Origin of the sequence: Streptomyces sp. TLI_053, assembly GCF_900105395.1 — a bacterium.
Lineage (GTDB): Bacteria > Actinomycetota > Actinomycetes > Streptomycetales > Streptomycetaceae > Kitasatospora.
The window spans coordinates 2288562-2745574 of record NZ_LT629775.1 but is presented as its reverse complement, the minus strand read 5'-3'; the positions used below and the strand labels follow the sequence as shown (position 1 = coordinate 2745574).

At 74.7% G+C, this 457013-nt stretch carries 388 protein-coding genes, 7 pseudogenes and 1 riboswitch (2 of these 396 cut by a window edge); of the genes and pseudogenes, 220 read left to right on the top strand and 175 right to left on the bottom strand.

Features of this window, described 5'->3' with window-relative positions; genetic code table 11:
• From BLU95_RS10920 to BLU95_RS10900, 5 genes are all read left to right on the top strand, one after another.
• Positions 1 to 2495 carry the 3' portion of an FtsX-like permease family protein gene (locus BLU95_RS10920; protein ID WP_093859845.1) on the top strand. It extends 139 nt beyond the left edge of the window, so 2495 of the gene's 2634 nt are visible here — the last part of the coding sequence; the start codon falls outside the window, past its left edge; the stop codon is at positions 2493 to 2495.
• A gap of 510 nt (positions 2496 to 3005) precedes the next feature.
• Positions 3006 to 3662 (top strand): hypothetical protein, encoded by a 657-nt coding sequence (locus BLU95_RS10915; RefSeq protein ID WP_159424853.1) that lies wholly within the window; start codon positions 3006 to 3008, stop codon positions 3660 to 3662.
• Entirely contained in the window at positions 3659 to 5272 is a 1614-nt protein-coding gene (locus tag BLU95_RS10910) for a multicopper oxidase family protein (protein WP_197698745.1), read from the top strand. The genes BLU95_RS10915 and BLU95_RS10910 overlap by 4 nt, the downstream gene beginning before the upstream one ends.
• A gap of 392 nt (positions 5273 to 5664) precedes the next feature.
• On the top strand, positions 5665 to 7026 hold the full coding sequence (locus BLU95_RS10905) for a DUF2252 domain-containing protein (RefSeq protein WP_093859843.1): 1362 nt from the start codon (positions 5665 to 5667) through the stop codon (positions 7024 to 7026).
• A 416-nt stretch (positions 7027 to 7442) separates the two neighbouring features.
• Positions 7443 to 8222, top strand: a complete 780-nt coding sequence (locus tag BLU95_RS10900) for a helix-turn-helix domain-containing protein (RefSeq protein WP_093859842.1) — start codon at positions 7443 to 7445, stop codon at positions 8220 to 8222.
• Here BLU95_RS10900 and BLU95_RS10895 read toward each other — a convergent pair.
• Entirely contained in the window at positions 8201 to 8677 is a 477-nt protein-coding gene (locus tag BLU95_RS10895; protein WP_231978515.1) for a hypothetical protein, read from the bottom strand. The two genes, BLU95_RS10900 and BLU95_RS10895, sit on opposite strands and share 22 nt — an antisense overlap.
• Before the next feature lie 423 nt (positions 8678 to 9100).
• On the opposite strand from BLU95_RS10895, the gene BLU95_RS10885 reads away from it, so the two are divergent.
• Together BLU95_RS10885 and BLU95_RS10880 are read left to right on the top strand one after the other, a co-directional pair.
• The gene (locus BLU95_RS10885) at positions 9101 to 10753 is read left to right on the top strand and encodes a hypothetical protein (RefSeq protein WP_159424852.1); all 1653 of its coding nucleotides are present in this window, start codon (positions 9101 to 9103) and stop codon (positions 10751 to 10753) included.
• Between the two features lie 229 nt (positions 10754 to 10982).
• Positions 10983 to 11312, top strand: a complete 330-nt coding sequence (locus BLU95_RS10880) for a hypothetical protein (RefSeq protein WP_159424851.1) — start codon at positions 10983 to 10985, stop codon at positions 11310 to 11312.
• 47 nt (positions 11313 to 11359) lie between these two features.
• On the opposite strand, the gene BLU95_RS10875 is transcribed toward BLU95_RS10880, so the two are convergent.
• The 6 genes from BLU95_RS10875 to BLU95_RS10850 all read right to left on the bottom strand — a co-directional run bounded on the left by BLU95_RS10875 (position 11360) and on the right by BLU95_RS10850 (position 17938).
• The gene (locus tag BLU95_RS10875; protein WP_093859839.1) at positions 11360 to 11797 is read right to left on the bottom strand and encodes a hypothetical protein; all 438 of its coding nucleotides are present in this window, start codon (positions 11795 to 11797) and stop codon (positions 11360 to 11362) included.
• A gap of 370 nt (positions 11798 to 12167) precedes the next feature.
• Positions 12168 to 13607 (bottom strand): Clp protease N-terminal domain-containing protein, encoded by a 1440-nt coding sequence (locus BLU95_RS10870; protein WP_159424850.1) that lies wholly within the window; start codon positions 13605 to 13607, stop codon positions 12168 to 12170.
• A complete protein-coding gene (locus BLU95_RS10865; RefSeq protein ID WP_093859837.1) occupies positions 13597 to 14916 on the bottom strand; it encodes a caspase, EACC1-associated type in 1320 nt (439 codons plus the stop codon). The genes BLU95_RS10870 and BLU95_RS10865 overlap by 11 nt, the downstream gene beginning before the upstream one ends.
• A 1-nt stretch (position 14917) precedes the next feature.
• A complete protein-coding gene (locus tag BLU95_RS10860; RefSeq protein ID WP_159424849.1) occupies positions 14918 to 15343 on the bottom strand; it encodes an effector-associated constant component EACC1 in 426 nt (141 codons plus the stop codon).
• A 100-nt stretch (positions 15344 to 15443) separates the two neighbouring features.
• A complete protein-coding gene (locus BLU95_RS10855; RefSeq protein WP_093859835.1) occupies positions 15444 to 16373 on the bottom strand; it encodes a diacylglycerol kinase in 930 nt (309 codons plus the stop codon).
• On the bottom strand, positions 16370 to 17938 hold the full coding sequence (locus BLU95_RS10850; RefSeq protein ID WP_093864787.1) for an FAD-binding oxidoreductase: 1569 nt from the start codon (positions 17936 to 17938) through the stop codon (positions 16370 to 16372). Before BLU95_RS10850 ends, BLU95_RS10855 begins: the two co-directional genes overlap by 4 nt.
• Positions 17939 to 18024: 86 nt before the next feature.
• On the opposite strand from BLU95_RS10850, the gene BLU95_RS10845 reads away from it, so the two are divergent.
• On the top strand, positions 18025 to 18726 hold the full coding sequence (locus tag BLU95_RS10845) for a TetR/AcrR family transcriptional regulator (protein ID WP_093859834.1): 702 nt from the start codon (positions 18025 to 18027) through the stop codon (positions 18724 to 18726).
• 116 nt (positions 18727 to 18842) lie between these two features.
• Positions 18843 to 20417 (top strand): glycerol-3-phosphate dehydrogenase/oxidase, encoded by a 1575-nt coding sequence (locus BLU95_RS10840; RefSeq protein WP_093859833.1) that lies wholly within the window; start codon positions 18843 to 18845, stop codon positions 20415 to 20417.
• 54 nt (positions 20418 to 20471) lie between these two features.
• On the opposite strand, the gene BLU95_RS10835 is transcribed toward BLU95_RS10840, so the two are convergent.
• Complete coding sequence (locus tag BLU95_RS10835; RefSeq protein ID WP_093859832.1) at positions 20472 to 20765, bottom strand: hypothetical protein; 294 nt, start codon at positions 20763 to 20765, stop codon at positions 20472 to 20474.
• Between the two features lie 188 nt (positions 20766 to 20953).
• Here BLU95_RS10835 and BLU95_RS10830 point away from each other — a divergent pair, with 188 nt between their 5' ends.
• Positions 20954 to 21430: a hypothetical protein gene (locus BLU95_RS10830; RefSeq protein ID WP_093859831.1), complete on the top strand. Its 477-nt coding sequence runs from the start codon at positions 20954 to 20956 to the stop codon at positions 21428 to 21430.
• A gap of 102 nt (positions 21431 to 21532) precedes the next feature.
• Here the strand turns inward: BLU95_RS10830 and BLU95_RS10825 are convergent, their stop codons facing one another.
• The gene (locus tag BLU95_RS10825; protein WP_093859830.1) at positions 21533 to 22273 is read right to left on the bottom strand and encodes an SDR family oxidoreductase; all 741 of its coding nucleotides are present in this window, start codon (positions 22271 to 22273) and stop codon (positions 21533 to 21535) included.
• Positions 22274 to 22344: 71 nt separating this feature from the next.
• On the opposite strand from BLU95_RS10825, the gene BLU95_RS10820 reads away from it, so the two are divergent.
• Both BLU95_RS10820 and BLU95_RS10815 read left to right on the top strand, forming a co-directional pair.
• Positions 22345 to 23340, top strand: a complete 996-nt coding sequence (locus BLU95_RS10820; RefSeq protein WP_093859829.1) for a LysR family transcriptional regulator — start codon at positions 22345 to 22347, stop codon at positions 23338 to 23340.
• Positions 23341 to 23394: 54 nt separating this feature from the next.
• Complete coding sequence (locus BLU95_RS10815) at positions 23395 to 23970, top strand: TerD family protein (RefSeq protein ID WP_093859828.1); 576 nt, start codon at positions 23395 to 23397, stop codon at positions 23968 to 23970.
• A 166-nt stretch (positions 23971 to 24136) separates the two neighbouring features.
• Here the strand turns inward: BLU95_RS10815 and BLU95_RS10810 are convergent, their stop codons facing one another.
• On the bottom strand, positions 24137 to 25402 hold the full coding sequence (locus BLU95_RS10810; protein ID WP_093859827.1) for an FAD binding domain-containing protein: 1266 nt from the start codon (positions 25400 to 25402) through the stop codon (positions 24137 to 24139).
• A gap of 262 nt (positions 25403 to 25664) precedes the next feature.
• Between BLU95_RS10810 and BLU95_RS10805 the strand changes: the two genes are divergently transcribed.
• The 3 genes from BLU95_RS10805 (at position 25665) to BLU95_RS10795 (ending at position 29309) form a co-directional block, all read left to right on the top strand.
• Entirely contained in the window at positions 25665 to 27719 is a 2055-nt protein-coding gene (locus BLU95_RS10805; RefSeq protein ID WP_093859826.1) for an NADPH-dependent 2,4-dienoyl-CoA reductase, read from the top strand.
• Between the two features lie 136 nt (positions 27720 to 27855).
• On the top strand, positions 27856 to 28452 hold the full coding sequence (locus BLU95_RS10800; protein WP_093859825.1) for a PadR family transcriptional regulator: 597 nt from the start codon (positions 27856 to 27858) through the stop codon (positions 28450 to 28452).
• Positions 28453 to 28544: 92 nt separating this feature from the next.
• Positions 28545 to 29309, top strand: a complete 765-nt coding sequence (locus BLU95_RS10795) for a hypothetical protein (protein ID WP_093859824.1) — start codon at positions 28545 to 28547, stop codon at positions 29307 to 29309.
• 72 nt (positions 29310 to 29381) lie between these two features.
• Here the strand turns inward: BLU95_RS10795 and BLU95_RS10790 are convergent, their stop codons facing one another.
• Positions 29382 to 29903, bottom strand: coding sequence for an RICIN domain-containing protein (locus BLU95_RS10790; protein WP_093859823.1), 522 nt, complete (start codon positions 29901 to 29903; stop codon positions 29382 to 29384).
• A gap of 295 nt (positions 29904 to 30198) precedes the next feature.
• Here BLU95_RS10790 and BLU95_RS10785 point away from each other — a divergent pair, with 295 nt between their 5' ends.
• Positions 30199 to 31227, top strand: coding sequence for an ArsR/SmtB family transcription factor (locus BLU95_RS10785; protein WP_093859822.1), 1029 nt, complete (start codon positions 30199 to 30201; stop codon positions 31225 to 31227).
• 219 nt (positions 31228 to 31446) lie between these two features.
• Positions 31447 to 31902, top strand: coding sequence for a hypothetical protein (locus tag BLU95_RS10780; protein WP_093859821.1), 456 nt, complete (start codon positions 31447 to 31449; stop codon positions 31900 to 31902).
• Between the two features lie 95 nt (positions 31903 to 31997).
• Here the strand turns inward: BLU95_RS10780 and BLU95_RS10775 are convergent, their stop codons facing one another.
• The gene (locus BLU95_RS10775; RefSeq protein WP_093859820.1) at positions 31998 to 32786 is read right to left on the bottom strand and encodes an NAD(P)H-dependent oxidoreductase; all 789 of its coding nucleotides are present in this window, start codon (positions 32784 to 32786) and stop codon (positions 31998 to 32000) included.
• 97 nt (positions 32787 to 32883) lie between these two features.
• On the opposite strand from BLU95_RS10775, the gene BLU95_RS10770 reads away from it, so the two are divergent.
• On the top strand, positions 32884 to 33750 hold the full coding sequence (locus BLU95_RS10770; protein WP_093859819.1) for a helix-turn-helix transcriptional regulator: 867 nt from the start codon (positions 32884 to 32886) through the stop codon (positions 33748 to 33750).
• Between the two features lie 951 nt (positions 33751 to 34701).
• A complete protein-coding gene (locus BLU95_RS10765) occupies positions 34702 to 35391 on the top strand; it encodes a hypothetical protein (protein ID WP_093859818.1) in 690 nt (229 codons plus the stop codon).
• Here BLU95_RS10765 and BLU95_RS10760 read toward each other — a convergent pair.
• Positions 35336 to 36202: a helix-turn-helix domain-containing protein gene (locus BLU95_RS10760; protein ID WP_093859817.1), complete on the bottom strand. Its 867-nt coding sequence runs from the start codon at positions 36200 to 36202 to the stop codon at positions 35336 to 35338. The two genes, BLU95_RS10765 and BLU95_RS10760, sit on opposite strands and share 56 nt — an antisense overlap.
• Before the next feature lie 596 nt (positions 36203 to 36798).
• Between BLU95_RS10760 and BLU95_RS10755 the strand changes: the two genes are divergently transcribed.
• From BLU95_RS10755 to BLU95_RS10720, 8 genes are all read left to right on the top strand, one after another.
• The gene (locus BLU95_RS10755) at positions 36799 to 37578 is read left to right on the top strand and encodes an alpha/beta fold hydrolase (protein ID WP_159424848.1); all 780 of its coding nucleotides are present in this window, start codon (positions 36799 to 36801) and stop codon (positions 37576 to 37578) included.
• Between the two features lie 119 nt (positions 37579 to 37697).
• A complete protein-coding gene (locus BLU95_RS10750; RefSeq protein ID WP_093859815.1) occupies positions 37698 to 38390 on the top strand; it encodes a type 1 glutamine amidotransferase domain-containing protein in 693 nt (230 codons plus the stop codon).
• A 236-nt stretch (positions 38391 to 38626) separates the two neighbouring features.
• Positions 38627 to 39328, top strand: coding sequence for a phosphoribosylanthranilate isomerase (locus BLU95_RS10745; protein ID WP_093859814.1), 702 nt, complete (start codon positions 38627 to 38629; stop codon positions 39326 to 39328).
• Positions 39328 to 40008, top strand: a complete 681-nt coding sequence (upp, locus tag BLU95_RS10740; RefSeq protein WP_093859813.1) for a uracil phosphoribosyltransferase — start codon at positions 39328 to 39330, stop codon at positions 40006 to 40008. The genes BLU95_RS10745 and upp overlap by 1 nt, the downstream gene beginning before the upstream one ends.
• A 155-nt stretch (positions 40009 to 40163) precedes the next feature.
• A complete protein-coding gene (locus tag BLU95_RS10735; protein ID WP_093859812.1) occupies positions 40164 to 40844 on the top strand; it encodes an NAD(P)H-dependent oxidoreductase in 681 nt (226 codons plus the stop codon).
• Between the two features lie 105 nt (positions 40845 to 40949).
• Positions 40950 to 45203 carry an amino acid adenylation domain-containing protein gene (locus tag BLU95_RS10730; RefSeq protein ID WP_093859811.1) on the top strand — a complete coding sequence of 1418 codons (4254 nt, stop codon included), beginning with the start codon at positions 40950 to 40952 and terminating at the stop codon, positions 45201 to 45203.
• An 86-nt stretch (positions 45204 to 45289) separates the two neighbouring features.
• Positions 45290 to 46240 (top strand): pseudouridine-5'-phosphate glycosidase, encoded by a 951-nt coding sequence (locus BLU95_RS10725; protein ID WP_231978514.1) that lies wholly within the window; start codon positions 45290 to 45292, stop codon positions 46238 to 46240.
• Positions 46241 to 46296: 56 nt separating this feature from the next.
• Positions 46297 to 47013, top strand: coding sequence for a methyltransferase (locus BLU95_RS10720; RefSeq protein ID WP_093859809.1), 717 nt, complete (start codon positions 46297 to 46299; stop codon positions 47011 to 47013).
• 170 nt (positions 47014 to 47183) lie between these two features.
• On the opposite strand, the gene BLU95_RS10710 is transcribed toward BLU95_RS10720, so the two are convergent.
• Positions 47184 to 48059, bottom strand: a complete 876-nt coding sequence (locus BLU95_RS10710; RefSeq protein WP_093859807.1) for a LysR family transcriptional regulator — start codon at positions 48057 to 48059, stop codon at positions 47184 to 47186.
• Between the two features lie 274 nt (positions 48060 to 48333).
• On the opposite strand from BLU95_RS10710, the gene BLU95_RS10705 reads away from it, so the two are divergent.
• The 8 genes and pseudogenes from BLU95_RS10705 to BLU95_RS10675 all read left to right on the top strand — a co-directional run bounded on the left by BLU95_RS10705 (position 48334) and on the right by BLU95_RS10675 (position 53468).
• Positions 48334 to 48975 (top strand): mycothiol-dependent nitroreductase Rv2466c family protein, encoded by a 642-nt coding sequence (locus BLU95_RS10705; RefSeq protein ID WP_093859806.1) that lies wholly within the window; start codon positions 48334 to 48336, stop codon positions 48973 to 48975.
• A gap of 54 nt (positions 48976 to 49029) precedes the next feature.
• Positions 49030 to 49971 carry an EamA family transporter gene (locus tag BLU95_RS10700; protein ID WP_093859805.1) on the top strand — a complete coding sequence of 314 codons (942 nt, stop codon included), beginning with the start codon at positions 49030 to 49032 and terminating at the stop codon, positions 49969 to 49971.
• A 91-nt stretch (positions 49972 to 50062) separates the two neighbouring features.
• Positions 50063 to 51280, top strand: a complete 1218-nt coding sequence (locus tag BLU95_RS10695; RefSeq protein ID WP_093859804.1) for an MFS transporter — start codon at positions 50063 to 50065, stop codon at positions 51278 to 51280.
• A 355-nt stretch (positions 51281 to 51635) separates the two neighbouring features.
• Positions 51636 to 51806 (top strand): annotated as a pseudogene (locus tag BLU95_RS43990) (Rid family hydrolase); the annotation flags it as partial.
• A 117-nt stretch (positions 51807 to 51923) separates the two neighbouring features.
• Positions 51924 to 52379 (top strand): hypothetical protein, encoded by a 456-nt coding sequence (locus BLU95_RS10685; RefSeq protein WP_159424847.1) that lies wholly within the window; start codon positions 51924 to 51926, stop codon positions 52377 to 52379.
• 105 nt (positions 52380 to 52484) lie between these two features.
• A complete protein-coding gene (locus BLU95_RS43245) occupies positions 52485 to 52700 on the top strand; it encodes a hypothetical protein (RefSeq protein WP_093859802.1) in 216 nt (71 codons plus the stop codon).
• Between the two features lie 55 nt (positions 52701 to 52755).
• The gene (locus BLU95_RS42225; protein ID WP_231978513.1) at positions 52756 to 52893 is read left to right on the top strand and encodes a RidA family protein; all 138 of its coding nucleotides are present in this window, start codon (positions 52756 to 52758) and stop codon (positions 52891 to 52893) included.
• A 74-nt stretch (positions 52894 to 52967) separates the two neighbouring features.
• Positions 52968 to 53468 carry a hypothetical protein gene (locus BLU95_RS10675; protein ID WP_093859801.1) on the top strand — a complete coding sequence of 167 codons (501 nt, stop codon included), beginning with the start codon at positions 52968 to 52970 and terminating at the stop codon, positions 53466 to 53468.
• 7 nt (positions 53469 to 53475) lie between these two features.
• Here BLU95_RS10675 and BLU95_RS10670 read toward each other — a convergent pair whose 3' ends face one another.
• Positions 53476 to 54144, bottom strand: a complete 669-nt coding sequence (locus BLU95_RS10670) for a hypothetical protein (RefSeq protein WP_159424846.1) — start codon at positions 54142 to 54144, stop codon at positions 53476 to 53478.
• A 114-nt stretch (positions 54145 to 54258) separates the two neighbouring features.
• The gene (locus tag BLU95_RS10665; RefSeq protein ID WP_093859799.1) at positions 54259 to 55008 is read right to left on the bottom strand and encodes a GNAT family N-acetyltransferase; all 750 of its coding nucleotides are present in this window, start codon (positions 55006 to 55008) and stop codon (positions 54259 to 54261) included.
• Between the two features lie 112 nt (positions 55009 to 55120).
• On the opposite strand from BLU95_RS10665, the gene BLU95_RS10660 reads away from it, so the two are divergent.
• Complete coding sequence (locus BLU95_RS10660) at positions 55121 to 56029, top strand: LysR family transcriptional regulator (RefSeq protein WP_093859798.1); 909 nt, start codon at positions 55121 to 55123, stop codon at positions 56027 to 56029.
• Between the two features lie 79 nt (positions 56030 to 56108).
• Here BLU95_RS10660 and BLU95_RS10655 read toward each other — a convergent pair whose 3' ends face one another.
• Positions 56109 to 56519: a DUF7919 family protein gene (locus tag BLU95_RS10655; protein ID WP_093859797.1), complete on the bottom strand. Its 411-nt coding sequence runs from the start codon at positions 56517 to 56519 to the stop codon at positions 56109 to 56111.
• Positions 56516 to 63022: a putative adhesin gene (locus BLU95_RS10650; protein ID WP_093859796.1), complete on the bottom strand. Its 6507-nt coding sequence runs from the start codon at positions 63020 to 63022 to the stop codon at positions 56516 to 56518. The genes BLU95_RS10655 and BLU95_RS10650 overlap by 4 nt, the downstream gene beginning before the upstream one ends.
• 536 nt (positions 63023 to 63558) lie before the next feature.
• Here BLU95_RS10650 and BLU95_RS10645 point away from each other — a divergent pair.
• Both BLU95_RS10645 and BLU95_RS10640 read left to right on the top strand, forming a co-directional pair.
• Complete coding sequence (locus tag BLU95_RS10645; RefSeq protein ID WP_093859795.1) at positions 63559 to 67641, top strand: RICIN domain-containing protein; 4083 nt, start codon at positions 63559 to 63561, stop codon at positions 67639 to 67641.
• Between the two features lie 317 nt (positions 67642 to 67958).
• Complete coding sequence (locus BLU95_RS10640) at positions 67959 to 68726, top strand: S1 family peptidase (protein ID WP_093864786.1); 768 nt, start codon at positions 67959 to 67961, stop codon at positions 68724 to 68726.
• Positions 68727 to 68803: 77 nt separating this feature from the next.
• On the opposite strand, the gene BLU95_RS45545 is transcribed toward BLU95_RS10640, so the two are convergent.
• Positions 68804 to 69202, bottom strand: coding sequence for a LysR family substrate-binding domain-containing protein (locus tag BLU95_RS45545; RefSeq protein WP_353653554.1), 399 nt, complete (start codon positions 69200 to 69202; stop codon positions 68804 to 68806).
• Positions 69203 to 69314: 112 nt separating this feature from the next.
• Positions 69315 to 69704, bottom strand: a pseudogene (locus BLU95_RS45540) (LysR family transcriptional regulator); the annotation flags it as partial.
• Between the two features lie 72 nt (positions 69705 to 69776).
• Between BLU95_RS45540 and BLU95_RS10630 the strand changes: the two are divergent.
• Positions 69777 to 70175, top strand: a complete 399-nt coding sequence (locus BLU95_RS10630) for a RidA family protein (RefSeq protein WP_093859794.1) — start codon at positions 69777 to 69779, stop codon at positions 70173 to 70175.
• A 98-nt stretch (positions 70176 to 70273) separates the two neighbouring features.
• Positions 70274 to 70672 carry a hypothetical protein gene (locus BLU95_RS10625; RefSeq protein WP_159424845.1) on the top strand — a complete coding sequence of 133 codons (399 nt, stop codon included), beginning with the start codon at positions 70274 to 70276 and terminating at the stop codon, positions 70670 to 70672.
• 87 nt (positions 70673 to 70759) lie between these two features.
• Here the strand turns inward: BLU95_RS10625 and BLU95_RS10620 are convergent, their stop codons facing one another.
• Positions 70760 to 71563 carry a class I SAM-dependent methyltransferase gene (locus BLU95_RS10620; RefSeq protein WP_197698744.1) on the bottom strand — a complete coding sequence of 268 codons (804 nt, stop codon included), beginning with the start codon at positions 71561 to 71563 and terminating at the stop codon, positions 70760 to 70762.
• A 768-nt stretch (positions 71564 to 72331) separates the two neighbouring features.
• On the opposite strand from BLU95_RS10620, the gene BLU95_RS10615 reads away from it, so the two are divergent.
• Positions 72332 to 72754, top strand: coding sequence for a hypothetical protein (locus tag BLU95_RS10615; RefSeq protein ID WP_093859792.1), 423 nt, complete (start codon positions 72332 to 72334; stop codon positions 72752 to 72754).
• 70 nt (positions 72755 to 72824) lie between these two features.
• On the opposite strand, the gene BLU95_RS42220 is transcribed toward BLU95_RS10615, so the two are convergent.
• Entirely contained in the window at positions 72825 to 73001 is a 177-nt protein-coding gene (locus BLU95_RS42220; RefSeq protein WP_159424844.1) for a hypothetical protein, read from the bottom strand.
• Entirely contained in the window at positions 72988 to 73476 is a 489-nt protein-coding gene (locus BLU95_RS10610) for an ATP-binding protein (RefSeq protein WP_093859791.1), read from the bottom strand. Before BLU95_RS10610 ends, BLU95_RS42220 begins: the two co-directional genes overlap by 14 nt.
• Before the next feature lie 127 nt (positions 73477 to 73603).
• Here BLU95_RS10610 and BLU95_RS10605 point away from each other — a divergent pair, with 127 nt between their 5' ends.
• From BLU95_RS10605 to BLU95_RS10595, 3 genes are all read left to right on the top strand, one after another.
• Entirely contained in the window at positions 73604 to 74482 is an 879-nt protein-coding gene (locus tag BLU95_RS10605) for a helix-turn-helix domain-containing protein (RefSeq protein WP_093859790.1), read from the top strand.
• On the top strand, positions 74479 to 74661 hold the full coding sequence (locus BLU95_RS10600) for a DUF397 domain-containing protein (protein ID WP_093859789.1): 183 nt from the start codon (positions 74479 to 74481) through the stop codon (positions 74659 to 74661). Before BLU95_RS10605 ends, BLU95_RS10600 begins: the two co-directional genes overlap by 4 nt.
• A 167-nt stretch (positions 74662 to 74828) precedes the next feature.
• Positions 74829 to 75119 carry a DUF397 domain-containing protein gene (locus BLU95_RS10595; RefSeq protein ID WP_093859788.1) on the top strand — a complete coding sequence of 97 codons (291 nt, stop codon included), beginning with the start codon at positions 74829 to 74831 and terminating at the stop codon, positions 75117 to 75119.
• On the opposite strand, the gene BLU95_RS10590 is transcribed toward BLU95_RS10595, so the two are convergent.
• Positions 75103 to 75498 carry a hypothetical protein gene (locus tag BLU95_RS10590; protein WP_093859787.1) on the bottom strand — a complete coding sequence of 132 codons (396 nt, stop codon included), beginning with the start codon at positions 75496 to 75498 and terminating at the stop codon, positions 75103 to 75105. The two genes, BLU95_RS10595 and BLU95_RS10590, sit on opposite strands and share 17 nt — an antisense overlap.
• A gap of 60 nt (positions 75499 to 75558) precedes the next feature.
• On the opposite strand from BLU95_RS10590, the gene BLU95_RS10585 reads away from it, so the two are divergent.
• From BLU95_RS10585 to BLU95_RS10560, 6 genes are all read left to right on the top strand, one after another.
• Positions 75559 to 75930, top strand: coding sequence for a hypothetical protein (locus tag BLU95_RS10585; RefSeq protein ID WP_093859786.1), 372 nt, complete (start codon positions 75559 to 75561; stop codon positions 75928 to 75930).
• A 266-nt stretch (positions 75931 to 76196) separates the two neighbouring features.
• The gene (locus tag BLU95_RS10580) at positions 76197 to 76631 is read left to right on the top strand and encodes an NUDIX hydrolase (RefSeq protein WP_093864784.1); all 435 of its coding nucleotides are present in this window, start codon (positions 76197 to 76199) and stop codon (positions 76629 to 76631) included.
• Between the two features lie 187 nt (positions 76632 to 76818).
• Entirely contained in the window at positions 76819 to 77187 is a 369-nt protein-coding gene (locus BLU95_RS10575; RefSeq protein ID WP_093859785.1) for a hypothetical protein, read from the top strand.
• A 227-nt stretch (positions 77188 to 77414) separates the two neighbouring features.
• On the top strand, positions 77415 to 77738 hold the full coding sequence (locus BLU95_RS10570) for a putative quinol monooxygenase (protein WP_093859784.1): 324 nt from the start codon (positions 77415 to 77417) through the stop codon (positions 77736 to 77738).
• A gap of 193 nt (positions 77739 to 77931) precedes the next feature.
• Positions 77932 to 78627 carry a hypothetical protein gene (locus BLU95_RS10565; protein WP_093859783.1) on the top strand — a complete coding sequence of 232 codons (696 nt, stop codon included), beginning with the start codon at positions 77932 to 77934 and terminating at the stop codon, positions 78625 to 78627.
• Between the two features lie 257 nt (positions 78628 to 78884).
• Positions 78885 to 79361, top strand: a complete 477-nt coding sequence (locus BLU95_RS10560) for a hypothetical protein (protein ID WP_093859782.1) — start codon at positions 78885 to 78887, stop codon at positions 79359 to 79361.
• A gap of 382 nt (positions 79362 to 79743) precedes the next feature.
• On the opposite strand, the gene BLU95_RS10555 is transcribed toward BLU95_RS10560, so the two are convergent.
• Positions 79744 to 79983 (bottom strand): NADPH-dependent FMN reductase family protein, encoded by a 240-nt coding sequence (locus tag BLU95_RS10555; RefSeq protein ID WP_197698743.1) that lies wholly within the window; start codon positions 79981 to 79983, stop codon positions 79744 to 79746.
• 37 nt (positions 79984 to 80020) lie between these two features.
• Between BLU95_RS10555 and BLU95_RS10550 the strand changes: the two genes are divergently transcribed.
• The 10 genes from BLU95_RS10550 (at position 80021) to BLU95_RS10505 (ending at position 87188) form a co-directional block, all read left to right on the top strand.
• Positions 80021 to 80959, top strand: a complete 939-nt coding sequence (locus BLU95_RS10550; protein WP_093859781.1) for a MerR family transcriptional regulator — start codon at positions 80021 to 80023, stop codon at positions 80957 to 80959.
• Between the two features lie 84 nt (positions 80960 to 81043).
• Positions 81044 to 81499, top strand: coding sequence for a hypothetical protein (locus tag BLU95_RS10545; protein WP_093859780.1), 456 nt, complete (start codon positions 81044 to 81046; stop codon positions 81497 to 81499).
• A gap of 106 nt (positions 81500 to 81605) precedes the next feature.
• Complete coding sequence (locus BLU95_RS10540) at positions 81606 to 81818, top strand: hypothetical protein (protein ID WP_093864783.1); 213 nt, start codon at positions 81606 to 81608, stop codon at positions 81816 to 81818.
• Positions 81802 to 82314: a DUF6879 family protein gene (locus BLU95_RS10535; protein ID WP_093859779.1), complete on the top strand. Its 513-nt coding sequence runs from the start codon at positions 81802 to 81804 to the stop codon at positions 82312 to 82314. The genes BLU95_RS10540 and BLU95_RS10535 overlap by 17 nt, the downstream gene beginning before the upstream one ends.
• Positions 82311 to 83147 carry a helix-turn-helix domain-containing protein gene (locus BLU95_RS10530; RefSeq protein ID WP_231978512.1) on the top strand — a complete coding sequence of 279 codons (837 nt, stop codon included), beginning with the start codon at positions 82311 to 82313 and terminating at the stop codon, positions 83145 to 83147. Before BLU95_RS10535 ends, BLU95_RS10530 begins: the two co-directional genes overlap by 4 nt.
• 96 nt (positions 83148 to 83243) lie before the next feature.
• Positions 83244 to 83825 (top strand): DUF3995 domain-containing protein, encoded by a 582-nt coding sequence (locus BLU95_RS10525; protein WP_093859778.1) that lies wholly within the window; start codon positions 83244 to 83246, stop codon positions 83823 to 83825.
• 108 nt (positions 83826 to 83933) lie between these two features.
• Complete coding sequence (locus tag BLU95_RS10520; RefSeq protein WP_093859777.1) at positions 83934 to 84761, top strand: helix-turn-helix domain-containing protein; 828 nt, start codon at positions 83934 to 83936, stop codon at positions 84759 to 84761.
• A gap of 72 nt (positions 84762 to 84833) precedes the next feature.
• A complete protein-coding gene (locus BLU95_RS10515; protein WP_093859776.1) occupies positions 84834 to 85094 on the top strand; it encodes a hypothetical protein in 261 nt (86 codons plus the stop codon).
• A 1-nt stretch (position 85095) separates the two neighbouring features.
• Complete coding sequence (tgmB, locus tag BLU95_RS10510; protein ID WP_093859775.1) at positions 85096 to 86067, top strand: ATP-grasp ribosomal peptide maturase; 972 nt, start codon at positions 85096 to 85098, stop codon at positions 86065 to 86067.
• Positions 86064 to 87188, top strand: a complete 1125-nt coding sequence (locus tag BLU95_RS10505; protein ID WP_093859774.1) for a methyltransferase domain-containing protein — start codon at positions 86064 to 86066, stop codon at positions 87186 to 87188. Before tgmB ends, BLU95_RS10505 begins: the two co-directional genes overlap by 4 nt.
• Before the next feature lie 55 nt (positions 87189 to 87243).
• On the opposite strand, the gene BLU95_RS10500 is transcribed toward BLU95_RS10505, so the two are convergent.
• The 4 genes from BLU95_RS10500 to BLU95_RS10485 form a co-directional block, all read right to left on the bottom strand.
• Positions 87244 to 89295 carry a hypothetical protein gene (locus tag BLU95_RS10500; protein ID WP_159424843.1) on the bottom strand — a complete coding sequence of 684 codons (2052 nt, stop codon included), beginning with the start codon at positions 89293 to 89295 and terminating at the stop codon, positions 87244 to 87246.
• Positions 89296 to 89509: 214 nt separating this feature from the next.
• Complete coding sequence (locus BLU95_RS10495; RefSeq protein WP_093859772.1) at positions 89510 to 90013, bottom strand: GNAT family N-acetyltransferase; 504 nt, start codon at positions 90011 to 90013, stop codon at positions 89510 to 89512.
• 42 nt (positions 90014 to 90055) lie between these two features.
• Positions 90056 to 91123, bottom strand: coding sequence for a metallophosphoesterase (locus tag BLU95_RS10490; RefSeq protein WP_159424842.1), 1068 nt, complete (start codon positions 91121 to 91123; stop codon positions 90056 to 90058).
• 175 nt (positions 91124 to 91298) lie between these two features.
• Positions 91299 to 92336 carry an aldo/keto reductase gene (locus BLU95_RS10485; protein WP_093859770.1) on the bottom strand — a complete coding sequence of 346 codons (1038 nt, stop codon included), beginning with the start codon at positions 92334 to 92336 and terminating at the stop codon, positions 91299 to 91301.
• Positions 92337 to 92430: 94 nt separating this feature from the next.
• On the opposite strand from BLU95_RS10485, the gene BLU95_RS10480 reads away from it, so the two are divergent.
• The 3 genes from BLU95_RS10480 to BLU95_RS10470 all read left to right on the top strand — a co-directional run bounded on the left by BLU95_RS10480 (position 92431) and on the right by BLU95_RS10470 (position 95005).
• Complete coding sequence (locus tag BLU95_RS10480; RefSeq protein ID WP_173862031.1) at positions 92431 to 93033, top strand: TetR/AcrR family transcriptional regulator; 603 nt, start codon at positions 92431 to 92433, stop codon at positions 93031 to 93033.
• Positions 93034 to 93490: 457 nt separating this feature from the next.
• Positions 93491 to 93709, top strand: a complete 219-nt coding sequence (locus BLU95_RS10475) for a ferredoxin (protein ID WP_093859769.1) — start codon at positions 93491 to 93493, stop codon at positions 93707 to 93709.
• Between the two features lie 90 nt (positions 93710 to 93799).
• Complete coding sequence (locus tag BLU95_RS10470; RefSeq protein ID WP_231978511.1) at positions 93800 to 95005, top strand: cytochrome P450; 1206 nt, start codon at positions 93800 to 93802, stop codon at positions 95003 to 95005.
• 260 nt (positions 95006 to 95265) lie between these two features.
• Here BLU95_RS10470 and BLU95_RS43985 read toward each other — a convergent pair whose 3' ends face one another.
• The gene (locus BLU95_RS43985; protein WP_231978510.1) at positions 95266 to 98460 is read right to left on the bottom strand and encodes a putative bifunctional diguanylate cyclase/phosphodiesterase; all 3195 of its coding nucleotides are present in this window, start codon (positions 98458 to 98460) and stop codon (positions 95266 to 95268) included.
• Between the two features lie 233 nt (positions 98461 to 98693).
• Between BLU95_RS43985 and BLU95_RS10460 the strand changes: the two genes are divergently transcribed.
• The 3 genes from BLU95_RS10460 (at position 98694) to BLU95_RS10450 (ending at position 104044) form a co-directional block, all read left to right on the top strand.
• Positions 98694 to 102269 (top strand): amino acid adenylation domain-containing protein, encoded by a 3576-nt coding sequence (locus BLU95_RS10460; RefSeq protein ID WP_159424841.1) that lies wholly within the window; start codon positions 98694 to 98696, stop codon positions 102267 to 102269.
• Entirely contained in the window at positions 102266 to 103129 is an 864-nt protein-coding gene (locus tag BLU95_RS10455) for a leucyl/phenylalanyl-tRNA--protein transferase (RefSeq protein WP_093859767.1), read from the top strand. The genes BLU95_RS10460 and BLU95_RS10455 overlap by 4 nt, the downstream gene beginning before the upstream one ends.
• A gap of 141 nt (positions 103130 to 103270) precedes the next feature.
• On the top strand, positions 103271 to 104044 hold the full coding sequence (locus tag BLU95_RS10450; protein WP_093859766.1) for a serine hydrolase: 774 nt from the start codon (positions 103271 to 103273) through the stop codon (positions 104042 to 104044).
• 142 nt (positions 104045 to 104186) lie between these two features.
• Here BLU95_RS10450 and BLU95_RS10445 read toward each other — a convergent pair whose 3' ends face one another.
• From BLU95_RS10445 to BLU95_RS43980, 5 genes are read right to left on the bottom strand one after another with little or no spacing between them, the layout of a single operon-like run.
• Positions 104187 to 105320: an FAD-dependent monooxygenase gene (locus BLU95_RS10445; RefSeq protein ID WP_093859765.1), complete on the bottom strand. Its 1134-nt coding sequence runs from the start codon at positions 105318 to 105320 to the stop codon at positions 104187 to 104189.
• Positions 105321 to 105364: 44 nt separating this feature from the next.
• Entirely contained in the window at positions 105365 to 105982 is a 618-nt protein-coding gene (locus BLU95_RS10440) for a GTP-binding protein (protein ID WP_093859764.1), read from the bottom strand.
• 3 nt (positions 105983 to 105985) lie between these two features.
• The gene (locus BLU95_RS10435) at positions 105986 to 106417 is read right to left on the bottom strand and encodes a DUF742 domain-containing protein (protein ID WP_400750801.1); all 432 of its coding nucleotides are present in this window, start codon (positions 106415 to 106417) and stop codon (positions 105986 to 105988) included.
• A gap of 7 nt (positions 106418 to 106424) precedes the next feature.
• Positions 106425 to 106856 (bottom strand): roadblock/LC7 domain-containing protein, encoded by a 432-nt coding sequence (locus BLU95_RS10430; protein WP_045941106.1) that lies wholly within the window; start codon positions 106854 to 106856, stop codon positions 106425 to 106427.
• Positions 106853 to 110116, bottom strand: a complete 3264-nt coding sequence (locus tag BLU95_RS43980; RefSeq protein WP_231978509.1) for a sensor histidine kinase — start codon at positions 110114 to 110116, stop codon at positions 106853 to 106855. Before BLU95_RS43980 ends, BLU95_RS10430 begins: the two co-directional genes overlap by 4 nt.
• Before the next feature lie 549 nt (positions 110117 to 110665).
• On the opposite strand from BLU95_RS43980, the gene BLU95_RS10420 reads away from it, so the two are divergent.
• Positions 110666 to 111163 carry a YbaK/EbsC family protein gene (locus BLU95_RS10420; RefSeq protein ID WP_093859763.1) on the top strand — a complete coding sequence of 166 codons (498 nt, stop codon included), beginning with the start codon at positions 110666 to 110668 and terminating at the stop codon, positions 111161 to 111163.
• A gap of 119 nt (positions 111164 to 111282) precedes the next feature.
• Here BLU95_RS10420 and BLU95_RS10415 read toward each other — a convergent pair whose 3' ends face one another.
• Complete coding sequence (locus BLU95_RS10415; RefSeq protein ID WP_093859762.1) at positions 111283 to 111822, bottom strand: GNAT family N-acetyltransferase; 540 nt, start codon at positions 111820 to 111822, stop codon at positions 111283 to 111285.
• Between the two features lie 305 nt (positions 111823 to 112127).
• Positions 112128 to 113570 carry an MFS transporter gene (locus BLU95_RS10410; protein WP_093859761.1) on the bottom strand — a complete coding sequence of 481 codons (1443 nt, stop codon included), beginning with the start codon at positions 113568 to 113570 and terminating at the stop codon, positions 112128 to 112130.
• A 130-nt stretch (positions 113571 to 113700) separates the two neighbouring features.
• Here BLU95_RS10410 and BLU95_RS10405 point away from each other — a divergent pair, with 130 nt between their 5' ends.
• On the top strand, positions 113701 to 114369 hold the full coding sequence (locus BLU95_RS10405; protein WP_093859760.1) for a helix-turn-helix domain-containing protein: 669 nt from the start codon (positions 113701 to 113703) through the stop codon (positions 114367 to 114369).
• 151 nt (positions 114370 to 114520) lie between these two features.
• Here the strand turns inward: BLU95_RS10405 and BLU95_RS10400 are convergent, their stop codons facing one another.
• A complete protein-coding gene (locus BLU95_RS10400) occupies positions 114521 to 115681 on the bottom strand; it encodes an NAD(P)-binding protein (protein WP_093859759.1) in 1161 nt (386 codons plus the stop codon).
• Positions 115682 to 115890: 209 nt separating this feature from the next.
• Between BLU95_RS10400 and BLU95_RS10395 the strand changes: the two genes are divergently transcribed.
• From BLU95_RS10395 to BLU95_RS10380, 4 genes are all read left to right on the top strand, one after another.
• Positions 115891 to 117834 (top strand): acyl-CoA dehydrogenase family protein, encoded by a 1944-nt coding sequence (locus BLU95_RS10395; RefSeq protein WP_107452507.1) that lies wholly within the window; start codon positions 115891 to 115893, stop codon positions 117832 to 117834.
• A gap of 239 nt (positions 117835 to 118073) precedes the next feature.
• A complete protein-coding gene (locus BLU95_RS10390) occupies positions 118074 to 119201 on the top strand; it encodes a tyrosine-protein phosphatase (RefSeq protein WP_093859758.1) in 1128 nt (375 codons plus the stop codon).
• A 108-nt stretch (positions 119202 to 119309) separates the two neighbouring features.
• Complete coding sequence (locus BLU95_RS10385) at positions 119310 to 119984, top strand: helix-turn-helix domain-containing protein (RefSeq protein WP_093859757.1); 675 nt, start codon at positions 119310 to 119312, stop codon at positions 119982 to 119984.
• Between the two features lie 89 nt (positions 119985 to 120073).
• On the top strand, positions 120074 to 121579 hold the full coding sequence (locus BLU95_RS10380; RefSeq protein WP_093859756.1) for an ArnT family glycosyltransferase: 1506 nt from the start codon (positions 120074 to 120076) through the stop codon (positions 121577 to 121579).
• A gap of 24 nt (positions 121580 to 121603) precedes the next feature.
• On the opposite strand, the gene BLU95_RS45045 is transcribed toward BLU95_RS10380, so the two are convergent.
• Positions 121604 to 123055 carry a helix-turn-helix transcriptional regulator gene (locus tag BLU95_RS45045; protein WP_093859755.1) on the bottom strand — a complete coding sequence of 484 codons (1452 nt, stop codon included), beginning with the start codon at positions 123053 to 123055 and terminating at the stop codon, positions 121604 to 121606.
• Between the two features lie 177 nt (positions 123056 to 123232).
• Between BLU95_RS45045 and BLU95_RS10370 the strand changes: the two genes are divergently transcribed.
• A complete protein-coding gene (locus BLU95_RS10370; protein WP_093859754.1) occupies positions 123233 to 124189 on the top strand; it encodes an NADP-dependent oxidoreductase in 957 nt (318 codons plus the stop codon).
• A gap of 76 nt (positions 124190 to 124265) precedes the next feature.
• On the opposite strand, the gene BLU95_RS10365 is transcribed toward BLU95_RS10370, so the two are convergent.
• The 5 genes and pseudogenes from BLU95_RS10365 to BLU95_RS45820 all read right to left on the bottom strand — a co-directional run.
• The gene (locus tag BLU95_RS10365; RefSeq protein ID WP_093859753.1) at positions 124266 to 125531 is read right to left on the bottom strand and encodes a PP2C family protein-serine/threonine phosphatase; all 1266 of its coding nucleotides are present in this window, start codon (positions 125529 to 125531) and stop codon (positions 124266 to 124268) included.
• A 116-nt stretch (positions 125532 to 125647) separates the two neighbouring features.
• Positions 125648 to 126070 (bottom strand): MarR family winged helix-turn-helix transcriptional regulator, encoded by a 423-nt coding sequence (locus BLU95_RS10360; protein ID WP_093859752.1) that lies wholly within the window; start codon positions 126068 to 126070, stop codon positions 125648 to 125650.
• 52 nt (positions 126071 to 126122) lie between these two features.
• On the bottom strand, positions 126123 to 127397 hold the full coding sequence (locus BLU95_RS10355) for a M48 family metalloprotease (protein WP_093859751.1): 1275 nt from the start codon (positions 127395 to 127397) through the stop codon (positions 126123 to 126125).
• Positions 127398 to 127521: 124 nt separating this feature from the next.
• Positions 127522 to 127857: a dsRBD fold-containing protein gene (locus BLU95_RS45825; protein WP_286158647.1), complete on the bottom strand. Its 336-nt coding sequence runs from the start codon at positions 127855 to 127857 to the stop codon at positions 127522 to 127524.
• A pseudogene (locus BLU95_RS45820) lies at positions 127843 to 128280 on the bottom strand (universal stress protein); the annotation flags it as partial. The pseudogene BLU95_RS45820 and the gene BLU95_RS45825, both read right to left, overlap by 15 nt.
• A 242-nt stretch (positions 128281 to 128522) precedes the next feature.
• Here BLU95_RS45820 and BLU95_RS10345 point away from each other — a divergent pair.
• On the top strand, positions 128523 to 129812 hold the full coding sequence (locus BLU95_RS10345; protein WP_093859750.1) for a CapA family protein: 1290 nt from the start codon (positions 128523 to 128525) through the stop codon (positions 129810 to 129812).
• A 331-nt stretch (positions 129813 to 130143) separates the two neighbouring features.
• On the opposite strand, the gene BLU95_RS10340 is transcribed toward BLU95_RS10345, so the two are convergent.
• From BLU95_RS10340 to BLU95_RS10330, 3 genes are all read right to left on the bottom strand, one after another.
• On the bottom strand, positions 130144 to 130845 hold the full coding sequence (locus BLU95_RS10340; protein WP_093859749.1) for a siderophore-interacting protein: 702 nt from the start codon (positions 130843 to 130845) through the stop codon (positions 130144 to 130146).
• Positions 130846 to 130944: 99 nt separating this feature from the next.
• Positions 130945 to 131703 (bottom strand): TetR/AcrR family transcriptional regulator, encoded by a 759-nt coding sequence (locus tag BLU95_RS10335; protein ID WP_093859748.1) that lies wholly within the window; start codon positions 131701 to 131703, stop codon positions 130945 to 130947.
• 4 nt (positions 131704 to 131707) lie between these two features.
• On the bottom strand, positions 131708 to 133039 hold the full coding sequence (locus BLU95_RS10330; protein ID WP_093859747.1) for an MFS transporter: 1332 nt from the start codon (positions 133037 to 133039) through the stop codon (positions 131708 to 131710).
• Between the two features lie 372 nt (positions 133040 to 133411).
• Here BLU95_RS10330 and BLU95_RS10325 point away from each other — a divergent pair, with 372 nt between their 5' ends.
• The 6 genes from BLU95_RS10325 to BLU95_RS10300 all read left to right on the top strand — a co-directional run bounded on the left by BLU95_RS10325 (position 133412) and on the right by BLU95_RS10300 (position 139259).
• Complete coding sequence (locus BLU95_RS10325) at positions 133412 to 134269, top strand: 2,3-dihydro-2,3-dihydroxybenzoate dehydrogenase (RefSeq protein WP_400750752.1); 858 nt, start codon at positions 133412 to 133414, stop codon at positions 134267 to 134269.
• Between the two features lie 241 nt (positions 134270 to 134510).
• Positions 134511 to 135710, top strand: a complete 1200-nt coding sequence (dhbC, locus tag BLU95_RS10320; protein ID WP_093859745.1) for an isochorismate synthase DhbC — start codon at positions 134511 to 134513, stop codon at positions 135708 to 135710.
• 83 nt (positions 135711 to 135793) lie between these two features.
• Positions 135794 to 137473, top strand: coding sequence for a (2,3-dihydroxybenzoyl)adenylate synthase (locus BLU95_RS10315; RefSeq protein ID WP_093864777.1), 1680 nt, complete (start codon positions 135794 to 135796; stop codon positions 137471 to 137473).
• A 138-nt stretch (positions 137474 to 137611) separates the two neighbouring features.
• The gene (locus BLU95_RS10310) at positions 137612 to 138244 is read left to right on the top strand and encodes an isochorismatase family protein (protein WP_093859744.1); all 633 of its coding nucleotides are present in this window, start codon (positions 137612 to 137614) and stop codon (positions 138242 to 138244) included.
• A 5-nt stretch (positions 138245 to 138249) separates the two neighbouring features.
• A complete protein-coding gene (locus tag BLU95_RS10305) occupies positions 138250 to 138474 on the top strand; it encodes a phosphopantetheine-binding protein (RefSeq protein WP_030391815.1) in 225 nt (74 codons plus the stop codon).
• Positions 138474 to 139259 (top strand): AMP-binding protein, encoded by a 786-nt coding sequence (locus BLU95_RS10300; protein WP_093859743.1) that lies wholly within the window; start codon positions 138474 to 138476, stop codon positions 139257 to 139259. Before BLU95_RS10305 ends, BLU95_RS10300 begins: the two co-directional genes overlap by 1 nt.
• Positions 139260 to 139363: 104 nt before the next feature.
• On the opposite strand, the gene BLU95_RS10295 is transcribed toward BLU95_RS10300, so the two are convergent.
• Positions 139364 to 140548 (bottom strand): amidohydrolase, encoded by a 1185-nt coding sequence (locus tag BLU95_RS10295; protein ID WP_093859742.1) that lies wholly within the window; start codon positions 140546 to 140548, stop codon positions 139364 to 139366.
• Between the two features lie 128 nt (positions 140549 to 140676).
• Here BLU95_RS10295 and BLU95_RS10290 point away from each other — a divergent pair, with 128 nt between their 5' ends.
• From BLU95_RS10290 to BLU95_RS10280, 3 genes are read left to right on the top strand one after another with little or no spacing between them, the layout of a single operon-like run.
• Positions 140677 to 147921: a non-ribosomal peptide synthetase gene (locus BLU95_RS10290; protein ID WP_093859741.1), complete on the top strand. Its 7245-nt coding sequence runs from the start codon at positions 140677 to 140679 to the stop codon at positions 147919 to 147921.
• A gap of 38 nt (positions 147922 to 147959) precedes the next feature.
• On the top strand, positions 147960 to 148157 hold the full coding sequence (locus tag BLU95_RS10285) for an MbtH family protein (protein WP_030391819.1): 198 nt from the start codon (positions 147960 to 147962) through the stop codon (positions 148155 to 148157).
• Positions 148154 to 149611, top strand: a complete 1458-nt coding sequence (locus BLU95_RS10280) for a DHA2 family efflux MFS transporter permease subunit (RefSeq protein ID WP_093859740.1) — start codon at positions 148154 to 148156, stop codon at positions 149609 to 149611. The genes BLU95_RS10285 and BLU95_RS10280 overlap by 4 nt, the downstream gene beginning before the upstream one ends.
• Positions 149612 to 149693: 82 nt before the next feature.
• On the opposite strand, the gene BLU95_RS10275 is transcribed toward BLU95_RS10280, so the two are convergent.
• Positions 149694 to 150677 carry a GNAT family N-acetyltransferase gene (locus BLU95_RS10275; protein WP_093859739.1) on the bottom strand — a complete coding sequence of 328 codons (984 nt, stop codon included), beginning with the start codon at positions 150675 to 150677 and terminating at the stop codon, positions 149694 to 149696.
• Between the two features lie 108 nt (positions 150678 to 150785).
• On the opposite strand from BLU95_RS10275, the gene BLU95_RS10270 reads away from it, so the two are divergent.
• On the top strand, positions 150786 to 151343 hold the full coding sequence (locus tag BLU95_RS10270) for a hypothetical protein (RefSeq protein WP_231978508.1): 558 nt from the start codon (positions 150786 to 150788) through the stop codon (positions 151341 to 151343).
• Positions 151344 to 151770: 427 nt separating this feature from the next.
• Positions 151771 to 152268, top strand: coding sequence for a beta-class carbonic anhydrase (locus BLU95_RS10265; protein ID WP_093859737.1), 498 nt, complete (start codon positions 151771 to 151773; stop codon positions 152266 to 152268).
• A 54-nt stretch (positions 152269 to 152322) separates the two neighbouring features.
• On the opposite strand, the gene fes is transcribed toward BLU95_RS10265, so the two are convergent.
• Positions 152323 to 153495 (bottom strand): enterochelin esterase, encoded by a 1173-nt coding sequence (gene fes / locus BLU95_RS10260; RefSeq protein WP_231978507.1) that lies wholly within the window; start codon positions 153493 to 153495, stop codon positions 152323 to 152325.
• 19 nt (positions 153496 to 153514) lie between these two features.
• Complete coding sequence (gene fhuB / locus BLU95_RS10255; RefSeq protein WP_093859735.1) at positions 153515 to 155686, bottom strand: Fe(3+)-hydroxamate ABC transporter permease FhuB; 2172 nt, start codon at positions 155684 to 155686, stop codon at positions 153515 to 153517.
• 164 nt (positions 155687 to 155850) lie between these two features.
• Here fhuB and BLU95_RS10250 point away from each other — a divergent pair, with 164 nt between their 5' ends.
• The 9 genes from BLU95_RS10250 (at position 155851) to BLU95_RS10210 (ending at position 173913) form a co-directional block, all read left to right on the top strand.
• Positions 155851 to 156906 (top strand): ABC transporter substrate-binding protein, encoded by a 1056-nt coding sequence (locus tag BLU95_RS10250; RefSeq protein ID WP_093859734.1) that lies wholly within the window; start codon positions 155851 to 155853, stop codon positions 156904 to 156906.
• A gap of 256 nt (positions 156907 to 157162) precedes the next feature.
• On the top strand, positions 157163 to 157954 hold the full coding sequence (locus BLU95_RS10245) for an ABC transporter ATP-binding protein (RefSeq protein ID WP_093859733.1): 792 nt from the start codon (positions 157163 to 157165) through the stop codon (positions 157952 to 157954).
• 165 nt (positions 157955 to 158119) lie between these two features.
• Complete coding sequence (locus tag BLU95_RS10240) at positions 158120 to 159397, top strand: PQQ-dependent sugar dehydrogenase (protein ID WP_093859732.1); 1278 nt, start codon at positions 158120 to 158122, stop codon at positions 159395 to 159397.
• A 159-nt stretch (positions 159398 to 159556) separates the two neighbouring features.
• Positions 159557 to 160411, top strand: coding sequence for a DUF4132 domain-containing protein (locus tag BLU95_RS10235; protein ID WP_093859731.1), 855 nt, complete (start codon positions 159557 to 159559; stop codon positions 160409 to 160411).
• Complete coding sequence (locus BLU95_RS10230; protein WP_093859730.1) at positions 160408 to 165603, top strand: hypothetical protein; 5196 nt, start codon at positions 160408 to 160410, stop codon at positions 165601 to 165603. The genes BLU95_RS10235 and BLU95_RS10230 overlap by 4 nt, the downstream gene beginning before the upstream one ends.
• Positions 165600 to 166790, top strand: coding sequence for an ATP-binding protein (locus tag BLU95_RS10225; RefSeq protein WP_093859729.1), 1191 nt, complete (start codon positions 165600 to 165602; stop codon positions 166788 to 166790). The genes BLU95_RS10230 and BLU95_RS10225 overlap by 4 nt, the downstream gene beginning before the upstream one ends.
• 117 nt (positions 166791 to 166907) lie before the next feature.
• On the top strand, positions 166908 to 171185 hold the full coding sequence (locus BLU95_RS10220) for a DUF5682 family protein (protein WP_231978506.1): 4278 nt from the start codon (positions 166908 to 166910) through the stop codon (positions 171183 to 171185).
• Complete coding sequence (locus BLU95_RS45035) at positions 171182 to 173224, top strand: hypothetical protein (RefSeq protein WP_093859728.1); 2043 nt, start codon at positions 171182 to 171184, stop codon at positions 173222 to 173224. Before BLU95_RS10220 ends, BLU95_RS45035 begins: the two co-directional genes overlap by 4 nt.
• A 221-nt stretch (positions 173225 to 173445) precedes the next feature.
• Complete coding sequence (locus BLU95_RS10210) at positions 173446 to 173913, top strand: MarR family winged helix-turn-helix transcriptional regulator (protein ID WP_093859727.1); 468 nt, start codon at positions 173446 to 173448, stop codon at positions 173911 to 173913.
• Positions 173914 to 173962: 49 nt separating this feature from the next.
• Here the strand turns inward: BLU95_RS10210 and BLU95_RS10205 are convergent, their stop codons facing one another.
• The 5 genes from BLU95_RS10205 to BLU95_RS10185 form a co-directional block, all read right to left on the bottom strand.
• Positions 173963 to 174535, bottom strand: coding sequence for a GTP-binding protein (locus BLU95_RS10205; protein WP_231978505.1), 573 nt, complete (start codon positions 174533 to 174535; stop codon positions 173963 to 173965).
• 106 nt (positions 174536 to 174641) lie between these two features.
• Positions 174642 to 175022 carry a DUF742 domain-containing protein gene (locus tag BLU95_RS10200; protein ID WP_030391835.1) on the bottom strand — a complete coding sequence of 127 codons (381 nt, stop codon included), beginning with the start codon at positions 175020 to 175022 and terminating at the stop codon, positions 174642 to 174644.
• Positions 175019 to 175450: a roadblock/LC7 domain-containing protein gene (locus tag BLU95_RS10195; protein WP_030391836.1), complete on the bottom strand. Its 432-nt coding sequence runs from the start codon at positions 175448 to 175450 to the stop codon at positions 175019 to 175021. Before BLU95_RS10195 ends, BLU95_RS10200 begins: the two co-directional genes overlap by 4 nt.
• Complete coding sequence (locus BLU95_RS10190; protein WP_093859726.1) at positions 175450 to 177780, bottom strand: sensor histidine kinase; 2331 nt, start codon at positions 177778 to 177780, stop codon at positions 175450 to 175452. The genes BLU95_RS10195 and BLU95_RS10190 overlap by 1 nt, the downstream gene beginning before the upstream one ends.
• A 532-nt stretch (positions 177781 to 178312) precedes the next feature.
• Complete coding sequence (locus BLU95_RS10185; RefSeq protein WP_093864774.1) at positions 178313 to 179590, bottom strand: acyl-CoA dehydrogenase family protein; 1278 nt, start codon at positions 179588 to 179590, stop codon at positions 178313 to 178315.
• Positions 179591 to 180137: 547 nt separating this feature from the next.
• Here BLU95_RS10185 and BLU95_RS10180 point away from each other — a divergent pair.
• The 4 genes from BLU95_RS10180 to BLU95_RS10165 all read left to right on the top strand — a co-directional run bounded on the left by BLU95_RS10180 (position 180138) and on the right by BLU95_RS10165 (position 186990).
• Complete coding sequence (locus BLU95_RS10180) at positions 180138 to 181214, top strand: GAF domain-containing protein (RefSeq protein ID WP_159424839.1); 1077 nt, start codon at positions 180138 to 180140, stop codon at positions 181212 to 181214.
• Between the two features lie 436 nt (positions 181215 to 181650).
• Positions 181651 to 183168, top strand: a complete 1518-nt coding sequence (locus tag BLU95_RS10175) for a lipase maturation factor family protein (RefSeq protein WP_093864773.1) — start codon at positions 181651 to 181653, stop codon at positions 183166 to 183168.
• 262 nt (positions 183169 to 183430) lie between these two features.
• A complete protein-coding gene (locus BLU95_RS42210) occupies positions 183431 to 185776 on the top strand; it encodes a hypothetical protein (protein WP_159424838.1) in 2346 nt (781 codons plus the stop codon).
• Positions 185777 to 185982: 206 nt separating this feature from the next.
• Positions 185983 to 186990 (top strand): S66 peptidase family protein, encoded by a 1008-nt coding sequence (locus tag BLU95_RS10165; protein WP_093859723.1) that lies wholly within the window; start codon positions 185983 to 185985, stop codon positions 186988 to 186990.
• A gap of 36 nt (positions 186991 to 187026) precedes the next feature.
• Here BLU95_RS10165 and BLU95_RS10160 read toward each other — a convergent pair whose 3' ends face one another.
• The gene (locus BLU95_RS10160) at positions 187027 to 187839 is read right to left on the bottom strand and encodes a helical backbone metal receptor (RefSeq protein WP_502689862.1); all 813 of its coding nucleotides are present in this window, start codon (positions 187837 to 187839) and stop codon (positions 187027 to 187029) included.
• Positions 187840 to 188108: 269 nt separating this feature from the next.
• Here BLU95_RS10160 and BLU95_RS10155 point away from each other — a divergent pair, with 269 nt between their 5' ends.
• From BLU95_RS10155 to BLU95_RS10145, 3 genes are read left to right on the top strand one after another with little or no spacing between them, the layout of a single operon-like run.
• A complete protein-coding gene (locus BLU95_RS10155; protein WP_093859722.1) occupies positions 188109 to 189200 on the top strand; it encodes an ABC transporter substrate-binding protein in 1092 nt (363 codons plus the stop codon).
• Positions 189201 to 189242: 42 nt separating this feature from the next.
• Complete coding sequence (locus tag BLU95_RS10150; protein WP_093864771.1) at positions 189243 to 190340, top strand: FecCD family ABC transporter permease; 1098 nt, start codon at positions 189243 to 189245, stop codon at positions 190338 to 190340.
• Positions 190337 to 191290 (top strand): ABC transporter ATP-binding protein, encoded by a 954-nt coding sequence (locus BLU95_RS10145; protein WP_093859721.1) that lies wholly within the window; start codon positions 190337 to 190339, stop codon positions 191288 to 191290. The genes BLU95_RS10150 and BLU95_RS10145 overlap by 4 nt, the downstream gene beginning before the upstream one ends.
• Here the strand turns inward: BLU95_RS10145 and BLU95_RS10140 are convergent.
• The 3 genes from BLU95_RS10140 to BLU95_RS10130 all read right to left on the bottom strand — a co-directional run bounded on the left by BLU95_RS10140 (position 191275) and on the right by BLU95_RS10130 (position 195261).
• On the bottom strand, positions 191275 to 192273 hold the full coding sequence (locus BLU95_RS10140) for an L-tyrosine/L-tryptophan isonitrile synthase family protein (protein ID WP_093859720.1): 999 nt from the start codon (positions 192271 to 192273) through the stop codon (positions 191275 to 191277). The two genes, BLU95_RS10145 and BLU95_RS10140, sit on opposite strands and share 16 nt — an antisense overlap.
• Before the next feature lie 115 nt (positions 192274 to 192388).
• The gene (locus tag BLU95_RS10135; protein ID WP_093859719.1) at positions 192389 to 193750 is read right to left on the bottom strand and encodes a cytochrome P450 family protein; all 1362 of its coding nucleotides are present in this window, start codon (positions 193748 to 193750) and stop codon (positions 192389 to 192391) included.
• Positions 193751 to 193806: 56 nt separating this feature from the next.
• Entirely contained in the window at positions 193807 to 195261 is a 1455-nt protein-coding gene (locus tag BLU95_RS10130; protein ID WP_093859718.1) for an MFS transporter, read from the bottom strand.
• A 302-nt stretch (positions 195262 to 195563) separates the two neighbouring features.
• Between BLU95_RS10130 and BLU95_RS10125 the strand changes: the two genes are divergently transcribed.
• On the top strand, positions 195564 to 196301 hold the full coding sequence (locus BLU95_RS10125; protein WP_093864770.1) for a class I SAM-dependent methyltransferase: 738 nt from the start codon (positions 195564 to 195566) through the stop codon (positions 196299 to 196301).
• 132 nt (positions 196302 to 196433) lie between these two features.
• Here the strand turns inward: BLU95_RS10125 and BLU95_RS10120 are convergent, their stop codons facing one another.
• Positions 196434 to 197021, bottom strand: a complete 588-nt coding sequence (locus BLU95_RS10120; RefSeq protein WP_286158623.1) for a sigma-70 family RNA polymerase sigma factor — start codon at positions 197019 to 197021, stop codon at positions 196434 to 196436.
• Between the two features lie 58 nt (positions 197022 to 197079).
• Between BLU95_RS10120 and BLU95_RS10115 the strand changes: the two genes are divergently transcribed.
• A complete protein-coding gene (locus BLU95_RS10115) occupies positions 197080 to 197439 on the top strand; it encodes a zf-HC2 domain-containing protein (RefSeq protein WP_093859717.1) in 360 nt (119 codons plus the stop codon).
• Between the two features lie 461 nt (positions 197440 to 197900).
• Here the strand turns inward: BLU95_RS10115 and BLU95_RS10110 are convergent, their stop codons facing one another.
• Positions 197901 to 198767: a hypothetical protein gene (locus BLU95_RS10110; protein ID WP_093859716.1), complete on the bottom strand. Its 867-nt coding sequence runs from the start codon at positions 198765 to 198767 to the stop codon at positions 197901 to 197903.
• A gap of 356 nt (positions 198768 to 199123) precedes the next feature.
• On the opposite strand from BLU95_RS10110, the gene BLU95_RS10105 reads away from it, so the two are divergent.
• Positions 199124 to 200497 (top strand): cytochrome P450, encoded by a 1374-nt coding sequence (locus BLU95_RS10105; RefSeq protein WP_093859715.1) that lies wholly within the window; start codon positions 199124 to 199126, stop codon positions 200495 to 200497.
• 136 nt (positions 200498 to 200633) lie between these two features.
• Positions 200634 to 202112, top strand: coding sequence for a CoA transferase (locus BLU95_RS10100; protein WP_093864768.1), 1479 nt, complete (start codon positions 200634 to 200636; stop codon positions 202110 to 202112).
• Positions 202113 to 202219: 107 nt separating this feature from the next.
• On the opposite strand, the gene BLU95_RS10095 is transcribed toward BLU95_RS10100, so the two are convergent.
• Complete coding sequence (locus tag BLU95_RS10095) at positions 202220 to 202819, bottom strand: HdeD family acid-resistance protein (RefSeq protein WP_353653553.1); 600 nt, start codon at positions 202817 to 202819, stop codon at positions 202220 to 202222.
• A gap of 176 nt (positions 202820 to 202995) precedes the next feature.
• On the opposite strand from BLU95_RS10095, the gene BLU95_RS45030 reads away from it, so the two are divergent.
• Positions 202996 to 204822 (top strand): NAD-binding protein, encoded by a 1827-nt coding sequence (locus BLU95_RS45030; protein WP_093859714.1) that lies wholly within the window; start codon positions 202996 to 202998, stop codon positions 204820 to 204822.
• Between the two features lie 162 nt (positions 204823 to 204984).
• On the opposite strand, the gene BLU95_RS10085 is transcribed toward BLU95_RS45030, so the two are convergent.
• The 3 genes from BLU95_RS10085 to BLU95_RS10075 form a co-directional block, all read right to left on the bottom strand.
• Positions 204985 to 205653: a class I SAM-dependent DNA methyltransferase gene (locus BLU95_RS10085; protein WP_093864766.1), complete on the bottom strand. Its 669-nt coding sequence runs from the start codon at positions 205651 to 205653 to the stop codon at positions 204985 to 204987.
• A 262-nt stretch (positions 205654 to 205915) separates the two neighbouring features.
• A complete protein-coding gene (locus BLU95_RS10080) occupies positions 205916 to 206461 on the bottom strand; it encodes a GNAT family N-acetyltransferase (protein WP_093859713.1) in 546 nt (181 codons plus the stop codon).
• Positions 206458 to 207762 (bottom strand): helix-turn-helix domain-containing protein, encoded by a 1305-nt coding sequence (locus tag BLU95_RS10075; protein WP_159424837.1) that lies wholly within the window; start codon positions 207760 to 207762, stop codon positions 206458 to 206460. The genes BLU95_RS10080 and BLU95_RS10075 overlap by 4 nt, the downstream gene beginning before the upstream one ends.
• Before the next feature lie 157 nt (positions 207763 to 207919).
• Here BLU95_RS10075 and BLU95_RS10070 point away from each other — a divergent pair, with 157 nt between their 5' ends.
• From BLU95_RS10070 to BLU95_RS10065, 3 genes are all read left to right on the top strand, one after another.
• On the top strand, positions 207920 to 208399 hold the full coding sequence (locus BLU95_RS10070) for an ATP-binding protein (protein ID WP_093859711.1): 480 nt from the start codon (positions 207920 to 207922) through the stop codon (positions 208397 to 208399).
• A 321-nt stretch (positions 208400 to 208720) separates the two neighbouring features.
• Positions 208721 to 208855 carry a hypothetical protein gene (locus BLU95_RS45025; protein ID WP_286158622.1) on the top strand — a complete coding sequence of 45 codons (135 nt, stop codon included), beginning with the start codon at positions 208721 to 208723 and terminating at the stop codon, positions 208853 to 208855.
• Positions 208852 to 209994, top strand: coding sequence for a methyltransferase domain-containing protein (locus BLU95_RS10065; protein ID WP_093859710.1), 1143 nt, complete (start codon positions 208852 to 208854; stop codon positions 209992 to 209994). The genes BLU95_RS45025 and BLU95_RS10065 overlap by 4 nt, the downstream gene beginning before the upstream one ends.
• Before the next feature lie 51 nt (positions 209995 to 210045).
• Here BLU95_RS10065 and BLU95_RS10060 read toward each other — a convergent pair whose 3' ends face one another.
• The 7 genes from BLU95_RS10060 to BLU95_RS10030 form a co-directional block, all read right to left on the bottom strand.
• Positions 210046 to 210825 (bottom strand): enoyl-CoA hydratase, encoded by a 780-nt coding sequence (locus tag BLU95_RS10060; protein WP_093859709.1) that lies wholly within the window; start codon positions 210823 to 210825, stop codon positions 210046 to 210048.
• A gap of 133 nt (positions 210826 to 210958) precedes the next feature.
• The gene (locus BLU95_RS10055; protein WP_093859708.1) at positions 210959 to 211993 is read right to left on the bottom strand and encodes an enoyl-CoA hydratase/isomerase family protein; all 1035 of its coding nucleotides are present in this window, start codon (positions 211991 to 211993) and stop codon (positions 210959 to 210961) included.
• A gap of 252 nt (positions 211994 to 212245) precedes the next feature.
• The gene (gene fahA / locus BLU95_RS10050; protein ID WP_093859707.1) at positions 212246 to 213469 is read right to left on the bottom strand and encodes a fumarylacetoacetase; all 1224 of its coding nucleotides are present in this window, start codon (positions 213467 to 213469) and stop codon (positions 212246 to 212248) included.
• The gene (locus tag BLU95_RS10045; protein WP_093859706.1) at positions 213466 to 214356 is read right to left on the bottom strand and encodes a hypothetical protein; all 891 of its coding nucleotides are present in this window, start codon (positions 214354 to 214356) and stop codon (positions 213466 to 213468) included. Before BLU95_RS10045 ends, fahA begins: the two co-directional genes overlap by 4 nt.
• Positions 214353 to 215552, bottom strand: coding sequence for a homogentisate 1,2-dioxygenase (locus tag BLU95_RS10040; RefSeq protein WP_093859705.1), 1200 nt, complete (start codon positions 215550 to 215552; stop codon positions 214353 to 214355). The genes BLU95_RS10045 and BLU95_RS10040 overlap by 4 nt, the downstream gene beginning before the upstream one ends.
• Before the next feature lie 84 nt (positions 215553 to 215636).
• Positions 215637 to 216851 carry a 4-hydroxyphenylpyruvate dioxygenase gene (gene hppD / locus BLU95_RS10035; protein ID WP_093859704.1) on the bottom strand — a complete coding sequence of 405 codons (1215 nt, stop codon included), beginning with the start codon at positions 216849 to 216851 and terminating at the stop codon, positions 215637 to 215639.
• 218 nt (positions 216852 to 217069) lie between these two features.
• Entirely contained in the window at positions 217070 to 218536 is a 1467-nt protein-coding gene (locus BLU95_RS10030) for a phosphoribosyltransferase family protein (RefSeq protein WP_093864765.1), read from the bottom strand.
• A 353-nt stretch (positions 218537 to 218889) separates the two neighbouring features.
• Between BLU95_RS10030 and BLU95_RS10025 the strand changes: the two genes are divergently transcribed.
• The 5 genes from BLU95_RS10025 to BLU95_RS10005 all read left to right on the top strand — a co-directional run bounded on the left by BLU95_RS10025 (position 218890) and on the right by BLU95_RS10005 (position 222962).
• Complete coding sequence (locus tag BLU95_RS10025; protein ID WP_159424836.1) at positions 218890 to 220047, top strand: 3-dehydroquinate synthase family protein; 1158 nt, start codon at positions 218890 to 218892, stop codon at positions 220045 to 220047.
• A gap of 248 nt (positions 220048 to 220295) precedes the next feature.
• Complete coding sequence (locus tag BLU95_RS10020; RefSeq protein ID WP_107452505.1) at positions 220296 to 221549, top strand: dehydroquinate synthase/iron-containing alcohol dehydrogenase family protein; 1254 nt, start codon at positions 220296 to 220298, stop codon at positions 221547 to 221549.
• On the top strand, positions 221546 to 222112 hold the full coding sequence (locus BLU95_RS10015; RefSeq protein ID WP_093859701.1) for a hypothetical protein: 567 nt from the start codon (positions 221546 to 221548) through the stop codon (positions 222110 to 222112). The genes BLU95_RS10020 and BLU95_RS10015 overlap by 4 nt, the downstream gene beginning before the upstream one ends.
• Positions 222109 to 222519, top strand: coding sequence for a pirin family protein (locus tag BLU95_RS10010; protein ID WP_093859700.1), 411 nt, complete (start codon positions 222109 to 222111; stop codon positions 222517 to 222519). The genes BLU95_RS10015 and BLU95_RS10010 overlap by 4 nt, the downstream gene beginning before the upstream one ends.
• Positions 222520 to 222782: 263 nt before the next feature.
• Complete coding sequence (locus BLU95_RS10005) at positions 222783 to 222962, top strand: hypothetical protein (RefSeq protein WP_093859699.1); 180 nt, start codon at positions 222783 to 222785, stop codon at positions 222960 to 222962.
• Positions 222963 to 223052: 90 nt separating this feature from the next.
• Here BLU95_RS10005 and BLU95_RS10000 read toward each other — a convergent pair whose 3' ends face one another.
• Entirely contained in the window at positions 223053 to 225392 is a 2340-nt protein-coding gene (locus tag BLU95_RS10000) for a GAF domain-containing sensor histidine kinase (protein ID WP_093859698.1), read from the bottom strand.
• Between the two features lie 274 nt (positions 225393 to 225666).
• On the opposite strand from BLU95_RS10000, the gene BLU95_RS09995 reads away from it, so the two are divergent.
• The 3 genes from BLU95_RS09995 to BLU95_RS09985 all read left to right on the top strand — a co-directional run bounded on the left by BLU95_RS09995 (position 225667) and on the right by BLU95_RS09985 (position 230315).
• Positions 225667 to 226299 (top strand): response regulator, encoded by a 633-nt coding sequence (locus tag BLU95_RS09995; RefSeq protein ID WP_231978722.1) that lies wholly within the window; start codon positions 225667 to 225669, stop codon positions 226297 to 226299.
• Between the two features lie 191 nt (positions 226300 to 226490).
• Positions 226491 to 228797, top strand: a complete 2307-nt coding sequence (locus tag BLU95_RS09990; RefSeq protein WP_093859696.1) for a sensor histidine kinase — start codon at positions 226491 to 226493, stop codon at positions 228795 to 228797.
• A 174-nt stretch (positions 228798 to 228971) separates the two neighbouring features.
• Positions 228972 to 230315: a M28 family metallopeptidase gene (locus tag BLU95_RS09985; RefSeq protein ID WP_231978504.1), complete on the top strand. Its 1344-nt coding sequence runs from the start codon at positions 228972 to 228974 to the stop codon at positions 230313 to 230315.
• 75 nt (positions 230316 to 230390) lie between these two features.
• Here BLU95_RS09985 and BLU95_RS09980 read toward each other — a convergent pair whose 3' ends face one another.
• On the bottom strand, positions 230391 to 232091 hold the full coding sequence (locus tag BLU95_RS09980; protein ID WP_093859694.1) for an acyl-CoA dehydrogenase family protein: 1701 nt from the start codon (positions 232089 to 232091) through the stop codon (positions 230391 to 230393).
• A 63-nt stretch (positions 232092 to 232154) separates the two neighbouring features.
• Positions 232155 to 232718, bottom strand: coding sequence for a PadR family transcriptional regulator (locus BLU95_RS09975; protein ID WP_093859693.1), 564 nt, complete (start codon positions 232716 to 232718; stop codon positions 232155 to 232157).
• Between the two features lie 201 nt (positions 232719 to 232919).
• On the opposite strand from BLU95_RS09975, the gene BLU95_RS09970 reads away from it, so the two are divergent.
• On the top strand, positions 232920 to 233390 hold the full coding sequence (locus BLU95_RS09970) for an SPW repeat protein (protein ID WP_037778888.1): 471 nt from the start codon (positions 232920 to 232922) through the stop codon (positions 233388 to 233390).
• Between the two features lie 164 nt (positions 233391 to 233554).
• Here BLU95_RS09970 and BLU95_RS09965 read toward each other — a convergent pair whose 3' ends face one another.
• Complete coding sequence (locus BLU95_RS09965; protein ID WP_093859692.1) at positions 233555 to 234946, bottom strand: class II fumarate hydratase; 1392 nt, start codon at positions 234944 to 234946, stop codon at positions 233555 to 233557.
• 235 nt (positions 234947 to 235181) lie between these two features.
• Positions 235182 to 235904 carry a carbon-nitrogen hydrolase family protein gene (locus BLU95_RS09960; RefSeq protein WP_093859691.1) on the bottom strand — a complete coding sequence of 241 codons (723 nt, stop codon included), beginning with the start codon at positions 235902 to 235904 and terminating at the stop codon, positions 235182 to 235184.
• A gap of 190 nt (positions 235905 to 236094) precedes the next feature.
• Between BLU95_RS09960 and BLU95_RS09955 the strand changes: the two genes are divergently transcribed.
• Positions 236095 to 238008, top strand: a complete 1914-nt coding sequence (locus BLU95_RS09955) for a cholesterol oxidase substrate-binding domain-containing protein (RefSeq protein ID WP_093859690.1) — start codon at positions 236095 to 236097, stop codon at positions 238006 to 238008.
• A 28-nt stretch (positions 238009 to 238036) separates the two neighbouring features.
• On the opposite strand, the gene BLU95_RS09950 is transcribed toward BLU95_RS09955, so the two are convergent.
• Positions 238037 to 238636: a helix-turn-helix domain-containing protein gene (locus BLU95_RS09950; RefSeq protein ID WP_093859689.1), complete on the bottom strand. Its 600-nt coding sequence runs from the start codon at positions 238634 to 238636 to the stop codon at positions 238037 to 238039.
• A 69-nt stretch (positions 238637 to 238705) separates the two neighbouring features.
• On the opposite strand from BLU95_RS09950, the gene BLU95_RS09945 reads away from it, so the two are divergent.
• Together BLU95_RS09945 and BLU95_RS09940 are read left to right on the top strand one after the other, a co-directional pair.
• Complete coding sequence (locus tag BLU95_RS09945; protein ID WP_093859688.1) at positions 238706 to 239473, top strand: AzlC family ABC transporter permease; 768 nt, start codon at positions 238706 to 238708, stop codon at positions 239471 to 239473.
• On the top strand, positions 239473 to 239781 hold the full coding sequence (locus BLU95_RS09940; RefSeq protein ID WP_093859687.1) for an AzlD domain-containing protein: 309 nt from the start codon (positions 239473 to 239475) through the stop codon (positions 239779 to 239781). Before BLU95_RS09945 ends, BLU95_RS09940 begins: the two co-directional genes overlap by 1 nt.
• Before the next feature lie 22 nt (positions 239782 to 239803).
• Here the strand turns inward: BLU95_RS09940 and BLU95_RS09935 are convergent, their stop codons facing one another.
• On the bottom strand, positions 239804 to 240139 hold the full coding sequence (locus BLU95_RS09935) for a hypothetical protein (protein WP_159424835.1): 336 nt from the start codon (positions 240137 to 240139) through the stop codon (positions 239804 to 239806).
• A gap of 58 nt (positions 240140 to 240197) precedes the next feature.
• Positions 240198 to 240767, bottom strand: coding sequence for a GNAT family N-acetyltransferase (locus BLU95_RS09930; protein ID WP_093859685.1), 570 nt, complete (start codon positions 240765 to 240767; stop codon positions 240198 to 240200).
• Between the two features lie 124 nt (positions 240768 to 240891).
• Between BLU95_RS09930 and BLU95_RS09925 the strand changes: the two genes are divergently transcribed.
• The 5 genes from BLU95_RS09925 to BLU95_RS09905 all read left to right on the top strand — a co-directional run bounded on the left by BLU95_RS09925 (position 240892) and on the right by BLU95_RS09905 (position 246131).
• Positions 240892 to 242082: an acyl-CoA dehydrogenase family protein gene (locus tag BLU95_RS09925; protein WP_093859684.1), complete on the top strand. Its 1191-nt coding sequence runs from the start codon at positions 240892 to 240894 to the stop codon at positions 242080 to 242082.
• Positions 242083 to 242155: 73 nt separating this feature from the next.
• Positions 242156 to 242584: an ADP-ribosylation/crystallin J1 gene (locus BLU95_RS09920; RefSeq protein WP_231978503.1), complete on the top strand. Its 429-nt coding sequence runs from the start codon at positions 242156 to 242158 to the stop codon at positions 242582 to 242584.
• A 177-nt stretch (positions 242585 to 242761) separates the two neighbouring features.
• Positions 242762 to 243640 (top strand): alkaline phosphatase family protein, encoded by an 879-nt coding sequence (locus BLU95_RS09915; protein ID WP_173862026.1) that lies wholly within the window; start codon positions 242762 to 242764, stop codon positions 243638 to 243640.
• Positions 243641 to 244091: 451 nt separating this feature from the next.
• Complete coding sequence (locus tag BLU95_RS09910) at positions 244092 to 244571, top strand: hypothetical protein (protein WP_093859683.1); 480 nt, start codon at positions 244092 to 244094, stop codon at positions 244569 to 244571.
• Between the two features lie 207 nt (positions 244572 to 244778).
• Positions 244779 to 246131 (top strand): multidrug effflux MFS transporter, encoded by a 1353-nt coding sequence (locus BLU95_RS09905; protein WP_093859682.1) that lies wholly within the window; start codon positions 244779 to 244781, stop codon positions 246129 to 246131.
• 203 nt (positions 246132 to 246334) lie between these two features.
• Here BLU95_RS09905 and BLU95_RS09900 read toward each other — a convergent pair whose 3' ends face one another.
• The 10 genes from BLU95_RS09900 to BLU95_RS09860 all read right to left on the bottom strand — a co-directional run bounded on the left by BLU95_RS09900 (position 246335) and on the right by BLU95_RS09860 (position 259104).
• Positions 246335 to 248422 (bottom strand): glycosyl hydrolase family 18 protein, encoded by a 2088-nt coding sequence (locus tag BLU95_RS09900; protein ID WP_093859681.1) that lies wholly within the window; start codon positions 248420 to 248422, stop codon positions 246335 to 246337.
• A gap of 1074 nt (positions 248423 to 249496) precedes the next feature.
• Positions 249497 to 250207, bottom strand: a complete 711-nt coding sequence (locus BLU95_RS09895; RefSeq protein WP_093859680.1) for a hypothetical protein — start codon at positions 250205 to 250207, stop codon at positions 249497 to 249499.
• A gap of 231 nt (positions 250208 to 250438) precedes the next feature.
• On the bottom strand, positions 250439 to 251431 hold the full coding sequence (locus BLU95_RS09890; protein WP_093859679.1) for an ABC transporter substrate-binding protein: 993 nt from the start codon (positions 251429 to 251431) through the stop codon (positions 250439 to 250441).
• A 193-nt stretch (positions 251432 to 251624) separates the two neighbouring features.
• Positions 251625 to 252317, bottom strand: coding sequence for an ABC transporter permease (locus tag BLU95_RS09885; protein ID WP_197698742.1), 693 nt, complete (start codon positions 252315 to 252317; stop codon positions 251625 to 251627).
• Positions 252314 to 252982 carry an ABC transporter permease gene (locus BLU95_RS09880; protein ID WP_093859678.1) on the bottom strand — a complete coding sequence of 223 codons (669 nt, stop codon included), beginning with the start codon at positions 252980 to 252982 and terminating at the stop codon, positions 252314 to 252316. The genes BLU95_RS09885 and BLU95_RS09880 overlap by 4 nt, the downstream gene beginning before the upstream one ends.
• Positions 252972 to 254189, bottom strand: coding sequence for an ABC transporter ATP-binding protein (locus BLU95_RS09875; RefSeq protein WP_093859677.1), 1218 nt, complete (start codon positions 254187 to 254189; stop codon positions 252972 to 252974). Before BLU95_RS09875 ends, BLU95_RS09880 begins: the two co-directional genes overlap by 11 nt.
• A 252-nt stretch (positions 254190 to 254441) precedes the next feature.
• Positions 254442 to 254828, bottom strand: a complete 387-nt coding sequence (locus BLU95_RS09870) for a rhodanese-like domain-containing protein (RefSeq protein ID WP_093859676.1) — start codon at positions 254826 to 254828, stop codon at positions 254442 to 254444.
• Positions 254822 to 255421 carry a cysteine dioxygenase gene (locus tag BLU95_RS09865; protein WP_093859675.1) on the bottom strand — a complete coding sequence of 200 codons (600 nt, stop codon included), beginning with the start codon at positions 255419 to 255421 and terminating at the stop codon, positions 254822 to 254824. The genes BLU95_RS09870 and BLU95_RS09865 overlap by 7 nt, the downstream gene beginning before the upstream one ends.
• 243 nt (positions 255422 to 255664) lie before the next feature.
• Entirely contained in the window at positions 255665 to 255742 is a 78-nt protein-coding gene (locus BLU95_RS45530) for a putative leader peptide (RefSeq protein WP_106981192.1), read from the bottom strand.
• 47 nt (positions 255743 to 255789) lie between these two features.
• Positions 255790 to 259104 carry a hypothetical protein gene (locus BLU95_RS09860; protein ID WP_093859674.1) on the bottom strand — a complete coding sequence of 1105 codons (3315 nt, stop codon included), beginning with the start codon at positions 259102 to 259104 and terminating at the stop codon, positions 255790 to 255792.
• A gap of 539 nt (positions 259105 to 259643) precedes the next feature.
• Between BLU95_RS09860 and BLU95_RS09855 the strand changes: the two genes are divergently transcribed.
• The 3 genes from BLU95_RS09855 to BLU95_RS09845 all read left to right on the top strand — a co-directional run bounded on the left by BLU95_RS09855 (position 259644) and on the right by BLU95_RS09845 (position 263090).
• A complete protein-coding gene (locus BLU95_RS09855) occupies positions 259644 to 260486 on the top strand; it encodes a nitrilase-related carbon-nitrogen hydrolase (RefSeq protein WP_093859673.1) in 843 nt (280 codons plus the stop codon).
• Between the two features lie 22 nt (positions 260487 to 260508).
• Positions 260509 to 261972, top strand: a complete 1464-nt coding sequence (gene hydA, locus BLU95_RS09850; RefSeq protein ID WP_093859672.1) for a dihydropyrimidinase — start codon at positions 260509 to 260511, stop codon at positions 261970 to 261972.
• A gap of 98 nt (positions 261973 to 262070) precedes the next feature.
• On the top strand, positions 262071 to 263090 hold the full coding sequence (locus BLU95_RS09845; protein WP_093859671.1) for a TIGR03842 family LLM class F420-dependent oxidoreductase: 1020 nt from the start codon (positions 262071 to 262073) through the stop codon (positions 263088 to 263090).
• A 278-nt stretch (positions 263091 to 263368) separates the two neighbouring features.
• Here BLU95_RS09845 and bla read toward each other — a convergent pair whose 3' ends face one another.
• Both bla and BLU95_RS09835 read right to left on the bottom strand, forming a co-directional pair.
• On the bottom strand, positions 263369 to 264283 hold the full coding sequence (bla, locus tag BLU95_RS09840; RefSeq protein WP_093859670.1) for a class A beta-lactamase: 915 nt from the start codon (positions 264281 to 264283) through the stop codon (positions 263369 to 263371).
• Between the two features lie 85 nt (positions 264284 to 264368).
• A complete protein-coding gene (locus BLU95_RS09835; protein ID WP_093859669.1) occupies positions 264369 to 265610 on the bottom strand; it encodes a glycosyltransferase in 1242 nt (413 codons plus the stop codon).
• 216 nt (positions 265611 to 265826) lie between these two features.
• Here BLU95_RS09835 and BLU95_RS09830 point away from each other — a divergent pair.
• Positions 265827 to 266092, top strand: a pseudogene (locus BLU95_RS09830) (GlsB/YeaQ/YmgE family stress response membrane protein).
• A 140-nt stretch (positions 266093 to 266232) separates the two neighbouring features.
• Here the strand turns inward: BLU95_RS09830 and BLU95_RS09825 are convergent.
• The 5 genes from BLU95_RS09825 to BLU95_RS09805 form a co-directional block, all read right to left on the bottom strand.
• Complete coding sequence (locus tag BLU95_RS09825) at positions 266233 to 266823, bottom strand: TetR/AcrR family transcriptional regulator (protein WP_093859668.1); 591 nt, start codon at positions 266821 to 266823, stop codon at positions 266233 to 266235.
• A 190-nt stretch (positions 266824 to 267013) separates the two neighbouring features.
• On the bottom strand, positions 267014 to 268036 hold the full coding sequence (locus tag BLU95_RS09820) for an aldo/keto reductase (protein ID WP_093859667.1): 1023 nt from the start codon (positions 268034 to 268036) through the stop codon (positions 267014 to 267016).
• A 206-nt stretch (positions 268037 to 268242) separates the two neighbouring features.
• A complete protein-coding gene (locus BLU95_RS09815; protein ID WP_093859666.1) occupies positions 268243 to 268725 on the bottom strand; it encodes a (4Fe-4S)-binding protein in 483 nt (160 codons plus the stop codon).
• Positions 268725 to 269027: a GNAT family N-acetyltransferase gene (locus BLU95_RS09810; RefSeq protein WP_093859665.1), complete on the bottom strand. Its 303-nt coding sequence runs from the start codon at positions 269025 to 269027 to the stop codon at positions 268725 to 268727. The genes BLU95_RS09815 and BLU95_RS09810 overlap by 1 nt, the downstream gene beginning before the upstream one ends.
• Positions 269028 to 269174: 147 nt before the next feature.
• Positions 269175 to 270167 carry a class I SAM-dependent methyltransferase gene (locus BLU95_RS09805; RefSeq protein ID WP_197698740.1) on the bottom strand — a complete coding sequence of 331 codons (993 nt, stop codon included), beginning with the start codon at positions 270165 to 270167 and terminating at the stop codon, positions 269175 to 269177.
• A gap of 164 nt (positions 270168 to 270331) precedes the next feature.
• On the opposite strand from BLU95_RS09805, the gene BLU95_RS42205 reads away from it, so the two are divergent.
• The 3 genes from BLU95_RS42205 to BLU95_RS45020 all read left to right on the top strand — a co-directional run bounded on the left by BLU95_RS42205 (position 270332) and on the right by BLU95_RS45020 (position 274894).
• On the top strand, positions 270332 to 272017 hold the full coding sequence (locus BLU95_RS42205) for a sensor histidine kinase (protein ID WP_093859664.1): 1686 nt from the start codon (positions 270332 to 270334) through the stop codon (positions 272015 to 272017).
• Complete coding sequence (locus BLU95_RS09795) at positions 272014 to 272673, top strand: response regulator (RefSeq protein ID WP_093864761.1); 660 nt, start codon at positions 272014 to 272016, stop codon at positions 272671 to 272673. The genes BLU95_RS42205 and BLU95_RS09795 overlap by 4 nt, the downstream gene beginning before the upstream one ends.
• 640 nt (positions 272674 to 273313) lie before the next feature.
• The gene (locus tag BLU95_RS45020; RefSeq protein ID WP_197698739.1) at positions 273314 to 274894 is read left to right on the top strand and encodes a M20/M25/M40 family metallo-hydrolase; all 1581 of its coding nucleotides are present in this window, start codon (positions 273314 to 273316) and stop codon (positions 274892 to 274894) included.
• 135 nt (positions 274895 to 275029) lie between these two features.
• On the opposite strand, the gene BLU95_RS09785 is transcribed toward BLU95_RS45020, so the two are convergent.
• Entirely contained in the window at positions 275030 to 275626 is a 597-nt protein-coding gene (locus tag BLU95_RS09785) for a winged helix-turn-helix domain-containing protein (RefSeq protein WP_231978501.1), read from the bottom strand.
• Between the two features lie 665 nt (positions 275627 to 276291).
• On the opposite strand from BLU95_RS09785, the gene paaA reads away from it, so the two are divergent.
• From paaA to paaE, 5 genes are read left to right on the top strand one after another with little or no spacing between them, the layout of a single operon-like run.
• Positions 276292 to 277413, top strand: a complete 1122-nt coding sequence (gene paaA, locus BLU95_RS09780; RefSeq protein WP_502689818.1) for a 1,2-phenylacetyl-CoA epoxidase subunit PaaA — start codon at positions 276292 to 276294, stop codon at positions 277411 to 277413.
• Positions 277410 to 277703: a 1,2-phenylacetyl-CoA epoxidase subunit PaaB gene (gene paaB / locus BLU95_RS09775; RefSeq protein ID WP_030391930.1), complete on the top strand. Its 294-nt coding sequence runs from the start codon at positions 277410 to 277412 to the stop codon at positions 277701 to 277703. The genes paaA and paaB overlap by 4 nt, the downstream gene beginning before the upstream one ends.
• A 17-nt stretch (positions 277704 to 277720) precedes the next feature.
• A complete protein-coding gene (gene paaC / locus BLU95_RS43940; protein ID WP_093859663.1) occupies positions 277721 to 278602 on the top strand; it encodes a 1,2-phenylacetyl-CoA epoxidase subunit PaaC in 882 nt (293 codons plus the stop codon).
• A gap of 5 nt (positions 278603 to 278607) precedes the next feature.
• A complete protein-coding gene (gene paaD / locus BLU95_RS43935; RefSeq protein ID WP_231978499.1) occupies positions 278608 to 279147 on the top strand; it encodes a 1,2-phenylacetyl-CoA epoxidase subunit PaaD in 540 nt (179 codons plus the stop codon).
• A 2-nt stretch (positions 279148 to 279149) separates the two neighbouring features.
• Positions 279150 to 280367 carry a 1,2-phenylacetyl-CoA epoxidase subunit PaaE gene (gene paaE / locus BLU95_RS09760; protein ID WP_093859662.1) on the top strand — a complete coding sequence of 406 codons (1218 nt, stop codon included), beginning with the start codon at positions 279150 to 279152 and terminating at the stop codon, positions 280365 to 280367.
• A gap of 88 nt (positions 280368 to 280455) precedes the next feature.
• Here the strand turns inward: paaE and BLU95_RS09755 are convergent, their stop codons facing one another.
• A complete protein-coding gene (locus BLU95_RS09755; protein WP_093864757.1) occupies positions 280456 to 281667 on the bottom strand; it encodes an NAD(P)-binding domain-containing protein in 1212 nt (403 codons plus the stop codon).
• Positions 281668 to 281883: 216 nt separating this feature from the next.
• The gene (locus tag BLU95_RS09750) at positions 281884 to 282258 is read right to left on the bottom strand and encodes a YbjQ family protein (RefSeq protein ID WP_045938048.1); all 375 of its coding nucleotides are present in this window, start codon (positions 282256 to 282258) and stop codon (positions 281884 to 281886) included.
• 147 nt (positions 282259 to 282405) lie between these two features.
• On the opposite strand from BLU95_RS09750, the gene BLU95_RS09745 reads away from it, so the two are divergent.
• Complete coding sequence (locus BLU95_RS09745) at positions 282406 to 283338, top strand: hypothetical protein (RefSeq protein ID WP_159424834.1); 933 nt, start codon at positions 282406 to 282408, stop codon at positions 283336 to 283338.
• 180 nt (positions 283339 to 283518) lie between these two features.
• Positions 283519 to 284196, top strand: a complete 678-nt coding sequence (locus tag BLU95_RS09740; protein ID WP_093859660.1) for an aminoacyl-tRNA hydrolase — start codon at positions 283519 to 283521, stop codon at positions 284194 to 284196.
• 66 nt (positions 284197 to 284262) lie between these two features.
• On the opposite strand, the gene BLU95_RS09735 is transcribed toward BLU95_RS09740, so the two are convergent.
• Complete coding sequence (locus tag BLU95_RS09735) at positions 284263 to 285027, bottom strand: hypothetical protein (RefSeq protein WP_093859659.1); 765 nt, start codon at positions 285025 to 285027, stop codon at positions 284263 to 284265.
• Complete coding sequence (locus BLU95_RS09730) at positions 285024 to 285932, bottom strand: ABC transporter ATP-binding protein (protein ID WP_093859658.1); 909 nt, start codon at positions 285930 to 285932, stop codon at positions 285024 to 285026. Before BLU95_RS09730 ends, BLU95_RS09735 begins: the two co-directional genes overlap by 4 nt.
• A 139-nt stretch (positions 285933 to 286071) precedes the next feature.
• Between BLU95_RS09730 and BLU95_RS09725 the strand changes: the two genes are divergently transcribed.
• Both BLU95_RS09725 and BLU95_RS09720 read left to right on the top strand, forming a co-directional pair.
• A complete protein-coding gene (locus tag BLU95_RS09725) occupies positions 286072 to 287337 on the top strand; it encodes a sensor histidine kinase (protein ID WP_093859657.1) in 1266 nt (421 codons plus the stop codon).
• A complete protein-coding gene (locus tag BLU95_RS09720; RefSeq protein ID WP_093859656.1) occupies positions 287334 to 287999 on the top strand; it encodes a response regulator in 666 nt (221 codons plus the stop codon). Before BLU95_RS09725 ends, BLU95_RS09720 begins: the two co-directional genes overlap by 4 nt.
• Positions 288000 to 288077: 78 nt before the next feature.
• On the opposite strand, the gene BLU95_RS09715 is transcribed toward BLU95_RS09720, so the two are convergent.
• From BLU95_RS09715 to modA, 3 genes are read right to left on the bottom strand one after another with little or no spacing between them, the layout of a single operon-like run.
• Positions 288078 to 289151, bottom strand: a complete 1074-nt coding sequence (locus BLU95_RS09715; RefSeq protein WP_093859655.1) for an ABC transporter ATP-binding protein — start codon at positions 289149 to 289151, stop codon at positions 288078 to 288080.
• A 55-nt stretch (positions 289152 to 289206) separates the two neighbouring features.
• Positions 289207 to 290157, bottom strand: a complete 951-nt coding sequence (locus BLU95_RS09710; protein WP_231978498.1) for an ABC transporter permease — start codon at positions 290155 to 290157, stop codon at positions 289207 to 289209.
• On the bottom strand, positions 290154 to 291020 hold the full coding sequence (gene modA, locus BLU95_RS09705; protein WP_093859654.1) for a molybdate ABC transporter substrate-binding protein: 867 nt from the start codon (positions 291018 to 291020) through the stop codon (positions 290154 to 290156). The genes BLU95_RS09710 and modA overlap by 4 nt, the downstream gene beginning before the upstream one ends.
• Before the next feature lie 445 nt (positions 291021 to 291465).
• On the opposite strand from modA, the gene BLU95_RS09700 reads away from it, so the two are divergent.
• From BLU95_RS09700 to BLU95_RS09690, 3 genes are all read left to right on the top strand, one after another.
• A complete protein-coding gene (locus BLU95_RS09700) occupies positions 291466 to 292881 on the top strand; it encodes a cytochrome P450 (RefSeq protein WP_093859653.1) in 1416 nt (471 codons plus the stop codon).
• A gap of 837 nt (positions 292882 to 293718) precedes the next feature.
• Complete coding sequence (locus tag BLU95_RS09695) at positions 293719 to 294378, top strand: RNA polymerase sigma factor (RefSeq protein ID WP_231978497.1); 660 nt, start codon at positions 293719 to 293721, stop codon at positions 294376 to 294378.
• Positions 294379 to 294423: 45 nt separating this feature from the next.
• The gene (locus BLU95_RS09690) at positions 294424 to 295491 is read left to right on the top strand and encodes a hypothetical protein (protein WP_093859651.1); all 1068 of its coding nucleotides are present in this window, start codon (positions 294424 to 294426) and stop codon (positions 295489 to 295491) included.
• Positions 295492 to 295744: 253 nt separating this feature from the next.
• Here the strand turns inward: BLU95_RS09690 and BLU95_RS09685 are convergent, their stop codons facing one another.
• Positions 295745 to 297184: a cation:dicarboxylate symporter family transporter gene (locus tag BLU95_RS09685; RefSeq protein WP_093859650.1), complete on the bottom strand. Its 1440-nt coding sequence runs from the start codon at positions 297182 to 297184 to the stop codon at positions 295745 to 295747.
• Between the two features lie 308 nt (positions 297185 to 297492).
• Here BLU95_RS09685 and BLU95_RS09680 point away from each other — a divergent pair, with 308 nt between their 5' ends.
• Together BLU95_RS09680 and BLU95_RS09675 are read left to right on the top strand one after the other, a co-directional pair.
• Positions 297493 to 299292, top strand: a complete 1800-nt coding sequence (locus BLU95_RS09680; RefSeq protein WP_093859649.1) for a sensor histidine kinase — start codon at positions 297493 to 297495, stop codon at positions 299290 to 299292.
• A gap of 77 nt (positions 299293 to 299369) precedes the next feature.
• Positions 299370 to 300125 (top strand): response regulator, encoded by a 756-nt coding sequence (locus BLU95_RS09675; protein ID WP_093864755.1) that lies wholly within the window; start codon positions 299370 to 299372, stop codon positions 300123 to 300125.
• A 7-nt stretch (positions 300126 to 300132) separates the two neighbouring features.
• Here the strand turns inward: BLU95_RS09675 and BLU95_RS09670 are convergent, their stop codons facing one another.
• Positions 300133 to 300498: a PH domain-containing protein gene (locus BLU95_RS09670; RefSeq protein WP_093859648.1), complete on the bottom strand. Its 366-nt coding sequence runs from the start codon at positions 300496 to 300498 to the stop codon at positions 300133 to 300135.
• Positions 300499 to 300638: 140 nt separating this feature from the next.
• Positions 300639 to 301298: a class I SAM-dependent methyltransferase gene (locus BLU95_RS09665; protein ID WP_093859647.1), complete on the bottom strand. Its 660-nt coding sequence runs from the start codon at positions 301296 to 301298 to the stop codon at positions 300639 to 300641.
• 284 nt (positions 301299 to 301582) lie between these two features.
• Here BLU95_RS09665 and BLU95_RS09660 point away from each other — a divergent pair, with 284 nt between their 5' ends.
• Both BLU95_RS09660 and BLU95_RS09655 read left to right on the top strand, forming a co-directional pair.
• Complete coding sequence (locus tag BLU95_RS09660; RefSeq protein ID WP_093864754.1) at positions 301583 to 302893, top strand: diaminobutyrate--2-oxoglutarate transaminase family protein; 1311 nt, start codon at positions 301583 to 301585, stop codon at positions 302891 to 302893.
• Complete coding sequence (locus BLU95_RS09655; protein ID WP_353653552.1) at positions 302890 to 304536, top strand: pyridoxal phosphate-dependent decarboxylase family protein; 1647 nt, start codon at positions 302890 to 302892, stop codon at positions 304534 to 304536. Before BLU95_RS09660 ends, BLU95_RS09655 begins: the two co-directional genes overlap by 4 nt.
• A 13-nt stretch (positions 304537 to 304549) precedes the next feature.
• Here BLU95_RS09655 and BLU95_RS09650 read toward each other — a convergent pair whose 3' ends face one another.
• The 11 genes from BLU95_RS09650 to BLU95_RS09600 all read right to left on the bottom strand — a co-directional run bounded on the left by BLU95_RS09650 (position 304550) and on the right by BLU95_RS09600 (position 318058).
• On the bottom strand, positions 304550 to 305167 hold the full coding sequence (locus BLU95_RS09650; protein ID WP_093859646.1) for a hypothetical protein: 618 nt from the start codon (positions 305165 to 305167) through the stop codon (positions 304550 to 304552).
• Positions 305168 to 305175: 8 nt separating this feature from the next.
• A complete protein-coding gene (locus BLU95_RS09645) occupies positions 305176 to 305973 on the bottom strand; it encodes an inositol monophosphatase family protein (RefSeq protein ID WP_231978719.1) in 798 nt (265 codons plus the stop codon).
• A 196-nt stretch (positions 305974 to 306169) separates the two neighbouring features.
• A complete protein-coding gene (locus BLU95_RS09640; RefSeq protein WP_093859644.1) occupies positions 306170 to 307405 on the bottom strand; it encodes a type III PLP-dependent enzyme in 1236 nt (411 codons plus the stop codon).
• Positions 307402 to 309183 (bottom strand): IucA/IucC family protein, encoded by a 1782-nt coding sequence (locus BLU95_RS09635; RefSeq protein ID WP_093859643.1) that lies wholly within the window; start codon positions 309181 to 309183, stop codon positions 307402 to 307404. The genes BLU95_RS09640 and BLU95_RS09635 overlap by 4 nt, the downstream gene beginning before the upstream one ends.
• Complete coding sequence (locus BLU95_RS09630; protein WP_231978496.1) at positions 309180 to 310514, bottom strand: MFS transporter; 1335 nt, start codon at positions 310512 to 310514, stop codon at positions 309180 to 309182. The genes BLU95_RS09635 and BLU95_RS09630 overlap by 4 nt, the downstream gene beginning before the upstream one ends.
• Positions 310511 to 312388: an IucA/IucC family protein gene (locus BLU95_RS09625; protein ID WP_093859642.1), complete on the bottom strand. Its 1878-nt coding sequence runs from the start codon at positions 312386 to 312388 to the stop codon at positions 310511 to 310513. The genes BLU95_RS09630 and BLU95_RS09625 overlap by 4 nt, the downstream gene beginning before the upstream one ends.
• Positions 312385 to 313617, bottom strand: coding sequence for an ATP-grasp domain-containing protein (locus tag BLU95_RS09620; protein ID WP_093859641.1), 1233 nt, complete (start codon positions 313615 to 313617; stop codon positions 312385 to 312387). Before BLU95_RS09620 ends, BLU95_RS09625 begins: the two co-directional genes overlap by 4 nt.
• A 169-nt stretch (positions 313618 to 313786) precedes the next feature.
• On the bottom strand, positions 313787 to 314806 hold the full coding sequence (locus BLU95_RS09615; RefSeq protein ID WP_093859640.1) for an ABC transporter substrate-binding protein: 1020 nt from the start codon (positions 314804 to 314806) through the stop codon (positions 313787 to 313789).
• Positions 314807 to 314910: 104 nt separating this feature from the next.
• Positions 314911 to 315915 (bottom strand): ABC transporter ATP-binding protein, encoded by a 1005-nt coding sequence (locus BLU95_RS09610; RefSeq protein WP_093859639.1) that lies wholly within the window; start codon positions 315913 to 315915, stop codon positions 314911 to 314913.
• On the bottom strand, positions 315915 to 317072 hold the full coding sequence (locus tag BLU95_RS09605) for a FecCD family ABC transporter permease (protein WP_093859638.1): 1158 nt from the start codon (positions 317070 to 317072) through the stop codon (positions 315915 to 315917). The genes BLU95_RS09610 and BLU95_RS09605 overlap by 1 nt, the downstream gene beginning before the upstream one ends.
• On the bottom strand, positions 317069 to 318058 hold the full coding sequence (locus BLU95_RS09600) for a FecCD family ABC transporter permease (protein WP_093864751.1): 990 nt from the start codon (positions 318056 to 318058) through the stop codon (positions 317069 to 317071). The genes BLU95_RS09605 and BLU95_RS09600 overlap by 4 nt, the downstream gene beginning before the upstream one ends.
• Before the next feature lie 234 nt (positions 318059 to 318292).
• On the opposite strand from BLU95_RS09600, the gene BLU95_RS09595 reads away from it, so the two are divergent.
• The gene (locus BLU95_RS09595; protein ID WP_231978495.1) at positions 318293 to 319114 is read left to right on the top strand and encodes a (2Fe-2S)-binding protein; all 822 of its coding nucleotides are present in this window, start codon (positions 318293 to 318295) and stop codon (positions 319112 to 319114) included.
• A gap of 45 nt (positions 319115 to 319159) precedes the next feature.
• Positions 319160 to 319561 carry a VOC family protein gene (locus BLU95_RS09590; protein WP_093859637.1) on the top strand — a complete coding sequence of 134 codons (402 nt, stop codon included), beginning with the start codon at positions 319160 to 319162 and terminating at the stop codon, positions 319559 to 319561.
• A gap of 172 nt (positions 319562 to 319733) precedes the next feature.
• Here BLU95_RS09590 and BLU95_RS09585 read toward each other — a convergent pair whose 3' ends face one another.
• From BLU95_RS09585 to BLU95_RS09550, 8 genes are all read right to left on the bottom strand, one after another.
• A complete protein-coding gene (locus BLU95_RS09585) occupies positions 319734 to 320441 on the bottom strand; it encodes a bleomycin resistance protein (RefSeq protein WP_093859636.1) in 708 nt (235 codons plus the stop codon).
• 334 nt (positions 320442 to 320775) lie between these two features.
• Positions 320776 to 321375: a GNAT family N-acetyltransferase gene (locus BLU95_RS09580; protein WP_093859635.1), complete on the bottom strand. Its 600-nt coding sequence runs from the start codon at positions 321373 to 321375 to the stop codon at positions 320776 to 320778.
• A gap of 115 nt (positions 321376 to 321490) precedes the next feature.
• Positions 321491 to 321835: a hypothetical protein gene (locus BLU95_RS09575; RefSeq protein WP_093859634.1), complete on the bottom strand. Its 345-nt coding sequence runs from the start codon at positions 321833 to 321835 to the stop codon at positions 321491 to 321493.
• A gap of 154 nt (positions 321836 to 321989) precedes the next feature.
• Entirely contained in the window at positions 321990 to 322379 is a 390-nt protein-coding gene (locus tag BLU95_RS09570) for a hypothetical protein (RefSeq protein WP_093859633.1), read from the bottom strand.
• Positions 322376 to 323935 (bottom strand): hypothetical protein, encoded by a 1560-nt coding sequence (locus BLU95_RS09565; RefSeq protein ID WP_093859632.1) that lies wholly within the window; start codon positions 323933 to 323935, stop codon positions 322376 to 322378. Before BLU95_RS09565 ends, BLU95_RS09570 begins: the two co-directional genes overlap by 4 nt.
• Positions 323932 to 324312, bottom strand: a complete 381-nt coding sequence (locus BLU95_RS09560; protein WP_093859631.1) for a type VII secretion target — start codon at positions 324310 to 324312, stop codon at positions 323932 to 323934. Before BLU95_RS09560 ends, BLU95_RS09565 begins: the two co-directional genes overlap by 4 nt.
• Positions 324313 to 324598: 286 nt before the next feature.
• Complete coding sequence (locus BLU95_RS09555; protein WP_093859630.1) at positions 324599 to 325684, bottom strand: ABC transporter substrate-binding protein; 1086 nt, start codon at positions 325682 to 325684, stop codon at positions 324599 to 324601.
• Between the two features lie 80 nt (positions 325685 to 325764).
• Positions 325765 to 326553 carry a MerR family transcriptional regulator gene (locus tag BLU95_RS09550; RefSeq protein ID WP_093859629.1) on the bottom strand — a complete coding sequence of 263 codons (789 nt, stop codon included), beginning with the start codon at positions 326551 to 326553 and terminating at the stop codon, positions 325765 to 325767.
• Positions 326554 to 326721: 168 nt separating this feature from the next.
• Here BLU95_RS09550 and BLU95_RS09545 point away from each other — a divergent pair, with 168 nt between their 5' ends.
• Genes BLU95_RS09545 through BLU95_RS09535 form a run of 3 tightly spaced genes read left to right on the top strand, consistent with a single transcriptional unit; the run spans position 326722 to position 330472 of the window.
• Positions 326722 to 328575 (top strand): flavin-containing monooxygenase, encoded by a 1854-nt coding sequence (locus BLU95_RS09545; protein WP_231978493.1) that lies wholly within the window; start codon positions 326722 to 326724, stop codon positions 328573 to 328575.
• Positions 328572 to 329555 carry an alpha/beta fold hydrolase gene (locus tag BLU95_RS09540; protein ID WP_093859628.1) on the top strand — a complete coding sequence of 328 codons (984 nt, stop codon included), beginning with the start codon at positions 328572 to 328574 and terminating at the stop codon, positions 329553 to 329555. Before BLU95_RS09545 ends, BLU95_RS09540 begins: the two co-directional genes overlap by 4 nt.
• Positions 329552 to 330472 (top strand): SDR family oxidoreductase, encoded by a 921-nt coding sequence (locus tag BLU95_RS09535; RefSeq protein WP_093859627.1) that lies wholly within the window; start codon positions 329552 to 329554, stop codon positions 330470 to 330472. Before BLU95_RS09540 ends, BLU95_RS09535 begins: the two co-directional genes overlap by 4 nt.
• Before the next feature lie 62 nt (positions 330473 to 330534).
• On the opposite strand, the gene BLU95_RS09530 is transcribed toward BLU95_RS09535, so the two are convergent.
• From BLU95_RS09530 to BLU95_RS09515, 4 genes and pseudogenes are all read right to left on the bottom strand, one after another.
• On the bottom strand, positions 330535 to 331716 hold the full coding sequence (locus tag BLU95_RS09530; RefSeq protein WP_093859626.1) for a serine hydrolase domain-containing protein: 1182 nt from the start codon (positions 331714 to 331716) through the stop codon (positions 330535 to 330537).
• A 7-nt stretch (positions 331717 to 331723) separates the two neighbouring features.
• A pseudogene (locus tag BLU95_RS45815) lies at positions 331724 to 332610 on the bottom strand (DUF6895 family protein).
• Between the two features lie 47 nt (positions 332611 to 332657).
• The gene (locus BLU95_RS09520) at positions 332658 to 333482 is read right to left on the bottom strand and encodes a hypothetical protein (protein ID WP_093859625.1); all 825 of its coding nucleotides are present in this window, start codon (positions 333480 to 333482) and stop codon (positions 332658 to 332660) included.
• A gap of 182 nt (positions 333483 to 333664) precedes the next feature.
• Positions 333665 to 333853: a hypothetical protein gene (locus BLU95_RS09515; protein WP_093859624.1), complete on the bottom strand. Its 189-nt coding sequence runs from the start codon at positions 333851 to 333853 to the stop codon at positions 333665 to 333667.
• Positions 333854 to 334028: 175 nt separating this feature from the next.
• On the opposite strand from BLU95_RS09515, the gene BLU95_RS09510 reads away from it, so the two are divergent.
• Both BLU95_RS09510 and BLU95_RS09505 read left to right on the top strand, forming a co-directional pair.
• Positions 334029 to 334802 (top strand): SDR family NAD(P)-dependent oxidoreductase, encoded by a 774-nt coding sequence (locus BLU95_RS09510; protein ID WP_093859623.1) that lies wholly within the window; start codon positions 334029 to 334031, stop codon positions 334800 to 334802.
• 315 nt (positions 334803 to 335117) lie between these two features.
• Complete coding sequence (locus BLU95_RS09505; RefSeq protein WP_093859622.1) at positions 335118 to 336932, top strand: ABC transporter ATP-binding protein; 1815 nt, start codon at positions 335118 to 335120, stop codon at positions 336930 to 336932.
• A gap of 141 nt (positions 336933 to 337073) precedes the next feature.
• On the opposite strand, the gene BLU95_RS09500 is transcribed toward BLU95_RS09505, so the two are convergent.
• Positions 337074 to 337742: a lysophospholipid acyltransferase family protein gene (locus tag BLU95_RS09500; protein ID WP_093859621.1), complete on the bottom strand. Its 669-nt coding sequence runs from the start codon at positions 337740 to 337742 to the stop codon at positions 337074 to 337076.
• A 215-nt stretch (positions 337743 to 337957) separates the two neighbouring features.
• Between BLU95_RS09500 and BLU95_RS09495 the strand changes: the two genes are divergently transcribed.
• Positions 337958 to 338170: an EF-hand domain-containing protein gene (locus BLU95_RS09495; protein ID WP_030391986.1), complete on the top strand. Its 213-nt coding sequence runs from the start codon at positions 337958 to 337960 to the stop codon at positions 338168 to 338170.
• 198 nt (positions 338171 to 338368) lie between these two features.
• On the opposite strand, the gene BLU95_RS09490 is transcribed toward BLU95_RS09495, so the two are convergent.
• Positions 338369 to 340660 carry a bifunctional glycosyltransferase/CDP-glycerol:glycerophosphate glycerophosphotransferase gene (locus BLU95_RS09490; protein ID WP_197698738.1) on the bottom strand — a complete coding sequence of 764 codons (2292 nt, stop codon included), beginning with the start codon at positions 340658 to 340660 and terminating at the stop codon, positions 338369 to 338371.
• A 730-nt stretch (positions 340661 to 341390) separates the two neighbouring features.
• On the opposite strand from BLU95_RS09490, the gene BLU95_RS09485 reads away from it, so the two are divergent.
• Positions 341391 to 341660, top strand: a complete 270-nt coding sequence (locus BLU95_RS09485) for a hypothetical protein (protein ID WP_093859619.1) — start codon at positions 341391 to 341393, stop codon at positions 341658 to 341660.
• A gap of 312 nt (positions 341661 to 341972) precedes the next feature.
• Complete coding sequence (locus tag BLU95_RS09480; RefSeq protein ID WP_093859618.1) at positions 341973 to 342440, top strand: YjbQ family protein; 468 nt, start codon at positions 341973 to 341975, stop codon at positions 342438 to 342440.
• 104 nt (positions 342441 to 342544) lie between these two features.
• Here the strand turns inward: BLU95_RS09480 and BLU95_RS45515 are convergent, their stop codons facing one another.
• Positions 342545 to 342925, bottom strand: a complete 381-nt coding sequence (locus BLU95_RS45515; protein WP_502689861.1) for a DUF1990 domain-containing protein — start codon at positions 342923 to 342925, stop codon at positions 342545 to 342547.
• A gap of 112 nt (positions 342926 to 343037) precedes the next feature.
• Positions 343038 to 343295, bottom strand: a pseudogene (locus BLU95_RS45510) (DUF1990 family protein); the annotation flags it as partial.
• Positions 343296 to 343380: 85 nt separating this feature from the next.
• Here BLU95_RS45510 and BLU95_RS09470 point away from each other — a divergent pair.
• Positions 343381 to 343629, top strand: coding sequence for a hypothetical protein (locus BLU95_RS09470; protein WP_093859616.1), 249 nt, complete (start codon positions 343381 to 343383; stop codon positions 343627 to 343629).
• Between the two features lie 31 nt (positions 343630 to 343660).
• Here the strand turns inward: BLU95_RS09470 and BLU95_RS09465 are convergent, their stop codons facing one another.
• On the bottom strand, positions 343661 to 346786 hold the full coding sequence (locus tag BLU95_RS09465; RefSeq protein WP_093859615.1) for an AAA family ATPase: 3126 nt from the start codon (positions 346784 to 346786) through the stop codon (positions 343661 to 343663).
• Complete coding sequence (locus BLU95_RS09460) at positions 346783 to 347952, bottom strand: exonuclease SbcCD subunit D (protein WP_093859614.1); 1170 nt, start codon at positions 347950 to 347952, stop codon at positions 346783 to 346785. The genes BLU95_RS09465 and BLU95_RS09460 overlap by 4 nt, the downstream gene beginning before the upstream one ends.
• A 285-nt stretch (positions 347953 to 348237) precedes the next feature.
• On the opposite strand from BLU95_RS09460, the gene BLU95_RS09455 reads away from it, so the two are divergent.
• The 3 genes from BLU95_RS09455 (at position 348238) to BLU95_RS09445 (ending at position 351549) form a co-directional block, all read left to right on the top strand.
• Entirely contained in the window at positions 348238 to 349497 is a 1260-nt protein-coding gene (locus BLU95_RS09455; RefSeq protein ID WP_093859613.1) for a DUF8829 domain-containing protein, read from the top strand.
• A 216-nt stretch (positions 349498 to 349713) separates the two neighbouring features.
• The gene (locus tag BLU95_RS09450) at positions 349714 to 350355 is read left to right on the top strand and encodes a hypothetical protein (RefSeq protein ID WP_197698737.1); all 642 of its coding nucleotides are present in this window, start codon (positions 349714 to 349716) and stop codon (positions 350353 to 350355) included.
• A 393-nt stretch (positions 350356 to 350748) separates the two neighbouring features.
• A complete protein-coding gene (locus tag BLU95_RS09445; RefSeq protein WP_231978492.1) occupies positions 350749 to 351549 on the top strand; it encodes an SGNH/GDSL hydrolase family protein in 801 nt (266 codons plus the stop codon).
• Positions 351550 to 351735: 186 nt separating this feature from the next.
• On the opposite strand, the gene BLU95_RS09440 is transcribed toward BLU95_RS09445, so the two are convergent.
• From BLU95_RS09440 to BLU95_RS09430, 3 genes are all read right to left on the bottom strand, one after another.
• The gene (locus tag BLU95_RS09440; RefSeq protein WP_093859611.1) at positions 351736 to 352653 is read right to left on the bottom strand and encodes a nitroreductase/quinone reductase family protein; all 918 of its coding nucleotides are present in this window, start codon (positions 352651 to 352653) and stop codon (positions 351736 to 351738) included.
• Between the two features lie 336 nt (positions 352654 to 352989).
• Positions 352990 to 354180: a polysaccharide deacetylase family protein gene (locus BLU95_RS09435; RefSeq protein ID WP_159424833.1), complete on the bottom strand. Its 1191-nt coding sequence runs from the start codon at positions 354178 to 354180 to the stop codon at positions 352990 to 352992.
• A gap of 271 nt (positions 354181 to 354451) precedes the next feature.
• Positions 354452 to 356299 carry an AMP-dependent synthetase/ligase gene (locus BLU95_RS09430; RefSeq protein ID WP_093859609.1) on the bottom strand — a complete coding sequence of 616 codons (1848 nt, stop codon included), beginning with the start codon at positions 356297 to 356299 and terminating at the stop codon, positions 354452 to 354454.
• A 532-nt stretch (positions 356300 to 356831) separates the two neighbouring features.
• Between BLU95_RS09430 and BLU95_RS09425 the strand changes: the two genes are divergently transcribed.
• The 6 genes from BLU95_RS09425 to BLU95_RS09405 all read left to right on the top strand — a co-directional run bounded on the left by BLU95_RS09425 (position 356832) and on the right by BLU95_RS09405 (position 363201).
• Positions 356832 to 359978, top strand: coding sequence for a sensor histidine kinase (locus BLU95_RS09425; protein ID WP_093859608.1), 3147 nt, complete (start codon positions 356832 to 356834; stop codon positions 359976 to 359978).
• Entirely contained in the window at positions 359975 to 360394 is a 420-nt protein-coding gene (locus BLU95_RS09420) for a roadblock/LC7 domain-containing protein (protein WP_030392000.1), read from the top strand. The genes BLU95_RS09425 and BLU95_RS09420 overlap by 4 nt, the downstream gene beginning before the upstream one ends.
• A gap of 8 nt (positions 360395 to 360402) precedes the next feature.
• Positions 360403 to 360927, top strand: a complete 525-nt coding sequence (locus BLU95_RS45505) for a DUF742 domain-containing protein (RefSeq protein ID WP_093859607.1) — start codon at positions 360403 to 360405, stop codon at positions 360925 to 360927.
• 97 nt (positions 360928 to 361024) lie between these two features.
• Positions 361025 to 361573, top strand: coding sequence for a GTP-binding protein (locus tag BLU95_RS09410; protein ID WP_231978715.1), 549 nt, complete (start codon positions 361025 to 361027; stop codon positions 361571 to 361573).
• Positions 361574 to 361859: 286 nt separating this feature from the next.
• Positions 361860 to 361988, top strand: a complete 129-nt coding sequence (locus BLU95_RS45015) for a hypothetical protein (RefSeq protein ID WP_286158621.1) — start codon at positions 361860 to 361862, stop codon at positions 361986 to 361988.
• A 376-nt stretch (positions 361989 to 362364) separates the two neighbouring features.
• On the top strand, positions 362365 to 363201 hold the full coding sequence (locus BLU95_RS09405) for a winged helix-turn-helix domain-containing protein (protein ID WP_107452501.1): 837 nt from the start codon (positions 362365 to 362367) through the stop codon (positions 363199 to 363201).
• A 178-nt stretch (positions 363202 to 363379) separates the two neighbouring features.
• Here BLU95_RS09405 and BLU95_RS09400 read toward each other — a convergent pair whose 3' ends face one another.
• Complete coding sequence (locus tag BLU95_RS09400) at positions 363380 to 364162, bottom strand: IclR family transcriptional regulator (protein WP_093859605.1); 783 nt, start codon at positions 364160 to 364162, stop codon at positions 363380 to 363382.
• A gap of 574 nt (positions 364163 to 364736) precedes the next feature.
• Here BLU95_RS09400 and BLU95_RS09395 point away from each other — a divergent pair.
• The 6 genes from BLU95_RS09395 (at position 364737) to BLU95_RS09370 (ending at position 370671) form a co-directional block, all read left to right on the top strand.
• Positions 364737 to 365744, top strand: coding sequence for an ABC transporter substrate-binding protein (locus tag BLU95_RS09395; protein WP_093864747.1), 1008 nt, complete (start codon positions 364737 to 364739; stop codon positions 365742 to 365744).
• 141 nt (positions 365745 to 365885) lie between these two features.
• On the top strand, positions 365886 to 366914 hold the full coding sequence (locus BLU95_RS09390; protein ID WP_093859604.1) for an NrtA/SsuA/CpmA family ABC transporter substrate-binding protein: 1029 nt from the start codon (positions 365886 to 365888) through the stop codon (positions 366912 to 366914).
• Positions 366911 to 367789 carry an ABC transporter permease gene (locus tag BLU95_RS09385; protein WP_093859603.1) on the top strand — a complete coding sequence of 293 codons (879 nt, stop codon included), beginning with the start codon at positions 366911 to 366913 and terminating at the stop codon, positions 367787 to 367789. The genes BLU95_RS09390 and BLU95_RS09385 overlap by 4 nt, the downstream gene beginning before the upstream one ends.
• Positions 367786 to 368562 carry an ABC transporter ATP-binding protein gene (locus BLU95_RS09380; protein WP_093859602.1) on the top strand — a complete coding sequence of 259 codons (777 nt, stop codon included), beginning with the start codon at positions 367786 to 367788 and terminating at the stop codon, positions 368560 to 368562. The genes BLU95_RS09385 and BLU95_RS09380 overlap by 4 nt, the downstream gene beginning before the upstream one ends.
• An 84-nt stretch (positions 368563 to 368646) precedes the next feature.
• A complete protein-coding gene (locus BLU95_RS09375; protein ID WP_093859601.1) occupies positions 368647 to 369591 on the top strand; it encodes an ABC transporter substrate-binding protein in 945 nt (314 codons plus the stop codon).
• Between the two features lie 3 nt (positions 369592 to 369594).
• A complete protein-coding gene (locus BLU95_RS09370) occupies positions 369595 to 370671 on the top strand; it encodes an LLM class flavin-dependent oxidoreductase (protein WP_093859600.1) in 1077 nt (358 codons plus the stop codon).
• Positions 370672 to 370905: 234 nt separating this feature from the next.
• Here BLU95_RS09370 and mgrA read toward each other — a convergent pair whose 3' ends face one another.
• Positions 370906 to 371898, bottom strand: coding sequence for an L-glyceraldehyde 3-phosphate reductase (gene mgrA / locus BLU95_RS09365; protein ID WP_093859599.1), 993 nt, complete (start codon positions 371896 to 371898; stop codon positions 370906 to 370908).
• 343 nt (positions 371899 to 372241) lie between these two features.
• Between mgrA and BLU95_RS09360 the strand changes: the two genes are divergently transcribed.
• The 4 genes from BLU95_RS09360 to BLU95_RS09345 are packed head-to-tail and all read left to right on the top strand — an operon-like array spanning position 372242 to position 374888.
• Complete coding sequence (locus tag BLU95_RS09360) at positions 372242 to 372808, top strand: TetR/AcrR family transcriptional regulator (protein ID WP_093859598.1); 567 nt, start codon at positions 372242 to 372244, stop codon at positions 372806 to 372808.
• A gap of 39 nt (positions 372809 to 372847) precedes the next feature.
• Positions 372848 to 373441, top strand: coding sequence for a DUF4865 family protein (locus BLU95_RS09355; protein ID WP_093859597.1), 594 nt, complete (start codon positions 372848 to 372850; stop codon positions 373439 to 373441).
• A 17-nt stretch (positions 373442 to 373458) separates the two neighbouring features.
• The gene (locus tag BLU95_RS09350) at positions 373459 to 373971 is read left to right on the top strand and encodes a carboxymuconolactone decarboxylase family protein (RefSeq protein WP_093859596.1); all 513 of its coding nucleotides are present in this window, start codon (positions 373459 to 373461) and stop codon (positions 373969 to 373971) included.
• Positions 373968 to 374888, top strand: a complete 921-nt coding sequence (locus tag BLU95_RS09345; protein ID WP_093859595.1) for a phosphotriesterase family protein — start codon at positions 373968 to 373970, stop codon at positions 374886 to 374888. The genes BLU95_RS09350 and BLU95_RS09345 overlap by 4 nt, the downstream gene beginning before the upstream one ends.
• 40 nt (positions 374889 to 374928) lie before the next feature.
• Here BLU95_RS09345 and BLU95_RS09340 read toward each other — a convergent pair whose 3' ends face one another.
• Positions 374929 to 375693, bottom strand: coding sequence for an SDR family NAD(P)-dependent oxidoreductase (locus tag BLU95_RS09340; protein ID WP_093859594.1), 765 nt, complete (start codon positions 375691 to 375693; stop codon positions 374929 to 374931).
• Between the two features lie 137 nt (positions 375694 to 375830).
• Here BLU95_RS09340 and BLU95_RS09335 point away from each other — a divergent pair, with 137 nt between their 5' ends.
• Both BLU95_RS09335 and BLU95_RS09330 read left to right on the top strand, forming a co-directional pair.
• Positions 375831 to 376451, top strand: a complete 621-nt coding sequence (locus BLU95_RS09335) for a TetR/AcrR family transcriptional regulator (RefSeq protein ID WP_353653548.1) — start codon at positions 375831 to 375833, stop codon at positions 376449 to 376451.
• Between the two features lie 252 nt (positions 376452 to 376703).
• Positions 376704 to 377852, top strand: a complete 1149-nt coding sequence (locus BLU95_RS09330) for an alpha/beta hydrolase (protein WP_093859592.1) — start codon at positions 376704 to 376706, stop codon at positions 377850 to 377852.
• 64 nt (positions 377853 to 377916) lie between these two features.
• On the opposite strand, the gene BLU95_RS09325 is transcribed toward BLU95_RS09330, so the two are convergent.
• Positions 377917 to 378246: a phenolic acid decarboxylase gene (locus BLU95_RS09325; protein ID WP_093859591.1), complete on the bottom strand. Its 330-nt coding sequence runs from the start codon at positions 378244 to 378246 to the stop codon at positions 377917 to 377919.
• A 395-nt stretch (positions 378247 to 378641) separates the two neighbouring features.
• A riboswitch (cyclic di-AMP (ydaO/yuaA leader) is annotated at positions 378642 to 378763 on the top strand.
• Positions 378764 to 378766: 3 nt separating this feature from the next.
• Between BLU95_RS09325 and BLU95_RS43240 the strand changes: the two genes are divergently transcribed.
• The gene (locus BLU95_RS43240; RefSeq protein ID WP_093859590.1) at positions 378767 to 380050 is read left to right on the top strand and encodes a glycoside hydrolase family 16 protein; all 1284 of its coding nucleotides are present in this window, start codon (positions 378767 to 378769) and stop codon (positions 380048 to 380050) included.
• Between the two features lie 27 nt (positions 380051 to 380077).
• Here BLU95_RS43240 and BLU95_RS09315 read toward each other — a convergent pair whose 3' ends face one another.
• Together BLU95_RS09315 and BLU95_RS09310 are read right to left on the bottom strand one after the other, a co-directional pair.
• Positions 380078 to 380698 carry a hypothetical protein gene (locus BLU95_RS09315; RefSeq protein ID WP_159424832.1) on the bottom strand — a complete coding sequence of 207 codons (621 nt, stop codon included), beginning with the start codon at positions 380696 to 380698 and terminating at the stop codon, positions 380078 to 380080.
• A gap of 189 nt (positions 380699 to 380887) precedes the next feature.
• A complete protein-coding gene (locus BLU95_RS09310; RefSeq protein ID WP_030392023.1) occupies positions 380888 to 381628 on the bottom strand; it encodes an IclR family transcriptional regulator in 741 nt (246 codons plus the stop codon).
• A 266-nt stretch (positions 381629 to 381894) separates the two neighbouring features.
• Here BLU95_RS09310 and aceB point away from each other — a divergent pair, with 266 nt between their 5' ends.
• Entirely contained in the window at positions 381895 to 383544 is a 1650-nt protein-coding gene (gene aceB, locus BLU95_RS09305; protein WP_093859588.1) for a malate synthase A, read from the top strand.
• A gap of 227 nt (positions 383545 to 383771) precedes the next feature.
• On the opposite strand, the gene BLU95_RS09300 is transcribed toward aceB, so the two are convergent.
• Positions 383772 to 384788, bottom strand: coding sequence for an ArsR/SmtB family transcription factor (locus tag BLU95_RS09300; protein WP_093859587.1), 1017 nt, complete (start codon positions 384786 to 384788; stop codon positions 383772 to 383774).
• Positions 384789 to 384843: 55 nt separating this feature from the next.
• Here BLU95_RS09300 and BLU95_RS09295 point away from each other — a divergent pair, with 55 nt between their 5' ends.
• Entirely contained in the window at positions 384844 to 386127 is a 1284-nt protein-coding gene (locus tag BLU95_RS09295; protein ID WP_093859586.1) for an MFS transporter, read from the top strand.
• A gap of 258 nt (positions 386128 to 386385) precedes the next feature.
• On the opposite strand, the gene BLU95_RS09290 is transcribed toward BLU95_RS09295, so the two are convergent.
• The 7 genes from BLU95_RS09290 to BLU95_RS09260 form a co-directional block, all read right to left on the bottom strand.
• Positions 386386 to 387771 carry an 8-oxoguanine deaminase gene (locus BLU95_RS09290; RefSeq protein ID WP_093859585.1) on the bottom strand — a complete coding sequence of 462 codons (1386 nt, stop codon included), beginning with the start codon at positions 387769 to 387771 and terminating at the stop codon, positions 386386 to 386388.
• Between the two features lie 55 nt (positions 387772 to 387826).
• Complete coding sequence (locus BLU95_RS09285; RefSeq protein ID WP_093859584.1) at positions 387827 to 389296, bottom strand: nucleobase:cation symporter-2 family protein; 1470 nt, start codon at positions 389294 to 389296, stop codon at positions 387827 to 387829.
• A 214-nt stretch (positions 389297 to 389510) separates the two neighbouring features.
• Positions 389511 to 390431, bottom strand: coding sequence for a factor-independent urate hydroxylase (gene pucL, locus BLU95_RS09280; RefSeq protein ID WP_093859583.1), 921 nt, complete (start codon positions 390429 to 390431; stop codon positions 389511 to 389513).
• A gap of 28 nt (positions 390432 to 390459) precedes the next feature.
• The gene (gene uraH / locus BLU95_RS09275) at positions 390460 to 390795 is read right to left on the bottom strand and encodes a hydroxyisourate hydrolase (RefSeq protein ID WP_093859582.1); all 336 of its coding nucleotides are present in this window, start codon (positions 390793 to 390795) and stop codon (positions 390460 to 390462) included.
• A 97-nt stretch (positions 390796 to 390892) separates the two neighbouring features.
• Positions 390893 to 391396 (bottom strand): 2-oxo-4-hydroxy-4-carboxy-5-ureidoimidazoline decarboxylase, encoded by a 504-nt coding sequence (uraD, locus tag BLU95_RS09270; RefSeq protein ID WP_093859581.1) that lies wholly within the window; start codon positions 391394 to 391396, stop codon positions 390893 to 390895.
• 201 nt (positions 391397 to 391597) lie between these two features.
• Complete coding sequence (locus BLU95_RS09265; RefSeq protein WP_093859580.1) at positions 391598 to 391978, bottom strand: helix-turn-helix domain-containing protein; 381 nt, start codon at positions 391976 to 391978, stop codon at positions 391598 to 391600.
• Positions 391975 to 392250 carry a thiamine-binding protein gene (locus BLU95_RS09260; RefSeq protein WP_093859579.1) on the bottom strand — a complete coding sequence of 92 codons (276 nt, stop codon included), beginning with the start codon at positions 392248 to 392250 and terminating at the stop codon, positions 391975 to 391977. The genes BLU95_RS09265 and BLU95_RS09260 overlap by 4 nt, the downstream gene beginning before the upstream one ends.
• 218 nt (positions 392251 to 392468) lie before the next feature.
• Here BLU95_RS09260 and BLU95_RS09255 point away from each other — a divergent pair, with 218 nt between their 5' ends.
• From BLU95_RS09255 to BLU95_RS09205, 11 genes and pseudogenes are all read left to right on the top strand, one after another.
• Positions 392469 to 393320: a TIM barrel protein gene (locus BLU95_RS09255; protein ID WP_231978491.1), complete on the top strand. Its 852-nt coding sequence runs from the start codon at positions 392469 to 392471 to the stop codon at positions 393318 to 393320.
• A gap of 83 nt (positions 393321 to 393403) precedes the next feature.
• Positions 393404 to 394291, top strand: coding sequence for a 2-hydroxy-3-oxopropionate reductase (locus BLU95_RS09250; RefSeq protein ID WP_093859577.1), 888 nt, complete (start codon positions 393404 to 393406; stop codon positions 394289 to 394291).
• A 405-nt stretch (positions 394292 to 394696) separates the two neighbouring features.
• A complete protein-coding gene (locus BLU95_RS09245) occupies positions 394697 to 395839 on the top strand; it encodes a glycerate kinase (RefSeq protein ID WP_093859576.1) in 1143 nt (380 codons plus the stop codon).
• A gap of 145 nt (positions 395840 to 395984) precedes the next feature.
• Positions 395985 to 397361 carry an allantoinase AllB gene (allB, locus tag BLU95_RS09240; protein ID WP_173862020.1) on the top strand — a complete coding sequence of 459 codons (1377 nt, stop codon included), beginning with the start codon at positions 395985 to 395987 and terminating at the stop codon, positions 397359 to 397361.
• A pseudogene (alc, locus tag BLU95_RS09235) lies at positions 397358 to 398458 on the top strand (allantoicase); the annotation flags it as partial. The gene allB and the pseudogene alc, both read left to right, overlap by 4 nt.
• A 351-nt stretch (positions 398459 to 398809) precedes the next feature.
• The gene (locus tag BLU95_RS09230) at positions 398810 to 400270 is read left to right on the top strand and encodes a catalase (protein ID WP_093859574.1); all 1461 of its coding nucleotides are present in this window, start codon (positions 398810 to 398812) and stop codon (positions 400268 to 400270) included.
• 314 nt (positions 400271 to 400584) lie between these two features.
• Positions 400585 to 401364: an IclR family transcriptional regulator gene (locus BLU95_RS09225; RefSeq protein WP_093859573.1), complete on the top strand. Its 780-nt coding sequence runs from the start codon at positions 400585 to 400587 to the stop codon at positions 401362 to 401364.
• Between the two features lie 191 nt (positions 401365 to 401555).
• Positions 401556 to 402470 (top strand): metal-dependent hydrolase, encoded by a 915-nt coding sequence (locus BLU95_RS09220; RefSeq protein ID WP_093859572.1) that lies wholly within the window; start codon positions 401556 to 401558, stop codon positions 402468 to 402470.
• A 148-nt stretch (positions 402471 to 402618) separates the two neighbouring features.
• Positions 402619 to 403716 (top strand): PDR/VanB family oxidoreductase, encoded by a 1098-nt coding sequence (locus BLU95_RS09215; RefSeq protein WP_093859571.1) that lies wholly within the window; start codon positions 402619 to 402621, stop codon positions 403714 to 403716.
• Positions 403717 to 403748: 32 nt separating this feature from the next.
• A complete protein-coding gene (locus BLU95_RS09210) occupies positions 403749 to 404624 on the top strand; it encodes a M24 family metallopeptidase (RefSeq protein WP_093859570.1) in 876 nt (291 codons plus the stop codon).
• Positions 404621 to 406384, top strand: a complete 1764-nt coding sequence (locus BLU95_RS09205; protein WP_093859569.1) for an SDR family oxidoreductase — start codon at positions 404621 to 404623, stop codon at positions 406382 to 406384. Before BLU95_RS09210 ends, BLU95_RS09205 begins: the two co-directional genes overlap by 4 nt.
• Positions 406385 to 406441: 57 nt before the next feature.
• Here BLU95_RS09205 and BLU95_RS09200 read toward each other — a convergent pair whose 3' ends face one another.
• Together BLU95_RS09200 and BLU95_RS09195 are read right to left on the bottom strand one after the other, a co-directional pair.
• Complete coding sequence (locus BLU95_RS09200; RefSeq protein ID WP_093859568.1) at positions 406442 to 406882, bottom strand: PIN domain-containing protein; 441 nt, start codon at positions 406880 to 406882, stop codon at positions 406442 to 406444.
• On the bottom strand, positions 406879 to 407157 hold the full coding sequence (locus BLU95_RS09195) for a ribbon-helix-helix domain-containing protein (RefSeq protein WP_093859567.1): 279 nt from the start codon (positions 407155 to 407157) through the stop codon (positions 406879 to 406881). Before BLU95_RS09195 ends, BLU95_RS09200 begins: the two co-directional genes overlap by 4 nt.
• 131 nt (positions 407158 to 407288) lie before the next feature.
• Here BLU95_RS09195 and BLU95_RS09190 point away from each other — a divergent pair, with 131 nt between their 5' ends.
• Positions 407289 to 408206 carry an SDR family oxidoreductase gene (locus BLU95_RS09190; RefSeq protein WP_093859566.1) on the top strand — a complete coding sequence of 306 codons (918 nt, stop codon included), beginning with the start codon at positions 407289 to 407291 and terminating at the stop codon, positions 408204 to 408206.
• Here the strand turns inward: BLU95_RS09190 and BLU95_RS09185 are convergent.
• The gene (locus BLU95_RS09185) at positions 408197 to 409201 is read right to left on the bottom strand and encodes a helix-turn-helix transcriptional regulator (protein ID WP_093859565.1); all 1005 of its coding nucleotides are present in this window, start codon (positions 409199 to 409201) and stop codon (positions 408197 to 408199) included. The genes BLU95_RS09190 and BLU95_RS09185 overlap by 10 nt on opposite strands.
• A gap of 115 nt (positions 409202 to 409316) precedes the next feature.
• On the opposite strand from BLU95_RS09185, the gene BLU95_RS09180 reads away from it, so the two are divergent.
• The 3 genes from BLU95_RS09180 to BLU95_RS09170 all read left to right on the top strand — a co-directional run bounded on the left by BLU95_RS09180 (position 409317) and on the right by BLU95_RS09170 (position 411396).
• Positions 409317 to 409529: a cold-shock protein gene (locus BLU95_RS09180; protein ID WP_093859564.1), complete on the top strand. Its 213-nt coding sequence runs from the start codon at positions 409317 to 409319 to the stop codon at positions 409527 to 409529.
• A gap of 84 nt (positions 409530 to 409613) precedes the next feature.
• A complete protein-coding gene (locus BLU95_RS09175) occupies positions 409614 to 410255 on the top strand; it encodes a LysE family translocator (protein WP_093859563.1) in 642 nt (213 codons plus the stop codon).
• 229 nt (positions 410256 to 410484) lie between these two features.
• Positions 410485 to 411396: a hypothetical protein gene (locus BLU95_RS09170; RefSeq protein WP_093859562.1), complete on the top strand. Its 912-nt coding sequence runs from the start codon at positions 410485 to 410487 to the stop codon at positions 411394 to 411396.
• Positions 411397 to 411610: 214 nt separating this feature from the next.
• On the opposite strand, the gene BLU95_RS09165 is transcribed toward BLU95_RS09170, so the two are convergent.
• Positions 411611 to 411904 (bottom strand): hypothetical protein, encoded by a 294-nt coding sequence (locus BLU95_RS09165; protein WP_093859561.1) that lies wholly within the window; start codon positions 411902 to 411904, stop codon positions 411611 to 411613.
• A 218-nt stretch (positions 411905 to 412122) separates the two neighbouring features.
• Here BLU95_RS09165 and BLU95_RS09160 point away from each other — a divergent pair, with 218 nt between their 5' ends.
• Positions 412123 to 412419: a hypothetical protein gene (locus tag BLU95_RS09160; protein WP_093859560.1), complete on the top strand. Its 297-nt coding sequence runs from the start codon at positions 412123 to 412125 to the stop codon at positions 412417 to 412419.
• 25 nt (positions 412420 to 412444) lie between these two features.
• Here BLU95_RS09160 and BLU95_RS09155 read toward each other — a convergent pair whose 3' ends face one another.
• The 5 genes from BLU95_RS09155 to BLU95_RS09135 form a co-directional block, all read right to left on the bottom strand.
• Complete coding sequence (locus tag BLU95_RS09155; protein ID WP_093859559.1) at positions 412445 to 413653, bottom strand: XdhC family protein; 1209 nt, start codon at positions 413651 to 413653, stop codon at positions 412445 to 412447.
• A 202-nt stretch (positions 413654 to 413855) separates the two neighbouring features.
• On the bottom strand, positions 413856 to 415352 hold the full coding sequence (locus BLU95_RS09150; RefSeq protein ID WP_093859558.1) for an NCS2 family permease: 1497 nt from the start codon (positions 415350 to 415352) through the stop codon (positions 413856 to 413858).
• A 424-nt stretch (positions 415353 to 415776) separates the two neighbouring features.
• A complete protein-coding gene (gene pucD, locus BLU95_RS09145; RefSeq protein ID WP_231978490.1) occupies positions 415777 to 418236 on the bottom strand; it encodes a xanthine dehydrogenase subunit D in 2460 nt (819 codons plus the stop codon).
• Entirely contained in the window at positions 418233 to 418733 is a 501-nt protein-coding gene (locus BLU95_RS09140) for a (2Fe-2S)-binding protein (protein WP_093859557.1), read from the bottom strand. The genes pucD and BLU95_RS09140 overlap by 4 nt, the downstream gene beginning before the upstream one ends.
• Positions 418730 to 419617 carry an FAD binding domain-containing protein gene (locus BLU95_RS09135; RefSeq protein WP_093859556.1) on the bottom strand — a complete coding sequence of 296 codons (888 nt, stop codon included), beginning with the start codon at positions 419615 to 419617 and terminating at the stop codon, positions 418730 to 418732. Before BLU95_RS09135 ends, BLU95_RS09140 begins: the two co-directional genes overlap by 4 nt.
• Before the next feature lie 438 nt (positions 419618 to 420055).
• On the opposite strand from BLU95_RS09135, the gene BLU95_RS09130 reads away from it, so the two are divergent.
• Positions 420056 to 421648: a PucR family transcriptional regulator gene (locus tag BLU95_RS09130; protein ID WP_093859555.1), complete on the top strand. Its 1593-nt coding sequence runs from the start codon at positions 420056 to 420058 to the stop codon at positions 421646 to 421648.
• A 70-nt stretch (positions 421649 to 421718) separates the two neighbouring features.
• Here the strand turns inward: BLU95_RS09130 and BLU95_RS09125 are convergent, their stop codons facing one another.
• Positions 421719 to 422885 (bottom strand): alpha/beta hydrolase, encoded by a 1167-nt coding sequence (locus tag BLU95_RS09125; RefSeq protein WP_093859554.1) that lies wholly within the window; start codon positions 422883 to 422885, stop codon positions 421719 to 421721.
• A 314-nt stretch (positions 422886 to 423199) separates the two neighbouring features.
• Here BLU95_RS09125 and BLU95_RS09120 point away from each other — a divergent pair, with 314 nt between their 5' ends.
• From BLU95_RS09120 to BLU95_RS09090, 7 genes are all read left to right on the top strand, one after another.
• Positions 423200 to 424228: a substrate-binding domain-containing protein gene (locus tag BLU95_RS09120; RefSeq protein WP_093864744.1), complete on the top strand. Its 1029-nt coding sequence runs from the start codon at positions 423200 to 423202 to the stop codon at positions 424226 to 424228.
• Positions 424225 to 425262: an ABC transporter permease gene (locus tag BLU95_RS09115; protein ID WP_093859553.1), complete on the top strand. Its 1038-nt coding sequence runs from the start codon at positions 424225 to 424227 to the stop codon at positions 425260 to 425262. Before BLU95_RS09120 ends, BLU95_RS09115 begins: the two co-directional genes overlap by 4 nt.
• The gene (locus BLU95_RS09110; protein ID WP_093859552.1) at positions 425259 to 426146 is read left to right on the top strand and encodes an ATP-binding cassette domain-containing protein; all 888 of its coding nucleotides are present in this window, start codon (positions 425259 to 425261) and stop codon (positions 426144 to 426146) included. The genes BLU95_RS09115 and BLU95_RS09110 overlap by 4 nt, the downstream gene beginning before the upstream one ends.
• Positions 426143 to 427249: an ROK family glucokinase gene (locus BLU95_RS09105; protein WP_093859551.1), complete on the top strand. Its 1107-nt coding sequence runs from the start codon at positions 426143 to 426145 to the stop codon at positions 427247 to 427249. Before BLU95_RS09110 ends, BLU95_RS09105 begins: the two co-directional genes overlap by 4 nt.
• Positions 427250 to 427593: 344 nt before the next feature.
• The gene (gene ggt / locus BLU95_RS09100) at positions 427594 to 429387 is read left to right on the top strand and encodes a gamma-glutamyltransferase (RefSeq protein WP_093859550.1); all 1794 of its coding nucleotides are present in this window, start codon (positions 427594 to 427596) and stop codon (positions 429385 to 429387) included.
• A gap of 124 nt (positions 429388 to 429511) precedes the next feature.
• Entirely contained in the window at positions 429512 to 430315 is an 804-nt protein-coding gene (locus BLU95_RS09095; RefSeq protein ID WP_093859549.1) for an exodeoxyribonuclease III, read from the top strand.
• A 177-nt stretch (positions 430316 to 430492) separates the two neighbouring features.
• Positions 430493 to 431107, top strand: coding sequence for a hypothetical protein (locus BLU95_RS09090; protein ID WP_093859548.1), 615 nt, complete (start codon positions 430493 to 430495; stop codon positions 431105 to 431107).
• A 459-nt stretch (positions 431108 to 431566) separates the two neighbouring features.
• Here the strand turns inward: BLU95_RS09090 and BLU95_RS09085 are convergent, their stop codons facing one another.
• The gene (locus BLU95_RS09085; RefSeq protein WP_093859547.1) at positions 431567 to 432331 is read right to left on the bottom strand and encodes a lysoplasmalogenase; all 765 of its coding nucleotides are present in this window, start codon (positions 432329 to 432331) and stop codon (positions 431567 to 431569) included.
• Positions 432332 to 432647: 316 nt separating this feature from the next.
• Here BLU95_RS09085 and BLU95_RS09080 point away from each other — a divergent pair, with 316 nt between their 5' ends.
• Positions 432648 to 434489, top strand: a complete 1842-nt coding sequence (locus tag BLU95_RS09080) for a DUF2398 family protein (RefSeq protein ID WP_093859546.1) — start codon at positions 432648 to 432650, stop codon at positions 434487 to 434489.
• Positions 434490 to 434830: 341 nt separating this feature from the next.
• On the opposite strand, the gene BLU95_RS09075 is transcribed toward BLU95_RS09080, so the two are convergent.
• The 6 genes from BLU95_RS09075 to BLU95_RS09050 all read right to left on the bottom strand — a co-directional run bounded on the left by BLU95_RS09075 (position 434831) and on the right by BLU95_RS09050 (position 440195).
• Positions 434831 to 435016, bottom strand: coding sequence for a hypothetical protein (locus BLU95_RS09075; protein WP_093859545.1), 186 nt, complete (start codon positions 435014 to 435016; stop codon positions 434831 to 434833).
• Between the two features lie 150 nt (positions 435017 to 435166).
• Positions 435167 to 436810, bottom strand: coding sequence for a BCCT family transporter (locus BLU95_RS09070; RefSeq protein WP_093859544.1), 1644 nt, complete (start codon positions 436808 to 436810; stop codon positions 435167 to 435169).
• Positions 436811 to 436987: 177 nt separating this feature from the next.
• Positions 436988 to 437377: a MerR family transcriptional regulator gene (locus BLU95_RS09065; RefSeq protein WP_093859543.1), complete on the bottom strand. Its 390-nt coding sequence runs from the start codon at positions 437375 to 437377 to the stop codon at positions 436988 to 436990.
• Between the two features lie 54 nt (positions 437378 to 437431).
• Entirely contained in the window at positions 437432 to 438253 is an 822-nt protein-coding gene (locus tag BLU95_RS09060; RefSeq protein WP_093859542.1) for an alpha/beta fold hydrolase, read from the bottom strand.
• A gap of 231 nt (positions 438254 to 438484) precedes the next feature.
• Positions 438485 to 439138, bottom strand: a complete 654-nt coding sequence (locus BLU95_RS09055; protein WP_045943995.1) for a TetR/AcrR family transcriptional regulator — start codon at positions 439136 to 439138, stop codon at positions 438485 to 438487.
• A gap of 148 nt (positions 439139 to 439286) precedes the next feature.
• The gene (locus BLU95_RS09050; RefSeq protein ID WP_231978489.1) at positions 439287 to 440195 is read right to left on the bottom strand and encodes an acyl-CoA thioesterase; all 909 of its coding nucleotides are present in this window, start codon (positions 440193 to 440195) and stop codon (positions 439287 to 439289) included.
• A gap of 193 nt (positions 440196 to 440388) precedes the next feature.
• Between BLU95_RS09050 and BLU95_RS09045 the strand changes: the two genes are divergently transcribed.
• From BLU95_RS09045 to BLU95_RS09035, 3 genes are all read left to right on the top strand, one after another.
• Positions 440389 to 441834 carry an SWIM zinc finger family protein gene (locus BLU95_RS09045; RefSeq protein WP_093859540.1) on the top strand — a complete coding sequence of 482 codons (1446 nt, stop codon included), beginning with the start codon at positions 440389 to 440391 and terminating at the stop codon, positions 441832 to 441834.
• Positions 441831 to 444596 carry a DUF7824 domain-containing protein gene (locus BLU95_RS09040; RefSeq protein WP_093859539.1) on the top strand — a complete coding sequence of 922 codons (2766 nt, stop codon included), beginning with the start codon at positions 441831 to 441833 and terminating at the stop codon, positions 444594 to 444596. The genes BLU95_RS09045 and BLU95_RS09040 overlap by 4 nt, the downstream gene beginning before the upstream one ends.
• Before the next feature lie 196 nt (positions 444597 to 444792).
• Complete coding sequence (locus tag BLU95_RS09035) at positions 444793 to 445773, top strand: DUF389 domain-containing protein (protein WP_093859538.1); 981 nt, start codon at positions 444793 to 444795, stop codon at positions 445771 to 445773.
• 108 nt (positions 445774 to 445881) lie between these two features.
• Here the strand turns inward: BLU95_RS09035 and BLU95_RS09030 are convergent, their stop codons facing one another.
• The 3 genes from BLU95_RS09030 to BLU95_RS09020 form a co-directional block, all read right to left on the bottom strand.
• Entirely contained in the window at positions 445882 to 447171 is a 1290-nt protein-coding gene (locus tag BLU95_RS09030) for an MBL fold metallo-hydrolase (protein ID WP_173862239.1), read from the bottom strand.
• Positions 447172 to 447436: 265 nt separating this feature from the next.
• On the bottom strand, positions 447437 to 447889 hold the full coding sequence (locus BLU95_RS09025) for a MaoC family dehydratase (RefSeq protein WP_093859537.1): 453 nt from the start codon (positions 447887 to 447889) through the stop codon (positions 447437 to 447439).
• A 176-nt stretch (positions 447890 to 448065) separates the two neighbouring features.
• Positions 448066 to 448509, bottom strand: coding sequence for a pyridoxamine 5'-phosphate oxidase family protein (locus BLU95_RS09020; RefSeq protein ID WP_093859536.1), 444 nt, complete (start codon positions 448507 to 448509; stop codon positions 448066 to 448068).
• Between the two features lie 344 nt (positions 448510 to 448853).
• Between BLU95_RS09020 and BLU95_RS09015 the strand changes: the two genes are divergently transcribed.
• The 8 genes from BLU95_RS09015 to BLU95_RS08980 all read left to right on the top strand — a co-directional run.
• Positions 448854 to 449756, top strand: coding sequence for a hypothetical protein (locus BLU95_RS09015; RefSeq protein ID WP_093859535.1), 903 nt, complete (start codon positions 448854 to 448856; stop codon positions 449754 to 449756).
• Between the two features lie 189 nt (positions 449757 to 449945).
• Positions 449946 to 450518 (top strand): hypothetical protein, encoded by a 573-nt coding sequence (locus tag BLU95_RS09010; RefSeq protein ID WP_159424831.1) that lies wholly within the window; start codon positions 449946 to 449948, stop codon positions 450516 to 450518.
• Entirely contained in the window at positions 450512 to 451450 is a 939-nt protein-coding gene (locus BLU95_RS09005; RefSeq protein ID WP_159424830.1) for a hypothetical protein, read from the top strand. Before BLU95_RS09010 ends, BLU95_RS09005 begins: the two co-directional genes overlap by 7 nt.
• A gap of 78 nt (positions 451451 to 451528) precedes the next feature.
• A complete protein-coding gene (locus BLU95_RS09000; protein WP_093859532.1) occupies positions 451529 to 452440 on the top strand; it encodes an SAF domain-containing protein in 912 nt (303 codons plus the stop codon).
• 1 nt (position 452441) lies between these two features.
• On the top strand, positions 452442 to 453749 hold the full coding sequence (locus BLU95_RS43235) for a CpaE-like family protein (RefSeq protein ID WP_197698736.1): 1308 nt from the start codon (positions 452442 to 452444) through the stop codon (positions 453747 to 453749).
• Positions 453739 to 455358 (top strand): TadA family conjugal transfer-associated ATPase, encoded by a 1620-nt coding sequence (locus tag BLU95_RS08990; protein WP_231978488.1) that lies wholly within the window; start codon positions 453739 to 453741, stop codon positions 455356 to 455358. The genes BLU95_RS43235 and BLU95_RS08990 overlap by 11 nt, the downstream gene beginning before the upstream one ends.
• A complete protein-coding gene (locus BLU95_RS08985) occupies positions 455358 to 456362 on the top strand; it encodes a type II secretion system F family protein (RefSeq protein ID WP_093859531.1) in 1005 nt (334 codons plus the stop codon). Before BLU95_RS08990 ends, BLU95_RS08985 begins: the two co-directional genes overlap by 1 nt.
• Positions 456359 to 457013 carry the 5' portion of a type II secretion system F family protein gene (locus BLU95_RS08980; protein ID WP_093859530.1) on the top strand. It continues 224 nt past the right edge of the window, so 655 of the gene's 879 nt are visible here — the first part of the coding sequence; the start codon lies at positions 456359 to 456361; the stop codon falls past the right edge of the window. Before BLU95_RS08985 ends, BLU95_RS08980 begins: the two co-directional genes overlap by 4 nt.

Here is a 457013-nt window from a genome sequence, read left to right as displayed (position 1 = left end):
CGGCCGGCCGGTACGCGGACGCCCCCGTGGTGGTGGCCGCCGACCAGACCGTCGGCATCACCTTCCGGCAGGGCGACGACACCGACACCGAGGAGCAGCCCCTCCCCGACCGGGCCCGGGTGGACGCGGCACTGACCGCGCGGATCGCCGCGCTGCCGGGGGTGGCCGCGGCCCGCCCGGACAGCGCGTTCCCGGTGCAGGGCGGGCCGTCGCCGGTCACCGGTCAGGGGCAGGTCACCGGCCAGGGGCAGTCCACCGGTCAGAGGCAGCTCACCGGCCGGGGCTTCGCCGCGCTCGGCATCGCCGGCCCGCAGGACCGCCTGCTCGAGGGCCGCGCCCCCGGCGCCGGCGAGGTCGTGCTCGACGCCGACACCGCGCGCGCCGCGCAGCTGGCCCCCGGCAGTACCGTGGCGCTCACCGCGCCGGGCGGCGGCGGGAGCTACCGGATCTCCGGCCTCGCGGCCCCGCAGTCGGCCGGACCCACGGCCTGGTTCGCCGACCAGCAGGCCGACCGGCTCTCCGGCCACCCCGGCCGGGTGGACGCGATCGCCGTCCAGCCGCGCGGGGGGCTGGCCGCCGAGGACCTCGCCGCCCAGGTCGGGGCGGCCGTCGGTGGTGCCGCCGAGGTGCGGACCGGCCGGGACCGGGGCACCGTCGAGCAGCCGGAGCTCGCCGGCGCGCGCGAGGCGCTGGCCGGGATCGGCGGCTCGTTCGGCGGCGTCGCCACCATGACCGCCGTCTTCGTGGTGGTCTCCACCGTCGCGCTCGCCACCGGCCAGCGCGCCCGTGAGTTCGCGCTGCTGCGCGCCGTCGGCGCCACGCCCCGGCAGATCCGCCGCACCATCGCCACCGAGGCGATGCTGGTCGCGCCGCTCGCCGCCGCGAGCGGCATCCTGCCCGGCCTCGGTCTGGCCCGCTGGTGGTTCGACGGGATGGTGGAGCGCGGGGCCGTCCCCGCCGCCGTCGAACTGTCCGTCGGAGCGCTGCCGATGCTCGCGGCGGTGGTGCTGTGCACGCTCGCGGCGCTCGCGGCCGGCTTCTTCGCGGCCCGCCGCCCGGCCCGGATGCGGGCGAGCCAGGCGCTGGGCGCGGCCGCCGTCGAACCGTCCCGGCCGGGGTGGATCCGCACCGGCCTGGGCCTGCTGTTCGCCGTCGGCGGCACCGTGCTCGCCGGGGTCGCCGCCGGGCTGAACGGCACCGACGCCGCCAACACCGCGCTGGGCGTGGTGATGTGCTTCCTGACGGCGGTCGCCCTGCTCGGCCCCTGGGTGGCCCGGGTCGCGGCCGGACTGCTCGGGGTGCCGCTGCGGGCCGGCGGCGCGCCCGGTTCGCTGGCGGCCGACAACACCCGCGCCAACGCCCGCCGGCTGGCCTCGGCGATCACGCCGATCGCCATGGTCACGGCCTTCTGCGGCACCCTGCTGTTCATGCAGAGCACCGTCCGGCACGAGAGCGGCGAGCAGGTGCGGGCCGGTCTCACCGCCGACCACGTGCTCGGCTCCACCGGCCCCGGTCTTCCGGCGGCCGTGCCGGGGGTCGCCGCCGGTGCCGGTGCCGCCGCTGCCGCCGGGACCCCCGGGGTGGTCGAGCGGGCGGCCGCGGTGCCCGGGGTGGAGGCGGCCGTCGGCGTGCTGCGCACCGGCGTCGTCCACCGCGACGGCCACGACCTGGACTCGGTCACCGCGCTGGGTGTCACCGGCGACCCGTCCCGGCTGCCCCGGGTGCTCGACCTCGACGTCCGCACCGGCGCGCTCGCCGACCTGGGCCGCGCCCCGGACACCGTGGCGCTGGACGCCGCCCTCGCCTCCGCCCTGGGCGCCGAGGTGGGCGAGCGGGTACCGCTCTGGCTCGGCGACGGGACGGAGACCCGTCCGCTGGTGGTCGCCACCTACGGGCGCGGGCTCGGTTTCGGCCAGGTGCTGCTGCCGAGGGCGGCGGTCGCGGAACACGTCACCTCGGCGTACGACCAGCAGGTGCTGGTCGCGGACGCGCCCGGCGCGGACCGGGCGGCGGTCGCCCGGGCGCTGGCGGGGCTCGGCGTCCCGGGGATGACCGTCACCGACCGGGCCGGATTCGCCGCGCAGGCGGACAAGGACCAGGAGATGGGTGCTTGGGCGAACGCCGTGATGGCCGGGGTGCTCGGCGGGTTCGCCGCGGTCACGGCGGCCAACACCCTGGTGATGACGGTGCTCGACCGGCGGCGCGAGGTGGCGCTGCTGCGGCTGGCCGGGACCACCCGGGGGCAGGTGCGCCACATGATGCGCTGGGAGGCGCTGCTGGTGGCCGCGACCGGTCTGGGGGTCGGTGCGGTGATCGCCTGGGTCACCCTGGTTCCGATCACCCGGGGCCTCACCGGCGCCACTCCGTACGTACCGCCGGGGACGGCGCTGCCGCTGGCGGCCGGGGCGGTGGCGCTCTGCCTGGCCGCGACGGCCCTGCCGGCCAGGGCGCTGCTGCGGTCCCGTCCGATCGCGATGGGCGGCGGCAAGCAGTAGCGACGGCAAGCAGTAGCGGCCTCGAGCGGCAACGGCGCGAGGCGGGGAGCGGCGCGAGGCGGGGCGGGCTTCGGGTCCGGGCCCCGGTCCATCGAGGGCGACGGGGGTGTCGTCGGCGGACCGGGGTCCTTCGCGTGCGCGGGGCTGCGCACGCGAGCCCGCGCGTAACGCGAGCATGCACGCCCCCGCGCGTACGGCCCCGGACGCGCGGGGGCAGGCCGGGGTGCGACGGGGGATCGCGGTGGAGGAATGCGCGGGGCCGTCGTACCGGCCGTCCGGGTGACAAAGCCGCGGCGATGAGCCGCGCGAGAGTGACCGTAAGCCGCAAAGCGCTTGATCCGCGCAGATAGTGATGTGTGATCAGTTACGCTCACGGCCGCGTCCGTCCAGGTGGCGCGCGTCCGTAGTGCCACGTCACACCCACCCGTTCCCGCGCCGAGTGCGTCCGGCATGCCCGTCATCCCGGCCTGCCCGCTCCGCCGCGGTGCCCGGCAGAGAGAAGGCCGACCGTTGAGCAGTCCCCCCGTGGCCCGCACGCCCCGCCTGCCGTCGTTCCCCCTGGTGGGCCGGTCGGCCCCGGCCCCGGCCGTTCCGTCGGGGGGCCGCCTGCCGCGGCTGCTGCTGCGGGCCACCGCGACCGGGTCGGCCCTGCTGGGGCTGGCCCAGACGGTGCTGGCCGGAAGCTTCCTGAACGGCCACTACGAGGCGCTCCGGGCACACGAGCTGGCCGCGATGGCCCTGGGCGGTCTGCTGCTCGCCCAACTGCCGGTGGCCGCCCTGGTCCGCCGGGGCGGGGGAGCGGGCGGCGCGCGCGGGCCGTGGTGGCCGCTCGGCGCCACCCCGCTGCTGCTGGCCGCGTTCGGGGCGCAGATGGGGGCCGGCTACGGACGGGCGGTCGGCGTGCACGTCACCCTGGGCGTGCTGCTGGTCAGCGGGCTGCTGTTCGGCCTGGTCGGGGCCTGGCGGCCGGTCCCGGTGCCCCGGGCGACGGCGACGTCGGACGTCGGACGGGACGCCGAAGCGGAAGCCGCGGACGGAGGCGGACCGGGCGCAGGGCCGGAGGCGGGGCCGGAAGCGAGCCCGGCCGCCGGAGCCGGTGACGGCGGCTCCGGCCGGCTGCCCCGGCCCACCGGCGCGGGGGCCGACGCGGTGGAGGTGACGCCGTGAACCGCCGCCGGTTCCTCGGTGCGGGCGTGGCCGTGCTCGGCGCGGGCGCCGTCGGGGCCCTCGCCGGTCCGGCGACCGCCCGGCTCCTGGCCGAGGCGCGGCCGGGCCGGCTGCTGAGCAGCGCGGTCCCGCTGCCGGCGGCGTTCCAGGTGCCGCTGCCCGTTCCGGCGGTGCTCGCCCCCGTCCGCTCCGACGCCACCGCGGACCACTACGAGCTCACCCAGCAGATCGCCCGGCTGGAGATCCTGCCCGGCCTGCGGACCGAGGCCTGGACGTACGGCGGGACCTTCCCCGGCCCGACCGTGGTGGCCCGCTCCGGCCGGGAGATGGTGGTGCGGCACCGCAACGAGCTGGCGGTGCCCACGGTGGTCCACCTCCACGGCGGCCACACGCCGGCGGAGAGCGACGGCTACCCGGTGGACCTGCTGCTCCCGGTCGGCTCGTCCGCCGACCGCTCCACCTGGGCCGCCCACGCCGACCAGTCCGGCCACGCGATGGCGGGCATGGCGGGCATGGCGGGAACGGCGGGCGCCGCGGACCGCTCCCGGACCGTCACCGGCGAGCGCACGTACGGCTACCCCTGCCGGCAGCGCGCCGCCACCCTCTGGTACCACGACCACCGGATGGGCTTCACCGGCCCCGGCGTGTGGCGTGGCCTGGCCGGCTTCCACCTGGTCCGCGACGAGGAGGAGGACGCCCTGCCGCTGCCGCGCGGCGAACGCGAGCTCCCCCTGATGCTCGCCGACCGGTCCTTCGCCGCCGACGGCTCCTTCGCCTACCCCGCCGCCGACGCGACCCTCGCCGTCCCCGGCGTCACCGAGGACTACATGAACGGTGTCCTCGGCGACGTCGTCCTGGTCAACGGCGCCCCCTGGCCGCGCGCCGAGGTCGACCGGGCGCGCTACCGGCTGCGCGTGCTCAACGCCTCCAACACGCGCCTCTACCGGCTCGAACTCGACCCGCAGCCGTCCGGCGGCGGCGCCCTGGTCCAGATCGGCGGCGACGGCGGCCTGCTGGAGCAGCCGATCGCGCACGACGCGGTCGAGATCGCGCCCGCCGAGCGCTTCGACCTGGTGGTCGACTTCTCCCGCTACCCGGCCGGCACCCAGGTCCGGCTGATGAACCGGTTCGGCAGCGGCCGGACGGAGGAGGTCATGCTCTTCGACGTCTCCTCGCGGCCGGTGCGCGACGACTCGACGGTCCCCGAACGGCTCTGCACCCTGGAGCGGCTCGACCCTGCCGCGGCCGTCACCACCCGGGTCTTCGGCTTCCGGCGCAGCCGCAACGCGGGCTGGACGATCAACAACCAGCCCTACGAGCCGGGCCGCTCGCTCGCCCGGCCTGCGCTCGGTACCACCGAGATCTGGCGGTTCTTCTCGGACGTCCACCACCCCGTCCACGTGCACCTGAACGCCTTCCAGGTGCTGTCGCGCAACGGCAAGGACCCGGGGCCGTACGACGCGGGCTGGAAGGACACCGTGGACCTGCGGCCGGCCGAGGCGGTGGAGGTGCTGGTGCGGTTCACCGACTACGCGGGGACGTACATGCTGCACTGCCACAACCTGGAGCACGAGGACATGGCGATGATGGCGGACTTCGTGGTCGAGTGACCGGCGCTGCCGTGCCGGGCGGTGGTTCTGGGCGGTGGTTCCGGGCGGTGTTCTGTCGGGTGCTGCCGTGCCGGGCGCTGCCCGTCCGGTGATGTCCTGTCCGGTGCTGCTCTGCCCGGTGCCGCTGTGCCCGGGCGGCGTGGTCGGGCACGGCCCGTTCGGCGGAGCGCGGGCGGGTGACCGGACGCCCGGCCCGCCGGGCCGCCCCGTCCGGGCGCTCCACCCGTCCGGCCCGCCCCGGCCCCGGTGCGGGCCGCCCGCTCCCGGTGCGGGACGTCCGGTCCCGACATGCCGCGTCGCCGGACGTGATCTAGCGTCGCGGGGAGGACCGCGGGAGCATCCGGGTCCTGCCGGAGGGGGAACCGCTGGACGGACGCACCGAGGAGCCGCGCATGACCAGTCCGACCGAACGCCGGCGGCGCGGCCGGGCCGCCCGCGAACGCGTACCGCGTTCCGCCCACGGCCCCTGGATCCCCGCAGCCGACCGGCCCGACCCGCTGGCCGTCCTGGCCCGGCAGGCCGAGGACCGGCTCGCCGACCTCGGCCCGATCCGCTACGGCCGGATGGCCGAGTCGCCGTTCGCCTTCCTGCGCGGCTCCGCCGCCGTCATGGCCGCCGACCTGGCGGCCGTCCCGGACACCGGGATCACGGTCCAACTCTGCGGCGACGCACATCTGTTGAACTTCGGCGTGTACGCCTCGCCGGAGCGTGCGCTGCTCTTCGACGTCAACGACTTCGACGAGACCTACCCCGGCCCGTTCGAGTGGGACGTCAAGCGTCTCGCCGCCAGCGTCGCCGTCGCCGCCCGCGACAACGGCCACAGCGAGGAGCAGGTCCGCCGGGCCGCGTTCACCGCCGCGCAGGGCTACGCCGTCGCCGTGCGCCGCCTCGCCGGGATGGGTGAACTCGACGTCTGGTACGCCCGGATCGACGCCGAGGACATCCTGCCGCTGGTCCACAAGGCCAGTCGCCGCAAGCGCGTCGAGGCCAACCTGGACAAGGCCCGCCGCCGCACCAGCCTCCAGGCCTTCGGCAAGCTCACCGAGAAGGGCGAGGACGGCCGGCGTCGGATCGTCGACGACCCGCCGCTGATCGAGCGGCTGCCGGAGGACGAGCTGCGGAAGCTCGGCAAGATCTACGGCGACTACCGGGCCACCCTCGCCGAGGACCGCCGCGTCCTGCTCGACCGGTTCCAACTGGTGGACGTCGCCCGCAAGGTGGTCGGGGTCGGCAGCGTCGGCACCCGCTGCTTCATCCTGCTGCTGTCCGGGCGGGACGAGCGCGATCCGCTGTTCCTGCAGATCAAGGAGGCGGGGCGGTCCGTGTTGGAGGACCACCTGCCCGTCTCGCGGCCGTCCGCCGAGGCCCCGGTGGTCCACGGCGGCCGCCGGGTCGTCACCGGGCAGCACCTCATGCAGGCGGCCAGCGACATCTTCCTCGGCTGGACCACCGGCCCGGCCGGGCGGCACTTCTACGGCCGCCAGCTGCGCGACATGAAGGGCTCGGCGGACGTCGCCCGGATGACGCCCGCCGATTTGCGGCAGTACGCCGACCTCTGCGGCCGCACCCTCGCCCGCGCTCACGCCCGCTCCGGTGACCGGTTCGCGGTCGCCGGCTACCTGGGCCGCTCGGACGCCTTCGCCGAGGCCATCGCCGACTTCTCGGTCCGGTACGCCGACCGGACCGCCGCCGACCACGCCGAACTGCTGGCGGCGGTCGACGCCGGCACGGTGACGGCGCACCGGGGCGTCTGAGGAGTTGGGCGTTCGACCAACGGGGCGGGGCCGCACAGTTGGGAGCCTGGCCAATAGTGGGCTTCGGGGGGGGGCTGGGTGCCCGAAGTATCGGAACGCGCCATATTGGTCAAATGACCAATATGGCGCCCGGGTGATTGGGTGTTCGACCAACGGCCAATGTGGTGACCTGGGTCGGGGTGCCGATCGGCAGGGTGTCCAGCAGTTGGCCGTCCGACCAAAGGGGCGGCGCGGGATTGGTCGTCTGACCAATAGCGCGCTCGCGAAATTGGTCACCCGGCCAACAGGGCCAACGGGCAATTGGGCACTCGACCAACGAGGCGTCCGGCCGGGATGAGCCCTCGTCCCGAGAGTTCACCGGGCCATTCCCGCCGGGGAATGGCCCGGCGGCCCCGATCCGGCTACAACTGGCTGTCGTGGACTTCCCCAGTACGCTCCGAGAGCGCCGCACCGGACGCCGTCTCAGCCAGCTCGAGCTTGCCGGTCGGGCGGGTACTACCCAGCGCCACCTCAGCTTCATGGAGTCGGGGCGGTCGGCGCCCGGGCGCGGCATGGTCGTCCGGCTCGCCGAGTCGCTCGACCTGTCGCTGCGCGAACGCAACGAGCTCCTGCTGTCGGCCGGTTATGCCCCCGTGTACGCGGAGTGCCCGCTCGACGGGCCCGAGCTGGCGCCCGTCCGGTCCGCCCTCGGTCACATCCTGGAGGGCCATCTCCCTTATCCCGCCGTGGTGGTGGACGGCCGGGGCGACATCGTCGCCGCCAACGCCGCGCTCGGACTGCTGACCGAGGGGATCGCACCGGAGCTGCTCGGCCGGGGTGCGAACGCCTACCGGCTCGCCCTTCACCCGGCCGGGCTCGCCCCGAGGATCGTCAACTTCGCGGCGTGGTCCCGGCACGTCCTGGCGGCCACCTCCCGCCTGACCGAGCTGCACGACGAACTGGCGGGTTATGTGCCGCCGTTGGACGAGTCCCCGCCCGCCCGGGATCCGTTGGGGTTCGCCGTTCCGCTCCATCTGCGCAGCCCGTACGGCGAGTTGCACCTGATGACCACGGTGACCACGTTCGCCACCGCCGTCGACGTCACGCTCGCCGAACTGCGACTGGAGGCGTTCCTGCCGGTCGACGAGCCGACGGCCGCCGCCCTGCGTGCCTATGCGGAGTTGGAGCCGGGGGATCAGAGCCCGGGGAACTGGTAGTCGGTCGCGATCCGGCCGCCCTCGTCCAGTACCAGCACCTCCACCCCGCCGCCGAGCACCTCCGCCTCGCCCGGACGCACCATCACCCAGGTGAGCTTGACGGCGTCGCCGACCCGGATCGCCTCGCCCTGCCCGCGGAAGGCGTAGCCGCCGTCGGCCACGAACTCCTGGTGCGCCCGCGCCACCCGTCGCTCCAGTGCGTCATGGCCACGCGCCTCCAGCACGGTGTCCGCGAAGCCGAGTTCGGCCGCTCGCTCGCGCATGTCCTCGGGCGGCTGGAGCAGGTGGACGCAGTCCGCCGCCCACAGCTCCTCGATCGCCCGCCGCCGCCGGTCCGGGTCGGGCTCGTTCCAGAGCGCGACGTAGCGATCGGCGATCCGCTGGGCGGTGCCGGTGCCGGTGCCGGCACCTGCGTCGGTGTCGGTGCCTGCGGCGGTGTCGGTCTTCGTGCTCATGGTGCCTTCCTCGTTCCCCTGGTGGCTCTCGCGGCTCTCCTGTGCCGCCCATCCTGGGCGGTCGACGGAGGCCCGACAATTCCCGGCGGGGAATGCCGACGGCCTCTCCGGGCCCCGTCCACCGGCGGGGGAGAGGCCCCGCCGAGTGGTGGATTGCGAACCGCGCCGCCCCCGCCGAACGGCGGTGTTCGGACACCGAACGTGCACCAACCACCCTTGGTGGAGCAGTCCTTGAGGCACGATCGGGGCGCCGTTCACCAGTCGGACATGTCTTCGACAACCTGATTTCTCGTCAGTAACATGACGATCCGCGCGGCCGTGCGGGCCGCTCTCCCCTTTGCCACCACCCACCCTCGTTCCCGGGCGGGCGGGCACCGTCCGTGCGCCGCCGCCCGTGTGGAACACGCCGCTGAAAGAGCCCCGGTGAAGAGTCCTCTCGTCCCGGCCGTCCGGCCTGCCCTCGCCTCCCTGCTCCTGCTCGGCGTCGCCGCCTGCGGGCCCGCGTCCGGTGACGGACGGGCCGCTTCGGTCACCCTCGACGTGCCTTCCGCCGTCCCGGTCGCCGCCGCCGGCGCGGCTGACCCGGCGGCCCCCGCGTCCGGTGGATCCCCGGCCGCGCACGCCTCGGCGGCCGCCACCGCCCGTCCCGCCGGCAAGGCGACCGCTCCGGCCCCCGGCGGATCCTCCACCGCCGCGCCCCCGGCCCCCTCCGCCCCGGCCGCCGCTGCCGTGGCGTCGCCGACGGGCCCCGCCCCGCTGCCGGTCACGGCCGCGCAGCCCGGTGCGCAGACGGTAGCCGTCGGCACCCCGTCGACCGACGGCTCGGCCGCCACCCCGGCAGCGGCCACCGACCTACGGCTCACCGCCTACGACCCGGCCGCCGGCACCGCCGTCCTGTCCCCGTCAGCCGCATCAGCCGCCCCCGCCGCCCCCGCCGCGTCCTCGGCTCCCGCCTCGGCTGCCGCCTCCGCTCCCGCTCCCGGCCCCGCCACGTCCTCGCCCTCCACCGTCCCCGCCCCCACCCAGGCCGTCCAGCCCGGGCGCCTGCTCGCCAGCCCGCCCACCGACGCCGCCCCTCAGGGCGCGCTCCTCGCCGTCACCGCCGTGCACCCCGGCGCCGGCAACACCCTGAGCCTCGCCACCCGCCCCGCCACCCTGCCCGAACTGCTGGGCGCCGCCGAGGCCGACGGCACGGTCCCCGTCGACCCCAGGGCGATCAAGGTCACCCCGCTGGTCAAGGACGTCACGGCCACCGTCGGCCGGGAGAACGGCACCACCAAGGCGGAGGCGTCCGGGACCCTGGAGGTCAACGCCAGGGCCCCGATCCCGCTGCCCGGCGGCGCCACCGCCGAGGCCGGCGGCGAACTCGCCCTCCACCCGACAGTGCGCTTCGCCTACCACGGCGCCGGCGTCGGCACCCCGCGCACCGCCTCCATCGGCTTCGACCTCGGCGCCCGCGCCCACTGGAAGGTCACCGGCGACTTCGCCCGCGCCACCGCCGCACCGGTCCGCGTCCCCTTCGCCAAGCTCCAGGCCAGCCCGGTGCTGACCGTCGCCGGGCTGCCGGTCGTCGTCAACCTGGCCCTCACCTGCTACCTGGAGGTCGGCGCCGACGGCCAGGTCCACGTCGAGGCCGAGCAGGAGGCGACCGGCACCTGGGCGGTCCGCGCGGACTGGACCGGCGGCGGCCGGGGCTGGACCTCCTCCGCCGACGCCCCCGACACCAAGGTGTCCCCGGTCCACGTCCGTCTCGACGGCAAGGCCTCCGTCCGCGCCACCCTCGGCACCGAGGTCAGCGTCGGCCTCTACGACGCGGTCGGCGTCGAGGCCACCGTCGCCCCCTACCTCCAGGCCAAGGCCGACGGTTCCCTCGCCGTGGACGTCCCCGGCGGCGCGCCCCGGATCCAGGGCAGCTGGGGTCTGGTCGGCGGCATCGACCTCAACGGCGCCCTCCTCGCCCACCTCAAGATCTTCGGCACCCCGCTGATCGAGGGCAGGCTCCCCCTCCCGCCCTTCCACCGCGAGTGGCCCCTCCTCACCGGAACCCTGCCCACCCCGGCGGCCCCGAAGGGCTGACCCGGATCCCCGCCGACCGAACGCCCCTCCGCCGCAGGCTCCCTGCGGCGGAGGGGCGTTCCGGGCTCGGGGATCCACGGATCCGCCGCACAGGAAGTCGGTGGCACCGACTTCCTGTGCGGGGCGGCTCGACTCGTCCCCGCACCTCCGGGGTGGGGGTGGCGGCGCCGTCCCTGGTGGCTCCCCGCCTCCGGAGGCGTTGTCAGTGGCGCGTGCCAGGATCCGGTTCATGCTGGAGATCACGGTGCGGACGGAAGACGACCGGGACCACTCCCGGCCGGACGTCGAGGCGTTGGCCGGGCTGGTGCGGCGGATCGGGGGCAGGCGGGACCGCTTTCTGGTGGTCGAGCGGATACCCGGCGAGCCCGACGTCTATGTGCAGGTGTGGCACGAGCGCGGGGGCGAGTACTCCTTCGAGTACCGGGACGGCGGCGCCGACCGGCACTTCCAGGTGAAGCTCGACGCTCCCGAGCCCGTGATCGTCGCTATGGCCGCCTGGGCCCGCCACGAGCCGGGCTGGGGCGAGGGCTTCGCCTGGGAGGCGCTGGAGCTGGAGTAGGTCCACACCTCCACGGCGCCGTCGTCGTCGCGGCACAGGCCGCGCGATCAGCCGCCGTCCGGAGCGTCGGCCCGCGTCGCCGCACCGGCGGCGGCCTGACGGAGCAGCACCGTCGGCGACGGCATGACGGCGTACCAGGTGTTCGCGCTGTCATCGGCGGCCGGGGCCCAGGCGGCCACCACCGGGAGTTCACAGTGCTCACCGGCCGCCAGCGGGGGCAGCGTCCAGGACATGCCGGGGGAGGGCCCGTAGTCCACGCCCCACGCGCCGGACGAAGACCGGTACGGCTCGTCGATCAGTGCGGCCCACCGCCGGGGCACCTCTCGCGCCTCGGCGGCCCAGCAGATCGCCTCCTCGTCGTTGCCCCCGACGGTGAGCCGGGTCTCGTCGTCCTCGACCGTGATCGCCGCCAGTGCCTGCCCTCCGTCGTACCCCCAGTCGGCACCCTCCGGGAGCGGCACCGGCAGCTCGGCCGAGAACCGCACCCGCCCGAGCGGCGCGAGGGCGTCGATCCGCCAGACCGCCGCGCGGCAGTCGGTCAGCGGTCCCCAGGTCGCGGGGTCGAGCTCGGGGTCGTGCGGGGTGAGGAGCAGCTCGACGCGAGCCTCGGGAGTGGCCCAGCGGGCGAGCAGGCGGTGACCCGGCAGTTGGAACAGCTCGTCGGGCTCCGGCGGAAGGTTCCTGGTCCCGACGGTCGTGGCGAAGGTCAGCCGGCCGAACGGCGTGTCGATGGCCGGTCGGTCGGCAACGGGCAGACGGGTGCGCGGGACGCGGGGAGCAGCATCGCCCGAGCGTACTTGCGGTGCGGCCGGCCACGATCCGCGGTAGGGCGACCTGGACGGGCCTGGCGGCGGTTCAGCTCATGGCCCAGACGGTCGGGTCGTGCGGGACGGGTGGGGAGAGCACCGGCGGGCGGGGAGCGACCGGGAGGGCGGCCGACGTGCCGGCGGTCCGGGTCACCGCGTCCTCGGTGACGCTCGGCGTGGTGCCGGGAGCCACCGGCCCGGAGCGGACGTGCGCGCTCGCCTCGTCCAGCAGGTCGATCGCGGCGCCGGGCAGGGCGTGTCCGGGGAGATATCCGTGCGCGAGCCGGGCGGCCGCCGCCAACGCCTCGTCGGTGATCACGACCTCGTGGTGGTCGACGAGCCGCTGCCGGGCGTCGCGCAGGATCTGCAGGACGTCCTCGGGCGTCGGTTCGGCCACCGGTACCGGCTGGATCCTCCGGTCGAGCCCCGAGTCCCGCTCCCACCGCCGGTGGTCGGCGGATCCGGCGGCCGCGACCACGGAGATGCCGGGCACGTCGAACACCGGCCGGAAGAAGGCCAGCGCCTCGGCCTGCCCCTCCCGGGTGCGGACGACGGAGAGGGCGTTGTCGAGGAAGAGGACGAGGCCCGAGGACCGGAGGATGTCGCCCACCAGTTCGGCCATCACCTCGGTGAAGCGCCCGTGGTGCCGGGGGTCGGTGAACAGCGCGGTGACGTCGAGGCGGAGCACGGTCCGGCCCCGGAACCGCTCGGGCACCTCGCCCCGGGCGACGGCCTGGGCGAGCCCGACCGCGACGCTGGTCTTCCCCACCCCGGGATCACCCACCAGCAGTGCGACGTTGCGGGCCCGTCGGCTGAGTACTTGGAGGACGAGATCGATGTCCGGTCGACGGCCGACCACGTCTGCGGGCCTGCCGGTCTCGGCGGACAGGCTGAGGTTCTGGCTCAGCTCGGACAGTGAGTCCGGAAGAACTGCGCGCGCAGCGATGTCCGGTCGACGGCCGACCACGTCGTCGGGCCCTCCGGTCTCGGCGGACAGGCTGAGGTTCTGGCTCAGCTCGGACGGTGGGTCGGGAAGAACTGCGCGCGCAGCGACCGGCCGTGTCATAGCGGTGATCACCTGGAGGCGTACCTGATCGCCGTTGAGCCCGAAGGACTGCAGCATCTCCATTGCTTGGCCATTGTTCGACCGCACGAGCGCAAGTAGCAGGTGTTCGGGGCCGATGCGGACGCTGCCGAGCTTCGTAGCCTCCTCGGCGGAATGGTCCAGAGCCATCTGGGCCCTGGAGCTGTATTGGAGGGGAGCGTTGACGAGGACCGGCACGTCACTGAGTCGTCCCACCCGTGTCCGGGCGCGTTCGAGTGACACCCCGAGGGCCGCGAGGGCCTGCTGGGCGGGGCTGCCCTCGTCGCGCAGGAGGGCCAGCAGCAGGTGTCCGGAGTCGATGTAGGTGTAGCCCTGCGCCCCGGCCTCTTCCTTCGCCAGGACGAGAACCCGTCGTGCAGCGGTGTTGAACCTCTCAAACCCCATGCCGCGCACCCCGCTCCAGCACCGCCAGCTCCTTCCGCGCCCGCACCGTGTGCGGGTGCTGCGTCCCCAGCACCCGGTCGCGTTCCGCGACGAGCTGCCGCAGCAGCGCCGTCGCCTCCTCCTCGGCCCCAGTCAGCGCGAGGTTGCGGGCCAGCATGTGCCGGGTGCGCAGGGTGTCCTCGTGTTCGCTGCCGAGGAGGCGGCTGCGGTCGGCCAGGAGGACCCGGAGCACGGCGATCGCCTCCGTCCGGTGGCCGGCCTCGCCGAGGTTGACGGCGAGGAACTGGCGGGTGTGCAGGGTCTCCGGGTGGTCCTTGCCGAGCAGGCGGGCGTGGACGGCGGGGAGGGGGCGCAGCAGCCGGGCGGCTTCGGCCGGGTCGCCGGCGCCGCCGACGCAGTGGGCGTGGGCGCGGCGGCAGCGCAGGGTGTCCTCGTGTTCGGCGCCGAGGAGGCGGGTCTGCTCCTCGAGTACCCCTTGGAGGGAGGCGGCGGCGCCGGCCCAGTCGCCCTCCAGGGCCTGCTGTTCGGCGGCCACCTGCCGCTCGCGCAGTGCGGGGGCGACGTTGTCGGCGTAGATCCGGTTGTGGCCGAGGGCGATCAGGTTGGCGTTCTCGGTGGTGCTGTTGAGGGGGACGGGCAGGCCCTCGGCGACCATCAGGCTGACGAGGCGCTGGTAGAGGTCGTCGATGGTGAGGTATTCCGGGCCGCCGGCCATGCCCTCGCGCAGCAGCCGGATGAGCCGTCCGGAGAAGGCGGTGTGGTCCTCGCCGGGCGGGGAGAGCGAGACCTGGTCGCGCTGGGCGGAGGTCAGCACGTAGGTGCCGGAGACTTCCAGTCGGTTGATGGTGCTGGGGCCGGCGGCCATGGTGCCGGTGACGGCGCGGCCGGAGAAGCAGCAGTCCAGCACGATGATCTTGGTGGTGGCGCGGCTGTTGAGCACGGTGCCGCGCAGCTTGTCGTACTCGATCGAGGTGAAGTCCGGGTCGCCGTACTCGCTGTCGGGCAGCGCGAGGTAGAGGTCGTGCCGGCGGCCGCCGACCAGTCCGTGGCCGGTGAAGTAGACCAGCAGCAGGTCCTCGGCGGCCCGGGCGGCCTCGCGCAGCTTCCGGCCGACCCGGCCGAGGTCGGCGTCGTCGAGGAGGACGGTGCAGTGGTCCTCCGGGACGACCCCGTGGTCCGGGTCGGTGAACACGGCCGCCAGGTCGGCCACGGTGGCCCGGACCGCCGGGAGGTCCGGCAGGTCCGGGTCCGTGTACGTGCTCGCGCCGACCAGCACGATCCGGGACCGCAAGGGGTCCGGCAGGCGCACCTCAGCCCTGCTCGGGGCCGGACGGCTCCGGGGCCTCGGGCGAAGACGCCTCCGATGCGGAGCCCTCCAGCGCAGAGCGCAGGAGGTCCTCCAGGTCCCCGGCGCGCACCCGCTTGGCGTCGAGCTCCAGCGTCCCGCCGTCGGTCCGACGGATCTTCAGACGCACGTCGCTGCGCCTGGGCTGGGCGAACCAGACCCGCAGCGAGGAGGCGAGCACCGAGAGCGCGCCGCCGGCGCCCAGGGCGACGGTGACGGCGTCCAGGACCGAGCCCATCTCCCCGGGCGCGGGCGCACGCCCGGTCAGGGTGACCCGCGTCAGGCCCGGTTCCCCCCGGAGCCAGTCCGTGAGCGACTCGGCCTCCGCGGCGGTGCCCGAACCGTTCGCCCGACCGGTCTCCCCACCGATCACGGAAATGTGCACGTCCACAGGTGCCCCCCACAAGGCTGGTTCTGGACGGAGTCGAGAGCGGTCAGTCTACTGATCCGGCCGACGGTTGAGGGGGGTTCGGATCAATGATCCGTTCGGATCAACGATCCGGACCGGGTTCCGGGACGAGCAGCCGCAGGGCGCCCGGCACGACGGTGACCTCGACCGGGAGCGGTGCCATGAACTCGCCGTCCGCGTAGGCGGTGATGCCGGGGGAGTCGATCCGCAGCGAGGCGGTGCGGTGGGTGGTGACCTCGGGGCGGGTGACGTGGGCGCCCTTGAAGAGGGTGGGGAAGAAGCGGGCGATCCGGTGCCGCGGCATGGCGTCGACGAGGGTGACGTCGAGCAGGCCGTCGGCGGGGTCGGCGTCGGGGCAGATGAGCATGCCGCCGCCGTAGCTGCTGGTGTTGCCGACGGCGGCGAGGGTGAGGTCACGGCGGATCTCGGTGCCGTCGGCGAGGGTGATCCGGAACGGCAGCGGGCGGAGGTTGGCGAACTCCACGGCGATGGCGAGGTTGTAGCGCATCCGGCCGCGCGGCCAGCGCAGCCGGTTGGTGCGGTCGCTGACCAGGGAGTCGAAGCCGCTGGCGAGGACGGAGCCGAACCAGCGGGTGGTGCCGTCGGCGGCGGTGACCCGGCCGAGGTCCACGGTGCGGAGGTGGCCGCCGGCGACGGTGTCGGCGGCGGCCTCGGGGGTGTCCCGGGGCAGGCCGTGGGCGCGGGCGTGGTCGTTGCCGGTGCCGGCGGGTATCACGCCGAGCGGGGTGTCGGTGCCGGCCACGGCCTGGAGGGCGAGGTTGATCATGCCGTCGCCGCCGACGACGACCAGGGCGTCGCAGGACGGCGAGGCGACCGCCTCCCGGGCGAGCGCGAGCGACTCCGCGGCGGAGCCGCCCGCCCGCGGGTCCACGGTGATGCCGTGGGCGCGCAGGCGGGCGGTGGCGCGGTGGGCCGCCGGTTCGGCGTGGCCGGCCGCGGCGGCCGGGTTGGTGAGGAGAACGACGCGGGCGATGGTTCTCCGGTCGGTCACGGGATCAGCTTGCCCGGGTTGAGGATGCCGGCGGGGTCGATCTCGGCCTTGACGGCGCGCAGGATGCGCACGCCGAGGTCGCCGATCTCGTCGGCCATCCAGGGGCGGTGGTCGGTGCCGACGGCGTGGTGGTGGGTGATGGTGCCGCCGGACCGGACGATGGCGTCGCCGGCGGCCCGCTTGGCGGCGCCCCACTGCTCGAGCGGCTCCTCGCCGAGGGCGGCGACCACGGTGAAGTAGAGCGAGGCGCCGGTCGGGTAGACGTGCGAGATGTGGCACAGCACCAGCGAGCCGGGCAGGGCCTCGGTCAGCGCGGTGGTGACGGCGAACCGCAGGGCGTGCAGGTCGCGCCAGCCGGCGGCGGTCTCCAGGGTCTCGCACAGCGCGCCCGCGTCGAGCAGCGAGTCGCGCAGGTACGGGGCGTTGAAGCGGCCGTGCTCCCAGGCCCGGGCGGGGGCCTCGCCGAGCGAGGTGCCGCCGGCGGCGAGCAGCGCGGCGCGGGTGAGCTGGTGGCGGGCGGCGACCTGCTCGGCGGTGCCCTCGAAGACGGTGACCGCGAGGCAGCCGCTGACGGCGGCCTCGCCGCCGATCTTCTCGGTCATGGCCAGGTTGATCATCGTCTCGGCCTCGTCGGAGAGCCGGATGACGGTCGGGCCGGTGCCCTGCTGCTCGACGGCGCGCAGCGCGGCGGCGCCGGTGGTGAAGTCGGGGAACGACCAGGCCTCGTAGGCCTTGACGGCGGGCACGGGGTGGACCCGCACCCGGACGGCGGTGATCACGCCGAGGGCGCCCTCGGAGCCGAGGAACAGCTCGCGCAGGTCGGGTCCGGCGGCGGAGGCCGGGGCGCGGCCGAGGTCGAGCACGCCGGTCGGGGTGACCACCCGCAGGCCGCGCACCATGTCGTCGAACCGTCCGTGGCCGGCCGAGTTCTGCCCGGAGGAGCGGGTGGCCGCGAAGCCGCCGATGGTGGCGAAGCGGAAGCTCTGCGGGTAGTGGCCGAGTTCGAAGCCGCGCTCGGCGAGCAGGGCCTCGGCGGCCGGGCCGGTGAGGCCGGCGCCGAGCAGGGCCTCGCCGGAGGTCTCGTCGAGGTCGAGGAGCTGGTCGAGCCGGCGCAGGTCGAGCGAGACGACGGCGGCGAACGACCCGCGTTCCGGGGCCAGTCCGCCGACGACGCTGGTGCCGCCGCCGAACGGCACGACGGCGATCCGGCGCTCGGTGCAGACGGCGAGCAGCGCGGTGATCTCGTCCTCGCCGCCGGGCAGCACGACGGCGTCGGGCGCGTCCTGCGGGTCGCGCGAGCGGCGGCGCAGCAGGTCGGGGGTGGACTTGCCGCCGGCCCGGGGGAGGCGGTCGGCGTCGGCGGTGCTGAGGTGGGCCGCGCCGACGACGGCGGCGAGGGCCGCGAGGTCGTCGGGGGTGAGGGCGGACGGCCGCAGGACGACCTCCGAGGCGTCGGGCCCGGGGGCGGCGTCGCCGGTGACACCGAGGGCGGCGGCGAGCAGGCCCTTGATGTCGGCGGACAGCTCCTTGGCGAGGGCCGGGTCGCCCCAGGCGTCCCACTTCATCGGGGGGAGCGGCAGGGTGGCCGTACCGGTGAGGGTCGCCGGTGCCGCTTGCTTCTCGGGGGTCATGCGTTACAGTTTTACATATCATGTCAAGTAGTAACGAGCCTCACGAGCCTCACGAGTCGGGCGCCGAGCGCGCCGCCGGGTCCAACGCCGGGCCTGTCGCCGGGTCTGTCGCCGGGCGCGGGATCGGGCCTGCCGCCGGGCCTGTCACCGAGCGTGCCGCCGAGCGCGGCACCGATGACGCGATCCTCGATGCCGCCGCCGAGCTGATCGTCCAACTCGGCGTGGGCCGGGCCCAGTTGGCTGAGATTGCGCGCCGCGCCGGGGTGAGCCGGCCGACCGTCTACCGGCGCTGGCCGGACGTCCGCGCCGTGATCGGCGCACTGCTCACCCGGGAGATCGCCGCCACCCGGGACACCGTCCGCCTCACCGGCACCGACCGGGGCGCGTTCGTCGACGGTGTGGTCGAGGTGGCCGTCCGGCTGCGCGACCATCCGGTGCTGGGCGCGCTGCTGCGCTCCGGCGACTCCGACACGCTCTTCGAGTACGTGGTCGACCGGATGGGCGCCAGCCAGCGCGGACTGCTGGAGGCGCTGCGGTCGGGGATCGACCAGGGACAGCTGCACGGCTCGATCCGGGCCGGGGAACCGCTCGAACTGGCCGCGATGGTGCTGCTGATCGCCCAGTCCACCGTGCAGTCGCACCGCATGGTGGCCCCGGTGCTGTCCGAGGAGGCCTGGCGGCGGGAGCTCGCCCGGGCCCTCGACGGGTACCTCGCGCCGTAACTCCCGCGCGCCCGCACCCGCACACCCGCGCCCGCGCACCCGTACCCGCACCCGCCCGCTCCCGTGGACCCGCTCCCGCGAACCGACCGCAGACCGACCGCCTCCGGAGGCCGCAGATGACCACCACCGCCGGGCCCTTCGCCGGGACCGCCCGACTCACCGCCCGCCGCCGCGAGTTGGAGCTCTCCGCGCTCGCCGACCGCCCGTCGGTCGACCTGCTGGTGATCGGCGGCGGTGTCACCGGCGCGGGGGTCGCCCTGGACGCGGCCGCGCGCGGACTGTGCGTGGCGCTGGTGGAGTCCCGCGATCTCGCCTTCGGGACCAGCCGGTGGAGCTCCAAGCTCGTCCACGGCGGTCTGCGCTACCTCGCCTCGGGCCGGATCGGGGTGGCCCGGGAGAGCGCCGTCGAGCGCGGTGTGCTGATGACCCGCACCGCCCCGCACCTGGTCCGGCCGCTGCCGCAACTCGTGCCGCTGCTGGACGGGTTGTTCCGCCCCGGCCAGGCCGCACTGGTCCGGGTCGGCTTCCACGCGGGCGACGCGCTGCGGCTGAGCGCCGGCACCCCGGGCGGTCTGCTGCCCCGGGTCCGCCGGGTCGGCGCCGACCGCGCCCGGGCCCTGGTGCCGGGTCTGCGCGGTGCGGGCCTGTCCGGTGCGCTGGTCGCCCATGACGGCCAACTCGTCGACGACGCCCGGCTGGTGGTGGCTCTGGCCCGCACCGCGGCGCAGTACGGGGCGACCGTGCTCACCCGGGTGCGCGCCGAGGAGGTCACCGGGACGGGCGCCCGGCTCGTCGACTCCCTCACCGGGGCGTCGTTCCAGCTGAACGCCCGCGCCGTCGTGAACGCCACCGGTGTGTGGGCGGGCGAGGTGGACCCGTCGATCCGGCTGCGGCCCAGCCGGGGCACCCACCTGGTGGTGGACGCGGCCGCGCTCGGCCGGCCGCTCGCCGCGCTGACCGTCCCGGTGCCCGGCTCCACCAGCCGTTTCGTCTTCGCGCTGCCGCAGCAGCTCGGCCGGGTGGCGATCGGCCTCACCGACGAGGACGCGCCCGGCCCGGTCCCCGACGAGCCGCAGCCCTCCGAGACCGAGATCGACTTCCTCCTCGACACCGTGAACGGCGCCCTGGAGACGGCGCTGACCAGGGCCGATGTACGCGGCGCGTACGCGGGGCTGCGTCCGCTGATCGACACCGGCGACGGCGCCACCGCCGACCTCTCCCGGCAGCACGCCGTCCTGGAGTCGCCGAACGGCGTGATCACCGTGGTCGGCGGCAAGCTCACCACCTACCGCCGGATGGCCGAGGACGCCGTGGACAGCGCCGTCCGGCTGCGCGGGCTGCCCGCCCGCGCCTGCTGGACGGCCCGGCTGCCGCTGGTCGGCGCGCCCAACCACCGGGACAGCCGCCCGGTGCCGGAGGGCGAGGTGGCGGCCTCGCTGCTCGCCCGGCACGGCGGCGCGGCGCAGGAGGTACTGGCGGTGGGCGAGGAACTCCTCGGCGCCGGGTACGGGGCGCCGGTCGCCGAGGGGATCGACGTCAGCCGCGCCGAGATCGCGTACGCGCTCACGCACGAGGGCGCGCTGGACGTGGCGGACGTGCTGCACCGGCGCACCCGGATCGGCCTCGTCGCGGCGGACGCCGAGCGCGCCCGGGCGGCCGTCGAGGGGATCGCGGCGAAGGCTTCGGTCTGACCGCGCCCCCGCCCGCGCCCCCGCCCGCGCCAGGGCCTGGACCGGGGCTCCGGCTCAGTGTCCGGTCCGCTCCGCCATCGGCTGCACGTCCGCACCGAGCTCCAGGGTGCAGCTGAGCGGGCGCTCCGGCGCGCCCGTCCGCTCCAGCCGGACGGCCAGCGGCTGCGGCGGCTCCTCGGCCAGCTGCGCGGCGAGCACCAGGGGGTACACCCCGTGCCCGTGGACCCGGTGGAAGGCCACTTCCTTGCCGTCCACCAGCACCTCGGTCTCGGTGATCCACCCGGACCGCACGTTCACCGTGACGGAATGCCCGCCCCGGTCGAGGTGGAAGCTGTGCCGCTGGCGCATGAGGACCTCCCGGCGACTGCCGTCGGTGCGCCCGGCCGTCCGGCGTTGAGCCCGGTCGGCCGGCGTCGAGCAGGGCCGCCCGGCGGTGCGGACGGCACGCGCCACGCTAGCCGATGACCGCCCGGACGGCCTCCGGGGAGCGAGGCGGGGGAGAATCGGGGCTCGTTCCCGGAGCCGGAGAGTGGCAGATGCACCAGTACCGCGTGGTGAGGTACTCCCCGGAGGAGCGGGAGGGGACGGCGCCCGCCTGGACGAGCATGTCGGACATCGGTGAGTCCTTCGGCGGCGTCGTGCTGACCGAGGCCGTCTACCTGGAGACGGAGGAGCGCCACCTCGCGGCCGTCCGCCGGTTCGCGGCGGCCCAGGGCGTGACGGAGCTGTGCGTCGACGACCTGGAGGTCTGCCCGGAGAGCTCGTGGTGGCAGCGCGTCGCCGAGGGCGACCGCCTGCCGCTGGACGAGGCGCTCGAACTGGTGCGGTCCGTCCTCCGGGAGGACTTCGTGTGGTGCCGTTTCTCCGGCGACGAGGGCTTCTTCGTGCACCTCGGTTACGACTACTACCTGTACATCGGTCTCACCCGCGCGCCGGAGCCGGCTGTAACGGAGACCCGGCGGTCCGGCCTGCACGTCGACCTGTTCGAGTCGCCGTACCTGGACCTGGACTGAGTCGCCGTACCTCGGCCTCGACCTGTGCCGAGCCGCCGTACCTCGGCCTCGACCTGTGCCGAGCCGCCGGATCCTCGGCCCCGGCGGCTCGGCGGCCGGGGCTCAGGCCAGCCGGCCGCCGCCGTCCACGTGCAGGACGGTGCCGGTGACGAAGGGGCTGGTCATGGCGAACCGGACGGCGCGGACGAGGTCCTCGACGGTGCCGGTGCGGCGGGCCGGGTTGCGCTCGGCGACGGAGCGCAGGAAGGCGGCCTTGTCGGGCCCCAGGCCGTCCCAGGCGCCGGTGTCGACGATGCCGGGGGAGACGGCGTTGACCCGGACCGGGGCGATCTCGACCGCGAGGGCCTGGACGAGGAAGGCCAGCGCGCCGTTGGTGGTCGCCATCACGGTGCGGGCGGGGGCCGGGCGCCAGGCGGCGACCCCGGAGAAGAAGGTGAAGGAGGCGCCGTCGGGGGTGTCCGTGGCGGCCTGCGGCGCGAGGTGCTTGGCGAGCAGCAGCGGTCCGTAGACCTTGGCGGCGAAAGCCCGGTGGATGTCGGCGAGTTCGAGTTCGGCGAGCGGGCCGTTGGCGGGCATGGCGGCGGTGGAGACCAGGTGGTCGAAGCGGCCGGTGGCGGCCGCGAGGGCGGCGACGGACGCCTCGTCGGCGAGGTCGACGTGCACGGTCCGTGCGGGGCCGGGCAGTTCGCCGGCCGTCCACTCCAGCTTGCGCGGGTCGGGGCCGGCGAGGACGAGTTCGGCGCCGGCGGCGGAGGCGGCATGGGCGAGGGCGCGGCCGGTGCGGGAGCCCGCGCCGATCACGACGACGCGGCGGGAGGCGAGCGGAAGAGTGCTGTCGGTCATGGGGCAAGCCTGTTCCGACCAGGGGTGATGCGTCCAAGGCTTGTTTTCGAAGAAATCCATAAACTGGCTGCATGACCACGCTCCGACAGTTCGAGTACCTGGTGACCGTCGTCGACACCGGCTCCTTCACCCGTGCCGCCGAGCTGCTGCACGTCACCCAGCCGGCGCTCTCGCACCAGGTGCGGGCGCTGGAGAAGGCCGTCGGCGGTCCGCTGCTGGAGCGGCTGCCGCGGGCGGTGCGGCCCACACCGATGGGGCGCGCGGTGCTGCCGCACGCGCGGGCGGCGCTGGCCGACGCCGAGCGGTTGCGGGCAGCCGCCCTGAGCGCGGCCGGACTGGCGGGCGGGGAGCTGGAGTTGGCGACGGTGTACTCGGTGAGCCTGGGCCTGCTGCCGCCGGTGCTGCGGGCCTGGCGGGCGGCGCACCCGGAGGTGCGGATCCGGCTGCGGGAGTTCGCGCACACCGAGGACCTCCGGGCGGCGATGGCGGCGGGGCAGGCGGACGTGGCGGTGGGGCCGTTGCCGACGGGCTGGGAGGGGCCGATCCGGGAGCTGGGGACGGAGGAGTTCGTCCTGGTGCTCCCGGCCGACGGGCCGACCGGGCCGGAGGAGCCGGGCGGGGCAGCCGGTCCGGCCGGGACGACGGGGCCGGACGGCGCCCCGGTGCCGCTGGCGGCGCTGGCCGGGCGCGACTGGGTGCACTACGCGCCCGGCAACGGCCTGGCGGACGTGGTGGACGCGGCCTGCGCCGAGGCCGGGTTCCGCCCGGGGGTGGCGGTGCGCACCGAGCAGACGGCGGCGGCGCCGCTGCTCGCGGCGGCCGGGCTGGGCCCGGCGCTGGTGCCCGCGAACATCGTGCCGCCCGGTTTCGACGGGCTGGTGCGCCGGCCCGAACCGCCGGTGCGGCGGCCGCTGGTGGCCTACACCAGGACCAGGCCGGACGCGCTGACGACGGCGTTCGTCGAACTGCTGGCCCGGCGGGTCCGGCTGCTGCCCGACGGGGCGAGCGGTGGGGCCGGCGGTGGGGCGGTCGGATCGGCGGATGTCTCGGCCGACGGATTCTCGTGATCTCTACAGTGCTGTAGATTCGTTTGGCAGGGAGAGCAACCGAGGAGGGCAATCGTGGGAGTTTCGCTGGCCAAGGGCGGCAACGTCTCGCTGACCAAGGAGGCGCCGGGCCTGACGGCCGTCATCGTCGGACTCGGCTGGGACGTCCGTACCACCACCGGCGCCGACTACGACCTGGACGCGAGCGCGCTGCTCTGCAACGCGCACGGCAAGGTGGTCTCGGACCAGCACTTCGTCTTCTTCAACAACCTGCGCAGCCCGGACGGTTCGGTCGAGCACAGCGGCGACAACCTGACCGGTGGCGGCGACGGCGACGACGAGCAGATCAAGGTCGACCTGGCCGGTGTCCCGGCCGACGTGGCCAAGGTGGTCTTCCCGGTGTCGATCTACGACGCCGACGCCCGGTTCCAGAGCTTCGGCCAGGTGCGCAACGCCTTCATCCGGATCGTCAACCAGGCCAACGGCCAGGAGCTGGCCCGGTACGACCTCACCGAGGACGCCTCCACCGAGACGGCGATGGTCTTCGGCGAGCTGTACCGCAACGGTGCCGAGTGGAAGTTCCGCGCGATCGGCCAGGGCTACGCCTCCGGCCTGCGCGGCATCGCGACGGACTACGGCGTCAACGTCTGACGGCGTGCGCCCGGGATGCCGCCGCGCACCCGAACGGGCCACGTGACCAGGCTTTCTCAACGGGCCACGTGAACGGGCCATTTGAACGGGCCGTTTGAACGGGCCACTCGAACGGGCCACCGGGCGGTCGACTGAGCGGGTCGCCGCCCGGTGGCCGACTGCCCGGTCAGCGCCCCTCCGCCCCCGGCGGATTCGGCTTCCGCTCCAGCGCCAGCCCGCCGAAGCCGCCCGAGGCGCCCAGCTGGTCGCGCCACCACGCGGCCATCGCCGGCCCGTCCACGGCCGACCAGTCCGGCGCCCCGGTGACCTGCGCCCGCCCGAGCCGGCGGCTGAGCTCCACCAGCGCCCGCCCCGCCGCGCCGCGCTCGCGGTCGTAGCCGGGCAGCAGGTCGGCCCAGTCCTCCGCCGCCCGCCAGGCGTCCTCGAAGGCGCAGGCGTCCTGCAGCGCCTTCGCCGCACCGCTGGTCGTGTGCGGGCGGACGAGGGTCGCGGCGTCCCCGGCGAGCAGCAGGCGGCCGGCGGTGCGGCGCGGGGTCTCCAGGTCGTGGATCGGCTGGAGCAGGATCCGCTCGACGGGCGTCAGGTCGACCACGCCGGCCCAGTACGGCGGCAGGACGCGCTCCGCGAGCGCGGACAGTTCGCCGCGGCGGGCGGCGTCCAGCGAGCCGACCGCGAAGCCGAGCGGGTCGGTGCCGCCGGCGGTCCGCAGCCAGTCGGGTGCGGGGGCGTAGAAGACCCAGTTCACCAGGGTGGTGCCGGGGGTCAGGCCCGGGATCCGGTAGAGCACGACCTGTCCGCCGGGGTAGCAGGCGGTGATCACCTCCGCCTCGGGCCAGTGGGCCGCGCCGCCCGGGAGCCGGTCGAGCAACCGGGCGTCGAAGCTGCCGCGCCAGGCGACGTACCCGGCGTACTCGGCCCGGGCCTCCGGGCAGACGGCGGCGCGCACCACCGACCGGTGGCCGTCGGCGCCCACCACCAGGTCGAAGGGCTCGCGCCCGCCGGCCGCCGTCTCCACCCAGGCCGGCCCGGCGAGGTCGGTGCCGCCGGCCGCCGTGACGGCCGTCCCGGGGCGGAACTCCACCCGGTCGGGGGTGCGTTCGCGCAGCCCCTGCCACAGCACGCCCCAGTGGAACGAGTGCATGGCCATCGGCTGCACCCACAGCACCCGCCCGCGCGGAGGGCCCGCCGGGTCCTTGGCCACCCAGTGCCGGGTGGTGAGCGGATGGTGGCGGATGCCGTCGTCCAGGTGGCCGGCCAGGACCAGTTCGTCGTAGCGGTCCAGCAGGACGCACAGGCCCACCCCGCGGTCCTCCAGATGTCCCGGGCTGCGCTCCAGCACGGTGACCCGCTCGGCCCCGCCCCGGGCCGCCGCCCGTGCGAACGCACTGCCCGCGATGCTGCCGCCGACCACGGCGACCGATCCACCCCGCACGACCCCTCCCCCTCCTCGCCGGGGCGCCCGCCGCCCCGTCCGTCGTCCCGTCGACCATACGCCGTGGACTGACGGTCCGTCAGCGGAGTGTCCGAGGTGTTCCCTGGATCACCTATGCAACTGGTTGCATAGCCGGCTCGGGCTCGCCTACCGTGTGGTGGCCGACCACGCCCGCAGCCCCGGACCTCCGCGCTCGGACCTCCGCCCCCGGACGGCCGTCCCCGGACCACCGCCCCGCCCGCCCCCGCCAGGAGAAGCCGCGATGACGACGACCGCCAGCACCCCGCCGCCGCCCTACCCGCACCTGCTGCGCCCGCTCGACCTCGGTTTCACCACCCTCCCCAACCGCGTGATCATGGGCTCCATGCACGTCGGCCTGGAGGAGGCCGAGAACGGCTTCGAGCGGATGGCCGCCTTCTACGCCGAACGCGCCCGCGGCGGTGTCGGCCTCATCGTCACCGGCGGCATCGCCCCCAACGAGGCCGGGCGCCCCTGGGACGGCGGCGCCAAGCTCACCACCGAGGAGGAGGCGGACCGGCACCGCGTCGTCACCGACGCCGTGCACGCCGCCGGCGGCCGGATCGCCCTCCAGATCCTGCACTTCGGCCGCTACGCCTACCACCCCGCCCTGGTCGCCCCCAGCGCCGTGCAGGCCCCGATCAGCCCGTTCCCGCCCCGCGCCCTCACCGCCGACGAGGTCGAGGCCACCGTCGACGACTTCGCCCGCTGCGCCGAACTCGCCCGCCGGGCCGGCTACGACGGCGTCGAGATCATGGGTTCCGAGGGCTACCTGATCAACGAGTTCGTCGCCGCCGCCACCAACCACCGCGAGGACGAGTGGGGAGGCACCTACGAGAACCGGATGCGCTTCCCGGTCGAGATCGTCCGCCGGGTCCGGGAACGGGTCGGACCGGACTTCATCCTGATCTACCGGCTCTCCATGCTCGACCTCGTCCCCGGCGGCTCCACCCTGGACGAGGTGGTCACGCTCGCCAAGGCGGTCGAGGCGGCCGGCGCCACCATCATCAACACCGGCATCGGCTGGCACGAGGCGCGCATCCCCACCATCGCCACCTCGGTGCCGCGCGGCGCCTGGGCCTGGGTGACCGAGCGGGTCATGGGCTCGGTGTCCGTGCCGCTGGTCGCCACCAACCGGATCAACACCCCCGAGCTGGCCGAGCGGCTGCTCGCCGAGGGCTGCGCCGACCTGGTCTCGCTCGCCCGCCCGCTGCTCGCCGACCCGGACTTCGTCGCCAAGGCCGCGGCGGGCCGCCCCGAGGCCGTCAACACCTGCATCGGGTGCAACCAGGCCTGCCTCGACCACACCTTCAGCGGGAGGATCACCTCCTGCCTGGTCAACCCGCGGGCCTGCCACGAGACCGAGCTGGTGCTCGCCCCGACCCGGCGGGCCAAGCGGATCGGCGTCGTCGGGGCCGGACCGGCCGGTCTCGCCTGCGCCGTCACCGCCGCCGAGCGCGGCCACCGGGTCACCCTGTTCGACGCCGCCGCCGTCATCGGCGGGCAGCTCGACATCGCCCGCCGGATCCCCGGCAAGGAGGAGTTCGCGGAGACCCTGCGCTACTACCGCCACCGGCTGGAGGACCTCGGCGTGGAGCAGCGGCTCGGCCGCGCGGTCGACGCGGCCGAACTCGCCGCCGAGGGCTTCGACGAGGTCGTGCTCGCCACCGGGGTCAGCCCGCGCGTCCCCGGCCCCGCCGACCTGCCGGGCGTCGACCACCCCAGCGTGCTCGGCTACCTCGACGTGCTGCGCGACGGCGCCGCCGTCGGCGAGCGGGTCGCCGTCCTCGGCGCGGGCGGCATCGGCTTCGACGTCGCGGAGTTCCTCACCGACGCGGGCGACGCGCCGAGCCTCGACCCGGCCGTGCACCGCCGGCACTGGGGCATCGACGGGGACTACCGCGAGCGCGGCGGCCTCGCCCGTCCCGAGCGGCCCGAGCCGCCGCGCCGGGTCCACCTGTTCCAGCGCCGCACCAGCAAGGTCGGCGCCGGGCTGGGGAAGACCACCGGCTGGATCCACCGCACCGAGCTCAAGCACCGCGGCGTCGTCATGGTCGCCGGCGCGGGCTACGACCGGATCGACGACGCGGGCCTGCACTTCACCGTCGACGGCGAGCCGCAGCTGCTGCCGGTCGACACCGTGGTGCTGTGCACCGGCCAGGAACCGCGCCGCGACCTCGACGCCGCCCTGCGCGCCCTGGGTGTCGCCCCGCACCTGATCGGCGGCGCCGACGAGGCGGCCGAACTCGACGCCAAGCGCGCGGTCAAGCAGGGCACCGAGCTCGCCGCCGCGCTCTGACGCGGGGGCGGCCGCCCTCCGACGCCGGGGCGCCGCCGCCGCGGCCACTGCCCTCGGGCCGATGCGCACGACCTGCCGCCGCCCGCCCCGCACGAGCCCGTACCGGCCGTGCGGGGCGCGGCCTAGGATCGGTGCCATGTCGCTGCCGCACGCCATCCTCACCGCCCTGCTGGAGCGGCCCTCCTCGGGGCTGGAGCTGACCCGGCGGTTCGACAGGTCGATCGGCTTCTTCTGGTCCGCGACCCACCAGCAGATCTACCGCGAGCTGGGCCGTCTGGAGACCACCGGGCTGATCCGGGCGCTCCCGCAGGCCGGTCCGGTGCGCGGGCAGAAGAAGGAGTACGAGGTGCTGCCCGCCGGCCGCGCCGAACTGGCGCGGTGGACGGCCGCCGCCGAGGACCCCCGGCCGATCCGCGACCCGCTGCTGCTGCGGCTGCGCGCCGCCGCCGTGGTCGGCACGGCCGGGCTCGACGCCGAGCTGCGCCGCCATCTCGACCTGCACCGGGCGCAGTTGGCCCACTACGAGGCGATCGGGCGGCGCGACTTCCCGGCGGGGGAGGAGGGCGGGGGCGAGCCGCTCCAGCACGCGGTCCTGCGGGCCGGGGTCGGGCTGGAGTCCTTCTGGGTGCGGTGGCTCGCGGAGACCGTCGAGAGCCTGCCGCCGGCACCGGCACCGGCACCGACCCCGGCACCGGGCCCGCAGCCGGCCGAGTGGTCGGAAAACCCCTCCTGACCTGTGCCTTCGTGCTCCGGGCGGGCGCTCCCCGGGGGCCGGTGGGACACTGGACGCCTGTCCCTGCCCGACCTCATCGATCGGGGGCCCGTATGTCCCTCCCGAGGCATTTCCGCGCGTTCACCGCGGCGGCCGTCGCCACCGTGCTCACCCTCGGCACCGCCCAGCTCGCGGCGGGAGCGCCGACCGCCCCCGCATCCGCACCCGCCCTCGCCCCCGCATCGGCCGTCACGGCGTCGGCACCTCTGCTGCCGACCGACGGGCAGCTCCGGGCAGCCCTGCTGAGCGCCGCCGAACTCGGCCCCGACTTCACCGAGGTCCCGGTGGACCCGAACCCCTCGGCGGGCACCGACGCCTCCCCGGTGGCCGGCTGTGACGCCCTGCGCGCGCTGCTGAACCGGAACCCGTCCGGCGGCTCCGCCCAGGGGCCGCACCAGGAGGTGCAGTTCGACGGTCCGGACGGCAACCCGATGATCACCGAGTCCCTCAGCGCCGAGGAGGCGGCCCGGCTGGACGCCGACTTCGCCACCGTCGGCTCCGCGTTCGCCGACTGCCACAGCATCACCTTCACCGACAACACCGGTGCGGCCGTGACCTTCTCGGTCACCCCGATCGCCCTCGGCGACCGCGCCGGGGCCCCGGCCGTCCGCCTCGACGGCGACCTCGCCGGCGTCCGGCTCAACGGCTACCTCGGCATCGAGCGCCTGGGCGAGGTCGCCCTCGCCTACGGGTACTTCCAGCGGGAGTCCGACGACTCCCGGCTCGCCTCGCTCTACTACCGCGCGGCCGTCGCCAAGGCCGAACGCACCCTGGGCGTCCAGGCGGGCGCCACCGCCGCCCCGGGCGCAGCGGTCTGACCTCCGGCGCGGGCCCCGGCGCACCCCGCCGGGGCCCGCGCCGGGGTCGCGCCGGGGGCCGTGCCGCCGGGGTCAGCGCACCGCCCAGGTCTGCCAGGCGTTGTCGAGGCAGGTCCACATGTTGGCGGTGCGCTCGCTGCCGACGCCGGAGGCGTAGTCGTTCAGGCACTGGCCGGTCGCCGGGTGCCGGAGCACGACCGCGCCGGGGCCCTTCGGGACGATCTCCCAGCGCTGGCCGGCCGCACCGGTGCACGCCCGCTGGAGGACGATGCTGCCGGGGTGCGCGCCGGTCGGCTCGAGACAGAGCCCGGACCGCTGCACCCGGATCTCGGTGTTCCCGTCGGCGGAGTCGGTGTCGGTCCAGAACCGCTGGTTCGAGGCGTTCTTGCAGTCGAACTCCTGGAGCAGCGCGCCGTCCGCGGTGGAGTTGCCCCGGATGTCGAGGCACTTGCCCACCGCGACATTGGCGTAGCCGTGCAGGACCGGCGCCGCCTGCGCGGGCGCGGCCAGCACGGTGGCGGCGGCGAGCACCGACCCGGCGACGACGACGGAGCGGGCGGTGGAGCGGGCGGTGGACTGGCGGCTGGATCGCATGATCGGTGCACTCCCGGTCTGGTGGTCCGGACGTCCCGGCCGGGACGCCCCGGCCGCCAGTGTCGGCGTCCGGAAGCGTCCGGTCCAAGACCCTTCGGGTGCCATCGAATTCGGGCGTCGCAATGTCCGTGGTGTGCCACGAACCGGTCAGAGCCGGGCAACGTGCCCGTCCGGCCGGGCGGGGGCACATACGGTGTAAGTACGGGCGCGGCGGGGCCGGTCACCCGATCGGGGGACGGGGACCGGACCACCACCACCGCTGCGCCTCGCCGGGGAAGCCGACGGAAGGACCGGATTGCTGCGTATCCGCTTCACCCACGACGACCTGACCAGGGTACGGATCGCGCGGGCACCCGACCCGCTCACGGAGACCGTACTGAGCCTGTCGCTGGTGCAGGCCCGCGACGTGGGCGGCGTGGCCCTGGAGGGGTGGCGCAGCATGACCCGCAAACGCCTGCGCCCCGAACTGCGGGTGCTGTTCGAACTGGCCACGGCGGCGGGCGTGACGGAGGCGCCGGAGGCGTTCCTGCACGCCGGCACCGGCAGCCTGACGGACAGCCTGGAGCAGACCTGGTCACTGCCACGGCAGTTGTGGGCGGCGGACCTGGCCGCCCTGGAGTACCTGCGTCCGACGGTGCCGCGCTGGGTCCGCGAGCTGCACCGCGGCGACCGGGAGTGGCGTGGCCTGGTCCGGCGCAGGCTCCGCGAGTACCACGCCTTCGCGGTGGCGCCCTACTGGTCGCAGCTGCTGGCCGCCAACCACACCGAGCGCGCCGCGCGGGCGATGGCCGCCGTCGACACCGGCCTGGACGGCCTGCTCGGCACCCTGCACCCGGACGTCCGCTGGGAGTCACCGGTGCTGTCGGTGCCCTGTCCGGTCGACGCCGACCTGAACCTGCGGGGCGCCGGGATCCTCCTGGTGCCCACCTTCTTCTGGCCGGAGCCGCTCGTCCTGACGGACAACCGGGGCCCCGACCACCCGGTGGTGCTGCACTACCCGCTGGCCCGCGACCTGGCCACCTACCGGACGGTCTGGGCGGCCGCCGCCTCGGCGGAGCCCGACGGGGCGCTCGTCGCGCTGCTCGGCGCCACCCGCGCCCGCACCCTCCGTGCGGTCGCCGACCCGGCGGGCACGGCCGAGCTCGCGCGCCGCACCGGCACCTCGCCCGCCACCGCGAGCCACCACGCCTCAGTGCTGCGTTCCGCCGGTCTGCTGACCACCGAACGCTCCGGTCCGGGGGTGCGCCATGTGCTGACCCCGCTGGGTCAGGCGCTGCTGGAGGACCGCCCGGTCCCGCCCGCCCCGGGGCCCAGGGCGCTCTGACCGCGTCCGGCCCGCGGGTCTGCCGGTCACCGAACGCTCCGGCCCGGGGGTGTGCAGCGTGCCGGCCCACCCGGTCGGGCCCCCACCGACGACCGCCCGCCCCGGGGCTCGGCCACCTCGCCCCCTCCCGGGGCGCCCCTCGGCGGGACGGCCGCCGTCGGTAGTCCGACGGTTCGCATCGACAGCGGGGGAGAAGGCGGCGGGAGGGGGGAGAAAGCGGTGGGGAGCACGGCCGACGGGGGCCCCGGGGCCCCGGCCCTGGGCGGGCCCGGGTCCGCCCGGGCGGTCCACCTGCCGGGGGACCCGACCCCGGTGGCCGACCCCGTGCGCGGCCCGGTGCGCGGCTGTACGGCGGCGATCGGCGGGTTCCTCGGCGAACTGCTCGGGGAGCTGGTGCTCGGCACGCTGTTCGCGCTGCTGACCACGGCCTCCCTCGCCGGTGTCTTCGTATTGGCCGAACTCGTCCACCGCCGGGACCCGTTGCTCGCCCGCGCGATGGGCGCGGCCGCCGTCCTGCTGCTGTTCCTCGGCGTGCGCCAGCTGCGCCGCCCGAGGGAACAGCGGGGTCGCGTCGGCCGGATCCTGGCCGCGGGGACGGCCGGTCTCGGGGTCTGGCTGCTGGCTTGCGTCGGCTACGCCTCGCTGCGCGAGGCCCTGGATCTCGCGACCTTCTGACGCGGCCGACCTCCGGCGCGTGCGGTCTGCCGTCGTGGCCGGTCCCCCGGGGCGCCGGCCGACCCCTGTGCGGCCGGCGCCCCGGGGGACCGGAGTCAGCGCCGGTGGAGCGCGAGGCCGGTGGCGCCGGGGCGCTCCAGGCCCTCGTGGAGGCGCATGTCGCGCGCGTAGTCGCCACCGTCGAGGCGGCGGAACGGGACCGGTTCCTCGGTGAACAGGGCGTCCAGGCGCTGTCCGTAGGCCTCCGCGGCGGCCTCGAACTCCTCGGCCGACAGGCCTTCCGACCGGTAGACGGCGAACGGTTCGAGGGCCGCGATGCCGCTGAACCAGAACACCCCGTGCTGCAGCGGGAACAGCAGGTCCGTGAGCGGCCCGTGCGCGCCCCGGTCGGTGAACGCCGACTCGCGGCCCCCGACGCTCACCGCGAGCAGGCCGCGCTTGCCGCCCAACGCGCCCTCGCTGTACGGCGGGGGGACGTCCGGGCCGTGCGCGAAGCCGAAGGTGAGCACCCGGTCGATCCAGCCCTTGAGGATCGCGGGCGCCGAGAACCACCACAGCGGGAACTGGAACACCACCGCGTCCGCCCGGCGCAGCTTCTCCTGCTCGGCGGCGATGTCGGCCGAGAGCCGCCCGGTGCGGGTGGCCCCGTCCTGGGCGGCGAGCACCCCGAGGCGGGCGTCCGCCGGGTGGTCGGGGAAGTCGTCGGCGTCGAGGGCGGCGTGCCACTTCATCGCGTACAGGTCGGAGACCTCCACCTCGTGCCCGGCGGCGCGCAGCCGGGCGACCGCGAAGTCGCCCAGCGCGGCGGTGAGCGAGCGGGGTTCGGGGTGGGCGGTGACGACCAGGACGCGCCGGGGCCGCTGCTGCGGGGTGTGGTTGCTCATGGCTCCACCCTCGCCGGGGCCGAGAGCCGCAGCCAGTTCCCTGCCGGTCCGGCGGACTCCGGATCCTGGTAATGCGAGGGCCACCATACTGGAGCGTATGGAGACCACCGCCGCCGCTCGTTCCGCCGTTCCCCGCCCCGCGCTGGGGGAGTTCCTGCGGGCCCGCCGGGCCCGGGTCGCGCCCGAGCTGGTCGGGCTGACGGCCGGCGGACGGCGGCGGGTGCGCGGGCTGCGCCGGGAGGAGCTGGCGCAGTTGGCCGGGATCAGTGTCGACTACTACGTCCGGCTGGAACAGGGGCGGTCCACCCAGCCGTCCTTCGAGGTGCTGGAGGCACTGGCCCGGATCCTGGGTCTGTCGGCGGCCGAGCGCCGCCATCTGGACACCCTGGCCGGCTCCCGTCGGCTGCCGCCGCCGGCGCCCCGGGTGAGTCCGCTGCTGCGCGGCATGCTGGACGCGCTGGGCGCGGGGATGCCGGCCTTCGTGACCGACCACCGTCTGGACGTGGTGGCCTGGAACCCGCTGGGTGCCGAACTCATGGGCGGCCTGCGGGAGTCGGGGGGACGGCGGGACCGCAACCAGGCCCGGTTCCTGTTCCTGGACCCGGCCGCGCGCACCGTCCACCCGGAGTGGTCGGACCGCGCCACCGAGGCGGTCGGCCAGCTGCGGGCCTCGGCGGGCACCTGGCCGGACGACGCGGAGCTGACCGGTCTGATCGCCGAACTGTCGGCGGCGAGCCCGGAGTTCCGCCGGATCTGGGACTCAGGTGAGGTGATGAACTGCACCTCGGGCCACAAGCGGCTGCACCACCCGGTCACCGGGACTCTCGAGCTGGACTTCGAGGCCCTGCACGTGCCGGCCGGGCCGGGCGAGACCGGTCTCGTGGTGCACGTCTTCTCGGCGGGGCCGGACGCGGCCGCCGCGGCGGCCCTGGCCCGGCTCGGCGGCGCGGTGGACGAGGCGTGAGCAGGATCCGCGGTCCACGGTGAACGCGACGGCGGCCACGGTGGCACCGGCACCGGCAACGGCAGTGGCAACGGTGATCGGTGACCGACCACGGTGATCGGTGACCGGCCACGGTGATCCACCGCCCGCCCGCGCCGGCGCTACGGTGAATCCGGCAGATCGATCACGACTTGATCCGGGCCCTCTCTCCGGCCGCGCCGACCGCGCCGGTCGGGCCCCGCGGCCGGTCGGCCGGGTGGCGCGGCCGGGCCCGGTGGTGCGGAGGGTGCCGCCCGGTACCGCGCGACATCGCATGACGTCGGACGATGCGGGAGGGACCGGACGCCCCCCGTGGCGCGCCCGGCACGGCCGGCGCCGGGGCCGGTCGCGGGCCGTCGGGCCGGGTCCGGATTCCGCCGCCCGGTGGCTGGTGAGTTTCGGCCAGATGTCGTAAACCATGCACCATGGTGGTTGTCCGAGATTTATCGTAGCCTCGGCACGCTCGCACCTCGGTAACGCCGGGCTGTGGTCGGCCGGCGCCCCTCGGGAGGGAGCACTATCAGACAGGCATGAACGGGGGGCATCGGAATCGTGCCTTGCGCGCCGGGTCGCTGTGAACATCGTGGACCCGGGCGTCGCAGGAAGCGGGGGATTCCGGGCCGACAACCTGCCCGTGAGGGCGGACCACCGGGCCCGAGGACTCGACGGCGAACTGCTGCGACCGACGGACATACAGCGTCGGGCCGCGCCGGTCGCACATCCACGAGCGAATTCATGAGCGATTCCGAACGTTTCCGTGTGCCTTTGCGACGACTTTATGAGCCGTGCACAGAAGGGGGAATGTAGAATGCGCAGAGTAGGCTACTTACACACCCGGTGCCAAGTTCTGGAAAGAGGGATCGGCGGTACGGGATCCCCGAAATGAGCGGGGCTCCTCGCCGTGGTCACGACGCACCCGGAATTCTCGCGGGGATGTACCGGCACCGAGGCGCGGGCCTGCTGCACCTCCAGGCCGAGCAGGACGGCGAGCGCCTCGTCGCCTCCATGCCCCTCCCGGACCCCTTCGACCTCGACCGCCTGGTCGGGAACCTCGCGGAGGCCAGCGGCCGGCACATCGTGCTGCGCCCGATCCCGGCGTCCCAGCTGACCGGGCTCGACGGCACCTGCGGACTGCTGGTGAAGCACGACACCCGCCCGGTCGACCTGATCCTCCACCGCGAGGGCCGGTCGCTCTCCCACGAGGTGGAGCTGAAGGTCCATCAGCTGGTGCACCTGTGGGCCGGCGACGGCGCCGGGCTGGTCGGCCCGCCCGACGTCCTGCGGGCGCGCGGGATGGCGCCGGTCGGAGGGATCCCGGCGACGGCCAGGTCCCTGAAGCGGGACGCCTTCATCGAGCTGCGCGCCGACCACGCCGCCCGGTTGATCAGCCGGCGGCGCGAGCACGGAGCGGCATCGGGGGCCGAGCACCGCGCGCCCCCGGGGGCGGACCGCCGCCCCGCCGCCGGGACGGACCGCCTCGCGTCCTCCGGGGCCGACCGCCGCACCGCGTCCGGCGCCGGGGCGGAGCCCCTCGGCCGGGAGGCCCGGCAGCCGGCGGCCGAGCGCCTCACTCCGGGTGTCCGTTCCCGTCCTGTGCCAAGATCTCCGCCATCGTCCCGCTGATGAAGTCCCGGAGCTGGTCCCAGGATTCCTTCGGCAGGTCCTGGCCCGCGCCGCGCGCGGCCATCACGGTGAACCTGTCGCGCACGGCCCGGGTGGACAGGATCAGCGCGTCCACCTCCGGATCGTCCTGACGGAAGTAGACCGGCGGCACGTCGAGGGCGAGCGCCAGGGCGTCGAGCGCCGCGTCCGGCGGCTCGGCGACCCCGCCGGCCCGCAGCGAGCGGACCAGCTCCTCGGTGAGCGCCCCGGAGCCGCTCCGGCGGTTCCCCTCGGCCGCGAGGTGCGCGTCCGAGGGCGCGACCCCGCCGTACACCTCGGTGCGCAGCGACTCCAGCTTCCGCGCCACCCGGGCGCCCTCGGCCGAGGCTTCCGGTGCGGGTTCCTCGGCCTGGCCGAAGGAGCGCCGCTGCGCCGCGAGCAGCTCGGCCCGGGTCACCCCGTACGCGGCGGCCAGTGCCGTCACCGCCTGCTCGGAGAGCGGTCGCCTGCCCTGTTCGGCGGCCCGCACCGGCATGGGGGAGGCGGTGTTGGTGTGGCGCGCGGTGTCCGCCTGGGTCATCCCGGCATCGCACCTCAGGTCGGCGAGATTCGGTGCTCCGCCGCGTGGAAAGAGCTCGTCCAGGTCGGTGTCCAGGAATGCGGCAATCGTCGGCAATCGCTCCGGCGGGGGAGCTGCCAGGCCGTTCTCCCAGCGATAGACGGCGTTCACTTTCACATGAAGCCCGGCCGCCAGTGTGGCCTGCGACATTCCTTTGACGACGCGGAGGTTGCGCAGCTTATTGCCGTCGAACAAGCGGTCGGGCACGGGCATACTCCACTGGATGGGGTCTGAAAGAATGATAGTGCCCAGGCAGCGGAAGATCCCGACATCCGGGGCATCGGCATGAGCTCGTGACCGCGGCCGGAGTTCTGTGCGGCCGGCGGAGGCTTCGACCGGCCAATGCCAAGTGTCCGTTTTATTGGCTTTCAATGCCATTTATGAGTATTTGATACACACCTTTGCGCGCTGCGAGTCGGGCGTCGGATCACTCGAAGGTGATCCGCAAGCTTGACCGGATCGCTGGAAGTAGATAAATTCTACTTCGAGTGATCGAGGGGGCGGGGCTCGACGGCGTCCCTTTCCCGTGCTCCGGCATGTCGTGTCCGCGTCGTAATGGCCTCCGTGCTTCGTCGTGCGGACCCGCACCATCCGTCCGGCCGCCCTCGGGGGCGAAGCCGGCCGGCGTTGTCGAAATCCTGCGCAGCTGCTTCCCGCGGAACCCGACGGCCCGCACCCACATGAATCCGGTGGGGCCGGCGGAATTCTCCGTGCGCATTTCCGTACGCATGCCCGCACCATATTTTCGGTTCCCCGGTCAGCGTCTGTCGGGGTATTCCTTTCCACATCGTCACAGGAGGCGATCCGCCATGCCCACGATCTCCGTCGGAAACTCGCGCGTCCACTACACCGTGACCGGCGAGGGGCCGGCCCTGGTCCTGGTGCACGGCGTGGGCAAGGGGGGCCAGGTCACCTTCGGGCACCTCGTCGAGGACTTCGCCCGTCGCAACACCGTCATCCTGCCGGAGCTGTCCGGCAGCGAGACCGCCGAGGACGACGGCACGCCGCTGACCGTCGAGCAGCTCGCCGACGAGGTCGCCGCCGTGATCGAGCACGCCGGCCTCGGCCCGGTGGACCTGGTGGGCTTCTCGCTCGGCGGGGCCGTCGTCGCCGCCACCGCCGCGCTGCACCCCGGCCTGGTGCGCCGGCTGGTGCCGATCGGCGGTCTGGTGAAGTCGGACCTCTACATCGAGAACCTGATCGGCCTGACGCTCAGCCAGAAGCACGACGCCAAGGCCTTCGGCCGCGTCCTGAGCACCACCGCCTTCAGCCCGCGCTACATCCGCACCCGGCCGAGCCTGAGCGACGTCGAGAACCTCGGCTCCGAGCTGAGCCCCTCCAGCGGCCGCATCCGTCAGCTGGAGCTGCTGGTCCAGGTCGACATCCGCGACATCGTCGGCAAGGTCGAGGCCGAGACCCTCGTGCTGGCCCCGTACCCGGACGCCGCCGTGCCCGCCGAGCACTCCCGCGAGCTGGCCGCCGCGATCCCGAACTCCAGCTACACCGAGATCGACAGCGGCCACATGGTGATCTTCGAGCGTCCGGACGAACTCGTGCAGCTGATCCAGGACTTCATCCACCGGGCCTGATCCTCCGCCGGGCACCACCCGCGCCACCCCGCACCACCCGGCCCCGGGGCGGCCGGCCCGGACCGCGGCCGGCCGCCCGACCACCCGCGGAGCACTCCGCAGCGACTCCAGGAGGAACCATGGCCAAGATCCTGCTCGCCGTCAGCAGTCACGACACCCTGGGCGACACCGGCAACCGGACGGGCTACAGCGTCTCGGAGGCGGCCCACCCCTACAACGTCTTCGTCGGCGCCGGCCACGAGGTCGACTTCGTCTCCGTGCGCGGCGGCGAGCCGCCGGCCGTGGTCTTCCCGGGCGAGGAGGACGACCCCGAGATCGTCGGCTTCCTGGCCGACGAGACCGTCAAGGCCAAGCTCGTGGCGACCCGCCGGGCGGCCGACGTCGACCCCGCCGAGTACGCGGCGATCTTCTACGTCGGCGGCCACGGCGCCATGTGGGACTTCCCGGACTCCCCGGACCTGGCCCGGATCGCCATGGACATCCACGGCCGGGGCGGCGTCGTCTCCGCGGTCTGCCACGGCCCGGCCGCGCTGGTCAACCTGCGGCTGCCGGACGGCACCCTCCTGGTGAGCGGCAAGCGGGTCGCCTCCTTCAGCAACGAGGAGGAGGACTCGCTGGGCCTGGTCGAGGTCATGCCGTTCCTGCTGGAGGACCGGCTGAAGGAGTCGGGCGCGCTGCACACCAAGGCGGGCGTCTACCAGGCCCACACCCAGAGCGACGGCCGGGTCGTCACGGGGCAGAACCCCGCCTCCGCCGCCCCCGTGGCGCGCCTCGTCGTCGCCGAACTCGCCAAGGCCGCCGAAGCCCGCTGACCCGGGCGCGCTGATCCCGGCGCGCCGATCCCGGCGCGCCGACCCGGGCCGTTGACCCCGGCCCGCCACGCACCCGGCCCGCCGCGCACCCGCCGCGCCGCGCGGCACCCGGCCGCCCCGCAAGGCACCCGCCGGGCCCGCCCGCGCCGCCGCCCCGCCGTCCCCGGACGGCCCCCCCGAAACCGTCGCAGACCGGCCCCGGCCAGCACCGCCGGGGCCAGAGGAGGCAGACAGCCATGTACGGACTGATCCAGGTCGCGGGCATCATCGACCAGGCCGAGGCCGATCTGATCATCGAGGAGGGCGCGGACTGGCTCGGCTTCGCCCTGCGCCTGCCGGCCAAGAACGAGGACCTCTCGGAGGCCGACGCCGCCGCCATCGTCAAGGCGATCCAGCCCGGCAACAAGGGCGTCATCATCACCTACCTGACCGAGGCCGACGAGATCGCCGCGTTCTGCGCCGAGATCGGCGTGAGCGCGATCCAGCTGCACGGCGACGTGACCCCGGCCGAGCTGAGCAGGCTGCGCACCCTCGCCCCGGACCTCTACGTGCTCAAGAGCCTCGTGGTGAAGTCGGACAACATCGAGGAACTGCGCACCATCGTCGAGACCTCCGCCGAGTGGGTCGACATGTTCATCACCGACAGCTTCAACCCCGCCACCGGCGCCAAGGGCGCGACCGGCCTGACCCACGACTGGTCGGTCAGCGCCGAGCTGGTCCGGATCTCCCCGAAGCCGCTGATGATGGCGGGCGGGCTCACCCCGGAGAACGTCGCGGCCGCCATCGAGGCCGTCCGCCCCGCCGCCGTGGACGCCCACACCGGCCTGGAGGACAAGGCCACCCGCCGCAAGGACCGGCAGAAGGTGCGCACCTTCGTCCAGGAGGCCCGCGCGGCCTTCGCCCGGGTCGCCGCGGAGGACGGCCGGAGCGCCTCCTGATGGCCACCGGGACCGAGCCGCTGCGGGGCGTGACCCGGGTGACCCACCTGGTGCCCCAGACCAATCGCCTGCGGGCCCTGCACGCGGTCGTCCGGGACCGCGACGCCCGCCGGGAGGACTTCGTCCTCTCCGCCAACCGGATCATCCGCGGCCTCCTGGACGCCGCGCTGGACCTGCTGCCGTACGAGCCGCGCGACGTCCGCACCCCGGTCGGGCAGGTCTACCACGGCCTGTCGCCGGCCACCCCGGTCTACGGCGTCTCCGTCGCCCGGGCCGGGGACAGCATGGAGTCCGAGCTGAGGGTGATGGCGCCGGAGACCAGGCTGGGCAAGATCCTGATCCAGCGGGACAAGGTCACCAAGCTCCCGCGGCTGTACTACGCGGCGCTGCCCGCCGGGATCGGCCGGGGCCATGTGCTGCTCCTCGATCCGATGCTCGCCACCGGCGGCACCGCGCTGGCCGCGATCGGGGTGCTGCTCGACCACGGCGTGCCGGAGGAGCACATCCTCTTCGTGAACCTGCTCTCCGCCCCGGAGGGGATCCGGGCCGTGCACGACCGCCACCCCGGCGTGCGGATCGTGACCTCCTCGATCGAGGAGCGGCTCAACGAGAACGCGTTCATGGTGCCCGGCATCGGCGACTTCGGCGACCGCTACTTCGGGACCGACGTCCCCGCCTGAGGCCCTCCCCACCCGCCGGGGCGGGCGGGGTCCGGGATCCGTAACCCCGCGACCCCACCGCTCCGGCCCCCGCCGCCTGTTGCCGCTCACCGCTGCTCACCGCCGCTCACCGCCACCGACCGCACCGACCGTCACCGACCCTGAGGAGCACCACCGTGTCCACCGCCGACACCTCCGCGCCGACGACGAGGATCTCGATCGTCTACTACTCGGGCACCGGCAACGTCCACAAGCTCGCCCTGGCCGCCGAGGAGGCCGCCGTGAAGGCCGGCGCCACGGTCCGGCTGCGCCGGGTCCCCGAGTACGTCCAGGGTTCCCTGGCACCGGAGTTCACCGAGTGGACCGAGGCCTGGCAGGAGAACGCCGCCGCGATCGCGGCCGTCCCCACCGCCTCCGTCGACGACCTCGGCTGGGCCGATGTGATCCTGCTCGGCGGCCCCGGCCGGTTCGGGATGATCGCCGCCCCGCTCAAGCACTTCATCGAGCTCGCCTGGCCGCTCAACGCCCGCGGCGGCCTCCAGGGCAAGGTGATGGCCTCGTTCACCTCCACCGGCGCCCCGCACGGCGGGCAGGAGGCGACGATCCTCTCGCTCAACGCCGTCTTCTACCACTGGGGCGGGATCATCGTGCCGCCCGGCGTCACCGACGAGATCATGACGGCCCCCAGCAACGGCAACCCCTACGGCGTCAGTTCGGTCTCCGGCCGGCAGGCGGTCCCGGGCCGGCTGGCGGAGCACGTCACCGAGGACAACCTCGCCGCCGTCGCGTACCAGACCCGCCGGATGCTCGACGTCGCCGACGCGCTGCGCAGGGGACGGGCCGCCGCCGACCGCTGATCCGCCCGCCCCGCCCGCCGGGACGCCGGGACGCCGGAGCGCCGGGACATCACAGGACACCAGGAAAGCCGGACACCAGGACACCCGTACACCCAGGGGGACCAGATGACTGCCCAAGCGTCGGGCCGAGGCCCGGCCGACCACCCGTTACTGCCCGAACTGCTCCTGCGCACCGCCGCCGAGCGCCCCGACGACCCGGCGGTGATCGGCGGCGGCGAGCGGCTGACCTTCGCCGAACTGGTCCGCCGGAGCCGAGGACTGGCCGGGCACCTGCGGGGTCTCGGAGTGACCGCGGACCAGTGCGTGGGGCTGTTCGTCGAGCCCTCCACCGAGGTGCTGACCGGGGCCTGGGCGATCCTCCTCGCGGGCGGCGCCTATCTGCCGCTGGCCCCGGAGTACCCCGAGGAGCGCCTGCGCTTCATGATCGAGCACTCCGGCGTGAAGGTGATCGTCGCCCAGGACCGGCTGGTCGAGCGGCTGACCGCGCTGGCGCCGGCCGGCACCGTGGTGGTCCGCGCAGAGGACGAGCACCCGCCGGCGCCGGCCGTCCTGCCCGACCCCGCGCCCGACGCGCTGGCCTACGTCATCTACACCTCGGGCAGCACCGGCCGCCCCAAGGGCGTGATGATCGAGCACCGCAGCATCGCCCACCAGATGGCCTGGCTGCGCGCGGCCCACGGCCTCGACCGCACCCGGGTCGTGCTGCAGAAGACGCCGATCAGCTTCGACGCCGCCCAGTGGGAGATCCTCGCCCCGGCGGTCGGCGCCACCGCGGTGGTGGGCGGGGCCGGCATCCACCGGGACCCCGAGCGGCTGCTCGCGGCGGTCAGGGCGAACGGCGTCACCACCGTGCAGTGCGTCCCGACGCTGCTCCAGGCCCTGCTGGAGACCGAGGAACTGGACTCCTGCCACACGCTGGAGCAGGTCTTCACCGGTGGCGAGGCGCTCTCCAGATCCCTCGCCGGGACCTTCCTGGAGGCCCTGCCGGGCTGCGAGCTGGTCAACCTCTACGGGCCGACCGAGTGCACCATCAACTCCTCGTCCTTCGTGGTGACCAAGTCCTCCGTCGGCGACGGCCCCAACTCGGTCTCCATCGGTGCCCCGGTCGACGGCACCGAGTACCGGATCCTCGGCCGCGACGGCGCCGAGCTGGGCGTGGGCGAGATCGGCGAACTCTCTGTCGGCGGCGTCCAGGTGGCGCGCGGCTACCTGCACCGGCCGGACCTGACCGAGCAGCGCTTCACCGAGGACCCCGACGGCCGTGGGCGGTTCTTCCGCACCGGCGACCTCGCCTACTGGAACGCCGACGGCACCGTCCAGTTCACCGGCCGCGCCGACAACCAGGTGAAGCTGCGCGGCTTCCGGGTGGAGCTGGACGAGATCCGGCTCGCCATCGAGACCCACGACTGGGTCCGGCACGCGGCGGTGCTGGTCAAGGACGACCCGAGGACGGGCTTCCAGAACCTGATCGCCTGCGTCGAACTCGACCCGAGGGAGGCCGCCCTGATGGACCAGGGCAGCCACGGCGCGCACCACCAGTCCAAGGAGAGCAAGCTCCAGGTCAAGGCCCAGCTGTCCAACCCGGGTGTGCGGACCGCGGCCGACCTGGCCGGCCTGCCCTCCGTGGACCTGCCCGGCCGGACGGCCACCGAGGCCCAGCGCGCCCTCGCCTTCGCCCGCAAGACCTACCGCTTCTACGAGGGCGAGGCGCCGGTCTCCGAGCGCGACCTGCTGGCGCTGCTGGCCCGCCGCCCCGCCGCCGCCGGCCGTTCCCGGCCGCTCGCGGAGCTGGACACCGGGGAGCTCGGCGCGATCCTGCGTCACCTCGGACAGCACCTGAGCCCGGAGCGGCTGCTCCCCAAGTACGCCTACGCCTCGCCCGGTTCGCTCTACGCGACCCAGGTGTACCTGGAGATCACCGGCTTCCCCGGCATCCGGCCGGGCATCCACTACCACCACCCGATCGACCACCGCCTCGTCCTGGTCTCCGCGGCACCGACGGCGTCCGCGGCACCGACGGCGTCCGCGGCACCGACGGCGTCCGCGGCGCCGGCGGGCCCCGCGGCTCCCGCGCCGCGGCTGATCCCCGGACCGCGCAGGGCCCCCGACGACACCGCCGCCACCGCGGCCCCCCGGATCCGGATGCACTTCCTCGGCCGCCGCGGCGCCATCGAACCGGTCTACCGGACCAACATCACCGAGGTCCTGGAGATCGAGACCGGCCACATCGTCGGCCTCCTGGAGGAGGTCCTCCCGGCCCACGGCCTCGACATCGCGCCCGCCCCCTTCACCCCGGAGGTCAAGGCCCGGCTGGGTGTCGCCGACCAGGACCACTACCTCGGCAGCTTCGACTGGACACCGTGGCGCGGACCGCGCGAGGACCGGGACATCGACCTGTTCGTCCAGGTCCACCCCGGCAAGGGCGTGGACCTCCCGGCCGGGCAGTACCTGCACGAGGACGGCCGGCTGCGCCTGGTCTCGCCCGACCTCGTCCTGCGCAAGCAGGTCATCGCGATCAACCAGGCCGTCTACGGCCGGGCCTCGTTCGGGGTCACCGTGATCAGCCGCGGACCGCAGCGGTGGCGGCGCTACATCGACCTCGGCCGGGTGGCGCAGCGGCTGTCGCTGAACGACCTCGACCTCGGTTTCATGTCCTCCGGCTACAGCTCCCGCGGCGGCGACGACCTGCCCTCGGCGCGACGGTTCGACGGCATCCTGCGCGAGCTGGGCCGGCCGGGCGGCGCCTCGTACTTCTTCCTCGGCGGCCGGGTCAGCCGCGAGCAGCGGCGGCACGAGGGCATGCGGGAGGACTCGGTCCACATGCGCGGTCCGGCCGAGCTGATCCGCGACGACCTGGTCGACTACCTGCCGGACTACATGATCCCGAACAAGGTCGTGGTGCTCGACGCGCTGCCGACCACCGCCAACGGCAAGATCGACCTCAAGGCGCTGGCCGTCTCGGACCGGGTGGTCGCGGGGGCCGCCGACCGGCCCTTCGTGGCTCCCCGGGACGAGACCGAGCGCCGGGTGGCCGTGCTGTGGCAGGAGGTGATGAAGCAGGAGAGCGTCTCCGCGCAGGACGACTTCTTCGCCTGCGGCGGCAACTCGCTGCTGGCCGTCACCCTGGTCAACCGGATCAACCGGGCCTTCGGGGCGGCGCTGCCGCTGGAGGTGGTCTTCACCTCGCCGACGGTGGAGGGCCTGGCCCGGCGGCTCTCCGGCGGCCCGGCGGAGCGCACCTCGCGCCTGGTGCCGCTGACCGGCTCCGGCGCACCCGCGCCGAGCTCATCGGCGCCGAGCTCGTCGGCGCTGGGCGCACCCACGCCGAGCTCACCCGCACGCCCGGTCTTCTGCTGGCCCGGACTGGGCGGCTACCCGATGAACCTGCGGCTGCTGGCCGAACGCCTCGGCACCGGGCGGCCGTTCCTCGGGGTGCAGGCCCACGGCGTCAACCCGGGGGAGGTCCCCTACCCGACGATCAGGGAGATGGCGGCCGCGGACGTCCGGGCGGTGCTGGAGGTCCAGCCCGAGGGCCCGTACACCCTGTGGGGCTACTCCTTCGGGGCCCGGGTCGCCTTCGAGACGGCGTACCAGTTGGAGCAGGCCGGCCGCACGGTCGACCACGTCTTCCTGATCGCCCCCGGCTCGCCCGAGGTCCGCACCACCGGGACCCGCCCCGAGGAGCGGACCGCCAGTTACACCAGCCGGGCCTTCGTGGCGATCCTGCTCTCGGTGTTCACCGGCACGATCGACGGCCCGCTGCTGGAGCGGTGCCTCGAGGTGGCCCGGGACGACGAGAGCTTCGCCCGGTTCGTCGGCGAGGGCATCCCCGGCCTGGACCCGGACCTGGTGCGCCGGATCGTCCGGATCGTGGGGACGACCTTCGAGTTCAACTACACCTTCCGCGAACTGCGGGAGCGCCGGGTCTCCGCACCCATCACCGTCTTCAAGGCACGGGGGGACGAGTACTCGTTCCTCGACGGCAGCAGCGGCTACTCGGCCGACCCGCCGACCGTCGTCGAGCTGACGGCCGACCACTACTCCCTGCTCCGGGCGCCGGACATCGACGAGCTGGTGACGGCCGTCCACCGCCGCCTGCACCTGCGGAAGGACACCGTGATGCCCCACGTGAACATCAAGCACTTCCCGATGGAACTCAGCGACACCCAGCAGGCCGAGCTGTTGGCGGCGGTGACCAAGGCGGTCACCGACGCCTTCGGCTGCGACGAGGGCGTGGTGTCGATCGCGGTCGAGTCGATCGCCGAGGAGAACTGGACCGAGCAGGTCTACATCCCGGAGATCGTCAACCGCCGGGACATCCTCGGCAAGGTGCCCGACTACCGCCCCGACGCGCTCTGATGGGGACGACCGTGACGCCCGGGTCCGTGACGCCCGGGTCCGCGTCTCCCGGGTCCGCGTCTCCCGGGTCCGTGACGCCCGCGACCGTGACGCCGACCACCGCCCTCCCGCACCGGGCCGTGCCGCTCACCGTGAGCGAGGAGGTGTCCGAGGCGCTGCACGAGGGCCGCCCGGTGGTGGCGCTGGAGTCCAACGTCATCACCCACGGACTGCCCTACCCGGACAACGCCGCGACCGCCCGCAAGGTGGAGCAGGCCGTCCGGGCGGGCGGCTCCGTCCCCGCCACGATCGCGGTCGAGGGCGGCCGGATCGTGGTCGGCATGACGGACGCCGACATCGAGCGGTTCGCCTCCACCCCGGGCATCCCCAAGGTCAGCAGCCGGGACCTGCCGGTCGTGCTGGCCCAGGGCCGGATGGGCGCGCTGACGGTCGCCTCCTGCCTGGTGGCGGCGGAGCTGGCGGGCATCCCGTTCTTCTCCTCCGCCGGCATCGGCGGGGTGCACCGGGGCGCGGCCACCTCCATGGACGTGTCCTCGGACCTGATCCAGTTCACCCGGTCCAAGGTCGCGGTGGTGTGCGCCGGGGCGAAGAAGATCCTGGACCTCGGTCTGACCCTGGAGTACCTGGAGACCCAGTGCGTCCCGGTGGTCTCCTACCGCTCGGACGACTTCCCGGCCTTCTACTGCGAGTCCAGCGGCTTCCGCAGCCCGCTGCGGCTGGACGACGACGAGCTGGTGGCCCGGTCGATCGAGAACCACTGGGCCCTGGGCAACCGGGGCGGCTTCCTGGTCACCACGCCGGTCCGGCCGGAGGAGGCGATCGACAGCGAGGAGGTGGACGCCGCCATCGTCGAGGCGACGGCCGCCGCCGACCGGGACGGCATCCGGGGCCAGGCGATCACCAAGTACCTGATGCGGGCGGTGGACGCCGCCACCGAGGGCCGTTCCTCCCGGGCCAACATGGCGGTGCTGGTCAGCACCGCCGAGGTCGGCGGCCGGCTGGCCGCCGCGTACGCCCGGCTCCGGGCCGACCTCTGAGTCCGCGTCACCCGACCATCACCGAACCCACCCCACACATGGACGGATACCACGACATGACGCTTCAGCAGCAGTCCACCTCCGAGGCCGAGTCCTACCGCCCGCTGGTCCCCGAGGCCCAGGTGAAGGAGATCACCGAACTCCGCCGCGCCCTGGGCGAGCTGGGCGGCGAGGAGGGCGAGCAGACCGTCCCGTTCCTCGGCCTGACCCTGCGGGTGCCCGCCTCCGTGATGACCCCCTGCCCGGTCTCCCCGATGCTGGGCGGCGCGGTGTTCGCCGAGGTCAAGCCCGGCGACCGGGTCCTCGACATGGGCACCGGCAGCGGTTCGCTGGCCCTGATCGCCGCGAAGAAGGGCGCCGACGTCCTGGCGGTCGACCTCAACCCGGACGCCGTGGCCGCCGTGCGGGCCAACGCGGAGCTGAACCAGGTCGCCGACCGGGTGGAGGCGCGCGAGAGCGACGTCTTCGCCGCGGTCGAGGGCCGGTTCGACCTGATCGTCTTCAACCCTCCGTTCCAGTGGTTCGCCGCCGCCGACTACGCGGACGTCGCGGGCACCGACGCCGGCTACCGGGCGCTGACCCGCTTCTTCCAGGAGGCCCGTGAGCACCTGACGGAGGACGGCCGCATGGTCATGTTCTTCAGCACCATGGGTGACGTCGCGTACTTCGAGAAGCTGGTGGCCGACGGCGGCTTCACCCACAAGAAGGTGTTCACCACCACCCAGCCCGTCCTGGACGTGGCGGTCGACTTCACCGTGCACCGCCTCTCCTGACGCCCACCCACCGGGGCCTCCCTCCCCTCGGGGAGGCCCCGGCTCCACGTCCCCGCCGATCCGCCGTCGGGCCCCACGGCCCGGCGCCGGTCCCCGCCGATCCGCCGTCCGGTTCCACCGGCCCGGCGCCGGTCCTCGCCGGCCCGCCGTCGGGCCCCACCGGCCCGGCGTCAGTCCTCGCCGATCCCCAGCAGCTCCAGGAAGGCCGCCGCCGCCGGGTGCGGGCTCTCCCGGCCCCAGATCACGTACTCGGCCCGGGACGGCGCGTCCGTCACCTCGATCGTGACCATGCCGCTGAGGCCCGCCACGTACCGGGGCGGCAGCAGCGCCACCCCCAGGCCCGCGGCGACCAGCCGGGCCAGGTAGTCCGCGTTGGTCACCTCGAAGGCGACCTCGCGGGTGAGGCCGGCCGCGGCGAACGCCAGATCGGACTGGGCCCGCCCGGCGGTCTTCGCCGGGAGGTCGACGAACACCTCCGAGGCCAGCCGCCGCAGGTCCACCGAGTCCTCGCCGGCCAGCGGGTGGTCCGGGGAGACCACGGCGACCAGCCGCTCGCGGGCCAGCTCCCTGGCCATCACCCCCCGGGGGTGCGCGGTGACCGGGATGCCGAGGAACGCCACCTCGATCTCGCCCTGCCGGACCTGCTCGACCAGTTCGTCGCTGGCCCCGACGCTCAGGCTGATCCGGGCCTTCGGGTGCCGCTGGTGGAACTCGCCGAGCACGGCCGGGATGTCCACCGCCGCGACGGTGGGGATCAGTCCCACCTTGAGGAGTCCGCGCACCTCCCCGACGGCGGCCGCGACCTCGGTGGCGGCCCGTTCCGCGGCGTCCAGGCACTGCCGGGCGGCGGGCAGGAAGGCCGCCCCGGCCGGGGTCAGCCGCACCCGGCGGCTGGTGCGTTCGAAGAGCCGCGCGCCGAGTTCCTTCTCCAGCCGCCCGATCTGGTGGCTGAGCGCGGACTGCACCACCAGACAGCGCTGGGCGGCGCGGGTGAAGCTGTTCGTCTCGGCGACCGCGATCACGTAGCGCATCTGCTGGAGCTCCATCCGTCCATCGTGATCCGCGATGCAACGGGTGACAAGCATGTGTTGGACTCATCGATGCGCGCGGCCCGACACTGAAGGCGACCGCACACGGTCGGAGCCGCCCCGGAGCGGCTCCGCCGGGCGGGCCCCGACCGGGTCCGTCCGTCCTGCCCGGACGCCGTGCCGCCGTCGACCTCTCCCCGTTCACCCGCACCTGGGCGCACCCCGCCGAGGCGTGCCCGCGCGCGCCTGTGCCGCCCGTGCCGCCCGTCAGACGAAAGGACGAGCGACCGCCATGAGCGCCGCACCGGCCAGTCCCGAGACGATCACCGCCGACATCTGGGTCGACCCCCGCTGCCCCTGGGCCTGGATCACCTCCCGCTGGATGCTGGAGGTGGAGCAGGTCAGGCCGGTGGAGACCCGGTTCCACATCATGAGCCTGTCCGTGCTCAACGAGGGCCGCGAGGTCCCGGAGAAGTACCGCCAGGGCATGATCGACGGCTGGGCCTGCGTGCGGGTCTGCATCGCCGCCCAGGAGCAGCACGGCGCCGAGGTGCTGCGCCCGCTCTACAACGCCATGGGCCGGCTGATCCACCACGAGAAGGCCGGGCTCGGCCACGACATGATCACCGCCGCCCTCAAGGAGGCCGGCCTGCCGCTCGAGCTGGTCTCGGCCGCGGACGACGACTCGTGGGACGAGAAGCTGCGGATCCAGCACCACGAGGGCATGGACCCGGTCGGCTCCGAGGTCGGCACCCCCGTGATCCACGTGCCCGGCCCGGACGGCGAGCCGCTGGCCTTCTTCGGTCCGGTGCTCACCCCCGCCCCGCGTGGCGAGGCGGCCGGGAAGCTCTGGGACGGCGTACTGGCGGTGACGAGCACCGACGGCTTCTTCGAGCTGAAGCGCGGCCGCGACCGCGACCCGATCTTCGACTGAGCCGGCCGGACCCGAACCCGCGGTGCTTCCCACCGGATGTGAGGCGAGATCGACATGACGAGCAGACGGAATCTGTCCACGGTGGCCCTGACCGGCCTGGCACCGACGGTGTGGGGCAGCACCTATCTGATCACCACCGAACTGCTGCCCCCGGACCGGCCGCTGCTGGCGACGACCATGCGGGCCCTGCCGGGCGGTCTGTTCCTGCTGGCCCTGGGCCGGAAGCTGCCGGTCGGCGTCTGGTGGCTGCGCGCGCTGGTGCTGGGGGTGCTGAACATCGGCGCCTTCAACTTCCTGCTGTTCGTCGCGGCCTACCGGCTGCCGGGCGGTATCGCCGCGGTGATCATGTCGGCCCAGCCGATGTTCGTGGTGCTGCTGGCGGCGGTGTTCCTCGGTGAACGGGTCAGAGGCGTGCACGCGCTGGCCTGCGCCCTGGGCGCCGGGGGTGTGGCCCTGCTCGTCTTCAAGGGCAAGGTGTCGCTGGACGCCGTCGGCGTGCTGGCCGCGGTCGGCGGCGCCCTGTGCATGGCCTCGGGCATCACGCTCACCAAGCGCTGGGGCCGCCCGGACGGCGTCAGCCTGCTGACCTTCACCGGGTGGCAGCTGACCGCGGGCGGTCTGGTGCTGCTGCCGTTCTGGCTGTCGCTGGAGGACATGCCGGACGGCCTGACCGGCGACAACGTGCTCGGCTTCGCCTACCTCATCTCCCTGGGAGCGGTGCTCAGTTACATCGTCTGGTTCCGGGGGATCGGGCTGCTGCCGGCCACGGCGGTGTCCTTCCTGGCACTGGGCAGTCCGGTCGTGGCGACGCTGCTGGGCTTCCTCTTCAAGGACCAGACGCTGTCGCTGCTCCAGCTCCTCGGCATCGCCGTGATCTTCCTGGCGGTCGTGCTCGGCCAGTCCCGTCCGCCCCGGAAGGAGCCCGCGGCGGCGCCTCCCGAACCCCTCACGTCCGGTACCGGCGCGCGCGCCCTCGAAGAGGAACGCAGCGGGTAGCGGCGGGCGCACCTCACCACGCTCACCACCTTGTCGGACCCGGCGCCGCCCGGCGCGGGGTACCGCGCCCGACCACTTCCGGAGATATGACATGACCACGCAAGAAGAAGAACTCCCCACCGCGGCGACACCGCGGAAGAGCGGCCCGGCGGCCGACGGATGGCTCGGCGTCGCCGCCATCACCGCGAGCCTCTTCGTCTTCCTCACCACCGAACTGATGCCGATCGGCCTGCTCACCCCGCTCAGCGAGAGCCTGGACGTCTCGGTCGGCACCGCCGGCCTGATGGTCACCGCCCAGGGCGTCGCGGCCGGCCTCGGCGTGCCGTTCATCGTGGCCTGGACCCGCCGGGTCAACCGGCGCAAGCTGCTCACCACCCTGCTCGGCGTACTGGCCGTGGGCAACCTGATCACCTCGATCGCCCCCAACTACCCGCTGATCCTGGTCACCCGCATGTTCATGGGCTTCGCCAGCGGCGTCTTCTGGGCCATCGGCGTCAGCATGGCGATGCGCATCGTCCCCGAGAAGCAGGCCAACCGGGCCGCCGCCGTCGTGATGTCCGGCATCTCGATCGCCACCGTCGTCGGCATCCCGCTCGGCACCCTGCTGGAGAGCGCCAGCTCCTGGCGCACCACCTTCCTGATCTGGGCCGGCCTCAGCGCGCTGGTGCTGCTCGCCGTCGCCGCCACCATCCCCTCGCTGCCGTCGGCGAACGCGGTCTCCGTCCGCGAGGTCTTCGGCCTGCCGGTCAAGAACGTGCCGCTGCGCGTGGTCCTGGTCATGGTGGTGTTCTTCGTCCTCGGCCACTTCGGGGCGTACACCTTCGTCCGCCCGTACCTCGAGAAGAGCGCGGAGGCGAGCGTCGGCTTCATCACCGTCGTCCTGATCGTCTTCGGCATCGGCGGCGCGATCGGCAACTTCATCGGCGGCCAGAGCGTCAACAAGAGCCTGCGCGGCAGCTTCGTGGTCGGCGGTCTGCTGCTGATCGGCGCCCTGGTGATGCTGCTGACCATCGGCACCAACGACTTCGGCGTGATCGTCGCCATGGTGCTGTGGGGCGTCGCCTTCGGTGTCGTCCAGCTCAGCCAGATCAACATGACGCTCGCGGCCGCGCCGGAGACCTTCGAGGCCGCGATGTCGCTCAACACCATGGCCTACAACACCTGCATCGCCCTGGGCGCCCTGATCGGCGGCCTGTTCGCCGACCACACGGGCGTCAAGAGCGTGGTCTGGTTCGGCATCGTCCTGGTCGGCCTCGCCGTGGCCCTGCGCGCCGCCACCGGCCGCCGCGCCGTCCCGGCGGCGAGCTGACCCCTCGAACCACCGGAGCCCGGTACGGACGCCGCGCCACCCCCGTCGCGGCGTCCGTACCGCCCCCTCCGGTGAGGTGGGCGCGTGTCCCCCGGCGACGGCCGGCCGGCACGCGCCCACACCTCTTTGCCGGGCGGGGCGCGGTCCTTCGAGGCCGCTCCCCGCTCCCGGCACTCCTCGTCGCCCCAGCTGTCATGACTCCCCGCCAACTCCTCGGCCGGAGTGGTGCGCACACCCTGGGATTGATGGCCCGATGGAGAACACGACGCGACGGAACGTCGGTTCGGGCTCGCCGCCCGAACCGGAGATCGGCTTCTCACGGGCGGTGCGGAAGGGCGCGTAGGTCGCCGTCGCCGGGACGGCGCCGATCGGTGACGACGGCGCGACGGTCGGCCCGGGCGACGTCCACGCGCAGACGGTGCGCTGCCTGGACATCGCCGGGGCGGCCCTGCGGGCGGCGGGCGCCGGGCTCACGGACGTCGTCCGGAGCAGGATCCTGCTCACCGATGTCACCCGAAGGATCTGAACGGGCAGAAGCGATCGACAGTGCGTGATTGTTTGTGAAATGCGCGCGACTGCGAAACGGGAATCCCTCTTCGCAGTCGCCGCCAGGGGGTTCTCGATATGAGGAGTTCGGTCGGCCGTGCAGTCCCAGGTGAAATCACGTGTACGATTCTCCAGCCCGTGGATGGTAATTTATACCCTGATCGGAGCCATTCTGGCTTTGACCGGCATTGCGACGGTCTTCGAGACGGACCCGTTAAGTGCCGTCTTCTACGGCGTATGTGTCGCTTCTCCGGGCCTCTGGGTGCTGGTCAAGGCTCCGTTCTCGCGGGTCGTTTCCACGCGGGAGGGTGTGGTCTATTACGGGATGGGCAGGCCGTTTCGCGCGAGCTGGGGCGAGGTGGAGAGCATCGAGCTCGACGTGATCAACGGCGCGGTCTTCCATTCCTTCTGCCCCGGGGTGAAACTGACGTCCGGCAGGAAGGTGGCCTTTCAGAACCTGGCCGGTTTCGGCCGGAGCAACCGGAGGGTCAGTCGGGCGGTTGCACACATGGAGGGCGCTCTGGCGGAGTACCGGAGGAGCGCGAGCGCCTGACGATCGGGCGCGTTGCCGGCGCTTCGCACGGCCCCTGCCCGACGGGCAACGTCGCTGGCGTTGCCCAGGATCTCGACGACGCCCATCGGGCTGGGGTGTCAACGGGTGGACCGGGGCGAGCTGCCCGCCGTCCCGGACACCGGGCTCGCCCACGCCCTGCTGGCCGGTCCGGTGATCGCCTGCGTCCTGCTGGCCGGACGCCGGGAGACCCCCGTCGAACTGGCGGCCGCCCCCGCCAGCCCCGCCGCCCCCGCCGCGGCCGCCCTCACCGCGCCGGCCGGACCGGCTGCGTCGGCCGCCGCGTCGGCCGCCGCCGTCTGACGGCGGATCCGCCCCGGCGGGCCGGGGCGGCGCCGGGCCCTGGGATGATGGCCCCATGAAGAACAGCACCCGACGGAACGTCGGTTCCGGCTCGCCGCTGGAGCCGGAGATCGGCGTCTCGCGGGCCGTCCGCAAGGGCCCGTACGTCCCCGGAGCCGGGACGGCGCCGATCGGGGACGACGGCGCGGAGTAGGAAGTCGGCCGGGGCGACTTCCGGCGCGAGCGGAGAGCGGAAGCCGGAGAGCGGGAAGCGGAGAGCGGGGGCTCATGGAACAGTGGCGGCGCAGGGCGGCGGTGACGGCCGCGGCCGTGGCGGTGGTCGCCGGGGCGGTGGCCGGGTGCGGCGATCCGGAACCGCCGGCGGACCGGCTGATCGGCGTGCGTCTGGACGCCGGGCGGCTGGTCGTGCGGACCGGGATGTGCCACGACGAGCGGCTGCACGCGGTGCGGGTGAAGGTCTTCCCGGGGTCGGAGAAGCTGGAGGTCCGCCCGCGCGAGGGCCGTTCGGCCGTGGAGACCGTCGACCTGGGCGATCTGCCGCCGGGTTGGACGAGCACCGGCAGCAGGCCCGGGCAGGTGGTCGCGGACCGCCGCTACACCGTGGAGGTCGTCCGCGACCGCGCCCTCACCGTGACCGTGCCCGGTGAGGTGCTGCTGGGCCTGCCCGTCGGCAAGTGGGCGGCGGGCGGCTGGGACTGGGACTACAAGCTGCTGAGCGCCAAGGACTTCGAGAGGCGCCGCAAGTCCTCCTGCGGGGACGGCTCCTGATCCGCCCTCACGGAACCTTCGTCGTCGGCGGCACCAGCGGCGGCACCAGCGGTGGCACCCGTAGTGCGTCCGGCGGGGTCAGACAGGCGGTGCTGACCATGAGCATGATCCCCTTGTCGGAGCGCTCCTCCACGGCGACGAGGTAGCGGTCGCCCGGCGGGCCGCCCGTGGACGCGGCCCGGAACGAGGCACCGGGGGCGGTCCCCGCCGCCGGACCGTTCGCGTCGGGTGAAGGCGTGGGCGAGGGCGTGGCCGCGGGCTCCTTGTAGCCGCTGATCGACAGGCCCTCGTCCCTCAGGGCGTCCCGCAGTCGGCGCACGATCGCGACGCGCCCGTCGGCCGGGACATCGAGGCTGGTGGCGGAACTCAGCACGTACGGCTCCGTCGGCCCCGCGATGTCGGGGCCCTCGCACCGGTAGTAGCCGAGGTTCTGGCTCACCGGTCCGCCCTGGCCGACGGCCGCCTCCCGCAGATGCTCGAGCACCTGGGTGACCCGGCCCATCGCCTCGTCCCGGGACTTGACCGGCTGGGCCGCGCGCGTCGCCCCGTCCGTCCCCGGGACGTCGCTCCGCGCGGCCGTGCAACCGGAGAGGGCCAGGCAGCCCAGGGCGACGGCCCCTGCGGCGAGTTTGACGGCAGCCGTTCGTGCCGGTGTGCCGATCGATCGTGCGGCCACTGTGGTCGCCCCCCGGTGAAACGGTTGCAGATGCGGGAGGGATGCTACGGCAAGATGCGGAACTCTCGACTCCCTTTGTTGGTGGTCCGGCGACCGGTGATGGCCCGTTGGACCTCAGGGCTTCAACCGGTAGTGGTAGCTGTGCGACACCTCGAAGCCGACCCGCTCGTACAGCCGCCGCGCCGTCGTGTTCTCGGCTGTCACCTGGAGGTACAGGGTCTCCGCACCCCGGGCCGCCGCCCAGCGTGCGCCGATGTGCAGGACCGCCCCGGCCACGCCCTGCCGCCGGTGCGCGGGGGCGGTGGCCATGCAGAACACCCCGGCGCAGCCGGGCGCCGCCACCACCAGCCCGATGCCGACGAGCCGGCCGTCGCGCTCGACGCCCAGGTGGGCCGCCGGCCCGCCGATCCGCCGGAACAGCTCCTCGGCGGCCTCCGGTTCGGTCCCGCCGGGCTCCAGCTCCGCGTACGCGTCCAGCCAGGCCCGGGTGGGGTGTTCGGCGAGGGTGACGTCCAGCGGCGCGGCGGGCCGGGCGGCGGCGGCCACCGCGGCGGCCGGTGCCGTGCAGACCAGCACCGCCGAGTCCCGCCGGTAGCCGCGTGCGTCGAGCGCTGCGTCCAGCGCGGTGTGCTCCTCGGCGGGCGCGACCTGGACGGTCACCGGCAGCCCGTGCCCGGCGTAGTACCGCTCCACCCGCTCCAGACCCTCCAGCAGGCCGTCGCCCGCCCCCACCGGCAGCGCCGAGTTCGACCGCCGGCGCGGTACCCCGGGGGTGTGCCGCAGCAGCCAGCCGCCCTCCTCGCGCACCTCCTCGGCGGGCCAGGCCCGGGCCGCGTGGCGTTCGATCAGCCGCGTGTCGATCAAGGTGCTCTCCTGTCCCCGTCCGGGCGGGCCGCCCGGTACTTGCGGCAGGATGCCCCGGAAGGATCTTTGAGGTCCACCACGTAATGCTTCACAGACCTGTAAGGACAGCTTGATGTTGGATCCGGGGCGGCTCCTCCTGCTGCGCGAACTCGCCGACCGGGGGACGATGACGGCGGCCGCCGCCGCCCTCGGCCGCACCTCCTCGGCGGTCTCCCAGCAGCTCGCCGTACTGGAGCGCGAGGCCGGCGTGCCGCTGCTGGAACGGGACGGCCGCCGGGTCCGGCTGACACCCGAGGGCCTGCGGCTGGTCGCGCACGCCCGCATCGTGCTGGGCGCGCTGGAGACCGCCGAACGCGACCTGCGGGCCGCCGCCGACACTCCGCGCGGCCCGGTCGCCCTGGCCTGCTTCTCGACCTTCGCCGCCGTGCACGTGCTGCCCGCCCTGGTGGCCGCCCGCGAGCGCTACCCCGAGCTGAGGGTGTCGCTGCTGGAGCTGGAACCGCCCGAGGCCCTCGCCGCACTCCGGGCCCGCCGCTGCGACCTCGCCGTCCGCTACAGCTACGACCTGGTCCCCGAACCGGCCTTCCCGGCCGCCGAGTTCACCGTCCACCCGCTCGCCGCCGACCCGGTCCTGCTGGCCCTGCCCGCCGGCCACAGTGCCGACGGGGCCGCCGTCGACCTGCGCCACCTCGCCGACTCCCCCTGGATCGTCGGCTCCCGCGAGGACGGCAGCGCCGCCCTGGTCCGCGCCGCCTGCGCCCTGGCCGGCTTCGCCCCCCGGATCGTGCACGCGGTGGACGACTACCACCTCGCCCTGCGGATGGTGGCGAACGGCCTCGGGGCGGCCCTGGTGCCGCAGCTCGCCGCCGACGCCCACACCCCGGCCACCGCCGACATCGCCCTGCACCCGGTACGAGGCCCCCAACTCGTCCGCCGCATCCACGCCCTGACCCTCCCGGCACCGGGGGCCCGCCCGGCGCTGGACGCCGTCCTGGCGCTCCTGCGCCCGCCTGTGTCGTAGCACGGCAAGGGCCCCGCCGGAATCCGGCGGGGCCCTTGCCGTCGACGCGGCCACCTCGGCTGTCAGAACGAGCGGTCCGTCAGACCTGCTCGCCGGACCTCCTTCGTACCTCGACTTCAACGGCGTCCAGGAACTCGTCCGGCGGCTGGTACTGGTGCTCGACGATGTAGTGGATCACCAGGGTCGGCGCCACGAAGACGGTGCCGTCCGAGGAACCTCGGACATGGATCTCCGCGCTCCCCAGCAAGCTGGTGCCGTTCTTGGCGTGCGGGTTGTCCACCGTCAGGAAGATCACACCGCAGAAGTGGCACTCGTGCAGGCCCCGCGTTTGGTTGTCAGGCCTGGTGACCAGTCTCAGCAGGCCGTCCACGACCTCGTCGGCCACCTCGCCCTGCTGGTACGCATGAGACCTGTCCAGCCAGCCGATGTTCACCATTCCCTCGGCGGGCTGGTGGTAGGTGTAGGGCGATCCGTCCGGGTAGTAGGTCACGAGTCCGCCCAACTTCTGCAGATGGCAACGTGCACGACGCCCATGTTCTCCTTCAGGATTTCGCTGAGCCGCATCGCCTCGCTCACCGTGATCGATTTGACGGACATCTCCATGTCGGGGCCCGGGAACACAGTGTAGTCCTGCACCTTGGCCCCGTTCCCTCCCTTGATGGTCTCCTGGACCTTCGGCTGCGGGAACCCTCCCAGCTCCACGTTCAGCCCGTCGATCTGATCGAGCTTCTCGCCGTCCTTGACGTAGAACTTCAGCGTGGTGCCCTTGGGCACATCGACCTCACCCGATCCCTTGATGTAGGCGCCGTGTCCGGCGATGACCTTCTGCTTGTCGGGACGTCCCCGTTGGTTCCATACCGCCGCATTTCCCTTGCCGGGCCCTGCCTTGGCGCGGGCGCCGCTGTTCGACACCCCGTTGTTCCGGGGGGGCGTCTTTCCGCCACTCGCCTTCGAGGCTCCGGGAGACGGCCCGGACTTCTTGGCAGCTCGCGACACGGACGCCGCATTCGACGAGGCATTGGCGGCGCCGCGGACGCTCTTCGCCGCCTCGCTGCCGCGTTCGACGGCCTTGGCCACACCGCTGACGGTGTCGAGGGCCTTGGAGGCCTTGGAGGCGATGCGGGCCGCGGTGGCGGCGCTGCCGATCACCGGGACGACGGCGACCAGGGACATGGCCGCGTTCTTCCAGTCGCCCTCGGCCGCGTACCAGACGCCGTTGACGATGTCGCAGGCGTCACCGATCACCGGGATCATGCCGGCCACGTCCAGGACGGTGTGGCCGATGTTGGAGATGGTGCTGTAGTTCTCCTTGACCACGTCGACGGCTTTGCTGACCGCCTGCGTCGCCTTCTTGACGATGCTGGAGCCCCACCACAGACCGCTCGGGTCCGAGAACGTCAGCGGGCTGTTGTTGGCGTACAGGTAGCCCTGCAGCTGCTGCGGGTCGCTGGTGTCGATGACCGGGTCGACCGACAGGAAGCGGCCGAGCTTGGGGTCGTACTCGCGGGCGCCCAGGTGGGTCAGGCCGGTGGCCTTGTCCTGGGTGCCGCCGACGAAGCCCTTCTCGCCGAGCCACTCGCCGGGGGACGGCTGGGCGCCGCGCTCCTCGCCGAAGGGCTTGAACGCACGCCGGGTGATCCCGAGCGAGGTGGTGTCGATCGCCGTCGTGCCCGTGCCGTTGAGGTCGGAGGCGATGTAGCTGAGCCGTCCGTCCGAGGTGCGGGCGATGGTCGGGCCGCCGGGGGTCGGGTAGTACCGGGTGCCGCTGACCTGGCCGGTGGCGGTGTTGAGGGTCAGCTCGGTGCTGCCGAGGTAGAGCGTGGTGCTGCCCGGGTCGCGGCGCAGCAGGCGGTTGCCGTCGGCGTCGTAGACATAGGTGGAGGTGCCGCCGCTGGTGGCGGCGGTGGCCAGGTGGCCGTCCGGGTCCCAGGTCATGGTCTGGGTGTTGCCGCCCTGGTCGGGGCGGGTGAGGGTGTTGCCGGTCTTGTCGTAGGTGTAACCGGTGGTGACGGTCGGGCCGTTGCCGGTGGTGGTCCGGGTGCTGGTCGGGGCGTGCGGCCGGGGCTGGCCGGGGGCCGGGTAGGTGTGGGTGGCGGTGACGTCCTTGGCGGTGTTGCCGGTGGGGTCGTGGTCGACCGTGCCGGTGCGGTTGCCGGTGGCGTCGTAGCCGAAGGACTGCCAGTAGGGCGCCGGGCCGCCGAGGGCGGCGGGGCCGGGAGTGGTGTTGGTGCAGCCGCCGACGCCGGGCACGGACGGGTCGGGCCGGGTGGTGGTGCCACCGGTGTCCGTCCAGGCCTGGGTGAGGCGCTTCAGGTGGTCGTAGGTGAAGCACTGGGTGTCGGTGGCGCCGTCGTTGCGCCAGGTGGAGACGGAGGTGACGTCACCGGCCGGGCTGTAGGTGTAGTCGGTGACGTCGACCGACGTCCGGCCGTCCTCCTTGTCCAGCAGGGAGCGCAGCAGGCGGCCCGTGCCGGGCTGGTAGGTGTGGGTGAGCGCGACCTGCTTGGGGACGTCGCCGTAGGTGATCCGCTGGAGCTGGCCGAGGTCGTCGTAGACGGTGAAGTTGACGAAGTCGTCGCCGAGCGAGGAACCCATCGACCTCAGCAGGCCGTTGGGGTTGCGGCCGAGGTACACCGTCTCGGCCGGCAGCGGGCCCGCCGCGCCCATGTCGGTCAGGACGGCCAGGCCGGAGATCGGGTCGTAGCTGGTCTCGTTGGCGTAGCTGCCGGAGAGGGCGCCCTCGCCGTCCGGGACGGTGAGCCGGGTGCCGGTCGCCTGGTAGGCGGTGTTGTAGCCGGTGACCTCCTGGCGGTAGCCCTTGCCGTCGGACCAGCTGGTCGCGGCCGTGGGCAGGCCGGGCAGCAGGGTGTCGTACTCGTAGGTGGCCAGCGGGGTGCCGGTGGTGCTGCCGAGGTTGCGCGACAGCGGCCGGCCGAGGATGTCGTAGCTGACGGCGACGGTGGTGCCGCGGGCGTCGGTCGTGGAGACCGGGCGGTCGGCGGCGTCGTAGACCGTGGTGATGGTGCCCTTGTCCGGGTCCTCCGACCGGGTCTGGCGGCCGTGGACGTCGTAGCCGTACTTCCAGGCGTTGCCGACCGTGTCGGTGACCTGGCTGAGCTTGCCCTCGACGTCGTACGTGTAGCGCGTGGCGTCGTAGGCGCCCTGCGTCGTGCCGTTCTTGTACTGCCGCAGTTCGGTGGTGCGCCCGCGGGAGTCGACCAGGGTGCTGGTCGGGATGTCGCCCTGGGGCGGGGTGGCGTCGGTGCGGTCCACACCCGGGTAGGAGACGGTCGAGCGCCACTGCTCGATCGCCTTGGACGAGAAGGTCTGGACGACCGGGCGGCCGAGGCCGTCGTAGAACGAGGCGCTCTGGCCGGGGACTTCGTTGTCGTTGGCGACGAAGCGGGTGGTGCCGGGATCGCCGGTGCGGCTGATGTACGGCTGGTTGGTCTTCACCACCTGGCCGTGGCTGTTGTAGAAGGTGTCGCTGACGATCCGGGTGCCGGCGGCGTCGTTGGCCGGGGAGCTCTGGCTCTGGACCGGCTCGCCGAAGGCGTTCAGGATGGTGACGCCGACGGTGTAGCTCTGGCCGCTCTCGCGCAGCTTCCTGGTGGTGACCGAGCTGGTGCCGGTGTTGGACAGCTGGTACTCGGTCAGGCTGTCGGCGAGGTCGGTGCCGGGGGTGCGACCGGGCTGCCAGGCGGCCGTGGTGCGGCCGAGGGCGTCGACGGTCTGCTGCGAGGTCCGGCCGTTGTGGTCGACCGACTTGACCGGGACCTCACGGGTCGGGTGGAAGGTGGTGGTGCTGCTCCAGCCCTTGGGGTTGGTCACCTTGACGCTGGTCGGCAGCGCGTTGGCGGCCGGCTGGTACTCGGTGGTGGTGGTCGCCCCGGCGGCGTCGGTGCTGGTGGTGACCCGGCCGTAGGCGTCGTAGCCGACCGTGGAGACCAGGGAGAACACCGGCTGCCCGCCGGAGAAACCGTCCAGCTCCTCGGTCCGGGTCACCTGACCGGGGCCGTTGAGCACCCCGGAGGCCTGGCCGTCGTAGAAGGCGCGGTTGCGCCCGAGGGTGTCGGCCTCGGTCGGGTCGGTGGCGCAGTCGCCCCGGCCCTGGATCGTCTCGGCGACCCGGTCGAGCGTCCAGGTCGCGGTGTTGCGGGCGTACTTCGTGGCCACGCACAGGTCGGGCAGGCCGTCCGCGCGGTCCACGACCCGCTTGGGCATGCCGTACTCGTCGAAGACCGCGGTCTTCGAGGTCGACTGCCACGATCCGTCGGAGCGCAGCGCGCTGTCCTTGCCCGTGCCGTTGCGCATCATCTGCGCGGTCAGCGGGGGCAGTCCGGTGCCGCGGTTGTGGGTGGCGGTGGGAGCCGACAGCCACATGTCGGACTTGGTGATCGCCACGACCGTGCCGTTGTCGGCGGTGTAGGTGTGGCGTTCGCGCAGCGAGCCGGCCAGCGGGTTGGCGTCCTTGACGGTGGCGCCGTTGATGTCGGTGTAGGTGGCGTTGCGCCTGCTGCCGTCGGCCTTGTAGTCGCCGTCCATGCCGCGCAGGTAGAACGCGACGGCCTTGCCGATCGGGTCGGGGGCCGCGCCGCTGCGGGTGACGACCTGCTCGTAGCCCCGGAACTGGTTCCAGGTCCGGCGCTTGGGGTCGGTGTACTCGTCGTCGTCGCGGTGCCAGGCCGCGTCACCCACGTACTGGTACGTGGTGGTGCGGGCGGGCGAGCCGCCGAACGGGTCGCGCTCGTTGACCTGGGCGACGACGTACTTGTGGAACCAGTCGAGGCTGGGGTCGAGCGGGCTCTTCTCGTCGGCGTTCCAGTAGACCGGGTAGCAGCGCTTGCCGTTGCCGTCCTGGCTGCCCGGGAGCGCGCCGGGAGCGCAGTCGGTCCCGGCGTAGACGGCCTCGGTCACCATGCCGGTCTCGGCGGTCACGCCGATGATGCGGCGCCGGTTGAGCGCGGGGCGGCCGTCGGTGCTGGAGTCGACGCGGTTGTTGTAGAACTGCCCGGTGAAGGTGATGGCGGGCTGCACGATCTTGTCGGCGCCGTCGTACCCGGTGTGGGTGAACGACTTCAGCCACAGCGCCGGGGCGGTGCGGTCGCCCGGGTCCGGGTACTCCTGGTCGAGCGCGTAGGAGTCGACGTCGGCGTAGCCGCCGCCGTTGAGGACCTGGGTGGTGATCTTCGTCAGGCGCTTGGTGGACCAGAAGGTGGCGGAGTAGTTGGTGCAGGTGCCGGTGGCGCCGCAGTTCTGGTCGAACGGCACGTCCGGCCACTTGCCCGAGTTGGCACTGTTCAGCTTGCCGGGCGCGCAGTCGAAGCCGGCGTCGGGCAGGCAGCGCTCGGCGGTGTCGAACAGCACCTGGCCGGTCGGCTTGACGCTGTCCGCGTCGGTGAGCCGGGAGCCGTAGGCGATCCGGGTCAGGTAGCCGCCGCGCACGTACGGGGTGCGGGTGCCGGACGGGTTCTGGGCGGAGACGCCCCGCATGTACTGGTTGGTCTCCTTCTCGTACCAGTGCGAGATCACTCCGCCCCGCGGGTCCACGACGAAGTCGAGGTTCCAGCGCCAGGCCTGGTCGCACCAGGAGGCGTCGAAGGTCGACTTGTTGCACTCCTCACCGGCGTTGTTGCCGTACACCGGGGTGGTCCAGGCCGAGTTGGTGGCCGGTGAGCCCGCTCCCGCGCCGGGCTTGCGGCCGACACCGAACCAGTACTGGGTGCCGTCGGTCGTGGTGACCCGCCAGTGCTCGCCGTTGTTGTCGCCGTTGGTGGCGCCGGTCAGCAGCTCGACGCGGGAGGCGTCGTCGCCCTCCAGCCGCCAGGTGCCGGTGCCGTCGTCGCGGACCAGCGTCGAGGAGCGTCCGTTCAGCGAGATCGTCGCGTTCCAGCCGGACAGGCACTGCTCACCGGAGCCGGCCTGGCCGTCCTTGGCGCACGGCTTGAAACGCCGCTCGACGAAGCCGGGGGTGTAGTCCCAGCCCTCACCGATCCAGGAGGACTGGTTGTTGGTCGCGGCCGTCCGGCCGTCCACCGCCTGCGAGCTGTACGACAGGCTGACGTTCGGCTTGGAGCCGCCCAGGCCGTCCGGGACGGCGATCGGGTAGGACCAGTTGAAGCCGCCGGTGTTGCCGCCGACGCTCCAGGTGCCCGAGGGGGCGAGGCCGGTCGCGCCGAAGGTGCCCGCGGGGCCGCCGGGGGCGGCCGACGCGGCCAGCACCGTCCCGCCCGAGGCGCCGGAGGCCGCCGAGCGGGCCGCGGAGAGCTCGCCGACGGCGGACGCGGCCTGCGCCGACGCCGCCCCGAGCTCGATGTCGGTGCTCAGCAGGCCGGGCCGGGCCTGGCTGCGGCGCGTCTCGACCGGTGTCTGGGTGCGGCACTCGGGCTGTTCGGGGGTGGTCAGCACGCACTCGGGCAGCGCCACCAGACGGGCCCGGGAGAGCCAGTCACCGCCGAACGCGCCCTCGACCGAGGACACGTCCACGTCGACCTTGACCGGAGCACCGGCACCGGCACCGGAGGCGGACGGACGGACCGACAGCAGCAGGCCGTTGACGCCCGCCTTCTCGGCGGCCGACCGGTCCGCGACGGTGACCCGGACCTTCTGCGCGGCGGGAGCCGTCCGGGCGCCCAGCAGCCCGGGCGCCTCGGCGACGGCCGCCACGGCCGGCGAGCTCACCCAGACCGGTGCCTCGCCCGCACGGCCACCGGCCGGCACGGCCGCCGGGGCGGCGGCGAAGGCCGATTCCCGGACACTGTTCGGCGTCGCGCTCTTCGGCGCGAGGTCGACCTCGGTGTCCACCGCGGCCGGCCAGCTGACGGGCTTGGCCCGCCAGGCGGGGGCGCCGTCGCCCTTGGGCGGCGTGGGCTTGACGGGGGCGGCGTTCCTGCCGCCGACCGTCGGGACCGGATCGAGGTCGCGCGGCGACCAGACCTTGGGATTGCGCGGCTTCCACTCCGCCGCGTTGGCGGGTCCGACGCCGGCGAGCATCGACAGTACGAGGACGGCGACGGTGCTGAGCCGTCGTCTTCCCCGTGACCGCCCGCCGGCGCGGAATCCCCCTGATGATGACGACACGACTTGCCCCCTGGCACGCCGAAGCAGACCTTCCGACCGGAAGGTCCGCTGAACAGAGATAATTGCGCGCGGAGCCTAACCCTCGTCAGATAGGTTGATCCATCGGTTACCTGGCCTATACCGACCGATGGCGAACCTAGGTGAAGTCGGCCGCCGTCCAGGAAACTGCGGAGCGTCAATGGATGGTGGGCGTTTTGCCTCCATTGCTGTCCTGGATTCCTGAAGATCCACTACCGAGCGCAGGCGCACGATCCGCCAGGGGCAACGGAGCAGTCACAGAGAGCTGTTGTCCGTGAGCCGCGTCACACCGGTGTAGATCCCCCGTCAGATCGAATGTTGCCGACGGGTGTTAAGTTCCCGTTCGCCGATATCCGCACGGCGCTCATCACTTGACGAGGGGTTTACCAATGGGGTCGATATCCCCCCACTACGGTCGTCGACGCAGATCGGTGCTCGCCGCATCGATCGGCCTCGTACTGACCGTCGGCGCGCTCGGTTCCACCGCACCCGCACTGGCCGCGACCGGAGCGACCGCGCCCGCGCCCGGCGCGACGGCTCCCGGCGCGACCGCTTCCGGCTCGCCCGCGCCCGGAACGGTCGCCCCGGGCGCGGACCGCACCGCCGCCGCCCAGGCCGCCGACGCAGAGCACCGCTCCGCCGAGAGCGCGGCCCTGGCCGAGGCGAAGCGCACCGGCAAACCGGTCGGGATCCCGGCCCTGACCACCGAGACCGACACCGTGGTCGCCAACCCGAACGGCACGCTCGGCCTGCGGCGCACCGTCGCCCCCGCGCGCGCCAAGCAGCAGGACGGGGCCTGGAAGGACCTGGACGCGACCCTCGCCCGGGGCGCCGACGGCACCGTCGTCCCCAAGGTGACCAGCAACCGCCTCACCCTCTCCGGCGGTGGATCCGGGCCGCTCGCCACACTCGACCAGGACGGCAAGAAGCTCGCCCTGAGCTGGCCCGGAACCCTTCCGGCGCCCGCGCTGGACGGCGAGACCGCCACCTATCCCGAGGTCGCTCCCGGCGTCGACCTGAAGGTCACCGCGAACCAGGCGGGCGGCTTCACCCAGGTCCTGGTGGTCAAGACCCCGGAGGCCGCGAAGAACCCCAGGATCAAGGACCTCACCCTCGGCATGAAGGCCGACGGCGTCTCGGTCGCCGCCGACGCCGGGGGCAACCTCAACGCCACCGACGCCGGAGGCCGGGTGGTCTTCCGCGCGCCGGCGCCCACCATGTGGGACTCCAGCACCGCCGCGCCGGCCGTGCCCGCCGCGCCGACCGTGCCCGCAGCGTCGGCCGCGCCCGCAGCGGCGAAGGCCGGCCTCCGCGCGGTCGCCGCACCGGCAGCGGCACCGGCAGCGGCACCGGCCGGGGACGCCGCCCCCGAGCCCGCCGCCTCCGCCCCCGAGGCCCCCGCCCCCGCCGACTCCGACGGTCTGAAGACCCACTCGGACGCGGCCGGCCCCGGCGCCGCCGCCAAGGTCTCCCAGCTGGCGGCCACCCCGGCCGCCACCTCGCTGACCATCACCCCGGACACCGCGTTCCTCGACGCGCCGACGACCACCTACCCGGTCTACATCGACCCGACCTGGACCCCCACCAGCCGCGGCACCCAGCACTGGACCTGGGTCCAGGAGGCGTACCCGGACAAGACCCACTACGACGACTACGGCGACCAGTACGACCCCGGCGTCGGTTACCAGCAGTGGCAGGTCAAGAAGGGCCTGGAGCGCTACTACTTCCAGATCGACAGCAGCGACCTGGGTGACAAGGCCATCCGCAAGGCCAACGTGGTGGCCACCCAGTCCTACGGCGCGGCCAACAACTGCGCCTCCGAGTTCGGTGTCGTGCTGCATCCCACGCACCCCATCGACAACACCACCTCGTGGGGCAAGCAGCCCTGGGACTGGGGCGCGCTCGGCACGTTCAACCTCAACAGCGCCGGCGGCGACGGCTGCCGCGGCGCCACCACCACCGGTGAGTGGGACATCCGCCAGCACCTGACCGACAACAACTGGCGCGGCTCCCTCACCTTCGCGCTGTTCTCTGCCAACGAGTCCAAGCAGGCCGGCAACATCGCCTTCAAGCGGTTCACCCGCACCCCGAGCAAGCTGCCGTACATCTACGTCGAGTACAACCGCGCCCCGAACAAGCCGTGGAGCCTGGGCATGAGCCCGACCCCGGTGAACGCCAACGGCAACGGCTGCGGCTGGATCGGCGCCACCAACGCCGCCACCGGCATCCGGCTGTCGGCCTGGGTCGGCGACCCGGACGGCAACCAGACCGACGCCCAGTTCGAGGTCCGCGACGCCGGTGTGGCCGGCGAGCCGGTCGCCTGGGGCAGCGGCTGGGGCAATCTCGGCAACAGCAATCACGAGGCCGCCGTCGTGCCCGGCAACCTCTCGGACGGCCACACCTACTACTGGCGGGTGCAGGCCGGCGACGGCGAGCTCCCCTCGGACTGGGCCTTCGGCTGCATGTTCAGCCTGGACCTCACCCCGCCGTCGGTGCCGACCGTCACCTCCACCGACTACCCGAAGTCCGGCACCCTGCCCGGCTCCTCGAAGGTGATCGGCCAGGCCGGGGCCTTCACCGTCCAGGCGACGGACAACGCCAGCGGCATCCTCTACTACGAGTACGCCTTCAACTCGGCCATCCCGGTCGGTGGCGCGGCCACGGTCAACGCCGGCGGCGACGGCTCGGCCGTCCTCAACCTGACGCCCACCATGTGGGGCACCAACATCCTCCGGGTCCAGGCGGTCGACCGGGCCGGCAACCGCTCGCAGGAGAACACCTACACCTTCTACGCGCCGAGCGACCCGAACGACAGGACGGTCCTCGGCGACATCACCGGTGACGACCGGGTCGACCTGCTGCTGCCCGACGCCGACGACAACCTGCGCGTCTATCCGGCCGCCACCGATCCGGGGGCCACCGGCATCATCGCCTCCGACAAGGCCAACAGCCCGCGCAAGAAGGGCTGGAAGGACACCCTCGTCACCCACCGCGGCGGCAACGGCATCCACGTGGACGACCTGTACGCCTACCGCGACGGCGAACTGACCCTCTACCGCAACACCCTGACCACCGGCACCTTCACCACCACCTCGAAGTACTTCACCTCGGACGCCACGGTCGCGGTCAGGAGGCCCGTGGCCCAGCGCTGCAAGCTCCTCGACGGGCAGCCGTGCGGTTCCGCCTACACCGGCGACTGGAGCAGGGTGAAGCAGATCCTCGCGCTCGGCTCCGCCGAGGGCGGCGCCCCGGACAAGACCCGCACGGACCTGCTCACCGTCGAGGACAACGGCCAGGGCGGCACCCAGCTCTGGCTGTTCCACGGCACCGCCGCCACCGGCGTCCTGGACTACCCGGTCCTGCTGTCCACCGGTGACTGGCGCGACCTCGAACTGATCGCGCCCGGCGACACCACCGGGGACGGCCTGGCCGACCTCTGGGCCCGCGACCGCCAGTCCGGCAAGCTCTTCCAGTACCCGAGCCGCAAGAACGCCGCGGGCAAGGGCGACCTCGCCGCCTTCGGCAACCCGGTGACCGACAACGCCATCGGCGTCGGCCTGACCCCGGCGGTCTACCCGGCCGTCGGATCCTCCGGCGACCTCGCCGCCGACGGCATCGCCGACCTGTGGGGCCTCAACTCCAGCGGCGGACTCGACAACTGGCGCGGAACGACCGCCGACGGCACCACCGCCACCGCGGTCACCGGATTCGCCGGACAGCCCGTCCTCGGCTTCCCGGGCGGGACCGTCAGCGTCCACACGGCGCTCACCGGCCGCTGCCTCGACGCCCGCGGCGCCAACGACGGCGACAGCCTGACCCTGTGGGACTGCTGGAACGGCGACCGGCAGCACTTCACCTTCCACAGCGACAAGACCCTGCGGGTCGCGGGCAAGTGCGTCACCGTCGCGGCGGACAACCGGACCACCGTCCAGCCCTGCCCGTCCGGCCCGACCGCCCCGGTGACCGACGGCCAGAAGTGGGAGCTGCGCGGTGACGGTTCCATCCAGAACCCGCCGTCGGGCAACTGCCTGGACCTCCCGCAGTGGAACGGCGAGAACGGGACGGACCCGGTGCTCTGGGGCTGCAACGGCGGCGCCAACCAGCGGTGGACCACCACGGCCAACGGGCCGAGCCCGCTCCACAGCACGGTCGACCGCCGCAAGTGCATCGACGCCGCCGGCGCCTACGACGGAGCGCCGATCACCGTGTACGACTGCTGGAACGGTGCCAACCAGTACCTGACCTTCTACACCGACGGCACCCTGCGGGTGTTCGGGAAGTGCGTCGCGGGCGCCGAGAACAGCGGCGAGAACCACACCCGCATGCTCCTCTGGAGCTGCCTGCCCGGCACCGACGGGAACAGCCAGCAGTGGCAGCTGACCGCTGACGGCTCCATCCGCAACGGGCCGAACGGCCGGTGCCTGGACATTCCGGGCGGCCGGGCCGAGAACGGCACGGGGCTCGTGATCTGGGACTGCAACGGCGGTCCGAACCAGAAGTGGACCACCACCTGACGGGTGGTCCGCCTCGTCCCGGCCCGGGTCTCCGCGTTCCTCGCGGAGGCCCGGGCCGGGGTCTTTCCCGGCACCGGCGGCCGGGGCGGGGGATACCCCCAGCGGGCGCGGTCCGGCCGGCCCGAGGGTCGGTCCACCGGCTGCCACCGTGGTCCGGTGGATCTTGGTCGAGCAGGCTGGAGCACATCGGCAATTCCGAGCAAAGGGAACCAATCGTGTTCAGCCGCACCGCCCGTACTGCCCGTACCGCCCGTACCGTGACCGCCGCCCGTACCGCCACCGTCGCCGCCCTGGCCGCCGCCGTCTGCGGCACCCTCATGGCCGGCAGCGCCGGAGCGATCGTCAACGGCGGTGACTCCACCGAGCGTTACCCGTTCATGGCGACCATCCCGGAGTCCGCCCCCGACTACGGCCTCTTCGACGGCAACTGCGGCGCCTCGCTGATCGACCCCCAGTGGGTGCTGACGGCCGCGCACTGCATCGCCGTCCCGGGCATCGAACTGGAGGGAATCGTCCGGGTGGGCAGCGAGCACCGGAAGACCGGCGGCACCGTCCGGAGGATCGACCGCACCTTCGTCCACCCCGGCTACGTCAACGGCGCCGGCACGGCCGCCAACAAGGACGACGTCGCGCTCGTACGCCTGGACCGCCCCGTCACCCAGCGGCCGATCAGGATCGCCGAGCCCGGACGCCCCGGCACCGCCACCCGGCTGCTCGGCTACGGCACCACCGTCGACGGCAAGTTCGCCTTCCCCGAGCGGCTCCAGGAGCTCAACACCCGGATCGGCGCCGAGTCCGACTGCGCCCCCGGCTTCGCCGACCCGACCCGGCTGTGCACGCTCACCACCAAGCCCAAGGCCATGGCCTGCCACGGCGACTCCGGCGGCCCGCAGATCCAGAAGGGCCGGGGCGGGCGCTGGGAACTGATCGGCGTCACCTCCGGCCCGGGCGCCCCCGGAGTGCCCTGCTCGGAAGGCCCCGGCCTCTACACCAACGCCTCCGCCTACCAGGGCTGGATCCGGCAGACCCTGAGGGACAACCGCACCCCGGCCCGCACCGCCGACGCCGCGCCGACCGCGGGCTGACCGCAGGCTGACCGGACCGCCACCCGACGGCCCCGCCCACGGGCCCCACCGCGCGAGCCGTCCGCCCCGGCCGCCGTTCACCCGCCGCCGACGACCTCCAGCAACCGCCCCACCAGCGGATTCGGATCGTCCCGGCGCCAGGCGACGGCCACCCGGGAGCGGGCGGTTCCCGGCCCGACCGCCCGGAACGCGACACCCCGCAGCCGGATCCGCCGGATGCCCGCCGGCGCCAGCGAGACCCCCAGCCCGGCCCCGACCAGCGCGCACACCGTCTGCCACTCCACCGCGTGCTGCACGACCCTCGGCGCGAACCCCACCGACCCGCACACCTCCGTGATCAGGTCGTACAGCCCGGGCCCTTCGGATCGGGGGAACAGCACGAACGGCTCCTCCGCCAACGCGCCCACCTCCACCGTCCGCCGCGCGGCCAGCCGATGGTCCGAGGGCAGCACGGCGACGAACGGCTCGGTGAACACGGTCCGGAAGGCCCAGCGCCCCCTCCTCCCCGGCCGGCGGCGGCTCGCGCAGCAACCCGACGTCCACGGCATCCTCGTGCAGCGCGGCGAGCTGCGGGGCGGTCGTCATCTCACGGATGTCCAGCTCGACCGCCGGCAACCGCTCCCGGAACGTCCGCAACAGCCCCGGCAGCACGGTCAGCGCCAGCGACGCGGAGAACCCGATCCGCAACCGCCCCGCCCGCCCGCTCCCCACCGCCCGCGCCGCGGCCAGCCCGTCCGCGAGGCCGGAGAGCGCCCGCTGCGCCGAGGGCAACAGCTCCCGCCCGGCCGCACTGAGCGAGACCCGCCCGGGCCCGCGGACGAAGAGGGGATGCCCGACCTTCGCCTCCAACCGGGCGATCTGCTGGCTCAGCGGCGGCTGGGCGATGCCGAGACGCGCGGCGGCCCGGCCGAAGTGGAGTTCCTCGGCGAGCACGGTGAACGCGTGCAACTGGGGGAGCGGGAGCTCGGGGCGGTCCATATCCCCAGGGATACCAGACCATGGGTTCTGCGGTATTGGACGTATCACCGCAGGCCACCTAGCGTTCGCCGCATGACTGAGCGACGCACGATCCTGAGCGGATCGACCTTCGAGGAGCAGATCGGCTACGCCCGCGCGGTCGTCGTCGGTGATCATGTCCACGTGTCCGGCACCACCGGCTACGACTACCCGACGATGACGATCGCCGACGACGTGGTGGAACAGGCCGAGCAGTGCCTGCGCAACATCGGCGCGGCCCTCGAGGAGGCGGGCTGCACCTTCGCGGACGTCGTCCGGGTGCGCTACCTGCTGCCCGAGCGCGAGGACTTCGAGCCCTGCTGGCCGGTGCTGCGCCGCTGCTTCGGGGACGTGCGTCCGGCGGCGACCATGCTGGTCACCGGTCTGGCGGACGAGCGGATGCGGATCGAGATCGAGGTCGACGCCTACCGGCCGCGCGCCGCCGGGCGGTAGCCGTTGCAGGGGAGTGGGAAGTCGGCCCGGCCGACTTCCCACTCCACCGGCTGATCTCGACCGCCGGCCGGTCGGAGCGGTTCTGACATCCTGTGGGCGTGTCGAAGAAGCAACAGCGTGCCGTGACCTTCGCCGCGACGCTGGCGGCCCTGCCGTCACCGGAGGCGGAGAGCATGGGCGGCTCGCCCGTCCTTCCGCCGGTGGCGGCCCGTGGCTTCACCGATGGCGACGGCTGCTACTGGCGGCTCACCCGCGGCCCGCTGGACTCTCGCCGGGCCGAACGGCTCGCCGTCGACGCCGACGTGATGTCGATGGGCGTCTACTACGAGGACCGGGTCGAGCGGTGGCTTCCCCGCTTCCTCCAGGCGGCCGAGCGACCGGCCGCCTGGGCGGAGGCGCGGGCCCGGTTCGGTGCCGAGGAACTGCCGATCCACGAGGCGTACGAGTTCACCGCGGAGGACGGACGGGTGCTGCTCTTCATCGAGACGTACTGCTGAGCCTGCGGCGCGCCTCGCTCCTGGCCGGTCCGCCTCCCCTCGGCGTGGGAAGTCGGTCCCGCCGACCTCCCACGCGCGATCGTCTGGTCACGAGCGGGTGCGCACCCGCAGGACGCTGGTGAGCAGGGGGAGGGTGAACTCGCCCTCGGCGGTGGCGGGGTCGCCTGCGAGGTGAGCCCGGGCGCGGGCCAGCAGCTCCGCCCGCTCCTGCGCCGGCATGACCAGCACGCCGGCCTTGGTGCCGAGCGTGGCGACCAGGGACTCGGCGGTCCTGCGGTGGCCGTGCGGGAACTCCGCCTGCTCGGGGGCGTGGAACGGGCTGTCCGCGCCGGTCCTGGGCAGGTGCAGCTGCGCCGTCTCGATCCGCCAGGCGGCGGGCACGTCGCGCGGGCCGATGGCGGCCGGGCCGGTGACCCGTGCGAGCCCGGCGACCCAGTCGATCCCGTCGTCGAAGACGTTCCACAGCCCGGCGAGTACGCCGCCGGGTGCGAGCACGCGGGCGATCTCCGGTCCGGCCACGGCCATGTCGAACCAGTGCATCGCGTTGCCGGAGACGACGGCGTCCACCGACCCGTCCGGGAGCGGAATCGTTTCCGCGCTGCCCTGGAGCGCCCGCACCGAGGGCAGATCGCGCCGCAGTTCGGCCAGCATCGCCGCGTCGGGTTCGACCGCGACCACGTCGAGTCCACCCAGAGTGAGGAGGGTGCCGGTGAGCTTCCCGGTGCCCGCCCCGAGGTCCAGCACCCGGGGCCCGGGTGCCCCCGCGAGCGCCCACTGCACGGCCTCGGTCGCGTAGTCCGGCCGGTGCTCGGCGTAGGCGCCCGCTGCCGCGCCGAACGACGAGCTGTGGCGATGTCGTTCACCGTCCGTCAGAGCGTGGGTGAATGTCATCGCGGCCCCCTGCGGTATGTGGTGATGTATCGGTCCGATGTATCGAGTCGATACATCGGACCCTAGGTGCGGCCGTTCGTCGGCGCAAGATCCGCTGGTGTCGGACGGGCAGCGGTGCAGGCCCCGAGGGGTGGGGTGCGCATGCCGGTCGGGCGGGGAGGCGGGCTGCGGAGAGTAGTGCGCGTTGCGCGGCGGGCTCCTCCGCGCACTTTGCAAAGTCACACTTTGCAAAGTGCGCGGAAGAGCGGAGGGAGGAGAGGGGGAGGGCAGAGCAGTGGAGGGGGTAGGGGCCAAGAGGCCAAGGGGTGGAAGGGGAGAAGGGGTGAAACGGTGGCGAGGCGGAGGGGTGGTGGACATGCTGGGGCCTTCCCTCCCGCACTTTGCAAAGTCATGCTTTGCAAAGTGCGGGAGGGCAAAGGCGGTGCAGGCGGCCCCTGCGGCGCAGGGGCCGCCTGCAGTGGCATGACCCCTGGTCCAAGGGCTTGGCCCTTGGGCCAGGGGCTGCCTGCGGTGATCGGTGGGAGCACGCGGGGCGGTGGCTGGGCTTCTCTCCGCACTTTGCAAAGTGTGACTTTGCAAAGTGCGGAGAGGATGGAGAGACGGGGCAAAGGTGGTGCAGGGCCCGCCTACGGTGATCGGGGGAGCGTGCGGGGCGTGCGTTCGGCGCAGCTTCGGGGCGGTGGGGGCGGAGGGTGTTGCCCGGGGCGGGTGCGGCCCGGTAGACGGGAGGCTCCGAGTGCCGAACCCCACCGAAGCCCGGGAGTGTTGATGAAGATCATGCGACTGTTCGCCCTGCCCGCTGTCGCCCTCGCGCTGGCGCTGAGCGCCGCGCCCGCCGCCACGGCCGCGCCCGCTGCCGCCGCGACCACCACCACGTCCACCGTGCACATCGTCAACGCGGACGGCGGGACCACCGTGCACGTCGGCGTCGGCGACACCGTGCAGGTGGACCTGACCGCCCTCCGCGACTACACGGTGACCTGGTACTGGTACGCGCCCGCCGCCGCCACGGCCGCCGTGCTGAGCCAGACGGCGGGTACCGCCGACCCGAACGGCAACTCCCACGCCACCTTCACCGCTTCGACCGCCGGCACCAGCGACATCAACGCCGTCGGCCGCTGCGTGCCGGACCCGCGCACGGTCTGCCCGCCGTTCGTGGCCCGGTGGAAGGTCACCGTGGTCGTCTCCTGACCCCGCTCCCACGGCGGATGCCCTCGGTTCCTCCCGCAGGGGAGGGCCGAGGGCGCTTTTCGGTGTGCTGTCACCGAGGGGTGGGTGAGGTGGACGCGGCGGGGGTCGGGCGCGGGTGGTGATGGTGGCTCAGGACCGGGTAGATCCAGGCGACCAGGGCGAGCAGCAGCGTGATCGGCAGCACGGTGCAGGCGGCGACGGTCACGGTGGTCGCGGTGTCGGGGGAGTGGCGCTCAGGCGGCGGCATCGGCCTCGGACTTGCCTTCGGGGAGGTCGAGTTCGGCCCACACCGTCTTGGCGCCGGGCTCGCGGGCGAGGGTGCCCCAGCGGTCGGCGAGCGCGTCGACGAGGGTGAGGCCCCGCCCCGACTGCGCGTCGCCGGAACACGACCGCGGATCCGGCAGGACGGGCTGCTTGTCGCCCCGGCAGTCGGACACCTCGATGCGGAGTACGGTGGTGCGCGACCGGCGCACGGAGGTGAGCGAGAGGCCCAGTTCGAACCCGCGCCCCGGTGTGCGCCCGTGGGTGGAGGCGTTGGCGGCCAGTTCGGCCACGATGATCAGCGCGGAGTGAAAGGCCTCCGCACAAAGGGAGTTGAGTCCCCAGGTGGTCAGCTGCTGTCTGGCGACCCGGCGGCCGATCGCGGCTCCCTTGGGGGTGGAAGTGAGGAGCGCGGTGTGGGCGCGCGGCGCCGGTTCGTCGAGGGGGATTTCGGACTTCATGGGGAAAAGCGTGCCCCCCCGGGCTTACGCTGACGATGCATCCGGTGGGCACGGTGAGTGCTTGTATGCGTGCGGAAAGTGTCGTGTGACGGCCCGTCGGCCGTGACCAGGAAATGGGGAGGTCGTTATGACTGAAGTTCAGGGCGGCGACAGCGGGGATGTGCGGCCGGAGTTGGAGGAGGACCTCTCCGAGGTGTCCGACTTCCTCAAGGCGATCGGCAAGCAGATCAAACTGCTGCGCGAACGGGCGGGGTTGACGCAGAAGGAGTTCGCCAAGCAGGTCGGCTACACCGAGAGCCTGATCGGCGCGGTGGAGCAGGGGAAGCGGACGCCGCAGCGGGAGCTGCTGGAGGCGTCGGAGCGGATCCTCGACGCCGGCGGGCTGCTGATCGTGACGTCGGACGACATCGAGAGCGCCAAGGCGAAGGCGCGGGTGCGGCATCCGGAGTGGTTCCGGGGCTACGCGAAGCTGGAGGCCCAGGCTCAGGAGCTCCACTGCGTCAGCCTGTACGGCATCCCGGGGCTTCTGCAGACGGAGGATCATGCGCGCGTTGTCTTCTCAATGCGTCAGCCAATCCTCGCCGAAGAGGTGATTGAGACGCGAGTGGCGGCCCGTATGGCGCGACAGGAGATCCTGGCGAAGTGGCCTCGCGGAATGTTCAGCTGGGTGATCGATGAGGGGGTACTTCGCCGCCCGATCGGAGGTTGGGATGTCCATAAGGAGCAGTTGCGATATCTGCTCAGGGTGGCGAGTACTCGGGGGATGGTGATCCAGGTCCTTCCACTGGATCGCACAGAGCACGCTGGTGATGGTGGGCCGTTCACGCTGATCACCCCCAAGGGGCGTCCGCAGATGGGCTACATCGAGGTGCAGACCAGCAGTAGGCTGATCACGGACCAGGAGGAAGTTCGCATCATGAATGCGCGATACGGCGTCCTCCGGGCGCAGGCGAACACGCCGCAGGAGTCCATGACGTTGATTGAGAAGATTCTGGGAGAGCGATGAGCAGCGAACTGGCGTGGTTCAAGAGCAGCTACAGCAGTGGCGAGGGCGGGGAGTGCGTCGAGGTCGCCGAGGCGACGTCCGCCGTGCTGGTGCGTGACTCCAAGGACAAGTCGGGCCCCAGCCTCACCTTCTCGCCGGCCGCCTGGGAGGCGTTCGTCGAGTTCGCGCAGTCGGTCTGACGACCAGTCTTCCCCCTCGGCGCCCAGCGACCGTCCACCGACCGGTGGACGGTCGCTCTTTGTGGCGGCGCTGTCGGCTCGTTGTACGGGTTGTACGGGTGTCCCCCAGCGGAGTTGCTACGTATCCTGGGCGCGCGCCACCGACGCCTCTCACTTCAGGGAGAACGATGAGCAGCGAACTGGTCTGGTTCAAGAGCAGCCACAGCGGCGCCGAGGGCGGCGAGTGCGTAGAGATCGCCTGGTTCAAGAGCACTTACAGCAGCAACGAGGGCGGCGAATGCGTCGAGGTAGGCTGGCGCAAGAGCACCCACAGCAGCGGCGGCGGCGGCGAGTGCGTAGAGGTCGCCGAGACGACCTCCGCCGTCCTCGTCCGTGACTCCAAGGACAAGTCCGGCCCCCACCTCACCTTCACCCCGGCAGCCTGGGAGGCGTTCGTCGCCTTTACTCGCTCCGCCTGAAGTCCAGTCCGCCGTGGAAGTCTCGGCCCTGCACGATCGAAACGGATCCGTGGAAGGTGCCGCCGCTGATCGTGTTGTGCACGGCGCCCTGCCCGGTGCGGACCGACCGCGCCTGCTCCTGCCAGCGCACCAGATCGGCACGGAACTCGGCGTCCAGCGCCGCCCGTACCGCCAGCGCCGTGCTCAGCTCGTGGGCGCGGGCCAGCTCGTTGGGCGCCCGCCCAAGAGCCACCCACTGTGCCTCGCCCGAGCTGACCGCGGGCGCGGCCTCGAAGGGCCGCCGCACCAGCACACCGAGCCCCGCCCACGCCTCCCGGCCGGCCTCCCCGCCGTCGCCACCGGCCAGTGCGGTCAGCAGTTCCACTGCCGTCGGATCCACTCGGCACCCCCTGTCACCACAGGCTGACGAAACGTCAATTCTGCTCTGCGGTAAGTCCATATGGGGGACAGAGGCGATCAGGATCCGAATATCTACAACCACATCTCGGGCGGGCACTTCCAGGGCCCGGTCTACCAGATCCGGGATGTCCACGGGAACATCACCTTCACCTGGGCTGCACCGCCGCAGAGCGCCGACGAGATCGCCTTCCGTCAGCAGTACATCGCGGAGACCCGCCGGCAGTGGGCCCGGCAGCGGGGTGAGCGGGTGGCCACCCGGACGCGACTGGGATGCGGTTGCCTCGGCCCCCCGGCCGTGGTCCTCGGGATCGTCGTCTTCTACAACATCTCGCACGACGTGATCAGCACCGTCTTCTTCTCCCTCTTCGCCGTTCCCGTCATCCTCGGCCTGCTCGTGGGCTCCAAGAGATAGCCTCGCCCCACCTGGGGAGCGGTCCGGCGTCCGGGGAAGCGCCGGAGCCGGAGGTGCGGGCTGCGGTCCATCGGCAGTAGTACCCGCACCTCTCGGTCGGTCGCCACGGCCGACGCCGCCACCGCCGGCCGGTTCGGCACGGGCGCGCCGGGACGTCGTAGGACTCGGTGCGGGTCACCTGGCCCGACGTTCTCCTGCCCCGCGTTGCCGAGGGCGATCCGAACCGCGGCCGCCCGGTCGTGCCGATCCGTACGGAGGCTGTCGTGATGCCGGAGAAGACGATGAGGGAGAAGGTGCTCGCCTACGTCGTGCGGGACGGGCGGCTGCTGGTGTTCCGGCACACCGACCACAGCTACGAGGAGGTCGGCCTCCAGGTCCCGGCCGGCAGCATCCGCCCGGGCGAGGATCCGGCCGCCGCGGCCCTGCGCGAGGCCCGCGAGGAGACCGGTCTCAGTGCCTTCGCCGTCGTGCGCAAGCTCGGCGAGACCACGTACGACCTCACCCCGTACCGGTACGAGATCCAGCACCGGCACGTCTTCCACCTGGCACTCGCCGAGCCGGCCCCCGAACGCTGGCTCAGTCAGGAGACCCACGACGGCAACGGGGCGCCCACCCCCTTCGAGTGCTTCTGGATCCCCCTGGAGACCGCCCACGTCCTCCAGTCCGGTCAAGGCGCCCTCCTCGGCCGTCTCTTCGACTGACCAGTGCCCCACCCGTCCACAAGGGAAGTCGCTCCCTCCGACTTCCCGCGCGCCCGCTCGGGGCGCACCCGAGCGGCGGTGGCCGCCGGGCCCGCCTGAGAATGAGTGACCGCGGCGCCCGGCCGTCCGCCGGACGCCGGCGCCCGACAAGACTGTTGTGCAGATGACCAAGAGGAGCTCCCGGTCGATGTCCGAGTCCATGGCGAGGCCGAGCACACTCCTGGATCCGAGCGAGACGGCGCTGCTGGCGCGTTCGCTCGTCGAATGGATCGGCCCGGCCCGATGCAGTGACCAACTCGCCGTCGGCATGGGCTTCGCGGACTTCCGGGATCTGATCGACCGGACCCACGGGTTGGCGCGCGCCCTGCGGGACGATCTCCCCATCGCGCCCGTGGACCGGGCGCGCATCCTTCTCTCGGCGGAGATCGTCCTCGTCAGTGACCTCGCCGGTTCGGGCGTCGATTGGTCGACGACCACGGGGTTCCTCGACGGCGAGACGCTCACCACGCTGCGCTCCGTCCAGCGCAAGCTGGGCCGGACCGTCCGCTCCTACTAGGGCAGGACCCCGAGCGCTTGACGGCCGCGCCCGCACAGGAAGTCGGCGCGGCCGACTTCCTGTGCGGGCGCGGCAGAAACCCCACGCTCAAGAACGCCTGAATCCGATTCGCTGAAGGCTGCTCCGGGCTTTCCCGCGCTGGAAGGTCGATGCTCGATGCCCTACGAGGAGGAACGCGCGGGAGGCGTTCGCGGAACTGCCTCTCCCGCCCTGCCTATAATGGACAAATGATCTTCATTGTGGTGAAATTCACCGTCAAGTCCGAATACGTCGAGCAGTGGCCCGAGAAGGTCGCGGAATTCACCAGCGCCACCCGCGCCGAGCCGGGCAACCTCTGGTTCGAGTGGTCCCGCAGCCTGGAGGAGCCGGACACCTACGTCCTGGTGGAGGCGTTCCAGGACGACGCGGCCGAGGCGCACGTCACCTCCGCGCACTTCCGCGCCGCCCTGGAGACCATGCGCCCCCTGGTCACCCGCACCCCCGAGATCGTCAGCACCACGATCGAGGGCGCCACCGGCTGGAGCCGGATGGGCGAGCTCCAGGTCGACTGACTGACCGGGTGGGGATCCTGCCGCCCGGGATCCCTCGCAGTCCGTTCGCGTGTGTCGTGTCCGAAGGAGGGCGTCCCGGTCGGGGGACGGTCGGTTCCGCCGGGACGGCCTCCGGCCCGGCGCCGGAAGCCCGGCGCCGGCCCCGCTTCGGACGCGCGCGCGACCGGACGCCGGTCGGTGGGACGATCGGTACATGAGCTTCGCCACCTGTGCCAGGCATGTTCGTGATCAGGATCTTCCCTACGGACGGCGCTACAGCTCCCTGAGGTGCGCGGTCGGCCACTACTGCCCGCTCGGGTTCGACTCGACGTGGTCGTATCTCAGTACGGCAGGAGCTCTGAGGACGGACGAACGGGCGCTGCTGCTGGCCCTGGACATGCTGGAGCTCAGCCGGGCCGCGTGGCTCGCCGAGCTCGGCGCCTTCGCCGACCGGCGCCGGACGGCGAAGCGGCAGCAGCAGCGGGCGCCCTCGGTGGCGGAGCTCCGTCGTCTGAACGGATGGCGGTGGCCCGGGCCCGACGGGCACCGGGCCATGTTCCGTGAGATCGGGCTTCTGTGGGCTGTGCACGCCGCAGAGCCGTTCCCCGAGGTTCCGACTGCGGACAAGGGCGATCTGGCGTACTTGGACGCGACGGTCTCCGGTTGCCTTTCCACCTACCTCGCCCGCGGAGGCGCGCTGGGACCGGGCCACGAGGAAGTCCTGCGAAGCTGTCTGCCCAAGCTGCGCAGGGGCCTTGTCCACCTCGGCCACCCGGCGACGTTTCCCGGGGCGTTCGCCTACTTCCGCCGTCTGCTCAAGCTGGCCGAGCTGGCCGTCCACGACGACTCCCGGGACATTCCGGAGCGTCATGGGGCGGTCTCTGCCGGGAACGGACACTCGCGGGCCTGAGCCCGAGCCCGAGCCCGAGCAGGTCCACGCCTCGATCGAACTCGCCGACCTCGCCCGGGGCGCCCCGACCCTCGGGGGGTCGACTCACCCGGTCAAGATCACCTGGAGACCCACCCGGGGCGAGTAGGGGGCGGGTGCTCCTGCGCAGGAAGTCGGCCGGCCCGACTTTCTGCGCAGGGTGGATTGCGCTCCCGCCGCGATAGCCTGCCCGACGGCCTGCAGGTAAGAGGGTTGGTACGAACGGGGGAGACGCGCGAGTGCTGATCGTCTTCAGATGCCGGCTGTGCGGTGCTGCGCTGTCGACTCCGCTGGAACTGCGCGAGTGGCAGCCTCTCGCGCGGGTGAAGGGGAGGGGCCATTACACCTACGGCCCGTCGACGATGGCGCAGGGTTCCGTCGCCGCCGACCCGGATCCGTACGGCCGTGACGGCGGGACCAGGACCTGGGTGATCAACCCGCTGGACGGCTTGCGGATGCGGCCCCATACGAACACGGCTCGGCTCTACGGGTGCTGCAGGCGGGACGGGATCGACGGCCCGAACCTGTTGTGCGCCGGTTGTGGCAGCGAGGTCGGCATCGAGATCTCGGACTGCTGGACCGAGTACGACATCCGGCTGGTGACCACAGCGGTGTCCGTGGATCCGCACCCCGTCGAAGCCGCCGATTCCGCGACCACCGATGCCGCCGTCGAACCGGGAAGCCTTGGCGGACTCTCGGGGCCGGACGGGTCGTAGGCTCTCCGCTCCCAGCCGACGACTCTCGCGGGAGGGGCCTCGTCCGCGCGGACGAGGCCCCTCCGCTGCGGTACTGACGTGGTGGAGCCGTGTCGATCAAGGGCAGTACGGGGCGTCTCCGGTGCGAGGCGGCACTATCGGCTTTCCCGTAGTGGAAAGCCGATGTCCGTGCGCCCGGGCCGCCCGAGCGTGAAGCATCGTCTCGAAGCCGGAACGAGGAGGAGCAGTGGCCCTGCGGAACGTGTCCGGAGACCCGGACTGCCTTCGCGTCGTCCGTGTGCCCGCGAAGGCGCCACCGGCTGGAGCCGGATGGGCGAGCTCCAGGTCGACTGACTGACCGGGTGGACCGACCGCGTTGACGGGGCCGTCGGAACGGCGCGTGTCAGGCCGTCGGTCCCGGCCCGTCCGGCAGCCGCGCGGCGAAGGCGTGCGCGGCTGCCAGGTCCGCGTCGTCCGGCCGCTGCTTGTTGATGCCGCCCACCGGCCGGAACGGCGCCCAGGTGTCGAACGCCCGGCACGAGAAGCTCCCGGCCACCTCGAAGCCCTTGCGTGCGAGCAGCCGGGACAGCGGCCGGGCGAACGGCATCGGCGGAAACTCGGGGAGCCCGCTGGTGGCGAACACTTGAGTCTCCCGTGGGGGGAGACGCGAGAGTAGGCGCATGGACGGGGACACGCTCTTCACGATCGGCGACCTGGCCCGGCGGACCGGGCTGACGGTCAAGACCATCCGGTTCTGGTCGGACTCCGGGATCGTGCCGCCGACCGACCGCAGCCCGGCCGGTTACCGGCTCTACGACCTCGGCGCGCTCGCCCGGCTCGACCTGGTGCGCACCCTGCGCGAACTCGGCCTCGAACTCGCCGCCGTCCGGCGGGTGCTGGACCGCGAGGTCTCGCTGACCGAGGTCGCGGCCGCGCACGCCGACGCGCTGGAGGCGCAGATCCGCGTCCTGCGCCTGCGGCGCGCGGTGCTGCGGGCAGTAGCGAAACGCGACCACTCCACTCCCGAGGAAATGGACCTCATGCACAAGCTCGCAAAGCTCTCCGACGACGAACGCCGCCGCCTGATCACCGACTTCGTCGACGACACCTTCGGCGGGCTGGACGCCAACGCCGAGTTCGTCGACATGATGCGCTCGGCCGTGCCCGAACTCCCCGACGACCCCGCGCCCGAGCAGCTACACGCCTGGATCGAACTCGCCGAACTCACCCAGGACCCGGACTTCCGTGCCGCCGTCCGCCGCATGGCCGAGTACCAGGCGGCCGAACGCGGGCGCGGCGACACGACCGGCCTGCACCACGACCTCACCGAGACCGTGCGCGACGCCGTCGGCCGCGCACTCGACGCCGGCCTCGGCCCGGCCTCGCCCGAGGCCGCCGCCGTCGTCGACACCCTGACGGCCGCCTACGCGCGGACCTTCGACCGGCCCGACGACGCGGACCTGCGGCAGTGGCTGCTGGCCCGCCTCGACATCGCCGCCGACCCGCGTGCCGAGCGTTATTGGCACCTGCTGTCCGTCGTCAACGGCTGGCCCGTCCCACCGAGCCTGGCACCGGTGTTCGGCTGGTTCACCGCCGCCCTGCGCGCCCGCGGCGCGTAGGCGCCGGGTGCCCCCTGCGCAGGAAGTCGGCCCGCCCGACTTCCTGCGCGGGAGCTCCACGGCGAGAGGTGATCTGATGGCCGCATGAGCCTTCCGCCCGACGACGAACCCCCCGAGCACCGGCGCTACCACTCCTACCTCCGCGCGCTGGAGGGCGTCGTGGAGGCGGAGGAGGCCGACCTGTTGAGCGCCGTCCTGCGCGACGACGATCCCGCCATGGCCGAAGCCGCCGTGAACCAGCACCTCGAACGGCGGGCCGCCGAGCTGCTGACCGGTCCCGGGTTCCCGGCCTGGGCCGCTGCGACGGCCGCGGTCGTCGGTGACCGGGACTTCCTCGCCCGTCGGCTGCGCGAGTGGGCCCTGCTCAGGGCCGTCGCCCTGGACGAGCCCTGGACGGACGAGGAACTGCTGACCGCGTCCGACTGGTTCCAGCGCACGGCGGTCACCGCCCGGTTCGTCACCTCCCCCGCCGCCCTGGGCCTGCTCGCGGAGCACGGCCGCACCCGCCGCGTCCGCAACGCGGCGAGCGGCCGGGGCTGACGCCACGAGGCACTCCTGGCTTTCCCGTAGCGGAAAGCCGATGACCTTGCGCCCCGGCCGCCCGAGCGTGAAGCATCAGCTCGACGCCGGAACGAGGAGGAGCAGAGTGCCCCTGCGGAAACTGTCCGGAGACCCGGACTGCAAGAACGGCACGTGCCCGACGCTGTGGGGGACGGAGGACGAAACCGCCTTCCTGGTCCAGGGTTACGTGGTCACCGACGCCGAGCAGCTCGCCCAGATCGGCCTTCCCGAGGGCGAGACCGTCGTCCGCGTGCCCGTCAGCGTATTGGAGGAGTACTTCCGTGCTCGACGGAACTGAATTCGCTCTGCTCTTCGAACGATTCCACCGCACCGCGTTCCGGCTGGAGACGCTGGACCTGTACGACGTCGAGGAGGAGCAGGAGGAGTTCGCGGCCTTCCTCGCGGACGAGCCGATGCCGGCCGAGTGGCACGACAACCCGTGGGTCCGGTCAATGACGGATCTCGGCAAGGCGGTGGCCCGCGTTCACGTCCTCACCTCCCCGCTGACCGACTACCTCCGCTACGAACTCTCCGCCTACCCGGGGAACATCACGGCGGGCGAGACCATCGGGATCATCGACCGCGCCACCCAGCAGGTGACGGGCCTTCCGGAGCACGACTTCTGGCTGTTCGACGACACCGAGGTCTACCGCATGCACTACACGACGGGCGGCAAGTTCCTCGGAGCCGAACGTCTCCCCGCTGAGGCCGCCCCCGAGTACCGCCGCTACCGGGACATCGCCCAGACCCACGCGACCCCGTTCGCCGACTACTGGCGGCAGCTCCCGTCTTGAGTGCTCCCGACGACATCGGAAAGGCCCTGCGAGCCCTGCGTGATGCCTCGGGACTGACCGGGGACGCGGTGGCCCGCAGGGCTTCCATGTCTCCGGGCAAGCTGAGCAAGATCGAGCACGGCAAGGTGCTCCCGAGTGTCCTGGACGTCGATCTCGTCCTCACGGCACTCGGCGTCTCGCGCGCGGCGAAGGAACAGTTCCTGGCACAGGCTCGTTCTGCCGCGACCGAGGAGACCGCCTGGCGGCTCATCCGTCGCACGGGCTTCTGGAAGCATCAGCAGGCGATCCAGGCCGTCGAAGACAGAACCCGGGAACTCAAGCTCTTTCAGGGACAGTTGATTCCAGGGCTGCTCCAGACTCCGGAGTACATCTCGGCGGTCTTCGATCTCTCGCCCGATCTGTCCGAGGAATCGCGGACTCGGACTACCGCCGCACGACTGGCCCGGCAACAGGCGCTTCACGATCCCGGCCGGTCTTTCCATCTCCTCATCTGTGAGCACGTACTCCGGTGGAGGATCTGCGACTCGACCGTCATGGCTGTGCAGTTGGACCGGCTCGTGTCACTCTCCCGGCTCCCCAACGTAGTTCTCGGTCTGCTGCCCCAGGGTGCCCGGATGCCGGATTTCCCCATGACCTGCTTCAGTCTCCACGACGACCGCCTCGTCATCGTCGAGACGTTCCACTCGGAGATCACCACGCGCAATCCCAAGGATCTCGCGACCTACCTGGACACCTTCGAGCGCTTCGCCGCAGTGGCTGTCTACGACGCCAGGATGAGGGCGGCGGTCGAAGCCGTCCGGGACGAGTACCTGCACGACCACGACCACCTCTAGGGAGGGCGGTCCCGCCGGCCGGGGTGGCTCGCGCGGGGGAGGGGGATCGTCCCCGGGGACGATCCCCCGGGTCCCCGGAATCGCCACCGTGGAGTCATGGCGATCAAGGGCAGTGCGGGGGACGTCCGGCCGGGGGCGCGGTGGGGGTACGCGGTCGCGGTGTGGGGGGTGCTGTTCGCGGTGCCCAGCTTCCTCTGGGCGGCGGGGAGTACCTTCGGCGCGCGGTCGACGGTGGCGCCCGAGCTGGTGCGGCTCGCCCAGGACCGGGTGCCGTGGTTCCTGGCCGTCCTGTGGGTGACGGGATTCCTCAAGCTCCTCGGTGCGGCGATCGGTATCGGTCTGACCCGCCTCCAGGGCCGGGTGGCGGGCCGCTTCCTGGAGTTCTGCGGCGGCGGTGCGGCCGTCCTCCTCGTCTGGCACGGCGGCCTCTTCGTCGTTCACGGCATCCTCGTCGAGACCGGTGCCGCCACCGTCGCCCCCGACCTGGCCGGCCTCACCCGTTGGTACCTCTACCTGTGGGGCCCGTGGTTCATCGCCGGTGGCCTGGCCTTCGCTGCCGCGACCGCCCGATACCTCCGCCTCCACGACGACCGCCGCCCCACCCGTCTCCTCGCCACCGCCGGCGCCCTCGGCGCCCTCCTCCTCTCCCTGGCCTCCACGGCCACGGGCCTCGGCTGACGCGCAGGAAGTCGGACCGCCCGACTTCCTGCGCGGCGAGCCGATTTCGCGTTGTCGCACGAAACTGCGCTTGCTGCCGACAGGCGGGAGTCGGGAGCATGAACCGGCATGACGATCGATATTGGCGGTACCCTGCGGGATCTTCGGCAGAGGGCCGGGAAAGAGGCCAAGGCGGTCGCCCGCGGCGCCGCCATGTCGCCCTCCAAGCTGAGCAGGATCGAGACGGGCAAGGCCAAGCCCTCCACCATCGACGTCGAGCGGATCCTCATCGCCATCGGCGTTCCCGACGACGTCCGTGCCGAGCTGGTCGAGACTGCCCGCCGCGCGGCGACCGAGGCCGTGGCCTGGCGCTTCTTCCGGCGAACGGGCTTTCACCACCACCAGGACAGCATCCGGGCCATCGAGGCGGAGACCGAGGTCCAGCGGGTGTTCCAGCCATCCTGCGTTCCCGGTCTCTGCCAGACCCCGGAGTACGTCCGAGCCGTTCTCGCCCCCAAGGGGCTGACTCCTGACGTCCTGGCGCGCACGACCGCCGCTCGGTTGGAACGGCAATCGGTGCTGTTCGACTCCCGGAAGACCTTCCGCTACCTGATCACCGAGTCCGTGCTGCGCTGGCTGATCGTCTCGCCGGCGGAAATGGCGCTGCAGATCGACAGGATCATCACGCTGTCCCGACTTTCGAACGTGCACATCGGTGTTGTTCCGCTCGCGGCAAGGATGACGGAGGTCAGCTCCTCCTCCTTCATCGTCTACGACACTCGGCTGGTCATCGTGGAGATCCCGCACGCCGAGATCTCGACGGGCGATCCCAAGGACGTGGATCTCTATCTCTCCCGCTTCCGGAGGTTCGAACAGGTGGCACTCGACGGCGAGCCGATGCGTTCGATGCTCGCGGTGCTCCGGGACGAGTTCTTGCAGCAACGAGAAAGTTTCTGACGAACCGTCGAATCGACCCCTACCTTGAACCTCGCCCACCGCGATTCGGTGAGCAGAAGGTGAGGGGCACCCATGTCCACCGCAGCACTGCCGGTGCTCGACGGCATCGTCGGCCCGGGAAGTCCGTTCGCGTTCCGGTTCCTGAGCCCGGTCACGGGGACCGGAGGCATCCTCGCCGCCGACCTCGCGTACGACGAGGAGACGCAGACCTGTACCTACGCGGGTCTGCCGCCCGGTGTCTACATGACCAGCAACCCGCCCAAGACCTACGGTCCGACGCAGCCCTCCGGCGAGATGGACGCGCCGGACGATCCCGGAAGCAGCAACGACTGAGATGTCCGTTTCCACAACCGTCCTCGTGCTCACGGGGACGTTCGACCCGACCGCCGATCTGGTGATCGAGGAGCTCAACCGGCGGGCGGTGCCGGTCTTCCGGGCGGACACAGCCTGGTTCCCGTCGAGGCTCGCTGTGGCGGCGGGCCTCGACGGTCCGGCCGGGTGGCACGGGGAGCTGGTGACCGGCCGCCGGGTCCTCGATCCGGCGGCCGTCCGCTCCGTCTACTACCGGCGGCCCACCCCCGCCGAGTTCCCACCCGAAGTCCCCGAAGAGGCGCGGGCGGTGGCGGCCGCCGAAGCCCGGCGGGGCTTCGGCGGCCTGCTGGCGGCGCTCCCGGCCCGGTGGCTGCCGCCGCCGGGCCGGGCGGCCGAGGCCGAGTCGAAGCCGCTGCAACTCCGGGTGGCCGCCGGCTGCGGGCTGCGGGTGCCGCGCACACTGATCACCAACTGCCCTGACCGCGCCCGGGAGTTCGCCGAGCGGATCGGCGGGCCGGTCGTCTACAAGCCGTTCGCCCCGGTCCGGTGGACCGTCGGCGGGCGGTCGGTGGCGGTCTACGCGAGCCTGCTCCGGCCGCAGGACGTCGGTCATCCGTCGATCGCCACCACCGCCCACCTGTTCCAGGAGTGGGTGCCGAAGGCGTACGAGGTCCGGCTCACGGCCGTCGGGCGGCGGCTCTTCGCCGCGGAGATCCACGCGGGCTCGGAGGCGGCCCGAGTCGACTGGCGCAGCGACTACGACAGCCTCGACTACCGGGTGTGCGAGCCGCCCGCCGCAGTAGCAGCAGCGGTACACCGCATGCTGGAGCAACTCGGGCTCCCGTACGGGGCGTTCGATTTCGTGGTGACCCCGGCAGGGGAGTGGGTGTTCCTGGAGGTCAACCCCAACGGGCAGTACGGGTTCGTCGAACAGGCGACGGGGCTGCCCGTCACCGCCGCCATCTGTGACTACTTGGAAGGCACCGATGCATGACCGCAGAACTCGAAGCGAGGATCGGGCTCGCCCGGGAGATCGAGCGGGGCGCGTCCGTCCTCTCCTCCCGGGTGGTCGAGGCCTTCCTCAATGTGCCGAGGCATCCGTTCGTCCCCGCCTTCTACCGGCGCGACGGCGGGACGTACCTGCCGACGCGCGGCCCGGGGGAGGAGTGGCTGCGCGCGGTGTACGCGGACGAGGTGCTGGTCACCGAGGTGGGCGGAGTGCATGCGGAGGAGGCGCCGGACGAAGGGGTCACCGGGGACGCCACCTCGTCCTCCACCGCCCCCGGACTGATGGCGGAGATGCTGGACGCCCTCGACGTCCTGCCCGGGGACCGGGTGTGGGAGATCGGCACGGGCACCGGGTACAACGCCGCGCTGCTCTGCCGCCTCGCGGGCGGGGGGACCGTCACCACCGTCGACCGCACCTCGCGGCTGGTGGACGCGGCCCGGGAGCGGCTGCGCGCGATCGGGTACGAGCCTGCCGTCCTGGGAGCGGACGGCGCGGGCGCGCCACCGGCGGGCGGGCCGTTCGATCGGATCATCGCCACCTGCTCCGTGCGCCGCCTGCCGACGGCCTGGCTGGAGCAGTGCGTGACCGGCGGGGTGATCGTCGTCCCGCTCGGGAACGCCCTCGGCGGCGGCGCCGTCGCCTGCCTCACCAAGCTGCCCGGAGGTGGCGCGGCGGGCCGGTTCCTGCACCGGCCCGCCGCGTTCATGCCGCTGCGGCCGAAAGGAAGTGCGGTGGTTCCAGGACCCCCGGCGCCGGTCGCGGGCCGGCGCCGGAGCAGCGTGGTCGGGGCCCGGGTGCTGGACGACCACGCCTTCTCCTTCTGGGTCGGCCTCGCCCTGTCCCGGAGCGTCGTGCGGGACGGCGGCACGCTGCACGACCCGGCGGACGGCTCGACGGCCGCCGTCCGGGACCACCCGGGCCGCCCGTCGGAGGTGGCCACGAGCGGACCGCGCGACCTCTGGCAGCTCGTGGAGTCCGCCTGGACCGCCTGGCGGCGCCACCACCGGCCCCGCCGTGAGTGGTTCGCCCTCACGGTCGGCCCCGACGGCTCGCACGAGGTCACCTTCACGGTGCCGGACGGCTCGACGGCGTCCTGGCGCCTTTGACCGCCAGGTACCCGCGCAGGAAGTCGGCCCGCCCGACTTCCTGCGCGGCAGGCCGCTACAGGTAGCGGACCTGCGGCGGATGGCCGGTGGAGATGGAGAGCCTGGACTGCTGGATCTGGACGTCGCCGCGGATCAGGACGCCGTACTTCTCGGTCATCTCGACGCTGCCGTTCTGGAAGGCGATCGCGACACCCTGGTCGAAGGTCACCCACTTCTTGAACTCGTTGATGCCGTAGAAGATGATCCGGTCCGGCATGGTGAAGAACAGCCGCTCGCCGTCGTGGTAGAGCTTCATCCCGCCGCTGGCGGTCAGCAGTCCCTTCACCCGCGCCTCGCCCGAGACCCGGGCCTCGACGGTGTGCAGTTCGTTGAGGTCGGCCTTGTCGGCGGTGACGGTGCCGAGGTCGTGGCCGCCGTCGCGCAGGACGCGGACGCCCTCGGCGGGGAACTCGATCCAGCCGTCCGAAGTGCTGCGGCCCTGAACCCACTTGGTGTTGATGCCGTCGACGTCGGCCTTGTCGGCGTGCACGGTGCCCCACCCCTGGCCGCCGTCCTTGCGGATGTCGATGCCGTCCTGGGGGAAGCCGATCCAGCCGTGGCCGCCGTCGCGGTCGCCGACCCACTTGGTGTTCAGGCCGTTCAGGTCCGCCTTGTCGGCGATGACGGTGCCGAGGTCGTGGCCGCCGTCGCGCAGGACGCGGACGCCCTCGGCGGGGAACTCGATCCAGCCGTCCGAAGTGCCGCGGCCCTGCACCCACTTGGTGTTGATGCCGTTCAGGTCCGCCTTGTCGGCGTGCACGGTGCCCCAGTCCTGGCCGCCGTCCTTGCGGACGTCGATGCCGGACTGCGGGAAGCCGATCCAGCCCTTCCCGGCGTCGCGGTCGCCGACCCAGGTGGTGTTGATGCCGTTGACGTCCACCTTCTCCGCGGTGAGGGTGCCGAGGTCCTGGTTGCCGTCCTTGTGGAGGGTGGCGCCGGGCTGGGTGAAGTCGAGCCAGCCCTTTCCGGCGTCGCGGCTGCCCGCCCAGGTGGTGTTGACGCCGTCCGCGTCGACGCGGCCGGCGGTGAGGACGCCGGGGGTGCTGTCGTGGCCGTGGAAGACGTTGACGCCGCGGTCCGGGAAGGTGAGCCAGCCGGCGGTGTCGGTGCGGCCCTGGACCACCCTCGTCGTCACATTGTCGACGTCGGCCTTGTCGGCCGTGATCCGGCCCAGGTCGCCGGCCGGGGTCCGGACGTCCGCGCCGTCGGCGGTCAGGGTCAGCCGGCCCTTGTTCGCGACGCCCTCCACCCACGGGGTGCGGGTCCCGCCCGCGAACTCGGGGACCACCGCGTGCACGGTGGTGGTGAGGAAGTAGCCGCGCTGCGGCCCGCCGCCGGCGGCCTTCGCGACCAGGGTGTAGGTGGTGCCGCGCTTCGGGGCGGCGGTGGTCCAGGAGTACTCCTGGTGGGCGGGAGCGGCTCCCGCCACCGCCGGTTCGCTGTGGACCTCGGTGCCGGTCTGGTCGAGGATCGCGTAGTCGAGGCCGTTGGGGCCGTCCCAGCGGAGCACGAGCTGCTCGCCCGCGTCGGTGTCCAGCAGGGACTTGTCCGGGCGGAAGTTGCGCGGGACGCGCGGGGTCTGCTTCGCCAGCCCGAGGTGGGTGGTGTAGTGGTCCTGCCGCATCGCGAGGTTGTCGTCCCCGCCGCCGGACCGCTCGCGGATCTCCAGCAGGCTCAGGCCGGCGCCCTCGGAGACCGGGATGTTCTCCAGCTTCAGCACCAGCGCGCCGTGGGCGTCCAGGAGCGCGAACTGCCGGGTGGACGGCCGCGCCTGGGAGAGCCGGGCCCGGAAGCAGTTGTTCGCGGCGTCCCAGGTGAACTCCAGCGGGTCGTCCCAGGGGTTGTTGTACGTCCGCTCGATGGTGGCGGTGACCGCCGAAGGGGTGTCGGTCAGGTCGGAGGACTGGGCGAGCAGCGGCAGGGCCACGTCGATGTAGTCCCACTCCACCTGGGCCTGGTGGGTGTTGGAGACGATCAGGTACACCGTCCCCACGGAGGGCTCGTTCGGGAGCGATGCTCGGAGTGATGTCGGATCCGCGACGATCTCGTAGTGCAGCAAGGACGGCACAGTACGGACTCCCTGGCTCGGCGGTGCGCGAGGTGCGGGCTGACGACGGAAGGGATGCCAACAGGCTCCTCGACCGTAGGCACCGCTCGGTCGTCCGGGTGCCACGATTTCCCGGAGCTGGCCCGAACCGGCCGCCGTCTGGCCGGAACGGACACGTGAACTGCGGTGAAACACAAGGTAGTTGGGAGAGTTGAGGCGGACCGGCCGCAGGTGCTCAGAGAGACGGCGCGGCGGCGGGCAGCGGCTTGGCCAGCACCAGTTCGCGGGAGACGCCGTCCGGGAGCAGCTCGCCCGGCTCGCCGGTGTCGGTGAAGCCGCAGCGCTCGTACAGGGCGATGGCGTGCGGGTTGTGCGGCATCACCGCGAGGCGCAGGACGGGGAAGCCCCGTTCGACGGCCCAGCGTTCGATCTCGCCGATCAGCCGGGCCCCGGCGCCCCGGCCCCGGGCCTTCGGGCCGACCCACATCGAGATCAGCTCCGCGTGCCCGTCCGCCGGTACCCCGGTGGCCATCGCGGCGGGTTCGCCGTCCACGAGCGCGACGAGGTCGAGGGCGCCCGGGATCTCCAGCCGGGAGCGCCAGCGCTCCTCCCGGTCGCCCTCGCCCTGCCAGTCGGCGAGGCGGGAGCCGAAGGCGTAGGGGGCTTCGGCCAGGGCGGCGAGGCGCAGCTCGCGGAAGAGCGGCCAGTCGTCGGAGGTCAGGGTGCGGAGTTCGATCATGGCAATGACCATGCACCGTCCCGACCTGCGACGACAAGTGGATTAGCGGGTCCCGCCGGCGGCCTCGCCGCCGGTCCGGCCGGACCGCGCCCGGGCCATCGGGCGGGGCTCGCCGTAGCGCGCCTCGAACTGCGCGTCGTCCAGCGCCGCGAGCTCCTCGGGCGTGGCGCGGCCGCTCAGCAGGTCGGCGAGGAAGGCGGGCAGCGGGGTGGCCCGCATGGCGTCGGTCAGCGGGCCCGGTACGGTGCGGACCTCGGTCTCGACCCGGCCGTCGGGGTGCAGCAGGTAGGTGCGGTAGCCGGGGCCGTCGAGGCGGCGCAGTTCCGTGTCGATGCTCATGAAGCTGGACGGGCACACGTACACCGGCCGCCCCTCGAAGGTGCCGGAGAGGTCGCCGTGCAGATGGCCCGCGCCGATCGCCCGGATCGCCGGGAAGTCGCGGACGAGGAGCGCGAGTTCGCTGTCGCCCTGGGCGGCCGGGGCGGTCTCGGGCAGCGGCGGCTGGTGGAGCCAGAGGAACACGTGCTCCGCCCGGGCGGCGGTGAGGATCGCGCGGGCGCGCGCCGCCTCGACCGGGGTCAGGTTCGGCTGCGAGGCCGCGTGGACCCGGTCCTCGCGGTCGCGGTGGCCGCCGTCGGCCGTGGGCTCGCGGCCGTCGGCGTTGGTGTCCAGGAGCAGCAGCAGCCAGTTCCCGATCCGGACGGCGGGTTCCAGGTGCACATTGGGGCGGGGCAGGCAGGCCTGGAGCGGGTCCTGGCGGTCGTGGTTGCCGGGCAGGCAGTAGACGGGGGCGGGCAGCGGGTCGAGCGCCTCGCCCAGCCGCTCGTACGCGGCAGGCTCGCCGAGGTCGGCCAGGTCGCCGGTGACGACGACCGCGGCGGCCTCCTCGACGGCGCGGGCGGCGTCGGCGAGCACGGCCGCGAGGCCGTCCTCGGGCTCGTGGGCGGTGAACGAGCGGGCGCCGGGGGCGGCGCGGAAGTGGGTGTCGGAGAACTGGACGACGCGGACGACGTGGACGTCGCCGGGGGCGGTGGCGTCCGGGGCGACGGGGCTCGGGGCGGTGGCGTCCGGGGCGGCGGGGCTCGGGGCAGGGTTCGCGGAAGGCGTCATGCGGGCGACGCTAAGGAAGTGGCAGAACTGCCACATGGCAGTCGTGTTAACTTCTGCGGGCCGTTCGCCGACGCCTCTGCCTCCCAGCCGCCCCCGCCCGGCCGTGCCCCGCCCCCGCCCGGCCGTCCCCTGCTCGCCCGGCCGCCCCCCTGCTCGCCCGCCCCCGCCCGTCCGGTCACCCGACGAGCGGCGGGTTCAGCCGGGCGAAGGCCTCCTGACGCCGGTACGGGAAGTAGGGGTACGGCGCGGTGCGCACGCTCGCCGCGTCCAGCCGGGCGACCTGCTCCGCCGTCAGCTCCCAGCCGACCGCGCCGAGGTTCTGGCGCAGCTGCTCCTCGTTGCGGGCGCCGATGATGACGGACGAGACGGTGGGGCGGCGCAGCAGCCAGTTGATCGCCACCTGGGGCACGGTGCGCCCGGTCTCGGCGGCGATCGCGTCCAGCGCGTCCACCACGTCGTACAGCAGCCCGTCCTCGACCGGCGGACCGTAGTCGGCGGTGTCGTGCAGGCGGCTGCCGGGCGGGACCGGGGCGCCGCGGCGGATCCTTCCGGTGAGGCGGCCCCAGCCGAGCGGGCTCCACACCAGGGCGCCGACGCCCTGGTCCCGGCCGAGCGGCATCAGTTCCCACTCGTAGTCGCGGCCGACCAGGGAGTAGTAGACCTGGTGGGCGACGTAGCGGGGGCGGGCGTCGCGGTCGGCGGCGGCGAGGGACTTCATCAGCTGCCAGCCGGAGAAGTTGGACACACCGGTGTAGCGGACCTTGCCGGCCCGGACCAGCTCGTCCAGGGTGCCGAGCACCTCCTCGACCGGGGTGGCGGCGTCGTAGGCGTGCAGCTGGAAGAGGTCGAGGTGGTCGGTGCCGAGGCGGCGCAGGGCGGCGTCGACGGCGGTGGTGAGCCGGGCGCGGGAGGTGCCGGCGTCGTTGGGGCCGTCGCCGGTGGGCAGGCCGGCCTTGGTGGAGATCAGCACCTGGTCGCGGCGGCCCTTGACGGCCCGGCCGAGGACCTCCTCGGAGGCGCCGTCGGAGTAGACGTCGGCGGTGTCGAACAGGGTGACACCGGCGTCGATGGCGATGTCCAGCAGGCGGCGGGCCTCGGTCTCGTCGGTGGTCCCCCAGGCGCCGAACAGGGGGCCGCGGCCGCCGAAGGTGCCGGTGCCGAGGGAGAGTGCGGGGACGCTGAGGCCGGACGCGCCGAGGCGGCGGTACTCCATGGGAGATCTTCCTCTCGCTAACGGGACTGTGATGCCGTTAAGATGTCCCGACCCTAGCACCACTCTCACTGCTAATGGAACAGGAATCCCGTTAATGACGCCCTCGGACATGCAGCGCCCCGGCGGCCGGACCGCCCGCGTCCGCACCGCCGTCCTCAAGGCCGCCGAGGACGCCCTGGTGGAGGCCGGGTTCGCCGGGCTCGACCTCGGCGACGTCGCCCGCCGCGCCGAGGTCGGCCGCACCACCGTCTACCGGCGCTGGGGCTCGGTCGGCGCCCTGCTCGCCGACCTGCTCACCGACATGGCCGAACAGTCCCTCCCGCGCGCCCGCACCGGCTCCCTCGCCGAGGACCTCCGCGGCAACGCCCGCCTGGTCGCCCGCACCCTCGCCGACCCCCGGCAGGGTGCCCTCTTCCGCGCCGTCCTCGTCGCCGCCGCCTGCGACCCCGACGCCGCCGCGGCCCTGCACCGCTTCTACCGCGTCCGGGTGCAGGAGTGGGCCCCGTGTGTCACCGAAGCCGTCGACCGCGGTGAACTCCCGCCCGACACCGACCCCGTCGAGGTCGTCCGCGCCGTCTCGGCGCCCCTCTACTACCGGATGCTCACCACCCCCGACCCCCTCGACGAGGCGGCCGCCGACCGCGCCGCAGCCGCCGCCCTCGCCGCCGCCCGGGCCGGCGCCTTCCGCCGCGTCTGATCCCGCCGGGGTGCGGGGGGAGGGCGGAGCGTTGCGCCAACAACCCTTTTCAAAAGAATTGTTGACGATTCGTCCGCTCCGCACGGGTGCTCTTTGCACGCACGGGCAGACACCTTCTGTCCATGTGCGCAGACCTGCCCTCCGCGTATTCCCGGTGGCCGGGGCATGTCGCAGTATCGGGGCACGTGATCGTCCCAGGGCTGTGGCGATCCGTACCGGATCCGCCGTCAGAAACACCCGGCAGAGGATCATTTGTGCCGGTCATCGGGTGGGTGCGGCCACACCGAAGCGGGCCGGACCGGCGGCACACCGTCACGGGGCGCGGTGATCGCGACTGCCGGGAACAGGATCCGGCCACCGTACGCCTCCGTGAGCGGACCGGCGGCGGCCGGGCCGACCACGACAACGAGAGGCGGCCGCCGGGCAGCCGGCGCCGCCCTGGCGAAAGGAGCCCGACATGCAGGTGAGCGTCGACCGGGACCGTTGCTGCAGCTCCGGACTGTGCGTGACGAACGCCCCCGCGGTCTTCGACCAGGACGACCGGGACGGGCTGGTGAGACTCCGTCAGGTCGTGCTGCTGCCCGAGCAGTTCGACGACGTGAGGACCGCCGCCGAGCTCTGTCCGGGCCTGGCGATCACCGTCACCGGGGACGAGCCCGCGCGGACCGGGGCCTGACGGACCCCGCCGCCGGCCCCGCGGGCCGCCGGGAACCTTCCCGCGCCCCGAACCTCACGAGAACACCCGCGACACGAGGAGACCCCCGCTGTGACCGCCGCACCCACCACGCCCGTCCTCGCGCTGCCGGCCCGGCACTCCGACGGCTGCCCGTTCGGCCCGCCGCCCGCGTACCCCGAGGCCGCCGCCACCGGGCCGATGACCAGGGCCGAACTGCCCGACGGCGACCTCTGCTGGCTGGTCACCGGCTTCGCCGAGGTCCGCACCGTGCTGTCCGACCGCCGGTTCAGTGCCGACATCCGCCACCCGGCCTTCCCGCTGCTGGTCGCCGGCGCTCGCGAGCTGATCACCGACAACCCGGACTTCCTGCGGCTCGACGACCCCGAGCACGCCCGCCAGCGCCGCATGATCACCGGGGAGTTCCTGGTCAAGCGGGTGGAGACGCTGCGCCCGGAGATCCAGCGGATCGTGGACGGGGCACTGGACCGGATGACCGAGGGCCGGACCACGGCCGACCTGGTCACCGACTTCGCACTGCCGGTGCCCTCGCTGGTGATCTGCCTGCTGCTCGGTGTGCCGTACGAGGACCACGACCGCTTCCAGAGCCTGAGTCGCACGATGCTCAGCCGGGACAGCACCGTGGAGCAGCTCCGGGAGGCCCAGGAGGGGGTCTGGAACTACCTGCGCGACCTGACGGCCCGCAAGCGCGCACAGCCGGAGGACGACGTCCTGAGCCGGCTCGCGGCGCGGGACGACCTGACCCCGGAGGACGTGGCCAGCACGGCCGTGCTGCTGCTGGTCGCCGGGCACGAGACGACCGCGAACATGATCGCGCTGTCGACCGCGCTGCTGCTGGAGCACCCCGAGCAGATCCCCCACCTGGCCGACCCGGCCACCCTGCCGGGCGCGGTTGAGGAGCTGTTGCGGCTGCTGACCATCGTGCACACCGGCCTGCCCCGGGTGGCGCTGGAGGACGTGGAGCTGGGCGGCGTCACCGTCCGGGCCGGGGAGGGCGTGATGGCGATGCTCTCCACCGCCAACCGGGACGAGGCGGTGTTCGGCGGCGCCGGCCACCGGGCGACGGACGAGCTGGACCTGGGCCGGGACGCCCGGCGGCACCTGGCGTTCGGATTCGGCGTGCACCAGTGCCTGGGCCAGCCGCTGGCCCGCGCCGAACTCCAGATCGCCCTGGAGACGCTGTTCCGCCGACTGCCGGGGCTGCGGCCGGCCGGCGAGCGCGAGTTCCGTACCGAGTCGTTCATCTACGGGATGCGGACCCTGCCCGTGACCTGGTGAGCGGGGCCCGGGGGAGTACCCCGACCGGGAGCACCGCCCCGTGCCCGGAACAGAGGGCGGAGCAGGTGACAGCCGCATGATCGGCCGGCCCGCGTCCTAGGGGTTGTCTGACAATTCGCGTCGCATCAGCGCGCGGCGTTGGGCGCCCGGCTGGGCGTGCCGCCGAAGCGTCCTCGTACTGGACGTACTTGGACGATTCGGCGGTGCGTCCAGGCGGGATGCCCGGCGTCGCGCGCGCGGCGCGAATTGTCAGACAACCCCTAGTTGGGCGGGACGCCGGGCCGGTCGACCGGGGCGGTGTGCTGTTCGATGAAGGCGCGGGCCTGGTCGGGCGTGAGCGGGCGGGCGAAGAGGTAGCCCTGGCCGAGGGGGCAGCCCATGGCGGCGAGCAGATCGCGCTGGTCCGGGTGCTCGATGCCCTCGGCGATGACCTGGACGCCCAGGGTGTCGGCGATCCTCGTGATGCCCTCCACCAGGGCGTACTGCTGCTGGGAGAGGCTGAGTCCGTCGATGAAGGACTTGTCGATCTTCAGGATCGAGATCGGGAACTCGCGCAGGTAGGAGAGCGAGGAGTAGCCGGTGCCGAAGTCGTCGATGGCGATGCCGACACCGAGGTCGCCCAGGGTGCGCATGTCGGTGTGGACGCGGTCGTCCCGGCGCATCAGGACGGACTCGGTCAGCTCCAGGACCAGCGACTGCGGCTGGATCCCGGAGGAGCGGATCGCACCGCGCACGACGTCCACGAAGCCCGCGTCGCGGAACTGGCGGGCCGAGACGTTGACGTTGACCCGCAGCGGCGGGAGGCCGGCGGCGGCGCGGGCGGCGGAGCTGGCGGCGTGCCAGGCGGCGGTCTCCTGGGCGGCGCGCTCCAGTACCCAGGCGCCGAGCGGCACGATCTGGCCGCTCTCCTCGGCGAGGGCGATGAACTCGTCCGGCAGCACCATGCCGCGCCGGTCGTGCGGCCAGCGCACCAGTGCCTCGAAGGCCACCAGCGCCCCCGAGGCCAGGTCGACGATCGGCTGGTAGTACAGCCGGAACGCGGACTCGGCGATCGCCGAGTCCAGGTTCTCGTTCAGCTCGTGCCGCGCGACCAGGCCCGCCTGCAACGACGGCTGGTAGTGGCACCACTGCCGCTTGCCCGCCGACTTCGCCGAGTACAGGGCCAGGTCCGCGTGGCTCAGCAGCTCGGTGGCGTCCACACTGTCCTCCGTCGTCGCCACCCCGATGCTGGCCGACACCCGCACCGCGCCCGCGCTCAGCCGGAACGGCTCGGCGAACGCCGCCAGCACGCCGTCCGCGAGCGCCCCGACGTCGGCCGGCTCCAGCGCGTCCTCCACCAGCACCGCGAACTCGTCGCCGCCGAGCCGCGCCGCCGTGTCCGAGGTCCGCAGCGCCGTCGACACCCGCAGCGAGACGGCGATCAGCAGCTCGTCCCCGACCGCGTGCCCCTGGGTGTCGTTGACCATCTTGAAGTCGTCCAGGTCGATGAAGAGCACCCCGGTGACGGCGCCGCTGCGCTCGCCCCGGGAGAGCGCGTGGCCGACCCGGTCGAGGAACAGCACCCGGTTCGCCAGGCCGGTCAGCGAGTCGTGGAAGGCCCGGTGGGTCAGCTCGCGCTCCATCTGCCGCTGCTCGGTGACGTCGCGCAGGGTGAGCACCAGCCCGCCCACGGTCGGATCCGCCCGCAGGTCGTTGGCGTGCACCTCGACCTCGATCGGGGTGCCGTCGGCGCGCAGCAGCCGCCAGTGGTCGCGCTGGGTGTCCAGTCCGGAACGGCCGGAGCGCGCGGCGGGGAGGCTCGCGTCCCGGCTGCGCATCCGGGCCAGCGCCTTGCCGACCGACCGGCTGTCCTCGGTCGGGACGAGGTCGGTGATCAGGGTGCCGGAGAGGCTGGGGTAGCCGAGGACGCGCTCGGCGGAGGAGCCCGAGGCGTAGCGGACGGAGTCGTCGCCGTTGAGGATCAGGATGACGTCGCTGGCGCTCTGCACCAGGGTGCGGAAGTAGGCCTCGCTGTCCCGTCGGGTGATCTCCTGGCTCAGCATGACCCGCTCGACGGCGAACGCGGCCTGGCCGGCCAGGATCTCCAGCGAGCCCCAGAGGCTGGTCAGCTCCTGCTCGGTGCCGGTGACGATGAGGGCGCCGATCAGCGGGTCCCCGGACGGACGCTCGGCCAGGGTGAGCGGGCACAGCAGGGCGCTCGGCATGCCGTCCAGCCGGGTGGCGAGGTCGTTGCCGATGTCCTCGACGGACAGCAGCCTGGTCTCCCGGTAGGCGGCGAGGGCGAGCACCTCGTCGGAGTCGTGCTCGGCCCCGAGCAGGTGGCGGCCGGCGCCGCGTTCGGCGTGCCGCACGTGCAGGACGCCGCCCTCGGTGACGGCGAGCAGCGCGACATGGCCGGGTTCGGTCGGCATCAGGGTGGAGGCGGCGGCCTGGACGGCGTCGGCGACCTCCTCGACGGTGACGGCGGAGGTGAGGGCGGAGCCCGCGAGCCGCAGCGCGCGTTCCCGGGCGACGGCCTGGCGGCGGGCCCGGACCACGACCGCCAGCCGGGCGAGCACGAGCAGGTAGATCAGGGCGGAGAAGGCGCCGATCACCCCGGCGTTGCTGGTGTTGCCCGCGCCGGCCTCGATCATCAGGATGGTCGGCGCGATCAGTGAGGCGGCGGTGAGCAGGGCCAGCCGGCCGGGGCCGAGGTCCGGCTGCTGGCTGGGGATGGGCCGGGTCAGCTCGACCATGGACGGATGCAGGGCGGCCGCGCCCCAGGCGGTGTAGAAGGCGGCCCAGCCGAAGTCCACGGGGGTGCCGATGTGCCAGTTGCCGTGCAGCACGATCAGCCCGTAGGCGATGTCGGCGACCAGCAGGCCGACCGTGCCGACGGTGAGCAGTTGGAGCGAACGGCTGACGCCGCCGCGTGGTACGACCAGACGAAGCAACAGGGCCAGTACCACGACGTCACCCAGCGGGTAGGCGATCGAGACGGCCTTCTGGAACCAGTCGAGGTCGGGGTTCCGCGCGTAGGGGAGGATCAGGTAGATCCAGACCAGCAGGGCCAGGCCCATGGTGAGGATGAGCGCGTCCAGCAGGCTGGCCCGGTCCTGGTGCGCCGTCCGCCAGCGGATGAAGCCCAACACGCCTGCCGCGTACAGCAGGTACTCGGCCAGGTAGAAGCCGTCGGCGATGGACGGGAACGGGCTGCCCAGATGCAGGAACTGCATCTGGATCACCTGGACCACCTCGCCCGCCGTGAAGCTGAGGTTGGCGAGCGCGAGCAGGTACCAGTAGCGGGCGTGCGAGGGGTGGTTGAGGCGGACGCCGACCACGATGGCGGCGACGCCGCCCAGGCCGATGCCCGTCCACCAGATGATCCGCTGGGAGGGATTGGCGTAGTAGATGCCGGTGAACACCACCATCCACACCAGGTAACAGGCCATCAGGCGTTGGCGCCGACGTGTCAACGAGCTACCTCCTCCGCGACATCACCCCGTCCTCCCGAGGTGACGGGTGGTGGGATTTCCGGGCAGGGGCTCGCGAGCGTCCGGGCCGGACCGGGGTGGTCCGGTCGAACGTTCGAAATGGGCCTTGAGTGCGTATAGTCGGAAATGTCGCACCTCCCAGCATTCTGCCGCTACAGCACGAGGTCAAGCCGGTGGATGAAGCAGCGGACAGCGCACGGGGTGTACGTGCCGGAGTGGGCTCCGGACGTCACGCCGTGCTGGTCAACGAGGACGGTCAGTATACGATCTGGCCTGGGGACTTCACGGTTCCGAGCGGTTGGCGGACGGTCTTCGGGCCCGCCGGGCGCGAGGAGTGCCGCCGGTACGTCGATCGCGAGTGGCGTGCGCCGGGGCTCGGCACGGGCCCGGGCGGCCCCGGGAGCGCCGTCGGCCGCCGCGGTCGCGACGCCGGTGACGCCGGTGACGCCGGTGACGCCGGTGGGACGGGCCCCGAGGGCACCGTGCACGGACTCGTCCGGGCCCGGGCGGCGGACGCCCCGGACGCCGTCGCGGTGGTCACCGACGAGGAGACGCTCACCTACCGTGACCTGGACACCCGCAGTGACCGGCTGGCGGGCGTGCTGCGCGGCCTGGGCGTCGGCCCGGAACGGGTCGTCCCGGTCTGCCTGGAACGCGGCGCGGACCTGGTGACCGCCCTGCTCGGCGTGCTCAAGGCGGGCGGCGCGTTCCTGCCGCTGGACCCGGCGCACCCGCGGCGGCGGCTGGCCCGGCTGGTCGAGGACTGCGGGGCGGACGTGGTGGTCTCGGCGGACGGGCGCCCCTTCCCGGGGGTGCGGACGGTGACGCCGGACGGCGGAACGGGCGAGGGTCTCGACGCGGGCGGGCGCGGGGGCCTCGACCCGGGCGAGGACCCGGCCGGGCCGGACGACCTCGCCTACCTGATCTACACCTCGGGGACCACCGGCACCCCGAAGGGCGTGCCGGTCACCCATCGGGCGCTGGTCTTCACCCTGGGCCGGGTGGTCCACGCCTACGGGCTCACTCCGCGCGACCGCGTGCTCCAACTGGCCGCACTCGGTTTCGACACCTCGCTGGAACAGGTCTTCGCGACGCTGGCCGCGGGGGCCACCCTGGTGCTCGGCGGCGCCCGTACCTGGGCGCCCACCGAGCTGGCGCACCGGATGCGCGAGCTGCGGCTGACCGTCGCCGACCTCACGCCCGCGTACTGGCACCACCTGCTCGGCCTGTTCCCGCCGGGCGGTCCCGCGCCGGAGGGCCTGCGACTGATCATCGTGGGCGGCGACACCGTGCACGCCGACGACTGCCGGGCCTGTCTGGAGCGGCTGCCGGGGGTCCGGCTGGTCAACGCCTACGGGGTGACCGAGGCCGCCGTGACCTCCACGCTCTGCGAGCTCACGGCGGAGGTGCTGGAGCCCGGGACGCAGCACGCCGGTCCCGGCCATCCGTCCGCCGCGCCGGTCCCGATCGGGCGGCCGCTGCCCGGGGTGCGGCTGCACCTGCTGGACGCCCGGCTCAGCCCGGTGCCGCCCGGCGAGAAGGGCGAGATCCACCTCGGCGGCCCGGGCCTCGCCCGGGGCTACTGGCGGGCGCCCGGGCTGACCGCGGAGACGTTCCTGCCCGACCCGTACGCGCCGGAGCCCGGAGAGCGCATGTACCGCACCGGCGACGCCGGCCGCTGGCGGGCGGACGGCAACCTGGAGATCCTCGGCCGCTTCGACGACCAGCTGAAGGTCCGCGGCCACCGGGTCGACCCCGCCGAGGTCGAGTCCGTGCTCGCCGCCCACCCCGACGTCCGGCAGGCCCGGGTCGCCGCCGAGGGCAGCGCCGACGGCAGCCGCGTCCTCATCGCCTACTACACGCTCACCGCGCGTGCAGCCTCCGGACCGCACGCCCGGCGCGGGCGGATCCGCTCCTACCTGGCCGAACGGCTGCCGGACTTCATGGTCCCGGCGGACTTCGTGCTGCTCGACAGCATGCCGCTCACCGCGGCCGGGAAGATCGACCGCCGCCGACTGCCCGACGCCGTCCCCCAGTTGCAGCGGCGGGACGGCCGGGGCGGCCGGGACGGACGGGACGGACGGGACGCGGCCGGGCGAGGCGACCCGGCCGGCGCCCGCCGGGCCGGAGCGGGGGCCGGGGCCGGAGCGGCGGCCGGGGCCGGGGCGGGCCCCGCCTCCCCGAACGGCTCGGCCCCGGCCGGGGGCACCGCCTCCGCCGTCGAGGCGGGCGTCGCCCAGCTGTGGTCCGAGCTCCTCGGCGTCGAGCAGGTCGGACCCGAGGACGACTTCTTCGACCTCGGCGGCAACTCCCTGCTCGCGATGGAGATGCTCGCCCGTGCCCGGATCATGTTCGGCATCGACGTCACCCGGATCCGCTTCCTCACCCGCTCGCTGCTGCGCGACGCCACCCTGAGGGCCTTCGCCGCCGACACCCTCGCCGCCCGCACCGGCGGCCCGGCCCGGGCCGAGGGCACCGCGGACGGCGGCACCGCGGGCAGCGGCCACGACCACGACGGCGGGCACGGTGGCGCCCCGGTCGACGGCAGCGGCGAGACCGCCGTCGACTGGGCCGCCGAGGCCCGCCTGGACACACCCGTCCGGCAGTCCTGGAGCCCCGCGCCCTCCCGCGCCGAACCCACCGAGATCCTGCTCACCGGCGCCACCGGCTTCTGCGGCGCCCACCTGCTCGACGCCCTGCTGCACACCACCGACGCCCGCATCCACTGCCTGGTCCGCGCCCCCGACGAGGAACACGCCCTGGAACGCCTCCGCGCCGCCCAGCAGCGCTTCCTCCGCCAGGACCTCGCCGACCGCCGCGTCGTCCCGCTCGTCGGCGACCTCGCCGAACCCCTGCTCGGCCTCACCCAGCAGCGCTTCGAACACCTCGCCAACACCCTGGACGCGATCCACCACCTCGGCGGCCTGGTGAACTTCATCTACCCCTACCACCAGCTGCGCGGCGCCAACGTCGACGGCACCCGCGAGATCGTCCGGCTCGCCGGGCACTCGCGCGGCATCCCCGTCCACTACCTGTCCACCCTCGCGGTGGTGGCGGGCTTCGGCGCGGCGGGCATCGCCGAGGTCACCGAACGCACCCCGCTCGACCACGCCGACCGGCTCGCCGTCGGCTACGTCGAGAGCAAGTTCGTCGCCGAACAGCTCCTCCACCACGCCGCCGAGGCCGGGCTGCCGGTCACCGTGCTGCGCACCAACGACGTCACCGGCGACCTCCGCACCGGCGTGATGAACACCGGCACCGAGATGTGCGCGCTGATCAAGTACATGGCTGAGAGCGGGAGTTGCCCGGACGTCCGGCTGCCCCTGGACTTCGTCCCGGCCGACCGGTTCAGCCGCGCGATCTGCCACATCGTCACCCACGCACCCGCCATCGGCGAGGTCTACCACCTGACCTCGCCCGCACCGGCCGGGCTCCCCGAACTCGCCGAACGGCTGCGCGCCCGGGGCCACCCCGTCGAGGAGGTCCCGTACGAGCAGTGGGTGCAGGGCCTGGTCCGGTTCGCCGCCGGGCACCCCACCCACCCGATGACGCCGTTCGTACCGCTCTTCGTCGACCGCGTGCCCGGCACCGGACTGTCCATCAGCGAGATGTACTTCCGCCCCACCTTCCCGCGCTTCGACCGGGCCAACACCGAACACGCCCTGGCCGGCAGCGGCGTGGTGCTGCCCGCCGTCGACGGCGGACTGCTGGACTTCTACCTCGACCGGCTGACGGCGGAGGGCTTCCTCTCCCCGCCGCTCGGCACCTCGCCGCTCCGGGCGGTGCGATGACCGCCACCACCCCCGAGGAGCTCTTCGCGGCGGTGGACGTCGCCCGCGCCCCCGCCGACGGACCGGCGGCGTTCGGCGGCGACCTCGCGCCGGGCACCCTGCTCGCCGCCTACCGGCACGGGCTGTTCCCGCTCCCGGCCGCCGACGACTACGCGAGCGCCTTCAACGAGGCCCGCCACGAGGAGGCGGTGGAGGCCGGCCGGATCGTCCTGCTGCCGGGGGCCGCGGACGCCGACCCGTACGCGCTCGCCTGGTGGTCGCCCGATCCCCGCCCCGTCCTCGCCCCCGACGGCGTGCGCCTCGGCCGCAAGCTCTCCCGCCTGCTGCGCAACCGGCTGGACTGGTCGACCACCGCCGACGCCGCCTTCGAGCAGGTGCTCGCGGCGTGCGCCGAGGGCCGCGAACCCCCGTGGCTCACCCGGGACCTGCGGGAGGCGCTCACCGCGCTGCACCGGCTGGGAGCGGCCCACAGCGTCGAGGTGTGGGAGGAGGGGGAGCTGGTCGGAGGGGTGTTCGGGGTCGCGGCCGGGCCGGTGCTCAGCCTGGACTCGATGTTCCACCGCCGCCCGGACGCCGCCCGGGTGGCGGTCGCCGACCTCGCCGCCCGCTTCGCCGCCGCCGGGGGGCTCCTGCTGGACGCCCAGTGGGACTCCCCGCACGTGCGCTCCCTCGGCGCCGCGCCGCAGCCCCGGGAGCGCTACCTCGCCGCGCTCGCCGCCGGGACCGGCCCGGTGGCGCCGCTGGACACCGCCCGGCTCCCGGCCGTCCGGCTGGCCCCCGCGCAGCCCCGCCCGCCGTGGCCGCCCGGGCACCGGCACGGGCGCGGCCACGGGCCCGCCGCGAGCGCCGGTGGCGGCTGACGCGTCGCTGCGCGGTGCGCGGGCGGCCACGGCGGGCGGTGCAGGTGCAGGTGCAGGTGTCGGCCTCGGTGTCGGTGAGCGGTGGTCCGCGCGTCCGGCCGACCGGTTTCGGGGCGGGGACCGGTGGGCACGGTGGCGGGCATGCTGTCGGTAGTGGTCGCCCCCTGGGGCGGGGAACCGGTGTTCGAGCGGGGCGGGGACGAGCCGCACGAGGCCGCGAGCACGATGAAGGTCGCCGTCCTGGCCGCCCTGCACCGCGCCGGGGCCGACCCCGACGAGGCCGTGCCGGTGGTGAACTCCTTCGCGTCGCGGGCGGGCGGGCGGTTCGCCAACGACCCGGACCGGGACAGCGACCCCGTCCCCTGGGGCCTGCTCGGCGGCACCGCCCCACTGGGCCTGCTCGCCGAGCGGATGATCACCCACTCGTCCAACCTCGCCACCAACCTCTGCCTCGCCCGGGCCGGCCACGAGGCCGTCGCGGAGGTCTGGCGGCACGCGGGCGCCACCCGGAGCGGCAGTCCGCGCGGGATCGAGGACTACCCGGCGCGGGACGCCGGTCTGCACAACCGGGTGACGGCCCGCGACCTGGTCCGGCTGCTCCAGTCCCTGGCCGGGGAACCGGAGTTGCTCGCGCTGCTGGAGCGCAACGCGTTCCGGGTCGACCTCGCCGCCGGACTGCCGCCGGGGACGCCGGTGGCGTTCAAGAACGGCTGGATCCCCGGTGCCCGGCACTGCGTGGGCCTGGTGCGGCCCGGGGACTGCCCGCCCTACCTGCTGGCGGTCTGCTACACCGGCCCGCTGGCCTCCGGCGCGGACGGCGCGGAGGACGATCCGGCGGCGCGGCTGGTGGCCCGGGTCTCGGCGGCGGTCTGGTCCCGCCGGCACACGATCACCGGCGCGGTGGCCGCCGACTGACGCCGGGTGGCCGCCGGCCGATGCCCGAAGGCTGTCGACCGGCGGCCGTCCGACCGTCGGAGAGCCGGCCCGTCGGTCCGGCTCGGTACGGCTCACCACGGCTCATTACGGCTGAGTACGAGTCAGTACGGCTCAGTACGGCTCAGTACGGCTTCACCAGGAAGTGCGCCGCACCCGGGATGCCGACCTTCAGCAGCTCGTCCTCCTCCGGCGTGGTCGGCGTGCCGGTCTCCTGCTTGAGGATCGCGCGGGACAGCGCCTGCACCCACATGGCGCGCGGGCGGCGGCGCTCCTCCCAGGCGGCGAGCGCGGCGGGGACCGTCTCCGCCGCGTCCAGGCTCTCGGCGAGGACCAGCGCGTCCTCGACCGCCATCGCCGCGCCCTGGGCCAGGTGCGGGGTGGAGGCGTGCGCCGCGTCGCCGGCCAGGACCACCCGGCCGACGTGCCACGGCTCCTCGACGGTGACCTGCGAGATCCGCGAGTAGACCACCGCGGCCGGGTCGGTCACCTGCGCCAGCGCCTCGGCGATCGGCCCGCCGAAGCCGGCCAGCCGCTCGCGCAGCTGCTCGTGGGCGTTCTCCGGGTCCGGCCGGAAGTCCTCGGCCTCGGCGAACACCGAGCCCAGGTACATCAGGTCCTCGCTGATCGGGGTGAGCAGCGCCTTGGCCTTCAGGTTGCCGGTGGACATCACCACGCCCTGCACCTCGGGCGAACGCGGCAGGGTGACCCGCCAGTTGGCGAAGCCGGTGTACTCGGGCGCGTACTTCTCGCCGTAGAGCCGCTTGCGCAGCGGCGAGCCGATGCCGTCGAAGCCGACCACCAGGTCGTAGCGTCCGCTGCTGCCGTCGCTCAGGGTGACCGCCACCTCCTCGCCCTCGTCGGCGAGTTCGGTGATCGTGGTGCCGAACCGCAGGGTCGCCCCGGCGGCGGTGGCCGCCTCGCCCAGCACCCGGGCCAGCGCGGGGCGGGGGATGCCGTTGTTGGACGGCGCGCCGTCCATCCGCGGCTGCGGGATCTTCGCCAGGATGCCGCCGGCCGGGTCGCAGATGGTGAGCACCTCCCACTCGAACCCGGCCGCCAGGCACTGCTCCAGCACACCGATCCCGCGCATCACGTGCAGCGCGTTGGACGGCTGGATGATGCCGACGCCCAGGGCCTCCAGGGCGTCGCGCAGCTCGACGACGTCGACCCGGTGGCCGCGGCGGGCGAGGGCGGTGGCTGCGGTCAGGCCGCCTATGCCGCCGCCGTGGACGAGGACGCGCAGGGGTGGGGTCATGACGGGGTTGCTCCAAGTGTGGTGGGAGAAGTGGGGGAAACGTTTCAGCGGACCGGCGTGCCGGCCGACAGCTCCATGAGGTGGTCGACCAGCGCGAGCAGCAGGTCCCGCCCGAACGACCGCACCCGCACGTCGCCGATCAGCATCGGGACCTGCGGGTCGAGGTCGAGGGCGGCCCGGATCTCGTCCGCCGTCCGGGTGTTGTGGCCGTGGAAGCAGTTGATCGCCACCACGAACGGGATGCCCCGGCTCTCGAAGAAGTCGATCGAGGCGAAGCTGGTGTCCAGCCGGCGGGTGTCGGCGATCACGACGCCGCCCAGCGCGCCGTTCACCAGGTCGTTCCACATGAACCAGAAGCGCTCCTGTCCGGGTGTGCCGAACAGGTAGACCACCAGCTCCGGGTTGACGGTGATCCGCCCGAAGTCCAGGGCGACCGTGGTGGTCTCCTTGTTGTCCACCCCGGACAGGTCGTCGACGCCTTCGCTGGCGCGGGTCAGGTACTCCTCGGTGCGCAGCGGCGCGACCTCGCTGACCGCGCCGACCAGGGTGGTCTTGCCGACCCCGAAGCCGCCGGCGATGAGGATCTTGACGGCCGCGGGGACGGCGGCGGGGGAGGGGAGCGAGGAGGAGGGAGAGGAGGGGCGAGGTGCGGATGGTGCCATGGTTCAGAGCCTCCGGAGTCCTTCACGTACGGCCGTCAGCAGCCCGAGGTCCAGACCGCCGTCCCCGGCGGCCCGGGCCACCGAGATCGGGGCCCGGGCCAACAGCATTCCCTGGGCGATCAGGTCGCCCAGGAGGATCTTGGTGACCGACACCGGCAGGTTGAGCCCGGCGGCCACCTCGGCCACCGCGGCCGGCCGGCGGCACCGTTCGAGGATCAGCCGGTGTTCCGGCTGGAGCCCGCGCGGACCGGACGACCGGGTGGCGAGCACCTGGTCCGCGAGCTCCTCCACCGTGGTCATCAGCGTGATCAGGGTGAGGTCGTCGCGCTCCGGCGTCGTCCGGCCGCGGGTGATGGTGTAGGGGCGCACCATCGTGCCCGCGCCGTAGTCCTCGTCCTCGTCCTCTTCGGGCAGCTCGCTCCAGTGCGGCCTCACCGGGGACTCACCCCCGGTTCCTGGCGGCGAAGGCGTCGAACTCGCTGCGGACCGGCGTGGTGAGCTTCTGGCCGACCTGCTGGACGAGCTGGTGCATGGCCACCGACATGACCTCGGCGTCCACCTCCTGGTCGGCGACCACGGCCAGGTGGGTGCCCTGCGCGGCGGCGATGACGAACAGCCAGACCTCGGCCAGCTCGACGATCACCTGGTGGACCGGGCCGCCGTCGAACAGCTGGCCGATGCCGCGGGCGAGGCTCTGCTGACCGGTGGCCACGGCGGCCAGCCGCTCGGCGTCGGACCGCTCGATGGTGCGGGAGTGGCTGACCACCAGACCGTCGTCGGAGAGCAGCACGGCGCTTCTCGTCCCGGGGACCGTGTCGACGAGTCCGTCCAGCAGCCAGTCGAGGTCCTGATGGGTGGCGATGGTGCGGTTCATGACTGCTCTTCCGTCCTCGTGGTTCGGGGGTCCGCGGCCGGGAGGGCCCAGGGGGAGGGACCCGGCGCGGGAGTCGGGGTTCCGGTGGCCGTGGGGGAGGCCGGGCCGGACGGGGGGAGGGTGCCGCGCCCCGGCGGCAGGGCGCCGGCCGCGGGGCCGTCGGCGGGGGGCCGGTCCTCCGTGGCGCCGAGGCCGCGGGCGGCCCGGGACTGGCGCTGGAAGGCGCCGACCGTGGCGCCGGAGCGGCGCGGCGGGCGCTGGAACGGGCCCTCGGCGGTACCGGGTCCGCCACCGGACCCGGTGCCGGGTCCGGTGCCCGTGCCGGTCCCCGGGTACGGGGTGCGGGGCGGCGGCGGGATGCGCAGCTCGGCGGCCAGGCTGGCCTGGCGCACCCGCTGGGGCAGCGGCGGCTGGAGGCCGCCGGTCGGGGCGTCCGCGGAGTGCGGGGCGCCGGCCGGTGCGTCCGCCGGTGCGACGGCGGACCCGGGGAGCGGGTTCGCCGACTGTCCGTCGTGCTGCCGCCGCTCCGCCAGCCGGTAGTGGTCGGCGGGCCGGTACTGCTCGTCGGCGTACGGCGCCTCGGCGGGCATCACCGTCGCGTAGGCGATGTCCGGGTAGGCGGGCGGGGCGTCCCCGGCGGAGCGGGGGGACGTGTCGTAGGTCTGCCCGTCGTACCCGTAGCCGCCCCCGACCGGGACCTGCGAACCGTGCTCGACCGGCGAACCGTGCTCGACCGGCTGGCCGTGCTCGGCCGGCGGGTGCAGATAGCCGTCCGCCCCGGTGCCGGGGAAGGCGCCGTCGCGTTCGGAGCCGTCGCGTCCACCGGAGCCGTCGCGCTCGCCGAAGGCGTCCCGGTCGCCGAAGGCACCGGGCCCGCCGAAGACGTCACGCGCGCCGAAGGCGTCCTGCGCGGGGAAACCGTCGGGCCGGCCGAGACCGCCGGACGGGCCGAAGCCGTCGGGCCGGTCGAAGCCGTCGGACTCCCGCGGCTCCTCGGGCTCGCCGAAGCCGTCGTGCTTCCCGAAGTCGATCCGCACCGGAGCACCGAGGAGCTCGTCGTCCGACGGGGGCACGTACTCGACGTACCCGAACGCCTGGGCCTGGGAGGGCGCCTGGGCACCGGAGGCCGCGCCGGGGGTGACGACGGGGGCGCTGCCGGCGGAGAACCAGTCGCCGCCGGTCTGGCCGGGATGCGGAGCGGCGTCCGCGTGGGCGGCGCGCTCCTCCTCCTCGTCCACCGCGACGACCGCCGACGAGGTGGTGGTGTCCGCCGTCCGCACCGGCTCGGTCGTGGCCGGGAGCGCCGCGGACGGCATCTCGGTCACCGAGGCCAGCGGCACGGCCGCCTGGGCCCGGTCCGCCGGACGCTGGCGCCGGGCGAGCGGGATGGGCGTGACCGCGGCCTTGTCGGGAAGCCCGGAGTCGCCGTCGAGGATCAGTTCGCCGGGGACGAGCACGACCACCCTGGTCCCGCCGAACGCCGACGGGCGGAACTCGATCTGCAGGCCGATCGCCGCCGCCAGCCGGGCCACCACGTGGAAGCCGAGGCGGATGTCGTCACCGCGCGCCAGCATGTCCGTACGGGGCGGCTCGTCCGCGATCGCGGCTGCCATCAGGGCGTTGGCCGTGTCGTACTGCTCCGGGTCCATGCCCAGGCCGCGGTCCTCGATCTCGATCGCGAGCCCGCGGCCGACCACGGCCGCCCGGACGTCGACCGGCGTCGGCGGCTTGGAGAAGCTCGCCGCGTTCTCCATCAGCTCGGCGACCACGTGCGCGACCGGGCCCACCGCCCGCTCGGAGAGCCACGGGTGGCCCTCGACCTCCAGCACGATGCGGCGGTACTCCTGGACCTCGCCCTGCGCGGCGCGCAGCACGTCCAGCAGCGGCACCGGCTTGCGCCACTTCCGCTGCGGCTGGCCGCCGGCCATGATGACCAGGTTCTCCTCGTAGCGGCGCAGGCGGGCCGTCAGGTGGTCGAGGTCGAACAGGCCCTCCAGCACCTCCGGGTCCTCGTGCCGCCGCTCCAGGGCGTCGAGCTTGCGGAGCTGCTGACCGATCAGCAGCTGGGTGCGGCGGGCGATCCGCTGGAGCAGCCGCTCGAAGCCCCGGTGCTGCTCGGCCTGCCGGACGGCGGCCCCCAGCGCGGAGGTACGGGCGAGGTTCATGGCCTGGCCGAGCTGCGCCAGCTCGTCGCCGCCGCGGGCGTGCGCCCCGGCGGTGATCGCCCGGCTCTCCGCCTCGACGTCCACCTGTTCGCCGCGGGCCAGTCGCTCGACCACCTCGGGCAGGGTGTGCTCCATGTCCTGCGCCTGGGCGTGCAGGTCGTTGATCCGGCGGCGCAGCGAGCGGGTCAGCCGCCAGCTGGCGACGACCACGACGATCACCGCGAGCAGACCGATCACCGAGGTCAGCGCGACCCGGGTGAGCAGCGAGAGGATCGAGCCCTTGCCGACCTCGACCACGCCCTCGGTCCGGGTCTCGATGGCCTTCACCAGCTGCGGGTTGACCTGGTCGACGGCCTGCCGCCACTGGTCCTGGAGCTGCGGCAGCCGGACGGTGCCGGTGGCGTCGGCGGCGGCCGGGCGGGTGAGCGCCTGCTCGACGGCGGACTTGGCCTGCCAGGCCGGACCGCTCATCAGCTCGGACCAGGCGGCCCGCTCGTCGGCCGGCACGTACGGCACGACCTGGACGGTGAAGAGGTGCTCCTGGGCGCCGATCGACTGCTGCACCAGCTGGTAGTCGGAGGCGCTGAGCCTGCCGGACGGCCAGCCCCGGGCCAGGATCGCGTCCTCGCGGGCCAGCATCTCCTTGGCCCAGAAGGAGTTGACCAGGGTCTTGGAGATCCAGGTGACCTCGCCGGTGTCGACGTGGCTGAGCGCGGTGAACAGCCGCAGGTCGACCGCGATCAGGTCGGTGTAGTACGCGTAGACGCCCTGCTGGTCGGCGGTGCCCTTGTCGACGAGGGCCCGCTGGTCGCCCAGCTTCTCCATCGCGCGCCGGGCCTCGGCGACGGCCGTGCGCACCTCGGCGGGCGCGCTGTCGGCGGTTTCGCCGGACAGGGTCTGGAACTTCGCCACGGCCTCGTCGGTCAGCTGGCGCTGGCGCTTCAGCTGCTCGGCGACGCTGCCGGGCCGGGAGAGCGCCTCGGCGCTGAGCCGACGCTCCTCCTGGAGGTTGTAGTAGACGATGTTGGACGGCTGTCCCGCCTTCTGTGCCAGCAGGCCCTGGGCGGCCAGACGCTGGAAGTCGAAGAAGGTCACACCGCTGGTGACGGCCCAGAGGGCGGCCAGGGCGATGCTGGGGACGAGGGCCAGGACGAGCAGTGCCGTCCGCAGCGACAGGCGCGGCCGACGCCTGCGGGGGGCCTTCGGCGTCGGGGGCCGCCGATTCGCACGCGCGCGCAGAGCTGACTCCTTGGGACTGGCGGTCGGCCTGCGAGGGTCGGACCGTCCGGGGCACGGGCTTTATGACGAAGCGATACTAGTCATACGGTGTGTTAGGAGTGAAAGCCCGTTCGATCTTCGGACAGTGCACACACAAGTCCTTAACATCGCGGTAGTACGCGGTTCATGCCCGCACAGGGGCTCCCGGCGGTGGTCGGACACCGGTTCGTGGCCGGTCGGACGGTGTTCGCCGCCCGTTCGCCGCGCTGTCGGGAAGTGCCCGTCGAAGGAACGGGAACACCCCCGGCGGAGGTTCATCGTCAGGGCGCACACCCGGGGCGCGCGGCCGTGATTCACGCCCGGGGCGCATGCCTGGGGTGCGCGGCCGCGCCGCTCGGCGCCGGGAGGGTGGGGGAGGATGGTGCCATGACCGACGACAGCCTGCCCGCCCGCAGCCGGGCGGTGGCCGACGCACTCGCCGGGGCCGGACTGCCCGGAGAGGTCCGCGTCCTGCCGGACTCCGCCCGCACCGCCGCCGAAGCCGCCGCAGCCCTGGGGTGCGAGGTCGGCGCCATCGCCAACAGCCTGGTGTTCACCTGCGACGGCGAGCCGCTGCTCGTGATGACCAGCGGTGCCCACCGCGTCGACACCGGCCATCTCGCCCGTGAGCTGGGCACCGGCCCGATCACCCGGGCGAGCGCCGCACAGGTCCGGGAAGCCACCGGCCAGGCCATCGGCGGCGTCGCCCCGGTCGGCCACCCGGCGCCGCTGCGCACGGTCGTCGACACCGCCCTCGCCGGACACGACCTGCTGTGGGCGGCCGCCGGGCACCCGCACACCGTGGTGCCGATGACGTACGGGGAACTGCTGAGGCTGACCGGCGGCACCCCGTCGACGGTGGTGCCGCCGGAGCAGCGGACGTAACGGAGCAGCGGGCGTAACGGAGCAGCGGGCGTAACGGAGCCGGGTTCCGGGGAGTCGGCGGAGTCCGGGGAGTGGAGTCCGGCGGACCCGGGTCGCCCCCCGGGTCCGCCGGGAAGGCGTTACGCGATGCCGAACGCGGCGGCCCAGCGGGCCGTCCCGGACGGCAGCGGGTGACGGGCCGGGTCCAGGCTCAGGGCCATCCACGCCTCGTCCGGCGCGTCGACGGTGAGCGCGATGCCGTGCTCCGAGGCCCGGCCGAAGCCGAACCTCGGGTAGTACGACGGGTGTCCGAGCAGGATCACGAACCGCTCGCCCCGGGCGCGGGCGGCGTCGAGTCCGGCCCGTACGAGGGCGGAGCCGGCGCCGGACCGCTGGTGGTCGGGGTGCACGGACACCGGAGCCATCGCGAGCGCCGGGGTGTCGCCGATGAAGGCGCGGGTGAGCAGCACATGGCCGACCGGGGCGGCCCCGGCCCCGGTGGCGGCGACGATCGAGAGACCGTCGATCCACGCCTCGTCGGCGCGCAGGGCCTCGACGAGGTCGGCCTCGGACGGCCGCCCGAAAGCGGCGACCGTCAGCTCGTGGACGGCCGGGAGGTCGTGGGGCCGCTCGATCCGGGTGTGCCAGGAGCGCGAGGAGGAGGAAGAGGAAGAAGACATGGGAGTCCCTTGGAGAAGGGGCCCCGGAGAGCGAAGGGCGTCAGACCGGGACCCGGGAGGTGAGAACAGTCCGGGTGCCGCGCAGCACGTGCGCAGCGGCTGTCACCGCGACCACAATTCACCTTCCCTGTCTCCGTAGCGGACTTCGTGCGAGCTCGAACGGCCGTCGGGCCGGGCTCGGACATCGACCGTAACACGGGCCCCGGACGAGGTGCGAAGGGTTTTCCGCGCCGTCCCGGCACCCTGCTCCGGCCGTCCCCGGGGACGGGTACCCGCCGCCGGGGTGCTCGGCGCCGCCGCGGTCCTCAGCGGCGGCGGGCGGCGCGGGCGACGACGAGCAGGAACAGGCCGCAGGCCGTGACCACCACCCAGCCGGTGCGGGAGGCGGCGGTGAGGCCGTCCGGGGCCGCGCCCGCGACCAGGCCGCCGGCGATCGCGATGCCGACCGCCGAGCCGAGCTGGCGGGCCGTGGAGGTGATCGCCCCGGCCACCCCGGCGCGGTCGGCCGGGAGTCCGCCCACGGCCGTGTTGGTGATCGGCGCGTTGGCGAAGCCGAAGCCGACCCCGAGCAGCAGCAGGGCGAGCAGCAGACCGGGCAGGTCAGCCGCGCCGGACAGGCCGTCCGCGCCGTGCGGGCCGTCGTCGACCAGGAACGCCCGGACCAGCAGCAGCGCCCCGCCGGCCGTGGTGGACCAGGCCGCGAGCAGCAGGGGCCGGCGCGGCCCGCCCCGGCCCACCAGCACGCCGGACAGCGGCGCGCAGACGGTCGCGCCCAGCGCCATCGGCAGCGAGGCCAGCCCGGCGGCCAGCGGCGTCCACGCCCGGGCGTGCTGGAGCTGGAAGGTGGTGAGCAGCAGGGTCACCGTGAGTGCGACGAACACCGCCACGGCTCCCAGCGCGGCCGTGCTGAAGGCCGGCCGCCGGAACAGCCCGAGGTCCATCAGCGGCTCCTCCCGGCCGCGTTCGGCGAGCACGAACCCGGCGGTCGCCGCCGCGGCCGCCGCGTACCCGGCGAGCGCCCAGGGCGAACCCCACCCGATCCGCGGGCCCTCGATCAGCACGGCCACCGTCGCGCACACCGCGACGGTGAGCAGGAGCTGACCGGGCAGGTCCGGCCGGCGGGCCCGGGGCGCGCGCGACTCGGGCACGAAACGGATGCTCAGCAGGACGGCCGCCAGCACCACCGGCACGTTCACCCAGAACACCGAGCGCCAGCCGAGGGCCGCCACCAGCGCGCCGCCGGTGACCGGCCCGGCCGCCATGCTCAGCCCGAACACCGACGCCCAGACCCCGATCGCCCGGGCCCGCTCCCGGGGGTCGGGCATCGCGTTCACCACGATCGCCAGCGCCACCGGGCTGAGCATCGACGCGCCCACACCCTGGAGGGCGCGCGCCGCGACCAGCGCGCCGGCGGAGGGCGCGAGCGCGCACACCAGTGAGGAGAGGCCGAAGACGACCAGTCCGCACTGGAAGACCCGGCGGCGTCCGAACCGGTCCGCGAGCGCGCCGGCCGAGATCAGCAGGCTGGCCAGGACCACGGTGTAGGCGTCCACGATCCATTCCAGGTCGCGGGTGCCGACGCCGAGTCCGTGCCCGATGGCGGGCAGGCCGACGTTGACGATCGTGGTGTCCAGGCCGACCAGGAACAGGCTCAGGGCGCAGACCGCGAGCACTGTCCACCGTCGGCGCGCGCTCAGCGGGGGAGGGGCGGGGGCCGCGGGGGACGTGGTCGCGGGGGAGGTGGTCATGGGCGGGGAGCCTTCCGGTCGGAACACGGGCAGGGGCCGTGCTGGTGGTCGCCATGTTCGGGCCGGCGACGGCCGGCCGCCCAGGGTCCTTGCGGAAACCGCAAAGCGGCGGTCGGGGCAGAATCGCCCCATGGACGCCGACCCCGCCGACCCCGCCGATTCCGTAGGCCCCGCCGACCCCGCCGGTTCCGCCGGTTCCGCCGAGCCGGACACCACGCCCGTCGCGACCGACGACGTCGAGGGGATCGTCGCCGCCATCGGGCCCCGGCTGCGTGCGCTGCGGCTCGGCCGGGGCCTCACCCTGGACGCGCTGGCCGCGGTCACCGGGATCTCGGTGAGCACCCTCTCCCGGCTGGAGTCCGGCCACCGCCGCCCCACCCTCGACCTGCTCATTCCGCTCGCCCGGGCCCACCGGGTCGCTCTGGACCACCTGATCGCCGCCCCCGCGACCGGCGACCCCCGCCTCCACCTCCGGCCCCGCCACCGGGACCCCGGCAGCGTCCTCGTCCCGCTCACCCAGTACCCGGGCCGGGTGCAGGTCTTCAAGCAGGTCCTGGCCCCGCGCGAGCCCAGGCTCGTCAGCCACGTCGGTTACGAGTGGCTCTACGTTCTCGCGGGCGAACTCCGCCTCCTCGTCGGTGACCGGGACCTCACCCTCCACCCGGGCGAGGCCGCCGAGTTCGACACCGCCGAACCCCACTGGTTCGGCCCCGCGGGCACCGAGGCGGTCGAGATCCTCCACCTCTTCGGCCCGCACGGCGATCAGGCCGTGCTCCGCACCGGCACCGCCGGGGGCTAGCGGGCGGCGCCGGTGGGTGTTGCGCAGGAAGTCGGCGGGCCCGACTTCCCGGGCGGGTGGGTGTGGTGATCGGGCTGCGGTTCGCGCCGGTGCCGCCGGGGGTCGGTGGGCGGGAGGTCGGCGGGCCCGGATTTCCGCGCGCCGATGTGCCTCAGCGGGCGAACTCCCGGCTGGGGCGGTGGCCGAGGGCGAGGGAGACGGCCTCGAGGGCGCTGGTGAAGGAGACCTCGCTCAGCACGCCGGGTGCGGCGACCTGGTCGCCGACCAGGTGGACGCCGTCGCCCCGGTCGACGGCCGGACGGTCGCGCCAGGTGGTCCCGGGGCGGTCCACGGCGCCGGTGCGGCCGTCGGCCACGGCGGTGCGGCGCCACAGCACCCGGTCGGACCAGCCCTCGAAGCCGAGGTCCAGCAGGTGCTCGGCCCGGGCGAGGCCGGACTCCCTGGACTCGTCGGGGGCGAGCGGGAGCTGAGCCTGGACCAGCTGTTCGCCGCGCGGCGCCAGGCTGCCGTCCTGGGTGGTGAAGCGCTCCACCCAGCCGGTGCCGTCGAGGTCCGAGACGAAGAAGGCGTCGCCGCGCCGCGACCGCAGTGCCACGTCCAGCAGCAGTGTCCGGCCGCTCTCCCCCCGCAGGCCCGGGTCGCCGAGCAGGCGGCGTGCCGACTCCAGGGAGGTCGCGACGATCACCGGGTCCCCGGTCGCCGGCAGTGCGTCCAGCCGCGAACCCGTCTCGATCCGCACGCCCAGCTCCTGGGCCCGGGCCGCCATCCGGTCGATCACCGACTGCCAGCCGCCGACCGGGTAGACCGCCTCCGGCGGCAGGCTCGCGGCCCGGCGCAGCCGCTCCTGGGTGAACGCCGCCGACAGCAGACCGGGCGCGTGGTGGAAGGTCGCGACGGCCGCGAAGTTGGCGGCCGCCCGGGCGGTCCGCTCTCCCGCCACCTCGGTCGCCCAGCCCAGGAAGGTCCGGCCGACGGGCGCGTCCCGGCGGGCCGCGAGCCGGGCCAGTGCCAGCGGCGGCAGCGCGCGCAGCCGGCCGTCGAGCAGGTAGCGGGTGCGCGGCAGCGCCGTCAGCGGCACCCGGGCGAGCGGTCCGACCAGCCCGCGCTCTCGCAGCCACGTCCAGTGCGGGCCGCGCCGGTAGAAGGCGTGCGGGCCCTCGTTGGTCCGGTAGGGCGCCGGGGCGGTGCGGGCCCGGCCGCCCAGCGTCCGGTGCGCCTCGTGCAGCGTCACCTCGACGCCGGCCTCCGCCGCCGAGACCGCCGCCGTCAGACCGCCGAAGCCCCCGCCGATGATGGTGATCCGCCGTGCCATGTCCCGTCCTCCAGTTCGTTCGCGCCGACCGGTCCGGCCGCCGGGGTGGTGGCTGTCGCCGCCGCTGTCGTGGTCGTGGTCGTTGTCGGGGAGGAGACGACGTGGTGCCCCCGGATGTGACGGTCCGACGGCCGGCCGGAGCCGTGATTGCCCGGTGACCTTGATCACAGAGCCGTTACCCGGGAATTGGTTGGGCTCTTAGGAATGACATGACCACGATTCCGCACCGCAGGAACCCCGACGAATCCGCGATCCCACCCGGCCCCGCCGGTCCCGGAGCCGTGACGGCCGGACTGACCCGGCTGCTCTTCGGCCCCGGCGACACCCACGGTCACCGCTCCTGGCGGGCCCTGGCGGCCGATCCGGCCATGCACCGGCGGACGGACGCCCCCGCCGCCGAACAGGTCGCCGACTCCTACCGGCGGCTGCGCCGCCTCAACGAGCGCGTCGACGCCACCGCGCTCGCCACCGACCCCGCCCGGCTGGCCGCACTGCACGAGTGGACCGGTCCCGCGGACGGCGCGCTCACCGTGATCGCGGGCATCCACTACAACCTGTTCCTCGGCAGCCTCCTCGACCACGACCCGGACCCCAAGCGCCCGTTGGACGAGTACCTGCGCATGGACCGGATCGGCACCTTCCTGTGCACCGAACTCGCCCACGGCAACGACGCCGCCGCACTGGAGACCGTCGCCGACTACGACCGCGCGGACCGCACCTTCACCCTGCACACGCCCCACCCCGGCGCCCGGAAGTTCATGCCCAACACCGGACCGGCAGGCGGCCCGAAGTCCGCCGTGGTCGCCGCCCGGCTGCGGGTCGACGGCCGGGACCACGGCATCTTCCTCTTCCACACCCCGCTCACCGACGAGGCCGGCCCGCTGCCCGGCGTCACCGTCCGCGCCCTGCCGCTGCGCCCGGGCAGCCCGGTCGACCACTGTCTGACCTCCTTCGACCGGGTCCGTCTGCCGCGCGAGGCCCTGCTGACCGGCGCGCACGGCCGGCTCGCCGACGACGGCGCCCTCACCAGCGTGCTCGGCAGCAGGCGGAAACGATTCCTCGCGGCGATCGGCCGGGTCTCCGTGGGCAAGCTCTGCATGAGCGCCAGCGCCGTCGGCGGCGCGCGGGCGGCGCTCGCCACCGCCGTCCGCTACGCCCACCACCGCGAGATCGCGGACACCCGGCCGGACCGCCGCCGTCCGGTGTGGACCCACCGCACCCACCACGGTCCGCTGCTGTCCGGCCTGGCGACCGTCTACGCGATGACCGCGCTGCACCGGGCGGCCGTCGCCCGCTGGACCGGTCACGACCCCGCCGACCCGGCCGACCGGGCCGCCGCCGAGCGCGCGGCCGCCGTGACCAAGGGCTGGACCACCTGGCAGGCCCGGGGGCTGATCATCGAGGCCCGGGAGCGGTGCGGCGCCCAGGGGCTGTTACCGGTGAACGGGCTGACCGCGCTCGCGTCCGACGTCGAGGGCGCCATCACCGCCGAGGGCGACAACCTGGCGCTCTGGGCCAAGGCCGGGGCGGAACTGCTCCTGGAGGCCCCGGACGACGGGTCCGAGGACCCGGCGGTCACCCCCGGGGGTCCTGTGGCACTGGGCGACCCGGTCTTCCGGCAGGCCCGGCTGCGTGCCGTCGGGAGGCTCCGGCTGGCCCGCGCCCGCACCCGGATGCGGGAGGCGCCAGCCGGGGACACCCTGCGCCGGTGGAACGCCGCCGCGCCCGACGCGCTCGCGGCCGTCACCGCGCGGGCCGAGCACGACGCCGGTGCCGCGCTGCTGGCCTGGGCCGACGCCGCCTGCGTCGACGGTGCCTGGGCCGACGATGCCTCGGCCGACGGGGCCGGCGCCGGTCCTGCCGGTCGTGCCGGTGCCGCCGCGGCCGGTTCCGGCCCGGCGGTCCGGGCCCTGCTGCTCGACCTGCACCGACTGTTCACGCTGGACCGGATCGCCGCCCACGCGGCGGCGCTGATGGTCGCCGGAGAACTCACCGCCGAACAGGCCGCCGCTCTTCCGGACCTGCGGGAACGTTCCTTCGCCCGGCTCGCCGGCCACGCGCTGCCCCTGGTCGACGCCTTCGACCTCCCGCCGACGCTGCTCGGCAACCGGCCGATCGCCACCCCGGAGTACCAGGAGGCGTTCGCCGTCTGACGGTGGCGCGGGCGCCCGCGGAACTGTCCGTTCCGACCCGGCATCGGCGCATCCCTCCGCGACCGCCCCATCCCTCCGGACCCGCCCCGTTCCGAGCGTCGGCATCCGTTCCGTCCGGCCCCTCCGGCCGGGCGGAACGGCCGCGGAACCGCCGTTCACCTGGACGTTCAACAGACTGTTGCCAGTGCGCCACCCGGTGGCCACGGGGCGACACTCCACGCTGCCTACCGTGCCGGGCCATGACCATCTCCCGCACCCGGCTGACCGCGGCCGTGGCGCTCACCGGCGCCCTCGTCCTCGGCACCCCCGCGCTGGCCGTCGCCGCCCCGGCCGCCGGTTCCGCCTCCGCCGACCCCTCGGCCGCCGCCCCGGCCGTCGCCCGGCACGCGATCCCCTTCACCTCGGCCACCGCCACCCAGCAGGCCGACGGCAGCTTCACCCTCACCTGGGCCGCCCCCGGCGCCCGCAACGTCACCGTCTACGCCGGTACCGACCCGGACGACATCCGCCACCGCAAGGCCGTCGCCAAGGGCGCCGGTTCCGCCACCGTCACGGTCACCGGCCTGGCCGCCGCCGACCGCTGGTTCTTCGAGCTGGTCCCGGACCGCGGCGCGCCGCTGGTCGTCGCCGACCGCTCGCTGCACCTCGCCTCCGCGCCGAACTTCCGCGACGCCGGCGGCTACCGCACCGCCGACGGCCAGTGGGTGCGGATGGGCGTCGTCTACCGCTCCGGCGACCTCTCGAAGCTGACCGACCAGGACCTCGCCAAGCTCCGCCGCCTCGGCATCCGCACCGTCTTCGACCTGCGCACCCCCGCCGAGCAGAAGACCGCCCCGGACCGCGTCCCGGCCGGTGCCACCGTCGTGAACGCCAATGTGCTGGGCGTCGCCGACACCGGCGCGTTCAACGTCACCAGCCCGCAGGCCGCCGTCCAGGCGATGGTCGACGCCGAGCGCACCATGGTCTCCGCCGACAGCGCCCGCACCGCCTACCACTCGGTGCTCAACGCCCTGGTCGAGCGCGACGACGAGAACGTGCTCTTCCACTGCACCGCCGGGAAGGACCGCACCGGCTGGGCCTCCGCCGCCCTGCTGACCGCGCTCGGCGTGCCGCGCGAGACCGTCGAGGCCGACTACCTCGCCAGCAACACCTACCGCGCCGCCGAGATCGCGGCCACCCTCGCCCAGCTGCCGCCGGCCTACCAGGCGATCTACAAGCCGCTGCTGGACGTCCGGTCCGAGTACCTGGCGGCCGGGTTCGACGAGGTGCAGCGGAAGTTCGGCTCCTTCGACGCCTACCTCAAGTCCGGCCTCGGTCTGAACAAGCGGGACCTGCGCGACCTGCGCAGCCAGCTGCTCGTCGGCTGACACCGCGCTCCCGGCGTCCCGCCGGGTCGGGCCCCGGGAGCACCGGGCGGTCCGCCCCGGCGGGACGCCGCGTTGCCGGAACCGGGACGCCCTGCTTCGATCGTCCGTATGGACCACCAGGACGCCGCCCCCGCTCCCGCCCCCGATCCGGCCGTCGGCTCCGGCCCCGGACCCGATCCGGCCGCCAACGCCGCCGCCTCGGCCCCCGCCATCGCCGCCACCCTGCGCCAGATCGGCCCCCGGCTGCGTCGGCTGCGCGAGCGCAAGGACCTGTCCCTGGCCGACCTGAGCCAGGCCACCGGGATCTCCAAGAGCACGCTCTCCCGCCTGGAGTCCGAGCAGCGCAAGCCGAGCCTCGAACTCCTGCTGCCCATCGCCGCCGCGCTCGCCGTCCCGCTGGACGAGATCGTCGCCGCCCCGCGGATCCAGGACCCGCGGGTCCACCAGCACCCGGGCCGGGCCGACGGGCGGACCTTCGTGCCGCTCTCCCGCCACCGCACCGAGCCCCGCGCGTTCAAGATCATGATCCCGGCCGCCCACCACACCCCGACGCTCGCCACCCACACCGGCCACGAGTGGCTCTACGTGCTCTCCGGCCGCCTCCGGTTGCTCCTCGGCGAGCACGACGTCGTGCTCGCGCCGGGCGAGGCGGCCGAGTTCGACTGCCAGAACCCGCACTGGTTCGGCTCCACCGGGGCGGGCGACGTGGAGGTCCTGAGCCTCTTCGGCAAGCAGGGCGAACGCCTCCACCTGCGCGCCCGCACCCGCCCGAAGGAGTCCTGAGCCGCCCCCGGCGCTCCCGCTCCCGGACCGGCACCGGAAGTCGGCCACGGCGACTTCCCGCGCCGCCGCGGGACTGTCACACTCCCCTCGTGAACAGACGGGGGTTGTTCGCGCCGAAGCCGTTCGCCCGGGGGCCGGTCGCCGCCGTCGCGGCGGGTGCCGCCACGCTGCAGATCGCGACCGCGGGCCGGTACGGCTTCCACCGCGACGAGTTGTACTTCCTGATCGCCGGTCGCCACCCCGCCTGGGGATATGTCGACCAACCGCCGCTCACCCCGCTGCTCGGGCGGGTGTCCACGGCGCTGTTCGGCGGCGGACCCGGCGACGGACCGGTCGGTCTGCGGGTCGTACCCGCCCTGCTCTGCGCCGCCACCGTCGCCCTGGTGGCGCTGCTGGCCCGGGAGCTGGGCGCCGGACGCGCCGGGCAGCTGCTCGCGGCCGCCGCCGCGGCCTGCTCGGCGTTCGTGCTCGCGGTCGGGCACCTGCTCAACACGGCCACCTTCGACCTGGCCGCCTGGCTGCTGGTCTGCCTGTTCGCCCTGCGCCTGCTGCGCACCGGGGACGGCCGCCGGTGGCTCGCCGTCGGCGCCGCCACCGGGGTCGCGCTGCTGAACAAGGACCTCGTCCTGCTGCTGGCCGCCGCCCTCGTCCCCGCCGTGCTGCTGGTCGGGCCGCGCGCGGTGCTGCGCGGGTGGTGGCCGGTGGCGGGTGCGGCCGTCGCGGTGGCCGTCGCGCTGCCGAACCTGTGGTGGCAGGCCGCGCACGGCTGGCCCGAACTGACCGTCGCCGGGGGCATCAGCGAGCAGGACGGCGCCGGGAACCGGCTGCTCTTCGTGCCGATGCAGTTCCTCTACCTGTCACCCGTGCTGGTGCCCGTCTGGCTGGCCGGCTTCCGCCGCCTGCGCCGGGACCCCGAACTCGCCTGGGCGAAGCCCTTCGTGGTCGCCTACCCGCTGATGTGCCTGTTCGTGGTGGCGAGCGGAGGCAAGCCGTACTACGTGCTGCCGGCGCTGCTGGTGCTGACGGCGGCCGGCTGCGAACCGGTCGCCCGGCGGCTGACGGCGGCCGGACCGCGCCGGATCCGCTCGTTCGCGGGCGCGCTGGCCCTGGGAGCCGCCGTCAACCTGGTCATCACCCTGCCCGTCCTCCCGGCCCGGCTGACCCCGGCCGTCAACTGGATCCAGCACGAGCAGGGCGAGCAGATCGGCTGGCCCGAACTCGCCGCGGCCGCCGCCCGGGGCTGGAACACCGTCCCGCCCGAACTCCGGGACCGGGCCGTGGTGTTCGCCGTCAACTACGGCGAGGCGGGCGCCCTCGCCCACTACGGCCCGCCGCTCGGCCTCCCGGCGCCGTACTCGGGCCACATGAGCCTCGCCGACCTGGGGCCGCCGCCGGACCGGCAGGACGGGCCGGTGCTGCTCGTCCACCCCGAGGGATTCCCCGACGTGGAACGGTACTTCGCCGACTGCCGGCGGGTCGCCCGGGTCGACAACGGTCACGGGGTGGACAACGAGGAGCAGCACGCCCCGGTCCTGGTCTGTCCGGGACCGCACCGGCCGTGGTCGGTGCTCTGGCCCGAACTGCGGCGCTACTAATGAGACTTCTGCCCCGGGGGCGCCTCAGGACGCGGCGTGCAGCGCGGTCGGCGGGCCCACCGTCGTGCCCGCCGTCGCGCCGGCCGCCGGGCCCGTCGGCAGGCCGGCCCGGTGGGCCAGGGCGGCGGCCTCGCCCCGGGAGCCCACCTCCAACTTGGCCAGGATGTTGGCCACATGGAACTTCACCGTCGACTCGCTGATGTGCAGGGCGGCGGCGATCTCCCGGTTCCGGCGTCCCCGGGCCAGTTGGTCCAGCACCTCCAGCTCCCTGGGCTGCAGGCCCTCCAGCGGCCGGGCCGCGCCGATCGGCCCGGCCGGGGCGTGCAGCGGCAGGTCGACCGTCACCGTGGTGCCCCAGCCGGGCACCGCCTCGACCGTCAACCGGCCCGCCAGCGCGGCGATCCGGTCGGCCGTGCGGTGGACGGCCAGTGCGTCGGCGGTCAGCAGGCCCGGGCCGTCGTCCCGGACGACGGCCCGCAGACCGTCCGCCACGAACTGCCAGCTCACGTGCAGCCGGGTCAGGTCGTCCTGCTCCAGCATGGTGAGCACGGCGGAGCGGACGGCGGTCCGGGCGGTGTGCGCGGTGTCGGTGGGCACCGAGCGGTCCCCCTCGGTCGGCGCCAGCAGGTCCAGCCGGACCGGGCTGTGCCGCAGCAACGGCCGCACCAGGTCGGCGAGCCGGGCGAACGCGGTGGCGGCCGGCTCCTCGCTCAGCTCCCGGTCGAGGTCGCCGGCGCTGCGCAGGTCGAGCAGGGCGGTCACGGCCAGCTCGGTGGCGTTGCGCCGCGCGGTGGCGTCGTCCAGTCCGGCCGACCGCAGCGGAGCGAGGATCGCGGACAGCGCGGAGGCGTGGGCGCCGGTGAGCTCGGCGATCGCCCTGGCCCGGGCACTGGCCGAGGCGCGGGAGGCGGCGGCGTGCGCGGGCGCGGCGTCGACGGCGCGGTGGTGGGAGTGGGTGGTCAGCAGCTCCCACAGCTGCTGGAGCAGGCCGAGCGAGCGCTCGGGCAGCGGCTCCGGCGACCCGTGCGTCCCCGTCGCGCGCCCGGAGGCCCGTCCGGGCGCCCGTCCGGCCGGGTCGGCGCGGACCAGCACCAGCAGAGCGCCGTTGCTCCCCGGCGGGGCCGACGCCACCGCGACCGCGGGCCGGGGGCGCCCGCCGAGCACGGCCTCGCCCTGCCACGGGCGCCCGGGGGTGACCCGCTGGGCGACCCCGGCCAGTTCGGTACCGGTGATCCGGGCCGACAGTTCCTCGGGGCCGACGGCGTTCGCGGGCGAGTAGGTGCAGACACCGCTGAGCTGCGCCACCGCGATGTGCGGGACGAGCCCGGCGAGCACCTCGGAGAGCTTCGGCAGGATCGTCGCCCGGGGGGTGCGCAGCACCTCGGCGGCGAGGGCGAGCACCCCCTCGGCGTCGTGCCACGACCACTCGCCGCCGGGACCGCCGCCGGAACCCTGCCCGCCCTCGCGTTCGACCATGGCTCCCAGCGTAGCCCGCGCCGGTGCGCGCCCGCCTGGCCGAACGGCCAGGCGGAACCGGCCGAACGGACGGCCGTCCGGCCGGGGCCGCCGTACCAGGCTGGAGCACGTCACCAGGACGGCGGCGGCCCCCGGCCCCGGCGTCCGCCAGGTCCGGACGAACGCTGGAGATCCGCCATGAGCAGCACCCCCGACACCACCCCCCTCACGACGAAGGCCGTCGCCATCACCGAGTACGGGGCCGTGGACGTCCTGCGGCCCACCGCGGTCGAGGTGCCCGCGCCCGGCCCCGGCCAGGTCCGGGTGGCCGTGCGCGCCGTCGGCGTCAACCCGCTCGACCACAAGGTCCGCTCCGGCGCGCTCACCGACCTGTTCCCGGTCGTCTTCCCGGCCGTCCTCGGGTACGAGATCGCGGGCGTGGTCGAGGCCGTCGGCCCGGACGTCACCGAGTGGCGGGCCGGCGACGAGGTCTTCGGGCAGGTCCTCGGCGGCGGATACGCGGAGCACGCGCTGGCGGCGGCGGACCAGCTGGTCCGCAAGCCGGCCGGGGTGGACTGGACGGTGGCCGCGGCGCTCCCGGTGGCCGCCGAGACGGCCTGGCGGTCGCTCGACCTGCTGGGCGTCGAGCCCGGCCGGACGCTGCTGGTGCACGGCGCCGCGGGCGGGGTCGGCACCCTGGTGGTGCAGTTCGCCCGGGCCCGGGGGATCCGGGTGATCGGCACCGCGAGCGAGGCCAACCACCCGTACCTGCGCGAGCTGGGCGCCGAGCCGGTCACCTACGGGGAGGGGCTGGCCGAGCGGGTCCGCGCCGCCGCGCCCGAGGGCGTGGACCGGGTGCTGGACGTGGCCGGGGCGGGCGTGCTGCCGCTGTCGATCGAGCTGGCGGGCGGCGCCGAGCACGTGCTGACCATCGCCGACTTCCAGGGCGCCGCGCAGCACGGGGTCCGCGCCACCAGCGGCGACGAGCCGGCCGACTACCTCCGTCCGGCCCTGGAGGGCGCGCTCGCCCTGGCCGCCGAGGGCGGTCTGAACCTCCCGCTGCACCGGGTGCTCCCGCTGGCGGAGGTGGCCGAGGCGCAGCGCGAGAGCGAGCGCGGCCACGTCCGGGGCAAGATCGTCCTCACCGTCGGCTGAGGCCGGGGGCGGCCGGTCGCGTGGTCGGCCCTGATGGTCGCTGTCGCGGGGCGGCGGCCGCTCGCCGGGCCGCCGGTCAGCCGAGGCGCTCGACGACGACCATGGCCGCGTCGTCGTCGAGCCGTCCGCCCGCGTGGGCCAGCAGGTCGCGGCGCAGGTGCAGCAGCAGGGCGTCCGGCGGTTCGGCGGGGTGCGCGGAGGTCCGTTCGGCGACCCGTTCGGACAGCGGGTAGAACCGCCGCTCTCCGTCGCGGGCCTCGATCACGCCGTCGGTGTAGATCAGCAGCCGGTCGCCGGGCAGGAACGGGAACTCCTCCACCACGTACGGCGCCGCGACCAGTTCGCCGAGGCCCAGCGGCGGCGAGGTGCGGCGGGGCTCCAGCGCGGTGACCCGGTCGCCGTGCAGGAGAAGGGGCGGGGGGTGGCCGCAGTCGACCAGGCGGAGCACGGCTCCGTCGTCCGGGACGTCCAGTACGACGGCGGTGATGAACGACTCGCCGCTGTCGTCCGCCGGGGTGCCGGGCGGCCCGTCGTCCGGCCGCCGGGTGCCCGGCGGGGCACCGGTGTCCGTCGGCCCGGCGCGCCGGAACGCGCGCAGGCGCGGCTGGGCGCGGAGGCCGTCCTCGCGCTGCGCGCGCTGCTGCTCGGCGAGCTGGGCGAGGTCCCAGGCGATGCTGCCGTCCAGGTGGCCGACCAGGCCGGGCAGGTCCGGGTACAGGTGCGCGGCCGACCGGAAGGCGCCCAGCAGCAGCGCCGCGTCGCCGAGCGAGGCCAGGCCCTTGCCCCGGACGTCGCCGACCAGCAGCCGGGTACCGGTGGCGGTGCGGGCCGCCGCGTAGAGGTCCCCGCCGACCTGGGCCTCGGCCTCGGCGGCCAGGTAGAAGGAGGCGAGGCGCAGCGGTCCGGTCCGGTCGGGCAGCGGGCGCAGCAGGACCCGCTGGGCGGCCTCGGAGACGGAGCGGACCTGTGCCAGCTCGCGCTCGTGCCGGTCGCGCAGGACCCGGAGGCCGACGATCAGCGCCGACACGGCGAGCAGGGCGCCGAGCTGGGTCTCGTGGTTCCCGGTGGTGAGGCCGTCGCGCAGGATGCCGATGACGGTGAGCGCGGCGAGCGAGAGCAGGGCGACGACGGTGGTGGCGCGGGCACCGGCCAGCGAGGCCGTGAGCGCGGGGGCGACGATCAGCAGCGGGCCGAGGTGGATGTCCGGCGGGGCGAGCACGTCCACCACCGTGATCACCACGATCAGGGCGAGCGGGACGACCGTCAGGGCGCGGCGGTCGGGCGGCCAGGACCGGCGGCGGTCACGGGGACGCCGGTCGTCGGAAGGCTGCCGGAGTGGCACCTCTCCTCTGTACACCGTCCGGGTGGTCCGCCGCACCCCGGGGAGCACCCGGCGGGCGTGCGGCGGGCGCCCGGGGATGCTCGGCGGGTGCTCCCCGGCCGGGCCGCCGGGCCGGGTCAGTCCTCGGCGCCGTAGCGGGCCAGGTAGTCGGCGAACCGGGCGACGTCCTCGTCCGACCAGCCGGTGAAGCGGGCCGAGAAGGAGAGCCGCCGCTGCTCGTTGGCCTCGCGCAGGAGGGTGAGTCCGGCCTCGGTCGCCAGCAGGATCTGGCCGCGCTGGTCCTCCGGGTCGGTCTCGCGCCGCAGCAGCCCGAGCTTCTCCAGCGCGGTGACCTGGCGGCTGACCGTGGACTTGTCGAGCATGAAGTGCGCGGCGACGTCGGCGGCCCGGCAGCCGCCGCGCTCGGTGATGAGGTCCAGGATGCTGTAGGTGACCAGCGAGAGGTCGGGGTGCAGCTGGGAGGCCTTGTGCCGGGCGCGGCGGGCGAAGGCGGTCAGTTCGCGCTGGATGGTCGCGATCGACGTCTCGCGGTCGGGCACGGGAACCTGCCTCCTCGGGGCCGGGGGATCTGCCGTCCGGCAATTTGTTGCATTATACAACGACTTCATGGGTGCTCGAAGCTCCCGGCGGACGGTCCGCGGCGCCCTCCCGGCGCGCCTGCCAGGCGCGCGCCGCCGCGATCCGGCGGGTGGCGCTCGGATGAGTCGCGAACAGTAGCTCAAGCACCCGCGGCGGGTCGACATCGGACACATTGGTCACCGCGAGTCTGCGCTGCATCGCCACGAACTGCTCGGCGTCCCCAGTGAGTTCGAGCGCGTGCCGGTCGGCCCTGGCCTCCACCCGGCGGCTCACCGCGCACTGCACCGGGCCGGACAGCGCGCCCAGCAGCGCCGCGACCGCCGCCAGCAGCGGGAGCGACCGGGGATCGGCCGCGTCCGCCGCGCCGGCTGCCGACAGCAGCACGTCCCAGCCCGACGCCAGGCCCAGCAGCACCACCACCACGGCCGCGCCGACCGCCCCCAGCACCGTCCCGGTCAGGACGTCCCGGTGTTTGACGTGCCCCAGTTCGTGCGCCACCACCAACTCCACCTCGCGCGGATCGGCGCTGGTCAGCAACGTGTCGTAGGCGACGATCCGCCGCGTCGCCCCCAGGCCCGAGACGTAGGCGTTCAGCGCCGTGGTCCGGCGCGAGGCGTCCGCCACCAGGACGTCCCGCACCCGGACGCCGTCCCGTGCGGCCAGGCCGAGCAGCGCCTCGCGCTGCGGGCCCGGGGCCATCGGGGTGAAGCGGTTGAACACCGGCTCGACCAGGAGCGGGTAGAGGAAGGAGAGGGCGGCGGTCAGCAGCGCGGCCGCGCCCGCCGCCGGGAGCCACCAGCGCTCCGGCGAGCGGCCGGTGAGCGCGTACAGTCCGAGCACCACCGGCAGGGCGAGCGCCAGGGTGAGGGCGAGTCCGCGCAGTGCGTCCACCGCCCAGCCGGCCCAGCCCTGGGTGACCAGCCCGAACCGGGCGCGGACCGACCGCGCGCCGGCCCCGAACGGCAGCTGCGCCGCCCGGCCGACCAGTACCAGGGCGGCCGTCCCGGCGAGCACCTCGGCCGTCCGGGAGCCGCCGAACCAGCCGCCGGCCGTCGACACCAGCCCGGCGCCGGCCGGTGTCAGGCCGAGCGCGAGGGTCAGCCCCAGGCCGGTGACCCGCGCGCCGAGTGCCCAGGGCAGCTGGGCGCGCCGCAGTGCGCGGCCCCGGGCGCGCTCGGCGGGGGTGAAGTCGGCGGGGGTGCCGGGGGTGCCGGGGGTGCCGGGGGTGCCGGGGGCGGCGCCGGGCGTCGGGTCGTCGCCCGGGAGTGGGCCGACAGAATCTGTCATCTGTTGTCCGTCATCCGAAGTCCGTCAGTCGTCAGTCGTCGGTCCTCGGGCGGCGTCCGTCCTCGGGCGTCGGCCGTCGGGCGACGGGGCGTTCGTGGACCGTCGTCCCCCGACAGCCAGCATGTCACTCCTCGGCGGGCCCGGTGGCGTGCCGGGTGCCCGCCCGGAGCAACTGGTGGCCGAGATCGATCAGCGCCCGGCCGACCGCGAACTCGTCGCCCACCGCGGGCGCCGGATCGTCCAGCGGGTTGCGGCGGGCGTACGCGTCGCTGTGCAGCACCGCGCCGTCGGCGTCCAGCACGGCGTGCACCCGGGTGGTGTCGCGCTCCTCGACCAGGTGCAGGCTCAGCTGCCAGTCCTTGGTGCTTCGGACGGGGGGCTCCGTACCGCCCTCCTCCCCGACGGTCGCCGGGACCGGCCCTCCCGGCGGGGCGGCGCTCCCGTCCGCGCGGACGATCACCACCGGGCACGACGCGTGCGCCGCGCACCGGGTGCTCACCGACCCCAGCAGCGTCCGGGCGAAGGCCCCGCGACCGCGACTGCCCAGCACCAGCAGCTCCGCGCCCTCCGCCAGTTCCAGCAGCACCTCCGCCGGGTGCCCCAGCAGCAGGCTCTCCGTCACCGGCACCGGCCGCTCCCGGCCGACCACCTCGTCCACCTCGGCGGTCAGGGTGCGCATCGCCGTCCGCTCGAAGTCGTCGTCCGGCAGCGGTACCAGCCACCCGTGCAGCGAGGGGGGCTCCCACGCGGCCACCGCGTGCACCGCCGCCCCGGTCAGCGCCGCCTGCCCGACCGCCCAGCGCAGCGCCGCCCTGGACGGCGCCGAACCGTCGATCCCGACCACGATCCGCCGCCCGGTGTCCGTGCTCCCGTTGTCAGTCATGACCCACCACCTGCCGTCCGCTCCCCGAGCCTCGCCTGCCGGTCCCCGCGCCTCCGGGCGCCACCTCCGCACCTCCGTCCCGGTGGGGGCTTCCCACCGTGCTTCCGGAAGCCTCCGTACCTCCACGCTGCCACTCCGCGCGCCACCCGGCGGCCCGGCGCGGATTGTGGCCGCGGCGCGGAGACGGCGCGGGGGAGTGGCGTAGGCTGACCGCTTCCGGAACGACCCTTGGGGGAACACACATGCGCCGTGCCGCGGCCGCCGTCGCCCTGCTGCTGGGGCTGATACCCGTGGCCGCCTGTGGACCGGACGACCCCGACCCGGCCACCGTCAAGGCCTCCCGGTCCGCCAAGGCCGCCGCCGACGCTGCCGCAGCCGCGAAGGCCTCGCCGGGCGCCGCCGACGGGTCCGCCACCCCCGGGGACCAGGCCTCCGCGGACGGTGCGGCGCCCCGTCCGGACGGCAGCATCACGGTGGCGTTCGCCGGCGACGTCCACTTCGAGGGCCGCACCGAGGGCCGGCTCTCCGTGCAGCCGCCCGAGACGGCGCTCGGACCGATTTCCAAGAGCCTCGCCGCCGCCGACCTCTCCGTCCTCAACCTGGAGACCGCGATCACCGACCGCGGTGCGCCCGAGCCCAAGACCTACACCTTCCGCACCTCGCCGAAGGCGCTCACGGCGCTCAAGGACTCCGGCGTCGACGTCGTCTCGCTCGCCAACAACCACGCCGTCGACTTCGGCGCCGACGGTCTCGCCGACACCCTCGCGGCCAAGGCCTCCTCGCCGCTCCCGATCGTCGGCTTCGGCCGCAACTCCCAGGAGGCGTACGCCCCGTACGTCACCACCGTGCGCGGGGTGAAGGTCGCGGTGGTCGCCGCCAGCCAGGTCGAGGACCTCACCAACCAGAAGTGGCGCGCCGGGGCGACCAAGCCCGGCATCGCCTCGGCACTGGACCAGGCCGCGATCGTCAAGGCGGTCGAGGAGGCGAAGAAGCAGGCGCCGGTGGTGCTGGTCTACCTGCACTGGGGCGAGGAGGGAAAGGCCTGCCCGACCGCGGCCCAGACCGCCATCGCCAAGAAGCTGGCCACCGCGGGCGCGACCGCCGTGGTCGGCACGCACGCGCACACCATGGTCGGCTCGGGCATGCTCGGCTCCACCTACGTCGGGTACGGCTTCGGCAACTTCCTCTGGTACGGCACCTCCAACTACGCCAACTCCAACGAGACGGGCGTCACCACCCTGACCGTTGGCCCGGGCGGCAAGGTGCTCGGCGAGGCGTTCGCGCCGGCGACCATCGACGACAAGGGCATGCCGGTGCCCCAGACCGGCGCCGCCGCGACCGCCGCGCTCAAGCGCCGGGACGGGCTCCGGGGCTGCACCGGCCTGGCCCCGGTCCCGGGGGCCGCCCCGGCGCCGGCGTCCGGGGCCGCTTCCCCGTCGGCGTCCCCGTCGGCTTCCCCGTCCGCGCGCGCGACCGGTCCCGCCGCCCCGGCCGCGCGGAGCGCCGCGCCGGCGTCGGCCTCCTCGCGCTGAGCCCGCCCCGGCGGCCGGTGCGGAAGCGGGGCGGCAAGCCGGTCGTCGCTCGCCGTGCGGTGGGTGGTCGGGCGGTGGGTGGTCGGGCGGACCGGCGCGTGGATCCGCGCCCTCCGAGGCCTGCGGATCCGCCGGGACGTCCGCGACGGCCTGCACGGGGCCTTCCTCGAACACGCCTGCTGCGTGACCACGCGCCGACGCGTCCGAGCCTTGTGCCGGCTCCTCCTGGGCCGCCGGAACGCCGGAACGCCGGACCGCCGGCCGCCGGACCGCCTCGCCCGCCGTCGGGCGGGTACGGGTCCCGGGGCGGGGGGCCGACGGTGTCCGCCCGTCAGTCCTTGTGGTTCGCCTCGCCGAGCTTCCAGTAGCCCTTGCCGTGGACGCGTTCGCGGGGCAGGGCCCAGTCGGTGAGCAGGTGGCGCCGGACGGTCGCCACGGCCTGGGACTCTCCGGCCAGCCAGGCGGCGGTGCCCGGTGGGACGTCGGTCGCGAGCAGGGTGTCCGCGAGCGTGCGGCCCTTGACCTGGTCCTGGGGACGGGTCAGCCAGTGGGTGGTCAGACCGGTTCGGGCGGGCAGCGGCAGGGTGGCCCCGGAGGCATCGCCGACCTCGACGTAGAGCGTCGTCGGCACGGTCGGCGGCAGCTCCTCCAGGATGGTGAGCGCGGCGGGAAGGGCGCTCTCGTCGGCGGCGAGCAGGACGTGCCCGGCGCCGTCGAAGGAGGGCCGGCGGCCGCGCGGGCCGGCGATCAGGGCCCGGTCGCCGAGGCGGGCGGTCGCCGCCCAGCGGGACAGCGGACCGTTGCCGTGCAGCACGACGTCGATGTCCGTCTCGCGCTCGTCGGGGCGGTGGTGCCGGATCGTGTAGGCCCGGGAGTGCCCGTCGGGGGTCGCCAACTTCACCCACTGGGTGGCGTGTTCGACGTCGAGGGTGTCCAGGGTCGGTCCGGCGAGGGTGAGCCGGAGCAGGGCGGGAGTGAGCGGGGTGACGGCGGTGACCCGAACGTCGTGGGTCGGCCGGGGGCGACGGAACACGGAGACTCCAGGTGATCGGACGGCGCCGGTGCGGGCCCGGGGATCGACACGGGCGGCGCGCTGCGGCGCGGAGGGGAGGAGCGAGGAAGGGGGTGGGGCTCAGCGCGGGAGGTGCTGGTCGAGCAGCGCGTCGACGAACGCCCGGTCCAGCGGGCGACGCAGCACCAGGGCGCGGTGGTAGAGCGGGGCGAGCAGGGCGTCCAGCAGGACGGCGGCCTCGTCCGCCGTCCCTCCGAGACAGGCCCGGGTGTTCGCGACGTCCCGGGAGCGCAGGGCGTCCAGGAAGCCGCTGTGCAGCAACTCGGCCGACCTGGCGTCCAGTTGCGCATGGCCGAGGAGGGCCTGCAGCACCTTGCCGGCCGGCGCCGCGCCGAGGAAGTCCGCGAACCGGTGGAGGTAGGCGCGCAGATCGGCCGGATCGGAGGGTGTCTCGGCGGGCCAGGCGAGACCGGTGGCGGCGTCCAGGACGAGGTTGTCGAAGAGGATGTCCACCTTCGACTTCCACCAGCGGTAGATGGTCTGCTTGGCGACCCCGGCGGCGGCGGCGATGCCCTCGATGGTCAGGCCCTCGAAACCCTGCTCCACCAGGAGGTCGTCGGCGGCGTTCAGTACCGCCAGCCGTGCGGCCTCGCTGCGCCGACCGCTGCCGACGGTGCTCGCCGTGTCGTCGTTCTTCTTCGTGCTCCCGCTCGCCCCGGCCGCCCGCGCGGCACCGGCGGCACGGCCGCCGACGGCGCGCTCACCGGCGGCGCGGCTCGCGCCGGACCGGCTTCCGGCGGCGGGGCGGGGCTGGGCGGCGATGGCGGTGTGGTCCTTGTCCGGGGGCGGCTGCTGGCCGTTGACGACGGTCGCGGCCATCCTCTCACGCCTTCCCGGCCGGGGTGGCCGGTGCCGCTGCGGCCGCCGGGTCCGCTGTCGCTGTCGCTGTCGCTGTCGTCACCGGTGCCGGCGCCGGCACCGGTGACGCCTCGCCCCGCGGCCGCCGGACCAGTCCGGCCGCGACCGCGAGGGCCAGGACGGCGACCGCCGCGCTGAAGGTGACCCCGGCGGTGCGCAGCCCGGTCGCCCGGACGAGCACGCCGACCCCGATCACCGGCACCGAGAGCATGGTGAACAGCACGGCGAAGAACGCCGACACCGTCTCGCCGCGCCGGTGCGGCTCCACGCCGGCGTTGACGGTGCCGAGTCCGGTGCCGATGGCGGTCCCGGTGGCGAGGCCGTTGACACAGGCGCCGAGCAGCAGTGGTGGCAGCGTCCCGCCGAGCAGGGCGCCGGCCACCAGTGCGGCGGCCAGGACCAGTCCGGCGCAGGCCAGCGGCAGGGCCCGGTCCGGCGGCAGGACGCGGACGAGCAGTTGTCCGACGGCGGTGGAGAGGAAGGCCAGGGCGACCACGAGTCCGGTGAGCGCGTGGTTGTGCAGGTTCAGCACGGTGGCCAGGAAGAGTCCGCTGACGGCGGTCAGCACGCCGGTGACGGCGAATCCGGCCCCGCCGGCGAGCGCGGCGCGCAGGAACGCGGGGCGGATGCCGGGCGGCACGTGCAGCGGTCGCGGCCGGAACCGGGAGGGGCTTCCGGCCGGGGAGCCGGCCCGGCCCGTGCGCCGGGCCTCGGCGGGCACCGTCTCGGGGACGGCGAGCAGCCCGAGCAGGGCCGCGCCGGTGAGGACGAGCGTCACGGTCCAGGGCAGGCGCAGCGGTGAACCGGTCCATTCGGCGAGGGCTCCGGCGAACAGGGTGCCGCCGGCCAGTCCGCCCATGTTGGCGGCGAGGGCGACGGTCTGGGCGCGCAGTCGGCGCTCCGGCGGGGCGAGGTCGAGCAGGGCGGCCGTGGCGGCGCCGGTGACGAGGGCGGCGCCGAACCCGGAGAGGACCCGGGCGACCAGCAGCCAGGGCAGCGAGTCGGCGAGTTCGAACAGGGTGGCGGCGGCCGCGGCCAGCAGCAGGGCGGCGAGGACCACGGGGCGCCGGCCGATCCGGTCGGAGAGGCGGCCGAGGGTCAGCAGACCGGCGACGACGCCGAGCGCGTAGACGGCGAAGATCACCGTGACGGTGAAGGTCGAGAAGCCGAAGGCGCGCTGGTAGAGCGGGTAGAGCGGGGTCGGGACGGTGGTCCCGGCCATGGTGACCCAGAAGGCGAGGGCGACGGCGGCCGGCGCGAGCGGGCCGCCGGGGCGCCGGGGCGGGGCGGAGGGCATGGGTGCTCCTCGGGGGTGACGGTGCGGGAGGGGGCGCGTCGGGGCCGTCGGTCGGGCCCGCGCCGTGGCGGACCGAAGATGGACGCAACGTTGCGTCTCGGTCCACGTCCCGACGCTAGCACTGGACGCAACGTTGCGTCTATGTTCGCCCGCGGGCCGTCCTCGGGGCGGTCCGCGGGGCCGCCCTCCGGATCGCCCTCCGGGTCGTCCGCGGGGCCGCCCCTCGGCTCGCCGCTCGCACCGGCGCCCGTCCCGCGCCGTCCGACGGCCGCACCCCTCCGTCCCCCGGCCGACGACAGTTGACGACCCCGCAGTGTCGGCCCGTGCCGACGGGCCCCCTCGGAGAGTCCGAACAATTGTGTTAGGTTAGGCTTGCCTAATGTTGCTGGTCGGAGGGGATTTTCAGTGCAGCAGTCCGAACTCGCGGGCGCCGTCGCGATGGTCACCGGCGCCGGACAGGGGATAGGCGCGGCGGTGACGCGCGCGCTCGTCGCAGCGGGCGCCGTCGTCGCGGCGGTCGACCGCAACCCCGGTCCGCTCGCCGAGCTCGCCGACGAGCTGTCGGGTCGTCCGGCCGACGCGGCCCCGGGCGGCGCGGCCTCCGGCGGACCCGTCCACCCCTACCTGCTGGACGTCTCCGACGCGGCGGCGGTCGAATCCACCGTCGAGCTGATGGAAAGCCAACTCGGCCCGATCGGCATCCTGGTGAACGTCGCGGGAATCCTGCGTGTCGCTCCCGCGCTCGAGCTCACCGACCAGGACTGGGCGGACAGCTTCGCGGTCAACACCACCGGGGTCTTCCACACCACCCGCGCGGTCGGCCGACGGATGGCCGAGCGCGGTGGCGGTGCGATCGTCACCGTCGGCTCCAACGCGGCCGGCGTCCCGCGCACCGGGATGGCCGCCTACGCGGCCTCCAAGGCGGCGGCCACCATGTACACCCGGTGTCTCGGCCTGGAACTCGGCCGCTCCGGGGTGCGCTGCAACATCGTCTCGCCCGGCTCCACCGACACCGAGATGCAGCGCGGGCTCTGGCAGGACGACGCGGCGGCCGCCGAACGGCGCGTCATCGACGGCGACCCGGCCAGCTACCGGGTCGGCATCCCGCTCGGCCGGATCGCCCAGCCCGCCGACATCGCCGAGGCGGTGACCTTCCTGGTCTCCGACCGGGCCCGCCACATCACCATGCACGACCTCTACGTGGACGGCGGTGCCACGCTGCGGGCCTGACGCCCGCGCACGGCCCCCGACCCGGATCCCGCACACTCCGGCACGACTCCACGACGGCCCCGCCCCGGACCGTCGCGGCCCCCGACACCCACGGCGGGGCCGGACCCCCGGGGCGAGCAGCACCCGGGGCCCGGCGCCCCACCGGGACCGCGCCCCCACCGGGGCGGGTCCCGGACCAGACCACCGCCGACCGCCGCGACGAGCAGCGTCCGGCGACCACTCGCAGACTGGGAGATTCCAGGTGACCACGGTGCATCACGCCCCCGCCGGGACGGACCACACCGTCATCGGCGCGGCCAGCGGGCTGCTCGGCCAGTACCGGGCCGCGGCCGACGAGGCGTTCTTCGCCTCCCCGACCCGCACGCTGCTCGCCGAGGGCGTGCACGCCCGGGTGCCCCAGGACGGGCGCCCGCTGGTCGACCGGGTCGCCGAGACCCTCGCCCGGGCCCGCCAGGACGGCGTCGAACACCCGCTGGTGGTGGGCGCGGTGGCGTTCGACCACGACAGCCGGGCCGAGCTCGTCGTCCCCGCGACGCTCCGCACCTGCGGCGCACTGCGCGACGACCCGCTGATCGCGCTGCCCGCCCCGGCCGCCGACCGGATCGACTGGGACGTCCGCCCGGTGCCCGCGCCCGAGGCGTACGGGGCCGGTGTCGCCGAGGCCGTGGAACTGCTCCGGGCCGACGGCGAGCTGAGCAAGGTCGTGCTCTCCCGGACCCTGGAGCTGCACGCCGACCGCCCGCTCGACCTGCCCGCGATCCTCCAGCGGCTCGGCCGCCGCGACCCCGGCGGCTACACCTTCGCCGTCCCCGCCGGCGGCGGCCGCACCCTGATCGGTGCCAGCCCCGAACTGCTGCTCTCGCGCACCGGTACCGCCGTCGTCGCCAACCCGCTGGCCGGATCGGTGCCGCGCAGCGCCGACCTCGGCGAGGACGTCCGCCGCGCCGCCGCGCTGCTGGAGTCGCCGAAGGACCTCCAGGAGCACGCCTTCGTCGTGGACGCCATCCACGCCGCGCTCGCGCCGTACTGCCGCGATCTGGTCGTGCCGGCGCGCCCCACCCTGGTGCGCACCGCCGCGATGTGGCACCTGGCCACCACCATCACCGGTGAGCTGATCGACCCGGCCGTCTCCGCCCTGGAGCTGGCCGTCGCCATGCACCCGACCCCGGCGGTCTGCGGCAGCCCGACCCCGCTCGCCCGCGAGGCGATCCGCGGCATCGAGCCCTTCGACCGGGGCCTGTACACCGGCATGGTCGGCTGGGGCGACGCGGACGGCGACGGCGAGTGGGTCGTCACCCTGCGCTGCGCCGAGGCGGACGAGCGGACGCTGCGGGTGTTCGCCGGCGCCGGTGTGGTCGCCGAGTCCCGGCCGGAGTCCGAACTCGCCGAGACCAGCGCCAAGTTCCGCACCTTCCTGGACGCCGCCGGGGTGCCGCAGTGACCGACCCGACCACCCCGGGAGCCTCCGCGGTGACCGACCCGACCACCCCGGGAGCCTCCGCCGTGACCGATCCGCACCACCCGATGGCCGAGGTGCTGGCCGGATTCGCCCCGTACCCGGACGAGTTCGCCGCGCGCTACCGGGCCGACGGCCACTGGCGCGGCGAGACCTTCGGCTCGATGCTGCGCGAGCGCGCGGCCGCCCACCCCGACCGGGTCGCGATCGTCGACCCGGCCGGCGGTACCGGTGACGACCCCACCCGCCGCTGGACGTACGCCGAACTCGACCTGCGGGCCGACCGGATGGCCGCCGGACTGCGCGCCCGCGGCATCCGCCGGGGCGACCGGGTGGTGGTCCAGCTCCCCAACGTCGCCGAGTTCTTCGAGCTGGTCTTCGGGCTGTTCCGGGTCGGCGCGCTGCCGGTCTTCGCGCTGCCCGCGCACCGGTACACCGAGATCTCCTACTTCTGCTCCTTCACCGGCGCGGTCGCCTACGTGGTCCCGGCCGTCGAGGGCGGCTTCGACCACCGCGAACTGGCGGGCCGGGTGAAGGCGGAGACGCCCTCGCTGCGGCACGTCCTGGTGGTGGGCAGGGACGCCGGGGAGCACACTCCGCTGGCCGAGGTCCCGGTCGACCCGGCCGGGGCGCCGGCGGAGGAGCCGCAGCCCGGGGACGTCGCCTTCCTCCAGCTGTCCGGCGGCAGCACCGGGGTGCCCAAGCTCATCCCGCGCACCCACGACGACTACATCTACTCGCTGCGCGGCTCGGTCGAGCTCTGCGGCCAGGACGAGCACAGCGTCTACCTCGTGGTGCTGCCCGCCGCGCACAACTTCCCGCTCAGCTCGCCCGGTTCGCTCGGCACGCTGTACGCGGGCGGCCGGGTGGTGCTCTGCCCGCAGCCGAGCCCGGAGACGGCGTTCCCGCTGATCGGGCGCGAGGGCGTGACCATCACCGGCCTGGTGCCGCCGCTGGCGCTGCTCTGGCTGGACTCCGCCGAGCGGATCCGAGAGGCCGGCGGGAGCACCGGTCTGGAGACCCTGGAGGTGCTGCTCGTCGGCGGCGCCAAGTTCAGCGAGGAGGCGGCCCGGCGGGTGCGCCCGGTGCTGGGCTGCACCCTCCAGCAGGTGTTCGGGATGGCCGAGGGTCTGGTCAACTACACCCGGCTGGACGACCCGGAGGAGGTGATCGTCACCACCCAGGGCCGACCGATCTCCCCGGACGACGAGGTGCGGGTGGTCGACGACGAGGACCGCGACCTGCCCGACGGCACCACCGGCCACCTGCTCACCCGCGGCCCGTACACCATCCGCGGCTACTGGAACGCGCCCGAGCACAACGCCGCCTCCTTCACCGCGGACGGCTTCTACCGCACGGGTGACCTCGTCCGCCGCACCGGCACCGGTCACCTGGTGGTCGAGGGCCGGGCCAAGGACCAGATCAACCGGGGCGGCGAGAAGGTCGCCGCCGAGGAGATCGAGAACCACCTGCTGGCCCACCCGGCCGTGCACGACGCGGCGGTGGTCTCGATGCCCGACCCGTACCTCGGCGAGCGCACCTGCGCCTACGTCGTCCTGCGCGAGGAGCACCGCGCGCAGCCGCCGAAGTCCGTGGAGCTGAAGCGCTTCGTGCGGCAGCGCGGGCTGGCCGACTTCAAGGTGCCGGACCGGGTCGAGTTCGTCGACGCCTTCCCCGCCACCGGCATCGGCAAGGTCAGCAAGAAGGACCTGCGCGCCGCCATCGCCGCCTCCCTCACCTCCTCCTGAGCCTCCGACCCCCTCTCTCCTGAGCCTCCGACTCCCTCTCTCCTGAGCCTCGCGTTCCCGAGCCTCCGGACTCCTGAGCCTTCCGACCCGCGAGTCCCCGGACTCCCGGATCCCCCTACACGTTAAGGACGCACCGCCGTGGGCCTGCCCCGCATCCCCTCCTATCCGATGCCCGCCGCCGCCGAGCTGCCGGCCAACCGGGTCGACTGGACGGTCGACCCGTCCCGGGCCGTGCTGCTGGTGCACGACCTGCAGAACCACTTCATGGGCGCCTTCGACACGTCGGCCGCGCCGGTCACCGAGCTGTTCGCCAACATCAACCGGCTGCGCGCCTGGGCCGCCGAGCACGGCGTGCCCGTCGTCTACTCGGCCCAGCCGGGCGGCCAGAGCGCCGAACAGCGCGGCCTGCAGCAGGACTTCTGGGGCCCGGGCATCCCGGACGACCCGCAGGCGGCGGCGATCGTGGACGAGGTCGCCCCGGCCGAGGGCGACCGGCTGCTCACCAAGTGGAAGTACAGCGCCTTCGTCCGGACCGACCTGGACGAGCTGCTGCGCGAGCAGGGCCGCGACGAGCTGGTGATCACCGGCGTGTACGCGCACATCGGGGTGCAGGCGACCGCCTGCGACGCCTGGATGCGGGACATCCGGGCCTTCGTGGTGGCCGACGCGGTCGCCGACTTCGGCGCGGACGAGCACCGCGCCGCGCTCAGCTGGGTGGCCGGGCGCTGCGGCGTCGTCACCGGTACCGACGCCGTCGTGGAAGGGAAGTGACAGCCATGGCCTTCACCGTGGAGCGAATCCGGGCCGAGGTCGCCGACCTGCTCGGCGAGGACCCGGCGGACATCCCGCTGGACGAGAACCTGGCCGACTGGGGCCTGGACTCGGTGCGGCTGATGGCGCTGGCCGAGCGCTGGCGGGCCGAGGGCGCCGAGGTGGCGTTCCTGCAGCTGGCCGAGCGTCCGGCCGTCGAGGCCTGGGCCGAACTGCTGGGCGCGTCCTGATGGAGTCCGGCACGGCGGTGGCGAGGCCGTCGCGAACGGAGCGGTGGCCGGCCACCACGGTGGTCGGGCCGATCGAGGCCCAGGCGGCACGGACGCCGGACGCCCCGGCACTGCTGCCGGCCGGCGCGGCGCCGGTGAGCTACGGCGAGCTGAACGCCGCTGCCAACCGGACGGCCCGCTGTCTGACGGACCGGGGCGCGCGCCCCGGCACGGTGGTCGGCCTCGCGCTGACCCGCCCGGCCGAGCTGGTGCCGGCGCTGCTGGCGGTGGCCAAGACGGGTGCGGCGTACCTGCCGCTGGACCCGGACGACGCCCCGGGGCGGCTGTCCTGGCTGCTGGCCGACGCGGCGCCGGTGTGCGTGCTGGGGGAGGGGGTGCCGGACGCGGAGCGGCCGAGCGCCGCCGAGCTGGCCGGGCGGGCGGCCACCGACCCGCCGCGGGCGCTGACCCCGCAGCATCCGCTCTGCCGGGCCTACGGGCCGGGCGGGCGTCCGGCGGGGGTGTGGACGGCCCACGCCGAGGTGGACCGCCGGGTGCGTGAGCTGCAGTCCGTGTACGGGCTGGGCCCGGGCGACCGGGTGCTGCAGCTGGGCCTGCCGCTGTGGGAGTTCCTGTGGCCGCTGCGGACCGGGGCGGCGCTGGTGCTGGCCGATCCGGACCGGCCGGGCGAGGTCGGGGAGCTGGTCCGGGAGGCGGGGGTGACCGCACTGCGTGCGGCGCCGTCGGTGCTCGGCGAGCTGCTGCCCGAGCCGGGGCCGGTGCACCTGGTCCCGCAGCGCGGCTGACCTCCGGGGCCGGGCCCCGCGGGCCCGGCCCCGGGGTCGGCGGACAGCGGCCGACGGACACGGAGTCCGTCGGCCGCTGTCCGCCGACCGCCGTCGGCGGCCCGTCACCCGCGCGGCGCCGCCGCGAAGTCGGCCGCCGTCCAGGCCAGCGCGACCGCGCCCTCCAGGATCGCCCGGTCCGCCTCCGGTGAGACGGCGGCCTCGACGAACGCGGCCTCGTGCGGGCCGCAGGAGCCGCCGGTGATGTCCAGGACCGGGTGGATGGAGGGGACGGCGTGCGAGACGTTGCCCATGTCGGTGCAGGCGAACGGCCCGCTCTCGACCGGCTCCGGGCGCCCCGCCGCCGCGGCGTTGGCACGCCACAGCGCGAGCAGTCCGGTGTCGCTGCGGAAGTCCAGGTAGTCCGGCTCCGGCCGGGTCAGCTCGACCTCGCAGCCGGTGGCCAGCGCGCCGGCCCGGAAGCAGTCCTCGACCCGGGCGCGCAGTGCCGCGAGGTCCTCGGCGGCGGAGGTCCGGATCTCGTACTCGGCGGTGGCGCTGTCGGGGATGAGGTTGGGCGCCGTGCCGGCGGCCGTGGTGATGCCGTGCACCCGCCACTGCGGCGGCAGTTGCTGGCGCAGCAGCCCGAGCGCGACCTGGGCGACGGTGAGGGCGTCGGCGGCGTTGCGGCCCTCGTGCGGATTGAGGCTGGGGTGGGCGGCGCGGCCGGTGTAGCGGACGGACAGGGTGCCGAGCGCGAAGGAGTGGAAGTCGGCCACCTCCACCGGGCAGGGGTGGACCATCATCGCGGCGTCCACGCCGTCGAACGCGCCCCCGTCCAGCAGCAGCGCCTTTCCGGCGCCGCGCTCCTCGGCCGGTGCGCCGATCACCCGGACGGTGAGTCCGAGCCGGTCGGCGTACGGGGCGAGGCCGAGCGCGGCACCGAGGCCGGCGGCGGCGATGAGGTTGTGGCCGCAGGCGTGGCCGAGGCCGGGCAGGGCGTCGTACTCGCAGACGATCGCGACGGTGACCGGTCCGCCGCCGGTGCTCGCGCTGAACGCGGTGGGCAGTCCGGCGGTGCCCGGGGTGACGGAGTAGCCGTGGGCGCGCAGCAGTTCGGCGCACCACTCGGCGGCCCGGTGCTCCTCGAACGCGACCTCCGGGTGGGCGTGGATGCGGCGGCTGAGCGCCAGCAGCTCGTCCCGGTGGGCGAGGACGCGCTCGCGCACGGCCTCCTTCGACGCGGGGTCGGCCGGTCCGGCGGCGACCGCCGGGCCGGGCGCGGGCACGCTCGCGTTCAAGGGGGACATCGGCGCCTCCGGGGCTGTCAGGGCCTGCCCATCGGCAGGCTGTTGACCAGACAATATGCAGATAGCTTAGGCTAACCTAACCAGGCAATTGGCGTGCCGTTCGCCGGACCCGAGGAGCTTTCAGAACCATGCGTCGCCACCAGGCCGCGTCCGACCCCGTCGCCGTCCCCGCCGCAGCCGACGTACCGCTGCTCGCCACCCAGGCGGCGATCTGGTACGCCCAGGCGCTCGACCCCGACAGCCCGGTCTACAACACCGGCGACGCCGTGGAGATCACCGGCCCGCTCGACGCCGGGCTGTTCGAGTCCGCCCTGCGCCGCACCGTCGACGAGGCCGACGCGCTCTCCGCCGTCGTCGTCGCCCAGGACCCCGCCGATCCGGAGGGCACCGGGGCCGACACCGACCCGGCGCCCCGTCAGCGCCTCCTCCCCGGCCGCCCCTGGACCCTGCACCACCTCGACCTGAGCGCCGAGGCCGACCCGGAGGCCGCCGCCGAGGCCTGGATGCGCGCCGACCTGGCCCGCCCCGTCGACCTCGCCGAGGGCCCGCTCTTCACCCAGGCCCTGGTCCGCCTCGCCGAGGACCGCCACTGGTGGTACCAGCGCGTCCACCACCTCGCCGTCGACGCCTACGCGCTCACCCTCCTCACCGGCCGGGTCGCCGAGCTCTACACCGCGCTCGCGGCCGGCACCCGTCCCAGCGACCGCACCTTCGCCACCCCCGCCGAGGTCGCCGCCGAGGAGGCCGCCTACCGCGCCGGCGCCGAGCACGCCGCCGACCGCGCCTTCTGGCGCGACCGCCTGGACGGCGCCGACGCCCCCGCCACCCTCCCCGGCGGCACCCCCGCCGGCCCCGCCGGACTGCCCCGACTGACCGCCGCCCTCCCCGCCGGCACCCTGCCCCGGCTGGAGGCCGCCGCCAAGGCCGCCCGCGCCACCTGGGCCGAACTCGTCATCGCCGCCACCGCCGGCTACCTGCACCGGCTCGCCGGCACCGAGGACGTCGTGCTCGGCCTGCCGCTCGCCAACCGCCGCGGCCCCGCCGCCCTGCGCACCCCCGTCGCCACCGCCAACGTGCTGCCGCTGCGCCTGGCCGTCCGCCCCCGCGACACCGCCGCCGAACTGCTGCGCCGGGTCGTCCTGGAGGTCCGCGACGTCCGCCGCCACCAGCGCTACCCGCTGGAGGACCTGCGCCGCGACCTCGGACTGACCGGCACCCGCCGCGCCCTGTTCGGACCGATGGTCAACATCAAGGCCTTCGAGCGCGACCTCGACCTCGCCGGCCTGCCCGGCACCGTGCGCAACCTCGCCGCCGGCCCCGTCGACGACCTCGCCCTCGCCGTCTCGCCCGGCCCCGACGGCGCCCTGCGGATCGGCCTGGAGGCCCACCCCGACCAGTACGGCGCCGACGCCCTCGCCGCGCACCGCGACGGTCTGCTGCGCTACCTCGACGGCCTCGCCACGCTGCTGCTCGACGCCCCGCACACCCCGATCGCCCGGATCGACCTGCTCGACCGGGAGGCGCTGGACCGCGCCACCGCCGGCCGCACCGAGCCGCCCGCCACCCGCACCGTGCCCGCACTGCTCGCCGACCTGGCCGTCCGCACCCCGGACGCGGTCGCCCTGCGCAGCGGCGCCACCACCCTCACCTTCGCCGAGCTGGACGCCGCGAGCAGCCGCCTCGCGCACCGCCTCACCGCCCTCGGCGTCCGCGCCGACACCCCCGTCGCCCTCGCCATGCCGCGCGGCGCCGACACCCTGGTCGCGATGTTCGCCGTGCTCAAGGCCGGCGGCGCCTGCCTCTCCCTGGACCTCACCCACCCCCGGCAGCGGACCGCCGACATCCTCGACGACACCCGTCCGGTGTGCGCCGTCGGCACCGCCGAGGCCCTCGCCGCCCTGCCCGGCGCCGCCGACCGCCCCGCCGTCGCCCTCGACGACCCCGCCGTCCGCGCCGCGCTCGCCGCCCTGCCCGCCGGACCGCTGCCCGCCCCCGACCCGGCGCACACCGCCTACCTGCTGCACACCTCCGGCTCCACCGGCCGCCCCAAGGGCGTCGTGGTCACCCACGCCTCGCTCGCGAACCTCGCCGCCGGCCACCACGAGGACCACATCGTCCCCGCCCTGGCCCGCACCGGCCGCGAGCGGCTGCGCATCGCCCACAGTGCCTCGTTCGCCTTCGACGCCTCCTGGGACCCGGTGCTGTGGATGCTCCACGGCCACGAGCTCCACCTGCTCGACGACGAGACCTACCGCGACCCGGCCGCCCTCGTCGGCCACGTCCGCGACGAGCGGATCGACTACCTCGACGTCACCCCCTCCTACCTGGACGTGCTGATCGCCGAGGGCCTGCTCGCCGAGGACGCCCACCGCCCCGCCGTGGTCGCGGTCGGCGGCGAGGCCACCCCCGAGCCGCTCTGGCGCCGCCTCACCGCCGTCGACGGCCTGAGCCCCGTCAACCTCTACGGCCCCACCGAGACCACCGTCGACGCCTACACCTGGACCCCCGGTCCGGACGGCGCCCCGGTCGGCCGGGTCGTCCGCGGCTCGCGCGCCTACGTGCTCGACGGCTCGCTGCGCCCCGCCCCCGACGGCGCCGCCGGTGAGCTCTACGTGGCCGGCGCCTGCCTCGCCCTCGGCTACCTCGGCCGCCCCGACCTCACCGCCGAGCGCTTCCTCGCCGACCCCTTCGGCCCGCCCGGCTCGCGGATGTACCGCACCGGCGACCTCGCCCGCCGCCGCGTCGACGGGACGCTGGAGTTCCTCGGCCGCGCCGACGACCAGGTGAAGATCCGCGGCTTCCGGATCGAGCCCGGCGAGATCGCCGCCGTGCTCGGCGAACTCCCCGGCGTCGACCGGGCCGTGGTGATCGCCCGCCCCGGCCCCAGCGGCAAGCGGCTGCTCGGCTACGCCGTGCCCGCCGCCGGAGCCGTGCTCGACCCGGCCGCGCTGCGCTCCGGCCTCGCCGCCCGGCTGCCCGAGCACATGGTGCCCGCCGCCGTGCTCGTGCTCGACGACCTCCCGCGCACCGGCAACGACAAGCTCGACCACCGCGCCCTGCCCGAGCCGGAGTCCGACGCGACGGAGGCCGGCGCCGCGCCCGCCACCCCGCAGGAGGAGATCATCTGCGGGCTCTTCGCCGACCTCCTCGACCAGGCCGGACCGCTCTCCCGCGACGCCGGCTTCTTCGACCTCGGCGGCCACTCGCTGCTCGCCGGCCGCCTCGCCGCCCGGCTGCGCGAGGCCCTCGGCGTGGCCGTCGGCTTCGCCGACGTCTTCCGCCACCCCACCCCGGCCGCCCTCGCCGCCCTGCTGCGCGAGCGCTCCGCCCCCGAACCCCGCCCCGCCCTGGTGCCGGTCGAGCGCACCGAGCGGCTGCCGCTCTCCCCGGCCCAGCGCGGTCTCTGGTTCCACTACCGGCTCGAGGGCCCCAGCCCCACCTACAACATCCCGCTCGCCCTCACCCTCACCGGCCCGCTGGACCGCGACGCCCTCGCGCTCGCCGTCGGCGACCTCGTCGCCCGGCACGAGAGCCTGCGCACCGTCTACGGCGAGTCCGCCGACGGCGAGCCCTACCAGCGGATCCTGCCGCCCGCCCCGGTCGAACTCCACACCGGCACCGGGGAGATCACCGAGGCCGTCCGGTACGCGTTCGACCTCGGCGCCGAACCGCCGCTGCGGGCCAGCCTGTTCGCCCACGAGGACGGCACCCACACCCTCCTGCTGCTGCTCCACCACATCGCCGGCGACGGCGCCTCCACCACCCCGCTGGCCCGCGACCTGGCCGCCGCCCACACCGCCCGCCTCGCCGGAACGTCCCCCGAACTGCCGCCCCTGACGGTGCAGTTCGCCGACCACGTGGACTGGCAGGCGAAGCTCCTCGGCACCGGCGAGGCACCGAGCGCCCTCGCCGTCCGCCAGCTCGACCACTGGCGCAAGACCCTGGCCGGCCTGCCCGACCAGCTCGACCTGCCCACCGACCGCCCCCGGCCCGCCGTCGCCGCCCACCGGGGCGCCACCGTGCCGTTCCGCCTCGACGCCGACGCCCACGCCGCGCTGGCCGCGCTCGCCCGCACCACCGGCACCAGCGTCTTCACCGCCGTCCAGGCCGGTCTGGCCGCCCTGCTCACCCGGCACGGCTGCGGCACCGACATCCCCGTCGGCACCCCCGTCGCCGGCCGCGACTCCGACGAGACCGCCGCCCTGGTCGGCTACTTCGTCAACTCCGTGGTCCTGCGCACCGACACGTCCGGCGACCCGACCTTCCGCGAACTGCTCGGCCGCGTCCGCACCGCCGTCCTCGGCGCCCACGACCACGCCGACCTGCCCTTCGACCGCCTGGTCGAGGAGCTCAACCCGCGCCGCTCGCTCGCCCGGCACCCGCTGTTCCAGGTCATGCTGGCCTGGCAGTCCGTGCCCGACCGGGCCTTCGCGCTCGGCGGCGGCCTCACCGCCACCGTCGCCGCGATCCCCTCCGGCACCGCCAAGTTCGACCTCACCCTCAACGCGGGCGAACTGCGCGAGGGCGGCATAGCCGGCTTCCTGGAGTACCGCACCGACCTCTTCGACGAGGCCACCGTGCGGGCCCTCGCCGAGCGCCTGGCCCGGCTGCTCACCGCCGCCGCCACCGCGCCGGACACCACCGTCGGACGGCTCCCGCTGATGGGCGCGGAGGAGCAGCGCCGCGCCCTGGTCGACTGGAACGGCACCCCCGTCCGGTCGGTGCCCGGCGCCACCCTGCCCGAGCTGTTCGAGGCCGCCGCGCTCGCCCACCCCGGGGCCGTCGCCGTCAGCTGCGACGGCGAGACGCTCGACTACGCCGAACTCGGCGCGCGCGCCGACCGGCTGGCCCGCCTGCTGGCCGCCCGCGGCATCGGCCCCGGCACCATCGTCGCCCTCGCCCTGCCGCGCTCGCTCGACCTGGTCACCGGCCTGCTCGCGGTCGCCAAGTCCGGCGCCGCCTACCTGCCGCTCGACCCCGAGTACCCGGCCGACCGGCTCGCCTACATGCTGGCCGACGCCGCCCCCGCCGCGCTGCTCACCGACACCGCCACCGCGCCCCGGATGCCCGAGCACCGGGTGCCGCAGCTCCTGGTCGACGGCGGCGAGGCGGACGCCCACCCGGCCGTCCCGCTGGCCCAGCACGAGCGCACTCGGCCGCTGACCGCCGAGGACACCGCGTACGTCATCTACACCTCCGGCTCCACCGGCCGCCCCAAGGGCGTACCGGTCACCCACCACAACGTGGTCCGGCTGTTCTCCGCCACCGACCACTGGTTCGGCTTCGGCGCCGAGGACGTGTGGACGCTCTTCCACTCCTACGCCTTCGACTTCTCGGTCTGGGAACTCTGGGGCGCCCTGCTCCACGGCGGGCGGCTCGTCGTCGTCCCGCACCTGGTCAGCCGCGACCCGGCGGCCTTCCTCGACCTGCTCGCCCGCGAGCGGGTGACCGTCCTCAACCAGACGCCGTCCGCCTTCTACCAGCTCAGCGCCGCCGACCGGGAACGGCCCGGCACCGAACTCGCCCTGCGCTACGTGGTCTTCGGCGGGGAGGCGCTCGAACTCGGCCGCCTCGACGACTGGTACGAGCGGCACGCCGACGACGCGCCCACCCTGGTCAACATGTACGGCATCACCGAGACCACCGTGCACGTCTCCTACGTCGCCCTGGACCGGGCGAGCGCCGCCGCGAGCAGCAGCAGCACCATCGGCGTCAACATCCCCGACCTGCGGATCTACGTCCTCGACCAGTACCTTCAGCCGGTCCCGCCCGGCGTCACCGGCGAGATGTACGTGGCCGGCGCCGGCCTGGCCCGGGGCTACCTCGGCCGCCCCGCCCTCAGCTCCGAGCGCTTCGTCGCCGACCCGTACGCCGAACTCTTCGGTGAGCGCGGCACCCGGATGTACCGCTCCGGCGACCTCGCCCGCCGCCGGGCATGGGGGCACCCCCGGCCGGAGGCTGGGGGAGGAAGCCTGGAGTACTTCGGCCGGGCCGACCAGCAGGTCAAGATCCGCGGCTTCCGGATCGAACTCGGCGAGATCGAGGCCGTGCTGGCCGCCCACCCGGCGGTCGCCGACGCCGCCGTGGTCGTCCGCGAGGACGTGCCCGGCGACAAGCGACTGGTCGGCTACGCCGTGCTCGCGCCCGGCGCCGACGGCACCACCGGCGACGAACTGCGCACCCGCGCCGCCGCCGACCTGCCCGTGCACATGGTGCCGTCCGCCGTCGTGCTGCTCGAGCGGCTTCCGCTCACCGCCAACGGCAAGCTCGACCGGCGCGCCCTGCCCGCCCCCGACGCCCCCGCCGCCGGTGGCGGCCGCCCGCCGCGCAACCCGCGCGAGCAGCAGCTCTGCGAACTGTTCGCCGAGGTCCTGGGCGTGCCGGCGGTCGGCGTCGAGGACGACTTCTTCGCCCTCGGCGGCCACTCCCTGCTGGTGGTCCGGCTCGCCGGGCGGATCCGGGCCGTGCTCGGCCTGGAGGTCGGCATCGGCACCCTGTTCCAGGCGCCGACCGTCGCCGCCCTCGACACCGCGCTGTCCGCCGACACCCCCGGCGCCGACGCGCTCGACGTCCTGCTGCCGCTGCGGCCCGTCGCCCCCGGCCGCCGCAACCCGCTGTTCGCCGTCCACCCGGCCGGCGGCCTCAGCTGGTGCTACACCGGACTGATCCGCAACCTCCCGGCGGACGTGCCGATCTACGGCCTCCAGGCGCAGGGCGTCGGCGCCGCCACCGCCGACGAGCCGCTGCCCGCCACCATGGAGGAGCTGGCCGCGCACTACGTCGACCGGCTCCGCGAGGTCCAGCCGGACGGCCCCTACCGGCTGCTCGGCTGGTCCACCGGCGGCATCATCGCCCACGCCATGGCCGCCCGGCTGGAGGAGCTCGGCCACGTCGTCGAACTGCTGGCCGTGCTCGACGCCTACCCGGCCGAGGGCTTCCGCGACCTGCCGGTGCCGGACCAGGCCGAGGCCCTGGAGGCGCTGCTCACCATGGGCGGCTTCGGCCCCGAGGACCTCGACGGCCGCCCGCTGGAACTCGCCCACGTCACCGAGGTGCTGCGCCGCGAGGGCAGTCCGCTGGCCGGTCTCGACGACGCCACCGTCGAGGCGCTGAACCGGATCTACCTGCACATCAACCACCTGGTGCGCGAGTACGACCACCGCCGCCTCACGGGCGACGTGCTGTTCTTCCGCGCGATCGTCGACACCATCGACGACACCCTGGTGCCCGAGCTGTGGACGCCCTACGTGGCCGGCCGGATCGACAACACCGATGTCGCCTGCTCGCACAAGGACATGACGCTGCCGGAGCCGATCGCGCACATCGCGGGCGTCGTCGCCGAGCACCTCACCGCCCTCGACTCCGGCCGCTGAACCCCGCCCCCGTCCGAACCGACAGGAGAACCCACCCCATGAGTGACGCCCCCGCCAACCCCTTCGACGGCGACGGCGAGTTCCTCGCGCTCGTCAACGACCAGGGCCAGCACTCGCTCTGGCCGGACTTCGCCGCCGTCCCGGCCGGCTGGACCGTCGCCCACGGGCCGTGCGAGCGCGCCGCCGCGCTGGACTGGATCACCGCCCACTGGACCGAGCTGAGTCCGGCCCGATGACCGACACGGACGCCAAGCCCGTCCCCGGCCCCGGCACCCCCGCCGGGGCCGGGGACGGCGCCCCGGCCCGCCCCCTGTTCGCGGGGCGGCTCGCCGTGGTGCTCGTCTACACGGCCGCGATGTGCATGAACGGCCTGGACTCGACGATCGTCAACCCGGCCCTGTTCACCATCGCCGGTGACTTCGGCCGCCCGGTCTCCGCCGCCAACGCGGTGGAGACCGCCTTCCTGGTCGGCCTCGCCGTCGGACTCCCGGCGGCCGGCTGGCTCGGCGACCGGTTCGGGGTCCGGCGGGTCTTCCTCGGCTCGCTCGCGGTGTTCACCCTGGCCAGCGCCCTGTGCGCGGCCGCCCCCGGCCTCGGCGCGCTCACCGCCGCCCGGGCGGCCCAGGGCGTCGCCGGCGGCCTGCTCACCCCGGTCGGCATGACGCTGCTGTTCCGGGCCTTCGAGCCGCACGAGCGGGCCGGCCTCGGCAAGGTGCTGATCGTGCCGACGGCCCTGATGCCCGCGCTCGGCCCGCCGCTCGGCGGCTTCCTGACCGAGCACCTCTCCTGGCACTGGCTGTTCCTGGTCAATGTGCCGATCGGCGTCGCGGCCGTCCTGACCGGCGTGTTCGCCCTGCGCGACCAGGAGGAGCCGCCGGCCGGGCGCTTCGACACCACCGGCTTCCTGCTCGCCACCCCGGGCCTGGGCCTGCTCACCTACGCGCTCGGCTTCGGCCCGGCGCACGGCTGGACCTCCCCGGCGGTGGGCCTGTCCGGGGTCCTCGGCGTGGTGCTGCTCGGCCTCGCCGTCCGGCACCAGCTGCGGGCCGAGGAGCCGCTGGTGGACCTGCGGCTGCTCGCCGACCGCACCTTCGGCGCGGCCAGTTGGCTGGCCCTGCTGACCGCCGCCGGGCTGATGGGCGCGCTGTTCGCCTTCCCGCTGCTCTACCAGGCGGCGCTGGGCGCCTCGGCGCTGGACGCGGGCCTGAGCGTGTTCCCGGAGGCGATCGGCCTGATGGCCGCCTCCCAGGTGGTCGACCGGCTGCTGCCGAGGCTCGGCCCGCGCCGGCTCGCGCTGCCGGCCCTGCTGCTCGCGGCCCTGGTGCTGGCCGCCCTCGCCCTGCCGGGCGTCGGCGGGAACGCCTGGGCCGTCCGGGCGCTGATGTTCGGCGTCGGCCTGATCCTGGGCACCGCCGTGCTGACGGTCCAGATCGCGGGCTTCGCGGACGTGCCCGGACCCGCGATGGGCCGGGCGATGGGCCTGTTCACCATCGTCCGCACGCTCGGCGGCGCGTTCGGCATCGCCGGCGCGGCGGCCCTGATCGGCGCGCTGGCCGAGGACGGCACGCACGGCGCGGAACCCGGGCCGTACCGGGTCGCGCTGGTGGCCACGGCCGGGGCGGTCGCCCTCGGCGCCCTGGTCGCGGCCCGGCTGCCGAAGGAGGCCCCGGGACCGCCGCCGATGGACTGAGCGCCCGGCCCGGCACCGCCGCAGGACGGCACCCCGCCCGGGGTGCCGTCCTGCGGCGTTCGCGGCCGGGGACGGGCGGGCCTCAGAGCTCCTTGACCAGCCGTCGCCGCCCGCCGCCCCACCGGTACCCGAGGGCGGTGTTCACCGCGACCATCGGCACGTTGCCGGCCTCGACCTCGGTGTGCACCGTCCGCACACCGTGTCCGCGGAGGTGCCGCGCCGCGTGCAGTTTGAGCGCCCGGGCGAGCCCGCGCCCGCGCCAGGCCCGCAGCACCGCCGTGTAGTGGACGCGGCAGGCCAGAGGGTCGTCCGTCCCGTGCACGACGGTGGCGCCGACGATCCGCCCGGCGCACTCGGCCGTGAACACCCAGTCGGGGCGGCCGCCGGGACCGCCCAGCGCCTCGCCCCGCCAGTCGTCGAACTCCGGCAGGGCGTCGACGAATCCGGGGTTGTCGCGCAGGGTCTCCCGGTAGAGGTGGTGCAACTGCCGCTCGGGCCCGGGGGCGCCGGTGGTGGCGAGGGTGTCCAGGTGCAGGCCGGGCGGCGGTTGCGGGGCGGCTAGGTGCGGGCCCAACGGGGCGCTCGCCGACCGCACATGGGCGTCCACCCGGTAGCCGCGGCCGAGCAGCAGTCCGGTCAGGTCGACCGGGGAGTCCCACCCCACGGCCGCCGGCCCGCCCTGCCCGTCCGGCAGTTCGCCGAGCAGCCGGCCGGCTCCGGCCTCGCGCCCCCAGCGCTCCAGCCCGTCGTAGAGCGGCAGCAGCCAGCCCGGCGCGCGCCCCGGTGCGCTGACGACGCGCGAGGCGAGGTCCCCGGGGGGCGTCCAGGGGGCCCGCCAGGCGGTGGCGTACCCGAGCAGGTCCCCGGTGGGCCCGGGCTGGACCAGCCGGACCCGGCCGTGCCCGGTGAGTCGCCCCCGCCCGTCGGTGGTCAGCCGGTCCCGGTCCGGCAGCGCCGCGTCCCGGCCGCGCAGTTCGGCGGCCGTGACGGGCGGCCCGGCCCCGTCGGCGGAGAGGAGCTCCGCCAGCGCGGGGTAGTCGGTGTCGGGCCGGAACGCGCGGATCATCCGCGGCCGCCGAAGACATGTGAGTGCGTCACATGTGACACGGTACTGGTCCCCGCGGTGTCCCGTCCGGGTTTTGCTCCATGATCCACATTGATGAGATTCTGTGCTGTGCACAACAAACCGACCGCCCCGTTGATCGGTGCCGCCTTCGGCCTCGCGTTCGTCCTGGCGAACGCCGGTGCCCTCCCCGGAGCCGCCGCCGCGCTGCTCCGGGTCCTCGCGATCCTGGTGTTCCTCCGGCTGTTCCTGGTCATGCGCCGTCGTCCGGTCGCCCCCGCCCGGGCGGGTGGCTCCGCCGCTCCCGCGGTACCCCTGTTCGGCCGCGACTACCGGCTGGTGGTGGCCGCCGAGGTGGCCGTCGGCCTGGCCGGCCTCGTCGTCGTCAACCCCGTGCTGCACGCACCGAAGGCCACCGTCGGCTGGATCGCCCTGGTGGTCGGTCTGCACTTCTTCGGCCTGGCGGCGGTCTGGCGGCGGCCCGCGCTCAACGTGCTGGCGGCCGCCATGTCGGTGTGCGGCGCGGCGGGCGTCGTCCTCGCCGCGGCCGACGCCCCGGCCGCCGTCGTCGCGGTGGTGGCGGGCATCGCCCCGGGGGGCCTGCTGCTCGCTTCGGTGGCCCGGAGTCTGCGCGCACCGGCCGTCGACGCCGCCCCGCGGCAGGTCTGACGGCGGGTGGGGCGCCCCGGCGGTCCCGTGCCGCCGGCGCCGTCGCCCGAGGGGGTGGAGAATGCCGGATTCGCCCGGCGGGCGGGTGCGGTGGGCGGTACGGTGCCCGCATGACCGTGCTCGTCCGCCGTCGTCACATCGACTTCGGCCGCATCCACTCCACCGGCTGTCCGGTCACCTTCTGATCGATCGATCGATCCCCGGCCGGTCGGGCCGCGCCGCTCCGCAGGGCGGCGCCGCACCCGACGGCCGTCGTCCGCCGCCGCGCACGGTCCGCCGCCTCCGGGCGGGCCGGTCCGCGCCCGCGCGGCGCCGTCCCGGGCGCGCCGGCCGCCCCCCGCACACCGGCGGGCGGCCCCGTGTCCCGGACGACCACGATCCGACCGCACCGAAGGTCCGACCGCACCGAAGGGAACGTCCGTCCGCCATGACCGACACCGCCACCGACCACTACCTCCGCAACAACTCCGAGTACGCCGCGGGCTTCGAGGGTCCGCTGCCGCTCCCGCCCGCCCGCCGCACGGCCGTCCTGGCCTGCATGGACGCCCGGCTCAACGTGTACGGCGCGCTCGGTCTCGCCGAGGGCGACTCGCACGTGATCCGCAACGCCGGCGGCGTCGCCACGGACGACGCCATCCGCTCGCTGGCGATCAGCCAGCGACTGCTCGGGACCGAGGAGATCATCCTCGTGCACCACACCGACTGCGGAATGCTCACCTTCGGCGACGACGCCTTCCGCGAGGAGATCCGGAAGGAGACCGGGGTCAAGCCGCCGTGGGCGGCGGAGGCCTTCGCCGACCTGGAGACCGACGTCCGGCAGTCGGCCGCGCGGATCCGGACCAGCCCGTTCGTCCCGCACACCCGGTCCGTGCGCGGCTTCGTGTTCGACGTCGCGACCGGGGTCCTCACGGAGGTCGAGCTCTGAGCGCGGGGGTGGTGGGCGCGGCGGCCGCGCCCACCACCCCCGGCAGCCCGGGCGTCAGCCGCGCCGCCCCAGCAGGTGGACCAGGCCGTCGGCCAGGCCCCCGCGCCAGCAGGCGTAGTCGTGCCCGCCGTTGAACTCCCGGTAGGCGAGGTCGTAGCCCCGGTCGAGCAGCACGTCGCGCAGGTTGCGGTTCTGGGGGAGCAGCAGCCATTCCTGGAGGCCTGCCTCCACCCAGAAGCGGGCGTCGCGCCGCTCGGCGGCGGCGAACTGACGGGTGAGCCACTCGCTGCCGTCGTTGAGCTCGGTCGCGTCGGGCCACCAGAACGAGCCGGACTGGGAGAGCGCGTTTCCGAACCGGGCCGGCCGGTGGAAGGCGGCGAAGGCGGCGGTCAGCCCGCCCGCGCTCTGGCCGGCGATGACCGTGCGGGCCGGGTCGGCAGTGACCCGGTACTCGGCGCCGGCCCAGGGCAGCACCCGGTCGGCCAGCAGGTCGACGAAGTCCGGGTTGCAGCTGAGGTCCTCTGGGCGGGTCCGGGGCGGGGTGTGGACGAGCAGCGCGACGGTCGGCGGGATCAGCCCCTCGGCGGTCAGGTTGTCCAGGGTGTCGCCGACCGACAGCTGCCCGCCCCACACGTCGCCGTCCAGCAGGACCAGCACCGGGTAGGGGTCGCCGTCCGGACGGTGCCCGGCGGGCAGGTGGACGTCGACGGTCCGCCCGGCCGCCTCGGCGCGCACGGTGCGCCCGCGCGGCACCTCCGGGCGGCGCTCGGCGTACGGCTGGGCGAGCGCCTCGGGCAGGGCGAGCACCGAGGAGGGGTGGCGCCCGTCGCGGCCGGGCAGCCGCGGGCCCCGGTCGAGCGGGTCGGGGCGGGCGTCGTCCAGGACCTTCAGCCAGTCCGCCCGCCGGGTGCCGGGGACGGCCCCGCGCACCGGGTACAGCTGGTAGGACGCCCGGTGGTCGGCGCGCAGCCGGTAGGTGCGCGACCAGCCGCCGGCCCGGCGCTCCATCAGGTGCGGGGTGAGGTCGCCGGCGTGCCGGTCCTTGTCGGTGACGGTGTGGACGAGCGCGAGCACGCCGTCGTACGGCTCCTCGCCCGGCTCGTCGCGCAGCACGAAGGTCACCTGCCGGTAGGCCGGGTCCTCGGGGTCGGCGTCGACCAGCGGGGCGCCCTCGGCGGCCACCCGGGCCCAGAACGTGTCGTCGACGACAGGATGTTCATTCTGCACGGTGGGAACTCCTCGATGATCAGGCGGGGTTGCCCTTGCGGCCGAGCAACACCCAGAGCAGGAACGGGCCGCCGAGCACGGTGGTGACGATGCCGACCGGGATCTCGACACCGGAGATCAGTACCCGGCCGAGGGTGTCGGCGAGCACGATGAGCACCGCGCCGACCAGGGCCGAGCCGAGCACCGGGACGCGGGACGGCCCGGCCAGCCGGCCGGCGACGACCGGTGCGGCCAGCGCGACGAAGCCGACCGGTCCGCAGATCCCGACGGCGAGTCCGGCGAGTGCCACCGCCAGCAGCAGGCAGACGAGCCGGACCCGGCCGGGGTCGACGCCGAGCGAGGAGGCCACGTTGTCGTCGAAGCGCAGCACCGCGAGCCGGCGGGCCACCACCAGCGCGACCGGCACCAGCACGGCGAGGCCGATCAGCACCGGGGTGGCGACCTCGTAGTCCCGGCCGTTGAGGCTGCCGGAGGTCCAGACGTACAGCGAGGAGGCGGAACTGAGCGAGCGCCGGGCCATCGCGACCTGGATGACCGCGGAGGCGAGCGCCGACATGGCGAGGCCGACCACGAGCACCCGGTAGCCGCGGGCGCCGAGGCCGCCGGAGACGGCGGTGACCACGGCGACGGCGACCAGCGCGCCGATCGGTCCGGCCCACCAGGCGCCGAACGCGCCGGTGGCGGTGACGGAGATCAGTACGGCGGCGGTGGCTCCGTCGTTGACACCGAGCAGTTCGGGGGTGGCGAGCCGGTTGCGGGCCAGGGTCTGGGTGAGGCAGCCGGCCAGGCCGAGCGCGGCGCCGGCGGCCAGGCCGGCGACGATCCGGCCGAGCCGGAACTTCTGCACCAGCAGGACGTCCAGGCGGTCGCCGTAGCCGAAGACGGCCCGGAAGGTGGAGCCGAGGTCGAGTTCGCTCTGTCCGGCGTGCGCGGAGACCACCACGGCGGCGAGCAGGGCGACGGCGAGGCCGAGCGCCGCCAGCGCCGGGCGCCGCGGGAGCAGGACGGACAGCGCGCCGCGCCGGAGCACCACGTCCGGCCTGGGCGGCTTCTCCTCCGGGTGGCCGCTCCGGCCGGAGGACTCGGCGGGGGCGGTGTCGGTCAGGCCGAGCGCGGCGGTCTTCCTGGACCGCACGATGGCGATCAGCGCGGGCGCGCCGATCAGCGCGACGATGACCGAGACGGGGGCCTCGAAGGGGCGGGCGACCACTCGGGCGAGCACGTCCGCCCCGGTCAGCACGGCGGCGCCGACCAGCCCGGCGAGCAGGGTGAGCCGGCCGACCCGGGGGCCGGCGGCGGCCCGGGCCACGAAGCCGGCGAGCAGGCCGAGGAAGGAGATCGGCCCGGCGAGGGCGACGGCGGAGGCGGTGAGCAGGGTGACGGCGAGGGCGACGGCGGCGCGGGTGGCGCCGGGGCGGTGGCCGAGGCCGCGGGCCAGGTCGTCGCCGAGCGCGAGCGCGGACAGCGGCCGGGTGGTGAGCAGGGCGACCACGAAGCCGACCCCGAGCACCGGGGCGAGCTGGCTCAGTGTCGTCCAGCCCTCCACACCGGCCAGCGAGCCGAGCACCCAGACCCGGTAGCGGTCGTACGCCTCGGGGGAGTTGACGATCAGTACGCCGGTGAGGCCGCCGAAGGTGGCACCGACGGCGGAGCCGCCGAGGACGAGTCGCATCGGGGAGCCGCCGCCCCGGCTGCCGGCGATCGCCAGGACGAGTCCGCTGGCCAGGACGGCGCCGCCGAAGGCGAAGGCGAGGTAGCCGTAGGAGGTCTGGACGCCGAGCACGGCGATGCCGAGGACGACGCCCAGCGAGGCGCCGGCGTTGACGCCGAGCAGGCCGGTCTCGGCGAGCGGATTGCGGGTGACGGCCTGGAGCTGGGCGCCGGCCACCCCGAGCGCGGCGCCGACCAGCAGGGAGGTCAGGGTGCGGGGGAGGCGCAGGTCGCCGACGACCAGGGCGAGGTGACTGTCGGCGCGGGCGCCGTCGGTGTCGAGCAGGTAGTCCAGCACGCGGCCGGGGCCGACCTCGCCGGCGCCGACGGACAGCGAGAGCGCCGTCAGGGCGAGCAGCGCGGCGAGGATGCCGCCGAGGGCGATCCGGGCGGTGCGGCGGGACCGGTCGGCCGTCGGCGGTGCGGGCACGGAGGGGTCCGCACCGGCCGCTTCGACGGCACCCACTTGCGACAATGTCATAAGGTAAGGCTAACCTAATGGTCAGCGCGGTCGGACGGGTGTCCGAGCCGGGGTCGCATCCGTCCGGATCGTCCTGGTTCGTTCCGACGCACCACCGCTGCACCGCCGCACACCGCACTGTCGTCCGTACCGCCCGTACGTAACACCCCTGCCCGGAGGCATCCATGTCGACCCCCCAGAGCCCGCTGCACCTCGCCCGCCGTCGTGCGGTCCAGGCGGTGGCCGCCACCGGGGCGGCCACGCTCCTGCTCGTCGGCTGCGGCTCGTCGGGCTCCTCCGACAAGGCGTCCTCCGACAAGGGCTCCCCGTCCGCCGCCGCCACCACCGGCGCCACGACCGCCGCCGCGGGCAGCCCGGCCGCCCCGGCCGCCGGCGACAAGCGGACCGTCAAGGACGCCACCGGCACCGCCGTCGAGATCCCCGCCGAGCCCAAGCGCATCGTCACCCTCACCCAGGAGGACCTCGACGCGGTGCTCGCCCTCGGCCTCAAGCCGGCCGGCATCACCAACGGCCAGGGCCTCAACGAGCCGCCGGCGTACCTGAAGGACAAGGTCCAGGGCATCCCGGTGGTCGGCAACCTGCTCCAGCCCGTCATGGACAAGGTCATCGCCGCCAAGCCCGACCTCATCCTGGCCGGCGACATGCAGGACCAGCAGGTCCTCAAGCAGCTGCGCGAGATCACCCCGGCCACCGTCGTCACCATGGCCCCGACCGACGACTGGAAGCTCTCCTTCCGCGGCATCGGCAACGCCGTCAACAAGCTGGACCAGGCCAACAAGGTCATCGCCGACTACGACGCCAAGGCCGCCAAGGCCGGCGGCGAGCTCGGCGAGAACAAGGGCAAGGCCGTCTCCATCGTCCGCTGGAACCCGACCGGCCCCAGCTGGATGGAGAAGAAGCAGTTCGCCAGCGGCGTCGCCCTCGACATGGGTCTGACCCGCCCGCAGGCCCAGGACAAGGACGGCAACGCCCACACCCCGGCACTGAGCCTGGAGAAGATCAACGAGATCGACGGCGACTGGCTGTTCCTGTCCACCCTCACCGACGACGGCAAGGCCGCGCTGAAGGACGTCCAGTCCAAGCCCGCCTACCAGGAGCTCGGCGCGGTGAAGAACAACCACACCGTGACCGTGGACGGTTCGGTCTGGTCGACCCGCGGCGGCCCGCTCGCGGCCGACGTCGTGATCGGCGACATCAGCAAGGCGCTCGGCGCCAAGTGACCGCAGGCGGCGGGCGTCCCTCCTCACGGGACGCCCGCCGCCCGCTTCGTTCTCCGGCGCGTGCGCTGCCCGCTTCGCCGGCGGGGCGCGCGGCGCCCGTTCCGGTGTCCGGGGCGTCCGCCGCCCGCTCCGTCCGCCGGGGCGGGCGACGCCCGTTCCGCTCACAGGGCCGGGCGACGCTCGCTCCGTTCCGCTCCCGGGGGCGGCGGACACCCCGTTCCGTCCCCCTTCTGCTCTCCCATCGAAGGAACCCGCCATGGAGTTGACGGTCGAGGGCCTCACGGCCGGCTACGGTCCCGGACGCCCGGTGCTCGGCGGCGTCGACCTCACCGTGCCCGGCGGGCAGGTGGTGGCCGTCGTCGGCCCGAACGGCTGCGGCAAGTCCACCCTGCTGCGCGCGATCGCCCGGCTGCACCGGCCCGACTCCGGCCGGGTGCTGGTCGGCGGCGAGGACGTCTGGAAGCTGCGCCCGCGGCAGGCCGCCCACCGGGTCGCGCTGCTGCCGCAGAGCCCGCAGGCGCCGGAGGCGGTCACCGTGGCGGGGCTGGTCCGCTACGGCCGCCACCCGCACCAGGGTCTGTTCCGGCAGTGGTCCGCCGACGACGAGCGGCTCACCGGCGAGGCCCTGCGGGCGACCGGTGTCGAGGAGTTCGCCGACCGCCGGCTCGACCGGCTCTCCGGCGGGCAGCGGCAGCGCTGCTGGCTCGCCATGGTGCTGGCCCAGGACGCGCCGGTGGTCCTGCTCGACGAGCCGACCAGCGCCCTCGACCTCGGCCACGCCGTCGAGGTGCTGGAGCTGGTGCGCGAGGTCGCGGCGGGCGGGCGCACCGTCGTCATGGTGCTGCACGACCTCGCGGCGGCCGCCCGCTACGCCGACCTGGTGGTGGCGATGCGCGGCGGGGAGATGATCGCCTGCGGTCCGCCGCGCGAGGTGGTGGACGCGCCGCTGGTGCGGGCGCTGTACGACGTCGACAGCGATGTGCTCGCGGCCCCCGGGGACGGCGCGCCGGTGATCGTCCCGCGTGCGGGGAGCCGGAAGGCGGCCTGACCGGGCCGCCCGGGGGAGCCCCCGAACGGACCGGGGGGCGCGCGGGGTTGCGGGACCGGCGCGGCGGGTTGCCGGGCGGGCGCCGGGGCCGGTGTGGTCTGCTGGACGGGCGTCCGCCGGACGTCCGCGCCGCCGCGCCCGCGCCGCCTTCCGGGAGGGTCACCGATGCCCCGCCGTACCGTCGCCCTGCTCGTCGCCATCGCTCTCGGCCCGGCCGCCGCGGTCGGCTGCTCCTCGGCCGCCGGCCCGGACCGGGCCGGCGGGTCGTCCTCGGACGCCGCGGCCTCCGTCCCCGTTCCGACGGCCTCCGGGCCGACCGCTTCGGATCCGACGGCCTCCGCGGCGTCCGAGGTGCCCACGTCCTCCCCGGCCACGTCCGCCGCTCCGGCGTCCTCCGCGCCCGCCTCGTCGGCCCCCGCGTCGTCCGCGTCGGCGCCCTCGGCGCCCGCCTCGGTGGCCGTCCGGGGCACCGTCGCCGACGGCCTCAAGTCCCCCTGGGGCCTTGCCGTTCTGCCCGGGGGCGACCTGCTGGTCTCCGAGCGCGACAGCGCCCGGATCCTGCGCGTCTCGGCGAAGGACGGCAGCAGGACGGTGGCCGGTACCGTCCCGGGCGTCACCTCCGGCGGCGAGGGCGGCCTGCTCGGGCTCGCCCTCTCGCCCGACCACGCCACCGACCACCGGGTGTACGCCTACCTCTCCACCGGCTCGGACAACCGGATCGTCCGGCTCGACCTCGACCCCTCCAAGCCCGCCGGATCCCAACTCGGCGCCCCCGCGGTGCTGTTCAGCGGCATCCCGCACGGACCCAGGCACAACGGCGGGCGGATCGCGTTCGGTCCGGACGGCTTCCTCTACGCGGGCACCGGCGACGCCGACAACCGCTCGCTCGCCCAGGACCGCGACTCCCTCGGCGGCAAGATCCTCCGTCTCACCCGGGACGGGGACCCCGCGCCCGGCAACCCGTTCGCCGGCTCGCCGGTCTGGTCGCTCGGCCACCGCAACGTCCAGGGGCTGGCCTGGGACCCGCAGGGGCGGCTCTGGGCCTCGGAGTTCGGCCAGGACACCTGGGACGAGCTCAACCTGATCACCCCCGGCGGCAACTGCGGCTGGCCCACCGTCGAGGGCACCGCCGGACGGGCGGGCTTCACCGACCCGGTCGCCCAGTGGCACACCGCCGACGCCTCGCCGAGCGGGATCGCCTTCGCCGACGGCGCCGTGTGGGTGGCCGCGCTGCGCGGTACCCGGCTCTGGCGGGTCCCGGTGGACGGCGCCGGGGCGGTCGGCACCCCGCAGGACTTCCTCCGCGGCGAGTACGGCCGTCTGCGCACCGTGGCGGCCGACGGGGACGGCACCCTGCTCCTCGTCACCGACAACACCGACGGCCGGGGCTCGCCGCGGCCGGGCGACGACCGGATTCTGCGACTGGACGTCAGCGGGGGGTGACGGAGGGTCGCATTCGGCCACCCGTTCGAGCGGTTTGAACGTGGTTCGACCGGGGATCCGCCGCTTCCTACCGTTCAGTACCCCTCCCTGCCCGTCGCGTTGTCAGTGTGTCCCGTTACGTTCCTCCCAATTGACCGACCAGCTGGGAGGAGAGCGGCCGTGGCGTGGGTTGAAACGGGTTCGGGCGGCTATTTCGTCGCCTTCGACGAGGAGGGCAAGGTGGTCTGCCGCAATGCGGCGGGCCGTCAGCTGAAAGCCGTCCCGCCGAAGCTGAACGACGATCCGGTGGTGCTCGGGCTCCGGCAGCTCACCGAGTGGCTGGACGCGCACCGGCGCGGCTGCCTGGAGACCGCCGAGCGGTGGATGGTGCGTTCGCTGCCGGTGCCCGCCGCCGTCGTCACCGCCGTCTGGGCGGACGAGGCGTGGCGCGAGGTGCTGCGCGACCTCGTGGTCACGGGGGCCGACGGCGCCGTGGCCGGCTTCCTGCGCGGGGCCGACGCCGAGCGCGGCATCGGCCTGGTCGACCTCGACGGGGACACCGTCCGGCTCACCGGCAGCGAGCTGCGGATACCCCACCCGGTCCTGCTGGAGGAGCTGGACGAGCTGCGCGAGTTCGCCGTCGAACTCGGCGTCTCCCAGCAGGTCCAGCAGCTGTACCGGGAGGTCTGGCACCGGCCGGCGGACGTCACCGGCACCCAGGTCGACACCTACGCGGGCGGCCGCTACGCCGCGCTGCGCGACCTGCTCGGCCGCTGCACCAGGCTCGGCCACCGGGTCCGCGGCGGGCACGCCGTGCTGCCCGTGGTCGAGGACGGCCGGGCCCTGGAGGCGCGGGTCTGGGTCGGCGACTACTACGAGTACGACGAGTGCGAGACCGGCTCGCTGAGCTGGACCGGCCCGGACGGCAAGGTCCTGCCGCTGGCCGAGGTCGGACCGGTCGCCTGGTCCGAGGGGATGCGGATGGCCGCCGCACTGTACGCCGGCCGCACGATCGAAGGGGAGGAAGCCGCATGAGCACCACCACCGGGCCCGACCGCACCGCCACGGGTGCCCCCGGCGGAGCCGACCGCCACCAGCGGCTGCTGGACTCCGGGGCGATCCTCGCCCCCGGCACCCTGCCCGGCGCCGGCGGCCCCGACAGCGCCGCCGACGTCCTCACCGCCCGCGGCTACGCCCACCCCGCGCTCGACGGCCGGCGGATCGTCCGGCTGGTGCCCGGCGCGCTCGGCCCCGCCGAGGACCTCGCCGTCGACTTCCTCGGGCTCGTCCCCGCCGAGGAGCCGGTCGAGGTCGGCCAGGTCCGCCAGGAGGCACTGGGCTTCCCCGCCTGGGCGCTCGTGCACGACCCGGCCAACGGTCACCACGCGCTCGCCCTGGTCAAGGAGATGGAGCGGCTCGCCCGCCAGGCCAAGTCCAAGCCGGGCCACGCCAAGGACGGCTTCGACGAGCTGGCCGGCCGGCTCGGCCGCGCCGTCCCGCACTTCCTGCCCACCTTCTGCGAGCAGGTCGGCCGGATCTTCCTCGAGCAGGAGAACCAGACCTACGCGAGCACCTTCTTCGGGCGGGCCCGCGAGGCCGAGCGCACCCACAGCCTCCCCGTCGACGAGGAGCGGCTGCGCGCCGTCTTCCTGGAGTTCGCGCTGGCCGGCGCCCTCACGGTCAAGGCGCTGCGCCAGTACGTCAAGGAGCTGAGCGGCCGGCTCGACCCGCTGACCGCCTGGCAGCGGTTCCGCCAGCTGTGCACCGAGCGCTCGGCGGCCGGCATGGCCCCCTACGCCGGGGTCGCCGAGGACGCCCGCACCCTGCTCAAGGCCGCCGGGCTGGACCGGGACGAGCACGAGCGGGGCCTGCTGCTCGAACTGCTCGCCTCACCCGCCGTGAACCGCGCGCCCGGCACCTTCTGGAAGAGCTGGCACGAGGCCGTCGTCGAGCTCGGCCGGGGCGACGCCGCCGTGCGCGCCCGGCTGCTGGAGCTGATGCCCGACCCGCCGGGCAACGACGACCGCACCCGGCAGGACGCCGGCTGGCTCGCCGTGCTGGCGGAGAGCGGCGCCGAGCGCCTGCTCACCGACCTGCCCGCCGACCTCGCCGACCTCGCCGACGGCGCGGCGGCCGCCGAGCCGGCCGCCGCCTGGCTCCAGCGCTGGACCAACCACCTCGGCCGCGGCTGGCGCACCCAGGGCCTCAGCACCGAGACCGTCGCACTGGCCGGGCGGATGTTCGACCGGCTGCGTGCCGAGGGCGTGCCGGTCGACCTCTTCACCGGGGTGCGCCGCAGCGCCACCCAGCTCGAACTCCTCGACCTGCTGCTCGCCGAGGGCGTCCCGGTCGCCGACCCGGCCGAGGGCCACAGCTTCCACCTCCAGGACTGGGTCGGCGCCTCCGACCCCGACGGCCGCACCCTCGCCGCGATCGCCGCCGACCCGCGCTTCCGGTCCGCGCTGCGAGCCGCCGTCCCGCCCGTCTGGGACACCGTCGACAGCCGCCGCCTCGCCGCCCGCCCGGTCCTGCGCGAGCTCTTCGTCGAGTGGTCCGACGCCCGCGCCGACGAGCTCGCGGCGGCCCGCGGCCTGGAGAGCGCCAGCGGGATCCTGCACCAGCTGAGCGCCCACCGCACCGGCATCCGCGACGAGAACCCGGCCGCCGCCCGGCGGATCGCCGACCTCGACGTGACCGGGCTGCTCGCCGACACCCTGCGCGGCGGCATCCTCGACGAACTCGGCTGGCCCGCCCTGGAGGAGGCGCTCGTCCGGCTCGGCGTGGAGGCCGGGGACACCCCCGGCGTCGGCAGCGGCCGCAACCTCCCCGAGGGGCTGCTGCTGGAGGAGGCGTGGCCGAACCTCGTGCTCGCCCGCGGCCACCAGGTCGTGGTGGCCGGCCCGCAGGGCATCGTGCTCGAGCACACCCTGCGCATCCCCGACAAACTGGACACCTGGCACCGTCCCCGCTTCCGCTTCGTCGACGGCGAACTCCTGGTCGCCTGGGCCCACGAGGGCAAGCAGCGGGCCTACTGGTCCGGCCGGCCCGCCGACACCTTCGAGCTCGGCGGCGAGCGGATCGCCCACTACTACGGCGGCGGCGACATCGAGACCCCGACCCTGCCGCTGCCCGGCGGCGGCCGCACCGGCGGCCACCGGCCGCTGCACGTCGGCGACACCGTGCTGCCCGCCGAGGGCCGTGTCCTCGGCGACGGCACCGGCCACTGGAGGGCCCACCGGAGCGCCGGCGTCGCCGTCCTGGAGGAGATCGACCCCGCCACCGGCACCGTCGGCCGCGCCTCGGAGCCGCCGCGGATCGCCGCCAACGCCGCGGCGGGCAGCCTCGACCTCCGCCGCTCCCAGCTGCTGCCGTTCCAGCCCGGTCTCGAGGACACGCCGCTCGGCACCGACGGCACCGTGCTCGGCAGCTGGCTCCGCAAGGACGGCACCCGGGTCACCACCGTGACCGCCGACGGCACCACCCTCGTCGTGGACAACACCCGGAGCAGTCACCTCCTGCACCCGCTCGGCCGGCTCGCCCTTCCCGGCGGCGGCCACCCGGTGGTCCAGGACGGCAACGGGCGGCAGCTCGCCCTCGGCCTGCCCACCGCGGACTCCCCGGCCGAGGGCACCGTCGCCGCGGACCCGACCGGTTTCACCGCCGACTTCGAGCCCGGCCGCCCCGGCGGCCTCGCCGCCGCCGGCACCGCCCTGGTGCTGCCGCTCGCCCACTGGCACGTCCTGCGTCCGCGCGACGAGCGCGGCTCGACCGAGCTTCGCGCCGTCGACCGCGAGCTGGCCGCCCGGCTCGTCGACGCCGCCTGGCCGGCCGACGCCGAGCCCGTGCCCGCCGCCCAGCAGCGCTGGATCACCGTCCAGGGCGTGCGCCGTCCGGTCGTCAGCAGTGGCAAGGCCGAGGAGCGGCTGCCGGTCGACGCCGTCGCCGGCGTCCTGCCCGGCGTCACCCACCGGCTGCTGCTGGCCGGCGTCACCGGCCTCGCCCGCACCGCGGCCGACCTGCTGGACCGGGTCGCCCGCTACGTCCCGCAGCCCGAGGACGACGGCCGCACCGCCGGCGGCTCCGCCGCCACCGGCTACGCCCACCGGCCCGAGCACGGCACCGACTACGAGCTCGGCCAGGCCGTCTCCCTGCTGCTGCCCGGTGTCGGCGGCTTCGGCCGCTCCTGGGAGCGCGGCCCCGAGTACCGGGTCCTCAACAACCTCCGGGCCGTCACCGCCGTCCTCGCCGAGCCCCCCGCGGCCGAGGGCGACGGCTGGAGCACCCGGCACCGGATCGAGCTGCACGGCGACGACAACCACCACGGCTGGCTGCAGGTGCTCGGCCGGCTCGGCACCCTCGCCTACGCGGCCGCCGCCCCGCTCACCTCCGCCGAGCAGCGCCACTCGCTCGGGCTGCTGCTCACCGAGCTCACCGCCGGGCTGCTCGCCGACCGGGGCGACACCCTGCGCGAGGTCGTCCTCACCGAGCCGCTCACCGACCCGAACGCCCCCAAGGGCAAGCACGAGCGCCGGGCCGGCCAGGTCTGGCGGCACGGCGACCGCACCGTCGTCGTGCTCGGCTGCAGCCACCACCACGAGGACAAGGCGCACTGGCTCGCCGTCGACCACGACCCGAGCGGCGCCTTCGGCGCGGTGGCCCACTTCGGCACCGCCCAGGAGCGCCGCACCGAGGAGACCGTCGACGCGGCCTGGGTCGCCCGCTTCACCGGACTGCTGCGCGAGCACGGTGCCACGACCCACCGCGCCGACCGCGCCGCCGACTTCGGCGCGCGCACCGGCATCGGCGCCGTCCGCTCCACGCTGCTGTTCAGCCCCACCGAGGCCCTGATCCACTGGTACGGGGCGCCGCTGCCCCCCGAGGCACTCAAGGAGTACGGCCTCAAGTCCGGCGAGTCCAAGGCCGCCCGCGACTGGCTGCGCGGCTGCGAGCGCGAGGTCCTCGGCGAGGTCTGGGCCGCCCTGCTGCCCGCCGACCCGGAGGAGCTCTGGAGCATCGGCCCCGACAGCGCCGCCGGTGCCGCGCACTGGACGGCCCGCCTCGGCCGGCTGGTCACCCTGCCCGAGGCCGAGCAGGCCACCGTCAGCGGCACCAGGATCCAGAAGGTCGAGGAGATCCTCAACCACGCCACCACCCCGTGGCTGAGCCGCACCACCCGCCAACGGGTGCTCCCGCTGGGCGAGTCGGCCACACCCGTGCTGCAGGCCGACGACCCGCTCGCGGTGCTCGACTACAGCACCCTGTCCGAGGCCGCCGACGCGATCGCCTGGCTCGCCTACCGGCTGCCGTGGAACAGCCCGCTGCGCGCCTCGCTCGGGCCCGCCGTCCAGGCCCTGCGCACCCGCCTGGCGGACCCGGGGCTGCTGCTCGCCTACGACCTGCGCCGCAACAGCAAGGGCGAACCGCTGTCCCCGGTGCTGCGCGCCCGCTACGGCCTGCCCGCCGAGGGCGGTGCCGACGCGGACGGGCTGGTCCGCGTCGGCGAGGCCCTGGTGCTGTCGCCCGGCCACGACGAGGCGGAGCAGATCTGGTGGCGCCCGGCCGGCCTCGACGGGCCGCAGGACCAGGCGCTGGACCAGCTGGCCGGTCTCGGTGACAGCTACTGGCTGGCCCGTCAGCGGACGGTGCTCACGGCGCTCCTGGACGGGGAGCTGGACCGGCTGGTCGCCCTGCCGGAGCTGCCCGACGCCACGGGTACCGCCGGTGCTGTCGGTGCGGCGGGTGCCGCCGGTGCTCCGGCCGAGGGGGCCGAGGTCTGGCCGCACCACCCGCTGCTCACGGTGCCCGAGCTGGTCACCGAGGTCGCCAAGACCCACGAGCTCGGCGAGGACGCCGCCGTCCTCTACCTCCAGCTGCTGGCCCTGCCCGACCCGACCGACCGCAATGTCGCGCGCTGGACGGGCTGGAAGCCGGCCCGGCTGAAGAAGGCGCGCGCCGAACTCCTCGCCTCCGGACTGGTCATGGAGGCCAAGCGGGCCCGCGCCGGGCGCACCCTCTTCCTCCCCGGCGGCTGGCAGGAGGCCAAGGCGCCCGGTCTGCCCGTCGAGACCTGGAAGGCCGCCCTCTACGATCTCCCCACCCACCACGACGTGCTGCCGCGCTCCGCCGTCCCGGAGCTGTTCGCCCGGGCCTGGCAGCGCGTCACCGACGGGGACGCCCCCGGCTTCGAAGAGCTCCGGACCGGCAAGCGCAGGAAGGCCCGCCGATGACCGCCACGACCACGACCACCACCACGGGTACCTCCACCGCCGACACCTCCACCGCCGGTGCTGAGAGCGCGGCCCGGCAGGTCGTGCCGCCGGAGGAGCGGTTCGCCGCCGAACTGGAGTTCCTCGCCGCGCACGACTCCGGCCCGCGCCCGCCCGGCTGGCGGCTCACCCCGCGCGCCGTCGTCACCTTCGTGATGGGCAGCGGCGGCGAGAAGCTCAAGGCGGGCCGCCGGAGCCTGGCGATCGAGCAGAAGTTCGTCGGCGAGCGGGCCCTCGTCGAACGCTGCGTCGTCACCCTCGCCGGCGAGCGCGGTCTGCTGCTCGTCGGCGAGCCCGGCACCGCCAAGTCGATGCTGTCCGAGCTCCTCGCCGCCGCCGTCTGCGGCACCAGCGCACTCACCGTCCAGGGCACCGCCGGCACCACCGAGGACCAGCTCAAGTACGGCTGGAACTACGCCCTGCTGCTCGCCAAGGGCCCCAGCCGCGAGGCGCTGGTGCCCTCCCCGGTGCTCAGCGCGATGAGCACCGGCGCGGTCGCCCGGGTCGAGGAGGTCACCCGCTGCCTCCCGGAGGTCCAGGACGCCCTGGTCTCGCTGCTCTCCGAGCGGCGGATCGCCGTCCCCGAGCTGGCCGGCACCCCGGACGGCCAACTGCACGCGGCCCCCGGCTTCACCCTGATCGCCACCGCCAACCTGCGGGACAAGGGGGTCAGCGAGATGTCCGCGGCGCTCAAGCGCCGGTTCAACTTCGAGACGGTCGGGCCGATCGGCAGCCTGGCGGCCGAGGTCGAGCTGGTCCGGCGCCAGTCCACCGCCGCCGTCGCCCGCGCCGGGGCCGCCTTCGCGGTCGACGACGCGGTACTGGAGGCCCTGGTCACGGCCTTCCGCGACCTGCGGACCGGCCGCTCCACCGAGGGCTGGGACGTCGAACGCCCGTCCACCGTGATGAGCACCGCCGAGGCGGTGTCGGTGGCCACCGCGCTCGGGGTGGGCGCCGCGTACCTGCCCGACGGCGGGGACCTGCTCGGCCGGCTCCCCGGCCAGCTGATCGGCGTCGTGCGCAAGGACGACCCGGCCGACGCCGCCCGGCTGCTCGGCTACTGGGACGGCCCGGTCCGACGCCGTGCCGAACAGGGCGCCGCCACCTGGCGCACCCTGTGGGAGCTGCGCTCCGCCCTGGACCACTGAGGCCCGGCCGGCCCGTCGTCACGACGGCGGCGGGCCGGCCTCCGGCCCCGCACACTCCCTCGCCCACCACCCCACCCCACCCTCCCCGTTCCCGAACTTCCACCGAGAGGTGAACAGATGAGCAGCGCGGTGCCGCCCGGCGGGGCGGACCTCGGCCACGACGACCCGCGAGGGGCGGTCGCGACCGAGGCGGACCGACTGGCCGCCTCCGGCCTCGACGCACCCGGGCCCTACCTGATCGGGGTGCGTCACCACGCGCCTTCGCTCAGCGTCGTCGTGCCCGCGCTGCTGGACGCCGCCCGGCCCGACGTCCTGCTGGTCGAACTGCCCGCCGAGTTCCAGCCCTGGCTGGACCTGCTCGCGGACGAGGCCACCCGCGCCCCGGTCGCCCTCGCCGCCGCACCCGCCGCCGACCGCCCGGACGACGCGACCGACGCGGGCGACGGCGCCGGGCTCGCGTTCTACCCGTTCGCCGACTTCTCGCCCGAACTCGCCGCCCTGCGCTGGGCCCGCCGGCACGGCGTCGAGACGATCGCCTGCGACCTGCCCCTCGCCGTCCGCGACCGGTACACCGGCCGCGGCGACCACGCCGGCCGCGCCGACCGGGACACCGCCGGCCCGGGCGTCCCCCGGCCCGGTGTCGCCGACGCCCTCCGCAACCGCCTCACCGGCCGCGAGGACGACGAGGACCTCTGGGACCGCCTCGTCGAGACCGCCGCCCCAGGCTCCACCCCGGAGGCCGTCCGCCGCGCCGCGCTGCTGGTCGGCTGGGCGCTGCGCCGCGACGCCCGGGACGCCACCGGCGTCGACCCGTACGACCTGCGGCGCGAGGCCTGGATGCGGGCGCGCATCGAGGAGGCGGCCGAGGGCGGCCGCCGGGTCGCCGCCGTCGTCGGAGCCTTCCACGCGCCCGCGCTCGTCCCGGCCGCGGCCTCCGCCACCGGGACACCCGGGCCCGGCGACGACCCAGGCCGTGACCCCGACCCCGGCCTCGCCCCCGACCGGGTGCCGGCCGGCCGCCACGTCGTCTCCCTGATCCCCTACACCTACCCGCTGCTCGACGCCCGCTCCGGCTACCCGGCCGGCATCCGCGACCCCGAGTGGCAGCACACCGTGCTCGACGCCGCCGGGGACCAGGACCGGCTGGCCGAGGCGCTGATCACCACCGCCGTGCGGATCTGCGAGGCCCTGCGCGGCCAGGACCACCCGTCCGGCCCGGCCGACGCCCGGGAGATCGTCCGCCTCGCCGGTGACCTCGCCCGATTGCGCGGCCTCGCGGCGCCCGGCCGGGGCGAGCTGGTCGAGGCCGTCCAGACCGCCCTCGCCCAGGGCGAACCGCTCGGCCGGGGCCGGGCGGTGGCCCGCGCACTGGAACGGGTCCTGGTCGGCACCCGTACCGGCGCGCCCACCCCGGCCGCCCCGCGCAGCGGCCTCGCCCCCGCGGTGGAGCGGCTCCTCGCCGAGCTGGGCCTGCCCGGCCCCGGCGACACCGCCGAGCCCGCCCCGCGCGAGCTGCGCCTCGACCCGCTCCGCTCGGCCCTCGACCGCCGCCGCGAACTCCTGCTCCACCGGCTGACGGCCTGCGGCGTCCCGTACGCCGAACCGGTCGAGTCGACCGGCGCGGGCGGCACGGAGACCCTCACCACCCGCTGGCGGGTCCGCTGGACCCCGACCGTCGCCGCGATGCTCACCGTCGCCGGGACCCAGGGCGTCACCCCGGCCCAGGCCGCCGAGGGCGCCCTGCGCGAGCGGCTGCGGCGGGAGCGGCAGGCCGACGGCCCGACCGCCCGCGAGGTCCTCCGGGGCCTCGCCGACGCCGATGCCTGCGGCCTGCCGGCCCTCACCGCCACCCGCCTCACCCAGCTCACGGCCGTCCTTCCGGAGAGCGGCACCCTGCCCGAACTCCTCGACGGCCTCGCCCTGCTGGACCGCCTCGCCGCCACCCACCGCCCGGGTGCGGCGGCCACGCCGCCGGCCCCCGCCGGGGGCTCCGCACCCGGAGCGTCCGGCCCCGTCGACCTCGCCGGCGGCCCGGTCCCGGGCGCCGCTGTTGCCGTGGCCGCCCCCGCGGCGGCCCTCCCGTCCCTGCGCGCCGGTGGAAGCCCGGGTGTGCCGTGTGCTGTGCCGGTCCCTGCCGACGGCGGCCGCGCCGAGCTCACCGCTGGCGCTCCGCAGGGCGTCACCCCGCCCGAGCCGTCCGACCGCCCTGGCACGGACCTGGTCCCGGCCGCGGGCCCGGCGGCTCCGCCGTCGGCCCTCGGTGGTGGTTCCGCCGATCTCGCGTCAGGGGCGGGCGGCACCGGCCGTCCGGCGGCCCCGGGGTCCGTCGCTGCGGACCGCCCCGCCGCCGGCGGTGCCTCCGCCGTGGCCGTCCCTCCCCACCTCCCCGCCGCCACCGGCTCCGGGGACGCCTTCCTGACGGCCGTGGCAGCCGCCGCGGAGGTGGTGACGGTGGCGGCGGTGCGGCAGTTGGAGGGGCTGGGCGGATCGGACGAGGCCGACGACGCCAGGGCGCTGGTCGAGCTGGCCCGGCGGGCCGACCTCTCCGGCGGCCTGCGACTGCGCCACGCGCTGGCCGAACTCGCCGACCGGGGAAGCCCGATGGTGCGCGGTGCGGCCGGTGCGGTGCGGGTGCTGCTCCGGCAGGAGGTCCCGGTGGTGTTCGGGGACCGGGCCGCCTCCTGGGTCGACGGCGCCACCGGCCCCGACGCCCGGCACGCCCTGGGCCGGTCGCTGGTCGGTCTGCTGACGGCCGCCGAGGGACTGCTCTCCACCGCCCCCGAGGTGCTCGAACCGCTGCTGGAGCGGATCGTCACCCTCCCGGACAGCGCCTTCCTGGACCGGCTGCCCGCCCTGCGCGGCGGGTTCGACACGCTCAGCCCGGCGGCCCGGGACCGGCTGCTGACCCTGGTCGAGGAGCGGCTGGGAGCCCGGCTGGACGCGCTGCCGGAGGAGGTGCCGCCCGCCCTGTTCGCGGACTGGTCCCGCGCCGACCTCGCGGCCCGTTCCGCGCTCGCCCGCCGGGGACTGCTCCCACCGGACCTCCCGGCCCCCACCGAGGCGCCACCCGTCCAGGCGCCACCCCTCCAGGCACCACCCACCGAGGCGCGCCGCACCGACAGGGTCCGGGCCGACGAGGCACCCGTACCCGAACCGGTCCCCGCAGCCGCCCCCGAGCCCGCCCCCGAGTCGTCCGGCGCCCACGCCCTCGGCGCGGCGGAGCGCTGGCGGCTGCTCCTCGGCCGCCCGGGCAGCGGCCGCCCCGGCGGCCGTGCCTCGCGGCTCGCGGCCGCGCTGGACGAGCTCTACGGCACCGGGCAGGGCGAGGGCTCCGGCCCCGGCCTGGACGGCCGGGGCGGGGCGGGCGGCAACCGGGGCGGCCGCGAGGCGCCCTACCCGGGCGTGCGCGAGTGGTCCGAGGAGCTGACGGCCCTGTTCGGACCCGGCATCCGGGAGGAGGTGCTGGCGGCGGCCGTGGCGCACGGGCGCGGCGATGCCCTGGAGGCGATCGACCCGGGTGCCGTCCGGCCGTCGGTCGACCTGTTGCGCACCGTCCTGGAGCACGCGGGCGGTCTGCCCGAGGCCCGGTTGGCCGCGCTGCGGCCGCTGGTGCGGCGCCTGGTCGACGAGCTGAGCCGGGAGCTGGCGACCAGGCTGCGCCCCGCCCTCACCGGGATCAGCGTGCCGAGGCCCAGCCGGCGCCCCGGCGGCGGCCTGGACCTGCACCGCACCATCCGCGCCAACCTGGCGACCGCCCGCCCCGCGGCCCCCTGGGTCGAGGGTGGCAGCGGCACCGCCGCCGGCACCGGTACCGGCGGCACCGACGGCGGCACCGAGTCGGGCCGGATGGTGATCGTGCCCGAGCGCCCGGTGTTCCGGACCCGGGCCAAGCAGGCGTCCGACTGGCGCCTGATCCTGGTCGTGGACGTCTCCGGCTCGATGGAGTCGTCGACGGTCTGGGCGGCGCTGACCGCGTCGATCCTGGCCGGGGTGCCCTCGCTGAGCACGCACTTCGTCGCCTTCTCGACCGAGGTGGTCGACCTGACCGACCGCGTGACGGATCCGCTCGGCCTGCTCCTCGAGGTCCGGATCGGCGGCGGTACCCATATCGCCGCCGGGCTGAAGTACGCGCGGGAGCTGGTGACGGTGCCCTCCCGCACGCTGATCGCGGTGGTCAGCGACTTCGAGGAGGGCGGTCCGGTGGGCGGGCTGCTCGCGCAGACCCGGGCGCTGGTCGACTCCGGGTGCCACCTGCTGGGCTGCGCCGCACTGGACGACACCGGGACGGCCCGGTACTCGAAGGCGATCGCGAGCCGACTGGTCGCGGCCGGGATGCCGGTGGCGGCGCTCAGCCCGCTCGAACTGGCCCGCTGGGTGGGGGAGAAGGTCCGATGACGGAGACGGTGCAGGACATGACGGGGACGCGGGTGCCGTGGCCGGCGGTGCGACCGGAGGTGGTCGCCGAGGTGGTGGCCGGGCTGTCGGCGCGCCTGCAGAAGCGCCTGGACGGGGCCGCCGCCAAACTGGCCGAGCGGCCGGTGGAACGGACGGGCGAGGACTGGCGGATCGCGGTCGACGAGGAGACGGAGCTCGTCCTGCACGCGCCGGGCGGGGTGGTCGCCACGTCCGGCGATGTGCGCTGCGGCTGCCTGCTGGCGCCCGCGTGCGTGCACCGGGCGGCCGCGGTCACGGTCTGCCCGCTGGCCGACGGCGAACCCCCGGTCGACCAGGCCGACCCGGCCGGCCGGGCTGAACCGGAGGTGGCCGACAGCGGAGCCCGGACCTCCGCCCCGGCCCCTCTCCCCGACGGCCCGCCGGAGCCCGTGGCGGCCGCCGGGACGCTCGGCGCCGCCGAACGCGCCGCCGTCGACCAACTGCACCGGGTGGCCTCCGCCGCACTCGCGGCTGGCGTGGGCGGTGCGGGCGCGGTGCTCCAGGCGGAGCTGTTGCGGGCGGCCCACCGGGCCCGGCTGGCCGGGCTGCACCGGCCGGCCGCCGCCGCGGTGGCGGTGGTCACCCGGATCCGGGCGGCCCGGTCGGGTGAGCCGGACCACCGGCTCGCCGACCTGGTGGCCGGTCTGCGCGAGCTGCTCGGCCTCGGCGCGGCCCTGACCGCCGCGGCGGCGGCGGACACCGCCGGTCCGGGCGTCGCGGCCCTGCGCGGGACGGCCCGCCAGGCGTACGCGGCGGCGGGCGGGTTGCGGCTCTACGGACTGTTCTCCGAACCGGTGCTGACGGCCACCCACGCGGGGGTGCTCACCTGGGCGGTCGACGCGGGCGGCGGCCTGCACACGATGGCCGAGATCATGCCGCACAGCGACGCGGCCGCGGCGGCGCCGCAGGCGGTCGGCGCCGGCAACCGCGCGGTCCGGCTGGGCGACGCGATGCTCAGCCACCGCGAGTTCACCCGGGCCGGGCTGGTCGTGCAGGGTGCGACCAGGTCGGCGGCCGGGCGGCTCGGGGCGGGCGCCTCGGTCCGGGCGGTGCGCGCGGCGGGGGCGGCCTGGACGGCAGAGCCGGCGGCCCGGCTCTGGACCGAGCCGCCGGCCGCCCAGGTGGCGCGGGCGCTCGGCGCGGCCGCACTGCCCCCTGAGGTCCGGCCCGCCGGGGGAGAACTCCTGTTCCTGGACGTGACGCTGCTCGGGGCGGTCCCGTACGGGACGGGCGGCGAGCCGAGTCTGCTGGCGGACTGCGGGGGAACGGTGGTGGCGCTGCGCGCCGCGCACGACCACCCGGGACTCGCCCACCGGGGCAACCTCGCCCTGCTCGCGACCGCCCCGGGTCTGCGGCTGCGAGTGATCGGCCGGCTGGAGCGCTCGGCCCGTCCCGAGCTGAGCCTACTGGCCGTCGGCGAGCCCCCGTCCACCCGACCTGCCGACGCCCGACACACGGACGTCGGACCCACGGACGCCGGACCCACGGACGCCGGACCCACCGACGCCGGACCCGTGGAGGCCCGACCCCCGTCCTCCTCCCCTTCCCTCGCCCTGCCCGCCGATCGCGCCGGCCGGGTCAATCTCGGCCTGGAGCGGCTCCAGACGGCGGACCTGACCCTCCCGCCCCAGGAAGCGGCCTCGCCGCTGACGGCCCTGCCGGCGGGGCCGCTCCCGCCGACCACGCCGGTGCACCTGCTGTCCCGGCGGGTGGAGCAGGCGGTGACCGGCGGCCGGGCGGTGCTGGCACTGGGCACCGGGGCGGCGCAGGCCGACCGGGCCCGGTTGCGGTCGGCGGGGCTGGCCACCGGCGCATCGCTGCTGGAGGGTCTGCTCGGGGCGGCGATGGACCAGCCGCGCGATGTCTTCGGCCGGGTGGTCACGGACGACCACAGGGCCTTCGCGGCCGCCTGGTCGGCGGCGGCCTGGTACGAGGAGGAGTTGGCCTCGGCACTCTGCGCGACCGCCTGGACCCTGGAGGTTCCCGGCAATCAGCCATAAGGAGAACTATTTGCACAAGCAGATATGCCGCGCCGAATGGCATACTTGAACGAAGCGGAACGTTCGAACGGTCGGTGGCCTGCCGGAGGGGGCCGGCCCCCGGGGCAGGACCCCGCAGGACTGCCGCACCACAGGACTGCCGCACCGCAGGACTGCCGCACCGGGGGGCTGCGGGCCGCAGCACCGTACGAGCACATGACCCGAGCAGGGAGACGCGAGCCATGGGGATCCAGGACGACGCCGCCGAGATCCGTGCCAGCGGCTGGCGCACGCTCGCCGCGCTGCACGGGCTGATCGACTCGGCCCTGGAGAAGGCGCTGCAGGCCGAGTACCGCCTCTCCGTGGTCGAGTACACGGTGCTGGAGGCGCTGTCGAGGCAGGACGGCTGGCACATGCGCATGCAGCAGCTGGCCCGCGCGGCGGCGCTGAGCAGCAGCGCCACCACCCGGTTGGTGAGCCGGCTGGAGGAACGCGGGCTGCTCTGCCGCTACCTGTGTGCGGACGACCGGCGCGGCATCTACACCGAGCTGACCGCGCAGGGCCGCGAACTGCTCGGGGCGGCGCGGCCGTTGCACGACGCGACGCTGGAGGCGACGCTCACCGGGGCCGCCGACGTCCCCGAACTGGCGCCGCTGGTCCGTGCCCTCCACGACCTGGAGCCGGCTTCCGCCGCCCCGTCCGGCGCCTGAGCGCGGCGCGGGGGAGCGGAACGCCCTGCTCCCCCGCGCCGCGCAGGTCTCAGCGCCGTGAGGTGAGCGCGTCCTCGTGGACCCGGTCGAGCAGGGCGAGCAGCAGTTCCTTGCTGGACGCGCGTTCCCGGACGTCGCAGAGCACGACCGGCACACCCGGGTCGAGGTCGAGCGCGCGCCGGACGTCGTCGGGGGTGCAGTCGCGCCGCCCGTGGAAGCAGTTGACACCGATGGCGAACGGGATGCCGCGCTGCTCGAAGAAGTCGACGGCGGCGAAGCTGGATTCCAGTCGGCGGGTGTCGGCCAGCACGATCGCGCCGAGCGCGCCGAGGGCGAGGTCGTCCCACATGAACCAGAACCGGAACTGTCCCGGGGTGCCGAACAGGTAGAGCACCAGGTCCTGCCGGACGGTGATCCGGCCGAAGTCCATCGCGACGGTGGTCGTCGACTTGCCCTGGACGCCGTCGAGGCTGTCGACCCCGATGCTGGCGCGGGTCATCCGTTCCTCGGTCTGGAGCGGTTCGATCTCGCTGACCGAGCCGACCATGGTGGTCTTGCCGACGCCGAAGCCGCCGGCCACGAGGATCTTGACCGCGCCCGGCACCAGGCTCTGGGTCGTCACGTCTGGTCTCCTGGAGGGGAACTGAGCGGAGGAGCGAAAAGTCGGAACAGCAGGGGAGCGGAGGGCGCCGGAACGGTCCCGACGCGTTGGGAGCGGCCCGAGCCGGTCAGAGCCGCCGGACACCCTCGATCACGGCCCGGATCAACGCGATGTCCGGTGCCTCGGCGAGCTGGACGGGTGCCCGGGTGAGGATCATCCTGGCTTCGGCGAGGTCGTCCAGTAAGACCTTGACCACGCTCACCGGGAGGTCCATGGTGGCCGCGATCTCGGCCACCGCCAGCGGGCGTTCGCGGCAGAGGTCGAGGATCGCGGCCGGTTCGGGCGTCAACCGGCTGGTGTCCGTGCGCGGGTCGGCGGTGACCACCAGGGTGATCAGCGCGAATCCGTCACGGACCGGTCCGGTACGCCCGTTGGTGATGGCGTAAGGGCGGACCAGATGGCCCGCGTCCTTGTCGAAGAACCAGGCCTCGTCGGCGTCGACGGTCACGCACCGCCACCCACGCCCGGCTGGCCGGCGTCGCTGCGCGGCGCCGCGGTGAGGTACTGGCCGACCTGCTTCACCAGCATGTTGATCTCGTAGGCCATGAGCCCGGCGTCGACCGCCTCGCTGGTGAGCACGGCGAGCCGGGCGCCCTGGCCGGCGGTCGTGACGAACAGGAACAGCTGGTCCATCTCGATCACGGTCTGCCGGACCCGCCCGCCGTTGAACCGGTGGCCGGCGCCGCGGGCGAGGCTCTGCAGACCGGAGGCCACCGCCGACAGGTGCTCGGCGTCGGCCCGGTCGAGGTCCTGGGAGAGCCCGATCAGCAGGCCGTCCTCGGAGAGGACGATGGCGTGCCGGGTCTCCGGGACCCGCGCCACCAGCTGGTCCAGCAGCCAGTTGAGGTCGCGCTGGGTATCGGTGTACTGCGTCATCACTGCTGTTCCTTAGCTGCGGAAGGTGCGGCCGGCGCTGACGGCGCGGCCGGCGCGTCCGCGTCGGGTGTCGTCGCACGGGCGGTGCGGGTGCCACGCTGGATGGCGGCCATGGTGGCCCGCGAGCGCTGCGGCGAGGGGTCGTCCGCGGCCGGTCCGAGGGATTCGGTTCCGCCGACGCCGACGCCGACGCCGACTCCGACGCCGTCGGCCCCGTCGGGAGCCGTCGGGCCGGTGCGGCCGTACGGCGCGGGGGCGGGGGCGCCGGGCCGTCCGTACGCGCCGAGGTGGCCGAACGCCGCGCCCGGCGCGTTGGCCTCGCGCAGCTGCTCGGCGAGGCTGGCGTTGCGGACCCGCTGCGGCAGCACGCGCGGGGTGCGCAGCTCACCGTCGGGGCCGTGCTCCGGCGCGGTCTCCTCGGCGCGCTGGTGCGTGGGCGTCGCTGCCGCCGCCGTGGCGGCCGCGAGCGCCGCGAGTGCGGTCGCCGCCGGCCCGTCACTGCCCGTCGACGGCTCCGGGGTCCCGGGCGCCGCCGCGGCCCCGTCCGGGCCGGGCTCGTCCCCGGGCTCGCCGTAGGGCCGGGGCATGGCCGGTCGGGCCACCACCACGGCGCCCGGCAGACCGGGGATCGACGAGCCCACCGGCAGACCGCCGTTGACCGTCGGGTCGTCCTCGTCGCGGGTGCCGCCCTGGGGGTAGCGTGCGAGCAGCTCGCCGATCACCACGCTGCCGTCGAACCGGTCCGCCGTACCGCCGAGCACTCCGGCGGGGTCGTCGGCGTAGGGCACCGGGTCCGCGGCGGGTACCGGAGCGAAAGCCTGGCCCGGAGCCGGAGCGAAGGCCGGAGCCGCGCCGAGGGCCGGTAGCCCGCCCGCCGCGGCCTCGATCGCGGCGGCCTCGCTCCCACCGCCCACTGCCTGCCCGGCCACCGCCCGGCCGACCGCGGGGTACTCGGTCCCCGCGTCGACGCCGGCACCCGCCGGACCCTGCGCCTGCGCGGGCCCCTGCCCGGGCCCCTGTTCCGCCCCCGGCCGGGGAGTGCCCAGCAGCCCGCCCAGGACGCCGGCGAGCGCGCCGGACAGCTCCTGGTCGATCTCGCCGAGCTCCGCGTCCGCGTCCGCCCCGCCGCCGGGCGGCAGGTCGGGCACGGGAGTCCGGGTGACCCGGGCGCCGGACGGCAGGCCTGGAAGGGCGGCCGGCTGTCCGGCCTGCTCCAGCAGCAGCGCGGGCACCAGCACCACGGCCCTGGTCCCGCCGTACGGGGAGGGCCGCAGGGTGACCTGGATGTCGTGCCGCGCGGCGAGCCGCGCGACCACGAACAGGCCGAGCCGCAGGTCGTCGCCGAGCGCGGAGACGTCCAGCTCGGGCGGGTTGGCCAGGTAGTCGTTGAGCCGCTCGTACTCGTCCTCGGCCATACCGAGACCGCGGTCCTCGACCTCCACCGCCAGGCCCTTGGGCACTTCCTGCGCGGAGACCTGCACCTGGGTGTAGGGCGGGGAGAAGGTGGTGCCGTTCTCGATCAGTTCGGCGACGAGGTGGATCACGTCGGCGACGGCCTGGCCGCTGAGCGAGGCCCGGGGCACGCCCTGGACGACGACGCGCGAGTAGTTCTCGGTCTCCGAGACGGCGCTGCGCAGGACGTTGACCATGGGGACGGCGTTGCGCCAGCGCCGGGCGGGCAGGGCGCCGCCCAGGATGACCAGGTTCTCGGCGTTGCGCCGCATCCGGGTGGCGAGGTGGTCGACCGCGAACAGTTCGCGCAGCAGCTCGGGTTCCTCGTGCTCGCGCTCCAGCGCGTCCAGCATGCTGATCTGGCGGTGGATCAGGATCTGGGTGCGCCGGGCGATGTTGAGGAAGACCTTCTTCGTCCCCTCGCGGCCCTGGGCCTGGTGGACGATCGCGGCGACGGCTGCCTGCCGGACGGCGGCGAGGCCGTCGGCGGTCTGCTGGACCTCGTCGCCGATCCGCCGGGACGGGGTCCAGGCGGGCGGGGTCGGGACCGATTCGCCGGCCTGGAGCCGGCCGACGACCTGCGGGATCTCGTGCTGCGCGAGGGACAGGGTCTCGGCGTGGAGGTCGGCGAGCCGGCCCGGGAGGGTGCGCGCGGCGCGCAGGCCGCGGACCAGGCTCCAGAGCAGGACGGCGGCGACCACCGCGGTGCCGCCGTAGACGGCGGTGCGCTCCCCGGCGTCGCGCAGCAGGTAGGCGGCGTAGCCCCAGGCGGCGGCGAGGCCGAGGCAGGGGACCACCGCGAGGGCGAGGAGCGAGCTGCGGAGGGAGCCGGACCGGCCGGCGCGGTGGCCCGTCCGGGGGGCCGATATGCCTGGCATCTGATTCCTTGTAGCAGGGCCGAACGGCGGTTGTCCGTGTGCGGTCCGACCGCGGTCGCGGGGCGCCACGGCCGGCGGTGCCCGGAGGGTTGCCGGAGGTGGTGACGTGTGGTCACCGTCCGGACGGATGCTGCACGGCCGCCGACTGCAGGCACGCTACCAGCCTCAGGTGCCCTCTGGGCAACATCAACTGACGATATGTGAACGGGCGATGACGGGGAGGCGGGGCCGCCCGGGGTGGACACCGGGGGTCGTCGCGGCAGGTCGGAGGAGGTGCGGGACGGGCCTGACGGCTTTCCGGGGGCCGGGGTTCGGCCCCCGGAAAGCCGTCAGGGACGTGTCAAGAGCAAGGGTTCCACGGGACGCCGCCCGACGTCGGAGCGACCGGGAAGCACCGGGAGGACCGCCGCCGGAGCGCTGCCGCAGCGCCGGGGAATCGCTGGGGAACCGCCGGGGAACGGCCGGGGGATCAACGGGGGAACCGGGGGAGAACGACGGAGAGACCCGTGGGGAGGTCCCGGCGCCGCCCGGTTCAGCCCGCCAGCGGCATCCGCAGCACGGACGCCGACGCACCCTGCGCCTGCGCCTCCGTCTCCGCCCGGTTCTCGCGCTCGGCCAGCTCGGTCCACGCCCAGCTGGCCAGATCGGAGAGTTCGGCCGACCACTGCTTCCCGTAGGTGCCCGAGGCCACCTGGCCGAGCCGCAGCCGCTGGACGTCCGAGGTGCCGGCCGGCGGGTAGACGTGGGTGGCGTCGCGCAGGTAGCGCTCGATGTGGAAGTCGGCGTGCAGGCCGCGGGCGGCGTGGATCTCCATCGCGTTGCGCGCCGAGTCCAGCGTGTACTCGGTGTTGATCAGCTTGGCGTTCATCAGCTCGGCGTCGCACGGCCGGCCGTGGTCCAGCAGGTGCGAGGCGTGGTACGCGGCGAGCTTGGCGGTCATCAGCCGGGACTGCATCTCGCCCAGCTTGAGCGCGATGTTCGGCAGTTGGGACAGCGGCTTGCCGTACATGATGCGCTCCTCGGCGAACCGCGCGGTGTCCTCGACGATCGCCCGGTGGATGCCGAGCGCGACCGCCGCCAGGTTCAGCCGCCCGTAGAGGGTCGAGGACGAGTAGGCCACGTCCAGGCCCTGGCTCTCCAGGCCGAGCCGGTTGGAGACCGGGATCCGGCAGTCCTCGAAGACGAGTTCGCCGAAACTGAAGCCGTGCAGACCGCTCTGCGAGCCCAGCTCGCCGGTGCGGAAGCCCGGACGGTCGCTCTCCACCAGGAACGCGGACAGCCCCTTGCTGCCCTCGCCGGTGCGGAGCACCACGCCGTGCACGTCGCCGATGTGCGAGTTGCCCACGAACCACTTGCGGCCGTTGAGCACGTACTCGTCGCCCTCGCGCCGGGCGGTGCCGCTCATGCCGAGCACATGGCCGCCGGACTCCGGTTCGGTGACGGCGATCGTGGGCAGCGCCGTCCCGTTGGCGAACCTGGGCAGCCAGTGGCGGCGCTGGGAGTCGCTGCCGAAGTGGATGACCTTGGCGACACCGAGCTGCGAGGCCTGCGCGATCGCCCCCATCGCGCCGCTGACGCGTGAGAGTTCCTCGACGATCACGGTTTTGGCCAGGTGACCCAGCCCCAGTCCGCCGAATTCCCGCGGGATGGTGACGCCGATCCAGCCACGGCGGGCGATCTCCCGCGCGAGCTCGAATTCGACCTGGCGCTCGGCCTCCATTCTGGCCACCTGAGGGCGTACTTCCTTCTCCGCGAACTCGCGTACCTCCGCTCGGAGGCTCTCGTGTCGCTCGTCGGTGAAGTAGTCCATCGCCATGCCAGGTCCTCTCGGTTCGGGTGGTTCGGTGGATGTGCCTCCGTCCGTGCAGCCGATCCGCTTCGGCCGCCGAGGGGTGGGGGAGTGACGGTGGCGGCCGGTTGCCCCTGAGTTGCAGCCGGTGCGTGCGGATGTGCCGGCGGTGGCCCACGCTGCCCTTGGGGACCGCCGTTTTTCGGCAGGGCTCATTGTCATATGTGCGTCGGAAGCGCTCTACAGTGGATCTTGGATTGGCGCGATTCGGGCCGTTCGCGGACAGTCGGGGATTAGAGGGACGCGAGGCGGGGAAGTGACCTGTCCCGCTTTTGGGATCCAGGGTTTCCGTCGGGTCCCGTTCCGGTTGTCCGCCGCTTCCCGTGCCCGTTGCCCGGCGGTTCCCGATCCGTTCCCGCCCGGCGGCCCGCCGGTCCGTCCGCCGCCGCCCGCCGGTGGGCCGCCCGCCGCCTCGCCGCCGACATGCGGCTTTGACTGAGCATCAGCAGTGAGTAAGGGGAGGGGTCGGGAGCGCGTAAGGCGCCGCATGTCTGATTACATGTGCGCCATGACTGATGTGATGAGCACTCAAGGCCAGTTCCCGGGTGCCGCCGGCGAGTCCGAGAGGGCCCGCAGGCTGCGCAGCCTGGGACTCAACGAGCCCACCGCGGACGAGGCCTTCGACCGCTTCGCCCACCTGGCCGCCAGCATCACCCGCGCCCCCATCGCGATGGTCAACTTCATCAACGACGAGCGCCAGATGTTCCGGGGGCTCTACATCCCGCCAAACTCCACCGACGCGGTGGCCGAAGAAGGCTCCTCGTGGGCCGATCGCGGCATCGCCTTCGACCTTCCGACCCGGGAGATGCCGCTGAGTCACGGCTTCTGCCCCCACGTCGTCGCGCAGCGTTCCCCCCTCGCGCTCGACGACATCCTCGCCTACCCCCGGTTCGCGGGGAACCCGGTCGTCGACGAACTGGGTGTCCGGGCCTACCTCGGCGCCCCGCTCGTCGACGACACCAACACCGTCATCGGCACCGTCTGCGTGCTCGACCGCGAACCCCGCCAGTGGGGCCGCGAGCGGCTCCGCGACATCCAGCACCTCGCCGAGGCGCTGCTCTCCGAGATCCGCCTGCGCGACAACCTGCTCGCCCAGCAGCAGGAGATGTTCGCGGCCTTCGACGGCTCGCCGTTCCCGATCATGCTCACCGACGGGCCCGGCCAGGAGATCCGCTACGCCAACGCCCAGCACGCCGACACCTTCGGCGCCCCGGCGGCGTACGGCGCCGTCGGCCTGGCCTACCCCCAGCTCGGCGCCGCCGGTCTCCAGCAGGCTGTCTCCGAGGCCTACCACACCGGCCGCGCCACCGTCCTCAACGAGGTGCGGGTCCAGTCCCTGCGCCCCGAGGCCCAGCGCGGGCAGCAGATCTTCAGCTTCACCTGCACCCCGCTGCGCACCGCCCGCACCGGCCAGGTCACCGGCGTGCTGACGGTCGGCATGGACGTCACCGCGCAGTCCCGCACCGAGGAGGAACTCGGCACCCTCGCGGCCCTCCTGGTGGACCGCCTTCAGCAGAACGGCACCGCCCCGGTCGGCCGCCCCGGCCTCGGAGCGGGGGAGACCGGCCTCGTCCTGCCGGGCTGATCACCACCGGCCCGGCCGTCGGACCGCGTGCGGGTCACCCCCCGGACCGCGCACGCACCACCGGAGTTCCGTACGGCGCAGCACCGGCCGCCACCGCGGCGGCACCGCGCCCCGACCATGTCCAGACAGCCAGACAGCCAGACAGCCAGACAGCCAGACAGTCCGACCGCCGCACCGACCACCGAGCACCCATCGTCAAGCACCGACCACCGAGCGCCGACCACCACGCACCGGCCAGGTCCCGGACGCGCCCCGACCGCGCGTCGTGGCGGGACCGCGGCGCCGGCCGTCCGCGACGGCGAGCCGTCCCACCGTGGCGGGGCGCCTCTCACCCCCGAGGAGAGGCTCCCCGCCGCGCTGCTGTCCGGGTGAACCGCCCGCCGCCGTCCCGCCGGACCGGCCCCCGCGGCCGCCGCCGGTGGTAGGCATGGGCCGCATGCAGTGGTTCGCCGCCCCCGAGTACTGGCTCAGCAGACTGCTCGTGCAACGGATGCTGGCCGCCCTCTACCTGATCGCGTTCCTGGCCGCCGCCCGGCAGTTCCGCGCGCTGATCGGCAGCCGCGGCATGCTCCCCGTCCCCCGGTTCACCGCCCGGGTCCCGTTCCGGCAGGCGCCCGGACTCTTCCACCTCCACTACAGCGACCGCTTCTTCGCCGCCGCGGCCCTGACCGGCGCGGCGCTCTCCGCCGCCCTCCTCGGCGGCCTCGGGGACGCCGTCCCGCTCGGGGTGTCGATGCTCTGCTGGGCGGTGCTGTGGGTCCTCTACCTGTCGATCGTCAATGTCGGGCAGACCTGGTACTCGTTCGGATGGGAATCGTTGCTGCTCGAAGCGGGCTTCCTGGCCGCCTTCCTCGGCAACGCCGACACCGCACCGCCCGTCCCCGTCCTGTGGCTGCTGCGGTGGCTGGTCTTCCGGGTCGAGTTCGGCGCCGGACTGATCAAACTGCGCGGCGACAGCTGCTGGCGCGATCTGACCTGCCTGCGCTACCACCACGAGACCCAGCCGATGCCCGGTCCGCTCAGCTGGTTCTTCCACCACCTGCCCGGGCCGCTGCACCGCGTCGAGGCGGCCGCCAACCACCTGACCCAACTCCTCGTCCCGGTCTGCCTGCTCCTCCCGCAGCCCGTGGCGACCTTCGGCGCCTGCGTCGTCGTCGCCACCCAGCTCTGGCTGGTCGCCTCCGGCAACTTCGCCTGGCTCAACTGGCTCACCGTCGCGCTCGCCCTCGCCGCCGTCGACCCGGCCCGCCTCGGCCTGCCGGTCCACCCGCGCGCCTACCCCGCCGCCCCGGTCTGGTTCGAGGCCCTGGCACTGGCACTCACCGCCGCCGTGCTCGTCCTGAGCTACTGGCCGGTCCGCAACATGGTCTCGCCCCGGCAGGTCATGAACCGTTCCTTCAACCGCCTCCATCTGGTCAACACGTACGGCGCGTTCGGCAGCGTCGGCCGCGTCCGGCAGGAGGTCGTGCTCGAAGGGACGGACGAGGCGGTGGTCACCCGGCACACCGTGTGGAAGGAGTACGGGTTCAAGGGCAAACCCGGCGACGTCCGCCGCCGCCCCCGCCAGTACGCCCCCTACCACCTGCGGCTGGACTGGCTGATGTGGTTCGCCGCGATCTCCACCGGGTACGCCCGGCCGTGGTTCCTGCCGTTCGTCGCCCGGCTGCTCGTCAACGACCGGGACACCCTGCGCCTGCTCCGGCACAACCCGTTCCCGGACACCCCGCCGACCCACGTCCGGGCGACCCTCCACCGCTACCGGTTCACCGATTGGCGCGAACTGCGGCAGACCCGCGCCTGGTGGCACCGGACACCGCTGACCGAGTACCTCGCGCCGGTCGACCTCGCCGCCCTCGCCCGCGCGGGACACCATCCGCCACCGGCCCCGGGCACGGCCGGGGCGGACGGTACGGACCCGGACGGCCGTTCCCGGCGTGCCCCGAACGGGCGATGACCGGATGACGGCCGGTGACGCCGACCACCCGACCGGCCCTCCCCGGTGGCGCCCGGCCGGGCGCCGTGGCACGCCACACCGCCCCGAGGGGCGGTGGGTGCGTGCATGGCTCGAACGGGCACCCGTATTCTTGGCCTCCGACCGGCAGCCCTACCGCGCGCCCCCTCAGCCCCATCCGCCGGGGCCGCACCGCGCACCCGGACCGCCGCCCCCTCGCCGCCAGCCCACGCCCCCGCCGCAGCCGCCCAGAACCGGACCTCACATGACAGTGCTTCACTCCCGCAACGCCGACGCGGCCGACGCAGCCGGCTCCGCAGACGTCAAGGACACCACGGCCACGGACACCGCGGCCGCCGCGACCACCACCGACACCGACCTCCGCGAGGAACTCGGCCGCTACGCCGAACTCGGTGCCTTCACCCTGACCGCCGACACGCATCCCTGGTACGCGGCCCTGGACACCGTCGCCACCCCCGAGGACGCCCGCGCCGCGTCGACCGTCCTCGCCGAGCTGCGCGGACACGACCTCCAGCAGGTCTGGGACGACGTCACCGCGCTCGCCGCCGACGTGCGGATCGACGCGCCGGACACCGTCGGCAAGACCGCCGTGCTCGTCGAGATGCTCCAGCTCCTGCGCCGCACCTCGACCGTGCTCGCCCCCGCCGCGTACGAGGCCGACCTCGACTCGCTGATCGCGGCCACCGCCGAGCGGACGTGGCGGCGCGAGCAGGGCGTCAAGCTGTCCTGGCTGCGGGGCCGGTCGCTGCGCAAGCAGGCCGCCGCCCTCGCCGTCACCAGCGGCCGCCCCCGCGGCCAGGACCTGCACGAGGCACTCGCCTCCGCCGCGGTCGAGCGCCGGGCCTGGGCCGCCCTCGCGCCGGCCGGCACCCTGCCCACCGCGCCGTCGGACGCCGCCCTCGCCCACCGCACGGCGCAGGCCTTCGAGGCGATCAACACCGGAGTGCGGGAGCTCGCCCGCCTGCTGCCCGGCCAGGACCTGGACGCGCTGTCCTTCCCGGACCTCGTCGACCTGGTCGACCGCCTCGCCGCCGACGAGGGCACCCTCTACCGCTTGCCCACCGTCAACGGGCTGCGCGGCACCCTGGAGGAGGCAGGGCTCGGCGAGCTCCTCACCGAGCTCGCCGCCGCCCGCGCGGACCGCCGCGCCGCCGAGGCCGCCTACGCCGCCCGCCAGGCGCTCGCGGGCGGGCAGCGCGACGGTCTGGTGCCGCCGGTCGAGGAGGCCGCCGATGCGGCGGCCGACACGACGGCCGGGACGACGGCCGATGTGACGGGTACGGAGGAGACCGGGGCGGCCGCCGAGGTGGGCACCGAGGCGGACACCGAGACGCCGGAGGTCGAGGCCGAGGTCGAGGCCGTCACCGCCGAGCCCGTGGCCGAGGCGGACAGCCCGGAGGCCCCGGTCGAGGAGCAGCCGCTCGTCGTCGCCCTCCCGGCCCCCTCGCCCGCCGCCGACGATCTCCTCGGCGCCACCCCCGCCCCGCCGGTCCAGCCCTCCGCCCCCGAGGTGGAGGCCATCGCCCCCGCCGAGGTCGAGGCTGTGGCCGAGGTCGTGACCGAGGCGGAGCCGGTGGTCGAGCCGGAGCCCGCAGTCGAGGCCGCAGTCGAGGCCGCGCCGGAGGTCGAGGCAGTCGTCGTCGAGCCCGTGGTCGAGGCCACCGCGCCGGAGATCGAGGCCGAGGCCGAGCCGAGCACGGTGGAAGAGGCCCCTGAGCCGATCGCCGAGCCCGAGCCCGTGGTCGAGGCCGTCACCGGGGCCACGGTCGAGGTCGAGGAGGAGCCCGTCCTGGAGGCTCCCGCCGAGATCGAGCCGGTGGCCGAGGCCCCGGTCGACGCCGAGCCGACCGTCGCTGAGCCGACCGCCACTACCGAGGCCGTGGACGAGGCTCCGGTCGCGGAGGTCGCGGAGGTCGCGGAGGTCGCGGAGGTCGCGGAGGTCGCGGAGGTCGCGGAGGTCGCGGAGGTCGCGGAGGTCGCGGAGGTCGCGCCGACCGTCGAGCCCGAGGTCGAGCCCGAGGTCGAGCCGGAGGCGGAGGTCGTTGCCGAGGTGCCCGCGCCCGCCGAGGCCCAGACCGAGGTCCAGGCCGAGGCCGAGGTTCAGACCGAGACTGTCGAGGCAGTCGTCTCCGAGGTTGTCGCCGTCGAGAGCGAGCCCGTCGTCGAGGCCGAGCCGGTTGCGGAGGCGCCGGCCGTTGTCGTCGAGGAGCCTGCTGCCGAGACCGAGACCGAGACCGAGACCGAGACCGAGACTGTCGAGGCAGTCGTCTCCGAGGTTGTCGCCGTCGAGAGCGAGCCCGTCGTCGAGGCCGAGCCGGTTGCGGAGGCACCGGCCGTCGTCGTCGAGGAGCCTGCTGCCGAGACCGCAGCGGCCGTGCCCCCGGCGAAGCCGGAGTTCACGCCGGGCCGACCGGTGACCGCGTACTCGGCGGAGGAACTGCTCGCGGTCGTGCGCTGGATCGACGCGGACGGCGTCGCGCGCAGTGACGAGGAGCTGCTCCGTGCGGCGATGAAGGAGCTGGGCTTCGCCCGACTGGGCCCGCGCATCAAGGAGGCGCTGGGCGCCGCCGTGACCGCCGCCCGAGCCTGACGCCCGGACGACGACGGCCCGGGTGGGCGCGGGGCACCGACCGCGACCGCCCGGGCCGTCGTGCTGCCCGAAGCGGCAAAAGGCCCCGGAAAACCAGTTGTCGAATAGACGTTCGAGATCGAGACTCGGCACATCCGCCGGAACCTCCCGACGGACCGTCCGGACGCCGCACGGCCGGACCCGCCTCGACCGACCGGAGTCCGCTCGTGCTGGACGTCCTGCGCCCCCGTGCCCTTGCTCCGGGGGACCTCGTCGCGGTAGCGGCGCCCGCCGGACCGCTGGAGGGTGACGCCCTGCCATTGCTGGACCGGGGTGTCGGGACTCTCACGGCGATGGGGTTCCGGGTCCGCCGCGCACCGCTCACGGAGCCCGGGCGCCGCCGCTGGTGGGCGGCCGGTGCGCCGGAGGAACAGGCCGAGGAGTTCAACCGGTTGCTGCGGGACCGGGAGGTCCGGGCGATCGTCGCGCACACCGGTGGGCAGGCGGTGGCCGGCTGGCTGGACCGACTGGACTTCGACGCCGTCCGCGCCGATCCCAAGCCGGTACTGGGATGCAGCGACGTGTCCCTGCTCCTGCTCGCACTGCATGCCAGGACCGGTCTCGTCGGTCTGCACGGCGACATGGCCACCTACGGGCTCGGCGGCTCCTGGCACGCCGGACCCTCCGGGGGCAGCGCCGAGCTCCTGGCCGACCTGTACCGCCGCGTTCTCACCGACCCCGCGCCGCTGGGCCCGCTCCCCGGGCTCCGGCTGCCGCCCGGAGGCCGGGAGTGCTGGCGGCCCGGCCGGGCCGGCGGGCCGCTGATCGGCGGTCTGCTCGGCCGGCTGACCGCGCTCCAGGCGACGCCGTTGGCGCTTCCGGTCGAACGCTTCGACGGTGCGGTGCTGTTCTGGGAGGAGGTGGACCGTCCGCTGTCGGCGGTCTGGCAGGACCTGCACCTGCTCCGGCTGGCAGGAGTGCTCGACCGGATCTCGGCGATGGTGGTCGGGGTGCCGCTCCGGGTCACCGCCGCGGGCTGCGGGGAGGGGGTCCCGGCGCCGTCGCTGCGCGAGGTCGTGCTCGACGTGCTCGGTGCCCGGCCGATCCCGGTGCTCGGCGGGGTGGAACTCGGCCACGCCGGTCCCAATCCGCCGTTGCCGCTCGGTGTCCGGGCGACCGTCGACGCCACCGCCCGGACCCTCACCCTGGACGAGGCGGCCGTCACCCTGTCCTGACCCTCCGGCTGCTCCGCCCCTTGAGCGGGGGACCGGTTACCCGGGGGACGGGTTACCCGGGGACCGGCCGGGGAGCGCGCGTGCCAGCTGCTCCGCCAGGACCGCCGGAGCCTCCACCAGGGACGGCCCGTACCAGGTGAGGTGGCGTCCGCTCACCAGTGCGGCGGGGACGCCCGGGAAGGCCTCCGGGCCGTCCTCGGCGGTGAACCGGTAGGGCTCGTCGGGCAGGACGACCAGGTCGGGGCGGCCGGCGAGCAGTTCCGGCAGCGGGACGGCGGGGTAGCGCTCCGGCCGGGCCGGGTCCTCGGCGTGCGGGAGGAGCAGACCGAGGCGGCGCAGCAGGTCGCCGGCGAAGGTGTCGTGGCCCAGCACCATCCACGGGCGGCGCCAGATCGGCACGACCGCCCGGCGGGCCGGGCCCGGCAGCGGCCGGACGTCGGCCCAGGCGGCCTCGGCGGCGTCCAGCCAGGCGGGGCGGGGCAGGCCGCAGCCGACGGTGAGCAGCCGGTCCAGGGAGTGGAACGCCTGGTCGAGGGTGCGGATGTCGGTGACCCAGACCGGCAGTCCGGCCGCCCGCAGCGCGTCGAGGTCGGGCCGGCGGTTCTCCTCGTCGTTGGCGATCACGAGGTCCGGCGCGAGCGCGACGATCCGGGCCGGGTCGGGGTTCTTGGTGCCGCCGATCCGGGGGACGGCCAGGTCGGCGGGGTGGCTGCACCAGTCGGTGACTCCGGCCAGCAGTTCGGGCGCGGTGGCGGCCACGGCCTCGGTGAGCGAGGGCACCAGCGACACCACCCGCCGCACCACCCCGGCCTCGCCGCCCGCCCCTGCCCCTGCCCCGGGAAGCGGCACGACCAGCCCGAGATCGTCGACCACCGGACGACCTCCCGTACCGTCCCCCGCCGTACCGTCCCCCGCCGCACCGTGCCCCGCCGTACCGTGCCCCGGCGCACCGCCCCCCGGCGTCCCGTCCGTCGAATGGAAACTCACTGCGCAACCCTAACCGCCCCGCCGGTGGCCGGGAGGGCAAAGTTCCGGGAACCGTCCGGGCACAGCGGCCGACTACTGGTCCGGGTTCACAGGACGAACCCGAGCACGACCATTGACCAGGAGAGTTACTGATGCGCCCTCGCGTCTTCTGCGGTATCGCGGCAGCCGTCGCCCTGTTCGCCACGGGCTGTTCCAGCGGCGGTGACGGGAGCGGCGACACCACGAACGGCGGCGGGAGCCCACAGGCGTCCGCCGCCGGCGCGTTTCCGGTGAAGGTGGCCGACTGCGCGGGCAAGGAGACGACGGTCGCCCGGGCACCGCAGAAGATCGTCACCACCGACGCCGCCGGTCTGGAGATGCTGCTCCAGCTGGGGGTCGGTGACCGGGTCATCGGGACGGGGTTCCCGCCCGGGAAGGGCAGCCTGCCGGCGGCCGTGGCCGAGCAGGGCGCCAAGGTGCCGGTGCTCGGTGACACCCTGATCCCCAAGGAGAAGCTGCTGGGCTCCGGCGCGGACCTCTACGTGGACACCTTCGGACCGATGCCGATGATGGGCGCCGCGGGTGCCGGGCCGACCGAGGAGGAGCTGAAGGCGGTCGGCATGCAGCACGTGCTGCTGCTCTCCACGGCCTGCGCGACCGGTCCGAAGGCCGCCGCCGGGCCGCGCACCGACCTGGCCGGGGTGGCGGAGGATGTGCGCCGCCTGGGCGCGGTCACCGGGACGGCCGCCCGGGCCGGAGAACTGGTCGCCGCGATGGACCAGCAGATCAATGAGGTCAAGAACGCCACCGCGGGCGTACCGGAGGCGCAGCGTCCCGGGTACTTCCTCTTCGACTTCGACGCCGGTACAAAGCAACCGATGGCCGTCTGCGGCAAGCAGATCGCCAACGCGGTGATCACCCTGGCCGGCGCGCGCAACGTGTTCTCCGACTGCGACGCCGACTTCCGGCCCGTCTCCTGGGAGGACGTGGTGGCGAAGAACCCGGACTGGATCCAGCTCGCCGTGCGCAACCGGGGCAGCGCGGACGCCGACCGCAAGGCCTTCGACGAGGCCGAGGCGTTCCTCAAGGGCTTCCCGGCGACGCAGGGGCTCAAGGCCGTGCAGGAGGGGCACTTCCTGCGGATCGGCTCCGAGGTCACCACGATCGCCGGGATCCGCAACGCCGACACCGTGCGGCAGATCGCCGCGACCGTCCACCCGACGCTCGTCAAGAACGGGCAGTAGGCCGTGGCCCGCGCCGCCACCACCACCCACGCCACGGAGGCCGTGCCCGGCCCCGGCGCCGACCCGGCCGCCCCCGGGCCGCGGCCCCGGCGCCGGGCCCGGGCGCTGCGCCCCGGGCCGCTGGCCGCGCTGCTGACCGCCGCGCTGCTCGTCGCGCTGACCGCCGCCGTCTCGCTCGGCTCGGTGGACATCCCGCCCGGCGAGGTGTGGTCGGTGGTCGGCCGGCGGCTCACCGGGCAGCACCCGGCGCCCGGCACCCGCGACCTCATCGTCTGGCAGCTGCGCGTCCCGCGCGCGCTGCTGGCGGCGGCGGTCGGGGCCGGGCTCGGTCTGGTCGGCACGGCGGTGCAGGCCCTGGTCCGCAACCCGCTCGCCGACCCCTACCTGCTCGGCATCTCCTCGGGGGCCTCGCTCGGAGCGGTCGGCGTGATCGTGCTCGGCACCGGCCTGGGCCTGTCGCTGTCCGTCGGCGGGATCGCCGGACTGACCGTCTCGGTGGCGGCCTTCCTCGGCGCGCTCGCCGCGTTCTCCCTGGTGTGGCTGCTGGCCCGGCGCGGCGGCGGCTTCTCCCCGCTGCGCCTGGTGCTGGCCGGTATCGGCATCGGCCAGTTCCTCACCGGCCTGACCAGCTACCTCGTGCTCCAGACCGGCGACGAGCAGCAGACCAGGGGCGTGCTGTTCTGGCTGATGGGCAGTCTCAGCGGCGCCACCTGGGGACAGCTCGCCGTCCCTGCCGCCGCCGTGGCCCTGGGGCTGGTGCTGCTCCAGGGCCGCGCCCGGGGGCTGAACGCGATGCTGATGGGCGACGAGACGGCGGCGGGCCTCGGGGTCGACGTGGCCCGGCTGCGCCGTGAGATCTTCGCCGTGACCAGTGTGCTCACCGGGGTGCTGGTCGCCGTCTCCGGTGCGATCGGCTTCGTCGGCCTGATGGTGCCGCACGTGTGCCGGCTGCTGGTCGGGGGCGACCACCGGCGGCTGCTGCCGCTGTCGGCCCTGACCGGCGCCGTCCTGCTGGTCGTCGTCGACCTGATCGCCCGGGTCGCGCTCGACGGCCAGGAGGTGCCGATCGGCGTGGTCACCGCGTTGCTCGGGGCGCCCACCCTGCTCTACCTGCTGGACCGACGACTGGAGCGGAATTGAGAATCGCCGTCGAAGACCTGAGCGTCTCCCTCGCCGGGCGGACCGTGGTGGCCGGTGTCCACCTGGTCGCCAAGGAGGGCGAGATCGCCGGCCTGGTCGGTCCCAACGGCAGCGGCAAGTCCAGTCTGCTGCGCACCGTCTACCGGCATCTGCGGCCGAGCGCCGGGCGGGTGCTGCTGGCCGGGCGGGAGCTGTCCGAGCTGAGTCCGGCGCAGTCGGCCCGGCACATCGGGGCGCTGCCGCAGGAGCGCGGCGGCGACTTCGAGCTGACCGTGCGCGAGGTGGTCGCGATGGGCCGGACCCCGTACAAGCGGGCGTTCGCGAAGGACGACGCCGAGGACCACCGGCTGGTGGCCGAGGCGCTGACCCGGGTCGGCATGGCGCACGCGCCGGACCGGGGGTTCGCCCAGCTCTCCGGCGGGGAGCGGCAACGGGTGCTGCTGGCACGGGCGCTGGCGCAGCAGCCGGACGTCCTGGTGCTGGACGAACCGACCAATCACCTGGACGTCCGGCACCAGGTGGAGCTGCTGGCGCTGCTGCGGGAGCAGCGCCGCACGACGCTGGTCGCGCTGCACGACCTGAACGCGGCGGCCTCGGTGTGCGACCGGCTGCACGTGCTGCACCGGGGCACGCTGGTCGCCTCCGGGGAGCCCAGGGAGGTGCTGACCGCCGAGCTGCTCGCCGAGGTGTTCGGGGTGCGGGCGGCGGTGATCGAACATCCGCTCACGGGGGACCCGTTGATCGCGTTCGACCACCGCGCGCCGGTCGGCGCGCCGGACCCGGGGGTGCCGGGTCCGGTCGCGCCGCCGTCGGGCAGGGGGGTGGGGGGTGCCGCGGGTACGAGGGCAGGCGTGATCGCCCCGCCCCCGGTGAAGCCGGTTGTCACCGGAGTCACCGTCCCGACCGCTCTCCCCACCCCGGTCTCCGTCGAACGTCAGGAGGTCTCGTAGTGGCTCGGGCGGCCGTTGCGCTCGACCAGCCGGCCGACCTTCGCCGCCTCCTCGCTGCGGATCAGCTCCCATTCGCCGTCCGGGCGGTGGAGCACCGAGGAGTGCCACGGGGTCATCCACATGTCCGTGTGCTCCAGCAGCCGGATGCCGAACTTCAGCACGCCGACCTTCTGCGGGTGGATGGAGAGCCGGAACGAGCGGGGGTGCTGCTCGGCGATCAGGTCGCCCCAGGCGCGGCTGCGCTGGATCACGCCGTAGGCGCGCTGACGGCAGTCCTTCTGGAGGGCGGACTTGGTGCCGGTCCAGCCGAAGGTGTCCTCGGTGAGGAAGCGGGTGATGCCGCGGTAGAGCTTGGCGGTCTCCTCGTCGGTCAGCACCTGCTCGCGCAGTTCCTCCTTGGTCGGCGCGTACTTGGCGTGCACCCGGGCGCGCTTCTCGTCGAAGGGCAGGTCGCCGAGCACGGCCCGCAGGTCGAAGGTGTCGAGATTGGTCAGGCCCTCGCGCTCGATGAGCGCGGACAACTCGTCGGAGTACTGGTCGATGTGGTCGTCGGGGACGTGGATGAGGTCGCCGAAGATGTGGCCGTCCGAGCAGATCAGGATCTTGGCGCCGGGCTCGTAGATCTTGCCGATCTCCTCGGCGAGCCGGTTGAGGAAGGTGAGCGACAGCCGCTCGCCCTCGTCGGGCAGGTGGCTGAGCACCTTGGCGAGGTTGGGCGACTTGCAGGGGAAGCCGGGCAGGGTGAACAGGATCTGGTCCCCGGCGGTGATGAAGTCCGCCAACTGCTCCAGCTGGAGCGGGAAGTCGGCGGGGGTGGCCTCGGCGTCCGGATCGGACGCGCGGCGGTGCGGGAGCAGCAGGTCGAGGATCTCGGCGGAGAGCCGGGCCACGGTCTGCTGGTCCGGGACGGTGTGGGCGGTGCCGGTGCTCTCGTTGCTGTCGGCCTGGGAGTCACTGGTGACGGTGGTGCCGGCGGGCGGCATGGTTGTCCTCCACGGAACGGTGTACGGGCTTCGGGCAGGCGGAGCCACGCCCCGGCGGCGGTCGCCGGGACGCTGTGGTGGTGCGGGGAGACGCGTCGTTGCGTCCTCGGGGCGGTCAGTGCCGCCGGTCGTAGGCGACCGGGAGCCGGTTCACTCCACGGGCGAGGACGGCGGGCACCCAGGCGAGCGAGTCGATCCGCTCTCCCTCGGCGACGGACGGGCGCAGCCCGGGCAGCCGGGTGAGCAGGGTGCCGATGGCGATCTGGAGTTCGGCGCGGGCCAGGGCGGCACCGGGGCAGAAGTGGATGCCGTGGCCGAAGGCCAGATGGGCGTTGGGGGAGCGGTCGAAGTCCAGGACGTCGGTGTCCGGGAACTGCTCCTCGTCGCGGTTGGCGGCGCCGAGCGAGACGATCACCGAGTCCCCGGCCGGCACGGTGGTGCCGTGCAGGTCACTGTCGGCCCCGAAGAACCGCCAGGTGGTGAGCTCGAACGCGCCGTCGTAGCGGAGGAGTTCCTCGATCGCCCGGGTGAGCAGGCCCGGCTCGGCGCCGGGCGCGTCGGGGTCGAGGCTCGCCCGCAGCCGGTCGAGCTGCTCCGGGTGGCGCAGCAGGGTGATCAGCATGGTGGTGATCTGGTTGGTGACCGGCTCCTGGCCGGCGACCAGCAGCTGGAACACCATGGAGTCGAGCTCCTCGGGGCTCAACTCGCCGGCGTCGCAGGCGGCGACGAGCCGGCCGAGCAGGTCCACGTCGGGCCCGGCGGGGTCGTAGGTGGCACGCTTGTGGGCGACCACGTCGGCGATGTAGCCCTGGAGGCCGTGCAGCCGGCCCTCGTACGCCGGTCGGCCCGGGTCCTGCGGGCCGACCGGTTGCACCACCTTGCCCCAGTCGCGGTCGAAGCGCACCGCGAGCTCCTGGGGCAGGCCGATCACGGCCGCCAGCACCCGGAACGGGTAGTGGGCCGCGAAGCCCTCGACCAGGTCGGTGCCGCCGGCCGGGGCGGTCGGCGGGAGTTCGTCGACCAGGGCGTCGGCCAGCTCCTGGATGCGCGGGCGCAGCGACTCCACCCGGCGCGGCGCGAAGGCGTCCAGGACGAGCTTGCGCATCGTCGTGTGCTTCGGCGGGTCCTGGTGCAGCAGGTGCACCTGGAGCTGGGAGTGCTGCGGCTCCGGCATGATCGAGGCGAGCTTGCGCCAGTCCTCGTTGCCCAGTGAGTGGTTCTTGCCGAGCCTGGGGTCGTTGAGCGCCGCGTGGGCCGCCTTGTAGCCGGTGACCAGCCAGGCGCCGACGCCGCTCGGGAAGGTCACCCGGTGGACGGGGCCCGCGGCCCGCATCTGCCGGTACAGCGGGTACGGGTCGCTCTTGTACTCCGGTCCGAACAGCGGCACCGGATCTGGAAGTTCGTCGTACCCGAACGGGCAGCGTGCCCCGTCGGGCGTCTCGCCCGCCGCGGTCGGGTCGTGGACGGTGTCGGTCATTGCGGTTGTTCCTCCGGTAAGGATCTGCCGTGCGTTGGGAGAGGTGTGACGGTGGGTCACACGCGGCTGCGGATCGTCCGGTCGGTTCCGGTGGTGCTCCCGCCGCCGGTGCTGCCGCCGGGTGCGGCGTCCTTGGTGCGGTTGTTGCGGTGGTGCAGGGTCAGGAGGCCGACGGCGAGGGCGGCGGCGATTCCGGCCAGGGTGAGCCCGGCCCGGATGCCGGCGACCTCGGTGGTGCCGTAGAGCGTGGCGGCGGTGCCCAGCGCGGGGCCGAGCGCGAAGCCGAGGCTGCGGGCCAGCTGGACGGCCGAGCCGGCGGTGGCGAGCTGGTCGGGCGGGGCGGAGCTCATCACCAGGGCCTGGACCGGACCGCCGTTGAGGCCCATGCCGACGCCGGCGACCGCGAGCCGCCAGGCGATGTCGAGCGGGGACCAGGCGGTGTCGACCGGGACGAGCAGCAGCAGGCCGAACGCCGTCACGGCGGCGCCGGTCAGCGCCGTCGGGCGGGCGCCCCAGCGGTCCGCGAGCCGCCCGCCGAAGCGGCCGGCCAGCACCATGCCGAGCGGGAACGCCAGCATCGTGAGAGCCGTGTTGGTGGCGCTCTCGCCGTCGTCGCGGCGCAGGTACTGGGCGAGCAGGTAGTGGTTGGCGGCGAAGCCGGCCGCGAGGGCCAGCACCGAGCCGTTGACGGCGGCGGTGCCGGAGGCGCGCAGCACCCCGGCGACCGGCCGCCCGCCGGGGCGGCGCAGCCAGAACAGCACCAGGGGCACGGAGGGCAGCGTGAGCAGCAGCCAGAGCGGCGCGTCCGGCGCGAGGGTGAGGCCGAGCAGTACGGCGGCGACGGCCGAACCGATCAGCGCGGCGTCGCCGAGCGAGGAGCGGTCGGGCAGCCGCAGCCGCTTGCCGCCGCGCGGGGCGTCCTTGCGGGCGATCAGCCAGGCGGCCAGGCAGATCGGCAGCTTGACCAGGAAGATCGCCCGCCAGCCGACGTGGTCGAGCAGCAGTCCGCCGACGACCGGGCCGGTGACGGCGCCCAGCGGTCCCAGCGTGGCGGGCACGCTCATCGCGCGGCCGCGCAGCTCGGGGCGGACGGCGGTGGCCGCTAGGACCGGCATCAGGACGAACAGCACGGCGCCGAAGGCCCCCTGGGCGAGGCGGGCGGCGATCAGCCAGCTCGCCCAGGGCGCGACGGCGGCCAGCGCGCTGCAGAGCGCGAAGCCGCCGACCGACAGCAGCAGGGCGGCGCGCATGCCGACCTGGTCCAGCCACCGTCCGGCGGGCAGCAGCAGGGCCACCAGGGGGAGCTGGTAGCCGAGCACGGCCCACTGGGCGGTGGTCGGGGAGACGTCGAGGGCGTCCGCGATGTCGGTGAGCGCGAGGTTGACCACGTTCATGTCGAGCATCGCGACGAAGGAGATCAGCCCTGCGGCGAGGACCAGACTCCACCGGTCCTCCGACCGGACCGGGCCGTCACCCGACGTACTGGTGGCGGGCGACTGCTGCGCTGCCATCGGTCATCCTCCGTTCCCCCGCGCTGTCCGGACACCACCTCGGCGGCGGCGTCCGGTACAGCAGTCGGAGACACCCCGGCTCGAGTTCCGAACAGGTGGGGGATTTTTCAGGCTTGGCCGGATCATGCCCACGGTGGCCGATCCTGCCCGCTGCCCGCTGCCCGCTGTGCGCTGCCGGCTGTGCGCTGCCGGCTGTGGGCTGCCGGCTGTGCGGCGTTGCCCATGGCCCGCCGCCGGCTCCCGGCGGGCGGCCTGTGCCGTTGCCGCCCGCGTCGGGTCCGCACCGTCATATGTTCGAGTGCATGGCTGACGAATGCTTCGGACATCCCAGGCTGGCCGCGATCTACGACCCGCTCGACCCCGACCGGGGAGATCTCGACCCCTACCTCCGGCTGGCCGGAGAGCTGGGCGCCCGCCGGGTGCTGGACATCGGCTGCGGGACGGGGGTGTTCGCGCTCCTCCTGGCCGACCGCGGGGTCGAGGTGGTCGGTGTCGATCCCGCCCGGGCCTCGCTGGACGTGGCCCGGGCCAAGCCGGGCGGCGGGCGGGTGCGCTGGCTCCACGGCGACGCCGCGGACCTCCCGCCACTGCGGGTCGACCTGGTGACGATGACCGCCAACGTCGCCCAGGCGATCGCCGGCCCGGCGGCCTGGCGGCGCACGCTGCGCGGGGCCTTCGAGGCACTGCGGCCCGGCGGCCATCTGCTCTTCGAGACCCGTGACCCGGCCGCGCGCGCCTGGGAGGACTGGACCCGGGAGAAGTCCCACCGGGTGACGGAGCTCCCGGGCGTCGGCGCGGTCGAGAGCTGGGTGCGGGTGACCGGGGTGGACGGGCCGCTGGTGACGTTCCGGTGGACCTTCGTCTTCGCCGCGGACGGTCAGGTGCTGACCTCGGACTCGACGCTGCGCTTCCGGGAGCGGGAGGAGGTCGAGGGCGAGCTGGCGGCGCAGGGGTTCGTCGTGACGGAGGTGCGGGAGGCGCCGGACCGTCCGGGGAAGGAGTTCGTCTTCCTGGCGCGCCGCCCGGCGGCCGGCGCCTGACCGGGCGGCCGGGGCACGCCGGGCGGAGGGAACACGCCGGTCGGGGGGCACGCGGACGGCAGGAGTACGCCGGACGGCGGGTGACGGATCCCGGGATCCGTCACCCGCCGTCCGGCGGTCCTGGCGCGCCGCTCAGCAGGCGGCCGCCAGTTCCGCCGTCGCGCCCGGGGCCGGCTCCCCGGCCTCGGCGGCCCGCAGGCGGGCGATCAGTTCCTCGCGGGCCCGGGCGACCCGGGAGCGGACGGTGCCGACCGGGCAGCCGGCCACCTCGGCGGCCTCGGCGTAGCTCAGCCCGACCACCTGGGTGAGCACGAAGGCCTCCCGGCGTTGCGCGGGCACCCGGTCCAGCAGGTCGCCGAGCGCCACGCCGTCCTCGAAGCCCGCGGCGGGCGTGGTGCCCTGCCGCTCGGCGGCCTCCTGCCAGTCCGGCAGCGCCGCGCAGCGCGGGCGGGCGGCGGCGGTGCGGTAGCGGTCGATGACGGTCCGGCGGGCGATCGACAGCAGCCAGGTCCGGGCCGAGGAGCGCCCGGCGAACCCGGGCAGGCTGCGCAGGGCGCGCAGGAAGGTCTCCTGGGCGAGGTCGTCGGCGGACTGCACGTCGGTGAGGTGGGCGACGAACCGCCACACGTCCCGCTGGGTGGCCCGGACGAAGGCTTCGACGTCGGCGGACCGCCCTTCGCGGGCGGCCAGGGCGAGGGCGGTCAGCTGCTCGTCATCCACGGCGGCGGCCTCCTACCCGGACGGTCCCACCTCGAAGAAGGTGCGGGACGATGGTCATATGAGATGCGAGCAACTCCGTACCGCTCTGTCGGCCCGCCTCGACGGTGAGCCGGCCGGTGTGCCGGACCGTCGACTGGACAAGCACGTCGCGCGCTGCGCGGTCTGCCGGGACTGGCTGGAGCGGGCGGAGCGGCTGCGCGGACCGCTGCTCGCCGACCGGAGCGGCGGCGACCCGTCGGCGCAGTGGACGGCGCGGCTCCTCACCCGCCTCGGCGCGGAGCCGGAGGGAGTCGCCGAGCCGGCGGGTGGCGCCGAGCCCGAGGGCGGCGCGGAGCCGGACCGGGTGCGGCCCGGCGGCGGGGCCGCCGCCGGGGTGGAGGGCCGTCCCGGGCAGGGGGACGACGGGCGGACGCGGTAGGACGGTGGCGCCGGTTCGGACCGGTGCGCCGTCGAAGTGAGACATGGAGGAGTCCCGAGGGGAAGACGGTGGTGCGGTCCCGCTGCGGGCGGAACCGTCGGCATCGGTGGGCGGCCGCGCGTCCGGAGCCCCGGCCGGTGGAACGGCGGAACGGTCGGCGCGCACGGGCCCGGGCCCCGGTCGCGCGGGCGGCGTCCGTCGGTACCGGCGGCGCGCCGTTCCTGGGTCGCCCGCCTCCGGCGGCCTCCGCCGCCGTCCGTGGTCGTCGGTCCCGTTCCCGGCCCGGCCTCCGGCAGAAGGTGCGGGGCTGGGCGGGTCGGTGCGACGGCAGGGCGGTGCGGTGGTCCGCGGTCGGTCGGGGTCGTCCGGGACGGGCGGCGGTACCCGGCGGCGCGGCTGCGGCGCGGGGCGACCTGCCCACCGCTTCGGGACACCGGCGGTGTCCGGGGGCGGAGGGCGCGTCAGCGGGCGAACACCGCGCGGGGCGGCCCGCGCCTCACCAGGGCGTGCGAGAGCAGCACCAGCCGCGGCAGCCTGGTCCGGCTGCCGACGGGTCTCGGCGCTCCCGGCGGCCGGTACCCGGCGGGCCGGCCGAACAGGGCCAGCAGCGGTGCGAGCAGCGCCCCGGCCAGTACCGCGCCCAGTGCGCCGAGCAGGTCGAACAGCCGCACCAGCGCGGTCTCGCCGCGCCAGAGCAGCAGCGCGCACGCGAGCGCGGCGAGCACGTGGGCGGCGATCATGCCGGTGGACATGCCGTGCGCGGCCATGTCGTGTCCGCCCGTGCCGTGGCCGCCCATGCCCTGACCGGCCACGCTCTGACCGGTCATGCTCTGGCCGGTCACCCCCGCGCCCGATCCGGACGGGAGGGCCGGTGCCGCCGCCGCGCCGTGCGCGTGGTGCGCGGCGGTCGCGGCCTGCACACCGGCCGGCGGGACGTCCGGATCGAGCCCGGCCATCACGGCCAGGTCGTCGGGCGTCACCCCGGTGGGTGCCGCGTCCGGATTGCACAACAGGAGCGAGGCCCAGTCCGTCGGTGGAACGCGGGCCGCGCCGCCACCGGCGAACAGCGTGCCCGCCTGTTCGAAGGTCAGGTGCAGGGCGGTCTGCGCCGCCACCATCCAGAGGCTGATCACCGTGAGCCCGCGACGCCGGCCGGCCAGCAACCAGGTGAGGCCGAGGACGAGACCGAACGCGCCGGCGAGGACGGGAGCCGAAACCCCGGAACCGGACATGGAGACGTGCGCCGTGGCGGCCAGCGCCACGCAGAGCGCGGCGAAGACCACGGCGCGCAGCGAGCGGATCCGGTCGGTCATCACGATGACACTCATCGTCGCACTCGCCTCCGCCGACCAGTACCGCACCCTCCGCTATTGGCCGGTTCCACCCCTGTGACGGCACGTCCGGGCACCTCGGGCGGGTCCCGGCGAGGCAGGCCGTTCGGGCACCGACACCTCCGGCGCCACCGGGGCGTCCGGTACGGGAGGGGTGTCACGCGGGTGTCACGCGGTGGCCGGATCCCGACGGTCCGGGGCGGGACGGAGGCCCGACCCGCGCCCGACTGGTCCCGGAAGATGCTATTCATGCCGTCATATCGGTTTGACAGCTTCGTTCCGATACGCACTGAATGTGACCTCACACACTGTGATCCCGCGCACACGGGAGCGACAGGGACAGGAGGCCCGGGATGGGCACCACCGCATCCGGCGCCGGTGCGACCACGGCCGGCGGCGCGACGGCCGGAGCGGCCGCGGACGTCCGGTCCGGGGCGGACGTCCGGCCCGGGAGCGCGGGCGGCGGCTCCGCGACCGCCGTCGACCGGCCGGAGGGCGTCGACCTCGCGGATCCGGCCTTCTGGCGGCTGCCCGCCCCGGCCCGGGCCGCCGCCTTCGCCGAACTGCGCCGCCTCCCCGCCCCCGCCCGCTTCGGTGCCGGTCCGGGCCGGGGTGGCCGCGACCAGGGCTTCCACGCCCTGGTCCGGCACGCGGACGTGGTCGAGGCCAGCCGTACCCCCGGCGTCTTCCTCAGCGGACCGGGCGTCACCACGCCCGAACCCGCCCGCTGGGTCCGCCTCCTGTTCGGGGACTCGATGGTGAACCTGGACGACCCCCGGCACGCCCAGCTGCGCCGGATCGTCTCCCGCGCCTTCACGCCGCGCCTGCTCTCCCGGGTGGAGGCGGACATCCGCCGGGTCGCCACCGAACTGGTCGACCGGGTCGAGCACGAGCGCCCCCCGGACTTCGTCAACGCGGTGGCCGCCGAACTCCCCTTCCGGGTGATCTGCGACATGATGGGCATTCCGGCCGAAATCCGCCGCGTCATTCTCGACCAGGTCAACCACGCCTCCGAGCACACCGGCGTCGCGCGCCCGCTGCTCCAGCGCCTCCGGACGCCCGGCCGCGGACTGCGGGCACTGGCCCGGATGCAGGGCACGGTGGCCGCCCTCGGCCGGGAGCGCCGCCGCCGCCCCGCCGACGACCTGATCTCCGCCCTGGTCACCGCCGACGTCGACGGCCGCCGCCTCACCGGCCGCGAACTCGGCGCCTTCTTCTCCCTCCTGCTCGTCGCCGGTGTCGAGACCACCCGCAACGCCCTCGCCCACGGCCTCCACCTGCTCACCGTCCACCCCGGCCAGCGCGCCCTGCTGCTCGGCGACCTCGACCGGCACCTCGGCGGCGCGGTCGACGAGATCGTCCGCCACTCCACGCCGATCATCCAGTTCCGCCGCACCCTGGCCGTCGACCACCGGCTCGGCGGCCCGGACGGCCCGCTGCTGCGGGCGGGCGAGAAGGTGGTGCTCTACTACGGCTCCGCCAACCACGACGAGACCGTGTTCGCCGACCCCGGGGCCTTCGACATCACCCGCACCCCCAACCCGCACCTGGGCTTCGGCGGGGGCGGGCCGCACTACTGCGTCGGCGCTCACCTCGCCCGTCAGGAGATGAAAGTGCTCTACCGGGAGCTGTTCACCCGGCTCCCCGAGGCCCGGTCGGTCGGCGAACCGGAAATCGCGCCGTCCAGCTTCGACCACCGGGTCCGCGCGCTCCGGTTCACCTTCTGACCCGTTGCCGACCTGCTGCCGACCCGCTTATGGTCCGGTTCTGCCCCGTCGGCCCCGCGCCAGGCGCACCGCCGGGACACGTCGGAAGGTGGCCGAGGTCACTGCGACCGCCCAGGTCGGCGCGCACAATGCCGACATGACCGACCGTTCGCTCCCCGCCCCGGCCCCCGACCCCGTCTCCGGTCCCGTCCCCGCCGACGCGCCGCCGCCCGGCGTCGACGGGCCCACCGCCGACGCCTGGACCGCGCTCGGCGGACCGGCCGCGTTGCTGGACCGGGTCTCCTTCCACGGCCCGGACGCGGTGCTGCCCTCCCGGCTGCCCGTGCGGCGGCTGGCCCGGGCCACCGTGGCCGCCTGTTCGCTGGCCGCCGCCGAATTGGCCGCGCTGCGCTCGGGCGGCCCGGGGTCGGGTGCTTCGGGGTCCGGTGGTGCGGGGTCCGCCGGCACGGTGGCCGAGGTCCGGATCGACCAGGGCGCCGTCGCCACGGCCTTCGTCAGCGAACGCCACCTGCGGATCGACGGCCGCGCCCCGGTCGCCTTCGCGCCGCTCTCGGGCTTCTGGCAGACCGCCGACGGCTGGCTGCGCACCCACGCCAACTACCCCCACCACCGGGACCGGCTGCTCACCGCCCTCGGCCTGCCCGTCGGCACCGGGCCCGAACGGCTCGCCGCCGTGCTGGGCGAACAGCCGGCCGCTGTCGTCCAGGAGCGCGCGTACGCGGCGGGAGCGCTCGCCGTCGCGGTCGCACCGGTCCGGGAGCTGGCCCTGCCACTGGTCGAACGCCGGACCGTCGACGAGGCCGCGCCCCGTCCCCTGGCCCCCGCCGGCCTGCCGGCCGACGGGATCCGTGTCCTCGACCTCACCCGGGTCATCGCCGGACCGGTCGCCACCCGCACCCTCGCCCTGCTCGGCGCCGACGTGCTGCGGGTCGATGCGCCCGGCCTGCCCGAGGCCGAGGACGCCCACGCCGACACCGGCTTCGGCAAGCGCTCCACCCGCCTCGACCTCGCGGCTCCGGCCGACCGGGCCGTGTTCGAGGACCTGCTCGCCACCGCCGACGTCGTCGTCACCGGCTACCGCCCCGGCGCCCTCGACGGGTACGGCCTCGCCCCCGACGAGGTGCTCGCCCGTCGGCCGGGCCTGGTGGTGGTCGAGCTGAACGCCTGGGGGTGGACCGGCCCGTGGAGCGGACGCCGGGGCTTCGACAGCCTGGTCCAGGCGGGCTGCGGCATCGCCGTCGTCGAGGCGGGCGCCGACGGCCGTCCCGGTGTCCTGCCCGCCCAGGCCCTCGACCACGGCACCGGCTACCTGATCGCGGCCGGGGTCCTGCGCGCCCTCACCGAGCAGCGCACCGGCCGGCCGGGGAGCCGCCACCTGCGCTACTCCCTGGCCGGTACCGCCTGCTGGCTGCTGGAAGGCATCGCCCCCACCGCAGACCCGCACGTCCTGCCGAACGAGGAGCCCTACGACCCGGCCCGGTGGATCACCGAGACCGAAGGGTCGGCCCACGGCCGGCTCCGCCACGCCCGCCCGCCCATCGGCTACGCGGGCGCCCCGGCGGACTGGTCCCGCCCGCCGGGCCGGTGGGGCACGGACGCCCCGGTCTGGCGCTGACGCCCGACGCGCCGACGGCGGGCCCGGGCCCGCCGTCGTGCTGTCCTGTCGTCCCGCTGCCCTGTCGCCCTGTCGCCCTGTCGTCCCGCCGTGCCGCCGTCGCCTCGTCAGACGCCTGACGGGATCTGCTTCGCGGAACTGCGCACCTGGAGGGCCGTCACGATCTCGACCAGCCCCAGGAACAGCAGCCAGCACCCGGCCAGCACCGTCAGTGCCTTGATCGAGCCGACCGGCCAGACCATCAGCAGCACCCCGGCCAGCGTGTTCGCCGCACCGGCGAAGGCCTGCCAGCCGCGGGCCGGCATCGTCTCGTCCGAGAGCGCGGCGACCAACTGCGTGATACCGCGGAACAGCCAGCCGATGCCGATCCAGATCGCCAGCAGCAGCAACGACTGCGCCGCGCTGCGGAAGCACAGCAGGCCCAGCAGTACGCAGAGTGCGCCGCTGATGAAGGCCAGCACCCGCATCGCGGTGCTGCCGTGGGTGCCGAACGCGGCGACCAGCTGGACGATGCCGATGACCAGCAGATAGAGGCCGAACAGCACGCCGACCACCCACAGCGTCTGCTTCGGCCAGACGAACACGATGATCCCGAGCGCGAGCGAGACCAGCCCGGCGAGCAGCAGCACCTGCCAGGCGGCCTTGGCGAGCATGCCGAGCGGGCCCCGGACCGGGGAACCGTCGGGAGTGATGATCGGGGAGACCACGGTGGCATCCTCCTGGGGTGCGGGCGGCGGACGGCGTTCCTCGCGATCACCTCACGATCACCGCCCGCGCCGCACCGTGCTCGCGGGGCGCACCCGTTCGGGTGATCGATCGGATTTCCCCCGGGGTTCCCCGAACGTCACTCCACCCTCACTTACCGTCGATAAGATCCGTCGATATGACTTCTGAAGGGTGGGGGACCCCTCCGGTCGAGCCGATCGGTCAGCACTACATCGTCTGCGGCGGCAACGCACTCGCCCACCGCCTGGTCCTCGAACTCGTCGAGCACTACGAAGTACCGGTCGTCGTCCTCGTCCCGGACCGCACCCGCGACCACGCACCCCGGATCGAGCAACTGGACGGCGTCGCCGCCGTCGTCGAGTACGCCGGCGTCACCGAGGAGGCCCTGCGCGCCGTCCGGGTCGAGACCGCGCGCGGCATCGCGCTCGTCGACGGCAACGACCAGGAGAACATCCACGCCGCGCTCTCCGCCCAGGGCCACAACCCGAACATCCGCATCGTGCTGCGGATGTTCAACCAGCGGCTCGGCTCCAACATCGAACGGCTGCTCCGGAACGGCACCGCGCTCTCCGGCTCCGCCACCGCCGCCCCGGCCTTCGCCGACGCCGCGCTGTCCCGGCCCAACTCCGTCCAGGTCGGCGACCGCTTCCTGCACATCGCCTACGACGACGACATAGCCGCCGACCGGATCTGCGTCGTCGCCGACCGCATCGACCGCCAGGACCTCGGCCGGATCCGCCTGCTGCCCGACCAGGAGGGCGACTCCGCCTCCTTCGTCCGGCTGGCCGGCGAGTTCGGCGACGGCGGGCCCATCCGCTCCGCCACCGAGGCCCGCCGCGCCACCGAACCCGCCCCCGTCCCCGACGAACCGTCCCCCGCAACCGGTGGCGTCGCCGCGCTCCAGACCCTGCCGCGCGAACCCGCCGTCCGGATCCCCTGGTGGCGGCGGCTGCGCTGGCGCCTCCTCGACACCCTGCGCTTCTTCACCAGCGCCCGCCTCCGGGTCGTCCTGATCACCGCCCTGGCCGCCGTGCTGTTCTCGTTCGGTCTGCTCTGGTACCTCAACGGCGACTTCGCCTGGACCTTCTACGCCTCCCTGCTGGACCTCGCCGGCGCCGCCCAGCCGGACCAGCCGGGCGCGGGGGACGGCAGCGGCACCGGCGGCACCTGGCAGCGGGTCGCCCAGGTGGTGATCACCTTCTGCGGCATCACCTTCGCCCCGGTCGCCACCGCCATCATGGTCGAGGTCCTCGCCGCAGGTCGCCGCGGCCAGCACCGCAACCCCGGCGCCGGCACCCGCGACCACGTCATCGTCGTCGGCCTCGGCAACGTCGGCACCCGCGTCGTCGAGCAGCTGCACGGCCTCGGCGTGCCGCTGGTCGGCCTGGAGAGCGACCCGCAGGCCCGCGGCATCTCCGCCGTCCGCGCCCTCGGCGTCCCGGTCGTCGTCGACGACGGCCCGCTCGCGGAGCAGTTGCGCCGCGCCCGCCTCAAGCACAGCCGCGCCGTGGTCGCCGTCAGCGGCGACGACGCCACCAACCTGGAGGCGGCACTCGAGGCGCGCGCCGTCCGCCCCGACGTCCGGGTGGTGCTGCGCCTCTTCGACGACTCCTTCGCGAGCCACGTCTACGCCACCCTGGACAACGTCGCCTCGCGCTCCACCTCCTACCTCGCCGCCCCGGCCTTCGCCGCCGCCCTGATGGGCCGCGAAGTGCTCGGCACCCTCTCGGTCTTCCGCCACGTCCTGCTGATCGCGGAGCTGACCGCCGAGCTCGGCACCGGCCTGATCGGCCTCAACCGCCACGACCTGGAGGACACCGGCGGCGTAAGGGTCCTGGCAGTCCGTCTCGCCCGCGCCCCGCAACTCCTCCACTGGAACTACGCCGACCGCACCCGCACCCTGGAACCCGGCGACCGGGTGGTGGTGGCCACCACCCGCAGCGGCCTCGCCCGCCTCAACACGACCCTGACGGAGAACAGTTGAGAGCCGCAGGAAGTCGGCCACGCCGACTTCCTGCGGCTCACATGTTCTCGTTGCGGCGCTGGTGTTGATCAAGCGCTGCCACCGAACGACGGCTGTGCCGCCGGGCCGGCGGCACAGCCGTCGGACTGATTGCGACTCTCCCCCCGACACATTGCCTGTAGTTCAGGCTCCAGGCGTCCTGCCCGTAACGATCAGCGTGCCGATGTGGCCCTCGGTCGGGGCGGCGAGGATTGTCGCTTCCGCCGACTCGAATCCGCTCTGCCGGAGAAGGCCGACCCATCGGCGCGGTGTGTAGGAGTAGCGGTACGTGTACAGCGCCCTCCCGGCGAAACCGCCCTTGTACATGCCCTGCGGACCGTAGGCGCCGGGGATGGCGGGAGGATGTGAAAAGGCCAGTACGCCACCGGGACTCAGTCGGGAGGCGATGAGGGGGAGCAGCTTCAGCGGGTCGGTGAACCAGACCGCTCCGAACACCGAATAGACCGCGTCCCAGGTCTCATCGGTGTCCCTCAGGTAGTCCAGGACCTCGGCACAGTGGATCCGGACGCCGGACGGACCCCAGCGCTCGGTGACCTTCTCGACCATGACAGGCGAGAGATCGACGCCGGTGACCTCCACGCCCCGCTCGGCCAGCGCGGCCAACGCGCGGCCGGTGCCGCAGCCGATCTCCAGCGCGCTGCGCGGTGACCCGAGGAGTTCGGGGCCGGGCCCGTGGTCGGCGTACTGGGTCCAGCGGAACACCGGCCCGGCGTCGAGCACGTCGGGTCTGATGCCGGCCGCGTACGTGTCCCAGAGCTCGCGCTCGGATGCGATGTCGTGCTGTACGGGCAACGGGAATCCCTTGAGGAGGAGCTGGCGGATGGGTGGCCCTGCCTCGCGCGTCGAGGCAGGGCCACCCGGGTCGTCCGGTCGGTGGCTCTGGACACCGGTCGGCCGCTCCACGCCGATGTCCGAGCCACCTGCTACGGCGACCTGCCGCTGCGCCCGCTCGTTCCCGGTCACGGCCGCCCTTCCCGGAAGGGCGGCCACGATCGGATCAGGTTTCGCCTCCAGGCTTCCTGCGGCTTCTGTACCTCTAGGAGTGCCAATGTGCTCATCGCCTCGTCAAGTCCAGAATCATCACGTCGTGGTGTGCTGCGCCCTCCCATGGAATCGCCGACCCCACCCGTCGGTAGCCCCAGGAGAGGTAGGCAGCCTGCGCGGAGGCGGCTTCCGGTCGGGTGTTCAGCATCACCCGTGCATGGTCGAGACCGTCGACGAGAGCGCGGTGCAGGCGGGTGGCGATGCCGAGGCGTCGCCACCCGGGCTGGACCGCCAGCTCGAAGATTCCGAAGGTACGTTGCCCGTCCTCGTGACGGAGCTCGTCCGGCGCGGCGTCGATCAGCGTGTCCCACCAGCCGGTGTTCGCCGACAACGGATAGCCGTAGGCCATGCCGACGACATCGTCGCCGTCGAAGGCGATGGCCGCACGGAACCCCCGCCGCCGCACTTGCGAGCGGAACCGTCGGAAGGCCCGCTCCACATCGACCGGCCCCTCACTGTAGGGAGGCTCCGCGAATGCCTCGGCGAAGACCTCCCTCAGTTGTATCTCGAGCTGGGCAGTCTGCTCGCCACCGAGCAGGCGAATCGTCACCGTCATGCAACCCTCTGCCTCTGTGTCGAAACTCCGAGCGCCCGAAGCTCCTCGACGCAATCCCGTGCTACTGCTGTATCAACCTGACGGGCCATGGAAGCCACAGTACTCAGCCGGTCGACAAGCCTGGCCGAAGTCATTCCCTTGGCGGCGCCGGCACTGGCCACTGCCTCTTGGCAGGCCTCCTCGACATCACCAGCCTTCATCAGTACCTCGGCGAGACGTGCTCGGTACAGTGCGGCGTTTCGCGTGTATGTCGGGCCCAACTGGCTGATTGCAGAACGCAGGAACGGGATCGCATGTGCGATGTGCCCAGTCTCGACATGCCAGGCAGCGGTTGCGTAGTCCACCTCGACCTGGCCGGCGAATGCCGTCCAAGGGGGTGCGTCGGCATCCTTGTCCGATCGGTCCTGCCATGCCAGCGCTGTTGAGAGGGCGCGCCTGGCGCCCGCGTGGTCGCCGGCGGACGAGAGAGCCCTCGCTTGTCGCAGGGCCACCACGGACTTCACTTTCGGCCCGCCCCGGGCCTGTGCGAGTCTCTCGGCGGCCATCGAGGAAGCGATGGCCTCCCAGGGTCTCTTCTGTTCGACCGCCAGTAAGGACAGGCTGTCGAGGGCCCGCACTTCCATGAGTGGGTCTCCGACCAAGCGGGCTGCGGTCAGGGCTTCGGTGCAGGCTGAGCGAGCTGCCGCAGGTCTTCCCGCGTCGAATTCGATCCAGCCGAGGTGGGAGTGCAGCGTCCCGGCCAAGGCGTGAAGGTCCCGGCCGACTCCCTCGAGGTATATCCCGTCGACCATGGCCCGCTCGACGCTTTGAAGCGTGTGCTTGGCTGCTTGCCGGGCGACGCGGCCACCTTGTGAGTGATCGATTGTGTACAGGTCAGTGACCTTCGAGCGGAAGATCTGGACATCGGCCGCGCCGACGCGCCGCCCCGTCCGTGTGGGCGGAAGGACGGAAGCGCCCAGAAGTGCTCCGGCATCGAGGACGAACCGCCGCCGCTGCAAGTCATCCTCCCGACTTCTGTCCTTCGACGGGCTCGGGCTCCGCCTCAGCGGGACGACGAACCCGAGTTCAGCCAGTGGAACACCCAACAGTGCTTCCAGTACGTCCTGTTGACCACTGTGCGGCGTCGGTGGACTGGACGACTCCCATCGCCTTAGCTGACGGACACTCACTATCGCTCGAACATCCATGCGTTGCGCCATGTCCGAGAAGGCGGCGACGAAGGTCTCCTGGGTGTATCCGGCGGCCTTTCGCAGCTCGGCCAGTGTTGGTCCTTCCACAGGAGCTCCCAACTGCTTTCGCACTCATGGGCTGTAGATATCGCCTGAGCCCGAAACGTCCGGTGAAACGTCCGGTCGCACCCGCCCCGCACCCTGCCACGGGGCGGTGAACTAGGAATACCTCGCCCGGCCCCCGTGCGCCAGGGAGGACCCAATCGGACCACCCGAGGGAGTGACCTCGATGTCTCCATCAACCCTGCTGCCGGCCGATCAGAATGATCGCCGCCGCCGGCGCCCTCCCGCCGCCGATGGCACTTCCTCCGGGGTCAGCGAGTTCTCCGCGCCGGCGACCGTCTGCTTGCCCTACCGGCCCGAGTCGGTGGCTGTCGCACGCCGCTTTGTATGTGCCAAGTTGCGGGAGTGGGGGCTTGACGTATTGACGGATGAAGCGTCGCTCGTCGTCAGCGAGTTGGCGACGAACTCCGTCAGGACCGGCTGCCAGGCTCGCATGATGGTGGCCGTGCGCCGTCCGACCGACCGAATCGTCCGGATCCTCGTCAGTGACGGTTCGCGCGTTCTGCCTGTCATGGTCGATGCCGGGGATCAGGCTACGTCCGGTAGGGGCCTGGCGATGGTTCACAGCCTCACGCACGGTCGTTGGGGTGCCAAGCGGCTCCCTTTCGGGAAGATCATTCACGCCGATCTGGCGATCGCTCGGTGATGCCGTCGTGCGGCGATCTGTCTCCGAGCGGCTCTTCTCCCGTACTCGATCCCCTCCGGGTCTGGGCCGCGTAGGGGGTCTCGCTGGCATCGGCTTTCCACATCCTCGCTGCGGCGCTGCTGTTGATCAACCACTGCCACTGAACGCCGTCTGTGCCGCCGGGTCGGCGGCACAGACGGGGAATCCGAACCCTGCCCTCCTCCACCCGAAAGGAGTCCCGCTGTGGTCGTCACGGACCCGAAGCCGCCGAAGCACAAGCCCCTCAACCCGCCCACGCCGCGCCCGCCCGACCGGTAGACACAGCACCACAAGGAGGAACCCATGGCCTGGGGAACCGACAAGGACGGCAACGGCAAGCACGGCGGCAAGAAGGACCCCGGCACCGCCAAGCCGTCGCCCGACGGGTCGAGGCCGCTGCCGGATCCCAAGCACCGGAAGGACGACGACAAGAAGTGACGGATTCCGCGCATCCTCCCGAGCAGGCCGCCGTGCGCGGCCTGCTCCGGGCCGTCGGCGAAGCGCTCGGCGGCCCGATTCCCCGTGAGTGGCGGGCGGCGATCGAGGCAGTCCCGCGCCACAGCTTCCTGCCGGAGCGAATCTGGCTGGCGGACGACGACGGCGGTTACGAGCCGTGTGACCTCGGAAGTGACGACCGACGCTGGTTCGGCGCCGCCTACGCCGATGTTCCGGTCGTCACCCAGGTCAACGGCGGCCACGAGTCGCCCGATCCGTGGCCGTCGTCCTCCGCCTCCACGCCCTCGATCGTCGTGCGGATGCTGTGCGACCTCGACCTCCGGCCGGGCATGAGGGTGCTGGAGATCGGCGCCGGCACCGGTTGGAACGCGGCGCTGCTGGCGCGCCGGCTCGGGCCCGAGAACGTCGTGTCGGTCGAGATCGACCCTGACCTCGCCTGCCAGGCGCGGGCGTTGTTGTACGCGGCGGGTCTCGGCGTGGACGTGATCTGTGGGGACGGCGCCGAAGGTTGGAGGCGCCGGGCCCCGTACGACCGGATCGTGTCGACCTGCTCGGTCCGCCGCGTCCCATGGGCCTGGGTCGAGCAGACCCGCCCCGGCGGCATCGTCCTCACGCCGTGGGACAACCCGATGATCTGCTGGGGACTGCTGAAGCTCACCGTCGAAAGAGAACAGGCGCAGGGCCGTTTCAGCCCGCACTCCGCGTTCATGCTGATGCGCACCCAGCGCGAGGACCTGCGGATCTTTCGCGATGTGGTGCGGGACGAGCACGTGCCCGAGGAGAGCCGGACCTCCTTCGACCCGCAACTCGTCACCGGTGACGCCTGGGAGGCCCGGTTCGCCCTGGGCCTGCGCCTCGGTGATGTGTGGACCGCGTGGGAGGAGGACGCCGCCCGAGTCTGGGTTGCGACCACCGATGCCCGTTCCTGGGCCGCCGTCGACCTCGACGGCACGGTGCGCCAGTACGGGCCGCGCCGGCTCTGGGCGGAGGTGGAGGAGGCCCACCGCTGGTGGGAGGAGCAGGGCCGACCCGGGCCCGAACGGTTCGGGCTGACCGTCACGGCCGCAGGGCAGCGGGCCTGGCTCGACGATCCCACCCAGACCGTGAGGAAGGAGGATTGAGTACCAGGGAGGCCCCTTCGTCGGTCGACGAAGGGGCCTCCTCCAAACACATCAGCGGTGCTTGAACTCCGCCGGGCGCTTCTCCGCGAACGCCGCCATGCCTTCCTTCTGATCCGCCGTGGCGAACGCCGCGTGGAAGAGGCGGCGCTCGAAGCGGACGCCCTCGGCGAGGGTGGTCTCGAAGGCGCGGTTGACGCTCTCCTTCATCATGATGCTCGCCGGGGTGGACATCGCGGCGACCTTCTCGGCGGTGGCGAGTGCCTCCGCGAGCAGCTGGTCGGCCGGGACGATCCGGGACACCAGGCCGGCCCGCTCGGCCTCCTCGGCGCCCATCATCCGGCCGGTCAGGCACAGCTCCATCGCCTTGGCCTTACCGACGGCGCGGGTGAGCCGCTGGGAGCCGCCGATGCCCGGAATCACACCGAGCTTGATCTCCGGCTGGCCGAACTTCGCGGTGTCCGCCGCGAGCAGGATGTCGCACAGCATCGCCAGCTCGCAGCCGCCGCCCAGCGCGAAGCCGGCCACCGCCGCGACGACCGGCTTGCGCAGGTTGCCCAGGCGGTCCCACGGGCCGAGCCAGTCGTCCAGGTAGACGTCCGGGAAGCTGTTGCCCTGCATCTCCTTGATGTCCGCGCCCGCCGCGAACGCCTTCTCCGAGCCGGTGATCACCAGACAGCCGATCTCCGGGTCGCGGTCGAACGCGGTCGCGGCGGCCACGACCTCGTTCATCAGCGTGGTGTTGAGCGCGTTCAGCGCCTCCGGCCGGTTGAGCGTGATCAGCCCGACCCGGCCCTTGCGGTCCACCAGGATCGTCTCGTAGGTCTCGGTCATCGCCGTTGACTCCCATTCCGCTGCTCGGCCCCGCTCGGGGCGCGCCAGGACCGTCCAACGATCTCCGAAACGGGCCGCCTCGCGCCAGTCTCGATCCGCGAGACGGTCGTCACCCGTCGAACGGGCCGTCCGGTCACCGCAGCCGCAGGTCACCGTCGGCCGGCGGCTCGAAGAACGCGGCCACCGCCCGCTCGTCGACCTCGGCGAGGGTCGCCGGGGACCAGCGCGGGTTGCGGTCCTTGTCGACCACCTGCGCCCGGATCCCCTCGACCAGGTCGTGGTGGGCGACCGCCGCGCAGGACACCCGGTACTCCTGCTCCAGGCCCTCCGCGAGCGAGCCGTGCGACCGGGCCCGGCGCAGCGCGCTGAGCGTCACCTTGAGCATCGTCGGCGAGCGCTCGGCCAGCTCCTCGGCGGCCTGCTTGGCCGCCGGCACGCCACTGGCGACCAGCCGGGCCACGATCTCCTCCACGCTGTCGGCCGCGTAGCAGGCGTCGATCCACTCCCGCTGCTCCGCGAGCGGCGCGGCCGGTGCCGGCTCCGCGTACCGGGCGACGACCTCCGCCACCGGCCCGTCGTCGAGGGCGGCCAGCAGCTCCGGCAGGTTCGCCGAGGGCACATAGTGGTCGGCGAACCCGCACAGCAGCGCGTCCCCGGCGGTCATCGAGGCGGCGCTCAGCCCCAGGTGGGTGCCCAGCTCGCCGGGCGCGCGGGACAGCAGCCGGCTGCCGCCGACGTCCGGCACCAGGCCGATCCGGGTCTCCGGCAGCGCCACCACCGAACGCTCGGTGACGATCCGCACCGAGCCGTGGGCGGAGACACCGACGCCGCCGCCCATGGTGATGCCGTCCATCACGGCCACGTAGGGCTTCGGGTAGCGGGAGATCAGCTCGTTCAGCCGGTACTCGTCGCGCAGGAACGCACGCGTGCCGGCCCCGCCGAGCTTGGCGTCGTCGTGGAACGCCCGGATGTCGCCGCCCGCGCACAGACCACGCTCCCCGGCGCCGGTCAGCACCACCACCCGCACCGCGTCGTCCTCGGCCCAGGCGTCCAGCGCGGCCCGCAGGTCCAGGATCATGCCGTGCGTCAGCGAGTTGAGCGCCCGGGGCCGGTCGAGCACGATCCGCCCCACCCCGCCGTCCCGCCGGGCCCGAACCTCGTCACCCATCGTCCCCACTCCCGTCCGTCGTCGCCGACCGGCCCGTGCGGCCAAGATCCCTGCTGCCACCGTACCTTCGGGCCCGGGCCGGTCGGCAAGTACGGCGGGTGGTGCGCGGACGGCGGCGGGTCGCAACGCGAAGGGCGGCAGGCGGGAACGCGGAGGGCGGCACCGTTGTGACCGGTGCCGCCCTCCGTCGTGCCGATACTGCGGGTGGTGCGGGTGGTGCCGCGGCGGGGCCCGGGTGGTGGCCCCGCCGGGTCAGGGGGTGATGCGGCCGGTGACCTCGCCGAAGCCGACGACGGTGCCGTCCGGGCCGGGGGCGGTCGCGGTGACGGTCACCTCGTCGCCGTCCTCCAGGAAGGTCCGGGTCGTGCCGTCCGCGAGCTTGAGCGGGTTCTCGCCGTTCCAGGTCAGCTCGATCAGCGCGCCCCTGGTCTCCGGCTCCGGCCCGCTGATGGTGCCGGAGGCGAACAGGTCGCCGGTGCGCAGCGAGGCGCCGTTGACCGTCATGTGGGCGAGCTGTTGGGCGGCCGTCCAGTACATCGAGGCGAACGGCGGGCGGGAGATCCGGTGGCCGTTCAGCAGGACCTCCAGGGCGAGGTCCAGGCCCCAGTGCCGGTCGTCCGCGCGGTCGTCGAGGTAGGGGAGCAGTTCGACGTCACGGGCCGGCGCGGCGACCCGGGCGTGCTCGAGGGCGGCCAGCGGCACGATCCACGGCGAGACGGAGGTGGCGAAGGACTTGCCGAGGAACGGGCCGAGCGGCACGTACTCCCAGGCCTGGATGTCCCGCGCGGACCAGTCGTTGACCAGGCAGACGCCGAAGACGTGCTCGCGGAAGTCGTCCAGACCGACCGGCTCGCCCAGCGCCGAGGGCGCGCCGACGACGAAGCCGACCTCGGCCTCGATGTCCAGCCGGCGGCTCGGCCCGAAGGACGGGACGGCGTCGGCCGGCGCCTTGCGCTGCCCCTGCGGGCGGCTCACCGGGGTGCCGGACACCACCACGGTGCCGGAGCGGCCGTGGTAACCGATCGGCAGGTGCTTCCAGTTGGGCGTCAGCGGCTCCGACCCGGGGCGGAAGATCTTCCCCAGGTTGGTGGCGTGGTGCTCCGAGGCGTAGAAGTCGACGTAGTCGGCGACCTCGAACGGCAGGTGCAGTGCCACCTCGGCGAGCGGCAGCAGCAGCGGGGAGAGCGCGTCCCGGTGGGCCTCGTCGGTCAGCCAGCGGGTCAGCGAGGCGCGGACCTCGGTCCACACCGGGCGGCCGGCCGCCAGCAGCGGGTTGAGCGAGTCCGCGTCGAGCAGGACGGAGGGCTCCCCGACGGCCCGGGCGGCGGCGCCCGCGTCGAGCACGAAGTCGCCGATCCGGACGCCGATCCGTCGCGTGCCCGGCCGGTCGGCCGCGGTGAAGACGCCGTACGGCAGGTTGTGCACGCCGAACGGCGAGTCGTTCGCGGGCGCGAGCCAGCTGCGGGGGGTGGTCAACGGTCCTCCTGGGACGTCAGGGCGGGCGACAGCAGGCCGAGGGCGGCCAGGTCGTCCAGGGGCTCGGCGATGCTACAGGTGCCGAACGCGGTGAACGAGTTGCGGATCACCGTCACCTGACGGTCGGTCAGTGAACGGGCGGCCTCGGCGAGCGCCTCGCCGGAGCGCTCGGCCAGGATGTCGGCCGCCGCCTTCGGGTCGGTCTCCGCCGCCGCCAGGAGCACGTTCAGGAAGCCGTGGTGCTCGAAGCCGGTCGCCGGGTCGGTGTGCCGGACGGCGTGGTGCAGTCCGGCGGTGCACTTGTACGGCAGGCCGCGCTGCGCGCACCCGGTGAGGAAGCCGGCGAGCTCGGCCTCGTCCGGGAAGGCGCCGGCGACCACGCCGCCGGTGCGGAACTTGGCCCGGTACGGGCTGTCGACCAGGACGTCCAGGACCTCCTCCAGCCCGTCGCCGCGCAGCAGTTCGCGCGGCAGTTCGACGGCGGCCGGTACGTCCGGCGGCAGCAGCAGGTCTAGCGCGGCGACGGCCTCGCGGGCGTCCCGGGTGGCCAGTTCGACGCCGGCCACCAGGAACGGGGCGGCGGCGGTGAGGGCCGGGCCGAGCTCGGAGCTGCCCCCCGGCAGCACCAGGCCGACCCGGAGCCGGGAGCCGGTGCCGCCCACCGCCTGCGCCGCGGCGGCCAGTTCGCCCAGTCGGCCCGCCCCGCAGAGCAGCGGGCCGACGGCGTCGGCGTACCGGGCGGCGCGGTGCGCGAGGTGCGCGGGCACCGCCTCGGCGACGGGCAGGTTCCCGGGCGGGAACACCGCCGCGTCGTCGAACAGCCCCTGGAACAGCGGCGGGACGGCGGCCGCCCCGGCGGCGGTGGGGTCGGCGGGGGTGGTGCTCACGACTGCGGCCCCCGACCGGCCCAGGTCCAGGCGTAGTTCGGGTCCTCGCTCGCCCGGCCGCCCTCGCCCAGCTCCAGCGGGCGGAAGGTGTCCACCATCACCGCGAGCTCGTCGAAGAACTCCGCGCCGATCGACCGCTCGTACGCGCCCGGCTGCGGGCCGTGGGTGTGCCCGCCCGGGTGCAGCGAGATCGACCCCTGGGCGATGCCCGAACCCTTGCGCGCCGCGTAGTCGCCGCCGCAGTAGAACATCACCTCGTCGCTGTCCACGTTGGAGTGGTAGTAGGGCACCGGGATCGACAGCGGGTGGTAGTCCACCTTGCGGGGAACGAAGTTGCAGATCACGAACCCGTTGCCCTCGAACACCTGGTGGGCCGGCGGCGGCTGGTGGATCCGCCCGGTGATCGGTTCGTAGTCGCTGATGTTGAACGCGTACGGGTACAGGCAGCCGTCCCAGCCGACCACGTCGAACGGGTGGTGCGGCACGGTGTACCGGGTGCCCGCGATGCCGTTCGGACCGCGGTGCTTGACCAGGACGTCGACGTCCGTGCCGTCCACCAGCAGCGGACCGGACGGGGCGCGCAGGTCCCGCTCGCAGTACGGCGCGTGCTCCAGCAGCTGGCCGTACTTGGAGAGGAAGCGCTTGACCGGGGTGATGTGGCTGTTCGCCTCGATGCAGTAGGCGCGCAGCGGCTCGTCGCCGGTCGGCACCCAGCGGTGGGTGGTCGCCCGGGGGATGATCACGTAGTCGCCCCGGCCGACCTCCAGCGTGCCGAAGACCGTCTCCAGGGTGCCGGAGCCGGACTCCACGTACACGCACTCGTCGCCGAGCCCGTTGCGGTACAGCTCGCTCGGCGCCCCGGCGGCGACGTACGAGATCCGCACGTCGCCGTTGCCGAGGACGAGCCGGCGGCTGCCGACGACGTCCGCGGACTTCCACTCCTGGCCCGCGAACAGCTCGTGCAGCTTGAGGTGCCGGGGGAGCAGGGGGTGGTTGGCGACCGTCGACTGGTCGGGCAGCTCCCACGGGACCGCGTTCACGACGGCCGAGGGGATGCCCCGGTGGTAGAGCAGCGAGGAGTCCGAGGAGAACCCCTCCTCGCCCATCAACTCCTCGTAGTACAGCCCGCCCTCGGGTGTGCGGTGCTGGGTGTGCCGCTTGGGCGGGATGCTGCCCAGCTGCCGGTAGTACGCCATCGTCCCTGCTCCTCCCGGACCCTCCGGGGCCCAGACCTTCGTACGGCTCCAGCGGTGGCCGGTCGCCCGTGGGGCGGGCCGGTCTCAGAGGTTGCCGCGGGCGTCCTGCTCGCGCTCGATGGCCTCGAAGAGCGCCTTGAAGTTGCCCTTCCCGAAGCCCAGCGAACCATGCCGCTCGATGAACTCGTAGAAGACGGTCGGGCGGTCGCCGATGGGCTTGGTGAAGATCTGCAGCAGGTAGCCGTCCTCGTCGCGGTCGACCAGGATGCCGCGGCTCTTCAGCTCCTCGATCGGCACCCGGACGTGGCCGATCCGCTCGCGCAGCTCGGGGTCGTCGTAGTACGAGTCGGGGGTGTTGAGGAACTCGACGCCGCGCGAACGCAGCACGTCGACGGTGGTGAGGATGTCGTTGGTGGCCAGCGCCATGTGCTGGCAGCCCGGGCCGGTGTAGAACTCCAGGTACTCGTCGATCTGCGACTTCTTCTTGGCGATGGCCGGCTCGTTGAGCGGGAACTTCACCCGGTGGTTGCCGCTGGCGACGACCTTGGACATCAGCGCGGAGTAGTCGGTGGCGATGTCGTCGCCCACGAACTCGGCCATGTTCACGAAGCCCATGACCTTGTTGTAGAAGGTGACCCACTCGTCCATCTTGCCGAGCTCGACGTTGCCGACCGCGTGGTCCAGCGCCTGGAACAGGCGGCGCGGCGAGCCCTCGGGGTGCTTCACCCGGCTCTGGGCGGCGATGTAGCCCGGCAGGTAGGGGCCGGTGTACCGGGAGCGGTCGACCAGGGTGTGGCGGGTCTCGCCGTAGGTGGCGATCGCGGCGCGGCGGACGGTGCCGTGCTCGTCGGAGACGTCGTTCGGCTCCTCCAGCACGGTGGCGCCCTGGGCGCGGGCGTGCGCGATGCACTTGTCGACGTCCGGCACCTCCATCGCCAGGTCGACGACGCCGTCGCCGTGGCGGCGGTGGTGGTCCAGCAGCGGGCTGTCCGGGGCGACGCCGCCCTTGATCACGAAGCGGCAGGAGCCGGAGCGCAGCACGTAGGCCTTGCGGTCGCGGCGGCCGGTCTCCGGGCCGGAGTAGGCGACCAGCTCCATGCCGAAGACGACCTGGTAGAACTGGGCCGTCTGGGTGGCGTTGCCGACCACGAACACGACGGCGTCCTGCGCGGTGACCGGGAACGGGTCGGTGGCGGGGTCGTGCTCGACGAGGCCGACGAGGCGGCGCAGCTGCTCGGCGTCGAGACCGGCCTCGCGCTCCTCGGGGGTCAGCTCAAGGGCGTGGGACTGCGGGGTCATCGGTCGTTCCTCCACATTGAGGCCTCGGCGTTGAGGCATCCGCTGGTGGCGGCCGCGCCGCTGGGTGGGTGGGCAAGGCTGCGCGGGCGGTTGAGCCGAGAGCTTGCTCCAGTCGGGGTGGTTGGGCAACAGGTCGGGTTTTCACTGTTCAATGTGTACAAGGTGATCAGGAAATCGCCGATCGGGCTGTGCAGAATGACCGGCCGATCGGCGAGGTTTCACGGGTTCTGCGTAACGGCCTCCGGCGGGTCCCCGGGGGCCTGCGGGTTCCCGGAGGCCTGCGGGCCCCCGCCGGAATGCTCGACGAACCAGTCGCGGGCCAGCTCGGCGACCCGGTCCAGCGTGCCGGGCTCCTCGAACAGATGGCCGGCGTGCGGGACCACCGCCAGTTCACTCTCGCAGCGCAGGTGCTCGCGCGCCCGCCGGTTCAGGTCGATCACCTCGAGGTCCCGGCCGCCGACGACCAGCAGGGTCGGCGCGGTCACGGCGGCCAGCGTGCCGGGCCCGGCGAGGTCCGGCCGCCCGCCCCGGGAGACCACCGCGGCCACCCCGTCGCCGAGCCGGGCGGCCGTCCACAGTGCGGCGGCGGCGCCGGTGCTCGCGCCGAACAGAGCGAGGGGGAGGGGCGGGCCGACGGGCGGTGCCGCCGCCGGGTCCACGGGCAGGGCGCGGGCGACGTCGGTCAGCCGGGCGCCGAGCAGGGCGACGTCGAAGACCTTCCGCCGGTCCGGCGCCTCGTCCTCGGTGAGCAGGTCGAACAGGAAGGTGGCCAGCCCGGCGCGGTTCAGCTCCTCGGCCACCCGGCGGTTGCGCGGGCTGTGCCGGCCGCTGCCGCTGCCGTGGGCGAACACCACGATGCCGCGGGCGCCACCGGGGACGGTCAGCCGGCCGGTCAGCCGGACGCCGGCGGCGGGGAGGGTCAGCTCCCGGTCGGCGGCGGGTCCGGGTCCGGTGCCGGTCGCGGTGCCGGGAATGGTCACGGGTCCGGGTCCGGTGCCGGTGCCGGTGCCGGGTTCGGGTCCGGTGCCGGTAGCGGCTTCGGGGACGGGCCCGGCTTCGGCCTCGGCGAGCCGGCGCAGCACCTCGGCGTCCCCGGTCTGCGAGAAGTCGGCGTAGAACTCGCCGATCGCGAAGAACGGCGAGGGCGTGCCGACGCACACCAGCTCGTCCGCGACGTCGCCGAGCCGTTCCGTCCAGTCCTCCGGCGCCACCGGGACGGCGAGCACCACCCGCCGGGCGCCGCGCGCCCGCACGATCAGACAGGCGGCCCGCGCGGTCGAACCGGTCGCCACGCCGTCGTCGACCACGACCACCGTCCGCCCGTGCAGGTCGACCGGTGGCCGATCACCCCGGTAGCGGCGGGCCCGGCGTTCCAGCTCGGCCCGTTCGCGGGCCTCGACGGCGGCCAGCTCCCCCGCGGTGACCCGTGCGGGGCGCAGCACCAGCTCGTTGAGCACCCGCACCCCGTCCTCGCCGATCGCGCCCATCCCCAGCTCCGGCTGCTCGGGGACGCCCAGCTTGCGGATGACGCAGATGTCCAGCGGTGCGGCGAGCGCGGCGGCCACCTCGGCGGCCACCGGCACCCCGCCGCGCGGCAGCGCGACCACCACGGTGCCGGGGTCGCGCAGGTGGGCGAGCCGGGCGGCCAGCCGGTGGCCGGCGTCGGTGCGGTCGGCGAAGTGGATGCGGGTGGCGGGCATGGGTGCGGCCTCTCCGTTCCACCGTACGTCGCCGGGGCGGCCGGACGGACCGCGGTCTCCCGGGGACCGGCCGTCCCCGGGACGCGACCGCACCCCGGACGGCCGGACCGGGGCGCGGTCCCGCCCGGGGCCGGGACGGGGATGGGGCCGTCCACCCGTGCAACCGGGACGGCGGGCGCGGCACCGTGGCGACAGCGGCCCGGCGGGCCCGTCCCTCGTCCGCCGGGCCCTCCCTCCGCGTCCCCCTGCGTCCCCCTGCGTCCGCCCGCATCCACCCGCGCCCGCCCTGCGCCGTCCCGTGCGGCCCGGGGAGCCGACCCGCTCGAAGGAGCCGACCCGTGAACGTCCCCCGAACCCAGCCCGGCCCCGCTCCCCTCGGGCCTCCCCCCACCCCGTCCGCCCCCGTCGCCGCCCCCGGAGGTCCCGGAGACCCCGGAGGTCCCGGCGGGCCGGGGCTCCGCTTCGTGCCCGGCCTGCTGGATCCGGGCAACCCGGCGCTCGCCGCGGCCGGCGGTCCGCCCGGACGCCGGCTCGTCGTGGTCGACGCCCGGGTGCACGAGCTGCACGGCCACCGGCTCCGCCACTACTTGGACACCCGGGGCGTCGACCACGAGACGCTGGTGCTGCCCGCGCACGGGCAGGTGAAGACCATGGACGCGGTGTTCCAGGTCGCCGACCGGATGGACTCCGTCGGGATCTCCCGCCGGGGCGCGCCGGTGCTGGCGGTCGGCGGCGGCGCGCTCGCCGAGGTGGTCGGGCTCGCCTGCACCCTCTACCGCCGTTCCACGCCGTTCGTGCGGGTCCCCACCACCCTGCACGGCCTGTTCGCCCATCGCCCCGAGGCCGAGACGCTGGTCGATCCGGCCTTCCTGGTCACTCTGGGGCGCCGCCATGTCGCCAGTGGTCTCGCCGAGGTGCTCAAGGTCGCGCTGATCGCGGACGCGGACCTGTTCGGGCTGCTGGAGCGACGCGGCCGGGACCTGCTCGACACCCGGTTCCAGGCCGCCGGCATCGGCGCGGCCGTGCTCGCGCGCGTCGTCGGAGCCACGGTCGGCGGTGGTACGGACGGCGGTGGTAGGGACGGCCGCGAGCGCCTGGGGCACTACGGGCACACGTTCAGTCCGACGGTGGAGACACGTGCGCTGCCGGAGCTGCTGCACGGCGAGGCGGTCTGCGTCGACATGGCGCTGAGCACGGTGGTGGCCCGGCGCCGGGGCCTGGTCGACGAGGGGCAGGCCGAACGGATCCTCGGGCTGATGCGAGGGCTCGAACTCCCGGTCTGGCACCCGCTGCTGGAGTCGATCGCGCTCGGCGAGGCGCTCGCCGGCACCGTGCGCCGCCGCGTCGCGGGGCGGTGGCTGCCGCTGCCGTCCGGGATCGGCGCGGGGGTGCTCGTCGACGACCTGGGCGGGCGTGAACTCGTCGGCGCGGCCGGGTGGTTGCGCGCCCGGTCGGCGGTGACGGCCGCGGGGTGCGCGACGGCGCTCGACGGCTGACGGCGTCCGCCGACCGCAGCAGCCTCGCCGCCGCCGTGCCCGAAGCCGCCTCTGCCCGAAGCTGCCCCTGCTCGAAGCGTCCGCGCCCGACGCTGCCCGGCCCGCAGCTGCCGCGCCCGAGGCCCCCGCGCCCCACGGCCCGGGTGTCCCGCCCGGTGGGCAGGGCACGGACGGGCTCCGGGGCTCAGGCGCCCGGGGCGACGGACAGGACACGCTGGGCCTCCGACCCCGAACGGGAGGAGGCCCCCATGCGTCGCAGTGCCCGGTTGGACCGGCGGATCCAGGCCAGTGCCGCGCACCTCACCCTCGCGGTCCGCGGCGACGAGCGTTCCTGGGGCGAACTGGGCGCGCGGATCGCCGAGTTCGACGCTCGGCGGTTCGTCCTCGTCACCGACGGAACCGCGCCCCCGGAGCAGCTCGCCCGGGTCCGCGCGCTCGCCGAGGCCCGAGCGCCCACCGTCCTGCACGAGGTCCGCGCGCAAGCCCCGCGCGAGGTCCGCGCGGGGCCCCTCCCCACCGACCCGGCCACCGGCGGCCGGACGGACGCCGGGACCCTCCCCGACGGCACGGTGATCGCGGTCGGAGGCGAACGCGCCTGCGCCGTCCCGGCCGCCGTCCGGGTGCCGACCGACCTCGCCGCCGCCTGCGGTCCCGCCCTCGCCCTGCACCGTCCGGTGCCGGCCGCGCTGGCCTGGGTCCGCTCCGACCTGCTCGCCGCCGGGCCCGCCGCGCGGACCAGGGCCGGGCTCGTCGCCGTCGTCCGGCACGTGCTCGCCGTCTGCCCGGCCCACGGCCCGGCGCTCGCGAGCCTGCTCACGCCCGCGGCCCGCCACGACGCCCGGACCCTGACCGCCCTGCTCGCCCTGTGCGCCGACGCCCGGGCCGCCCTGGTCTGCTTCGACCCGGACGAGACCGGCCCCGCCCTCGCCCTCGGCTACGGCCGCAGCCTCGCCGCCGCCGTGCGCGCGACTCCCGGTCCCGCGCCGGCGCCCGGCGACGCCGACGCCCTGGGCCTGCTGCTCGCCGCCGCGGTGGCGGCCCGGCTCGGGCTGTCCGCCGGCCCGTCCGGCCGGGCCCACCGGGACCTGCTCGCGCGCAACGGTTCCGCGACCGCCCTGCCCGCCGGGGCGGACCTCGACCGGCTCGCCGCCGCGGCCGTCGCCACCACCCGGCCCGGTCTGCTGCTCCTCGCCGACCTGGGACGTCCGTACTGCGTCGACGGACGGCTGCTGACCCCGGTGGACGGCGCGGTGCTGCGGGCCGCCGCGGGCGACCTGGCCGTCGGCGCCGCCCGGCCCGCCCGGGTCGCCGTCCCGCACAGCCGGGCTGCTGCCGGGACCGGCCCGGGCGCGGTGCCGAACCGGGGGGACGGGCACCCGGCCGCCGGCCGGGAACAGGACGGGACCGCGTCCCCGTGCGGCCGGGACGGCAGGCGCAGCACCGTGGAGACCAGAAGCGGCCCAGCAGGGACCGCAGCTCAGCAGAAGGAGTTCCCGTCATGACGGGCACCGTCATCACCGACCTCCGCCGCCGCGGTGCCGTCGACCCGAGCCGGGTGCTGGCCGGACCGCTCCGTGCGGTCGGACTGCAGTGGCTCGACCCGGGGCGCAGCGTCGAGGTCGCCGCCGAGGGCGTCGAACGCGCCCTCTACATCACGGCCGGCTCCGGCACCGCGACGGTGCCCGAGGCCGGGACCGACGCGTCGACGGTCGCCGACTCCGCATTCCCGCTGGTCGAGGGCACCGCCCTGACCCTGCCGTTCGGCGCGCGCACCGTGCTCACGGCCGGCACCGCCGGGCTCGAGTACTTCCACGCGATCCTCGCGGTCGCGGGCCGCCCGGGCGGTGCCACCGCCCACCCGGCGGCCGGGCGCCCGACCACCGAGCAGCCGACCACCGAGCAGCCGGTCACCGAGCAGCCGGTCACCGAACGTCCGGTCGCCGAACGTCCGGTCACCGAGCACCCGACCACCAACGGCGCCCCGACCACCAACGGTGCCCCGGCCGCCGACACCCCCGACCGTCCCGAGACCCCGCCGAGCCCCGAAGGAGGCGACGCACGATGATCGTCACCACCGCCACGGCCGCGGCCACCGTCATCCTCGGCCCGAACGGCGAACGCGTCCGCGTCCGCTGCCTGGCGCGCCGGTCCATGCTCACCAGCGCCTGCGAGACCTTCGACCACCTGCGGCTCAGCCCCGGCGCGCACCACGCGCTGCCGGGGCGGTCCGACGGAGAGACCGTGCTGTTCGTGGTCCGGGGATCGCTGCTGGTCGGCCGGACCGCCGATGAGCCGGACCACCTGGCCGTCGACGGCGATCTGCTGCTGGCGACCCGGGGCTGTCCGCTGCGGCTGGAGGCCGGCCCGCTCGGCGCCGAGGTGCTCTGCCTCGCGCTGGACGCGCCGCGCCGCACCACCGCGACCAGGAACTCGCTGGCCCGGCGCCGCGCCGAACGGCGCAGCCGGCCATGACGGCTCCCGCGGCGGTCCTGCCGCCCGGCCGCTCCGTTCCCCGACCGCCCCGTTCCCCGACCGCTCCGCTTTCCGGCCACCGGCCCCCGCCACCCCGGCGGGGGCCGGTGGTTCGGTGTCGACGGTTCGCGTCCGCGGACCCGTCCTGGGACCGGAACAGGACGGCAGGCCCATGTGCCCGGGGCGCGCCGCCGACCAGAGTGGGGGGCGGAGCGGTCGATCGGTCGGACCGCTCGGGGAGAGAAAAGTCTGGAGCACCACTCATGGCAACGAACACGAGAACGAGGACGTTCGGCGTCGCCTCCGTAGTCGCCTGCATCGCCACCGCCACCGTGATCATCAGGAGCGCCGCCGGCGCGCTGGCCAAGGCGGCGGCGCCCGCCGACGGGACCACGGCCACCGAGCACCGCTGCAAGCCCGGCGAGAAGGACTGCAAGAACTGACCTCCGCCGTCCCGCCCCCGTCGCCCCCGTGCCCCCCGTGCCTCACCGCGCGGGGGCACGGGGGCACGCGTGGGGCACCCGGCGGAACGTTCAGGCGCCGGGCCGGGGGCTGCGGAAGGGGTGGCGGGGGAGGACGGCGAGGACCCGGGTGCCGTTGGTGGGGAGGCTGCCGACGGTGCAGCGGCCGCCGATCTCGGCCGCGCGGTCCGACATCGACCGCAGTCCGACCCCGGCGGCCCGGTCCGGGGCCGCAGGTCCGGCGTCGCCCGGCTCGTTCGAGCCCGTGCCAGTGTCGGCCGAGCCGGGGTCGGCCGAGCCGGGGTCGACCGGGCCCGGGTCACCGGGGCCCGGGTACTCGTCGGGCGCCTGGGGGTCGCCGAGGCCGATCCCGTCGTCCTGGACGGTCAGCACGAGGTTCTCCTCGTCCACCCGCAGGGCCACCTCGGCGTGCCGGGCGCGGGCGTGTCGGAGCACGTTGTTCAGCGCTTCGGCGGTGATCCGGTAGGCCGCCACCTCGACGGCGGCCGGCAGTTCCGGCAGCGGGTCCGGCCGCAGCGCGGTGCTGACGGCGAGGCCGTCGCCGCTGAACGTGGCCGCCAGGTGCTCGACGGCCCGGGTGAGGCCGAACTCGCCGAGCGGTGCGGGCCCGAGCCGGTCGGTGATCCGCCGCACCTCCTTGATCGTCAGCGCCAGGTCGTCGGAGATCCCCCGCAGCGTCAGGGCCAGCGCGTCGGTTCCTCTCCCGGAGGCCGGGCCGGCCGGGCCGGCCGCGCGGCCCGACCCGGCCGCAGTCGCCGCAGTCGCCGCAGTCCCGGCAGTGCCCGCAGTCCCGGCAGTGCCCGCGGCCCCGGCGGCCGAGGCCGCGTTGTCGACCCGCAGCCGCAGCCCCGCCAGCGCCGGTCCGAGCCCGTCGTGGATGTCCCGGCGCAGCCACCGCCGTTCCTCCTCCCGCGCCGCGACGATCTGTTCCCGGCCGGCCTGGAGGTCCTCCCGGAGCCGCAGCGATGCGACGGCCGGCGAGGCCTGGTCCGCCAGCGAGCGCAGGATGTCGACGTCGCTGGGGTCGAGCCGCTCCTCGCCGGCCCGCAGTCCCACGGTCAGCTCCCCGATCGTCGTGCCGTGGTGGACCAGCGCGAAACCCTGGACCGGTCCGTCCAACCGCCCCACCGCGGCCAGCGGGCGACGCCCGGCCCTGGTGGTGACGGCCAGTGCCACACCCGGCAGCCGCAGTTCCTCGGCGACGGTGCCGCAGAGCGCGGACGGCAGCCGCTCCGGGTCGACGACCTGCCGGACCTGCCCGGCCAGGGTGCGGAGCACCTGGTAGGGCTGGGCGCGTTCGCCGTAGTAGAGCCGGTCCACGAGGCCCGTCGCCCGCCGGCCGGCCCGGGGCAGGCCCGCGCCCAGGGCGAGGAGCAGGGCGATCAGCAGCAGGGCGGCACCGCCGCGGCCGGGCACCAGCCAGCCCGAGAGCACGGTCGCGCAGACCACGAACACCACGGTGAGCCCGGCGGCGAGCAGCAGGCCGCCGAGCACGGACCGGGCGGCCCGGTCCAGCCGCCACCCGCCGTCGCGCACCACCAGGTACGCCACCGCGACCGCCCACACCGCGCCCGCCGCCGTGAACAGCGAGTAGCTCAGCCAGTACTCGTACTGGAACCGCCGGGTGTAGTAGTCCTGCATTCCGGCCCAGAGCAGGTAGGCGCCGAGCATGCCGGCCAGGTGGGCGCGGTGACGGGGCGCGCTCCGGCGGAGCAGCCGGACCAGCAGCACGGCGGCGGCGACACCGATCAGCAGGTAGTTGACCGGGTCGTAGAGGCGGTCGAGCTGGTCGGACACGGAGCCGAAGGCGTTCGCGACGGCGCTGTCGGCGAGCGGATTCGGCCGGCCGAACACGGTCGCGCGGTCCAGGAAGGACATGGTGTCCGGGAGCACCCACGCGGTGACGGCGCCGATGTACCACCACCACCTGCGACCGGTGAGCCGTCCGGCGGGCAGCCAGAGCGGCAGGACGTAGAACAGCGTCTGGCTGACCGTGTCGCACACCGCGCGCACCACGGCGGCAGCGCCGACGAGACCGGGGTCGGAGACCTCCACCCAGACGGGCGCGGCGGCCGCGCTCGGCAGCATCGACGTCAGCGCGTAGAGGAGCATCACCCAACCGAGTGGATTTCCCGGACGGTGGGCGTGCAGCAGCATGCCCGCGGCGGCGGTGGGCAGCGCGTAGACCAGGATGGCGAGCTGGTCGCGGGGGGCCTCCACCCCGGGCGCGTCCAGGTGGACCAGCACGTAGCAGACCCAGAGGGCGGCGACCGCCAGGCAGAGCACGGTGAGCGCCGCGGCCCCGGTGAGCCGGCGCTGTGCGGGCGTCCGGCGCGGCGGGACCCCGGCGGGCGTGCGCGGCAGGGGCGGGAGAGGGGTCACCGTGGTCATGGCACCGCCTAGGGACGGGTGAGGGTGGGTCCACCGGGGGGCGGTCGCCGGGTCGGAGGCGTTCCCACCAGTCTCGGCCGCCCGTTGTCCCGGGCGCATGGGGCAGCGGTCTCGTTCGCCCGGCCGACCCGGCGGCCCCGGCGTCATGATCACGGAAAGTCACACCGGCATCGCTGGTAGTGTCGGCCGGGTGGATGAAGAGCAGCCCGCCGAAGACCCCCGCGCCGGGGGACCGCAACCGGACGAGGCGCCGTCGGCCGGACCCGTACGGGTCCTGATCGTCGACGACCACCCGTTGTTCCGGGAGGGGCTGCGGGCCGCCCTGGAGAGTGCCGAGGGCATCGTCGTCGTGGCCGAGGCCGAGCGCGTGGGCGACGTGCCGGAGGCGGTCGCCCGGCACCGTCCGGACATGGTGGTCATGGACCTCTCCCTGCCGGACGGCTCCGGGCTGGAGGCCACCCGCCGGCTCTCCGCCGACCGGCCGGCCCCGCCGGTGCTGATGCTCACCATGGCGGACGACGACGGGAGCCTGCTCGCCGCGCTCCAGGCGGGGGCCCGCGGCTACCTGGTGAAGGGCGCGGGCCGGGAGGAGGTGCTGCACGCGGTGCGGACGGTCGCGGCCGGTGGCGCGGTGTTCGGCGCGGACGTGGCGGAGCGGATCACCACCCTGCTGGCCGGCGCCCGGGTGCGGGAGGCCGGGCAGCTCTTCCCGGCGCTCACCGCCCGCGAGGCGGAGGTCCTCGACCTGGTGGCCCGGGGGCTGGACAACCGCCGGATCGCCCGCGAGCTGGTGGTCGCGGAGAAGACGGTGCGCAACCACGTCACCCACATCTTCGAGAAGCTGCACGTCGCCACCCGGGCGGAGGCCGTCGCCCGGGCCAGGGACATGGGCCTCGGCGACAGCTGACCCGCCGGCCCGCCGCCGCCCGTCGGGCCACCCGGCAGGCAGGCAGTTGCCGGGGCGGGCCGCGGGCCCGGGGACCGCCCGGCGGACCCGCGGGCCGACGGCCGCCCCGGGTACGACCGGGACCGGGACCGGACCGCCGTCCCGCGCCCCCGGGACGCCAGGAAGCCGAGGATGCGGGAGAGGAGGCTCTCATGAGCGAACCGGCCGCGACCCCGGCCACCACCGGGACCGGGCACAGCCCCGCACCCACCGCGCCCGCCGGGCCCGCCGCGCCCACCGGGCTCCCCGCCGCGTCCGCGCGGCAGCCGGCCCCCCGGCCGGGCCGCCGGGCTGCGCCACCCCGGCGCAGCGGCCTCACCCCGGCCGCCTGGGTCTGCGCGGCCACCCTGCTCAGCGGATTCGGCTGGGTGCTGCTCGCCGTCACCCACCAGGACGCCGCCTGGGCCGTGCCGTTCTACCTCCACGACGGCGAGACCGTCCTGCTCGGCTTCGCGTTCGCGCTCTCCGGGCTGCTCATCCTCGCCCACCGCGCCGGACCCGGCGCCGACGGGCCGGCTCCCCTCCGGCCCTCCGACGGCAGCCCCGGCCAAGGCCCCGGCACCGGCCCCGGCCCCGAGTCCGAGCCCGCCCCGGCCGGGGCACCGGTCGGCCGCAGCCTGGGCCGCTGCCTGCTGGCCGCCGGACTCGGCGGCTGCCTCTCCCGCTTCGCCCTCCTCGCGGGCGCCGCCGCCGACGCCGGACCGGCGGTGCAGGCCCTCGGCGCCGCGCTGCTGCTCGCCTCGGTCACCCTGTTCGTCTTCGTCTCCCTGGCCCTGCCGCTCTGGCTGCCCGAGGGACGGCTGCCCGGCGGGCCGGGCCGCGCGTTCGTCGTCGCCGTCGCCGTCTGGAGCGCACTGCACGCCTGCGCCGTGCGGCTCGGCACCCCGCTGCCCTACTTCGGCGACGTGCTCGTCCCGGACGGCCGCGGACTGCCGCTCGACGAATGGCACGCGACCCTGGTCGCCTGGGGCATCGTCGCCACCAGCCTGACCGTGGCCGCCGTCCGCTGGCGCCGCTCGGCGCGGCCGCACCGCGGCGTCACCGCCGTGCTGGTGCCCTACCTGGTCTGGCTGGTCACGACCAACATCGCGCTGCGGATCGGCAGTTCGGAGAGCGTCGCGGCGGTGGCCTACTTCGCCGGGTCGGCGCTGTGGATGCTCGGCGCGGTCGGCTACGCGTTCACCCGCGACCGCTCCCGCTACCTCGACCGGGCGACCCGCCGGATGCTCAGCGTCCTCGCGCTGATCGCCCTGCTGATCGCCGGTTACCTCGGCATCGCCCTGCTGCTGCGCCGTGCCCTGCCGACGGCCAGCAACACCGGCGCCCAGCTGCTGGCGGCCGGGGCGCTGGCCATCGGCGGACTGCTGGGGCCCACCACCCGCTGGGTCGTGCGGGCCGTCGACCGCTTCTACTACGGCGACCGGGCCCGCCCCTACCAGGTGGTCCGGGAGCTCGCCGAACGCCTGAGCCGCGCCGTCAGCCCGGCCGACGCCCCGCCGCTGCTCTGCGACACCGTGGTGGGCGCCCTCGGCCTGCCCGGCGCCCGGGTCGTCCTGCACACCCGCACCGGACCGCACGAACTGGCCTCCGTCGGCACCGTCGGCCCCGACAGCCAGGTGTTCCCGCTCAGCTACGAGGGCGCGGTGATCGGCGACCTCTACGCGCCGCCGCGGGCCGGGCAGCCGGAGCTGGACGCGCAGGACCACGAGGTGCTCCGCTTCCTCGCCGACCAGGCCGCGCCCGCGATCGCCTCGCTGCGCATGTACGAGGAGCTCCAGCGCGGGCGGCGGCAGATCGTGCTCGCCCGGGAGGAGGAGCGCCGCCGGCTGCGGCACGACCTGCACGACGGGCTCGGCCCCACCCTCTCGGGGCTGCGGCTGGGGGTCGACACCGCCAGGGCCGTCGTGCCGGAGGACTCCCCGGCGGCCCGCTCGCTGCGGGCGGTGTCGGCGGGGATCGGGCAGGCGATCGACGAACTGCGGCGGATCACCGAGGGGCTGGCGCCCGCCGCGCTGGCGGGGGAGGGGCTGGCGGTGGCGCTGCGGCGGCTGGTCGCGGAGCTGGACGGGCCGCGGGTCGGGATCGCGCTGGTGCTGGACCCGGACCCACCGCCGGCGCTGGCCGCCGCGGTGGAGGTGGCGGTGCTGCGGATCAGCGGCGAGGCGCTGCACAACGTCCTGCGCCATTCGGCGGCCGGGCAGGCCCGGCTGACGCTGCGGGTCCGGCCGGAGGCGGTGGTGGTCGAGGTCTGGGACGACGGCCGGGGCTTCCCCGGGGGCCGCCCGGAGCCGGTCGGCGCCGACGGGTCCCGTCGGGCCGGGTCGGGGCTGGGGCTGCGCTCGATGGCGGAGCGCGCCGAGGAGCTGGGCGGCCGCTTCAGCACCGGCAACCACGACGGCGGCGCCCTCGTCCGGGCGGAGCTTCCCCGCACCCCGGACCGCCCGGCCTCGGACGGCTGACGGCCCCCGCGGTCGCCCTTCTGACCGCCGCCTCTTGACGGGGCCGGAGGTTCCCTCAATCATCATGGTCGCGTCAACTTTGCGATGCGGCCGGCCCCACACCCCCTCAACACCCCAATGCCGCCCGCGGAGTGGCGCGCTTCCGTTCTGCCCCATCAGATATCGGAGCCTCCATTGACCGAGCGCGCCCCGAGGCGATCCCGCCTGCGCCGATCCGCCCTGTCCGCCGCCGCCGTCGTCACCCTCGCGGCCGCCCTGCTGACCCCGGCCGCGGCCGCGTCCCCCACGACGCCCGTCGCCGCCCCGTCGGCCGCGGCCGCCGCCCCCGACATCCCGGTGGCCAACGTCAAGGCCCACCTCGCCCAGCTCCAGTCGATAGCCACCGCCAACGGCGGCAACCGCGCCCACGGCCGGGCCGGCTACAAGGCCTCGATCGACTACGTGAAGGCCAAGCTGGACGCCGCCGGCTACACCACCGCGCTGAAGACCTTCAGCTACAACGGCTCGACCGGCTACAACCTGATCGCCGACTGGCCGGGCGGCGACACCTCGCACGTCGTGATGGCCGGCGCCCACCTGGACTCCGTCACCGGCGGGCCGGGCATCAACGACAACGGCTCCGGCTCCGCCGGCATCCTGGAGACCGCGCTCGCCGTCTCCCGGGCCGGGCTCACGCCCTCCAAGCACCTGCGGTTCGGCTGGTGGGGCGCCGAGGAGTACGGCATGATCGGCTCCAAGAACTACGTCAACAGCCTCTCCAGCGCCGACCGTTCGAAGATCGACACCTATCTGAACTTCGACATGATCGGCTCGCCCAACCCCGGCTACTTCACCTACCGCTACGACAGCGCGCTCGACGCCCTGTTCCGCGACTACTTCGCCGGTCTCGGCATCAGCACCGAGCAGGACTTCGAGGGCGACGGCCGGTCCGACCACGCCCCGTTCCAGGACGCGGGCATCCGGGTCGGCGGCCTGTTCAGCGGTGCCGACTACACCAAGACCAGCGCCCAGGCGGCCAAGTGGGGCGGAACGGCGGGCCAGCCCTTCGACCGCTGCTACCACTCCTCCTGCGACACCAGCGCCAACATCAACGACACCGCGCTGGACCGGATGAGCGATGCCGTCGCGTACGCGATCTGGACCCTCTCGGCCGGCGGCACCACCCCGCCCACCGGCACCGTCTTCGAGAACACCGCCGACGTGCAGATCCCGGACAACGGGGCGGCGGTCACCTCGGCCGTCACCGTCACCGGCCGTACCGGCAACGCGCCCGCCGCGCTCCAGGTCGGGGTGGACATCAAGCACAGCTACCGCGGCGACCTGGTCATCGACCTGGTCGCGCCCAACGGCACCTCCTACCGCCTGAAGGGCTCCAGCAGCGACTCCGCGCCCAATGTGCAGACCACCTACACCGTGAACGCGTCCGCGGTGGCCGCCAACGGCACCTGGAAGCTCAAGGTCCAGGACGTCGGGCCGCAGGACACCGGCTACATCGACAGCTGGAAGCTCACCTTCTGACGGTCCGCCGGTGACACGACTCCGGGGGTGCCGGTCCGCCGACCGGCACCCCCGGGTCCCCCACGGGCGGGGCGGCTACTGCGCCATCTCGTAGGCGCCCGAGAGCGCCTCGACCATGCCCCACACCTTCGCCGTCCGGGCGCCGTCCGCGACCGGGCGGCGGACGTGCGCCAGCGCCCACGCCGCCTGCGCCTCGGTGGTGGACGCCTTGCCGTGCAGCTCGGTGGCGTGCGCGGAGAAGTCCCGCACCAGCGCGTCGAAGACCTGGTCCAGCAGGTCCTGGTCCAGCCCGGTGAGCTCGGCCTGCTCCAGCACCAGCTGGCCGTAGACGATCAGCGCGAACAACTGGCCGATCTCCAGCAGGAAGTCCAGGTCGGCCTGCTGCTCCGCGCTCGGCGCGTGCTCCAGCAGCAGCGCGCAGAAGCCGTCGGCCTGCTCGCGGAACCGGGCGACGTTCGGCAGGTGCGCGTGCGCGTCGTAGGCGGTCCGCCAGTCGTGGAAGCGGATCGCGCCCAGGCCCCGGGCCGGGCCCTGCCGGAACAGGAAGCCGTCGTCGGCGGCGTCCCGGCGGGTCGGCACCGCGGGGTACTCGGCCGGGGCGAACAGGTAGTTGGCCATGAACTTGAGGATCAGCGCCAGGTTGACGTGGACGGTGCCCTCCAGCTTCGGCAGGCCCCGGATGTCCTTGGCGGCCTTGTCGAAGTAGGTGTCAGCCTCGAAGCCCTTGGCCGCGATGACGTCCCACATCAGGTCGATGACCTTCTCGCCCTCAGTGGTGACCTTCATCTTGGTCATCGGGTTGAAGAGCAGGTAGCGGCGGTCCTCGGGGGAGGCGGTCCGGAAGTAGTCCACCGAGCGGGCGGCGAACAGCTTCATGGCCACCAGTCGCGCGTAGGCGTCGGTCAGCTCGCGCCGCACGTGCGGGAAGTCGGTGACCTTCTTTCCGTAGAGCACCCGGTTGTGGGCGTGCGTCACGGCCTCGTACATCGCGTGCTCGCAGATGCCCACGGAGGCGGTGCAGAGGTTGAACTTGCCGACGTTGACGGTGTTCAGCGCGGCGTCGAAGGCGGCCTTGCCGGTGTGCAGCACGTCCTCGGCGCGGACCGGGTACTCCTCCAGCCGGAACTCGCTGACGTACATCTGGGCGTTCACGACGTTCTTGACCAGGTGGTACGCCTCGTGGCGGCTGTCGGCGGCGAAGAAGACGTAGCCCTCCGGCCCCTCGACGTCCGAGCGGCGGCCGAACACCGAGACCAGGCCGGCGACGTTGCCGTTGCCGATGTAGTACTTGGAGCCGGTGGCGGTGAAGCCGCCCTCGCCGTCCGGGGTGAGGATCATGTCGGTCGAGTAGATGTCGGCGCCGTGGCTGCGCTCGGAGAGCCCGAACGCCATCACGTGGCCCTCGGCCAGGAGCCTGGCGGCCCGCGCCCGGACGGCCTCGTTCTCGCTCTGCCAGACCGGGCCGAGGCCCAGGATGGTGACCTGCCAGGTGTACCAGTAGCCGAGGCCGTAGAAGCCGAGGATCTCGTTGAGCTCGGCGATCCGGGCGGTGTCCCAGCGCTTGTCCGGGTCGGCCGCGGACGGCGTCAGGAACTCGGCGAACAGGCCTTCCTTGGCGGCGAATTCGAGGAAGTCGGCGTACCAGCTGCGATCGATGTAGGTGTCGATCAGCGCCTTCTTGCCGCGCGACTCGAACCAGTCGACGGTCGCGCGCAGCAGCCGGCGGGTCGGCTCGTCGAACTGCGCGGGGTCGTAGGAACGCGGGTTGAAGAGCATCGCGGGCTCCCGGGGGTCGAGGGTGGAGAGCTGGGTGGAGGGTGGGACGAGGAGCACGGAGGGTCAGTCGGCGGGGCCGGCGGCCTCGGCGGCCAGCTCGCGCAGGGTGGCGAGGACGTCGTCCAGCCAGGCCAGCGTCATCCGCTCGTACTCGATGCCGCCGCGCAGCACCACGTGCTGGAGCCGCTGCCGGGCGTCGAGCGTGTCCGGTTCGGGGAAGTCGCGCCCCTCGCCGTGGAGGTAGTGGGCGAGCAGGGCGGCGTGGCCGTCCCGGTGCCGTTCGACCTCGGGGATCAGGGCGGCGGGGTCGTCGAAGGCCGCCGCGCGGATCCGCACGGCGAGCTCGTGGCGGACCGTCTCGGCCTCGACGGGCTCGCGCAGCCAGGCGGCGAGCGCGGTCCGGCCGGGCGCGGCCGCCGAGTACACCTTCTTGTCCGGCCGCCCGTCCTGCGCGACCTCCTCGACCGAGACCCAGCCGTCCGTCTCCATCCGCCGCAGCACCCGGTAGATCTGCTGGTGGGTGGCGGTCCAGAAGCGGCCGATGGACCGGTCGAAGCGCCGGGCCAGCTCGTAGCCGGAACCGGGTCGTTCCAGCAGCGAGACGAGGATCGCGTGCTCCAGTGCCATGAGCGGCATCCTGCTATGCAACGAGTTGCATACGCAATGGCCGCGGGCGGGGTTGAGACGGAGGTCACCCGGTCGGGCGGAGGGGGCGGACCGGCGGGCGGGCAGGGTAGCTTCCCCGGCGAAAAGGTGCAAAACGGTCCAACGGCGCCAGAATGGTACTGGGCTTGCGCCCCCATGTTCCGCACGTAGGAGGTGGTATCGGTGTCTACCCAGATCCCGATGGGCATGGAGCACCATCCGGACATCGTCGAACTCCGGGAGCACTACGAGCGGGTCACTCTGACCCCACGGGCCCAGGCCGTCGAGGCCCTGGCCGTCCTGGCCGGTCTGTTCCTGGCGGCCTCGCCATGGATCGTCGGCTTCACCGCCTTCAGCACGCTGACCGTCACCTGCCTGATCGTCGGCATCGCCTACTGCGTGCTGATGGCCGGCTACGGCTCGGCGTACGAGCGCACGCACGCACGGGCCTGGGCCGCGACCCTGCTCGGCGCGTGGACGTTCGTCTCCCCCTGGGTCGTCTCGGGTGAGGTGAACCGGGGCAAGAACATCGTGACCTGCATGATCGCAGGTGGCGTGATGTTCCTGCTGGGGCTCGCCGCCATCTCGATGGCCACCATGACGTCGAACGGAGCCGCGATGCGGCTCGGCCGGGCCGGCCGAGCCAAGGGCTGACGTCCGACGGAAGCCCGGAACCCGGGGCGCGGAACGGCGAGGCCGCCGTCCGCGCCCCGGGCGCGTGCCGCCCGGGGCCTGCCGTCCGGGGTGCCTGCCCGTCCGCTGGGCCTGCCGTCCGGGAGCGTGTGCCGACCGGGACGGCTCGCGCCGTCCCCCGGGGGTTACGGCCGGGTCATCCGCAGCACGTCCAGGGCCTCGTCCAGCTGCCCGACCGTGAGCCGTCCCTGCTCGACGTACCCGCGCTCCAGGACCACCTGGCGGATCGTCTTCCGCTGCGCCAGTGCCTGCTTGGCGACCTTCGCCGCCTCCTCGTAGCCGATGTAGCGGTTCAGCGGCGTGACCACCGAGGGCGAGGACTCCGCGTACTCCCGGGCCCGCTCGACGTTGGCGGTGATGCCGTCCACGGCCCGGTCGGCGAGCAGCCGCGCGCTGTTGGCGAGCAGCCGGACCGACTCCAGGACGTTGCGGGCGATCACCGGCAGCATCACGTTGAGCTCGAAGTTCCCGCTCGCCCCGGCCACCGTCACGGTGGCGTCGTTGCCGATCACCTGGGCGGAGACCATCAGCACCACCTCCGGCAGTACCGGGTTCACCTTGCCGGGCATGATCGAGGAGCCGGGCTGGAGGTCGGGGAGGTTGAGCTCGCCGAGGCCGGTGCGCGGGCCCGAGCCCATCCAGCGCAGATCGTTCGCGATCTTCGTGAAGCCGACCGCCACGGTGCGCAGCTGGCCGCTGAGTTCGACCAGGCCGTCCCGCGCGCCCTGCGCCTCGAAGTGGTCCCGGGCCTCGGTCAGCGGCAGGTCGGTGGCGCGCGCGACCTCCTCGATCACCGCCGCCGCGAAACCGGGCGGGGTGTTGATGCCGGTGCCCACCGCGGTGCCGCCGAGCGGCAGTTCGGCGACCCGGGGCAGGGTGGCCAGCAGCCGCTCCCGCCCGTGCCGGACCTGCGCCGCGTAACCGCCGAACTCCTGCCCCAGGGTGACCGGGGTGGCGTCCATCAGATGCGTCCGGCCCGCCTTGACCACGCCCGCGAACTCCGCCGCCTTGCGCTCCAGCGCCTCGGCCAGGTGCTCCAGGGCGGGGATCAGGTCGTGGCTGACGGCGGCGGTGGCGGCGATGTGGATCGAGGACGGGAACACGTCGTTGGACGACTGGCTGGCGTTGACGTGGTCGTTGGGGTGGACCGGCCGGCCGAGGCGATCGCCGGCCAGGGTGGCGATCACCTCGTTGGCGTTCATGTTGGAGGAGGTGCCCGAGCCGGTCTGGAACACGTCGACCGGGAACTCCGCGTCCCACCGGCCCGCCGCGACCTCCTCGGCGGCGGACACGATCGCCCCGGCGGTCTCCTCGTCCAGGACGCCCAGCCTGGCGTTGACCCGCGCGGCGGCGGCCTTGATCCGCGCCAGCGCGGCGATGTGGGCCGGCTCCAGGCGCTGGCCGGACACCGGGAAGTTCTCCACCGCGCGCTGCGTCTGGGCCTGCCACTTCGCCGCGGCCGGCACCCGTACCTCGCCCATCGAGTCGTGCTCGATCCGGTACTGCTCGTCACCCATCGTGCGCTGCACCTCCTGAACGGTCCCGGTCGGACCGGGGGCCGGGGACCCCTGCGGATCCAGGGTCCCCGCTCCGGCCGGGTTCGGCTTTCCGCTGACCACAGCCGCGCGCCGGCCCGGGGTATTTCCGGCCGGTGCGCGGGTACGACATCGTGCCCGACCGCCCGACCGCCCGACCGCCCGACCGCCGTGACTGCGCGGCTGCCCGACCGCCGCGACCGCCCGACGTCGCCGGCTAGCCCAGGACGGCGGTCACGATCTCGCCGGTCCCGGTGCCGGCCTTGACGACCTCGCCGCCGTCCGGGGCCCACACGCCCGAGCCGCCGGAGCTGGCGGCGAACTCGCCGCTCGGGCCGGCGGTGGTCGACAGCACCACCCAGACGCCGTTGTCCGCCGCCCGGGCCGGGTAGCGGGCCGCCTTGGTGGCCAGCGCCTCCGGGCCCGCGCCGTACAGGGTGGAGGCGACGTACACCTCGGCGCCGAGACCGGCCAGCAGCTCGGCGTGCGCGGGGTTCGCGGCGTCGGCGCAGATCGCCAGGCCCAGCCGCCGGCCGTCCAGTTCCAGCAGGGCGGGCCGTTCGGCGGCGACGAAGCGCTCGGGCTCGTTCCCCCAGAGGTTCATCTTGCGGCAGGCGATCGTGGCGCCCCCGCCGGTGACGGCGAGGGTGGCGATGAAGTCGCGGCCGTCGGGGTCGGTCACCGGCGCGCCGACCAGCGCGGTGGCACCGGTCTCGGCGCAGGCGGCGACCAGCGGCGCGAGGCGCTCGTCGGACGGGTCGACCGAGGGCGCGGCCAGGTCGTAGCCGGTGAGGGAGAGCTCGGGGAAGACCACCAGCCGGGCCGCGGCGGCCTCCCGGACGGCGGCGGCGTGGCGCTCGACGTTGACCGCGACCGTGTCGGGCCGACCCGGTTCGGCGCAGGCGGGCTGGGCGACGGCGACGGTCAGGGGCGCGGGCACGGTGGGGCCTCCGGAGCAGATCGGGGACGAGAATCACGATCAACCTATGAGCCCACCGGGAAATCCGGCAAGGTTCATACCTTCGAGTGAAGATCATGAGCCGGATCGGGGCACCCGCGCGACTGCTTCGTACGCTCACCCGGAATCGGGGGAGCGAGCGGACGAAAGTCCACCGGACACAGGGGCGGGCATGACGGCAGCACCGGACCACCAGCACCACCGGCACCACCACGGACAGGACCCGGCCGGAGGCGCCGCCACCGGCCCGGCGGCCGGGGAGCCGGAGGAGGGCGGCCTCAGCCGGCGCCGCCTCCTCGGCCTCTCCGCGGCGCTCGGCACCACCGGCTGGCTGGTCAGCGGCACCGTCGGACCGGACAGCGCCCGGGCCGCCGCCCCCGCACCGCCCGGACTGCCCGCCGGGACCGAAGTGTTCCAGCGCGTCTACCGGAACTGGTCCGGCGAGATCGGCACCGACCAGCTCTGGACCTGCGCCCCGCGCACGCCCGAAGAGGTCCCGGTGCTCGCCGACTGGGCCCGCGCCCACGGCTGGCGCCTGCGCGCCCAGGGCCACCGGCACACCTGGGCCCCGCTCACCGTCGCCGACGGGACCCCCGAGGCGGCCAGAGTGCTGCTGCTCGACACCACCCGCCACCTCACCGCCATCACCGCCGACTCGCCCACCACCGTCCGCGCCCGGACCGGCGCCACCATGGAGGCGTTGCTCGCCCACCTGGCCGACCGCGGCCTCGGCCTCACCGCCGTCCCCGCCCCCGGCGAACTCACCGTCGGCGGCGTGCTCGCGATCGGCGGCCACGGCACCGCCGTCCCCGCCGCCGGCGAAGCGCTGGCTGACGGCCACGGCTACGGCTCGGTCAGCAACCAGGTGACCAGCCTGACCGCGGTCGTCCTCGACCCGGCCACCGACCGCTACACCCTGCGGACCTTCGACCGGTCAGAGGCGGACAGCGCCGCCTTCCTGGTCCACCTCGGCCGGGCGTTCGTCACCGAGGTGGTGCTCCGGGCCGGCGCCGACCGCCCGCTGCGCTGCGTCAGCCGGCTGGACGTCCCGGCCACCGAGCTCTTCGCCCGCCCCGGCACCACGACCGGCCTCGGCGGCCTCTCCCGCCCGCGCACCTTCGCCGACTTCGTCGACCGCGACGGCCGGGCCGAGGCGATCTGGTTCGCCTACACCGACCGGCCGTGGCTGAAGACCTGGAGCATCGCCCCGGACCGCCCGCTCGGCTCCCGCGCCGTCGACGAGCCCTACAACTACCCGTTCTCGGACTCGATCCCGGAACCGGTCGCCCGGCTGGCCGGCGACCTTCTCGCCGGAGCCTGGGGAACCGCGCCGCTGTTCGGCCGGCTCCAGTACCTGATCGCCAAGATCGGACTCACCGGCGACCTCACCGACGTCCTGCTCTCCGGCGGGCTGATCCGCGACCTGCTCACCGGCGAGGTGCTCACCCACCTGCTGGCCGGCGGCCTGCACTCCGACCTCTGGGGCCCCTCCCGCACCCTGCTCCAGTACGTCCGCCCGACCACCCTGCGGGTCACCGCGAACGGCTACGCGATCCTCGCCCGCCGCGCCGACCTCCAGTGGGTGGTGGCCGAATTCGCCGACCAGTACCGGCGGCTGCTCGACGACTACCGGTCCCGCGGCGAGTTCCCGGTGAACGGCGCGGTGGAGATCCGGGTGACCGGTACGGACGACCCGGCCTGGTCCGGGGTGCCCGGCGCCCGGCCGCCGCTGCTCTCCGCGCTGCGCCCGCGCCCCGACCGGCTCGAGTGGGACACCGCGGTCTGGCTCGACGTGCTCGCCTTCCCCGGCACGCCCGGGCTGCACCGCTTCGCCCGGGACCTCGAACAGGCCCTGCTGCGCTCCTTCGACGGAACCCGGGCCGGTCTGCGCGTCGAGTGGTCCAAGGGCTGGGCCTACACCGAGGACGCCGCCTGGGCCGACGCGGACATGCTGGACCGGATCGTCCCGGCGAGCCACCGCGCCGGCGGCGGGGCCGGCTGGGACGAGGCGGTCACCGTCCTGGACCGCCACGACCCGCACCGGGTGTTCGGCAACCCTTTCCTGGACCGGCTGCTGAAGCTCTGACACCCGCCGGCCCGCCGGGGTGCCCCGCTCAGACGTGCTCCATCACGATCACCGCGAGGGTGCCCGGCGCCAGCGCCCGGAACACGTGCGGGGCGTCGCCCGGGTAGCTCACGTAGTCGCCCGGGCCGAGCTCGACGGGTGCCTCGGCCGGCCCGACCAGCGCCCGCCCGGTGCCCAGCAGCACATGCTCGACCGTGCCGGGCATGTGCGGGTCGGAGGCCCGGCTCTCGCCCGGCCCGGCCTCGATCCGGTAGATGTCGCGCCGGGCGTTGGGCGGGCAGGAGGCCAGCAGGGTCGCGGCGTAGTCGGCCCGCTCGGAGTGGGTGACCGGACCCTCGCCGGCCCGCACCACCCGGACCACCGGGCGGGGCGGGTCGACCAGCCGGCTGAACGGCACGTCCAGCGCGACGCCGAGCGCCCACAGCGTCTCGACGCTCGGATTGCCGACGCCCGACTCCAGCTGGGAGAGCGTCGACTTGGCGATCCCGGCCCGGCGGGCCAGTTCGGCCATCGAGAGTCCGGCGCGTTCGCGCTCGCGCCGGATCGACGCCGAGATCAGCCCGATCAGCTCGGTCCCGGATACGCCGGGGGTGGATCCGGATCCGGATCCGCTGCTGCTTCCACTCATCAGCGTTCGCTCCACAGGTCCATGCGTTCGCCTTGACGAACGACACCCTTTGGGTTCACTCTACTGGACATGCGTTCGCTCCTCCGAACCCTCGAACGTGCCACGCTCCGCGACATCGCCCTGGTGTGCCTCGCGGACGCCCTGGTCGGCGCCTCGTTCGGGGCGATCTCCGTCTCCGGCGGCCTCCCGATCTGGGTCCCGGTCGCCATGTCCGTCCTCGTCTTCGCCGGGGGCTCCCAGTTCGCCGCCGTCGGCATCGCGCTCTCCGGCGGCGGCGCGCTCGCCGCCGTGGTCACCGGTCTCGTCCTCAACGCCCGGCTGCTGCCCTTCGGCTTCACCGTCGCGGACACCCTCGACGGCCCGGTGTGGCGGCGGCTGCTCGGCGCGCAGCTGCTCACCGACGAGTCGGTCGCCTTCACCCTGCTCCAGGCCGACCCGCGACGGCGCCGGGCCGCGTACTGGGTGTGCGGCCTCGCCCTCTTCGTGATCTGGAACGCCTCCGTCCTGGTCGGCGCGCTGGCTGGCGGACTCATCGGCGACACCGACGCGCTCGGACTGGACGCGGCCTTCCCCGCCGTCCTGCTCGCGCTCGTACTGCCCTCGCTCACCGACCGCCGCACCCGCACCGCCGCCCTGACCGGCGCCGCCGTCGCCGTGGCCGCTACCCCGTTCGTCCCGGCAGGCCTGCCGGTGCTGCTCGCCCTGGCCGGGCTGCTGTTCGCGGGCCGCCCCGACGGCGCCGGCGACACCGCTGCCGACACCGCCGGCGACACCGCTGCCGCCGCTGCCGCCGCTGCCGAGGGTGAGCCCCGCCCGCTCGCCGAGGAGGTCCACTGATGTCCCTGCTCGCCATCCTCCTGCTGGCCGCCGGCACCTACGCGTTCCGGCTGGCCGGCCCCCTGCTCGGCAGCCGCCTCACCGTCTCGGACCGGCTGCGCCACCTGCTCGCCGTGGCCGCCGCCGTCCTGCTGGTCGCCCTGACCGCGACCGGCGCACTCACCGCGGGCAACGACTTCGCGGGCTGGGCCCGGCCGGCCGGCGTCCTGGTCGCCGGTGTCCTCGCGCTGCGGCGCGCGCCCTTCCCGCTCGTCGTGGTGGCGGCCGCCGGGACCACGGCGCTGCTGCGGCTGTGCGGGGTCGCCTGAGGCCCCGCGGGGGACGCGGGCGTCAGCCCGCCTCCGCCTCCCGGGCCTCGGCCGCCGCGAGCCGCTCCTGCTGCACCTCGGGGTGCTTGCTGTCCCACAGCAGCTCCCACACCTTGAACACGCAGTGGTAGTCCCGCATGCTCCCCTGAAGGATCAGCAGGTAGCTGTCGCCGTCCCGCAGCAGCCTGCGCCGCCGGGCGTTGAACGGGTGCTGCGGGGCGTAGGCGGGGACGAGCCGCCGCAGTTCGGCGACGGCGTCCTCCCGGGTGCCGGTCACCTCGGCGAGCACCTTGCTGCCCCAGATCCGGTGCTCCCCGATGCCCTCGGTCTCCTCGACCACCACGGCCCAACGTCCCACGGTCCACCCCTCTGTCACTCGTCCGAGCGAGAAGCGGTCATCGTAGCGACGCGACCGCTCAGCGCCCGGGGGAGCCGGCCGCCCGCAGCGCCTTGTAGAAGACGGTGGTCGCGTGCGGCACCCCCGCCGGGTCGGTCGCGAAGTCCGGCACCGTGCCGACCCTGGTCCAGCCCGCCGCCGCGTACAGCCGTTCGGCGGGGCTGTCCGTCTCGGTGTCGAGCACCAGGGTCCGGATCCCGCGCCCGACGGCCTCCTCCTCCAGAGCCGCCAGCAGCCGGCCGGCCAGTCCGTGGCCCCGGTCCGCCCGGTGGACCATCAACTTGGCCACCTCCGCCCGGTGCCGGCCGTTGGCGGTCGACGCCGGCCGCAGCTGCACCGTGCCCGCGATCCGCCGCCCCGACCCGGACCCGGAACCGGTACCCGCCTCCGGGTGCGCGACCCAGAGCAGCAGCCGCCCCGCCCCGACGTCCGGGGCCAGCGCCCGCCACCAGTCGGCCGCCGTGCCGGGGTCGAGCGGAGCGAGGAAGCCGACGGAGGCGCCGCCGTCGACGGTGTCCGCCAGCAGCCCGCCCAGCCGCTCGGCGGCGCCGAGCAGTTCCTCCGCCGTCACCGGCCGGACTGTGTACATGCTCACTCCCTCGTTCCCGACGGCCCCGGGAGGCGGCCGGTGCGCAATACTCGCCGGTACCCAACGCCGCCACCGGTCCCGACGCCCCGACCGGTCCGCGCCGCCGAGACTACAAGGAGCTTCAATGGCGAAGCCGACCAGGATCGACCCCGCCGACCTGCTCGCCGTCGGTGACCTGCTCACCGACGAGGAGCGGCTCGTCCGCGACACCGTGCGGAAGTTCACCGAGGACCGGATCCGCCCGCACATCGGCGACTGGTTCGAGCGCGGGGTCTTCCCCGCCCGCGAACTCGCCCCCGAACTCGGCGCCCTCGGCGTGCTCGGCATGCACCTCGACGGCTACGGCTGCGCGGGCTCGACCGCCGTCGCCTACGGGGTCGCCTGCATGGAACTGGAGGCCGCCGACTCGGGACTGCGCAGCTTCGTCTCCGTCCAGGGCTCGCTCGCGATGCGCTCCATCCACGCGTTCGGATCGGAGGAGCAGAAGCAGCGCTGGCTGCCCGGCCTCGCCGCCGGCGAACTGATCGGCTGCTTCGCCCTCACCGAACCGGACTTCGGCTCCGACCCCGCCAACATGCGCACCCGCGCCCGCCGCAAGGGCGCCGGCGAGGGCGCGGACTGGGTGCTCTCCGGCTCCAAGATGTGGATCACCAACGGCTCGCTGTCCGACGTCGCGGTGGTCTGGGCGCAGACCGATGACGGCGTCCGGGGCTTCCTGGTCGAACCCGGCATGCCCGGCTTCACCGTCACCGACGTGCACGGCAAGCTGTCCCTGCGCGCCTCGGTGACCAGCGAGCTCGCCTTCGACGAGGTGGTGCTGCCGGCCGACGCCGTGCTGCCCGGCGTCACGGGGCTGCGCGGACCGCTGTCCTCACTCAACGAGGCCCGCTACGGCATCCTCTGGGGCACCGTCGGCGCAGCCCGCGACTGCTACACCGCCGCCCTGGACTACGCGAAGAGCCGGGTCCAGTTCGGCCGCCCGATCGCCGGCTTCCAGCTCACCCAGCAGAAGCTGGTCGAGATGATGCTGGAGGTCGAGAAGGCGTACCTGGTCGCGCTGCGGATCGGCCGGCTCAAGGACGAGGGCGCGGCGCGCCCGGCGCACGTCAGCTTCGGCAAGCTCAACAACGTCCGGGCCGCGCTGGAGATCGCCCGCAGCGCCCGCACCGTGCTCGGCGCCAACGGCATCACCACCGAGTACCCGGTGCTGCGGCACGCCAACAACCTGGAGTCGGTGCTCACCTACGAGGGCACCGGCGAGATCCACACCCTCGTCCTCGGCGAGGCGATCACCGGCGAGTCCGCGTACCACTGACCCGGCCGACGAGCGCCCGGCACCGGGCGAAAACCGGTACCCGTCCGGGCCGTTCATGGCTATTTTCGTGCCCATGAACGGCCCGACGAACCGACCCCCGAGCACCGCGACCACCGTTGCCGTCCCGACCGCCTCCGCCGTGCAGCACGCCGTGCCGACCACCACGCTGTGGCGTCCCACCGGCCCGAAGGAGCTGGCCCTGGTCGCGGCCGCCGACTGGCGGGCCTGGCCGCCGCGCCTGCCGGACCAGCCGATCTTCTACCCGGTGCTGAACGAGGACTACGCGATCCGCATCGCGCGGGACTGGAACGTGCCCGCCTCCGGGAGCGGTTACGTCACCCGCTTCGAGGTGGAGACCGCGTTCCTGAGCCGCTACCCCGTCCGCCGGGCGGGCGGCCGCACCATCCTGGAGCTCTGGGTGCCGGCCGAGGAGCTGGCGGAGTTCAACCGGCACATCGTCGGCCGCATCGAGGTCGTGCACGAGTTCCGCCCGCAGGGCTGACCCCCGGCCGGGGCCGGCCGACGCGGAACGGCGCCGTCCGGACACGGTCAGGACATCCGGTGTTGGCCGGGAGGCAACCCCGCGGTTCGGCGGGCGGTGGAGCATGATCCGGTCGCCGCCGCCCGCCCCGGTGCGGGCACGGTCGGCACCCGCACCGCGAAAGGAACCGCCCCGCTCATGTCCACACCGCCGCTGCCGCGCCCCCGGGTCCTCGTCGTCGGGATCGACGGCGTCCGGTACGACCTGCTGGACCAGGTCCCGATGCCGAGGCTCGCGGAGGTCGCCGAGGCCGGCTTCCTGGCGCCCGTGACGGTGGCGGACTCCACCCCCACCATGTCCGGACCGTGCTGGGCCACCATCGTGACCGGTGTGGAGCCCGCCAAGCACGGCGTCTGGGGCAACCACCTCGGCGGCAACCGGCTCGACGTCTTCCCCGACTTCACCACCCGGCTGGCCCGCGGCGACCGGCGCCGCACCTTCGTCGCGGCCGGCTGGGACCCGCTGGTGATCGGCGAGTCCGGCGGACCGCTGTTCCGCGCGCCCGGCCGCCTCTGCTACGTCGCCCCCGCCGAGGACACCCCCGAGGCGTGGGAGGCCGTCGACGAGGAGGTCACCCGGGAGGCCGTGGACGTGCTGCGCCACGCCGACCCGGAAGCCTCCTTCGTCTACCTCGGCGCCGTCGACGAGACCGCCCACTTCCTCGGCTGCGGCGAGGAGTACCGCGCCTCGATGCGCGCCGCCGACGAGCGTCTCGGCCGGCTCCTGGACGCGGTACGCGCCCGGCCCGGCCGCGCCGAGGAGGCCTGGACGGTCATCGTCGTCACCGACCACGGCCACGTCGACGGCGGCGGCCACGGCGGGCGGACCGTCGAGGAGCGCACCGCCTGGGTGGCCTGCGCCGGACCGGGCATCCCCGCCGCCCCGCCCACCGGGGAGATCCGCCACCCCGATGTCGCGGCCCAGGTCTACGCCGCCCTCGGCCGGCCGATCGACCCGCACTGGACCCTGGACGGCCGGCCCTTCCCGGTCGCCGTGCCGGCGACCGCGGCGGCCTGACACCGGTCGCCGACCGGCCCCCACCGACCGGCCCCCACCGACCGGCCCGTCACCGCCCGACCCGTCACCGGAACGCCGGACCGCCCGGCCCGGACCGCCCGCCCCGGGCCGTCCGCCCCGGGCCGTCCGGGCCGGGCCGTCCGGGCCGGGCCGTCCGGCGACCGGGTGAGCGACACGCCGTCGCGGCACCCGGGCGGCCCCGACCGGGCTGCGCGCCGACCGGTCCCGGGCCAGGCTCGTCCGGGGTGAACCCCGAGACCGGTCGGCCCCGTGTACCTCTCAAGGTGGAGGTCGTACCCCCCAAGGACGGCGGTGGATCAAGACCTCCTGGTGACGCCCCGGCACCCCGGTGCCCACCAGGATGGAAGACAACGGGGAGCCGGTCCCCAGCCCCGACGGGGTGCACGGGACCGGACGCTGAGCAGCAGGGCGCAGGAGAGGACACACCGGCATGAACGGCATCGCGGGCAAGATCGCAATCGGCGTGGTCGGCACGGGCATGGCCGCCGCCGTCGCCACCGTGGCGGTCGGGCCGAGGGTCGCCGAGTGGTACGACGGCCGGCACCAGGAGCAGGCCAGCTACGCCAGCGGCAGCGAGGCCAAGGCCGACCGCCGCTCGATGCCGACCTGGCTGCCCGACAACGCCTCCTCGGTCCGCTACCTGATGTCCACCACCGGCGACGACCGGCTGCTGCGCGCCACCGTCCCCGAGGGCCGGCTGCCCGCCGGCTGCACGACCACCGAGCCCACCAAGGGCAACCACCTGGCGCCGGTCACGCTCAAGGCGGGCTGGTTCCCGGCGGGGATCACCTCGAAGGTCACCGGCTCCTGCGGCCACTACAAGGTCACCCTGACCGGCAACCAGCTCTACGCCTGGCAGGACGGCGCCGCGGTGCAGGCCGCCCTGCGCGCCGAGAAGCCCGCGCGCTGACGTCCCCCGCCCCGGGGCCGCCCGCGCCCGGCCGCTCCGGGCGCTTGCCGGTGCTCGCGGGTGCTCGCGGACGCTTGCGGGCCGTCGGGGCGGCCCGTCCACCCGGCGGTGAAATGGTCCGGGCGGCCGCCCCGGCTGTCGGTGGCCCGGGGCACTGGGGTAGGACGGAGCGAGCACGATCGCCGTGCTCGTTCCGAGAGGAGCCCCATGCCTGGTCCGACCGCCGGCTCTGCCGGTGACACGTCGACCGCCCCCGCCGTCCCCGCCACTCCCGGCGATGCCACTTCCGGCGAAGCCGCTGCCGCCGATGCACCCGCCGTCGACGCATCTGCCGCCGCCGGTGCGAGCGGCCGTGCCGCCATCGTCGTCCTCGGCGGTCTGGTCGCTCTCGGCCCCCTCACCACCGACCTCTACCTGCCCGGTCTGCCCGCGATCGCCGAGGACCTCGTGGCCGAACCGGCCGCCGTCCAGCTCACCCTCACCTTCTCGATGTTCGGTGTGGCGGCCGGGCAGCTGATCTTCGGTCCCCTCAGTGACCGCTTCGGGCGCCGTCCGCCCCTGCTCGTCGGACTCGTCGTCTACACCCTCGCCAGCGTCGTCTGCGTGATCGCCCCCGACCTGACCGTGCTGATCGCGGCACGCTTCGTCCAGGGCGCTGCGGGCGCCGCCGGACTGGTCATCGGCCGGGCCGTCGCCCGCGACCGCTTCGAGGGCGTCGCGATGATCCGCTTCCTCGCCTCGATCACCCTGATATCCGGCCTGGCCCCGATCCTGGCGCCGCTCTTCGGCGCCCAGATGCTGCGCTTCACCTCCTGGCGCGGCACCTTCGGCGCCCTGGCCGCCCTCGGCCTCCTCCTCACCCTGGTGGCCTTCGCCGCCCTGCGCGAGACCCTCCCGGCCTCCGCCCGGCGCGGCGGCGGCCTGAGCAGCACCCTGCGCACCATGGGCGGGCTGCTGCGCAACCTGCCGTTCCTGGGGTTGCTGCTGACCAGCACCTTCGCCTTCGGCGCGCTGTTCGGCTACATCAGCGGCTCCTCGGTGGTGCTCCAGCACGTCTACCACGTGTCGCCGCAGACCTACAGCCTGCTGTTCGGGCTCAACTCGGTGGCGATCGTCGGCGCCACCCAGCTCAACGGGCGGGTCCTCGCGCCCCGGTTCACCGCGGGGGCGCTGATGCGCACGGGCCTCGCGGTGATGATCGCCGCCGGGGTGTCCCTGGTCCTGGTCACGGCGGTCTGGGACCTCGGGCTGGTCGCGGTGTGCGCCTCGCTCTTCGTGATGATGGCCAGCCTCGGCATGGTCCTGCCGAACTCGGCCGCCCGCGCGCTGAGTCTGGTCGCCCCGCAGTCCGCCGGTTCCGCCTCCGCGCTCCTCGGCACCGGCACCTTCCTCTGCGGCGCCGTGGTCGCCCCGCTCAGCAGCCTGGGCGGCAGCCCGTCGGCGGTGCTGCTCGCGGTCGTCGTGCTCAGCTGCGCGGTGCTCTCCGCCGCGTCCTACCTGCTGCTCCTGCGGCCCGCGCGGACCGCTCCGGCCGAGGCGGCGGAGCCGGCCGCCGCGTAGCCGGTCCGGCGCCGGTCCGGCGGTGCCCGCCTCCCGCCCGGTCGTTCCCGGCCCCGGAAGCCGCCGGACGCAGTCCGCCGGGGTGCCACGACAGCTGGTCGTGGCACCCCGGCGGGGGTCGGGAACCGTCAGGTCCCGTAGAGAACCGTCGGGCTCCGTCAGGAGCGTCAGGCCGTCAGGCCGTCAGGGACGTTCAGGGACGCTCAGGCGATCGAGAAGTCGTCGCCGTAGACGCTGCCCTGGCCGTACCAGCCGTGCAGGTAGACGGTCACGGTCCCGGAGGCGCCGGTGGTGAACGGGACGCTGAGCTTGGTCCAGCCGGATGCGCTGGTCCAGGTGGAGCCGGTGGCGCCACCGCTCACGCCGACGTAGGCGTAGCTGCCCTGGACCCAGCCGGTCAGGGTGTAGGCCTTGTTCGGCGCCAGGGTGACGGTCTGCGAGCACTGGCCGGTCTGGGACGCGTTGGCCGCCGCCTGGAGCGCGTACGAGCCGGAGTGGACCGGGGTGCTCACCACGCTGCCGCCGGTCTGGCAGGTCCACGGGCCGAGGCTGCCGGTCTCCAGACCGCCGTTCACGAGCCCGCCGGGCAGCGTGACGCCGGTGACGGTCAGCGTGTAGGTGCTGGTGTGGCTGCCGGAGGCGGCGGTGCCGGTCACCGTGAGCGGGTAGGTGCCCGGGGTGGTGGCGGCGGTGGTGGCGACGGTCAGCGTCGCCGAGGAGCCGGCGGTGACGCTACCGGGGTTGACGGTGGCGGTGACGCCGGCCGGGGCGCCGCTGACGGTGAGGGCGACGTTCTGCGCCGAACCGGAGACCACGGTGGTGCCGACGGTCGCGGTCGCCGAGGAACCGGCGGTGACCGAACCGGCGGCGGGGCTCACGCCGACCGAGAAGTCGTTGCCGGGCTGGGTGCTCGTCACCTTCAGCGTGTAGGTGGCGGTGTGGCTGCCGGAGGCGGCGGTGCCGGTCACCGTGAGCGGGTAGGTGCCCGGGGTGGTGGCGGCGGTGGTGGCGACGGTCAGCGTCGCCGGGGAACCGGCGGTGACGCTACCGGGGTTGACGGTGGCGGTGACGCCGGCCGGGGCGCCGCTGACGGTGAGGGCGACGTTCTGCGCCGAACCGGAGACCACGGCGGTGCTGACGGTCGCCGTCGCCGACGAACCGGCCACGACGGTGCCCGAGTTGGGGGTCACGCCGACCGAGAAGTCGTTCACCGGCTGGGTGTTGCTGGTGAACGGCGCGAAGATCTTGGTGAAGTCCCAGGTGTTCTGCGCGATCCCGGAGCAGTCGTCACGGGCGGCGGCGCCCGCGCAGCTGCCGTTGTCGCGCTGCAGCGCCCAGAAGGACAGCGTGTTGATGCCCTTCGAGACCGCCCAGTTGTAGACGGTGTTGGCGTTGGCGAGCGTGAAGGTCTCGGCCGGGCCGAAGTCGTCGACGCCGATCATCTCGGTGATGCCGATCGAACCCCACAGCTGCGCGGGGGTCTTGGTCGGGTAGAGCTTCGCCAGCTGGTTGTACAGACCGTTGGCGGAGGTCTGGGTGTCGGCCGCCATGTCGTGCGCGGCGTTGTCGTAGTAGTCGAACGTCATCATGTTGACGACGTCGATCTTGGCGTTGTTGGTGACGGCGTTCTTCAGCACCGCGAGCCCGCTGGCGGCGAGGCCGCTGGTGGTGGTCGGCAGCGTGTAGGAGAACTGGATCTTCCGGCCGTTGGTGGCGGCCCAGTCCTGGACCAGCTTGATCGCCTTGTTGCGGCGGTCGACACCGGCCGAGTTGTCCAGCGAGTCGACCTCGATGTCGAGGTCGATCCGGCTGATGTCGTACGTGGTGATGAGGTTCTCGTAGGCGGCGGCGATCTGGTTGACATCGGTGCAGCTGTCGGCCAGTTCGGTGCCGGTGGTGTCGGCGGTGTAGCCGCCGAACGACGGGATGACGTCGCCGCCGTTGGCACGGATCTTGGCGAAGTCGGCGCCGAACGAGGACTGCGCGACGGGCAGCGAGGTGTCGCCGTTCCAGTACGGGGTGCAGGAGCCCTTGGTGGCGGTCTGCAGGAACGCCATCGTCAGGTACTTGGCGCCGGACTGCGCGGCCAGCGTGGCGGGGCTCTCGCCGGTCCAGGACTCGAAGTAGGGGGCGAACACCCGGGTGGGGAGCGGGGTCGCCGCCGCGGCCTCGGCGGTGGCCGGGCCGGTCGGCGCCGCGCCCGCCGTCGTCGCGCCGGCGACCAGGCCGGCCGACGCGACGAGCGTGACGCAGGCCGTCAGGGCGGCCCGAAGTGATCTGGGTAGACGCATTGTTTCTCCAACAGACGTGGTGGGGCAGGACGTTGGTGAAGCGTGCGGGACTGTGCCGCGGCGTCCTCGGTGGACGCGCGGGGTGGGCGTGCCGGGCCGGGAGAGGAGCTTTTCGGCCGTACGGCGGGGCGGTGCTCGGGGGTGTGCAAACCCCAAGGACGCAGGGCACGGCGGGCGGCGCGCGCGGACGCGGGCAGGGGCCGTGACGGGGCCTGGGGGCGGAGCGGAGCAGGGCAGGACAGCGCCTCAGCCGCCGGTGGTCACACCCCCACAGTGCATCCCGGTCGGATCGACATGCCTATGGTTGGACTAGACCACTCGTCTGTCAAGAGTCCTAACAGTTCGTCAGCGAAGGGGTGAGGTTGGCCGAGGATCGGTCAACCGTCGAACAATCCGGTTGTGACCGGTGCGGACGCTCGGACATCATCGGAGTCATGCGAGACCTCGACTGGAAGCTCGACAGAGAGGGCGGCTGCCGCCCGCAGGCGTGAGTCCCCGGCTCCCGGGTCCCCGCCCGCCGCCTCCGGCGGCCGGTGGCCGGACCGTGTCCGTTCGCCTCGCCGCTCGTCCGCCGCCCTCTCCGTCGGCGGGCCCGAACACCTCTCGCGCCGCGGTGCCCCCGCACCGTGACGCTCTCAGCTGTGACGCCTCGGTGTTGTGGCGCCTCCGTGTTGTGACGCCTCCGCGTCGTGACGTCCGCCCGTGGTGACGTCGGCTCGTGGTGACGTCGGCCCGTACCGGTGCCCGCCAGGGACGCTTTCCGGTCCGTCGGGGCACCGGTCGGCGCGCGCGGTGCGTCCACCGTCCCGTTGTCCGTTCCGCCTGTACGCGTCCGTCCGCGGGTGTGCCGGTCCGCCGGCGCGCCCGCCGTCGACGCCCGTGCCCGTACGCGTCTACCCCTGGAAAGGAGGAGCCATGGACCACTTCGTCTCGTCCGACGACAAGGACACCGCCTGGAGCTGCGTCTGAGCCGGTGGCAGGTGTGTGCCGTGGCCGCGCGGGTGGTCGTCGCGCGCGGCCACGGCGGGCCCGGCGCTCAGGACACCGGGCCGATCGGGGTCCGTCGGGCCTGGCTCAGACCGACGGGCAGAGAACGGTTCGCAGCGCGTCGAGGATTTTTTCCGACTTCTCGGCCCCGAAACCCTGAGGGTGGGCGGGATCCGTGAAGCGCTGGTTCGCCAGGTCGATCAACTTGGCCCGGTCCTTCGGGAACTGGTACATCGCCTGGCACTGGTTGCGGGCCCGGTCGACGGCCTGCTCGGGCTTGCCACCGACGATCGCCGGATCGATCGCGTCCAGGGCGGCGACCAGCTGCGCCGTGACGTCGGCGGCGGGTTTGCCGGGCAGTCCCGCGTCGGTGGGCGGGGCCGGCTTCGGCGCGGCCGGGGGATCGGCCGGCGGCTTGTCGGTGCCCGCCGGGGCCGGGGAGTCGGCGGGGGCACCGGTGGCCGGGGCGGGTCCGGTGGCGGCCGGGGCGGGCGGGTTCGCGGTCGCGGACCCGGTCGTTCCGGTGCTCGTTCCGGCGGTCGTTCCGGCCGAGCTCCCGGCCGTCCCGCCGGGGGTGGAGCCGGCGGTGCTGCCGGTCGTGCCGGCGCCTCCCGTGCCGGGCGCGTCGGTGGCTCCCGGGGCGGGTCCGGAATCGGTCGCGGTGGCCGACACGCCGGGGGAGGCGGGGGCAGTGGTGCCGGCGGCGGTGGTGCCGGAGCCCGAGCCGGAGCTGGAGCACGCGGCGAGGCTCACCGCGGCGAATGCCGTGAGGGTGGCGGCGAGAAGGCGAGTGCGCATGCCGTCACACTGTCATGTTCGCGCCGCTCAAGGGAAGATCTCTCCGGCCCGGGATCGACGCCCCGTGCCCGTCCCTCGCCCGTCCCTCGCTCTCGCTCTCGCCGGCTACGGAAGCCGGAGGGGAGGGGAGGGGAGGGGAGGGGAGGGGAGTCGGAGGCCGGAAGCCGCCGCGGGGCGGGACCGTCCTCCCGACCGGTCCCGCCCCGCGGCGGCTTCCCTCCGACCCGGAGGTCAGGACAGTCCGCTGCTCTTCAGCCACTCCTTGGCCACCGCCGACGGGTCCTCCTTGTCCACCGCGACCTTCTTCATCAGCGCCAGCAGCCCCGCCGTGTCCAGCTTGGCCGACACCGCGTTGAGCGCACCGGTCGCCGTCGCGTCCACCTTGGCCTTGTTGACCAGCGGCGTGACGTTCTGGGCGCCGAACAGGTTCTTCGGATCGGTGAGCGGCACGAGCTTCAGCTGGGTGATCTTCGGATCGGTGGAGAAGACGTTGCCGACCTGGATCGAGCCGTCCTTGACGGCGTTGGCCGTGGTCTCGCCGGTGGACTTCCACTCCTTGAAGGTCAGACCGTAGACGTCCTTCAGCGGCTGCTCCTGCCGCGACTTGAACTCCGGCGGGCCGCCGATGGTGAACTCGCCCGCCTTGGCAGCCAGGTCCGCGATGCTCTTGAGCCCGAGCTTGTCGGCGCTCTCCTGGCTGACGCTCAGGGTGTCCTTGTCCTCGGCGGGCGAGGACTCCAGGATCCCCAGCGAGGCGGGCAGCGTCTTCGTCAGCTCGGCATTGACCGCCGCCGCGGTCGGGTCGGCCGACTTGCCGCCCAGGTAGGCGAGCAGCGCGCCGTTGTACTCGGGCAGGACGGAGAGGCTGCCGCTCTGCAGCTGCCCGTAGAGCACCTCGCGGCTGCCGATGTTGAACTTCTCCTCGACCTTGACCCCCTTGGCCCGGAGCGCCTGGGCGTAGATCGAGCCGAGCAGCACGTTCTCGGGGAAGTTCGCGGAGCCGACCACGACCGTCCCCCCTGGGGCGGCGGCCGCGGAAGTACCGGTCCCGGCGGCCGCCGAGGTCGACGCGCCGCCGCCCAGCGGGTCGCCGCCGGAGGAGGAGCAGGCGGTCGCGGCGAGGGCGAGCGCGGCCAGGGCCGCCACGGAGGCGGTCCGGCGCACCGCCGCCGCTCCGGTCGGCCTCGGGGTCGCGGAGCCGCTCAGCGGAGTGAATGTCGACATGGTGACAGATGTCCTCTCGGGGTGGTCAACTCGGGCAGGGCGAACGGAGTGTCCCGGGTCCGGACCACAGGCGACACCCGCAGCGGGGCCGCAGGCGGAACCGGAGCCGGAAGCAGCGGAAAGGGAAGGCGAAGAACGGGCGGGCCGGGAGCCGGGCTCCGGCAGCCGGTGGCCGGGACGCCGGCCCGCGCGGTCACGACGACCGGCGGTCCGCGGCCCGCTGCTGCGCCCGCAGCCCGGGCGGGAGCGCGTACCGGGCCAGCAGGGCGAAGAACGCCTGGGCCGCGACCGCCAGCAGGACGACCAGCAGCGCGCCGCCGACCGTCGCCGCGTAGTCCCGGGTGGCCAACCCGTCGACGACGTACCGGCCGAGGCCGCCGAGCCCGACGTACGCGGCCACCGTCGCGGTCGCGATGACCTGCACCGTCGCGGTCCGGAAGCCGGCCAGCAGGGTCGGCAGCGCCGACGGCAGGCAGACCTGCCACAGCACCTGCGGATGCGTCAGCCCGACCCCGCGGGCCGCGTCCCGCACGTCCGGGTCGGTGCCCCGGACCCCCTCGACGGCGGCGACCAGCAGCGGCGGCGCCGCCAGCGCCACCAGCGGCACCAGGACGGCGGTGTCGCCGACTCCCGCGAGCAGGACCGCCAGCGTCACCAGCCCGAGCGTCGGCAGTGCGCGGGCCGCGCCGGCCATCGCGGTCACCACGGTGACGCCGCGCCCGGTGTAGCCGATCAGCAGCCCGAGCGGGACGGCCAGCAGCGCGGCGCAGAGCAGGGCCTCACCGGAGAGCAGCAGGTGCTCGGCGATCCGGTGGGCGATCGCGTTCGAACCGCTGCGGCGGTCCGGGGCAGAGAAGAAGTCCCCCAGCCAGGTCAACCAGTTCACTGCCCCGCTCCCTTCTCCCGGACGGCCCAGGGGGCGAGCACCCGGCGGGCGCCGACCAGCAGCAGGTCCACGGCCAGCGCGAGCACCGCGATCAGGACGATCCCGGCCACGATCGGGGTCGGGAAGGTGCGCTGGAAGCCGTCGACGAACAGATAGCCGAGGCCGCCCCGGCCGACCAGCGCGCCGACCGAGGCCAGCGAGATGCTGGAGACGGCCGCCACCCGCAGACCGGCCACCAGGTAGGGGACGGCGGCGGGCAGTTCGACGGCGGCCAGCCGGTGCCACGGTCCGTACCCCATCGCGGTCGCGGCCTGCCGCACCGGGTCGGGGACGGCACGCAGCCCGTCCACGGTGGTCGGCAGCAGCACGGCGACCGCGTAGAAGGTCAGCGGGATCATCACGGTGGCCTGGGTGGCCAGCCCGGTGTAGGGGATGAGAACCACGAAGACGGCCAGCGAGGGCAGGGCGTAGACGATGTTGAAGACGGCGGCGAGCGGCTGGTAGAGGCGCGGGAACCGGGTGCAGGCCAGGCCGAGCGGGACCGCCAGCAGCAGGCCGATCAGGACCGGGACGAGGGCGATGACGGCGTGGTCGGCGAGCAGGTCGCCGAGGTAGCCGAGATGGTCGCCGATCCAGTACCAGCGGACGAGCGGTTCATCGTCCACCGCCGACTCCGTCCGTCTCGGCCTGGGCCTGGGCCGTCTCCGCCCGGGCCGCCTGGGCCTGGGCCGTTTCGGCTTGGGCAGTTTCGGCCTGCGGCCCGCCGGTCCCGGCCCGGGCGCTCCCGGCCGTCGTCGCGGGCGGCCGGGTCGCGAGCGCGGCCAGGACCGCCTCGCGGTCGGCCGTGCCGATCGCGCGGCCGTCGGGGTCCAGGGCGACGGCGATCCCGGTGGGGGACAGCACCGCCGCGTCCAGGGCGGCACGCAGGGTGTCGGCGTCCGGCCGGAACCCGGGCGCCGGCTCCAGGGCCGCGCCCGCCGCGTCCCGGTCGATCCAGCCGATCGGCCGCCGTCCGTCGTCCAGCATCAGTTCCCAGCCGCCGAACCGGACCCCGTGCGGAGACCGTCCGGCGGTCTGGTCGCCCGGACCGCCGGGTATCGGCCGGACGGCCACCGAGACGGCCGGTCGCAGCCCGAGCCCGCGCAGACCCCGGTCACGGCCGAGGAAGGCGGCGACGTCCAGGTCCGCGGGCGCCGTGAGCAGCGTGTGCGGATCGGCGAGCTGGGCGATCCGGCCGCGCTCGCGCAGCACCACCACCTGGTCGCCGAGCCGGACCGCCTCCTCGATGTCGTGGGTGACGAACAGCACCGTCTTGTGCAGCTCGGACTGGAGGCGGAGCAGCTCCTCCTGCAGCCCGGCGCGGACCACCGGGTCGACGGCGCTGAACGGCTCGTCCATCAGCAGCACCGGCGGGTCCGCGGCCAGCGCGCGCGCCACACCCACGCGCTGCTGCTGGCCGCCGGAGAGCTGGAACGGGTACCGCTTGGCGGTCTCCGGGGCCAGCCCCACCAGGTCGAGCAGTTCGGCCGCCCGGGCGCGGGCCTTCTTCCGGTCCCAGCCGAGCAGATAGGGAACGGTCGCGATGTTGTCGATCACCCGCCGGTGCGGGAACAGCCCGGCCTGCTGGATCACGTAGCCGATGCCGCGCCGCAGCTTGGCCGGGTCCAGTGCCGCCACGTCGGTGCCGTCCAGCAGGACCCGTCCCGAGGTCGGTTCGACCATGCGGTTGACCATCCGCAGCAGGGTGGTCTTCCCGCAGCCGGACGGGCCGACCAGCACGGTCGTCCGACCGGTGGGGACGTCGAGGTCGAGGCCCTCGACGGCGACCGTGCCGTCGGGGTGGCGCTTGCCCGCGCCGTCGAATCTGATCACGGGGGGTTTCCTCGTCTCGGCGGCTCCCGGTGGCGGCGCCGATGGTGGTTTCTGTCGCTGTGCCGGTCCGTCGGCCTGTCGCTGTGCTGTGCCTGTCGGTCGCGCGATTGCCCGCCTTCGGACCGGCGGAAACTCTGATCAGCCTATGACCTGGTGAACCCGGTGTCCCTGATTTACCGGGCGTGGTCGGATTCACCAGGGGCGGCCGACGCGCGTGCGGGGAGTGCGGGGCGCGTGCCCCGAGGCGGAACCTCAGCCTTCCTGACGGGTCGGCAGTCCGGCCGCCGCCCAGGCGACGAAGCCGCCGTCCAGGTCGGTCGCCCGGTGCAGACCCAGCTCGCGCAACGAGGCGGCGGCCAGACTCGACGCGTACCCCTCCGAGCACACCACGACCACCTCCAGGTCGTAGCCGGTGGCCTCCGGGATCCGGTGACTGCCCGTCGGGTCGAGCCGCCACTCCAGCACATTGCGTTCGATGATCAGCGTGTCGGGGATCTCCCCCTCGGCCGCGCGCTGGGCCGCCGGGCGGATGTCCACCAGCAGCGCGCCGGCGCGCTGCGCCCGCAGCGCCTCGTCCGGGCCGGGGCGGTGCACCCCTTCCCTCGCGCGGGCCACCAGGTCGTCGATCGTGGTCACCACTGGTCGGGTCCTTCCTCGGAGGTGCGGACCAGGCCACCGGCCCGCAGTTCGTAGTGCGCCATGGAGTTGAGCGGCGGGGAGTAGGCGTGCAGCGTCACGGCCGGGCCGGACGCGGTGTTGCGGACGTCGTGCACGTACTCGGGGCCGAAGGCCCGGGTGGTGCCGGAGCCGATCCGCCGGATCAGCAGCCCCTGCTCGGGACCGCCCAGCGACAGCTCCTCCAGCTCGCCCAGCGCGACGGTGAACGCCCCGCGGGAGCCGCCGTGGTCGTGGAAGCCCGTGGACTGGCCGGGCAGCCAGCTGATCAGCCAGACCTCGTGCTGCTCGTCGGCGGCAAGCCGCCGGTACCAGCGTTCCTCGGTGGAGAGGCGGACGTGGTGGATCCACTGCTCCGGCTGCTCGGCCAGTTCGCGGACGATCTCCCGCAGCGCGTTCGGGGTGAGCGGCGCGGCGCCCTCCCCGGAGGGTGCGGGCGTGGGAGCTGGAGCCGTCGTGGGTGCGGGTGCGGGTGCAGGAGTTGCTGCGGGCGCCGGCGTCGGAACCGGCGGGATCGTGACGGCGGCGGGCTTGTCGAGTGCGAGGTCCAGGTTCATGTGGGTGTCCTCGGAACGGGCGGGCGGTGGTCGTGGAGCGGTTCGCCGTGCTGCCCGCGCGCCGCCGTGGGACATGGAGCGGCGGGGGCGGACGGGGCGGACTGCTGCGTCGCCGTGCGGTGCCGCACCGGTCGGACCGGCGGTGCGGCACGGACGTGCCGGGCGGCGTGGCGTCAGGAGAGCGGGTGCGCGGCGCGGGCCCTGGCGAAGGTCACAGGGTGGAACCGGCGGGAAGGAACAGGGTCAACAGGCACAGATGGAACTCGCCTGGCGTCGGAGGTCGACGTGCAGGCGGCAGACCAGAGTGGTGCCGGTGTCCATGCGCCGGATCCTTCCCGACGGGACGGGCGCGAGTCAAGCGAGCGCGGTCACGGCTGCCCGTCGCGCCCCTGGTCGGACCCGGTCGGAGCCCGTTCGGCCGCGGGCGGCGCTCCGGGGGCCGGGACGGTTCCGCTCCGGTCCCGACCCCGGCCCGGCCGTTCGGCCCCGCCGTCCTTTGCCCCGCCCCCGCTCCCGCCCCCGCCCCCGCTGGCCCCTGTTCCCCGTTCCGCTGCCGTCCCCCCTGCCGTTCCCGCCACCGCCCCGGCCAGCGCCGCTTCGACGACCGGGCCCGCCTGCTCGCCCAGGTACCGGCCGAGGGTCTGGTAGGCGTCGAACTGCCGGTGGTCGAACCACTGGTCGCCGGCGCCGTCGTACGGGAAGGCCGGATCACCCATCGCGTAGGCGTGCAGCTCGTACGGCATGTCGGGGGTCAGGACGGCCTGCGCGACGATCAGCGTGCCGTGCCGGGTCGATCCGCCGCCGTCGGAGCCCCCGAACTCCAGCGGCCACGGGTACACGATGTCGCCGACCACGACCGCCCGGGCGGCCAGCCGCTCGGCCAGCCGCGCCGCCAGACCGCGCAACGGTGCCCGCCCGCCCCCGCTCCCGCCGCTCCCGCCGTGCTCGCCGCTCCCGCCGTGCTCGCGCCCGCCGCCCCCGGCGCTGCCCGGGACCAGCAGGTCCGGTTCCCGGAGGGTGATGGCGATGCCCAGCTCCTCCCTGGCGAGGGTGATCGCCGCCGCCAGCGACCCCGCGAAGGCGGAGTCGCCGCTCGCGTCGACGCACACCGCCGTCCGCACACCGTGCCGCAGCAACTCGACCAGGCCGAGGTTCTCGTAGTGCCCGCCGTCGGTGGTGAGCAGGAACCGCGCGTCCATCGGGTACCGCCCGAACGCCTCCCGCAGCTGGTACGACAGCCGGCGCACGGTGGGCTGCGGGGCGTACCGCCAGTCCCGGTCGGCGGCCCAGAGCGGGGCGAGGGCGGCCGGGTTGGGCAGCCAGGTGCCCAGCCTGGCATTGGTGATCGCGAACAGCCCCTGGTAGGCCCGGGACCGACGGCCCATCGCGGAGGAGAACGCGGCGCCGGAGACGGCCATCGCGGACTGCACCGTGAGGTCCCGGGCGATGTGCCGCCGGGTGCGCCGCTCCAGCAGGTCGGTGCGCGCGTACCCGACGTCCGGGCCGCCCACGTAGTCGGAGGAGAAGGTGAACGACACCGCCCGCCGGCCGGGCGGCGTCCGCGCGCTGCCGGACAGGTTGGCCGCCGCCGCGAAGATCACCTGGGGGAAGTCCGGACGACGGGCGCCGTAGTGGCTGAGCCGGGTCTGCTCGCGGAAGAAGTGGTACGGCCGGGCCAGCACCTCGCCGCCCCGCTCGGCCTCCTCCGCCCAGCCCGCCTCGCCGCCCGCCCCGCCGCGTGCCTCCCCGGGTGCCCCGGCGAGAGCCTCCCCGCCCGCCTCGCCGCCCTCGACCGCCCGCCGGACGGCGAAGGCCGAGGCGAGCCGGTGCCGGTAGAAGGGGTGCAGGCCCATCCACGTCTGGTCGAGGTTGAGCCCGACCGTGCCCAGGACCAGCGGCAGCAGCACCTGCACGGCGGTCGGCCAGGTGTGTCCGGTGGCCACCGCCCAGCCGAAGGCGAGCAGTGCGCCGACGGTGAGCGCGGTCAGGGCCGACCAGAGCACGAGGTACTCGGTGATCCGGACGGTGAGACCACGGCGACGGGCTCCGCGCAGGACACCGCCGAGCACCGCCGCGCCCTGCTCGATGGCGTGGCGGCCGTGCCAGAGGATGCCCAGCAGCAACGCCAGATAACTGAGCAGCACGGTGGCGCTGAGGCCGGCGCCGGCCTGCCGGGCGCCGACCGCGAGCGCCCGCCGCAGCGCCACCGCTCCCCAGGCCAGACCGGGGACGGCCAGCACACCCAGCGCGAGCAGTACGGCCAGCGCCAGCGCGCCGTGCGAGAACCGGCGCAGCAGGCGCGGCAGCGGCGTGTTCCAGCCGAGCCAGGAGAACGCGAGCAGCCACAGCAGCCACCCGGTGGCGGCGGCCGAGAGCAGCCCGGCGAGGGTGAGCAGGACGGGCACCCGGACGGTCGGCGAGCCGCCCGCCGTGCCGAGCGCGTCCAGGTCGGCGAGCGGCACGAGGTGGTAGAACCGGCTCAGGCCGAGGCCGAGCACCAGGACGGCGGCGAGCAGCAGCGCGAGCGCCGCGACCAGGCCCCGCAGCAGGGTGCCGAGCGCGACCAGCCACTCGCCCGCGCCGTCCGCGAGGTACTTGGAGTGGCGGCGGAGGTGGTCCTCCTCGGGTGATCCGGGTTCGAGCACGGTGTCGGCGGTCAGGCCGGAGCGCATGCGGACCGGACTGTCGGGTGCGGAGTCGCTCAGCGCCAACTGCATCGCGCCGACCGTGTACCCGCCCCCGGACACCGCCACCAGGTAGCGGGCCCGCTTCAGCCAGGGGCGCAGCGCCTGGAGCGCGCCGAGGGTGACGCAGGCCGAGCGGATGCCGCCGCCGGAGACGCAGAACCCGAGCCGGGCGTGCTCGCGGCCGGGCGGGACCCTGGCGGCGTTGTGCCAGCGGGCCTGCCGGGTGAGCGGCCCGTGGCTCCGCGGCCCGGGCGGCCAGCGCCCGCCCCGCGCGGTCAGCACCGGCCACGGCGGGATCAGCGGCGGCCCGGCGGCGGTGGGCGGATCCGGCCCCGCGGCCGCCCCTGCCCCGCCCCGTCCGTGCGCGCCGCGGGCGTCGGCCTCCCGCCCCCGCCGTCCGTGCGCCTCCCCGTCACCCGCCCCGTCCCCGTCCTCGTGCCCGTCCTCGTCCGGCTGCGGCAGCAGCCCGCGCACCGCCCGGTGCACGGTGGCGCCGCACACCACGGCCGCGACCGCCCCCGAGGGGAGCAGCAGCAGCCATTTGACCGTGGCGAACGCGGCCGCCGCGGCGAACGGCGCGTCCCCACCCGTCGGTCCGGGACCGGCCGCGCCCAGTCCGGCGTCCAGCAGGACGTCCTCGGCCAGGTCGCAGGCGCCGGCCAGCACGCCCACCAGACCCGCGGCCAGCGCCGCCGACCGCCAGTGTGCCCGGGTGAACACATGGGCCCCGAGCAGCCCGGCCGCCGCAAGGGTGACCGTGTAGCCGCCGATCAGCCAGAGGTCGGCGTCCAGCGCGGCGCGGAACTCCGGGGCCCGCCCGGCGATCACGGCCTCGGCGGCGGACCGGGAGCCGGCGAGTTGCAGCCGGACGTCCCTGGCGCCCTGGTCGGCGGCCGTCCGCCGCGCGTACAGCAGCCAGCCGAGCACGGCGGGCACCGGCACCGCGAGCCCGAGCAGTACCCCGCCCCGGGCGGGCAGCCCGCGTCCGGAGGACACCCACTTCCCGGAAGCCCCGCTCCCGGAAGGCACGCTCACCCCTGCGGACACCCCGCCCGCCGCCCTGCCCTCGGCCGTCACACCGACCCACCCCTCTCCAGCACCGCACCACCACCCGACCCCGGGGACGCGCCCCGCGCCCCGCGAACGCCCCGGTCCCGTCCGGTCCGTGGCCCGTCCGTGCTCCGTCCGTGTCCCGTCCGGATCGCGTCCGGTCCTGCGGACCCGCGACCGGTGGGGGCGTCACCACCTTCCTGCCCCGTCCCGCCCCGCTCCGATCATGGATTCACCCGAATGAGTAAGGAGTGCGCTCCCGGGGTAGATGACCGTTTCATCCCACCTACGAGACCCCGCGTGTCCGCCCGGCAGGATCGCCCCGGCCGCGTCGCGTCGGACGTATTGTCAGGCGACCGGAGCCGGGCCTACGGTCGACGCACCTACTTTCTACGCACGTAGACATCCACCGCAGGCAGCACCGCCCGCCGACCCTCGGACCGCGGGCCCGCCCCCGGACGGGCCGCGGAGTTGCGGAGGTACCCATGTCGCAGATCGTCCGTGCCGCCCTCGTCCAGACCCGCTGGACCGGCGACCAGGAGAGCATGATCGCCCTCCACGAGCGCCACGCCCGCGAGGCGGCCGCCCAGGGCGCGAAGATCCTCGGCTTCCAGGAGGTCTTCAACGCCCCGTACTTCTGCCAGGTGCAGGAACCCGAGCACTACCGCTGGGCCGAGTCCGTCCCGGACGGCCCCACCGTGCGGCGGATGCGCGAACTCGCCCGCGAGCTCGGCCTGGTGCTGGTCGTCCCCGTCTACGAGGAGGACCAGCCCGGGGTCTACTACAACACCGCCGCCGTGATCGACGCCGACGGCAGCTACCTCGGCAAGTACCGCAAGCACCACATCCCGCAGGTCAAGGGCTTCTGGGAGAAGTACTACTTCAAGCCCGGCAACCTCGGCTGGCCGGTGTTCGACACCGCTGTCGGCAAGGTCGGCGTGTACATCTGCTACGACCGGCACTTCCCCGAGGGCTGGCGCGCCCTGGGCCTGGGCGGCGCGCAGATCGTCTACAACCCCTCCGCCACCAGCCGCAGCCTCTCCGCCTACCTGTGGCAGCTCGAACAGCCGGCCGCCGCCGTCGCCAACGCCTACTACGTGGCCGCCATCAACCGCGTCGGCACCGAGGAGTACGGCGACAACGACTTCTACGGCACCTCCTACTTCGTCGACCCGCGCGGCCGGTTCGTCGGCGAGGTGGCCTCCGACAAGGAGGAGGAACTGGTCGTGCGCGACCTCGACCTCGACCTCATCGAGGAGGTCCGCCAGCAGTGGGCGTTCTACCGCGACCGCCGCCCGGAGGCGTACGGACCACTGACCGAGGCCTGACGGAGAGGGGCACGAGCACACCATGACCAGCACCCCCCGCAGCACCCCCGCCACCGGCACGGCCACCGCCCGGACCGGGCGCACTGCCGTCCGCGGCGGCCTCGTCGTCACCGCCACCGAGGAACTGCGCGCCGACGTCCTCATCGAGGGCGAACGGATCGCCGCCCTCGCCGCCACCGGCAGCGAGGCCGCCCTCTCCTGGACCGCGGACACCGTGATCGACGCCGACGGCCACTACGTCGTCCCCGGCGGCGTCGACGCCCACACCCACATGGAGCTGCCGTTCGGCGGCACCCAGGCCTCCGACACCTTCGAGACCGGCACCCGCGCCGCCGCCTGGGGCGGCACCACCACCATCGTCGACTTCGCCGTCCAGTCGGTCGGCGGCAGCCTGCGCGAGGGCCTGGACGCCTGGCACGCCAAGGCCGAGGGCAACTGCGCGATCGACTACGCCTTCCACACCATCGTCTCCGACGTCAACGACGCCGTCCTCAAGGAGATGGACACCCTCGTCGACTCCGGCGAGTCCACCTCCTTCAAGCTGTTCATGGCCTACCCGGGCGTCTTCTACAGCGACGACGGCCGCATCCTGCGTGCCATGCAACGCGGCGCCGCCAACGGCGGGTTGACCATGATGCACGCCGAGAACGGCATCGCCATCGACGTCCTCGTCGCCCAGGCCCTGGCCGCCGGCCGCACCGCGCCCCGCTTTCACGGCGAGGTCCGCCGCGAACTGCTGGAGGCCGAGGCCACCCACCGGGCGATCAAGCTCGCGCAGGTCGCCGGCAGCCCCCTGTACGTGGTCCACGTCTCCGCCGCCTCCGCGCTCGCCGAACTCGCCCGGGCCCGCGACGAAGGACTCCCCGTCTTCGGCGAGACCTGCCCGCAGTACCTCTTCCTCTCCACCGACAACCTCGCCGAGGAGGGCGAGGACGGCTTCGAGGGCGCCAAGTACGTGTGCAGCACGCCGCTGCGGCCCCGCGAGCACCAGGAGGCGCTCTGGCGCGGGCTGCGCACCAACGACCTCCAGGTGGTCTCCACCGACCACTGCCCGTTCTGCTACACGGGCCAGAAGGAACTCGGCCGCGGCGACTTCTCGAAGATCCCCAACGGCCTTCCCGGCGTGGAGAACCGGATGGACCTCCTGCACCAGGCCGTGGTCGACGGGCGGATCAGCCGCCGCCGCTGGATCGAGATCGCCTGCACCACCCCGGCCCGGATGTTCGGCCTGCACCCGCGCAAGGGCACCCTCGCCCCCGGGGCCGACGCCGACATCGTCGTCTACGACCCGAACGCCGTCCAGACCGTCTCCGCCGCGACCCACCACATGAACGTCGACTACTCGGCGTACGAGGGGCGCACCCTCACCGGCCGCGCCCGCACCGTGCTCTCGCGGGGCACCGTGGTGCTCGACCGGGGCACCTGGCTGGGCCGGGCCGGCCACGGCGCCTTCCTGCGCCGGGACACCTGCCAGTACCTCGACTGAGCCGCCGTCCGGCCGGCCGCCCCTCCCCGGCCGGCCGGTGCGCCCCTCCCACCGGTTGTCCCTCCCGACCGAACCCCGACCAACTCCCGGAGCCCGCCTTGGACATCGGCCTCGTCCTGCAGACCGACCCGCCCGCCCGCCTGCTCATCGACCGCATGATCCGCGCCGAGCGGGCCGGCTTCAGCCACGGCTGGACCTTCGACTCCTGCGTCCTGTGGCAGGAACCCTTCGTCGTCTACAGCCGGATCCTCGCCGAGACCTCCACCCTCACCGTCGGCCCGATGGTCACCAACCCCTCCACCCGGACCTGGGAGGTCACCGCCTCCCTCTTCGCCACGCTCAACGACATGTTCGGCAACCGAACCGTCTGCGGCATCGGCCGCGGCGACTCCGCGATGCGGGTCGCCGGCCGCAAGCCCGCCACCCTCGACCGGCTCTCCCTGGCCATGCACGCGGTCAAGGAGCTGGCCGAGGGGCGGACCGCCGAGGTCGACGGCACCGAGATGCACCTGCCCTGGGTCGGCGAGGGCGCGCGCCTGCCGATCTGGATGGGCGCCTACGGCCCCAAGGCCCTCGACCTGACGGGCCGGCAGGCGGACGGCTTCATCCTCCAACTCGCCGACCCGTTCCTCACCGAGTACATGGTCAAGGCCGTCCGGCGGTCCGCCGCCGAGGCAGGCCGCGACCCCGACGCGCTCACCGTCTGCGTCGCCGCGCCCGCCTACGTGACCGCCGACGACTCCCCGGCCGCACTCGCCCACGCCCGCGAACAGTGCCGCTGGTTCGGCGGCATGGTCGGCAACCACGTCGCCGAACTCGTCCGGCACTACGGCGAGCACTCCGGCCTCGTCCCGGAGGAACTCACCGCCTACATCAAGGAGCGGCAGGGCTACGACTACAGCCACCACGGCCGCGCCGGAAACCCCGACACCGCCTTCGTCCCGGACGCGATCGTCGACCGCTTCTGCGTCATCGGCCCGGTCGGGACCCACCTCGCCCGCCTCGAACAGCTCCGCGCCCTGGGCGTCGACCAGTTCGCCGTCTACGCCATGCACGACGCCGTCGAATCCACCATCGACGCCTACGGCACGGACATCATCCCCGCGCTGGGCGCCTGACCGTTCCCGGAGCGGGGCCGGACCCGGGCCGGACCCGGGCCGGAGCGGGGCCGGACCGGGAACGGGACTCCTCCGACCCTCCGCCGGCTCAACGGCTCCCGAACCGGGGGCGTCCGGCGGCCTTGCTCCAGCGGCTCACGGCTCCGTCCGCCGGCAGCCCGCCCCGGGGCGACGGCACCGAGCGGTCCGCCGGGCGGTGGACCGGCGTCAGCCCCTCGTGGTCCACCGGGGCGGCGCGTCTTCCCCGTTGCCGGAGTTCGGGCGAGGGCGGGTGGAGGTCAGGCCAGAGTGCCGGCGACCAGCCGGGCCGCTTCGGCGACCAGTGGCTCGTCGGCCGGGGCGGCGGCGATGTGCTGGGTCGACAGGACCGTCAGCACGATCGGGCCTCCGGTCGGGGGCCGGGTGACGCCGGCGTCGTTGGTGGTGCCGTAGTTGCCGGTTCCGGTCTTCTCGGCGGTGGTCCAGGTGCTCGGCAGGCCCGCGCGCAGGCGGTCCGTGCCGGTGGTGTTGGTCAGGAGCCAGGTGGTCAGACGTCGCCGGTGGGCCGGGGTGAGAGCGCTGCCGAGGGTGAGGCGGGTGTAGGTGCGGGTGAGGGCGCGGGGGCTGGAGGTGTCGGTGATCCGATCCGGTTCGGCGGAGTTCAGCGCGGGTTCCCAGCGGTCGAGGCGGGTGACCCGGTCGCCGACGGAGCGGCAGAAGCGGGTGACGGCCTCGGGGCCGCCGAGTTCGCGGAGGAGGAGGTTGGCGGCGGCGTTGTCGCTGTACCGGATCGCCGCCGCGCACAGTTCCTCGATCGTCAGACCGCCTTCGAGGTTCTCGGGCAGACCGGTGATCGGTGCGTAGCCGGATTCCGTGACGTCCGTCGTGGTCCAGTGCCGTCGTTCGGCGAGGAAGGTGCCGTCGCGGTCGAGGTCCCTCAGTACGGCGGCCACGGCGATCGTCTTGAACGTGGAGCACATGGGGAAGAGTTCGTCCGCGCGGTGGGCCACGGTCCGCCCCGTGGCGAGGTTGTGGGCGAAGACGCCCAGCCGTGCGGCATGCGACTGCTCGAGCGCGCGCAGCCGATCGGTGACTTCATCTCCGTGCAGGCGTGTTCCTCCGGCGAACGCCCGCCCTCCGCCGGAGAGGGCGGTGACTGTCACAGCCGCCGCGACTCCGCCGAGCACCTGTCGTCGATCCGGGCGGTACCCCATGCCGTCTCCTTCTGCCGCTGTGCCTGCGAGGGCTCTTCGTGTACGAGAAGCCTTCGTCGACCGTATCGCTGAATGCGCGTTCGAGTCAGGAGGACAGGCGATCGACGGCGGCGAGGACCGCGGCCGGCCCGTCCTCGGTGGCCAGGGCGGTGGCGAGGGTGCGGGCGTGGGTGCGGTGGTGGGGGTTGTCGAGGGTCTGTCGGATGGCGGTGGCGAGGCGCGGAGCGGTGAGGTGGCGGAGGGGGATCGGGCCGGGGGAGGTGCCGAGGCGGGTGAGGCGGGCGGACCAGAAGGGGGCGTCGAGCTGGGCGGGGACGGGGACGGTGGGGGTTCCGGCGCGAAGGGTGGCGGCGGTGGTGCCGGCCCCGGCGTGGTGGACGGTGGCGGCCATGCGGGGGAACAGCCAGTCGTGCGGGGTGTCGCCGATGGTGAGGACGTCGTCGTTGTCGTCGGGTGCGGCGAGGCCGCTCCAGCCGGACTGGACGACGGCGCGGACGCGGGCGGCGCGGACGGCGGCGAGGACGGTGGCGGTGAGCCGTTCGGGGTCGGGGACGACGAGGCTGCCGAAGCCGACGAACACCGGTGGCGGTCCGGCGGCGAGGAAGTCCACCAGGCGGGGCGGGGGTTGCCAGTCGGGGTCGGTCCGGGGCCACCAGTAGCCGGTGACGCCGAGCGACGGGTGCCAGTCGGTGGGGCGGGGAACGACGCGTGGCGAGAAGCCGTGCAGCACGGTGCGGTTGCGTCGGCCGTGGGCCACCGAGCGGGGAGGGAGGCCGAGTTGGCGGCGCAGGCCGTGGACCGCGGGGGCGAAGAGCCGGTCGACGGCGGTCTGGACGGCGTGGCCGGCGAGCAGGTTGCCCGGTCCGCCGAGGCTGCGGGTGCCGGTGACGGCCGGGGCGAACTCGCGGGTGGGGGAGAGGGGTTGGAGGTGGAGGGCGATATTGGGGATGCCGGCGGCCTCGGCGACGGCCTGGCCCAGGTCGGCGGTCGTGCTGGTGGTGAGGAGGAGGTCGGCGCCGGGTTCCGCGGCGGCGGCGATGCCCGCGCCGAGGGCGGGCATGAACGAGCGGGCGAGGCGCACCAGTCGGAGGAGGCCGAGCGGTCCGGATCCGGCTCGCAGGAGGCGCTGGCCCGAATCGGAGGCGAGTTCGGCGCGCGGGTCGACGGGCAGCGGGCGGAACTCCAGTCCGCCGGCGCGCACGGTGTCGGTGAAGGTGGTGTGGGTGGCCAGGGCCACCTGATGGCCGGCCGCCTCGAGGCGCACGCCGAGTCCGATGAAGGGGGCGATGTCGCCCCGTGAGCCGGCGGTGGCGATCAGGATGCGCATGGCCGCAGTATTCCGGGGCAGTCGGGTCCCGAGAAAGGACGCCACGCCAGCGGCGGACCGCGGGCGGCGGGGGCGCCGTGCCGGCGGTGGACCGTGGGCGCCGGACCTTCGCGTGCGGACCCGCCGGGCCCGGAACCGTCCGGCGGTGGAGCGGCGTCCCTGCAGGCAGTACGGCGTGCACGGGGCCGCCGTACGGACCGAAGGGTGGGAGGACGCATGAGCTTCGTCGCATGGATCGTGCTGGGCCTGGTGGCCGGGGCTCTGGCCAAGCTGTTGCTGCCGGGGCGGGACCCGGGGGTCTGGTGGTGACCACCCTGATCGGGGTCGCGGGCTCCTTCGTCGGCGGATGGATCTCCGCGAAGTTCCTGGACCGGCCGGTGACGGCGCAGTTCTTCGACCTGGCGACCTGGGCGTCGGCGATCGGCGGTGCCCTGGTGCTGCTGATCCTCTACCGGCTGGTCTTCGGCAACTCCCGCGACTGACGCGGGGCAGGGCGTCGGAGCAGCACGACGGGGCAGGGCGTCGGAGCAGCACGACGGGACAGCACGACGGACCGGCCGCGCGGGGGAGGCGCGGCCGGTCCGTCGTGTCCGGGGCAGGTGGGGTGGGGCGGGACGGAGGCTCAGCCCCTGGTGGCCAGGCCGCCGAGGACGAGCCGCCAGAGCGCCTCGAACCGCGCGTCGGCGGCCGGGTCGGACCAGCTCGCCGCATGGGCGGGGTCGTGGAAGTGAGCGGTCGCCTCGAACACGGCTCGGGCGGTCGAGTCGATGTCGGCGGCGTTGAACTCCGCGCTCTCCGCGCCGTCCCGGACCATCCGGGCGATCTGGGCGATCAGTGTCCCGATGTGGCTCTCGACGGTGTGGCTGTTCTCGCCGACCAGCGTCATGTAGGTCGCGAACAGTTGCGGGTCGTCGAAGGCCTTCCGCCGCTTGGCGGCGAAGAGCGTGGCCAGCCAGCGGTGCAGGCGCTCGGCGGCCGGCCCGGTGCCGGTGGCGATGAGGCTCAGCTCGTCATGGGCCTGGGCGAGCCAGCGCTCGGTGACGGCCTCGCGCAGCGCCGCCTTGCTCGGGAAGAACCGGTAGACGCTGCCGTGGCTGACACCGAGCGTACGGGCGACGTCGACGACGGTGGCCTTCGCCGGCCCGAACCGCCTGAGGACGTCCTCCGTCGCGCTCAGGATCTGCTCGGCGGTGAGTGCGCTGTCCGTGCTCACGGGGCGGTACGTCCTTACGGGTGAGGCGTCCGCCCGCCGGGGTGCGGCGGGCGGACGGTCGGCCGGTGGCCGGTCGGGGCGGTCGGTGGCCGGTCGGTCGGGGCGGGGCCGCCGGTCGGTCGGTCGGCGGTTGCTACGGGTGCTGACGGCCCTGCCCGGAGCGGGCTGCCGACGCGGTCGGGACCGCGCCTCAGTGCTCGCTGTCGAGATGGGCCATCTGGGCGGCAGCGTACCTGTCACCGGCCGCGGACCCGGCGGGGACCGCTGCCTCGATCGCCGTGAGGTCAGCCTCGGTGAGGGTCACGTCCAGGGCTCCGAGGGCCTCGGTGAGACGGTCGCGGCGGCGGGCACCGACCAGCGGGACGACGTCCTCGCCGCGCGAGGCGACCCAGGCGATCGCGATCTGCGCGACGGTGGCGTTGCGTTCGGCGGCGACCGCGCGCAGGGCGTCGACGAGCCGGAGGTTGTGGGTGAGGTTGTCGCCCTGGAAGCGGGGGCTGTGGCCGCGGAAGTCGGTGCCGGCCAGTTCCCGGTCGTTCTGCCAGTGGCCGCTGAGCAGGCCGCGCGAGAGCACCCCGTAGGCGGTCACGCCGATGCCGAGCTCGCGCGCGGCGGGCAGGATCCCGGCCTCGACGGAGCGGGAGATGAGCGAGTACTCGATCTGGAGGTCACTGATCGGGTGGACGGCGGCGGCACGGCGCAGGGTGTCGGCACTGACCTCGGAGAGGCCGATGTGGCGGACGTAGCCGGCCTGGACCAGCTCGGCGATCGCGCCGACGGTCTCCTCGACCGGCACGGCCGGGTCCAGCCGGGCGGGGCGGTAGATGTCGACGTGGTCGGTGCGCAGGCGGCGCAGGGTGTAGGCGAGGGCGGTCTTCACCGCCGCCGGGCGGGCGTCGTAGCCGAGCCACTGGCCGTCCGGGCTGCGCTGGGCGCCGAACTTCACGCTGATCCGGACGTTCTCGCGGTCGCGGCCGCGCAGCGCCTCGTGGATCAGCAGCTCGTTGTGACCCATGCCGTAGAAGTCGCCGGTGTCGAGCAGGGTGATGCCGGCGTCGAGGGCGGCGTGGACGGTCGCGATGCTCTCGGCCTCGTCGGCGGGGCCGTAGAGGTCTGACATGCCCATGCAGCCGAGGCCGAGGGGGGAGACCGTCGGTCCGGTGGTGCCGAGCGTGCGCGGGGCGAGGGGGCGGGGGTTCTGGGTGGTGGACATGGCTCAACGATGACACAGCTACTGACAGATTTCAAAATCTGTCATCTGAAATCTGTCATGTGTCATTTGTCGATCGTGGTGATCCGGGGTCGGCGGCCCGGCGGTCCGGCGGCCTGGCGGGTGTGGGGAGGTGGAGGGGCAGGTCAGGTGGAGGTGGAGGGGTCGGGGCCGATCGGGCCTCGGTTGCTGCGCACCGCTGGAGGGGATCAGTCGCCCTGCCCGCCGCACTCCCCGCTCCGGTCGCAGTAGGGCGGCTCCGTGGTCCGACCGCAGCCGCACAGCATCGCCCGCGACGTCTCCCGGACCTCCCCCGACGTGTCCGTCACCCGCAGCTCCCCCCGGACCAGCAGTCGCCCGTCGGCCGTCCGCCGCACCGTGGTCGGCCGGTCCGGGGCCTCCGTCCCGCCGCCCGCCAGCCGGTAGGCCAGCGCCCCCGTCGGGCAGCGGCGCACCACCTCGGCGATCACTCCCGGCTCGGCCGCGTCCGGCATGATCCACGGCCGCCGCGCCGTATCGAACACCGCCGGCAGCCCGCGCACGCACTCGGCGGCATGACGGCACACCCGGGCGTCGAAGGACACCGTGATCCCGTCCCCCCGGTACGTCCGGGCGCCGCCGTGCCCACCCGCCGCCCTTCCGCCCCCGCTGCCGCCCGTGCCCTCGGCGTCTGCGCCCCCGGCGGCGGCCATCAGTCGCTCACCCGGCTGCGGTTCTCGTAGGCCAGGTCGACGTACTCGGGATGCCGGAGCATCCACCCCTTGATGAACGGGCACGTCGCCAGGACCGCCAGTCCCCGCGCCCGCGCGTCGTCCAGGGCCGCCCGTGCCAGCGCCCCGCCGACGCCCTGCCCCTCGTACGCGGGCTCGACCACCGTGTGCGGGTACACCACCAGCCCGTCGCTGCGCAGGTACTCGGCGAACCCGGCCAGGGTGCCGTCCGACCACGCCTCGAACCGGCCGGCGCCATCGGCGTCACGGACCGTGACTGTCATGGCGGACTCCTCGCTGCTTGATGCGCTGCTCAACCCACTGTCCAGCCTGCTGCTCGATGCCTTCTCGTCGCGCTGCGCATTCGTGCCGCTCGACGCATGGCTCGATCCACTGCCCGGCCCGCCGGCCGGGCCGGGGGCGCCGGTCCATCATCGAGCGGACACCGCGACACCGCCCGCCGGGCACTCGGCGCTCGTGGCGGACGCACCCGGTCGGCCCACACCTGGTTGGTCCGCGCCCGGTCGGCTCGCACTCGGACGACCCGCTGTCGCGCTCGCGGGCCCCGGGTCCGCCGCCGACCGGCTCCCGCCCGGTGCGCGTAACAGGTGGGCCCGCGCCGGCGGGACGTTCCGCCACACCACTCGGCTCCCCAGTCCGTACTCCTCCTCGAACCGGCGCAGCAGCCGCACCACCGCCCGGTGCCGCGCACTCCGCCGGGGGCCGGACGTCAGCAGCCGTGCCGCCGACGTTCCCAGGTAGCCGAAGTACGTCAGCTCGCCGCCCGGCAGCAGCAGCCGCAGATAGAGATCGAGTATCCGCCGCACCTCCGCAGGCTCGAAGTTGGTGAACGGCAGCCCCGACACGATCACGTCGTACCGTTCGGTCGTGGTCGTGGTCGTGGTCGTGGTCGTGGTCGTGGTCGTGGTCGTGGTCGTGGTCGCTCCCGACCGGCCGTCGTCGTGGCCTCCGCCCCCGGTGGCGGGCGGGCCGCACCCCGGGAGGTCCTGCACCCGGCACGTCGACAGTCGCAGGCCCAGCTCGCTCCCGCGGCACGCCAGCTCCTCGTCCGCCCGGAGCCGTTCGGCGAACCTCGGATTGGGCTCCACCACGTGCAACCGGTCGCCCGCCCGCAGCGCCCGGACCAGCCGCCGCGTCACCGCACCTGTCCCGGCGCCCACCTCCAGCACCGACAGCGGCCGGTCCGGACGGCTCGTCGCCGGGACCGTCAGCGCGTTCACCAGCGCCGCCCCGCTCGGCGCCACCGCGCCCGTCAGCCGGAACGTGCGCAGTGCCTCGGACAGGAAGAGCCACCCGTCACCGCCGTCCGGTCCCCGCCGCCCGGCGCGAGCGGGCGCCGGGCGAGCGATCCCGGTGGTGTCGGCGGAGGAGGCGGGCCCGCGGTCGGGCTGATATGTCGTCATGGCAGTGACGCTAGAGAACGTCCGACCTGTGTGGAACTGTCGAAAGATGCTCCGCACCCCCGACGAAAGTCGAGGGTGCCGATGGCCGATCGACAGGGGTGACGCACTGTCGGTTCGTCGTAGCATCGGGGCCCCGGACGAAGGACGGAAGGAGGCCCGATCCCGTGAACAACCCTAAGTACCAACTTGGTTGGTACACCCCAGGCCGGCATCGTCCGACCGAGACGCTGCTCCTGCTGACCGTCCTCGTGCTCGCCGTCGAGGAGACCCTCGCCCAGTGGCGCGTCCACGACCTCCCCTGGCGCCCCCTGCGCATGGCCGGGGCCGTCCTCGCCCCGCTGTCCCTGCTGACGGCCCGCCGCCACCCGGTCGCCGCCGCCGTCCTCCCCGTTCTCTTCAGCGGACTGCTGAACCGCGCCTTCCCCGGTCTGTTCAGCCTCTACCACCTGGCCTCGACGGGCCGCTCCGGCCCGGCACTCGCGGCCGCGGTCGTGCTCGCCGGGCTCGGTGCGGTCCGCGCCGCCTCCCTCGCCGACCGGGTCGGCACCACCGGTTCCCAACTCCTGGTCGAGGCGGCCGTCCTCTCCTTCGGGATGTGGCTGCACGGCCGCCGCGTACTGATCCGGACCCTGAACGCCAAGGTGGAGGCACTCGGCCGGGAGCGCGAACTCCGAGCCGAACAGGCCCGCTCCGCGGAACGCGCCCGGATCGCCCACGAGATGCACGACGTCCTCGCCCACCGGCTCAGCCTCCTCGTCCTGCACGCCGGCGTGCTGCGCGACCGGGCCCGGGCCGGCACGGTGGCGGACGACCCGGCGCGCCTCGCCCACCGCCTCGAACTGCTCCGGGCCACCGCCGCCCGCTCGCTCGACGACCTGCGCGACGTCCTCGGCGCGCTCCGGGCCGATCCGCCCGGACTCGTGGGGACGGCCCCGCCGGCCGGTTCCGCCGGACCTGCCGGTGACGCCGGGGCGCCCGACAGCGTCCGAACCGTCCCCGGGCGGGGGAGTGCGAGCACGGGTGCGAGTACGGTGCCGCACGCGGAGCCGGGCCCAGCGCCCCCCGGCGTGGGCGCCGCGCCGCTTCCCGAGCCCGTTGCTCCCCGTCCACCCCTCGCTCCCCGTCCACCCCTCGACTCCCGCCCGTCCGTCGCCGCGTCCGTCACGGAGCCCGTCGCCGCGCCCGCTCTGCGCGACCTCGCCGAACTCGTCGCCGAGGCCACCGGCTCGGGCCAGCGCGTCGAACTGGCCCTCGCCGGTGACCCGGAGGACATCCCGACCACCCACCGGCTGGCTGTGCACCGGGTCGTCCAGGAGGCGTTGACCAACGCGCGCAAGTACGCGCACACCGCCCCGGTCACCGTCCGCGTCCGGTACGGCACGCCCGCGACCACCGTCGAAGTGTGCAACGGCCCGGGCGACCCTGCTCCCTCCGGTGCCTGTACCGGGGGTGGCTACGGCCTGGTCGGGCTCGGTGAGCGGCTCGGCGCTCTCGGTGGACACTTCGACGCGGGACCGGACGGCCGGGGCGGGTTCCGGCTCGCGGCCCGCCTCCCAGCGCCGGCCCGGCTTCCGGTCCGGCCGCCGCCCGGCCCGACCGCACGGTCGCCCGCCCGGACAGCCCGCCGGGCGAGCGACCCGCACCCCGGCCGGAACCCGGGCGTCGCACCCACGGCACCGACCACACCCGCCGCACCCACCCCACTGCCCGTCCCACAGTCCCTCCCACCGCCCGTCCCACAGTCCCTCCCACCGCCCGTCCCACCGTCCGGCCCACCGTCCGGCCGGTGTTCCGCCCCGGCGGCCACCGCCCCGCGGACCGGCCCGAACCCACCGAACGAGGCGACGTGATCCGCACCATGGTGGTCGACGACGACGCGCTGGTCCGGCTCGGACTCGTCGACCTGCTCGCCCAGGACCCTGAGCTGACCGTGGTCGCCGAGGCCGCCGACGGACTGGAGGCCGTCGAACTCGCCGCCCGCCACCGCATCGACGTCGCCCTGATGGACATCCGGATGCCCGGACTCGACGGCATCGCCGCGACCCGGCGGCTCCGCGCACTGCCGGACGCCCCCCGCGTCATCGCGCTCACCACCTTCGACCTCGACGAGTACGTCTACCGGGCCCTGGCGGCAGGGGCCGACGGCTTCCTGCTCAAGGACACCCCGCCCGCCGAGATCGCCCGTGCCGTCCACGTGGTCGCCGGTGGGCAGGGCATGCTCCACCCGGCCGCCGCCCGCCGCCTCATCGACCGTTACCACCGCACCGGGGAGCCACGCGCGGTCGCGGCCCGGGGCCGTCTGGAGGGGCTCACGCCGCGCGAGGGCGACGTGCTGCGCGAACTCGCCGCCGGTCGTTCCAACGCCGAGATCGCGGCAGCCCTCGGGATGCGCGAGAGCACGGTCAAGGCACATGTCAGCCGGATCCTCACCGGGCTGGGGGTCGGCAACCGCGTCCAGGCGGCGCTGCTCGCCCGGGACGCCGGCGTGGTGGACGACGGCGGCTGACCCGACCGCCCTCCCCTCGTGCGACGATCCGTCCGCACTTCTCCACCATCGCCTGGGAACACGGTGATTTGCCCCGGATCCACCGCCCCCGGATCAGCGCCGCGCGGTAGTCGACGGCGATCCGCCGTCACCCATCTGGCTTGGAAAAGGCGCGCCTTGGCGTCCTGTGCTGCCGAACCCCGGCCCCGGGTCCATGGTGGAGGTGGGCGCGATCCGGCGACCGCGCCCGCGCGCCGAGCCGGGTTCGCATGTCGTGCGCCGACCGCCGTTCAGCGGCCGGGCGACGGGGCGGATCCCGACCCCGGCACGCTGGGAGCAGGGCCACCTCGCAGGAAACCGAACGGTTCTTCTAGGCTCACATCTCGGCTTCCCTGTGGTGGTGCGTCGTTCTGCGCCCGCCGCAAGGGAAGCCGCCGTCCACGGAGGCTCCGGGACGATCGGGGCCACCGGATCGAGCGAGGAGGACGCACATGCCACACACGCCGCCCAGCCGTTCCAGCGCACTTGGAACGGACGGACCCTCTTGGTGTCCCGCCGTCACAGCCGGGGCCGTCGGCCCGGTGACCTGGTCGGGGCGGACCGGCCGCCCCGGCCGATCCGCGCGGCCGCTGTATACCGGCGGCGGCCGCGGAGGCAAGCGTTGAGTCCTCAAGCCGTCCGCCCCGCCACTCCTGCGGCGAGCCCTGTGGCCGCCGCGACCCCGACCGTCGCCACCGGATCCGTCACCGCGAACGTCGCCCCCACCGGCACCGCGAACGCTGCCCCCACGAGCGCCGCCGGCAGCACGACGGTCACCACGATGACCGCCGGCGCCACCACCGCCACCGTCACCGCGGCAGCAGCCACCACCGCCTTCACCCCTGTCGAGCCGACCAGGACCACCGGAGCCGCCCCCGGCACGGCCGCCCCCGGAACGACCGGGAGAACCGGCACCGCCCGAACCGCCCTCGCCCCGGCCGCCCCCACACCCGCCGCCGCGCCACCCGTCGCAGCGGCCCCCCACGCTCCGGCCGTCCCCGACAGCGAGGGCCAACCCGGCCCCACCGCCGCTCTCCCCGGTCTGCCCCAGGCCCTCACCAGCCGCGCCCGCACCCTCGCCGGGGCCGTCCGGCGACGCTGCGCGGACCTGGCCCGGATCGAGTCCCCCAGTGGTGACGCACCCAGACTCGACGCCCTGGCGGAGGAGTTGGCCGCCGGATTCCGGGCCACCGGTGCCACCGTGCACCGCGAACCGGGCCCGGCCGGCGACCACCTCGTGCTCCAGTGGGAGGGGCGGGACGAAAGCCTGCCGCACCTCCTCGTGGTCGGCCACCACGACACCGTCTGGCCGGCCGGCATCCTCACCGACTGGCCGGTCACCGAGCAGGACGGCACCCTCAGCGGGCCCGGCGTGGTCGACATGAAGGGCGGACTCGCCATTCTGGAGGGAGCGTTCGCCCTGCTCGCCGACCTCGGTCAACGCCCCCACCGCACGGTCCGTCTGGTCGTGGTCTCCGACGAGGAGGTCGGCAGTCCGGACGGCAAGCGCCTCGTCGAACGCCAACTCCGCGACGCCGCCGCCGTACTCGGCCTCGAACCGCCGCACCCGGACGGCCGACTCAAGACCGCCCGCCGCGGCTCCACCCGGGTGCGGCTCACCGTCACCGGGCGCGAGGCGCACGCCGGCAACGACGCCGCCGACGGCGTATCGGCAGTGGACGAACTGGTCGACCAGCTCGTCGCCGTCCGCGGCCTGGTCAGCCTCCCCGGCACCGAGCTGAACGCGGGCCGGATCAGCGGCGGCAGCCGGGCCAACGTCGTGGCCGGCCGGGCCGAGGCGGAACTCGGCCTGCGCTTCTCCACCACCGAAGCGCAGCGCCGGACCCTCGACAACCTCGCCCGACTGACCGCGCTGCGGCCGGGCGCACGGGTGCGGACCGAGGTGCTGTCCAGCCGTCCGGCGTGGCCCGAACGCTCCGCGAATCCACTGCTGCGCCACGTCCGTTCACTCGCGGCGGTGCTCGGGCAGCAGTTGGACGGCGGTCCGGCGGGCGGGGCGGGCGACACCAACCTGCCGGGTTCGCGCGGACTCCCCACGCTCGACGGGTTCGGCGCCGTCGGCGGGGGCGCGCACGCCCGGCACGAGCACATCCGGATCGATCAGCTGGCACCGAGGATCGCCCTGCTGGCGGCGCTCCTCGCCGTTCCGCTCCCGCGTTTGCGCGACCGCTCGGAGGGGTGACGGGTCGGGAGATCCCGGTCGGCGACGGCTGACGGCCGACGGGGGCTGACGAGTGACCGTCGGCGGACCGTTCACGACGGCTGGCGGCTGGCAGATGATGAAATCTGTCAGCCGTCAGCCGTCAGCCGTCAGCCGTCAGCGCGTCGCGGCGTCCCCGCCGGTGTCCGCGAGCAGCGGGAAGAGCCGGGTGACGGCGGCGACGGGATGCGTCCCGGTGTGCGGTTCGCGCTGCCGGTAGGGCGCGATCAGGGCGCGGACGGCGGCGCCGAGGTCGGCGAGTTCGTCGCTGGTGAGGTGCAGGACGTCGCTGGAGGTCTGGTCGCGCTGCCATTCGGTGGGCGCGGCGGAGCGGTTGGCGAGCCAGTGGCGGTAGCTGCCGTCCTCCAGCTCGGCCGCCGGCTCGGGGGTCGGATCGTCGCCGGCCCGCCCGGCCGTCGGCGAGCCCGGCTCACCGGGCATCAGCGATCCCGTCCATCGCAGCCGCCACGGGCGGGAACGGCCGTCCCCGGTCGGCGCCTCCTCGATCACCCCGTACCGGGCCAGCTGCCGGAGGTGGAAGGAGCACGTTCCGGAACTCTGGCCGAGCATCTGCGCGGCCTGGTTCGAGGTGATGCTGCCCCACTCGGAGATCAGGTCGAGCAGCCCGGCGCGGATCGCGTGCTGCGGCAGCGGCCGGGAGGGAGCTCCGCTCCGGAGGGCGGCCGGTTCGGCGGGAGTGTTGTGGGTGGTCACTTTGCAAAGCCTCCACTTTGCAAAGTTCCTTGGCAAGTCCGGACCGTGCCGATCCACGGCTGGGCCAGTGTTTGCAAGGAATTCGCGGCCCTGGTCGGCTCGCGAGGGAGCTCGAGTGACCGCTTCTCCACACTTTGCAAAGTGTGTACTTTGCAAAGTGTGGGGCAGTGACGAGCAGCGGACCGGGAGCTGGAGCCGACATCCACCGGATCGCCGGTGCCTGCTCCTCGGCGCCGCGGTGCCCGATGCGGCACCGCGGCGCAGAGAACGCTGAAAGCCGGCAAGTCAGCAGTGGGCCACATCCTCGACCCCGTGCTCGGCCAGCTGCCCGCCGGGGCGCGTCGGCCGGTCGAGGCGGAGGGGGAGGCCCGGCACGTCCGTCGCGCAGTCGCAGTCGCAGTCGGCCGGTGGCCGGCGGCGGCGCGTTCCACTCGGCCGGCCTGAGCCCCCGGGGCCTCGGGCCCGGCCTTCGCCTTCCCCGGGCCCCGCCTTCCGTGTCCGCCCCGCCCCCCGCCCCCGCCCCGCCCTCGGGTCCGCCGCCCCGACATCGGCGGTGCTCCCTTGTCAGTCGCCCGTCCCACCGCGCACAATGGTACCGACCGAACGGTCAGTCGGTTGGCGGCCCGCCGACGGGGTGGGGACACAGGCAGCGAAAGGGGACCGTGGTGACAGCAGAGGTGGCCGAGCGGCCCGGGGCATCGCCCGAGGAGGCGTTCGAGGCCGTCATCGCCGCGGAGCAGCGCATCGAGCCCCGCGACTGGATGCCCGACGCCTACCGGGCGACCCTCGTCCGCCAGATCGCCCAGCACGCCCATTCCGAGATCATCGGCATGCAGCCCGAGGGCAACTGGCTCACCCGCGCCCCCTCCCTGCGGCGCAAGGCGATCCTGCTCGCGAAGGCCCAGGACGAGGCCGGCCACGGCCTGTACCTCTACGCCGCGGCCGAGACGCTCGGCGTGGACCGCGCCGAACTCACCGAGAAGCTGATCTCCGGCCGCCAGAAGTACTCCTCGATCTTCAACTACCCGACGCTCACCTTCGCCGACGTCGGTGTGATCGGCTGGCTGGTGGACGGCGCCGCGATCTGCAACCAGGTCCCGCTGTGCCGCTGCAGCTACGGTCCGTACGCGCGCGCCATGGTCCGGATCTGCAAGGAGGAGTCCTTCCACCAGCGCCAGGGCTACGAGCTGCTGATGACGCTGATGCGCGGCACCGAGGCCCAGCGGCGGATGGTCCAGGACGCGGTGGACCGCTGGTGGTGGCCGTCGCTGATGATGTTCGGCCCCTCCGACGCCGCCTCGCCGAACACCGCCCGTTCGATGGCCTGGCGGATCAAGCGGCACACCAACGACGAGCTGAGGCAGCGCTTCGTCGACATGACCGTGCCGCAGGCCGAGCACCTCGGCGTCACCCTCCCCGACCCCGGCATGAGCTGGAACGAGGAGCGCGGCAGCTGGGACTTCGGCGAGCCGGACTGGTCGGAGCTGAACCGGGTCATCCAGGGCCAGGGCCCGTGCAACGCCCAGCGCGTCGAACGGCGGCGGGCCGCCCACGAGGACGGCGCGTGGGTGCGCGAGGCGGCCACCGCGTACGCGGAGAAGCGCCGCGCCGAGGCCGCCCCGAGCACCGGGACCGACGTGAGAACGGCGACGGACGCGGCCACGCCCACGAACGCAGCCACGGCCACGGCGACGACCGCAGCCATGGCCACGACCGCGGGCGCGGAGCCGAACGCCGGCACGGCCGCGGACGCCGGCAAGAAGACGGAACAGGAGAACGGGAAGTGACCGAGTCCAAGGCCGGCTGGCCGCTCTACGAGGTGTTCGTGCGCCCCCGGCGGGGCCTGAACCACGTGCACGTCGGCTCCCTGCACGCGGCCGACGACCGGATGGCCCTGCTCGCCGCCCGCGACCTCTACACCCGCCGCAACGAGGGCGTCAGCCTCTGGGTGGTCCGCTCCGACGCCATCACCGCGTCCACCCCGGACGAGCGCGATCCCTTCTTCGCGCCCAGCGGCGACAAGGTCTACCGCCACCCGACCTTCTACGACATCCCCGAGGATGTCCCGCACATCTGACCGGGAGCAGCCGAACCATGACCGACGACCACGTGTACCTGAGCCTCGCCGAGGCGTCCCCCGAGCCCGAGGGCGAGGGCCGCTGGGCGTACGGGACGGGCTTCGCCGACCCGCTGCTCGGGGTGGACACCGCCGTCCCGTCCGGGCTGGACGGGACCGACCTCGCGGCGTACTGCCTGATGCTGGGCGACGACGCGCTCGTCCTCGCCCAGCGCCTCATCGAGTGGTGCACCCGCGCGCCCGAACTGGAGGAGGAGGTCGCGCTCGCCAACCTCGGCCTCGACCTCCTCGGCCAGGCCCGCCAGTTGCTGACCCGGGCCGGGCAGGCGGACGGTTCCGGGCGGACCGAGGACGACCTCGCGTACTGGCGCGAGGAGCACGAGTTCCGCAACGTCCGCCTGGTCGAGGCGCCGAACGGGGACTTCGCGTACTCGATCGCCCGCCTGCTGCTGTTCTCCACCGTCCGCGGCGCGCTGTACGAGGCACTGGCCGGGCACGCCGATCCGGTGCTGGCGGCGGTCGCGGCGCGCGGGGTGAAGGAGCTGGCCTACCACCGCGAGTACGCCACCGCGTGGACGCTGCGGCTCGGCGACGGCACGCCGTACTCGGCCGCGCGGATGCAGGCCGGTCTGGACGCGGTCTGGCCGCTGCTGGAGGAGCTCTTCACCGCGCACCCGGTCGAGCTGCGGGTCGGGGTGGACCCGGCGACGCTGCGCGAACCGGTGCTGCGCTCACTGGCGGCGGTGCTGGCGGAGGCCGGGCTGGCCGTGCCCGACGTGGCGGGGCTGGCGACCGTCGGCGGCCGGGCGGGCCGGGACGGGGTGCACAGCGAGGCCCTGGGCCTGCTGCTCGCCGAGCTGCAGGTGCTGGCCCGCGCGCACCCGGGCGCGACGTGGTGACGGCCGTGGCCGGGGAGCGCGCGTCGAGCGGGGCGGCCTGGGCGGTGGCGGCCGCCGTGCCGGACCCGGAACTGCCGATGCTGACCCTGGCCGACCTCGGTGTGCTGGCCGACGTCGAGGTGGCCGGGGACCCGCAGGACCCGGTGGTGACCGCCTGGATCACCCCGACCTACTCGGGCTGCCCCGCCGTCGCCGAGATGGCCGCCGACGTGGACCGGCGGCTGCGGGCGGCCGGGTTCGCGGACGTCCGGGTCCGGCTGCGGCTCGACCCGCCGTGGTCGACCGACCTGATCACCCCCGAGGGCCGGCGCAAGCTCGCCGAGGCCGGCATCGCCCCGCCCCGGCCCGGGGGCGGCGCGGCGGCCGGCGGCGCCACTCTGCTGAGTCTGGGCCCGACCCGGGTCGCGACCGCCGCGCCCGTCGCCTGCCCGCTCTGCGGCGGTACCGACACCGAGGAGCTGTCCCGCTTCGGCTCCACCGCGTGCAAGGCGCTGTGGCGCTGCCGCGAGTGCCGCGAGCCTTTCGAACGCGTCAAGGAGATCTGAGCATGGCCGCCGTTCCACCAGCAGTCCCGGCAGTCCCGGCAGTCCCGGCAGTCCCGACGGTCCCACCGTCGTTCGAGCAGTCGTCCGCCGAGCAAGCGTCCGCCGAGCTGCCCCCCGCCGAGCCGTCGCCCGTCCGCCCGGCCCGCCGGCCGGCGTTCCACGCCCTGCGGATCGCGGCGGTGGAGCGGCTCTGCGACGACGCCGTCGCGGTGACCTTCGCGGTGCCCGACGGGCTCACCGAGGCGTTCGCGTTCCGGCCGGGGCAGACACTGACACTGCGCCGGGTGGTCGACGGGGTCGACGAGCGCCGCTCCTACTCGATCTGCGCCCCCGTCGGCGGCCCGCTGCGCATCGCCGTGCGCGAGGTGCCGGGCGGCCTGTTCTCGCGCTGGCTGGTGCGGGACGCCGGGCCGGGGGAGGAGGTGGAGGTGCTGACGCCGTCCGGCCTGTTCACCCCCGACCTCGGCCGGCCCGCCGACCATGTGCTGCTGGCCGCCGGTTCCGGCATCACGCCGATGCTGTCCATCGCCGCCTCCGTGCTCGCCGCCGACCGCGCCTCCACCGTCACCCTGCTCTACGGCAACCGGCGCAGCGACACCGTGATGTTCGCGGACGAGCTGGCCGATCTCAAGGACCGCTACCTGGGCCGGTTCCAGCTGGTCCATGTGCTCTCCCGGGAGACCCGGGACGCCGAACTGCTCAGCGGACGGCTCGACCCGGAGCGGGTCAAGGCCCTGCTGCGGGCGCTGGTGGACGTGCCGGCGGTCGGCCACTGGTGGCTCTGCGGGCCGTTCGGGATGGTCACCGGGGCCAAGGAACTGCTCGCCGGCCTGGGCGTGCCGACGGACCGGGTGCACCAGGAGCTGTTCCACGCCGAGGACGAGCCGATCGGCGAACGCGCCGACGACACCCCCGGCGCGGCGGACGGGGCCGAGGGCGTCGAACGCAGCGAGGTCACCGTCGTCCTGGACGGCCGGGGCAGCACGCTCAGCCTGCCGCGCGACCGGTCGGTGCTGGACGGCGCGCAGCGTTCCCGGCCCGACCTGCCGTTCGCCTGCAAGGGCGGGGTGTGCGGGACCTGCCGTGCCCTGGTCACCGAGGGGGAGGTGTCGATGCGGCGCAACTTCGCCCTGGAGGAGAAGGAGCTGGCGGCCGGCTACGTCCTCACCTGCCAGGCCCGTCCGGTGACGGACCGGGTGACGGTCGACTACGACCGCTGACGGGCCGCCCGGCGGCGCCCGCCCCCGGGAACGGTGCTGCTCGCCCGCCCCCGGAACGGCGCCGCCCGCCCGCCTCCCGGGCCGGCCGCTACCCCGCCGTCGGCGCCCCGGCCACCGTCACCGCGACGGCGGCCGGGGCGCCGAGCAGCCCGACGATCTCGTTGACCGCCGCCCGGCCGGCGCGGTTGGCGCCGACGGTGCTGGCGGACGGCCCGTAGCCGACCAGGTGGACCCGGGGGTCGGCGGTGGCCCGGGTGCCGGTCAGCGCGATGCCGCCGCCCGGGGAGCGCAGGCCGAGCGGGCCGAGGTGACCGACCTCGGGGCGGAAGCCGGTCGCCCACACGATCGCGTCGACGGCGAGTTCCTCGTCGCCCCAGGCGACCCCGTGCTCGGTGAGGCGGTCGAACATCGGCCGCCGCCGCAGCGCGCCCAGCTCCTCGGCGCGGCGGTAGGCCACCGACGGTCCGAGCCCGGTGACGCTCACCACGCTGCGCACCGGCAGCCCCTGGCGGACCCGCTCCTCGACCTTGGCAACCACGGCTCGCCCGTACTCGGGGGTGAACGGTCCGGCGTGGTAGACCGGCGGGGTGCGGGTGACCCAGACGGTCTCGCCGACCGCCGCGACCTCCGACAGCACCTGGATCGCCGAGGCGCCCCCGCCCACCACCAGGACCCGCTTGCCCGCGAACTCCTCCGGCCCCCGGTAGGCGGCGTAGTGCAGCTGCCGTCCGGCGAACCGGCCCGGGTAGTGGGGGAGGAAGGGCCGGGTCCAGGTGCCTGTGGCGTTGATGAGGGCCCGGGCCGACCAGGTGCCGGAGTCGGTCTCGACGAGCAGCCGGGCGTCGGGCCGCGCCGATTCCGAGCGCACCGCCAGGACCCTCACCGGGCGCACCACCGGGAGCGCGTGCTGTGCCTCGTACGCCGCGAAGTACCCCGGGACGACGTCGCGCGCCGCCGCGTTCGGGTCGACCTCGGGGAGTTCGACGTCGGGCAGGTCGTGGAAACCGTGCACGGTGGCCATCCGCAGCGACGGCGACCGGTGGGCCCAGGCGCCGCCGGGGGCGTCGTCGGCGTCGAGCACGACGAACCCGCCGCCGGTGCCGCCCGCCGCGCCTTCCCCGCCCGCCGCGCCTTCCCCGCCCGTCGTGCCCGCCCCGCCGTCCCCGACGGCTTCGCGGAAGGGTGCGAAGCCGCGTCGGCGCAGGTGGTAGGCGGCCGAAAGGCCCGCCTGGCCCGCGCCGACCACCACGACGTCGACCCGGCGGACCGGGCCGGAGTTGGTTGCACCGTAAACAGTCACGCCCGTGAAACATCCGGTGCGCGGCGGGTGTTCCCAGCCGCTGCCGGGCCGGGAAGACCCGCCGTCGGCCGGGGAGATCACCCCTGCGGTCCCGTGCGCGCGGACCTCCGTGCCGACGTCCGCCGCCTCCGTGACGTCGAACCGGAACGTCGGTACCGCGTTCCCCGGCCGCAGCCCGTCACCAGCCCGGCAGCTGCCGGGCCGGACCGCCCCGGCTCAGGCCGTGGCCGGGGAGATCACCACCGCGGTCCCGTACGCGCAGACCTCCGTGCCGACGTCCGCCGCCTCCGTGACGTCGAACCGGAACATCAGGACCGCGTTCCCGCCGCGCGCCTTGGTCTGCTCGACCAGCCGCTCCATGGCCTCGTTCCGGCTCTCCACCAGGGTCTTGGTCAGGCCGCGCAGCTCGCCGCCGACCAGCGACTTCAGCGAGGCGCCGATCTGGCTGCCGATGTGCCGGCTGCGCACCGTCAGACCGAAGACCTCGCCGATCACGTGGTCCACCCGGTAGCCGGGGATGTCGTTGGTGGTCACTACCAGGACCTGGGCGTCCGGGCGCTGCCCGCCGCCGTACTCGTCGATGTTTGCCATGGCGCCCATCCTGCGGGCGGTTCGACGCCGTCGAACAGAGGCGCGCGGGGGCGCGACCGGGAGAAGGCGGGGCAGTGACGGCGAGAACGCGTAGGGTAGCCGGAACAGACCGGTGATCGGACGGCCGAAAGGCCGTACCGTAGCCCCATGGGCGAGCGAAGCGATCATCCACAGGGGCCGGGCGCGGCGGAGGACTCCGGCGCGCAGGAGATCGAGGCGACGGTGGTCCTGGGACTGCGGATCACGAACTGGCCGGCGCTGCGCGCCGCGGCCATCGCGGCCGTGGAGGAACTGGACTTCGACGGCGTCGATCCGGCCGGGCAGCGCCGTGAACTGCTGCGCGAGGTGGCCGAGGACGCCAACGCGGCACTCGGCGCACTGCTGCACCCGGACCGGCTGGTGGCCGCGATCCCCGGGGTCGAGGCGGTCGGCGGCACGCTGGAGATCAGCGTCACCGAGGACTTCGCACCGGACTTCGCCGAGCTGTTCCCGCTGGACGGCGACGAGGAGGACGGCGGCAGCGCGGCCGGCGACTGGACCCTCACCCCGCGCACCGCGTGCCTGCTCCACGCCCAGTTGCTCGGGCTGGCCGACGCCGCCTACGACGACCTCGACGAGCACGAGGACGAGTCGGTGGCCGACGGCGAGGAGGCGGACTGGACGGTGTTCGGGAGGCTGCCGCAGCGCACTTGGCGGCTGCACCGGAGCTGGCGCCGCGCGATGGCCCGCACCTTCGACGACCTCGCCGACGACCTCGCGCTCGGCGAGTGGCCGCTCCCGCGCTGCCTGGCGGAGGAGATCGCGCTCCGGATGGCCCTGGTCGACGCCCGGACCCTGCTCGGGGCGCAGCCCGAGTCGGTCGCCGACATGATGGGCGACCTGCCCGCGGACCTCTACGACTACGACTGGGACGGCTGCCACGACGAGCTGTTCGGCGTCTACGGGCCGGACGACGGCGATCCGGAGCTGACCGCGGAGCAGCGCGCCGAGCTGCTGCTCACCGCCACCCACCCGGAGGGCTGGTTCCTGAACTACGACGACGCGGAGGAGCGGGACGCCCAGCGCGGCTACCGGCGCTGACCGGGCGCCCGGCTTCCGGCGCCACCGATCCGCGCACGCGATCCGGCGCCACCGATCCGGCGCCACCGACCCGGTGGCGCCGGTCCCCGGGCGTCCGGAGCCCCGCGGTGATCGCCCCGGGGCGGGGGCTGGCATGCTGGACCGGTGACTTCACCGTTCGACGCCCCCGTTCCCGACCCGATGCCCGAGGACCGCGACGCCCGGCAGCAGTACGTGCTGCCGCTGGTGGTCCGGACGGAGCGCGCGACGCCGCCCGGGCGGACCGACGCGCTGGAGACCTCGGCGCGGGCGGTGCTGACCCTGCTGAACGACCCGAGGGTGGTCGAGGCCGAGGGCGAGTGGGCGGAGCGGGTGCTGGCCTGGGAGGACGCGCGGATCCGCAAGGTGGTCCGGCGGGCGCGCGGCGGCGAGTGGCGCAAGGCCGGGGAGCTGCCCGGCATCACGGTGACGGGCCTGGAGGCGGAGGTGCGGGTCTTCCCGCCGGTTCCGCTGGACGGCTGGCCGAAGGAGCTGGCCAAGCTCCAGGTGTCGGGCACCGACCTGGAGGAGACCGGTCCGGTCGGTCCCGCGCCGACGGGTGTGCCGGTGCTGTGGCTGAACCCGGAGCTGGAGATGAGCGCCGGAAAGACGATGGCGCAGACCGGCCATGCCGCGCAGCTCGCCTGGTGGCGGCTGGACGACGCCCGCCGCAAGGAGTGGGCGGAGAGCGGTTTCGCGCTCGCCGTCCGCACGGCGACGCCCGAGGCGTGGGCGGACCTGGTGGCGAGCGGCCTCCCGCTGGTGCAGGACGCCGGCTTCACGGAGATCGCCCCGGGGAGCTGCACCGTGGTGGCGGACCACCCGGCGCTGCGCGACTGACCGCCGCCGGCCGCCCGCGCACCCGCCGCCGGACGCCAGGTGTCGCTGCCCGGTGGCGGCACGCCGTCACACCTCTTGACGGCGCAGCCGGTACAGCCCGCCCCAGGCCGCCGCGCCCGCCCACAGGGCCATGATCAGCAGGCCGGTCCAGTGCCCGTAGGCGATCTGCGGGTCGTCGCGGTAGAGCAGTGCGTACTGGCCGGCCCGGTCGGGCAGGAACTGCACGCCGTGCCGCACCACCGGGACACCGGACAGCAGCGGGGAGAGCAGGAAGACGGTGGGCAGCAGCAGGCCCATGGCCGCGGTGAGGTTGCGCAGGGCGGCGGTCAGCCCGAGGCAGAGCACCACCAGCAGGACCGGGTAGAGCACGCCGGCCGTGGCGCTGCGCACGAGCGCGGGGCCGTTCCAGCGCTCCGGTACGAACGCGGCGTAGCCGGCGAACGCCCCGGCCGTCCCGACCAGTCCGACCGCGAGGGCGACGGCCGCGCCGAGGGCGAGCTTGGCGCCGTAGAGGCGGCCGCGCTGCGGGACGGCGGTCAGGGAGAGGCCGATCATCCGGGTGCCGAACTCCTGGCCGAACAGCAGGACGGCGAAGCAGACCAGGGCCGCCTGGCCGAAGTTGAGGCCGTAGTGGACGCCCACGCCCGGGTCGGCGGTGATGCTCTCGTCCTTCCCGCCGAGGGTGGCCGCGACCGCGGTGGTGAACCCGACCGTGAGCAGCAGGCCGACCAGCGGGGTGATCCAGAGCGAGCGCAGGGTGGTGAACTTGATCCGTTCGGCACGCAGGGCGCTACGGACCGGGGAACCGGGCACGGTCGTCGCGGCGTTCACGCGGCCACCGCCCGGTACTCGACACTGTCGGCTGTCATCCGCATGAAGGCTTCCTCCAAGGAGTCCTGTTGGACGGCGATCTCGAACAGCACCACGCCGTCGGCGGCGGCCAGGGCGGCGACGGACTCGGCCGTCGCGCCGGTCACCTCCCAGGCGCCGTCCGCCGCGGGTCGCGCGTCCAGGCCCGAACGCTGAATCAGCGCGGCCAGCCGGACCGGGTCGACGGCCCGCACCCGGATCCTGGTCCGGCCGTGGCGGTCGATGAAGTCGGAGGTCGCCGCGTCCGCGAGCAGCCGGCCCCGGCCGATCACCACCAGGTGGTCGGCGGTCAGCGCCATCTCCGTCATCAGGTGCGAGGAGACCAGCACCGTCCGGCCCTCGGCGGCCAGTCCGCGCAGCAGCGTGCGGATCCAGCGGATGCCCTCCGGGTCGAGGCCGTTGACGGGCTCGTCGAGCATCAGCACCGGCGGGTCACCGAGCAGCGCCGCGGCGACCCCGAGGCGCTGGCGCATGCCGAGCGAGAAGCCGCGGATCCGCCGCCCGGCGGCCCCGGTCAGCCCGACCCGGTCGAGCACCTCGTCGACCCGGCGCTCCGGGAGGCCGTTGCTCGCGGCCAGCCAGCGCAGATGGCCGCGAGCCGTACGGCCGCCGTGCAGGGCCTGCGCGTCGAGCAGTGCCCCCACCCGCCGCAGCGGGTGGTCGAGTTCGGCGTACGGGCGGCCGTCGACCAGGGCCCGGCCCGCGGTCGGGCGGTCGAGGCCGAGGACCAGCCGCATGGTGGTGCTCTTGCCGGCGCCGTTGGGCCCCAGGAAGCCGGTCACCACCCCGGGGGCGACCTCGAAGTCGAGACCGTCCACCACCCGGGCCCCGCCGTACTCCTTGGTGAGTCCCTCCACCGTGATCACGAGCTGTTCTCCCTTCCTCCGTGCTTCGGTGACTCCATGGGACCGCAGCTCGGAGGCCCGGCGGATCCCGCCCGGGAGGGGATCTGCCTCCCTCCCGAGAGGGAGGCCGCGCACCGCGCTGACCTGGCAGGATGACGTGATGCCCCGAATACTCGCGCCCCTGTTGAGCGCCGCCACCTACGCGCGCTGGCTGCATCTGATGATCGGTCCGGTATTCGTCGGCGTCGTGCTGATGGTCTGGCCGGGCATCGAGGGGTGGAGCCGGGGCGAGCTGCTGGCACGGGCGGTGCCCGTGGACGCCGCGCTGCTGGGGCTGGCCGCGCTGGTGCCCGCGACGCGGCGGGCGGAGGGTGTGCAGGCGCGGCTGCTGCTGGTGCCCGACCGGGAGCGGGACATTGCCGTCGAGCCCTCCCGCAGCTGGGCCGACCGGCGGAGGACGGCGGCCTGGCTGGTCGGTCGGGTGCTCCTCGGCGGGCTCGTCGGCTGGGCCTCGGTCCTCGTGCCCGCCACCGTCGTCGACCTGGTCCTACGGCCGGGGACGGCGGTGTTCGGTCTGCGGGCGGACGGTGCGGACGGGCCGGTCCGGGCGCCGCTGCTGGCGCTGGTGCTGGCGCCGGTGCTGCTGTTCGGGCTCGGCTGGCTGGTGGTCTGGGGCGGCCGGCTCCAGCTGGCGATGGCGGTCCGGCTGCTGGGGCCGTCCCCGGCGGAGCGCCTGGCCGCCGCCGAGCTGCGCGCCGAACGCCTGCTGGAGCGCAATCTGCTGGCGCGCGAGCTGCACGACTCGATCGGCCACGCGTTGACGGTGACGGTCCTCCAGGCCGGGGCGGCGCGCGAGGGCGGCGACCCCGAGTTCGCCGCCAGGGCGCTGGAGGTCATCGAGGAGACCGGCCGGCGGGCGATGGACGACCTGGAGCGCACGCTCGCCCTGCTGCGCGACCCCGCCGACCAGGGCGTTCCGGGTGTCCCTGGGCGCGGCGCCGACGGCGACCGGGACGCGCGGGAACGGCCCGGGATCGACCGGCTCCCCGCCCTGTTCGAGACCGCCAGGGCAGCCGGCAGCCCCGTCGAGGCCCGGGTCGACGTCCCCGCCGGCGCCCTCCCCGGGGTGCTCTCCCGCGAGGGCTACCGGATCGTGCAGGAGGGTGTCACCAACGCCCTCAAGTACGCGCCCGGGGAGCCGATCAGCGTCCGTGTCGCGGTCCGGGACGGCAGCCTGGAACTGTGCTGCGCCAACGCCCTCCGCCCACCGTCCGCCCGCTCCCACGGGGGCTCACCGCGCCGGGGCGGCAAGGGACTTCGGGGCATCCGCGAACGGGCCGTTCTGCTGGGCGGCGAGGCCGCGGCCGGCGTCGAGTCCGGCGACTGGGTGCTGACCGTTCGGGTACCCCTACGCTTGGGCGGGTGACGATCGACATTCTGCTGGCCGACGACGAGGAACTCGTCCGGGCCGGCCTGCGGGTGGTGCTGGAGGCGCAGGGCGACCTGCGGGTGGTGGGGGAGGCGTCGGACGGCGCGGAGGCGATCGCGCTCGCCCGCCGCCTGCGCCCGCACGTGGTCCTGATGGACGTCCGGATGCCCGGCCTGGACGGCCTCGAGGCCACCCGCGAACTCGTCCGCGACGCCGCCGCGCCCGGCGGGTACGCGCCCAGGATCCTGGTCGTCACCACCTTCGAGATCGACGACTACGTCTACCGGGCGCTGCGGGCGGGCGCCGACGGCTTCCTGCTCAAGCGCACCCGGCCGAGCGAGATCGCCCAGGCCGTCCGGCTGGTGGCGGCCGGGGAGTCGCTGCTCTTCCCCGCCCAGATCCGCCGCCTCGCCGCCGGCCGGGGCAACCCGGCGGCGCGCGGGACGATGGCCCGCGCCGCGTTGACCGAACGCGAGAGCGAGGTACTGCGCCTGGTGGCCCGCGGGCTCACCAACGCCGAGATCGCCGAGCAGCTGTTCCTCGGGGTGCAGACGGTGAAGACGCACGTCAGCAGCATGTTGGCGAAGCTCGGCGCGCGGGACCGGACCCAGGCGGTCGTCCTCGCCTACGAGTCGGGGTTCGTGACGCCCAGCGAGTGACCACCGAGGCCCACGGCGGCAGGTCGGCAGGTCAGCAGGTCGGCGGGTCGGCAGAGCGGGGAGGGCGGTAGGCGGCGCTCAGGCCGGATAGGCGTGCGTCTGGGCGGCCTTGACCGCGGCCCAGACCGTGGAGCCGCGCGCCAGGCCCAGTTCGGCGGCCGCCGCCGGGGTGAGGTCGGCGGCCATCGGAACGGCTCCCGTCAGATCGGCCCGCACCTGGTCGCCGTGCAGGTCGAGCCCGTTGACCGTCAGTTCCCAGACGTTGCGCGCGCTCCCCTCCGGCCGTGAGCCGTGGAGCACGACGGCGGACGGCGGGAAGGCGACGAAGACCGGCCCGGACAGATCCTCGTCGGTGGTCAGCACGGCGCCGTCCGGCAGCGTCACCCGGTGCCCGGCCGAGGTGCCCCGGTAGAGGTTCAGCCCGACCAGCCGGGCGATGTAGTCGGTGCGCGGCCGCCGCGCGATCTCCGCCGGCAGGCCGGACTGCACCTCGCGTCCGCCCTCGATCACCACCAGCCGGTCGGCCAGCACCATCGCGTCCAGCGGATCGTGCGTCACCAGCACCGCGACCGCCTCGAACTCCGCCAGGTGGCGCCGCAGCTGTGCCCGCACGTCGAGCCGGGTGCGGGCGTCCAGGGCGGCCAGCGGCTCGTCCAGCAGCAGCAGCCGCGGCCGGACGGCCAGCGCCCGGGCGAGCGCCACCCGCTGGGCCTGCCCGCCGGAGAGCCGGGCCGGACGGGCGGCGGCGTGTTCGGCCAGGCCCATCCGCTCCAGCCACCCGGCGGCCTCGGCGCGTGCCTCGCGCTTGGAACGGCCCCGGCAGCGCGGACCGAAGGCGACGTTGTCGAGGGCACTCAGGTGCGGGAAGAGCAGGTAGTCCTGGAAGACCACACCGACCGGGCGTTCCTCGGCGGGCGTGTGCAGCCGCCGGGCCGGGTCCTCCAGGACGTCGCCGTCCAGCCGCAGGTGACCGGCGCCGAGCGGCAGCAGACCGGCCAGCGCGCGCAGGGCGGTGGACTTCCCGGCGCCGTTCGGGCCGAGCAGCGCGACCACCTCGCCGGGGGCGGCGGTGAGGGCGAGGTCCAGGGTGAAGGCGGCGCGGTCGACCCGCAGCCGGGCGTCCAGTCCGGCGGCGCCGGGGTGGGTGGTCATCGGCGTGGCGCTCCGGGAACGGGGAGGGTGACGGGGACGGGCGCGGCGGGCGGCCTCACGGCGCGGACATCCAGCGTTCGCGCAGGCCGGCCAGCACCGCGATCGACACCACCAGCAGCACCAGGGACAGCGCGATCGCTGCCTCCGGGTCCGACTCCATCGCGAGGTAGACGGCCAGCGGCATGGTCTGCGTGCGGCCCGGGAAGTTGCCCGCGAAGGTGATCGTCGCGCCGAACTCCCCGAGCGCCCTCGCCCAGGCCAGTACGGCCCCGGCGCCGATGCCCGGGGCGATCAGCGGCAGGGTGACCCGCCGGAAGGCCGTCAGCCGGGAGGCGCCCAGTGTCGCGGCGGCCTCCTCGTAACGCGGGTCGGCGGCGCGCAGCGCGCCCTCGACGCTGATCACCAGGAACGGCATCGCGACGAACGCCTCCGCGATCACCACGCCGGTGGTGGTGAACGGCAGGGTGATGCCGAACGCGGAGTCCAGCCAGGAGCCGACGATGCCGCGCCGGCCGAGCACCAGCAGCAGCGCGACGCCGCCGACCACCGGCGGCAGTACCAGCGGCAGCGTGACCAGGGCCCGGACCAGCCGCCGACCCGGCAGCTCGGTGCGGGCCAGCAGCCAGGCCAGCGGCACGCCGAGGACCAGCGACACGGCGGTGGCGGCCGTCGCGCAGACGAGCGAGAGGCGCAGCGCCTCCCACACCTGCGGGCTGGTGAGCTGCTCCGGGAGCGCGCTCCAGGGCGCCCGGACCAGCAGCCCGACCAGGGGGAGGACGAGGAACGCCAGGCCGAGCAGCGCGGGGAGCAGCAGGGCCGCCGGCACCCGGCCCGCCCGCCGCCGGCCGTGGCGGCGCGGCCGACCGGACCCCGGGGCAGGCCCCGGGCCGGAGCCCGGGACCGCGTCGTGGCCCGAGGAGCCCCCGGACCCGGCACCGCCCGCCGTGCCGTCGGCCGTGCCGCCCGCCGTGCCGCTGCCGTCCGCGCGGCCGGTGCGACGGATCACGGCGCCTGGAAGCCCGCCGCGGTCAGCACCTGCTGCGCCTCGGACGACTGGATGTAGGCGACGAAGGCGGCGGCGCCGTCCTTGTTCGGCGCCTTGGCCAGGGCGGCGATCGGGTAGTCGTTCACGGCCTTGGCGGCCTCGGGGAACTCCACGCCGTCGATCTTCGCAGCATCGGCCTGCACATCGGTGCGGTACACGAGCGAGGCGTCGACCTCGCCGAGTTCGACCTTGGTCAGCGCGCCCTTGACGTCCTGCTCCAGGGTGACCGGGGTGAGGTTGACGTTGGCGGCCTTGAGCGCGGTCAGCGCGGCGGCGCCGCAGGGCACCTCCTTCGCGCACAGCGCGACCTTCACGCCCGGCGCGGCCAGGTCGGCGAGGCCGGCGAAGTGCTTGGGGTTGCCCTTGGGGACGGCGATGGCGAGGGTGTTGCGCACGAAGGTTTTCGGCTCGCCGGTTGCGCCGCCCGCGTCGGTGACGGTCTTCATGGTGGCGGGGCTGGCGGCGGCGAACACGTCGGCCGGGGCGCCGGAGTTGATGCTCGTGGCGAGGGCCGAGCTGCCGCCGAAGTTGAAGGTGACCTTGGCGCCGGGGTTGGCGGCCTCGAACTTCTTGCCGAGCTCGGTGAAGGTCTCCTTGAGCGAGGCGGCGGCGAACACGGTGACCGTCCCGGTGGCCTTCGGGACGCCGGCCGCGCCCGTGCCGGTGCCGGTCGCCGCGCCCGTGCCGGGAGCGGCGGGGGAACTGCTGCCGCTCTTGGCGTCGGTGTCGCCGTTGCTGTTGCAGGCGGTGGCGCCGAGGGCGAGGACGAGGGCCGCGGCCGCGGTGGCGGTGAGCCTGCTGGCGGTGAGTCTGCGGATGGTCATTCCTTGGCTTCCCCTCCTGGGCGCGCCGGGAGGGGCGCGGGGTCAATGCCGCAGGTGCGGCCATTACGCCGATCATAGTGCCGCATATGCGGGCCGAATTTCGTCTGTCTCATCGCACAGGCCAGGGATGCCGAAGCGGGTGGCGGGTCTGTCGGAAGACGCAAGAGGCCCCGGGGCGCCCCCGTGGGAGCAGGCGCCGCGTCCACGGCCACGGTCGCACCCGGAGCGGGCGCCGCGTCCCGTCGTGCGCCACCTCCGAGGGGCGCGGGGCGGACGACGAGCGCGGGGTGGCGCGCGTCGGCAGCGTCCTGTGCGCCCCTTCTGTGCCGATTACCCGGCGGTTACGTTGGGGACGGAACGGGGGCATGACCGGCCGGTCGCGCGGTCGGGGGCGGGGAGCCCGACCGGGGGCGGGACCGGTGAGGCGCACGACCGAGGAGGGGACATGTCGCTGACCGCCGCGACGACCAGCACCACCGGTACCGCCGCCACCATCACCCGGATACCCGGACCGCCCGGACTCCCGCTCGTGGGATCGCTGCTCGACCTGACCCGGCGCCCGCTGCGGACGTACCTCGACGCCCGCCGCGACTACGGCGACGTCGTCCGCTTCACCGCCGGGCCCCCCGGACTGCGCGCCGAGTTCTACGCGGTGTTCTCCCCGGAGGGTGCACACCAGGTGCTCGGCAGCGAGGCGGCCAACTTCCGCAAGGACAACAGCTTCTACGACGAACTGCGGACCAGCCTCGGCAACGGCCTGCTGACCAGCCAGGACGGCGACTACCACCGCCAGCGCCGGCTGATCCAGCCGCTGTTCACCCGGCGCCGGGTGGACGGCTACGCGGCGGCGGTCGGACAGGAGTGCGCGGTGCTCGCCGACCGCTGGCGGGTGGCGCCCGGCGGCGTGGTGGACGTCGCCGAGGAGATGTCGCGGTTCGCGCTGCGCACGGTGTCCCGGATCCTGTTCGGCGCGGACGTGGAGGCGGCGGTGCGGGTGGTGCACCACAGCTTCCCGGTGCTCGGCGAGTTCGTCCTCGAACGCGGCTTCGCGCCGGTGAAGGTGCCCCGCGGCTGGCCGACGCCCGCCAACCGGCGCGCCGCCGGCGCGCAGCGAGACCTGTACGCGGTGTGCGACCGGATCATCGGCGAGCGGGCGGTGCGGCGGGCGGCGGGCGTGGCCGACGCCGCCGGTCCGGACGACCTGCTGGAGCTGCTGACCCGGGCCCGGGGGGAGGACGGGGAGCGGCTCGACCCGGCCGAACTGCGCGACCAGGTACTGATCTTCCTGCTCGCCGGGCACGAGACCACGGCGACCTCGCTCGCCTTCGCGCTGTTCCTGCTGGCCAAGCACCCCGAGCAGCGGCGCCGGGCCCGCGAGGAGGCGGACGCCGTCCTGGCCGGCCGGGCGCCGGTGGCGGCCGACCTGGAGGCACTGCCCTACCTCACCCGGGTGATGAAGGAGGCGATGCGGCTCTACCCGGCCGCCTCGCAGATGGGGCGCCGCTCGGTGGCCGAGTCGGTGATCGACGGGTACGTGGTGCCCGCCGGTGCCCAGGTCATCCTCGCGCCGTGGGTCACCCACCGGCACCCGGACCACTGGGAGCAGCCGGACCGGTTCGACCCGGACCGCTTCCTGCCCGAGCTGGAGAAGGAGCGGCACCGGTACGCCTGGTACCCCTTCGGGGGCGGGCCGAGGGCCTGCATAGGGCAGCACTTCTCGATGCTGGAGTCGGTGCTGGCACTGGGCGCGCTGCTGCGGGACTTCGAGTTCGAGGCGGTGGACCGCGGTGTCCGGCTGGGCCAGGGCATCACGCTCCAGGTGCGGAGCCCGATGCGGGTCCGGCTGACGCCGCGCGGCTGACGGGGAGCGGCCGGGCCCGCGGGGCTGCCGCGCGAGGGAGCCGGACACGGCGGGCCCGGCCGTGGGCCGCGCCGTCACGGCGGCCGGGCCGGTCGGGGCACACGACCGCAGCATTCGAACACAACGCCCCGGTGCCGCGGGCGGATTCGCGGATCCTCGCGGCCGTCGGGCGGCCGCGCCGATAGCGTCCTGTGCACCCCGGGTCGGAAGCGCACGCACGGACGGCACAAGAAGCACCGTTGCCGCACCACCCCGGCCGCCGCGCGGAGTCCGCCCGGCCCGGGGGCACACCCGCCCGGCCCGGGCGGCCCCGGCTCGCACCTGCCCGGCCCGACGGCGCTCCGGGGAGCGGTGGCCCCGGGAGGTGGCCGCCCGGTGAGGGCGGGCCCGGACAGTGCCCGCCCCGGTGAGCGGCGGGCCCGGCCGTCGGGACTCCGAACGCCACCGCGCCCGCCCGCCGTCCGCGCATCGCCTCCGGGAGGGCCGGAGGCTTCCCAAGGCACTTTGCAAAGTCCTGGCGCACTTTGCAAAGTGCGCCAGGACTTTGCAAAGTGCCGCGGCGTCAGCCGGCTCTGGCTTCGCGTCCCGCACACGAATGGCTGCGAAACGGTGGGACGACGAACTATGATGTGATGTGCGTCACAACGTCATGGCCGGCGGGCCGAAATCCACCGAACGGGCCTTCGGGGTACCGATTTCCGAGGGGGCGGGATGGGAGTCATGGCCGGTTGTCGGGGTGGCGCGGACCCGGACCCGGGTCCGGGTCCGGCCGCGGATCCGGCCGCCGACCCGCTTCCGGCGCCGCGCCCGTCGGTCGAATCCGCGGAATTCGACCGGGTGTTCACGGAGCTGCTGCCGAGGCTCCAGCGCGCCGCGGCCCGCATGCTCGGGGATCCGTTCGGCGCGGGCGATGTCGTCCACGAGGCGTATCTGCGGATCGCCCGGAATCCCTCCCGCTTCCTCGGCCATCCCCGGCCCTACGCCTACGCGTTCACCGCGATGGCGAACGTCGTGCGCGACGAGTGGCGCCGCGACCGCCGTTGGCTGCTCCCCTGTGAGGCGTTGGAGGACGTCGGACCGGTCGGCGGCCTCGCGGCGGTCGCCGGCCGGGGCGCTGGGTACGACGATCCCTCGGGCGGCGGGGTGGCGGAGCTGCAGGCGCACTGGGGGGTGGTGCGGTTGCTGCGCTGTCTGACGGCGAAGCAGGCGCGGGCGGTGGTGCTGGTCGACCTCGACGGGTACAGCCTGGAGGAGGCCGCCGCGCTGCTCGGCGTGCACCGCTCCACCCTGGCGGTCAACCGGCGCCGGGCGCTGGAGCGGTTGCGGGGCATCCTCGAACGGGAGCGCGATTCACTCGCCGGGGTCGGCCGCCCGCCCGGTGACCTCCCGCCCGGCCGTCGGCCGGATTCCGGGCCCGGCCGCCCGGCCGCCCGCCGGTCCGGCCCCCCGCCCGGGCATGTGCCGGGGGCGCGAGCCGGGTCCGACGCACCGGTCTGACGGCATGTCAGCTCAGCCCCGGCCTCGCCCCGTACGCTGCAAATCGTGATCACGTACGAGGAGCATCGGCTCCGCTCCCTGGTGGACGAGGGCCGTTGGATCGAACTGCTGGGCGCCTACCGGCAGGCCCGTGCCGCCGCCGTCGCGCTCGACCTGGCGGGCGACCCGGCGGGCGGCGACCCGGCGGCCGGCGGGTCGGCCGGCGTGGGCCCGGCGGGCGGCCCCGGGGCGGCCGGTGTCCGGGCGGTCGCGGCCGCACAGGGCCGGGCCGGCATCGCCACCGCCGCGCTCGGCCACCTGATCGCGTACGCCGCGCCGCCCGAGGTGGCCGCACGACTGTTCGACACGGACGGCGGGCCCGGCACCGCGGCGGGGGTGGCCGACCACGACGCCGGGCCGCTCTGGGAGGTGCTGGCGACCCGGCACACCTGGCGGCGGCTCGCCCCGCTGCTCGGCCCGCCCCCGGTGCGGCGGCTGGTCGCGCAGACCCGGGTACTGCTGGGCGAGGACCTCTCCCGGGGCGCCGAACCGGACCCCGAGGGGGTGCCGCTGCTGCTCGAGCCCTGGGAGTCGGTGGGGCGGGCCGAGGGCATGCCGGTCCGGGAGTACCTGCGCCAGGGCGGTTCGCGCAGCGCCCTGCTGACGCTGCCCGCCAGCCGGGAGGGGCTGGCCCGGGTGGAGCTGCCCGAACCCGGGATCCGGCTGCCGGGGCAGCCGGCCACCCGGGCGCTGGCGGAGCTGGCCGGCTGGGCGCGGACGGTCTGCGTGCGCGGACCGGCGGCGGGGGCCGCCGCCCAGCTCGCGCCGGGGCCGGCGGTCACCGGCGGGTACCTGCCGTTCGCCCTCGCCTGGCCGGCGCTGGTGCAGGCGGGCATCGCGGACCGCGCGCACGGCGCGGCGCACGGGCGGCTGGCGCTGTGGCGTGTGCTGACCGCGATGACCGGCGCCCAGCGGCCGGAGGCGGCGGACCGGGCAGAGGTCCGCGCCCTGGTCGCCCGGATGCGCTGCTTCACCTGGGACGATCCGGCCGACCGGCTGCGGCACCTGCACCTCGCGCTGGAGGATCCGGCGACTGGGCTGAGCTGGGCGGTCAGCGGCTCCGAGGAGGTCTGAACGGGCCGGTCGCCCCAGGGGTCGGGCCCGAGGGCGGGCGGTCCGGGCCCAGGGGTGCCGGACCCGGCCCAGAGGTCCCGGACCCGGCCCAGGGGTGCCGGACCCGGCCCAGGGGTGCCGGACCCGGGACAGGGGTCCCGGACCCGGCCCGAGGGCCCGGTCGGTGCCGGGGACACGAAGGACCCCTGGTCCGGCGCCTTTTCCGGGGGGTTGGGCGGGGCGCCGGACCAGGGGAGCGGGGGGACGGCGCGGCTCAGGCGGCCGTCGTCGTGGTCGCCGCGGCAGTGGCCGCAGTGGCGGCCGGGACCGGGACCGGTGCGGGCGGCGCCGTCCCGGCCGGGACGGCGGGCTCCGGCGCCGGGGCGCCGTGCGGGTCGGCGTCCAGCAGCGTCCGCTCGTCGAACGGCACCGCGCCCGCCAGCACCTGCCGGGCCCGCTCGCGGTCGAGCTCCCCGGTCCACTGGCCGATCAGCACGGTGGCGACGGCGTTCCCGGCGAAGTTGGTGAGCGCCCGGGCCTCGGACATGAACCGGTCGATGCCGACGATCAGCCCGACGCCGTCCACCAGGGCCGGCTTGTGGGACTGGAGCCCGCCCGCGAGGGTGGCCAGTCCGGCGCCGGTGACGCCGGCCGCGCCCTTGCTGGCGATCACCATGAAGACCAGCAGCGACAGCTGCTCGCCCACCGACATCGGCTTGTCCATCGCCTCCGAGATGAAGATCGAGGCCATGGTCAGGTAGATCGCGGTGCCGTCCAGGTTGAAGCTGTAGCCGGTCGGGACGGTGATGCCGACCACCGGGCGGCTGACGCCGAGGTGCTCCATCTTGGCGATCAGCCGGGGGAGGGCGCTCTCCGAGGAGGAGGTGGAGAGGATCAGCAGGAACTCGCGGCCGAGGTAGCGCAGCAGGGTGAAGATGTTGACGCCGGCGACCAGGCGCAGCAGGGTGCCGAGCACCACGACCACGAACAGGGCGCAGGTCAGGTAGAAGCCGACCATGATGACGGCGAGGCTCTTCAGTGCGGCGGTGCCGGTGGCGCCGACCACGGCGGCCATCGCCCCGAAGGCGCCGATCGGCGCCACCCACATGATCATCGCCATGACCCGGAAGACCAGCCGCTGCACGTGCTCGATGCCGCGCAGTACGGGGGCGCCGGCCGGGCCCATCGCCTGCAGGGCGAAGCCGGCCAGCAGGGCGATCAGCAGGGTCTGCAGCACCTTGCCCTCGGTGAGGGCGGAGAGCATGGTGGTCGGGATCATCCCGAGCAGGAAGTCGGCGGTGGACTGCGCGCCGCCGGCGGCGGCCTGGGCGTGGCCGGACTTGGCGAGGGCCGCGGTCAGGTGGAGGCCGCCGCCGGGCTCCAGCAGGTTGCCGACCAGCAGGCCGATGCCGAGGGCGACGGTCGACATGGCGAGGAAATAGCCGAGCGCGAGGCCGCCTACCTTGCCGACCTTGGCGGCCTTGGTGACCGAGCCGATGCCGAGCACGATGGTGCAGAAGATGACCGGGCTGATCATCATCTTGATGAGGTTGACGAATCCCGTGCCGACGGGCTTCAGCTCCACCGCGAAGTCCGGTGCCGCCAGGCCCACCGCGACGCCCGCGACGACCGCCGCGATCACGGCGAGATAGAGGACGTGGGTGCGGTCCTTCGGTCTGGCGCCCGCGGCGGCCGCCGCTCCGGTGATCGACATCTGTGGCTCCTTCGCCCTGCTGTGCCCGGCACCGCGTGCGCCGTGGGGGGTTGCGCCCACGAACAGGCGCCCGTCAAGGGGGGTCCGCGACGGGTGCGTGTCCGTGGGCGTGCGCATGGGTCCGCCCTCGTGGAGGGTGTGCCCATGGGGGGTGCGCCGGCCCGCGGTCCCGGGGGCCCGGGTGGTGGGCCGCTCCGACTATGGCGTCCGGGCGTGACGCGGGTCACGTTTGCGTTCATAGAGTTCACATCGCCGCGGGCTCCGTACCCCGGTCCGCACCGGCGGGGCCGTGGTGCACACTGACAGGCATGTCCGCGCGTACCCCTCTCCCGCCGCGCCGGCTGGTGCGCAGCCTGGCCGGACAGCTCTTCGTCGTCCAAGTGGTCATCGTCGCCGCCGTGGTCGCGGGCGGGGCGGTGCTCGCCTACCTGTTCACCGCCGGGCGGGCCGACGACGCGGCCCGCCGCCAGGTCACCGCCGTCGCCCGCGCCGTCGCCGACTCGCCGACCGTTCGCGAGGCCGCCGGCGCACCCGACCCGACGGCCGTGCTCCAGCCCTACGCCGAGCGGGTGCGGGTCGACACCGGGGTCTCCTTCGTCACCGTGATGGACACCGCCGGCATCCGCTGGACCCACCCGCTGCCCGAGCAGATCGGGCGGCCCTTCCTCGGGCACATCGACTGGGCGCTCGCCGGGGAGACCCGCAGCGAGACCTACACCGGCACGCTCGGGTCCTCGGTGCGGGTGGTCACCCCGGTGCTGGACGAGCGGCACCGGGTGGTGGCGCTGGTCAGCGCCGGCATCACGGTGCAGTCCATCTCGGCGCAGCTGCGCGGCCCGCTGCTCGCGCTGGTGGGGGTCGCCGGGGCCGCGCTGGCCGTCGGCGGGATCGGCACCTACCTCGCCAACTCCCGGCTGCGGCGGCACACCCACGGCATGGGACCGGCCGAGCTCAGCCACCTCTACGAGTACCACCAGGCCACCCTGCACGCCGTCCGGGAGGGGCTGGTCCTGCTCGACCGGGACCACCGGGTGGTGCTCTGCAACGACGCGGCGCGCGAACTCCTGGGCCTGGAGGGGCCGGTGGAGGGCCGACCGGTCGACGGGCTGGGGCTGCCGGACGCCCTGCTGGCGGCGGTCTCCGGGGACGCGCCGGTCCGGGACGAGGTCCATCTGACCGCCGAGCGGGTGGTGGTGCTCAACACCTCCACCATCGGCACCGGGCTCGGCCGGGTCCTCACCCTCCGCGACCACACCGAACTCCAGGCGCTGAGCGGTGAACTGGACTCCGTGCGCGGTTTCACCGAGGCGCTCGGCGCGCAGGCGCACGAGGCCGCCAACCGGCTGCACGCCGTCGTCTCGCTGATCGAACTCGGCCGTCACCGGGAGGCGGTGGAGTTCGCCACCGCCGAACTGGCCCTCGCCCAGCGGCTCACCGACCGGGTGGTGGCCGCCGTCGGCGAACCGGTGCTGGCCGCCCTGCTGCTGGGCAAGGCCGCCCAGGCGGCCGAACGGGGGGTGGAGTTGACGCTCACACCGGACAGTTCGATCGACGACGGTGTGCTGCCGCCGCGGCTGACCGCCCGCGACCTCATCACCGTCCTCGGCAATCTGATCGACAACGCCGTGGACGCCGCGATCACCGGCGCGGCCGCGAACCCCGGACCCCCGGAGGTCACCGTCACCGCCCGGATCGACGGGGACCACCTGCTGCTGCGGGTCGCCGACACCGGGGCCGGCATCGACCCGGGCGCGGTCGACGACGTGTTCCGGCGCGGGTGGAGCACCAAGCAGGACGGCCGCGCGGGCGGGAACGGCGCCGGCAACGGCGGGACCGAGCAAGGGAGCGAGCAAGGGAACGGCCGAGGGGCCGAGCAGGCGAACGGCCGGGAGAACGGCAACGGGACCGGCGGCAGCGTCGGCCACGGCCACGGCCACGGCCACGGGCGCGGACTCGGGCTCGCCCTGGTCGCCCAGGCCGCCCGGCGCAACGGCGGCACCGTCGCGGTCGGCCGGGAGCGCGGTGCGGTGCTCACCGTCCGGCTCCCGCTCGACCGCCCGGCGCGCGAGGGCGCGGGGGAGCACCGGCGCGTGGCGGTGGCCCCGTGAGCCGCGACACCGGTCGGGCCGGGGGCCCCGAACGGACCGCGGGCGCCGAACGGTCCGGGGGCGCCGAACGGGCCGAGATCTCCGTCCTGGTGGTCGAGGACGACCCGGTGGCCGCCGCCGCCCACACCCTCTACGTGGGGCGCGAGCCGGGATTCCGGGCGGTCGGCACCGTGCACGGCTGCGCGGAGGCACTGCGCTTCCTCGAGCGGGCCCGGGCCGCCGGGCGCCCCGTCGACCTGCTGCTGCTCGACCTCTACCTGCCCGACGGGCACGGCCTGCAGCTCTGCGGCACCCTGCGGGCGGCCGGGCACACCACCGACGTCATCGCGGTCACCTCGGCCCGCGACCTCGCGATGGTCCGCCGCGCCGTGTCCGCCGGTGTCGTCCAGTACCTGCTGAAGCCGTTCGCGGCCGCCGCGCTGCACGACCGCCTGGAGCGCTACGCCCGCTACCGGGACACCCTCGCGCGGACCGGTCCGGCCACCGGGCAGGACGAGGTCGACCAGGCGCTCGCGCTGTTGCGGATGCCCGAACGCACCGCCCTGCCGAAGGGGTTGAGCGCTCCGACGCTGGACACCGTGGCCGGGGTGCTGCGCGCGGACCGTACCGGCCTCTCGGCCGGCGCTGCGGGTACGGCGGCCGGTGTCTCGCGGATCACCGCCCGCCGCTACCTGGAGCACCTGGTGGACACCGGCCTCGCCGTCCGGGAGCCCCGTTACGGCACGGTCGGCCGGCCGGAGCTCTGCTACCGCTGGACGGGCGGCTCCGGCGGCTCCGGCGGCTCCGGCGGCTCCAGTGGCTCCGGCGGCCCCGGTGGGGCGGACGCTCCGTGAGGTGGGGTCAGCGGGCCACGAACTGGGTGAGCAGGGCCTGCACCTCGTAGATGTCGACGCCCTTGGTGAAGTTCTTGGATATCGGCAGCGCGGCGCCCGAGACCCAGATCTTCAGCTCGGCGTCCAGGTCGAAGCTGCCCGCGGTCTCCACGGCGAAGTGGGTGATCGAACGGTAGGGGATCGAGTGGTACTCGGTCTTCTTGCCGGTGATGCCCTGCTTGTCGACCAGGATCAGGCGGCGGTCGGTGAACAGGAAGGCGTCGCGGACCAGCTGGTAGGCGGCGTGGACCTGCTCGCCCTGGCCGAACAGCCGGGCGAACTCCTTCTGGGCCTCGGCGTTGTCGATCCGGTGCGCGTTGCCGAAGAGTGCCATGCGGGATTCCTTCGCTCGGGCACCCGGTGCGGGTGCGTACGGAGCCCGAGTCTGACACGTCGGTGATCATGGCCGCGGGTCACCCCTGCCCCTGCCCCCGCGCCCGCCCGGGACCGGGGCCCGGGGCGGGCCCGGCCCGGTCAGTGCTCCGCGCGCTCGGCGAGGGCGAGGTAGCGGTCGTCGGTGTCCGCGAAGGCCACGAGGCGCCAGCCGGTGGCATCGAGCAGGGGGCGGAGGTTGGGTTCGGCCCGGAGGTCGTCCGGGGTGAGGGGGCGGCCGTGGCGGGCGGCGAGGGCGGCGCGGCCCACGGGGTGGAACAGTGCCAGCCGGGCGCCGGGCCGGCCGACCCGGGCGAACTCCCGCAGGGCCTGGGCCGGGTCCGGCAGGTGGGAGACCAGTCCGGCCGCGAACACGGCGTCCAGCGCGGCGTCGGGCAGCGGGAGCCGGGCGCAGTCCGCGAGCAGCAGGGCGGCTGTGCCGGGATGCCGGGCGGCGGCCTCGGCCAGCATCTCGGGCGTGACGTCGGCGCCGAACACCCGCCCGGCCGGGCCGACCGCGGCGCGCAGCGGCGGCAGGGCGCGGCCGGTGCCGCAGCCCGCGTCGAGCACCGAGTCGCCGGGGCGCAGGGCGAGTTCGGCGATCGCGGCGGCGTATCGCGGGCCGTCGTCCGGGAACTTGGCGTCCCAGCCGGCGGCGCGGACGCCGAAGAACTCCCGGGTGCGGGCGAGTCCGGCGGCACGGCCGGCCGGGGTGTCGTCGTCGGCGGGGGTGGCGGAGCCGTTCCGGGGCGAGGGTGGCATGCGGCGAGGGTAGCGCGCCAGCCTCGGCCGGAGGCCGTGACCTCCGGCCGGTCCGGTCGTTGAGGGAGTGGGCCGACTGTCACTCGCAAGGGTGGTTCCGGCGCCCCCGGACGGATCAGGGCAGGTCAGACAAGTAAGGTTAGGCTCACCTAATTTTCTGGGAGTCCGCCTTGACGCTCGCCGCTGAGCCCGCCACCGGTCCGACCGTCCCCCGTGCCGCCGCCGTTCCCGCGCCGGGCCCGGCGCCCGCGCCCGCCGCCGGGGCGGCGTCCGGGCCGAGCGCCGTGCTGCGCCGCCAGCGCCTGCGCGAGTCCGCCGCCCGCACCTACGCGCGCTCGTTCCCGATCGTCCCCGTGCGCGCCAGCGGCATGACCGTCGAGGGCGCCGACGGCCGCCGCTACCTCGACTGCCTCTCCGGCGCCGGCACCCTGGCGCTCGGCCACAACCACCCCGTGGTGCTGGCGGCGATCCGCCGCACCCTCGACAGCGGCGCCCCCCTCCACCTGCTCGACCTCGCGACCGCCGAGAAGGACGACTTCACCACCGCCCTGTTCGAGAGCCTGCCGCCCGCCTTCGCCGACGGGGCGCGGGTGCACTTCTGCGGCCCCGCCGGGACCGACGCCGTCGAGGCCGCGCTCAAGCTGATGCAGACCGCGACCGGCCGTTCCGGCGCGCTCGCCTTCACCGGCGCCTATCACGGCATGACCGCCGGATCCCTGGCGCTCACCGGCAACGTCGCCGTCAAGGAGCCGCTGCCCGGCGGTGGCGAGGTCGTCCGGCTGCCCTACCCCTACGGCTACCGCTGCCCGTTCGGGGTCGGCGGGGAGGCGGGGGCCGAACTGTCGGCCACCTACGTCGAACGACTGCTCGACGACCCGGCCGGCGGCGTCGTCCCGCCCGCCGCGATGGTCCTGGAGGCCGTGCAGGGCGAGGGCGGTGTCGTTCCAGCGCCGGACGACTGGCTGCGCACCATGCGCCGGATCACCGCCGAGCGCCGCATCCCGCTGATCGTCGACGAGGTGCAGACCGGTGTGGGCCGCACCGGTGCGATGTGGGCGGTCGAGCACAGCGGGATCGTGCCCGACGCGATGGTGCTCTCCAAGGCGATCGGCGGCAGCCTCCCGCTCGCCGTCGTCGTCTACCGGGAGGAGTACGACGGCTGGCGGCCCGGCGCCCACACCGGCACCTTCCGCGGCAACACGCTGGCGATGGCGGCCGGAGCCGCCACCCTGCGCTACGTCGCCGCCAACGGGCTGGCCGAACGGGCGGCGGTGGTCGGCGACCGGATGGTCGCACGGCTGCGCGCGCTGGCCGGGGAACTCCCCGCGATCGGCGACGTGCGCGGCCGCGGGCTGATGATCGGCGTCGAACTCGTCGACCCGGCCGCGGAGCCGGACGCCTGCGGGGCCCGCCCGGCCGCCCCCGGACTCGCCGTCCGGGTCCGCGAGGCCTGCCTGGAACGCGGGCTGATCGTCGAACTCGGCGGGCGGCACGACGCCGTCCTGCGGCTGCTGCCCCCGCTCACCATCACGGACGAGCAGACGGCCGCGGTGCTGGACCGGCTCGCGGACGCCGTCGCGGCGGCCTCCGCGTGAGCGGCGGCCCGGGGGAGGGGCCCGAGGGCGGTACCGAGGGCGGTACCGGGGAGGGGCCCGGGGGCGGGGCCGGCACCGGGGCGGGTGCCGGGGCAGGGCCGGGCCGCGGCGCTTCCTGGCCGGACCCGGCCGAGGGGGCCGACGCACCGCTCGACGCCCTCTCCGGCGGCGTCGGCGGACCGGCAGCGCTCGGCCCGCTGCTCGCCACCGTCCTCGACGCGCTGGAGACCGGAGCCACCCGGCGCGGCGGCCCGCTGCCGGCCGGCCGCCCCGGCGACCTCGCCGCCCTGGTCGACCGGGCACTCGCCGCCGCCGAGGGCCCCGACGCCCTCGCCCGCCTCACCGAACTGCTCGCCCACGGCGCCGCCGACCCCGCCGACCCGTTCTGCGCCGCCCACCTGCACTGCCCGCCGCTCGCCGTGGCCGCCGCCGCCGACCTCGCCGTCAGCGCCCTCAACCCCTCCCAGGACTCCTGGGACCAGGCCCCCGCGGCGACGGCACTGGAGACCGCGGTGCTGGCCGAACTCGCCGCCCTGGTCGGCTACGACCCCGCCCGGGCCGCCGGCGTGGTCACCTCCGGCGGCACCGAGTCCAACCTCATGGGCCTCATGCTCGCCCGCGACCAGAAGCTCGACGGCATCGTCGAACTCGACGGGCTCCTCGGCCTGCCCGCCGGCGTCCGGCCCCGGATCTTCGCCTCCCGGGCCGCGCACTTCTCGGTCCAGCGGGCGGCCGCCCTGCTCGGCCTCGGCGAACGCGCCGTCGTCCCGGTCGACGTCGACCGCGACCTGAGGATGGACCCGGCGGCGCTCGAACGCGCCCTCTCCGAGGCCAGTTGGGCCGGACACACCCCCGTCGCGGTAGTCGCCACCGCCGGCACCACCGACACCGGAGCCGTCGACCCGCTGCCCGCCGTCGCCGAGCTCGCCGCCCGCTACGACGCCTGGCTGCACGTCGACGCCGCGTACGGCGGCGGCGCCCTGCTCTCCGACCGGCTCGCCCCCCTGCTCGACGGCATCGAACGAGCCGACTCCGTCTCGCTGGACTGGCACAAGCTCGGCTGGCAGCCCGCCGCCGCCGGGGTCTTCCTGGTGCGCCACGCCGAGAACTACGTCTCGCTCGCCCGCCGGGCCGTCTACCTCAACCCGGCCGACGACGAACAGGCCGGCTACCCCAGCCTGTTGGGACTCTCCCTGCGCACCACCCGGCGGCCGGACGCCTTCAAACTCGCCGTCACCCTGCGCACCCTCGGCCGGGCCGGACTCGGCCGGCTCGTCGACGCCTGCCACGACCTCGCGCGGTCCGCCGCCGACGCGGTCCGGGCCGAACCGGAACTGGAACTGCACGCCGAACCCGTGCTGACCGCCCTGCTGTTCCGCTACCGGCCGGCGGCCGGGCCGGGCTCCTCGCAGTCCGGCCCCGACCCGGCCGCGCTGGACCGGGTCAACGCCGAACTGCGGCGCGAACTGCTGCGCGGCGGACGGGCCGTGGTCGGTCGGACCGAACTGCCCGGCGAGGGCCCCGGCCGGGTCCGGCTCAAGCTGACGCTGCTCAACCCGCACACCACCACCGAGGAGGTGGCCGGACTGATCGCCGAGGTCGTCCGTGCGGGCCGGGAGACCTGGCGGTGGGTCGGGCGGTAGTACGGCCGCCGGGTCAGACGGCTCCGGTGGGGGTGGGCACGGCCGCCCGCAGGTGGTAGTCCACCTCCACCGAGACGGCGGGCTCCTCGGCCCTGCCCCGGACGGTGAGTTCGTGGTTGCCGGGCGCCAGCGGGTCCAGCCGCACCCACAGGCCGCACGACCAGGTGTTCTCGGAGCCGGTGGCGGTCGCCCCGAAGGCGTTGCCGGCGACGGAGTACAGCTGGATCCGGGTTGCGCCGAGCGGCTCGGCCCTCAGCGGGACGCCGTCCAGCGTGGCGCTGCCCTGGGCCCGGTCCATGAAGACCGTGCAGTCTGCGGCCTCGCCGACCATGGTCACCAGCGGGAACAGCACCGGCAGCCCGACGGGGACGGCGCAGGTCCGCCCGACCGGGCCCCCGCCGGTCGTTCCGGCCAGGTACCAGATGTCCTCGTGCTGGCGCTCACCGCACCACCGGCCGTCCCGGTCGAGCACCGGGCTGCGGTTCGCCTCGCTGCCCGACGCCCAGTTCCACCAGCCGTACTGCACCTCCGCCGAGGTCAGCGAGTGCACCGCGAGCGGCGGGCTCGGCGACTCCGACGGCTCCTCGGCCGGCGCGGGCGGGGCCGACGGCGCGAACCGGGCGCGAACCACGGTGCGGACTACGGAGCGAAGAGGATCTCGCGGCACCGCTCCCAGGTGGCCGGGTCGGCCGCGACGAGCAGGCCGTCCGTGCCGCCCGGGGCCTCGGGGTGGTAGGGGGTGCCGTCGAGACGGGCGGCGCGGCCGCCGGACTCGGCCACCAGGAGGGAGCCGGGGGCGTGGTCCCAGGGCAGGGTGCGCCAGTAGAGCACGAAGTCCGTGTTGCCGTCGGCGACTTCGGGGTACTCGATGCCGGCGGCGTGGCGCCCGTCGGTCAGGCCGCCGAAGGCGGTGGCGTTGGACTCGATCAGCCGGCGGCGGGCCGGGTCCAGGAACCGGCTCTTCACCGAGCCGCGCCAGGTGGCCGGATCGTCGCCGGCGGGCGTGCGGGTCAGCCGGTGGCCGTCGCGCCAGGCGCCGGAGCCCAGTTCGGCGGTGTAGGTGGTGTCGGTGGCCGGCTGCCGGATCCAGGCGGCGACGGTCCGGCCGTCGCGCACCAGGGAGACCATCACCGCGTAGTCGGGGCGGCCGGCGACGAAGTTGGCGGTGCCGTCGACGGGGTCGACGAGCCAGACGGCCGCTTCGGCGTGCAGGGCCCGGGCGAGCGCCGGGTCGGCGGCCACCGCCTCCTCACCGACCACCGGGACGGGCAGCAGCTCGCGCAGCCGCCGCGAGATGATCAGCTCGGCCTCGCGGTCGGCGACGGTGACCACCTCGCCGGGGGCCTTCTCCATCACCTCGCCGGAGGCCAGCGCCCGGAACCGGGGCTCCACCGCCTCGGCCGAGGCCTCGGCGATGATCTCCGCCACCTTCTCCATCAGCACGTGCGCGCTCCCTTCGCTGCTACCACCTTCGCACGCCAGTGCGGTTCCGGTGCACGGAGGGCGGCCGCCGACGGCCGGCGGACGGCGGACCCGGGTGTCCGGTCCCCGCCGTCCGTCGGCCGTCCGCCGCGCGTCGGCCGCTCTCCGCCGTTCCGTCCGACGCCGGCGGCCGACCCTCGGCGGCCTCCCGTCAGTGCTGCTCCGCCGGGCCGTCCAGATGGTGGAAGCCCGGGCGGGGGTGCATCAGGAACTCGTGGTGCGAGATGTTCCAGGCGTACGCCCCGGCCAGGTCGAAGAGCACCCGGTCACCCGCGCGGAGGCGGGCGGCGGCCGGGGCCGCGTGGGCGAGCACGTCCTTGGGGGTGCAGAGCTGGCCGGTCAAAGTGGCCCGGCCGGTGGTCACGGCGGGCCGCTCCCACGGATGGGGCCACTCCTCGACCCGCAGGGTGCCGAACGGCTGGCTGTGGCCCCGGGTGGCCGGGGTCCGCAGGTGGTGGGTGCCGCCGCGGACGACCACGAAGTCTTCGCCGTGGCTGCGCTTCACGTCCAGCACCTCGGTCGCGTACCAGCCGCAGTACGCGGTGAGCGCCCGGCCCGGCTCGATCCGCAGGACCGGGCCGGGGTGGCGGTCCAGCAGCTTCCCGAGGCCCTCGCCGAACGTGGTCCAGTCGAACCGGGCGTCCGGGTCGGCGTAGTCGACGGCCATGCCGCCGCCCACGTTGACCTCCTCCAGCGCGAAGGCGTGCCGCTCGGCCGAACGGGTGGACCAGCCGACGATCTGCTCCGCCAGCGCCAGCTGTTCGGACGCGGCCAGCCCGCTCGCCAGATGGGCGTGCACACCGCGCAGCCGCAGCTGCCGCCGGACCGGGGCCAGCGGGCCGACCGGCTCGGTGAGCAGCCGCATCGCCGCCTCGGCGCGGTCCGGGTCCAGCCCGAACGGGGTCGGGCGCCCGCCCATCGCCAGCGCGACCGAGTCCAGCGCACCGGCCCCGACCGGCAGGTTCACCCGCAGCAGCACGTCCACGGTCGCGTCCGGCCGGTCGGCCAGCACGGCGGCCAGCCGGTACAGCTCCTGTTCGCTCTCGACGTGCCAGCGGTGCACACCGGCGTCCACGGCGGCGGCGATCTCGGCGGGCGTCTTGCCCGGCCCGCCGAAGGCCAGCCGGGCGTCCGGGACGGCCGCCCGGACGTGTGCCAGTTCGCCTCCGCTGGAGACCTCGTAGCCGTCCACGGCCCCGCCCAGGGCGGCCAGCACCGGGGCCTCGGGGTTGGCCTTGGCCGCGTAGTACAGCTCGACCCGCTCCGGCAGGGCGGCCCGGACGGCGGCGGCGTGCGTCCGCAGGGCCGCCAGGTCGTAGACGTAGGCGGGCAGTTGTTCCGGGTCCAGCTCCGCGACGTGGCGGCGGACGGCGTCGGTGGCGGTCATCGGGTCCTTCCGGCGGCGACGGGCGGGGCCTGGACGGGCTGCGGGATCCGGGCGGTAGGTGGGAGGGGGGCCGAGGGCGGTCCGGGTACGGCCGACGCGGCGGCGCCGTGGGCGGCCTCCGCCAGCACGGAGCGGGCCAGCGGCGAGGCCATCCGGACGTAGCCGGCCGCGCGGTCGGCCTTGCGCTCCCAGCGGGTGAGCAGGTTGGCCTTGCCGGGCAGCGGCACGCCGGCCAGCAGTGCGCGCAGCCGGGGCGGGCGGCCGTGCTCCGCCGCGTACTCCTCCAGGACGCGGCGGACCGCCTCCCAGAGCGCGCCCTCCGCCGCCGGGTGCAGGTCGGCGACGGCGGCCAGCAGTTCGGCCACGTGGTTGACCAGCAGGCAGTAGACCACCCGGTCCCAGCCGCGCTCGGCGTCGTAGGCCATCGGCCCGGCGACCTCGGGCGGCAGTGCGGCGAGCAGTTCGGCGTGCCGCTCGGGGACGAGCTTCGTCCCCTCGAGGTCGCGGAAGAGCACCTGGGCCGGGCGGCCGGACGCGTCCACGCCGATCAGGACGTTCTGCAGGTGCGGTTCGAGCACCACGCCGTGGTCGAAGAAGGCGGACAGCACCGGCGGGAGCAGCAGGCGCAGGTAGGCCGTCCACCAGTCGAGCGCCCGGGCCGGGTCGGCCGGGTCGGACAGCAGCCGGGAGATGTGCGCCGAGCTGGTCGGGTACTCGTCGGCGACGGCGGCGGCCAGCAGCGGGGTGAGGTCGGGGCGCAGCGAGGCGCCGAGGCCCTCGCGGACGATCAGGCCGAATCCCTCGTAGAGCGCCCGGTCGGGCCGGCCGTCCGCGCCGGGCAGGGCGAGCGTGCGGAACGCCGGCTCGCGCAGCACGGCGGCGTCCGGGAACCGTTCGGCCAGGTCGGCCAGGACCGGGGCGAGCAGTCGGGTGAGGGTGACCGCGCCGGTCAGCTCGTAGGCGGCGTTCTTGCGCAGGCAGTTGGTGATCCGCACATTGAGGCTGAACTTGAGGAACGCGCCCGCGCCGTACAGGGTCCGGACCGAGGCGGTGGCCGCGAACGGGGTGCCGCCGGGGCCGAGGTCGATGATGTCGCCGCGCTCCAGTGCCCCGCGCAACAGCGGGTGGTCGCCGATGAGTTCGTACTGCCAGGGGTGGGCGGGCAGCAGCCGGTAGCCGTCCGGGACGGCGCCGAGGCTGTCCAGCAGGGCGGTCGCGGCCGGGTCGGCGGAGGCCTCGGCGATCAGCTCCTGCCGTACCGCGAGGTGGCGCAGCGGGAATTCGGCGCGGGCCTCGGGGGCGTAGTCGCGCCAGTCGCCGCGTTCGGCGGAGCGGGACTTGGGCGCGGGGTGGAACCGGTGCCCGAACAGCAGGGCCTGCTCGGACTCCAGGTAGCGGTTGGGGCCGGGCGCGGGGCGGCCGGCCAGGGCGGTGGAGACCGCGGTGTGGCTGGAGGAGAGCTGGCCGAGGAACTCCTCGTTGACCGTTCCGGTGCGCAGTTCCAGCTCGCCCTGGATCTGGCGGGCGAGCTCGTGCCAGTCCAGCTCGCGCCAGCCGCCGCGGTGTTCCTCCTCCACCGGTCCGGTGAAGCGGTGTGCGCCGATCAGCGAGGTACGGCGCAGCGCCACCCGGAGCAGGGTGCCGCGCCGGGGGAGGCGGATCAGCAGGCGGCCGCCGGTGACGGCGGTCTGGTGTTCGGGTGCGGACACCTCGCGCAGCAGGCAGTTGAGCAGGGTATGGACCACGGCATGGTCGGCGGTGGGCAGTTGGTGCGTCATGAGCGACTCCAACGCTGGCGGGAGTGGGAGGAGAGTGCGGTGGCCGCGACGGCGGCCAGGAGTGCGGCGGCGGTGCCGACCAGCACGGGGGAGGTGGTGCCGAACCGGCCGTTGACCAGCGCCGCGACGGCGCCGGCGGCCACGGCGCCGCCCTTGGAGACGAATTCGAGCGAGCCGAACAGTCGTCCGGGTGCCCGGCCGCGGCAGGCCTCGGCGGCGAGCACCGAGAGGCAGACCAGGCCGAGGGTGATTCCGGCGCCGAGCAGCAGTCGGACGGCGACGAAGGCCGGCAGCGAGTCTGCCACGGCGTGCCCGGCGAGGCCGAGCGCGACGAAGCCGAAGCCGAGCGCGATGCCGGTGTGCGGGCGGTGCAGGAAGGCGGTGTGGGTGCGGGCCGCGAACGCCAGGTAGCACAGGTGGGGCAGGGCGAACAGCACACCGGTGGTGGTGCCGGAGACCCCGGGGAGGCGTTCCTCGGCCAGGGCTATCAGATAGGGGAAGGAGATGATCGTGGCGAAGACGAAGGCGAACTCCAGGCCGTAGAGGACGCGCAGGGGTGTGCGGCTCTTCGGCCCGGTGGCGGTGGCGCTCGTCGGCGTGGCCGCGGTCGCGGCCGTCCCGCCGTCGCCGCCGGTCAGGTCGGCGGGGTCGACGGCGGGGCCGATGGCGGGGTCGGAGGCGGTCTCGGCCACGGACTCGGCCCCGTCCCCGGTTCTCGTCCCGGCCCGGCCCGGTTCGGGCAGCAGGGAGAGGAACACCGCTGCGGTCAGCGGCAGTACGGCCATCAGCAGGTACTGCCGGTGCGGGTCGATCCACGGTGACAGCAGGCCGACCAGGACCGGTGCCGCCACCAGCGCGGCCCGTGCGCTGCCCTGCATCAGGGTGAGTGCCCGGGACAGTCGGGCGCCGTCGAGGGCGGCGGCGAGATAGCCGTTGGTCGCGGCGAAGGTGCCGCCGAGGAAGCCCTGGAGCACCAGCGCGAGGGTGAACGCGGGCAGCGAGTCGGCGGCTCCGGCCAGCAGGAAGGAGACGGCGAGGCCGAGTTGGGCGCGCAGCAGCAGTCGCTTGCGGCCGTACCGGTCGGCGAGCCGCCCCCACAGCGGGGCACCGAGGGCGCTGAACACGGTGGGCACGATGTACAGCACGCCCGCCCAGTGGCCGTCCTGGTCGCCGAGTCCGGGCAGGATCGTGGTCAGGTAGGGCGGCAGGCCGAGGGCGGCGAAGGAGGCGACGAAGTAGCAGGCGGCCACGGCGTGCACCTGGCGCCGGCCGAGTCCACCGGGTGCGGCGGTGTCGTGTTCGGACTGCCGGGGCAGTGCGTCGACGGTCACTGCCCGGGGCCTGGCTCGGCGGCGTAACTCCGGTACGGAAGAAGGTAGTTCGGTCCGTCGGTGTAGTGCTTGTTGATGTCGGCGGCGCCCGAGCGCCGCTTGCTGAGCAGGGTGCCGGCGGTGACCATCGCCTTGACCGGGAGCCGTTCGGCGTCGAGCAGGGCGGCGCGCAGCGGTTCGGCGGCCGCTCCGGTCCGCTCGACGGCCTCGGTCAGCCGCTTGCGCAGCAGGGCGAGCAGCTCGTCGAGTCCGGCCCGGCCCTGGGCGGCGAGGCCGAAGGCGAGCGAGCCGGTGCACAGGTGGCCGGTGATGGTGGTGAACAGGTCGGTGAGCCGCCGGTCGTCGTCGCCGAAGATCCGGGCGTCGTCGAACTCCGCACGGGCGGGGGCGTGTTCGCCGAGGGAGGCGGTCATGCGTCCGCTGTGGACGCGCGGACCGTCGTCGTCCTTGTAGAGCAGGCGCAGGCCGCCGTCCCGGTCGAGGACGAGCGAGGTGTTCTGCTGGTGGGACTCCAGGGCGATGCCGTGGCCGAACAGCGTGGTCTGCCAGTCGAGCAGCAGCTCCAGCAGGGCGTCGTAGAGGGCGACCGGGTCGCCGCCGTGGAACCGGTCGGCGAGCCGGTCGACGACCAGGCGTCCGGCGCCGGCCCCCGCGACCGGTGCCGGTGCCGGGGCGAGCAGCGCGGCCAGCGGGACGGTCACGGACCGCTCCAGCCCCTGCGGGTAGCGGCGCAGCAGCACCGCCAGCAGTTCGTGTCCGGCGTGGGCCCAGGTCTGCTCGTCGGCGTGCAGGATCCGCCCGGCGAAGCGGGGTTCGCGCGCCAGCACGGCCTCGACCAGCCGCTGTCCGGCGGCGCCGTCGACCAGTGTGCCGGGCTTGATGGTGCGGCGGTTGAGCCGGCCGAGGGTGGCGGTGGCGAGCGGCAGCTTCAGATGGTGGAGCGGGTCCTCGGCGACCGCGACCGTGCGCATCGAGAGGGTCGGGACGACGGTCAGGTAGGGGCGTTCGGCGAGTACGGCGCGGCCGTCCAGGCCGGTGGCGCGCAGGGCTTCGTCCAGGGCCGGGCCGACGGTCAGCGGGTGGACCGGCAGGGTCTCCCAGGCGGCGTCGCCACCGGGCAGGTCGAGGCCGAGCCAGCTCGGGGTGGGCCACCAGCGCGGCAGCGGGCGGTCGCCGTGCCGGGCGAGCGTGCCGGTCGGCAGGGCGAGCCAGCGAAGTTCGAAGGCGGGGTGGAACTCCGGTGCGTGCGCGCGCAGTTCGTGCTCGTCGAGGCCGGAGCGGCCGCGCGAAGTCGGGTAGACCGGGTGGTCGAGGAAGGCGGCCAGGGTGTCGTGGCCGAGCGCGGCGGCGGGGCCGGTCCAGTCGGCCGGGTCGGCGCCGTAGAGGTCGGTGAGCGCGGTGTGCACCTCGGTGCGCACCCGCTCGTGCAGTTCCACGGTGGCGAGGGTCTGGCGGCACTCCTCGGCGAACGCGGTCCAGCCGGGCCGGTCCTCGGCGTCGGCGCGGGCGGCCAGCGCCGTCAGCGCGGCGTCCAGCTCCTCGACCGGGAGGCCGTCGACCTCGACCAGCGGCAGGCGCGCGCCGTACTCGCTCTGGAAGCCCTCGGCGGCGACGGGGACGGCGATGCCGTGCTCGGCGGCCATCAGCCAGGCGCCGTCGGCCCGGTGCTCGACCGTGCCGCGGGTGCGCAGTCCGAGCACGTCCTCGCGGACCAGGGCGGACAGGACCCGGAGGGTGAGCAGGCCGGCGGGGGAGTCGGCACCAGTTGTGGCGCCGCCTGCAGTTGTGGCGCCGCCAGCAGTTGTGGCGCCGACAGTAGGGGCGGTGCCGGCGGCAACTGCGGCGCCGGCGGCAGGCGGGGTGGCTGCGCTCACGGGGTGATCTCCCAGCGGTTGGCGGCCACGAACCGGGCCACGGCGGCGTCGACGGCGGCCTGCTCGGGGCCGACCGCCCAGATCACGCCCAGATAGTCCCGGTTGGTGCGGTAGTGCTCGTGCCGTTCGCCGACCGGGCGCAGCGGCCGGTAGGCGAGCCGGACTCCGTCGGCGTCCTCGTCGTGCGGCCCGGGGGCGGCGGTGAGGGTGCCGGCCCGGTCGGCGCAGACCACCTCGTTGCGGGCGCGCAGCCGGGTGGCGGCGCAGCGTTCGCCGAGGTCGGCGGGGAGTTCGAGGCCGAGGTGGGCGGCGAGGATGTGCTCGAACAGCGGGATGCCGAGGATCTCGGCCAGCATGAGGTCGCACTGGTCGCCGATGGCGCGGTAGTTGACTTCGATGATCCTGGCCCGGCCGTCCGGCTGGACGACGAACTCGGTGTGGCAGGCGCCGAGTCCGACCCCGAGCGCGTCCAGCTGGGCAAGGACCTGGGCGACCGCGGCGGAGGGGTGCGCGGGGACGAACTCCAGCATCTCCTCGACGAAGTCCGGCGGCGGGGAGAGTCTGGTCCGGAACCCGCCGAGGACGTGCCGGCGGTGACCGTCGCCCAGTGTCTCCAGGGTGCACAGCTGCCCCTCCAGGAACTCCTCGACGACGAGGGCGGCGCCGGGGCGCCGGTGCTGGATCTCCCCTGCGCGCCGGACCAGTTCCTCGATGTCGGCGACCAGCGAGACGTCCTCGCTGGCGACACCCTCACGCGGTTTGACCACGACGGGGAAGGGCAGGTCCGCCGTGCGCAGTGCGGACGGGTCCTGCTCCGGGGCGAGTTCGACCGAGCGGACGGCGTCGAGGCCGGCGGCGGCGAGGTGCCGGCGGAGCTGGCCCTTGTTCTTGGCCCGGAGGGTGGCCTTCCAGTCCTTGGCCGGGAGGCCGAAGTAGTCGGCGGTGAGCGCGGTCTGGGTCTGCAGGTGGTCGCTGTTGCTGAAGACGGCGAACGGCGCGTCGGCGGTACCGGTGGCCCGGAGCCGGGAGATCAGCCCGATCACCTCGCGGAAGTCCTGGACGTCGCACTCGGTCACGTCCGGTGCGAACTTCTTCCCGGCGTAGGCGAGTCGGTGGGCCTCGGCGTGGTCGGTGAGGACGGTGACGGCGAGGCCGAGGCGGGCGGCGGCCGGGAGGAACCCGTCGGTCACCGAGTCGGTCGGATTGAGGGCGAGCAGGTAGAGGCGCATGGCAGGGCGGGTCCTCTCCGGGGGGCGGGCGAGCGGGCGGGCGAGCGCGAGGAGCGAGCGGGAGGGGCGAGCGGGAGGGGCGGGCGCGGGCGGGCGCGGGCGGTCCGGGGGACGGCCGTCGGCCGTCCCCCGGCCCCCTCGCCGCCCGTCCGGGCGTGGGCCCCCGGGCCTACTTGGGGGCGTCGACCCCCGCGGCCTTGGCGATGTCGGCCAGCATGGCGTCGGCGGCCTGGACGCCGATGCCCGACATCCAGGTCTCGTCCGGCACGTTGAACACGTGGTTGTTCGTGACGGCGTTCAGGCCCTTCCAGACCGGCGTGTCCTGGACCTCGCTCTGCTTGGTCTTGGACGGGTCGTCGGCGACGGTGACGAAGACCAGGTCGGCGTCGGCCTGGTTGATCTGCTCGGCGCTGACCTCCAGGATGTTCTGCTCCACCTCCTGGGAGGCCGGGCGGGTCAGGCCGACGTCCTTCAGCACGACACCGCTGAAGGAGGCCTTGGCGTAGAGGCGGGTCGGGCCGGCCACGAACCGGACCACCGAGGCGTTCGGCATGGTGCCCTCGTTCTTCGCCTTGATCGCCTCGCCGAGCTTCGCGGCACGGGCCTCGTAGTCGGTGAGGGCCTTCTTGGCCTCGGCCTCCATGCCGAGGGCCTGCGCGTAGAGGGCGAGGTTGGCCTTCCACGGGAATCCGGTGGTCTCGGCGAGCACGGTCGGGGCGATCGCGTTGAGCTTGTCGTAGACCTTGGCGTGCCGGACCTTCGAGGAGAGGATCAGATCGGGCTTCAGGGAGGCGATCAGCTCCAGGTTCGGCTCGTTCATCGGGCCGACGTCCTTGGTGTCCTTGATCTTGTCCTTGAGGTAGTTCGGGAAGCCGCCCTCGGTCTTCATGTGCGGGGAGACCGCGCCGACCGGGGTGATGCCGAGCAGGGTGACGTCGTCCAGCTCGCCGCTGTCCAGGACCACCACACGCTTGGGCCGGGCCTTGATCTCGGCGGTGCCGGCCGCGTGGGCGACGGTGCGCGGGAAGACGGCGGCGGCACCGGCGGCGGCCGTGGCTTCGCCGGCCGGCTTGGCGCTGTCGGCGGCCTTGCCGTCGCCGTTGCTGCCGCAGGCGGCGAGCAGGGTGGTGGAGAGGGCGACGGCGAGCACGGCGACGGGCAGTCTGCGGGCGCGGGCGGAGCGGTTCATGAGGGGTTCCTTGTCTCTGTTTCGGGGCAGGGCGGGGCGCCGGAACGACCCGCGCGGGGCGGGCACGGCCGGAGGCGGGGGGAACGGAGCCCGGGAGGGAAGCCTCAGCGCTCGGTAGCGGCAGAGGTCGCCGGGGCGGTTGGGGCGGCAGAGGTCGCCGGGGCGGTCGGGGCGGCGGCGACCGCCGGGGCGGCCGCGGCGGTGGCCCGTCTCGACCGGGCCCGGGGCACGATCAGCGGAGTCCCGGTCTCCGGATCGGGCACGACCCGGCAGGACACCTGGAAGACGCTCTCCACCAGTTCTGCGGTGAGGACGTCCCCCGGCGCCCCGGCGGCCGCGAGCCGGCCGTCCTTGAGGACGACCAGGTGGTCCGCGTACCGGGCGGCCTGGCCGAGGTCGTGCAGCACCATGACGACCGTCCGCCCGGCCTGCGCGTGCAGGTCGGACACCAGGTCGAGGACGTCGAGCTGGTGCCGCAGGTCGAGGAAGGTGGTCGGCTCGTCGAGCAGCAGCAGGTCGGTGTCCTGGGCCAGCGCGAGCGCGATCCAGGCCCGCTGCCGCTGGCCGCCGGAGAGCCGGTCCACGTGCTGGTCGCGCAGTTCGGCCATGCCGGTGCGGGCGAGCGCGTCCTCCACCGCGGCCTGGTCGGCCTTGGACCACGGGGTGAGCATGCGCTGGTGCGGGAACCGGCCGAGCCGGACCAGCGCCTCGACGGTGACGGCCTCCGGGGTGACGGGCTGCTGGGGCAGCAGGCCCATCCGCCTGGCGAGCGAGCGGGCCGGCATCCGGTGGATGTCGGAGCCGTCCAGGGTGACGGTGCCGGCGGCCGGGTCCAGCAGGCGGACGAGGCCGCGCAGCAGGGTGGACTTGCCGCAGGCGTTGGGGCCGACGACGGCGGTGACGGCGTTGCCGGGCAGTTCGAGGTCGAGGCCGTCCACGACGGTCCGGTTGCCGTAGCGCAGGGCGAGGCCGTGCGCGGCGAGGCGGTTCGCCGACCGGTCGGCGTCCGCGGCGCCGGTCGCGCCGGTCGCGCCGGTCGCGCCGGTCGCGCGGGTCGAGCCGGGTGCGCCGGTGGTGGCCTCGGCCGCGGTGGTCACGTCGGGGGTCATCAGCTGTTCCTCCGGGGGAGCCGGCCCTGGCGGATCATCAGCACCAGGAGCCAGGGCGCGCCGAGGGTGGCGGTGACGGCACCGACCGGCAGGCCGTGGACGGGGATCACATGGAGCACGAGGAGGTCGGAGGCGAGCAGCAGCAGCGAGCCGGTGAGGGCGGTGAGGCCGAGCGTGCCGAGGGTGGGCGGTCCGGCGAGCAGCCGGACCAGGTGCGGCACGGCGAGCGCGACGAACGCGACCGGCCCGGTGAGCGCCGCGGCGAGGGAGGCCAGGGCGATGGTGAGCAGGAGCAGCAGGACGCGGTCGCGCCGAGGGTCGAGCCCGAGCCCGCCGGCCGAGTCGTCGCCGAGGTCGAGGACGGCCACCCGGCGCTGGGCGAGCACCACGGCGGCGGTGGTCAGCGCGATGGCGGAGCCGCCGATCCAGACCTCGTCCCAGTTGCGGCCGTAGAGGGAGCCGGTGGTCCACTGCATCGCGGAGGAGGCCAGCTCGGCCGGGAACCGAACGATCATCAGATTGACGGCGGCGGCGAGGCCCTGTTGGACCGCGAGCCCGACCAGGACCAGCCGGGTGACCGCCATCCGGGAGCGCCAGGCGAAACCGCCGAGCAGCAGTGCGGCCACCAGTCCGCCGCCCAGTGCGGCCGGCGGGACGAGTTCCTGCGAGGCACCGGTGGCGAGCACCAGGACCGCGCCGAACGACGCGCCGCCGGTGACGCCGATGGTGTCCGGCGAGGCGAGCGGGTTGCGGAACAGGCGCTGGAGCATCGATCCGGCCACCGCCAGCCCGGCGCCCGCGATCAGCGCGGAGACCACGCGCGGGGCACGGAACTCCTGGACCACCAGCACGTTCCCGGGGTCGCCGGATCCGGCCAGCGCGCTCAGCGCCTCCCAGACCGTCATCCTGACCTGCCCGGTGCCGAGCGCGATCCCGGTGAGCAGGACGAGCAGGACGGCGGCGACCACCGACCAGCCGGCGGTCCGGGCGCGGCGCCGGGCCGCGGAGGTGCCCGGTACCGGGGCGGCGGAACGGGCCGGGGCGGCGCCGTCGCCGGCGGCCCCGCCGGGAGTCCGGTCGAGGGGGCTCCGGCTGCCGGGGGTCCGGTCGCCGGGGGTCCGGTCGCCGGGGTTCCGGTCCAGGGCGGGGGCGTTCATCGGGTCACCTTGCGGGCCAGGACGGCGAGCAGCGGCGCGCCGAGGAAGGCCGTCACGATGCCGACCTCGAGTTCGGAGGGGCGGGCCACCAGCCGGCCGAGCACGTCGGCGGCGAGCAGCAGCACCGGACCGGCGATCAGGCAGCCGGGCAGCAGCAGCCGGTGGTCGTTGCCGAGGAACGGCCGGACCAGGTGCGGGGCGGCCAGTCCGATGAACGCGACCGGCCCGGCGACGGCCACGGCGGACCCGGCGAGCAGGACGACGGCCAGCCCGCCGACCACCCGGATCCGGGCCACCGGCACGCCGAGCGACTGGGCGCTCTCGTCGCCGAGCGCCAGCGCGTTGAGCGCGGGCGCGACGGCGAAGGAGGCGAGCAGGCCCAGCGCCAGGAACGGCAGCACCGGCACGAGGGTGTCCAGGTGCCGGCCGGCGACCGACCCGGCCAGCCAGAACCGGGCCTCGTCCAGGGTGCGGTGACTGGCCAGCATCAGCGCGGAGGTCCACGAGGTGAGGACCACCGTGAGCACGGTGCCGCCGAGCGCGAGCCGGACCGGGTCGAGGTCTCCGCCCTGCCGGGACATCGCGTACGCGGCGACGGCCGCCACCGCCGCTCCGGCGAAGGCGAACCACACGTACTCGACCGGGCGGGTCAGCCCGAAGGTGTAGATCGCGGCGACCACGGCGAAGCTCGCGCCGGCGTTGATGCCGAGGGTGACCGGCGAGGCGAGCGGGTTGCGGGTGACGCCCTGGGCGACCGCCCCGGCGACGCCGAGCGCGGCCCCGACCGCGAGGCCGATGAGCGTCCTCGGCACCCGAAGGCCGGTCACCACATCCGCGTCGCCGCCGTGCTGACCAGCCGTCAGGGCGTCGACCACGGTCCCCAGCGGTATCGTGCGGGAGCCGAGGGCCAGGCTCAGCGCCGCACACAGCGCCAGAAGCCCGAGTCCGGCGACCAGCACCAGGGGGAGCCGGGCCGCTGAGCGGATTCTCGGTGCCGGGCTCGGACGGGCCGGCGGATCGGTGGTGAGCACGGGGCGAGATATTAGGTTAGGTATACCTAAGTCAGTCAAGTCGCGGCTGGATTGGTACGTACCGGGCGAGTCGGGGCACGGACGGCCGGGGTGGCGCGAACCGGCCGGTGAGTGCCTATAAGGTGAGGCTCACCTAACACGATCTCGGGAGTGCCGGTGATCTTCTCGGGTCCGCCCCTGCCTGCCGCCGTGCCCGTCGCACCACGTCCCGCGAATCCGCTGGACACCGACTACCGGCTGCTGCTCGACCTCTGCCCGGTCCTCCGGGTGCGGCTGCTCGCGGCCGACGAGCCCGCCCCGGCGCGTGCGCTCGGCTGGTACTCCGCCGTGGAACTCGCGACCGATCCGGACGCGCTGGCCGCGGCGCTGGCCGGCGAGGCCGCGCGGATCGCCCCGGTCGCCGCCGGGCACGGCACCGCGCCGCGCCCGCACGTCGCCGCCTCCCGGCTGCTGCACCACTACCTCTGGTCGGTCTGCGTGCTGATCGCCGGACCCTGGCGGCTGGCGGGTCGCGTCCCGTCGATCGACGGCGCGAACCTGTGGTTCCACGCTCCCACGGGTGATTTCGCGCTGCGCCCGGACGCCCACGTCACCCTCCCGGGCGAGGACGAGCTCCGGGCCGAGCTGCGCGCCGCCGTCGTCACCCACGTCGAACCGCTGCTGGCCGCGTTCGCCGCTCCCACCCGGCGCGGCACCCGGGCGCTGTGGGGCATGGTCACCGACGACCTCGCCTCGGCGATCTGGTACCTGGGCAAGCGGCTCGACGAGTCGGCCGGGTCGGCGGTCCCGGCCGAGGAGGACGCCGCCGTCGCCGCCGCGGCGGCCGTGCTCCCCGGTCGCACCGACCCGCTCCTCGGCGCCGCGGACTTCCGCGTCCTGTGCGGGGGGGACGGCCGCACCCACCACACCCGGACCCGCCTCGGCTGCTGCCTCTACTACGCGATCGAGCCCGGCCGGGCCTGCGTCACCTGTCCCCGCACGGGGGACGAGGAGCGCCTGCTGCGGCTCTGAGGGACCGCCGACGGACCCGGGGCCACCTCGGTAGGCTCGCTCGTCGTGATCGACTCCACCATCCACGTCCGCGTCGCGAGGCCGTCCCGGGATCTCGCGGCGGCCGAGCGCTTCTACGTCGACGGCCTCGGCCTGGCCGTCCTGTGGCGCACCGCCGACCACGTCCCGGGTGAGCACGACCTCCTCATGGTCGGCCCGCCGGGCGGCGGTTGGCACTTCGAGCTGACCCACGACCCCGAGCGGCCGATCGAACCCGCGCCCACCGTCGACGACCTCTTCGTCGTCTATCTCGGGGTGCCGGTGGACGAGGCGCTGGTCCGGCGCCTGGAGGCCGCCGGTGGTACGCGGGTGCCCTCGCACAATCCCTACTGGGACGAACACGGTGTCACGGTCGCCGATCCGGACGGCTACCGGCTGGTGCTGTGCACCCGGCTCTGGGTGTCCTGAGCGTTCCGGGCGCCCGCCCCGATCGGCGGTGCGGCCCTGCGGCCCCTGTGGCGGTGCGGCAGTGCGCAGTGCGGCGGCGCGGGGGCCGGTGGACGGATGGCGGACTTCTCACGGTCCGTCATCCGTCGTCGCTGGTAGGTCGGTTGTCGTCCTTCGTGCGGGGTCGTTCGCGTCAGGCCGGAAGATCCGCGAGGTGCTTGAGCTCGTCCCGGACGGACTCCCGCTCCTCCGCGGTGAGCCCCTCGGCGGTCGAGCCCGCCCGCCGGGTGAAGGCTTCGGCGCTGGCGCCGTCCGCCAGGCGGTGCGCCAGGTCGGCGCGCAGCGCCAGGATGCGGAACAGCAGCACCGGGGCGGGCGGCCCGTCCGGTGATTCCAGTGCCCGGTCCAGCACCCGGGCGGCCGCGGCCGGGTCCTCCTGGGCGTCGGCGAACAGTGCGGCGTGGTGCAGCGCCTTCGCGAACGGCTCCTCGGGGGACGGGCGGTGGTGCTGCCCGGCCCGGATCGGCTGGCCGATCCGCAGGCAGTTGCCGCCGGGGTCGGTCATCAGGAACTCCCGTACGCCGGAGAGCGTGTCGGCGATCGCCCCCAGCCGGGGCAGGCCCTGGCTCGGCACCCGCCCGTAGGCGGACCGCAGGCCCTCCTGGAACGCCGCGTGCAGCGCGTCCACGTCGTCGGTGCGGACCAGGCAGGTGCTGTGGCTGGCGTCCGGGTCGTACTGCTGCATGCCGAAGAAGTGCAGCTGGATTCCACCGCGTTGGACGACCGCGTAGGGGTCGGGACTCAGCTGATGGTCAGTCACTTCGAAGCCCAGTGCGGTGTAGAAGTCGAGCACCGGTGCGAGGGTCTGGCAGGGAAGGATCGGTACCGTCGATTCGGCCATGCTCGCTGACTTTACCCCTGGTTGACCGCGAAACGGACGCTTCCGCTCAGATGTCGCCCCGGGGGCGGCCGGGTTCGCGCACCGGGTGCGGTCACCGGCGGCCGGGCCGGGCGTGCGGCGGGACGACGCTCGACGGGCGGCGGTGGCAAGTTGTTCGACCATCACCCGCGCCCCGGTGGCACCTTCGTCCCGGACCCCGTCCGCGTCGGCGAACCCGTTGCGCCGGTACAACGCCTCGGCGGGTGTGTTGCCCACCGGCACGGCGAGCCGCAGCGAGGTCCGGCCCGTCCAGGGTGCCCGTCGGCGGCGCCCGGGAGCGGACGCGACCCCGCGGCTACCCGACGACGGCGGTCGCGCCGGTGGCTTCGGGGGCGTCCGGTGCGGAACGGCGGCGCGCCTCCCACTCCCGGCGGAGCAGGCCGAACAGCAGGCGGTCGTAGCGGACCCCGGCGAGCAGCACGGCGTCCCTGCGGCGCCCCTCCTCCTGGAAGCCGAGCCGGGCGAATGCCCGGGCCGCCCGGGTGTTGCCGCTCCAGGTGTCCAGTTCCAGCCGGTTCAGCGGGAACATCCCGAACAGGTGGTCCACCAGCAGACCGAGGGCCTCGGAACCGTAACCGTGGTCCCAGAACTCCCGTTCGCCGATGAAGATCCCGACCTCGGCGACGCCTTCGTACGGGTCGACACCCCGGTAGTCGACCATGCCGATCGGGCGGCCGCCGGTCTTCTCCTCCACGGTGAGGACGCCGCTCTCGCGCGGGTCGAGGCGCAGGATCCGGCCGAAGCGGTCCGCCAGCGCCTCGGCGGTGGTCGGGCCGAAACGCGGGTCGCCGGCCGCCGCCAGCCGCACCACCTCGGGGTCGTTGCGCCAGCGGAGCTGGTGTTCCGCGTCCTCCGCGCGCAGGGCGCGCAGCCGTACCGCCGTACCTTCGATCATGATCGGATGGTAGGCCCCGCGTCGCGTTCCCGGCACCCGCGTTCCCGGCACCCGCGTTCCGTGCGGCCGGGCACCGCCGTCCCGGGGCTCCGCGACCCGGGGGCGCCGGGGCCCGTCAGCCCACGGTGACCCGGACCTCCTTGCCGGCCAGCGCCCGGCAGGAGGCCGGGTTCTGCGCCTCCTTGCAGCTCGCGAGGTCGACGTACCGCCAAGTGAGCGTGGTGGTCCCGGTGGCGGTGGCGGTCCAGCTCTGGCGGACGGTGTGGCCGCAGCCGGCGGTGTTCGGCGCGCAGGTGCTCTGCTTGCTGTCCGCGTCCCGGCGCAGCAGCGCGGTGTCGCCCCCGTCGACGAGCCGCCAGCCGTGCGGCAGCGGCGCGACCCGCACGTCCACGCCGACCGTCCGGCCGACGGCGAGGTGGACCTCGCTCGGCTCGAACGCGGGCTGCTTTCCGCCGCCCACCGCCTCCGCGTCGAGGTCGGGGGCAGGGCCAGCAGGGCGGCCGGGGCGGCCTCGCCGGAGCCGCTCGACGAGCAGCCGGTCACCCCTGCCAGTCCCGCGCCGACCACGAGGGCCGCCAGGGCGGTGGTGGCGGCGGTGCGGGCCGTGCGCCTCCTCACGCCGTCCCTCCCGCCCGCGCGTCCCGGCGCAGTTCGATCAGCGCGGCGACCTCGGCCAGCCAGCGCGCGAACAGGTGCTCGCGCCCCACGTCGGCCCCGGTTGCCGCCGCGGCCCGCAGCCAGCCGCGGACGAGCGCGGTGCCGGGCTCGCCGATCACCGGCTCGGGCAGCGCGAGCGCGGCCCCGAAGCCGCCGGCCCGCACGTGCCGGGCCAGGAAGCCCAGGGGGTACGGGCCGATGCCCGCCGCTTCGGCGCGGTGCGCGGCGGCGATGGCCGCCTCGGTGAACAGGGCCTGGCGCGGACCGCCGGCCAGCAGCAGACCGCGGGTGACGGCGGCGGGCACGTCGAGGTCCGCCAGCTCGGCATCGGACCGGACGGTGGTCATTTCGGCAGCTCCAGGGCGGTCGACTTGTCGAGCGGGTGGTCGCCGGGGGTGAGTCCGCCGAGCCGGCTGTTGATGAACTGCTCCTCCGTCACCCAGGAGGTGAAGCCCCACGGGTTGTAGATCTGGAGCTTGTCGCCGTCCCGGCCGATGATCATCATCTGGTGGCCGGAGTCCTCGTTGCGGACGGTGATCGGCACCGGCAGGCCCTCGTCGACGGACTTCTCGATCCGGGCCACCGCGGCGCGCCGGTCCTCGTCGCTCTTCAGCTCGACGTGCTCGTAGTCGGCGCCGGTCGCCCGGCCGAGGTCCTTGTCGGCGAGGTAGGTCTGGGCGGTGGCGCCGAGCCCGGCGTCGACCTGCGGGTAGACCTTCTTGTTGCCGTCGGCCCGCTGGCCGTCCCGGTACTCGCCGAGGTAGGCCTCCTGGAGGCGCTGACCGAAGTTCTCCGGCGAGTCGGCCCCGGGGGTGTCGGGCGTGCCGCCGGTGGTGAGCCGGAACATCAGCAGCGGGTCCAGCTTGGCCTGCGCGATGACGGTGGAGGCGGCCACGCAGTCGCTGACGTTGCGCTGCGAGTAGACGCCGTAGCCGTCGATGCTGACCGGCTGCCCCTGGTAGGTGACGTCGAGGTTGTCGGAGGACTCGCGCCGGGTGTCGTCGGTGGACGTGGCGGGTACCAGGTGCTGGGCCAGCCAGGCCGGATCGTCGCCGTGCGGGTGGATCTGCGCGTCGAACCGCTGGATGTCCGCGACCGGGTGCCCGGCCGCCAGCGCCTTCCACAGGTAGGCGGACTCCTCGGGGGACCTGGCGCCGGAGAGCAGCGCGCGGAACGCCGCCTGGTCGGCGCCGGTCATCACGCCGAGCACCTGGTTCGCCCGGTCCAGCTGGTTGGGGGTGAGGATGTAGTCGCCGTCCTCGCCCGCGCCGGGGTTCTTCTCGGTGGCCAGCACCACCGCCGCCAGCGGGTCGATCGAACCGTCGCCGGCCCGCGCGGCGCGGGCCCGGGCGGCGAGCTGGCCGAGCTTTCCGGCGGTGCCGGTGCCGCAGCTCTCGGCCCGCCGTGCGGCCGCGAGCCGGGCGTCGACGCCGGCCAGCGCCGTCTCCCGGGCGCCCTGGTCGAAGCCGGCCGGGTCGTGCCGGGCGCGTTCGCCGGCGTCGTGCAGCTGCTGGCGGCCCTGGGCGTCGGTGGACTTCGCCCACTGCAGGTCGTTGGCCCAGGCGTCGAGCACCTTGGCGGCCTCGGCCAGGGTGTCCTTGGAGGTCGTGGTCTCGGCCGACATGGCGTGCACCGCCTGGGTCGCGTGCTCGGCGACCGAGCCCGTCCACACCGAGGGCAGCTGGTGGGCCGCCACCCCGGACAGATCGGTGGTGGCCTTGGCGAAGGAGGCCGCCGCCTTCGCGTAGTCCTGCGCGCGGGTGCGGACCGCCGCCGGGTCGCCGACCGGCTCCGGGACGGCGAGCGCCTCCTCGATGCCCTGCAGCAGGTGCAGGTTGGCCAGCACGAACGTGAACTGCTCGATGCTGTGCCGCGCGTGCTCCAGATCCTTGACCTTGCTCACCGGCCGCCGCCGGCGGGCACCAGGCCGGAGGCGACGGCGTGCTCGGTGTCGCGGTAGTTCGCCGTGGTGGTGGCCATCTTCTCGGACAGCTCCTCCAGCGCGCGCTGGGTCACGCCGATCTCCTTCGACCAGGCGGTGTCGAAGGCGGACCAGGCGCGGTCCACGCCGAACTCGCCGAAGGCGGTGGACGCGTAGCAGACCGAGCCCGCGTAGGCCGTCCTGGCCTCGGCGATGTCGGTGGCCGTGCGGCCCAGTTGCTCGGCGACGCCGTTCAGGCCGCCCACATTGACGTGGTAGCCGTCCTGGCCGGCCGATCCGCCGGTCCCGGAGCCGTTGACGGTGCCGCCGGCGGGGCCGGGCACTGTTCCGTCGCTCATGTTCGTCGTTCCCCCCGTGCTGCGGGCCGTCCGCCGGCCCGGGTCGGTCGGCGCCGCAGTGGTCCGCGCGGCAGCCGAGCGGAGAGCCTAACGCCTGCCGCGGGCCGGGGGCCCCGCACGCCCGGCCCGCCGCCCGGGACCCGCGATTTCTTCACGCGGGGAGCGCGCGGGCTCCGCTTCGGGCCGCCCGTCCTTGGGGCGCTCTTGGGGTTCCGCGTCCGCGTGGACCGGGTGGGCAGGGGGCGCTCTCGGGGTTCGGCGTCCGCGTGGACCGGGTGGGCAGGGGTCAGCCGACGAGGTCGTGCCGCATCCGATCGAGGATCAGGCCCGCCCCGGTGTAACCGATGCCGAGCATCCAGAGGTTGTCGTCGACCTGGTGGACCCGGCCGCCGCGCACGGCGTCGAGGCCGTTCCACAGCGTGCCGCCGACGATCCTGGCCTGGTCGGACTTCGCCGGGTCGCCGTAGACCGAGTAGAAGATGACGTCGGCCGCGGCCTGGTCGACCTGCTCGGGGCTGATGTCCAGGGAGAAGCCGGGCTTGTCCTGGTTGGCGGGGCGGCCGAGGCCCACGTCGAGCAGGATCGAGCCGATGAAGGTGTCGTTGAGGTACAGGCGGGTGGGCGCGCCGGCGAGGAACCGGACCATCCCGACCTTGAGCGCCGCGGCCTTCTCCGGTCCGCCGAGTGCGGCGACCAGTTCGGCGGCCTTCGCCCGGTACGCCTGTTCGGCGGCCGCCGCCTCCGCCTGGCGCCCGAGCGCCTCGGCGTGCAGCCGGACGTTCTCCTTCCAGGCCGGTCCGGTGGTCCTGCTCAGCACGGTCGGCGCGATCCTGGACAGCTCGTCGTAGCGCTTGTCGTCGCGGACCTGGTTGCCGAGGATCAGGTCGGGGTGGAGACCGGCGATCACCTCCAGCTGGGGCGAGCCGATGACGCCCACGGCCTTGACACCGGTGAGGCGTTCGGCGGGCAGGTAGGCGGGGAGCGGCGCGCCGGCGGCGACGGTGGTGGCGCCCACCGGGATGAGGCCCAGGGTGACGGCGGAGTCGAGCGCGTCGGTGTCCAGGACGACGACCCGGCGGGCCCGCGGTGGCACGGTGCTCTCGCCGCGGGCGTGCCGCACCGTGCGGGGGGTGCCGGTCGTGCCGACGGTGTCGGTGTCGGTGCCGGTGCCGGTGCCTCCCGCCGTGCCCGGCCCGTCGGCCGCCGCCGGGCCGTCGGACCCGCAGGCGGTGAGCGCCGCGCCGGCCGCCAGCCCGGCGGCCAGCACGAACAGTCCGCGACGGGTCGGGGCGAGGCGGGCGGGGGCGGACCCGGCGGGGCCGGAGCGGGTGGGGGCGGGAAGCGAACGGCGGTGGACGGGGGCGTCGGGCATCGGGCGACTCCGTTCGGGCGGCAGGCGGCGAGGCGGCTGATCCCTGCCCGGTGGCACGGATCGTTACGCCTGCGCGACCGTCAGTCGCTCTCCCGGTGCTCCAGGCGCTGCCGCAGCAGTTCGTCGTACTCGGCGTGCACCCGGCGGTCCATGGCCAGGGCGAACTGGGCGTCGGTGACCGTACGGGCGAGCGGGCGGATCCGGAGGATCTGCTCCGTCAGCCGGGCGGCCTCGCCGGGCGGCAGGGGGGTGTCGGCGGACAGCGCGCCGAGCACGTGCTCGCGCACCAGGGCGGTGAAGATCTCGGCTATCGCCGTCACGTGCTCCTGGGTCCGCCGGCTCGCGGCCAGCACCACCGACAGCGGTACCCCCTCCGCCACCAGCGCCGTGGTGGCGTCCATCAGGCGGCGGCTGATGTGGGTGATCCCGTCGTCCTCGACGGTGATGAAGCCCTGGTCGATGGACTCGGCGGTGTTCTCCTCGGTGAGCTGGTCGCCGAAGGCCGCCTTCAGCTCGTCCCAGTCGAGATGGACCGCGGTCTCGTCGGACCAGGGCGCGACGAGGGCCGCCTCCAGGCCGATGAGATCGGCGACGTCCCGCCCGCTCTCGCCGGCGCCGATCAGTTCGGCGATGCCGCCGAGGGTGTGGCCGCGGTCCAGCAGCTCGGCGATCATCCGCAGCCGGGACAGGTGGGACTCGCCGTACCAGGCGATGCGTCCCTCCTTGCGGGGCGGCTGGAGCAGCTTCCGCTCGCGGTAGAAGCGCAGCGTACGGGTGGTGATCCCGGCCGCTTCGGCCAGCTCCTCCACCCGGAACTCGCGTTGTCTGTCCTCGGGGGCAGCTTCGACCTTGTCCACGGCGCTCAGCATAGGACCGGCGCCGCCCCGATCGGAGCGGTCGGGCTTCTTCCATCAAGTGTCAACAAGGGCTACCCTGCCAACCGTGCCAGTGATTGCTGGCACGGTTGGCGTGATCCGCGCCGCGCCGAGCAGCGGCGACGTGCGCCCCACGGTCCCCCACCCCCAGGAGGACGCCGCATGGCATCCAGCACCAAGCGCCCCCGCCCCCGAGCCTCCGAGGCGCCCGCCCAGGACCGGTCGCGCACCGCACCCGGGGCCGTCGAGCCGGACGCCGTCGCGCCGGAGGCGGTCGAGCCGGACGTCGTCGCGTCGGAGGCGGTCGCCTCCGAGGCCGCCGAGCCGGGAGCCGTCGAACCGGAGGCGGTTCCGCACGTCCGGGTCGCCGTCATCGGCTCCGGCTTCGGCGGCCTCGGCGCCGGCGTCCGGCTGCGCCGCGCCGGCATCACCGACTTCGTCGTCCTGGAGCGCGCCGACTCGGTCGGCGGCACCTGGCGCGACAACAGCTACCCCGGCTGCGCCTGCGACGTCCCCTCGCACCTCTACTCCTTCTCCTTCGCCCCCAACCCGGACTGGCCGCGCAGCTTCTCCGGCCAGCCGGACATCCGCGCGTACCTGGAGAAGGTCGCCGACGTCTTCGGCCTCCGCCCCCACCTGCGCTTCAACGCCGAAGTCACCGAGGCCCGCTGGGACGTCGAGCGGACCCGCTGGCAGATCACCACGACGGCCGGCCGCTGGACCGCCGACGCCGTCGTGGCCGCCGCCGGACCGCTCGCGGACCCGCAGATCCCCGACCTTCCGGGCCTGGACTCCTTCCCCGGCAAGGTGTTCCACTCCTCCCGCTGGGACCACGACTTCGCCCTCGAGGGCAAGCGTGTGGCGATGGTCGGCACCGGGGCCTCCGCCGCCCAGATCGTCCCGGCGATCCAGCCGCAGGTGGGGAAGCTGACGGTCTTCCAGCGGACCCCGGCCTGGGTCCTGCCGCGCCGGGACCGGGCGATCACCGAGCTGGAGAAGCGGCTGCACACCCGCTTCCCGATCACCGCGAAGGCCCGCCGGGGCACCCTGTTCGCCCTGCGCGAGCTCCAGGTGGACGCGTTCGTCCGGCGGCCCGGCCTGCTCAAGCTGGTCCAGCGGCTCGCCGAACGCCACCTCGCCGACGGCGTCGCCGACCCGGCCCTGCGGGCCAGGCTCACCCCGGACTACCGGATCGGCTGCAAGCGGATCCTGCTCAGCAACACCTACTACCCGGCCCTCGCCGCCGCCAACACCGAGGTGGTCCCCGCCGGACTGCGCGAGGTGCGCGGCTCGACCCTGGTCGCCGCCGACGGCAGCGAGCACGAGGTGGACGCGATCGTCTTCGGCACCGGCTTCCACGTCACCGACATGCCGATGGGCTCCCGGGTGTTCGGGGCCGACGGCACGAGCTTCGCCGAGAAGTGGAAGGAGGGCATGGAGGCCCTGCGCGGGTCCACCGTGCACGGCTTCCCGAACTTCTTCTTCGTCATCGGCCCCAACACCGGGCTCGGCAACAGCTCGATGATCCTGATGATCGAGTCCCAGCTCAACTACCTGATCGACGCGCTGACCCGGCTAGACGAGATCGGCGCGACCGCGATGCAGCCCACCGCCCGGGCGCAGCGGCGCTGGAACCTCGAACTCCAGCACCGGATGGACCGCACGGTCTGGAGCACCGGCGGCTGCCGCAGCTGGTACCTGGACAAGAGTGGCAAGAACACCGTGCTCTGGCCCGGTTCGACCACCTCGTTCCGCCGTGCCACCCGCAGGGTGGACCTGACCGAGTACGAGCTGATCCTCCGCAGCGACGACCGGGCCGCGCCGTCCGGGCCGTCCGGGCCGTCCGCGAAGTCCGCTCAGTCCGGGTCGTCCGCATCATCCGTGCCGTCCGTGCCGTCCGTGCCATCCGCGTCGTCCGTGCCGTCCGCGTCGTCCGGGCCGTCCGTGAAGTCCGTATCGTCCGCACAACCGGGGCCGTCCGCGGCCGCCACCGGGACCGAGGAGGTCATGGCATGAGCCGCCGTCCGATCCCCGCCGACTGTCTCCAGCCGGTACCCGCTGAGGAGTTGGCCGTCCGGTCGGCCGACGGCACCCGGCTGCACGTCGAGGTCCACGGACAGCCGGGGGCGCCCACCGTCCTCCTCGCGCACGGCTGGACCTGCACGACCCACTTCTGGGCGCCGGTGATCCACCGGCTCGCCGACCGCTACCGGGTGGTGGTCTACGACCAGCGGGGCCACGGCCGGAGCGAGATCCCGTCGAGCCGGGCCCGCTACTCCACCCGCGCACTGGCCGAGGACCTGTCGGCGGTGCTCACCCGGGTGGTCCCGGAGGGCGAGCGGGCGGTACTGGCCGGGCACAGCATGGGCGGCATGACCGTCATGGCGGGTGCCGCCCGCCCCGAGGTCGCCGCGCGGACGGCGGCCGCCGTCCTGATCTCCACCGGGCCGTCCGACCTCCTCTCCGAGGTGCGGATCGTCCCGGACGCCGTCCGCCCGCCGGGGCTGCGCCGCTTCCTGCACCGGCAGGTGCTGCGGTCCCGGCTGCCGCTCGGGCCGGTCGGACCGGTCAGCCGGGCCGGGCTCAAGTACGCGATCATGGGCGCGCAGGCGCCCGCCGGGCGCACCGAGGTGGCCGTCCGGATGGCGCACGCCTGCCCGACCGGCGTGCGCGCCAACTGGGCGCGGGTGCTGGACCGGCTGGACGTCCGCCCGGGGCTGGCCCGCCTCGCCGCGCCGACGGCCGTCGTGGTCGGCGCCGAGGACCGGCTCACCCCGCCGGTGCACGCGCACCGCATGGTGGCGGCGCTCACCGACCCGCAGGGGCTGCTCCTGCTGCCCGGGGTCGGCCACATGGCGCCGCTCGAGCGGCCGGCCGAGGTCGCCGCCGAGATCGACCGGATGGCGAGCGCCCACCTCCCGGCCCGGCCCGTCGCCGCCGGTACCGACCAGCCCGCCGCCGCCACCGCCGACCCCGAGAGGACCGCCGTCGCATGACCGCCACCCCACCGCTCTCCGCCCAGGTCGCCGTCGTCACCGGAGCCGCGCGCGGCGTCGGCGCCGCCCTGGCCCGCAACCTCGCCCGGCGCGGCGCCAAGGTCGCGCTGGTCGGCCTGGAGCCGGAGGAGCTGAAGGCCGTCGCCGCACAGTGCGGCCCGGACGCCACCGCCTGGGAGGCCGACGTCACCGACGTCGTGGCGCTCACCGCGCTCGCCGGGCGGATCGAGGCGCACTACGGCCGGATCGACACCGTCGTCGCCAACGCCGGCATCGCCCTCGGCGGTCCGCTGCTGGACAGCGACCACCGGGCGTTCAGCCGGGTGATCGAGGTCAACCTGCTCGGGAGCGTGGCCACCGCCCGGGCCTTCCTGCCCCTGCTCGCCGAGAGTCGCGGTTACCTCCTGCAGATCGCCTCGCTGGCCGCGCTGACCCCGGCGCCGCTGATGAGCGCCTACTGCGCGAGCAAGTCCGGCGTCGAGGCGTTCGCCCACGCGATCCGGGCCGAGGTGGCCCACCAGGGCGTGAAGGTGGGTGTCGGCTACCTGAGCTGGACCGACACCGACATGGTGCGCGGGGCCGACGAGGACACGGTGCTCAAGCAGATGCGGTCCCGGCTGCCCTGGCCGGCCAACAAGACCTATCCGCTGGAGCCGGCGGTGGACCGCCTGGCCGCCGGGATCGCCCGGCGCTCCGCGCACGTCTACGCCCAGGCGTGGCTGCGCGGGATGCAGCCGGTCCGCTGGGCCCTGCCGTCGCTGATCGCCGCGGTCGGTTCGCGCGACGTGGCCAGGCTCGCGCCCCAGCTCGCCGCCACCGCCGCCTCCCGCCTGCGCCCGGTCGGCGCCGGCGGTGCGGCCGACAGCGCGGCCCGTTCCGACCGTTCCGGCCACTCCGACCGTTCCGGCCGGGACTGACGGTCGGCGTCCGGTGCAAGGCGTCCGGCTGACGGCCGGTGGGTCCGCGGACCCACCGGCCGTCAGCCGTCGTCCGTCGCCTCCCCGTCCGGCCGGGCGAGCCGCTTGAAGGTGTCGTAGGCGGTCTGGTTGAACGAGGACCGCAGGGTGGGGCCGGTGTTGGTGAGGGCGGCGACCGCGGTGGCGGTCTGCGGGCAGAAGCCGACGAACGCGGTGAAGCCGCGGGTCGCGCCGGAATGGAAGAACAGGTCGCGGTCGTCCGGCGCGCGGCGGTGGTTCCAGACCAGGCAGACCTCGTCGCCGGTGCGTGGCAGCCGCAGCCGGGGTCGCCGCACCTCCCGAAGGGCGTCGCCCAACGGCCCGCCGTCGGGCTCCAGATGGGCCCGGAGGAAGCGCAGCAGGTCCGCGCCCCCGGCCCGGACCGCGCCCGCGCCCGGGAGGGCGGGGATGCGCCAGGGCGGCAGCGGCCGCCCGAGGCGGTGGCCGATCGCGTACCCCGGCGCGTCGGGGGAGCAGCTGAGGGTCCCCAGCCCGAGCGGGCGGCCGATCCGCTCGTCGAGCAGCCCGGCGTAGTCGGGGCCGCCGCCCGCCTCGGCGAGCAGCCGCCCGAGCAGTCCCACGCCGTAGTTGGAGTACCAGTACACCTCACCGGGCGGGCGGCGCACGGTGGTTCGGGCCAGTGCCGCCCACAGCCGCTGCTCGTCGTAGGCGGCGTAGGGGTTGCTGTTCCAGGCCGGGACGGCGGCGGCCAGCAGGCCCGGCGGCTGAACCGGCAGACCGGCGGTGTGGGTGGCCAGGTGGATCAGCCGGATCGGTCCGCCGCGCCGGACGTCGGGCGGCCGGCGTCCGGCCGGGAGGTGCCGCCGCACCGGGTCGTCGAGGGCCACCTCGCCGCGTGCCGCCAGCTCGGCCAGCAGCAGGGCGGTGAAGGTCTTGGTGACGGAGCCGAGTTCGTAGCCCGTGTCGGGTGTGCACGGCCCGCCGTCCCGGGCGGTCCGACCGTGGCAGTGGACGGCGGAGCGCTCGCCGCGGGCCACCGCCAGGGTCACGGCGGTGGCGTGCGGCCCGGCGGCGCGCACGAGTCCGGCGAACTGCTCCGCCCCGGGCGAACCGGGTCCGGGACCCCCGGCCTCCCCGGCTCCCTCGGCTTCCGCGACTCCTTCGGCTTCCGCGACGCCCTCGGCCTCTGCGGCTCCCGGGATGCCTGGGTCCGCCGCGCCCGTCCCCGTGACCGTCCCGCTCATCGCGCCCTCAAGCCGGGACCGCCGCGCCGCCGAGCGCGCGGGAGAGCGTCACGGTGCCCGCGACCACCGCGACCACGGCCGTGTGCTCGTGGTCCCGGAACGCCTGTTCGGGGTCGTCCGAGACCGGTTCCGCGCTCTCCCGGGGGATCAGCCCGTCCTCGCGCTGGATCGCGGCGAGCGCCTCCCAGCCCTGGGCGCCGGTGACCGGCTCCCCGATGCAGGAGTCCGCCACGAGCAGCTCGCCGACGAGGTCCCACTGGCCGACCTCGAGCCAGGTGTCGACCCAGACCGGCAGCCAGTTGCGGACGTAGTCGCGCATCGGTTCGGGCATGCTCTCCGGCCGCGCGCCCCAGTCGGTGAGATGGAAGACGGCGTGGGTGATGTGGTAGCCGGTCAGCCAGTCGATCGCCCAGGGCTCGGGGTGGCGCCGAGCCAGGTCCGGGCGGTGAGGGCGGGCCAGTCGTCGGGCTGGTTGCGCAGCCCGATCACCCGGCGCGCGTTGGCGAGGGCCAGCCTCCGGTTGGGCATCATCTCGATGGCCTGGATCCCGCGCACCTTGGTGAGCGATTCCAGCAGTTCCTCCAGCGCCGGGTGCCGGTAGCCGGACCGGGCGAAGTGGACGTAGGTCTCCAGCGGGTCGGTCATCACCGGGTAGCGCAGCAGCCGCTCGTACAGGAGGTTCCCCTCGCGCAGCTGGGACCAGCCGAAGTCCAGGAGTTCCCGGGCGATCCGGGCGTCCTCCGGTCCGGTGACGCCGTCGCGCAGGACGAGCGAGGCGGCGAGCGCGGACTCGGCGAGGGGCTTGTAGGCGTTGTTCGGGTCGGCCAGGTCGATGGTGACGTCCTCGGGCAGTCTGCCGAAGCCGCGTTCGTGGCAGTTGTGCAGCCAGGACATCGCCCGGGAGCCCAACTGCTGTGCGGTGGCGAGGATCCGGTGGTCGGTCATGACGCTCCTCCGGTCAGCAGGCGCTCCGCGACGGCGAGTTCGAGCGCGGTGCGGGCGCTGCCGTCGCCGACGGCGCGGATCCGCTCCAGCACGGGTTCGACCTCCAGCGGCAGTTCCCGCCCGTCGGCGGCGAGCCAGGCGAGCCAGCGGGTCAGCCGTGCGGCGACGCGGTGGTCGCAGCGCAGGAGGGAGCGGACGGCGCCGCGGGACAGGGCGAGGGCGTGTTCGCGGGCGGCGTCGTGGACGGGCCCGTCGAGGCCGGGCAGGGCGAGCGCGGAGAGCTGGGCCATCCGCACCGACCAGGCCTGCCAGGCGTACGGCTCCGGGTGCGGGGCGTGGCCGGGCTGCGGTGCGCCCCGGGCGCTGTCCTCGCCCGCGGCCCCGGGGAGCGGGGCGTCGGGGAGCAGGGCGTCGGCGGCGGGCCCGAGCGCGCGGGCCAGCAGAACGGCGGTGCCCCAGTCCCGCCAGGCGGTGACCAGGGCGGCGCCGGCGGCCCGCTCCTCGTCCGCGTCGGCGGGGCGGTCGGTGGAGGGCGCGGGCGCGGGTGCGGGGAAGGCGGACGGGGGGAAGGTCCGGTGGGCCTCCGCGAGCAGCAGTACGGCCTGCTCGTCGGGCCCGGTCGCACCCAGGACCTGCGGTGCGAGGACGTCCGGCCCGAGCACCCGGGCGGCGGCGAGGACCGGACGCGGCACGGGGCCGGTACCGGGGAAGGCGGGCGCGACCGCACCCCCGGCGCCCCGGAGGGCGTCGAGGGTGCGGCCCGCCAGCCGCTCCACCGCTGCGGCGTATTCGTCGCGGAGCGCGAGATCGGCGGTCGGCATGGTTGCGTGCTTCTCCTTGGGGGCTTCGCGGTGTCACGGGGCCGCGGCGTGTTCGCGCGGCGGCCGTACCGGGGTCCCGGCCGGCGGCCTGCCGCCCCGGCCGCCCGGCCTGTGGCCGAGGCGGGACCGGAGGGCTGTGGCGCGGCGGGACTCCGCGCGTCGCCGGGCCGTGTCGGGGCCGACTACCGCGTCTTCTCCTTCGGGGGCTTCGGCGACAGCAGCAGCGCGCCTGCCAGCAGCAGCAGCGAGGCGGCTTCCGGACGGTACGTGGGCGCGTCGCTGACGGTCGCCTCGTCCTCCGTGATCAACATGCCGAGCGCGTCGATCTCGCCCTGGGTGGCGAGCGTGGTTCGGGTGGTCTGAGCAAGCATCGGGTGCCTCCTCATCGAAGTTCCGCCGCCAGGCCCGGCGGCGCCCCCTCGAACGACGATACGAGCACGAACCGTCCGGCGCCACCCCGGCACTGTCCGTGACGGTGGTCACGAAGAGGCATCGCGCTGCCGCACGGCGCTGTCGCCGGTACTCGGGAGTAGGTACGGTCGCTGCATGACCACTGCCTTGATCACCGGCGCGACCGCCGGCATCGGAGCCGCCTTCGCCCGGCGCCTCGCCCGGAGCGGCTACGGACTCGTCCTGGTGGCCCGGGACACCGCGCGGCTGGAGGGTTCCGCCGCGGACCTGCGCGGGAAGTTCGGTGTGGAGGTGGAGGTGCTCACCGCCGACCTCGCCACGGACCGGGGCATCGCCGACGTCGAGGCCCGGCTGTCCGACGACGCCCGCCCGGTGGACCTGCTGGTGAACAACGCCGGCTTCGGCAACCGCGGCGCCTTCGCCACCGTGCCGCTGCAGGACGAGCTGGACATGCTGAAGGTGCACGTCGAGGCGGTGCTGCGGCTGACCACGGCCGCCCTGCCGGGGATGCGCGAGCGCGGACGGGGCGCGGTCGTCAACGTCGCCTCGGTGGCGGCCTTCCTGCCGCGCGGCACCTACGGTGCGAGCAAGGCCTGGGTGGTGAGCTTCACCCAGGGGGTGATGCGGGACCTCGGCGGAACCGGGGTGCGGCTGATGGCGCTGTGCCCGGGCTTCACGCACACCGAGTTCCACGAGCGGGCCGGCATGGGCACCGGGAACATCCCGTCCTGGGGCTGGCTGTCGGCCGAGCGCGTGGTCGAGGAGGCCATGCGCGACCTGGCCCGGGGGCGTTCGGTGTCGGTGCCGAGCAAGCGCTACAAGGCGGCGGTGGCGATCGCGCGGGTGCTGCCGTCCGGCAAGCTCGGCGGGGTCTCCTCCAAGGCGGCCCGGACGTACCGGACCACCTGACGGGTCCGTGTCCGGTCGGCGGGCGCGGGTCCGTGTGGCCGGTTCGTGTCCGGCGGACGGTTGCGTGTCCGGCCGGCGGTCGTTCGTCCATATGACGGGTTCCCGCTCGGTGGCGGACGGGCGGACGGACGGGCGGACGGGCGGGCAGGCCGGCAGGCGGGGTTCCGACCGGTATAGCGGAGGCCATCTCACTATTAGCTTTGCTAACTATGAGCCTCTCTCGTTATGCTGGCGATCGCCCGACCGCCCACCCGCCGCCGGCGTGCGCCCCCGGGCGCCGCGCCCCCGCGCCCGTCAGAGGGAGGCTGCCCCACCGTGCGCCCAGAAGGCATCCAGTGGACCCCGCCCGCCCGCACCGAGAACGACCCGCGCCCGCCGACCCAGTGGCGGCGCATACTCGCGCTGTTCCGCCCCTACCGGGGCCGCCTCGCCCTCGTCGGCCTGCTGGTGGCCGCCTCCGCCGTGGTCTCGGTGACCACGCCGTTCCTGCTCCGCGCCGTGCTGGACACCGCGATCCCGCAGGGCCGCACCGGCCTGCTGACCGTGCTGGTGCTCGGCATGGTCGCCACCGCCGTCGTCAACAGCGTCTTCGGCGTGCTCCAGACGCTGATCTCCACCACCGTCGGCCAGCGGGTCATGCACGACCTGCGCACCGCCGTCTACGGCCACCTCCAGCGGATGTCGCTGGCCTTCTTCACCCGCACCCGCACCGGCGAGGTGCAGTCCCGGATCGCCAACGACATCGGCGGCATGCAGTCCACGGTGACCTCCACCGCCACCTCGCTGGTCTCCAACTTCACCGCCGTGGTCGCCTCGGTGGTCGCCATGGTGGCGCTGGACTGGCGGCTCACCGTCGTCTCGCTGGTGCTGCTGCCGGTGTTCGTCTGGATCAGCCGCCGGGTCGGCAACGAGCGCAAGAAGATCACCGGCGAGCGGCAGAAGCAGCTCGCCGCGATGAGCTCGGCGGTCCAGGAGTCGCTGTCGGTCAGCGGCATCCTGCTCGGCCGCACCATGGGCCGCACCGACTCGCTCGCCCGTGAGTTCACCGGCCAGTCCGACCGGCTGGCCGACCTGGAGGTCCGCGCCTCGATGGCCGGCCGCTGGCGGATGAACACCATCCAGATCGTGATGGCGGCGATGCCGGCGGTGATCTACTGGGCCGCCGGCATGACCGCCGCGGGCGGTGCGCCGATCGTCTCGGTCGGCACCCTGGTCGCCTTCGTCTCGCTCCAGCAGGGCCTGTTCCGCCCGACCATCAGCCTGCTGGCCACCGGTGTCGCCGTGCAGACCTCGCTCGCGCTGTTCCAGCGGATCTTCGAGTACCTCGACCTGACCGTGGAGATCGACGAGCCCGAGCACCCCGTCACCCTCGGCGAGATCCGCGGCGAGGTCCGCTTCGAGGGCGTCGACTTCCGCTACGACCCGGAGCAGGAGCGGCCCACCCTCGGCGGGATCGCGCTGCGGATCCCGGCGGGCGGCTCGCTCGCGGTGGTCGGCGAGACCGGCTCCGGCAAGACCACGCTCAGCTACCTGGTGCCCAGGCTGTACGACGTCACCGGCGGCCGGGTCACCATCGACGGCGTCGACGTCCGCGAGCTCTCCTTCGAGACCCTGTCCCGCGCGGTGGGCGTGGTCTCCCAGGAGACCTACCTCTTCCACGCCTCGGTCGCCGACAACCTGCGGTTCGCCAAGCCGGACGCCACCGAGGAGGAACTCGTCGCCGCTGCCGCCGCGGCGCGGATCCACGACACCGTCGCCGCGCTGCCGGACGGCTACGACACCCTGGTCGGCGAGCGCGGCTACCGCTTCTCGGGAGGGGAGAAGCAGCGCCTCGCGCTCGCCCGCACCATCCTGCGCAATCCGCCCGTGCTGATCCTCGACGAGGCCACCAGCGCGCTGGACAACAGCACCGAACGCGCCGTCCAGGAGGCCATCGACACCCTCGCGGAGGGCCGCACCACCATCACCATCGCGCACCGGCTCTCCACCGTGCGCGGGGCCGACCAGATCGCGGTCCTGGAACGCGGCGAGGTCGCCGAACTGGGCAGCCACGAGGAGCTGCTGGCGGCGGACGGCCGGTACGCGGCGCTGCTCCGGCGGGAGGCTCCGGTCGCGGCCGTCGCTCGCTGACGGGGCGCACCCGGGGCGGGGGTCCGGCTCCGGGCGAGCGGCGCGGGCCGGGCGGGGGTCCGGCTCCGGGCGAGCGGCGCGGGCCGGGCGGGGGTCCGGCTCCGGGCGAGCGGCGCGGGCCGGGGCCCGGCGGCCCCGGTCTCAGGCCGCCTTGGGGACCTCGTTGTACGCCCCCACGAACTCCTGGCCGGAGAGCTGCTGGATCGCCGCCATCACCTCGTCGGTGACCTGGCGGCGGGCCTTGAGCGAACGCGCCTGGCCGTGCAGCTCGTCGAAGTGCAGCGGCTCCCCGAAACGGACCGTCACCTTCTTCAGGCGCGGCAGCCGCTTGCCGACCGGGAGGATTCCCTCCGGCCCCTCCAGTGCCACCGGCACCACCGGGACGCCGGCGGTGAGGGCCAGCCAGGCTACGCCGGTCTTGCCGCGGTAGAGCCGGCCGTCCAGCGAGCGGGTGCCCTCGGGGTAGATGCCGAACGCCTTGCCGTCCTCCAGGATCTCCAGTGCCCGCTCCAGCGAGGCCTGGGCCGACCGGTAGGTGCCGCGCTCGACCGGCACCGCGCCGATGCCCTGGAAGAAGCCGCGGGAGAGCGCGCCCTTGAGGCCGCTGCCGGTGAAGTACTCGGCCTTGGCCAGGAAGTGGACCCGGCGCGGCGCGGTGAGCGGGATGACCACGCTGTCGATGAAGGAGAGGTGGTTGCTGGCGAGGATGACGCCGCCCTTGCGGGGCACGTTCTCGATCCCCTCGATGGTGGGCCGCCAGATCCCCCGGGCGAGCGGTTTCAGCACCAGCCTGGTGACGAGATCGAGCATGGTCCCTCCCTGGACGCGCATGCCCGAGAGGTGCCCGGGCCCGGTGTACGACGAGCGGCGTTCGCTTCCCCGGCCGGGCCGGGATCAGACCCGCAGACTACGACACCCACCCCCGAGCCCGTCCACTCCCGCTCGCAGTGGCGCTCACCACGGGCGGGTAGGGTACCGCCGTCGGAAATGCACATCAGCAGTTGATTCGGTCCCAGGAGGCCCCCATGGCAGACGTCGACGACATTCGCGCCGCGTTCGACAAGTTCGACCGGAACGGCAACGGCCGGATCACCGCCGCCGAGTACGCCCTCGTCGCGCGCGAGCTCGGCGACCTCACCACCTCGGTCGCCGTGGCCGAGGCCATCATCAAGCAGATGGACACCAACCACGACGGCGAGCTGACCTTCGACGAGTTCCTGGCCGCGCGCCAGGGCTGACGAAGCCGGGGCCGACCGGCCCGGACGGGGTCCCGGATCGTCTCCGGGGCCCCGTCCTCGCGTTGTCGGCGCCTGTCCTGTCGGCGCCGCGGGTCGGGCCGCCGTGCTGTCGTGCTGTCGTGTCGGCGTCGCGTCGCGCGTCGTGCCGTGGGCGGTGTCGCCCGTCGGGCCGGCGCCGCCCGTCGGGCCGCCGTGCGCTCAGCCGGCGGTCGGGAACACCCGGCGGACCACGCGCTCCGCCGCCCCGCCGTCGTCCCAGGGGCAGAACCGCTTGCGGAAGTCGGCCCGCGCCGCCGGCTCCGGGTCACCGGCCAGCAGCGCCGCCGCCAACCCCTCGGGATCCGTCGTCAGCGCGCCCGGCGGCTGCTCGAACAGGTCGAAGTAGACGCCCCGGTCGCGCTTGTACTCCTCCCAGTCCGGCGCGAAGACCACGATCGGCCGGTCCAGCACGGCGTAGTCGAACATCATCGACGAGTAGTCCGTGACCAGGACGTCGGCCGCCAGGTAGAGGTCCTCCACCGTCGGGTGCGCCGACACGTCCAGGATCTCCGCCGCCTCCTCGTCCGCCGTCAGATCGCCCGGGCCGCCGGTGTGGAAGTAGTGGGTGCGGACCAGCAGCGTGAAGTCCGGTCCCAGCCGCCGGGCCAGCTCCCGCACGTCCAGCAGCGGAACGTAGCCGCCGCGCGCCTCCCGGTGGGTGGGCGCGTACAGCACCGCGGTGCGCCCCGGCGCCAGCCCGAACCGTTCGCGCATCGCCGCCGTCGCGGCCGGCGTCGCGTCGGCCAGCCGGTCGTTGCGCGGGTACCCGGTGTCCAGCATCTCGTAGCGGCCCGGGAAGGCACGGGCGAAGTGCTCGCTGGTGTGCGGGTTGGAGGAGACCAGGAAGTCCCAGCGGTCGATCGCCTCCTGGAGCCGGTCGAAGTCCATCCCGTCGGCGGCCACCGGGTGGTCCCTGAGATCCATGCCCATCGCCTTCAGCGGCGTGCCGTGCTGGGTCTGGACGTGCACCGTGCCGGGCCGCTTCGCCATGGTCCGGGGGAAGTTGACGTTGTTCACGAAGTACTTGGCGGTGGCCATCGCCCTCAGGTACGCCGGGGTGTTGACGATCACGTACGGCACACCGTCCGGGAGCGTCGCCGCCCGGGCGCGGTTCTCCACCACCCAGACCCCGTGGATCCCCGGTGCGAGCTCCTTCGCCTTCTCGTAGATCGCGGCCGGGCTGCACGCGTAACCCCGGTGCCAGTACGCGGCGTAGACCGCCAGGTTCGGGTTCAACGGCATCCGGCGGAACGTGTTGTACGCGGTGAACCGGGCGCTGCTGCGCACCCCCTTCTTCAGGGCCGGCGCCACCGCCCGGGCCCCGCGCTTGAGTTCGCGCGGCAGTCGACCGGTACGGCGCAGTTCCGCGTACGCACGCCGGGAGCCCCGGGCCGCGAGCCGGTACTGCACGCCGCGCACGCCCCCGGGGAAGCGGTAGCCCGCCGGACGGTGCCGGGTGAAGTGCTCGGCGATCCGCCGGAAGAACTCCGGCCGCAGCCCGACCGGGACCAGCCCCGGGGTGTCGTAGACGGTGAGCGCCTGCTGCACGGTCCGCTCGAAGACCAGGGTCCGCAGCGTCCCGGGGACCGGCCGGCCGGGCCGGTCGTGGCCGTCGGAGGCGCCGGAGCGGTCGGAGGCGCCGGAGCGGTCGGAGTCGTCGGGGGCGTCGGCGCTGTCGTGACCGTGGGGCCGGTCCAGGAAGGCGAAGATCGCGTCGTACTGGGCGAAGGCGTCGGCGTGCTTGGCGGAGGCGGTGCTGGTGATCGCCCCGGCCCGGCCGCGCCGGTAGAAGTAGCAGGGGCGGTCGAGGTAGCGCAGCCGCTCGGCGGCGAGCAGCGCGGGATAGGTGACGGAGATGTCCTCGTAGAAGCCGCGGCCGAAGGAGACGCCGAGCCCGAGCAGGAAGTCCCGGCGGAACACCTTGTTCCAGACCGACATCACCGTCCGGAACACGGCCGGGTGCTCGGCCAGAGTGGCCCCCTCGACGAGCGGGGACCCGGTGAGCACGTGCCGCCACGGGTTGGGCTCGGTCCCGCCGTCGGGGTAGACGTGGACGAAGTCGGTCAGCAGGACGTCCGCGGGCGCCTCGCCGCGCCGTTCCCGTTCCAGCTCGCCGGTGAGCTCGTCGAGGAGGGCGCTCACCGTGCCCTCGGGCACCCAGTCGTCGCTGTCGACGAACCAGACGTACGCGCCGCGCACCTCGGGGAGGGCGGCGGTGCGGGCGCCGCCGAGGCCCTGGTTCTCGGCGAGGTGCAGGACGCGCAGGCGCGGATCACGGGCCGCGTGATCGTCCAGGATCGCGCCGCTGCGGTCGGGGGAGCGGTCGTCGACCGCGATCACCTCGAAGCGGGACTCGGCGGACGGGGTGTCCGCCAGGAGGGAGTCGAGGCAGCGGGGCAGGAAGCGCTCCACCCCGTGGACGGGGAGCACGATGCTGAGGAGGACTGGCACGCTGGCCGAGTCTACCGAGCGTGGCCGCGGCGGGCGGAGCACGGGTGCGGGGGCCGCTGCGGGGCCTCGGGGCGCGGGCCGGTGCGGGGGCCCCGACGGGTGTGACCCGCGCGGCCGGAGCCGCCGGTGCCGGACCCCGGACGGGGTGGCACCGGCAGCCTGGTGGCGGCCCGGCCGACCCTCTACGGCCGGCCGCCGGTCCGAGCACCGCCCGAACCTGGCCACCGCAGCGTCGAGGCGGCCTGGCAGTAGGCACGGGGGAGCCGGAATCTTCATCAGTCGAACACGGGGGGCAGTGGTGTTCGCGCCCGCGTGGTCGATAGAGATATTGCTTGGACCCGACTCGGACGTCAATCCCCCGGCTGTGTTCACTTCCTAAACGGATAGTCGTACCTCGTCACCGGTGGTCACAGGCCGTCCCGGGGGTGACCGCGGGAGGGCGGCACGGTGGCCGCCGGGTGGCCACGGCGAGTGAAGCGCGGTGACCCCGTGCGCCGGGCGTACATCGTCACGGCGGGCGCCGGGTGTGCGACCCGGAGAACCCGGTGACGTCCCGCCGGTCGTGCACCATCATTGATGCTCAGTCGTGATCGGCCGGGTGGGCCCTGGTGCAGTGTCAGTTGACGCAGCACGGTACGGTTGCAGAACACCAGGACGGTTGCGCGAAGGCCGTCTGTCACGGATAGTCTTCGCCTCACGGCCCTGGCGCCTCGTAGGGGTGGGAAAACTGATGGAACACATGCAAGTGCGGACCCGGCCTCGGGTGCCCGCGATCCAGTGCGGCGTCGGCGCGACCGGCCGCCGGATCGAGCGACACCTGGCTGTGCTCGGCGCGCCCGCACTCCCGGCGGTGGACACCGCCGAGGCGCTCGGGTTGATAAGGGAACTGACGCCGCGCGGCGTCGGGGCCCCGACCGCGCCGCCTCGCCGCCACGCGCGGGTCAAGCTGCTGGCGCCGCTGCGCCGGCTGCGGCGGGGGCTCTTCGGCAGCCGCGGCTGAGCCGACCGGCCCGGTCGCGTCCTGGTCCGGTCGTATCCGGTCCGGCTCCTGCGCACACAGCCCTTCGGCACGACCCGACGGATCCTGACGACCGTCGGGTCTTCGGCGTTTCCGCTCCCGGGACCGTACCGATACGGGCAGATCCAGCACCGGCCCGGCTGATCGTTCGCGATCCCGATCGTCAACGGTCCGTACCGGTCACCAGATGTCATCTTTGGTCTGAACCTCTCAGCCTATGACGGCCGGCCCCTCCGGCGCCGGGAGTCGGCGAGGCTTGCGGGTCCACCCCCGGCCGTGGGTCAGGATGGCGCCATGGCGGACCACACCCACTCCCGAACCTCGTCCCACTCCACTCCCACCTCCAGTTCCTTCCGGACCGAGACCTTCGACATCACCACCGGAATCCATGAGGTCGCGCTCGACATCACCGACCGCTGTGTCCGGTTCCTCGACGAACACGCCGTCGGGCGGGACGGCCTGCTCAACGTCTTCGTCCCGCACGCCACGGCCGGGATCGCCGTCCTGGAGACCGGCTCCGGCAGCGACGAGGACTTCCTCGCCACCCTGCGCGACCTCCTGCCGGCCGACGACCGGTGGCGTCACCGGCACGGCAGCCCCGGCCACGGCCGCGACCACGTCGTCCCCGCACTGGTGGCCCCGCACGCCACCCTGCCGGTGGTCGACGGACAGCTCGCGCTGGGCATCTGGCAGTCGGTGGTGCTGGTCGACACCAACGGCGACAACCCGCACCGCACGCTCCGGCTCTCCTTCCTGGGCTGAGCCCGAGGCCCGGCCCCGGCCCCCGGATCGACCCCGGCCCTCGGATCGGGCCCGGATCGACCCCGGACCCGCCGGGGCCGATCCGCCACCCGTTCGCTGATCGCCTACGACCGCTCACCGACTTCGGAACCACTCGGCGACTCCCGCAGCGGCGCCCCGGAGCCGGAGCCGGAGCCGGGGTCGGGGTCGGAGCCGGGGTCCGCGGCAGCCGCGAGCACGGACGCGAGGTACCGCTCGATCGCCAAGTACTGGCAGAGCACCGCGACCGGGCGGCCGAGCCGCGCGTACCAGGCGGCGAGCCGGGCGAAGGCGACGACCTCGAACCACACCTCGCCCGCCGCGTCCATCGACACCAGGAACGCTTCCTCGCCGCACTCCGGGTGCCCCGGCAGCGTCCCGTAGGCGAAGCCGATCCGGTCCGGCTCGTCCACCGTCCACACCACCCGGCAGGGGATCACCAGGCGGGGCCAGCGACTGCCGGGCAGGCCGAGCCGCAGCAGGACGGTCGCCCCCGGGCTCGGCGGGCGCGTACGGGAACACGGCGAACCCGGTGCCCAGCTGACAGCCCCAGCCGAGGACGAAGCGGCCGGCCCGGGCCAGGACCTCGGGGCCGTGCCCGAGATGGACCCGCCGCCGAAGGTGCGTGTAGCCCTCCGGCAGCCGGGCGTCCGCGGTGGCGCCCACCTCGCGGTAGTTGGGCGCGGTGGCCCGGGCGGCGCGCAGCCTCCGCGCCAGGGCGGACCCGGCCGGCCCGACGGACCCGGCGGCCGCGCTCCGGGCGGAGGGGGCCGGCGGGAGCGGCGACGGGACGGAGGGAACGGAGCTGGACACCTCGTGACCGGGAGAGTCGGGCATACGGCCCACCGTAGCGACGGCTCCGGGAGCGGCCTCGCCCGGGACCGCCTTGCGCCCTGCCCGGTCCGGGGAGTAGAGAGGCGACATGAGCGAAACAGCCAGCAGCGACACGGCCGTCCCCGGCAGTCACGACACCCCGGCGGCGGGGCAGGTCTGCGAGCTCGCCCCGAGCGGCGCGGAGGCGGCACTGCTGCCCGACCCCGGATCGACCGGCCCGCGCGCGGACTGCGTCCTGTGCGGCGAGCCGACCGAGCTGCCCGCCGACCACCCGGGCAGCACCCTGTGCCCCGTCTGCACCTGGCAGCAGGCCCAGCGGATCGCCTGCTCCGGCTGAGCGGGCCGCCCGGCCCGGAGGCTCGCCCCGGTCAGGCGTCCTCGCGTCCCGCCGCGGCCAGGGTGGAGCCGTGCCGGCCCTTGCGCACCAGGAGCTGGGCCGGGATCCGGCTGCGCAGATCGGCGACGTGGCTGACGATGCCGACCGCGCGGTCCCGCTCGCGCAACCCGTCCAGGACGTCCATCACCTCCTCGAGGGTGTGCTCGTCGAGACTGCCGAATCCTTCGTCGATGAACAGGGTGTCCAGCGGCATGCCCCCGGCCTCGTCGGTGACCACGTCCGCCAGACCGAGTGCCAGGGAGAGCGAGGCGAAGAAGCTCTCGCCGCCGGAGAGCGTCGAGGTGTCGCGCTCGGTGCCCGTCCAGGCGTCCACCACCCGCAGCGCCAGCCCCGAGCGCTTGTTGCCGCCGCCCCGGTCGTCGCTGTGGACGAGCGTGTACCGGCCGCCGGACATCCGGACCAGCCGGTCGCTCGCCGCGGCCGCCACCTGCTCCAGCCGTGCCGCCAGGACGTACGACTCCAGGCGCATCCGGAGCCGGTTGTCGGTCGAGGTGCCGGCCGCGAGCGCTGCCAGCCGGCTGATCCGTGCGTACCTGGCCAGCTCGGGGGCCAGCGAGCGGGCCAGCTCGGACAGCTGCCGCCCGATGGCCGCCAGGGCCTCGCACCGCAGGCGGGCCGCGTCCCGCGCCGCGTGCGCGGCCCGCAACCGGTCGGTGGCGGCGCCGAGGGCGCTCCGGGCGCCCGGCAGGTCGGCCGGCGGCAGGGCGGCGGCCGCGACCAGCTCCGGTTCGGCGAGCCGTCGCTCCACCGCGGCGAGCTCGGCCCGGTGCCGGTCGATCCGCAACTCCAGCCCGTCCCGTTCGGCCCGCGGCAGCAGGACGGCGACGGCGTCCTGGGCGCTCGCGAACCCGGCCGCCACCGCGGCGTCGGCCAGCTCGTCGTCCGCCTGCTTGAGCTGGTGCGCGGCCTCGGTGGCGGCCCGGGCGGCACCGGCCAGCGCGGCCACCGCCGAGGCGAGGCGGTCGAGCGCGGCCGCCCTGGCGGCCACCGACGGGGCGTCGCCGCGGGCCGCCGCCACCCGGGCGGTCAGCTTCTCCTGCTCGGCGTGCAGGGCGCGGGCCTGGGCGGCGAGTTCGGCGGTCCGCTCCCGGGCCTCGGAGAGCGCCGTGCGACGGACGGTCTGCTCCTCGGTGAGCCGCTCGATCGCCCGTCCGACCGCGCCGAGCCGCTCCGCGACCCGGACCGCCTCCCGGTGTTCCGTGCCCAGCGCGCCGAGCATCCCGGCCAGGGTGTCGGCGGGCTCCTCACCGGCCGCTCCGGCGGCCGCCGCCCGGCGCACCCGGAGCCCGGCGAGCTCCTGCTCGGCCGCGTCGGCGGCCCGCTCGGCGGCCGTCTGGGCGTGCCGGGCCCGCTCCTCGTCCTCGGCCCGGACCGGCTCGCCGACCGGGCGGGCCGGCGCCGGGTGCTCCGCCGAGCCGCAGACCCGGCACGGGTCGCCGGGGTTCAGCCCCGAGGCCAGCTCGGCGGCCATCCCGGCGAGCCGGCGCTCACGGAGGTCCAGGCCGTACTGGCGGGCGTCGAGCGCCTCGGCGCGCAGGGCGAGGGCGCGCGGGCCGATCCGGCCGATCTCGCCGTCCAGCGCGTCCCGGGCCCGGGCGGCGGACAGCCGGGTGTCCAGCTCCGCGCGCCGGGCGTCCAGCCGCTCGACCAGCGCGGCGGCCTCCCGGGCGGCGGACTGCTCCTGCTGCAGGGCGGCGGACCGGCCGTCGAACCCGGCCAGCCACTCGCCCGCCTCCTCGGCGAGGTCCTCGGCGCGCCGCAGCTTCGCCGTCAGCTCCGCCCGGGCGCCGGCCAGCGCGGCGCACTGCCGCTCGTCCGCCCCGGCCGCCTCCAGCCGGACGATCTCCTCGCGCAGCCGCCGCTCGGCCGCGGCCAGCTCCTCGGCCTCGGCGTGCGCCAGCGCCCGGCCGCCGCCCGCCGGTCCGTCGCCGCCGTCATCCAGGTGTTCGGGGCCCGCCCCGCCGGCCCGGCCGGTCGCGACCTCGGCGAGGACCGCCCGGTGCCGGTGCTCCTCCTCCCGGGCCTTCCGGTAGGCGGCCGCCGCGCGCTCGCGCAGGTGCAGCACGGACTCGACGCCGACCGCCGCCTGCGCCGCCGCCAGCCGCCGCCGGTCCGCCGCACGGGCGGGCCCGTCCTCGGCGAGCCGGGCCGCCTCCCGCACCGCCTGCCGGTGCCGCTCCTGCCGGTCGGCCCGCTGCTCGGCGGCCTCCCGGGCCCGCTGCGCCGCCCGGTGCGCCTCCTCCGCGCCGGCCAGTGCGGCCCCGGCGACGGCCAGCTGCTCGGCCGCGCCGCCGCGCAGCACCGCCGCCCAGCCCAGCACCCCGGTGGTGAGTTCGGCGTCCGCTGTCGCGCTCGGCGCCGCCCCGTCCTCGGCCGCCACCGGGCCCCCGGCGGGCTCGGCGCCCGGCCCGGCCGCCTGCTCGGCCTTGCTGGCCAAGTCCCGCAGCCGGCGGCGCCCGGTCTGGACGGCGACCTCGTGGGCCCGGCGCTGCTCCGCGAGCCAGGCCTCGACGGACTGGAACCGCTCGGTGTCGAACAGCCGGCGCAGCAGCTTGCCGCGCTCCTCCGAGTCGGCCCGCAGGAAGCGTGCGAAGTCGCCCTGCGGCAGCAGCACCACCTGGCAGAACTGGTCGCGGCTCATCCCGATCAGCCGGTGGATCTCCTCGCCGGCCTCCTGGTGCGACTTGCTGAGCGCCCGCCAGCCGGGCCCGTCCGCGCCGGCGCCCGCGCCGTCCGCCGACCACTCGCGCACCAGGGTCTGGGCCCGCTCGACGGTCATGCCCGTGCCGACCTTCTTCGGCCGGGGCTGCTCGGGGATCCGGACGATCTCCAGCCGGCGGCCGCCGAGCGTCAGCTCCAGCCGGACCTCGGTCAGCCGGCCGGGTTCGGCGTGGTCGCTGCGCAGCCGGTTCGCCCGGCGGGTGCCCGGCACCTCGCCGTAGAGGGCGTAGCAGACCGCGTCCAGCACGCTGCTCTTGCCCGCACCGGTGGCACCGCGCAGCAGGAACAGACCGCCGGCGGCCAGCGCGTCGAAGTCGACCGTCTCGGCGCCGGCGAAGGGGCCGAAAGCGGTCACGGTCAGCCGGTGGAGTCTCATCGGGGCAGCTCCGCCTTCCGGTCGGTGGTCTCCCGGACGCGCTCGAAGCCCTCGCGCAGCCAGCCCAGCTCGTCCGGGTCGGGGTCGGCGCCGGGGCGGACGTGCCGCAGGAAGCCCTCGGCGATCTCCAGGTCCGTCCGTCCGCTGACCCGGGCCGCGTAGGAGGGGGAGGCGCCGGCGGTGCTCTCCTCCGGGTCGAACAGCAGCTGGAGGGTGTGCGGGAAGCGACGGCGCAGCCGCTCCATCGGCTCGGCGGGGCGGCTCGGGTCGGTGAGGGTGACCTGGACCCAGGACTGCTCGTCGGCGGTGTGGCGCTCGTCGGTGAGCAGCTCGTCGAGCCGGCCGCGCAGCCGGGCCAGCCGGCGGGGGACGGGGCAGGGCACCCGTTCGGCGGTGACCGCGCCGTCCGCCGCGAGGTCGACCAGCCACATGCTCTTGCGCTGCTCGTGCTCGGAGAAGGAGTAGGCGAGGGGCGAGCCGCTGTAGCGCAGGTGCGGGGCGAGGGTCTGGCAGCCGTGCAGATGGCCGAGCGCGGCGTAGTGCACGCCGTCGAAGACCGAGGCGGGTACGGCCGCGACCCCGCCCACCGCGATGTCGCGCTCGCTGTCGCTGGGCTCGCCGCCGGTGACGAAGGCGTGCGCCAGGACGACCGCGCGGGTGCCGGCCGGGCGGGCCGCGAGGTCGGCCCTGACCTGGTCCATCGCGGCGCCGAGCACGGCGGCGTGCCCGCCGCGGGCCAGTCCGAAGCGCTCCCGGACCAGGGTGGGCTCCAGATAGGGCAGCCCGTAGACGGCGACCGGCCCGTGCGCGTCGGCCAGCACCACGGGCTCGGCGCACTCGCCCGGGTCCGTCCGCAGATGGACGCCGGCCCGGCCGATCAGGCCCGCGCCGACGCCGAGGCGGCGGGCCGAGTCGTGGTTGCCGCTGATGAACACCGTCGGCACGCCGAGGTCGGCCAGCCGGTGCAGCACGTCGTCGAACAGCGCCACCGCCTCCAGGCCCGGCAGCGCGCGGTCGTACACGTCGCCGGCGACCAGCACGGCGTCGACGCGCTCGTCCCGGACCACCGCCACGAGGTGGTCCAGGAAGGCGCGCTGGGCGTCGTGCAGGCTCTCCCGGTGGAACGAGCGCCCGAGATGCCAGTCGGAGGTATGCAGCAGTCGCATGGTTCCCGACCATAACGGGCGCCACCGACAACCCGGTGCGGAACGGGTCCCGCCCGCCGTCCCCGGGCCGGTTCCGGGGCCGGTCCGGGGTCGCTTCCGGGGCGGTCCGAGGACTCTCCGCGGGACTGTCCGAGGTCGGTCCGAAGACCGCCCGGAGACCGTCTGCGGGGCCTCGGGGGCATCACTGCGGGTCGATTGTCAGTGACGCTGTGTACGTTCGCGGCACCGGGAGCCGAGGGGCTCGTGGGGCCGGTGCGGGAGTGCCGACGACGGAGGGAGACGACCGTGCGCGAGCGGATGCGGAGCGGGTTCCAGGGCCCGGACCAGTGGCGGGAGCGGGAGCAGAAGCCGGAGAGGGTGCGGGAGGAGGAGCGGGAGCGGCCCCGGAGGCGGCACCGGCACCGGGACCGGGAGCGGCGTGCGGGGGCGGGTGGCTGCCGGGCGCGGTGGCGCACGCCCGTGGTGCGGCTGTGGGGTCCCGGCCCGGAGCGGCGCCGGCCCGGACCGGCGGGGCCGGGCGGGAGGGTCCCCGACGGGCGGCCGCCGGGCGGCGGGGCGGGCGTGTCCCGGACGGGCGGTGCGGGCGGGCCGGCCGGGCCCGGCGGGCGCGACCGGCGCCGGGTGCTCCCGCGCGGCGCGCCGCCGCCGCAGCCGGTGGCGCTCGCGCTGGCCGTCGCCGCCGACGACTTCGCGGACCTGGCGCGGTGCGGGCTGTTCGGCGGGCTGACCTTCCGCTCCTACCTGCGCCGGGTCGCGGTCCAGCTGCGCGCTCTGCGCGGGCAGGGCCTGGAGGTCCACCTCCGGGTGCTCGACCCGGTGGACTACGGGGAGTACTGCGAGGCGCTGGGCTTCGCGCCCGGGGACGCGGCGGCCCGGGTCGCGTACGCGGCCGATCCGGAGCTCGCCGGGGAGCCGTTCCTCTACACGGGGCAGCGGCTGGCGGTGCTGCTGCCGGAGCTGGCCGACGACCACCGGGCGCGGGTCCGGATCTCCGTCGCGATGGCGGCCCTGCTGACGGCGGCGGGCGAGGGGCCGCCGGGGGAGCGGCGGCTGGTGGCGGTGATGCGGCACGTCGTCGAGGTCCAGCTGGCGGTGGGTGCGGGGGCCGGTGACGGGATCCACCTGCTGACCCTGCGCTGCCACGGTCCCGAGGACGGCGAGGAGCTGACCTCGGCGACCGAGGTCCGGGTCGACGGCGGTCGGCCGACGCCCGGCGGGCGGGACGCCGAGGCGTTCTGCGTGACCCTGGCGGCGGGCCTCGCCGTGGGCGGCACCGGCGCGATGGTGCTGCACGGGGATCCGGCGGCCCCCGGCGGGCAGACGGTGCGGGGGTGGGCCCTGTGCGGCGGGAGGCTGCGGCCGATGACCGTCCGCGAGGTGCTGGACGAGCTCGCCGACGACGTCGGCCGGGGCCTGCCCTTCCCGCCGGCCGTCGTCCCGTTGCCGGGCTTCCCGCTGCCGGCGCCGCCGCCGGGCCCGCCGTCGGGTGGGGGCGGACCGCCCGGGGAGCGGCCGACCGGGGGCGGGGGTGAGCCCCTGGCCTGATCGCGGCTGACCAGGGCGTTCGGCCCCGGCTGTCCACCATGCGGCGCTGGGGACTGTTCATCGACCGCCTGTTCGGGGAAGATTTCGGGGAAGATCAACAGTGGGAACGGCCGGTACCCCACGCCGCCGCGCCCGCCGCTCCGCCCCGAACCGCGTACCGCGAACCGTCCCCGCGCACCGTCGGTCCGGCGAGCCCGACACCGAAAGGGGGGACGCATGAGCCGGATCGAGTACAGCGCGGAGATCGCCGAGCTGCTCGGCCGGGTGCGCCGGCGTCCCAGTGCGGGCTGGCCGTGGCGGCCGGGGGAGCAGGTGCCCGGTGGGCTTCCGGTGAAGCAGTCCTGGGGGTGGCTGTTCGCCCCCGACGGTCGGGTGCTGACCCTGGTCAACCCCAAGGACGGCGTGGTCTCGCTGCCCGGGGGCTCGCTGGAGCCGGAGGACGGCGGCGACCCCGGCTCGGCGCTGGCCCGGGAGGCGGCCGAGGAGGCGCAGGCACTGATCGGCACGCCGTACTACCTCGGTTACCTCTACGACCGGGTCGGCTCGGCCAACGGCGGCCACGAGTGCGCCCGGGTCCGGATGGCCGCCGCGCTGCGGGCCGTCGGTCCGAGCGCGCCGGACCCGGCCTCGGGGCGGCACTACCGGCGGCTGCTGGTCGCGCCGGGCCTCGCGGTCGAGCTGCTCGGCTGGGGTGTGCCCGGTCTGCGACAGGCCCGGGCTGCGGTGGCGACCGCCGTCCGGCGGCTGGGCGTGCCCTCGGCCGCCAACGAGACGATCGAGGAACTGCCGGCGGCGGGCTGCGAGCTGTTCCCCGGCGCGGCGCCGGGTGCCGCGCCGGGGGAACCGCCGACCGCCTGAGCGCCCGTCCGCCTGAGCGCCCGTCCGTCCGAGCGCCGTCCTGCCACCTCGCCGTCCGGCCTGCCGCGTCGTCCTTCGGTCGGTCGGTCGGTCGGCCGGCCTGCCGTCCGCCCGACCGGGCGAGGGGCCCGGGCGAGGGGCCCGGGCGAGGGGCTCGGGCGCCGGGCCGCGCGCCCGAGCGCGTCGCCGCCGGAGGTCGCACGTCCGGCCGAACTCCGTCCCTCGATCGGGCGATGTCCCGAGACCGGTGCACGAGGGCACTTACCGTGCCAGAAGGGGCAGTTCACCGCACTGTTGTCAGACCGACCGTCAATTGCCTTGGCATGACAACTTCCAGAGTTAGCTACCGCCTGGTATCAAATTGTGTGACGCACGTCACTCCCAGGAGGTGTCATGCTACGCCCTGCCCGTGCCATGTCCGTCGCCGTCACTGCGGCGCTCCTCTCCCTGACCACCCTCGTCACAGCCGGTTCGGCCCACGCCGCCGGGGTCAACTACGTCGCGCTCGGCGACTCCTACGCCTCCGGCCTCGGGGCCGGCAGCTACACGAGCGAGAGCGGCAGCTGCAAGCGCAGCACCAACGCGTACGCGTACCTGTGGAAGAACGCGCACGCGCCGTCCTCCTTCTCGTTCCTCGCCTGTTCCGGCGCCAGAACCGGAGACGTGCTCAACAACCAGCTCTCCACCCTGAACTCGGCCACCACGCTGGTCAGCATCAGCGTCGGCGGCAACGACGCGGGCTTCGCCAGCACCATGCAGACCTGCGTCCTGGACTCGGAGAGCGCCTGTCTCAACGCGGTCGCCACCGCGAAGAACTACGCCACCGGCACGCTGCCCGGCAAGCTCGACCAGGTCTACTCGGCGATCCACGCCAAGGCCCCGAACGCCCGGGTGGTCGTGCTCGGCTACCCGCACCTCTACAAGGTCGGCGGCAGCTGCATCTTCGGTATCGGCGACACCAAGCGGGCCGCCATCAACGGTGCCGCCGACGTGCTGGACGACGTCATCGCCAAGCGCGCCGCCAACGCCGGTTTCGCCTTCGGCGACGTCCGGTCGATCTTCCGCGAGCACGAGATCTGCGGCTCCAGCACCACCTGGCTGAACAGCACCACCCTGCCGGTGGAGGAGAGCTACCACCCGAAGGCCTCCGGCCACTCCGGCGGCTTCCTGCCGGTGTTCACCGCGCAGGCCTGACCGCACCCCGCGACCGCACCCAGCGACCGCACCCCCCGACCAAACCCAGCGACCCTCGGCCCTGACCCCGGCCCTGACCCCGGCCCTGACCTCGGCGCCGAGGTCAGGGCCGGCGCCGGATCCGACCGCACGACCCGGCGGGCCCGCCGGTCCCCCCATGCGGGACGGACCGGCGAGCCCGTCCCGTCACCGGTTCGGCGGGGGGAACGGGATGCCGGCCAGGGCGGGCAGCAGTTCCCGTTCCTCGTGGGCGAGATGGGCCTCCAGTGCGTCCGTCGTCCGCGCCAGTGCGGCCCGGAACGACTCCGGATCGGCGGAGCCGAGGTCGGAGACCAGTGCGACCAGCTCCTCCTTCAGCCGCGCCACCGCGCGGTGCTGCTCGGCCAGCCGTTCCAGCACGCCCCGCAGCTCCGGGTGGCTGCGGGCCAGTGCGGGGAAGACGCCCCGGTCCTCGCCGGTGTGGTGGACGGTCAGGCCCTGGCAGAACGCCAGGCAGTGCTGTCGGAGCTGCAGTCCGAGCGGCGGAGCCTGCCCGGCGCCTCCGGCGAGGTGTGCCTCGGTCTCGGTCCGCAGTTGCCGGAGTCGGGCGCGCAGCCAGTCGTGCACCTCCAGCAGCTTGTCCGCGAGGCTCGCCGCCTCGCGCGTCCGGGCCCCGGGCTCAGCCCCGGCACCGGGGTGTTCCAGGACGACCACCGGCAGCAGCCGGGCGGTGTGCCGCTGGTAGTCCCCGTACCCGGGGGCCGACCGGACGACGGCCTCGAACAGCCGGTCGCGCCGCTCCCCCTCGGCGGGGACGGCGGTCGCGTCGAAGACCTCCGTGCCGAGTTCCACCCGGACCAGCAGGTGGGTGAGCAGATTGCGGTACCACTGCGGGTGCTCGGGCGCCCCGGCCGCCGAGGCGACGACCAGCAGCAGGCCGTCCGCCCGCACGAATCCGAGCGGGACGGTGTGTTCCCGCCCGGACTGTGCGCCGACGGTGGTCAGCAGCAACAGGTCGCCGCCCTCGAAGGGTCCGCCGACCCTTCCGCCCCGGGCGCGGAACTCATCGATGACGGTCTGGTTGAACGACGAAGAGGACGAAGGGATGGACGAAGAAGAAGACATGGGCATGCGTCTGAAGGGATCTCTCTCCGGAGCTCGCTCCGGAACGGGGGAACGGGGAAGCGGCGGCCACCGCTGCGGGAAAGGACCCGGCCGCGGCCGCGGAGAGGCTCAGGAAAGGGGAGCGGAGAACGTTCTCATCACGCGTCGTCCCTCGGTGTCGGGTGCCGGCCCGGCTGCCGGCCGGCCCACATCTCTTTGGCCGGCGCCACGCTGCACGCGACTCATCCCAGCATCCGCGCGGTTCCGCTGTCAACGCGTCATCGGGTCGGGGAAACGGCGCACCGCCGGCCCCGGTGCGGGGTCGGCGGTGCGCGGTGCGGGCGGCTGTCGGCGGTGTCAGCGCAGGTAGGACGCCAGGCCGGCGGGCTTGAGGCCGGCCACCTCGGCGGCGGCCAGGGCACGCCGGAGGTCGTCGGCGAGGGTGTCGGTCCAGTGCATCAGGACGACGTCGCCGGGGGAGAGGGTGCCCTCGTGCCAGATGTTGGAGGCGCCCCAGCTGAAGTCCGCGTCGGCCGTGAGTATGGTGCGCATGCCGCAGTTGGCGGCGGCCTGGAGGGTGTCGGCGTTCCAGGCGAAGTACGGCGGCCGGAACACGGTCGGCGCGGTGCCGAAGAGGCGGGTCAGCGAGTCCCGGGCGTCGCAGATCTCCACCTGCTGCGCGGCGGGCGAGAGGGTGGTGAGGTCGGTGTGGGAGACGCTGTGGTCCTGGATCGAGGAGCCGGGCGCGGCGGTCACCCGCCGGAAGTAGTCGGGGTTGTTGGCGGCGGCCATCGGCAGCGGGAAGGCGGTGATCGGCAGCTTGTTGGCGGCGATGACCTGCTCCGCCTCCGGGGTGGTCTGCCAGCCGTCGTCGACGGTGAAGAAGACCACCTTGTCGCTGGTCGGCACCGAGGCGGCGGCGGTCGCCGGGGCGGGTGCGGGGCCGTCGACCCGGACGTCGTCGACCGCGAACGGGCCCTGTTGGTACCAGCCGTGGACGGAGAGCCGGACGGTGGTGGCGCCGGGGGCGGCGGTGAAGCGGGTGGTCAGCTTCTGCCAGCCGCCGTTGGTGGACTCGGTCCAGGCGGGCGCGGTCGGGCGGTCGGTTCCGCCGGTGGCGCCCAGGAAGACGAACTTCCCGCGGACCCAGGCGGAAGCGGTGTAGGTGGTGCCGGGCTGGACCGAGACGGTCTGCACGCACTCGCCGGTGGACTCGTCGCCGGCCGGGGCGACGGCCAGGGCGGAGGTGCCCGAGTGCGGGGCGGCGGCGGTGAGGGCGGCCTCGGCGGGCCCGCCGGAACAGCGCCAGCCGGGCACGCTGCCCCAGTCGGCGAGCGAGGAGGCGGGGATCTCGAACCCGGGGTTGGTCGCCAGGTTGACGGTGGGCGCGGCGGCGGTGGGCGCGGCCGCGGTGGCCTCGGCGGCGTGTGCGGGCACGGCGGCCAGGCCAGCCACCAGCAGCGCGGCCGACGCGGTCAGCGCGGGCAGGCGGGTGGACAGCCGGGCGGGCGGGTGCCCGGACCCGAGCGCGGAAGGACGCGGGGACATGCGCGGGGACATGCGCGTGGACATGAGCGCCGAAAGGCGCGTGGACATGCGCGAGGAGATGGACACGTGGGGACTCCAGCGTGGGGGACGCGTCCGTGGGGCGGACGCGCGGACAACGGGATGTGGGGGTGCTCCCGGAGGGGGCGGGAGCGTCGGCGTGCCGCACTCGGACCGGAGCAAAACAATGGACTGGACCACCGCGATCGTCAAGGGACCGGTCGTACTCGACGGACTCCCAATTCGCTTGCGTAAAACGGGACAAGACGAGACGTCAGGGGGCGTACAGTTCCTCGATGTCCGCCGCGTAGTACTCGACGATCGCCGCCCGCCGCAGCTTCAGCGAGGGCGTCATGAGACCCTGCTCGATCCCGAACTCCCGGGGCAGCAGCCGGAAGGCGCGGATCGACTCGGCCCGCGACACGGCGGTGTTGGCCGCCGCCACCGCCCGTTGGACCTCCGTGTGCAGATCCTCGTCGGCGAGCACGGTCCACGGGTCCGACTGTCCGCGCCCGCGCCGCTTCAGCCAGTGCGCCAGCGCCGCCGGGTCGAGGGTGATCAGCGCGGCCACGTACGGCCGGTCGTCGCCCACCACCAGGCACTGCGAGACCAGTGGGTGGGACTCCACCCGGACCTCCAGCGCGGCGGGTGCGAGGTTCTTGCCGCTGCTGGTGACGATGATGTCCTTCTTGCGGCCGGTGATGGTCAGGTAGCCGTCCTCGTCCAGGCTGCCGAGATCGCCGGTGCCGAACCAGCCCTCGAAGAGCGATTCGGCGGTGCAGCGCGGATGGTTCAGGTAGCCGCCGAAGACGCCGGGGCCGCGTACCCACACCTCGCCGTCGTCGGCGATCGCCACCGTCGCGCCGGGAACCGGTCGTCCGACCGAGCCGATCTTCGACCGTCCGGGCGGGTTGCCGGTGACCGCGGCCGAGGTCTCGGTGAGCCCGTAGCCCTCGAACAGCTGGAAGCCGATCCCGGCGAAGAAGAGCCCGAGTTCGCGGTCGAGGGTGGAGCCGCCGCACATCAGCGCCCGCACCCGGCCGCCGAACACGGAACGCAGCCGCTGGTAGACCGTGCGTTCGTAGGCCAGGTGGCGCAGCCGCAGCGCGGTGCCGGGGCCGGGGCCGCGTCCGAAGGCGCGCTGTTCCCGGGCGGCCGCCCAGTCGACGGCCACCTGCCGGGCCTGTTCGAGGAGTTCGCCGCGGCCGGCCTCCTCGGCGGCGCGCCGGGTCTGCTGGAAGACCTTGTCCAGGACGTAGGGGACGACGAGCAGGAAGGTCGGGCGGAGGGCGGCGAGTGCGGGCAGCAGCGCGTCCGTGGAGACCTCGGAGACATGTCCGATCCGGAAGCCGCCGCGGATCGAGGCGATCTGCACCATCCGTCCGTAGACGTGTGCCAGCGGCAGGAACAGGACGGTGCACGGCGGGTGCCCGCCGGTGTCGCGGAGTGCCTCGCCCCAGCCGTCGAGCAGCGCGTCGGCCGCGGCGGCCAGTGCGCCGTGGGTGATCAGGCAGCCCTTGGGGCGCCCGGTGGTGCCGGAGGTGTAGACGACGGTGGCGACGGTGTCGGTGGTGACGCCGAGGCGCTGCCGGTGGACCAGCGAGTCGGGCACCCCGTGCCCGTCCTCGACGATCGCCTCGACGCAGTCCCGGTCCAGCTGCCAGATGCCGGTCAGGTCGGGTAACGCGTCGCAGACCGCGCCGACGGTCATCGCGTGGTCCTCGTCCTCGACCAGGCAGGCCACCGCCTGGGTCTCGGCGAGGATCCAGCGGACCTGCTCGGGCGCGGCCGTGGGGTAGACGGGGACGGAGATCGCGCCGATCGACCAGAGCGCGTAGTCGAACAGGGTCCACTCGTAGCGGGTGCGGGACATCAGCGCGACCCGGTCGCCGTAGCGCACGCCCCGGGTGAGCAGGCCCTTGGCGAGGGCGAGCACCTCGTCGCGGAAGTCCGCGGCGGTGATGTCCTGCCAGGCGCCCCCGGTGGTGCCGCGCCGGTAGCGGTCGGCGCGCCGGGACAGCTGGACCAGGGCGGGGGAGCGCTCGGCGGTGTCGTAGAGCGAGTCGGCCAGCCCTCCGGCGACCGGCGGTCCGGCCGGGGCGGGGGTGGTGAACTCGCGCACGATCCCCCCGATCAGTCCTGCAGGTGCAGCGAAACTATCGGATCCCTCGCCGACTGCCCAGGGTTGTGACTGCGGCGCGACGAGATCGGCACCGGTGTGTGCGGAAAGTGTCGTGGAGCCGTCGAGGGCTTCGGACGGCTGTGCGGGAGCGGTGATCACCGCGGTGATCGGGACGGTGATCGCGACGGCGGTCCGGGCCTGATCCGGACCCGATCCGGACCCGATCCGGCCCGGCTCGACGAGAGGGTGGGTTCGACCCTCGAACGAGTGGTCAGGCCGTAGTAGAGTCTCGCAGACCTGCGGCCGGGGCCCTCGGTCGCGGCCGAGCGCTGCCCCCGGCCGACGCTTGGTCCGTACCAACCCTGTCCGTGTCAACCCGTCCGTGTCAAACCGTCGGTGCCGACCCGCCTCCGGGTCGAGCCGCTTCCGCGTCGCCCGCCCCACGCTCCCGCTCCCAGGCCGCCCCGCCCCCTCACGCCTCCCGCATTCCCCGCACCCCGTCCGCGCCTGGCACTTCCCGACCGAGGACTCCATGCGTCTGCGCAGCAGCTCGATCCGCGCGAAGATCATCGCGCTGCTCCTGGTGCCCATCGTCGCCCTCACCGCCCTCTGGGCGTACGCGACGCTCGCCACCACCGGCGACGTCTGGAGCCGGCTCGACGTCAGCGCGACCTACAAGGAGTTCGGCGCCCCGGTCGACGTGTACGCGCACGACCTGCAGAACGAGCGCCGGGCCGCCGTCCGCAGGCTCGCCGATCCGGCCTCCCGCGCCGCCCGCGACGCCTTCGAGCAGGCCCGCGCCGCCACCGACCACGACCTCGCCGTGCTGCAGCAGAAGAAGGACGCCGAGGGCGGCCGGCTCGACGAGGCCCAGCGCGGCCGCTACCTGCAGATCCTCGCCGCCGCCGACCAGCTCAGCCCGCTGCGCGCCCAGATCGGCCGTGCCGCGCTGAACTGGGAGTTCGCCCTCGGCCAGTACACCGACCTGATCAAGCCCGTCTTCGGCTTCCGCTCCGCCTTCGTGGCCCGCCAGAGCGGCCAACTGCCGAGGCAGGGCACGATCATGATCGAGCTGATGCGCGCCCGGGAGTACCTCGCCCAGGAGGACGCGGCGATGGAGGGGCTGCGCACCGCGCCCGGCCGGCCGACCTCCGAGCAGTACCAGGTCGCGCTCGACGCCCTGCACAACCAGCAGGCGCTGTTCACCGTCTACATCGCCGAGCTGGACCCGGTCGACCAGGCGGACTACATCGCCCTGCGCGGCGGCGAGGCCTGGGCCGCGCTCGCCCGCGCGGAGGCGGACTTCGTCGGCGCCGGCGGACCCGAGCGGGTGGTGCAGGCGATCAACGGCGACGCCTGGCGGGAGACCGCCGACCGCGCCCTGGGCGACCTGGCGGCGATCAACGCCCGGCTGAGCGGCACCATCGACGACCGCGACCACTCCTACGCGATCGGACTGCTCTGGCGCGGCGGCATCGCCGGCCTGATCGGCCTGGTCGCGGTGGTGCTCTCGGTCCTCATCTCCTTCCGGATCGGCCGGGGCCTGGTCCGCGAGCTGATCGGCCTGCGCAACGCCGCCAACGAACTGGCCGGCACCCGGCTGCCCTCGGTCATGCTGCGGCTGCGCAAGGGCGAGTCGGTGGACGTCGCCACCGAGGCCCCCGAGCTGGAGTTCGGCCAGGCCGAGATCGGCCAGGTCGGCCGTGCGATCAACGCCGTGCAGCGGGCCGCCGTCGAGGCCGCCGTCGAGCAGGCCGAACTGCGGCGCGGCGTCTCGGCGGTCTTCGTCAACCTGGCCCGACGCAGCCAGGTCCTGCTGCACCGCCAGCTGACGCTGCTCGACACCATGGAACGGCGCGCCGAGGACCCGGCGGAGCTGGAGGACCTCTTCAAGGTCGACCACCTCACCACCCGTATGCGCCGGCACGCGGAGGGCCTGATCATCCTGGCCGGCGGCTCGCCCGGCCGGGCCTGGCGCAAGCCGGTGCGGATGGTGGACGTGGTCCGCGCGGCGGTCGGCGAGGTCGAGGACTACGCCCGGGTGATCGTCCGGCCGTTCCCCGGCACCGGTCTGCTCGGCAGCGCGGTCGCGGACGTCACCCACCTGATCGCCGAACTGGTGGAGAACGCCGCGGTGTTCTCCCCGCCCAGCACCCAGGTCACCGTGCAGGGCGAGGTGGTGGCGCACGGCTTCGCGCTGGAGATCGACGACCGCGGGCTCGGTCTGAGCGAGCAGGCGCTCGCCGAGATCAACGAACGCCTCGCGGTGGAGCAGGAGTTCGACCTCGCCGACACCGACCGGCTGGGCCTGTTCGTGGTCAGCCGGCTGGCGCGCCGGCACGGTATCCGGGTGCACCTGCGGCCCTCCCCGTACGGGGGGACGACGGCGGTGGTGCTGATCCCGCGCGAGCTGCTGGCGGAGGCGCCGGACGGGCTGCCGGAGCCGCCCGCGGGCACCGGCACGGCTACGGGGGCCGGACAGGGGCCGGGCACCGCCCCCGGACCGGTCGGCGGCCGGCGGGCAGCGGTGGGGCGGCGCGGACAGCGCGACCTGGTCGCGGTGCCCGCCCTGGCCGAGGACGGCCCCGACGACGACCCGCCCACCGCCCGGGGCGCGAACGGCGCGACCGGCGACAGCGGTGCGGGCGGTGCGCTGAAGGGCGTGAACGGAGCGGGCGGCCGGCACCGGATCGTCGGCGGGCCGCGCCCCTCGGCGCCCGAACCGGCCCGTACCCCCGGGGGTCTGCCGCGCCGCTCGCGCGGCGGCGGGCCCGTGCTGGTCACGGCCGCCGCCGGCGACGCGACCGGACCGGGCACCGGCCGCCACCGGCGCGCGGACGACCCGGCGGCCACGGCGGACGACGTCGAATCCCTCGCACCCGGGCCGGCCGAGGTCCGGCCCGGCACCGTGACCGGGCCCGCCGACGCGGCCGGGGCCGTGCTCACCGAGGTCGTGGCCACCGGGGCCGTGCCCACCGGGGCCGTCACCGACCGGCCGGTCGCGGCGCCCGCGACGGCGGGTGCGGCCACCGCCGACTCCGCGCCCACGCGGACCGCCACCGCGGCCACGCCGGGCGGGCTGCCGCGACGGGTGCGGCAGGCGAGCCTCGCCCCGCAGCTGCGCGAGCGCGCGGCGGAGGCCGCCGCCGGACGGGCCGACGGCCCGGGTGGTTCCGGTGCCCGGGGGAGCGAGGCCGAACCGGTGCGCGAGCGCTCGCCCGAGGAGGCGCGGGCCGCCTTCGCCTCCTTCCAGCGCGGCTTCACCCGGGGCCGCGGCACCCCCGCCGCCCGGCCGGCGGCCGCCCCGTCGCCCGCCCCGGCCCCGACGCCCGCCCCGACACCGGCGCCGTCCGGAACGCCCTTCCCGGTGCCGTCGACGCGCCGCGCGCTGGCCCCGGCACCCGCCCCGGCGGCGTTGCCCGGCCCGTCCGCGGGTGAGCCGGCGCCGCTGGCCCGACGGGCGCCGGTGCCGCCGCCGACCAGGTTCGTCCGGCCGCCGCGCCAGGCGACGGAACCCGATGCACCCGCCGGTCCGTTGTCCGACGGGCCGCCCGAAGGCACCGCACCATCCGCACGACCCGTACGGCCCGTACGGCCCGCACCGCACGTACGACCGGTGGGGCCGGCACGACCCGCACCATCCGCACGACCCGCTCCAGCAGAAGGAACTGATTCATGACCACTTCGACGCAGTCGTCCGGAGACCTCAACTGGCTCCTGGACGACCTGGTGGGCCGAGTGGCCGCGCTGCGCCACGCGGTGATCCTCTCCGGCGACGGACTGGCCACCGGTGCCTCCCGCGACCTCGCCCGGGAGGACGCCGAGCACCTGGCGGCCGTCGCGGCAGGCTTCCACAGCCTGGCCAAGGGGGCCGGCGGGCACTTCAAGGTCGGCGGAGTGCGCCAGACCATGGTCGAGCTGGACGAGGCCTTCCTGTTCATCACCGCGGCCGGCGACGGCAGCTGCCTGGCGGTGCTGAGCGAGGCCGAGGCCGACATCGGCCAGATCGCCTACGAGATGGCTCTGCTGGTCAAGCGGGTCGGCGAGCACCTGGCCGCCGAACCGCGCGCCGACGTGGCCCCGCCCGGGAGATGAGCGGTCCGATGGCGGACGAGGAGCCGAAGGCGGTGGCGGCCGACCCGGCCGGTGGGGCCGGGGGCGAAGCCTCCGGCCGGGGTCAGGGCGGCGACGGGGACGGCGACGGCGACGGGTCGGACCTCGACCTGTTCCGGCCGCGGACCCCGGTCGACAACCGCTGGTTCGACGACGAGGCCGGCCCGGTGGTGCGCCTCTACTCGATGACCCGGGGCCGGGCCAGGCCGGTCGAGGACGGTCTGTTCGACCTGATCTCGCTGATCGTCGCCAAGGACCCGGCGCCGGTCGCCGCGGCCGTCCCCGCCCATGTGCTGGACCCCGAGCACCAGACCATCCTGGCCTGGTGCCGCCGGGAGCCGATCTCGGTGGCCGAGCTCGGCTCCTACACCGACCTGCCGGTCAGCGTCGTACGCGTCCTGCTCGGCGATCTCTACGACGCCGAACTGATCAGCGTCACCCGACCCGTTCCGCTCGCCGAGCTGCCGGACGAGCGCCTGCTGCGAGACGTGATCAATGGACTCCGTGCGCTCTGACCTCCACGCCCCTGCCGCCACCGCCCCGGGCCCCGCGTACGACGGGGGCGCCGAGCGGGCCAACGACCCGCGCTGGCGGGGCGGTCCGGCGGTCGCGGTGAAGATCCTGGTCGCCGGCGGCTTCGGCGCGGGCAAGACCACCCTGGTCGGATCGGTCAGCGAGATCCGGCCACTGCGCACGGAGGAGGAGCTCAGCGAGCTGGGCCGCCCGGTGGACGACACCGCGGGCGTCGAGGCCAAGCGCACCACCACGGTGGCGATGGACTTCGGTCGGATCGACCTGCGGCCGGGGCTCGCGCTCTACCTGTTCGGCACGCCCGGCCAGGACCGGTTCTGGTTCGTCTGGGACGAGCTGGCCCGGGGCGCGCTCGGCGCGCTGGTGCTGGCCGACACCCGGCGGCTCGCGGACTGCTTCCCCTCGGTGGACTTCTTCGAGCAGCGGCGCATCCCGTTCCTGGTCGCCGTGAACTGCTTCGAGGGCAGTGAGCTGTTCTCGCCGGAGGAGGTCAGGGACGCGCTCGACCTGGACCCGGACATCCCGGTGGTGCTGTGCGACGCCCGCCGTCGCGAGGACGGCAAGGAACTGCTGGTGGCCCTGGTCGAGCACGCGGCGGCGCGGCGGGGGACGAGCACCGGGGCACGATGAGCCGCCCCGGCCCGGTCCACCCCGCCCCGCTCCGGCACCTCTCCGGCTCGGCCCGGTCCACCGCCCCGCCCGACAGCCGGCGTCTCATCAGGGTGTTCACATGCCGGACGATCCCGGCCGAGCAGGTTGCCTCGACGGGCCCGGCGTGGAAGGCTCTGGTGACGAAGGCCGCCCGGGCCCACTGCCGGGATGCCTCGACCGTGCCACGCACCCGGTGTGCGTCCGGCACGCGTGTCGCAGCGCGGTACGGGCACGTACCGGCAGACCGAGGGGGGAGGACCGAGCCATGAACGTCGAGCAGCGATGTGCCGCGCGCCGGTCCGCCCAAGCCGATCTCGCCATGCCGGTCACCCCGGCGCTGACCGTCCGGCGGTACATCGACCACGCGCTGATCTGCAGCGCCTGTTGTCGCTGACCTCGCCAACCGTCGCCAGCCACCTCACCGTCACCGCCGTTCGCCGTCCGGGGGAGTCCCCGGCCGCAGCGCCCCTTCCGGAGTCGCCGGACGGGCCCGGCGGACACTGACGGTCCATCGCATCGTCGACCCGGCAGCACCGGACAGCAGTCCGGTGGGCCGTCGTCGGCCCTGCCCGCTTTGCGGAGAGCACCAGTGAACCTCCTCGAACCGTTCTGGCCGTCCCGCCAGCCACACCTGTTCGACCAGACGTGTCCGGGTTCGCCCAGCGCGTCCCGGCACTCCCTCCGCTGACCTCGGGTCGGTCCACGGCAGCACGCCCGGTAGACGCGCAGACGACTCCACCCCGTCCGTCACGCGCGAAATGAGCGACACCATGTCCTCCACCTCCACGGCCACTCTTCCCCTCCCCTCCGCGACCCCGCACCTGCGCGCGGTCCGTTCCGTCCCGTCCCCCGCCGAACGCCGGCACGGGGGCCCCGCGCCGCAGCGGGTCACCGCCGCGGTCCCGCCGGTCTCCCCGGTCGCGTCGGCCGTCCCGCAGATCGTTCCCGCGCTCCCGCCGCAGGCGCTGCTCGCGGCGCTGCCCGAGGGTGCGGCGGTCGTCGCGGCGCTGCCGCAGGGATCGCTGCCGCAGGCCCTGCTGGCCCAGTACGGGGCGCAGTTCGGCGCCCCGGCGGGGCAGCCGATGGTCGGCTACCTGGTGCTGGTCCCGGCCGAGGGCGGCGGCGTCGCCGTGGCACCGGGCGCCGGGCAGCAGGGTTTCCCGACCGCCACGATCCCTGCGCCGCAGGCCGGTCCGGCCGTCGCCGCCGGCGCGTCGGCCCTCGGTGCTCCGGTCCTCGGCGGGCCCGTCGCCGGCGGGACCGGTGCCACCGGCCTCGGTTCGGCCGCCGGAGCCGGCACGCGTCCGGTGCGGCCCGCCGGCCGGGGGATCACGGTCGACACCGAGCGCCGGAACGCCTATGTGGACGGTCAGTTGCTCGACCTGACCTATCTGGAGTTCGAGCTGCTCGCCCACCTGACCGAGCACCCGCAGCGGGTGCACACCCGGGACCACCTGGTGTCCGCCGTCTGGGGCTACGGCCACGTCGGCGACGGTCGCACGGTGGACGTGCACGTGGCCAGGCTGCGCCGCAAGCTCGGAGCGGCCTACCGCGACAGCATCGTGACGGTCCGTCGGGTCGGCTACAAGTACACGCCGGTGGCCTGAGTGCTCACCCCGCTTCTCGCCGCACGGCGCGCCCGTTCCGCCGCACGTCGCTCCCGCATCGCGCTCCACCGCAGGTCGCTCGACCGCACGTAGCTCCACCGCACGTCGCTCCACCGATCGGCCGGGGGCCGGGCGTTCTCACCGAACGCCCGGTCCCCTCGCCTGTTTTGACGTGCAATCAGATCCGCTGCTCCGGCGGCAGCAGCAGGACCGCGAGCGCGCCGGCGCAGGCCCGGGCGTGGCCGAGGAACCAGTCCAGCCGTTCGTCGGTGAGGTGCGCGGGCGTGGAGCGGACGGCCAGGGCGAACCTGGCCTGCCCGGCACCGTCCAGTACCGGTACCGCGATCGTGCGCACCCCGGTCTCCGACTCGCCGTCGTTGAGCGCGTGACCGGCCGCCCTGACCCTTGCCAGCTCCTCCGCCAGGCGCTCCGGCGCGGTGATGGTCCGGTCGGTGAACGGCGCCAGCGGGCCGAGCGTCGCCACGCCCGCGTCACCGGGGCGCGGCCAGGCCAGCAGCACCTTGCCGAGCGCGGTCGAGTGGAGCGGCCGGCGCAGTCCGAGCCCGGTGTCCGGCCGCACGGAGGCGCCGACCAGGATCACCGCGTGCGGACCGCTGCGGATCGCGAGATCGGCGGCGGAACCGGTGCGGCGGGACAGCAGGTCGAGCTCGGGTGCGGCCAGGTGCAGCCCGCGCTGGTGGAAGGTGAGTTGGCCGAGCTCGGCGACCGCCGGGCCGAGCCGGTAGCGGGCCGTGTGCTCGTCCTGCTCCAGGAACGCGGCGCTGACCAGGGTGCGGGCCAGCCGGTGCGCGGTGGACACGGACAGGCCCATCCGGCGGGCCAGGTCCGAGGCGCTCAGATCGGGGCCGTTGTCGTGGAAGCAGTGCAGCAGTCCGAGGGCCCGCTGAACGGCCTGGGCCCCGGCCGGCGGGCTCTGGGCGGCGGTGACGGCCTCGGCCATGGCATCTCTCGTTCTGTCCGTGGCTCCGGTCGTTCACCGGAGTCGCTCCCAGACTATGGCAGCGTGTGCTGCGGGAATGTGTCAACGGCGTTGCAAAAGGATGCCGTTCATGAACAAGCAATCCCATGATGTGGCAAACCCTTGCTCCTGGCTCGCCCGCCGTGGAACGCTCGGCGCAGCGCACCGGACAGTCCCGTCCGGAGGCGCCCGGACCGCGGGAAGGAGCAGTGCCGTGACGACCCACCGGTGCCTCTCCTCCTGCGCGTGTTGTCGCTGACGCGCCCCGGCCCGCGCCGGTCCCGCAGGACTCCCGCCCCGCCCCCGTTCCGTTCCACCGCGCCTGGTGACCCCGTACCGCGCCCGCCGCCCCGTCGTCGGCGCCGCGCCCGCACCACGCCCCCGCCGCAGAGGACCAGCCACCGTGCCCAGTTCCGCCCGCAGTTCGGCCGACGAGCCCTCGCCGGCCGCCGCTTCCCCGGCCCAGCCGGCCCCGGCCGCCGCTCTCCCGACTACCGCTTTTCCGGCCGTCGCTCTCCCGACTGCCGCCCTCCCGGCCGCAGCCGTCGCCCCCGGGGTGCCCGACACCCTCTGGTTCACCCGCTGCCCGGTGCCCACCGCGACCGGCATCGCGGCCGACCGGGGCTGGCTGGGCCGGGAGTTCGCCCCCGACGGCATCGCGGTCCGCTCGCTCCAGGACGTGCCCGCGGAGGTCGCCGCCGACCACCACTACACCCACGCCCTGACCGGGCTGTTCCGTGAGGGCGGCAATGTGCCGGCGCTCTGGGCCCGTTCGCGCGGAGAGCGGACCAGGCTGGTCGGACTCACCTGGATCGAGGAGCGCCAGGTCGTCCTGGTCCGCTCCGGCAGCGGGGTCGCCGAACCCGGACAACTGCGCGGGCTGCGGCTCGCCGTCCCACACCATGGGATCGCCATCGACTTCTGGCGCGCGATGGCGCTGGCCGGACTGCACGGAGCACTCTCGCTGGCGGGTCTCACGCCGGCGGACGCCGAACTGGTGGACGTGCCGGCCGCGCCGGGGGAGGGGCAGTGGGAGGCGGAGCTGACGGCGCTGCGGGACGGCGTGGTGGACGCGGTCTACGTGAAGGGCGCGCTCGCGGTCGAGGCGGCCCGCCGGATCGGGGCGGAGGTGGCCGTCGACCTGGACGCCGTCCCGGACCGCCGGGCGCGGGTGAACAACGGCACGCCCCGGCCGATCACCGTGCGGCAGGAACTGCTCGACGCGCACCCGGACCTGGTGGCCCGCTTCCTCGCCGTGCTGCTGGAGGCCGCCGACTGGGCCGCCGGGCAGCCGGCGGAGGTCGCCCGGATCCTGGGCGCCGAGACCGGAGCCGGGGAGGAGGGCGTCGCCGGGGCGTACGCGGAGGGCGGCCACCGCACCCTGCACCTCGATCTCTCCGAGGACCGCCTCGCCCTGCTGGAGCAGCAGGAACGCTTCCTCGACCGCCACGGATTCCTGGCCGGACCGGTCGACGTGCGGGCCTGGGCCGACCCGGAGCCGCTCCGGGCCGCCCGCGAGCTGCTCGCCGCCCGCCGCGCCGAGGGGCGGACGCACGGTGACTGACGGGTAGCGGCCGACACTTCCCGAAGGCCGTCCGTACGCCTCCGCCGCACCGCACCCCGCTGCCTCCCCCTGCACCCCGCCTCCTCCCGCACCTCTCCGCCCTCTCCCCCCCCCCGCGCCCCCGACCACAGGAGCCGACCCGTGAATCCCTCCCGCCCCGTCCTCGCCGCCACCGCCCTGCTCGCCACCGCCCTGCTGGCCGCCTGCGGCTCCTCCGCCGACGGGGGAGCGGCCGCCGCCGGAGGGGGGAAGGCCGACCGGGCCGACGCGGTGCTCCGGCTGCCCGACCCCGGGAACAACGGCTTCCTCGCCCTGGGCAAGAAGGACGGCTCGCTCGACCGCGCCCTCGCGGCCGTCCACGCCAAGGTCGCCTGGACCGGCAGCGCCGGCCCGTTCGCCCCCGCCGCCCAGGCCCTCTCCGCCGACCAGCTCGACGTCGCCCAGGGGTCGATCACCTCCGCCGTCGCCGCGCTGGCCCAGAAGCCCGGCTTCAAGCTGTTCGCCCAGACCGCCCCCGACGGCGTCGGCGAGGGCATCCTGGTGAAGAACGGCTCGCCGATCAAGAGCGTGCAGGACCTGGTCGGCCGCAAGGTCGCCGTGAGCCAGGGCGGCACCAGCGAGTACCTGCTGCTCAAGGCGCTCGAGAAGAACGGCGTCCCGGCGGACAAGGTCGAGCGGGTCTATCTGCGCGCCGACCAGACGGCGGGCGTCTTCAACTCCGGACAGGTGGACGCCTGGGCCACCTGGAACACCTTCTCCACCCCGTCGATCGCCAACTCGGGCGCGCACTTCCTGGTCAACGGCAAGGAGGTCGGCTCCGACAACTACGCCGTCTGGGCCGTCCGCAACGGCTTCGCCGACAAGCACCCCGAGGTGGTGAAGGCCTTCTACGCCTATCTGCGCGAGAACGGCCTCAAGGAGAAGGCCGACCCGGCCGCGTACCTCAACGTCTTCACCGACTCCGGGCCGACCGCCGTCACCGCCGCAGAGAAGGACGTCGCCGTCGAGGTGACCCGCCAGGGCGCCGCCGCCGACGCCATCGGCGAGGCCGACGTCGCCCGGTTCGGCACCGTCGCCGCGTTCTTCGCGGAGCAGAAGGTCACCAAGCAGCAGGTCGACGTCAAGCCCTATCTGATCGACCTCGGGGCGCTCGGCGGTGCGGCCAAGTGACCACCGCCACCCACCCGTCGGGCGACCGGGCGGCGGATCCGGAGACCGCCGCCGCCCGCGCGGCCGGACTGGTCGAACCGAGCGCCCGCCGCCGGACCTCCCGCCCCCGCGCCCTCGCCCTGACGCTGCGCGCCCTCGGCCCGCTGGCCCTCCTCGGCGGCTGGGCCCTCGCCTCCGCCACCGGCGCGCTCACCCAGGACGTGCTGGCCTCGCCCGCCCAGGTGGCCGAGGCGGTCGGCGAACTGTGGGGCAACGGCCAGCTCACCGACGCCCTCGGCGTCTCGCTCACCCGGGCCGGCCTCGGCCTGCTGATCGGCGCCGGCACCGGCCTGGTGCTCGGTGTGGTGACCGGCTTCTTCCGCCTCGGCGAGGAACTGCTCGACTCGGCGGTCCAGGTCCTGCGCACCGTTCCCTTCCTCGCCCTCGTCCCGCTGTTCATGGTCTGGTTCGGCATCACCGAGACCGCCAAGGTCGCCCTGATCGGCGTCGCCACCAGCTTCCCCATGTACGTGTCGACCTCCGGCGGGGTCCGCAACACCGACCCCAAGCTGATCGAGGCCATGCGCAGCTTCGGCCTCGGACGCTGGGCGATCGTGCGCACCGTGGTCCTGCCCGGCGCCCTGCCCGCCCTCCTCTCCGGCCTGCGGCTCTCCATGACGCTCAGCGTGATCGCCCTGATCGCCGCCGAGGAGATCAACTCCACCGAGGGCATCGGCTACTTGATGGCCCAGGCGCAGAACTACTCCCGCACCGACATCCTCGCCGTCTGCATCCTGATCTACGGGGTCCTGGGACTCGCCGCCGACGGCATCGTCCGTCTGCTGGAGCGGGTCCTGATGCCCTGGCGCAGGGCCGCCCAGGGAGGCACCCGATGACCACCACCCCCGTGCCCGCCCCTACCCCTACCCCTACCCCTACCGTTGCCGGGGCCGAGCCGGAGACCGGGGCCGGGAGCACCCCGGCCGTCCATCTGCGCGGCCTGCGCCGGGTGTTCGGCACCCGGGCCGTCCTCGACGGGGTCGACCTCTCCATCGCCCGCGGCGAGTTCGTCGCCCTGCTCGGCGCCAGCGGCACCGGCAAGACCACCCTGCTGCGCATCCTCGGCGAGCTGGACCGGGCGGACGGCGGAACGGTCCTCGTCCCGGCGGTACGGACGGTGGTCTTCCAGGAACCGCGACTGGTCCCCTCGAAGCGGGTGCTCGCCAATGTCACGGTCGGCCTGCCGCGTGGTGCCGCCACCCGGGAGACCGGGCTGAGGGCGCTCGCCGAGGTCGGCCTCGAGCGCCACGCCGACGCCTGGCCGGCCACCCTCTCCGGCGGCGAGGCACAGCGCGCGGCGCTCGCCCGGGCCCTGGTCCGCGCGCCCCAACTGCTACTGCTGGACGAACCGTTCGCCGCCCTGGACGCGCTCACCCGGCTGCGCATGCAGGACCTGGTGGGCGATCTGGTCCGCCGCCACCGGCCGGCCGTGCTGCTGGTCACCCATGACGTGGACGAGGCGGTGCGGCTCGCCGACCGGGTCGCCGTGCTCCGGGACGGCAAGCTGGTGCGCGACCAGCGGGTGGGCGTCGCCCGTCCGCGAGACCCGGCCGATCCCGCCTTCGCCGAGCTGCGGCGCCGGTTGCTCGCCGACCTCGGCGTCCACTGACACCGCCCGCCCTCCTCGCACGCCCCGCCCGAACCGCCCCTGCCCGACCCCCCTCGCCCCGCCCGCACCACAGGAGTTGATCCCATGGCCATCACCCTCGGCGTCCACGCCAGCAACCCGTCCCTCTACTACCTCTCCCGACTCGACTACCTGGACGAGGAGTTGGCACCGTTCGGGGAGACCGGAGAGTTCCACCACTACACCGACGGGACGCGCACCGGCGAGCTGCTGGCCGAGGGCGTGATCGACTTCGGCGGTACGGGCTCCACCCCGCCGGTGACCGCCCAGGCCGCCGGCCACGACCTGGTCTACGCGGCGGTGTCGGCGCCCCGGCCCGACCACGGCGCGCTGCTGGTGAGCGCCGACGGGCCGGTGGCGTCGGTCGCGGACCTGAAGGGCGGCACCGTCGTCCTGGCCATCGGCTCCTGGCAGACCCACTTGCTCGCCAAGGCCCTGCACGCGGAGGGCCTGTCCTACGCGACCGATGTCACGGCCGTCCGCCCGGCGGCGGGGCAGGACCCGGCGCGGCTGCTGCGCGAGGGCGCGATCGCCGGCTGGATCGCCCAGGGCGCCGAACTGGCGGCCGCCCGCCGCGACGGCGGCTTCCGCGAGCTGGTCCGCACCGGCGACGTCATCACCGACCGCTCGGTGTTCTTCACCCGGCGCGGCTTCGCCGCCGACCGGCCCGGGGTGGTCGCGGCGATCGTCACCGCCCTGGCCCGGGCGGACGCCTGGGTGGCCGCCCATCTGCCGGAGGCGGCCGCGATCGCCGCGGCGGAGCTCGGCGGCGGCGCCGAGGACTGGCGGACCGCCCTGGCCGGGCTGCCGTGGCGGCTGGAGCCGGCGACCGCCGGGTTCGTCGCCGAGCAGCAGGAGGCGGCCGACATCTTCCACCGGGTCGGTTTCGTCGAGCGCCGGGTGGTCGTCGCCGACGCCCACCTGCCCGCGCTGGAGGCCCCGGTGGCCGCGGCTGCGGCTGCGGCTGTGGCCGGGGCCGACAGGGCCGCCGCCGACATCCGGGCGGTCTGACCGATGGCCTCCGAATTCCTCTGGTACATCATCCCGCGCGAGGGCCACTACCCCTGGGAGCCGTCCGGACGCCGCCCGGTCGACCTCCGCTACCTCCAGCAACTCGCGGGAAGCGTGGAGCGGTTGGGCTACACCGGCGCACTGCTGGCGACCGACCTGCACGACGTGTGGGACCTCGGCAACGCGCTCGCCGCCGCCACCACCCCGGCGTTCAAGCCGCTGCTCGCCGTCCACCCGGGGCTGATCTCGCCCACCCTGCTGGCGAAGATGGCGCTCAGCTTCGACCATCTGCACGGCGGCCGGCTGCGGTTCAACGTGGTCAACGGCTCCACCGAGCAGCTGCGCGAGTACGGCCTGCACGTCGAGCACGACGACCGCTACCGCCTCAGCGCCGAGTACTGGTCGATCGTCAAGCGACTCACCTCGGGCGAGGTCTTCGACCACAAGGGGGAGTTCTACGACCTCCGGAACGCCGGGGCGAGCCTGCGCGAACTCACCCCGGTCCAGCCGGGCGGCATCCCGCTCTGGTTCGGCGGCAGTTCGGCGGCCGGGATCGAGATGGCCGCCCAGCACGTGGACGTCTACCTCACCTGGGGCGAACCGCCGCAGCAGCTCAAGGAGAAGCTCGACCTGGTCCGGGAGCGCGCCGCCGCGCACGGACGCACCCTGCGGATCGGGCTGCGGCTGCACCTGATCGTCCGCGACACCGAGGACGAGGCCTGGGCCGCCGCCGACCGGCTCCTCGACGTGACCAGCGAGGCCACCTACGCCCGCCAACTGGGCGGGGCGCGCGGCGAGGGCGGCGTCGGCTGGCAGCGGCAGTTCCGGCAGCACGGCGGCAAGGTGCCGGCCCGGGCCCGCGAGCTGGAGGTCCACCCCAACCTGTGGCCCGGCATGAGCCTGTTCCGCCCCGGTCCCGGCACCGCCGTGGTCGGATCGACGGCCCAGGTGGTCGAGCGGCTCCAGGAGTTCGAGTCGCTCGGGGTGGACACCTTCATCCTCTCCGGCAATCCGCTGCTGGAGGAGGCCCACCGGGTCGCCGAGACGGTGCTACCGGCGCTGGGCGTCCGGCGCGGGTAGGGCACCCGGGAGCAGCGGGAACGGCAGCGGCGAGGTCAGCGCCAGCTGCCGGGCGAAGCGGGCGACGGCCCGGAGGAGGTACATCCGCACGACGGGCTCCCGAGATCTCGAAGGACGCGTACGGACGGTCCCGTACCCGCGGTCCAACGAGCGCGGTGCCCCGCCGGTCACGCATCGACCGGCGGGGCACCGCGCGTTCCGTCCCGGGGGCGCGCCGGCGGCCCGGCGCGCGCCTCAGCGGCTGAGCGCGTCGATCTCCGCGAGCTCCTCGTCCGTCAGCGGACCGCCCGCCAGCGCGTCGAGGTTCTGGTCCAGCTGCCGCACGCTGCTGGCTCCGATGATCACCGACACCACCCGCTCGTCCCGCAGGACCCAGCTCAGTGCCAGCTGCGCCAGGGTCTGCCCGCGCCGCTCGGCCACCTTGTTCAGCGCCCGCAGCTGCTCCAGCTTCGCCCCGGTGAGCGCCTCCTCGCGGAGGAACTTGCCGACCGACATCCGCGACCCGCTCGGCACCTCGCCGGTGAGGTAGCGGTCCGTCAGCAGGCCCTGGGCGAGCGGCGAGAAGGCGATCAGGCTGGTTCCGGTGTCGCCGACGGCGTCCAGCACGCCCTCGTCCTCGACGTAGCGGTTGAGGATCGAGTAGGAGCACTGGTTCATCAGCACCGGCGTGCCCAGCTCGCGCAGGATCGCCACGGCCTCCCGGTGCTGCTCCGCCGGGTAGTTGGAGATGCCCGCGTACAGCGCCTTCCCGGCCCGGACGGCGGAGTCCAGCGCGCCCATGGTCTCCTCGAGCGGGGTGTTCGCGTCGTAGCGGTGCGAGTAGAACACGTCCACGTAGTCCAGGCCCGTGCGGCCCAGCGACTGGTCCAGGCTGGCCAGCAGGTACTTGCGGCTGCCGCCGTCGCCGTACGGGCCGGGCCACATGTCGTAGCCGGCCTTGGAGGCGATGAACAGCTCGTCCCGGTACGGGCGGAAGTCCTGCGCGAACAGGTGGCCGAAGTTGCGCTCGGCACTGCCGTACGGCGGACCGTAGTTGTTGGCCAGGTCGAAGTGGGTGACGCCCCGGTCGAAGGCCCGGCGCAGCACCGCTCGCTGGACGTCCAGCGGCTGGGAGTCGCCGAAGTTGTGCCACAGGCCGAGCGAGACGGCCGGGAGCAGCACGCCGCTGCGGCCGGCCCGGCGGTAGGTCATCGAGGCATAGCGGTCTTCCGCGGCGAGGTAGCTCATGCCGGACATCCTGCCAGCTCGGGGCGGGCCGGGCGGTGGTGATTCCGCGGCGCGGGCGCTGTCGTCGCTCCGCCTCCGGGTGCCGGTGACGCACAGTGATCGATGTCGGCGGGGGAGGTGACGCGCGCCACGGCCCGCGGGCGAGTGCCGCGCGGTTTTCCTGGGGACGACGATCACACGGGGCCGTGGGCCGCCGGGGGGCGGCCCACGGTTGTTGGTCGCGGACCCGACGGGGTCGGGCGCCGGGCATCGCGGCGTTGGGGGCGAGACCCGGCGGGCAGGTGCCGGGATTCTGTACCTACTGGTATGTACAGACGCTGTACCAGTAGGTACAGTGGCAGCCATGAACACCCAGGACCGCCTCGTCGAAACCACTCAGGAACTCCTCTGGGAGCGCGGCTACGTCGGCACCAGCCCCAAGGCCATCCAGCAGCGGGCAGGCGTCGGCCAGGGCAGCATGTACCACCACTTCGACGGCAAGTCCGACCTCGCCGCCGCGGCCCTGCGCCGCAGTGCCGAGCAGATGCGGGCCGTCGCTGAGGCCGACCTCGCCGGCCCCGGGACCGCCTACGAGCGGGTCGCCGCCTATCTGGGGCGCGAGCGCGACGCCCTGCGCGGATGCCGGATCGGCCGGATGGCCCAGGATCCGGACGTGGTCGCCGACCCCCGGCTGCGCGCGCCGGTCGAGGAGACCTTCGACTGGCTGCGCGGGCGGCTCGCCGCCGTGATCGCCGAAGGGCAGGCGAACGGCGAACTGCGGCCCGGGGCCGAGCCCGCCGACCTCGCCGCCGCCGTGGTCGCCGTGGTGCAGGGCGGCTACGTGCTCGCCCGTGCCGCCGACAGCGCCGAACCGTTCGAGCGGGCCGCCCGCGGCGCCCTCGCCCTTTTCGCCGCCCACCGCCGCGACTGAGCGGCGGCACCTCCCCCGCCTCCCCACCCGGAGTCCGCCGTGCACGCGATGCAGTACGAGATCACCCTGCCCGCCGACCACGACATGCGTTCCGTCCACCGGCGGATCGCCACCAAGGGTCCACTGCTGGACAGTTGGCCCGGCCTCGGCCTGAAGGCCTACCTGGTGCGCGAACGCGGTCTGGACGGTTCGCCGGTCAACCAGTACGCGCCGTTCTACCTCTGGCGCACCACCGAGGGCATGAACGCCTTCCTGCTCGGCGCCGGATTCCGCACCCTCTGCGCGGACTTCGGCCGTCCCGCCGTCCGGCACTGGACCGGCGCCGGCCTCCGGCGGGGCCCGGGAGCCGTCGACGGTCCGGCCGCGCCCGGCCCCCTGGCCGCCACCAGGCTGACGGAACGCCTGCCGGAGGGCGCGGACCCGGCGGACGCCGTCGAGCGGGCGCTGGCCGAGCTGCCCGACCACCCCGAGCTGCACACCGCCGCCGTCGCGCTCGACCCGTCCCGCTGGGAGCTGCTGCGGATCGCCCTCTGGCGCGCCGGTGCCCCGGCCGGGGCGCCCGGTACCCGGTACCGCGTGCACCACCTCTCCAGCCCCGAACTCGACCGGCTGCCCGCCGGCCGCCACTGGTGAAAGGACCGTCCCGCCCCATGAATCCGGCAGTCACCACCCCGACCCCGCCCGCCGACCGGACCCTCGACGCGGGCCTGGTGCCCGCCCCGTTCGACCGGGCCGCCGGCTACGCCCTGCTCGCCGAACTGGCGGGCGGGCGGACCCTCTCCGGCACGCTGGGTCCGCTCGACGGGCTCGCGCCGGGCTTCGCGGACTGGATCGTCACCGCGCTCTTCGGCGGCACCTACCAGCGGCCCGGACTCGCCCTGCGGGACCGCCAGGTGGCCAACCTGGCGGCGCTCACCGCCCTCGGCGGGGTGGAGCCGCAACTCGCCGACCACGTGCGCAACAGCCTGCGGATCGGCCTGACCAGGACGGAGGTCACCGAGGTCCTGGTCCACCTCGCGCCCTACGTCGGCGTGCCGAAGGCCCTGGCCGGACTGCGCGTCGCCGCCGCCGTCTTCACCGAGGCCGAGGCCGAGACGGAAGCGGAAGCGGAAGCGGCCGCCGCCGCCGCAGAGGCGCCCGGGCCCGCGGGGGCGGCGGAGTGAACGCGCCCGGCGTCCGGGTCCGCACCGTCCTCGGCGACCTCGATCCGGCCGAACTCGGCGTCTGCGACGCCCACGACCACCTCTTCCTGCGCAGCCCCAGGCTGCCGGGGGAGGAACTGGACGATCCCGCCGCCGCCGAGGAGGTGCTGCGGGGCTTCGCGGCCGCCGGCGGCCGGGCGTTCGTCCAGTGGACGCCGGCCGGGATGGGGCGGCGGGCCGACGCACTGCCCGGGCTGTCCCGGGCGACCGGGGTCCACCTGGTCGCGGCCACCGGGCTGCACCAGGCGGTGCACTACGACCCGGCGGAACTCGAGCGGCGGTACGAGGGGCTGGCGGACTTCTTCATCGCCGAGCTGACCACCGGGCTGCGGGGTGCTCCCGAGGGTGTCCGCGCCGGACTGGTCAAGGTGGCGGGCGACTACCACGGCCTCGGCCCGCACTCCCGGCGGGTGATGGCGGCGGCCGCCGAGGCGCACCACGCCACCGGCGCGCCGATCGCGGTGCACCACGAACTCGGCACCGCCGCAGCCGAGGTGCTCGATCTGCTCTGCGAACGCCACGGTGTGCCACCCGAGCGGGTGGTCCTCGGACACCTCAACCGGTTCCCGGACCTCCGGCTGCACCGCGAACTGGCCGCCCGTGGCGCCTTCGTGGCCCTGGACGGCCCCTCGCGGGCCAACCACGCGACCGACCACCACCTGTTCGACACGGTGGCGGCCCTGGTCGAGGCCGGGTACGGCGACCAGGTGCTGCTCGGCGGCGACACCACCACCCGTACCGCCCGTTCCTCCCCCGGGCCGACGCACCTGCTCACCGCCCTGGCGCCCCGGCTGGCCCGGGCGTTCGGTCCCGAGGTCCCGCACGGCATCCTCACCGCCAACCCGGCCCGGGCGTTCGCGGCGGGGTGGCGGGGCTGACCCCTGCCACCCCACCGCGAACGCCCGGAGCCCGACGGCGTCACATGTGGGTGCCGCCGTCGATCCGCAGCTCGGTCCCGGTGACGAACGCGCCGTCGTCCGAGGCGAGCATGGCGATCACACCGGCGACGGTCTCCGGCCCGGCGAAGCCCTGCCCGAGCGCGGGCGAGAGCTTGGCGAGCAGGCCGAGGTCCGCGTCCGCCGGCAGGCCCGGGTTGTTGGTCATGCCGCTGTCGATGCTGCCCGGCGCGACGCACACCGCGCGCAGCCCCTGCTTCGCGTACTCGGCGGCGATCGCGTGGGTGAACGACTGGATGCCGCCCTTGGTCGCGGCGTAGGCGGCCATGTAGGGGTGGGCGAAGGCGGCGGAGGTGGAGCTGAAGTTCACCACCACGCCCTTGCCGCCCGCGAGCAGCGCGGGCAGCGCCTCCCGGGTCATCAGGAAGGTGCCGGTCAGGTTGACCGCCACGATCCTGTTCCAGAGGTCCAGACCGGTCTCGTGGGTGTGGGCGGAGCGCAGGATGCCGGCCGCGTTGACCAGCACGTCCAGGCCGCCGAGCGCGGCGACCGCCCCGGCCACGACGGTCCGTACGGCGGCCTCGTCCGACACGTCCAGCACCGCCGTGCTGAGGCGGTCGGCCGTGCCGTCGGCGGTGGCGCGGTCCAGGGTGGACTTCAGGCCGTCCTCGTCGACGTCGACGGCGACGACCCGGCCGCCCTCGGCGAGGATCCGGTGCACGGTGGCCCGGCCGATGCCCGAGCCGCCGCCGGTGATCAGGACGTTCCGTCCGTCGAAGCGCTCCATGGTGGTTCTCCGTTCCGTTCGTGGTCTCTCGACCTCGCCGACACGGTACGCCTAAATGGCATGTCGTGCCAAAAAGTCTCGACATGCCGAATCGACGTGGGATGTCACCGATCCCTTCGTCCGCGTACGCTGTGCCCGTGACCGGACGTCCGACCCTGAACCAGCGCCGCCGCGAGAGCACCCGGCTGGAGATCGCCCAGGCCGCGGCCGAGCTGTTCGCCGCCCGCGGGGCCGAGGCGACCACCGCCGAGGAGATCGCCACCGCCTCCGGCATCTCGCTGCGCACCTTCTACCGCTACTTCTCGGAGAAGGAGGACGCAGTCGCCCCGCTGCTCGCGGCCGGCGGCGAACGCTGGGTGCGGCTGTTCACGGAGAGCGCCTCCGACCTGCCGGTCCGCGAGGCGCTGGAGCGTTCGGCGGCGGAGTCCCTGAGCCCGTCCGACGCGCCCGCCGTCGAGGCGCTGCGCTGGACCCGCGACCTGCTGCGCGACCCCCGGCTGGCCACGGTCTGGCAGCGGGTGCACGCCGACTCCGAGGAGCGGCTGCGGGCCGCGATCGCCGACCGCTGCCCGCCCGGCACCGACGTGCTGGAGATCCGGCTCGCCGCAGCCGCCGCCACCGCCGCGATCCGGGTCGCGCTGGAGCAGTGGGCGCGCTCCGGCGCCCCGGCCACCGGCCCCGGTTCACCGCGCGAGCTCGGCGCCCGCTGCATGCGCGAACTCACCGCGGGCCTCGACCTGTGGACCCGCGTCAACTGAGGTGGCCTCCGTCACCCCCCGTCGCGGCGGTCGCGGCAGGGGCCGGAAGCACACCCCCGCGGCCTGCCTCTCCTCCTCAAGGCCGATGGCGTCACCGCTGGTCGGCGGGGGTGGCGGCGGCTGCCGAGCGGCTAGGCTGGGTGGCCGCGCCTCGGCGACGGTGCCCCGCTGCGGACGGGGGAACCGGGGCGGCCCTCCCGGGTGTCCTTCCCCCGGGGGCGGGGGAGTACGAGGCGTGGGAGCGAACACGACATGGGTCTGACGAGCCACAAGGTGCTGGCACTGACCGTTCTGGTCGCCGTCGCGGCGATGGTCGGGACGGTCTGGCTGTGGCCGAGACTGTCGAAGAAGAGCTGGAAGGCCGTGCTCGGCCGGATCGGCGCCCTGCTCGCCACCCAGCTGGCGGTGCTCGCCGCGCTCGGCCTGGTCGCCAACAACTACTTCGCGTTCTACAGCAGCTGGGACGACCTGCTGGGCACCGGGGACAGCGGGCCGGTCGTCATCCACAACAAGGTGGACGCCTCCGGCCGGCTGCGCGTCGAGACCATCGGCCACGCCGAGGTGCAGGGCGGCGGCGCGCTCGGCCGCGACCGCGACAAGTCCGGCGAGATCCGCGAGGTCCGCATCGACGGCGCCACCACCCGGCTCTCCACCGAGGGCTACGTCTACCTGCCGCCGCAGTACTTCCAGCCCGAGTACGAGCAGAAGCAGTTCCCGGTCCTGGTCGTCAGCACCGGCTTCCCCGGCATCGCCAAGAACCTCGTCACCCGCCTCAACTACCCGGGCGCGGCGCTGAAGCTGCTGCAGGAGGGGCGGATGCAGCCGACCGTGCTGGTGCTGGTGCGCCCCTCGCCCGCGCTGCCGCAGGACACCGAGTGCGAGGACGTCCCCAACGGCGCGCAGACCGACGCCTACTTCGCCAAGGACGTGCCCTCGGCGATCCAGGCCACCTACCGGGTCTCCGCCGATCCGAGGGCCTGGGCGTTCATGGGCAACTCCACCGGCGGCTACTGCGCGCTCAAGCTGGCGATGCGCCACCCCGACGTCTACCCGACCGCCGTCTCGCTCTCCGGCTACTACCAGGCGGCCGACGACCCGAGCACCGGCGACCTCTACAACGGCAGCGAACAGCGCCGCAACGAGGCCGACCTGATGTGGCGTCTCAAGAACCTGCCGCAGCCCGCGATCTCCGTGCTGCTGGCCGGCACCCGGGAGGGCGACGGCAACTACCGGCGCGAGACCGAGGCGTTCGTGGCCGCCACCCGCAGCCCGATGAAGGTCTCCTACAGCATGCTGGAGACCGGCGGCCACAACTTCGAGACCTGGAGCAAGCTGCTCCCGTCCTCACTGGAGTGGATCTCCCAGCGCCTGACCGTCCCGGCCGCGAGCCCGTCGGCCTGACCGACGCGGCGGCGGGGCCGTCGGCCCGACCGGCACGGCCGGGTGTCCGCGCGGGCGCAGGCGCTCAGACCACCTGCTCCAGGGTGCCGGTGTGCAGCTCGCCGACCCGGCCGCCCTCGCCCTCGTACGTCCAGAACGCGCGGACCGTCATCCGGGCCAGATCCATCACGTGGCTCACGGTGATGCCGCTCACCTCGGTCCAGCTGACGAAGTAGACCTGCGGGCCGACCTCGGCGACGTGCAGGGAGACGTCCTCCCACTGGCCCGCCGATTCGCCGAGGCCCTCCCAGCGCAGCCGCTTGCCGTCGGCCGAGTAGGCGTTGCGGAAGGCCGCGCCGTTGTCGACCCGGAACAGGAAGGTACGGCCGGCGAAGGCGGGCAGGGACGCGGTCATGGTGGGGCGGGTCTCCTCGTCTCTGGACGTGCTGTCGTGGTGCTCGCTGCGCCCCGGACGGTTCCGGACGCGGATGGATCTCCAACCTATCCGACCACCCCGCCTCCGTGGCGCACTTTCCCCGTCGGACCCGCCACCACGGCCACCCGGAATCGCCACCACGGCCACCCGGAATCGCCACCACGGCCACCCGGAACCACCGTCCGGGGGCCCGGCGCGGCGGTGTGAGCTGCGCGACAACCACCCCCGGAATGTTGTCCGTGCGCGGACGGCCTGCCTAGCCTGCAGGAGCTTCCGCCGCAGCGGAGCCCCGCCGTCGGGACGCCGAGTCCCGTCCACCCGCCGGCCGGCAGTCGAGCACCACAGCGGACGGGAGCGGGGGACCCAGGTCAGTGCCCGGCCGCGCGCCGATCGTGCGTGTGCGTCGAGGCTAGGGGTGAAGCCGCTCTCCGGACGGCCGGGCAACCTCAGCGCCCGAACCCGACAGCTCACCTCGTAGGCGTCGCAGAGGACCACTGCCATGCCCACTGCCTCCCCGCAGCCCCCTCGGCCTGCCCGGAACCCGGGCCTCCTCGCCCGCCGTCCGGCCGCCCGCCACGCCCGTCCCTCCCACCGGGGCCGCACCGCGGCCCTCGCCGCCACCGGGGCGCTCGCCGTCACCGGTGCCGGACTGCTCGGCCTCCCCGCCGTGACCGGCGCCCAGGCCGCCGCCCTGCCGACCGTCACCCAGGACAAGCTGGTCCCGGCCACGATGGTCGCCGGCAAGGCGACGGCCGCCTCGCTCACGCTGCACTCCTCGTCCTGCTTCACCGCGAAGACCGTCGGCGTCGGCGTGCGCGACGCGGCCGGGCGCAACCTCGACTTCCCCGGCAACCGGAGCAACGTCCAGGTCTGTCCCGCCGGTCTGTCGATCACCACCGGTACCCGGACGCTGGCGGCCGGCACCTACACCCAGTTCGGCTTCTGGCAGGACAGCACCGGTGCCTGGCACAACCTGCCCTCCCGCCAGCTCGTCGTCTCGGCCGGCACCCCGACGCCGACCCCGACGCCGACCCCCACTCCGACCCCCACCCCGACCCCGACGCCCACCACCCCCGGCACGGGCGCCCCGGTCGCGGGCAAGAAGCTGACCTGGTCCGACGACTTCGACAGCCTCGCCCTCGGCTCCCGCTGGACCGCCGACCGGAGCAGCTCCTACCACTACGGCGACCACAACCCGAACGACAACAAGCTCGACTGGCTGAACAAGAACAACGTCGCCGTCTCCGGCGGCGTCGCCACCTTCACCGCCAGGCCGGGCAGCCACACGCTGGAGAACGGCAAGCAGGCCTGGGACACCGGGCTGCTCACCACCGAGTACTCCGGCGAGGGCTTCAAGGTGAAGACCGGGGACTACATCGAGACCCGGGTCAAGCTCCCGGCCGGCACCGGTGCCTGGCCGGCGCTGTGGACGTGGAACAGCACCAGCGGCACCCACGGGGAGATCGACTCCTTCGAGTACCACAGCGACAACCCGAACCTGCTGGAGCTGACCAACCACATCAACCCGGGCCACCTGTACTACACCGACGCCAAGGCGATCGCCAAGGACGGCTGGGTCACCATCGGCACCCACTACGGCGCCGCCTCGGTCGACTGGTACGTCAACGGCACCAAGGTGTTCTCCGACGGCAAGGGCGTCGGCGCCGGCTGGACGGCGTACCCGATCCTCAACCTGTCCCTGAGCGCGGGGAACTACCACCCCGCGCCCTCGGGCACCACGCCGATCACCTTCGCGGCGGACTACGTCCGGGTGTACCGGTAACAACGCCCACCGCTCCGGGGCCGACGGTCAGGCGATCGGCCTCGGAGCGGTGGTCTCGACGACGTCGATCGTGAACGGCTGCCGGTTGTTCGCCTCGTTCCGGTCGTCGTCGCCGCGCACCGCGACGTAGCCGCCCGCCAGCTCGCCGAGCGGGACGTCGGCGGAGAGCCGGAGCGGGATCAGCGCCGTCGCGCTGCGGAACTTCGGCAGTCCGGCCGGGAAGGTGCAGCGCACCCGGTGGCCGTTCTGGAACTCGTAGCAGTTCTCCGGGAAGAACGGCCCCTCGGCCGTGACCCCCTCGGGCAGGGTGACCACCACGGTGAACGGCGAGGCGGTCCGGTCCGGGCCGAGGTTGCCGACGAAGGCGTGCAGGGTGGTGGTGCCGCCGGGCGCGGCCGGGTCCGGGTCGATCCGGACGACGTAGAGGTCGGAGTCCGAGCGCTTGGCCGCGGCCGGGTCGGCGTTGGCGCCCGGCTCCGCGGCGCCGGGGTCACCGGCCCCCGGCGCCGGGGCGCTCGTCCCGGGCGCGGGCGCCTTGTCGTCCGGCGGACAGACCGCGCCGGCCTGTCCGGCGGCCAGCACCGCCACCGTGCACCCCGTCGCCAACGACCTGCCGAGAAGCCTTCGAACGGAACCGCTGCGGGTCATCGCCGCTCACCCTGCCCTTCGTGTCCGGCGGGCCCGCGCCGTCGCGGGCCGCGTCCGGACCAGCGTCGCCGACCGGTCCGCCGAGGCCGGACGACCCGCTCCCGGACGGCTCGAAGGGGCCCTCGAACGGGTGAACCTCCGGGCGTGTCGCCATGCCGACGGACCGTCGGGGACCCGGCGCCGGGCTTGTCAGGGAGCCAGCACCTGGCCCAGCCGGGCCGCGATCCCGTGCATCACCGGCACCAGCGACGCCGCGCCGGCCTGCTCCTCCAGCGCCCTGATCCGGGCCTCCGGGCCGGAGACGGACAGCGCCGTCGGCGTCGGCGCGCCGGGGACGGCCAGGGCGATGCAGCGCACGCCGATCTCCTGCTCCTGGTCGTCGACCACGTAGCCGCGCTCGCGCGCCTCGGCGAGCTGCGCCATCAGCTCCTGCGGGTCGGTGACGGTGTGCGGGGTGTGCGCGGGCAGCGGGTTGGGGCCGAGGACGGCGCGCGCCTCCTCGTCGGGCAGCTGCGCCAGCAGCGCCTTGCCGACGCCGGTGCAGTGCGGCTGCACCCGGCGGCCGACCTCGGTGAACATCCGCATCGAGCGCCGCGACTGCACCTGCCCGACGTAGACCACCTCGCCGCCCTCCAGGACCGCCAGGTTGGCGGTCTCGCCGGTGGCCTCCATGAGTTCGGCCAGGTAGGGGCGGGCCCAGCTGCCGAGCAGCCGTCCGGCGGTCTCGCCGAGCCGGATCAGCCGCGGGCCGAGGGTGTAGCGGCGCGCGGTGTCCTGGCGGACATAGCCCTGCTGCACGAGGGTACGAACCAGGCGATGGATGGTCGGCATCGGCAGCCCGGAGGAGGTGGAGAGCTCGCTGAGCGTCGCCACGCCACCGGAGTCGGCGAGCGCCTCCAGCAGCTGGAAGGCCCGTTCGACGGACTGCACTCCGCCGCCGGTGCGCTCCTGTCCCGTCGGGGCGGCCGCTTTCGGGGCGCCGCCCCCGCCGCCCCCGCCGCTCGCGGTGCTCCCGCCGCCTTCGGTGTCTTCGGTGCTCTCACTGCTCTCGGAGGTAGGGGCCACCGGCGTTCCCTTCGCGGTCGGAGGAGGAGTACAGTCCCAGCGATCATCTCAACAAACCGTTGAAATTCTGTATCGCGGAAACTAGTCTCCACCTTACAGAATCAAGCCCTCCACTTAGGAGTGTCCTGCTCATGGCTGCAGATCAGGGACCCGGAGCTTCCCCCACCGCTCCGGTCGTCACGGTCGCGGGTCCGCGCGTCCACCGGGCCGAGGAGGTGCTCACTCCGGAGGCGGTCGCCTTCGTCGTCGGCCTGCACCGCTCCTTCGAGGGCCGGCGCCGCGAGTTGCTCGCCCGCCGCCGGGAGCGCCGTGCCGCGATCGCCCGCACCGGCACCCTGGACTTCCTGCCCGACACGGCCGGGGTCCGCGCCGCCGACTGGCGGGTCGCCGAGGCGCCGAAGGCGCTCCAGGACCGCCGGGTCGAGATCACCGGCCCCACCGACCGCAAGATGGTGATCAACGCGCTCAACTCCGGCGCGAAGGTCTGGCTCGCCGACTTCGAGGACGCCACCTCCCCGACCTGGGAGAACGTGGTGAGCGGTCAGATCAACCTGATCGACGCCTTCGAGGGCCGGATCGACTTCAGCAGCTCCGCCGGCAAGGCCTACACGCTCCGCCCGGCCGCCGAACTCGCGACCGTGGTGGTCCGCCCCCGCGGCTGGCACCTCGACGAGAACCACCTGCTGGTCGACGGCGAGCCGGTGGCCGGCGCGTTCCTCGACTTCGGTCTCTACTTCTTCCACAATGCCGCCCGGCTGCTCGCCCGCGGCGCGGACGACCCGAACTCCGGGCCGTACTTCTACCTGCCGAAGACCGAGAGCCACCTGGAAGCCCGGCTCTGGAACGACGTGTTCACCCACGCCCAGGCCGAGTTGGGCATCCCGCACGGCACGGTCCGCGCCACCGTGCTGATCGAGACCATCACCGCCGCATTCGAGATGGACGAGATCCTCTACGAGCTGCGGGACCACGCCGCCGGCCTCAACGCCGGCCGCTGGGACTACCTGTTCTCCATCGTCAAGAACTTCCGCGACGCCGGCGAGCACTACGTCCTGCCCGACCGCAACACCGTCACCATGGCCTCGCCGTTCATGGCCGCCTACACCCGGCTGCTGGTGCGGACCTGCCACCGGCGCGGCGCGCACGCGATCGGCGGCATGGCCGCGTTCATCCCCAGCCGCCGGGACCCCGAGGTCAACGCGGCCGCGCTGGAGAAGGTCAAGGCCGACAAGGACCGCGAGGCCGGCAGCGGCTTCGACGGCTCCTGGGTCGCGCACCCGGACCTCGTCCCGGTCGCCCGCGCCTCCTTCGACGCCGTGCTCGGCGAGCGCCCGCACCAGAAGGACGACCCCGGTCCGGCCGAGCCCGTCACCGCCGACCAGCTGCTCGACATCGCGGGCGCCGGCGGCAGCTGCACCCGGAACGGGCTGCACAACGCCGTCCAGGTCGGCATCCGCTACATCGAGGCCTGGCTGCGCGGCCTCGGCGCGGTCGCCATCTTCAACATGATGGAGGACGCCGCCACCGCCGAGATCTCCCGCTCGCAGATCTGGCAGTGGATCCACAACGACGTCGTGCTCGCCGACACCGGGGAGAAGGCCACCGCCGACCTGGTCCGCCGGCTGGTCGCCGAGGAACTGACCGCGCTGCGGGCCGAGGTCGGCGACGAGGTCTATGCCGCCGGGCGCTGGCGCGAGGCCGCCCAGCTCTTCGAACAGGTCGCGCTGGCCGAGGAGTTCGCGGACTTCCTGACCCTGCCCGCGCTGCCCCTGCTCGGCTGAGGGTCCTGACCGCACCGCCCCTGCCCGGGCCGAGCAGCCGGACGCCAACGCCCCTGCCCGGCCGAGGCCCACGCTACCGGCCGGGCACGCCGGCGGTCCCCTCCGGTGCGGCGCACTCGGTCCGCCGGGTGCGCCGTTCCGTCCGGTGACACCGGGACCGGCGGACCCGGTACGGCGCTGCTCGGTGCGGCGGCACTCGCTCCGGCGGTCCGGCGCCGTGCCGCCCGTCAGCCGCCGCGGCAGGTCAGCGCGTCACCGAGGGCGCTGCGCCGGTAGAGCACCCGGCGGCCGTGCCGGGTGCGGTCCAGCAGACCGGCCGCGGTCAGCGCCCCCAGATGGCGGCTGACCGCGCCGGGCGTCACCCCCAGCCGGTGGGCGAGATCGGTGGTGCTGGCGGGCGACGCCAGGAGGACCAGCAGCCGTGCCCGGGCCGCCCCGACCAGACCGACCAGCGCGGCCGGCGCGGCCGCCCCGGCCGGCCCGGTCCTTCCGGTCAGGCCCTCCGCCATGGTCGCCCGGCCGCGCGCGGGGTAGGCGATCAGGGGCGGTCCGTCCTGGGTGATGTCGGTCTGCGCACCGATCCCGGCCAGCGTCGGGATCAGCACCAGGCCCCGCCCGGCCACGTCCACCGAGGTGCCCAGCGCCTGGACCGCCGGATTGGAGTCGTTCAGCCGCAGCACCCCGGCCCGCCAGGAGATCCGGGCGTCGAGGTCCGCGAACAGCCCCTCCGCACCGCGTTCCGAGAGCATCCGGCCCCGGTGGGCGAGGTCCGCCTCCAGGACCTCCCGCGCCCGCGGCCACCACGCGGGGGCCAGACAGCGCGTCCAGTACGCCGCCAGCGCCTCCGCCACCCGGTCCCGCAGCACCGCCGGGCGGTCGATCAGCGCGGTCAGCACCGGCGGCAGCGGACTCCCGTCACCGGACCAGGCGGCCAGCACGTCCGTCCTGACCTCCTCCGGCGGTGTCCCGGCCAGCTCCGCGAGTTCGTCGTGGAAGTCCGGCCGGGGCACCGCGGGACGGGGCGTCAGGAAGTCCGGCACGAAGGCGTTCGGCGTGATCAGCGCGTCCAGCAGCGCGGTGTCCAGCGTCTCCCAGCGGTCCTGCCGGCCGGCGATCCACGGCTGCTGCTCCGGGTAGTACCACGGCCAGCGGCGGGCGCGCAGGCCCAGCACCGTCTCCTGCAAGGGGGAGTAGGCGAACCAGGTGGCGGCGAGGTCGTCGACCCCGAGACGGAACTCGAACATTGACCGCAACGGTAAAAGAATTCCGCCCGTCCGGGAACCCCGCTGTCCTTGGTCCATGACCTCCTCCCCCGGCACGGGGGCGCGCCCGCGCGCCTCCGGCCGATGCCTCCTGCCCGCCGACCCGCTGCTGCGCCGACTCGTCCTGATGGGGCTGGTGAACTCCGTCGGGGACGGGCTGTTCGTCACGGTGAGCGTGCTGTTCTTCACCCGCTCCATCGGCCTGACTCCCACCTCGGTGGCGCTCGGCCTCACCGTCGCCGGCGTGTGCGGGGTGTTCGCGGGGGTGCCGATGGGCCGGCTCGCGGACCGGGTCGGGAGCAAGCGGCTGCTGCTGGTGGTCGGTCCGCTGGAGGCGGCGGCCGTGCTCGGCTACGCCTTCGTGCACTCCTTCGCCGCGTTCGTGGTGCTGGCCTGCGCCGCGACGGCGCTGTCGCGCGGGGCGGCGGCGGTGCGAAGCGCGCTGATCGCCCGGGCGTTGCCGGCCGAGGGACAGGTGCGGGCGCGGGCGCTGCTGCGGTCGGTGATGAACGCGGGCCTGGTGGTCGGCTCCGGCGGTGCGGCGCTCGCGCTGCAGGCCGACAGCTGTGCCGGGTACGTGACGGTGCTGGTGCTGGACGCGGTGAGCTTCCTGGGTGCGACGGTGCTGCTGGCGGGCCTGCCGGTGCCGGCCCCGGGCCCCGGGGCCGGCGCCGCCGGGGCCGCCGGCGACCCGGGCGGGCCCCGGACGGCGCTGCGCGACCGCCGGTACCTGCTGGTCACGGCGCTGCACGCGGTGCTGGAGCTGCAGCTCGCCGTGCTGACCGTGGGGCTGCCGCTGTGGATCGTGCTCGGCACCGCGGCTCCGGCGGCGACGGTGGCGGCGGTCAACGTGGTCAACTGCCTGCTGGTGGTGGCCTTCCAGGTGCGGGCGAGCCGGGGTGCGACCGATGCGGCGTCGGCGGCGCGGGTCTGTGCGCGCGGGGCGCTGCTGCTGGCGGGCGGGTGCCTGGTCTACGCGGCGGCCCAGTACGGCCCGGCCTGGGCGGCGGCCGGGGCGCTGCTGGTGGGGGCGCTGGTGCACAGCCTGGGCGAACTGCTGACCTCGGCGGGCGGCTGGACGCTCAGTCTGGACCTGGCGGACCCGCGGGCGCACGGCGAGTACCAGGGGGTGTTCATGAGCGGGCAGGCGGCCGCGCACGTGATCGGGCCGTTGGTGGTCACGCTGACGGCGGTGGACCACGGGGCGGTGGGCTGGATGGTGCTGGCGGGGGTGTTCGCGCTCGCCGGACCGGCGCTGACGGCGGCCGTGCGGGGTGCGGTTCCGGGCGGCGCACCCGGTCCGGCCGTCCGCGTCGGCTGAGCCCGGGCCCGGACCCTCGGGTGCCGGGCGGGTCCGTCGCGCACCGTTGCGGGCGCCCCACGGGGGTGGGAGCCGGCTCCGGTGCGGCGGCACGCCGCGGCCCCGGACCCTCGCCGTGGGTCCGGGGCCGCGGTCCGCCGGCCGGGCGGGTCGGACCGGGAGGGTCCGGGGCCGGCCGGCGGAGTCCGGGTGACGCACCGTCCCTGGGGCGGCCCGGAGTTCGGGGGAGCGGTGTGCGGCGTTCGAAGTGACGGACCGTCAGATTGGGCGGGCGGCAAGCTCCTTGGCGGCCCGGGCGCAGGCCTGCGCGATCCGGTCCTCGTTCACCGTGGTGAGCTGCCCCTTCTCGACGACGGCGTTGCCGTTGACGAGCAGCAGGGCGAGCGGCGGCAGCGCGCCGAGGGCGAGCGCGGCGACCGGGTCGGCGATCGAGGAGTGCATGACGCCGTCGACCTTCCACAGCGCGAGGTCGGCGAGCTTGCCGGCCTCGATCGAGCCGATCTCGTTCTGCCGGCCGAGCACCCGGGCGCCGCCCATGGTGCCCAGCCGCAGTGCCTGCCGGGCGGTCAGCGCGGTGGGGGTGCCGTGCAGCCGGTTGATCAGCAGGGCGTTGCGCAGCTCGGTGCCGAGTTCGCCGGACTCGTTGGAGGCGGTGCCGTCGACGCCGAGGCCGACCGGGACGCCGGCCGCCAGCATGTCGGGGACCCGCGCGATCCCGGCGGCCAGCCGGGCGTTGGAGGAGGGGCAGTGCGCGACGCCGGTCCCGGTCTCGGCGAACTTGGCGATGTCGGAGTCGTTCATGTGGACGCAGTGCGCCATCCAGACGTCCTCGCCGAGCCAGCCGACCGACTCGAAGTAGTCGGTCGGGCCCATCCCGAACAGCTCCTTGCAGAAGGCCTCCTCCTCGGCGGTCTCGGAGCCGTGGGTGTGCAGCCGGACGCCCTTGCGGCGGGCGAGTTCGGCGGACTCGCGCAGCAGCCGGGTGGAGACCGAGAACGGCGAGCAGGGCGCGAGCGCGATCTGCAGCATCGAGTCGGCGGAGGCGTCGTGGTAGCGGTCGACGGCCTCCTCGGAGGCGGCGAGGATCGCGTCCAGCTCCTCGACGGCGTGGTCCGGGGGCAGGCCGCCGTCCTTCTTGCTGCGGTCCATCGAGCCGCGCAGGGCGGTGAAGCGCAGGCCCAGCTCCTGGACGGCCTCGATCTCGGCGCCGAGGATGTCGCCGCCGTCCTTGGGGAACACGTAGTGGTGGTCGGCGGCGGTGGTGCAGCCGGACTTGAGCAGCGCGGCGGCGGAGCCCTGGGCGGCGGCGTGCACGAGCCGGTCGTCGATCCGGGCCCAGGTCGGGTAGAGGGCGACCAGCCAGTCGAAGAGGATGTTGTCCTGGGCGAGGCCGCGGGTGATCCACTGGTAGAAGTGGTGGTGGGTGTTGACCAGGCCGGGGGTGACGAGGTGGCCCTCGGCGTTGATCCGGCGTACCACGTTGTCCAGCCAGGCCGGGGCGGGGCCGTTGCCGACCGACTCGATCCGGTTGCCGAGGACGACCACGTGGCCGCGGGCGTACTCGGTGTCGTGGGCGTCGACGGTGGCGATCGCGGCGTTCTCGATGACGATCCGCTGATCGGTGGGCGGGGGCTGGACTGCCATGGTGACTCCAAGGGGGAGGGCCGGGCGGGCACGGGGCGCATGCCCGCCCGGTGGGTCAGGAGGGTGACGGCGTCGCCGTCGGCACCGACGGGTCGGGCGACCCCTCGGTGGCGGCGCGGCGGGTGGCGCCGAGGTGGTGGAACAGCAGGTTGAGCAGGACGGCCGCGACGCAGCCGGCCGAGATGCCGGAGTGGAGCAGGGTGCGGGCGGCCTCCGGGAAGGCGTCGTAGAAGGTCGGTGCGGCGATCGGGACGATGCCGACCCCGAGCGAGACCGACACCAGGACGGTGTTGGCGCCCGAGTCCAGGCCGGCCTCCGCGAGGGTGCGGATGCCGCTGGCGGCGACCGTGCCGAAGAGCACGATCCCGGCGCCGCCCAGGACGGGCTGCGGGACGAGCGAGACCAGGGCGCCGAGCACCGGGAAGAGCCCGAGCAGGACGAGCAGTCCGCCGCCGGTGGCGACCACGAAGCGGCTGCGGATCCCGGTCAGCGCCACCAGCCCGATGTTCTGGGCGAAGGCGCTGGCGGCGAAGCCGTTGAAGACCGGGCTGACGGCGGTGGCGAGCCCGTCGGCCCGCAGTCCGGCGGCGAGGGTCTTCTCGTCGGCCTCGCGGTCGACGATCCGTCCCAGGGCGAGCATGTCGGCGGTGGACTCGGTCATGGAGACCACCATGACGATGCAGAGCGAGGCGATCGCGGCGGCGTCGAAGACCGGCGCGCCGAAGTGGAAGGGCGAGGGCAGGGCGAAGATCCGGGCCTCGTGGACGGCGCCGAAGTCGGCCAGCCCGAGCGGGAAGGCGAGCAGGGTGCCGACCGCCAGGCCGACGAGCAGGGAGAGCTGCTGCCAGAAGCCGCGCAGCAGCCGGTTGCCGAGGACCACCGCGCCGAGGGTGAGCGCGGCCAGCCCGATGGCCTTGGTGGAGCCGTAACCGGGGGCGTCCGGCGAACCGCCGCGGGCCCAGTTGACGGCCACCGGGAGCAGGGACACCCCGATGAGGGTGATCACGGTGCCCTGGACGACCGGGGGGAAGAACCTGATCAGCTTGCAGAAGTACGGTGCCGCGAGGAAGCACAGGATCCCCGCGACGATCACCGCGCCGAAGATCACCGGGAGGGCGTCCTTCGGCCCGTGCTCCTTCGCGATGGCGATCATGGGGGCGACGCCGGCGAACGAGACGCCGTTGACGAACGGCAGCCGGGCACCGATCCGCCAGACGCCGATGGTCTGGAGCAGGGTGGCCAGTCCGGCGGTGAACAGGCTGGCCGATATCAGGAGGGCGAGTTCGGCGGGGCTCAGGCCCACGCCGGCGCCGACGATGAGCGGGGGAGCGACGACTCCCGCGTACATCGCGGCGACGTGCTGGAGCCCGCTGGTGAGGAGCCTCACCGGGGGCAGGAGCTGGTCCACGGGGTGGACCTCCGGTCCGGACGGCGTGCCGGCGGGGCGTGCCGGTGCGCCGTCCGGGCCGGGTGTTCTCGCAGGGGTGGTACCGCCGTCGGTGCTGCCGGTGTTGCTGGGTGCCATGTCGAGCCCCTCTTGTGCCTCGGCTCTCGGCGCGCCCGTGACGCTGGAGGTGTTCCCGAGGGCGGGGACGGCGGTGCAGAAGTCCCTCGGGCGGGTTCTCCAGCTCCCCGGGCCGGCCGCCGTGAGGGTGGGCACGGTCTCCGATGGGTGGGGGTGGAGAAGCAGGTGGTGCGGAAGGTGCTGCCGGGTGCCGGCGGGAGTCCGGCGGCCGGGCTCAGGCGACCGGGATCACCGGTACGACGCCCTCGCGGTGCACGGTGCCCTCGATGAGGCCGTACATCCGGTCGGCGGCGTAGTAGACCTCGTTCTCGTTCTTGAGCCCGAACGGCTCCAGGTCGACCAGGAAGTGGTGCTTGTTGGGGAGTTCGAGCCGGACCTCGTCGACCTCGGCCCGGTTGTTGAGGACCCGGGTGCCCATCCCGTGCAGGGTCTGCTGCAGCGAGTAGGAGTAGGTCTCGGCGAAGGCCTCGAGCAGGTGCCGCTTGATGTGGGTGTAGCTGCGGTTCCAGTTGGGCTGGGCCTCGTCGTCACGGCCGGTGAAGCCGTACTTCCAGCGGGCGGTGACCTGGGTGGCGAGGATCCGGTCGTACGCCTCCTGGAGGGTGGTGTACTTGTCCTTGATGTAGCCCCAGAACTCCGAGTTGGTGGAGTTCAGCACGACCAGGTCCTTCAGTCCGGAGATCACCTGGACGGAGTCCCCGTCGTAGACGATCTCGCTGGTGCGGACCTCCTGGCCGGTGCGGACGAAGGAGTGCCCGACCTCCTCGGAGCCGATGAAGCGGGCGCTGCTGTCGGGCGTGCGGATCCGGTCCCAGGAGTACTCCTCGATCCGGATCCTGGCCTTGTGCACGACGCCGCGCTCGGTGTCGTCGACGAAGTGCAGGGCCAGCTGGATGCCGAAGGCCTCGGCGGAGTCGATCCCGTACTCCTTGGCGAAGGCGAAGACGGTGTTCTTGGTGGTGTCGGTGGGCAGGCAGTTGGCGTTCGACCCGGTGAGGTGGACGTCGTCGAACTCGCCGGAGAGGGCGACCGAGACGTTCAGGTCCTTGATCTCGTGGCGGGTCGAGTCGCGGTACACGCGGACGATCCGGTTCTCCGCCTTGCCGTACTGGTTCTGACCGAGCACGTGGGCCATGACATGGCTCCCAAATCAATCGATCGGTCTAGCTTCCGCGGTAGACCGAGTATCCGAACGGGTTCAGCAGCAACGGCACGTGGTAGTGGTGCTGCGCGGGCGCGACCGTGAAGACGATCGTGACCTCGGGGAAGAACGGCGGTTCCTCGGACTTCCGGCCGAAGTACGCGGCGGTGTCGAAGAGCAGCCGGACGACCGAGCCCGCCTCCACGGCCGGCAGGTCCTTGGCCCGGCCGTCGGAGTCCGTGGCGGAGGTGCCGAGCACCTGCCAGCCACCCTCGGTGTGCAGTGCGAGCTCGACCGGGACGCCCTCGGCCGGGCGGCCGAGGCTGGTGTCGAGCACGTGGGTGGAGATGCCAGTCATGGGTGAGGTGACCTTACTGATGGCAGAGGTGGTGCGGGGACGCTGAGGTGCTGCGTCAGTGATACCTGAGGCGGTGCCGGAGGAGTCCGAACGACCGTCAGTTGTCGTCGAGCAGCCGGTTGATCCGGATGTCGTTGATCCTGCGCAGTTCGCCCCGGACGATCTCCGCCTCGGTGGCGGGGTCGTTGGGCTGGCGCTCGCGCAGGGCGTCGAGCATGGTGGCCGCGGTGCGGCCGGTCGCGCAGATCAGGAACACATGGCCGAACTTGGCCTCGTAGGCGGCGTTGGCCCGGCGCAGTTCGTCGAGCAGGGCCTCGTCGGCCCCGTGGACGCCGGCCTGCTCGCGCTCGGAGGTGGCGTCGCCCGGCTTGGGCGCGCCGATCCGGGCGTGGCCGGCCATGGCGTCGTGCAGGTCGGAGACGGAGAGCCCGGCCATCGCCGCGGCGTTGGCCTCGAGCAGGGACCGGCGGTCCTTCCACGGACGGGCCGCCGCGACGGCGTCGGCCCAGCCGGGGCTGGTGCAGACGTCCAGCAGGATCTCCTTGAGCTCGGCGGTGTCGGTCGCCGCCAGGGCGTCAAGGGCGTGGGGGTGGTTGGTCACGGGTGGACCTCCTGGAGAGTGGTGCCACCCGCACAAGCTAGATCCGCGGGATCGGGCCGTCAACACTTTGTTGAACGGTTGGTGGTTACGTTTCGCGACGGCCCTGGTCGCGGGGTGTTTCGTGTGTGATGAGACAAGTGCGCCCCGCCGGGGCCCGGGCGAGACTGGCCGGGCCGGCGGGGCGCGCCCCTGCGGGAGGGGTCAGTTCGGCTTCGCGCCGTCCTGGCGGTTGAGGTAGTTGTACACGGTGAACCGGCTGACGCCGAGCGCCGTGGCGACCGTCTCGACGCCGTGCCGGACGGTGAAGGCGCCGCGCTCCTCCAGCAGTGCGACCACGCGCTGCTTCTCCCAGCGGTCCAGCTCGGTCAGCGGGCGGCCGTCGAACTGGCGGGTCATCTCGCCCAGCAGGCGGTCCAGCGCGCTGCTGAGGTGCGGCAGCCGGACGGCCAGCGCCCGTTCGCCCTCCCACTCCAGGACGACGTCCTCGGCCTTCGCCTCGTCCAGCGGGACGGGCGTCGCGCCGACCGCGTCCAGCAGCGGCTTGATCGCCGCGGCGAGCGGGTGTTCGGTCTGCTCGGTCACGGCGTACCGCCCTCCCCGACCGCGCTCCCGTCCCGGGCCCCGCCCTCGGCGAGGACGCTGACCTGGACCGAGATCCGGGTCGCGCCGGCGTCCAGGCTCTCCCGGAGCAGCTTGGACACGGCGGCCAGGACCTGGTCCGCCTCGCCCTCGGCGCCGGTGCCGAACGGGCCCACCGCGACGTCGAGGCCCGCCTCGTCGACGACCTTGCGGGCCGCCACGGCGTGCGGCGGGAACGTGTCCAGTTCGAACGGTTCTGTCGTGAACTCCACCATCAATCGCACCCGCTCACTCTAGCGAGCGGGCGGGCGGCGGTGGGCCGGTCGCGGAGGGCCGGTCCGGGAGGGCCGGCCTGCGGGCCCGGCACTTCAACAATTTGTTGCAGATGCCTTGACAGTCGCTCGATGCCCCGGACATGCTTCCACCAGACAGAATCCCTCTTCCGGATCGTGGAAGTTGCGGATGTCGGAAGAGAGATTACGAGGTGATGGACGTGGCCGCCGAACCGAGCGCCGCCGCCCGGCACAGCTTCACGGTCAACCTGTCGATCCTGTTCGGCGAGCTCCCGCTGCTGGAGCGCCCGGCCGCGGCCGCCGCCGCCGGCTTCACCGCCGCCGAGCTGTGGTGGCCGTTCGGCGAGGAGCACGACCCGTCCGGGGCCGAACTCGACGCGCTGCGCAAGGCCTTCACCGACGCCGGCGTCCACCTCACCGGTCTCAACTTCCTCGACGACCTGACCCGGGGCGCCCGGGGCACCGTCTCGCTGCCCTCGGAGCGCGACCGCTTCCGGGCCAACGTCCCGGTCGCCGCCGCGCTCGCCGCCTCGCTCGGCACTCCGGCGCTGAACGCCCTCTACGGCAACCGCGTCGAGGGCGTCGACCCGGCGGAGCAGGACGCGCTGGCGCTGGAGAACCTCGTGCTCGCCGCCCGGGCCGCCCACGGGATCGGCGCGATCCTGCTGGTCGAGGCGCTGAACCGGCCGGAGTCCCCGGACTACCCGCTGGTCTCCGCCGCCGCCGCGGTCGAGGTGGTGGACAAGGTCAACGCCGCCACCGGCCTGGGCAACGCGAAGTTCCTCTGCGACCTCTACCACCTGGCCCGCAACGGCGAGGACCTCGCCGCGGTCATCGACACCTACGCCGACCGGATCGGCCACGTGCAGATCGCCGACACCCCCGCCCGCAACGAGCCGGGCACCGGCGGGCTCGACTTCGAGGACCTCTTCGCCCGCCTCACCGCCGCCGGCTACACCGGCCGGATCGGCCTGGAGTACCGGCCGTCCACCGGCGTCAGCGCCGACAGTTTCGAGTGGCTCGCGCGGGAGCACCGCGCGGCGGCGCTCTGATCCTCTCCCTCCCCCCTGCTCCTCTCCGCGCACCCGCACCCCGCGGGCGCACCCCGCACGCACGCAACAGAAGGAACGACGCGATGAGCCGCAAGATCGCCTTCATCGGCCTCGGCATCATGGGCAGCCCGATGGCGGCCAACCTGGTCCGGGCCGGCCACCACGTCACCGGCTACAACCTCACCCAGCCGCAGATCGACGCCCTGGTCGCGGCCGGCGGCCACGGCGCCACCAGCATCGCCGACGCGGTGAAGGACGCCGAGGTCGTGATCACCATGGTCCCGGCCGACCCGCACGTCGAGCAGGTCGTGCTGGGCGAGGGCGGTGTCCTGGAGAACGCCCGCCCGGGCACCCTCCTCATCGACATGTCGAGCATCACCCCGCAGACCTCGATCAAGGTCGAGGCCGCCGCGAAGGAGAAGGGCGTCCGGGCCCTGGACGCCCCGGTGTCCGGCGGTGAGGCGGGCGCGGTCGAGGCCGTGCTGTCGATCATGGTCGGTGGCGCCGCCGAGGACTTCGCCGAGGCCGAGCCGCTGTTCGCCGCGCTCGGCACCACCGTGGTCCACGTCGGCCCGGCCGGCGCCGGCCAGACCGTCAAGGCCGCCAACCAGCTGATCGTCGCGGTCAACATCCAGGTGCTGGCCGAGGCCGTGGTCTTCCTGGAGAACGCGGGTGTGGACCTCGCGGCCGCGCTGGACGTGCTCGGCGGCGGCCTGGCCGGCTCGACGGTGCTGAACCGCAAGAAGGCCAACATGCTGGACCGCGAGTTCGCCCCCGGTTTCCGGATCGACCTGCACCACAAGGACATGGGCATCGTCACCGACGCCGCCCGGGCCGTCGGTGCGGCGCTGCCGGTCGGCGCGGTCGTCGCCCAGCTGGTCGCCTCCGCCCGCGCCAACGGCGACGGCTCCCTCGACCACTCGGCGCTGCTGCGCGGCGTCGAGCGGCTCTCCGGCCGCGAGGTGAAGTAGCACCTCCGGCCTCGCCGGCCGGCGGGGTGGAAACACCCGGCCGGCCCCCGAAGCTCCTCCCGGTGGCGTGTACCTGTCCGGTCGTGCCCGCGCCACCGGGAGGCCGACCGGCGGCCGTCGGCCGACGTCGTCCGTCGGCCGCCGGCCGACTCCAGACCCGATCGGCGGGCGGGCCGGGGCTCATCCGCCCGCCCGTCGATCGACCAGGCTGCGACGCGCCCACCCTCACGGGGCACTTCGGTCGTGCACCCGGCGCGTCGCACCGGCTCCCTCCCTCACCGAGGGGAGCCCCTCGTACGTCGGAAGCGGGCGAGGGGAACGGCGGGGAGGGAGCCGCTCCCGGGCCGCCCGGGCCCATGCTTGACGAACCATCTGCCAGACCAGCCCGGAAGTGAGGCCCACGCCATGCCCGCCACCCCCCACCAGGGCCATGTGGTCGTAGCTCCCGACAAGTTCAAGGGCACCCTCGAAGGTGCCCAGGCCGCCGCCCGGATCGCCGCCGGCATCCGCCGCGCCGCGCCCGGCACCGAGGTGCGCGAACTGCCCGTCGCGGACGGGGGCGAAGGCACCCTGGCCGCAGCCCTCGCGGCCGGTTTCACCCGGGTCGCCGCCAAGGTGGCCGGCCCCACCGGTCTGCCGGTGGACGCCGCGCTCGCCGTGCGGGGCACCACCGCCGTGGTCGAGCTGGCGCAGGCCTCCGGGCTGGCCCGGCTCCCCGGCGGGCGGACCGCCCCGCTCGCGGCCGGCTCCTACGGCGTCGGCCAGCTGATCGCGAGGGCGGTCGCCCAGGGGGCCCGGCGGATCGTGCTCGGCCTCGGCGGCAGCGCCGGCACCGACGGCGGGGCGGGCATGCTCCAGGCGCTCGGGGTCTCGCTGCTCGACGCCGACGGCGCCGAGCTCCCGCCCGGCGGCGCCTCGCTGCGCCGGCTGGCCCGGATCGACCTCGGCACCTCGGCCCGCACCATGGAGGGCGTCGAGGTGGTCGTCGCCTGCGACGTGGACAACCCGCTGCTCGGTCCGCGCGGAGCCGCCGCCGTCTACGGCCCGCAGAAGGGCGCGGACGCCGAGGACCTGCTGGTCCTGGAGGAAGGTCTGACCCGGTTCGCCGACCTGGTCGCCGCCACCGTCGGCCGCGACGTCCGGGAGGCCCCCGGCGCCGGGGCCGCGGGCGGGGTCGGCTTCGCCGCGCTGGCCGTGCTCGGCGCCACCATGCGACCCGGCATCGAGCTGCTGCTCGACCTGCTGGGTTTCGACGGGGCGGTGCGTGGGGCACGCCTCGTCGTCACCGGCGAGGGCTGCCTGGACGCGCAGACGCTCCACGGCAAGGCCCCCGCCGGCGTCGCCGCGGCGGCTGCCCGGGCGGGGGTTCGGGTGGCCGCCGTCGCGGGGCGGGTGGAGCTGTCGGAACGGGAGTGGCGGTCCGCCGGCTTCGTCGCGGCCTACGCGCTCAGCGAGTTGGGCGAGACCCCGGGCGAGGGCATGACCAGGGCCGGAGAGCTGGCCGAGGTCGCGGGCGAGCGGCTCGCCGCCGACTTCCTGCGCCGCTGAGCCGGCGCCGGTCGCGGGCCCGTACCGCCGTCCGCTCGTAGTTTCCTCCATTGACGTTTTGTTGAAGGCGGGCCTAGGCTCCGGGCCATCCTTCGGCGCACCCACTCGTACCAGCCATCCCCTCATCAGGCTTCGGAGGTTCCCCATGCCCATCAGCGAGACCGAGGTGATCCGCTCCCGCCGGGTGGTCCTGCCGGACGGCGAGCGCCCCGCGGACGTGCTGGTCCGGGACGGGAAGATCGAGCGGATCGCCCCCCACGGCACCCTCCCGGCCGACGGCCACCGGGTGACCGACCTCGGCGACACCGCCCTGCTCCCCGGCCTGGTCGACACCCACGTGCACGTCAACGAACCCGGCCGCACCGAGTGGGAGGGCTTCGCCACCGCCACCCGGGCCGCCGCCGCCGGCGGTGTCACCACGATCGTCGACATGCCGCTCAACTCGGTGCCCCCCACCACCACCCCCGCCGGGCTCGAGGCCAAGCGCAGCACCGCCGAGGGCCAGGCCTGGGTCGACCTCGGCTTCTGGGGCGGCGCCGTCCCCGACAACCTCGCCGACCTCGAACCCCTGCACCGGGCGGGCGTGTTCGGCTTCAAGTCCTTCCTGGCGCCCAGCGGCGTCGACGAGTTCCCGCACCTCGAAGCGGCCGGACTGGAAGCGGCGCTGGCCGAGCAGGCCCGGATCGGGGCGCTCGCCATCATCCACGCCGAGGACCCGGCCGTCCTGGCCGCCGCGCCCCAGCAGCCCGGCGTCCACTACCGGGACTTCCTCGCCTCCCGCCCCGACGGCGCGGAGACCGCCGCCGTCGCCCGACTGCTGGACGCGGCCCGCCGCACCGGCGCCCGGGTGCACGTCCTGCACGTGTCCTCGGCGGCCGTCCTGCCGCTGCTGCGCCGGGCCAGGGCGGACGGTGTCCAGGTCACGGCCGAGACCTGCCCGCACTACCTGACCCTCGCCGCCGAGCGGATACCGGACGGCGGGACCGCTTTCAAGTGCTGCCCGCCGATCCGCGACGAGGCCAACCGCGACGCGCTCTGGGAGGCCCTGGCGGCAGGGGAGTTCATCGCCGTCGTGTCCGACCACTCGCCCTCCACCCCGGACCTCAAGCTGCTGCCCGAGCACGGCGGCAGCGGCGACTTCGCGGCCGCCTGGGGCGGCATAGCCTCCCTCCAGCTCGGCCTGCCGGCGGTCTGGACCGAGGCCCGGCGGCGCGGCCGCACCCTGGCCGAGGTGGTCGGCTGGATGTCGGCCGGACCGGCCCGGCTGGTCGGCCTCGACGGGCGCAAGGGCGCCATCGCGGTCGGCCACGACGCCGACCTGGTGGCCTTCGACCCCGACGCCGACTTCGCGGTCCACGCCGCCGAGTTGCACCACCGCAACCCCGTCACCCCGTACGCGGGCCGCACGCTCGCCGGCGCCGTGCGCACGACCTGGCTGCGCGGCCGGGTCGTCGACCCGGGCGGCGAACCGTTCGGCGTCCAGCTCACCCGCCCCAGCACCCCGTCCGAGGAGATCCAGTGACCACGGTCCCCGCCCAGAGCGCTCCCGCCACCGCCGGTACTCCTGGCGGGGCCGACGCCCCCGCCCGCGCGCCGTTCACCGAGCTGGTGAACCTCGCCTCCCGCGCCCTCGGCGCCGGTGTCGTCGCCACCAACGAGGACACCTTCGCGGACGCCGAGAACCTGCTGGTCGCCGCGCCCGCCGAGTTCCGTCCGCACACCTTCGGCCACAAGGGCCAGATCATGGACGGCTGGGAGTCCCGCCGCCGCCGCGGCGCGAGCGCCGGGCAGCCGCACCCCACCGACGAGGACCACGACTGGGCGGTGGTCCGGCTCGGCGCCGCCGGGGTGATCCGCGGACTGGTCGTCGACACCGCGCACTTCACCGGCAACTACCCGGAGAGCGCCTCGGTCGAGGCCGCCTCGATACCCGGTCACCCCTCGCCGGCCGAGGTCGCCGCGGCCGAGTGGGTGGAGGTCCTGCCGCGCACCCCGCTGCGGGGCGACACCGCCCACGCGTTCCCGGTCGACTCGGCGGCCCGGTTCACCCACGTCCGGCTCAACATCTTCCCCGACGGCGGGGTGGCCCGGCTCCGCGTGCACGGCGAGGTGCTGCCCGACCCGCGCGAACTGGACGGCCTCACCTTCGACCTGGCGGCCCAGGAGCACGGCGGTGTCGCCGAGGCCGCGTCCGACCGCTTCTACTCCTCCCCGCACAACCTGAACGCTCCCGGCCGCGCCTCCGTCATGGGCGAGGGCTGGGAGACCCGGCGTCGGCGCGACAAGGCCAACGACTGGGTGCGGATCGCCCTGGCCGGGGGCGGTGAGGCCCTGGCGGTCGAGGTGGACACCACCCACTTCGTCGCCAATGCCCCCGGCTGGGCCGACCTGGCCGGTTACGACGCCTCCGCCGGCGGGGACCCGGCGTCCGACGCGGACGGCTGGTTCCCCCTGCTGCCGCGCACCCGCCTCCAGCCCGACACCCGGCACCGGCTGCGGCTCGCCCCGGGCCGCCCGGTGACCCATGTGCGGATCGACGTCCACCCGGACGGCGGCCTCGCCCGCCTGCGGGTCACCGGCCGCCTCACCGAGGCGGGCCGCGCCGCCCTCGCCCTGCGCTGGTTCGACGCCGTCCCGGCCGCGGAGGCCGCGGCGGCGCTCACCGAGGCCGGTCTGACCGCCGCCGAGGCCGCCGAACTCACCGCCGCCCGTCCGCTCGGCGGACCGGTCGCGGCCCGGGCCGCCGTCGCCGGGCTCAGCCCGTCCGACGGGCCCGACGGCGAGCACTCCTCCCGCCGCCGCTCGGCCGCCTGGCGACTGCTCGGCATCTGAGCATCCGAGCGTCCGGGCAGCCGAGCAGCCGGGCCGGCCGGCGCCGGGCACCGGCTCCGGCGGCCGCGCCGCGCCGGTCCTGATGCCACGTCACACCCCTCTCCGCGCAAGACCCTTATCGACACCGAAGGACCCGTCATGCCCAAGATCCTGACCACGGAGTCCGGCGCCCCGGTCGCCGACAACCAGAACTCGGCCTCGGCCGGCGCGTACGGCCCGCTGCTGATCCAGGACCAGCAGCTGCTGGAGAAGCTCGCCCGGTTCAACCGCGAGCGCATCCCGGAGCGCGTCGTGCACGCCCGGGGCTCCGCCGCGTACGGCTACTTCGAGGTCACCGACGAGGTGTCGCAGTACACCCGTGCCGCGTTCCTCGGCGAGGTCGGCAAGCGCACCGAGCTGTTCCTGCGCTTCTCCACCGTCGCGGGCAACCTGGGCTCCAACGACGCCGTCCGCGACCCGCGCGGCTTCGCGGTCAAGTTCTACACCGAGGAGGGGAACTACGACCTCGTCGGCAACAACACCCCGGTCTTCTTCATCAAGGACCCGCTGAAGTTCCCGGACTTCATCCACTCGCAGAAGCGCGACCCGTTCACCGGTGTCCAGGAGGCCGACAACGTCTGGGACTTCTGGGCGCACTCGCCGGCCTCGACGCACCAGATCACCTGGCTGTTCGGCGACCGGGGCATCCCCGCCTCCTACCGGCACATGAACGGCTACGGCTCGCACACCTACCAGTGGGTCAACGCCCAGGGCGAGGCGTTCTGGGTGAAGTACCACTTCAAGACCAACCAGGGCATCCGCTCGCTGGACGCCGGGCAGGCCGCCGAGGCGGTCGGCGGCGACGCCGACAGCCACCAGCGCGACCTCCACCAGGCCATCGAGCGCGGGGTGTTCCCGACCTGGACGCTCTACGTGCAGCTGATGCCGGTCGCCGAGGCGGCGGACTACCGCTTCAACCCGTTCGACCTCACCAAGGTGTGGCCGCACGCCGACTACCCGCTGGTCAAGGTCGGCCGCCTGGTGCTCAACCGCAACCCGGAGAACGTCTTCGCCGAGGTCGAGCAGTCCGCGTTCTCCCCGAACAACTTCGTGCCCGGCATCGGCCCGTCCCCGGACAAGATGCTCCAGGGCCGGCTGTTCGCCTACGCCGACGCCCAGCGCTACCGCCTCGGTGTCAACCACACCCAGCTGCCGGTCAACGCGCCCCGCGCCACCGAGGCCGCCAACTACGGCCGCGACGGCCTCGGCGCGCTCAACCCGGCCGGGCGGGGCAGGAACTACGAGCCCAACTCCTACGACGGCCCGGCGCAGACCGACGCGGCGCTCGCCGCGCCGACCGAGCTGACCGGCTGGACGGGCACCTACACCACCCCGGCCCACACCAAGGACGACGACTTCTTCCAGGCCGGGGAGCTCTACCGGCTGATGTCGCAGGGCGAGAAGGGCCGCCTGATCGCCAACCTGGCCGGCGCGCTGGCCCAGGTCACCCGCGACGACATCGTGGAGAAGAACCTCGCCCACTTCCACGCGGCCGACGAGGAGTACGGCACCCGGCTGGAGGCCGCGGTGGCGAAGCTGCGGGCCGTCGACGAGTCCTGACCCCCCGTTCCCGGGCGGCCGGCCCCGCACGCCGGCCGTCCCTCCGGGCCGGGCCGTTCCCCCGATGGCAGTCGGGGGAACGGCCCGGTCGCGCGTGCCCGCCGGTCCGCGCCGGGGCCGCCCCGCTTCCCCCGGTTCCAGCGGGCTCCGGGGCCGCGCGGGCGTGAACGGGCGCAGGGCGGGGCATATGCCAGTCAAGCGATTCACCGTGTCCGCCCGAATATTCCACGAGGGGGAGATGGTGGCGGCGGGCGGTGGATAGGGTGGACCCTACCCGCGGGTCACCTGGCGGGTGGAGATCGGAAGGGGACGACATGTCGACACCAGCCCCGGGCCGTCACGCCCTACCGGAGCAGGGAGCGCCCGGTCCGTTCACCTCGCTGCGACACGCCCTCAGACTGCTGGAGGCGGTCGACCGGCACCCCGGTGGCGCCACCCTGGTGACCCTCGCCCGCGAGACCTCGCTGGGCCTCCCGACGGTCCGCCGGCTCGCCGAGATCCTGGAGGTGGAGGGCTATCTCGACTGCCAGGACGGCGGCTGGGTGATCGGCGGCACCTTCGCCCTGCTGGGCCAGCACAACCGCGAGCAGCTGGTGCGCGCCCGGATGGACCGCAAACTCGACGAGCTGCGCGAGGAACTGGGCGCGGCGGTGTACTTCTCCCGTTATCACGACGGGGAGTTGTCGGTGGTGGCGGTCTCGGCCTCCGACCTGGCGCCGGCGGTGCAGGAGTGGGTGGACTTCCGGGCCACCGCGCACGCCAGCGCGATCGGCAAGTGCCTGCTCGGCCAGCTCGACCACGACGGCCGGCGGGACCACCTGTCCCGCCACCCGGTCGCCCGGCTGACCTCCAGGACGGTCACCGACGCCGACCAGTTGATGCACCGGCTGGAGCGGCAGCCCGCCACCGTACCGGTGCTGGACATCCAGGAGTACGCCGTCGGCACGGTCTGCGCGGCCGTCCCGGTGACCGCCGGCAGCACGGTCGGCTGCCTGGCCACCTCGATGCCGGTCGGCGACGCGCACCGGCTGAAGGCGGCCGCCGAACTGCTGGCCGCCCGCGCCGCGCCGCTGATGCTGGCGATGGCGGTCTGACCCGCCGTACGCCCACGGGACCCCGCTCCGGCGGGGTCTTCGCGTTTCCGTGTTTCCCGGTGGTCCGCCCGGTGCACATCACTTATTAGACTCGATGTCGATAAGCCGTGCCGAAACCCTTGTGGCGCGGGCTACCCGCGAGTACGTTTTGCCGGGTCGAGCCGCCACCCGCAGGTCAGGAGGGCCCTCCCATGCCCAGCACCACCCCCGTCCCCGCCCTCGCCGCGCCCGCCGCCCGAGTGCACGAGAGCCTCGTCCTGGAGCCCCGCGACGTCCGCTTCGACTGGGCCGCGCTGCCGCTGCACTGGATCCCCGACGAGCCGATGGCCACCCACGTCATCAACGTGCTGCACCTGCTGCTCCCCGAGGGCGAGCGCTGGTTCGTGAAGGTGTTCAAGGACGCCCTCCCGCTGATCCGCGACGAGCAGCTCCGCGAGGAGGTCCTCGGATTCATCGGCCAGGAGGCCATCCACGCCGAGGCGCACCAGGAGGTCCTGGACCACCTGCTCGGCCAGGGCCTCGACCCGCGGCCGTACGTCCGGCAGGTCTCCTGGCTGTTCCAGCGCGTCCTCGGCGACAAGCCCGGCCTGAGCCCGGCCCGGCAGCGCGAGAACCTCATCGAACGGGTCGCCTTCGTCGCCGCGATCGAGCACTTCACCGCCTTCCTCGGGAACTGGGCGCTCAACTCCCCGGGCCTGGACCGCGCCCAGGCCGACCCGACGATGCTCGACCTGCTGCGCTGGCACGGCGCCGAGGAGGTCGAGCACCGCAGCGTCGCCTTCGACCTGATGGTCCACCTCGACCCCGGCTACGCCCGCCGGATCCGCGGCATGCTCGTCTCCGGCCCGCTGCTGGTCCACCTCTGGGTGCGCGGCGCCCGGTTCCTGCTGGCGGCCGACCCGACCCTCGACGGGCGGCTCAGGCCCACCTGGCGCGAGACCGGCCGGATCGCCAGGCGCGGCCTGCTGCCCGACCCGGTCCGGTCGATCCGCTCCGGCCTGCGCTACCTGCGGCCCGGCTACCACCCCACCCAGGAGGGCTCCTCCAGCCAGGCCCTCGGCTACCTCGCGACCTCCCCGGCCGCCCGCGCCGCCGCCGGACGGTGACCCCGGGGCGCCGCCCGGCCCTCCGCCGCCCGGCCCTCCGCCGTCCGGCCGGACGCCCTCCGCCCGCCCCGCCCCGATGCCCGCCCCGCCCGAACCACGCGGCCGACGCCCCGCCGCCGGCCGCCACCGGAACCGAGGACCCCGCCGGATGGACCTGAGCACCCCGCCCCCCGACCTCTACGGCCGCCCGCGCGCCGACACCTTCTTCCGCTTCCTCACCGCCTTCGGCGACCGCTACAGCCCCGCCCTCGGCAGCCCGCTGCTGCGGCGCAACCCGCGCCGCCCCCACAGCCGCCCCACCGAGGCCCTGCAACTGGTCGTCACCGCCCGCCGCCCGGTCGCCGCCGACGTCGTCGAACTCACCCTCGCCGACCCCTCCGGCGGCCCGCTGCCCGGCTGGCAGCCCGGCGCCCACCTGCGCCTCACCCTCCCGTCCGGCCGCGAGCGCCACTACTCGCTCTGCGGCGACCCGGCCGACCCGGCCGAACGGTCCGGCTACCGCATCGCCGTCCGCCGCCTGCCCGACGGCGGCGGCGGCTCGACGGAGATCCACGACACCCTCCACCCCGGCACCCGGCTCGCCGCCCGCCGCCCGCGCAACGGCTTCGCCTTCTGCGCCGAACCGGCCGTCCTCTTCCTGGCCGGAGGCATCGGCATCACCCCCCTGCTCCCGATGGTCCGCGAGGCCCGGCGCAACGGTCTGGACTGGCACCTCGTCCACAGCGGCCGCAGCGCCGACACCCTCCCGTTCGCCGCCGAGCTGCGCGAGCTCGACCCGGCCCGGGTCCACCGGCGCACCGACGACGAGCACGGCGGCCCGCCCACCGGCGCCGAACTCCTCGCGCACGCCCCGCGCGGGGCCGCCGTCTACTGCTGCGGCCCGGCCCCGATGCTCACCGCCGTCCAGCGGGCCCTGGACGCCTCGCCCGCCGCCTCCCTGCACTTCGAGCGGTTCGGCGCGGCCCCGGTCACCGACGGCGAGCCGTTCACGGTGCGGCTCGGCGCCGACGGCCCCGAACTGCCCGTCCCCGCCGACCGCTCCGCCCTGGACGTGCTCCGCGACGCCCGCCCCGACCTCCCGTACTCCTGCAAGCAGGGCTTCTGCGGCACCTGCGAGGTCCGGCTGTTGGCCGGTGCCCCCGACCACCGCGACCGCCGCCTCACCCCCGAACGGCGCGCCGACGGCGCCCTGCTGCCCTGCGTCTCCCGCGCCGCCGCGGGCGAGACCCTCGTACTCGACCTCTAGAGCCCGCTCAAGGACCAGAAGGAGCCCCCGCCGTGCCGAGCACTCCCGCCTTCCCGTTCACCGAGCGCGACCTCGACCGCTTCCGGGAGACCCAGCAGCTCGCCTACGACTGCGCCGAGCAGGTCGCCGCCTGGATCGAACCCGGCGTCACCGAGCGCCAGGCGACCGCCCAGCTGCGCCGCCGGCTGGTCGCCGCCGGCGTGCAGGACTTCTTCCACATCCCGTTCGCCTGGTTCGGGGACCGGACGGCGTTCCGCCGGTTCCACACCCCGCTGCAGTTCTTCGCCGGCAACCGCCGCCTCGAGGAGGGCATGCCGTACGTGCTGGACTGCGCCCCCGTCGTGGACGGCTACACCGCCGACATCGGCTACGGCGGCAAGGTCGGCGAGAACCGCGTCTGGGACCGCCTCGCCGCCGACCTGCGGGTCTACCGCGAGCTGATCCTCGCCGAGGTCCGCGCCCGCAAGCCGCTCGCCGAGGTGTACGCGGCCGTCGACGCCCAGATCGAGGCGCACGGCTACGACAACCGCCACCGGGTCTACCCCGGCCGGGTGATCGGGCACCAGGTCACCCGGACGACGGCCCGCGGCCCGGCCGGGGTGAACGTGTTCGGCTTCGGCGTGCGGACCCTCCAGACGCTCGGCCGCGAGCTCATCAGCGAGCGCCTGCACGGCCGTTCCCCGCTCTGGGCGGACGGCCGCTCCTCCCAGCACGCGCCCACGCCCGGCCTGTGGGCGGTCGAGCCGCACATCGGCTTCCGGGAGGTCGGCATCAAGTTCGAGGAACTGCTGGTGGTGACCGAGGACGACGCCTACTGGCTCGACGACGACCTCCCGCACGTCCGCCGTTGGGCCGGTGCCGACACCGCCATCGCCACCACCACCGCCCCCGAGGGAGTCGCCCGATGAGCACCAGTGCCACCAGCGCCACCAGCGCCACCAGCGCCGTCCGCCCCCGCACCGTCCGCTCCGGCGGCCTCCCGCTCGCGGTCTTCGAACAGGGCGACCCGGACGCACCCACCGTGCTGCTGGTCCACGGCTACCCCGACACCCATGCGGTCTGGGACGACGTCGCCGCCGACCTCGCCCGCGACCACCACGTGGTCCGCTACGACGTGCGCGGCGCCGGCGCCTCCGGCGTCCCCGCCGACCGTACCGGCTACCGCCTGGAGCAGCTCGCCGCCGACCTGTTCGCCGTCGCCGACGCCGTCAGCCCGGACCGCCCGGTGCACGTGGTCGCCCACGACTGGGGCTCGCTGCAGTCCTGGGAGGCCGTCACCGCCCCCGGCGCCGAGCGCCGCCTCGCCTCCTACACCACGATGTCCGGCCCCTGCCTCGACCACATGGGCTTCTGGCTGCGCGAGCGCCTGCGCCGCCCCACCCCGCGCCACCTGCGGCAACTGCTCGCCCAGGGCGCCCACTCCTGGTACATCACCGCCTTCCACCTGCCCTTCCTCGCCCCCGGCGTCTGGCGGCTCGGCCTGGCCCGCGCCTGGCCCCGGGTCCTGCGCGACCTGGAGGGCGTCACCCCGCGCGCCGACCACCCGCAGCCCAGCCTGCGGCGCGACGCGGTGCGCGGCATCGAGCTCTACCGCGCCAACATGCGGCCCGCGCTGCGCCACCCGCGCGAGCGTCCCACCGAGGTGCCGGTCCAGCTGATCACCCTCACCGAGGACCACTACGTCGGCACCTACCTCTCCGAGGGCCTGGAGCGCTGGGTGCCCAGGCTGACCCGCCGGACCCTGCGCGCCACCCACTGGTCCGCACTGCTGGAGAAGGGAACCACCGTGGCCGGACTGGTCCGTGAGCACGTCGCCCGCACCGCGGCCGGGGCGCAGGCCGCTCCGGCCGGCACCCCCGACGACGGCCGGCTCGTCGTCGTCACCGGCGGCGGCAGCGGCATCGGCCGGGCCACCGCGCTCGCCTTCGCCGCCGAGGGCGCCCGGGTGGTGGTCTGCGACCTCGACCTCGACGCGGCCCGCCGCACCGCCGAACTCGCCGCCCTGATCGGCCCGCAGGCCCACGCCTACCGGGTCGACGTCAGCGACGGCGCGGCCGTCGACGCCTTCGCCGAACAGGTCGCCGCCGAGCACGGCGTGCCCGACGTGCTCGTCAACAACGCCGGCATCGGCCACTCCGGCACCTTCCTGGAGACCACCGAGAAGGAGTGGCAGCGGGTCCTGGACGTCAACCTCTGGGGCGTCATCCACGGCTGCCGCGCCTTCGGCACCCTGATGACCGACCGGGGCGAGGGCGGACACATCGTCAACCTCTCCTCCGCCGCCGCGTACCTGCCCTCCAAGGCCCTCACCGCCTACGCCACCAGCAAGGCCGCGGTCTTCATGCTCTCGGACTGCCTGCGCGCCGAACTCGCCGGCCACGGCATCGGCGTCTCCACCGTCTGCCCGGGCCTGGTCAACACCAACATCACCCGGACCTCCACCTTCTCCGCCACCACCGCCGACGAACAGGCCGCCAAGCAGGCCCGCGCCGCCCGTCTCTACGCCCGCCGCGGCTTCCCGCCGGAGAAGGTCGCCACCGCGATCCTCGCCGCCGTCCGCACCGGCCGCCCCGTCGTCCCCGTCACCCCCGAGGCCAAGGCCGCCCGTTTCCTCAGCCGCCTCGCCCCCGGCCTCCTCCGCCTGGCGGCCCGCCTGAACGTCACCTGAGCAGAGCCGCCGATGCCCGGGGCACGGTGACACCGCACCCCGGGCCGGGAAGACGATTCAGAGGTCGAAGGGCAGTACCCGGAAAGCCTTGTGCTCGGCCGTCAGAGGGCGGACCGCTCGAAAGTCACGTTGATCGAGTGTCAGAATCGCGTCCGTGCGGAACTGCGCGGCCAGGGCGATGTTGACGGCGTCCGCGATGTCGAGGCGAAGACCAAGATGCCTGGCTCGAACGGCCTGCGCGGCTTCCAGGATTTCGGCGGTGATCTCGGGCATCACCGCCCGTCCGGACCTGACCCGGTGCAGGATGTCGTTCACCGCGTCGACAGCCGCGTCGAATCCCAGGATCCGCCGGGCCAGGTGGTCGAGTTCGCTCAGCAGCACAGGGGAGACCACCAGGAGGCCCGAGCGGTCCAGGACCTCCCGTGCTGCGGGTCCGGCCGAGTGGTCCTCGTCGAGGGCCGCGAGCAGGCCGGAGGTGTCCGCCACCACGACGATCACGCGGCGCCCTGCTCTCGTTCGGGCGAGACGTCGGCCTGCTTCGTCCTCTCGTAGGCCGCTGCCTTGTCGGCCCAGACGTCGTCCGCGGTCGCTTCGCCGATCGGCTTGTAGGTCCGACTGAAGAACGGTTCGTCCCAGGTGCGCCGGGACATGGCCGCGAGGTGGATCCCTTCCCGGATGATCTCCGCTTCCGCTATCCCTTCTCTGGCCGCCGCCTCTTTGATCACGGCGAGATCCTCGGCTTCGACGTAGACAGTGGTGCGCTTGAGAGTCATATGGGTATGGTACCGCCGCCATACGTCTGTCCGTGGTTCCTGTCCGGAATCCCGACAGGAGGTGTCGGGATTCCCGGGAAGCATCACCGGTGACGGGTGGAGACACCGTGGCACGTGAGGAAGGGCGAGACATGACCGAGCAGCCGCTGAAGGGCAAGGTCGCACTGGTGGCCGGAGCCACCCGGGGCGCCGGGCGGGGCATCGCGGTGGCGCTGGGCGCCGCCGGGGCGACGGTCTACGGGACGGGGCGCAGCGCCGAGGGCCACCGGGGGGAGTACGGGCGGCCGGAGACCCTGGAGGAGACGGCCGAGCTGGTCACGGCCGCCGGTGGTCACGGCATCGCGGTGCGCGCCGACCACCTGGTCCCGGCCGACGTCGCGGCCGTGGCCGCCCGGATCGAGGCCGAACAGGGCGGCCTGGACATCCTGGTGAACGACATCTGGGGCGGCGAGGAGCTGTTCGGCTGGAACGTCCCGGTCTGGGAGCACGACCTCGACAAGGGACTGCGGCTGCTGCGCCTCGCCGTCGAGACGCACGCCGTCACCAGCCACCACCTGCTGCCGTTGCTGCTGCGCCGCCCCGGCGGGCTGGTGGTCGAGATGACCGACGGCACCGCCGAGTACAACGCGACCCGGTACCGGAACTCCTTCTTCTACGACATCGCCAAGGCGTCCGTGCTGCGGATGGCCTTCGCGCTCGGGCACGAGCTGGGCCCGCGCGGGGCGACGGCGGTGGCGCTCACCCCGGGCTGGATGCGCTCGGAGATGATGCTGGAGCACTTCGGCGTCACCGAGGCGACGTGGCGGGAGGCGACGGCGGCGGAACCGCAGTTCGGCATCTCGGAGTCCCCGGCGTACGTGGGCCGCGCGGTGGTCGCGCTGGCCACCGATCCCGACCGGGCGCGGCGCAACGGCACCTCGCTGTCCAGCGGCGGCCTGGCCCTGGAGTACGGCTTCACCGACCTGGACGGGAGCCGGCCGGACGCCTGGCGCTACCTGGTGGACATCGAGGGCGCGGACGGCCCGGTGGACCCGGCCGGCTACCGCTGAGGCCGGCCGGCGGGCGGAGCGCCGTACAGGGCGGCGGCGCGCGCCGCCGCCTCCGCGAACCGCTGCCGCAGGCCCGGCGGTTCCAGCACCTCGGCCTCGGGACCGAGCCGCAGGATCTCCTCGTAGCCGACCTCCAGCGACTCCACCGGCAGCCGGACGGTCACCCGGCCCTCGCCGTCCGGCGGTCCGGCGCTCGCCAGCGCCTCCCGGGCGGCGACCGGTTCGAGCAGGTGCGGCAGCCGCTCCAGGCCGAGCGCGCTGAGCCGTACGGTCACCGTCTCCCGCAGCAGCGAGCGGGCGAAGTCCTCGGCCCGGGCCTCCCAGAACGCGGCCAGGTCGAACGCCTCGTCGGCCGGGCCGGGGGCGGACGCCCGCCCCGAGGGTTCGGCGGCGACCAGCCGGTCCACCCGGTACACCCGGTGCTCGGCACCGTCCTCCTCCGGTCGGGCGACCAGGTACCAGGTGCCCGCCTTCAGCACCAGCCCGGCGGGCCGCAGCAGCCGCTCGACCGGGCCGGCGTCCGGCCGCCGCCGGTAGTCCACCCGCAGCAGCAGCCCGCCCCACACGGCGCGCGAGACCTCGGCCAGCAGCGGCGGCGCGGGCGCGTCGCGGAACCAGCCGGGCGCGTCCAGGTGGAACCGCCGCGCCCCGGCCGACGGCGCCCCGCCCAGTTCGCCGGCCACCTTCAGCCGGGCGGCGAGCGCCGGATCGGCGAGGCCCATGTCCTGGAGCGGCCCGGGCAGTCCGGCCAGCAGCAGGACCTCGGCCTCGGCCCGGTCCAGCCCGGTCAGCCGGGTGCGGTAGCCGTCGAGCAGCCGGTAGCCGCCGGCCCGCCCCCGGTCGGCGTACACCGGGACCCCGGCCTCGGCCAGCGCCAGCACGTCGCGCTGCACGGTGCGCTCGGAGACCTCCAGCTCGGCGGCGAGTTCCGCGCCGGTCATGCTGCGGCGGGCCTGCAGCAGCAGGAGCAGGGAGATCGCGCGGGCCGTCCGCATCCGTCGCCGTCCTTCCGTCCGGGCCGGGGCGTGCGCCCGGCGGGTTCTGCACCGATCATGGATGGCGAGGGGGAGGCCGCGGCCGCGTGCCGACAACGGACCCGAGGAGACCCCGATGGCCACCGGTATCGTGCAGTCCTACCAGGCCGACCATGGGTACGGCCTGATCACCCCCGACGACGACGGCCCGGCGCTGTACGTGTACTACGACTCGATCGTGGCGGCGGACGGCGGCGACCGGACGCTGGTCGAGGGGCAGCGGGTGGAGTTCGACCCGACCGAGCAGGAGGGCCGCCGGGTGGCGGAGCGGGTGCGCCGTCCGTCCTGACCGTGCCCACTGACCGCCCGGTGCCGCGGGCGGTCGCAGATCTCCTCGCGGCCGGGCCGCCCGCCCCCCGTACGATCGTGGGCCATGGAGATGACGACCGCCCTGTGGTCCTTCGCCCTCGTGGTGGGCCTGCTGACGCTCACCCCGGGCCTGGACACCGCCCTGATCCTGCGCACCTCGGCGCTCGGCCACCGGCGGCAGGCCTGGGGCGTGGTGCTCGGCATCCAGACCGGCACCCTGCTGTGGGGAGCGCTCACCTCGGCCGGTGTGACGGCACTGCTCACCGCCTCGCAGCTGGGCTACGAGATCCTGCGCTGGGCCGGCGCCGCGTACCTGGTGTGGATGGGCGTGGGGATGCTCCGCTCCCGCGCCCGTTCGGAGCCCGCGGACGACACCCCGGCGGACACCCCCGCGGACACCCCGGCCGGCGGTCTCACCGCGGGCTGGCAGCGCGGCCTGCTGACCAATCTGCTCAACCCCAAGGTGGGCGTCTTCTACGTGGCGGTGCTGCCGCAGTTCATCCCGGCGGGCGCCCCGCACTTCGCCGCCGGTGTAGCGCTGACCTGCGTGCACGTGGTCGAGGGCCTGCTCTGGTCGACGGTCCTGGTGGGCTTCGCCCGGGCCCTGCGCGGCTGGCTGCGCCGCCCGGCCGCGCGCCGGGCGATGGACCGGGTGACGGGCCTGGCCGTGGTCGGCTTCGGTGTGAGGCTCGCGGTCTCCGACTAGCCGGGTTCCGTCCGGCCGATCGTGCGACCGGGACACGGGAACGTCCGCTCCAGCAGGTCCGGGCCGAAGCGGTCGCGGCCGGCGCCCGGGGCCGATCCGCCGCCGGCCCCGGGCCCTGAAGGGGGCCGGGGCCCGGGGAACACCGGGGCGGGGACGCAGCTCGAGCACGCCCGAGCGGTCGGTGAGCCGCTCCCGGTAGTCTCTGGCGGTCGCACTTCTCGGGGGGATCGTGCTGGTCGTCATTGCCTTCCTGTTGGGCTGTCTGCTCACCGCGCTCGTGCTGCGCGCGCCCGCCCGGCGGGCGGCCACGGCGGCCGAGGTGTCCGCCCGCGCCGCCGCACGCTCGGCCGCCGACGCCGACGCCGCCGACGCCGCTGACGCTGCCGCCGACGCCGCCGACGCCGCCTCAACGGCCGCGGCGCTCCGGGCCGGTGGCCCGTCGGCCGCCACGCCGCGGCCGGAGCCCTCACGGCCGAAACACCAGCGGTCCGCGCGGAGCACCGCGCCGCGGGACGCCGTGCCGGTTCCCGGGGGGAAGCCCAGTGCCGGGCCCTTCTCCGGCGCGCAGGACGGCGCCGAGGAGACCGAGGAGCGGTTCAGGGTCGCCCTGCCCGTGCCCGGCGCCGCCGCCGTCGCCGAGCTCACGGTGCGGCTCTCCGAACGGGCCTTCCTCTCCATCTCGCCGCTCACCAGCACCGCCGAGCGCACGCGGACCCACGACCGGCTCACCGGCGGCTGGGCCGTCTCCCACCGCTCCCTGGGCCTGATCACCGCCGACGTGACCCACCTGCGGGTCAACGGCCGTGGCGGCCCCCGGGAGTGGACCGTGCGGCTGCTGCCCCCGTCGGAGGTCGAGAGCCTGCCGCCGACCTGCTCGGGCCGGGGCAGCACCGTCTTCGCCGTCCGGGACCATGCGCCGGCCGAACTGGTCGCGGAGGTCGCCTCCGACGACTGGTCGGTCTCCTTCGCCTGCGGCTGCTGGGCCACCGGGCCCTGCGACTGCCCGGTGCCGTCGGCCTGGTCCGGCTACCCGGACCGCACGATCACCACCGGCGCCGCCACCGGTCGGCCGGCGAACGTCCTCGCCGTCCCGCGCCCCGGCCTCGTCGTGGTCGGGGTCGCCGCCGAGACCGACAGCTGACACCTGCGCCTGCGGGCCGCCGGACCCGCGAAGGAATGAGCACCGGCCCGGGCCGCCGTCGGCCGGTCGGCCACCCGGTTGCGGAGCGTGCCCGCAGATCGCACGGTGGAACGGGCCTTGTGCGAAGTACCTTCCCGCGCCCGTCCCTCCGGTGGTCGTGGGCGGTCGCTGAGCGCACGACGGCCCGGCCGGCGCGGCCGCACCGGGAGTGCGCTCAGCGGCCCACGCGGCCGAGGCCCTCGCGGAGGTCGTCCGGGGTCATGCAGATGTGCATGTCGATGTGGGCGTTGAACTCCAGCCAGAACGGCTCGCAGATCGCGACCACGGCGGCCTCGTCGGCGACGTCGACGACCACGATCTGGCAGCGCCGCCCGTTGCGCGGGAAGGCGTAGGCCGCCTCGGGCTTCAGGTCGGCCATGATCTGGTTGAACCTCGCCATGATGGCGCCGTCCGCGACGGCCCGGTTGGCCGTCTGGGTGTCGAGTTCGATCTCCAGCAGCGCGCGCATGGCGGTGCCCCTTCCCGGGCGCGGACGAGGGCCCGGACGAGTCCTCGGTTCCAGCGTGCTCCGCTCCCGGGGGGCTCGCAATTCACCCGGTCGGCGGTACCGGGTGGCCGTCCGGGCGGTTCGGGGGCTGCACTGGGAGGCGGCCGGGCGGTGAGCGGACGCCGCCCCGGAGCGAGGCAGCGCAGGACACGCGGGCAGCGCAGGACAGGAGTCTCCCGATGGCGGTCATCGTGGTGTTCGAGCTTCCCGGGGTCAGCCGGGAGCAGTACGAGGAGTCGGTGGACCGGCTGACCGGCGGTTCCGGGCTGAACCGGCCCGAGGACTGGCCGGTGCGCGGGCTGCTGACGCACGCGGCCGGCCCGCTGCCGGACGGCGCGGGCTGGTACGTGACCGATGTCTGGGAGTCCCGGGAGGCCTTCGAGCACTTCGCGGCGGTGCTGCTGCCGATCCTCCGCGAGGTGGGGATCGCGGGCGGCCCGCCGCTGATCTGCGAGGCCCACAACGTGGTGCGCTGACCGCCCCGCGTGCTCCGGAACGGTTTCAGGCGGCGTGCGGCGCGAGGTCCCGGCGGTCCGCCGTCTTCCCGTTGCCCTCGGCCGCCGCCCGGTCCTGCGCCAGGTCGTGGTGGATCGGCCCGGTACCGGCGCTCAGCGGCAGGCAGCTGCCGCCGCGCCGGTGGGCGACGATCTCGGCGGCGACGGAGACGGCCGTCTCCTCGGGGGTGCGGGCGCCGAGGTCGAGGCCGATGGGCGAGCGCAGCCGCCCGATCTCGGCATCGGTCAGTCCGGCCGCGCGCAGTCCGGCCTCGCGCTCGCGGTGGGTGCGGCGCGAGCCCATCGCGCCGACGTAGCCGACCGGCAGCCGCAGCGCGCGCTCCAGCAGCGGGAGGTCGAACTTGGCGTCGTGGGTGAGCACGCAGAGCACGGTCCGGCCGTCCAGCCGGTCCAGCTGGGTGTCCAGGTAGCGGTGCGGCCAGTCGACGACCACCCGGTCGGCCTCGGGGAAGCGCCGTTCGGTGGCGAAGACGGGCCGGGCGTCGCAGACGGTGACGTCGTAGCCGAGGAACTTGCCGATCCGCACCACCGCGGCGGCGAAGTCGATCGCGCCGAACACCAGCATCCGCGGCGCGGGCACGTACGACTCCACGAAGAGGGTGACGGTGCCCTGCCCGTGCTCGTCGCAGGGGCGTCCGTCCAGGCCGAGGACGAGCCGGCCGGTGCGGCCGGCGTCGAGCATGGCCCGGGCCTCGGCGACGACGGAGCGCTCCAGCGGGGCGGCCACGGAGGGTGCGGGGGAGAGCAGGCCGTGGTGGGTGTCGGCGGTGACGGCGACGGTGGCGCCGAGCAGTCCGGCCGGTCCGGCGACCACCCGGGCCAGTGCCACCGGGGTGCCGTCGGCGATCAGCGCGATACCGGCGTCGAGGGCCGGGTCGGCCCCGGGACGCACCGGCTGGACGAAGACGTCCAGCACCCCGCCGCAGGTCAGGCCGACGGCGAAGGCGTCCTCGTCGCTGTAGCCGAAGCGTTCGAGCACGGGCTCGCCGGACTCGATCGCGGCCCGGCACAGCTCGTAGACGGCACCCTCGACGCAGCCGCCGGAGACGCTGCCGATCGCCTCGCCGTCCGCGTCGACGGCGAGCGCGGCGCCCGGGTCGCGCGGAGCGCTGCCGGTGACCCCGACGACGGTGGCCACGGCGAAGGAGCGGCCGGACGTGTGCCAGGCCAGCAGCTGCTCGGCGATGTCCTGCATGACGGAAGCTCCTTTGCGCTTTCGAGGGTAGTCAATCGGGTGCGGTGGGGCCGGACGGGACGGGCGGGCCGAGCAGGGTCGGAGGGGCCGTACGGGACGGGCAGGCCGGGCGGGACGGGCGGGACGGGCGGTCCCGCCGCCGTACGGGAGAACGATCCCGTACGGCGGCGGGTACTCCGGGAGCGGGCCCGGCGCGGTCCGGTCAGTGCACGCCGAGCCAGGACTTGACCGGGCCGAGCGCGAAGTAGACGACGAACACGCCGGTGAGGATCCACATCAGCGCCCCGGGCTCGCGCCACCGCCCCCGGCCGGCCTTGATCACCGTGTAGGAGATCACGCCGGCCGCGACACCGGCGGTGATGCTGTAGGTGAAGGGCATCAGCGTGCAGGTGAGGAAGGCCGGGATGGCCACCTCGCGGTCGGACCAGTCGATGTGCCGGGCCTGACTCATCATCATCGAGCCGATGACGACCAGCGCCGCCGAGGCCACCTCGACCGGCACGATGGCGGCCAGCGGCGAGAAGAACAGCATCAGGGCGAACAGTGCGCCGGTGACGGTGGAGGCGAGTCCGGTGCGGGCGCCGTCGCCGACGCCGGTCGCGGACTCGACGAACACGGTCTGCCCGGAGGCGCCGGCCAGGCCGCCGACCGCGCCGCCGGCGCCGTCGATGAACAGGGCCTTGGAGAGTCCGGGCATCCGGCCGCGCTTGTCGGCGAGTCCGGCCTCGGTGCCGACGCCGATGATGGTGGCCATCGCGTCGAAGAAGCCGGCCAGGACGAGGGTGAAGACCGCCACCGAGGCGCTGATCGCGCCCAGGCCCTGGCCGCCGAAGGCGCCGAACAGGTCGACGTCGCCGAACAGGCTGAAGTCGGGCGCGGCGACCGGCGAGCCGGGCCAGACCGGTGCGGAGTTGCGCCAGGCGTCGGCGGGTACGTCGGCCAGCTTGTTGACGATCATCGCGACCACGGTGCCGCCGGCGATGCCGATGAGGATCGCGCCGCGGACGTTGCGGGCCATCAGCACGAAGATGGCGAGCAGGGTGAGGCAGAAGATCAGGACCGGCCAGCCGGCGAGTTCACCGGCCGGGCCGAGCGAGAGCGGGGTGGGTCCGCCGGTGTGCATGACGCCGGCCTTGAAGAGGCCGATCACGGTGACGAACAGGCCGATGCCGATGGTGATGGCGTGCTTGAGCGGCAGGGGTATGCCGTTCATGATCTTCTCGCGCAGGCCGGACACCACCAGCAGCACGATCAGCAGGCCGTAGATGACGCACAGGCCCATCGCCTGCGGCCAGGTGGTGTGCGGCACCACGAGGGCCGAGACGGCGCCCGAGACGGAGAGGCCGGCGGCGAGGGCGAGCGGCACGTTGCCGACCACGCCCATCAGGATCGTGGTGACGGCCGCCGCGAGCGCGGTGGCGGTGGTGAGCGCCGCGTGGTCCAGCTTGACGCCGGTGACGTCGGCGCCGCTGAGGATCAGCGGGTTCAGCAGGATGATGTACGCCATCGCCATGAAGGTGGTGAGACCACCCCGGAGTTCGTTGGCGAGGGTCGAGCCCCGGGCGGAGATCTTGAAGTAGGCGTCCAGCGCGTTCCTGGGCGCGGCCGGGGGCGACGTGGGGGTGTCGTTCCCGGTGGCCTCGACGGCCTCGGTGGGTCTGTCTGCAGTGGTGCCGGGCTCCGTGGGGATCCTGGTCATGTCCACTCCCAAGTGTCAAAGGGGGTTGGGGTGGGCGAGCCGACCTGGCAGCCAGGCGACGAAGGCGTGGCACAGGGGGACGATTCGACTCACGTTGCACGGGTGGTTCGGGCCGGCGCCCGGCCCCGGCGTGGGCGGGCGGCGGTCCTGGTGCGGTGGCAGTGCGGTGGCGCCGCGGGTGGCAGTGCCGTGGTGGTGCCGGGAAGTGCCGTGCAGATCGTGCGGGCCGTGCGGGTCGCGCACCGTACGGGTGGTACGGGGTGCGCGGGTCGTGCGGGTCGTGCGGGTCGTGCGGGTCGTGCGAGTGGTGCTGGTCGTGCGGGTCGTGCGGGCCGTGCTGGTGGTGCTCGGCCCCGGGGCGGCGGGGAAGACCGGACGCCGCCCCGGGGAGTCGTGGGGGTGTGGGGTGTGGGGGCGGTGCGGGTTACAGCTCCCCGGGCCGTTCGGTGGTCAGGTGCTCGGGCCGGACCGGGATCCGGCGCAGCGCCAGACCGGTGGCGTTGCGGATGGCGGCCACGATGGACGGCGTCGCCGAGACGGTCGGCGCCTCGCCCACCCCGCGCAGCCCGTACGGCGCGTGCGGGTCGGGGAGTTCGAGGATCTCCACCGGGATCGGCGGGGTGTCCAGGATGGTGGGGATGAGGTAGTCGGTGAAGGACGCGTTGCGCACCTTGCCGTCCCGCACGATGATCTCCTCCATCACCGCCAGCCCGAGCGCCTGGGTGCAGCCGCCCTGGATCTGGCCCACCACCGAGAGCGGGTTGAGCGCCTTGCCGACGTCCTGGACGGCGGTCAGCTCGACCACCTTGACCAGGCCCAGTTCGACGTCCACGTCGACCACCGCGCGGTTGGCGCAGAAGGTGTACTGGACGTGGCCGAAGCCCTGCCCGGTCTCCTTGTCGAACGGGACGGTCGGGCGGTGGTGGTGCTCGCGGGTGAGGTCGATGGCGTCGTCGCCGAGCAGGTCGACCATGGAGACCAGGGCGCCCGCCGACTCGGAGACGACCTTGCCGCCGGACAGGGTGAGGTCCTGCTGGGTCCAGCCGTAGCGGCGCCGGCCCTTCTCGATCAGCTCGCGCTTGACCGCCTCGGCGGCCAGCTTGACCGCGCCGCCCGTCATGTAGGTCTGGCGGGAGGCGGAGGTCGAACCGGCCGAGCCCACCTCGGTGTTGGCGGGGTGGATGGTCACCTGCTCGACGCCCAGCTCGGTCCGCGCGATCTGGGCGTGCACGGTGACGCCGCCCTGGCCGACCTCGGCCATCGCGGTGTGCACCAGCGCGACCGGCTCGCCGCCGATCACCTCCAGCCGCACCCGGGCGGTGGAGTAGTCGTCGAAGCCCTCGGAGAAGCCGACGTTCTTGATGCCGACCGAGTAGCCGACGCCGCGCACGATGCCCTCGCCGTGCGAGGTGTTGGACAGCGCGCCGGGCAGCAGCCGCACGTCCAGGTCGTCGGTGTCGAGCGGCGGCGGCAGCGGCATGTCCTTGACCCGGCGGAGCAGTTCGGCGACCGGCGCGGGCGCGTCGATCTCCTGGCCGGTGGGCATCAGGTCGCCCTGCGTCATGGCGTTGAGCTGACGCAGCTCGACCGGGTCCATGCCCAGTTCGGCGGCCAGCCGGTCCATCTGGGTCTCGTAGCCGAACGCCGCCTGCACCGCGCCGAAGCCGCGCATCGCCCCGCAGGACGGGTTGTTGCTGTAGAGCGCGATCGCGTGCATCCGCACGTTCGGGACGACGTAGGGGCCGTGGCCGAGCGAGGCCGCGTTGCCGACCACGGCGGGCGAGGCGGAGGCGTAGGCGCCGCCGTCCAGCACGATCCGGGCGTCGGCGTAGACCAGCTTGCCGTCCCGGGTGGCGCCGTGCTCGTAGTACATCTTCGCCGGGTGGCGGTGCACATGGCCGAAGAAGGACTCGTCCCGGGAGTAGACGATCTTGACCGGCTTGCCGGTGCGCTGGGCCAGCAGGCAGGCGTGGATCTGCATCGAGAGGTCCTCGCGGCCACCGAAGGCCCCGCCGACACCGGCCAGGGTGAGCCGGACCTTCTCCTCCGGCAGCCCGAGCACCGGCGCCATCTGCTGGCGGTCCACGTGCAGCCACTGGGTGGCGATGTAGAGGTCGATGCCGCCGTCCTCGGCCGGCACCGCGAGCCCGGACTCCGGGCCCAGGAAGGCCTGGTCCTGCATGCCGACCTCGTAGGTGCCGCTGACCACGACGTCGGCCAGGGCCCGTACCTCGTCGGTCACCCCGAGACCGGAGACCAGCTTCTGCTCGTGGCAGATGTTGCCGTACGCGTGCGACTTGTACTCGTGCGGCTCGTGGACGTAGCCGTACGTCTCCGGGTCGAGGCACTGCTCCTCGGTGACGATCGGGGTCAGCACCTCGTACTCGACCTTGATCTTCTTCACCGCGCGGCGGGCGGTCTCCGGGTGGTCGGCGGCCACCAGCGCGATCGACTCGCCGTGGTACCGGATCCTGTCGATCGCCAGCGCGGGCTGGTCGGCGATCTCCAGGCCGTAGTACTTGGCGCCGGGGATGTCCTCGTGGGTGAGCACGGCGTACACACCGGGCACGGTGAGCGCCTCGGAGATGTCCACGGAGAGGATGTTCGCCCGGGGGTGCGGCGAGCGCAGCGCCATGCCCCAGAGCATGTCCTCGTGCCACATGTCGGAGGAGTACGCGAACTCGCCGCGCACCTTCAGCGTGCCGTCCGGGCGCAGCGGCGAGCCGCCGATGCCGTCCTTGCTGGACTGCCGGATGTCCTGGAGGTTCTTCTGGCCCTGGATGGTCCGGGCCTCGTTCCGGACCGCGGTCCGGGCCTCGCTCCTGGCCTCGTTCCCGGCCTCGCTCCGGAGGCCGCCGTCCCGGTCGTTCGTCCGCGCGTTCATTCCGCCACCGCCCCACCGGCGTGGGAGCCGGCGCACTTGCGGGCGGACGCCAGCCGCACCGCGTCCATGATCTTCTCGTAGCCGGTGCACCGGCACAGGTTGCCCGACAGGGCCTCGCGGATGTCCGCGTCGGACGGCTGGGCGTCCTGCGCCAGCAGCGCGTCGGTCTGCACCAGCAGACCGGGCGTGCAGAAGCCGCACTGGACGGCACCCGCGTCCACGAACGCCTGCTGGACCAGGCCCAGCTCGCCGTCCTCGCCGCCGAGCCCCTCGACGGTGCGCACCTCGCGGTCCTGCACCTGGCCGGCCGCGACCAGACAGGAACAGACCGGCACGTCGTCCAGGTAGACGGTGCAGGAACCGCACTCGCCCTGCTCGCAGGCGTTCTTCGAACCGGGCAGGCCGACGCGTTCGCGCAGCACGTAGAGCAGGCTCTCGCCCTCCCACACGTCGTCGGCCTCGACCGGCTTGCCGTTGGCGGTGAACGTGACCCTCATGCCGCGCTCCTGATCTGCTTGCGGTAGTCGTTCCAGGTCCAGGTGAGCGTGCGCCGTGCCATCACGGCGAGCGCGTGCCGCCGGTAGTCGGCGGTGCCCCGGACGTCGTCGATCGGGGAGGCGGCGGCCTTGACCAGCTCGCCGAACCGCTGGATCACCTCGGCCCCCAGCAGCTCCCCGCTCTCCCACAGGCCGCGCTCGGCGAGCACGTCCCGCAGGTACTCCTCGGCCTCCACGGCGCGGCGCGGGGTGGGCGCGGCCGAACCGATGCCGGTGCCGACGGTGCCGGTGCGCGGGTGCAGGGCGAAGCCGAACGCGCAGACCGCGATCACCATCGCGTTGCGGGTGCCGATCTTGGAGAACTGCTGCGGACCGTCGGCGACCGGGATCCGCACGGCGCGGATCAGCTCGTCCGGCTCCAGGCAGTTGCGCTTCACCCCGACGTAGAAGTCGTCGATCGGGATCAGCCGGGTGCCGCGGACCGAGGCCGCCTCGACCAGGACGTCCCGGCCGGCCGCCAGCAGCGCCGGGTGGGAGTCGCCGGCCGGCGAGGCCGCGCCCAGGTTGCCGCCGACGCCGCCGCGGTTGCGGATCTGCGGGGATCCGACGGTGTGGGCGGCCAGCGCGAGGCCGGGCAGCGGGCCGGACAGCTCGTCGATGATCCGGCTGTAGGGGACGGCTGCGCCGAGTCGGACCACCTCGCCGTCGTTCGACCACTCGGTGAGCTCGGTGACGCGGTTCAGGTCGAGAATCGCGGGTGGCCGGTGCACGTCGAAGTTCATCTCGACCATGACGTCCGTACCGCCCGAGACGGGCAGCGCGGCCGGGTGTTCGGCCTTCGCCGCGAGCGCCTCGTCCCAAGTGGCGGGCCGAAGGAACTCCATGCGGGTGTCTCCTCAAGTCGTCGCCGTCCGGACGGGTGGGCACAGTGCCCGGCCCGGTCGCCCGGGCCCCGGTGTTCGCACCGGGACCTCCGCGTCGTCGCCTCCGCGTCGGTTCCCGGTCACCGGGGTGTGTCCGGCGGCGTGTGGCCAGTGAACCGCTGTGACGGGGGCCACTGGCAGTCACCGATGGCATGAAGCCCCGGCTGTGGTCCCGCCCGGCATCCTGTACGTTCCTCTAAGAAGCACGATCTCGCAGCCCAGCCGTCGGCCGGGCCACACCTACGACCGTAATCCGGCCGTGATTCCCGAGCTACGGCCTCGTGATCCGGGCACCCGTTGGGACGTAACGCCGAGCACGGATGTTCGGGCACACTGTCACCCCGGACCGAGCCCTCGGACCGCCCCCACCCCCGCCACCTGCCCGTTAGGAGCCTCCGGATGCGTGTCCGTGACCTGCTCGCCCCCGGCGCCCCGCGCCTGCGTCTGCTCGCGGCCGAGGAGGAGCTGGACCGGCAGGTCAGCGGGGTCATGACGACCGACCTGCACGACCCGGGGCGCTATCTGCACGGCGGCGAGCTGGTCCTCACCGGCATGCTCTGGCGCACCGCCCCGGCCGACTCGGAGCGCTTCGTGCGCACCATCGTGGCCGGCGGCGCGGTCGCCCTGGCGGCCGGCGAGGCCGAGGTCGGCCCCGTGCCCGAGGACCTCGTCGAGGCCTGCCGCCGGCACCGGATGCCACTGCTGGCCGTCCCCGACGACATCGCCTTCGGCACCGTCACCGAGTTCGTCGGCCGCCAGGTCTCCGCCGACCGGGCCGCCGACCTGGCGGCCCTGGTCGACCGGCACCGGCTGCTGGTCTCGGCGGCCGGCGGCGGCGGTCTGGACGCCGTCCTCGACCTGCTCGGCGGCGACCTCGACCTCGACTGCTGGGTGCTCACCCCCACCGGCGCGGTGATCGCCGGCCCCGTCGACCGGCTCCCGGCCGCCGACCGGGACCAGCTGATCCGCGCCCACCTCGCCGCCCAGCGCCAGCGCCGCCGCCCCCCGCACCGGGCCCGCCTCGCGGCCGGCGCTTACTCGCTGCTGCCCGCACCGGCCGCGCCCGAGGCCGAGGCGCCGCTCGCCGACTGGGTGCTCGCGGTCGCGGGCGACGTCACCGAGTGGACCGCGAAGCGCCAGCAGCTCGCCGAGAACCTGGCCCGGCTGGTCGCCGCCGAACGCCAGCGCCGGGACGAGGGCCGCCGGCTGCGCCGCCGCCTCGCCGACGAGGTGCTCACCCTGCTCCAGCGCGACGCGGACCCGGCCGAGATCAGCCGCACCCTGTATGCGTCCTCGGCGATGGCCGCCCGCTACGAGAGCCGCGAGCCGAAGCCGCAGGCACCGGAGGGCTCCTGGCTGGTGCTCAGTGCCGAGGGCACCGGTCTGCCCGAGGGCGCGGTGCGGGCGGTCCTGGAGGAGGCGCTCGGCGGCACCACCGACCGGGCGCTGGTGGCCGGGGCCGGGGCCGGCGCGGTGGTGGTGCTCCCCGCGCTGGACAGCCCGGTGCCCGCCGACACCCTGCGCGAGCTGCTCGCCCCGCTGGAGGCCGGGCTCGGTTCGGAGGGGCGGATCACCCTCGGGGTCTCGGCCCCCGCCAAGGAGGCGGTCGGCCTGCGCGGCGCGCTGGAGGAGGCCCGGCACGCCCGCCGGATCGCCGCGGCCAGGGTCGGCCGGGTCTGCGTGGCCGGGCCGGAGGAGCTGGCCTCGCACGTGCTGCTGCTCGCCGCCGTGCCGGACGAGGTGCGCCGGGCCTTCCGCAGCCGGCTGCTGGACACCGTGATCGCCTACGACATCGAGCACCAGGCGGACCTGGTCCGCACGCTGGAGGCGTTCCTCCGTTCGGACGGTTCGTGGACCAGGTGCGCCGCGCAGCTGCACGTCCACGTCAACACCCTGCGGTACCGGATCGGCCGCATCGAGGAGTTGACCGGACGCGACCTGTCCCGGCTGGAGGACCGGGTGGACTTCTACCTGGCCCTCGAACTCGCCTGACGGTCCCCCCGGACGGCGGCGGCCCCGGAGCATCGCGCTCCGGGGCCGTCGCCGTACCGCGGGCAGTCCGTCAGTGGGCCGGGATGATGCCGGTCAGCCACTCGAACACGCCCGGCACCATGTCCTTCCACACGTCGCTGGTGTGCGGCCCGGTGGTCTCGACCACCTGGACGGTGGTCGGCGCCTTGGCGGCCCCGGCGACGGCCTGGCCGTCCTCGAAGCCGTCGCCCTTGTTGCCGGAGATGTACAGCGAGACCTTCGGCGGCTGCGGCGCGGCCTTCACGATGCTCACCGGGTTGTTGGCGTCGCGCAGCTTCGCGTCCTTGCCGACCAGCGAGTCCGGCTCCTTCGCCGGGTCGTTGTAGCCGGAGAGGCTGACGCCGGCCCGGTAGCGGTTGGGGTGGGCCAGCGAGAGCTTGGTGGCGCAGTGGGCGCCGGCCGAGTAGCCCGCGATCGCCCAGCGGTCGGCGGAGGGGTCGGCCCGGAAGTTGTCCAGGACCATCTGCGGCACGTCCCGGGTGAGCCAGGTGTCCGCGTTCACCTTGCCCGGCACGTCGGTGCAGCCGGCGTCGGTGCGGTTGCCCAGCAGCAGGGTGCGCGGCGAGACCAGGATGAACGGGGCCACCTTGCCCTGCTGCATCAGCGGCTTGAGCTGCTCGGAGACCTTGAGCGTGCCGTACCAGGTGGAGGAGGAGCCGGGGAAGCCGGGGATCAGCTCGACCACCGGGAATTTCTTGTCCTTGTACGCGGGGTCGTTGTACTGCGGCGGCAGCCAGACCAGCACCTCGCCGTCGACGCCGGACAGCTGGCCCTTGAGGTCGGTCTTCTGGACGTCGTTCGGCACCTTCGGGTCGTCGACGCCGCGGAAGGCCTGCTGGACCTTGTTGGCCGGCGGGTGCGCCGCGTCGCCCGCCGGGGCGGGCGCGCCCGGGGTCGGGGAGCCGCTCTGACCGGCCCCCGCGGCCGGGTCGGCGGGCGGCACGACCGGCACCGCGCGCACGTGCTTGCCGGTCCCGAGCAGGTCGTCCCAGCTGCCGTAGATCAGGTTGGCGTTGTTGACCATCACGAAGACCATGACCACCGCGGTGGCCTGACAGAAGACGATCATGGCGAGCCTGGACAGGACGCGCACGGGCTCGGGTCCCTTGACCCGGGCCCAGGCCCACATCGCCACGGCGATGGAGATCGGCACGAGAACGACCGTGCAGACGAAGAACGGCGTACCTGTCAGTTGCATGAATGTTTCTCGTATCCGGGTTCGAAGCCGCCCGGGCCCCACTCGCCCGGAACGCCACCTCAATGGCATCAGACGGCCCGTAACGGGGGATCGGTTGCCGTCCGAATCTGTGCGGAACCTGAGAGGAACATCACGTTTCCGTGAAGCTCCCTTTTCGGGTCCGCCCCAGTCTGCCACCCTGGCAGGCTCTGCCCGGACCCCGCGTCCAGCGGACTCCCAGGAATCCCCCCGCAGGGCACGATACCGTCCGGACGGATCGGCCCGCCGGGCGAGGCGGTGCGAACGCCCGTCCGCCGGGAGGCGAGACTATGGGGATGAGCACAACCCGCACGATTCCCGTCCGCCGGCTCCGGCCCGTCGCCGCGACGCTGGCCGTCCTGGCCCTGACGGTCGCCGTCGCCGGCTGCAGCAGCACCGGAGGCAGACGCGCCGAGGAGGCCCGCGCCAAGGCCGCCGCCGGTGCCGGCACCGCCGTCACCACCCCGCGCTGGAAGGTCGCCATGGTGACCCACGCCGGGGCCGGCGACGCCTTCTGGGACACCGTGCGCAAGGGCGCCGAGCAGGCCGCCGCCAAGGACAACATCACCTTCCTGTACTCCAACGACGCGCAGACCCAGAACCAGGTCCAGCTCGTCCAGGCCGCCATCGACCAGAAGGTCGACGGCCTGCTGGTCACCCTCGCCAAGGGCGAGGCGATGGCCGACGTGCTCGGCAAGGCCAAGGCCGCCGGCATCCCGGTCATCACGATCAACTCCGGTCAGGAGTTCTCGGCCCGGTTCGGCGCCCTCACCCACATCGGCCAGGACGAGAGCACCGCCGGCCAGGCCGCCGGGACCGAGCTGGCCGCCCGCGGCCGCAAGAACGTCCTCTGCGTCATCCACGAGCAGGGCAACGTCGGCCAGGAACAGCGCTGCGGCGGCGCCCGGGGCACCGCCGGCGGCGCCTTCCAGGTGCTGTACGTCGACGGCGTCAACATGCCCGACGCCCGCGCGGCGGTCTCCGCCAAGCTCCAGGCCGACCCGGCGATCGACACCGTGCTCACCCTCTCCGGCCCGATGGCCGCCACCGGACTCCAGGCGATCCAGGACGCCCACCGCCAGGTCGAGCTGGACACCTTCGACCTGGGCACCCAGGTCGTCTCCGGCCTCAAGGCGGGCACCGTCGGCTTCGCGGTCGACCAGCAGCCCTACCTCCAGGGCTACGAGGGCGTCGACCTGCTCTGGCTCTACCGCTCCAACCTGGACATGCTCGGCGGCGGCAAGCCGGTCGCCACCGGCCCGCAGATCCTCACCAAGGACGACGCGGACGCCCTCGCCGAGTACGTGGCGAGGGGGACCAGGTGAGTTCCTCGGACGTCCTCGTCCAGGGCCGCGAGCGCCCGGCCGCGCTGCGCCGCCTGGCCGGCCGGCCCGAGCTCGGCGCACTGATCGCCGCCGTCGCGGTCTTCCTGGTCTTCGCCGCCGTCGCCGAGCCCTTCCTGCGGGTCTCCTCGCTCGGCACCGTGCTGTACGCGGCCTCCACCATCGGGATCATGGCCGTACCGGTCTCGCTGCTGATGATCGGCGGCGAGTTCGACCTGTCCGCCGGCGTCCTGGTCACCACCGCCGCGCTGACCTCGTCGATGGTCTCCTACCAGCTCACCGCGGTGACCTGGGTGGGCGTGCTGGTGTCGCTGGCCGTCACGCTGACGGTCGGCCTGTTCAACGGGTGGATGCTCTCCCGCACCAAGCTGCCGAGCTTCATCGTCACCCTCGGCACCTTCCTGATGCTGACCGGCGCCAACCTCGGCGTCACCAAGCTGGTCTCGGGCACCGTCTCCACCAAGCCGATCTCCGACATGGAGGGCTTCGCCTCCTGCCGCTGGCTGTTCGCCTCCGAGGTGACCGTCGGCGGGCTGACGATCAAGGCCACCGTCTGGTGGTGGCTCGGCCTGCTGCTGGCCGGCAGCTGGGTGCTGCTGCGCACCCGCTTCGGCAACTGGGTCTTCGCGGTCGGCGGCGACGCGGCCGCGGCCCGGGCGGTCGGCGTCCCGGTCGCCCGGACGAAGACGGTGCTCTACCTGTTCGTCGGCTTCGGCGCCTGGGTGCTCGGCCAGCACCTGCTGTTCTCCTTCGACACCGTGCAGTCCGGCGAGGGCGTCGGCAACGAACTCATCTACATCGTCGCGGCCGTCATCGGCGGCTGTCTGATCACCGGCGGCTACGGCTCGGTGGTCGGCTCCGCGCTGGGCGCGCTGATCTTCGGCATGGCCAGCAAGGGCATCATCTACGCCCAGTGGAACCCCGACTGGTTCAAGTTCTTCCTGGGCGCGATGCTGCTGCTGGCCGCCCTGCTGAACACCTGGGTCAAGCGCCGCGCCGAACGGGGACCCCGATGACCGAGCTGCTCTCCCTCACCGGGGTCGGGAAGACCTACGGCACCGTGCGGGCCCTGGAGGACGTCTCGCTGACCCTGCGGTCCGGCGAGATCAGCTGTGTGCTCGGCGACAACGGCGCCGGCAAGTCCACCCTGATCAAGATCATCGCTGGGCTGCACCGGCACGACGAGGGCACCTTCACGGTGGCCGGCGAGGAGGTCCGCCTCGACTCCCCGCGCCAGGCCCTGGACCGGGGCATCGCCACCGTCTACCAGGACCTCGCCGTCGTCCCGCTGATGCCCGTCTGGCGCAACTTCTTCCTCGGCTCCGAACAGGGGTACAAGCGCTGGGGCGGCCTGCGGATCGACGCCGACGGCATGCGCGCCACCACCCGCCGGGCGCTCGCGGACATGGGCATCGACCTGCCCGACGTGGACCGCCCGATCGGCACCCTGTCCGGCGGCCAGCGCCAGTGCGTGGCCATCGCCCGCGCCGTGCACTTCGGCGCCAAGGTGCTCGTCCTGGACGAGCCGACCGCCGCGCTCGGCGTCAAGCAGTCCGGGGTGGTGCTCAAGTACGTCACCGCCGCCCGGGACGCCGGACTCGGCGTCGTCCTGATCACCCACAACCCGCACCACGCCTACCTGGTCGGCGACCACTTCACCCTGCTGAAGCGCGGTCGCACGGCGGGCAGCCACGCGCGGGCGGAGATCGGCCTGGAACAGCTCACCCTCGAAATGGCGGGCGGCTCCGACCTGGCCGAGCTGTCGCACGAGCTGGGCCGGCCCACGAACGGTCCGGCGGGTCCGGCCGGACCCGCCGGCTCCACCGATCCCACCGATTCCACCGATTCCACTGGTTCCACCGGTCCCGTCGACCCCGCAGAGGAGCGTCCCCAGCCGTGACCAGCCCCCACGGCGGCAACCGACCGCCGGTCCTGCCCACCCTGCTCGGCCTCGGGCCGCGCGCCGAGCGCCGCCGCCGGGCCCTTCCGGCCGGCCTGCTCCGGCTGCCGACCATCGGCGTGGACATCGGCGGCACCAAGGTGGTCGCGGGTGTGGTCGACGGCGAGGGCAAGGTGCTGGAGAAGCTGCGCACCGACACGCCCGACAAGTCCAAGAGCGCCAAGGTGGTCGAGGACGTCATCGTCGAGCTGGTGCTGGAACTCGCCGACCGGCACGACGTCCACGCGGTCGGCATCGGCGCGGCCGGCTGGGTCGACGCCGAACGCTCCACCGTGCTCTTCGCCCCGCACCTCAACTGGCGCGGCGAACCGCTCCGGGAGGCGCTCAGCTCCCGGCTGCGCTTCCCGGTCGTGGTCGAGAACGACGCCAACGCCGCCGCCTGGGCCGAGTGGCGTTTCGGCGCCGGCCGGGGCGAGGAGCACATGGTGATGCTCACCCTGGGCACCGGCATCGGCGGCGCCGTCGTCCGCGACGGCTACGTGGACCGGGGTAAGTACGGGCTGGCGGGCGAGTTCGGGCACATGCAGGTGGTGCCCGGCGGCCACCGCTGCCCGTGCGGCAACCGGGGCTGCTGGGAGCAGTACTCCTCCGGCAACGCACTGGTGCGGGACGCCCGCGAACTGGTCGCCGAGGAGTCCCCGGTGGTCCAGGCGCTGCTGGCCCGCGCCGGCGGCACCGTCGAGGGCATCACCGGCCCCCTGGTCACCGAGGCCGCCCGGGCCGGCGACCCGACCGCCACCGAACTGCTCTACGACGTGGGCACCTGGCTGGGCGTCGGCATCGCCAACCTGGCGGCCGCCCTCGACCCGGGCCGCTTCGTCATCGGCGGCGGCGTCTCCGAGGCCGGCGACCTCCTCCTCGCCCCCGCCCGCGACACCTTCCGCCGCACCCTCACCGGCCGTGGCTTCCGCCCCGAGTCGACCATCGTGCACGCCGCCCTCGGCAACGAGGCCGGCCTGGTCGGCGCCGCCGACCTCGCCCGCCAGGTCGCCCGCCGCTTCCGCACCATCAAGCGCCGCCGGGTGGAACGCGCGGTGCCGTAGCGGGTCGTACCGCGGAACGCCTCCGGGGCAGGAAGTCGGCCGGACCGACTTCCTGCCCCGGAGGCGTTCCGGGACGGTGTGTCAGCCGGCCGACTTCCAGCGGTTGCGGCCGTCCGTGCCGGGGCCGCAGACCATCGGCGTGCCTGCGGCGGTCATGCTTCTTCATCTCTTCGTCTCTTCATCTCTCCGATCTGTTCGAACCCGAAAGGTGATCACCGCCCGGGCGGGAGGTCGGGTGGCCCGGCGCCCCGTGTCAACTACCCGTTGGTAGCACCGTGGCCCTGTTGTCGGGGTCATGGCTGTTGTGAAACAACGGAGTTGACGTCCATTCAGGAGGAGTCCGCATGAGAGCTCTGGTCCGGATCGCACCGCCGTTACTGCTCGCCACCGCCCTGGTCTGCACGGTCGCCGCCGGGCCGGCCGGGGCCGCGGCGCCGCCCGCGAAGGTGCCCGAGGCGGTCGGCCGGGGCGGTGCGGTCGCCAGTGTGGACGCCGATGCCACGGCGGCCGGGATCGAGGTGCTGCGCAAGGGCGGCAACGCCGTGGACGCGGCGGTCGCGGTGGCCGCGGCGCTCGGTGTCACCGAGCCGTACTCGGCCGGCATCGGCGGCGGCGGGTACTTCGTCTACTACGACCACGCCACCGGCCGGGTCCACACCATCGACGGCCGGGAGACCGCCTCCCGGACCGCCGACACCTCGCTGTTCCTGGAGAACGGCCAGCCGCTGCCCTTCGCCGACGCCGTCACCAGCGGCCTGTCGGTCGGCGTGCCCGGCTCCCCGGCCACCTGGGAGACCGCCGTCGGACTCTGGGGCCGCCGCAGCTTCGCCGAGGCGCTCGAACCCGCCCGGCGGATCGCCGAGCGCGGCTTCACCGTCGACCAGACCTTCCAGGACCAGACCGCGCTCAACCAGGCCCGGTTCAAGGACTTCCCCGACACCGCCAAGCTGTTCCTGCCCGGCGGAGCGCTCCCGGCGGTCGGCTCCACCTTCCGCAACCCCGACCTCGCCGCCACCTACCGGCAGCTCGGCCAGGAGGGCACCGAGGCCCTGTACCGGGGCGGGATCGCCGCCGACATCGTCCGCACCGTCCAGCACCCGCCGGTCGATCCGGCCTCCGGCCGGGTCGCCCGCCCCGGCAAGGTGGACGCCACCGACCTCGCCGACTACCGGGTCCGCCGCCAGCAGCCGACCCACGTCGCCTACCGGGACTACGACCTCTACTCGATCGCCCCGTCCAGTTCCGGCGGCACCACCGTCGGCGAGGCGCTCGGCATCCTGGAGGACGGCGAGCTCGCCGACTACGACGCCACGCAGTACTACCACCACTTCCTGGAGGCCTCGCGGCTCTCCTTCGCGGACCGCAACCGCTGGGTGGGCGACCCCGCGTTCAACGACGTCCCGGTCAAGGAGCTGCTCTCCGCCCGGTACGCCGCCTCCCGGGCCTGCCTGATCAGCCCCGACCGCGCTCTGACCAGCCCGATCGCGCCCGGCGACCCGCGCCACCCCGCCGCCTGCGCGACCGCCGGGCCCGCGCCGGCCGCCGAGCCCTACGAGGGGCTGAGCACCAGTCACCTCACCGTGGCCGACCGCTGGGGCAACGTCGTCTCCTACACGCTGACCCTGGAGCAGACCGGCGGCAGCGGCATCACCGTCCCCGGCCGCGGCTTCCTGCTCAACAACGAGCTGACCGACTTCAACTTCACCCCGCTGGTGCCGGGCGTGCCCGACCCCAACCTGCCCGGCCCGGGCAAGCGGCCGCGCTCCTCGCTCTCGCCGACCATCGTGCTGCGCGACGGCGAGCCCGTGCTGGCGGCCGGTTCGCCCGGCGGGGCGACGATCATCACCACCACCCTCCAGGTGCTGCTCGGCCGACTCGACCGGGGGCTGAGCCTGGAGCAGGCGATCGCCGCGCCGCGTGCCAGCCAGCGCAACACGGCCGCCACCCAGGCCGAGCCCGGCTTCCTCGCGCTGCCCGAACGGGCGCGGCTGGAGGCGCTCGGGCATGTGTTCGCCAGTACGCCGGAGATCGGTGCGGCGACCGGTGTCGAGCGGCTGCCGGACGGCCGCTGGGTCGCCGCCGCCGAACCGGTGCGCCGCGGCGGCGGCTCGGCGGCGGTGGTCCGGCCCGAGCCGTGAGGCGGACCGAGCCGTGAGGCCGGACCGGTTTGTCGGTGCCGTTCGGTAGATTCGGGGTGGGCGTCGTCCGGGCGACCGGGGCGCCCACCCCGTCCGTACCGAACCACCGGGAAGGCCGCCCGCCGTGACCGTCCGCATCGCCACCTGGAACATCAACTCCGTCACCGCGCGGCTGCCCAAGCTCCTCGAATGGCTGGAGAGCGCCAAGCCGGACGTGCTCTGCCTCCAGGAGCTGAAGTGCGCCGCCGACGCCTTCCCGTACGAGCCCGTCCGCGAGCTCGGCTACGAGACGGCCGCGCACGGCAACGGCCGGTGGAACGGCGTGGCGATCCTCTCCCGGATCGGTCTCGACGAGGTCGTGCGCGACCTGCCCGGGCAGCCCGGCTACCTCGCCGACGACGCCCTGCTGCCCGACGTCGAGCCGCGTGCGATCGCCGCCACCTGCGGCCCGGTCCGGGTCTGGTCCGTCTACGTGCCGAACGGGCGCGAGGTCGACCACGCCCACTACCGCTACAAGCTGGAGTGGCTGGAGGCGCTGCGGGTGGCCTCGCTGGACGACGCCGCCGGTGAGCGCCCGTTCGCCGTCCTCGGTGACTTCAACATCGCCCCGACCGACGAGGACGTCTTCGACCTGGCCGCCTTCGAGGGCCTGACCCACGTCACCCCCGCCGAGCGCGCCGCCCTCGCCGCCCTGGACGCGGCCGGCCTGCACGACGTGCTGCCCCGCCCGCTCAAGTACGACCGCCCCTACACCTACTGGGACTACCGCCAGCTGGCCTTCCCGAAGAACCGGGGCATGCGGATCGACCTCACCTACGCCAACAAGCCCTTCGTGGACGCCGTCACCGACAGCTATGTCGACCGCGAGGCGCGCAAGGGCAAGGGCACCTCGGACCACGCCCCGGTGGTCGTCGACCTCGACCTCTGATTCCGCTTCCTCCCGGCGGGCCGGTCACCGACGGTGGCCGGCTCTCGCTCGAACGGGCCAGAGCGGTGGCCGGGTGCGGAGGGTGTGCCTACCGTCGGTGAGTGACCGGGTGCAGTTGTTCGATCACGTGGACTTCGGAGTCCCCGGCTGTGCCCGAGAGAACCCGGAGGTTCCGGTATGCGCCCCACGCGTACGGCCGCCGCCGCCCTGATCGGCGCGACGGTGCTGACCGGCCTGACGGCCCCCCTCGCGCTGGCCAAGGACGGCGCGGCCTCGGTCAGCCCGTCCCAGGCCGCACCGGGCCAGACCGTGACGGTCACGGTCGCCTGCGAGAAGTCCGACAAGCCCAACGCCAAGACCATCACCGCCAACTCGCCGGCCTTCGAGGGCGGCCCGGCCACCCTCACGCTCGGCTCCGACGGCAAGCACACCGGCTCCGCCCGGCTGGCGAGCAAGAACAGCGGCGAGAACAAGATCGACGGCAGCTGCCCGGACGGCGGCGCCTTCACCACCAATGTCACGGTGACCACGGTCTCGGTGTCCACCGGCGGCTCCTCCGCGCCCTCGGGCCTGGGCGGCTGGAGCGAGGCGGCCGGCGAGTGGGCGGGCTCGCTCGGCCAGTCCGGTGCCGGCAGTCAGCAGGTCGCCCCGCACGGTGCGGTGAAGACCGGTCTGGGCGGTTCGGTGGCTGCCGACCCCGCGGAACTCGCGGGCGGCGCGCTGCTGGTGGTGGGCGGGATCGGCGGCTTCTGGCTGCTGCGTCGGCGGTCGGCCGGCGCCGGGTCCGCCTGACGGGACGTTTCTGCTGGTGCGGGCCGTTCGGTACTGCCTCCGGCGTGCGGCCTGCTGGTGCGGCCGGTGGCGTGCGGGCCGCACCTGGGCGGGTGGCGGGTGTTCGTGGACTTTGCAAAGTGCACTTTGCAAAGTCCACGTCCCGCTTTGCGGTGCTGGGGTGCCGTCGGACGCAGCGTCCGACGGCACCTTCGTGCGTGCGGTCGGCCCTGGTTTCGTGAGGTGGAACGTTTCTCCTGGGGCGGCCTGCCCGGGTGTCCGTCGACTTTGCAAAGTGCACTTTGCAAAGTCGACGGACACTTTGCAAAGCCGAGTGCCGTCGGACGGGGCGTCCGACGGCACCCGGGCGCGTTCGGGCGGTGAGCGGCGTGCCCGGTGTTCGTCAGGGCGTGGCGGCCGCGAATTCGGTGGACACGGACACGGACACGGGCGCGGCCATGGCCCCGGCCCGGGTAGCGGTCACGCCCAGGCCGGGGCCGCGCCCGCGCCGGCGGCGGTCGGTGCCCCGGCCGCCGCCGGACCGTCGGCCCCCGCCTCCCGCTCCTCGGCGGCCCGCAGCGCACCGCTCGCCAGCAGGTACTGCGCCAGGAGGTACGTGGCCATGATCCAGAAATCGTGCCCCGGCAGCTCCCGCCACTTCGCCAGCTTGGTGGCGATCAGCGTGTCCGAGAGCAGGAACAGCGCCCCGCCGAGGCCGCCCCGCGCCCCGAGCCCGGCCGAGGCGACCGCCGTCGAGGCGAGCAGCAGGCTGTAGCCGGCCACCGGCGCCCGCAGGTCCCCGAGATCGGGCCAGAGCCGGCCCACCATCGTCACCCAGGCCGTCGCGTACGCCGCCGCGACCACCATCGTCCGCCGCCGGTCGGTCAGCGCGCTCTGGCCGACGAACATCGTCACGTAACAGACGTGCGCCGCCGCGAACGATCCCATTCCGGCCAGGAACGCGGTGTCGTCGCCGAGCTGGAGCAGCACGTCCCCGCCCGCGCTCAGCAGCAGCGCCGGCGCGAGCAGCTTCGGCGCGCGCCGGCCCGCCTCGGTGGCCCGGGTGACGCTGTGCGCGGCGAGCAGCGGCATCAGCGCGGGCTTGGTGGCGTGCCGCAGCGCGGGCGTCCCGGTGAGCAGCGCCCCCAGGTGGGCCGCGGAGGTGGCGGCGTAGCCGGTGAGCAGGCCGCCGGCGGAGCGCAGCCGGCCGCCGAGAACGGCGCTGGTGGTCGTACGGATGCTCATGCGGCGGTGTCCTCCGGGCGGTGGGGGAGCGGACGGGGCGGGTGGAGCGGCGGACAGGGGAGCGGGCGCGCCCGTGCCGGTCGCCATCCTGCCGGGCGCCGCGGGCGACCGGCAGGGGGCGTGGATGAGATTGTTACCGGTGCGTAGGTCCGGCCGCGCAACCGGGGTGACGTGTCGCCCGTGGGACGCGGGTCCGGTGCCCGTCCGGACCCCGGTGGCCCTCCGGTCGCGGTCCGGCCGCCGTTCGGCCGGATGTCGTCGGGACCCGGGCGGCTGCCAGCATGGGCCGCCCCCACCGTCTAGTCTGGTCCCCGACATGGAGCAGCAGGAGTACGCGACCGGCGCCGCGCGGACGGCCGGTGGCAGGTCGGACGGGCGCACGGGCGGGGCGGGGCGGGGCACCACCACCGCCGTCGTCGTCGTACGCGGATCCGGCTCCCGGGTCGCCCCCGGCACCGGAGCTGACGCCCCGCAGGACGCCCCGCAGGACGCCGCGGCGGTCGGCGACCCCGGCTCCCCGTCCGCCGCCGGGCTCTCGCCCGACCCCGGGTTGCTGCGGCTCGCTCGTTGGTTCGCCGAGGCCGAGCCCGGTACCGCCGACGACCTCTGCGCCGCCTCCCTCGGCCTCTACCCGGCGCGCCACTTCGGCGCCCCGGCCGGACCGTCCGCCGTCGACCCGTTCGTCGCCGACCCGGCCGCCGCCGACCCGTTCGCCGCCGGGCCGCCGACCGCCGAGGTCAGCTGGTGGCACGGTCCCACCGCGCACATCCCCGCACCGCTGCGGGCCCGCGAACCGCGCCCGGCCGGTGGTCTGCGCCGTGCCCGCCGGGACGCCGCCGCGCTGCCCGTCGTCCTCTCAGGTGCCAAGCCGGGCACGCCCGGCCGTCACCGCAAGCCCGAACGCTCGCGGAGTACCGGTACCGTCCCGCAGGATCGTTCCGCCGCGACCACCGCCGCCGAACGCCGGATAGCCGCCCGGCTGCTCGTCGCCCACCCGCTGGTGACCGCCTCCGGGCCGCACGCCGACGGTTTCCCGCTGATCCGCCGTCACCGCGACTGGCTCGCCGAGCGCTTCGACACCCTGCTCGGCTACCGCCTGGTGGTCGGTCCCTGGCACGCCCGTCTGCACAAGGCGGGACTCGGTCCCGGTGCCACCCGTCGCCTCGAACACCCCGCCACCGGTGCCCCGTTCACCCCCGGCGGCTACGCGCAGCTCGCCCTCGCGCTGGCCCTGCTGGTCGACGCCCCCGAGCGACTCCCGCTGGACGGCCTGCTCGCCGCGATGGACGCCGTCCGCCCCGGGCCCGGCCCGGCCGCGCGGCCGGCGGACCGGGCCGAGCTCGCGATGGCGCTCGCCGTGCTCGCCGACTGGCAGGTGCTCACCGACCTCCCCGCCGCGGCCCTCGCCGACCCGGCCGCCGCCGGTCCCACGGTGCTGACGGTCGACCGGGAACTCGCCCGCGCCGTCCCGGTCGGCCCGCCCGCGCTCGCCGACGACGCCACCGACCTCATCCGCCGCGCCGCCGAGGCCGAGCCGGGCACCGCCGTCCGCCGCCGCCTGGCCGAGACCCCGGCCGTGCTCGCCGCCGACCTGCCCGAGGACCAGCGCGCCTGGCTGCGCGACCACGGCCGCACCGGCCCGGCGGCGCTCGCCGACTTCCTCGGCCTGGAGGCGGAGCAGCGGGCCGAGGGCGTCGCCCTGCTCGACCCGGCGGAGGAGCTCACCGACCTCGCCCTGCCCGGCGCCGACACGGCCGCCCAGGCGGCCCTGCTGCTGGTCGAGCGCCTGGTCGAGGAGGTCCGGCCGCTGCCGGGCGAGACCGCGGGCACCGACGTGCCGGTCCCCGACGCGCTGATAGACGGCGTGCTCGGCGACATCGCCGACGAGTACGGCCTGCCGGCCGGCTGGCGCCGCGACTACCTCGCCGACCGCACCGCGCTCCGCCGCGACGCGCTCGACCTGCTCCACCGGATGGGCCTGATCACCCCCGCCCCGCGCGGCACCCGCCCCCCGGGCTGGCTGCTCCGGGCCCCCGCGGCGCGCTACGCGCCGGCCCCCGACCTGCTCCCCGCCCCGGGCACCGGCCGCCACTCCCGGCCGGACCCCGGTCCCGTGATCCCCGCCCCCGCCGCGCCCCGGGCCGGTCAGCCGGTCTGATCCGCGTCGGCCCGGCGGCTGTTCGCGGGATGTCCTCGCCGGTTCGCCGGTCGTCGGCGGCGGCGGGCCTTCCCGACCTGACCCGGCCCGGTCCCCGATCCTGTCGCCGCGGTCGTCGGCCCTGCCCCGCCCTGCCCCGCGACGTCCCGCCCTGCCGCGCCCCGCGACGTCCTGCCCTGCCCCGTGACGCCCCGCCCCGGCCCGTCCGGCACCCCCGCTCGCCCCGGGCGTGGGAGCGGGCACGGGAAAGCCCGCGCCGCAGCGAGGCGGGCGGGCGGTGGTGGGCCGTGGTGCTGTTGTGCGGCGGCGCCGGTGCGCGCCGGTACCGGTGTGCGGTGGGGCTACTTCCGGACGGTCGCCGTGGCGGTGGCGACGGTGCCGTGCTGGACGGTCTCGACGGTGGCACCGACACCGAGGATGCCCAGGGCGACGGAAGCGAGGACGGCGGAGCTGGCCAGGACGCGTCGGTGGCGCTTGGGCATGGGGAAGCGCGGGTCCTGGGAGGTCGCCGGAAGGATGGCGTTCATGGCAGGGAGGTTTCCAGGGCGGTGTTAACGATCGCTACGTGCGGGTGAAGTCCGGGTGGGGGGTGGGCGTCGGCTTGGGCGGCCATGGCAACGCCGCAGGTCAAGCCCGTGCCCCGGGGTGGGCGGCGGCCCGCCCCGGGGAGGCGGGGTTCACCCGTTCGGGGGGCGCCGGTTCCCGTTGCGGGCGGCGGCCATGGCCTCGCCGACGGCGACCCGGACGGCGTCCCGCAGGCCGTGGGCGGGGTGGAAGCGGGACGGTCCGGCGGCGGGGTCGGTCCGCAGCTCCTTCACCAGCGCGACGCACAGCAGCAGCATCACCCCGACGAACGGCAGCGCGACCAGGATGGTGGCGTTCTGCAGCGCGGTGAGCCCGCCGGCCAGCAGCAGTGCGGCCGCGACCCCGCCCATCAGCACGCCCCACACCACCACCAGCCAGGTGCGCGGGTGGAGCGAACCGCGGCTGGAGAGCGAGCCGAGGACGAGCGAGGCGGAGTCGGCGCTGGTGATGAAGAAGGTCATCACCAGCAGGACCGCGATCACACTGGTCACCGTGCCGCCGGGGAGCGAGCGCAGCATTTCGAAGAGCGAGGCCTCGGCGCCCTGCGGGATGGTCTCGACGAGGTCGGCGGCGCCGGTGCTGTCGAGCCGGATCGCGGTGCCGCCCATGACGCAGAACCAGATCACGGTGGCCCCGCTGGGCACCAGCAGGACGCCGAGCAGGAACTCCCGGACGGTGCGGCCGCGCGAGATGCGGGCGATGAAGGTGCCGACGAAGGGCGCCCAGGACAGCCACCAGGCCCAGTAGAAGATGGTCCAGCTGCCGAGCCAGCTCTCGTCCGTGAAGGCACCGGTCTGGGTGGACATCGCGAGCAGGTCGGAGAGGTAGCCGCCGACGCTGGAGGGGATCGCGTCCAGGACGAACACGGTGGGGCCGACCACGAAGACGAAGAGCATGATCAGCGAGGCCAGCACCACATTGGCGGTGGAGAGCCACTTCACGCCCTTGTGCACGCCGGAGAAGGCGGAGAGGACGAAGGCGGCGCTCAGCGAGGCGATGATCACCAGCTGGGTGCGCTCGGTGTTGCTGACGTCGGAGACGTAGCCGAGGCCGTCGGCCACCTGGAGGGCGCCGAGGCCGAGGCTGGTGGCCGAGCCGAACACGGTGGCGAAGACGGCGAGCAGGTCGATCGCCCGGCCCGGCCAGCCGTCGGCGCCGCGCTCGCCGATCAGGGGGACGAACGCGGCGGAGATCCGGTTGCCCCGGCCCTTGCGGAAGGTGGTGTAGGCGAGCGCGAGGCCGCCGACCGCGTAGATCGCCCACGGGTGCAGGGTCCAGTGGAAGAGGGAGAACTCCAGGGCCTGCTGGGCGGCGGCCGCCGACTGCGGTTCGAGGCCGGAGCCGGGCTGCGGGGCGGCGAAGAGCTGGAGCGGCTCGCCGACGCCGTAGAACATCAGGCCGATGCCCATGCCCGCGCTGAACATCATGGCCACCCAGGCGAGGGTGGAGAACTCCGGCTCGTCGTCGTCCCGGCCGAGCCGGATCCGTCCGAAGCGGCTGAACGCGAGCAGCACGGTGAGGGCGAGGAAGACGTCGGCGGCGACGACGAAGAGCCAGCCGAAGTTGTGCAGGACCCAGCCGAGGGCGGTGCTGGAGGTCCGGCCGAGGGAGTCCTCGGCGAAGATGCCCCAGGCGACGACCCCGAGCACCGCGACCGCGCCGATCCCGAAGACCACCCGGTCGACGGGGAGGGTGGCGGCCGGTTCGTCCGGCGGCCCGGTGGGTTGACTGGTCATGGGGGTACCTCTCGCGGCTTACTGGCGGGCCGACGGCATGCGTCGGCGACATGATCTAAAAGGGATACATGTCGTACTATGTCCAGTTCCCGTCCGGAGAGTCGGGACGGCGCGCCGGGAGGCGGGGAGGTGAGGGGTCGTCAGTCGCGGCGGGCGGCGGCGGGGGCGTCGCCGGGTTCAGGCCGCGGCGGGGAGCGGGAGGGCCGGCGGCGGGGACGCGGGTCCGGCGGTGTCCAGGTAGCCGGCCAGCGCGTTCCGGCTGCGGGTCAGCTCGCCGATCCGCGCGTCCAGTTCGGCGAGCTCGCCGCGGAGGGTGGCGAGCAGGTCGGGGCAGGACTCCAGGGCGGGGACCGGCCCGCTGGCGCAGGGGAGGATCCCGGCGATCACCCGGGTGGGCAGGCCCGCCGCCAGCAGGCCCCGGATCTGCCGCACCCGGACGGTGTCGCCCTCGCCGTACTCGCGGTAGCCGCCGGCCGAGCGGGTGGGCCGCAGCAGGCCCTGCTCCTCGTAGTACCGCAGCAGGCGGGTGGACACCCCGGTCAGGCGGGCGAGTTCTCCGATGCGCATGACCGGGCGAACGCCGCCGTCCGGCCGGGTGTTCCCGTGCGGGCGGGGCGGCGGTCAGCCGGCGACCGGGCCGGCGGGCTGTTCGGCCAGGAACCCGAGCAGCAGCTCCCGCAGCTCGGGCAGCCGCTCGACCATCGGCAGGTGGCCGGCCGTCAGCTCGACAAGCCGGGCCCCGGGGATGCCCTCGGCCAGGGCGCGGTGCTGCTCCGGCGGCACCAGCCCGTCCTCGGTGGTGCTGACGACCAGGGTCGGGACGCCGACCCTGGCCAGCTCGGCGCGGACGTCGGCCCGGGCGGCCAGGTCGAACTGGGCGTGGAAGCCGGCCGGGAGCGGCGCGGCGGCCAGGGCGGTGCGCAGCCCGGCGAGCTGTCTGGCGGGCAGCGCGTCCACCCAGGTCCGACCGAACACCACGGTCAGCAGCTGGTTGGCCATCAGTTCGGGGTGCCCGGCGAGGGCGGACGCCTGGTCGGCGAGCAGCCGGAACCGCTGCGAGCCGCCGGCCACCCCGGCGAGCAGCAGCAGTGAGCGGACCCGCCCGGGGTGGCGGGTCACGGCCCGGACGGCCACGGCGGCGCCGAGCGAGTAGCCGGCCAGGTCGAACGCGTCCAGGCCCTCCGCGTCGGCGGCGGCCACCAGGCGGTCGGCCAGGTCGTCGAGGGAGAGCCCGCCCGGTTCGGCGGGGCTGTCGCCGGAGCCGGGGAAGTCGGGGGCGACGACCGTGCGGCGGGCGGCGAGGTCGTCGAGCAGCGGGCCCCAGTTGTCGTGTGCGCTGCCGCCCGCGCCGTGGGCTAGCAGCAGTCCGGGGCCGCTGCCCAGGACGGTCCGGGCGAGCGGTGCGGCGGGGGAGGCGGACGCGGTGGCGGGGCGGGTGGTCATGGCGGTGCTCCTGGGCGGGTCGTGCGGGACGGAGGGGGCCGGGACCGGACGGCCGGCCCGCTCCGCACGCTAGGAGTTCACACCGGTGTGAAGGTCAAGCCCGTCGCTCCACCACCCGGGGCCGCCCTGCCCCCCGCGCCGCCCCGCCCCCCCGCGCCGCCCCGCCGCGCGGGCACGCCGGGGAGCGGGCCGGCCGGACCTGCCCGGACCGGCCCGCGCCCGCGTGGGGCCTCAGGCCGTGGACGTGACCTCGTACGGGGCCGGGCGGGGCGTTTCGTACGGGTTCAGCACCAGCCGCACCACGTCCTCCAGCCGCCGCCGGGCGTCGCCCAGCGTGGTGCGGCCGGTCACCCAGGCCGTCAGCTCGCCCTGCCAGGCGTGGCCGACGATGTGCCGCACCAGGTCACTGGCCGCGGCCGGCACTTCGTCGGCCATCACCGCCTGGAGCGCCGTGCTGTCGGCCCGGGCCATGCCCTGGAGCGCCTCGCTGGCGAAGGGGTCGGTGGAGGCGGCGACGGCCACCCGCAGTCTGGCCAGCTCGGGCTGCCGCTGGTAGGCGCGCATGCCGCCGCGGACGAACCGCGCCACCCGGTCCGTGGCGCCCAGGCCGGCGCGCGGTCCGCGCAGCTCCGCCACCAGGTCGGCCAGCAGCAGCCGGTGCCAGTCGGCGATCGCCGCCGCCAGCAGGTGGTCCTTGGAGGAGAAGTAGCGGTACGCCGTCCCCAGGGCGACTCCGGACCGCTCGCAGACCTGCTTCATCTGCAGCCGCTCGACGCCGATCTCGTTCACCAGGGCGAGCGCCGCCGCGATCAGGCTTTCGCGGCGTTCGAGCTGACGCGGAGACATCGCCTCCACCGGCCGTGGTGACAGGTCAACCTTGGTCACCCGCACCATGATACGGGCCGGGGCCGCTCAGGAATATGACGCCGACCGGCCGCCCGCCGTTCGCCCCCCGGTCACCGAGTGCGGGTGGGGCGGCGGACGGCGGGCGCGGCGCGGCGGGCCGGGCGGAGCGGGCGGGCGGACCGGGTGGTCAGCGGGGCGCGACGAGGCGTTCGCGGATCAGCGCCTCCTGGACGGCGGAGGCCACCAGTCGCCCCCCTCGGTCGTAGAACTCGCCCAGCGCCAGCCCCCGGCCGTCCGAGGAGGACGGGCTGCGCTGGGCGAACAGCAGCCATTCGTCGGCCCGGAACGGCCGGTGGAACCACATCGCGTGGTCCAGCGAGGCCATCAGCAGCCGGGGCGGCTCGGTGCGCTGGAAGAAGTTCGGCTGGACGTGCAGCCCGGCGGTGGAGGCCAGGGTGAGGTCCGAGAGGTAGGTGAGGGCGCAGACGTGCAGCAGCGGGTCGTCGGCGGGCAGCGGGGAGCCGGCGCGCAGCCAGACGAACTGCTGCGGCATGCCGGGCACGGCCGGCGGCACGCCCGGCGCGTCCGGCGGGACGAAGCGCAGCTCCAGGGCGCCGAAGCCGCTGGCGGCCAGTGCCGCCCGGGCCTCGTCGTCCCAGTGCGCGAAGGCGTCCGGCAGTTCCTCGGGGCCGGGCAGCGCGGGGATCTCGCGGTGCCGGTCGGCGGCCGGCTCGGGGCGTTTGAAGGACGCCGAGAGGGTGAAGACGGTCTCTCCCCGCTGGACCGCCGTCACCCGCCGGGTGGCGTAGGAGGAGCCCTGGCGGACCCGGTCCACCCGGTACTCGATCGGGCGGCCCGGGTCGCCGGGCATCAGGAAGTAGCCGTGCAGCGAGTGCACCGAGCGGTCGGCCCCGATCGTCCGCCCGGCCGCCACCAGGGCCTGCGCGGCGACCTGGCCGCCGAACGCGCGCATCGGCGCCCCGGCGTGGCAGCGGCCGCGGAACGTGTTCTCGTCGAGGGTCTCGATCCGCAGCAGATCGGCGAACGGTCCGACCGTGTCGATCGCCCGTCTGTCCTGTTCGGTCAGCTCTGTCACTGGCCCATAGTGGCAGACCGGGGTGCCCCGCCGATGTGACGTGGGTAACCCGTCCGGGCGAACACGCTTGCTAGAACGTGTTCCATTGTCCGGATTCCGACGGAGGGCGGACAGTGCCGCGGCGGCCGGCCGGGCGGGCTGCCGCCGGAGCCGGGACGGCCGATTGTCAGTGCCTCGACCTAGCGTCACGGGCATGTCGCAATCCGCACACGCGTACGCCTATCTGCGCCCGTCCGCCGTCGTCGACGGCGCGGCCGGCCGGAGCCTCGCCCTGGAGACGTCCGGCGGCGCCACCCCGCTGGGGGACGCCGCCCACCCGCGGTTCTTCGCGGGTTTCCTGGCCGAGCCGGCCCCGGCCGCCGCCGCGCTGCTCGCCGTGGCGGACGTCGCCGCCGCCCGGTACTACCAGCCTCAGCTGCGCGCCTCGCTGGACCCGGTGGTCACCGCCAACGGCGACCGGCTCCGGTTCGAGTCCTTCTCCGGCTGCTGCGGCGTCTACGCCCGCCTGGACGTGCTCGCCGCCGGTCTGGACGGCGGCGCGATCGGCCACGGCACCACCAACGTCGACGTCAACAATCCGTTGCGAGAAGCACTCACCCGGATCGCTCCGGCCGAGCCGCTGCACCTCGCCGTCGGCCCGGACGCCCTGGAGGTCACCACCTTCGACGGGCCGGTCGTCGAGAAGAAGGTCCCGCTGCCCGAGCGCTGGCTGCGCGGCTTCGCCGAGACCCAGGTGACCGCCGCCGGATTCGACCTGCGGGCCGAGCTGCCGGCCGCCGAGGCGGTCCGCTTCCTCCGTTCGCTGCCCCGCGGCGGCCGGGCCGGGGCCAGGACGGTCCAGTGGGTGGTCCTCGCCGGGCGGACGCTGCGGCCGACCACCAGGCCGGTGGCCGGCGCGGTCTGCCTGCCGGGCCCGGAGCGGCTGGCCGCCCTGCAGCGGGTGCTGCGGCACGCCAGGGCACTGCGGATCTACGGCCCGCCGGCCGTCGGTGACGGTCCGACGGCCTCCGCCTGGGAGGTCGAGCTGCCCGGGATGCGGCTCACCCTCACCCTCTCGCCGGACCCGTCCCGGGGCTTCAGCGGCGAGGGCGGTGTCCTCGGGGCGCTGGCCACCGGCACCGCCGAGCCGGACGCCGACCTGGTCGCGACGCTGCTCGCCTGGGAGCCGAGGATCGAGGTCGCCGAGCTCGCCGAGCAGGCCGGTCTCGCCCCGGCCCGGGTGCGGGCCGCGCTGACCAGGCTCGGCACCGCCGGGCAGATCGGCTACGACGTGGCCGAGGCCGCGTACTTCCACCGCCGGCTCCCGTACGAGTCCGGGCGGGCGGAGTCGGCCAACCCCCGGCTGAAGGCCGCCCGCGCACTGGTCGCCGCCGGCGCCGTCCGGCTGGAGGAGGGCGGCGCGACGGCGGTCGTCACGGTGGACGACCACGTCCAGCGGGTGCGGACGGAGGCGGCGGGCGCGGTCGGCTGCACCTGCCTCTGGTGGGCGAAGTACCGGGGCGGGCGCGGGCCGTGCAAGCACGTGCTGGCGGTCGGCATGGTCCGCGAGGCGCAGGCCGGGGCGGGGGCCGGGAGCGGGATCCACGCGCGGACGCGGACGCGAGGACAGGACGGCGGAGTCCGGGAGGGGACACGATGAGCGGCACGACCACGAGCACGAGGCCCGGCACGAGCACGCGCACGAGCGCCAGTACGACGGCGACCGCGGACTCCGCCGCCGTGGAGGCCCTGCTGACGGAGATCCGGGAGGGCCGGCCCGATCGGCTGCCGAAGCTGCTCGCCGCGCTCGGGCCCGCCGAGCGGCGCTCCTGCGTCCCGGCGCTCAGGGAACTGCGCCGGGCCAACCGCGGCGAGTGGACGAAGCCGGCCAACCAGCGGATGTGCGCGCTGCTGGTGGCCGGCGCCGGCTGCCACCCCGGCCCGGCCGGCGCGGCCGCCTGGATCGGCTCCCGGGACTTCACCGGCCGTTCCTGGGCCCGCCACCCCGCCCTGGCCGAGGTGGTCGAGGCCCAGCCGGAGGAGTGGCAGATCGAGGTGGTGGGCCGGCTCGCCGCCAAGCGCGGCTCCGGCTTCAGCTGGGACCTCTTCCCGCTGATCGAGCGGGTGGTGCGGCGCACCGGCTGCGCGGTGCCGGCCTCCGACGAGTTCGTCGCCGAGTGGCTGCGGTCGGGCGCCGGGCGGGAGAACAGTCCGCGCGGCAGCGCCACCACCCTGCTGGAGCGGCTGAGGGTCGACACCTTCACCCCGGTCCTGCTGCCCCGGGTGTTCGAGCTGGAGGACGTCGCCTGGACGCTCGACGCCGGGCTCGGCACCCGGCCCGGGGACAACTGGCCGGCGGCGATCGCCGGGCTGGCCGAGGAGGGCCTGTTCGGGCGCGCGGAGCTGATCGACCTCTGCCTGGGCCGGCTGGTGCGCGGCGGCCGGGCCGCCGACCAGCGGGCCTTCCTGGGCGTGCTGACCACGCTCGCGCCCACGCCGCAGGAGTACGCGGCCCGGGTCCGCGACCTGATGGCGCTGCTCGACGGGCTCCCGGCGGTGGCCGGGCACGCCCAGCAGGTGCTCGCCGGGCTGGACGGGGCCGGGCTGGTCGAACCGGAGCTGGTCACCGAGGCTTCCGCGGTGGTGCTGTTCCGGGCCGAGAAGAAGCTGGTGCGCGCCCAGCTCGCCTGGCTTGAACAGGCCGCGCGGAGCGCGCCGGAGCGCTCCGGCCCGGTCGCGCTGGCCGCCGCCGAGGCGTTCGGCCACCCCGACAGCGCCCTCCAGGAACGGGCGCTCAACCTGGTCGCCCGCCGCCTGAAGACCGCCGGCGAGGCCGTGCTGCCGGAGCTGCGCCTCGCCGCCGGGACGCTGAACCCCGTCCACCACGCCCGGGCGGGCGCGCTGTTCGGCGCCGTCCTCGGCGGCTCGGGGGAGGAGGACACCGCCTGGGACGAACTGCTCCCGCCGGTCCCCGAGCCGGCCCCGCTCGGGGAGCCGCTCGCCACCCCGGCGGAGGTCGCCGAGGAGCTGGCCGTGCTGCTGGCCGCGGGCCGGCCCGGCGTCGCCGTCCTCGAACGCGTCCTGGACGGCCTGGTCCGGCACGCCCACCGTGACCGCCCGGCGCTGGCCGAGGCACTGGAACCGGTGCTGCGGGCCCACCCGTGGCAGAACGTCGGCCGTTGGCAGGACTGCGGCCCGGCCGACGCGCTCTACCTCGCCGCCGTGGTGGCCGGCCAGGTGGACCCGTACCGGCTCGGACACGTCTTCCGGAACAAGGGCCGGCACCCGCTGCGCGGCGAGCACAACACCGTGTACGGCACGGTGCTGGCCGCCCGGATCTCCGAGGCGGCCGAGCGGGTCGCGGCCGACCCGCTGCCGTTGCTGCTCGCCACGCCGACCGACGCCACCGGCGCGATCGCCGCGACCGCGCTGGTCGGCCGGATCGCCGCCTACGAGGCCGCCGGCGCGGCCGCCGCTCCGGCCGACCTGAACGCGGCGCTGCTGCGGGTCGCCCCGACGGCTGACCCGCAGGTGCTGGCGGCCGCCGACCGGCTGACCTCGCCCGCCGGGCGGTGGCTGGCGGCCTGGTTGCGCGGGGGCGGTCTGCCGGCCCAGAGCTCGGAGCGGGTGCTGTTCGCCCCGGCCCCGGCGTCGCTGCGCCCGCTGCGGTACTGGGACCGCTGGTGGGAGGCCCTGAAGCGGCTCGCGGTCGCCCAGCCCGGCAGCGCCGGACCGGCCGGGCCCGCGGGCGAGCGGCTCGGCCCGGAGTTCCGGGCGCTGCTGGAGGGCACCGAGCCCAGCGTGGCCCGGGTCCGCAAGCAGGACGAGTGGCTCTGGGAGCCCACCGAGCACTGGGCCGCGATGCTCCCGCACCACCGGGAGGAGCTGGCGGCCCGATGGCTGGACCGGTTCGCCGATTCCGCCGACCGGGAGCGGCGCGGTGTCGCCCGGATGCTGGTCGTGCTCGCCGAGGCGGGCGGGCCGGCCGGGCTGGCGCTGCACCTGGCACTGGCCTACTGCCTCGGCGCGCGGTTCCCGGAGGACCGCACCGCCGCCGTGGACGCGCTGCTGGTGCTGGCCGCCCGGGGCGACCTGGACGCCGCCCTGCTCGGGCGCGAGCTGGGCGAGCTCCTCGCGCTCGGGACGGTGAAGCCGAACCGCCTCGCCCACGCCCTGGGCACCGCCGCCGACACCGGGGCCTGCGCCACCGTCTGGTCGGTGCTGGCCCCCGTCCTGCCCACGCTGCTCGGGGGCGAGGCGCTGCGGGGCACCGCCGACGTGCTCGCGGTCGCCACCGACGCCGCGCGCCGCTCGCGGGCACGCGGCCCGGTGGAGGAGGTGACCGCCACCGCGGCGCGGCCCGGCGCCGCCCGGCTGGTGAAGGAGGCCCGGGCGCTGCGCGACGTGTTGGCGGGCGACTGAGCCCGCGCCCGCCGACGGGGCACCGGCGGCGCTGCGGGCCGCCGGGCCGGGCGGGCCCAGCACCGCAGCCCAGCGCCGCAGCCCAGCACCGTGTCCGGGTGCCGGTGGTGCCCGGCGGAGGGCCCCGACGTGGGTGTTCGCCCGGGCCGCCTAGGGTGTGCGGGACCGCCACCCGCCGCGCGCCACCGGAGCACCTGTGCTGCACCTCCGTCTGATCGTCCCCGCCGACCTCCGGGATCCCGTGCTGAGCTGTCTGGACGACTGCGTCGGCGTCACCCACGTGGTGTTGCTGCCCGACGCGGCCGTCCGTCCGTCCGGGGACGTGGTGCTGTGCGACGTCGCCCGGGAGTCGGCGGACGAAGTGCTGGCGGGCCTCCGGGGGACCGGTCTGACCGAGCGCGGCGCGATCGACGTCCAGGAGATCGAGCTGACCCTCTCGAAGGCCGCCGACGAGGCCGAACGGCTCGCACCCGGTGAGGGCGCCGACGCCCTGGTGTGGGAGTCGGTCTCCGAGATCACCCACGAGGAGTCCACCCTCACCTGGGTCTTCCTGGCCTTCCTCGCCGTCGCGACCATGCTGGCGGCCTGCGGTGCCGTCCTGGACAGCGCGATCCTGGTGGTCGGGGCGATGGCGGTGGGGCCGGAGTTCGGTCCGCTGGCCGGGCTCTGCGTCGCACTGGTGCAGCGGCGGTCCCGGCCCGCGCTGCGCTCGCTGAACGCGCTGATGACGGGCTTCGCCGTGGCGATGGCACTGACGGTCGTGTTCACCCTGCTGATGGACGGCCTGGGCCTGTTCACCCTGGAGGAGTTCGACGGCGCCCGCCCCAACACCTCGTTCATCTGGCAGCCGGACGCCACCTCGTTCGTGGTGGCCTTCCTGGCGGGCATCGCCGGGCTGCTCTCGGTCACCTCGGCCAAGGCGGGGATGATGGTCGGGGTGGCGATCTCGGTGACCACGGTGCCGGCCGCCGCCAACGCGGCCGTCGCGCTCGGGTACGGGGACTTCCGTCAGTTCTGGGGGTCCAGCCTGCAGTTGCTGCTGAACATGGCGGGCATCGTGCTGGCCGGGGTGCTCACCCTGCTGGTGCAGCAGGCGGGCTGGCGGCTGATCCGCCGCCGGGCCGGTGAGGCCGGCGCGGCGGGCGGGGCCGCGAGCGGGCGGCGCACCGGGGGCTAGGAGTCCGTCCGGGCACGCGAGCGCACCGCCCGGCACGTCCGCCCGCCGGCACGTCCGCCCGCCGGCACGTCCACGCGCCGCCCGGCCGGACGCGGCCACCGGACCCGCTCAGACCGGGACGCCGTCGTCCTCGGCCGTCACCGTGGGGCGGGACCCGTTCGTTCCCGCCGGTCCGGTGCCCGCCGGCCCGGCACCCCGTGCCGCCGGCCCCGTCGCAGCTGCGGCGGCCGCGGCACCCGCGGCGGCCGTCGGGTCCGCCGACCCGTCCGGCACCACCAGCGGCGTGCCGTCCCCGTCCCCGGGCGGCGCGGCCACCGCCCGCCACCAGCGCCGCAGCGCGGGCGGCTCGACCGGTTCGAAGGGCTTGCCGGGGCGCGGCACCACCAGCCGGGCGCCCTGGGCCCGCGCGGCGGCGACCACCCGCTCGGCGGGCTCCTCCCACGGGTGCGGGGCGAGGTTGAAGGTGCACCAGTGGATCGGCAGCAGTACCTCGCCGCCGAGGTCCAGGTGCGCCCGGACGCCCTCCTCGGGCGTCATGTGCACCTCGGGCCAGAAGTCGCTGTAGGCGCCGACCTGCACCATCGTCGCGTCGAACGGGCCCAGTCGGCGGCCGATCTCGGCGAAGCCGGCGAAGTAGCCGGTGTCCCCGCTGTGGAACACGGTGCGGCCGCCGCCCGCCACCACCCAGGAGGCCCACAGGAAGAGCGGGCTGGTGCGCGGACCGCGGCTGCAGTAGTGCCGGGCGGGGGTGGCGGTCAGGGTCAGGCCCGCCACCTCGGCCGACTCCCACCAGTCGAGTTCGACGATCCGGTCGGCCGGCACGCCCCAGTACTCCAGGTGCGCCCCGACCCCGAGCGGCACGGCGAAGGTCGCGCCGGTGCCGATCAGGGCCCGGACGGTCCCCATGTCGAGGTGGTCGTAGTGGTCGTGGGAGACGACCACGACGTCCACCCCGTCGAGTTCGGACAGCGGCAGCGGCACCGGATGGAGCCGTTTGGGGCCGGTCCAGGCGAAGGGGGAGCAGCGTTCGCCCCAGACCGGGTCGAACAGCACCCGGCGGCCGCCGATCTCGGCGAGCACGGTGGCGTGGCCGAGCCAGGTGAGCCGCAGGCCCGAGGCGGGCGGTTCGGCGAGGTCGACCGGGAGCAGCCGGTGCAGCGGCACGGCGGCGGCCGGTACCCGGCGGACCCGGTCGGCCGCCAGCTGGGCGCGGGTGATCTCCAGCGGGCTGCGCTCGTAGACCAGCCGCCGGGTCGGCACCGGGTTGCGGAAGGCGCCGTCGGCGAACTGCGGGGAGCGGTGGATCCGGGCCAGCCGTTCGCCCCGCGGCTCGGCGCCGAAGGCGTCCGTCCGGACCCGGTGCCAGGCCGCCCGGGGCAGTCCGGTCAGGCCGGACAGCGCGCCGGGACCGGACGGTCCGGTCCGGCCGGGGGGCGTGGTGAGGGTCGGGGACAGGCCGGGGACGCGGGAGTACCACGGGGCGGCTGGGCGGGGCACGGCACCTCCAAGGACGGCGACGGATACCTGGCATGCCGGGGCGCGCACCGTCGGCGGGGACACCGGTTCGGTACGACAACCATCTCGTCGGAGGTTACTCGTGCTCGGCCCTCCGGACCCGGCGAGCGGCGGCCGCCGTCCGCCGACCAGGGGCCTTCCCCGGTGATCAGGCGTAGAAACGGGTGATCGTCTCGGCCACACAGTGCGGCTTGGCGCTCTCCGCGCTGGTGATGGTGAACCGGACCACGGCCTGCACCCCGCCGGACACCTCGGTGGCCGAGACGAGTTCGGCGGTGGCCCGGATCGCCGTCCCGACCGGCACCGGGGCAGGGAAGCGGACCTTCTCCGAGCCGTAGTTCAGCGCCATCCGGACGCCCTCGACGCCGTAGCACTCCTTGGCCAGCACCGGGATCATCGACATCGTCAGGTAGCCGTGCGCGATGGTCGAGCCGAACTGGCTCTCCTTCGCCCGCTCGGGGTCGACGTGGATCCACTGGTGGTCGCCGGTGGCCTCGGCGAACAGGTCGATCCGCGCCTGGTCGACGGTGTGCCACTGGCTGGTCCCCAGCTCGGTGCCGACGGCGGCGGTCAGCTCGGCGAGGGAGGCGAAGATCGTCACGGAGCGCTCCTGAGGGCGGGCGGTGCGACAGCGGTCGCGGTGCGGTGGTGCGAACTCCGCAGAGTATGCCTACTCGCCGGTCACCTGTCAGGGGTCCGCCGGAAGCACCCGCCCGGGGCGGTCACGCCCCTTCGAACAGTCGGGTGCGGTCGGGCGCGGTCGGACCCGGGTCGGGCTCAGGACTGCGGGACGGTGTGGCCGGACGAGGACAGCCGACGGCCGCTGATCAGCTCGGGCGCCACCGCGACGAACATCGGGTCGGGCTCGTCGGTCCAGGGCCGCAGCCCGGAGCGCAGCGCGCGGAGGATCTGCTCCGGGTCGCGCAGGATGTCCGCCCGGCCGTGGACCAGAACGCTCCAGCCGCTCCGGGTGAGCGGGTCCATCCGGTCGGCCTGGAAGGCGACGACGGTGCCGTCCAGCCCGCGCGCGGTGGCGCTGTCCCGGCGCACGGCGAGCAGCAGGCGCCCGTCCGGGACGACCTCGAAGGAGACCGGCAGCACGGCCGGGAGCGCGTGCTCGGTGTACACCACGCGTCCGACGGGCACGGTGCTGAGCAGGCGGAGGCACGCCTCGGTGCCGAGTTCCTCCGGTTCGTCGTCCAGTGCGTCGTCACGGTCCATGCGTCCGATCGTCCCTCCGCCGGGCGTGGGCCGACAGGGCCCATGGTCCCTGGGCGGCAGGGCTTTGGGGCCGCGCCGTCCGGACGCGGACGGTGGGCCGGGGCGAGCTGACGGAGAGCTGACGGAGCGGGCGCGGAGGGTGACCGGGGGGCGGGCGGTCCCGGACGCGTCGAGAAGACGGTGCCCGGAGGCCCGACACCGACGGCACGGGGCGATAGCCTGCCCGGCGGTGGCACCGAGGCGCACCGGGTGTGCCGCGAGGCCCGGAGCCCGGAGCCCGGAGCGGGTGGCGGAACGGAACGGTTCGGCGGTCCCGGGGTACCGGGGCCGGGCAGGAGGGGGCGGTGCGGGTGGCAAGCGGGATCGATCTCGTGGTGATCGGCGCGGACGGCGGGCCGGACCGCGCGTTCGGCGGTTCGGGCCGGGCGGCCGAGGGCGCCCGGGAACTGGCCGAGGTGCTGCCCGGGATGTGCTTCGACGCGGGCGCGGCCGACACCCGGGTCACCGTGGTGGAGCCGGGCGCGGACGCCAACGCCATGCTGACCGCCGTCCGGGAGGCGGCCGCCCGCCCGGGCCGCTGGCTGCTGGTCTGCCTGGTTGGCCAGTTGGTGGCCGACCCGCGCGGCCGCCGGCTCGCCCTGGTCACCGCGGGCTCGACCGCCGACAACGCCTACCGGCGCGGGCTGGCCTGGGACTGGGTGGTCAGCGCGATGGTGCACGGCGACCAGGAGGAGGCGCTGCTGCTGGTCGACGCGGTGGCCGACAAGGACACCTGGGCGGCGCTGGAACGCGGCGGCGGCGAGGACGGCGCCGGTGAGCTGCTCAGCTACCCCCGGGTCCCGCTCTGGGGCCGGATCGGCCGGCACGCGCCCGGCCGGGGGATCCCGGGCAGACGGGGCCGGGAGGCCGTCCTCCCCGGCGGGCCCGGGTCGTTCAGCCGGTCGCTCGCCACCGTGCTCCGGCAGGGCGTCCCGGGAGCGCCCGCCGCCGTCGGCCCGCACGACCTGCAGCCGGCCGTCGGCGCGCTGCTCGACGGCGGCGCCCCGCACGAGGGGGACGGTGCCGGTGCGCCCCCGCGCCAGGGCGAGGCGCCGGGTGTGCGCCTGCTCGTACCGCCGGAGGGCGGGCGCCTGCTGATGCGCAATCGGGCCGCGATTCGGGGTGCATTGGCCGGATTGTCGCTTTCCGAAGAACTGTTGGCTCTTCTGTGGCGGGAAAGTGCCCCGACGGATCCTCCTTCCGCGTAAGGTCAGGAGGCCCCAGGTGTTGCCGTGAAGGCTCGGTTTGGCGAAGAATCGATGCTCGCGAGGCAACACCAGCGGGACTGCGGAATTCTTCTGGCGGCCCCGGACCACACACGGGGCCGGCTGCGACGAGGTGGGGCGATGCGGCAGCGCGGAAATGTGTTGCGCCCTGGGGCGGTTGGGATCGGTGGGGTGATTCTGGCGTTGCTGCTGAGCGGCTGTTCCAGCAGCGGGGCCGGGGGGTCCGCCGATCGGCTTGGGACGAACGCGCCCACGGTTGCGGGCGTGACTCCGGTAACCCCTTCGGGTGGTTCGGCAAACGTCGGGAACGCGCCGACCGACGGGGTCGAAGGCGCCGCCGCGCGCGAGGCGGTGAGGACCTATCAGGACTGGTGGAACGCCCAGGTCGAGGCCTACGGGCAGCCGGACTCGGACGGTTCGGGATTCGGCACCTTCGCGTCCGGACAGGTACTGACCGACGCGCTGGTCAATCTCAAACAACTGCATGACGCCAAACTGGTGATGACCGGCAGTCCGAAGAATTCCCCGGTGGTGAAGTCCGTCGACATCACGGCCGATCCGAACACCGCCGTGATCGAGGACTGCCTGGACGTGTCCGGGTGGCACCAGGCGGACGCCGCGACCCGCGCGGTCATGGACCCGCCCGACCGGCTCACCCGGTATGTGGCGACCGTTTCGCTACGACAGTTCCGAACGCGTTGGCTGATCCACGAGTTCAAGCGGGAGGTGGGACGCACATGCTGAAGCCGGTAAGGCGATGGGTGATCGGCGCGCCGCTGTTCACCGGATTACTGATGGCCCCGACGGGCACCGCCGTGGCGGACACGGGCCCCACCGGGGGCGCCACCCGCTGCCACGTGAACGTGATCTGCGCCGGGACGAGCGAGACCACCACCAAGCCGCCGAAGGGCGGCGGTGGGACCGGTGGGACTGGCAGCGGGCCGCAGGTCTGCAGCTTCAACGGCCAGAACTATGCCTGCTACAGCCCGGGGTACGGCTGGTTCAGTTCCGCCACCGGTTGGTACTACCAGCTGCTCCACCCACAGCCCCCGGCAGGCGATCCGCTCTGGGAGGGCCACAAGCCGGAGGACGGGGGGGTCTACACCGAGGCCGTCCCCACTCCCGGCGGGGGGCAGAGCGTTGGCCAGACCAAGTTCTTCGCCCAGCCGCCCGCCGGGCCGCCGCCGGACAACCCGGTCGAGCTGGCCCACAGCGCCGCCGAGGAGATCGAGTTCCCCGACCCCGTCCCCGGCATCGCCCCCGAGGGCACCTCCGTGGTCGGCGTACCGGTCTGGTTCTGGCTCGCCAACTCGGATGCCCCGGCGGCGAAGACCGCGCGCGGCAACGTCATCTCGGTGACCGTCACCCCCCGGCTGAAGAGCCTGGAATGGAGCCTCGGCGACCAGTTGGACCCGAAGAAGGAGACGGTGAAGAAGTGCGTGGGCGCCGGCACCCCGTACGAGCCGAAGTACGGCTCCAGCCCGTCCCCGACCTGCGGCCACGTCTTCACGACCGGCTCGGGCACCCGTAAGGCGGGTCTGTTCTACGGCACCCTGACCGTGCACTGGGTCGGCGACGTCACGATCACCGGCGGCAACCAGACGGTGGCGCCGATCGACCTGGAGACCAGCGTGCGGCTCCAGTTCCCGGTGGCCGAGGTGCAGGTCCTCAACTAGGCGGCACAGAACCGCAGGCGGCGGCCGGCCGCCACCCCAGCAACGACCGACGAACGACGCTAGGAAGGCCGAAGCCCGGTGGAGAACCGTACCTTTGCCGCATCCGGCTCCGGCACGTCCGCCACGGCGACCGCGAGCAGCACCGCGCCCGCGCCCGTGGCAGTGCCGGAACAGGGGCGCGGTGCCCCGCGCACCCCCGGACGGGCGCTCGGCGCCCGGCGCAGGCGGCCCGCCGTGCTGGCCATGGCGGTGGCCCTGATAGCCGCCGGCGGCCTGGGCGGCGCGGTGCTCTACAACAGCACCGGCCAGCGGATCACCGTGCTGGCGCTGGCCCGTGACGTGCCGTGGGGGCAGACGCTGACGGAGGGCGACCTGGTGACCGTGCGGATCGCGAGCGATCCGGCGCTCAAGCCGCTGGACGCGGCCGACCGGGCCAAGGCGATCGGGATGCGGGCCACCACGGACCTCCACCGGGGCGGGTTGCTCACCAGGTCGGACCTCGCGCAGTCGCTGGTCCTGAACCCGGGGCAGTTGCTGGTCGGCGTCGCGGCCCGGCGCACCCAGCTCCCGGCGACCCGGCTCCAGCCGGGCCTTCCGGTGATCGTGGTGTACACCTCGGACGGGGGGAAGCCCGAGACGCTCGGCGCCACCGTCTACACGGTCGGCCGGGGGGACTCCGACGGCGGCCAGGTGTTCGACGTCGTCGTCAACGAGGCGGACGCCGCCCGGCTGGCGAGCTGGGTGGCCACCGGGCGGATCCAGGTGGTGCTGGCCCCGCGTCCGGCCGCCGCCTCGCCCTCCGCCGCCGCGCCGGGCAACCCCGCCCAGGGCGCGCCGACCCCCGGCGCCACGGGCACGGGCACTGCCGCCGCCGGGGCACCGGCAAGCGGTGGGGCGGCCCCGGTCGCCGCCTCGGGCACGCCCGCCGGATCCCCGGCGTCCGGACGCCCCGCGGCCCCGGGTGCGCCGACCGGGGCGGGTGGGAACTGAGATGGCCGTGATCGCGGTGGTCGGCGCCCCGGGGGCACCCGGCGCCACCACGACCGCGCTGGCGCTGCTGCTGGCCTGGCCGCTGCAGCCCGGCCGCCGCGTCCTGCTGGTCGAGTGCGACCCGGACGGCGGTGCCGTCCTGGCCGGAGCCCTGGAGGGCCGGGTCGAGGCGGTCTACGGACTGCGCAACCTCGCCGTGGCCGACCGCCGGGGCCTCCTCGGCCAGGCCCTCTGGGAGCAGCTGATCGACCTCTCCCCGGCCGGCGAGGCCGAGCGCCTCCTGCTGCCCGGCCTGACCGACCCCACCCAGGCGCCCGGCCTCGCCTACACCTGGGAGCCGCTGATGGAGGTGCTGCACGGGCTGGAGTCGCAGGGCTACGACGTCGTCCTCGACCTCGGCCGCTCCGGCGCCACCGGCACCAGCGCGGTGCTGGCCCGCCGGGCCGACGTGGTGGCGGCGGTGGTCCGCACCACCCTGCGCGGGCTGAGCGCGGCCCGGCCCCGGCTGGCCACGCTGGCCGAGGACCTCGCCACGGCCGGTACCGGCGCCGACGCGCTGGGCCTGCTGCTGATCGCGGAGGGGCCGTACTCGGGGGCCGAGGTGTCCAAGGAGTTCGGACTGCCCGTGCTCGGCCTGCTGCCGCACGCGCGGCGCACCGCCCAGGTGCTGTCGGACGGCGGGGACGTCACCGACCGGCGTTTCGTCCGCTCGGAGCTGATGCGCACGGCGCGGTCGGCGGCGGACGAGATCCAGTCGACGGTCCGGCGGCGGCGCCAGCGGCTCGCCCCTGCGGCGGCGGGGCCCGTGCAGCCGGCGCAGCTCGCGCCGGGGACGGCTGCCGGGCCGGTCGCGGCGGCGGACGCAGTCCCGCAGCCCGCGCCGACGTACCAGCAGCCCCACCAGCAGCAGTCCTACGAGCGGCCGTCCTACGAGCAGCAGACGCACCAGCAGTCCTATGTGCACCAGCAGTCCTACGAGCAGCAGGCGTACCAGCAGACGTACGAGCCGACGTACGACCAGCAGTCGTACGAGCAACAGCAGTACGAGCAACAGCCGTACGGACCGGTGCCGCCCGTGATCACCACCGGTCCGGTGGCGCCGCTCGCCGGGCTCGCGCCGCAGCCGGCCGCCCCGGCGCCGTTCCCCGGGCACGCCGGCCCGGTGCACCCGGGCGCCCAGCACCCGGGCGCTCAGTACCCGGGCGCCCCGTACCCGGGAGTCCAGCCGTACCCGGAACCGGGGCCCGTCGCGCCCGCGCCCGAGGTCCGGGACCAGACCGTCGACGGGGAGGTGCTCCGTGCGCGGTAGTCCGCTGCACCAGCAGCCCGCGACCGACCCGGCCGCGCTGCCCTGGTCGACGCCACTGCCCGGCCCGGTCGGGCCGATGACCACCGGCCGGGTCGCCCCGGGCCCTGCGGCCCCGGGTCGGACGGCGGGAGCACCGACGGCCGCCGCCCCCGCCCCCGCCGCCGCGCCCACCGCCGTCCCCTCCGCCCTGCCCTCGCTCGACCGGCGCGGCGCGGGCACCCGGCCCGCCGTCGACCCCGCGGTCGCGCGCGAGCTGAAGCGCCAGGTCGCGGCCGAACTGCACCAGCAGATCACCCGGTTGACCTCGGGCTCCGGTACCGAGCCGGACCGGGCCACCCGTCGCCAGCGCGGCCGCGCGCTGATCGAGGAGGCCGTCGCCCGCTGGTCCGACGCCTACGCCCAGACCCACGGCATCCCGCCGACCCGGGACCAGGACCGCGCCCTCGCCGAGGCCGTCTTCGACCTGCTGTTCCGGGCCGGGCGGCTCCAGCCCTACCTGGACGATCCGGACATCGAGAACATCCTGGTCAACGGCTGCGACGACGTCTGGGTCTCCCGGGTGCACCAGCCGCTGCGCCAGGTCCCGCCGGTGGCCGACAGCGACGCCGAACTCGTCGAACTGCTCCAGGACCTGGCCCGCCAGCACGGCGGCGGCGAACGCTCGCTGTCCACCGCCAGTCCGACGCTCGCCCTGCGCCTGGAGGGCGGAATGCGCCTCCAGGCCCTCACCGAGGTCACCCCGCGCCCGTACGTCGCCATCCGCCGGCACCGGGTGGCCTCGGCGACCCTGCCCGAGATGGTCCGGCTCGGCGCCGTGGACAACACCCTCGCGGCCTTCCTGGCCTCGGCCATCCGGGCCCGGAAGAACGTGATGATCACCGGTACCCAGGGCGTCGGCAAGACCAGCCTGCTGCGCGCGATGGCCGCCGAGATCCCGCCGGACGAGCGGGTCGGCACCCTGGAGTCGGAGTTCGAGCTCTGGCTGCACACCCTCGGCCATCTGCGCCAGGTCGTCCCGATGGAGGCCCGGGAGGGCAACGGCGAACGGGTGGAAGGCCGTTCGGCGGGCGAGCTGAGCATCGGCGACCTCATCCCGGCGGCGCTGCGGATGACCCTCTCCCGGATCATCGTCGGCGAGGTCCGCTCCGGCGAGGTCGTCCCGATGCTGCGGGTCATGACCAACGGCGAGGGCGGCTCGATGTGCACCCTGCACGCGCGCGGCCCGCACATGGTCGTCGACCGCATCGCCGAACTCTGCCTGGAGTACGGCTCGCACATGACCGACGCGCTCGCCTACCGGCTCACCGCCAACGCCGTGGACTTCATCGTGCACGTCTCGATGGTCGACGAGACGCACGTCGGCGGCCGTCGGCACCGTTTCGTCTCGCACGTGCTGGAGGTCGCGGGCCTCGGCGAGAGCGGCCGGCCCGCGCTGAACACCGTATTCGGGCCGCGCCCCGAACTCGGCGAGCCGCGTGCCGTCCCGCACACCCCGCCGCAGTGCCTGGACGACCTGCGCCGGGCCGGCTTCGACGCGGCGCTGCTCGGCTCCCGCTACGGCAGCTGGGCCGAGCCGCTCCAGCTGCGGATCGGCGGTGGTGCCCGGTGATGCCGCTCTTCGTGCTCTGCGGCCTCGCGGTCGCGGCGGGCCTGGTCGCCCTGGTGGCCTGGGCGCGCGGCAGCGACCCGGTGGAGGAGGGCGCGCCCGAGCCGTTCAACCCGCTGGCCTCCCGGCTGCACGTGTTCTGGTACGGCGCGCCCGGTACGGCCTCGGAACGCAAGGCCCGGCAGCGCCGGATCCAGCTGCCGCTCGCGCTGATCGGGGCACCGCTCGGCTGGCTGTTCACCGGGATCCCGCTGACGGTGCTGCTGGTGCCGCTCGCGGTGTTCGGCCTGCCCTGGCTGTTCGAGGCCACCCGTTCGGACACCGACCGGATCGAACGGCTGGAGGCGCTCTCGGAGTGGACCCAGCGGGTCGCCGACGTGCTGCTGCTCGGCGTCGGCCTCAATCAGGCGATCGTCACCAGCCGCCGCACCGCGCCCGCCGCGATCGAGGCCGAGGTCGGCGAGCTGGCCGCCCGGCTGCAGGCCCGCTGGCGGCCGGAGGAGGCGCTGCGGCTGTTCGCCGACAGCCTGGCCGACGCCACGTCGGACAAGGTGCTCGCCGCCCTGGTCCTGCGCTCCGGGGACAGCGGCCCGGGCCTCGCCCGGACGCTGGCCGACATGGCCGAATCGGTCCGCGAGGAGGTCCGTCAGCGGCGCGTCATCGAGGCCGACCGGGCCAAGCACCGCACCACCATCCGCTGGCTGGTCGGCATCATCCTGCTGGTCGTCACGGTGGGCTCGTTCAACACCGAGTACACCGCCCCCTACAGCTCGGTGCTCGGTCAGATGGTGCTCGGCGTGGTCTGCGCGCTGTTCGTGGCGGTGATCGCCTGGATGCGCGCGCTGGCCTCGTACCCGCCGGTGCCGCGGCTGCTGGAGGCCGACCGGCGCAGCCGGACCGTCCGGTCGCGGCGGCGACGGGACGACGACGCCCCGGAGGGCGCGGCCGGTCCGGCCCGGGCCGACGGGGCCGAGGGTGCCGTCCGGATGCTCGGGGAGGCCCGATGATCTCCCCGTGGTCCGTGCTGGCGGGCGCCGTGGCGGCCGGTGGCCTCGCCATGCTGATCGCCGAACTCCGGCCCGCGCCGCCCGATCTGGGGCAGGCGCTGGACCGGCTGCACCGCACCCCGGCCGACCGTACCCCGGACCCGGACGAGCGGCCGCGCTGGTTCGACCGGATCGGCGAGCGCTCGGTCCACCTGCGCGGGGTCCGGATCCCGCAGCGCGAACTCGCCCTGATCGGCCGCACCCCGGCCCGGTTCATGGCGCACAAGCTGCTCTTCGCGCTGCTCGGCCTGGTGCTGCCGCCGTACCTGGTGGTGGCGGCACTCGTGGTCGACCTGAACCTGCCGTTCACGCTCCCGCTGGTGGTCGGGCCGCTGCTGGCCGGGCTGCTCTGGTTCCTGCCGGACGTGATCGTGCGGGGGGAGGCCAAGGAGGCCCGGGTCGAGTACCTGCACGGCATCGCCGCCTATCTGGAGCTGGTGGCGATGGAGCGGGCCGCCGACCTCGGCCCGGCCGAGGCGCTGCGCCGGGCCGCCGCCGTCGGGCGCGGCACGGTGTTCCGCCGGATCCGGGACGCGCTGGAGCGGGCGGCCACCGACCGGTTGCCGCCGTGGGCCGGACTGGACGCGCTGGCCGAGGAGTTGGGCCTGACCC

Excerpts from the sequence above, each read along its gene's own strand:
- BLU95_RS45045 (WP_093859755.1), bottom strand. The coding sequence starts at position 123,055 with ATGGTCGAACGCGAGGGCGGGCAGGGTTCCGGCGGCGGTCCCGGCGGC.
- BLU95_RS09750 (WP_045938048.1), bottom strand. The coding sequence starts at position 282,258 with ATGGCAAACATCGACGAGTACGGCGGCGGGCAGCGCCCGGACGCCCAG.
- BLU95_RS45530 (WP_106981192.1), bottom strand. The coding sequence starts at position 255,742 with ATGGACACCGGCACCACTCTGGTCTGCCGCCTGCACGTCGACCTCCGA.
- BLU95_RS10630 (WP_093859794.1), top strand. The coding sequence starts at position 69,777 with ATGACTGAGCGACGCACGATCCTGAGCGGATCGACCTTCGAGGAGCAG.
- BLU95_RS09375 (WP_093859601.1), top strand. The coding sequence starts at position 368,647 with ATGGCCATCACCCTCGGCGTCCACGCCAGCAACCCGTCCCTCTACTAC.
- BLU95_RS09820 (WP_093859667.1), bottom strand. The coding sequence starts at position 268,036 with ATGTCCACCACCCAGAACCCCCGCCCCCTCGCCCCGCGCACGCTCGGC.
- BLU95_RS09580 (WP_093859635.1), bottom strand. The coding sequence starts at position 321,375 with ATGATCGAAGGTACGGCGGTACGGCTGCGCGCCCTGCGCGCGGAGGAC.
- BLU95_RS09160 (WP_093859560.1), top strand. The coding sequence starts at position 412,123 with ATGGCGGTCATCGTGGTGTTCGAGCTTCCCGGGGTCAGCCGGGAGCAG.
- BLU95_RS09510 (WP_093859623.1), top strand. The coding sequence starts at position 334,029 with ATGACCACTGCCTTGATCACCGGCGCGACCGCCGGCATCGGAGCCGCC.
- BLU95_RS09020 (WP_093859536.1), bottom strand. The coding sequence starts at position 448,509 with ATGGACCGTGACGACGCACTGGACGACGAACCGGAGGAACTCGGCACC.
- BLU95_RS09125 (WP_093859554.1), bottom strand. The coding sequence starts at position 422,885 with ATGCAACTGACAGGTACGCCGTTCTTCGTCTGCACGGTCGTTCTCGTG.
- BLU95_RS09500 (WP_093859621.1), bottom strand. The coding sequence starts at position 337,742 with ATGCTCGATCTCGTCACCAGGCTGGTGCTGAAACCGCTCGCCCGGGGG.
- BLU95_RS10285 (WP_030391819.1), top strand. The coding sequence starts at position 147,960 with ATGAGTGACGCCCCCGCCAACCCCTTCGACGGCGACGGCGAGTTCCTC.
- BLU95_RS10300 (WP_093859743.1), top strand. The coding sequence starts at position 138,474 with ATGGAGTCCGGCACGGCGGTGGCGAGGCCGTCGCGAACGGAGCGGTGG.
- BLU95_RS09260 (WP_093859579.1), bottom strand. The coding sequence starts at position 392,250 with ATGGTGGAGTTCACGACAGAACCGTTCGAACTGGACACGTTCCCGCCG.
- BLU95_RS09330 (WP_093859592.1), top strand. The coding sequence starts at position 376,704 with ATGGGTCTGACGAGCCACAAGGTGCTGGCACTGACCGTTCTGGTCGCC.
- BLU95_RS09605 (WP_093859638.1), bottom strand. The coding sequence starts at position 317,072 with ATGAACGCCCCCGCCCTGGACCGGAACCCCGGCGACCGGACCCCCGGC.
- BLU95_RS09370 (WP_093859600.1), top strand. The coding sequence starts at position 369,595 with ATGGCCTCCGAATTCCTCTGGTACATCATCCCGCGCGAGGGCCACTAC.
- BLU95_RS09065 (WP_093859543.1), bottom strand. The coding sequence starts at position 437,377 with ATGCGCATCGGAGAACTCGCCCGCCTGACCGGGGTGTCCACCCGCCTG.
- BLU95_RS10185 (WP_093864774.1), bottom strand. The coding sequence starts at position 179,590 with ATGGACTACTTCACCGACGAGCGACACGAGAGCCTCCGAGCGGAGGTA.
- BLU95_RS09835 (WP_093859669.1), bottom strand. The coding sequence starts at position 265,610 with ATGCGCATCCTGATCGCCACCGCCGGCTCACGGGGCGACATCGCCCCC.
- BLU95_RS10405 (WP_093859760.1), top strand. The coding sequence starts at position 113,701 with ATGGACGCCGACCCCGCCGACCCCGCCGATTCCGTAGGCCCCGCCGAC.
- BLU95_RS09980 (WP_093859694.1), bottom strand. The coding sequence starts at position 232,091 with ATGCTCTTCAACCCGCGTTCCTACGACCCCGCGCAGTTCGACGAGCCG.
- BLU95_RS09040 (WP_093859539.1), top strand. The coding sequence starts at position 441,831 with ATGAGCGGCACGACCACGAGCACGAGGCCCGGCACGAGCACGCGCACG.
- BLU95_RS10475 (WP_093859769.1), top strand. The coding sequence starts at position 93,491 with ATGCAGGTGAGCGTCGACCGGGACCGTTGCTGCAGCTCCGGACTGTGC.
- BLU95_RS10565 (WP_093859783.1), top strand. The coding sequence starts at position 77,932 with ATGAGCTTCGCCACCTGTGCCAGGCATGTTCGTGATCAGGATCTTCCC.
- BLU95_RS09250 (WP_093859577.1), top strand. The coding sequence starts at position 393,404 with ATGAGCCGCAAGATCGCCTTCATCGGCCTCGGCATCATGGGCAGCCCG.
- BLU95_RS10720 (WP_093859809.1), top strand. The coding sequence starts at position 46,297 with ATGACGCTTCAGCAGCAGTCCACCTCCGAGGCCGAGTCCTACCGCCCG.
- BLU95_RS09715 (WP_093859655.1), bottom strand. The coding sequence starts at position 289,151 with ATGACCACCCACCCCGGCGCCGCCGGACTGGACGCCCGGCTGCGGGTC.
- BLU95_RS10745 (WP_093859814.1), top strand. The coding sequence starts at position 38,627 with ATGTACGGACTGATCCAGGTCGCGGGCATCATCGACCAGGCCGAGGCC.
- BLU95_RS10750 (WP_093859815.1), top strand. The coding sequence starts at position 37,698 with ATGGCCAAGATCCTGCTCGCCGTCAGCAGTCACGACACCCTGGGCGAC.
- BLU95_RS09285 (WP_093859584.1), bottom strand. The coding sequence starts at position 389,296 with ATGGCACCCAGCAACACCGGCAGCACCGACGGCGGTACCACCCCTGCG.
- BLU95_RS10250 (WP_093859734.1), top strand. The coding sequence starts at position 155,851 with ATGTCGACCCCCCAGAGCCCGCTGCACCTCGCCCGCCGTCGTGCGGTC.
- BLU95_RS09975 (WP_093859693.1), bottom strand. The coding sequence starts at position 232,718 with ATGGCACTGGAGCACGCGATCCTCGTCTCGCTGCTGGAACGACCCGGT.
- BLU95_RS09220 (WP_093859572.1), top strand. The coding sequence starts at position 401,556 with ATGCCCAGCACCACCCCCGTCCCCGCCCTCGCCGCGCCCGCCGCCCGA.
- BLU95_RS10845 (WP_093859834.1), top strand. The coding sequence starts at position 18,025 with ATGTCAAGTAGTAACGAGCCTCACGAGCCTCACGAGTCGGGCGCCGAG.
- BLU95_RS10585 (WP_093859786.1), top strand. The coding sequence starts at position 75,559 with ATGGGGGACAGAGGCGATCAGGATCCGAATATCTACAACCACATCTCG.
- allB (WP_173862020.1), top strand. The coding sequence starts at position 395,985 with ATGCCCATCAGCGAGACCGAGGTGATCCGCTCCCGCCGGGTGGTCCTG.
- BLU95_RS09890 (WP_093859679.1), bottom strand. The coding sequence starts at position 251,431 with ATGTCGACATTCACTCCGCTGAGCGGCTCCGCGACCCCGAGGCCGACC.
- BLU95_RS09815 (WP_093859666.1), bottom strand. The coding sequence starts at position 268,725 with ATGGCCGCCGCCGGGGGCGCAGACGCCGAGGGCACGGGCGGCAGCGGG.
- BLU95_RS10305 (WP_030391815.1), top strand. The coding sequence starts at position 138,250 with ATGGCCTTCACCGTGGAGCGAATCCGGGCCGAGGTCGCCGACCTGCTC.
- BLU95_RS10705 (WP_093859806.1), top strand. The coding sequence starts at position 48,334 with ATGAGCGCCGCACCGGCCAGTCCCGAGACGATCACCGCCGACATCTGG.
- BLU95_RS09535 (WP_093859627.1), top strand. The coding sequence starts at position 329,552 with ATGACCGCCACCCCACCGCTCTCCGCCCAGGTCGCCGTCGTCACCGGA.
- BLU95_RS09965 (WP_093859692.1), bottom strand. The coding sequence starts at position 234,946 with ATGGGTGACGAGCAGTACCGGATCGAGCACGACTCGATGGGCGAGGTA.
- BLU95_RS10675 (WP_093859801.1), top strand. The coding sequence starts at position 52,968 with ATGGAACAGTGGCGGCGCAGGGCGGCGGTGACGGCCGCGGCCGTGGCG.
- BLU95_RS09300 (WP_093859587.1), bottom strand. The coding sequence starts at position 384,788 with ATGTTCGAGTTCCGTCTCGGGGTCGACGACCTCGCCGCCACCTGGTTC.
- BLU95_RS09550 (WP_093859629.1), bottom strand. The coding sequence starts at position 326,553 with ATGCTGAGCGCCGTGGACAAGGTCGAAGCTGCCCCCGAGGACAGACAA.
- BLU95_RS10580 (WP_093864784.1), top strand. The coding sequence starts at position 76,197 with ATGCCGGAGAAGACGATGAGGGAGAAGGTGCTCGCCTACGTCGTGCGG.
- BLU95_RS10710 (WP_093859807.1), bottom strand. The coding sequence starts at position 48,059 with ATGGAGCTCCAGCAGATGCGCTACGTGATCGCGGTCGCCGAGACGAAC.
- BLU95_RS09465 (WP_093859615.1), bottom strand. The coding sequence starts at position 346,786 with ATGAGACTCCACCGGCTGACCGTGACCGCTTTCGGCCCCTTCGCCGGC.
- modA (WP_093859654.1), bottom strand. The coding sequence starts at position 291,020 with ATGACCATCCGCAGACTCACCGCCAGCAGGCTCACCGCCACCGCGGCC.
- BLU95_RS09570 (WP_093859633.1), bottom strand. The coding sequence starts at position 322,379 with ATGACCACCGTCCGGTCCGATGCCGAGCTGGCGGACCTCGACGTGCCC.
- BLU95_RS10400 (WP_093859759.1), bottom strand. The coding sequence starts at position 115,681 with ATGGCACGGCGGATCACCATCATCGGCGGGGGCTTCGGCGGTCTGACG.
- BLU95_RS10620 (WP_197698744.1), bottom strand. The coding sequence starts at position 71,563 with ATGACATTCACCCACGCTCTGACGGACGGTGAACGACATCGCCACAGC.
- BLU95_RS09180 (WP_093859564.1), top strand. The coding sequence starts at position 409,317 with ATGGCCACCGGTATCGTGCAGTCCTACCAGGCCGACCATGGGTACGGC.
- BLU95_RS09350 (WP_093859596.1), top strand. The coding sequence starts at position 373,459 with ATGAATCCGGCAGTCACCACCCCGACCCCGCCCGCCGACCGGACCCTC.
- BLU95_RS09120 (WP_093864744.1), top strand. The coding sequence starts at position 423,200 with ATGAGCACAACCCGCACGATTCCCGTCCGCCGGCTCCGGCCCGTCGCC.
- BLU95_RS43235 (WP_197698736.1), top strand. The coding sequence starts at position 452,442 with ATGGCCGTGATCGCGGTGGTCGGCGCCCCGGGGGCACCCGGCGCCACC.
- BLU95_RS10650 (WP_093859796.1), bottom strand. The coding sequence starts at position 63,022 with ATGCTCGCCGGCGTCGGACCCGCCAACGCGGCGGAGTGGAAGCCGCGC.
- BLU95_RS09560 (WP_093859631.1), bottom strand. The coding sequence starts at position 324,312 with ATGAGCGACGGAACAGTGCCCGGCCCCGCCGGCGGCACCGTCAACGGC.
- bla (WP_093859670.1), bottom strand. The coding sequence starts at position 264,283 with ATGGGGTACCGCCCGGATCGACGACAGGTGCTCGGCGGAGTCGCGGCG.
- BLU95_RS10060 (WP_093859709.1), bottom strand. The coding sequence starts at position 210,825 with ATGACCGAGACCTACGAGACGATCCTGGTGGACCGCAAGGGCCGGGTC.
- BLU95_RS09060 (WP_093859542.1), bottom strand. The coding sequence starts at position 438,253 with ATGACCACCCGCCCCGCCACCGCGTCCGCCTCCCCCGCCGCACCGCTC.
- BLU95_RS10595 (WP_093859788.1), top strand. The coding sequence starts at position 74,829 with ATGAGCAGCGAACTGGTCTGGTTCAAGAGCAGCCACAGCGGCGCCGAG.
- BLU95_RS09895 (WP_093859680.1), bottom strand. The coding sequence starts at position 250,207 with ATGCGCACTCGCCTTCTCGCCGCCACCCTCACGGCATTCGCCGCGGTG.
- BLU95_RS10015 (WP_093859701.1), top strand. The coding sequence starts at position 221,546 with ATGACGGGCACCGTCATCACCGACCTCCGCCGCCGCGGTGCCGTCGAC.
- BLU95_RS10195 (WP_030391836.1), bottom strand. The coding sequence starts at position 175,450 with ATGACGCAGTACACCGATACCCAGCGCGACCTCAACTGGCTGCTGGAC.
- BLU95_RS09360 (WP_093859598.1), top strand. The coding sequence starts at position 372,242 with ATGAACACCCAGGACCGCCTCGTCGAAACCACTCAGGAACTCCTCTGG.
- BLU95_RS09920 (WP_231978503.1), top strand. The coding sequence starts at position 242,156 with ATGAACGGCCCGACGAACCGACCCCCGAGCACCGCGACCACCGTTGCC.
- BLU95_RS10700 (WP_093859805.1), top strand. The coding sequence starts at position 49,030 with ATGACGAGCAGACGGAATCTGTCCACGGTGGCCCTGACCGGCCTGGCA.
- BLU95_RS10830 (WP_093859831.1), top strand. The coding sequence starts at position 20,954 with ATGCACCAGTACCGCGTGGTGAGGTACTCCCCGGAGGAGCGGGAGGGG.
- BLU95_RS10790 (WP_093859823.1), bottom strand. The coding sequence starts at position 29,903 with ATGCGATCCAGCCGCCAGTCCACCGCCCGCTCCACCGCCCGCTCCGTC.
- BLU95_RS42220 (WP_159424844.1), bottom strand. The coding sequence starts at position 73,001 with ATGCCGCCGCCTGAGCGCCACTCCCCCGACACCGCGACCACCGTGACC.
- mgrA (WP_093859599.1), bottom strand. The coding sequence starts at position 371,898 with ATGAGCTACCTCGCCGCGGAAGACCGCTATGCCTCGATGACCTACCGC.
- BLU95_RS10805 (WP_093859826.1), top strand. The coding sequence starts at position 25,665 with ATGACGACGACCGCCAGCACCCCGCCGCCGCCCTACCCGCACCTGCTG.
- BLU95_RS09225 (WP_093859573.1), top strand. The coding sequence starts at position 400,585 with ATGTCGACACCAGCCCCGGGCCGTCACGCCCTACCGGAGCAGGGAGCG.
- BLU95_RS09915 (WP_173862026.1), top strand. The coding sequence starts at position 242,762 with ATGTCCACACCGCCGCTGCCGCGCCCCCGGGTCCTCGTCGTCGGGATC.
- BLU95_RS09745 (WP_159424834.1), top strand. The coding sequence starts at position 282,406 with ATGGGCGAGCGAAGCGATCATCCACAGGGGCCGGGCGCGGCGGAGGAC.
- BLU95_RS10180 (WP_159424839.1), top strand. The coding sequence starts at position 180,138 with ATGACTGATGTGATGAGCACTCAAGGCCAGTTCCCGGGTGCCGCCGGC.
- hydA (WP_093859672.1), top strand. The coding sequence starts at position 260,509 with ATGACCAGCACCCCCCGCAGCACCCCCGCCACCGGCACGGCCACCGCC.
- BLU95_RS10370 (WP_093859754.1), top strand. The coding sequence starts at position 123,233 with ATGAGCAGCACCCCCGACACCACCCCCCTCACGACGAAGGCCGTCGCC.
- BLU95_RS09075 (WP_093859545.1), bottom strand. The coding sequence starts at position 435,016 with ATGAACGCCATCCTTCCGGCGACCTCCCAGGACCCGCGCTTCCCCATG.
- BLU95_RS09900 (WP_093859681.1), bottom strand. The coding sequence starts at position 248,422 with ATGCGTCTACCCAGATCACTTCGGGCCGCCCTGACGGCCTGCGTCACG.
- BLU95_RS10410 (WP_093859761.1), bottom strand. The coding sequence starts at position 113,570 with ATGACCACCTCCCCCGCGACCACGTCCCCCGCGGCCCCCGCCCCTCCC.
- BLU95_RS09520 (WP_093859625.1), bottom strand. The coding sequence starts at position 333,482 with ATGCCGACCGCCGATCTCGCGCTCCGCGACGAATACGCCGCAGCGGTG.
- BLU95_RS10895 (WP_231978515.1), bottom strand. The coding sequence starts at position 8,677 with ATGAGCACGAAGACCGACACCGCCGCAGGCACCGACACCGACGCAGGT.
- BLU95_RS09400 (WP_093859605.1), bottom strand. The coding sequence starts at position 364,162 with ATGGCCGAGGCCGTCACCGCCGCCCAGAGCCCGCCGGCCGGGGCCCAG.
- BLU95_RS09930 (WP_093859685.1), bottom strand. The coding sequence starts at position 240,767 with ATGTACACAGTCCGGCCGGTGACGGCGGAGGAACTGCTCGGCGCCGCC.
- BLU95_RS10005 (WP_093859699.1), top strand. The coding sequence starts at position 222,783 with ATGGCAACGAACACGAGAACGAGGACGTTCGGCGTCGCCTCCGTAGTC.
- BLU95_RS42210 (WP_159424838.1), top strand. The coding sequence starts at position 183,431 with ATGACAGTGCTTCACTCCCGCAACGCCGACGCGGCCGACGCAGCCGGC.
- BLU95_RS10175 (WP_093864773.1), top strand. The coding sequence starts at position 181,651 with ATGCAGTGGTTCGCCGCCCCCGAGTACTGGCTCAGCAGACTGCTCGTG.
- BLU95_RS10455 (WP_093859767.1), top strand. The coding sequence starts at position 102,266 with ATGACCGCCACCACCCCCGAGGAGCTCTTCGCGGCGGTGGACGTCGCC.
- BLU95_RS10905 (WP_093859843.1), top strand. The coding sequence starts at position 5,665 with ATGACCAGTCCGACCGAACGCCGGCGGCGCGGCCGGGCCGCCCGCGAA.
- BLU95_RS09485 (WP_093859619.1), top strand. The coding sequence starts at position 341,391 with ATGGAACACATGCAAGTGCGGACCCGGCCTCGGGTGCCCGCGATCCAG.
- BLU95_RS09620 (WP_093859641.1), bottom strand. The coding sequence starts at position 313,617 with ATGCGCCTCTACCTGCTCGCCCTCAATCCGACCGACTCGGTGACCGAC.
- BLU95_RS09685 (WP_093859650.1), bottom strand. The coding sequence starts at position 297,184 with ATGTCGATCACCGGAGCGGCGGCCGCCGCGGGCGCCAGACCGAAGGAC.
- BLU95_RS45015 (WP_286158621.1), top strand. The coding sequence starts at position 361,860 with ATGAACGTCGAGCAGCGATGTGCCGCGCGCCGGTCCGCCCAAGCCGAT.
- BLU95_RS09405 (WP_107452501.1), top strand. The coding sequence starts at position 362,365 with ATGTCCTCCACCTCCACGGCCACTCTTCCCCTCCCCTCCGCGACCCCG.
- BLU95_RS09295 (WP_093859586.1), top strand. The coding sequence starts at position 384,844 with ATGACCTCCTCCCCCGGCACGGGGGCGCGCCCGCGCGCCTCCGGCCGA.
- BLU95_RS09955 (WP_093859690.1), top strand. The coding sequence starts at position 236,095 with ATGACGGCAGCACCGGACCACCAGCACCACCGGCACCACCACGGACAG.
- BLU95_RS09470 (WP_093859616.1), top strand. The coding sequence starts at position 343,381 with ATGAGCGAAACAGCCAGCAGCGACACGGCCGTCCCCGGCAGTCACGAC.
- BLU95_RS10495 (WP_093859772.1), bottom strand. The coding sequence starts at position 90,013 with ATGATCGAACTCCGCACCCTGACCTCCGACGACTGGCCGCTCTTCCGC.
- BLU95_RS10640 (WP_093864786.1), top strand. The coding sequence starts at position 67,959 with ATGGCCGGCAGCGCCGGAGCGATCGTCAACGGCGGTGACTCCACCGAG.
- BLU95_RS09940 (WP_093859687.1), top strand. The coding sequence starts at position 239,473 with ATGTCCCTGCTCGCCATCCTCCTGCTGGCCGCCGGCACCTACGCGTTC.
- BLU95_RS10110 (WP_093859716.1), bottom strand. The coding sequence starts at position 198,767 with ATGAGTGTCATCGTGATGACCGACCGGATCCGCTCGCTGCGCGCCGTG.
- BLU95_RS09480 (WP_093859618.1), top strand. The coding sequence starts at position 341,973 with ATGGCGGACCACACCCACTCCCGAACCTCGTCCCACTCCACTCCCACC.
- BLU95_RS09110 (WP_093859552.1), top strand. The coding sequence starts at position 425,259 with ATGACCGAGCTGCTCTCCCTCACCGGGGTCGGGAAGACCTACGGCACC.
- BLU95_RS09425 (WP_093859608.1), top strand. The coding sequence starts at position 356,832 with ATGCGTCTGCGCAGCAGCTCGATCCGCGCGAAGATCATCGCGCTGCTC.
- BLU95_RS10850 (WP_093864787.1), bottom strand. The coding sequence starts at position 17,938 with ATGAAGTGGGACGCCTGGGGCGACCCGGCCCTCGCCAAGGAGCTGTCC.
- BLU95_RS10835 (WP_093859832.1), bottom strand. The coding sequence starts at position 20,765 with ATGCGCCAGCGGCACAGCTTCCACCTCGACCGGGGCGGGCATTCCGTC.
- BLU95_RS10040 (WP_093859705.1), bottom strand. The coding sequence starts at position 215,552 with ATGGCGTACTACCGGCAGCTGGGCAGCATCCCGCCCAAGCGGCACACC.
- BLU95_RS09460 (WP_093859614.1), bottom strand. The coding sequence starts at position 347,952 with ATGCGACTGCTGCATACCTCCGACTGGCATCTCGGGCGCTCGTTCCAC.
- BLU95_RS10695 (WP_093859804.1), top strand. The coding sequence starts at position 50,063 with ATGACCACGCAAGAAGAAGAACTCCCCACCGCGGCGACACCGCGGAAG.
- BLU95_RS10190 (WP_093859726.1), bottom strand. The coding sequence starts at position 177,780 with ATGCCAGGCATATCGGCCCCCCGGACGGGCCACCGCGCCGGCCGGTCC.
- BLU95_RS09195 (WP_093859567.1), bottom strand. The coding sequence starts at position 407,157 with ATGACTCTCAAGCGCACCACTGTCTACGTCGAAGCCGAGGATCTCGCC.
- BLU95_RS09435 (WP_159424833.1), bottom strand. The coding sequence starts at position 354,180 with ATGTCCCCGCGTCCTTCCGCGCTCGGGTCCGGGCACCCGCCCGCCCGG.
- BLU95_RS09440 (WP_093859611.1), bottom strand. The coding sequence starts at position 352,653 with ATGTCTTCTTCTTCGTCCATCCCTTCGTCCTCTTCGTCGTTCAACCAG.
- BLU95_RS09190 (WP_093859566.1), top strand. The coding sequence starts at position 407,289 with ATGACCGAGCAGCCGCTGAAGGGCAAGGTCGCACTGGTGGCCGGAGCC.
- BLU95_RS10230 (WP_093859730.1), top strand. The coding sequence starts at position 160,408 with ATGAGCACCACCACCGGGCCCGACCGCACCGCCACGGGTGCCCCCGGC.
- BLU95_RS09530 (WP_093859626.1), bottom strand. The coding sequence starts at position 331,716 with ATGAGCGGGACGGTCACGGGGACGGGCGCGGCGGACCCAGGCATCCCG.
- BLU95_RS09515 (WP_093859624.1), bottom strand. The coding sequence starts at position 333,853 with ATGCTTGCTCAGACCACCCGAACCACGCTCGCCACCCAGGGCGAGATC.
- BLU95_RS10105 (WP_093859715.1), top strand. The coding sequence starts at position 199,124 with ATGGGCACCACCGCATCCGGCGCCGGTGCGACCACGGCCGGCGGCGCG.
- BLU95_RS10820 (WP_093859829.1), top strand. The coding sequence starts at position 22,345 with ATGACCACGCTCCGACAGTTCGAGTACCTGGTGACCGTCGTCGACACC.
- BLU95_RS10880 (WP_159424851.1), top strand. The coding sequence starts at position 10,983 with ATGCTGGAGATCACGGTGCGGACGGAAGACGACCGGGACCACTCCCGG.
- BLU95_RS10390 (WP_093859758.1), top strand. The coding sequence starts at position 118,074 with ATGACCATCTCCCGCACCCGGCTGACCGCGGCCGTGGCGCTCACCGGC.
- BLU95_RS09450 (WP_197698737.1), top strand. The coding sequence starts at position 349,714 with ATGAGCCGGATCGAGTACAGCGCGGAGATCGCCGAGCTGCTCGGCCGG.
- BLU95_RS10335 (WP_093859748.1), bottom strand. The coding sequence starts at position 131,703 with ATGGCCGCGACCGTCGTCAACGGCCAGCAGCCGCCCCCGGACAAGGAC.
- BLU95_RS10795 (WP_093859824.1), top strand. The coding sequence starts at position 28,545 with ATGTCCCTCCCGAGGCATTTCCGCGCGTTCACCGCGGCGGCCGTCGCC.
- BLU95_RS10760 (WP_093859817.1), bottom strand. The coding sequence starts at position 36,202 with ATGCCCGTGCCCGACCGCTTGTTCGACGGCAATAAGCTGCGCAACCTC.
- BLU95_RS09810 (WP_093859665.1), bottom strand. The coding sequence starts at position 269,027 with ATGACAGTCACGGTCCGTGACGCCGATGGCGCCGGCCGGTTCGAGGCG.
- BLU95_RS10515 (WP_093859776.1), top strand. The coding sequence starts at position 84,834 with ATGTCCACCGCAGCACTGCCGGTGCTCGACGGCATCGTCGGCCCGGGA.
- BLU95_RS09545 (WP_231978493.1), top strand. The coding sequence starts at position 326,722 with ATGGCATCCAGCACCAAGCGCCCCCGCCCCCGAGCCTCCGAGGCGCCC.
- BLU95_RS09725 (WP_093859657.1), top strand. The coding sequence starts at position 286,072 with ATGCCCCGAATACTCGCGCCCCTGTTGAGCGCCGCCACCTACGCGCGC.
- BLU95_RS45025 (WP_286158622.1), top strand. The coding sequence starts at position 208,721 with ATGGCCTGGGGAACCGACAAGGACGGCAACGGCAAGCACGGCGGCAAG.
- BLU95_RS10445 (WP_093859765.1), bottom strand. The coding sequence starts at position 105,320 with ATGACCCCACCCCTGCGCGTCCTCGTCCACGGCGGCGGCATAGGCGGC.
- BLU95_RS10245 (WP_093859733.1), top strand. The coding sequence starts at position 157,163 with ATGGAGTTGACGGTCGAGGGCCTCACGGCCGGCTACGGTCCCGGACGC.
- BLU95_RS09045 (WP_093859540.1), top strand. The coding sequence starts at position 440,389 with ATGTCGCAATCCGCACACGCGTACGCCTATCTGCGCCCGTCCGCCGTC.
- BLU95_RS10155 (WP_093859722.1), top strand. The coding sequence starts at position 188,109 with ATGCGCCCTCGCGTCTTCTGCGGTATCGCGGCAGCCGTCGCCCTGTTC.
- BLU95_RS45505 (WP_093859607.1), top strand. The coding sequence starts at position 360,403 with ATGGCGGACGAGGAGCCGAAGGCGGTGGCGGCCGACCCGGCCGGTGGG.
- BLU95_RS10450 (WP_093859766.1), top strand. The coding sequence starts at position 103,271 with ATGCTGTCGGTAGTGGTCGCCCCCTGGGGCGGGGAACCGGTGTTCGAG.
- BLU95_RS09635 (WP_093859643.1), bottom strand. The coding sequence starts at position 309,183 with ATGACGCACCAACTGCCCACCGCCGACCATGCCGTGGTCCATACCCTG.
- BLU95_RS09665 (WP_093859647.1), bottom strand. The coding sequence starts at position 301,298 with ATGCCACCCTCGCCCCGGAACGGCTCCGCCACCCCCGCCGACGACGAC.
- BLU95_RS10775 (WP_093859820.1), bottom strand. The coding sequence starts at position 32,786 with ATGAGCAACCACACCCCGCAGCAGCGGCCCCGGCGCGTCCTGGTCGTC.
- BLU95_RS09005 (WP_159424830.1), top strand. The coding sequence starts at position 450,512 with ATGCTGAAGCCGGTAAGGCGATGGGTGATCGGCGCGCCGCTGTTCACC.
- BLU95_RS10130 (WP_093859718.1), bottom strand. The coding sequence starts at position 195,261 with ATGGCAGCGCAGCAGTCGCCCGCCACCAGTACGTCGGGTGACGGCCCG.
- BLU95_RS09245 (WP_093859576.1), top strand. The coding sequence starts at position 394,697 with ATGCCCGCCACCCCCCACCAGGGCCATGTGGTCGTAGCTCCCGACAAG.
- BLU95_RS10070 (WP_093859711.1), top strand. The coding sequence starts at position 207,920 with ATGTCTCCATCAACCCTGCTGCCGGCCGATCAGAATGATCGCCGCCGC.
- BLU95_RS10275 (WP_093859739.1), bottom strand. The coding sequence starts at position 150,677 with ATGATCCGCGCGTTCCGGCCCGACACCGACTACCCCGCGCTGGCGGAG.
- BLU95_RS09645 (WP_231978719.1), bottom strand. The coding sequence starts at position 305,973 with ATGGAGAAGGTGGCGGAGATCATCGCCGAGGCCTCGGCCGAGGCGGTG.
- BLU95_RS09805 (WP_197698740.1), bottom strand. The coding sequence starts at position 270,167 with ATGACGACATATCAGCCCGACCGCGGGCCCGCCTCCTCCGCCGACACC.
- BLU95_RS09290 (WP_093859585.1), bottom strand. The coding sequence starts at position 387,771 with ATGGCAGTCCAGCCCCCGCCCACCGATCAGCGGATCGTCATCGAGAAC.
- BLU95_RS09680 (WP_093859649.1), top strand. The coding sequence starts at position 297,493 with ATGTCCGCGCGTACCCCTCTCCCGCCGCGCCGGCTGGTGCGCAGCCTG.
- BLU95_RS09205 (WP_093859569.1), top strand. The coding sequence starts at position 404,621 with ATGAGCACCAGTGCCACCAGCGCCACCAGCGCCACCAGCGCCGTCCGC.
- BLU95_RS10755 (WP_159424848.1), top strand. The coding sequence starts at position 36,799 with ATGCCCACGATCTCCGTCGGAAACTCGCGCGTCCACTACACCGTGACC.
- BLU95_RS10550 (WP_093859781.1), top strand. The coding sequence starts at position 80,021 with ATGGACGGGGACACGCTCTTCACGATCGGCGACCTGGCCCGGCGGACC.
- BLU95_RS09155 (WP_093859559.1), bottom strand. The coding sequence starts at position 413,653 with ATGCAGGACATCGCCGAGCAGCTGCTGGCCTGGCACACGTCCGGCCGC.
- BLU95_RS10330 (WP_093859747.1), bottom strand. The coding sequence starts at position 133,039 with ATGCCCTCCGCCCCGCCCCGGCGCCCCGGCGGCCCGCTCGCGCCGGCC.
- BLU95_RS10840 (WP_093859833.1), top strand. The coding sequence starts at position 18,843 with ATGACCACCACCGCCGGGCCCTTCGCCGGGACCGCCCGACTCACCGCC.
- BLU95_RS10225 (WP_093859729.1), top strand. The coding sequence starts at position 165,600 with ATGACCGCCACGACCACGACCACCACCACGGGTACCTCCACCGCCGAC.
- BLU95_RS10480 (WP_173862031.1), top strand. The coding sequence starts at position 92,431 with ATGACGCCCTCGGACATGCAGCGCCCCGGCGGCCGGACCGCCCGCGTC.
- aceB (WP_093859588.1), top strand. The coding sequence starts at position 381,895 with ATGGCTGCAGATCAGGGACCCGGAGCTTCCCCCACCGCTCCGGTCGTC.
- BLU95_RS09340 (WP_093859594.1), bottom strand. The coding sequence starts at position 375,693 with ATGGAGCGCTTCGACGGACGGAACGTCCTGATCACCGGCGGCGGCTCG.
- BLU95_RS10600 (WP_093859789.1), top strand. The coding sequence starts at position 74,479 with ATGAGCAGCGAACTGGCGTGGTTCAAGAGCAGCTACAGCAGTGGCGAG.
- BLU95_RS09230 (WP_093859574.1), top strand. The coding sequence starts at position 398,810 with ATGCCCAAGATCCTGACCACGGAGTCCGGCGCCCCGGTCGCCGACAAC.
- BLU95_RS10210 (WP_093859727.1), top strand. The coding sequence starts at position 173,446 with ATGGGGATCCAGGACGACGCCGCCGAGATCCGTGCCAGCGGCTGGCGC.
- BLU95_RS10315 (WP_093864777.1), top strand. The coding sequence starts at position 135,794 with ATGGCCGAGGTGCTGGCCGGATTCGCCCCGTACCCGGACGAGTTCGCC.
- BLU95_RS10765 (WP_093859818.1), top strand. The coding sequence starts at position 34,702 with ATGTACCGGCACCGAGGCGCGGGCCTGCTGCACCTCCAGGCCGAGCAG.
- BLU95_RS09185 (WP_093859565.1), bottom strand. The coding sequence starts at position 409,201 with ATGCGGACGGCCCGCGCGATCTCCCTGCTCCTGCTGCTGCAGGCCCGC.
- BLU95_RS10525 (WP_093859778.1), top strand. The coding sequence starts at position 83,244 with ATGGCGATCAAGGGCAGTGCGGGGGACGTCCGGCCGGGGGCGCGGTGG.
- BLU95_RS42225 (WP_231978513.1), top strand. The coding sequence starts at position 52,756 with ATGAAGAACAGCACCCGACGGAACGTCGGTTCCGGCTCGCCGCTGGAG.
- BLU95_RS10420 (WP_093859763.1), top strand. The coding sequence starts at position 110,666 with ATGACCGACGACAGCCTGCCCGCCCGCAGCCGGGCGGTGGCCGACGCA.
- BLU95_RS09740 (WP_093859660.1), top strand. The coding sequence starts at position 283,519 with ATGCCCGAGGACCGCGACGCCCGGCAGCAGTACGTGCTGCCGCTGGTG.
- BLU95_RS10605 (WP_093859790.1), top strand. The coding sequence starts at position 73,604 with ATGACTGAAGTTCAGGGCGGCGACAGCGGGGATGTGCGGCCGGAGTTG.
- BLU95_RS09445 (WP_231978492.1), top strand. The coding sequence starts at position 350,749 with ATGCTACGCCCTGCCCGTGCCATGTCCGTCGCCGTCACTGCGGCGCTC.
- BLU95_RS09945 (WP_093859688.1), top strand. The coding sequence starts at position 238,706 with ATGCGTTCGCTCCTCCGAACCCTCGAACGTGCCACGCTCCGCGACATC.
- uraH (WP_093859582.1), bottom strand. The coding sequence starts at position 390,795 with ATGACTGGCATCTCCACCCACGTGCTCGACACCAGCCTCGGCCGCCCG.
- BLU95_RS09615 (WP_093859640.1), bottom strand. The coding sequence starts at position 314,806 with ATGAACCGCTCCGCCCGCGCCCGCAGACTGCCCGTCGCCGTGCTCGCC.
- BLU95_RS10115 (WP_093859717.1), top strand. The coding sequence starts at position 197,080 with ATGAGATGCGAGCAACTCCGTACCGCTCTGTCGGCCCGCCTCGACGGT.
- BLU95_RS10770 (WP_093859819.1), top strand. The coding sequence starts at position 32,884 with ATGGAGACCACCGCCGCCGCTCGTTCCGCCGTTCCCCGCCCCGCGCTG.
- BLU95_RS10490 (WP_159424842.1), bottom strand. The coding sequence starts at position 91,123 with ATGACGCCTTCCGCGAACCCTGCCCCGAGCCCCGCCGCCCCGGACGCC.
- tgmB (WP_093859775.1), top strand. The coding sequence starts at position 85,096 with ATGTCCGTTTCCACAACCGTCCTCGTGCTCACGGGGACGTTCGACCCG.
- BLU95_RS09950 (WP_093859689.1), bottom strand. The coding sequence starts at position 238,636 with ATGAGTGGAAGCAGCAGCGGATCCGGATCCGGATCCACCCCCGGCGTA.
- BLU95_RS10545 (WP_093859780.1), top strand. The coding sequence starts at position 81,044 with ATGAGCCTTCCGCCCGACGACGAACCCCCCGAGCACCGGCGCTACCAC.
- BLU95_RS10345 (WP_093859750.1), top strand. The coding sequence starts at position 128,523 with ATGCGCCGTGCCGCGGCCGCCGTCGCCCTGCTGCTGGGGCTGATACCC.
- BLU95_RS43240 (WP_093859590.1), top strand. The coding sequence starts at position 378,767 with ATGCCCACTGCCTCCCCGCAGCCCCCTCGGCCTGCCCGGAACCCGGGC.
- BLU95_RS09315 (WP_159424832.1), bottom strand. The coding sequence starts at position 380,698 with ATGACCCGCAGCGGTTCCGTTCGAAGGCTTCTCGGCAGGTCGTTGGCG.
- BLU95_RS10000 (WP_093859698.1), bottom strand. The coding sequence starts at position 225,392 with ATGACCACGGTGACCCCTCTCCCGCCCCTGCCGCGCACGCCCGCCGGG.
- BLU95_RS09165 (WP_093859561.1), bottom strand. The coding sequence starts at position 411,904 with ATGCGCGCGCTGCTGGAGATCGAACTCGACACCCAGACGGCCAACCGG.
- BLU95_RS10280 (WP_093859740.1), top strand. The coding sequence starts at position 148,154 with ATGACCGACACGGACGCCAAGCCCGTCCCCGGCCCCGGCACCCCCGCC.
- BLU95_RS09070 (WP_093859544.1), bottom strand. The coding sequence starts at position 436,810 with ATGACCAGTCAACCCACCGGGCCGCCGGACGAACCGGCCGCCACCCTC.
- BLU95_RS09540 (WP_093859628.1), top strand. The coding sequence starts at position 328,572 with ATGAGCCGCCGTCCGATCCCCGCCGACTGTCTCCAGCCGGTACCCGCT.
- BLU95_RS09175 (WP_093859563.1), top strand. The coding sequence starts at position 409,614 with ATGGAGATGACGACCGCCCTGTGGTCCTTCGCCCTCGTGGTGGGCCTG.
- BLU95_RS09325 (WP_093859591.1), bottom strand. The coding sequence starts at position 378,246 with ATGACCGCGTCCCTGCCCGCCTTCGCCGGCCGTACCTTCCTGTTCCGG.
- BLU95_RS10220 (WP_231978506.1), top strand. The coding sequence starts at position 166,908 with ATGAGCAGCGCGGTGCCGCCCGGCGGGGCGGACCTCGGCCACGACGAC.
- BLU95_RS09700 (WP_093859653.1), top strand. The coding sequence starts at position 291,466 with ATGTCGCTGACCGCCGCGACGACCAGCACCACCGGTACCGCCGCCACC.
- BLU95_RS10825 (WP_093859830.1), bottom strand. The coding sequence starts at position 22,273 with ATGACCGACAGCACTCTTCCGCTCGCCTCCCGCCGCGTCGTCGTGATC.
- BLU95_RS10140 (WP_093859720.1), bottom strand. The coding sequence starts at position 192,273 with ATGCCGCCCGCCGGCACCACCGTCACCAGTGACTCCCAGGCCGACAGC.
- BLU95_RS10125 (WP_093864770.1), top strand. The coding sequence starts at position 195,564 with ATGGCTGACGAATGCTTCGGACATCCCAGGCTGGCCGCGATCTACGAC.
- BLU95_RS08985 (WP_093859531.1), top strand. The coding sequence starts at position 455,358 with ATGCCGCTCTTCGTGCTCTGCGGCCTCGCGGTCGCGGCGGGCCTGGTC.
- BLU95_RS10430 (WP_045941106.1), bottom strand. The coding sequence starts at position 106,856 with ATGAACCGCACCATCGCCACCCATCAGGACCTCGACTGGCTGCTGGAC.
- BLU95_RS10100 (WP_093864768.1), top strand. The coding sequence starts at position 200,634 with ATGACCGACCGTTCGCTCCCCGCCCCGGCCCCCGACCCCGTCTCCGGT.
- BLU95_RS10295 (WP_093859742.1), bottom strand. The coding sequence starts at position 140,548 with ATGTCCCCCTTGAACGCGAGCGTGCCCGCGCCCGGCCCGGCGGTCGCC.
- pucL (WP_093859583.1), bottom strand. The coding sequence starts at position 390,431 with ATGGCCCACGTGCTCGGTCAGAACCAGTACGGCAAGGCGGAGAACCGG.
- BLU95_RS09585 (WP_093859636.1), bottom strand. The coding sequence starts at position 320,441 with ATGGCCGAATCGACGGTACCGATCCTTCCCTGCCAGACCCTCGCACCG.
- BLU95_RS09495 (WP_030391986.1), top strand. The coding sequence starts at position 337,958 with ATGGCAGACGTCGACGACATTCGCGCCGCGTTCGACAAGTTCGACCGG.
- BLU95_RS09640 (WP_093859644.1), bottom strand. The coding sequence starts at position 307,405 with ATGACCGCCACCGACGCCGTCCGCCGCCACGTCGCGGAGCTGGACCCG.
- BLU95_RS09555 (WP_093859630.1), bottom strand. The coding sequence starts at position 325,684 with ATGCCCGACGCCCCCGTCCACCGCCGTTCGCTTCCCGCCCCCACCCGC.
- BLU95_RS10020 (WP_107452505.1), top strand. The coding sequence starts at position 220,296 with ATGCGTCGCAGTGCCCGGTTGGACCGGCGGATCCAGGCCAGTGCCGCG.
- BLU95_RS10615 (WP_093859792.1), top strand. The coding sequence starts at position 72,332 with ATGAAGATCATGCGACTGTTCGCCCTGCCCGCTGTCGCCCTCGCGCTG.
- BLU95_RS09150 (WP_093859558.1), bottom strand. The coding sequence starts at position 415,352 with ATGACCAGGATCCCCACGGAGCCCGGCACCACTGCAGACAGACCCACC.
- ggt (WP_093859550.1), top strand. The coding sequence starts at position 427,594 with ATGAGAGCTCTGGTCCGGATCGCACCGCCGTTACTGCTCGCCACCGCC.
- BLU95_RS10240 (WP_093859732.1), top strand. The coding sequence starts at position 158,120 with ATGCCCCGCCGTACCGTCGCCCTGCTCGTCGCCATCGCTCTCGGCCCG.
- BLU95_RS09135 (WP_093859556.1), bottom strand. The coding sequence starts at position 419,617 with ATGGAGTTCCTTCGGCCCGCCACTTGGGACGAGGCGCTCGCGGCGAAG.
- BLU95_RS10575 (WP_093859785.1), top strand. The coding sequence starts at position 76,819 with ATGTCCGAGTCCATGGCGAGGCCGAGCACACTCCTGGATCCGAGCGAG.
- BLU95_RS45035 (WP_093859728.1), top strand. The coding sequence starts at position 171,182 with ATGACGGAGACGGTGCAGGACATGACGGGGACGCGGGTGCCGTGGCCG.
- BLU95_RS10135 (WP_093859719.1), bottom strand. The coding sequence starts at position 193,750 with ATGACCGACACCGTCCACGACCCGACCGCGGCGGGCGAGACGCCCGAC.
- upp (WP_093859813.1), top strand. The coding sequence starts at position 39,328 with ATGGCCACCGGGACCGAGCCGCTGCGGGGCGTGACCCGGGTGACCCAC.
- BLU95_RS10520 (WP_093859777.1), top strand. The coding sequence starts at position 83,934 with ATGACGATCGATATTGGCGGTACCCTGCGGGATCTTCGGCAGAGGGCC.
- BLU95_RS10395 (WP_107452507.1), top strand. The coding sequence starts at position 115,891 with ATGACCACGATTCCGCACCGCAGGAACCCCGACGAATCCGCGATCCCA.
- BLU95_RS10080 (WP_093859713.1), bottom strand. The coding sequence starts at position 206,461 with ATGACGGTGACGATTCGCCTGCTCGGTGGCGAGCAGACTGCCCAGCTC.
- BLU95_RS09910 (WP_093859683.1), top strand. The coding sequence starts at position 244,092 with ATGAACGGCATCGCGGGCAAGATCGCAATCGGCGTGGTCGGCACGGGC.
- BLU95_RS09905 (WP_093859682.1), top strand. The coding sequence starts at position 244,779 with ATGCCTGGTCCGACCGCCGGCTCTGCCGGTGACACGTCGACCGCCCCC.
- BLU95_RS09670 (WP_093859648.1), bottom strand. The coding sequence starts at position 300,498 with ATGGCACTCTTCGGCAACGCGCACCGGATCGACAACGCCGAGGCCCAG.
- BLU95_RS10415 (WP_093859762.1), bottom strand. The coding sequence starts at position 111,822 with ATGTCTTCTTCCTCTTCCTCCTCCTCGCGCTCCTGGCACACCCGGATC.
- BLU95_RS10570 (WP_093859784.1), top strand. The coding sequence starts at position 77,415 with ATGATCTTCATTGTGGTGAAATTCACCGTCAAGTCCGAATACGTCGAG.
- BLU95_RS10800 (WP_093859825.1), top strand. The coding sequence starts at position 27,856 with ATGTCGCTGCCGCACGCCATCCTCACCGCCCTGCTGGAGCGGCCCTCC.
- BLU95_RS09380 (WP_093859602.1), top strand. The coding sequence starts at position 367,786 with ATGACCACCACCCCCGTGCCCGCCCCTACCCCTACCCCTACCCCTACC.
- hppD (WP_093859704.1), bottom strand. The coding sequence starts at position 216,851 with ATGACCCCGCAGTCCCACGCCCTTGAGCTGACCCCCGAGGAGCGCGAG.
- BLU95_RS10290 (WP_093859741.1), top strand. The coding sequence starts at position 140,677 with ATGCGTCGCCACCAGGCCGCGTCCGACCCCGTCGCCGTCCCCGCCGCA.
- BLU95_RS09925 (WP_093859684.1), top strand. The coding sequence starts at position 240,892 with ATGGCGAAGCCGACCAGGATCGACCCCGCCGACCTGCTCGCCGTCGGT.
- paaC (WP_093859663.1), top strand. The coding sequence starts at position 277,721 with ATGACCGACGACCACGTGTACCTGAGCCTCGCCGAGGCGTCCCCCGAG.
- BLU95_RS09855 (WP_093859673.1), top strand. The coding sequence starts at position 259,644 with ATGTCGCAGATCGTCCGTGCCGCCCTCGTCCAGACCCGCTGGACCGGC.
- BLU95_RS10265 (WP_093859737.1), top strand. The coding sequence starts at position 151,771 with ATGACCGACACCGCCACCGACCACTACCTCCGCAACAACTCCGAGTAC.
- BLU95_RS10355 (WP_093859751.1), bottom strand. The coding sequence starts at position 127,397 with ATGACAGATTCTGTCGGCCCACTCCCGGGCGACGACCCGACGCCCGGC.
- BLU95_RS09080 (WP_093859546.1), top strand. The coding sequence starts at position 432,648 with ATGGAGCAGCAGGAGTACGCGACCGGCGCCGCGCGGACGGCCGGTGGC.
- BLU95_RS09420 (WP_030392000.1), top strand. The coding sequence starts at position 359,975 with ATGACCACTTCGACGCAGTCGTCCGGAGACCTCAACTGGCTCCTGGAC.
- BLU95_RS45030 (WP_093859714.1), top strand. The coding sequence starts at position 202,996 with ATGACTTCTGAAGGGTGGGGGACCCCTCCGGTCGAGCCGATCGGTCAG.
- BLU95_RS09610 (WP_093859639.1), bottom strand. The coding sequence starts at position 315,915 with ATGACCCCCGACGTGACCACCGCGGCCGAGGCCACCACCGGCGCACCC.
- BLU95_RS09140 (WP_093859557.1), bottom strand. The coding sequence starts at position 418,733 with ATGAGGGTCACGTTCACCGCCAACGGCAAGCCGGTCGAGGCCGACGAC.
- BLU95_RS09130 (WP_093859555.1), top strand. The coding sequence starts at position 420,056 with ATGCGTGTCCGTGACCTGCTCGCCCCCGGCGCCCCGCGCCTGCGTCTG.
- paaE (WP_093859662.1), top strand. The coding sequence starts at position 279,150 with ATGGCCGCCGTTCCACCAGCAGTCCCGGCAGTCCCGGCAGTCCCGGCA.
- BLU95_RS10485 (WP_093859770.1), bottom strand. The coding sequence starts at position 92,336 with ATGGAGTACCGCCGCCTCGGCGCGTCCGGCCTCAGCGTCCCCGCACTC.
- BLU95_RS10385 (WP_093859757.1), top strand. The coding sequence starts at position 119,310 with ATGGACCACCAGGACGCCGCCCCCGCTCCCGCCCCCGATCCGGCCGTC.
- BLU95_RS10010 (WP_093859700.1), top strand. The coding sequence starts at position 222,109 with ATGATCGTCACCACCGCCACGGCCGCGGCCACCGTCATCCTCGGCCCG.
- BLU95_RS10870 (WP_159424850.1), bottom strand. The coding sequence starts at position 13,607 with ATGGGGTTTGAGAGGTTCAACACCGCTGCACGACGGGTTCTCGTCCTG.
- BLU95_RS10730 (WP_093859811.1), top strand. The coding sequence starts at position 40,950 with ATGACTGCCCAAGCGTCGGGCCGAGGCCCGGCCGACCACCCGTTACTG.
- fhuB (WP_093859735.1), bottom strand. The coding sequence starts at position 155,686 with ATGACATTGTCGCAAGTGGGTGCCGTCGAAGCGGCCGGTGCGGACCCC.
- BLU95_RS10055 (WP_093859708.1), bottom strand. The coding sequence starts at position 211,993 with ATGGGTGACGAGGTTCGGGCCCGGCGGGACGGCGGGGTGGGGCGGATC.
- BLU95_RS09085 (WP_093859547.1), bottom strand. The coding sequence starts at position 432,331 with ATGAGCATCCGTACGACCACCAGCGCCGTTCTCGGCGGCCGGCTGCGC.
- BLU95_RS09865 (WP_093859675.1), bottom strand. The coding sequence starts at position 255,421 with ATGAACCTGGACCTCGCACTCGACAAGCCCGCCGCCGTCACGATCCCG.
- BLU95_RS09990 (WP_093859696.1), top strand. The coding sequence starts at position 226,491 with ATGAGCGAACCGGCCGCGACCCCGGCCACCACCGGGACCGGGCACAGC.
- BLU95_RS10505 (WP_093859774.1), top strand. The coding sequence starts at position 86,064 with ATGACCGCAGAACTCGAAGCGAGGATCGGGCTCGCCCGGGAGATCGAG.
- BLU95_RS09090 (WP_093859548.1), top strand. The coding sequence starts at position 430,493 with ATGCGCCCCACGCGTACGGCCGCCGCCGCCCTGATCGGCGCGACGGTG.
- BLU95_RS09215 (WP_093859571.1), top strand. The coding sequence starts at position 402,619 with ATGGACCTGAGCACCCCGCCCCCCGACCTCTACGGCCGCCCGCGCGCC.
- BLU95_RS10660 (WP_093859798.1), top strand. The coding sequence starts at position 55,121 with ATGTTGGATCCGGGGCGGCTCCTCCTGCTGCGCGAACTCGCCGACCGG.
- pucD (WP_231978490.1), bottom strand. The coding sequence starts at position 418,236 with ATGAACGCGCGGACGAACGACCGGGACGGCGGCCTCCGGAGCGAGGCC.
- BLU95_RS10440 (WP_093859764.1), bottom strand. The coding sequence starts at position 105,982 with ATGGCACCATCCGCACCTCGCCCCTCCTCTCCCTCCTCCTCGCTCCCC.
- BLU95_RS10610 (WP_093859791.1), bottom strand. The coding sequence starts at position 73,476 with ATGAAGTCCGAAATCCCCCTCGACGAACCGGCGCCGCGCGCCCACACC.